Raw genomic sequence first — 333642 nt, forward strand, 5'->3', positions numbered from 1 at the left:
GAAATCGGTAGACACAAGGGATTTAAAATCCCTCGGCTGTAAGGCTGTGCGGGTTCAAGTCCCGCCCTGGGCACCATCTCTTTTAGATTAAGAGTTTGGTGCAAAAAAAGTCCATTGTGAATGGCATTGGGAAGTAAGTAATAAGTCGTCCATACCAGTATTTTTCTTAGTAGTAAGAATTTACGGACGCACCACAGAATTTAGCCCAGGTGGTGAAATCGGTAGACACAAGGGATTTAAAATCCCTCGGCTGTAAGGCTGTGCGGGTTCAAGTCCCGCCCTGGGCACCATATAAATACGGACCTTAACTTAGGTCCGTTTTTTCTTCCACTAGCAACCAAGTTGGTGAGAGAAGCGTAAAAAACTAAAGTTAGCTTAGAAGTAAATGCTTTAAATTTATTTGTTATCTATCTTGTTTGATAAACGGATGTTAAGCGTAACAAGTAAATACAATTTAGCCCAGGTGGTGAAATCGGTAGACACAAGGGATTTAAAATCCCTCGGCTGTAAGGCTGTGCGGGTTCAAGTCCCGCCCTGGGCACCATATAAAGAAGCGGACCTCATTGAGGTCCGTTTTTTTTATCTATTTAATACTAGAATGGTATTAAAAACATGCTTCCAAAATATCGAGCACATCTTTAGTTGTTAGCTTTTTATAGCCTCTACCAATAATTGTGGTTGATTGTGCAATCTCAGGAAGCATCTCTCTTGTTGCACCTAAGTCTTCTAATGAAGTCACAATACCGCATTCTTTTGTGAAATGTTCCAGTGCATCAATACCTTCAAGCGCAATTTGATCTTGTGTTTTACCTTCAGTAGAAATTCCCCATACTTGAGTGGCAAAGCGTACAAATTTCTCGATACCAAATTTATAGATAAAACGATAATAAGGTAGAGAAATTGCAGCAAGTCCCATTCCATGAGCACAGTCTGTATAGGCTCCTAATTGATGCTCAATCATGTGAACTTGCCAATCTTGCGTTTTTGATAATCCTGTGAGGGTATTTAATGCAAGTGTTGCATTCCACATAAGATTACTTCTTGCTTCGTAATCACTTGGATTTTTAAGTGCAACACGTAAATTATCAATCGAAGATTTTAATAAACTTTCAATTAAATAATCCGTTGTGTTTGCACCTTGATCAGAAAAGTATTGCTCCATCAAATGAGACATCGTGTCAAAAACACCACTCACCATCTGATATTGAGAAACTGTAAAGGTATATTCTGGATTTAAAATTGAAAATTTAGGGAATATATTGGCAGGAAAAACACGCCCAATTTTATATTTAGTCTCTTCATGGGTAATGACTGAGCCACCATTCATTTCAGAGCCTGTGCCTACCATGGTAAGAATTGATGCGACAGGAACAATTTTATTTGTCACATCTTGATATTCAACCCAGTATTTTTGAAAAGGATCTTCATTTTCACAATAAGCAGAAACAGAGATGCCTTTTGCACAATCAATAACAGAGCCACCACCGACCGCTAATATTAAGCTGACATTATGTTCACGTACTAATTGAGCACCTTCCATCATTTTCGCATAGGTTGGATTGGGCATAACGCCAGATAACTCAACTACCTTTTTTCCTGCATGTTTAAGTATTGCCATGACTTCGTCATAAAGGCCATTAGATTTGATAGCGTTACGGCCATACATCAGCATGATGGTTTCGCCATAATGTGATAATTCATCATTTAATTTAGCAAGAGAGTTCTTACCAAAATGAATGGTGGTTGGATTATAGTAAGAGAAATCGAGTTGCATTTTGAGATCCTATTGCCAGATTAAAGATTATCTAATTGAAGTCGATTGTATTTTTTAATTTCAAATAAGATAGGAATGGATTATTTGTTGAGGAGAATGCTATCGCTTTCCCATTTAGAAATGAATGTCTGATCTTCTTAGTCTCTTGCCTATTTTTCCAAAAAACTAAAATGATGATTGTGAATAATATAAGTTAGATAAGAGAGAGAATAAGAGAGTTTATAACGGTTAAATACGATCTGTTTCTTTAAGCATCTTAATATCGGTTGCTGGTGGAGCCCCGAATAATCGGCTATATTCACGACTAAATTGAGAAGGGCTTTCATAACCAACTCGGAAAGTGGTTGTCATTGCTCCTAAATTTTCAGTTAACATCAATCGACGGGCTTCACTGAGTCGTAATTTTTTTTGGAATTGAAGCGGAGTCATTGATGTCATCGTTTTAAAATGAGTATAAAAAGCAGATTTACTCATTCCTGAACATGAAGCCAATTCATTGATGTTTAATGGTTTTATATAATTACTTTTTAGCCAATCAATGGCTTTAGCTATTTGATGACTATGGCTACCCGCAGTAACGATTTGATTCAAACGTTCACCTTGTTCTGTAACCAGTAGACGATAGAAAATTTCACGTTTGATCCCTGGAGCAAGGATTTTAATGCTATCAGGTTCATCAAGAAGAGTGAGCAAGCGAATAAATGCATTGACTAAAGGCTCTGATAATTCACCGATTGCAATGCCTTTTTGGGCATTTGAATCTGGATTAAATGTTAATTCACTATCAACGATGAGTTGGGATATTTCTTGCAGATCTAACTCCATAACTAGCCCTAAAAACGGTTTCTCGTTGCTGGCTTTCATAATATTTGCCATAACAGGGAGTTCTATTGAAGAAATTAAAAAATGGTTGGCATCGTAAATAAAGCTCTCTTCTCCTAAGATCACTCTTTTTTCACCTTGGGCAATTAAACAGATCCCCGATTTGTGAGTATGGCTGGTAATTGGTGTAGGAGAAGTCCAGTGTGTTAGCGTTAATCCCGGAATTTGAGTTTCAAATTGATTAGTATCGTGAGTCCATTTTTCAATCTGCATGGCGAGTTTTTGAGTTAATAACGCCATGTTTTCTAATTTATTCATATGGACTCCATACGGGATAAAGTGATTAATGTTGTGGTAATTGCAAAATTATAATGTATGAGATGAAGATTAGAAAATTATTTGATTTATCTTTAATAGGAATTTGGAAGGGAAAAACAAAAAATGAGGTAGGCTGTGCTTAATAAATCACAGCCTTATAAATTTATTATTTATTGGTTCTGTTTTTTTCTAACCATTTTTGCATTTGTTCTATTTCAGGACCTTGCGCATCAATAATAGCTTGAGCTAGTTTACGCATTTCAGGATCAGTACCATATTTCAACTCAATTTTAGCCATATCAATAGCGCCTAAATGGTGGGCAATCATGCCATCAGCAAAAGCAACATCTGCATTATCAGTGTTCATTCCTTTTGCCATATCAACATGCATTTTATTCATAGATTCATTGAGCTCTTTTTGCATAGGAGAGCTATTGTGTGATGCATCCATATTCATATGTGTATTGTTTGCCATTGCACCAAAAGAGATTGCGCTCATTAAAATAACAGCAGCAGGTAAAATCTTTTTCATAACAGTTTCCTTGGATTTATCGTGAAATTGTTATCACTCTAAAGATTCCCCCTAGGGGAAGGTCAATGTTGTTATTCAAAGTTTAATGTTCTTTACCTTTAATGACGTAATTACAGAATGGCTTTTTAACCTATTTTGTTTCAATTGGTTATATACCAATATCTAATTTTATACCTCTTTGTATGCTCGGAATTTCTTTATAAAAAAAGAAAAGTAATGATAACTATTCCCATTAAATCTATTTTGCTATAAAGTTGTATTAACAATGCAACTTTAAGGTGACTATATGGATAATCAAACTACAACGCAATCTATGTCTCAAGGATCGTCAAAAGCAGGGCATACCTTCTTAGCGAGTTTAGGGAAAACACGTTTAAGACCGGGCGGCGTAGAGGCATCTGATTGGTTAATTAATAATGCACAGTTTACATCCTCAAGCCATGTTCTTGAGATTGCTTGCAATATGGCGACAACATCAATCGAGATTGCCAAGAAATACGGTTGTCATATTATTGCTATCGATATGGATGATAATGCTTTGTCTCATGCACAAAAAAATGTTGATAATGCGCAGTTATCACATTTGATCCAATTAACAAAAGCAAATGCATTATCTTTACCTTTTCCTGATAATACTTTTGATATTGTTATAAATGAAGCAATGTTGACAATGTATGCAGATAAAGCCAAAGCAAAGTTAGTAAAAGAGTATTACCGTGTTTTAAAACCCGGTGGTTTGTTATTAACTCACGATATTATGAAAAAAAATGATGATGTTAATAGAGATAAATTAATCGGTGTAGTGAAATCAAATGTAGCACCCATGTTTAAGCAAGAGTGGCATGACTTATTTATTAATATTGGTTTTTCAGAAGTAAAAATAAAATCGGGTAACATGAGTTTAATGTCACCTGTTGGTTTAATTCGTGATGAAGGCTTATTTGGAACCGCAAAGATAATTAAGAATGGATTGGTAAATAAGCAAAATAGACCACGATTCTTATCAATGTTCCGTTTTTTTAGAGAGAATCGACATGTGTTAAATTATATTGCATGTTGCTCTAAAAAATAATTTAATCAAGAAAAATTTATGTATTATTTAATGGCACCTAAGTAGAACTAGGTGCTTATTTTTTTATAAATAAGAATAAATAGAACTGTATACCACCGTAATAAAATGTAAAAAATAAAAAGAATCGTAATCCAGATTGAACCTGATTTATTTTAACTATATATATTAAAAAGAAATATTAAAACAGATGTGATTTATATGTGGGGTTTAATATGAAACAGATACTTATTATTGCAGGAGGGATATTATCGCTAACTATTATGCTGGCTATTCTTGCCGCTATTTTAATAGTGTCTGTCGTTAAAGATAATACTGCTGAGTTTTGGAATGAAAGTCGCGAAGTGATTGAAAGTTCGTCATCAACAGTACGTGAAACCCTTTCTAGCGTAGGAGCAAAACGCGATACGCTTATGGCTATTTATCAATCTAAAGATAACAATGGAAGTTGTCAGCAGTTAGCTGAAAAGCTAAATAATGTTGAAAAAGCACTTTCTAATGGAAATTTAATATTACCACGACCTGCAAAAGAACAAATTTCAACTATTAAAAATGCTTTTGATGGTTCAACATCACCCACGAAAAACATTGCTTGCGAGCAGGCACTTCAAGTTATTAATGACTTGAGTCAGTAATCTTAAGATTCTTTCTATTTTCATTTATCTTTTGTCCAACAGTAAGATTATTTCCAGCTATTAAATTAATATCTCTTAACTTAATTCAATGAATCTACAATATATTTCTCTTGAAAAGAGTATATTCTTATTCTTCAACATAAAGTAGTGATAGGTCATTTATATCTACAATCTCTCTATTGGAAGATTATGTTAACGTTAAAAAGAAGTTGCCAAGGGGATTTAAAATCGCGATATGAATATGCTAAAATTGATAGCTGATTCGCTTTAGCAATGAAGTTTAGTGATAATTTGGTTTATTTTTTGTTTCTAATGAAATGCATTTTTATCTTTATGCCATTTTTTACTTTCAATCTAATAAATCTATTTTTATCACAAGTGAGAAAAGCAAATCAGACAAAAGCTTCTATAAAAAAGCATGGCATATATATCAATATAATTTAAGAAAACATCAATTAATTATGAATATCGCAGCATCAAACGTAAATGAAGTTAGCCGTCAAACTGCATGGATCAGAGTAATAATATTATCATTCGCGGCTTTCGTTTTTAATACAACAGAATTTGTTCCTGTTGCACTGTTAAGTGATATTTCTGAAAGCTTCGGTATGATCCCTGCTCAAACAGGTTTAATGATCACAATATATGCTTGGGTTGTGGCTTTAATGTCTTTGCCTTTAATGATAATGACAAGCAAAGTTGAGCGACGTAAGTTACTTATTATTTTATTTATTATCTTTATTTTAAGTCATATTTTATCTGGCGTAGCATGGGATTTTAAATCACTGATAGCAGGTCGTATTGGCGTTGCTTTCTCTCATGCAGTGTTTTGGTCGATTACCGCATCACTGGCTATTAGAGTGGCACCTCCTGGTAAACGAGCTCAGGCATTAGGATTATTAGCAACAGGAACTGCATTAGCTACGGTTCTTGGCTTACCTATTGGGCGTGTCGTTGGACAATGGTTAGGATGGCGTGCAACCTTTATGGGAATTGGTGTTTTAGCTTTAATTACCATGTTTGCATTAATGCGTTATTTACCTTTATTACCGAGTGAGCATTCGGGATCATTAAAAAGTGTGCCTGTGTTATTAAAACGTGGCCCATTAATGGGGATTTTTCTGTTAACCGTCATCGCGGTTACTGCACATTTTACTGCTTATAGTTATATAGAGCCTTTTGTTATTGATATTGCAAAATTAGATCAAAACTTTGCTACGTTAGTTTTACTTATTTTTGGTGGTGCTGGCATTATTGGTAGTGTGTTATTTAGTCGTTACAGTGCCAAGATGCCAACATCATTTTTATTCTTTGCACTAATTTTACTTACTGCTTGCTTAAGTTTATTAATGATAAGTAGCCAAAATTTAACGACATTCATTGTGTTGATTATATTTTGGGGAATTGGCTTTATGTGTATCGGCCTTGGTATGCAAGTTAAAGTGATTGATTTAGCTCCCGATGCAACAGATATTGCGATGTCTATTTACTCCGGTATTTTTAATATCGGTATTGGCGCAGGAGCATTGATTGGTAATCAAGTTATCTTACATGCTGGCATGACAAACCTTGGCTATGCAGGAACAATATTAAGTGTTATCGCAGTTATTTGGTGTGGTTTTATCTTTAATCGCTATCGTGTTTCGATGGGTGGAGAGCCGCGTCAAAAGAATCAACTTCATCAACACTAAATAAGTATTTCCACGATATAAAGGCATCTATTCAATATGAAAGATGCCTTTTTTATTTGTTGTGGTGAATATCCTTAATCTCGCTTGTGATAGAATTCACAAAATTGACTTTGTATAGGATTAAGGCGAAAAAATGAATGGATTAACTTACCTAATGTTGGCAATTATATCTGAAGTGATTGCGACAACAATGCTAAAAGCTTCTGATGGTTTTAGCCGATTATATCCATCTATTGTGGTCGTCATTGGTTACTGTTTTTCTTTTTGGGCACTTTCTCAAGTGGTAAGAGTTATGCCATTAGGTATTGCTTATGCAATATGGAGTGGATTAGGGATAGTTTTAGTTTCTGTTGCGGCTGTATTTCTCTATCAACAAAAACTTGATTTACCTGCCATTATTGGTATGGCTTTAATTATTGCTGGTGTTTTAGTTATAAATCTACTTTCAAAAAGTGCTTCACACTAATAGGAATAACTGGAAGAAATTAGGGTGTCTTTGATGCAAAAGAAATTTAAAACAGCTTGTTATCTATTTATGTTAACTAGCTTTGCTTTTATTGCAGGATGCAGTAATTCAGCGCAGACACAATATTCATCTACACAAGTGGTTAGTAAAAGTCGAATAATACCGACAACCAGTCTTGATATTCCCTTAGATGAATCAGCCAAGGCAACCTGTGTCTTTTCAGGTGGTGTGCCTTCTTTAAACTATGAATTACATGGTGGTCAGACACCAGTGTGTCAATTTGCTAATGGCAAGCGTTGTAGTGAACAAGCTTTAATTGAAGGGGCTTGTATTCCAGGTTAAAGCTTATTGTTGGTTGAATATTTAATCACCAAATTTTTATTATAAAAATAGCCCTTAGTTTATCGCTAAGGGCTATTTTCTTTTTTATTCTTTTGTTTTAAAAGAACTTGTTATTTGGCTCATTAATACTAATAAACCTACAACAAAATAAGCAGAGAAAATAATAAGCATCCATTGTGGCATTTCTAAAGTTAAAAATTGCCATTGGCTGACAGAGCAATCACCAGTTGCTTGGAATACAGCAGGGAACCAATCTTGCAGAGCAAACCAAGAGGGTAAAGTGACAAAAAAGTCACAGGTTGCAAAAGGGGATGGATTCAGAATAAGTTGTGTATGTTCCCAAGAGAGTTCTATTCCTCGGTATGCGGAATAAATCCATAAGAAACCACCCGCCATACGCATAAGCGCCATTTTAGGTGCGGTAGCCCCAATCAATGCAGCAACTAATATACCCAATACTGCGATGCGTTGATAAACACACATTACACAAGGCATTAATTCCATTCCGTACTGAAAATACAATGCAGCACCTTCAAGACCTATTGCTGTTAATGCAAGCAATAGCCATGAAAAACGGCTTTGTGACCAGTGACGAAGAGAAGTCAGCATAATAATATCCATTTAAATATTAAATAAAATAAGTGTATATTCTGCCCAAAAATTAAGCTCAAAAAAAGTTAAAATCCGTTATTTCACAAATATTTACATTCAAGCTTCATTTGAAGAAGAAAATAGGACTTTTATCAAATAAAAGTCCTATTAATGTGGTGTAACTGTGGATCTATTGTTATGGAATAGCAACTAAACCAATTTCATAGAACCAATGTGTTGCAGGAACAAGCCAAAATTCAACAGCCACTAAACCAAGTAATGTCATTACAATCGTGTATGGCAGTGCCATTATCACCATTCGACCATATGATAAACGGATGAGTGGTGATAGTGCCGATGTTAATAAGAACAGGAATGCCGCTTGACCATTTGGAGTCGCAACAGAAGGTAAGTTTGTACCTGTATTAATAGCAACACCAATATGCTCATATTGTGATTGGCTAATTAATCCGTCTTGCAATGCGGTTAACGCTTCACTGATATAAACCGTACCCACAAACACATTATCTGAAATAGCAGATAGTAAACCATTAAAGAGATAAAAAAGAGACAGTTGTGAGGATTCTGAAGCTTGAAGAACAAACTGAATAATAGGGCCAAATAACTGTTGGTCAATAATAACGGCAACGATAGAAAAGAATACGGTCAATAACGCAGTGAAAGGTAAAGCTTCTTCAAATGCTTTACCAAGAGCATGTTCTTCTGTGATCCCACAAAATGCAGTGGCAAGAATAATAACAGATAACCCGATAATACCGACTTCTGCTAAATGGAGCGCTAAAGCAACAATCAACCAAATACCAATTAATGCTTGGATCATCAGTTGAGCTTTTTCTTGAGAAGTACGTTTTTCACTGTTTTTCTTGTCGTATTCAGTGAGAACTTTACGAACTAAATCAGGTAATTCGGCACCATAACCAAAGAGCTTAAAGCGTTCTACAAAGTAGCACACTGCAAGGCCCGCGAAGAAAACAGGAATAGTGACTGGTGACATTCTGATAAAAAAGGTCACAAAATCCCATTCTAAATGTTTTGCAATAATCAGGTTTTGTGGTTCACCCACCATGGTCATTACGCCACCTAACGCAGTACCGACACCAGCATGCATCATTAAGCTACGTAAAAAGGCACGGAATTGTTCTAAAGTTTGTTTTTTCTCTGCGGTATCAATAAATCCATCATTACTTAATTCTGCACCTGATTGATTAGAGGCAAAATTATGATAAATAGAGTAGAAACCGAGAGAGACACTGATTACAACTGCGATTACGGTTAAAGCATCTAAAAAGGCAGATAAAAATGCACTTGCGAAGCAAAAGGCAATAGATAACATTCGTTTAGAACGAATGGATAACAGCAGTTTAGTAAAAGCAAACAGTAATAATTGCTTCATAAAATAGATACCTGCAACCATAAAGACAAGAAGTAAAATCACTTCAAGGTTGTTGGCAATTTCATGACCAATCTGTTTTGGGCTAGTCATACCAATGATGACGGCCTCAATAGCAAGTAATCCTCCGGGTTGTAACGGGTAACACTTTAGCGCCATAGCCAGCGTAAAAATAAATTCTACAACTAATAGCCAGCCGGCGACAAAAGGGTCAACAAAGAAAAAAATCAGTGGGTTGATAATTAAAAAAGTAAGAATAGCAAGCTTATACCAATCTGGGGAATTCCCCATAAAGTTCTTTAGTAGTGCTTGTCTTATACTCATATCCATTAGGTTTCTCATCCTCCAAATAGAGATTTTAAGCGCAATGATGCGCAATTTAACCATAGTACGCGCTAATCGCTGTGAAATTAAGCGCCTTAGTAATAATAAATTGATAAAACTACATCAAGTTTTATGATGCCATTCACTATTTAATGATGGTTGAGCTATATCAAAATTATGCATTCTGATATTATCTTTTCCATTATTAGCAGAAAAATCGCTTCGGAAGAAATAAAAATATGGTTATTAAGGCTCAAAGCCCCGCAGGTTTTGCGGAAGAGTATATTGTTGAAAGCATCTGGAATAATCGTTTTCCTCCTGGATCTATTCTTCCAGCGGAACGTGAGCTCTCTGAATTAATCGGTGTCACAAGAACCACATTAAGAGAAGTGTTACAACGTCTAGCTCGTGATGGTTGGCTGACTATTCAACACGGAAAGCCAACGAAGGTAAACAATTTCTGGGAAACATCGGGCCTTAATATCCTTGAAACAGTTGCTCGTCTTGATCATGATCGAGTACCACAGTTAATAGATAATTTATTGGCGGTTAGAACCAATATCTCAGCTATTTTTATACGTACAGCATTTAGAAATAGTCCTGAAAAATGTATTGAAGTTTTAAACCATGAGCTTACTACTGAAAATAGTGCTGATGAGTTTAGTGAACTGGACTACAATATTTTCCGTGGATTGGCGTTTGCGTCAGGTAATCCAATTTATGGTCTTATCTTAAATGGCTTAAAAGGGCTTTATACGCGCGTAGGCCGTTATTATTTCTCAAATATTCAAGCCAAAGAACTCGCGTTAGCATTCTATAAAAAACTGGCTGCATTATGTGAGCAAAAAGATGTCGAGCATGTCATGGACTGCGTCCGTCAATATGGTAAAGACAGTGGTATTATCTGGCAAAGTTTACAGTCACCACTACCTAGTGATCTAGAAGAAGTAAAACGCTAATTACGTTTACTGCTTTATCACAATAGAAAAAAACCAGTATTCATATAATTTGTGATACTGGTTTTTTTATACTTTTAAAAAGCTAAAAAGTGTCATTTTTTAGGCAATGCTTTAAATTGGTTATTTTTAGTAAAAAGAGCAACCAAAGTGAGTTAATTAAAGAATTATCATCTTAATTGGTGTGTATTTTTGGATTTTAATAAAGCCTCAATTTCCTTTTCTTACGCCTTAAACTCTCTTCAATTTTAAATAATTTACTAATCAATATTATTATAATTTATGGTTAAAATTATATCTCGTTGATTTTATGCGTTAATTTAATAATTATTTTTGAAAATCACTTGTTGAATAGCAATCAAATGTGACTCAACTCTAAAATTTGCTTTTTTATTAGTCTAGATGATTATTCTATATTGGCTTTTTGTGTATGGAATATTATTCTTATGTTATATCAATGTAAATTATTGGAGTCTTGCCATGAAAGTGATCATCTTAGGTGGCGGCGTTATTGGTGTAACAAGTGCGTGGTATCTTGTACAACAAGGCCATGAAGTCATTGTTGTTGATAGACAAAGCAGTGCAGCAGAAGAGACTAGCGCTGGTAATGCAGGTCAAATATCTCCGGGATATGCAACGCCTTGGGGAGCGCCGGGTATTCCATTAAAAGCCGTTAAATGGATGTTCCAAAAGCATGCACCCTTAGCGATTAAACCTGATGGCTCACTTTTCCAGTTACGTTGGATGTGGCAAATGTTACGTAATTGTGATGCTTCACATTACACCATGAATAAAAGCCGTATGGTGCGTATTGCTGAATATAGCCGTGATTGCATTCGTCAGTTGCGCCAAGATACCGGTATTGAATATGAAGGGCGTCAAGGTGGAACTCTGCAACTTTTTCGCGATCAAAAGCAATTTGATAATGCAGCCAATGATATTGCTGTCTTAAAGCAAGAGGGCGTTGCTTATGAATTGTTAACTGCGGAACAATTAAAATTAGCAGAGCCAGCGCTTGAGCATGTTAGCCACAAATTAACGGGTGGCTTACGTTTACCGAATGATGAAACGGGCGATTGCCAAACTTTTACGAAAAAACTCGCTAAAATGGCTGAAGATGCGGGTGTTACGTTCCTATTTAACAAAGAAATCAAACATTTATTATTTGATGGTGATAAAGTAGCGGGCGTTCAATGCCATGATGGATTATTAACAGCCGATCACTATGTTGTTGCCATGGGCTCTTACTCAACAGAGTTTTTGAAAAACAAAGTCGCTATTCCGGTTTATCCTCTTAAAGGTTATTCACTTACGATGCCGATTATTGATGCTTCAAGAGCACCAATGTCCACGATTTTAGATGAAACTTATAAAATTGCGGTAACGCGTTTTGATGAGCGAATTCGTGTCGGCGGAATGGCAGAAGTTGTTGGTTTTAATCTGGATATTTTAAAATCGCGCTGTGAAACATTAAAAATGGTTGTACAAGATCTCTATCAAGGTGGTGGTGATATTGAGAAAGCCACATTTTGGACGGGTTTAAGACCTATGACACCTGATGGTACACCTATTGTAGGGCCTACGGCTTATCGCAATTTATCATTAAATACAGGGCATGGCACATTAGGTTGGACAATGGCTTGTGGCTCTGGGCAACTATTAGCTGATTTAATTTCAGGAAATAAACCTGCTATTGCTGCCGATGATTTATCTGTGTTTCGCTATATCGATGGCTTTAATACTAAATTGCTCTTACCGGGGCAGAAACTTGATGCAGCTTATTAATTGAGGAAGATCCATGTCCAGACCCACAAAAGTAACCATTAACCTCGATGCATTAAGCCATAATCTGTCTGTTATTAAAGAGAGAGTCAAAGGCAGTAAAGTGTGGTCTGTTGTGAAAGCAGATGCTTATGGACATGGATTATCCTGTGTTTGGCCAGCATTGAGTCATACTGATGGCTTTGCATTAATTGAGTTAGACAAAGCTGTTATGTTAAGAGAGCAGGGATGGGTAGGGCCTATCCTTTTGCTGGAAGGTTTTTTTAAGCCAGATGATGTTTATTTATTAGAACGTTATTCCCTAACGACAGCGATTCATTCTGATTGGCAATTTGACGCTATAGAAAATGCAAAACTAGAAAGGCCCATTAATATCTATCTTAAGCTTAATAGTGGAATGAATCGTCTGGGCTACCGACCAGACGCTTATAAGCAAGCAATTGCTCGTGCAAAAAGTATCAAAAATATTGGTTCTATTATTCAAATGTCGCATTTTGCTAATGCAGATACGGGATTGAATATGGATGCACAAAAAAATGTTATTAATCAAGCTATGGTAAACGAATTACCTCGATGTTTGGCAAATTCAGCCGCAACACTGTTTGAGCCTGAAACTTATCAAGATTGGGTGCGTCCGGGTATTATTTTATATGGTGTTTCGCCTTCAGGTGTTTGGCAAGATATTGCCGATTTCGATTTACAACCCGTAATGACATTTAATAGTGAGATATTAGCTATTCAACAAGTCAAGAAAGGCGAGCAAATAGGCTATGGTAGCCGATATACTGCTGAGCGTGATATGCAGATCGGTGTTGTTGCTTGTGGTTATGCTGATGGCTATCCAAGACATGCGCCAGACGGTACGCCAGTGATTGTTAATGGACATAAAACACAGTTGGTCGGGCGTATTTCTATGGATATGCTAACCGTTGATGTCACGGATTTTCCCGATGTAAGTTACGGTAGTCCGGTTGAATTATGGGGAGAGCAACTCCCTGTTGATGATGTAGCAACAGCATGTGGCACTATTGGTTATGAATTACTGTGTGCAATTGCACCAAGAGTGACTGTTGAAGTAATGATAAATCTACCTAATTCCACTTTTTCTGATCTAAATGAAAGTTGTTGATAATCACTAAACTAGAATAAGCTTAAATTTATTTTGATTTGGTGATCCTATGAGTAACGGCATTGCATTGCGTGTGAAAGGAAAGGTTCAAGGCGTTGGGTTTCGCCCATTTGTTTGGCAACTAGCTCATCGTTTTGGTTTATTAGGGCAAGTAAGCAATGATAGTTTAGGTGTATTGGTGCATTTAACCCCTTCACCTAAAAATGCGCTCTTGATCGAAGCATTAAAAGCAGAATGTCCACCACTAGCACGCATTGAACGAATAGAAGAATCACCCTATCAATGGGAACAGCTACCCACAGACTTTATTATTGTAAAAAGTGGTGGTGGCGAAATGGATACACAAGTTGTCCCTGATGCAACAACTTGCCAAGCTTGTGTTAATGAATTATTTGATCCTCAAAATCGTCGTTATCATTATCCTTTTATCAACTGCACACATTGCGGTCCTCGTTTTACTATCATAAAAAAAATGCCTTATGATAGGCCTTTTACTTCAATGTCTGAGTTTCCATTCTGCCCTGAATGTAAACATGAATATGAAGATCCCGCAGATAGACGGTTTCATGCTCAGCCTAATGCATGTCCTGTCTGTGGGCCTCATATCTGGCTTGCAGATAATCAGGGTAAAGAGTTAGCAATAAAAGAGCTTGCATTAACTCAAGCTTGTGATGCGTTACTTGCTGGAAAGATTGTTGCAGTTAAAGGTATTGGTGGTTTTCATTTAGTATGTGATGCACGCAATAATGAGAGTGTTGCATTATTACGAGAACGAAAATACCGACCTGCGAAGCCACTCGCAGTGATGATCACAGGAATTGATCAAATTAAAGTAGATAAGCAAGATCCTGATTTTCTTCCAACCGCTATCCAAACGTTGCAGAGTACTGCCGCTCCAATTGTATTAGTCTCCAAAACAGTTGCACCTAAACTTGCGGAGCTTATTGCACCAGGATTAACTGAAATTGGTGTTATGTTGCCAGCCAATCCATTGCAACATCTATTAGCGCGTGGCACAAATATTCCACTTGTTATGACATCAGGTAATGCATCAGGTCATACGCCGGCATTAAGTAACGAAGATGCCTTCATACAACTGAAAGATATTGCAGATTTATTCTTAATGCACAATAGAGAGATCATACAAAGAGCTGATGACTCACTTGTTCGCATTGAAGGTAAACAGAGTGTGATGATCAGACGCTCTCGTGGTTATGTCCCAGATGCAATTTCATTACCTGAAGATTTTGGAGCACAACCCTCAGTACTCGCGATGGGAGGCGATCTCAAAAATGTATTTTGCCTATTACGCCAACATCAAGCCATTATGGGGCCTCATTTAGGGGATCTTGATGATTTAAGTGTGCGACAGCAGTTGGTAAAATCGTTGGCTCTCTTTCAGCAAATTTATCGTTTTACACCTAAAGCGATTGCGATAGATGCACATCCTAACTACATTAGCCATCAATTGGGTAAGCAGTTTGCTCAAGAGCAAAATATTCCTGTTATTGAAGTCTCTCATCACCATGCACATATTGTTTCCTGCCTTGCTGAACATGGTCATACACACCAACAAGGTGCTGTCATTGGTATTGCGCTTGATGGATTGGGTTTTGGGCAAGATGGCACGCTATGGGGAGGGGAGTGTCTGCTGGTGGACTATCAAAAATCAGAGCGGATTGGTGGGCTTCCGGCTGTTGCGATGCCCGGAGGTAATCTTGCCTCGATTCAACCTTGGCGAAACTGGTTCGCACATTTAGCTACTTTTTCTAAAGATTGGCAAGGTAGTGTTATCGCCCAAATGGTGCCTAGCAATGATTTGCAGATATTAAGTAAGGCGGTAGAGCGTGGTTTAAATTCACCTAAAGCCTCTTCTTGTGGACGTTTTTTTGATGCGGTTTCAGCATCATTAGGATTAGCCCCTAAAGAGATAAGTTGGGAAGGTGAAGCGGCTTGTTATCTACAAACAGCAGCATTAGCGTGCCATCAAGAAAAACAGGCAGAAATCATTAAGCAATATGGGCATTTAATGCCGGTAAAAAACAGTGTGCTTGATTTGTCGGTTTTTTGGTCGCAGTGGGAAAGTGTAGCGCTGAATGTCAGTGAAAAAGCATGGTTATTTCATTATCTATTAGCTGAAGGTTTAGGCGATATTGCATTGCAATATGCAGATAAATATCAGATTGACACCATTGTACTTACGGGGGGTGTATTAAATAATACATTACTCAAACATATGTTTAAGAAAAAATTAAACAATAAAAAAGTACTCGCCCCTATGATGTTACCAGCCGGAGACGGTGGTATTGCATTAGGGCAAGCACTGATTGCTACACATTTAATGCAAAACTAAAATGATTATAGGTAAAATAATACCAGTTTTAGTTATTTGTGACTGAAATAGGTTTTTGGTTGCTACTTTATTAATGACAATATGGAAAATCATCGTGAGTAATAAGAAGATTATCATTTCTTTAGCCGTTATCGCAGGGCTTAGCACACCAGCAGCATTTGCTGGCGAATGGTCAATAGGTGGTTCAGTTTTAGCGCAAGTTACTCCTTATAAAGGGGCTAAATCAAAAGATTATTTATTACCAGTACCACAAGTTAACTACCAGTCAGAAAACTTCTATTTCGCAACGTTAGCTGCGGGATATTACCTGTGGAATACACCTAAAGATCAACTTTCTGTCGATTTGCACTATTATCCTCAGGCTTATAAACCAAGTGATAGTGACGATGAGCAAATGAAGAAACTGAATCGTCGTCGTGACACCATGATGGGTGGCTTTACTTATAAACACCACGAATCATGGGGTAGTTTAAGAGCAATCGTATCGGGTGATCTGCTAGGCAAAAGTAACGGTATTATCGCTGACGCGGCTTATTTATATCCTTTCGAATTCGGTAACTGGTCTTTACAGCCGGGTGCAGGTGTTGTTTGGGAAAACAAAAAGCAAAACCGTTATGCTTATGGAATTACTCATGCAGAATCACAACGCAGTGGTTTAGCAGAATATACGCCAAATGATAGCTGGAGACCTTATGTTGAACTCTCTGCTAACTATAAATTTGCCGAAAAATGGAATTTCTTTGCAATGGGACGTGTTGACCATTTACCAAGTGAAGTGAAAGACAGCCCAATGGTGAATAAATCTGTTACTGCGATTGTGTGGACAGGTGTGACTTACACATTCTAATTAGCAAAAATCTGACTAAAATTTAGTGAGAACAGTGGTGATAAAAAAAGCTTCGATTCAAATTCGAAGCTTTTTTATTGTGTAAGATGCGAGTAAGGCTTTATTTTTCAGCAATATTCTTACGAACGCGGACTACCAAAGATAAACGGCCGGGATGAACGTTATCTGGTTTTAATGGCTGGTGGATACGAGCAGTTTCTACACAAGCCATCTTACGATAGCCACCTGCACTCATATCTTTCATTGAGCTTGCAAGCTCTGCACCCGGATTCCAACACACGACATCACTATGATGGTAATGGTGAACTTCAATTGTTCGATCCCAACCATCATCATGAATAAGATTAAAATCGTCAGGCTCTGTATAAAGCCTGTCAGTGCGCCCATCAAAGCGTAATGAGGTTTCATCAGTGTAAACCTCTTTATCTGCCACGGTGTCAATGTAGTGGCCTCCTAGGCCGGTTACAGAGACATTATCGATATCACTCACATTAAAATAAGAGTGAAGGGCAGCTGTTGCTTCATAATCACCGTAAGATTCTAATTCAACCTCACAGGTTGCTCCTAATTTAAAACGAGCAATAACAGTAAAGGGATGAGGCCAATATTTTTGCGTTTGTTGACTCTCTTTTAATGTCATGGTGATGAGAACACCGTCATCTTGTTCTGTATGGGCACTAAATTCCCAAGGAAGAATACGTGCAAATCCATGACTTGGTGTACCAGCTGAAGCAAACCAAGGCCAGCAAATAGGAATACCGCCACGAATGGCAACACCCGGCGTGAAAAGAGAGGCTTCGCTTACCCAAAATACAGGATGCTCTTGTGCGGGCTGCCAAGCGATTAAATGTGCGCCTTGAAGGCTGATAGCTGCGCGTACTTTAGGATGTGAAATAACAAGGATAGGGAGTTCGCCTAATTGCCGACGACTTAAGTAAGGTGATATTTGTTCAATAATCGGCAAAGAAAAAATTTTCTCATTCATTATCTTATGACCTTATGTCACTGACTATTTCAATACAATAAACTGACTGGCTAGAAAATAAAAGAGCCACCGAAAAGGTGGCTCTAAAAGAAATCGTGACTTTCTAAACTCTAATTATTTAGAGATATGAGAAATCAGATCCAGAACTTTGTTTGAATAACCAACTTCGTTATCGTACCAAGCAACTAATTTAACAAAGTTGTCGTTCAGAGCGATACCTGCTTTAGCATCAAATACTGAAGTCAGAACTTCACCGTTGAAGTCAGTTGAAACAACTGCATCTTCAGTGTAACCCAGAACGCCTTTCAGTTCGCCTTCAGCTGCTGCTTTGATAGCGTCACAGATTTGAGCGTAAGTTGCTGGTTTTTCCAGACGTGCAGTCAGGTCAACAACAGAAACGTTAGGAGTAGGAACACGGAAAGACATACCAGTCAGTTTGCCGTTCAGTTCAGGGATAACTTTACCTACAGCTTTAGCAGCACCAGTTGATGATGGGATGATGTTTTGAGAAGCACCACGACCACCACGCCAGTCTTTTGCAGATGGACCATCAACAGTACGTTGAGTTGCAGTTGTTGCGTGAACAGTAGTCATCAGACCTTCAACGATACCGAAGTTGTCGTTGATAACTTTAGCTAAAGGCGCTAAGCAGTTAGTAGTACAAGATGCGTTAGAAACGATATCTTGGCCTGCGTATGATTTATGGTTTACGCCCATTACGAACATTGGAGTGCTGTCTTTTGAAGGACCAGTCAGAACAACTTTTTTCGCGCCAGCTTGGATGTGTTTACGAGCAGTTTCGTCAGTTAAGAACAGACCAGTTGCTTCTGCAACAACGTCAGCACCGACTTCGTTCCATTTCAGATTTGCTGGATCTCTTTCTGAAGTTACGCGGATGGTTTTACCATTAACAACGAGGTGGCCATCTTTTACTTCAACAGTACCGTTGAAACGGCCATGAGTTGAATCGTATTTCAGCATGTATGCCATGTAGTCTGCGTCTAACAGATCGTTAATACCTACGATTTCGATATCTGAACGTTCTTGAGCAGCACGGAAAACGATGCGGCCGATACGACCAAAACCATTAATACCTACTTTGATAGTCATATGTATTCCACCAGCTTTAATTTAGTGAATTAAAAAGTTGCTTCTAAAGTTACCAAAACCGCGCCAATCGTCAAGCGGAATCGTGTCAATAATTGCAAAAAATCAATTAAAAAAACACTTTTCGCTTAAGGATTGGTCGTTTTAGCCAAATGTTACGCTGTGTATTATCGGGATCAACGCCGATAAATGAAGTTACCTTTGCTCCGTTATGTGAAATTCATCACATTTCAAAAACTAAAGATTACTCTTGATGATTTTAGACTATATTTTTCAGATTTGTTGTTAAATCTTTGTTATTATTCACTGTTGTTTTAAAAAGCATTTTTCTGGGCAAGAGGTCGATATGGCAGATAATGAAAAGAAAGTGAATATTTCAAGTAATAACAATCACCTTGATTTATCAACACTCAACGAAATGCAACGTTATGTGACGCAACAGCAAGGTACAGAACCTCCGTTTAGTGGTAAATTATTACACAATCGTCAAACAGGGATTTATCACTGTTTATGTTGTTCTGCTCCTTTGTTTTATTCAGAGACAAAATTTGATGCAGGATGTGGTTGGCCTAGCTTTTATCAACCCGTTAGTGATAATGCAATTCGCTATATTGATGATTTTTCTCACAATATGAAAAGAACTGAAATACGTTGCCAGCAATGTGATGCACATTTAGGTCATGTTTTTAATGATGGTCCTGCCCCAACAGGGGAGCGTTATTGTGTTAATTCAGCATCTCTTTCGTTTACGAATAGTGAAACAGGCGAAAAACAAGTCGGTTAATCCAGTTAAATTAACAAAATAATAACAATGGAAAAAACGATTCAGCCATTTCAAATGATTATTTAGCTTATGGAGCAATCAATGGAAGTTAATGAACTTATTTCTATGGTAACCCCTGAAATTTATCAACGTATTTCAACCGCAGTTGAACTAGGTAAATGGCCTGATGGCGTTGCATTGACCGATGAGCAAAAAGAACATTGCATGCAGATTGTTTTATTATGGCAGGCGAAAAATAACCATACACCTGAGCATATGACAGTGGGAACTAATGGGCAAATTACCATGAAGAGCAAACAAGAATTAAAAGCTCAGTTTCAATCTGAACGTTTAGCAACACTAACACCAATGGATGATGACTAAAACGTATGTTGAATGGATAGAATAGAAATAAAAAAGGGGCATTTATTAACCGAACTGGTTAAATATAGCCCCTTTTTTATTTTATGAAGATGAAGAAAATAACGAACCTATTGATTGTTACGATTAAGCCAATGTGCTGAATCAATTAATACCGCACCTTTTGCCTGCATCTCTTCTAGTGCTTTTTCGCTATCATCATCTTGAATATTTACACCACGACAACCGTCTGTAATGACAGTCACTTGATAACCTAACTGTAAAGCATCCAGTACCGTATATTTAACGCAGTAATCCGTAGCAATTCCTAAAATATAAAGATGTTTTATATTCAGTGTCTGCAAAAGAGTGTGCAAGCCCGTCTGATATTCATGGTCGTTATCAAAAAAAGCACTATAACTATCAATAAGACGATTTTGCCCTTTGTAAATAATATGATTAATCAGAGCTTGGTTTAATTCAGGGTGAAATGCAGCACCATAAGAATTTTGTACACAATGCACAGGCCACCAAACTTGTGGTAATCCATTAAGCGTTCCAATTTCCCCTACAACCGTGCCTGAATTTTCAGCAAAGCTAAGATGATCGGCAGGGTGCCAATCTAAACTAGCAATAATGGGATTTTTAGATTGCTTAAAATCAGAAATAAGTTGGTTGGCTGTTTGTATCACTATATCGCTTTCATTAACAGCTAATGCACCACCAGTACAAAAATCGTTTTGTATATCAACCAATAACAGTGCGGAATTTTTCACCAAATTTACCTTTAGATTAAACTTAGTCGTTATCGTCTAATGTCATTTCACCACGAAGGTTTTGTTGCATTAGTCGGCAGATCTCAGTGTAATTATATTGTTGGCTAAGGAGATAATGCAGTTTAGTTAATGTTGCTTCAAATGTCATATCAAAGCCACTGATCACACCCACTTCCGCTAGTGCTTGACCTGTTGCATAACCTTCCATATTCACTCGACCAGAAATACATTGTGTAAGGTTGATAACAACAATACCGCGTTCTGTTGCTTCACGCAGGGTTGAAAGTAGAGCAGGATGCGAGGGCGCATTACCAACACCATAAGAGCGTAATATTAAGGCTTTTACAGGTTGCATCAGGATATTTTTAACAACTTCATCTGAAAGACCCGGGTAAATGGTGACAACACCAATCGGCTGAGGCGTAATATTATGCGCAGTAAATTCCCCATTTCCTTTTGGAAATGAATTAATTTTAAATTGTTTAATATTAATACCTGCTTCTAACAGTGGGGCGCTATTTGGTGATGCAAAGGCATTAAAACCATCAGCATGCGCTTTTACTGTGCGGTTTCCACGATATAGCGTGTTATTAAAAAATAGTGCCACTTCATTAATTGGATGATGTGCGGCGAGGTAAAGCGCATTTAATAGGTTTGTTTGCCCGTCAGAACGTAAGGCTTCTAAAGGAATTTGAGAGCCAGTAACGATAATCGGTTTGCTAAGATTCTCAAACATAAAAGAGAGTGCTGATGCGGTAAATGCCATGGTATCTGTACCATGAAGAATAACGAACCCATCATAATTGTGATAATTTTCATTAATATCATCAGCTATAGATTGCCAATCTTCTGGTGTGATATTTGAAGAATCAATTAAAGGAAGGTGCTCTTTGATTGTGAAATCGGGCATCTCCTCACGGTGGAATTCTGGCATTTTAGCTAATTGGCGTTGTAAATGTCCTGATACAGGAATATAGCCATGTTCAGAATGTTGCATACCAATAGTACCGCCAGTATAAACAACGTAGATTGATTTCTTTTGCATCAGACAAAGCACTCTTATTAAGCTGTGAGAAATACCTGATTATAGGGAGTTTGCAGAATAAAAAAAGGAAAGGATGCTAAAAAAAAGAAAATAGAGAGTGACTAATATCTGCTTTAAATCATTGTGTTAAAAATAGCGTTAATATAAACGAACAAAAAATATTCATCAGAATATCATTCTATCAAAAGTCAGAAAAAAGAGAGAAATACACCTGCTCAGTGTGAACAGGTGTATCGGTGAAGAGACTATCGAATATCACCACAAGATAAACAATACGCATAGCGATTTAGCGGATCGTTCATATTGCGATAAAACTCTGTCTGTGTTTTAACTTCTTTTAAAACAGGCGCAGGAATATAAGCTTGTAACGGATCAGGAAGAAGTGCTTTTGCGTTAGACGACAAGCTCATTATGATCTGCTCTGACAGGCTTAGCTCTGGTTTCATCCAATCAATAACAGGTTGGTCAATTTTTGCCATTTTAGCAACGGCATCAATAGCATCATCAAAATCACCAAACTCATCGACTAAACCCACATTCTTTGCATCTATTCCTACCCACACTCGACCTTGAGCAATACGATCAATTTGAGCAGGTGTTTTTTTACGAGATTCTGCCACTAAATTAAGAAACGTTTTATAACCACTTTCGATATTGAGCTGTAAAAGCTCTGCAAATTCTTCAGGTAGTTTATTTGTGACAGATAATCCGGCTAATGGCGAAGTTGTGACGCCATCAGTATAAACACCAATAGACTCTAAGCTGTTTTCGAAAGTATTAATAACGCCAAAAATACCAATCGAGCCTGTTAATGTTGATGGACTAGCAATAATCTTACTTGCAGGAGTTGAGATCCAATATCCACCTGATGCAGCTAAACCCCCCATTGAAACAACCACATATTTTTTCTGTTGCTTAAAGGCGGCAATTTCACTTCGTATTTGTTCTGACGCAGAAACACTACCACCAGGACTATTTACACGTAATACAAGTGCCTTAATATTTGGATCTAAACGTGCCTGACGAATTTGATTTGCAATAGTTGAACCACCCGCAGAGCCTGGGATACTTTCACCATCAATAATCGCTCCTTGAACAACGACTACGGCAATATTACCTTCATCACTGGCAGGTAAAGATGAGGTCAGCGTATCGGCATAATCATAAATGCTGATATTGTTAAATTGCTTGTTCTCTTTGTCCCATTGGAAGGTTTCTGTCATATCAGCTTCAAATTGAGCGTATGAGCTTACAGAATCCACTAATTTACGATTTAGCGCATACGTTGCGTTATCCCCATCTGAGTTGCGTAGTTGCGCAATCATCTCTTTTGCACCCGGGAAAACATCTTCAGTGGTAATGCTACGGTTTTCTGCAACTTGGGTTAAATATGTAGACCATAGTGCATTAACTAAACGTAATGAAGCTTCTCGAGATTCCGCAGACATGTCATTACGCATTAATGGCTCAACCGCAGATTTATACGTTCCGACGCGGAAAATATGAGTGCTGACTTTTAAGTTTTCTAACAGTGTTTTGTAATAGAGATTTTGAAAGCCATAACCATAAACACCCACAGCACCTTGAGGTGTGAGATAAATTTTATCTGCATAAGAGGCGAGGTAATATTGTGGCTGGCTGTAATAGCCACTCACTGCAAAAATAGGTTTACCTGTCTTTTTAAACTCATTAAGTGCTTTACCAATATAATTTAACGAAGGCTGATCTGCGCCTGCAAATTCATCAAGTTTGAGCACCATACCTTTAATTTTCGGATCTTGAGAGGCTAGGCGTAGCGTATCGACAACTTCAAATAATGAATTTTCTTGAAGCTGGCTACTTGAAACACCTAAAAGCTCACGTCCAACTTCGCCTAAAGGATTTTGTGTAGCAGTTTGGTCAACAATCACACCTTTAAGATCAACAAGAAGGGCACCTTCATAATCCACTGGTTTTTGTGCTTCTTTGCTAATTAAGAAAATACCAATGACCATAAAGAGAAGGAAAAAGAAAATAACGTTTAAGATTAATTTCCTGATAAAGTTAATGGCTTGCCAACTAAATTTTAATATTGCGCCGATTAACTCCATAATTTTATTCATATTATCTCCACATCATGTAAAGCTAAATTTTAATCCTAAACAGTCATGCTAGAATTATTGGTAAGCAGGCTACATCCACATAATCTCATACTATTAAAACAAAAAATGTTGTTAGCAATAGAGAGAATAGCAATAACAATGAAGGAATATTCTAATATAGCTCTTATTGAATGTCTGTTATTGATTTTTAGGAAGCCACTAATGATAACTTTTGCTTAAGGTGTTATTAAGTAAACATTTATCTTACGTGAAAATAGCTAAATAATTTCACACAAAAAGGCATAAAAGTAATATAGGAATTCGTCGAATTAAAAAGAAAAGTAAGATCAAAATAAGCTTAAATTAACTTAGTAAGCTAAGATTAATCATTTTGTGAACAATAAATTACGATTAAATAACCACACAGCTGATTTTTAGAAAAATTCCCGCCTAAATCTGTGGATGGTGGTAATATAACAGTTTGTTATACTGCGAATTGATAAGAACTGTCCATCCCCATAAGAATGGGATCTTGCTAAAATAAAATGCTGACAGGAGAATAAAAATGGATGCATTAACACTGCTTTTGAACCGCCGTTCAGCTTCCCGACTGACTACTCCAGCCCCTGATAGTGAAGCCCTCAATACTATTTTACAAGCCGGCATGCGCGCGCCTGATCATGGTGCACTTAAGCCTTGGCACTTTGTTGTGATGCAAAATGAAGGTATTGAGCGTTTTAGCCAATTACTGCATAAAGCCGCAGTGGTGGGTAATTTAGGGCCAGAAGTTGAAGAAAAAGCAAAAAATGCACCTTTTCGTGCCCCATTGATCATCACTGTTATTGCGAAAGTGAAAGATCATCCAAAGGTTCCTGAATGGGAGCAAGTTGTCGCTGCTGGTTGTAGTGTTCAAGCAATGCAAATGGCGGCTGTTGCTCAAGGATTTGGGGGGATTTGGCGTTCAGGCTCTTGGACTCACGATGCAGTGGTAAGAGAAGGACTTGGCTGTGGTGAACATGACCAGATTATTGGTTTTCTTTATTTAGGCACGCCAGCCCTGAAAGCGCCAATGACGGTTTCTCCTGCTGACTTAACTGATTTTGTGACTTATTTTTAAAAAGGATGGCATGTTATGTCTGAAGCAATTCGTTTAACACAATACAGTCATGGTGCAGGTTGTGGTTGTAAAATCTCACCAAAAGTTTTAGAAACTATTTTACATAGTGAACAAGCTAAATTTCATGATCCTCATTTACTCGTCGGTAATGAAACCAAAGATGATGCCGCTGTTTATGATTTAGGAAATGGTACAGGTATTATCAGCACTACTGATTTCTTTATGCCAATTGTTGATAACCCTTATGATTTTGGGCGTATCGCTGCAACAAATGCAATCAGTGATATCTTTGCAATGGGTGGAAAACCTATTATGGCGATTGCTATTTTAGGCTGGCCTATTAATAAATTAGCACCTGAAATCGCGCGTGAAGTGATTGAAGGTGGTCGAGCCGCTTGCCAAGAAGCAGGAATTTCGCTGGCTGGTGGTCACTCAATCGATGCGCCAGAGCCTATTTTTGGTCTTGCTGTTACAGGTGTCGTACCTGTGAGCAAAGTGAAGAAAAACAGTGAAGCTAAAGCAGGGTGCCAGCTCTTTTTAACGAAGCCTTTGGGGATCGGTGTATTAACAACAGCTGAGAAGAAAGGTCTGTTAAAACCAGAGCACCAAGGTTTAGCGACAGAAATTATGTGTCGTATGAATAAAGCGGGTTCTGATTTTTCTGATATCGAAGGCGTCACTGCAATGACTGACGTTACAGGATTCGGTTTATTAGGGCATTTAAGCGAGATCTGTGACGGCTCTGGTGTACAAGCTACGATTCATTTCTCACAAGTACCAAGATTACCAGAAGTAGAGTCTTATATTGAACAAGGCTGTGTTCCGGGTGGTACAGGTCGTAACTTTGAAAGTTATGGTCATTTAATTGGTGAGATCACTGAAATGCAACGTAAATTACTTTGTGATCCGCAAACATCAGGTGGCTTATTATTAGCAGTATTGCCTGAAGCCGTTGAACAAGTGAAAGAAGTTGCTTCACGTTTTGATATCGAATTAACTTCTATTGGCGAGCTAACTGCACCAGTAGCTGGAAAAGCGTTGATTGAAGTGACTAACTAACGTAATGAGATTATTTATTGCAGAAAAACCCAGCCTTGCTCGCGCTATTGCTGATGTATTGCCAAAGCCTCATAAAAGGGGCGATGGCTTTATTCTTTGTGGTGATAACCAGTATGTGACGTGGTGTGTTGGTCACTTACTTGAACAAGCTGAGCCGGATGCATACGACCCGCGGTACGCCCGCTGGTCGTTAGATGATTTGCCTATTATTCCTGAAAAATGGCAACTCAAGCCCCGAGCTGATGTTAAAAAACAGCTAGAAACCATCAAAACACTACTTAAGCAAGCAAAAGAAGTGATCCACGCAGGAGACCCCGATCGTGAAGGTCAGCTTTTAGTTGATGAAGTGCTTAACTATTTAAATATCAGCGAAGATCAAAGGAAACAGGCGCGTCGTTGCTTAATTAATGACTTAAACCCAGCGGCAGTGACGCGTGCTATTGATAAACTACGTTATAACCATGAGTTTGTACCATTGTGTGTATCTGCTTTGGCACGAGCAAGAGCAGACTGGCTTTATGGTATTAATATGACTCGAGCCTATACGCTTTTAGGTCAACGCAATGGTTATCAAGGTGTATTGTCCGTGGGGCGAGTACAAACACCCGTATTAGGCTTAGTGGTTCGTCGTGATGAAGAAATTGAAAATTTTGTGCCTAAAGATTTCTTTGAAGTTAAAGCTCATGTTGTAACACCTGCCGATGAACGCTTTACTGCGATTTGGCAGCCAAGCGAGCACTGTGAACCTTGGCAAGATGAAGAAGGGCGATTATTAAATCGTAAGCTTGCAGAGCATGTTGTTGAGCGAATTAAAGACAAACCTGCCAATGTAACGGATTATCAAGATAAGCAAGAATCTGAAATAGCACCGCTTCCTTTTTCGCTTTCCGCGTTACAAATTGAAGCGGCAAAACGCTTTGGTTTAAGCGCACAGCAAGTCTTAGATACATGCCAACGACTCTATGAAACGCATAAACTAATCACTTATCCACGTTCTGACAGTCGTTATTTACCTGATGAACATTTTGCGGGTCGTCATGCTGTTATTAATGCGATTAGCACACATGATGCAAGCCTATTACCGCAAGATACCTTAGATATTGATAAAAAGAATCGTTGCTGGGATGACAAAAAAGTTGATGCTCACCATGCGATTATTCCAACGGCAAAAACGGGTAATATCTCATTAAGTGAAAATGAGAAGAATATTTATTATCTTGTGGCTCGCCAATATCTAATGCAATTTATGCCTGATGCTGTTTATCGTAAATGCGTTATTGAACTTGATATTGAGAATGGCAAGTTTATCGCTAAAGCACGTTTTTTGGCGCAAGCAGGATGGCGAGTATTATTAGGTGCGAAAGAGCAGGATGCTGAAAATGATGGTTCTGCATTGCCAGTAGTGGCTAAAGGTGATGAGTTGCTGTGTGAAAAAGGGGAGATTGTTGAAAAACAAACGCAGCCTCCAAGACCTTTTACTGATGCGACATTGCTTTCTGCTATGACAGGAATTGCACGCTTTGTCCAAGATAAAGAACTTAAAAAAATCCTAAGAGCGACGGATGGATTAGGTACTGAAGCGACAAGAGCGGGAATTATTGAGCTGTTATTTAAGCGTGGCTTTTTGCAAAAGAAAGGGCGAGCCATTAACTCAACCCCAGCAGGTAGAGCATTAATTCATGTATTGCCAGATATGGCAACTTTACCGGACATGACTGCACATTGGGAATCGATACTGACGCAAATTAGTGAGAAGCAATTTAAATATCAAGATTTTATGATGCCATTAAATAACACCTTGATGGAGTTGATTACTCAAGCGAAACGTCGTCCGAACATTCAAGCTTTCAGAAATCTTCCCGCACCTGCGCATAATAAAAAGCGTAAGGCCGCAACGAAAGGAAGTAGCAAAGCCGGCGTGACAAAAAATAAAGCGCAGAGTAAAGAAGCAACAACGGATAAGTAAGCACAAATAAAAAGCACTTCCTTTGTTATCTCGGGGAAGTGCTTTTATTGAATTAAGGTTTAATTAGATTTTAAATTCAGCCCAAACGGGTGCGTGATCAGAGGGCTTTTCCATTCCTCGGATCTCGTAATCAATTCCTGTTGAAATACAATTATCCGCTAAGCAGCGACTTGCTAGAAGTAAGTCAATACGTAAGCCTCGGTTATCATCGAATCCTTTAGAACGATAATCAAACCACGAGAATTTATCATCAGCTTCAGGATGTTGCTGGCGGAATGTATCTGTTAATCCCCAACCCATTAATGTTGCCAGCCATTCACGCTCTTCTGGTAAGAAAGAACATTTGCCTGTTTTTAACCAGCGTTTCATATTATTTTCGCCAATACCGATATCTTTATCTGTTGGGCTAATATTTAAATCACCCATAATAAGTACTGGAGAGGTCGGTTTTAAGCTGGTGGTTAGGTAATTTTGCAGATCAGCATAGAACTTTTCTTTTGCTGGGAATTTAGTCTCATGATCACGGCTTTCACCTTGAGGAAAATAACCGTTCATGACTGTTAATAAACCCGCTGGTGTTTCGATATCAGCCATGATCATTCGGCGCTGAGCATCGTCATCATCACCCGGAAAGCCTTTACGCACTGCAACTGGCTTTTCTTTTGTGAGTAAAGCAACGCCATAATGCCCTTTTTGACCATGATAGAAAACGTGATAACCCAAAGCACCCACCGTATCTAATGGAAACATATCATCATGAACTTTCGTTTCTTGAAGTCCAATAACATCCGGCTGATGTTTTTCTATGATAGCTTCAAGCTGGTGAGGACGAGCGCGTAAACCATTAATATTGAAAGAGACAAATTTCATGTGACTGTAACCATTTATATATTGAATAATAGGATGTCTTATACTAGCAGGATCATAAAATGAATGTAAGCCAATCACTGAAATGATGGCACGGCTTATCAAGAGAAAGATAAAATTAGATAAAAATAAAAGTCATTAAATAGAGTGTGCTAATTTAATAAAAATAATTAATTGCATAACAAAAAATATTAATTAAACAAACTAGAAACATAAACTAATCTTTGATAGAAGAATATAAGTATTATTATTCTTTATATGTGAGGAATGATGACATAATAAAAATAATATTGTAGTTATAAATTGTATTCATTAAAAGGAGGTAAACGAATATTTATATAAAACTGCTTTTATATAAAATTAAATTTTAAATTAATTAATCACTATTTTATTTACATTAAATGAATTGATGAAATTATTTTATTCTACACAGCAAAGGAATGGTGAATTATGTTTTTTTCTCGTAAGTTAGAAGCCTTTATGGCTGTAGTCGAAAATGGCTCGTTAAGTAAAGCCGCGCGTGTGATGAATCGCACGACACCTCCTATCGCTAAATCTATCAAAGACTTTGAAGCCGTGTTAGGAAAGCGTTTATTTAAGCGAGAAAAGTTTGGTATGAGTTTAACCCAAGAAGGACTTGAGCTTTATAATGATTTGAAATCGCTTTATCTTCAGGAAAAAGAGATAACTAAAAAACATATCTCGGGGATCATAAACAATAGCATTCATGTTTATTATGATTGGGGAAAAAGCCAGTATTTAACTCAGTTTTATCAAGCGGCAAATAAAAATTATTCCCATATAAATATCATGCGATTTTCAAAAGAAAATTTTGAAGAAATACCCGACTATGATGGTAATACATTAATATTAAGCTCTGATAAAATTATTAGTGAAAAATTTAGCCTTCTTCATAAAATAGAAAATAAATACTTAGGTATTTGTTGTCAAAAAATACTCGCGAATAGTATGAATAATAATATTGATAGGCTTTTAAGTGAAAATATATGGTTATGTGATCCCGCATTATACAAGACAGCTAAGATAAAAAAATTAGAGAGTGAAATCGGGAATAGAGGAAAAACCGTGTGTGTCAGAATAATGGATGATCTTAATTGCTGTTTACGTTTTATTCAAACGCATCATTCTCTTTTATTAACTGACGAAAACCCATTGAAAAATGAGTTTGAGGCAGACTTATGCTTTATACCATTAACTCAACCTGAAATACGGTATAGCTGTTATATCTATAAATCTAAGTATCACTCAAGTGTATTGAATCGATTTTTGGATTTAATTGATAAAATGGAATAAAAAGAATTTTTAGAGAGTAAAGCTAAGAGGAGATGGTGGTGGGAGAAGGATTCGAACCTTCGAAGTCTGTGACGGCAGATTTACAGTCTGCTCCCTTTGGCCGCTTGGGTATCCCACCAACATTAAATTGTTTTGCTGTCCGTGACAGCGGGCGCAATAATACCAAATACCTGAGATCTGTAAAGCGCTATTTTGCTAAAAATCGACTGACTGCTGTAAAAATGTGCGCATTGTTCAAGCTTTATGCGCTATCGTATTGATTTTAAGCAATATGATCCATATTAATAAGGGATAAAAAATAAACCGCGATATGCTTTATATCGCGGTTTACATTTAGATAGCTGTACTGTGTGCGTTATTAGTGACAGAAAACTTATAAAATGATGGTTCTGTTACCGTAAACGAAAACGCGTTGTGAAAGTACCCAATATAAAGCATGGCTAAGAACATTCTTTTCAACATCTCGACCCGCTCTCATCATATCTTCAGCAGAAAACGTATGGTCAACATTAATCACGTTTTGAGTGATGATTGGGCCTTCATCTAAATTATCATTTACGTAGTGTGCTGTTGCACCAATGATTTTAACACCGCGCTCATAAGCCTGATGGTAAGGACGTGCACCAATAAAGGCAGGTAAGAAGGAGTGGTGAATATTAATAATTTGATTTGGGAAGTTTTGTACAAATGCCGGTGTTAATACACGCATATATTTTGCGAGCACAACATAATCAGGTTTGTATTGATTAATTTGTGCAATTAACTTCTCATCATGTTGATCACGAGTTAAGCCTTCATGGCTAACAAGATGGAAAGGAATACCAAATTGTTCTACTAAATGTTTTAACGTGTCGTGGTTACCAATGACAGCGGCAATTTCAACATCCAAATCACCAAATGCACTTTTCATTAATAAGTCACCCAAGCAGTGTGCTTCTTTTGTCACCATAATGACAATGCGACGACGGCCTGCGGTATTTAATTCGCGTTTTGAACCTTGTGGTAAAGCATCATCTAAATCCGCAAGAAAGGTTTCATCATTAAAGATACCTTCCAGCTCGGTGCGCATAAAAAAGCGACCTGTACGATGATCAACAAATTCACTATTTTGAACAATATTTAATTGATGTTTGTAGCAAATATTCGTGATTTTAGCGATAAGTCCTTTTGCATCAGGGCAAATAGTACGCAGTATTTTTTTTTGAGTATTTTGGTGTTGCATGTATGGATAAATCCTTTCTTTTACTTCTGTGTTTGCAGTTATTTGATGTTATTTTCACAACATTTTTTGTATTTACGTCCTGAGCCACAAGGGCAGGGATCGTTTCGTCCCACTTTCGGTTTCACACCGTCAATATAAAACCAACAGTCATCTATTTTTAGAAAACGAGAGCGTTCATGTAAGTACTGTTTATCATCGGCATTTCTTTCAATAAAGCAAGCCGAGAATTCAACATATGCCTCATTTTTATTTGTGCTCGCTTGTGATGAGATAATATTAAGTCCAAGCCATTGTGTATTTGGAAAACCTGAAACTAATTCATCATGCAAGGATGCAACACGGCAAGAAGGATGCCACGACTTTATTAAGTAATCAGCATCATGTTTAACAAACGCGCTATAACGCGAACGCATCAATGCTTCTGCTGTTGGGGCGTTTTTTTGACCTAAATGGTAAGGCTCACAACAATCAGAATAGAATAATTGGCTATTACAGGGGCATAAACTCGACAAAATAATGTCCTAACTCACGTTATCAGTATGACGATTTCCCATAGATTGAAAAAAGTAACGATTGGGAATAATTAACGTCAATGTTGAACTAAACTAATAATGTAGCGCTAATTAATCAGCATGTGAAACGATAGTTACCGGAGTCACCAATGAACAAAGCCTTAGTGGGTAAAAAAATCTTAATAATTGATGATGAGGTCGTTTTTCGTACCATGTTGACGGAATACTTCTCATATGAGAAGGCTTGTGTCTATACAACTGATAATGGCAGCCAAGCATTATCTTTATTAGAGGGAGGATTGCTCCCTGATCTTATTTTATGTGATATCCGTATGCCAGTAATGAATGGACCCACTTTTTTGTGTCATCTTGAACAACGAAAATTGGCTATTCCTGTTATTGCTATTTCATGTACAGATAATATGGCTGAGATAGATGATATGTTGCGTTTAGGGGCACAAGAGATTTTCCTTAAGCCAATAACACATCTTGATAAATTAAAACAAAAAGTCATTGAAGTATTATGCCCTGGATTTTTTGAATCAGTATTAATAGAAGGTATACATTTAGAACCACTTTGGAATAGCTTACGAAAAGATACCCATTATATTCAGTCGTTCATAAAACAGATGCAACCTCAGGTTAAGCAAGTTGTTGCGGGATATTGTGTTAATTATCGTCAATTAAATGATATCGCTAAAATGGGTCTGTTATTTGATATTGCGGCTTTATCAGAAGATCAAATTATTTTCTATTGTGTCGATATATCAAGAGATGATGAAAATGGGCTTTTGGTTGCTTTACTCTTACGGGTTGTTTTTAATGATGTATTAAAATCATCAGAAAAAGTGCGATCTTTACCAAGTATGTATAATATGTTGAATAAACTAAATAAAATGCTTAATGAGATTGGGGTGAAAGGACAATTTCCTATTACACTCGGTTATTATCATACTCAGAAAAAAAATATACTATTAGCATCAGCAGGATTAAAAGCTGAAATAAAAACAGAAAGTAAAAAATTCGAATTAAATAGTGGTGTCCCTTTAGGTACGTTGCAACTTTTATATATTAATCAAGTAAAATGCGAGGGAACAAATTGGCAATGTAAAATTTGGGATAACACAAATCAGATTAAATTAATGTTTTCCCCTATCTATAAAAGTTAAATTTAGATTAAATAAAAACAGAATATCGTGCATATATTAAACATAAATGAAGAACTATCTCAATTAACGGGTAGGGCTCTGTTTATCCTTAGATATTAGCTGGTATACTCTGGCGATTATTTTTAATTGTACCCCTTCACATTTGAAAGTAGAACGGTACGAATTGCAGGAGAAGTATAATGTCATCAGCAGTGCGTAAAGTTAGAAAAGCGGTGATCCCTGTTGCTGGATTAGGCACAAGAATGCTACCTGCAACCAAGGCAATCCCAAAAGAGATGTTGCCTGTGGTTGATAAGCCTCTTATTCAATATGTAGTGAATGAATGTATTGCAGCAGGTATTAATGAAATTGTGCTTGTTACACATTCATCTAAAAATTCAATTGAAAACCATTTTGATACGAGTTTTGAATTAGAAGCGATTTTAGAAAAACGAGTAAAACGTCAGTTATTAGAAGAAGTACAAGGCATTTGTCCAAGCCATGTCACTATTATGCAAACTCGTCAGGGAATAGCAAAAGGATTAGGTCATGCCATTTTATGTGCTAAGCCACTAATTGGTGATGAACCTTTCGCTGTTATCCTGCCTGATGTTATTTTAGATAGATACAGTGCGGATTTAACAAAAGTTAACTTAAGAGAGATGCTTTCTCATTTTGAACGTTCAGGCGCAAGTCAAATCCTTGTTGAACCTGTTCCTGAAGATGAAGTCTCTAATTATGGTATTGTTGATTGCATGGGCGAAAATTTATGTCCAGGTGATAGTAAACCAATTACTCGTGTTGTTGAAAAGCCTAAGAAAGAAGAAGCTCCTTCGAATTTATCTATCGTAGGGCGTTATGTATTATCTGAAAGTATTTGGCCACTATTAGCGAAAACCGCACCGGGTGCCGGAGATGAAATTCAGTTAACTGATGCAATCGCAATGCTGATTGAAAAAGAACCTGTTGAAGCTTATCACCTACAAGGGAAAAGCCACGATTGTGGTAATAAACTAGGATATATGAAAGCCTTCGTAGAGTACGGAATACAGCACGAAGAGTTTGGCGAAGATTTTGCACAATGGCTAAAATCATTAAAGATACAGTGATATAAAGTTTATTAATAATCATTTATATGGTTAATCTCATTGTATAATTCCTATAAGTGCATGCTGCGTAATAAGCTGGTTATTTTATGGGAAAAGCTAGATAAAGCGATTGTAAGAGATTAAGGTATGGCTCAATGCATTTAGTATTGGGCCATGTTGATTTCTGTAATGTATGACGATGTTAAGCGTTATGATGTTTAATCAAGGTGATATTAAGCATGATAGCGTTGACATAAAAATAAATTATTGGGTTATTTGAGTGATAATATGAAAATATTGGTAACAGGTGCTGCGGGTTTTATTGGCTATCATATGAGTCAGCGTTTAATCGAAATGGGTTATCATGTTGTTGGAATAGATAACTTAAATGATTATTATGATGTGCGCTTAAAAGAAGCTCGATTAGCTAAATTACAACAGCTAGAAAATTTCCATTTTGAGAAACTTGATATTGTTGACTCAGCAAAAGTGGCTCAATTATTTGCATCACACCAATTTGACCGAGTTATTCATTTAGCGGCTCAACCGGGTGTTCGCTACTCGATTGAAAATCCAATGGCATATATTGATGCGAATATCGTTGGTCATATTAATATATTAGAAGGATGTCGCCATAATAAAGTTGGACATCTTATCTACTCATCTTCAAGCTCTGTTTATGGTTTAAATCAGAAACAGCCTTTCTCAACAGAAGATAGTGTTGATCATCCAGTTTCATTATATGCAGCAACAAAGAAAGCTAATGAGTTAATGTCTCATAGTTATTCACATCTATATCAATTACCGACAACTGGATTACGTTTCTTCACGGTATATGGCCCTTGGGGTCGCCCTGACATGGCATTATTTAAGTTCACTAAAGCAATGTTAGCCGGTGAACCTATTGATGTTTATAACGGTGGCAATATGACACGTGATTTCACTTATGTTGATGATATTGTGGGATCAGTAGTTCGATTAGTTAATGTTATACCTGAAGCAGATGAAAACTGGACAGTAGAAAAAGGTGAAACATCGTCAAGTTCTGCACCTTATAAAATCTATAATGTGGGTAATGGGCAACCGACTAAATTGATGGCATTTATTGAAGCGATAGAAAAATCACTCAATATTAAAGCTAAATTGAATTTAATGCCGATGCAAGACGGTGATGTTCTTTCTACTTGTGCTGATTGCCAAGATTTGTCTGAGACAATCGGTTTTTCGCCGAATACAGAAGTAGAATATGGCGTAAAACAGTTTGTTGATTGGTATTTAAGTTATTATAAAAATTAATAATATTAGTTTAATTAAATCAAAGAAAAAAGGAGCTATAAAAGCTCCTTTTTCATTATAAATAAAAATAAATAACGTAGTTATTACATTTTTTATTTTTGCTTACCTACATCTAATACAAACAACATCAGCACTATTAAAATTAAACGCTTGTTTAAATTAAATGAGGTAAACAAGAAAATACCCTTTTAAATAATTAAAAGGGTATTTCAAATAGAGTATTGACTTAAATTACAGCAGGAAATCGTCTAATGATTTGCCTTCTTCATCAATAGCACGTTTGATTACAGCTGGTGTGCGACCTTGGCCTGTCCAAGTTTTAGTTTCACCATTTTCATCAACGTAAGAGTATTTAGCTGGGCGAGCTGCACGTTTAGCACGGCCAGTTTTATTAACAGCACTTGCTTCAAGTAAGTCTGTTGGATCAATACCGGCTTCTTCTAACATTTCACGGTATTTTTGTAATTTCTGAACACGTTCTTCTTCAGCTGCTTTTTCTAATGAGAATTCTTCACGACGCTCATTAACGACAACTTCGAGTTTCTCCAGCATTTCTTCTAAAGTTTCTAAAGAAGTTTCTCTTGCTTGTGCGCGGAGAGTACGGATGTTATTTAATATTTTTAAAGATTCGCTCATTTTCCTGGTCTCAAATAAATGTTGTTGGCTGATGTAATACTAATAATAGATTGCTATTTAAATTTCTGCAATACCTAAATACAAACCTTACGTAAAATTTCTTTTTTTTAAACTAATATCTCAACGAAAAAAATAATAAAAGTTGAGGCATCTTTAGTCAATAAAGGAAATATTAGTAAGGAAATGCATCTTTTAACTGATGATAGCGCTAATGCTAAAGAATAGAAAGCTTTGTTCATTTTTTTATAATAACGGACTTTTTTCTAAAAATGGAATCGGACTAACTTTCATACTTTAATAAAGGTATATCAAGGTGTGTTTTAATATGTTAAGTACTTATTAAAGCTATTTATTTTTTAAGCAAAAATTAGCATTAACAACGAACTTCATCTTTCGGCGGTATATCTAGAATAGAAATAAAGGTAATAAATATTTGTTATGGATAACTTGTAGATTGTTTATGTTAGACTGTCGCTCGTGAAAATAAACGCTATTTAAGGAGAGAGCTGATGGCTCAGCTTTACTTTTATTATTCAGCCATGAATGCTGGAAAATCAACATCTTTATTGCAATCCTCTTATAACTATAATGAACGAGGAATGCGCACATTGATTTTCACTGCGGCTATTGATACACGCTTTGCAAAGGGAAAGATTAGCTCAAGAATAGGATTAAGTGCGGATGCATTACTCTTTAGTGATGATATGAATATTCGTGACGTTATTGTTGCTGAGCATAACAAACAGCCTATTCACTGTGTATTGATTGATGAGTGCCAATTTTTAAGTAAGGCACATGTTGAACAACTTTGCGAAATAACGGATACCTATGATATTCCCGTTCTCACATATGGGCTAAGAACGGATTTTAGAGGTGAGTTATTTACAGGTAGTGCTTATTTATTAGCATGGGCTGATAAGCTCGTAGAACTTAAAACAGTATGTTACTGCGGTAGAAAGGCGAATAAAGTATTACGCTTAGATGATAAAGGAAATGTACTGAGTGATGGTGCTCAAGTTGAAATTGGTGGAAATGAAAAATATGTTTCAGTCTGCCGTAAGCATTATACACAGGCAACACTAAAAGGGTGTATTGAACAAGAGTAACCTTTTCATTTTCCCTCTTTTACTAATTTGTCAGAGTGAAAGAGGGGGATGAAATAAGAATTCAAATAAAATGTTATATTACGTAATACTAAAAAATGTTTATATATTTTTAAATTTTAGCCAATTTATTGGCTTTTTTTATATCAAATTGCAGTGCGGTTGATTTTCTTCTGTGAAGATATGTTATTTTTTTATGGGAAAATTTATTTATTTCATCGATTTCATTATCATTAATCAAAAAAGACATAATCAAATATACGTAAGGTGTTTGTTTTGTGATGTCGATATTGTTTTTTACAAATGATAAGAGAAAGAGACATTTGATGCATTTATATTATTCATAGTTTAATAAAATTGAATAAAGATAGTCATAAAATACTAAGAAATATTTCTTTTATCTATGGTTGGTATAATGAAACATTTATATCGGGTTTTATAGATGCTGATTATGGGATGCTTAAGTTGTTATTGAATAAATAAAACACTTCGCTGTATGCCAGTTAATACGGATAAACAGGCTCCTTTCATACTCCTAAAGGAGTAATTTCTAAGTGGAATGCACAAATAGCGACCTTTATTACGCTATTACTTTAGCAGATTCAAGATAACAAACCTCATTTTGATAATATTTTATTGAAACTATGTTTCTTATAAATCCAAGATAACTAGAGATATAAAATATTTAGATTTCTATATTTTGATCACTAATTAATAATCAATGTGATTAAGTCTATTTATTTTTTATCAGATAAGAATAAAAGTACGATTGCAAATCGTAACGCAAACACAATGGTTTCAAATAACATCTCGTTATAGTCATTTTATGAAGGGAATAAGGTAAGAGTGAAATAATTATACCAACTAATGAAAGAGGAGAGGAGTTTGACAAGCCCTGTAATCGCTCACAAGACACTTTTTATAATGTGGTAATGCAATGATGTAACTTAAGAGATAAGTAGCTCAGTGCTTTTTTTAGAGCCAATTATAAACATATAAAGGAATGCACTATTTTTATAGTAAAAATTGAACCCATCAACTAAGTGTAAATACTTATTGTTTGTGACTAAATAGTGACTTACCTCGCCATATTCCTCAATCTTAAAAATCAGTAGCGAAATGTATATAGATAAATAATAAGCCATAAGAAAACCCAGCCATAGGACTGGGTTTTTATTTAAGAACAAATAATCGAAATATTGAGGATCACACTAACACAGCGTGTTTCGATTATTTTTTACTGCTTTTTTTAGCAGGTTTTGTCTCTTCTTTCACTTCAACAACGGGATGTTCATTAAATTCACGACCGTAGTAAGAATCTAATAACAGTTGTTTTAGTTCAGAGATCAGTGGGTAACGTGGGTTAGCACCAGTACACTGATCGTCAAACGCATCTTCAGATAATTTATCAACTCTTGCTAAGAAATCACTTTCTTGAACACCCGCTTCACGAATAGAAGATGGAATTCCTAATGAAGATTTCATTTCTTCTAACCAAGCTAATAATTTCTCAATTTTAGCAGCAGTACGGTCACCCGGTGCTGAAAGTTCTAAGTGGTCAGCAATTTCTGCATAACGACGACGCGCTTGAGGACGGTCGTATTGGCTAAATGCAGTTTGTTTTGTTGGGTTGTCATTAGCGTTGTAACGAATAACGTTTGAAATTAATAACGCATTAGCTAAACCGTGAGGAATATGGAACTCAGAGCCTAATTTATGCGCCATTGAGTGACAAACACCCAAGAATGCGTTAGCAAAAGCGATACCTGCAATAGTTGCAGCATTATGAACACGCTCACGAGCAACAGGGTTTTTAGCACCTTCATGATAACTTGCAGGCAGATATTCTTTCAGTAATTTTAATGCTTGCAGTGCTTGTCCATCAGAATATTCGTTCGCTAATACAGAAACGTAAGCTTCTAATGCGTGAGTTACAGCATCTAAACCACCAAATGCACACAGAGATTTAGGCATATTCATAACAAGGTTTGCATCAACGATAGCCATATCTGGTGTTAATGCATAGTCTGCTAATGGATATTTCTGACCTGTTTCATCATCAGTTACTACTGCAAATGGTGTTACTTCAGAGCCTGTACCTGATGTTGTTGTGATAGCAACCATTTGTGCTTTCACACCCATTTTCGGGAATTTGTAAATACGTTTACGGATATCCATAAAGCGTAATGCTAATTCTTCGAAATGAGTTTCTGGGTGCTCATACATAACCCACATGATTTTTGCAGCATCCATTGGTGAACCACCACCTAATGCGATGATCACGTCAGGTTTAAAGCTGTTCATCTGTTCTGCGCCTTTACGCACAACGCTTAATGTTGGATCTGCTTCAACTTCAAAGAAGACTTCTGTTTCAACACCGAATTTTTTCAGTACACGAGTGACTTCATCAACATAACCATTGTTGAATAAGAAACCATCGGTCACGATAAAGGCACGTTTTTTACCATCAGTCGCAATCTCTTCCAGTGCGATAGGTAAACAACCACGGCGGAAGTAAATAGATTTAGGAAGTTTATGCCACAACATATTCTCTGCTCTTTTCGCCACGGTTTTAGTGTTGATAAGGTGTTTTGGCCCTACGTTTTCAGATATGGAGTTACCACCCCATGAACCACAACCTAATGTTAGAGAAGGAGCAAGTTTAAAGTTGTATAAGTCACCAATACCACCTTGAGATGCTGGAGTATTGATTAAAATACGAGATGTTTTCATCTTGTCGCCGAAGTAGGCAACATGTTCAGGGCAGTTATCTTGGTCTGTATATAAGCAAGAAGTATGACCGATACCACCCATCTCAACTAATTTTTCAGCTTTTAGCACGGCATCTTCAAATGATTGAGCATGATACATTGCTAATAGTGGAGATAGTTTTTCGTGAGCAAACGGCTCAGCTTCTGTTGTTTCTTTTACTTCACCAATTAAAATTTTGGTATTTACTGGTACTTCAATGCCAGCCATTTCAGCAATTTTTGTTGCAGGTTGACCCACAATGGCTGCGTTTAAGTTACCGTCTTTTAAAATGATATCTTGAACAGCTTTTAATTCTTTACCTGTCAGCATGTAACCGCCGTGAGTAGAGAAACGCTCACGAACTTGTTTATAAATGCTGTCAACAACGATAACAGATTGCTCTGACGCACAAATTACGCCGTTATCGAAAGTTTTAGACATTAAGATTGAAGCTACTGCACGTTTGATATCAGCAGAGTCATCAATAACAACTGGCGTATTACCTGCACCAACACCGATAGCTGGTTTACCTGAACTATACGCTGCTTTAACCATGCCTGGACCACCTGTCGCCAAGATCAGGTTAATATCATCATGGTGCATTAATGCGTTAGATAGAGCGACTGAAGGCTCATCAATCCAACCGATAATATCTTTTGGTGCGCCTGCTGCGATAGCTGCATTTAAGACGATTTCAGCAGCACGGTTTGTTGCTTCTTTTGCACGAGGGTGTGGAGAGAAGATAATACCATTACGTGTTTTTAAGCTAATTAATGCTTTAAAAATCGCAGTAGAAGTTGGGTTAGTTGTTGGTACGATACCACAGATGATCCCAATAGGTTCAGCGATGGTCATTGTGCCATAAGTCAGATCTTCAGATAAGATCCCGCAGGTTTTTTCGTCTTTATACGCATTGTAGATATACTCAGAAGCAAAGTGGTTTTTAATCACTTTATCTTCAACGATACCCATACCAGACTCTTTAACAGCCAATTTTGCAAGAGGAATACGAGCATCAGCGGCAGCTAATGCAGCAGCACGGAAAATGGCATCAACTTGTTCTTGAGAGAAGTTAGCAAATTCACGTTGAGCTTTTTTTACACGAGCAACCAAATCATTGAGTTCAGTAACGTTAGTTACAGACATAAAGAGACTCCTGATAAAATGTTAAATTTTTTAAGCAAATTAGCCGTTTTCATCATAACTAATAAGAATAGCCTAGATAGATGATAGTGTGCTTATTTCAGTAATAATTATTAGAGGGCATAATTTGCTTAAAAAACTTAAAAAAAACAATAATAAAGACAAATATATTTTCGAAGTAACCCTCTTTCTTCGAATGATAACAGCTTACCATCTTTCTAATTAATTAACGTGATGTATATCACAAAATTGGCAAGCTGACACCTTTCAGCAAGGCTATTTATGAGAATGATTCTTATATGTAATAAATGTTCAACGATTTTTTTGTCGTATAGTTTATTTCGATATAAAATTAAACCACTAGGTTTTGATCGGTTTACAAGAGAATATTTTAGGTAAAAACTTGTTAACTAATAGAATTAACTGGTTTATTGATTTAAAGTAACGCGCATTTTTTGGAGTTACTCTATCTTTTATAGAATAATTCGCATGTTTATTAGCCAAGAAGGGGCTTTTCATGGGGTCACTGCTGGATTTATCCGGTTATATTAAATTTTTTGTCGGTCTTTTTGCGATTGTAAACCCAATTGGTATTTTGCCTGTTTTTATCAGTATGACGAGTTATCAAACTGATGCAGGGCGTAACAAAACAAACTTAATTGCGAATGGCTCCGTTGCAATTATTTTAGTTTCTTCTCTGTTAATCGGTGATTCTATACTGAGTATTTTCGGTATTTCTATCGACTCGTTTCGTATAGCAGGGGGAATGCTGATTGTTACTATTGCAATGACCATGATAAATGGGCGTTTAGGAGAAGATAAACAAAACAATCAAGAACGAAACGAATCCGCAGTACGTAATAGTGTTGCTGTTGTGCCTTTAGCATTACCATTAATGGCAGGACCCGGAGCAATCAGTTCTTGTATTGTGTGGAGTTCTCGTTGGGAAGGTTTTACTAACTTCTTAGGATTAGCTGCAACCAGTATCTTTTTTGCATTTTGTTGTTGGTTGCTGTTTCGCAGCGCAACACTATTAGTGAAATATTTAGGGCAAACCGGCATTAACGTGGTTACGCGTATAATGGGCTTATTATTAATGTCGTTAGGTATTGAATTTATTGTGACCGGATTACGTTCTATTTTCCCGGGCTTATTAGTTTAAACACAGCGCAGAACACTTAAAAAACGGTACGACTAAATAGTACTATTAAAAAGAGCAGTATTAATAACGTAATACTGCTCGGTTCCTTTCTTTTATTTATTCTCTTTTATCTCAATCGAGACGATGTATTCCTTTTGATAACGCATCTCGATCATAATGTTGTGTCAATTCACCATTTTCCATTAATGCCGCTCTATCCGACATATGTGCGATAACATCAGCATCATGGCTGACAAGTAAATAAGTCATATTATGTTGTTTTTTCAGCGTGTTAAGCAGGTTTAAGATCTCGGCTTGCACCGACATATCTAGCGCTGAAGTTGGTTCATCTAACAGTAATAGTTGAGGTTGCAATAAAAGGGCTCTTGCAATGGCGACGCGTTGACGTTGTCCACCCGAAAGTTGATGAGGATAACGACTCGTCACATCGGCAGGCAAACCAACTTGGGCTAATGCTTGCTCAATTGTCTCTTTATCAAAAGGAATTTGGTGAATTTTTAAAGGTTCAGAAAACGCACGTTCAATACGGTGTTGAGGGTGTAAAGAGGCGTAGGGATCTTGAAATACCATTTGTATATTACGGCGTAATGTTCCTTGAAAACGTTGTTGAGGTTTAATTGTTTGCCCTAGAAGCGATATATCACCTTGCCAATTTGGCAATAATCCTGCTATCACGCGCAAAACAGTCGATTTTCCACAACCAGAACGACCAATTAAGCTAAAGGTTTCGCCTTGTTGAACATGTAGATTGATCCCTTTTACAACGTGCTTTGCTTGTTTACCTTGTTCGAATTGAACATGTAAATCATGAATATCAATTAGCATGATGTAGCCCCTTAAAATTAAGCGTTCTATCTAATACGGGCAATTGAGTGCCATAAGTGCTTGCATTAGGTCTACATGTCCAAAGGGTACGAGTATAAGGATGTGTGGCAGTCGGTAACGCTTTAGCATCGAGTTCATCAACTTGCTCGCCTTGATACATCACCATTACGCGCTCGCAATACTCAGCAACAAGGGGTAAGTCATGGCTAATCAGTAATAAGCCCATGTTACGTTGTTCACACTGAGTGGTGATCAGTTCAAGAATTTGATGGCGAAGCTGAGCATCAAGTGCAGATGTCGGTTCATCAGCAATTAAAATAGTAGGGTTATTAATTAGCGCAATAGCTATCATCGCTCGTTGCCCCATACCACCTGATAATTCACCGGGATAACGATAAATATTTTGTTCAGGTAATCCGACAGACAGCAGAGTATCGATGATAAGTTGACGCCTGTCTTGGCGTGAAAGCTTTTGATGTTGTTTTACGATCTCTTCTACTTGCTGATAAATAGTTTTTACAGGATTTAATGCATAGCGAGGATCTTGTAATACCATTGAAATCGTATTACCACGAATGTTATTCCATTGGCGAGACGAAAAATCTAATAGATTATTTCCCTGTAAATTGAGTATCTCTGCACTGACTTTTCCCGGTTGACGAACAAGCCCCATTAATGCACGAGCGGTCATTGATTTGCCAGAGCCAGATTCACCAACAACCGCCAAACGTTCTTGCCTCAAAGTAAAAGAGACATTATTGACAACTCTCGCCTTTGGAAAGTCGATACAGAGGTTGTTTACCTCAATTAATGGTGTTTTATTCATGGGTATCTCCCAATACATCACGTAATCCATCACCCAATAAATTAAATGCCAGACTGCTGATTAAAATTGCCGTACCCGGAATAGCCGCAACCCACCATTGATCAAAAATAACGGGCATACCTTCTGCGATCATCGCTCCCCATTCCGCCATCGGTGGGCGAGCACCTAATCCAAGGAAGCCTAATCCAGCTGCAGCGAGAATAATCACGGCTAAGTTCAGCGCTAAACGTACAATGGCTGACGGTAAACATAGTGGTAAGATATGTCCCCATAACAGTCGAATACCTTTAATTCCCATCATTTCGGCAGCAGCAAGATAATCACTATTGCGTAAATGCTGAATTTCACTACGAGATTGTCGTGCATAAGCCGGCCATGCCGTTAAAGCCAGTGCTAATGCACCATTTAGCAGACCAGGCCCCAACATTGCGACAAAGGCGAAGGCGAGAATAAGAGAAGGCATCGACATCACAATATCAGTGAATCGCATTAAAATACGTTCAGTCCAACCACCGTAATACCCAGATAAAATCCCAATTAATAATCCTAAAGGTAGCGTAATAAGCGCCACCAGCCCCACTAAACCCAGCATTGGGCGAGTACCATAAATAAGACGAGAAAGAATATCGCGTCCGTAATTATCTGTGCCTAACCAATGTTCAGCATTGGGTGCTAATAAACGTTGGGCAGCATGTTGCCAATTCGGATCGTAAGGAGCTAACCAAGGTGCAAAAATAGCAATAATTAACAGGACAATAAGCAACGATAAACCGATAAATGCGGAAGGCGAACGCGCTATTTTTCTTAAAAATGGAAATGACATTAGCGGAGCCTCGGATCAGTCAAACGAATAACAATATCGGTCATATTATTAATAAAGACAAAGCATAAACCGATAATTAAAGTACCGCCCATAATGGCTGTGGTATCACCCGCAAAAAGCGCGGTTGTGAGATATCGACCAATTCCCGGCCAAGAAAAGACCGTTTCTGTTAATACGGCACCTTCTAACATGCCAGTGTAAGACAAGGCGATAATGGTCATTAAGACACCACGAATATTAGGCAGTACGTGATAAAAAAGAATACGCAACTCACCAATACCTTTTGCTCTTGCTAACGTGACATACTCTTTATTCATTTCGTTTAAACAGGCTGAACGAGTTAAGCGAGTAATAGAAGCAAGGGCAAAATATGCTAATAAAGAAACGGGTAAAATAAGGTGTGATAACGCATTAAAAAAAGCATCTTTATCGCCAGCTAATAATGTATCAATGAGTGCAAAACCCGTTACGGGTTCAATAGTGAATTGATAGATATCGTCTAATCGCCCAGGACCTGCTGTCCATTGTAATGTGGCATAGAAGATCAATAGCAAAATCAAACCTAGCCAGAAAATAGGGACTGAGCTACCTAATAACGTCAGAATTCGCAAAATAAAATCGAGCGGTGTTCCCACAAAACGCGCACACAAAACGCCGAATAAAATACCCAGACTGGCACCAATCAATAATGCAACAGTTGCTAATTCTAATGTGGCGGGAAAAGTCGCTAACAAATCATCAAGAACGGGTTGACCTGTAGATGTTGCTGTACCTAAATGCCCTTGCAACAGCGCTTCTACATAATGAAAAAACTGCATGTAGATAGGTAAATCCAGCCCTAACTCATGTTTTACTTGGTTATAGGTTTCGAGGCTTGCGTGATCACCAACAATTTGTAAGACAGGATCGACCGGTGAAAGAGCAGAAAGCGTAAAAGTGATGACAAGAAGCCCTAAAAGAGTCAGCACCAGAGTCAATATTCCTTGAGCAAAGGTAATTAACTGACCTTTTAGACGAATAGGTAACGTCATAGCAGTATTCATACAGCAATAGCCTAGTGAAATGACAAAAAATAGACCATCCACAGTAACATGACTGTGGATGGTTTCAGGAAAAAATATTACTTAGTTACTTAGTTACTTAGTTACTTAGTTACTTAGTTACTTAGTTACTTTGTCATAATAGACCATATCTGCATTTAGACCTTGCGCATAACCGTTGACGTTATCGCGCATGACTATCTGATTTTTACCTTGGTCAATAAACACATAAGGTGAACTACGTTGTAACTCTTTTTGCATTTCAGTATAGAGCGATTGACGTTTTGTTTTGTCCGCTTCATTAAGTGCAGACAATGTTTGCTGGCTTAATTCCGGAATTTTCCAGCCATTTAACCAAGCCACAGTATTGGATTGCCCATCGTTATAAGCAAAGGCACTGGCATTTGAGTGCGCATCAAAATAATCAGGGATCCAAAAACGAATGGCTGCTTGATGTTGTTTAGCGCGTACACGGCTATACACTTGGCTACCTGCTGCGGGTAATAAATCGACCTGTACACCTGCTTGAGCAAAGCTTGCTTGAATAGATTGCGCCACAGTGATGTAAGGAACTTTATTCTCAACATCTAACGTAAAGCGTGCATTGGTAATACCCGCTTTAGCTAAAATTGCTTTGGCTTTTTCGGGATCAAAAGTGAATGGGTTATCTTTTAGTGCACCCGGCAAACCCACAGGTAAAAAGCTTTGGTGAATAAAATACTGACCACGCATTAAATCTTCAGTAATGCCTTTGTAGTCAATTAAATAACGAGAGGCTTCCCAAAATGCGGGGTTACTCAGCGCAGGGTTTCCGCTGGCGGTATTAAAAGCCATATAAACTTGTTCAGCAGAAGGAATATCTAAAATTTTGATACCCGCTTTACCCGCTAGAGCCGCCGTTTGGTCTGTACCTAAGTCACGTGCAATATCCGCATCACCTTTTTCAATTAATAAACGTCGTGATGCCGGATCAGGCACGTTTTTAATAATAATATTTGCGATTTTAGGTGCGCCAGTTGGCGAAAGTGGATTAGCTTCTAACACAATAGCTTGACGTGGTTGATAAGCACGCATTTTATATGCGCCACTTCCTGCTGAATTCATCTTCAGCCAGCTATTCCCAAAGTCATTATTTTTAATATGAGCGGAAACCAGTTTTTCATCAACAATAGAAGCAATTGGCGTTGAAAGGATATTTAGCACAACATCAGGGCTGACATCAGCAGTCCAACGTACTTCTAATTCATTATCACTGACTTTTTTCAGCAGTGAATGAATGTTATCAGTTTTCCAACCCAACACATTTAGAATAAAAGCAGGTGATTTGTTCATGGTGATCGCACGCTGATAAGAGAAGATAATATCTTCAGGACGTACAGCGTTACCTGATGCAAATTTTGCATCTGGCTTAATTTTAAATACGATTGTTTTTTGTTCAGGGTTCGCTTGCCAGCTTTCAACTAAAATCGGTTCATTAATTTCTGGATTATCACGATTAGGTTGAACAATGCGTTGATATAAACTAGGTACAGTTTGAATACTGGATAGTTCATTACTTTCAGCAGGATCAAGGCTGACAATATCATCAAGCCCTTGTACCACAATTAATGTATTAGCAGGTGTTGCTGCAAATGCCGGTACGGAAAGGGCACCCACAACGAATAATGATAATAATTTTGCTTTCATGAGACGCTCCCTGAAACGGTGTAGCTAAAATCGTTATGTCAATAACTTATTAGAGCGTGTTAGCCTTTTATGGTCAATTTTTATTCGAATTAAAAGCATTTTAGGCAAGGCGATAAACACTAGTCTAGTGAACTAAGCTAGTGTTTATCAACGCAGAATAAAATGAGTAAAACGTCTTTTAATCGAACCTGTAAGGCAGCTTTCAACCAACACTTGTTTTTATCTTAAGTGGACATTGTTAATGGCAATCAATGTCCATACTCGTTGAGTCGTTTGCTTTACACGGTTTTCTTGCTGTAAAAATAAGCAAAAAAGGTTAACACGCTCTAATTATTATTACTTTGTGAAATTAACTTAGGCAAAACGTGACCAATGCGCAAAGTTTTAATTACGCTTACATATAACTCTTCGTTATAAGTAGCTAAAATTAATTATGGTAGAAGAATAATTAACCGCAAGAATATGATGATGAAATACTCCTTTAGTAGTAACTCATTGACTATTAAGTTGTAGTAGCTGAATTGATTAAGCTGTATTTGATATCCATCAATATCTCTTATGAGTAGTTTCGTATTTTAGCCTTAGAAATCTTTAAATCTGAGGCAAAAATGAGCAAGAAAACACTCGCAATCATCGGTAACGGTATGGTGGGACACCGTTATATCGAAGAGTTGATTGATAAAGGTGGCAATGAAGAATTTAATATTGTCGTCTTTTGTGAAGAACCTCGCGTTGCATATGATAGAGTCCATCTCTCTTCTTATTTCTCACATCACACCGCAGAAGAACTCTCCTTAGTTAAACAAGGTTATTACGAAAAACACCAAATAGACGTATTAATTGGTGAGCGCGTGATAACCATTAATCGTGACGAAAAAGTGGTACACACTAATACAGGGCGTTGTGTCAGTTACGATAAATTAGTGATGGCAACAGGCTCTTATCCGTGGGTTCCTCCAATTAAGGGAAATAACTCACCGGATTGTTTTGTCTATCGGACCATTGAAGATTTAAACGCTATCGAATCCTGCGCACGTATTAGTCGTAAAGGGGCAGTGATTGGTGGTGGATTGTTAGGTTTAGAAGCCGCCGGTGCGCTAAAAAGCTTAGGTATTGAAACTCACGTTATCGAGTTTGCGCCAACCTTAATGGCAGAGCAGTTGGATACATTAGGTGGTGAGCAACTTAAGCGAAAAATAGAGCGTATGGGTGTAAAAGTGCATACCTCCAAAAATACCCAAGAAATATTATCAACTGGAGAAAATGCACGTAAAACACTGCAATTTGCAGATGGTACATCTCTAGAAGTTGATTTTATTGTGTTTTCCACAGGTATTCGCCCGAAAGATAAGTTAGCTCGTCAATGTGATTTAGATATTGCCCCACGAGGCGGTATTGTTATTAATGATTATTGCCAAACAACAGATCCTGATATTTATGCCATTGGTGAATGTGCATCTTGGCAAAATAAAACCTTCGGTTTAGTAGCGCCTGGCTACAAAATGGCACAAGTTGCCGTTGATAATTTATTAGGACATCACTCTGTCTTTCAGGGTGCCGATTTAAGTGCAAAATTAAAACTTCTTGGTGTCGATGTGGGCGGTATCGGTGATGCTCATGGAAATCAAGCAGGATGTCGTAGCTATATCTATCTGGATGAAGGCAAAGAAATTTATAAACGCCTGATCGTTAGCGAAGATAATAAATACCTATTAGGTGTTGTCTTAGTGGGTGATACCGAAGATTACGGCAATCTCTTACAACTATCACTTAATACCATTGAGTTACCAGAGCACCCAGACTCTTTGATTTTACCGGCACATGCTGGAAGTAAGCCGGCAATCGGTGTTGATTCACTACCTGAAACGGCACAAATCTGCTCATGTTTTGATGTTACAAAAGGCGACATTATTCAAGCAATTGAACGAGGGTGTCATACAGTTGCTGCCATTAAAGCGGAAACTAAAGCAGGTACAGGCTGTGGTGGTTGTATTCCTCTGGTGACTCAAGTCTTAAATGCAGAATTAGCCAAACAAGGTATTGAAGTTAATCACCATCTTTGTGAGCATTTCCACTATTCTCGCCAAGAGCTTTATCATCTTATTCGTGTAGAAGGACTGAAAAGCTTTGATGAGCTGCTGAAAAAACACGGTCAAGGCTATGGTTGTGAAGTGTGTAAACCAACAGTCGGCTCATTGCTTGCCTCATGTTGGAATGAGTATATCTTGCGTGATGATTTAGTTTCTTTGCAAGATACTAACGATAACTTTCTCGCGAATATGCAAAAAGATGGGACTTATTCCATTATTCCTCGCTCTCCTGGTGGTGAAATTACCCCAGCAGGTATTATCGCTATTGGGCAAATCGCTCAAGAATACAATTTGTATACCAAAATTACGGGTTCGCAAAGAATGGCGATGTTCGGTGCGCACAAACAGGATTTGCCCGCTATTTGGGAAAAACTGATTGCCGCAGGTTTTGAAACAGGTCATGCCTATGCGAAAGCACTGCGTATGGTAAAAACATGTGTAGGCAGCAGTTGGTGCCGTTTCGGTGTTGGTGACAGTGTAGGTTTGGGCGTTGCATTAGAACATCGCTATAAAGGTATTAGAACACCTCATAAGATGAAATTTGGCGTATCAGGCTGTACTCGTGAATGTTCTGAAGCACAAGGCAAAGATGTTGGTATTATCGCCACAGATAAAGGCTGGAACCTCTATTTCGGTGGAAATGGTGGTATGAAACCACGCCACGGAGATCTCTTTGCTTCTGATCTCGATGAGGAAACGTTAGTGCATTATATCGACCGCTTTATGATGTTTTATATTCGCACCGCCGATAAACTGCAACGCACTTCAGTGTGGTTAGATAATTTAGAAGGTGGCATTGAATATTTACGTGATGTCATTATTAACGACAAATTAGGCTTAAATGCACAACTGGAAAAAGAACTTAAAACTTTACAAGAACGCGTTGCTTGTGAATGGAAAGAAACAGTTGATTCTCCAAAAGCATTAAAACGTTTTGCCCACTTTATTAATAATCCAATGCCTGATCCGACAGTGCAAACGGTAAAAGAACGATTTCAACATCGTCCCGCACGTTTACATGAACGTATTGATATCAAATTGGTCACTGAGGAGGCGCAATCATGAGTCAATGGATAGCGGTTTGCCAACTAGATGATATTACTCCGGGAACAGGTGTTTGTGCGCTGGTGGAACAAGATCACGTTGCCATATTTCGCCCTTATTCTGATGCGCGTTTATATGCGTTAAGCAATATCGATCCCTTTGCACATTCTAGTGTTTTATCACGAGGATTAATTGCTGAACATGAAAATGAGCTGTATATCGTCAGTCCGCTAAAAAAACAGCATTTTCGTTTAACGGATGGTTTCTGCCTTGAAGATGAGAATTTCTCGATCATGCATTTTGATGTCAAGGTTGAAGGTAACACGGTTAGCGTGCGTAGCCGTAATGCGTCATCACAATAAATAGGGGAACGAATATGGATTACTTTCCAATATTCTGTCAGCTTAAAGATAAACCTTGTTTATTAGTGGGAGGCGGTGAGATTGCTGAACGTAAAGCGAGATTGCTTATGGAAGCGGGAGCTATTATTTCTGTTATCGCGCCTTCGTTTACAGGGCAGTTTATGCAATGGCACACTGAGCAAAAATTAAACTGTATCACAGGAATATTTAATGAGGTTCATTTATCTGGGAAATGGCTTGTTATTGCTGCAACAGATAGCGAACAAGTGAATCAACAGGTTTTTCAATCGGCAACAGAGAAACAGATATTTTGTAATGTGGTGGATTCACCAGAGCAAGCCAGTTTTATTATGCCTTCTGTTATCGATCGCTCTCCTATTGTGGTGGCGATTTCATCGGGCGGAAAAGCACCTGTACTCGCTCGTATTTTGCGAGAAAAAATTGAGCAGTTACTCCCTAATTATCTAGGTGCGTTAGCACAACTTGCTGGAAAGTTACGTGAGCAAATAAAACAACGTTTTTCATCGATGAGTGCCAGACGTTATTTTTGGGAGCAATTTTTTGCAGATAAAACATTACAAGCCGAAATAGAAGCGCAAAGAGACGACGGTATTGAGCGACGTATTAGCGCACTGTTATCTGAAAATCAGCAACCTCAAGGCAGTGTTGTTTTAGTTGGCGCAGGGCCGGGTGATGCAGGGTTAATGACCATTAAAGGTTTACAGCAGTGCCAGCAAGCTGATGTAGTGGTTTACGATAGATTAGTGTCCGATGATGTTATGGCATTAGTTCGTAGAGATGCACAACGTATTTATGTTGGTAAGCAAGCTGGTTTTCACTGTGTTCCTCAAGATGAGATTAACCAAATTTTAATCAAAGAAGCTACCGCAGGAAAACGAGTAGTGAGATTAAAAGGGGGCGATCCCTTTATTTTTGGTCGAGGTAGTGAAGAGCTAGAAGCCTTGATTGAACATCATATTCCATTTTCTGTGATCCCCGGTATTACGGCGGCATCAGGTTGTACGACTTATGCGGGTATTCCTTTAACACATCGAGATTATGCGCAAAGTGTTCGCTTTATTACGGGGCATGGCAAAGGGTTAAATGAAGCGCAGTGGCAATGTATTGCACAAAAAAATCAAACTTTGGTGTTTTATATGGGATTAAGCAAAGCCCTTTATATTCAGCAAATGCTCCTTAGCCAAAACATGTGTGCGACGATGCCTGTCGCTATTATCGAAAAAGGGACGTTAACAACACAAAAAGTGATTGTTGGCCAATTGCGTCAATTGGCAGAGATGGCAGAAACAATGGAAAGCCCTGCACTGATTATAGTGGGAGAGGTCGTCTCATTGAATGAGAAGCTACAATGGTTTCAATCAAAATCGGCTCAATAGCTGAAAAAAATTGAAGTTATTATTTAAAAATTAAAAACCTCTTTAATATTCGAGATGTATATTAAAGAGGTTTTTTATCTAACTCATAGAAATATAAATGAAAAATTTTTTATTTTTATTTCAATTAAACATCTAGATTAAATTTTAAAAATAAACAATAAAAGTGAATATTTAATAATCTATAAATATTTTTAAATTGGAATTATTATTCAGTCTAAAGATGAATTTATTGTTATTTATAATTAATTTCAAAGAGAAACTCTTTACAAACGAAGCATCATAAAGTTCTGCAAGTCGGTTAAAACCCATCCTAATTATATTAATTTTGTGAGCTAAGTAGGTTTTCTATCTATAAAACTTGCATGATGTTAATTTAATGTTTATTTGTTGTTTTGCCTTTCTCGATATGTATTTTTTATTTTCTCAAGATAGAACGCTAGAGGGCTCAATAAAGTTAAGTGATAAGAATACCGCATTAATTGACAAAATTTACGATAAGTGTAAAAAAGAAAGGTGTTGTTATCATTTTTTATCTCGTTAATATCAGCAAATATCTAAGAGCCACAAATATTACAATCAAAATTTAACAACGATACCTAACGTTAATTGAGCGACCCCGCTATAAATTATTGTTTATTAGGAGAGGTACCCATGAAAAATAAAGTTACGTTAAAAACAGTGTTTCCACTCAGTATTATGTCACTTGTCTTAACCTCCTTTTTTTCTCATGCCGTCACTCTTCCTGAAGGTACTATTCTGGCAAAACAACAGAATATTGTAATTAATAACGGAACTGAGGTTTCATCTCTTGATCCGCATAAAGTAGAAGGCGCACCAGAAACTAATATTATTTTAAATTTATTAGAAGGGCTGACTTATGTTGGGCCGAATGGTGAAAGTATGCCGGGCGTTGCACAACGCTGGGAAACAGATGATAACAAGGTGTGGACATTCTATTTGCGAGAAGATGCAAAATGGAGTGATGGCTCTCCAGTTACTGCTGAAGATTTTGTTTATAGCTGGCGTCGAGTAGTAGATCCTAAAACGGGTTCACCTTATGCCAGTTATCTCGAATATGCTTATGTTGAAAATATTGCAGATATTCTTAGTGGTAAAAAATCCCCTGAAACATTAGGTGTGAAAGCAATAGATCCTCACACTTTGCAAGTCAATTTAACCAAACCAATTCCTTATTTAATTGATATGGTCAGTCACACACCGTTGAAGCCCGTTAAAAAAGAGATTGTTGAAAAATATGGTGTGAATTGGACTCGTCCTGAAAACTTTGTTGGCAATGGGGCTTATGTTATTGAAAATTGGGTTGTGAATGAAAAAGTGACTTTAAAGCGTAATCCACTTTATTGGGATAATAAAAATACCATTATTGAACAAGCCATATTTTTACCAATAAGCTCTGAAACCAGTGATGTTAATCGCTATCGCAGTGGTGAAATCGATATCACTAATAGCGCAATTCCTTCTGCTCTTTATAAAAAAATGAAGCAGGAACAACCAAAGAATTTACATGTCACACCGTATTTATGTACTTTCTATTATGAATTAAATAATAAAAAAGCCCCTTTTGATGATCCACGAGTTCGAGAAGCAGTAAAACTGACTCTTGATAGAGAAGTCATTGCTGAAAAAATAATGGGGCAAGGGCAAATACCTGCTTATTCTTTTACACCTTCCTTTATTGGCAACGGTAATTTTAAAGCCCCTAAATGGGCTTATTGGACACAACAACAACGTAATGAAAGGGCGCGTGAATTATTAAAAGAAGCAGGATTTGATGGGCAAAATCCTCTGACTTTTACTTTGCTCTACAATACTTCAGAACAAAATAAACAGCAGGCAATTGCGGCAGCGTCAATGTGGAAAAAAAGTATTGGTGCAAATGTGACTTTGCAAAACCAAGAATGGAAAACTGCATTAGAAAATCGTAATCAAGGTAATTACCAAGTTGCAAGAGCAACGTGGTGCGCAGATTACAATGAACCTACCTCATTTTTAAATTCATTTCTTTCCACTAGCAGTCTAAATACCGTCTTTTATCAAAATAATGATTACGATGATGCATTAAATAATGCCTTAATCGCAGTAGATAAAGGGGCTCGTCATCAACTCTATCAACGCGCTGAAGCCTTGCTAGACAAGGACTCGGCGATAGTGCCTGTCTATTATCGTGTCAGTGTTAGATTAGTTAGTCCAAAAGTGGGCGGATTTACAGGTAAAGACCCCTTTGATTATACGGACTTAAAGCGCTATTTTATAAAGGCAGATAACTAAAACTGGTAAATTATCGAAATTCTATAGTTATGTGCGATTTGAACCATTAAAAGTAACTTAAAAAGTAGTAAAACAATAAAGAGCTACACAAAAAAGATAGCGGCATAAAAAATTATAATGCTATCAGGCAATTAAGCACTGATAGCAAATAAGCAAGATTGATTTATTTTTTGTAAAAACAATAAGTTGTGTAAACCGTTCTAAAACACAACTGAACATCACAGAATGGTTGTCTAACAACCAACTCACTAACTGGGAGTATTTTATAAGATGAGTAATTTAACTAAAAAGAGTGCGTTGGCGATTGCAATAAGCGCAATCTTTGGATTATCAGCATTAACGGCTAATGCTGCCGTTGTTCCAGACGGGGTGAAATTAGCTGAAAAACAAGTGCTTGTACGTAATAACGGCTCTGAGCCACAATCGCTTGATCCTCATAAAATCGAAGGTGTTCCTGAATCTGCATTGGCACGTGATCTTTTTGAAGGCGTGACTATTGTTGGTCCAGATGGTGAAATTTTACCGGGCTCTGCAACTAGTTGGGAAAATAAAGACTTCACCGTTTGGACATTTAAAATTCGTGAAGGCGCTAAATGGTCAAATGGTGAGCCTGTCACAGCACAAGATTTCGTTTATAGCTGGCAACGTTTAGCTGATCCTAATACTGCATCTCCTTATGAAAGCTATCTGCAATATGCGCATATCGTAAATATCGACGATATTATTGCGGGTAAGAAAAAAGCCACAGAATTAGGTGTTAAGGCATTAGATAACAACACATTAGAAATCACTTTATCTGAAGCAGTGCCTTATTTACCAAAATTATTAGCTCACTCCTCCATGTCGCCAGTTAACCAAAAAGTCATTGAAAAATTTGGCGAAAAATGGACACAACCAGCTAACTTCGTCGGCAACGGCGCTTATAATTTAAAAGACTGGACAGTCAACGAACGTATTGTTTTAGAGCGTAGCCCAACTTATTGGGATAACAAAAGTACCGTTATTGATAAAGTCACGTTCCTACCTATCTCATCAGAAGTTACCGACGTAAACCGCTATCGTGCGGGTGAAATCGACATGACATATAGCAATTTACCGATCGAACTTTTCCAAAAACTGAAAAAAGAGATCCCAGATGAATTGCGCATAAGCCCATATTTATGTACTTATTATTATGAAATTAATAATGAGAAAGCACCGTTTAATGATCCGCGTGTTCGTGAAGCACTTAAGCTGTCAATGGATAGAGATATCATCACTTATAAAGTGAAAAACCAAGGTGATATTCCGGCTTACGGCTTTACCCCTCCATTTACTGACGGCATTAAAGAGAGTAAACCAGAGTGGTTTGCGACTTGGACTCAAGAACAACGTAATGAAAAAGCACGCCAATTGTTAGAAGAGGCGGGCTATAACAAAGCCAACCCACTGAAATTTAAACTGCTGTACAACACTTCTGATCTTCACAAAAAAGTGGCAATTGCTGCCTCTTCAATTTGGAAGAAAAACTTAGGTGCAGATGTATCTCTTGAAAACCAAGAGTGGAAAACTTTCTTAGATACACGTCATCAAGGAACTTATGATGTTGCACGTGCGGGCTGGTGTGCAGATTATAACGAACCTTCTTCATTCCTAAACATGATGTTGTCTTACAGCAGTAACAACACCGTTCACTATAAAAACACAGAATTTGACGCATTGATCAAAGAGTCTTTACGTGTGAAATCTGATGACGAACGTGCCGCTATTTATCAAAAAGCTGAAGGCGTATTAGATAAAGATTCGGCAATAGTTCCACTTTACTACTATGTAAACACCCGTTTAGTTAAACCTTATGTGGGTGGTTATTCAGGTAAAGATCCATTAGATAATTTACATACTAAAGACTTGTACATTATTGCTAAGTAATCGGGCGAGACCTTGTCTTTTTTAAGGCAAGGTCTTTTTATCGTCACGCCTGAATAGGTTTGTGTTATAGGAACGGGCAATGCTCAAATTTATTTTTCGTCGCTTTTTAGAAGCGATACCGACTCTATTTATTCTAATAACGATTTCGTTTTTTATGATGCGCTTAGCACCCGGTAGCCCTTTTACAGGGGAAAGGAAACTTCCACCGGAGGTTATGGCAAATATTGAAGCGAAATATCACTTAAACGATCCCATTTATAAGCAATACTTCGATTATTTAATTCAATTGTCGAAAGGGGATTTAGGGCCTTCTTTTAAATATAAAGACTACAGTGTAAACACCTTAGTCGGTAAAGCATTCCCTGTTTCAGCTAAATTAGGGCTGTCGGCATTTATTTTTGCTGTCATTTTAGGTGTGGGGGCAGGCGTGATAGCCGCACTGAATCAAAACACCAAATGGGATTATACCGTCATGACTTTTGCCATGACGGGGGTTGTAATACCGAGTTTCGTTGTCGCACCACTGCTGGTTCTTATTTTCGCTATCTCGCTAAGGTGGCTACCGGCTGGTGGTTGGAACGGCGGTGCTGTGCAATATATGTTGCTACCTATGATTGCGCTGTCGCTTTCTTATATCGCCAGTATCTCGCGTATTACCCGTAGTTCAATGATTGAAGTTTTACACTCAAACTTTATTAGAACGGCAAAAGCGAAAGGCTTGCCGATGAAAAGAATTGTACTGCGTCATGCTTTAAAACCTGCGTTGCTACCTGTTATCTCTTATATGGGACCTGCATTCGTCGGTATTATTACGGGCTCAATGGTTATTGAAACCATCTTTGGATTGCCGGGTATCGGACAATTATTCGTTAATGGTGCTTTAAACCGTGATTACTCATTGGTATTAAGCTTAACCATTATCGTAGGTGCATTAACGATTTTCTTTAATGCGATTGTCGATATTTTATATGCTGTTATTGATCCGAAAATTCGTTATTAATAGACACTGGAGCGCGTTATGTTATCACTGAAGGAAAACAGCGAAGCTCTGGGGAATTTCTCGGAGCAGCTAGATATTGAAGGCCGTAGTTTATGGCAAGACGCTCGTCGTCGTTTTATGCACAATAAAGCGGCTATCACGAGCCTAGTATTACTTTTCTTTATTTTATTATTTGTTATTTTTGCCCCAATGTTATCGCCTTTTGTTTATGACGATACAGATTGGGAAATGATGTCAATGGCACCTGATTTTGCCTCTTCTCACTATTTTGGTACAGACTCATCTGGGCGCGATTTACTCGTCCGTGTTGCGATTGGTGGGCGTATTTCATTAATGGTCGGTATCGCTGCTGCCTTTGTTGCTGTTATTGTGGGTACGCTGTATGGCGCAATGGCAGGTTATATTGGTGGACGTGTTGACTCTGTGATGATGCGTTTGCTGGAAATCTTAAACTCATTCCCATTTATGTTCTTTGTTATCTTATTGGTGACATTTTTTGGTCAAAATATCTTACTGATTTTCGTTGCGATCGGAATGGTATCTTGGCTCGATATGGCGCGTATTGTAAGAGGACAAACCTTAAGTCTAAAACGTAAAGAGTTTATTGAAGCTGCATTAGTCTGTGGTGTGTCATCACGTAATATCGTACTAAGACATATCGTACCTAACGTATTAGGTGTGGTGGTGGTTTATGCCTCTTTACTAGTGCCTAGCATGATTTTATTTGAATCCTTCTTAAGCTTCTTAGGTTTAGGAACACAAGAGCCATTAAGTAGTTGGGGAGCACTATTAAGTGATGGTGCAAACTCAATGGAAGTTTCTCCTTGGTTATTACTTTTCCCGGCTTCGTTCTTAGTTGTCACACTGTTTTGCTTTAACTTTATCGGTGATGGCTTACGTGACGCATTAGACCCGAAAGATCGTTAAGGAGAACAAAATGACAAATTCAACAAGCAAGTCGTTATTAAGTGTTAAAGATCTCAGCGTGACTTTCGGTACCGCAGATGGTGATGTTACTGCCGTTAATAAACTCAACTTTGAATTATCAGCAGGTGAAACCTTAGGGATTGTTGGTGAATCGGGTTCAGGTAAATCACAAACCGCATTCGCGTTAATGGGATTATTGGCTAAAAATGGTCGTACAGCGGGTAGTGCCAATTTTAATGGTCGTGAGATCTTAAATCTTCGCCAAAGTGAATTTAATAAAATGCGCGCTGAAGAAATATCCATGATATTTCAAGATCCAATGACCTCATTAAACCCTTATATGAAAGTGGGTGCGCAGCTTATTGAAGTATTAATGCTTCATAAAGGCATGAGCAAAAATGATGCTTATGCGGAATCAGTGCGTATGTTAGATGCCGTAAAAATGCCTGAAGCCCATAAACGTATGAGCATGTATCCTCATGAGTTTTCAGGTGGTATGCGCCAACGTGTTATGATTGCTATGGCATTGCTTTGTAAACCAAAACTTTTAATTGCAGATGAACCAACAACAGCACTTGATGTGACGGTTCAAGCACAAATCATGACCTTACTCAATGAGCTTAAGAATGATTTAAATACCGCGATTATTATGATCACCCATGACTTGGGGGTGGTTGCGGGTATTTGCGATAAAGTATTGGTAATGTATGCAGGGCGTACTATGGAGTACGGTAAAGCGCGTGATATCTTCTATCAACCCTCACATCCATACTCTATCGGCTTGTTACAAGCTGTTCCGCGTTTAGACGGCGAAGATGAGCGGCTCGCTACCATTCCGGGTAACCCGCCTAATTTATTACGTTTGCCAAAAGGCTGCCCATTCCAACCTCGTTGCCAATATGCAACAGAGCAATGCTTAACGAGTGAACCTCAATTAGAGCAATTTGCACAAGGGCGATTACGTGCCTGTTTTAAAGCGGTGGAGGAATTGGTATGACGCAAGCCACATTACAAGATAGAAAAGTTATTCTTGAAGTGAATGACTTAAAGGTTTATTTCGATGTTCAAGATAATAAACAGTGGTTTTGGAAAGCGAAAAAAAGCCTAAAAGCTGTCGATGGTGTCACTCTGCGCCTATATGAAGGTGAAACACTCGGTGTTGTTGGTGAATCTGGTTGTGGTAAATCAACGTTTGCGCGTGCCATTATTGGTTTAGTCAAAGCCTCTGGTGGAACTGTCTCATGGTTAGGTAATGATTTACTGGGAATGGGGAATAAGCAATGGCGAGATATTCGCCAAGATATCCAGATGATATTCCAAGATCCGCTGGCTTCCTTAAACCCAAGAATGACGATTGGCGATATTATTGCCGAACCGCTTAAAACTTATCATCCTAAAATGAAACAGGCGCAAGTGGTTGAAAAAGTCAAAGCAATGATGATGCGAGTCGGATTATTGCCAAACTTAATCAACCGCTACCCACACGAATTCTCTGGTGGACAATGCCAACGTATCGGTATTGCTCGCGCGTTAATTCTAGAGCCTAAATTAGTGATTTGTGATGAACCCGTTTCAGCATTAGACGTATCAATTCAGGCTCAAGTGGTGAACTTGCTGAAAGATATTCAAAAAGAGATGGGATTATCTTTGATCTTTATTGCGCATGATCTGGCAGTGGTAAAACATATTTCAGATCGTGTATTGGTGATGTATTTAGGACACGCGGTGGAATTAGGGACTTATGATGAAGTTTATCATCATCCATTACACCCTTATACCAAAGCGCTAATGTCAGCAGTGCCTATTCCTGATCCCGATAAAGAGCGTAACAAGCATATTGATTTATTAGAGGGAGAATTACCTTCTCCGATTAATCCACCATCAGGCTGTATATTCCGTACACGTTGTCCGATGGCTGATGAAGAATGTGCGAAAACACGTCCTTTATTAGAAGGAAGCTTCCGCCACGCAGTCTCTTGCTTAAAAGTAGATCCGCTTTAATGTAATCAATAAGTATTGATAAGAGAAGAAGTCCGTTTGAATAAATTCACGCGGGCTTCTTATTTTTAAGATTTATAATGTTGGGCATTTATTGTTATTTTTTCTTTAATGGCTTTTCGATGATATCTGGAATTTTTGGTAAATCTAATTCACCTTTTTCCATATAGATATCTAAGCCACTTAGCCAATCCGCATATTTCCTTAACTCATCCATTTTTTCTGGGCTTCTGCCTATTTCACAATAACCAATAGGTAAGTCATAAGTGACTACGCGACGAAGAAACAGTGAATTTCTTGGTAATGTACCATGGTCTGTTGGGCGTTGGTTATATTCACGAATACGTTTCCTCATCTCTTCTACGGTTTCATACTTTGTGGTTGCATTTTGATCTTGAGGATCTAATAGTCGATTATTCTTGAGTACTTTTTTCTCTTCTGGAGTGAGTTCTACCCAAATACGATGTTGATAAGAATAGAGATCTTTATAGAAGTAATATTCGGCATCTTTTGGAGTGTAGATGCCTAATTCATCATCATAAAGAATTTGTCCATAACCTTGACCTAAAGGTATCTCTTTTTTCTGGTTATCAGCATCTATATTAATTTCAGGGGCTGGTTCTTCCTCTTTTTTTTCTATTACGGCAAAATCTTCATCAAAGGTTGTCAATTCTGCTGCTGTAATAGGATGAGGTACTTCTGGAGCATTAATATTTAGTGAAATATTAGCTGAAGGCTCAGGCCATGCGAAGCCTTCTAATGTTTTGGTATTGCTGTCCCAAAAAATATTACCATCACTGAATCGTCTATTTGCATCAGTAAATATAGTTTTTGGATTAGGTTTTCCACCACAAGGCGTATTACGTGCTAACATTCTGATATAGGGCGGATGCTCAAGGGCAAATAATGGATGATGCTGTATTTGTCCTCTTTCTTCAGTATTAGGAAGTGGGCACCAACCAATACTTTCTAACGGTGATGATCCCATTACACGATCGTGCGGATTACAATAAATATAGAACCGTCCGTGATTATCTCTTTCTTTAATAAACTCACCTTTAGTGAATTTTTCTTTATTTATTTCGATATTTTTTTTATTTTCTTTATTCTCGTTATCTCTAATATCAAGCTTATTTCCTTTATATATTATTACATCAGGAGTCCAACTTTTTTTATCTTCACTTTCCCCAACAACTAGACTTGAATATCCACAAGGCGATCCCTTTAATCGATTTTTATTCTTTGCGATTTTATCAATAATTTCTTTTAGGGTTGCTTCTCGATGTGCTTCATTAATGTTTTCATTGTAAACATAAGAGTAACTATTTAAGAAATTATCTTTTGTGGCATAAGGAGAGTTTAAAACAAAGAGGCTATCAGGGGCTTCAATCGCTGCGGCGGCTAACGCTATCATCGTGCCTTGGCTGTGTGAAATAACAGTAACAGTATCATAGGGGTTGTTTTCACGTATTTTCTTGACTAAATTGGCTAGCCGTTTTACAGCATGAGCATAATAGTGACGAGGAGGAGACTTTGTTAATAACCGATCTGATTCGGGGTTAAAGGCTTGTACATTAAAAGGGATAGGGGTAGGGATCACTGTCCATAACATGGCGAGATTACTAAAACCGTGTTCGCTCCATAAACTGACTAAATTATTACATCCATTTTGAAATGGTCCTCCACCCCAGAAAAAAGGGCCTTTATGTTTAATTTTTTCATTAATAAAGAGACGTTTTTTACGATAAGGCAGATAATGGTATTCTTGTACAATATTGTATTTTTTTATATCTTCGGGTGTCCAATATTTTTCATCTTTATGACTGTATTCAGGATTAAGTATTTCATTAACTAAGCGATGATAGCTTTCTCCTTCTTTATTTTTTAGTGGAATACAGTATTGCCCTAAATCATCATCGGTTGCACGATATCCCCAATAAAAACGTATCACAGGGGAATTACCCAACTCGGTTAATGTTCGAATAGGCTCTTCATAAATATAATGGCTATTATCATAATTTTTCTTATCTAAGATAAATTTAGGTTGGTAATATTTATTTTCTTTTAATCTATAAGGTGTATGAGTTAAATTTAAGCGTTCATTAAGACCTGCACAAAGTTGAATTTCTGCATCTTCATACCATTCCCCTTCTGAATTAACGCCATGAACAAAAATAATAATTCCAGGTAAGTGGGGTTTAACATGGATTTCTCCACCAATATTGGCAGCATGAGTGATAGAACGCCATTCTTGACTGCCATCAAGGCACTCTTTAGGTTTTAGCCAACGAGTTGGATTATTGTTGCTCATCATTTTTCTGCCTGTGAAATAGGGTAAATAGAAGGGGCACTGCAATCAAAACGGGTTTGTCCTGAGGGAGTTTTTAGTGTTGGAGAGGGAGATTCTTTATCCCCCACACTACTATGAACATAATTAGAATCGGTAGGATCAAAATAAAATTTTCGCCACCAAGGATCATCAAGTCCGTCATTTTTTAAACGAGAAAATGGAGATTCTCCTAAATAGAAGCTTTTATCAGTCACGATAATATCGAATTTAGCAGATCTAGGCCCGGGATAATCAGTATTGCCACCAAACCCGCCATTTGTGGGCATAAAGGTTTTTCCACCATCAAGAGTAACAAGAATAACGTTAACGCAACCTGTTTTTGTTCCTGCGCAACGACTGGTCACACGACTCAATACCCCCGGAAAAGCAAAAGCATCGTCGCGTTCGGTTGCCCAAATTAAGCGACCTTGGTAACGGCAAGCCGAGGAGCGAATAATTTCTTGGTGTATTCCTTTTTGAGTATTGTTGTAATAAGTTGAACCACTGCGCCTTTCATTATATTTCTCCAAGGTAAAAAAGCGGTGGTCATCAATACGATAAATCACGGCGGGTGGGCCATAACTTTTAATTTCTTCGTCGATTAAACGTTGTTGCTCAGCTCTATCCTGTTCCGCTTTAATCGCGGCTTTTTCTTTTAAGGACAAACAGCCGGTTAATAGGGTGGAACTCAAAATAAACAGTAAGGGAAATTTCAGTTGATGTAATAACATTGGGTTATCCTTTTCGTGATACCGTTTTATTGAAAACAACAAAGTGAATAATTAAATAAAGCGATTGACGTTAGCTGTTATCGTGAATGGCTTTATTGACTTTTTGCCTTCTTCTTTCTTAGAAAGTTTGGTGGTGCTAATTAACGGGGCTGGTCTCGATTGCTCATCATTTTTCCGCCTGTGAAATAGGGTAAATAGAAGGGGCACTGCAATCAAAACGGGTTTGCCCTGAGGGGGTTTTTAAGTCTTCAGGTGGGCTTTTTTCTTCCCCCCAACTACTATGGACATAATTAGAATCAGTAGGATCAAAATAAATGATACGCCACCAAGGGTTGGCTAATTCATCGTTAGTTTTCCGCCGACTGACCGTTGTTTTTCCTAAATAAAATCCCTCATCTGTGACAATGATGTCGAAAAAAGAAGAGTAGTAACCGGGGTGATCAGTATGAATACCAAAACCTGCATTTGTGGGTCTAAAGTTTTTTCCACCATCAAGGGTAACAAGGATCGCGTTAACACAACCCCATTTAGTGCCTGCGCATTGATCTGTTCTTCGACTCAGTACCGCAGGGAAAACTAAAGCATCATCGCGTTCGGTTGCCCAAATTAGGCGTCCTTGGTATAAACAAGCTGATCCGTATAATATTTCTTGATGGATATTGTTCTTTGTATTGTTGTAATAGGTGATCCCTTCTCGCCTTTCATTATATTTCTCCAAGGTAAAAAAGCGGTGGTCATCAATACGATAAATCACGGCGGGTGGGTCATAACTTTTAATTTCTTCGTCGATTAAACGTTGTTGCTCAGCTCTATCCTGTTCCGCTTTAATCGCGGCTTTTTCTTTTAAGGACAAACAGCCGGTTAATAGGGTGGAACTCAAAATAAACAGTAAGGGAAATTTCAGTTGATGTAATAACATGGGTTATCCTTTTCGTGATACTAATTTTATAATATTGCTGTCCTTGTCTGTTATAACCCTGCTTCAGAAGATGATAAAAAAGATCTTACTTATTCATTTTAAAGATAATAAAATTTATTTATTGTCTTTATAACTAGAAGTTATATTTTTATTTGATAATTTTAGTTATAGCAAGCAAGATGCTAATTATCAATGTGTTGATTTTATTCTTAAGGTGAAATTCACAAAAAATAAATTTTTATTCCAGTAATAATACGTAACCCAATTTAATATTATTAGTCTTTAATATATTAAATTTAAATGCTAGAGATAGTAAATGTCATTGTTTTTATTTTAAATTAAAAATAATATTAAGTATTTATAACGTAATGGAATGTTATTTGAAAATTAAAAGTAAATAAAATCGGTACTATTTTATAGTGATATTATTACTAGGCTAAATCTACCCCTTAGCTCTAAGGGCTTTTAATGCCACGATATCAGGTTGATTTTTTGCATCTCGAAATAACTTTGTGGATTGTATCACTGCGTCATATTTTCAGTGTGATAGTTTATTGTTGATCATCCATTAGCATTCTGTTTATTTTTCGGGGAAATTATGAAAAAAAGTGCAATATCTATCCTAGTCAGCACTGGCGTATTACTGTCATCAATGGCAGTAGCAAATACCACAGGCTCAGAAATCCTTGCTGTACAATCAGGCGGTACACCCAATAAGGTGTATCAAAATAATAAACCGACACTGAAAGTAGCTACCTATAACATTGGTAAAAATGAAGTTTCAGCGGATGTCACCAATTTTGACAAGCTTAACCAAGCAATCAAAAATATCGATGCTGATGTTATTGTTGTCACTGAAGTTGATAATAAAACAGCACGCAGTAAAAATATTAACCAGCTTGAAGAATTAGCAAAAGCCAATAATATGCAGTTTGCTTTTGGTAAAGCGCTCGATTTTGATGGTGGGCAATATGGTGTTGGTATTTTATCAAAATACAAAATTGATAAATCACAGGTGGTTAATCTGCCTTCTGGTAATGCAGAACAACGTATTGTTTTATTATCACAGATTACTAAACCAGGGTTTGATTCACCGATTATTATTATGGGAACACACCTTGATTGGCAAAAAGATCCCACTATTCGTATCGGTCAAGTAAGACATATATTAGATGCTGCAATTGGCGATACAGAGACAGGCTTTGATAATATTTCAACATCAATAAAAATATTGGCGGGTGATTTTAACTCTACTGCCAATGAACAACCAATCCAAGAAATTAACTATTTTTGGAACCCTGTTGAAAAACCAAATAGTGATAAACGTACATGGCCAGCAATTAATCCAGCCATCGATATCGACCATATCTTTACGTTTAAAGGACAAGTTTGGGATATCAAAAATATGACAATCCCACAAGATTCAGCAATATTTAAATGGTCGGATGCAAGTGATCATCTTCCTGTTATTGCTGAGTTAGAATTACAAGAACAGTAATAAACAACGATAAATAAAAACGCCCTCGATATTATTTTCAAAGGCGTTTTTCGTCAACCAATAAAATAAGCAACCAATAAAATAAGCATTAAATCAGATTAAATCCAACCTTTAGCTCTAAAGGCTTTTAATGTAATGACGAAATAGCTCATCTCTTCTGGTGTGCCTAAAGTTAAACGACTCCAACCAAAAGCAGGCGGAAATTCACGACCAACCATAATATTCGCCTCTTTCATTCTATTTTGATAGGTTTTTACATCACCTTTAACTTTATGAAAAATAAAGTTTGCATGAGATGGTGCATATTCAATATTGAGCTCTTTTAATACATCCACCACTATCTGGCGTGAAACATCAATCGACTTACGGCTATATTCCACATAAGGCGCATCTTTTAGCGAAGCAAGTGCGGCAACAGCACCAGCAGTATTGGTGTTATCAATAGAAACAAAAGCATCAATTTGTGCAATCACTTCGGGTACGGCAACGCCATAACCTACACGCAGTCCTGCTAAAGCATAAATTTTAGAGAAAGTACGAGTAACAATCAGGTTTTTATAACCCTCTGCCACTAACGTAATAGCACTGGCGAATGTAGGGGGAGAAACAAATTCGGCATAAGCTTCATCAATAATAAAAAAGACATTCTCTTTTGCTGACTTCACCCAACTCGATAAATCGGCACTAGGAGTTAACATTGCTGTTGGGTTATTTGGATTACACAAATACACCATGCTAATACCATCAAACTCTTGCGCTTTTTTCTGCATAGTTGCTAAATCGAAAGCTAGAGTATTATCAACAGGCACTTTAACGATTTTTACACCTAAAGGTTCTGCATAAAGTTCTGCATAGTTAAATGTCGGATCAGGAACAATAAGTTGAACTGCTTTACCTTCTTTTTGTGCTTTATTTGCCACAAATTGCACGGCTGCTTGAATTGTTTCAGATGAGCCGTTTCCCAAGGTGATGTGTTTATCTGAAAGTTTAAATTCTTTCCCTAATTCGCTAATTAATTCGCTACGCGCATCATCTGGATATCTAAATGCATTGGGTAAGGCATCGATAATTGCTTTTTGAGCGTTAGGCGACATGCCTAATGAATTTTCATTGAAATTAAGCAGTAACGGATTTTCTGCATTAAATACCAATTTATTTTTCAGTACTTCATTGGCATAAGCAGAACTTACAAAAGAACTTAATGATAATCCGCCAATAACAAGGCTTGATGATGTTAAAAATGACCGACGATTCATGTTACGTTTCCCAAGTAAATTATTCTATGTTTTATTAGTTCTCATAGATTACTAAAAAAAAGATAGAAGTAAATAAATATGATAAAAAAATAATTATTTATTCACTCTGTTCTTATGGGAGCAAACAGATAGTCGAGTATTTTTAAGATAAAAATAGGATTATCCCCGTGATCTTTCAGTCTCTATTGCACATTTTTCCGCTTCAGCAATGATCCAGTTTTTAAACTTATCCTGCTTTGAGTCGGGCATGATTTCGCTTGGAGAGAGCAAGTAGTAGCTTGAGTTATCTTTAACAAAGCCATGTGTGGCGATAAGTTGTTGATCTTTTAATTCATCTTGTACCATAAGAAAAGAGGCAATGGTCGTACCTAACCCAGCAAGAGTAGCCTGAATAGCAAGATAAAAATGCTCATACTGACTGGTATGGGTATAAGTCGATTGTATACCTGAATATTGATACCAATCTTGCCAAACTTGGGGGCGAGAGAGCGTTGTTAATTGCTTATTTGAATGATGGATATTATTAGGCTTTACAACAGCACCAATTAGCTCATCACATATTTTTGTTGCATAAATATTCTTATGCCATAAAAAATCATCTCGTCGAAATGCTAAATCGACACCTTCTTTATTGAAATCAATAGCGCCACCAGCGGCAACTAAATGCAACGTTATTTCAGGATATAAAGTATAAAAATGAGATAAACGAGGAATAAGCCATTTCATCGCAATAGTGGGTTCACAAGAAACCACTAACACCGGATTATTTAAAGGGGAACGCAGATGCGAGATGGTTTCTTCTAGCTGTTCGAAAATTGAAGAAGTTGTTTTATATAAATATCGACCCGCTTCATTTAAATAAACCGCGCGATTACGCCGCTCAAATAAAGGAATACTTAATTCATCTTCTAATAATCGTATTTGTCGACTTACTGCACTGTGGGTGACATGAAGTTGTTCTGCTGCACTCACAAAACTACCTGTTTGAGCAGCACTATTAAAAAAGCGCAATGACGTTAAAGAGGGTGTTTTCATAAAGATAAGTGATAAAGTTGAGTTGTAAAAATAGATGATGAAAAGTCACAGATATACTGCAAGATAAATCGCTTTTTATTTTTAGTCAAGACAGCAAAATAGGGTGATTGGTGGTGAGCTAAATAGGTTTTTATTAAAAGAAGAACATATTTTATGTCACTTTTTATTACTTATTATTGATTCAAAAGTGAGAGTGAGAAGAACAATGAGTGAACTAATTGCTGTGGCGATGATTACAATATTGGCGGTTATTAGCCCGGGTCCAGATTTTGCTATGGTAACAAAAAATAGTTATTCCTATGGTGTAAAAGTAGGGTTAATGACAGCAATTGGTATTGCGGTTGGAGTACAAGTACATGTTTTTTACACTGTATTTGGTATCTCTTTTATTATTATGGGATCACCAACGCTCTTTTTTATTATGAAATTACTAGGTGTTGGATATTTAATTTATCTTGGGGTTAAATCGTTAACGAATAAAACACAACTGACCATTGAGAATGCAGTCAATTCAGCACCTAATATGTTCCAAGCATTAAGGGTTGGTTTTTTTACTAATGCTTTAAATCCTAAAACGATGTTGTTTGTTATTGCACTTTATACGCAAGTTGCCAACTTAAGTAACCCACTTTGGATAAACCTTTCTTATGGAATGTTTATCTCAATCGCCCATTGGGTATGGTTTAGTTGTGTTGCACTTTTTTTCTCCACTCCGCTTTTACGAGCTAAAATACTTTCTCATCAGCAAGTCGCCGATAAGATTATTGGGGTGTTATTAATTCTTTTAGGTGTGGGATTGCTGTTTATTTCAGTAAAATAGAAAATTAATCGCATAAAAAAGGAGATCAAATAATGATCTCCTTTTTTTATTTTAAGTGAGAATTTAATTTGATTCAGGGAACGTTAAGGTTGCCCCCGGTGCTTCACGACTAAGATGAATAAAATTTAGATGCTTTTCATATTGATCTAAAATATCTGTAATTACTTGCTCTTTGGTGTAATCCATTAAGTCATTTCCTTGGGAGCCTTCCCATAAATAAGTCTCTAAACGGTAATAATCTGATTTACCTCGACGAGCACGATAGGTAAATGCAGGCACTGAATATTTCTGTGGCCAAATTTGATAAACAAAGTTCTGCTCTTGGTCAAGATCGACCACAAGCTCTAAATGATGTAAGCGTTCATTATCTTCAATTGGGTAATAATTAAATTCGACTTTAGCTCCACGCAGTAAAAGCTCTTTAGCAACATCTTGCATTGCTGGCATACAGGTTAAATCTAACATACGTTGTGTATAGGTCGTTCCCGGGAAATTCATAACCCGCCCTAAACGCTGTTTCCAATTCATCGTAGTATTACCATAAAGTGGTGCTGGCGCATTGGTATTTAGCGAACTAACACGTCTAAAATCTTCGACTTTTAATGATTTATAAAGCCCTGCCATAATAAAGAAAATAACAAAGCTAAAGGGTAATCCCATTATTATAGTTGTGTTTTGTAAGGCAGAAATACCATCCGCCATTAACATACCTAACGTTAATAAACCAATAGCAATAGACCAGAAAATGCGAAGCCAATTGGGTGCGTCGTTATTAACATGGCTTAATTGAGAGGTGAAATTGCCTAATACTAATGAGCCAGAGTCGGCAGAAGTAACATAAAATAGTAATCCCGTAATTGTGGCGACAGAAGCCGTTAAACCAAAACCTGGATAGAGTTCTAATAATGAATAAAATCCTTTTTCGGGCGCTTCCAATACTGTTTGTGCGAGTTCTTTATTGCCATGGATCACTTCATATAAAGCACTATTACCAAAAATAGATAACCATAGCAGCGTAAAAACAAAAGGAATAATTAAGGTGCCTATGACAAATTGTCGGATTGTTCGTCCTCTTGAAATACGTGCTAAAAAGAGTCCAACAAAAGGCGACCATGCAACCCACCAAGCCCAGAAAAAGAGCGTCCAGCTATTCATCCAATCTGTTGGTTTATCAAATGCAAAACTATTTAAAGTCATGCCTAAAAAGCGATTAGTATAATCACCGACATTTAATACCAGTGCATTTAATAAAAACTCAGTATCACCTGCAAATAAGATAAATAAAATAAGCCCCAATGCGAGAAGTACGTTGAGTTCAGATAAGATCCTGATCCCTTTATTAACACCTGATGTTGCCGAAATAACAGCCATAATTACAGATAATAGAATTAACCCACCTTGAACACCCAATCCTTGGGGCAAATCAAAAAGAACTTTTAAACCATAATTAAGTTGCACAACACCAATACCTAATGTTGTTGCAATACCAAAAATAGTTCCCAATACGGCAGCAATATCAACCGTATGACCTATTGGACCATAAATACGATTTCCAAAGATGGGATAAAGTGCAGAGCGTATGGTTAAGGGTAAATTATAACGATAGCTAAAATAGCCCAGAGCAATACCAATAAGTGCATACATAGACCAGCCCGTCAGGCCATAGTGGAATAAAGTCCACACCATCGACTGACGGGCTGCTTCTATTGTTTCACCTTCACCTGTTGGCGGTAACATATATTGAGTAATGGGCTCCGCCACGGAGAAAAACATCAAATCAATACCAATACCGGCTGCAAATAACATTGCAGACCAGCTTAAAACACTAAATTCGGGTTTCGATTGCTCAGGTCCTAATTTGATATTTCCAAAACGAGATGTAGCAACAAAAATAACAAAAACAATGTATAACGTTGCCGCTAATAGATAGTACCAACCAAAGGTTTTTGATACCCATCCCAGTGTTGCCACAATCCATTTATTTGCTGTTTCTGTCATCAAAATAGTGAAAAAAGAGAACGCCAAAATTAGCGTCGCTGAAGCGAAAAAAACAACAGAGTTTAGCTTGTCTTTCTGCGGTTTTTTTGTGCTGTTAAGAGTTGTCATCAGAAATTCCAAAAATTTATTTATCTAAAAGTTAAAAGTTGCATTCTTTGTTAACTAATTGAATTAGTTGCAAAGATTCAAATTTTCACAATGTCCTCCCATATCGATATGTAAATTAATTGTGATAAACAATAGTTAATATTGATTGAATGTTCAATTAAAAAAACGTTTAATAAAAGCGTCCAATGTATTTTTTAGGTCTTTAAATCATGCCGAAGATAGGAATGCAGTCGATACGTAAACAGCAATTAATCCAAGCGACATTAGCAGTTATTAATGAGGTTGGAATGCAAGAGGCGAGCATCGCATTGATAGCTCGAAAAGCGGGTGTATCTAACGGCATTATTAGTCACTACTTTCGTGATAAAAATGGATTATTGGAAGCCGCTATGCGTCATATCCAGTATCAATTGGGTTTTGCGGTGGCGATACGGCTAAGAATGTTAAGTGATGCAACACCTAAACAACGCATCCAAGCCATTGTTGAAGGTAACTTTGATACCTCTCAAACAAGTGAAGCGGCAATGAAAACATGGCTAGCTTTTTGGGCAAGTAGTATGCATCAGCCTAATTTAAATCGTTTACAAAAGGTTAATGATAGAAGGCTTTATTCCAATTTAAGTTACGAGTTTGGGCGCGTTCTTACTAAAGATCAAGCACGTATGGCAGCAAAAGGTTTAGCCGCATTAATTGATGGTTTATGGCTACGAAGTGCATTAAGTAATGCTCCATTTTCTCTTGAAGATGCCAAAATCATTACTAATGAATATATCGATATGCAACTGACAAATCGGAGTCAAATAAAGACTTAATAAACTAATAATAAAGGAGAAACTATGCCAAACCCACCGTTACATAAACTCTATATTCATGGTGGATATGTTGATTGCGCACAGCCTGAGTGTGAACAATTTGAAGCGATTAATCCGGCTAATGGTGAAGTGATCGCACATTTACAGTCTGCAAGTGAAGAAGATATCAATTGGGCTGTAGAGAGCGCAAAACAAGGGCAAAAAATTTGGCGTGCGATGACGGCGATGGAACGCTCTCGAATTTTGCGACGTGCTGTTGATATTTTGCGTGAACGCAATGATGAATTGGCTCATTTAGAAACCTTAGATACAGGCAAACCGCTATCTGAAACACGTTATGTCGATATTGTAACGGGTGCTGATGTTTTAGAGTATTACGCTGGCCTTATTCCAGCACTTGAAGGAGAGCAAATTCCGCTTAGAGAAACCGCTTTTGCTTACACTCGCCGTGAGCCATTGGGAGTTGTTGCTGGTATCGGCGCTTGGAATTACCCCATTCAAATAGCGTTGTGGAAATCTGCACCTGCACTTGCTGCAGGTAATGCCATGATCTTTAAACCAAGTGAGATGACTTCATTAACAGCATTAAAACTTGCTGAAATATACACAGAGGCAGGATTGCCAAAGGGTGTTTTTAACGTTGTTACAGGAAAAGCGAATGTGGGGCAATGGTTAACACAGCATCCTGATATTGCGAAGGTTTCTTTTACTGGTGGAATTGAAACGGGTAAAAAGGTGATGGCAAATGCTTCTGCTTCAAGTTTAAAAGAAGTAACCATGGAGCTTGGTGGAAAATCACCTTTAATTATTTTTGATGATGCAGATTTAGATACTGCTGCTGATATTGCGATGATGGCAAATTTTTATAGTTCAGGGCAGGTGTGTACCAATGGTACTCGTGTCTTTATTCCTGAAAGATTAAAACCTGCATTTGAAGCAAAAATTACAGAGCGCGTATCACGCATTAGGATCGGTTCTCCTCTTGAAATGGACACCAATTTTGGCCCACTGGTCAGTTTTCCCCATCTTGAAAAAGTCTTGAATTATATTGAGTTGGGCAAAGCACAAGGGGCAAAATTACTTTGTGGTGGCTATCGCTTAGACGACGATAATTTTGCTCAAGGCGCTTATGTTGCACCTACCGTTTTCACTGATTGCACCGATGATATGAATATCACACAAGATGAAATATTTGGCCCTGTGATGAGTATTCTTAGTTATCAAACTGAAGATGAAGTGATTTTACGCGCAAATAATAGCGTTTATGGTTTGGCCGCAGGTCTTGTCACCAAAGATCTCACAACAGCTCACCGTGTAATTCACCAATTAGAAGCAGGAATTTGTTGGATTAATACATGGGGTGAATCTCCAGCAGAAATGCCAGTTGGCGGCTATAAACATTCTGGTGTAGGGCGTGAAAATGGGCTTGTGACATTACAAAATTACACTCAAATAAAATCCATTCAAATTGAACTTGGGGAGTTTTCATCCGTTTTTTAATCCATTCTTTTTTTGATGACTGAAACAGAGGAGATAACAATGGTCTATGACTACATTATTATCGGTGCTGGTTCAGCCGGTAACGTTCTTGCTACCCGCTTGACAGAAGATCCTGAAGTTACTGTGCTGCTCCTTGAAGCTGGAGGTCCGGACTACAGGTTCGATTTTCGAACACAAATGCCAGCGGCATTAGCTTATCCGTTACAAGGTAGGCGATATAATTGGGCTTATGAAACAGAGCCTGAACCCTATATGAATAACCGACGCATGGAATGTGGTCGAGGAAAAGGACTTGGTGGTTCATCGCTAATTAATGGTATGTGTTATATCCGTGGTAATGCGATGGACTTTGATGGCTGGGCTAAATTGCCGGGGCTTGAAGAGTGGGATTATTTAAGCTGCCTACCCTATTTTCGTAAAGCAGAAACGCGCGATATTGGTGCTGATGATTATCATGGTGATAAAGGTCCCGTGAGTGTGACAACACCGAAAAAAGGCAACAATATTTTATTTCAAGCAATGATTGAGGCAGGTGTTCAAGCAGGATACCCAAGAACGATTGATCTTAACGGCTATCAACAAGAAGGCTTTGGCCCAATGGATAGAACTGTGACACCCAAAGGCCGCCGTGCAAGTACAGCAAGAGGCTATCTTGATCAAGCTAAAGCGCGAAAAAACTTAACGATTGAGACACATGCAACGACGGATATCATTGAGTTTGATGGTAAAAAAGCAATTGGTGTTCGCTATTTTTCAGGGGAAAACACCACGCCTCATCATGCCAAAGTCAATCGAGAAGTGTTGTTGTGTGCTGGTGCAATTGCTTCACCTCAAATTTTACAACGTTCTGGTATTGGTCCTGAAAAGGTATTAGACGAATTTAATATTCAGCCAGTACATGTATTACCCGGAGTTGGGGAAAACCTGCAAGATCATTTAGAAATGTATTTACAGTATGAATGTAAAAAGCCAGTTTCACTCTATCCTGCTTTAAAGTGGTATAACCAACCTAAGATTGGTGCGCAATGGCTATTCCAAGGAACAGGAATAGGTGCAAGTAATCAATTTGAAGCTGGTGGATTTATTCGTTCAAGCGAAAAATATGCGTGGCCAAACATTCAATTCCACTTTTTGCCAGTCGCTATTAACTATAACGGAAGCAATGCCGTAGAAATTCATGGCTTTCAAGCACACGTAGGCTCTATGCGTTCTCCGAGCCGAGGACGTGTAAAACTAACATCTACAGATCCTCATCAACATCCAAGTATCTTGTTTAATTACATGTCCACAGAGCAAGATTGGGAAGAGTTTCGCTCAGCTATCCGTATTACACGAGAAATAATGGCACAACCAGCATTAGATGATTATCGTGGTGAAGAAATTAGTCCAGGTAAACATATTCAAAGTGATGAAGAGCTTGATGCTTTTGTTAGAGAACGTGCTGAAACAGCATTTCATCCTTGTGGCACGTGTAAAATGGGAACGGATGAAATGGCAGTTGTCGATGGAGAAGGTCGAGTACACGGCATAGAAAACTTAAGAGTTATTGATGCATCTATCATGCCGCTAATAATCACTGGGAATTTGAATGCGACTACAATTATGATTGCAGAAAAATTAGCTGATAAGGTGAGAGGAATTAAATCTTTACCTAAAAGTCAGGCTAAATATTATGTTGCAGGTGATCGGCCTGTAAGAAAAACGAATTTAAGCATATAAATTATGATAGACAAAAGAGGAGTGTAAATTCCTTTTTTGTCTTTTTATCATTATTTCCTCTTCGTTGATATTAAAATTATATAAAATAATTTAATAATTTCTTGTGTAAAATAAGTAAAAATACGGATATTTAATTTTTCATAAATATTTCTAAATGAAATGTCTTTATAAAACTCACGCAAAAGAATCAGCTAAATTCAAGTAATACAACGATTTCTCTCCTATTTATGTGATGAATATCAATTCTTAAAAAATGAAGCGTTCCATTAATTATCGTAAACAGACAACGAAAACGTTTGCATAATATTTTTATGTAGATAGAATTCGTCAGATTTTTTTGGCCTGGTGAAATTAATAGGGGGTTAAAGTGTCTCAGGACAACAATTATAGTCAGGGCCCAGTGCCCATATCCGCAAGAAAGGGTGGATTGGCGTTAACCTTTGTGATGTTGGGATTAACGTTTTTTTCAGCCAGTATGTGGACTGGCGGCGCTCTTGGTACTGGTCTTTCCTTTAATGATTTCTTCCTCGCAGTTCTAATTGGTAATCTTCTTCTTGGTATCTACACCGCATTTCTTGGTTTTATTGGTTCAAAAACAGGTCTTACTACTCATCTCCTCGCGCGTTACTCTTTCGGTATTAAAGGTTCTTGGCTTCCCTCATTTTTACTCGGTGGTACTCAGGTTGGTTGGTTTGGTGTGGGTGTGGCAATGTTTGCCATCCCGGTAGGAAAAGCCACTGGTATTGATATTAATCTCCTCATCGCCGTTTCCGGCATTTTAATGACCATCACTGTATTCTTCGGCATTTCCGCTCTCACTGTTCTCTCTATCATTGCTGTTCCTGCTATCGCAATCCTTGGAAGTTACTCTGTTTATCTTGCTATACATGATATGGGCGGACTTTCAACGCTAATGGCCGTTAAACCTACTCAGCCATTAGATTTTAATTTAGCGCTGGCGATGGTTGTCGGATCGTTTATTAGTGCAGGAACACTTACGGCTGATTTTGTCCGTTTCGGACGAAACCCTAAAGTAGCGGTGGTGGTTGCCATTATTGCCTTCTTCTTAGGCAATACATTGATGTTTGTCTTTGGTGCAGCAGGTGCCGCTTCACTAGGAATGGCAGATATTTCTGATGTGATGATTGCGCAAGGATTATTACTTCCAGCAATTGTCGTATTAGGCTTAAATATTTGGACAACCAATGATAATGCGTTATATGCCTCTGGATTAGGTTTTGCCAATATTACGGGTTTATCAAGTAAAAAGCTTTCAGTGATAAATGGTATTGTCGGTACACTGTGTGCATTATGGCTCTATAATAACTTTGTAGGCTGGTTAACCTTTTTATCTGCTGCCATTCCACCTATTGGTGGCGTTATTATTGCAGATTATCTGATGAATAAAGCGCGTTATAACACTTTCAATGTTGAAAAAATGCAATCAGTTAATTGGGTTGCGTTATTGGCAGTTGCAATTGGTATTATGGCAGGGCACTGGTTACCGGGTATCGTACCTGTCAATGCAGTATTAGGTGGTGCAATTAGCTACGCCGTGTTAAATCCAATATTAAATCGTCGTACAGCTCGACAAGCGGAGATAAGTCATGCTGGGTAAGAATATCGAACAAATTAATCATGCTCGTCTAGTTGGAAAAGATGGTTTGTGGCGCATTACGCTTAAAAACAACAAAATTGAAGCGATAGAGCCACAACCTGAAAATAATTTTCATCCTGAAGCATTAGATGCGCAAGGTGGTTTAGTTCACGCTCCTTTTGTTGAACCTCATATTCATTTAGATACAACACAAACAGCAGGGCAACCGAATTGGAATCAATCGGGAACATTATTTGAAGGTATTGAGCGTTGGGCTGAAAGAAAAGCACTGTTAACTCATGATGATGTTAAACAACGCGCATGGCAAACGCTTCAATGGCAAATTGCTAATGGTATTCAACATGTTAGAACCCATGTGGATGTTTCAGATGCTTCGCTAACAGCATTAAAAGCAATGCTGGAAGTAAAAGAAGAAATTAAACCTTGGGTTGATTTACAAATTGTTGCTTTTCCACAAGAAGGTATTTTGTCTTACCCTAATGGTGAAGCATTATTAGAAGAAGCATTAAAATTAGGTGCTGATGTTGTAGGTGCTATTCCACACTTTGAATTTACGCGTGAATATGGTGTTGAATCACTGCATAAAACCTTTGCATTAGCACAAAAATACGATCGTTTAATTGATGTTCATTGTGATGAAATCGATGATGAACAATCTCGTTTTGTTGAAACAGTTGCCGCTTTAGCACATAAAGAAAATATGGGCTCACGAGTGACAGCTAGTCATACAACCGCAATGCATTCTTATAATGGTGCTTATACTTCACGTTTATTCCGACTATTAAGAATGTCTGGCATTAACTTTGTGGCGAATCCTTTAGTTAATATTCACTTGCAAGGTCGTTTTGATACCTATCCAAAACGTCGTGGTATTACTCGCGTCAAAGAGATGTTAGAAAGTAATATTAATGTCTGTTTTGGTCATGATGATGTCTTTGATCCTTGGTATCCATTAGGCACAGCAAATATGCTTCAAGTTTTACATATGGGATTGCATGTTTGCCAATTAATGGGCTATGGTCAAATAGATAACGGATTACAGTTAATTAGCCACAACAGTGCAAAAACACTCGCTTTAACGGATTATGGTGTTGAAGTAGGAAACAGTGCAAACTTTATTATTCTGCCAGCAGATAACGGATTTGATGCTTTACGTCGCCAAGTACCTGTGCGTTATTCTATCCGCCAAGGTAACGTTATTGCACAAACAGAGCCTGCAAAAACAGAAATTATGTTAGATAAGCCAACGCGAATTACTTACAAGTAATTTTTAATTTATCTTAATAATGGATCAGTAAATAATAACTGATCCATTATCACCAAATTTTTTATCGCCAAATATAATCCGAAAAGGCCAACATAATCACAGGGGTAGCGATCACATCTGCCACAAGCGTGAGTGGGGTAATGATAATATTACTAGCTAAATTACCTGGTTTAAATGAGTTGCTCTTTTCATAAGTATACAGTTCGACTTTATAATTTTCGTTTAATTTGTCTTTCAATGTCGCAGGTATTTCCATAACGTCTTTCTGGAATACATATCCTTTGATAGGTATTGTTTTCACCCATGAACTGTCATCAGAATTACGTGTTTCTTTAAATCCTAAATTTTTTAATACTTCTGTTTGTTTGTCAGTTAATGTGAATTTTTTACTGATATAAATATGGTAATCTTCTTTAAATTCAATGACATTATCATTTTTTTTGGTAAGTTTTAGTCTAATGATACCTTCAGAATTATCAAATGCTTTCAATGGGATTGTTTTAATGATTTCATTTAATTGCATTAGTTCATCAGCACCTTGAGTTAGTATATAAATATAATTTTCACCTAAGAACCCATACCCAGATCCGGGTAATTGAATGGGCGCTAGATTTTCATTATTTTGATTATATTTAACTCTGAGATTTTTATATTCAAAAGCACCTACTATATTATCATTTACACTGGCCTGTTTTTTGTATTCTGAATCTACGACAGGATTACTATACCAAATAGCACCTGTTACACATCCAGTGGTACTTAAAATTAATAAGCTTAAAAAGAAGAATGCTATTTTTTTCATTTTTTATTCTCGAGTTAAATTTATTCAATGATAATAGATTAAACTAGTTAGTTATTTAACACCATGGTTACTGTGTTCATTATTCTCTTTTTATATTAAATGTTCAGTATAATATTTTGTTTTTCTATTTTTAAATAATATAATTTAATTATTAAGGATAATTGCGTATAGAGACAAAAGATATCTTTTATTATTAAGTTTAGAATTTTATTTTTATCATGTATTATACACATTGTTAGACCCTCTCCGTATTACTGCGGCTGCTATCCCTTTAATCTGAGAGGTTGTTATGTCTACACAAAGAGATCGTGGTTGGCGTCAATGTGTTAACCGCAAAAATAAACATCAAGAAATGGGTTGTTCACGAGTGATGTTTAAACCAGAAAAAAAATGGTCTAATTTATATACTCGATCACTTAAAATGACCAGAGCTGCGCAACTAGGAATTGAATACCCAAGAATTTCTCGTAGTCAGCGTCGATTAAATGCGTTATCTGATAGTGAGTAATGATGAATATCTTATTTATTTGCAGTAAAAATCAATGGCGAAGCCCAACCGCAGAACTGTTGTTTGCAGATAGAGAAGGCATTAATACACTTTCGGCGGGTACGCGCAAAGATGCGCAATGTGTGGTTGATAACGAATTACTTAAATGGGCTGATTTAGTGCTTGTCATGGAATCTAAACATTTAAACCGATTATCTGCACATTTTCCTGCAACCATGCGCTATAAAAAAGTGCATGTATTGGGAATACCTGATAATTATCGCTTTAACGATCCGGCATTAATTGAACTCCTTAAACAGAAAGTTCAGCCTTATTTACCAATGGAAGCGAAGCTTTCAGCTAAATAATGCTTTTAATCTTGATAAAAAAACGCTCAGCTTAAAAAATAAGACTGGGCGTTTTTTATATCTGAAAATTTTATCTTTTTATAAAAAGAGCAGGTTAGGTTTTTGCTATTGGTTATTTTTTCTGATCAGTGCCGCGAGTTGTGCAAGCTCTTCATCACTTGCTCGTTCAAAATCGTGAGATGAAAGATAACCCGGATATTTATCAAAGAAAATCTTCTGCTTATTTTCAATAGGTGCCCATTTTGTCATATCACCAGTGCCATGCATCGGGCTAAGTTTACTATGAACATGATCAACCCCAAATCCTTCAAAAAACATTCCTGAACGCGAAACATCAGGGAATGTTTTATCTAAGATTTTTGCCACTTTTTTCGTCGCAATAACTAACAATGCTAAGGCTTCATCACTGAGATCAAAGGCATAACTTGGATAGTGTTTTTTAGGAATAACAACCGTAAAGCCTTTGGTATTCGGAAATATAGAAAGAAAAGCAAGGTGGTGCTCGTCTTCCCAAATTTTATGGCAAGGGGCTTTTCCAGCAACAATTTGACAGAAAATACAGTTATCCATCTTAACCTCCAAAGGGGGGGCCTCCTCCTGAGTTGCGAAGAGCGAAGGTGGAGGAGGATGTCAAAGTACTCATTATACTTCAAGTTGCAGCGTTCAATAGCCGTTGCCACTTAGCTGCATCTTGAATTATTTAGAGTATAAGGTGGTTAAAGTAGGTTTCTTTCAGCTAAATCAAGCGCAAAGTAAGATAGGATTAAATCCGCACCAGCACGTTTAATTGAACCTAAAGTTTCCATTACTACACGATCTTCATCGATTGCACCGGCTAATGCTGCAAATTTAATTTGAGCATATTCACCACTGATTTGATAAGCCGCTAAAGGTAATAAAGTACGTTCACGCACATCGCGAATAATATCTAAATAAGCACCTGCCGGTTTAACCATCAGCATATCAGCACCTTCTTGCTCATCAATTAATGATTCGCGGATCGCTTCACGGCGGTTCATTGGATTCATTTGATAAGTTTTACGATCACCAATTAAGCGAGAGCCTGCTGCATCACGGAAAGGACCATATAAGGCAGAAGCAAATTTAGTCGAATAGGAAACAATACCTGTATCGCTAAATCCTGCTTTATCAAGTGCAGCACGAATAGCGGCGACTTGACCGTCCATTGCCGCAGATGGTGCGATAAAATCCGCGCCAGCTTGTGCCGCAGCAACAGCTTGAAGACCTAAATTATAGATAGTTTCATCATTATCAACATGTTCGCCATGTAAAACACCACAGTGACCATGTGATGTGTATTCACAAAAACAGGTATCAGACATGACAATCATTTCTGGTACTGCATCTTTACAAATACGAGACATGCGAGAAACTAAGCCATCACTTTTCCAAGCATCACTCCCTGTTTCATCAAGGTGATGCGATACCCCAAAAGTCATGACAGTTTTAATGCCTGCTTTTGCAATACGTTCAATTTCATAAGCAAGACGTTTTTCAGGAATGCGAACGACACCCGGCATACTTTTAATAGGTTGGTAATCATCAAGCCCTTCTTCTACAAATATAGGTAGAGCGAGATCATTTTTAGTTAACGTTGTTTCTTGAAAGAGCGCGCGCAGGTTTTCGGACTGGCGTAGTCTTCTTAAACGCTGGATGGATTGTTCGTTGCTCACAATATCTCCTTTTTATGGCCAGTACTAACAAGTATTTACCGAGGTATTATAAACCTTAATATCAATAGATAGATACTCTATAATTGATACTCGTCATACTTCAAGTTGTAGCATTGTTGACCACACCTTGAATTATTTAGAGTATAGAGAGTTAGTTATAGAGAAAAAAGCGAAAGGAAAAGCGAAAGGGAAGAAGAACAAATGATGAAGAGGGGAAATAAAAAAGAGCAGGATAATTTCTACTCTTTAAATTGATTGTTACTCATTTTTTAATGAGAAGATTATTTTTTTTGCTCTTCTAATGCAGCAACCATTTGAATTTTGCAAGCTGCAACAATTTGAGTTAAACCGTCTTGGAATTCTGCGCGTGAGCCAATTTCAGATTTAGCTTCACGTAAAGAATTAACAACTTCAATAGCGCCTTCTTGGAATTGTGCTTCAGTTGCTTCTAATTTTGCAAAATCAAATTTCTTTGCATTTAGAGAGGCCATTGCATCTTTAGCAATTTTCTCTGCTGGCTCTTTTGTGTCATAAGCTTTAATTGAGATATCTTTAAAAGTATCGCAGTAATCATCAGCCATTTTTGTTGGGTTAGCAAAAGCAACAGCAGGTAATAATAGCAGAGATAAGAGAAGTGGTTTCATTTTAGCCTCATGTTTATTTTTTAGTACGTACTTATTGAGTGTAACATATAAACAGGAGTGACGATAAATCAGAATAAGTGTAAAAATATAAATAGTTAATATTTTTAATTCAATGGGTTTTAACCAGTATTGTTATAATTTTGTTTAGGGACAATAAGCTAGCATTTTTTGACTGAATAAAAGTTCACAAATTACAACAACTGAAACAACTCAAAATATAATAATATTAGGATTTATCTTTATTTACATTCCATAAGATAGTTTTTTATTTGTGTTAAAAATAACAAAAAATGCGTTTTAAATATAAAAGTGAGAATAAAAAAGAGTCAAATAACTATCTGTTAACATTAAGATAATTTGAACACACTGTGCTTAATAGATCGATTTCTAATCGTGTTAGTTATGACAAGAAGACTTTTAATACTGCTATTTAATTCAAATAACATTAAAAATATTAAACAAAAAGAAGTTTTGATAGCAATCCTTAGATGAAATTATCGAAAAGAAAGTAAACTCATTATCATTTAGGTGATATGAAAATAACTTAAATAGGAAAATCAAAGATGGGTAAAAGAGAAAAAAATCCCCTCTATAAGGATAGAGGGGTAGCTAAATGAATAAAGAATGGTTTATTTCGAGATTGAGTATATAGGAAGTTTGAAACTAAATTTTGTTTATTTGTGCAGCACAAAAAGTTTAGAAAATAAAATAAAAATATGTGCAAGTACTTAACTCGAAAATAAACATATTATTGGCGATAGGCTGTCTTAATTTGGCTAATTGTATTACGGAATGTCTCTGCTTGTTTTTCGTCATCAACTTCTGCAATTGCACGTTCAATATTTAAAATAACACGCCCAGCATCTGCTTGACCTAATGCTTTTAACATATAGGTGACTAGTGTTTTTAAACAAGCCACTTCTTCTGCTAATGTTTCTACATCTGCTTGTGTTTTAAACTTCTCGTTCATTATCTACGTTCCTTTGTCTTTAATTTATAAATCATATCAAGCTAGGCTATTAGAATAGCAAAGTCTCAGCAAGGTATGAATAGTGATAATGAAAGCATTTTATCATATTGAAATTGTTAGCATGATAAAGAGACAAAATAGCCAGTGATCCCATTTATTTGTTGAAATCACGCTATACTTTGAACGTCATGTTTTGAACGTTAATACAATAGAATGTGGTACGACAATCATTGCGAGCAATAAGAAAAAATGCAGAAAAAGGAGGGAAGGAAAATAATATGAATGAAGAACAACTATTACAGGCGATCACTCATTATCCCGCACTTTATCAGCGTAAATCAGGAAATACACATAAAGGAACATTTGGCACATTAGGCATTGTAGGTAGCGCAGAAGGAATGAGCGGCGCGATTGTATTAGCCGGTAAAAGTGCATTGAAAGCAGGATGTGGAAAGGTATTTCTTGGTTTTGCTCAGCCACAACTTCCCATTCCTTTTATTGATAGTGCGCCAGAGCTTATGCTCAAAACAGCACTGACATTGATAAATCAGCAAGATATTTCTGCTTGGGCGATTGGATGTGGATTGGGATTATCTGCAAATTCTGAAGAAGTCTTATCAATAGCTTTAGCGCAACGTAATGAAAATATATCCTATGTTTTTGATGCAGATGCATTAGTGTTAATGGCTAAATTAAAATCAGAACTCTCGCTTAATCAGCATTGTGTATTAACACCACACCCTAAAGAAGCGTCTATTTTGCTTAATTGCACGTTAAATGATATTCAAAATAATAGAGAAGAAGCGGCGAAAGAAATTGCGAAGCTTTATCATTGTTGGGCAATAATCAAAGGCCAAAATACTGTAGTGACATCTCCGAAAGGGGAATTAACGATTAATACAACGGGTAATAGTGGATTATCAACCGCAGGGAGTGGTGATGTACTAACAGGTGTTATGGGCAGTTTTTTAGCGCAAGGAATGGCAATGTCTGATGCGGTGAAAAGTGCGGTTTGGATACATGGAATGGCGGCGGATATCTTAGTCGAAAAAGGTATTGGGCCAATAGGATTAACTGCATCAGAATTGATTGATACTATCCGAAATATTCGCAATCAAATATGGGCATTGACACAGCAACATAATGCAAACTATTTTGAATGATCACTTTTATTTTTTGGCTTAACGTATTAATAATTAAAGTAGGTTTATATTAAGATTAGGTTGTTTTTAGTTAATTCACTCACAGTAATCTTTGGGTTATTGCGATAGGATTAAGGCAAATGGAGAGTTGAGAGGAGTTATTATGTATAAAACGATTTTAGTGCCTATTGATATTGTAGAAGAAGAGTTAACCAGTAAAGCGGTACGACATGCGGTATATTTAGCAAAAGAAACGGGAGCTAATTTACATTTAATTCATGTTCTTCCTATCTCTTCAGCAATCATTAATGCATATTCATTGGGTTATCCAGAAATTAAAGATAAAGCGACAGTGAAAGCAGAGAATGATATGCAAATGTTGGTAGATTCGGTGGATTTACCTGCTGAAAAGGTCGCTTATACGGTCACTTTTGGCTCACCTCGTGATGAAATTTTAGTCACAGCAAAAGATATTCATGCAGACTTAATTGTAATTGGTTCACGTAGACCTAATATCAGCACTCATTTATTAGGTTCAACGGCTGCGGGTGTTGTTCGCTATGCTGAAATTTCAGTGTTAGTTGTTCGTTAATATATTACTAATATGCTATGAGCATCCCTCATAGCATATTTTTTAGTTTTTTTGCGTAGCTTATCTTATTTATTCAATAAGTCATTTATCGAATAAACAGTCTGGAAAGTGGATAAGAATGGAAAAATTTACCAAAGAACTTTTAAGGCTCGATCATTTTATTCTACGCATCTTACGCTATTATGTAATAGGCTCTATTTTCTTTTTCTTAGGATTATTACCCGGCGTATTAGGTTTTTATTTAATTGAAGGGCATAGCTTTATGGAATCTTCATTAAATGCAATCTCTATGTTAAGTGGTCAACCGGTAGAGCCAGCACCTGCAACCCCAACAGGGCGCTTTTTTATTGCAATTTATGGTTTGTTTCTTCAGTGTGTTTTTATTTTATCAATTGGGCTTGTAGTGACACCTTTTATTCATCGACAATTGCATAAATGGCATCTTGAGGAAGATTAAATAAGCAAGCTGTGGGATTAACGCTACAATAATAAACAGACAATAATCTGATAATGAGGAGTTGCTATGTACAAGACAATTCTAGTACCTGTTGATATTTCAGAAGATGAGTTAACAACTAAAGCCTTACAACACGCTGTTTATATTGCTAAATTAGAGGGTGCAAAACTGCATCTTTTCCATGCCATTCCTGATATTTCACGTTTCTCTATTAGTTATAGCTATCATTATGACATGCTCAGCTCTTTTGCAAATAAAGCACTTGAGCGTGTACAAGAACAACTGCAAGAATTAGCTAATGGCATTGATTTGCCAAATGAACAAGTTGAATTTTCAGCCGTATTTGGTTCTGCAAGAGATAAAGTTTTAGAACTCGCTGAAAAAATTAATGCAGATTTAATTGTAATAGGTTCTCGTCGTCCTAGTATTTCAACACACCTATTGGGTTCAAATGCATCAGGTATTGTCGCTTATGCTAAGCAATCTGTTTTAGTTGTTCGCTAAAATTTTTATAAAAGTTAGAAAATAGTATGCAACCCCTAGATCTCGATTTAGGGGTTTTTTATTTTTAAATTTAAGCATTGTCATTTTAAATTGATATGTGAGTGCGATTGCTTATTAATGCGGTTTTATTTTAAATACTCGGATCTTCATTGATTGAGAATGATAGTCATTCTAAAGTGTAGCGATTGTTATTAATTAGAGATGAGTATTATGTTGAATAATAAAACTTTTACCGTTATGGGTGTTGAGCAATTTCCTGTTATTACGATGAAAATATTTCCAGAAACACTGGAAGATGCCAATAACTGGACTGCTGAAATGGATATAGTGCTAAACGAAAAAAGAAAATTTGTTCTGGTTTACCCTTCCTTCAATAAAAAGGACAAAGAGCATAAAAAAGAAGATATGGAGGGGATGAAAGCGGTTAGACGCTGGCTTAAAGAGGGAAAAGCGCTTCTTAGTGAATATTGTGCTGGTATGATAATGACAGCCGATCCACAAAAAAATGATAAAGAGCAACTGGTACAGCTCTCTTCTGTTATTTCTGCGGTTTATGGTGTTCCGGTATTTGTTGCAGAAACTCTGGGTGAGTCGTATATCCAAGCTAATGAATTGGTGAAGTAATTAAATCTTTTTAATTTCTTTAATTAAGAAGATTTATAAAGCACTTGTATGAGTGCTTTTTTATTAAAACAGTGATAGCTATTTGATGATGAGAGTTAAAAATAAGAATGGGTATTTTATCATTGTGCAATATTTTTCTATGACAATATTTATGACCATCCCTCTATAACATTGATCTACCTACAGCCTTAAATATTTTATTTGTTCATAATAGTATTGAAAGATAATAGAGCGAGAAACGAGCTATGCTGATAAACTTTATATTAGCAATGGCTCGTTTTTGATTAAAACTAAGGCATAGTATGGATAATGAGATAATGGCGGATTGCACTGCCATTTCACAAGATAAACAGCGTGAAATTACCAAGTTATGTATTCAAACTGCGTTGTTGCTATTGCAACATGGCGCAGAAAGTATGCTGGTTGAGCAGCTTTCAACCCGTCTAGGTTTAGCTTTAGGTGTACATCAAGTCGAAAGTGCAATTTCTGCTAATGCAGTGGTATTAACCACGATTGTTAACGGGCATTGCCAAACATCAACACGTAAGATTGTCGATCGCGGTATTAATATGCATGTTGTCACTGAAGTGCAGCATATTGTTATTTTGGTCGAACATCACCTTGCAGATATTCATGAAGCAAGAAAACGCTTTGAGCATATAAAGCCGTTACGTTATCCACGTTGGGCGATTATTTTTATGGTTGCCTTATCTTGTGGTTGTTTCTCTAAATTAAATGGCGGTAATTGGGATGGCTTTTTAGTTTCAGCCATTGGTGGTGGTCTTGGTATGTTTGTTCGCCAAGCATTAACACATCGCCAAATGAATCCATTAATTAATTTCTGTATTACAGCATTTGTGGCGACTTCAGTCTCAGGTCTATTATTAAAGCTCTCTTATTTTCAAACTACGGCGACTATTTCAATGGCTGCCAGCGTTTTATTACTTGTTCCCGGATTTCCTTTAATTAATGCTGTTGCTGATATGTTTAAAGGGCACGTTAATACAGGCTTAGCGCGTTGGGCAATGGCAACAATGCTAACATTGGCAACCTGTTTAGGGGTTATTTTAGCCATGGCAGTATGGGGGTTAAGAGATTGGGCATAATAACGATACTTCTCACCCTAATTGAAGATATGATCTTAGCTGCTATTCCCGCAGTGGGTTTTGCGATGGTATTTAATGTGCCTTCAAGGGCATTAAAATATTGCGCACTATTAGGAGCAATAGGGCACGGCTCTCGTACTGTTTTAGTGATGAGCGGGATGAACATTGAATGGGCAAGTTTTTGTGCCGCCATTTTAGTGGGTTGCATTGGTATTCAATGGTCACGCTGGTGGCTTGCACACCCTAAAGTCTTTACTGTTGCCGCGGTTATTCCGATGTTCCCCGGAATAAATGCATATATAGCGATGATCTCTGTAGTGAAGTTAACGCAAATTGGTTATAGCGCGGAAATTTTTGAAGCTTTAGTTACTAATTTCCTTAAAGCTTCATTTATTGTCGGTGCGCTCTCTATCGGGCTATCCTTGCCGGGATTATGGTTATATCGCAAGCGTCCGAGTGTATAATGACTTACATCGCGTGTTGTAATGAGTTTAATGTAATATCCAGTTCATTTTTGTCAGAAATAATAATTTGAATTCGTAATTTATTCTCAGATTCTAAGCTAGCATGCGCTTTAACATCTTCGTTATTCGCATGCTTTTTTGTTATCTCGACTAATTCGTCCATCAAATTCAGCATATTCTCATTCATTTTTAAATTTCTCCAAATCATTGATGGACTAAACCATAGCAAATCCCTTTTGTGTTAATGTCGAGAATAACGGCTTTTTCTATCACCATTCACGCTTATTGTTTTATTTTTTATACAAAAAATAGCAAGAAAGATTGTCCAAAATAAACAAAAAAAAGGTAAGATTAGGCTAAATAAAAATAAGATTATCAGTTGGTTATTAAAGATAATTCTTATTGGGTTTAATAAAATAAAGAGTAAGGCAGATACCACTTTGAGAAAAATATTACACTATACCGCGGTTGTGTTGGGTTTGTTTTTTATTACGCTAAATGTTCAAGCGCAGGCCCCTGAGAATTTTACAAAAGCGAAAGAGATAGCAAAAGAACGTATTTATTATGATCAAAATCAAAAGTCACAAGGCACTATTTATTGTGGTTGTGATTGGGAATGGGTAGGTAAATCTGGTGGGCGTGTTAATTTAGCCAGTTGTGGTTATAAAGTTAGAACCCAACAAACAAGAGCAGAACGTATTGAGTGGGAGCATATTGTTCCTGCATGGGTCTTTGGTCATCAACGCCAATGTTGGCAAAATGGAGGCAGAACGAATTGTGTGAAAAACGATCCTGTATTTGGCAAAATTGAAGCCGATCTACACAATTTAGCGCCATCTATTGGTGAAGTTAACGGGGATCGCAGTAATTTTAGTTTTGGGCAATTACCAGCACAAGCACCTTATCAATATGGTCAATGCCGTAGCCGTGTTGACTTCGCGTCACGTACTTTTGAACCTCGTAATGAAGTTAAGGGACAAGTAGCAAGGGTTTATTTCTATTTACATGATCGCTATAACCTCGCTATGTCACGTCAACAACAACAGTTATTAATGGCTTGGGATAATGCTTATCCACCAACAGCGTGGGAAAAAGAGCGTGATAACCGTATTGCTCGCATTGTTGGATATCATAATCCGTTTGTGACGGGTGAGGTGAAGTGGCAATTAGGACATAAAAATAGTGGTGCCGGATTATCTGTAACAAATAATGCGCCAGTCACTAAAGCTAAAACTGAAACGTCTAAACAAGTAAATACATCACAATCTGAAGAGATTAAAGGTAATGTTAATAGCAAGATCTACCATTTTGCACATTGTTCTGGTTATAAAACAATGTCAGATAAAAATGCGGTTTTGTTTAAAACAGAGAGTGAGGCAATTAAGGCAGGTTACCGTCTAGCTAATAACTGTAAACAGCCTTAATCGTAATTATTTAGGTCACATCCAGCGACGAACGTGGCGACAATATTGTTGCCACGCTTGCGGAAATAATTCACTTAAGATTTTCTCTTCACGTACTATCGTATAGCGATCAGTAATAAAGTAAAACGCGATTGCTGCCCCTAAAAATCCCCAATTACCAAAAATAAAAAATAACCCGATACTGATATCTAAAAAACCAAGATACATAGGATTACGGCTTATTTTATAAGGACCACTGGTCACTAATTGTCGAGGTGTGTGATTAGGATTAGGAGACGTTTTTTGTTTAATAAAAAAGGAGAGGCAATAAAAAAGCCAGATCCCAGAAGTCGTAATAGTGAGTAAACCGAGATAAAAAAAGAATCCCATTTTGAGAGAGCCAGAATGAAGTTCAAAACCAATAAATGGAATGAGGTTAAGTAGTAACCAATAAATAAAAGGTAATCGTAAAAAATTCATTTACTCCCCCTGAAATAACATTTATTGTTATTTTTATGTTAAGTCCATCTCGTTATAAATCATCTTAGTATTGAAAATATTTTTATTTTGTCATTATACTGTCATAAAGCTTCGCTAATTTTCACTCTAACTCCATGATGGGGAATATGAATGATAGAAGCAATGGAAATATCTCGTTACTCACAGAAAACCGGCAACAACCGTTCATTGATGTTTAATGTTCAGGATTGTGACCGGTTTTTTTGTTTTCTGCGACTAAATAGAGTCTGAAGGGGACTCACCGGTAAGTGAATGGAATAAAAACAGAGATGTCGATGACTTTTTGAAGACTAACAAGGGTAAATACCACTATGAGTAGACAAAAAGCAGCAACACGTTTACGCCGAGAAAATAAACGCACCTCACGCAAAGAACAACGCAATGGGGCACATCGAGATAATGTTATGGTTTTACCGGGATTTGGGGATATTGATACCATTGGTATGGCGAGAGAAAAGCGTGATGAACGAGTGTTATCTCCTCGCAAAGAAGCGCAGCGCCAGTATATGAATGCAATTAAGCATCAGAATCTTATTTTTGCCACAGGAGAAGCTGGCTGTGGTAAAACCTTTCTTAGTGCCGCAATGGCTGCAGATGCTTTAATTAATAAAGAAATAGAACGTATTATTGTTACTCGACCAGTGTTGCAGGCAGATGAAGATCTCGGTTTCTTACCCGGCGATATTGCTGAAAAATTCGCACCGTATTTTCGCCCTGTCTATGACGTATTAGTGAAACGCTTAGGTGCTTCATTTTTACAATATTGTTTACGACCTGAAATTGGTAAAGTTGAAATTGCACCTTTTGCTTATATGCGAGGGCGTACTTTTGAAAATGCATTTGTTATTTTAGATGAAGCGCAAAATGTTACGGTAAATCAAATGAAATTATTTTTAACCAGAATGGGCGAAAATGTCACCGTTGTGGTTAATGGCGATATTACCCAGTGTGATTTACCTGCTAGTGTACCGTCTGGATTAGCTGATGCACTGATTCGATTTGAAGCTAATAATCGAGTGGGTGTGATTAAATTTATGCAGGAAGATTGTGTGCGCTCTACATTATGTCAGCATGTATTAGCTGCTTATAATGATTAAATAGAGCATGGGAGTTTTTGTATGAAATTAAAAAGGTCACATATTAATGTGGCCTTTTTCTTTATTTGTTTTTTATTTTTATAATTAAGCTGTTTTTTTAATTTTGTTTTATATTAATTATCTTTTTTATTAATTATGGAATGCTTAAATTGAATGAAAAATTTCAAAATAAAATAATTTATTTGTAAGTATTCTTTTTTTGATTGGTTATTAATAAATTAATTGTTATTGTTCTTTTGTTTACAATGTTTCTATTAAATAGTGATGTTCAAATATAAATACATTTATATATTAACTAATAGCTTAATTAAATTTGACTTAAATCACGTATTTTAAAAAATAGATAAATTTGTTTGTTGGTTTTTTAAATTATTACTAATATCAAATTGACTAGGGTCTTTTGTTACCTCTAGTTAATGATGGCAATAATAGAATCTTATTTTTGCTAATTAAATATTTATCTATTCTGGAGTTATATATGTTTAAAAATAAACTCCCACTGTCATTATTATCAGTGGCTATATTGTCGTCGTCGGCATTTGCCGCAACCAACAGCGCAGGGGGGATCATTTCTTTCTCTGGTGCTATTAGTGATACCACTTGTACAATTAATGGGGGAAATAGTGCGGACTTTTCTATTCTATTAGATCCTATTACCGTAACGGATGCTGGAACAACGGCAAATACTGTTATTGCCAAAAATCAAAAAGAGTTTGCTTTGACATTCTCTGATTGTGCTCCTGCATCTACTCCAAGTGGAAGTAATTTAAAGATACATTTCTCATCTGCAAATACTATTTCAACAAGTGGATTATATTTAGTTAATGATACTTCGAATGAAAATGATCCATTAGTTGCAAAAAACGTGGGCTTTAGTTTATCAACACCAGCAGCACCAACAGTTGCTATACCACTAAATGCCACCTTTGATACAGGTATTAAAGGCGATAAAACAGCGCCAGATTCAGATACTCTACGCTTAATTGCCAGTTACTATAAAACAAATGCGACAGCGGCCAAAACAGGGCCAGTACACTCTAACGTTATTTATACAGTATCTTATTTATAATATAAAAAGCCAGACTCAATGGGTCTGGCTTTTTTGGGGTGGTTATAATGAAAAAATTAATATTCCTTTTAATTATCTTGATATTACCCTCAACTGTATTAGCCAATATCATTATCAATGGTACTCGCGTTATTTATTATGAAGGTGTTGATAGTGTTAATATCCAATTGACGAATAATGGTGATTTAGCTTCTTTGGTACAAAGTTGGATAGATGATGGAGATGTAGACTCAACACCAGAAAATGCAAATTCGCCTTTTTATTTATATCCACCAATTGTCAAAATAGCAGGAAGACAAGGACAAACTCTAAGAATAAAAAATTCCAATGAACAACAGATAAGTAATGTTGAAAAAGCCTATTATTTAAATGTATTAGATATTCCTGAAAATGCACAAGCACTAAAAGGAAAAAGCTATTTGCAATTGGCGATGAAAACAAGAATTAAAGTTTTCTATCGTCCTACCGCATTAACAGATGATCCTGAATTAGTGAATGAAAAAATAACTTATCAATTAAATGGTAATAAGGTTTTAGTTAAAAACAACTCACAATATCATTTCACTATAGCTTCTATTTCTACTGAAGAAACGCCACGTATTACTCTCGCTGATTCTGAAATGATCCCACCGTTATCTTCTCGTGAGTTACCATTAATTAATAAATTAAAAAGTAATTCCGTTGTTGTTATTTATGTTGATGATTTTGGTGTTTATAAATCACAGAATATTAAACTCTAGTCGAGATAACATCGTGAATAATCCAAGGTATCTCTCAATCCTTATTTTTTTAGGAATACAATATTATACTCAAAATCTGTATGCAGAGGGATTTGATACATCTTTACTTGTTGGAAATTCAAAGAATGGAGATATTTCACGATTTTATATTGACGACAAAATTCCTGAAGGAAAACAACTTGTCGATGTTTATGTCAATCAAGTATGGAAAGGACAATTTGAAATAAATGTAATAGGTGAACACGCAGAGATTGCTTTTGAAACCATGGATGTAAATAAACTTGGCTTAAATTTATCGCTATCTGCGAAACAAAAAATTGCACAGCAAAAAACCATACTATCAAATGAATTGGCAAAAGGCGTGACGTCGGTATTAGATATTAATAAATTAAGGCTTGATATTAATGCTCCTCAGATTTCCGTGAAACAATCAGAAGTAGGGTATATTGATCCAAGTTATTGGCAACACGGCATTTCTGCTCTGATTTTATCTTATAATTTAAACTACTATAACTATAAAGAAAAAAAAGGAAGTAAAAGCAATAACGAGAGTTTTTTTGCCAATATTAATTCAGGTGTGAATTTAGGTGCATGGCAGTTTAGAGATGAATCTAACTATTCTTATTATTCTCATGGCAAAAGCCAATGGAAAAACAATACGCGTTATGTTTATAAGGCATTTAGTCAAATAACTTCAGGATTAACAATTGGTGATTTTTATACACCAGTGGCACTTTTTACCAGTATTCCCTTTAGAGGGGCATCACTGGCAACAGAAATGGGTATGCTCCCTAATTCGAGTCAAGGATTTGCACCCATTATTCGTGGTGTTGCACAGACGAACGCACTAGTCAGTGTTTATCAAAATGAAAATCTAGTTTTTCAAGAAAATGTGCCTCCGGGTGAATTTTCCTTTCGAGATATTCAACCCACTGCGGGAGGAGGTGATCTCTTAGTGGTTATTCAAGAAGCGGATGGGAGGAAGGTCTCTTTCACTGTGCCGTTTTCAGCCGTTCCTGATATGTTAAAAGAAGATGTTTATCGTTATAACGTAACGCTAGGTGAATCACGAATTAGTAATACAAATTATCGACCTAAATTTGCACAAGGTGAGTTTCATTATGGTCTTAATAATTTAGTTACTGTTTATGCAGGCGGTATTGTTAGTGAAGATTATTACTCCGCATTGATAGGCAGTGGTTGGAATTTTAAATTTGGGGCAATTTCAGCAGATATAACACATGCAACTGCAGATTTACAGACAGGTAAAAAAACAGGGCAAAGTTTTCGTCTTGCTTATAGTAAATATATGGATGCGACATTAACCAATTTAACATTGGCTGCTTATCGTTATTCTACTCGCGATTATTATAGTTTTGTAGATTCAATTTATGCTCATGACAACTATAAAGCTTGGAAAGATTATCAAAATGAGATTGCTCAACAACAAAATAATAATGCAGTATCCGATCTTGATTTATCTACATTTGATGCATTAAGAGGCTCTAGAGCAAAAAATACGTTTACAATAAATTTAAATCAATACTTAGGTGGTCAGCGAGGTGTTATTTTTTTATCAGGTACTCATCGAAATTATTGGAATACAAATGAAAGTAATCGAGAATATCAATTTGGATATTCTAATAACTATAAAGATATTGCTTACAATCTTTCCATCTCAAAGTTAAGAAATTACGATAATAAAGATGAAACTCGTTATTATTTGAATATTAGTGTGCCAATTTCATTTTTTGATAAAAGAGCCAATATTAACACTTCAATTTATGCTGCTGATTCACGTTATCAACAATCTACACTTAGTATGAGTGGAACGGCGGGTCAAGATGATTTAATAAATTATACAGTAACAGGTTCAAATCAAACGGGTGGTAATAATTTAGTTGGTACTAATGTGAGTTATCGTCATCCTTATAGCACATTATCGGCTTCTTATACGGAAGCAAATAATTATCGTCAAGGTGGATTGGGCACCCGAGGGACGGTTGTTGCTGTACCTAGTCATATTGTTTTTTCAGGTAGTACGGGGAATACCTATACTCTTATCGAAGCCCCTATGGCCAATAATATGATGGTTAATGGAAATAAAGCCACTTTGACCAATCATCAAGGGATAGTATTAGTGACTAACACTATTCCTTATCGTACAAATAATTATACTTTAACAAATACAGAAGTACCTTCAAATGCCGAGATTGTAGGAAATACAACTCAGGTAGCTCCATATCTAGGTGCAGTTAATTACCTCACATTAACGACGGATAAACGTAAAACATTCATTATTAAAGCATCTTTAGAGAATAATGAGAGTCTGCCTTTCGGTACGGAAGTTTTAAATAATAAAAAAGAGAGCATTGGTTATGTGGGACAATCAAGCGTGCTTTATTTAAAAAGTGATGAGCTACCTTCTTCACTTTTTATCAAATTAAATAAAGCCGAAAAAACGGAATGTATTGTGGATCATTTAATAAATACGATGGATAAAAATCGTAATATCTGCAAATAAAGGAAATTAATATGAAAACATCGGTCTTTATATTTTTATTATTAATCGGAGCGATAAGCCAACAGGCTATTGCTAATTGTAAGCCTGATAATACGATTACTGCACCAAATGTTAATTTTGATTTATCTACTGATTTAAATGCGACTTCAACGACAGTAACAAAAATGAATAGAACAACATTTCCTGGTACTTTTAAATGTACAACTAGAGGACTTTTATTTCCTAATACAGTAGGGCTTGCTTCTCCTTTTGCTGATAATCGAGTAGGAACAATAGGATTTAATGGAGGAAAACAATTTGTCTCTATTACATTAACGGCATTAGAAAAAGATAACGTGACGAATATAGATGCAGGAACACATCCAGCATCTCTTTTGGATACAAATTTTACCTTGAAATTTACATTACTGACGTCTAAACCATCGAGTAATTATACGGAGGTCAGTGGAAGTACTGCAATTGTTAATCCTGTTATTTTAGCATCGGATGCATCAAGTGTTGGGCTAATTCAGTGGTTACTTAATATTGCTATTAAACTTGTTCAATTCTTATTAACGTGGCAATGGCCTGTCGATCAAAATGATATTTTTTTACAGCCAATGCAAATTACTTATAATCCTGTAATGACAACGTGTAATTTCTCTAATGCAGGGCTGATTGTTTCACTTCCTTTAATTAGCGTAAAAGATGCTAAAACGGTAGATAAAGCGGGATATACTCCTTTTACATTAAACTTTACTTGTCAAGATTTCTTGAGTGGCTCAAAAACTTCTCGAAATATTAAGATGTTTTTATCAAGTCAAAATTTATTGTCTACAGATAAAACCGTGTTAACTAATACGACAACGCAAGGGGTTAGTGGTGTCGGATTTCGTTTAGTAAAAAGTGATAATATTACAAGTCCGATAACCTTTTCTGACAATATTACAACGCAAGGTAGTGCGACTAGTATTTTCAGTGTTAACCAAGGTAACACCTTATCTTCTGCCTTTTCGATTAATATGGGAGCTTATTACTATCCTTATAATGCTAACTCAGTTACTCAAGGGAAAATAACAAGCACAGCAACATTAGTAATGTCTTATGACTAAAGAGCGTACCTAATGAAAAAAATAATGAATGTTACTTTTATTTTATTATTTATTCTTATAACGCCGACAACAAATGCGAGTGTAGTACTTGAACGTACACGTCTAATTTTTCCTATGGACAAATTAACACTGTCATTGCAAATTTTTAATCACAGTGAACAACCAACATTAGTTCAATCTTGGATAGATGATGGTGATATTGCATCAACCCCTGAGACAACAACGGCTCCTTTTATTGTTATCCCTCCTATAATGAAAGTTTCCGCTAATGGAGGAGCGCAATTAAAAATACAACAATTAGACAATAAGTTGCCTCAAGATAGAGAGTCTATTTTTTATCTTAATGTGCTTGATATTCCACCTAAACCGAATAGTGGTGAAAACACGAACACGTTGCAATTAGCATTACAAACTCGCATTAAGCTTTTTTACCGCCCTAAACAACTTGAGTTAACGAGTAGCGCTATTTTTAAACAGATTGAGATTATAAAGGAACAGCAGAATTTAGAGATTAGTAATCCTTCAGCTTATTTTTTTACGATTTCAAAAATATATACAGAAGAGAATAAAGAGCAATCTTTAATTCAGACCACAATGATAGCGCCGTTTTCAAAACAGAAAATCGAATATAAAGGGCGAATTGATAACAACCAAGTTATTACAGTCATCTATATAGATGATGATGGAAATTATCAGCAAGATAAAAAGGATATACATTGATTACATTTTTATAATAAAAAAGGCTGCATATTATTGAGGGAGCTAATATGCAGCCTGCACAGCCAACGCTTGATCTTTAATTTATTACTCAGCTTACGTCTTCGTTATCCATAACATGGTGACGTTCAGCGTGATAGCCTTCTTCGTCATAACCAAAACGCCAATAAGGAATGGCATAAATCAGACTACGATCGTAACCGTTATCACGGCGAATATGGCGTCTTAATGCACGAATAATTTTGTCTTCACCCGCAATCCAAAATGCCACATCTTCAGCAGGTAATTCCCATGACATAAATTCATTAATTAAGTTTTGAGTTTGTTCTTCAACTGAGCCAATCAACCAGATTATCTCTAAGCCGCTAGGATGTTTAATTTCTTGGCGATGCGTTTCGTCTTCTACTCGTATAACAACTTTTCCTTGAACATTAGGCTGCATGGTTTCAATTAAAGCCACTAAAGCAGGTAATGAACTTGGGTCCGCTGCCATATAGTAATGTGACGCAGGTGCTAATAAAGGATCAGGGCCACCCGGATTAGTGATCCCAATATAGTCGCCTTGCTTAGCATTTAGCGCGAAATGAATAGCAGGGCCTGCATCGTCATGTACGGCAAATTCAATATCTAACTCTTTTTGCTCAGGACGAATAGCACGAACACTATAAGTACGTACAATCGATCTTGGTTCACCTTCAGGCCATTTAGGGCCTTTTTCAGAAAAGCCCGGCACGGTTGGTTTAACTTGGCCTTCTAAAGGTAAGAATATTTTTAAATGTGCACCCGCAGTATCTGCTGGGTAAGTATCTAAATCATCACTCGTAAAGGTGATACAGCGCATTCCCGGTGTAACATCAGTAATACGTTTTACTTGAACTAGGCGAGGAGGAGCTGGTTTATAAATATTTTTTTCTTGAGGTGTTTTTTGGTTACTCACGTTTTTTTACCTGACTCATTTAATTGTTTTATCGACGTAGATATTATCATTTTCAATTAATAATGATAGTCATTATCAACATTAACATTGATTTAGTAAAGGAATGCGTATTTTTTACTTATAGAGTGTGATTAAGTTCAAATTAGCAATAAGGAAAAAGCTTAAAGATCAACGCAATAAACATGGTGTAATAACTTGATGGTATTAATTAGAAAAGCTAGAGGTAAATAAAAACACTAAAGTACAATGCAGTAGGGTGATGTATTAGTATTCTTTTATTTTTAGAGAGGAACGATTTTTGATGGTTAAAACAAAGGTAGGAAAATCAATTAATACAGTGAGTAAACTAAATAGTTATACACTCACTGTATTATTATATTAATTCAGCAGTAGATTAAGCTTTAGGATCTGGGCCGAATCTGTTGTCACCTTTAGTACCTTCAAGGCACATAAAGACAAAAACAATTAATCCACCAACAGCAGGAATAAATGCAAGTAAGAACATCCAACCTGATTTATCTTGGTCGTGGAAACGACGAATAGTTACAGCAAGGCTAGGTACGATAATAGCTAAAGAATAAATACCGATAATAATACCTGCAATTGAACCTAGTGAACTGACTTCACCTGTATACATATCTATTGATGACATTAAAATAGCATATAGAACAGTAATAATAATGGTATTTACCAGAGTAAACATCCAATATTCTTTTCTGCGAGCACGGCCTGAAAAGTTAGCGTAATTATTTTTAATGACTTCCAAATACCAATTCATGACTTCATCCTTAATTTAGTAGCAACAATACGTAAGCCTAGTGTAAGTGATCTTTCTTAGCAATTAAGATAATTCTAAATTATCAAAATATGTATTTTGAACAGACATTGTCCATTACCCACACGTTTAATAGGGGGTGGATTTAATTTTTGAATTAATCATATGGGTATATCTAAATGACTCATTTAGCGTGTCTTTATAGAATAATACAGATATGAATCCTCTAGGCGGCGATATCATAATTACTTTGGAAGCCTAATTCAACATTCATTCTATCTTATTTATAGAGAAGATGGCTTTTTATAGGATTGTTTATATCTTTATTTATCGTAATAAATGCATAAAAAAGATTTTATCTCTTACCATTAATCAAAAATGATGTATTTGTAGTTATTTTAGCAAAGAGTTTGATTTAAATTTAGTTAATCATAGAAAAATGAAAATATTTACTTTTTTGCTTCCTTTTCCATTTTCTTTTATCGCAAAATAATTTATATAAATTAGCCATTAAAAGAGCATCTGATAACAATAGGCTAAGGTGTAATAATACTAAACAATAACCCATTATTTTAAATAAAGATAAAAGGGCTGAAGATAACTTCAGCCCTTTCTTTACTTTTTATTTTATAGCTTACCGTATTAGGTGCTAGTTAATTATATTGCTGTATGTACTTCGCCTTTACTTGACTTTCATTCCGGCTAACGTCATTAAAAAACGAAAGAGAGAAGAAACTGCGAATAAGGCTAAAACACTACAAAACCAAATAGTAATCAACCATCCCCATCTTTTTAATAACGAGGGTTTGCTTTGTATTTGTGGATCAGTGATAACCTTCTTCATAATTTGTTTTTCCTCTGAAAACGTAATAACTCCAGAATGTGTACACAAGAATAATTGGAATAATAAATAGTGCGCCAACTAGCATAAACCCTTGGCTTTCTGGCGGTGCGGATGCCTCTACAAAACTAATTGCAGGTGGAATAATGTTAGGCCAAATACTGATCCCTAATCCTGCAAAACCTAAGAAAATTAAAGCTAGTGCGCCAAAGAAAGGCAGGTAATGCCCCTGTTTTTTCACTGAACGTAAAATTAACCAAACGCTATACAACACTAAAAGAGGAACAGGTAAAAAGAAGAACAGGTTTGGTAATGTGAACCAACGTTCAGCAATTGTAGGTTGTGCTAATGGTGTCCATGCACTAACTGCTACAATGACTGCAAGCATAACAAGTGTAAGAGGTTTTGCGACCTTATATAGACTCTGCTGTAAATGACCTTCGGTTTTCATAATTAGCCAGCCACATCCTAATAACGAATAGGCGATAACTAATCCAAATCCACAAAAGAGTGCAAAAGGGGATAACCAATCAAAATAGCTACCCGCAAAGGCGCGATTAACAACAGGCAAACCTTGAACAACGCTACCAACGACAACGCCTTGCATAAAGGTGGCTAAGATAGAGCCAAAGATAAATGATTTATCCCAAAAACCTTTATGGGTGTCATCGGCTTTAAAACGAAATTCAAACGCGACACCACGAAAAATTAAGGCGACAAGCATTAATGTTAGAGGCATTGCTAAAGCATCAAGAATAACCGCGTAAGCCAATGGGAAAGCCCCAAATAATGCAGCTCCTCCTAGGACTAACCATGTTTCGTTGCCGTCCCATACAGGAGCAACAGTATTCATCATTAAGTCACGATCCTGGTCACTTTTAATAAATGGATAAAGCATACCGATACCCAGATCGAAACCATCCATGACAATATACATTAACGTACTAAATACGATAATGACGAACCAAATAACTGGTAAATCAATTCCCATGATGAACCTCCGGTGTACCTTTACGGATCAGTTTTAACATATAGGCATATCCAACACCGAATACAGAGCTATAAACAACTAAGAAGATGAGCAAGCTTATACTCATATGCATTTCGCCGTGTGCAGATACGGCATCTCGAGTTCGTTGTATGCCATAAACAACCCAAGGTTGACGTCCTACTTCTGTTGTAAACCAACCAGCAAGAATAGCGATCAGTCCTGAAGGAGCCATCAAAAAAGTTAAGCATAAGAAAGCTTTAGATTCATAAAGTTTCTTTTTATATCGTAGCCATGTTCCCCAAACACCCACTAAAATCATTAACATGCCAAGGCCAACCATAATGCGGAAAGACCAGAAGACGATAAGTGAGTTAGGTCGGTCTTCTTTAGGAAACTCTTTTAATGCTGGAACTTGTTTTTCTAAGCTATGAGTTAAGATCATGCTGCCAAGATAAGGGATTTCTATCTTATATTTTGTTTCTTCAGCATCCATATCTGGCATACCAAAGAGAATTAACGGCGTTGCTTCTCCGGGTTCATTTTCCCAATGACCTTCGATCGCGGCGATTTTTGCGGGTTGATGTTTTAAGGTATTTAAACCATGGACATCACCAATGAGTGCTTGAATTGGTGCTAAAATTAAAATCATCCATAAAGACATTGAAAGCATCTTTTTCATCGCGGATGTTTTATTGCCTTTGAGCAGATGCCATGAGGCAGATGCGGCAATAAAGAAGGCAGATGCAAGGAAAGCGGCAACACCCATATGAGCAAGGCGATAAGGGAATGATGGATTGAAAATAACCGCAATCCAATCTACGGGAACGACTTGGTTATTTATAATTTCAAACCCTTGTGGTGTTTGCATCCAGCTATTTGAAGCCAAGATCCAAAATGTAGACATTAATGTACCTAATGCCACCATACAGGTTGCAAAAAAGTGGAGTTTTTCACCTACTTTATTCCAACCAAATAGCATTACACCTAAGAAACCGGCTTCTAAGAAGAAAGCAGTAAGAACTTCATAAGTGAGTAAAGGGCCTGTAATTGAGCCCGCAAAATCAGAGAAAAAGCTCCAGTTGGTTCCGAATTGGTAGGCCATGACCAAACCGGAGACAACGCCCATAGCAAAGTTAACAGCGAATATTTTTGACCAAAAATGGAATAGCGCTAAATAATCCTTATTGCGAGTTTTTAACCATAAACCTTCCAAGACGGCTAAAAAGCTAGCCAGTCCGATAGTAATTGCAGGGAAGATAATATGAAAAGAAACTGTGAACGCAAACTGGATACGCGCCAAATCAAAGGCACTTAACCCAAGCATAAAAACCTCGTTATATTGATATAAAAATGTAAATAGCAGGTAAATCGTGTGGATTAGTAGACCATATGACAGTAAGCTATAATAGTGACAATAAGTTTAAAAATGACTATAACAGTTTTGAGGTAAACAGTTTTATATGACTCGATATGAACAGCTTGCAGCGCAAATACGCCAACAAATTGAAGATAATATCTGGCAATCTGGCGACCGTTTACCTTCATTGCGGGATACGGTGAAACAATCAGGTTTAAGTTTAATGACTGTTTTACAATCGTATCAGTTATTAGAAAGCCAAGGATGGATAACTGCGCGACCACAATCAGGTTATTACGTTGCACATCGTAATACCCGTTTTGGTCAAGTAACAGCCAGCAAAGGGCTACACATGAGTGAGAATGTTGAAATAAGCACTTCTATTTTCAATGTCCTTCAAGCGTGTAAAGATCCTGAAATTATTCCTTTTGGTTCCGCTTTTCCCGATCCCAGTTTATTTATTCAGCCTAAATTAAGTAGTGCGTTGGCTTCTGCCGCAAGACATTTAGCGCCCCAAAGTTCGGTGATCAATTTACCTCCGGGAAATGAAAAGTTACGCCGTAACATTGCACAACGCTATGCATTACAAGGAATTCATGTCTCCCCAGATGAAATTGTGATTACTGCTGGTGCAATGGAATCATTAAGTTTTAGTTTGCAAGCAGTCACCGAACCGGGTGATTGGGTTGTGATTGAGTCACCTGCATTTTATGGCGCATTACAAGCTATTGAACGTTTGCGATTAAAAGCGATTGCCATTAGAACAGATCCTGTAACAGGAATTTGTTTAGATGAACTCGAAAGAGTGGTTGAGCAATACGATATTAAAGCCTGCTGGTTGATGAGCCATTGTCAAAACCCATTAGGTGGAACAATGCCCGATGAGAATAAAATAAGGCTGGTGGACATATTAGCGAAGAAACAGATAACGCTAATCGAAGACGATGTCTATGGCGAACTCTATAACAGCCAGAAAGCACCGATGCCAGTAAAAGGTTTTGATAAAACAAATAGCGTTTTACATTGTGCTTCTTTTTCCAAATGTCTTGCACCGGGATTTCGAGTGGGTTGGGTCGCAGCAGGAAAACATGCAACAAAAATACAGCAGTTGCAAATGATGAGTACAGTTTCTGCCAGTATGCCAACACAGCAAGCCATTGCCGATTATTTATCACAAGGTGGTTATGATACGCATCTTCGCCGATTAAGATTATTGTTAGAACAAAGGCGTTATCGGATGCTACAAGCGATACAAACGCATTTACCTGAAGATGTAAAAGTGAATATTCCATCAGGAGGATATTTTCTCTGGTTAGAGTTTGAATCAACATTTGATGCCAATAAACTCTATCACTTCGCATTAGAAAGAGGTGTCAGTATTGCACCGGGTTCAATGTTTTCCACCAGCTCTCAATTTAATCATGCATTTCGTTTAAACTCTTCTTTTCAATGGAATAGTCGTACTGAAAAAGGAATGGAAATTATTGGTGAGGGATGCAGAAAATTACGACGTAAATAGCTGACGTCAGCGCACATTTTTAAAAGTTAGCTATTGATTTATTGACGGTAATCTCCAATGATTAATCCTTAACCTCATTATCAGACTGATAGCCAGATATTGCAGGAGGATACAATGAAGCTACGTTGTTTTGATCAACAAGAGTTACCGTTTATATCGTGGAATAATCAAAAAGGTACAACGCAAGAAATTGTGTGTTGGCCGGTTAATAATGATTTTTCATGGCGAGCGTGTTTAACCTTCATCGAAGAGAATAGCTCATTAGGACAATTTCCTGACATTGATCGGCAAATGGTGCTATTAGAAGGTAATGGCATCAATTTAAATAGCCCCGGTTTTCTTAGTCATTCCGTTACAGACTCTTATCAGCCTTTTGATTTTTCAGGTGATATCCATGTTCAATCTGAACTTATTAAAGGCAGCGTAAAATGCTTAAATATTATGGTGCGTCGGACGTGCTGGAAAGCAGAAACGACCTTAGTAACACGGCCACTTATTTTGCCTAGTTCTCATGCAGGATTAATTTATGTCACTCAAGGTGAATGGACTTTAATGGGCGCAACTTGTCAGAGTTTATCAAAAGGACAGGGAGCGTGGTGGTTGCCTGATATTCGAGAAGGTGAAATAAGACCGTTAACCGCAAATTGCCAATTATTATGGGCAGATATTCGACCACTTAAATAGAGGCATTTTTGTGGTCAAATACTGACTAGAATAATAAATAGTGCTTAGGATTAAGGCTAATTTAAAGCCAAATTAATAGCCGCAAAAGTGAGTAATCCACCTGCAATGCCATCGTTATAGCGGCGACGTTTTTCACTTAAACCGCCTTTTAAGCCAATATAAGCAAAAAAGGTGCCTAGCAGACCATAAATAATTAAGCAAGTCGTGATAAATATCCCAGATAACAGCAATGATTGTGTTGCTACATCATTATGATTATCAATAAAGTTTGGTAAAATAGCGAGATAAACGAGTAGTCCTTTAGGATTAAGAAAACTGGTTAAAAAACCTTTACGAAATAGATGTGAGGTTTTTGAGGCATCTAGGGCTAATTGACCTTTTTTGCAGGCAGATATCAACATCTTGACTGCAAGATAACTGATATAGAACACACCAACCCATTTGAGTAAATGAAATAAAATGGGTGATGCTGATACTAAGGCGGCAAGCCCTAACGCACTCAGTAATGCATGGGTTAAATAGCCTGATATAACGCCAGTATTGGCAATCCATGCTGATTTCATACCGCCTGATAGTCCTTGGGATGAGATAAAAAGAATATCGGGCCCAGGTGTGCAGATAAGCGGTAAAACAGTCAGTGCGAATAATAATAAAGTGTTAAATTCCATCTTTTCACCTGATAGAGATAGTTTAAGAGAAATATCGTTTTTGCTGTGAAATTTAGCGGAAAGATTATATGATGTTTTCGAAAAAATCGGGTTGCTTTGTTGCTAACAAAAAGAATTAATTGGCAATAAAATTCCACAAATAGAATTAAGGTTAATCTTTGATGTCAATAAAATTAGATAAGATAGATAAACATATTTTGCAGGTGCTTCAGCGTGATGGCAAAATCCAGAACATTGAGCTGGCAAAAGAGGTTGGACTCTCACCTTCTCCTTGTCTTCGTCGTGTGCGTTTACTCGAAGAATCTGGTGTGATCACTCGTTATGTTGCTGTATTAGATGGTAGTAAGGTTGATGCAGGGTTATCTTTATTTGCAAGAATTTGGTTTAGAGCGCAAGATGCTGAAACTATTGAAGAATTTGTAAAAGCTATCAAGGTGTTACCTGAAGTGGTTGAATGTCATTTAATGGCTGGCGAATGTGATGCTCTTATTCGCATCGTTACTAAAGATTTAGCAACGTATCGTCGTTTTCATGCCGATTATTTAACACAAATTCCAAGCATCCAAAGTATAAAAACAGAAGTACCAATGGAAACGGTAAAAGTGAGTTTTGCTTTACCACTTTAATTTTCTAAACATTTAGGTTTGGTTAATTTTAAATCATCACACGATATTTTTAATAGAGAAAGCCTCTAGTTAATTTGAACTGTCCAATAAACTGGGGTCAGTTCAAATTTAACGGAGGCTTTTTTATTACACTCTAATTGTTTATCTGTATGTTATTTCACTGATATTATTTTGTGTATGGATGTAATAATAGAGCCAATTAATAGCTCTATTATTCTATTTAATTTTTTATCTAGATTATCAATAAAGAAATTTATTTTGTTTGAGGTGAATTAGATATCTCTTTTGTTACAATTTCAGCTGCTTTAGCAATAATATCTTTACGATATTTTGCATCTTGTTCTTGTTGTGTGAAATAAACGACTAAAATTAATGGCGCATGGTTTTCAGGCCAAATAACGGCAATATCGTTAGTTGTACCATAATCACCACTACCGGTTTTATCCCCAACAACCCAGTGTTTCGGTAAACCCGCTTTAATACTGTTATCACCCGTTGTATTACCTTTTAACCAAGTAACAAGTTGTTGACGCTGAGATTGACCTAGTGCATCGCCTAATGTCAGTGCTTGAAGACTTTTAGCCATCGCAATTGGAGAAGTAGTATCACGAGGATCACCATGAATTGCTGTATTTAATTCAGGCTCTTTACGATCAAGGCGATAAGTGACATCATTAATTGAACGTGCAAATTGAGTGACTTTGGCTGGGCCGCCTAAATAATCTAATATCTTATTCATTGCTGTATTATCGCTATATTGCAATGTAGCCGCACTTAATTCAGCCAGTGTCATTCCTGTTGTTAAATGTTTTTCTGTAATAGGGCTGTAAGCAACTAAGTCAGATTTTTTAATCGTAATATTCTTATCTAATAATCCGGCTTGTTTTTCACTCGCTTTTAAAACGGCTGCAACCGCCATAACCTTACTTGTACTTGCCATCGCAAAGCGTTCTTCACCACGGTATGTTATTTGTGAGTTATCTTCGGTGTTGATTAATGCCACGCCTAAACGACCTTGGCTATATTTTTCCAGCGTAATTAATTGCTCTTCAATTGTATTATTGTTGTCAGCCCATAGCATTGGAGATGCTAATAGAGATATTAATGAAACTGCGATCGCTGCTGTTTGGCGAAATGTTGTTTTAAACATGGTCATTGTTGCTCATATTAAGTTAATAAAGAAAATCTCAATATAAATAGACAGTTATTGGGTAGATATAGAGCCGTTTATTTATAAGGTGCAATATCCTATTTAATTGATTTATTGACAATCGATAATAAATCACCTTAGCTTATAGAAAATCTAATGGCTAAGAATATTATGCGAACACATCTCCCCCTAAATGCACTGCGTGCATTTGAAGCTTCAGCAAGACATCTTAATTTCACCAAAGCGGCATTAGAGCTGTATGTCACTCAAGGTGCTGTTAGCCAACAAGTGAGAATGTTAGAAGAGCGGCTTGGCGTTATTCTTTTTAAGCGCTTACCTCGAGGTTTAGAAATGACGGATGATGCTCAAATCTTATTTTCTGTATTAACAACGGCTTTTAGTGATATTGAGCGTGTATTTAAACAATTTGAACGCGGTGAATATCGCGATGTTGTTTCAATTGCAGCTGTCGGTACATTTGCGGTGGGGTGGTTATTACCTAGGTTGGCCGAATTTAGGCAGTTATATCCAAGAATAGAAGTGAATTTAAGAACAAATAATAATGTGGTCAATTTGGCTACTGAAGGATTAGATTTTGCTATTCGATTTGGTGAAGGTTTATGGCCATTAACTCATAACAAAGCATTATTTTCTGCACCATTAACGGTATTGTGTTCATCGGGTACGGCGAAACGTTTACAACATCCAACTGATCTAATAAATGAAAACTTGTATCGCTCTTATCGAGAAGATGAGTGGTTACAATGGTTTGAAAAAGCAAATATGTCGCCTATAAAAATAACGGGCTCTATTTTTGACTCTTCACGCTTAATGATTGAAAGCGCTATTTATGAAGGAGGAGTTGCATTAGCACCAGCAAAAATGTTTTCAAGAGAAATTGAAAATGGTCAGTTAGTGCAACCCTTTAAAATAGAAGTTGAAATGGGAAAATATTGGCTAACATATTTAAAGTCAAAGCCAATGACAGCATCAATGGAAATATTTCAGCAATGGTTAATGAGTGAAGCGCTAAAAGAATGCAGTGAGTGATATAAAAATAAATAGCACTGATTAATTTCAATGCTATTTGTTATTTTTACTCGAAGTATATTTTTTCAATTACAAAGAAAAATGCTCTTTTACTATTTCTCTGCCTATTTCAATAGACGCAGTTGCCGCAGGTGATGGGGCATTACAAACATGCAGTGAACGTTTACCTTTTACAAAATGGAAATCATCTACTAATTTCCCTTCACGAGTTAATGCTTGGGCTCGAACACCAGCAGGACCCGGATGAATATCTGCTTCACGTAAATCAGGAATGAGTTTTTGCGCATTCGCGGTAAATAATTTACGTGAATATGAGCGGCGAAGCTCTGCCATTCCTTCACCTAAATAATTTCCAGCAATTTTCCAAAATCCTTTATAAGTGAGAACTTCGGCGAGATCTTTTAAGTTAATGTCGCTTTTTTTATAACCTTCTCGCTTAAACGCTAATACCGCATTAGGTCCAACGTCACGATGCCCGTTATACATGCGTGTAAAGTGTACACCTAAGAAAGGAAAATCAGGATTAGGAACAGGGTAGATCAAATGATTTACTAAGTAGTTTTTATTAGCATTAAGCATAAAATATTCACCACGGAATGGGACTATTTTCATACCTGTATCATAACCTGCCATTTTAGCAATACGATCACTAAATAAACCGGCACAATTAATTAACCATTTGCCTGTAAATTGATTATTGGATGTTGTCACAGTGACAGTATCATCGGTTTCATTAATTGCTGTAACCGCTTGTCCAAATGCAAACTCACCGCCACGAGATTGAATAATTTCAACGTGTTTTGCTGCAATTTCAGGGTAATTCACAATACCTGCATCGGGAACTAACAAGGCAGCAATACCATTGACATAAGGCTCTCTGACTTTAAGCTCAGCTTCAGTCATTTTGATTACTTCAAGCCCGTTTTCAATGCCTCGTTGATAGATATTTTCTAATGCTTGTAACTCTTTTTCATTGGTAGCAACAATGACTTTACCACAACGATCATAATAGAGATTATGTTGTTGGCAAAACGCATACGTTGTGATGTTGCCTTGTTTTGCCAGCCTAGCTTTGAGGCTCCCTGGTGTGTAATAAATACCTGAATGAACAACATTACTGTTATGCCCACTTTGGTGAACAGCAGGGCCAGATTCTTTATCAATCACTAGTAATTTCAGCTCAGGTTGACTCTCTTGTAGTGCACTTGCAACCCCTAATCCGACTAATCCCGCACCAATAATAATCACGTCATAAGTCATAATATTATCCATTTTATAAATTTTAAATTAACAGGGTTCTTGTTGTAAGCGCTTTAATTTGCCACGCACATTGGTTAAATGAAGACGCATTCTATGGCTTGTCTCATCGTGATCTTGTTGACGTATTGACTCAAGAATTGCCTCATGTTCTGCAATTACTCGTTCAATTTCAGTATCTCGTCCTTTGTTTTTACTTAACGAATACATTAATACACCAAGGTAGAGTTCATGTAAGTTATCTAAGATCCGGACAAAAAAGGGATTATGTGAGGCAACCATAATCGAACGATGAAATTGATAATCTTCTTTATGACCAATGCTTTTGTTTTGCCTTGTTGCCAAAACAAAAGCGTCGTGGGCGTTTTCGATAGCGCGTAATTCTTCTGGTGTTCGACGTAAAGCGGCAATAGCTGCCGCTTCATGTTCAATGACCTCACGCATTTCAAGCAGCGAATCTATCTCTTCAGGGCAAGCAATTTCCATAACTAATGGCTCATATTTACTGAGTATAGAATGGTCAATGACACGGCGACCGCCCCCTTGGCGTGAAGTTACAATGCCACTGGCTTCTAAGACACCTAATGCTTCTCTGATGGGGACTCGACTGACGCCAAAGGCGTCAGCAAGTACATTTTCAGAGGGTAACTTTTCACCAATAGGGTAAGTCCCGTTACTAATATTTTGCTTTATCTGCTCAAGAATTTGATGCGACGCTTTTTGGCGTGAGATCTTTTGTATCATCTAGTTTTCTCCAGATGCATGCCCCATATTGGCTAATTGCTTTTTAGACCGTAATAAATGGAATGCACCGGTTAATAGGATCAAGGCGACACCTAAAAGGTCGGTATATAAGCCCGGTTTAATCATTAGAATTGCCGCTGCTGCAAATGCAATACGCTCAAACCACGTTGTTTTAATCATCCAGAAGTTTGCCGTTGCGATACTTAGTGCATAAATTCCGATTAATGCACTAATAATCATTAATCCAATAGAAAGTACACCTAAATTATCACCTTGCATCAATAAAGCAGGGTTATAAACTAAAATAAACGGAATGATAAACCCGGGAAGTGCTAAACGAACTGCATCCCATGATGTCTGCATTGGATCAGCTCTTGCAATACTCGCTGCGGTATAACTTGCTAATGCCACTGGTGGTGTAATATTGGATAAAGCACCAAACCAGAAAACAAAGAAGTGAGCAGCTAAAGGCATTACACCTGCTTTAATTAAGATAGGTGACACTGTAACGGCTACAACAATATATAATGCCGTTGAAGGTAAACCCATACTTAATACAATACACACCAGCATAACGACTAATAAGATCATCCATAATGTATTATCTGTCATTGAGACAATATTAAATGCTAATGTCGCACCAATACCTGTCATCGTAACAACACAGATAATGACGCCTATGGCAGCACAAGCGACAGTGACTTGAACAGATCCACGAGCAGCCTCAGCCAAGGCATCAGCCACTTTAGTTAATGTCATACGGACTGATTTATCAGGCGTGATCCAACTTGCAGCAATAATGGTTAAAATACCTAGGAAACCTGCATAAATAGGTGTTTTACCTACTAATAAGGTGCCAATAACAATAACTAAAGGCAGTAATAATAAACCACGCGCTTTTAATACCGCTTTAACTTGTGGGATATTCTCTTTACTTAAACCTTTTAATCCTTGTTTTTTAGCTTCGATATCAATCGCCATAATTAATGCTGCGTAATACAACAACGCTGGAATAATCGCGGCAATAACAATCGTGGTATAAGAAATGCCCAAAAAGCCCGCCATAATAAATGCAGCAGCACCCATAATAGGTGGCATTATCATACCGCCCGTTGATGCAGTTGCTTCTACGGCACCCGCAAAGCGAGGTGTTAATCCAATGCTTTTCATCAAAGGAATGGTAAAAGTACCGGTTGTTGCTACGTTGGCGACAGCACTTCCACTTAATGAACCCGTTAATGCAGATGAAATAACAGCAACTTGAGCAGGACCACCACGGCGACGACCCGCAAGAGCAAGTGCTAAGTCATTAAATAGCGCCGTTGCACCACTCACACTTAAGAACGAGCCAAAAAGAATAAAGACAACAATTGCTGTTGAGGCTGTTGAAAGAGTGATCCCAAAAATACCTTCACTGGTCATAAATAAACGGTATAACAATCTTTCTACAGAGAATCCTGCATGACCGAAAATACCCATAAAATACTGACCAAATAAAGCATAGATAATGGCAAAAGTGGCAAGTCCTGGAATAAAGTAGCCAGTGGTTCTTCTTGCTGCTTCAAACAGTACAATAATTCCTAATATGGCCATGACATAATCAGTCGTATTAGGAATACTTTTTCTCACAACATGAAGGTCAACATAATTAAAGAAAAAATAGCCATAACTGATTAATGTTAAAGCAATAAAAAGATAATCCCATCCATTAAATTTAGGCGTTGAAAAACGCTTAGAGAATGGAAACAAAATAAAACCTAAAATTAAAATACCGCTAAGAAAAATTGTATTACGATAAAACTCTTGAGTATTTGATAATGCGTTGGAATAAATAGCATAAAGCGAAATTAATATTGCAAGAGTCGTGGTAATTTTCAGGTAAATACCTGCAAGTTGGCGATTGCCGGAGCTTGCTTCTTTATCTAATGCAGGTGGCTCTACCGGAGTTAGGTGGTCATTGTTAGTCATAACTCACTCCTGTTATTTATTATTAGTCTGCGTTTGAGCTTCTGGTGGAATAAGATAATCAGGGATCTCTAGTCCGATTTCTTTGTAGTAGCGGTAAGCCCCTAAATGTAATGGTACAGAAACGCCTTTTAATGCATTTTCTGTGGTGATGTACTTGGCTGCACTATGAACTTGATGAACTTCAGGCAGGTTCTCAAACATAGTTTTTGTCAGCTCATAAACTAAATCATTATCAATGCTGGTTGTGGTCATTAAGATATTAGGTTGAGCAATAGTATTGACCATTTCAGTTTGACGAGGGTAGGTGTTGGCGGGTATTTCAAATCGAAACCATGAATTTGCCACATGATTGATATCATCAAGTTGCTTATCGGTGACTTCGAGTAATTTTGCACTGACACCACTTGCGTACATATCCGTTACCGCAGAAGCTGGGACGCCAGCAGGTAATGCGCCACCATCAAGGCGACCATCTCGCATAGCAGAAACCGTATCTCCATAGCCAAGGTATTCTGGAGTGATATCTTTCTTAGTTAAATTAACGCCTTTAAGAATAATAATTGTAGATTGTTCGGTACCGCTGGCTTGAGGGCCAACAGAAAAACTTGTTGCACGAATATCGTCTAATGTGCCTGTTTTCACTTTGTTATTCATCAATACAAAGTGTTCGACATTCGGCCATAACATAGAAATTGAGCGTAGATTTTTTTCTGGTTTACCTTCAAAGTTACGCACACCTTCGTAGGCTTCTACGGCTAAAAGGCTTTGTAATATTGAAAGTTGAGCTTCATTCTTCTGCATTAAATAGATATTTTCTATTGAGCCAGCAGAAGATTGTCCGGTTACTTGAACGCCTCTATCCTTAAGATGCGTACTCCATACGTTTGCTAAACCCACTCCCATCGGATAATACGTTCCTCCTGTTGAAGCGGTTGCTACAGAGAGAAATTGTTTATTCGCATTCTCTTTTTTGCCGATTACTGCTAATGAGACAACAGCAATAACAGCAACAATACCGATGGCAAGCTTTGTTTTTCTTATTCTCATGATGTTGTTCCTGTACATAAAAACGCAGGTGAATGTTTCACACCAACTTGTATACAACATGACAACTTTTATAGAAATAAGGAACGTTAAGAAATTGTGAAGTAGCGTAATGAAATTAAAACAAGAAAATAACAATTTGTGATCAACATAGTAATTATGCAATTTTTAATCATAATTATGGTGATAGTGATAAAAGGCAAAAGAAAATATCAATAACTTGTTAGAGAAACGATAAAACGAGCTAAAAAACAACCTATTTATCGATAATAAAAAATAAAATGAAAAAAACAGAGGGTCAGAAAATCGTTAAATAATTCGATGAAAAAGAGGGTAAATAGACCATTTTTAGTGTTAAGAGGATAAATAAAGGTTAGCAATAAAGTTTGGTAGTAAAGCTTAGTCGTAATTAAAACGCTTATAAGGCAATGGAAAGCACACCTGTTGCAATCAGTACAAACATAGCTGACCAAATTAATGCGGAAATAGCACTGGTAATATAAATGCCGTATGTGGGTAGTTTTAATAGACCGGCACTAAACGGTGTTAAATAACGAAATACAGCGAGGAATCGAGAGATAAATAAAATATAGTGAGTCTTATTTTTTAATAACTGCTGAACTCGATTAATTTTTGATTGATAACGCTTAACCCATGCTTTAAGTCGAGGAAATCGATAGATAGAGCGGCCTAATTCATAGCTAATAATCGAGCCTAATAGAGCGCCACAACTGGTTGCTAGCCAAAGAAAAATAGGAGAATAAAGAGGCAAACAGGCACCAAAAATAAAGATCAACATTAAAGATGCAGGAGGTAAGAATGAAGAAATACCAATAGTCGATTTTCCAGCTGTGATTAATGTAATGGAGAGAAAAAGCGTAATGGGAGATAAATGACTCAAAGAGTCTAATAGAGTGTGAATAATTTCCATTTTATTATCTCCAGCAACAAAATAAACAACAACAAACGCGAATAATAGAGAGATAAGCCTTAAGATTATTATGGGTTAATTTTATGATTTTTATTCATTTCAACTAACATTTTAGCCCATTCAATGGGGGAGTTTTTAGTTGGTAATTTTAGTTTTTGGCTTAATGAGTATAGCGTAGGTGCAGGTATATCTGAAAGGGATTGCAGTGTTGAGCTCATTAATACCTTTTCAGGTGCGCCATCAGCAATTAATTTACCTGAAGATAAATGGATAACTCGCTGAAAATGTCGTGCAGTGAAGTCCAGATCATGGCTAATAGCAAGAACAGATGTCCCTAATGTTTTTTGTACTTGAAGCCAATTCTCAAAACAAGCCAGCCAATGTGCATCAAAATCGCGAGTAGGTTCATCAAGCAGTAATATTTTAGGGGATAGAATACTTAAACTGGCGACGGCAACCATTCTGCGTTGACCTGCATGTAAATCTAAAGGATGAACATCAGCGACATCACTTAAACCACAAAGCATTAATGTTTCATCTAAACGTTTTTTAATCTCATCTTTAGAAAACTTGCGTTGTTTCAGACCAAAAGCGACCTCTTTTTCTACTGTATTATGAAATATTTGTCGTTCAGGCTCTTGAAATAATACACCAATATATTGGGCTCGTTGCTCAGCTTTCATTTGAGCTAATGATTGATTATTGAGTTTTACCTCACCTTCATTGGGTGTTAATAACCCCGCAATTAAACGTAATAAGGTTGATTTACCCGCGCCATTATCACCAACGAGCGTTATCCACTCACCTTGATTTAACGTTAAAGATAATTGAGAAATACAGGATGGAACATCTTCACTCCAACGATAAGACACTTTATCCAGCTGTAGCATAAAACTCCTTAAAAGCCTTAAGTAAAGCTTTATCGTTATTTACAATATTTGTGTTCCAATAATGGTTTTCAACTAACCAATTTAAAGCTTGCCATGAATCAGGGGCATTAATTGTTGAAAATAAGAAAGGAAATATATCTTCTAAGACGCCTGTTGCTTTTGTTTTTCCTGCTTCTAACAATAAAAATTGTTCACTAAGCGTTATTGCAGGTAATAAGCTACGTTCAAAAATAATCACACTACATTTATGTTCTTTTGAATATTGTTTTATACGCTGTTGTAATTGTTGTGTTGCATTAGGGGTTAAACGACTGAATGCTTCATCAAGTAATAATAATTTTGGGTGCATGGCAAGGGCACTTGCAATCACAACTCGCTGAGCTTCTCCACCTGAAAGTGTAGAAGGGTGACGAAAACGTAAACTGTCGCATTGTGTTAATCCCATTGCTTCTTTTACACGAAATCGCACTTCATTATCGCTTAACCCTAAATTTTCAGGACCAAAAGCAATCTCTTGTTCTACAGTAAAAGCACAGCCTGAGAGCTGTAGTTGGGGGGATTGTTGAACGAGTTGTCTTCCGGGGGCTAGCGACACTAATCGGCTTTTATCTAGAGCAATATTTTGTACAATTCCCAAGCCTTGTACTGAACCTGTTAATAAATCGGGATACCAACCTGCTAGTAATTGGGCAAGAAGACTTTTTCCACTGCCATTTCCTCCCAAAACAACAAGCCACTCTCCTTGTTTTAATTGCAAATCAATAGGGCCGATAATCGGTTGCTCATCGCCTTTAGGGGTAAAACTAAATTGCTGAAGACTTAGTACCATAGCCAAATAGCCCCTTCAACAAAGATAAGCAGTAAAATAAAATGGCGTAACATCTCTTGTAGTGGAGTATCGGCAGGAGGAGAAAGCGTAGTACGTTTTGCAATAATACGAAATCCTCGCATATCTAATGCGGCACTACGAATAGTTAAGTCACTTAATACATGGCTAATAAGTGGTAGGATAATGGCAGGTAATGTTATTAGACGTTGCCAAAATGAACCATCAAGAGGTACACCTCGCGCTAATTGTGCTTCTCTTATATTGTGTAATTGTTGGCGTAATTGTTCTACAAGTAACAAAGGTCCTGCTAATAAATAGGAAAGGCTCATAGGTAGACGGCTAGCAAATAAGGCTCTGATAAATTGTTCGGTTGAAGTGTACTGCAACCACAATTGAGCGCCGCTTATTATTGCTAATAATCTTAGCCATAGCGTTATTGCCATAGTTTGTTTACTGGTATCTAAAATGCCACCTGTTAACCAATACGCAAGCCAACCGCTATGAACTAACCATAAGCCTATTGCCATTGGGATCATCAACCATGCAATAAAGCGCCAACGCCAGCGAGAGTCTTTCCAAAGTAATAAGCTAATAAAAGTACCACTGCTGATAATCAGCAGTGGTAAGCTTAATGATAAAAAAAGCACACTAGCACTTAGCCAAAGCCATAATACCAGTGAGGTGAAGGGATGCATTATTAGCGAACCTTAGCCATTGCAGGGAAATTACGTTGTGTTCTTTGTGGTAATTGACGTACTAATAACCAAGCAATAATTGCTGATAATATTTTATCGGCGAGATTGGCACCTAATACAGTAATTGCAACAGATTCAATAAGCCCTTCACCAACAGCATGAAAATAAGCGACAAAGAAATCTGCGCCACTTCCAGTTGCACCACCAAATAAATAAGTACGAATTGGAACAGCGACAATCATCAACGCTAAAGTAATGACAACGCCTGAGCCAATAACGCGAATTAAAGAGCGAAAACCACCTGCACGCGCTAATAAACCTGCACTTAATCCTATCATCATGGCAACGGGTGCAAATGCGGCGGCCATTGGACCACTAATTAATCCCCATAATAGATTGGTTAATAATCCAGTAAATAATGCAACCCACGGACCACCTAATAATGCACAGATAAGTGTACCAATAGAGTCTAAAAAGATAGGAAGTTTGACCATTGAGGTGATTTGACCACCGATCATATTTATTGCAATAGAAACAACAATGAGCACAAGAGTACGGCTCGAAATTTGAGGAGTTGTAGACATAGTTTAAAAACCTTTACAAAGGATAGTTACTATTGGTTTTATTATTTTGCGTCAATAACGCTTTTGATAAAAAGGCTATTTACGCGGTGTGATGACCAACTCCTCATAACCAGAGTGCTCACAAGGCTGACGGCTAAAAGTCACTTGCTCTAACTCACCAATAACGAGCTCTAGCGTCGTGCGCACTGTACAGCCTGGCATCATATGTCCACCACACATTAATCCATTTTCATCTGAAACCGCTAAATGCAAATGTTCACCTTGGTCATCTAACGTTCCAATCAGTGAAACAATTTCAAATTTACCTGTAAGATAGCGATTTTCTTCGCGACCTGCAAAACGTAATACCACATCTGTTAAACTCCCCACACAACTTGCAATAAATGCCGATTTCAGATTTTGTTCTTTAATAATCTGCCGTAATGCCATAATCACATCCTCGTTAGGGAGAAGGCGAAGTGCAATAAATCGGGCATGAGAAGAAAGATGAGGTGATTGTAGCATGGGGTTATCCTAAAGATTAAATAAGGCAACGATTTGAATTTATTAGCCAATTAGATATTAATCGATATTCACTAAGTCTAGAATATCTCTTCTTCATTATTCACGGAATATGTTAAATAGGGAATAGACAGCCTACGCATTTTTAATGAAAAAGTGTTTGCTACATAAAGAATTGGTAAGTTATCGATTGACTGGTGTAAATAGAAAAATGACACTTAAGTTAAATAAATCAGAATCCATCATTATTGATCTATAGCGGTTGATTATTTAAAAGTAAATTATGTAACGTAAAAGGATAATTATGTCTCGTAAAATGAAAAATATACTTATACTTATTTCATTAATTGTTGTTGTTTTAGGTTTATATTTCAAAAAAGATAAAATTGAACCGGTGTCAGATGAAGCTAGCAGAAATGCAGAATATGCATTAATACCTATCGATGGCGATCACTCTTTAGCAGAAAAAAAGGCAACACTTGAAGAGTTAGAAAAACTAGCTAAGACAGGAAATAAAGAAGCTATATATCAATATTTAAATAATCCAGATTCCCCTAAGAGATCACTAAAAACAGAAGCTCTTATAAAGCCTTTTATTGAAAGCAAAGATCCTAAAATGATGTATTTAAAATATACATTAATAAGAGAAGATATTAATCTACTTCTTGATGCGGCAAATGCAAATTATCCGGATGCGGTATATCTTCTTTATCAAATTTATAATGGTGATAAAGAGGGCGATCTTCTCAGAAAAGATGCCTTATTAGCTAAAGTATATTTAACGTTATCGGCAGATTTGGATCATCATGATGGATTAATTAAAAAAATTGAGGATTTAACTCAAAATAATAGCAATAATTCACCATACTTTAGTGAAACACTTAAAAAATATATAGATAAGCTTTTAGAAAAATATCCTGATTCTTATCAAGCGATGCTAACCGTTGCTAATGTTTATTCAAATCCCAAAAGTAGCTTTTATGATCCTGATAAAGCCTTTGAGCTAGTAAGTTCAGCTTATAAAATACAACCGTCTCCAGAAAGTAAACTAAGCCTTGCGAAGCTATATGCTAATGGTGAGGGAACGGTACAAGATTTGAAAAAAGTGGTTAATTTATTACAAGAAAATATCAGAGATAATAAATTATTAGATGAGAGCCAACATCTATTAGTCAGGATCTATTTTGAGTTTGATGTTTCAGAATATATCGCAAAAGAGTACATCGTTGATATTTTAAAAGAGAGTGTGAATAAAAATAAAGCTAACACATTTAATCAAGATTATCGCCTCGCACACTATTTTGCCGATATACTTTTAGAACAAGATGCCATTAAAAATAAAGAATATGCTTTTTCATTGTATAAAAAAGCAAGTTATTACACTTATGCAGCTTATCTTCATCAAGCCATTGCAATTATGAAATATAAAAATAGGATAAATAATGATGTTTTTATTTATGTAATTAAAGCGCTGGATGATGATTTGGAAAGCGGGGTGCTTACTAAAAAAGAGCGAACAGAAGGTTATGATCTTCTTTTGAAATATGGAATGAATTCGCCAAGAGTAATTGATTTTATCGTTGAACGTTCTTTGTTTGACGAGGAAGTTAGAACGCAAGTTCAACCCTTATTAAATAAAAATATAAATCTAGCATTTAAATATACAATAAGAAATATTATTTATGAAAATTCTGCTAAAAATCTTAATGAAGAAAAATTAAGAAAATATTATAAAGATATTTTTAAATTGGCTGAATTAGGTTCTACTGAAGCAATGCAATTTATTGTCACAACAAGATATGTTGATGAAAATATGCCTGGAAGGCTTTATCATGATCATAACTTTGATAATTTAACCAATATTACCACTAAAGAACGTTTTGCTTGGCGTCATAAATGTGCAAATTTGGGGAATAATATTTGCTTAAAAGATTTATCCTTAATTTATCAAGAAGGTAAAGAAGGCATTCAAAAAGATGCAGTAAAAGCACAAGAATATGAAAAGCGTATTAGTATTGATTTATCTAGCCCTGAATTAGAATTGTATGAAATAGTGACAAGAACCCGAGAGGGAAGAGATAATGATCTTAATCGTTTAATGAAACAAGAAGAGAGCGATAAGAAACTACTTGAATTAGCAAGGTTTTACTCTTATGAAAATCGCCAAAAAAGTTTTACTTATGCTGAAAAAGCCTATGATTTAGGAAATAAAAAAGCGAGCAAATATCTTTATAATTACTATATGGAAAACATTTGCGAAGATAAAGATAATATCAATAAAGCGGCGAACTATTTTAAAGAATGGATAGAAACAGAAAAACCTCGTAGTAACGAATTTACCTATAATAGCACTAGAATAATTGCTGACTATTATTTAGAGGCACCTTGCTTAGTTGAGCAAAACTTAGATAAAGCCATTGAGTGGTATCAATTATCTTTAGATTACCCATTCGGTATAGATAATCGCATCTATACCGAATTAAATAAAATATACTCCAATGGGCTGGATAGTGTAAGTCAAGATCCTGCAGTAAATATATATGTTTCTACATTAAAAAATCATAATGACTATATTGTAGATATGAATGTTCGATTAGGAAAAATGAGCTTCGCGGAGCCTTCTTTCTCAAAACTCTATGAAGCATATCTGTTTAAAGGTGATGCTAAAGAAGCATACTATTATGGTTTATTAATGAATAGAGATGTGAGTAACGTCGCTATGTTCTATTCTTTATCAGAGAGTGAGCGCAAAAACATTGAAACTCGCGTCACTGAATATTTAAATCAAAATAAACAGTAGCGCTATATTAGAACGCCCTCAATAGTATTTAATATTATTGGGGGCTTTTATCTAATTAGTTTAGAACACACTAAATAATTAAATTATAATCAATATGTTTCATTAATTTAGCGTTATCTCGATAATCAACAGGAATAGCAAGAACGGCGGGGCCATCAACAGCCATTGCTTCATGTAAAACGGTACGTAATTGAGATGCACATTCAACCGAAAATCCTTTAGCGCCAAAAGATTCGGCATAACGTTTAAAATCAATGGCTCCAAATTTTACGCCAGAATAACGACCATATTTTTCTTGCTCTTGCATTTCGACCATATTATAAGCGTTGTCCACCCAGATAATATGCAAGATATTGGTATTTAAACGAACTGCGGTTTCTAGCTCCATAGACGATTGCATAAAGCCACCATCACCAGAAACAGAAATAATTTTATCGGATGGTCGAACAAAAGAAGCGCCAATTCCCCAAGGTAATGCAACGCCCATTGTTTGTTGTCCATTAGAAATCAGCATTTGTCTTGCTCTAAAACTATAAAGATAACGAGCGAGCCATATATGAAAACTTCCCATATCAATACAGAGTGTTACATCGTTATCAATAATATTTTGCATCTCATGGATAATGGTTAAAGGGTGAATAGGAGAACCATGTCGAAAATAACTATTTTGTTGCAGAATTTCTCTTTGGTGACGAATTTTCTCTAAAACCTGACGAGTATTATTTGAGAGTGTAATTTGAGATGCAGATTGTTTAGCAAAATAGTGAGTTAAATTATCAATTGTTAATTTAATATTGCCTGTTAATTCTAAATCAGGGCAGTAAGCTAAATCAATTTCAGCGGGGATCTCGTCTATATGAATAATATTGGCATTATTATGATTCCATAATGACGGCTCATATTCGATAGGGCTATAACCTAGAGTGATTACTAAATCAGCGTGAGATAATAACTCATCACCCGGTTGATTATTAAATAAACCAATACGACCTGCAAATAAAGGAAAATGGCGTTGAGCAATCGCACCTGCCGATTGATAAGTGCCTACAATCGGAAGAGGGCAAATATCAAGTAGCTTTTGTAATGCTAATGCATTTTCAGGGTAACTAGCTTGTAGTCCTAATAAAATAACGGGGCTTTTGGCATTCAGCAGTAATTTCACGGCTTCTTGGATGGCGTTATTATTTGCGCTACCAATATTGGATTTTGATTTAGGCACTAATATTGGGCTATTAACTTCATTATTTAAAATATCCATTGGAAAAGTTAAAAAAGCGGAGCCCGGTCTTCCTGATTCTGCATGGCGAAAGGCATTAGCCATAGTTTCGGAAATTGATTTTGAAGAATCAATTTCAGCACAAAATTTAGTAATAGGATTAAACATGGTCACGGTATCCATGCTTTGATGAACCAGTTTTAGTCTATCAGAGGATTTTACTGATCCTCCCAACGCAACTAATGGATCACCTTCAGATGTTGCTGTTGCAATGCCCGTTGCAAGATTAGAGCATCCTGGACCCGACGTTGCGATAGCCACTCCCGCTTTGCCCGTTAAACGACCAACTGCGGCAGCCATAAATGCGGCGTTAGCTTCATGACGAACAACCACTGTTTCAATGCTAGAATCAACAAGAGAATCAAATACACGATCAATTTTTGCACCCGGGATACCAAATACTTGTTTAATGCCATGTTGTTCTAATTGTTTGACAACTAAATCTGCACCACATTTCCAATGAGGAGTATTCATATAACCTTCTTTGATTTTGCAAGTGAATAAAAAATTGGATTGAGAATAAAATGACGTGATTTTTAAATTAATTTTCGGCTTGTTCTATTGCTTGATGGAGGTTGTCTGGCATTAAATTAGCTTGTAGAAAAGCTGACTGGCTGGGTAAATCAATAGTAAGGCGAGAAATGATCCCGATTTGTAATATGCCCTTTTTTAAGTAGTAATCAAGAACGTGCCCACCACCTTGGCGTTGTTGATTAATATAATGCTCATGAAATCCCGCAACATTTATGCCTTGAGTAAATTGTGGGGATCGAAAACCTGCAATAATTCCTGTTTCGTTGTGAAAGGTGAAAATAGGCTGATTTTCGATAGCTTCTAACATTGGGCGGTAGGGCGGCTCTTGACGAGGCACTGTGCGTGTTTTAACTAATTCAAATTCACCTTCAATTTTGATTGCACAAAACAAATTATCGGAAGAAACATACTGATTAATTACATTGTGTATTTCTTTTTGTGATGCACCATAAGAAAAGTGATGTTCAATATCACAATTGAAAAATGTCATTACAGCAAAAGGAGATTTTTGAGAGTTTAATGCCTTCCGCGCACTACCATCAGAGCGTAGCTGAAAAACATTACTGTCGAATGCAACTAATTCACCATCAAGTTGATTGAATGTTCCTAAACCAAAATCACCATGCTTTAATAAATCAGCAATAGTAACATCACTGTCATATACACCCGCAATTAAACTACTCATTAATGAATTTTGATAAATAGTACATTCGGGATGATTATTAATATAATTATTTAAGTTGTTTATTATTTCTTGCCCACATTGGCAACCACTCTCTTTATTCTGTTTAATATCGCTATTATCTCGCACGTTATATTTAAGACTACTATTCATAATAAAACCGATCCTTATTGAATAAAGATAGTCATTAGTTGACTATCAAATTTATTATCAATCCAATACATAAGATTTTCAAATGTTTTAATTGTTATTGAATAATGAGTGATAGTTGTGTATTTGAAAATTAAATATAGATTATTTTTCATTGTGATTTAATTAATAAGGTTTATTAATTAAAGGTGTTCTAACATTTAATGAGGTTATTGATGGGGTTTGTTAAACTCTTTTATATCAAAGTAAAGCTAAAAATAGTTGGTTGATGATTTTAAAATCGCATCATGTGTGTGGATAAGGAAATTTCTTATCATAATTTGTAAAACTTTTAGAAAAAAATTAGATTTTGGCTATTTTATTTTATAAAAATAATTATAACACTTCTATTTATTCATTTGGTTGCTTTTTTAAAGTATAAATAATTAGTAATAATATAGTGATTCAATGATTTTTAATTATATTTTTTATTTTACAGGGGGCTATTTGAATAACATATATTTATATCTCAACTCTCGTATCGCTAGAAATAGCGTATCAGCGGTTGACTTGGCAAAAAATAATCCAACAGAGAGTAATTTATCTTTTGCAGAGAAGTTATTAGCAGTAAAAATAGGAAGTACTGTAATAAAGTTAAAAAAAAATAATGGTGATTCTTTTTATGAGAATAGAAAAAGTAAATATGAAATGTTATTTTTAAGGTTGAGTTCAATTAAAAAAATTAATATAAATAAAAGAATGAATAAATATTTGGATAGTCCTGGTGCTAAGTTTAGAAGAGTATCAGACGAAATTTATTGCAGAATTAAAGATTCAGATGTTCTTTCAATTAAAAAAGAACTAATGGAATCAATAGAAAAAAATAAAAAAATTGAATGCTGTAATGATTATAGGAATAAAAATATTGATGTAAATAACTTAAGTAATGTTTATTTAAAAAATAGAGATTTAAGTAATACAAAATTTACTTCACCATCTAATGTTTTTGACATGAAAAATATAAATGTAAATATTGATTTTTCTAATTCATGCTTAATAAATGCGGACTTAAGTGGTGTAAATATAGATGGTGCTATATATAAAAATGCAGATTTAACTAATGCTAAAATTAATATTTGCATGGGTAAGTATTTAACTGATTTTTCAAAAGCAAAGCTTGATGGAGCAAAGATATATTTTTCTGACAGTGAGTTTTTTAATTCTCATTTAAATGAGAATCGCTATATAAATACACCATTTAAGATTATTGGAACTATAAGTGATAAATATAAAGAGATAAAAATATCTCTAATTAGAGATGTTATAAAAAAAATAAACACAGCTGAAATGACAAATGAAGTTCCTATAGACTCAATTATAAAAAATCTTCTGGAGATGAGTTTTTGCATGGAAAATAAAATCATTTCTGATTTTATTAAGCATTTGTTTGAAGTTAAATGTTCGAATAAGCAAGATAGAGATTTTGATTTTCGTATGGAAGATAAATATATAATAACTTATTTAAATCTTCTTTCTGATTTTTCTAATAATAAAGAATTAAAAGATTTTATGTTGAAGAGAAATGGTAATTTTATTAAATTAATGACATTATCTCTTTATCATAATGATGATGAAATTAAAGAGAAAGCTAGAATTTTATATAATAGATATCTTGAACTTGATGAAGTAAAATCTTTAGTAGGGAAGGTGAATTTTAGTAACGGCTATCACCGTATTAACTGGGAAAATGAAAAATATAATAATTATATTCTTATTAGTGGAAATAAGGCTATGATAGCTAACCATAAAAATATAACTAAAATGTTATTTAGTCATTGTATGGAGTGTGCTGCTAAATGGGATAATTTTTTTATTTATTTTAATGGTAAGTATCAAAATAAAAAAGATATTAATCATGATGTTTTATTTAATGAGGATTTTAAAGTTTTCAGAAATAACTATAATATATCTATTAATAAAATTAAAATTGATGAGCTATTATCATTGCTTAATCTTGGTTCATACCAACAAAATTTTCAGTCAAGGTGGGTGGGAAAGCCCACTGAAATTCAGAATGATTTGACTGATATAGAAAAATATAAAAATTTATCAACGATTTCTGAAAAATTATTAGTCATTTCTGATGATAAAAAAGAAAATATTTCACTCAAGGCAGAACATTATGAAGATATTTGTAGTGTTTTTGAATTATGGTTATTAGATAATAAAGAAAAATCTAAATATTTACTGACTTTAGCTATCTTATTTACTGATTATATGGATAACTTTACTTTAGGTTCATATAATGAAGAACGTTATCAAATTTTATTAAATTATATCTGTGGATTGATGAATAAAGCAAAGGAGTTAAACCCAGAATTAATGGGTGATAAATACACAACATGGATTGAGGCATTATCTAAATATGATATGAATAATTATTTTAAATTTAACCCCATTTTATTGAAAATGAGAAAATATGCAAATAAGCATTTTGAGCAGATCTATCGAAAAATAATACCTTTACATTGGCTGATGTAATAAAGGTAAATGTTTCTTTTAAGGAAAAAAGAGAATATATACTCTATTATTTATTAACTAATAGAAAACCACGTATTTGAATTTTACTCAAATTACGTGGTTTGTTATTATGTGAGAAATTTTAGACGTTAAATAAGAAGTTCATTACATCGCCATCTTGAACGATATACTCTTTACCTTCTGCACGCATTTTTCCTGCTTCTTTAGCGCCTTGTTCACCACCGTAAGTGATAAAATCGTTATAAGCGATAGTTTGAGCACGGATAAAGCCTTTCTCAAAGTCAGTGTGGATTTTACCTGCCGCTTGTGGCGCTGTTGCACCTACTGGGATTGTCCATGCACGTACTTCTTTAACGCCAGCAGTGAAGTAAGTTTGTAAGTTCAGTAGGGCATAACCAGCGCGAATCACACGGTTTAAGCCAGGCTCTTCAATACCTAAATCTTGCATAAACTCTTCACGCTCTGCATCTTCTAACTCGGCAATATCTGCTTCGATAGCGGCACAAACAGGAACAACTACAGAGCCTTCTGCTTCTGCAATTTTGCGAACAGTTTCAAGATATGGGTTATTTTCAAAACCATCTTCATTAACGTTTGCAATATACATTGTTGGTTTTAACGTTAAGAAGCTTAAATAACGAATAGTTGCTTTTTCTTCTTCAGTTAAATCTAAAGCGCGTAACATGCCTGCGTTTTCTAAATGCGGTAAGCATTTTTCTAACACTTCCATTTCTGCTTTAGCAATTTTATCGCCACCTTTTGCTTTCTTCTGATTACGGTGCATTGCTCGTTCACAGGTATCTAAGTCAGAAAGGGCTAATTCAGTATTGATGGTTTCGATATCTTCAGCAGGATCAACTTTACCTGCAACGTGAATGATATTGTCATTTTCAAAACAACGAACCACATGACCAATCGCTTCAGTTTCACGAATATTTGTTAGGAATTGGTTACCTAAACCTTCACCTTTAGATGCACCTTTTACTAAACCTGCGATATCAACAAATTCCATTGTTGTTGGTAAAATACGCTGTGGTTTAACAATTTCAGCTAGTTTATCTAAGCGAGGATCAGGCATTGGAACAACACCTGTGTTTGGCTCGATAGTACAGAATGGGAAGTTGGCTGCCTCAATACCTGCCTTAGTTAAGGCATTAAACAGTGTAGATTTCCCTACGTTAGGCAGACCGACGATACCACATTTAAATCCCATAAACGTTCACCTTGTCACATAAAAACAACAGGAGGGAGTATTCCTGTTGTGTGCTGTTAAAAAAATTTGGCGCTATTATAGAGCAAATCCCCGTTTGATTAAATCATCAGGGGTTAATCGCACAAAATAAGAGAGGGACTTTACCCTCTGAATATTAAAATTACTTAATTTATCAATATAATGATTATGCTTTAAAGCTATGTAAGCGGTTTATTGCTTTCTCATAACCATCACGCATTAAAATGTCTGTGCATGAAAGTGCTTCATCAATAGCGTCATCAATCAATTTTTGTTCACTCATTGGTGGTTTACCTAATACAAAACCAACAACTTTATTTTTATCACCAGGGTGACCAATACCAATGCGTAAACGATAGAAGTTCGGATTATTAGCAAACTTACTTTGAATATCTTTTAAACCGTTATGACCGCCATTGCCACCACCTAACTTCATTTTGACAACACCGGGCGGTAAATCGAGTTCATCATGTGCAACTAGAATTTCATTAAGCTCGATACGATAGAAATTCGCCATCGCCTGTACCGCTTTACCACTTAAGTTCATAAAAGTTGTCGGCACTAATAATCGAACATCATTCCCGTTCAAATTAATGCGAGCGGTATAACCAAAGAATTTACTCTCTTCTTTTAGAGATTGTTGATGACGTTGAGCCAATAAATCAACATACCAAGCACCCGCATTATGGCGAGTCTGGGCATAATCTGCACCGGGGTTTGCTAACCCGACGATAAGTTTAATTTTACTCACAATAGCCTTTCACTGTTATCGTCTTAAAAGAAAGGGCATAGTTTACCTGTCTAAGCTCAGAAGCACAAAATAGATTACATAGAATGTTTTTTGGGAATGATGTGTAGAGGAAATATCACCTTTTTGATTTAACAAAAAGAGCGAAAATGACAAAATCGGCGTTATTTTCTTCTTTTGAAAGACAAAAACACATTTTTTGTTAAGAATTGTCAATAAATTTCGGAGCGATGTGATCTCTTCGACAATAACTTCTTAGTATTTATGGCTATAATAACTGCAAAGAACAAAAGGTTATTCGATGTATTTTGTTGTTGAATCGTCTGACGACGCGCTTGGAGGTGCAACATGAAATATAAACATGCATTTGCAGTTGGTAATTTATGTATGGCTACGGGGATGATTGTTATGCTCGGTAGTCTTGGTTATACGCTTCTTACTCATATTTTTCCATTAGGACTTCCTGAGTTTTTATCAGATATCTCTTTAATGGGGATCTTTATTGGTGCTTTGGTGTGGTTAGCAGGCGCCCGCATTGGTGGTAGAGAAACAATCGCAGAAAGATATTGGTGGTTACGTAACCATGATGAGCGTTATCGTCGTCATGACAATCACCGTTATCCATAATGTTGTTATCACAAATAAATATCAGATTAGATAACAATAATAATGAAGTTAATAACTGATATTAAGTGAATAATAGTTGTCATTATGCGTTGTAATACACACCTATAGACCCGTTTAATAATAACGGGTTTTTTGTTGCCTAAAATTCTTACTCTAGAAAATAGCAACAAAAAACCCGCTATAACAAACGCTATAGCGGGTTTAGTTATCTCAAATTGCAATGAATGTTATAACAAATTAATGTTCAAACATCGCAGAGATTGACTCTTCATTGCTAATACGGCGAATTGCTTCAGCCAGCATGCCAGAAAGGGTCAATGAGCGGACTTTATTTAATGCTTTGATTTCTGCTGATAACGGAATTGTATCGCAGACAACCACTTCATCAATAACAGAGCTTTTGATGTTCTCAACAGCATTACCAGAGAAGATTGGGTGAGTCGCGTAAGCAAATACACGTTTAGCACCACGTTCTTTCAGCGCTTCAGCTGCTTTACACAATGTACCGCCTGTGTCGATCATATCGTCAACAAGGATACAGTCGCGGTTAGCAACATCACCAATAATATGCATAACTTGAGAAACGTTAGCACGAGGGCGACGTTTATCAATGATAGCCATATCAGTGTCATTCAGAAGCTTAGCAATAGCACGAGCGCGAACAACACCGCCAATATCTGGAGAAACAACAATAGGGTTGTCCAAATCTTTTTGAAGCATATCTTCTAAAAGGATTGGGCTGCCGAAGACATTGTCAACCGGTACATCAAAGAACCCTTGGATTTGTTCTGCGTGTAAGTCACAGGTTAAAACGCGGTCTACGCCTACACTAGATAAGAAATCCGCAACAACTTTTGCCGTAATAGGAACACGGGCTGAACGAACACGGCGATCCTGACGGGCATAACCGAAGTAAGGAATAACAGCAGTGATACGACCAGCGGAAGCTCGACGTAATGCGTCAACCATGACCACTAATTCCATTAAGTTATCATTAGTAGGTGCACAGGTTGATTGAATGATAAATACATCACCACCACGTACGTTTTCGTTGATTTGCACACTGACTTCACCGTCGCTAAAACGACCTACAGCCGCGTCTCCTAGGCTAGTGTAGAGTCGGTTGGCAACACGTTGAGCCAGTTCCGGGGTTGCGTTACCAGCAAAAAGCTTCATATCGGGCACGAGAAAAACCTCAGGCTTGCGTCCAGAGAGAGATATTGTTGACCAGTAAAGAACGTGTTTATGAACATAAGGTTTGTAAACATCATCCTACGGGTGCAATAACACAGGTATCCTTGAGCGGAATAAATGCAGAGGAGAAATGTTGACGCCTTGCGCTACAAATCCATGCACCCACTCAGGGGCGTTAACTAACACTTCACTAGCGGCAACTTGTGAGTCGAACTCGCCGAACACACAGGCACCTGTCCCAGTTAAGCGTGACGGTGCATATTCTAACAGCCACGAAAGCAGATATTCAACCTCACGAAAACGTTTTCTTGCGATCATTTCACAGTCATTCTCGAACGGAGCCTTTAATAATGCGCCAAGAGAGCGAATAGGAGAATTACGTTTTAATTCTGGATCTGTGAAGATTGTCGGTGTTGGAATGGAAATTCCGGGGTGTGCGACCAAATACCATTGCTCTTTTGGCTCTGCTGGGGTCAAAATTTCACCAACGCCTTCGGCGAACGCTGCATGACCTTTTACAAAAACAGGAACGTCTGCGCCTAAACTAACGCCTAATTCGGCTAAGGTTTCGTCACTTAATCCGGCTTGCCAATGATAATTAAGTGCAATTAATGTTGTTGCTGCGTTAGATGAACCTCCACCTAAGCCACCTCCCATAGGCAGTTTTTTATCAATACTGATATCTGCACCGTGATACTTCAAAGGAACATTATGTTGCTGGCAATAATCACGAAGTAATTTAGCGGCTTTAATAATTAAATTATCTTTATCTTCTACGCCATCAATTGGCGTTAAGATAGTTAACTGGGTATCATCACGAGGTGTAATGGTTAGTGTGTCACCATAATCTAAAAACTGAAATAACGTTTGTAAATTATGATAACCATCGGGGCGTTTTCCCGTGATGTAGAGAAAAAGATTTAGTTTGGCAGGAGAAGGCCAACTTAGTGTCATTGCTGTATATCCCAGTTATCCATTTTTAATTTGATAGTGCGTTCACCTTGTTTTAATTCAAGGCGTTGTGGCAGGTTGGGTGTGGTACTTGAATCATAAGCTTGGAAAGTCACAATCCAATCACCTTCAGGTGCAGGTAATGTGACAGATTTTAATAAGTGATTAGCATCTAATTCGAAATCAGTTGCGTCACCCGGTAAACCAACAAGCCAAGCACGCAGATTTTTGAGTGGAATAAGCATACCTGTGAGTTGGTAAATCATCTCAGCAGGATTATCGCTATAATATTTTTTACCATTATTATCGGTAACTTCAATCACACCAGGCATGACATTTAAATCGAGTTCTGTTGTGCCTAAAGGATTGGTAAGCAATAAGCGATAACGCTCATCAGCTCTGTCTTGCCAATAGAATCGGGCATAGGTTTTGTTTGTATCTTCGATATAAGCAAAAGCGCCTCGGGTTTCATATTGTGAAATTTTCTTTAATGCTTGTTGGCGAGCTTGCCATTGCACATCGTTATCAGATGCCGAGCCTTGAGTCTTTATCTGATTTAGATTACAGGCACTCAGCAACAACGCCGTTAGCGGGATAAGGCGCAGGAGTTGTTTGGTTGAAAAAAAGCGTGAACGCATAGCTGAGACATTCCTTTAATTCGTTATTAGTTGAAAAAAAGAGTATCATAAACCTTATGATATAACGATATTTCGTTAAATTGTGTATAGAAATCTCCTATCACTCAAGTAAGCTCTTTTATTGAATCTGTTCATCAAGTAGAATGGCGGAAATGAAGAGTCCATACTAAATGCGCTGTTTTAGGTTTACACTAAGTCAAGTCGCGAGGCGGTATTTATTCATAACTCGATATAGTTGATATGACGTTATTAGCATTAGGTATTAATCATAAAACAGCCCCCGTTGCTTTACGTGAGAAAGTCTCTTTTTCTCCCGATACCATGGGTGATGCCTTGAATAACCTCTTACAGCAACCCGCTGTCAGAGGCGGTGTCGTGCTGTCTACTTGTAACCGTACTGAGCTCTATCTTAGTATGGAAGACAAAGAAAATAGCCATGAACAGCTTATTCGCTGGTTATGTCAATATCACCAAATAGAGCCAAATGACCTGAAAAACAGTGTCTATTGGCATCAAGATAATCAAGCTGTCAGCCATTTAATGCGAGTGGCAAGTGGTTTAGATTCTCTCGTATTAGGTGAACCTCAAATTTTAGGGCAAGTTAAAAAAGCCTTTGCCGATTCTCAAAATTACCACTCGCTCTCTTCAGAGCTGGAACGCTTGTTTCAGAAATCTTTTTCAGTTGCGAAAAGAGTGAGAACAGAGACACAAATTGGTGCTAATGCGGTTTCTGTTGCTTTTGCGGCTTGTACATTAGCGCGTCAAATCTTTGAATCGTTATCTTCTTTGACTATTTTATTAGTGGGGGCAGGCGAGACAATAGAGTTAGTCGCTCGCCATCTTCGTGAACATCAAGTCAAAAAAATCATTATTGCTAATCGAACAAAAGAACGTGCTCAGCGTTTAGCAAATGAAGTTGATGCTGAAGTCATTACATTATCAGAGATTGATGAGTGTCTTGCACAGGCTGATATTGTCATTAGTTCTACGGCAAGCCCATTACCAATTATTGGTAAGGGAATGGTTGAAAGAGCGCTTAAAAAACGCCGAAATCAGCCAATGTTGCTGGTGGACATCGCAGTTCCTCGTGATATAGAACAAGATGTCGAAAAGCTTAATAACGTTTATCTTTATAGCGTTGATGATTTAGAAGCGATAATTCAACATAACCGTGAACAACGCCAAGCTGCTGCGGTTCAAGCAGAACATATTGTCCAGCAAGAAAGTGGGCAATTTATGGATTGGCTACGAGCACAAGGTGCTGTGGGTGCAATTCGAGAATATCGAGACAGTGCTGAAATGTTACGTGCAGAAATGACAGAAAAAGCCATCACATTGATACAAAACGGAGCGGATGCAGAAAAAGTCATCCAACAGCTCTCGCATCAATTGATGAATCGTCTTATTCACACACCAACAAAATCTCTTCAACAGGCCGCCAGTGATGGTGATATTGAACGCCTGAATCTATTACGTGAAAGTTTGGGTATTACCCATAATTAACTTTGTCTAACAGGATCTTAATCTACGAATGAAGCCTTCTATTGTCGCTAAGTTGGAAGCTCTACAAGAGCGTTATGAAGAAATTCAGGCACTTCTGTCAGAAGCCGATGTTATTGCCTCTCAGGAGCGTTTTCGTGCGCTTTCAAAAGAATACTCTCAATTAACTGACGTTACGGCTTGTTTTAGCCAATGGCGAAAAGTGCAAGACGACATCGAAGCAGCAGAAATGATGCTTGATGATCCTGAAATGAAAGAGATGGCACAAGAAGAGCTGAAAGAAGCACAAGCATTAAACGATGATTTAGAACAGCAGTTACAAGTGCTGTTACTGCCTAAAGATCCTGATGATGAATTTAACTGTTTCCTTGAAATTCGTGCGGGAACAGGGGGAGATGAAGCGGCATTATTCGCGGGTGATTTATTCCGTATGTATAGCCGTTATGCAGAATCACGTCGCTGGCGTATTGAAGTCATGAATGCTAACGAAGGTGAGCATGGTGGCTACAAAGAGGTTATCGCAAAAGTGGTTGGCGATGGCGCTTATGGTGTATTGAAATTCGAATCAGGCGGTCACCGTGTTCAACGCGTTCCTGAAACGGAATCTCAAGGTCGTATTCATACTTCTGCTTGTACGGTTGCCGTCTTAGCTGAAGTGCCAGAAGCTGAATTACCTGAAATCAGTCCAAGTGACTTACGTATTGATACATTCCGTTCTTCAGGGGCGGGTGGTCAGCACGTTAATACCACCGACTCTGCTATCCGTATTACACATATTCCAACAGGAATTGTGGTGGAATGTCAGGATGAGCGTTCACAGCACAAAAACAAAGCCAAAGCGATGTCTGTATTAGGCGCACGTATTCGAGCAGCTGAAATGCAAAAACGCCAAGAAGCAGAAGCTTCTGAACGTCGTAATTTATTGGGTTCTGGTGACCGTTCTGACCGAATTAGAACGTACAACTTCCCGCAAGGTCGTGTAACAGATCACCGTATCAACCTTACGTTTTATCGCTTAGATGAAGTCATGGAAGGAAAATTAGATCCATTAATTCAGCCTATCGTAACTGAATATCAAGCGGATCAGCTTTCTGCACTTTCTGAGTTGAATTAATGAATTATGAACAATGGCTGCGAGAAGCAGCCTTGCAATTAATTGAAAGTGACAGCCCTAAACGTGATGCTGAAATTCTACTTGGGTACGTGACACAACGTACTCGTACTTATTTAATTGCCTTTAATGAAACGGTACTTTCGTTAGATGAGTTAGAACAATTATCGCAATTGCTGACTCGACGTATTAAAGGTGAACCTATTGCTTATTTAGTCGGTGAAAGAGAGTTTTGGTCACTGCCTTTAAAAGTCTCACCTGCAACATTAATTCCTCGCCCAGATACAGAATGCCTTGTTGAAAAAGCCTTAGAAAAACTGCCATCAGAGCCGACTCGTATTCTTGATTTAGGAACGGGAACAGGGGCTATTGCGTTAGCAATGGCATCTGAACGCCCAGATTGCCATATTATTGGTGTGGATTTTCAAGCTGAAGCAGTGGTATTAGCGCAAGAGAATGCGACCAACTTAGCATTAAACAACACAGAATTTATGGAAAGTTGTTGGTTTAGTTCACTCTCAGGGCATCAATTTGGTATGATAATCAGTAATCCTCCTTACATTGATGAAAATGATGAGCATATTCATCAGGGGGATGTTCGTTTTGAACCTTTAACCGCATTAGTTGCTGGCAAAAATGGTTTTGCTGATATCGAGATTATCATTGAAACTGCTCGTCAATTTTTAACTGATAATGGCTGGGTATTACTGGAACACGGCTGGCAACAAGGTGAAGGGGTACGCAATATTTTTATTGATAAGGGTTACTGCTGTGTGGAAACTTTCCGTGATTATGGCGGTAATGAGCGTGTGACAGTAGGTCGTTGGAATTATGATAGAAACCATAGCTGATTACGAATTTAATAAAGCCCCTTTAGTTAAGGGCATGATCCTTATCTCTCAGGCTATTCGACCTGATTTTCCGACCACTTCTGTTGGTTATCAACTCGCGCAGTTAGTTGAACAGGCAGAAGCTGAAATTCCCCAACAAGGAAATACCAAAGAGCAGATAGAAGCACTGCTAAAACTGTTTTATAAGCAGTGGCACTTTAGTGGTGCAAGTGGCAAATATTGCCTTTCTGATACGTTATGGTTAGATAAAGTATTAGCGACACACGTCGGCTCTCCTGTTTCACTGGGTTCGATTCTTATTTATATCGCACAAGCGTTAAATTTACCGTTAGTCCCGGTTATCTTTCCTACACAACTGATCATCAGAATAGATATTCCTAATGAACAACCGCTATTTTTAAATCCAATAAATGGTGAATATCTATCGCAACATACCTTAGAAGTTTGGTTAAAAGGGAATGTAGGCGGTGCCTCTGTATTATTAGAGGCAGATTTAGAAGAATCAGAATACAGTTCTATTATTCGTAAGCTTTTGGATACATTGAAAGTTTCTTTAATGGAAGAAAAGAATATGGTGCAAGCATTAAAAGCCAGTGAAACGGTGTTAATGTTTGATCCTGAAGATCCCTACGAAATACGTGATCGTGGACTTATTTTTGCTCAGTTAGAGTGCAACCATGTGGCGATTTCTGACTTAAACTATTTTGTTGAGCAATGTCCTGAAGATCCTATTTCAGAGATGATCAAAATCCAAATTCATTCGATAGAACAAAATCCTATTGTTCTACATTAAAAATTTAAGAAACGTACTTAATTAACACAGTACATTACAAACAGTATAGGGATAAATATGCAACATAAAGTGGTGAATATTGGTGATATCAAGGTAGCAAACGACCTGCCATTTGTGCTTTTTGGTGGCATGAATGTATTAGAATCGCGCGATTTAGCCATGCGTATTTGTGAGCATTACGTCACTGTAACTCAGAAACTGAATATTCCTTATGTATTCAAAGCTTCTTTCGATAAAGCAAACCGTTCTTCAATCCACTCTTACCGTGGTCCGGGTTTAGAAGAAGGGATGAAAATTTTCCAAGAGTTAAAAGAAACTTTTGGCGTTAAAATTATCACTGACGTTCATGAAGCAGCACAGGCTCAACCTGTATCAGAAGTGGTTGATGTTATTCAATTACCTGCATTTTTAGCGCGTCAAACTGATCTTGTTGAAGCGATGGCTAAAACTGGCGCTGTGATCAACGTAAAAAAACCTCAGTTTGTAAGCCCAGGTCAAATGGGAAATATCGTCGATAAGTTTAAAGAAGGCGGTAACGATCAAGTTATTCTATGTGATCGTGGTAGTAACTTTGGTTACGATAACTTAGTTGTTGATATGTTAGGTTTCCATGTCATGATGCAGGCTTCTCAAGGCGCACCCGTTATTTTTGATGTCACCCACTCATTACAGTGTCGTGACCCATTTGGTGCAGCATCAGGCGGACGTCGCGCGCAAGTTGCTGAATTAGCTCGTGCAGGTATGGCTGTTGGCCTTGCTGGATTATTCCTTGAAGCTCACCCAGATCCAGATAATGCGCGTTGTGATGGCCCATCAGCGTTGCCACTGGCAAAATTAGAGCCTTTCTTAGCTCAAATTAAAGCGATTGATGAAGTGGTGAAAAATTTCCCAGAGTTAGATACCAGCAAATAAAATTGTTATGCAACTGCATACAGTAGTGAATATGTTCGGCGCTGATCTTCAGCGCCGTTATCACGAAAAAATTCATAAAATCACCCTCCATGGCGGTTTCAACTGTCCTAATCGAGATGGCACATTAGGGCGAGGTGGCTGTACTTTCTGTAATGTCTCTTCTTTTGCTGATGAACAAACGCAATATCATTCGATAGAAGAACAAATTGCATTACAAGCCAAAAATATTAACCGCGCACATCGTTATCTTGCCTATTTTCAAGCCTATACCAGTACTTATGCCGAAGTAGAATATTTGCGTACTTTATATGAAACCGCATTATTACAAGCTGACATGGTTGGATTATGTGTTGGAACTCGGCCAGATTGTGTCCCTGTCAGCGTTTTGGATTTATTGCAAGGTTATCGCGATAAAGGCTATGAAGTATGGTTAGAACTTGGTTTGCAAACGGCTCATGATAAAACATTGAAACACATTAATCGTGGGCATGATTTTCAATGTTACCAAGCGACCACTCGTGAAGCTCGTCGGCGTGGTTTAAAAGTGTGTACGCACCTTATTGTTGGACTGCCACGAGAAGATCACCGGCTTAATATGCAAACATTAGAGCGTGTGGTAGAGACAGGTACTGATGGGCTTAAATTACATCCATTGCATATTGTTGAAGGCAGTACAATAGCTAAAGCATGGAAAGCAGGGCGTATTAATGCATTGACGCAAGAACAATATGTTTATACCGCGGGTGAGATGATCCGCCATACTCCTCCTGAAATGATTTATCACCGTGTGTGTGCTAGCGCCAGAAAACCCACCTTATTAGCTCCTGAATGGTGTGAAAATCACTGGTTGGGAATGAATGCACTTTATCAAGATTTATTAAAAAAGGGTGTGCAAGGAAGCGGGATTGGTAATGCGTTTATTCCTAATTCTAAATAAGCCATATTAAGAAATTACCGCACTATATACATTTCAAATCTGAATGTTTTTTTAATTTATATTAAAAAATGCAATTCATTTTCTCTCAATATAAAATAAGTTGTAACTTTTTTAATCATATTGTACGCTTTCAATGTGTACATAGGAGGCAGTTATGGCTCAAACACTCGTAGAAAATAGTGAGAGAGTATCAATTCGTATTACTACAGAAGATAAATCACTGCTTATTCGTGCAGCTAGTTTAGAAAACACAAATCTAACGGAATTTGTGCTTCGCAATGTCGTACCAGTGGCTCGACAAGTTATTGAAAACAATGAACGTTTAAAGTTATCGGAAAAAGACACGTTACGTGTTATGGAACTTTTAGATAATCCGCCAAAGCCTAATGCTAAGTTACTGGCAGCGGCTTTTGCTCTACCGGACAAAGTATGACAATACCTAACTGGCATGAAGAAGCAATCAGTAAAAAGCATGATAGACATACCTTTAATTGTGGCGATACAGTACTTAATCAATTCTTGTATCGCCACGCAAGACAGAATCATGAAAATGGTAGTTCTAAAACTTATTTAGCCATCAATAGTAGTAATAATGCCATTATAGGTTATTACAGCTTGTGTCCTGCTTCTATCGAGTTTGAAAAAACACCTGAAATGATTAAACGTGGTTTAGCTCGCCATGATATTCCTGTTTTTAGACTTGCACGATTAGCGACTGATTTATCGGTTCAAGGAAAGGGGCTAGGAGGACAATTACTTCTTACAGCAGGAAAGCGTTGTCTTGCAGTGGCAAGTGAATTGGGAGGTGTAGCATTGCTTATAGATGCAAAAAATGAACGAGTAGCTAATTGGTATATTAGCTACGGTGCTGTGCCACTATTGGATTCGTCCCTATCTTTATTAATTTCTTTTAAAACAATTTATACTGCACTTACAATGGCAAACAAAATATAAATTATGAAATATTAAAATAGCCCTTAATTAAATAACTTAAATTAAGGGCTAAATAAATTTTATATTAATTGTAATAAATAACTACTGAATTAATTCCAAATCATCCAGTGCTTTTTGTAATGAAGGATAGAAATTAAGTTCTCCTTCAATAGGCGTGACTCTTGCTCTTGCCAGCGTTTTTAAAGGCTGGAAAGGAATATCACAAACAATCACATGGGTATCATGTTTAACATCAGTGACAAAATGCTGGAATGCATGTAATCCACCTGCATCTAATACAGGAACAGCATCCCATTGCATAATAACGGTTTTATAACCTTTACTACGTTCACGTAACTCATTAAAGATACGCTCTGCGGCAGCAAAGAATAATGGACCATTAACACGCACAACTAATAGTTGTTTATCATCATCAGTATAAGGGGATTCAGTTATTTTGGTCATATTGGCAATACGACGCATAAATAACAGTGAAGCCAACACAATACCGATAGTAATGGCAATAACCATATCAAAGAGGACGGTGAGCGATAAGCATAATACTAAGACAATAATATCGTCTTTAGGAGCGTGTCGAATAAGATCAATAACTTTACGCGCTTCACTCATATTCCATGCAACAATTAACAGCAGTGCGGACATTGCGGCTAAAGGTAAATAAGAAAGAAAAGGGGCTAATACAAGTAAAGTTAGCAACACCAATAACGAGTGAACAATAGCAGAAACAGGTGATGTTGCACCTGCACGCACGTTAGCAGCGGAACGTGCAATCGCTGCGGTCGCTGTAATACCACCAAAGAAAGGTGCGACAATATTACCAACACCTTGTCCGACTAACTCATCATTAGAGTGGTGTTTTTTGCCAGTCATACCATCAAGCACAACCGCACATAATAGTGATTCGATAGCACCTAGCATTGCCATTGAGAAAGCTGCGGGTAATAAAGCAGAAACAGTGCTCCAATTTAATTCAAGTGATGTACCTGAACTTGGTAAATTCCAAGGTAAAACAAACTGGGGCAAAATAGGTGGAATACCTTGCCCAGTTGTTCCGTTAGGAAGCATATAACTAAATTGCGAGCCAATTGTTGCAACGTCATGACCGAACATATTCACAATACCCATTACTGCTGTACCTGCGATTAAAGCGGGTAAGTGTCCGGGTAAACGTAAATTCAGCTTAGGCCAATAAATTAAAACAAACAGTGTTGTCAGACCGATAAGCGTATCACCAAGATGAATAGTCGGTAATGCAGAGCCTAGAGCAATCACTTTATCAATATAGGTTTCTGGCACATGCGCTAATTCAAGACCAAAAAAGTCTTTTACTTGCATGGTGGCGATAGTGATAGCAATCCCTGAAGTAAATCCAAGTGTTACAGAAACGGGAATATACTCAATAAGCTTGCCAAAGCGAGCTAATCCCATAACCACTAAGATAACGCCAGACATCAGCGTAGCAATCAATAAGCCACTCAAACCAAACTGTTGTGATACAGGGTAAAGGATCACAACAAAAGCGGCAGTAGGCCCTGACACGCTGTATCGCGAGCCACCAGAAACAGCAATGACTATACCGGCAATAGCTGCGGTATAAAGACCGTATTGCGGAGGAACACCGCTACCAATTGCCAAAGCCATGGCTAAAGGTATCGCGATAATTCCGACGGTGATCCCTGCAATAATATCTTTTAATAAACGCGCAAAAGAGTAAGGCTCTTTTACACATGCATCAATAAATGCACTAAAGGGGCGAACCCGGTTAACTTTATGAGTTTTCATTTAGGATTAAACCAAAATAAGAAGTCAGATGCCGAATAACGGCGATAAGGAAAAGAGAGGATATCGCTTTTATTCGCTGATAATAATGTGATACATCAAATTATTAATGTATATCTTAAAGCTTAGTAAAAATAAAATCAATTAAACTAATAAGTTAACCTAAATAGATAATGCAATGTATCTTATTGTATTTATTCTGTTGCTTGCTTGAAAATAAAGTTTAAATTTATTTTAAAATTATAAAAAGCGTTTTATTTTAGAATAAATGTCGTTTAGAGATAGGGTAATAAAAATCTTTTTACGTCATAAAAATCGGATAGACATAAATAACAACTACATAAGTTGTTTTGACTCATTAAAATTAATAATCTTTGATTATTAAGTGATGATAAATTATTAAATAAAACGATTAAGCAAAAAATAAAATAAAAAATGTGTTGTATACTAACAATAACATCATCAAAAAATGAAGGGTTACTGGATATAAACGAGTCGGTGAAGAGCAAACAAGACTAAGAGATTGGAAATTTCGGACAAAAAAATAGAGCCTAGTTAAAAAACTAAGCTCTATCTTAGAATATGGCGGTGAGAGAGGGATTCGAACCCTCGATACGTTGCCGTATACACACTTTCCAGGCGTGCTCCTTCAGCCTCTCGGACATCTCACCGTATTGTCGTTGGATATGCACTTAACATCTCTCAACGGGGCGCTACTATATGGAAAAGGATCATAGGCGTCAACAGCTAAATGCATTTTTCCCTTAACTTTTGTATCAAGCAGTCAAATAAAAAACAATATGCACAAATGCTAGGCAAATTATGCAGTAAAGCAATACCAATATGGATTGTTGCATTGAAAAGAGATTTAAGAATTTCGTTAACTGGTTAACATTCTCAACATTTTTATTAACAACTTATTCAAAGAGACTTGAAATCAGAACGTAACCCTCGCACCCTATGATAAAAATGCTGGAGGAAGGCAAAATGAATATTATTTATTATCATCCTTTTTTTGACGCAGATACATGGATCAATGGTATGAAGGCACGTTTGCCGAATGCCAATATACGCATTTGGGAACCTGGCGATAATCAACCTGCTGATTACGCTATGGTTTGGCTTCCTCCTTATGAAATGCTAGCCAGTCGCAATCACCTTAAAGGTATTTTTGCCTTAGGGGCGGGAGTCGATGCTATTTTAAAACAAGAACAACAAAAGCCGGGTACATTACCAACTGGCGTTCCTGTTATGCGTTTAGAAGACACCGGAATGGGGCTTCAAATGCAAGAATATGCGATTGCTAAAGTGATGTATTACTTTCGTCGAATGGATGATTATAAACGCCAACAATCACAACGCTTATGGAAACAACTTCCTGCGCATTCTTATGATGATTTTGTTATTGGTGTTTTAGGTGCTGGAGCTTTAGGTGGGAGTGTTGCGACTAAACTTGCTGAACTTGGTTTTAAAGTTCGTTGCTGGAGTCGCAGTGAAAAACAAATTAAAAATGTTGAAAGTTTTTATGGTAAAGAGCAATTCAATGATTTCCTTAAAGAGTGTAATTTACTAATTAACTTATTACCTTATACGCCAGAAACGCATGGTATTTTGAATTTTTCACTCTTTGAACAACTTAAACCTTCTTCTTATTTGATTAATTTGGCGCGGGGTGCGCATTTAGTTGATCAAGATTTATTAGAAGCGATAGATCAAGGGCATATTGCTGATGCGACTTTGGATGTTTTTGCTCAAGAGCCATTAGCAGGAATGCACCCATTTTGGACACATCCTCGCGTTTCTATTACGCCACATATTGCAGCCTTTACAATTCCTAATATCGCAATGGATACGATTGTTGAAAATATCCAACGAATTGAAAAGGGTGAAGCACCTTGTGGTGTGGTTGATATGAAAAGTGGATATTAAAACGATTTAATACCTTTTCTAATTTTATATAATAGGCAATAAATTTTAGTTTATTGCCTATTTTTTTGTCCTGACTTTCAAAAAACATCATTTTTTCTGTTATTTATATAATGTAATAAAAATCTGGTTGTAAATAGATATCTCTTACAGTTTATCTTATTGATTATTACCTCATTCTTTTTAAAAATGAGATATAAATAATGAGTGAAATAAAAATAATTAACAGTACGATTCATTCTACCGATACTTTTAGTAGCAAGAAAAAAAAGACCAATGTCGTTGGAATAAATAATAGTAATAATGAGTATAATAAAAAAAACGAAGTGAAAAAAAAAGAGAAAGAATTTAGTTTAAATAATGCAAATAATTATGTGTATTTAGGTTCAACTAATATGTCACTTCTTAACAATATGGGTGTCACACTGACAGATGAAGGCTCATTAATGTTAATTAAAGGGAAAACGTATGATCTATTTACTGGTTTGTATCAAAAGCATATAAAGAATGGATTTAAATATAGTGTATTTAATATTGAATCACAAGCTGACGAAAATATTAAATTTAAAGAACTTTATGTCGATTCTCAAGGTAATTTAATTGGGCGAAAAAGAGATGAAAATAAAAATAGTAATGAGTTTTATAAAATTAAATTTAGTAAAATAGAGAAGAGTTATGATTTAAAAGATAATTTATCAAATGAAGCTGATGGCGAAATTATTATAAAATATGAGAAGTATACGCCAGAGAATCGATTTCAGCATGATTTGTCAAGTATAAATAATATTGTTGAACAAAAAGAGAATAATGTTTTAAAGCTAAATAGAGAAGGATTAGATATAACAATAGAAGTTAAAGATAATCAACTTTTCACAACGGGATTACCCGCTACCCTAATTGCTAAAGGAGATGAGGTTGATGGCGACATTTTATTAAAAAAACATAAAATTAAACTACCATTAAAAGAAAAAGATAAAATATTAGCAATTAAGCCAATACTAAATCAGGTTCAACTTGTTGTTGATAAAGGTGATAAAATAAAAATATATTATCTTGATCCTCTAAATATTTTTGCTATTAAAGATTATCAATATGAAGTAACACGGTTAAAACAAGAGCCGCCTTTATCTTTTTATTCAATGGTAGGTGAAAACAATTACAATAATTACCATTCAGGGCAGCCATTTTCGACTCAAACAATAGGTAACTTTAGTAGTCGACATATTCCTTTTGTTTCATCATTTATTGATAATGCAAGAATTCATATTGATAAAGCTAAGCAGCAGTATGCATTAAAAAAATATGGTGCAATGATAAAAAATATAGCTAAAAGTATTGATCCTGGGTTCAGAGGACTAATCTCCAATATTAAAGGTTTAACAAATACATCTGTTTTACCCAGTAAAAACAAAAATATAGCTTTTTATGGGGCAAAAGAGAATATACATAAAAGTTATAATGTATTAAATAGAGTTATTAAAGGAATAAATAATGGTATAAAACAAGGTGAAATAATTTACACATTAGTTAAGGAATTAAAAAATAATGAAAGCATTACTATTAATCACGAAAATGATATTCGTGCATTTTTTGGTATTAATGTATTTAACTTACCCGCTAATGTGGGGGTAAATGCTTTTGTATTAGCTAATTATGCAAAGAATCACTCACTTACATTATCAAAAAATAAAAAAGATGAAGTCATGTTTTCATTTGTTAATAAATTGAATGCCAATATCTCTGGTGGTCTATCAGCAGGAGTAACAAGTTATAATAAGCAATGGAAGGAAGGTACTATTGATTATGGTCTTATTACTCCCGTCATGGCAAGTGTACTCCTTAATATAAATCAAGAGAAACAATCTAATTTTTCATTTTCAGTTGAATTGAAAAATGTAAGTGAGTTTATTAATAAAGGATTAGATCTCTCTGAAAACGAGCTTCAGTATAATTCAATGCTTGAAAAAAACAATAAAATAGAATTGTCATTAGGAGGCGAATTAAGAAGTGAGATAAGCTTCAATGTTGAAACTACGCTCAATAAAAATACAAGTGTTATTATACCAAGAAATGCTATTGGTGGTAATGTTGCATTAAACTTAATGAAATTAAATTTAAATGTAAATAAGCTTATTTCTCATGGACAGGTAGACAATGAAAATTCTGAAAGAAAAGTTGATTTTGATTTTTTTGAGCTTAATTTTGAATTTTATCGAGATCTAAAAATAACTCCATCAACAACAAGTTCTCAAAGTAATATTCAATGGTATCCTTTAGCTACCGTTAAAAACTTTGAAACGATGCTACAAAAAAAGATTAACTCTTTATTTAAAACACCTGTTTATGATAGTGAATTTTATAAAAACAAGAAAGAATTTGAAGAAAAAAGGAGGAATTTAAAAGGAATATATAAAAGGGTGCTTAAACTAAATAAGTTATTTGATATATACCCTAAAGAATATGATGTTGCCAGTGGTATTAATAAGCTAGATAATATTTATTTATCTTTATCTTCTAATAAAAAACAAAATGAAAAATTAAATAATTTATTAAAAGTTGAAAAGTCAAATTATAAAAGTGATTTAATAAATAAGCCAGTATATTTAGCTAATGAAAATGCTAATGTAAAACAATTTTTGTTAGATTTAAAAGAGAGAAAAGAAACACTCTCTTCACAAGAAAAAGATAATATGAATGAAAAATTCAAACCTTATTTTATTTCCAAGTATCAATTAGATGCGAAAAGTGAAAATATTTATACTGAGATTAAAGCAAGAGTTCAAACACTTTTAGATGAAGTGAAAACAAATAATAATCTTACATTAAATGAAATCAAGAGTAAGTTAGATAGCTTATATGATGCGTCTAAGAAAGAGTTAAATAAAATTAAGTATAATATTAATTCTATAGATGTTATGTCTGTGAGTGAGCTAGCTGATAAAGGGAAATCATTACCTCTTATATTTTTGCGGTTGGAAAGTAAAAAGTCGATTTCACACCATCAAGTAAAAGGTGAAATTAAATTTGATTACGAACAAAAAGAAAATGGTGATAGAACATTGAGTAAAATTAATACAAGCTACTATTTCTAAATAAATTATTTATTTTTCTTAACTATTCTGTAGTGTTATCAGTTATTTTTTCTATAAATAGCTACATTATCAGAATGTTATAAGGATTATCAGGAATAGTAAGTTTTGTTTTATATTGTGATTGTTTGCTATTTTAGGGTTTATCACTAATAAAATGAAGTTATCGAAAAGATAAGTTTATTAAATTGTAATTTCACTTAACTTGGTGATATAAAGTTATTTCCCATGTTAATAAGACAATATACTTAATGAATATAGCAGAACTTCTTGAGCAAATAGCAGAGAAAGGATGGTGTGTATGGGATGATTTCCTCACACCAGAGGCTGTTCAACAATTGCGCGCTTGTTTTGATGGTAATGCACAACAAGCGCGTATTGGTCGTCATGAGAATCGGCTTGCAGAAACAACAATTCGAAGTGATAAAATACGTTGGCTAGAACCTGAAATGGGAACACCCGTTCAGCATTATTTAATGCAAATGGAGTCTATTCAACGTGCGGTAAATCGTGAGTTTTTTCTTGGACTTTTTGAATATGAAGCGCATTTTGCTTGTTATGAAAAAGGTGCTTTTTATAAAAAACATCTGGATGCATTTAAAGAAAATGTGACGCGGCGATTAACAACAGTATTGTATCTTAATGAGGATTGGAAAAAAGAATACGGCGGCGAGTTAGTTATTTATGATTTGGAAGATAAAGAACTAGCAACAGTTGCTCCTAAAGGTGGACGTTTGGTTGTTTTTCTTTCAGAACAATTCCCTCATGAAGTACTTCCTACTTATAAAGAAAGAATAAGTATTGCAGGGTGGTTTCGTGTGAATGGTGTAAGAGATAATTTTCTTGATATAGCCAGTTAACAAATGCAATAAAATGCTGTTGTCATAAAGTCGTTTATTATAAAACTGCTTTAGAAGATAAGTAGCATGGGATTAGGCGCGTTTCTTATATTAAGTAAAAGACTTAATAATAAGAGCGCGCTTTTTCTGTTTCAAGCGATTAAAAATAGTAAGATTTATATTAACAATAAAAGAGAAATGACGAAAAAAGTTGATTTTCTTACCGTTAAACGCACAATAACGCGAAACTTTTTAGGATAAAAATACAATGAATGAATTTTCAATAGTTTGCCGGCTTTTAGGCACATTATTCCAACGTGATCCCAATGATCCTATTTTATCACCAATTATTAAAATGATTGGTGAAGGAAAACTTAGCCAGCTATGGCCATTAGAGCAAGATGAGTTATTTAACACCTTAAAAAATAGCGTCAAAGATTTAGCCAGTGTTGAAGCGGATTATCAGTCTCTTTTTGGTAGCGAAACTCCTGCTGTGTCTATTTATGCCCATGATTATGAAGAGATCAAAGAAGACGATATTCGTCAATTTTTGATCGCAAGGGGTATGCCAGTTACAGATAATGCAACAGACAGTTTTGGTGCTTTACTACTTGCTGCTTCATGGCTTGAAGATAACTCAGCAGAAGATGAAGTATTGGCACAAATACAATTATTTGATGAATATCTATTACCTTGGGCTGGCACATTTTTAGGTAAGGTTGAAGCTCATGCAACAACTGGCTTTTATCGCACACTAGCAGGTATTGCGCGTGGTGCATTATCAGCATTACGTGAAGAACTCTCTGATGATGAAGAAGAGAGTGACGATACTGAAGATACGCAAGCAGAGTAATATAACTATTTCTTTGCAAAAGTATTTTATTATTCATAAAAAAGGCAAACCATTAGGTTTGCCTTTCTCATTAATGACGATAAATATTTTTAATCAACTTGCGTAACTATTAGAGTTGGATCACGAATTTACCCGGTTTAACTTCAATTCCTTTAGCCAGTTTAAACGCGGCAGCTTCAGCACTGTTTTTTTCTGGATTAAGAACATAAACAGGGTGATTATCAAAGTAAGTCGTGATTGTTGTATCCAAATAAGGTTTTAGTGCCACAACCACAGCATCCATTTTTTCTGGAGAGACTTTGTAACTATCAATAGCCATTGATTTTATGTATATCGCCCCTTTATCAGCCTGATAAGAAGGTTGCCCTGATAACGTAAGCTCAACTTTAGCGCTAGTCTTACCAAAGAATGAATTAATTATCAGATCAGTTGTACCAGAAAGACTTATTTTACCCGGCTCAGTACGACCAATTTGAATAGAAAGATTGCTTAATTTAATATCAGCAGATACAACCTCATCTTCACCAATATGTTTCTGAAGATTTATTTTTTGACTGATATAGTCATTAATAAGGTTTTCACTCACATCAAATTGCTTGAGCTGATCACACCCTGTGATTAAGCTTGTTAATACTAATATACTGGTTAGAAAAATTGCTTTCATAAACACTCCTTGATCATTGATAACTAAGAGTTTACCTGATCTCTAGGGAGTAAGCATGGCTGTTTCTATTTTTTTACGATTAAATTGGCGATGTAACGCATAAAGTGTTATTAAACCTACAGTTCCTAGTAAGAACCAAGGTAATTCAGGCATGTCAAATTGATTACCTAAATCATACATCCATCCACCACCTGTATATCCAATAGCTCCACCAAATGCCAAGCCTAAGCGACTAAAACCCATATAACTACCACGAGCGCGAGGATCAGCAAGTGATGCACTTAAGGTTTCGCGTGCAGGCTCTGCTGTAATGGTACCAAGATAAAATAGACCAATAATCAAGAAGATACTTTGTAATGAATGGATCATGCCAACAGGGAACATGCTGATGCTCATTAAAAATAAGCCAGCCATTAAACGCTGTTCTAATTTGAAACGTTTTTCACTCCAGCGAGCAATAGGATAAAGCAACGTTAAAGAAAGTAGAGCTTCAATGGCATACATCCATTTTACAGCAGTTGGTGTACCCGCAATATCATTGACGATAATAGGAAACATCAACATAACTTGAACAGATAATACAAAATAACCTGTCAGGGTTAAGACATAACTGACAAAGCGCTTATCAAGGCATACTCGCTTTAACCCTTCTTTAATTGGTGTTCGGGTTGTGGAGATACGATAAGCAGGTAATAACCAAGCATTAAATAAGGCTGCGATAACAAAAACACCAGCACCGACCCAGCATACCAAATGAAAATCATACTGTAATAACCAGCTACCAATGAGTGCGCCAATAACGGCACCAGCGCTATCTTGCATTAACAATAAAGAGTAAAAACGACCGCGTTCATAAGGACGGGTTAATTTTATAACTAGCGCTGTGCGAGGTGGATCAAATAAAGTTCCACCTAATGCAGATAAAATGCAAGATAACCAAAGTATCCAAGGTTGATCAGCCATTGCCATTAAAGCAAAACCTAAAGCTCGTAATAACATGCCTGTTATTATCATTGGTTTTGCACCAAAACGGTCTGCAATAGCGCCGCCAAAAATGCCAAGACCTTGTTGTACGAGTTGTCTAAGCCCTAAAGCAAAACCGACAATAACACCAGCCCAACCTAATTGTTCGACGAAACGAATAGAAATAAGCGGAAAAACGACGAAAAAACCTAAGACAACTAACATATTGTCAATTAGGAGGAAGTATTTACCCAAAGTACGGGCTTGTGTTACCAGCGCCATTACTCACCATCAATAAGCAAATAATTTAAATAAAATAAGGGGGGAATGAAATAATTTATTTCTTCGACTATTCTGTCTCTAAATGTGCATAATTCCTAGTAAATTAAAGATGATATTTTTTTATTAAGGTTAGTGGCAGAATAAGAAGAGTTGCTTCAGAATTAGACTTATTTATATCAAAGGATAATGAGATCGTAATGTTTGGTTATCGTGGCGGAATTCCTAAAATTCGTTTTGAAACACAAAGAATGGTAATTCGTTTAGCATACGAACGAGATGCTGAAAGATTGGCTGATTATTATACATTAAATCGTCGTTTTTTAATTCCGTGGGAACCCGTAAGAGATAAAACACATTATATACCCTCTGGTTGGGAACACCGTTTACAATATATGAACGAGCTGCACCGACAAGAAAGTGCTTTTCATTTTCTACTATTAACACAAAAGGAAGATGAAATTATTGGTGTCGCTAATTACAGCAATGTTATGCGAGGCGCTTTTAATGCCTGTTTCTTGGGGTATTCAGTCGGTGAAAAATGGCAAGGTCAAGGCTATATGTCTGAAGCTTTAACTGAAACACTTCGTTATATGCAGCGACAGCAGGGGATGCATCGTATTATGGCGAATTATATGCCTCATAATTTACGTAGTGGAAACTTATTAGCTAAACATGGTTTTGAACGTGAAGGGTATGCCAAAAACTATCTACAAATTAATCAAGAGTGGCGAGATCACGTACTGACTGCATTAACAACGCGAACCTATTTTAAACGTTAATATTGGTCATTATGGAAGAAAAGCACTGTTTATAATCATATTAGAAACGTCTTTATGTCAGTGCTTTTAGCCTCTTTTTGATGATAATCGTGATATTTAATAAGCCATTTGATCCGTTTTTTTCAACATATAGTACCAATGTTGAATATGGAAAATAGACTGTGTTAAGCGTGATGACTCTTTTTTTTCAATATAAAATCCATTCTTTTGATACAAATAAAGCGCACCTTCATGATGAATATCGACATAAAGTGATAAATACGCTTTTTTCAGAACATCTTTACTATATTGGGTTATCCACTCAAGTATAGCGTAGGCAATACCGTGTCCTTGATATGATGATAAAACGGCAATATGTGCCAAGTAAGCTTCATTTTCATTTGGCGTATAATCAAATAAAGAAAAGAAAATCTTTTGCTTAATATAATGAATAATACCAAAGCGCCAATAATTTAAGGATGATGTTTTAATAAAGGAATTTGCAATAAAGTCGTTTTCTTTTATTACTAAACAAAATGTTGCGATAATTTTTCCATTATCAGTGACAACAAATTGTTGGCTGTTTTTTTTACATGCTAATGAATTCCAAATAGCTTCTAATTGCTGACGTTGATTAGGATTAGTGCTATCAATATTAAAAGCATTTAATTTAAAACGAAATGCTTGTGCAAATAATTGAATAATTTCAGGAATATCTGAAGGTTCTGCAACACGAAGCTGATAGTGTTCATTAAGTAATTGCATGATATCGTTACTCTGCAATAATAGGGTTAACTTTTTAGACTGCTTGGTCTAGTTGTTTATAGACTAATCAGTCTAATTTATTTTGTCCAGAGATTTTTAATGTTATGAACAAGACTGTTACTGAAAAACAAAAAGCGAAAATGAAGCATATTATTGATGCTGCAATACGTTGCTTTGCTGTAAAAGGTTTTCACTCCACATCAACAGCAGAAATCTGTCATGAAGCAGGTATGAGTCCAGGAAATGTATTTCATTATTTTCCAAATAAAAATTCGATTATTGAAGCGATAGCATTAGAAGATGCACAACTATTTGACGATATTTTTTGTCGTTATGAAACTGAAGAAGAGTGCATTCAGGCAATTATCGATTTAATGAAGGAAATTATAGAGCTCTATAATCACCCAGAATATGCACGTATTAGCATTGAAATTTTTGCTGAAGCCTCACGTAATGCGAGCATTCACGAGATTTTTATTGAAAATGAGAGAAACAATAAACAACGTTTGATTGCGATGCTGAAAAACGGTATTAAAAAAGGGCAGATAGACTCAACACTTGAGCCTGAGAAAATTGCAACATGGCTGTTAGTTATCGCAGATGGTTCAATGGGAAGAAATGTTATTGATCCTGAATTTAATGAAAAAGAGAACCAAATTATGCTGGAAGTGATGTTGAAAAAAATGCTCACGAAGCCATAAGTTGCTATTTTTTAATCGCTTTGGTTAGTCGAAGATAAGTAGAGTCAGCGTATTCTTAGCTAATTGAAGATTGATTTTTCGATGTTAGAGACGGAGTATAGTCCCTTTCTTTTTATTCCATTCAACAAAAATTAGAATGACTTTATGAATTTACTTAAATCACTCGCTGCCGTGAGTTCAATGACCTTATTTTCACGGGTACTTGGATTTATTCGTGATGCAATTATTGCGCGTATTTTTGGCGCAGGTATGGCAACAGATGCTTTTTTTGTTGCTTTTAAATTGCCAAACTTATTACGTCGTATTTTTGCAGAAGGGGCATTTTCTCAAGCATTTGTTCCCATCTTGGCAGAATATAAAAATCAGCAAGGTGAGGAGGCAACGCGTACCTTTATTGCTTATGTTTCGGGTATGCTGACGCTTATTTTAGCCGTGGTCACCGTGATTGGTATTATTGCTGCACCTTGGGTGATTTATGTTACAGCACCGGGTTTTAGTAGTTCACCTGACAAATTTCAATTAACGACTGATCTATTACGGATCACCTTTCCTTATATTTTTCTTATTTCATTAGCTTCATTGACAGGCTCTATTTTAAATACTTGGAATCGGTTTTCAGTACCCGCTTTTGCACCGACGCTCCTCAATGTCAGCATGATCTTTTTTGCTTTAGTCGTCGCCCCTTATTGTAATCCTCCTATTATGGCTTTGGCGTGGGCGGTTGTTGCGGGAGGAATATTACAACTTGGGTATCAATTACCACATTTGAAAAAAATCGGTATGCTTGTTTTACCGCGTATCTCATTTAGAAATAGCGGTGTTTGGCGTGTGATGAAATTGATGGGACCTGCTATTTTAGGCGTTTCAGTTAGCCAAATATCATTGATTATCAATACTATTTTTGCTTCCTTTTTAGTTTCTGGTTCTGTTTCTTGGATGTATTACGCAGACCGCTTGATGGAGTTACCGACAGGGGTATTAGGGGTTGCATTAGGTACAATCTTACTTCCTTCATTATCTAAGAGCTTCGCCAGTGGCAACACTGAAGAATATAGAAAACTGATGGATTGGGGGTTAAGACTGTGCTTTTTATTAGCACTGCCTTGTACTATTGGTTTAGCGGTACTATCAGGGCCTTTAACAGCATCTTTATTCCAGTATGGTAATTTTAATGCTCATGATGCATTGATGACACAACAAGCGCTAATCGCTTACTGTGTTGGGCTAATGGGGTTGATTATCATAAAAATCTTAGCACCAGGTTTTTATTCTCGTCAGGATATTAAAACACCCGTAAAAATTGCAATTGCCACATTGATCCTCACACAATTAATGAACCTTGCATTCATTGGTAGCTTAAAACATGTGGGCCTTGCGCTCTCAATCGGTATTGCGGCTTGTTTCAATGCTTCTATGTTGTTTTGGCAAATCCGTAAGAAAGATATCTATCAACCTTTAGCTGGCTGGCCTGTGTTCTTATTGAAACTTATTATTGCGCTTGCCGTAATGGGCGCTGTATTAGCTGGAATGTTGTGGATCATGCCAAGTTGGGATATTGGTAGTATGCCAATGCGTATATTGCGCTTGTTGTTGGTTGTAGTTGCCGGAGCAGGGAGTTATTTTGTTGCGCTGTATGCATTAGGGTTTAGACCTCGTCATTTCTCACTACGTGCGTTATAACTGAAACAGTGACTCCTCGCTTTTGTATAAAAGCGAGGAGTTGCAAAATTAACAATGTTTTTATCAACACAACTTTCCTCGTTTAGAACCTTTCTCTATTTTTAGACTATTTATAATGCGTCATAGATCACACTTCTAGCATTTAGTCACATGATTCTGACTACTCTTAGAAAGAGAAAAAAGAGCAAGAAAAAACAAAAAACATTTTTCTTGCTCTTTTTTTTATTAAATTTTTTTTCCAATTTCTAAATGGTTTATACAGATTTTAGGCATTGGAACACATTTTTTGATGGTTATTAATAAGTTTATCTAATCATTAATCATATCGAATATCTTTAGACAATTTGTTTACTAATGGTGGGATTCTACATAAAGTAAAAAAATAGACACTATATTCTAAGCACTTACGGTTTGACGAATTATCTTTTTTTAGATAAACTCTCTTGTGTTGTATAGGTTTAAAAATTGACACATCTGTTAAATATTTCTTACTTAATGATGAGATATTGCAAATATTTCAAAATATTGCAGTATATTTTAAAACATTTAATTTTTTTGATTTAAGACATATTATTATTTCTTTATTCAGGTAGATTAACCGTGACTGTAAAGTTATTTGCTTGTTATCGTTCAGTACTACTGAAAGTGATCATATCTATTTTGTCTGCGCTTCAAATAGGTAACACGATTGCTGGGGATAAGCAGTAAACAATAAGTCGTGTGAATAATGAAATTAATGCTAAATCTATTTTTAATAGATAATTAGATTACTGAGAATTCAGTATGGTACACTAATTATTGCTTTCATTTGTCCGCCGTTGTTTTCTGTTTTTCCCTCTCTTTTCTATTCCTTCTCAATATTTCTTATTTTTTTATTAATAGCTCAATAACTCAAATATTTCTCCATTTATTCGTTATACTCAAAGCAGTTATAAATCATTAAATATTTCTAGTTTAAAGACTACTAAATAACCACTTTGTGGTTTTTGGTAAAAATAAAAATAAAAGCGTCAAGGAGCTACTATGAAAAAAGCAATTATCATTTCTGTATCATTAGCTACATTATTTCTTGCAGGTTGTACTGCTGACGGAAAAATTAAAACCTCAAGACTCACTCCAGTTAACTGTGTGGGCGTATTTGACAAAACTAATGAGAAGCTTGCTTTCACCGCTAAAGATGTCAATGACCGCTTATACAGCCCTAGCAAGCCAATAGATAGTGTTGATGGGTGGATTGATGCAAAAGATATTAGAGGGCTACTGTGTCAGGATGTTATAACTGCTAATGAAGACTAATGATTAAGTAGCATTTGGAAGTTTGATTACACAATTGCTTGAAGTGTTATTTTAGCTATATTGAATTAAGACTTAATGCATAATAAAAAACCGATGGTTAATGCCATCGGTTTTTTTATCACTGCTATTTGAAAATAGAGATGAATTACATTCTATCTACGGTTTCAATGCCTAAAGTATCTAAACCTTGTTTTAAGGTTCTCGCGGTTAAACGAGCCAGTTTTAGACGGCTTTGGCGAGTGTTTTCATCTTCAGCAGATAAGATAGGGCAGTTTTCATAAAAGCCAGAGAAGGCTTGTGCCAGATCATAAAGATAAGCACACATAACGTGAGGCGTTCCTTCACGGGAAACTTGCATAATGGTTTCATCAAATTGGACTAAACGTAATGCAAGTTGTTTCTCATGAGATTGTGTTAGTGCGATAGGTTGTGTTAACGCATTTTCATCAATTTCTGCACGTTTGAAGATTGAAGCAACACGAGTATATGCATATTGCATATAAGGTGCTGTGTTACCTTCAAAACTTAACATCAGATCCCAATCAAAGATGTAATCTGTTGTACGGTTTTTTGACAAGTCAGCGTATTTAACAGCACCAATACCCACAACGCGAGCAACGTTATTTAATTCGTCTTTATCCATATCTGGATTTTTTTCAGCGATTAATGTACGTGCTCTTTCTTGGGCTTCATCAAGTAAATCGGTTAAACGAATAGTGCCACCAGAACGAGTTTTAAATGGACGACCATCTTTACCTAACATCATACCGAACATATGGTGTTCGAGTGACATTGAATCAGGGATGTAGCCTGCTTTACGAACAATCGTCCAAGCTTGCATTAAATGCTGGTGCTGACGAGAGTCAATATAATAGAGTACGCGATCAGCGTGTAATGTTTCGTGACGGTATTTTGCACAAGCAATATCGGTTGTTGTATATAGGTAGCCACCGTCTTTTTTCTGAACGATAACACCCATAGGTTCACCTTCCTTGTTTTTATACTCATCAAGGAAAACAACCGTTGCACCTTCACTTTCTACTGCAAGACCTTTTGCTTTTAAATCAGCAACAATACCCGCTAACATTGGGTTATAAAGACTTTCACCCATAATGTCATCTTCGGTTAATGTGACGTTAAGGCGTTGATAAGTCACTTGGTTTTGTTGCATGGTGATATCAACTAATTTGCGCCACATTGTACGGCAGTATTCATCACCACTTTGTAATTTCACAACATAATTACGGGCACGCTCTGCGAATACTTCATCTTCATCATAATGTTTTTTCGCTTCGCGATAGAATTCTTCGAGATCAGACAACGCCATATCAGCGGCATTTTCATTCTGTTTTTTCTCTAAATACGCAATTAACATACCAAATTGCGTACCCCAATCACCAAGGTGATTAGCACGAACAACATTATGACCTAAGAAAGACAAAGTACGCGCACTTGCATCACCAATAATGGTCGAGCGTAAGTGACCAACGTGCATCTGTTTCGCAACGTTCGGAGATGAGTAGTCGATAACAATAGTTTGAGGTTCAACGGGTGTTACGTTTAGATGTTCATCTGCTAATGCGGCTTCAGCTTGCTTGGCAACCCATTGTGAAGATAAAAAGATATTGATAAAACCCGGGCCTGCGATTTCAACTTTATCTGCAACATCCGTAATATCGAGCTTTTCTAAGATCTTTTCTGCGAGTTGTCGGGGTGGGATCCCCATTTTTTTTGCAGCTCCCATGACACCATTTGCCTGATAGTCACCAAATTGTACTTTGGCTGACTGACGGACAAGAGGTTCGCTATCAGCGGGTGCGCCAGCAGCACACATTGCCACACTGATTTTTTCTGAAAGAAAAGCCTGAATATTCACCGGGTTACCTTAAATTATTGAGAAAATAAAACCTGACGACAAAAGCCTGACAGGTTTTTTATAAAGAATTGGGATTAACCTTGAATTTATAACATATTCCGGCTAGAACATGCTACCATCTCGGCCTTATCTTTAAGGTTTTTTCTCTGTTTTTTCATTAAGGTTATTCAAAATGGTGTTATTTTCTTCAATTCCTCAATTAAATGATTTAACTCACGAGCTTTCTTTGTTTGAAGAAAATATGACGCTATTTGCCAATAGTTTGAGTATAGATTTATCCGCCCATCTCACGGATCACGTATCGTTACGTTGTCACGATTTAGCGTTAGCGGAGCAGTGGAGAGTAGGATTAAGCCAGTGTGGAAAGTGTATTTCTGATAATGTAATTAATGGACGGCCAATATATCTATTTCAATTAGAAACGCCATTAACTATTTTAAATCAATCTGTTTCCATCGTTGAGTTACCTTTTCCCACAAATAAAAAATATGAGTATCAAGGTTGGGAGCATATTGAGCAAGTGATCCCCGTTGAGCCAACTGATTTAGTGACTAAAGTTATGTCATTTTTACCTGAAATGTTACCTGAGAGTGTTAGCTTAAAAATCAGTGAACCTAAAGGTGAGAAAGAACGTTTACCTAATCCAACAGTGGCTATTTCTAATGGAAAAGTCACAGTGAAGTATCATCCTTATTCGTTACTTGAAATCGTAGAAAGTGAGTGTTGAGCGACACTTTCAGAAAATAGTTTGCTTGTGTCAGCACAAAATTCTGATAGCAGAATTGAATGAATAACGAGATTCGACAACTATTGTTAGAAATCGCTAAGAAATGATGTTTATTTTCTGATTACTTTCTTTATTAAGGATGGAGAGGGATGATATGGCTACGTTGGAGATTTGTTGTTTTGGCGCTGAATGTGCGTTGGTAGCAGAACGAGCGGGTGCAGACAGAATAGAGCTGTGCACGAGTCCAGCAGAAGGTGGCATTACGCCAAGCTTTGGAATGCTAAGACAAGTCAGAGATTTGGTTCGTATTCCCGTTCATCCCATTGTTCGCCCTCGTGGTGGTGATTTTTGTTATACACAAGCTGATTTTTCAGCAATGAAAAATGATATTAGTTTGATCCGTGATATGGGATTTTCAGGAGCAGTTGTTGGTCTTTTAAATGAAGAAGGGCATATAGATTTGCCTAAAATGGAAATTTTAATGGAGCTTGCAGGGCCATTAGCCATTACTTTTCATCGCGCTTTTGATATGTGTATTAATCCATTGTTAGCGCTAGAACAACTGACTCAGCTAGGTGTTTCTCGTATTCTAACGTCAGGACAGCAGGCAAACGCGGAACTAGGTTTGCCATTATTACGAACGTTAAATGAGAAAACACAGGGCCCTATCATTATGGCGGGGGCTGGTGTAAGGCTCAGTAATATCCAAAAATTCCTAGATGTAGGATTAAAAGAAATACACAGTTCAGCAGGAAAAGTAGCACCTTCAACTATGATTTATCGTAAAGCGGGTGTAACAATGAGCTCTGATAGTGAAGTAGATGAATTTACGCATTACTGTGTGGATGAAGATACGGTTGAAGCAATGAAAGATATTATGAGTATTCATGCACCATTAGCATCTTGATTAGCATAAATTAACGATTTTAGAACTGCGCCTTTATGGCGCAGTTTTTTATATAATCTCGCCTAATAATAACGTATGTGTAATACCACAGCGTTCCACAAAAGCTTCATCATGCGAAACTAGTAATAATGTCCCCTGATATTCAACGAGTAAATTTTCCAATAGTTGTTTGGACTCGATATCAAGGTGATTATCTGGCTCATCGAGTAATAATACCGCAGGTGGTTTTGGGCTATGAGTTAAGGCCAATAACGTTGCTTTTAATTGCTCGCCACCACTTAGTTTTTCAAGCGGTAGTAAAGATTTATCACCTCTAATTCTCAACATCCCAAGGCGTGTTCGCCATTGCTCAATAGAAATAGCAGGCTGATATTGGTGTAGTGCTTGTGCAACAGGTAATGTTTTATCAAGTAAAGCAAGGTGTTGATCGAGATAGCAATAGTCTTTGTTTAGACGAAATTCACCAGAAAGAGGTGCAATTTGTTCGATCAAACATTTTAATAATGTTGATTTCCCACATCCGTTTTTACCTTTAATATGCCAATGTTCATTACCGTAAGCTGAAAATGAAATCGGGCGCTGATAACCATATGGAAGTTGAAGATTATCAACAAATACATTTAAACGGTGACCATCACTTTGATAATTCAACACCATTTTTTGTTGATGAACATGTGATTTTTCCTCATCGACACCTTGTTTTTGAGATTGCATATCATCGATTACGCGCTGATGACGCTTTGCAACTGCAGATTGTCTTTGTTCAGCCCGATTTGTCTGCATATCCAATAAAAGTAAGCATTGAGAGCCACTTTTCCTAATTGATTCGCCTTGTCGTTTTCGTTGTGCTGCTTTTTGTAATGTCGCTTGTTGCTGGCGTTTCTCATTTTTAATTTGGCTGTTTAGTCGATCACTTGCGGCTTCCAACGAGGCTATTTCTGCACTTTTTTGTGTCTCATATAAAGTATAATTTCCTCCATATTCAGATAAACCTTTCTCGCTTAATTCAAGAATCGTATCCGCATATGAGAGCAAGTTTCGATTATGACTAACAATAAGAGATCCTGCTTTGTGCTGAGCTAACTGTTTTATTAACCATTGTTGTCCTTGATAATCAAGATGGTTATCTGGCTCATCTAAGAGCAGAAAACTCTGCTCGCATAAAAAAGCGCGGCAAAGTGCTAAACGTGTCTGTTCTCCACCACTTAGATGTGCGATAGGGGTATCTAATGCGACAGGGAGTTGTGCTGAATCTAATAAATTCTGCCACGTAACTGGAAGTTGCCATTTGCCATCGAGTAACTCAATATCTTCTAATGTAGCAATACCTGCATCAACGCGTTGAAATGCCTGATAAATTTCTTGAATATCTAACGCTTGAGCAAGTGTATCGCCTTGTAATCGGGTTAATTGATCAACGTGAACAAAAGGCATATTCCAATTAACTTTGCCTGATGTCGGTAATATTTTTTGTGCTAATAATCTTAATAGTACAGATTTTCCTTTACCATTATGACCGATTAATGCATTTTGCTGACAAGCCAATGAGCGAGTTAATGGTGGAAAAAGAACTTGCTGATTAAATTCGATAGTAAGTTGTGAGAAGTGACAGGCTATTGTCATAGTAATACCTCCTAAACGAAATAGGTGGCAGACAGCCGTGATCTATTTTAGATGCGACGAAATAAATTATTGTCTGCCAGTAACAGAAAATAAATACCCAAAAGGTATTTGAAAAAATTTTCTGGCAGAATTTAATTCATCGTAGGGAAGTGCCTCTTAAAAAATAAAATAGGATAGGGAATGTAACGCGCTCATTATAGCGATAAACATGCCCAGATCAATAGGAGATTAACGTCGTGATCCGCGAGTTGCTTTTTCTCTGTTATAACTATATTTAAATTTAATTTTTCTATAAAGAGGTGAAAACATTGTCATTGTCAAAAAAATAAAAGGAATGGTATATAAAAGTGTTCCTAACGCCATGCCAACATGAGGTGCATTAAAATATTCACTATGAGAGGTGATTAAATTTAAATAATTTACTTTGTCTAAATATTCAGGTGTTAATCCACCATAAGGAACAATAAAGCGAATTATTGCAATTAAGAATATGCAAAATAGAAAATTGAGCGTCATATATGCGGAATTAAGAATGTTTTTATTCCAAGCTTCTCTACTCTTTGCTTGATAGCTACCAATAAGGCGATTAGCGATGATAACCGCGTAGAGCCAAAGTACAATGTTTTCATCGCCCATAACAAAACTATTAATCATAAAGGCGAATGCGCTATAAGCAGGGATAAGAACAAAAATAAGTTTAGTTCGTGCTAGCACAGCCATAAATAGGCCTGAATGAACAAGAACAAACTCAAAGATAAAAATAACGGTTAAATTATAAATGGTTTGAACGCTAAACAACGCGGGATAACACCATGCGGTAATAATAAAAGCGATATAAAAGAATTGAGTAAAATAATCAAACCAAGAGAATAACGCACTGATTTTACGCTGCAATGGCGTAAGTACAATAGATGACTCACTTTCTAAAAAATTTTGATTAGAAAAAAAGAGTTCTCGTTTTTCATTCTCTTTTCGGCGCTCGTTAAGAACCAGAGATTGCTGTTTTTGTTGTGCGATCCTTTTTTGTTTAGCTTGTTTATTTTCTTTATATTTCGCCATGATGAACTTTTATAGAGTCAATTTTATCGATGTAAATATGGTTTAAGTTAGAATAAGTGATTTTAAATATTTAGATTGATATGGAAAAAAGGATATCTTGATAAGATACCCTTTTTGTAATGATTATCTGTAACACACTTAAAATAAATAAAACTTAAGGCTTAGTTGCAATTAATATCGCACGTTTAGGTGCCGGATAACCTTCAACTGTTTTTGTTTTATCATCAGCATCTAAGAATGCCTCTAATGAATCCGTTACCATCCAATCCGTTTTACGTTGTTCATCAAGAGAGGTTGTGTTTTCATCGACAATGCGCACATCTTTAAAGCCACATTTCTCTAGCCAAACTTTCAGCATTTTTGCAGATGGAATAAAGTACACATTACGCATTTGCGCATAACGTTCACCCGGGATCAGACATTGGAATTCATCACCATCAACAACGAGGCTTTCTAATACTAATTCGCCACCAGACACTAATTGGTTCTTTAATTGCCATAAATGATCAAGAGGTGAGCGGCGATGATAAAGTACACCCATAGAAAATACGGTATCGAAGGCATTTAATTCTGGCATTTGCTCAATACCAACAGGAATTAAATGTGCGCGTTGGTCATTACCTAATAATTTTCTGACTGCTTCAAATTGACATAAGAAAAGTTGAGTAGGGTCGATCCCGACAACAAATTCTGCGCCTTCACCTAACATTCGCCACATGTGATAACCACTGCCACAACCAACATCTAATACTAAACGGCCTTCAAGTGGTGAAAGATGCGGTAAAACACGATCCCACTTCCAATCAGAGCGCCATTCTGTGTCGATATCGACGCCATAAAGTGAAAATGGACCTTTACGCCACGGCATTAAATTTTTTAAAACGTTGCTTAATCCCAGTTGCTCGCCTGCACTTAATGCTGGAGTATGCTGAGCAATCACACCATTTTTTAAGTCAATCTCAGTAGGGGCAATCTCTGGCAAGCCATCAAGCATTCTTTCCCATGAGGAAAAGTGACCGTGTAACGCATTTGAGCGCCATTCTGATAATTGAGCAGGTAATGTATCTAACCAATGAAATAAGCGCTCATCTTGCGCAATAAGTTGATAAAACGAGCCAAAATTAATCATTAATTATTGCCTTTAATCGCTAAAAGAGAGCCGAAATTAAAACATTGGAACCAAACTTCCGCATGTGGGAAACCTGCATTATGTAAGCGAGTTTTATGCGTTTCAACAGAATCGGTCAGCATAACATTTTCTAACATGCTACGTTTTTGGCTAATTTCTAATTCACTGTAACCATTAGCGCGTTTGAAATCATGGTGCATATTAAACAGTAACTCATCAATTTCTTTATCTTCAAAACTGAATTTTTCAGAAAGTACTAACACACCGCCGGGATTAAGACCTTGGTAAATTCGGTTTAATAATATTTGGCGATCGTTTGGTGCTAAGAATTGCAAGGTGAAGTTAAGTACGACCATTGAGGCGTTGTTGATCTCGATATCAAGAATATCACCTTCAATAATATCAACGGGTGTATCTGCTTTATAGGCATCAATATGACGCTGACAGCGTTCTACCATTGCCGGTGAATTATCAACACCAATAATTTTGCAACCAGTGGCATCAATATTACGACGCATGGAAAGGGTTGCTGCACCTAAAGAACAGCCTAAATCGTAGACTTGGCTATTGGGTGTAACAAAGCGACCTGCAAGCATACCAATCATGGAGATGATATTAGAGTAACCCGGTACTGAGCGTTTTATCATATCAGGAAACACTTCAGCGACTTTTTCATCAAAGCGCCAGTCACCAAGGTTAGCGATAGGTGTCGCAAATAAGCTGTCTTGTTGTGATGATTTTGAATTCGACATAACTAAAATAGGTTTAAGGAATAAAAGAAGCCAGCATTCTACCAGAAGCGACGGTGCTCACAAAGTTGCATTATTTAGAAAGAAATTGGAAAAAATAAATAAACCTTTTTGATACCTTGCCGTTATTAGACACAACAGCAAGGATGTCGGTTTTGATCATGGATGATCATGTTATTCCCGCGAGGACTTAGTAATAAAAGGAAAAGATTTGTATCCAAGGAAGGAAATAAATATTAGCAATGATCATCAATACCATTGATAAGTAAGTGGCTGCCATGCCTGAACGACGCCAGCGAAGTTCACGGTGTTTTAATCCATAAGAGTGTAAAAAACGACCTGCGATTAAAATTGAGCCACAGATGTGTACCATCCAAACAAAAGCACCATTCATTTCCATGACCAGCAATAAGATCATGGAAATTGGAATATATTCTACCGCATTGCCGTGAACACGGATGGCTGTTTGTAATTCATAAAAGCCACCATCACCATAAGCAACCCGATATTGTGTCCTGAGTTTTACGACATTGAGGGACAATTTAATCAATAATAGTGCGCCCAGTACGATATAAAGCGAGCTAACCATCTTTTCTCCATTGCCAAAGCCAAAAAACGGCGAATTTAATGATAAACCTCAAAGCGACTTCTGTCGCTATAAATAATTATTATTAATTAATTGTTTGGGGATTAGCAAATCCTTGAAAAGATGTATCATATAAACTAGGTCTATACTCTTATCTCCGGGAAGAATTTTCGTTATAATGTCTGCCTTTTTTTTGACACTACTCGAAAAAGACTATTGCCAAAATTTCCGCAGCAGAAAGCACAACAAGCTGAGTAAAAGGATATTGTATGCGTACTAATTATTGTGGGCAGTTGAATAGCGCCCATGTGGGCCAAAAAGTGACTCTTTGTGGTTGGGTTAACCGTCGCCGTGACTTAGGTGGACTTATCTTTATTGATATGCGAGATCGCGAAGGTATTGTTCAAGTCTTCTTTGACCCAGAGCAGAAAGAGGCATTTTCTCAGGCTTCAGAACTGCGTAATGAATTTTGTATTCAAGTCACAGGAACAGTACGCGCTCGTCCTGATAGCCAAGTTAATAAAAATATGGCAACAGGTGAAATTGAGTTAGCGGCAGAATCTCTGTCTATTTTTAACCGTTCAGAGCCATTACCGTTAGATAGCAATCAAACAAATACTGAAGAGCGTCGTTTAACTTATCGTTATTTAGACCTACGTCGCCCTGAAATGTCAGATCGCTTAAAAACCCGTGCTAAAATCACAAGCTTTGTTCGCCGTTTTATGGATGGTGAAGGTTTCCTTGATGTTGAAACCCCAATGCTGACAAAAGCGACACCAGAAGGCGCGCGTGACTATTTAGTTCCAAGCCGTGTACATAAAGGTAAATTCTACGCATTACCACAATCACCACAGCTTTTTAAACAGCTACTGATGATGTCTGGCTTTGATCGTTACTATCAAATCGTAAAATGCTTCCGTGATGAAGACTTACGTGCTGACCGTCAGCCTGAATTTACACAAATCGATGTTGAAACCTCTTTCATGAGTGCAGACCAAGTGCGCGAAGTGATGGAGCGTATGATCCATGCATTATGGTTAGATGTTCTGAGTGTCGATTTAGGTGCGTTCCCAGTAATGACTTTTGCTGAAGCAATGCGTCGTTATGGTTCAGACAAACCAGATTTACGTAACCCAATGGAACTTAAAGACATCGCTGATTTAGTCAAAGATGTTGAGTTCAGTGTATTTGCACAAGCGGCAAATGATGAAAGATGCCGTGTTATCGCATTGTGTGTACCGGGTGGTGCATCATTAACCCGTAAAAATATCGACGAATATACACAATTTGTTGGTATTTACGGTGCTAAAGGTCTTGCGTGGATGAAAGTCAACGAAAGCGCGAAAGGTATTGAAGGTGTACAAAGCCCAATCGCTAAATTCCTGACTAACGATGTTGTTAACTCAATTTTAGAAACAACAGGCGCAACAGACGGCGATTTGATTTTCTTTGGTGCAGGTCGTAAAGGCACAATGAGTGATGCGATGGGCGCTCTGCGTCTGAAAGTGGGTCGTGATCTTGAACTGACCGATTTAAATGCATGGAAACCATTGTGGGTTATCGATTTCCCAATGTTTGAAGAAGATGAAGAAACCGGTAGCTTAAGTGCGATGCACCATCCATTTACTTCTCCAAAAGACTTATCACCAGCTGAACTGACTGCACACCCAGTAGGTGCTGTGGCAAATGCGTATGATATGGTTATCAATGGTTATGAAGTGGGTGGCGGTTCAGTGCGTATTCACCGTAATGAAATGCAACAAGCGGTATTTAGCATTTTAGGTATTGCACCGAATGAGCAACAAGAGAAATTTGGTTTCTTATTAGATGCGCTCAAATTTGGTACTCCACCACATGCAGGTTTAGCATTTGGTTTAGACCGTTTAGTCATGCTGTTAACGGGGACTGATAACATTCGTGATGTTATTGCTTTCCCTAAAACAACAGCCGCTGCGTGTTTAATGACTAATGCACCAAGCTTTGCTAATGAAGATTCTTTAAAAGAGTTAGCGATTGCAGTGACTCAAAAAGAAGTTAGCGAAGATAAAGAGTAAATGATGAAATATAAGCGCCCGATATCCGTTTTAGTTGTTATTTATGCAAAAGAGACCAAACGGGTGCTTATGCTAAAGCGTCGAGATGATCCTGATTTCTGGCAATCTGTGACAGGGAGCTTAGAAGAGGAAGAAACGCCTTTTCAAACGGCATTACGCGAAGTGCAAGAAGAAGTTGGAATTGATATCATAAAAGAAAATCTTGAGCTGGTGGATTGCCAACGCTCAATTATTTTTGAGATTTTTGCACATTTTCGGCATCGTTATGCACCAGATGTTACACATTGTCAGGAACATTGGTTTACATTAGCACTGCCCGCAGAGCGGGATATTGTGCTAACTGAGCATTCACAATACCAATGGCTAGACGCGCCACTGGCGGCAAAATTAACAAAATCCGCCAGTAATCAGCAAGCGATTGAAGAATTTGTTATTTAATGATTAGACCACGTTTGGAGATATTTCATGGCAGGTCATAGTAAATGGGCCAATACAAAACACCGTAAAGCAGCGCAAGATGCGAAACGCGGTAAAATTTTCACTAAAATCATCCGTGAATTAGTTACAGCAGCACGTTTAGGTGGTGGTGATCCTGCAACTAACCCGCGTTTACGTGCGGCAGTTGATAAAGCATTATCGAACAACATGACTCGTGATACCTTGAACCGTGCAATTGCACGCGGTGTGGGTAATGATGAAAACGATAATATGGAAACCATCATTTATGAAGGCTATGGCCCAGCAGGTACTGCTGTGATGGTTGAATGCTTAAGTGATAATCGTAACCGTACTGTTTCCGATGTTCGCCATGCATTTACCAAAACAGGTGGTAACTTAGGAACTGATGGTTCTGTATCTTACCTGTTTACCAAAAAAGGTGTCATTTCATACGCACCGGGTGTTGATGAAGATGCTGTTATGGAAGCTGCGTTAGAAGCGGGTGCGGATGACGTTGAAACTTTTGATGATGGCGCTATTGATGTTTACACCACACCAGAATCTTTTGGTGAAGTAAAAGATGCGATGGATGCAGCAGGTTTTGTGGCTGAATCAGCAGAAGTTTCGATGATCCCATCGACTAAAGCAGAATTAGATATTGAAACTGCACCAAAATTAATGCGTCTTATCGATATGCTAGAAGACAGTGATGACGTGCAAGAAGTGTATCACAACGGTGATATCTCAGATGAAGTTGCAAAACAACTGGAAGATATCCTGTAATCGTTCTAGCGATTATCGAAAATAACGGTGTTTAACGCTGTTATTAAAAGTGCGAAGAGAAGAGCAGAGCAGATTTTTTTGCTCTTTTCTCTCGCCATCGACCATATCGGCAACAGGAATTGATATGGCTATTATTCTAGGTATAGACCCCGGTTCGCGTGTTACAGGCTACGGTGTAATTCGACAGCAAGGGCGACAACTCATCTATTTGGGAAGCGGTTGTATTCGCACACAAGTTCCCGACCTTCCTAATCGACTTAAACGTATTTATGCTGGTGTTAGCGAAATTATTACTCAATTTTCGCCAGATGTGTTTGCCGTTGAACAAGTGTTTATGGCAAAAAATGCTGACTCGGCACTCAAACTTGGGCAAGCGCGTGGTGTAGCAATACTTGCGGCAGTTAATAACGATTTACCTGTTTTTGAATATGCAGCTCGCCAAGTTAAACAGACCGTTGTGGGTACAGGTGCGGCTGAAAAAAGCCAAGTGCAACATATGGTGCGTTCAATATTAAAATTATCCGCGGCACCACAATCGGATGCAGCCGATGCATTAGCAATTGCGATTACACATTGTCACTTTAACCAAAATTTATTACGTGTAGGTGATCCGCGTCTGGTTTTAACGCGAGGTCGGTTAAGATAAGTTATTATCTTGGCAAATGTCTTTGGTTTTTCACAAGCTGGATATACGTCCAGCTTTTTTTATGTTATAAACTTGACGTAATTATTTTTGCGGAGGCGTTAGGGTGATAGGTCGTATCAGAGGAATTATTCTTGAAAAACAGCCACCAGTGGTGCTGATCGAGGCAGGTAATGGTGTAGGTTATGAAATCAATATGCCAATGACCTGTTTTTATGAATTGCCTGATATTGGTCAAGAAGCCATTATCTACACGCAATTTATCGTGCGCGAAGATGCACAATTACTTTATGGTTTTAACCAAAAACAAGAGCGCGCACTCTTTCGTGAATTAATTAAAGTCAATGGTGTGGGGCCTAAACTTGCTTTAGCCATTTTATCTGGCATGTCTGCTCGCCAATTCGTGACTGCTATTGAAAATGAATCTATCACTTCATTAGTGAAATTACCGGGCGTAGGTAAGAAAACCGCTGAGCGTTTAGTGGTTGAAATGAAAGATCGCTTTAAAGGTCTTAATGGTGATTTATTCGAAAATAGTGATATCGAGTTACCAGAAAGCACTTCACCTAAAGCGCCAAAAGCGGCTGATATTGAAGCTGAAGCCTCTGCTGCATTAATCGCATTAGGCTATAAACCACAAGAAGCTGCAAAAATGATCAGCAAAGTGGCAAAACTGGGTACAGATAGCGAAACGCTTATTAAAGAAGCGTTGCGCGCGGCTATTTAGGAGTAACACATTGTGATTGAAGCAGATCGCCTGATTTCAGCAGAAATTCAACAACCTGAAGAAGAAATTATTGATAGGGCTATTCGCCCTAAATCTCTCGCCGAATATGTTGGGCAACCGCAAGTTCGAGAACAAATGGAGATTTTTATTCAGGCGGCTAAATTGCGTCATGATGCGCTCGATCATTTGCTTATTTTTGGACCTCCCGGATTAGGTAAAACCACCTTAGCAAATATTATTGCTAATGAAATGGGTGTTAATTTACGCACGACATCAGGTCCTGTGCTTGAAAAAGCCGGTGATTTAGCGGCTATGCTAACTAACCTTGAACCTCATGACGTGCTGTTTATTGATGAAATCCATCGTCTTTCACCGGTTGTTGAAGAAATTCTTTACCCTGCAATGGAAGATTATCAACTCGATATCATGATTGGTGAAGGACCGGCGGCTCGCTCAATTAAAATTGATTTACCTCCATTTACCTTAGTGGGTGCAACCACACGAGCAGGCTCTTTAACGTCTCCATTGCGTGACCGTTTTGGTATTGTTCAACGTCTTGAGTTTTATAATGTTGACGATCTTCAGCACATTGTCTCTCGCAGTGCTAGTTTTATGGGATTAGAGATGACAGACGAAGGTGCTCGCCAAATTGCTATGCGTTCACGAGGTACTCCACGTATTACTAATCGACTATTGCGCCGTGTGAGAGACTTTGCCCAAGTAAAAGGCAATGGTGCTATTGATGAAGAAATTGCGTCTAAAGCGCTTGATATGTTGAATGTGGATGCGGCAGGTTTTGACTATTTAGATCGTAAACTTCTTTTTGCCATCATTGATAAATTTATGGGTGGCCCAGTAGGATTAGATAACCTTGCAGCAGCTATTGGTGAAGAGCGTGAAACTATAGAAGATGTATTAGAACCTTATTTAATTCAGCAAGGTTTTATTCAACGCACACCAAGAGGTCGAGTTGCCACTAATCACGCCTATCGCCATTTTAATCGTATTGTAGAAGACTAAATTTACGTTCTGTCATTTATCATAAATAAAAAATAACCCTTGATGGAGTCATTTCATCAAGGGTTATTTTTGTATTAAATTTGGATTATTTGATTACTGTTTAGTAGGTGCAAATAAACTCAAGATAAATAGACAACTCGCGGCTAAAACAACAGAAGGGCCCGCAGGTGTGTCATAGAAAGCAGAGAAGGTTAAACCACCTGTAATTGCCAACATGCCAACAGCGATTGCAATCAGAGCCATTTGTTCTGGAGAACGAGCGAAACGACGAGCGGTTGCTGCGGGAATGATCAGTAAAGAGGTAATGATCAGTGCACCTACAAATTTCATGGCTAAACCAATGGTTAGCGCGGTGATCATCATTAACTTTAAGCGTTCTCGTTGAATATTCACTCCATCAACAAACGCCATATCTTGATTGATTGTCATGGAAAGCAGAGGACGCCATGAGCGAATAATGACAAATAAAACAATCACAACACCAACAAAGATACTGATAACGTCTTGATAGTTTACAGACAGCAAATCACCGAACAGATAAGCCATTAAATCAACACGCACATTCGACATTAAACTGACGACCACAAGCCCTAAAGAAAGTGCACTGTGTGCCATGATCCCTAAAAGCGTATCGACAGAAAGTTGGGGTTTTAATTCTAACCAAACCAATAGAATAGCGAGAAGAAGGGTGACCGCAATAACAGCGTAAAAAGGTTCGATATTAAACAACAAACCAAACGCAACACCAAGTAGTGAAGCGTGCGCCAAGGTATCACCGAAATAAGACATACGACGCCAAACGACAAAAGAGCCCAAAGGGCCCGCCGCCATGGCTAAGAGCATACCGGCAATCCAACCCGGTAACAGCAACTCAATCATGACGACACTCCTTACTATGCTGGTGATGATGACGATAAATACCAAGTTGCTCAGCACCACGACTTCCAAACATGGCAATAAATTCGGGATGAGAAGAAACCACGTCTGGTGTGCCTGAACAGCAAATATGACCATTTAAGCAGAGGACTTCGTCCGTTTTTGCCATCACAAGATGAAGATCATGAGAAACCATTAAGATGGCACAACCTAATTCGTGACGAAGCTGATTAATCAAATCATAAAGTGCTAATTGACCATTAACATCAACACCTTGAGTGGGTTCGTCTAAAACTAAAAGTTGGGGCTGATTAAGCAACGCTCTTGCTAACAAGACACGTTGAGACTCACCACCAGAAAGTTTCTGCATAGGCTGATCGATTAATTTCGCCGCATTAACTCGTTCTAAAGCTGGGAGAATATCTTTATCATGAACACCTGGTTTTAGTGTCATAAACCGTTTAACGGTGAGTGGCATTGTGGGATCGAGATAAAGTTTTTGTGGCACATAGCCCACGCGTAGTGCATTTTGACGCTCAACTTTTCCTGAGGTTGGATTTAATAAACCAAGAACTAAACGGATAACCGTAGATTTACCCGCACCATTAGGGCCAAGTAAAGTAAGAATACGGCCTGCTTTTAGATCAAAAGAGATATCTTTTAAAATTTCTCTTTCACCAAAAGAAACACAAACCGATTTTAAACAAATCAAGTCAGACATAAAATTAGCACTTGCAGAATCATTGAAACGTTATAATATAACATTTCCAATGATGATTCACGAGAATTCTTCCTATGTTACATAAAAACAACAAATTTGCGCACCGTTTTTTATTGAAATCGTTTTTAGCTACAGCGATGATAAGCTCATTCAGTGCTTCAGTGCAGGCTGATGTCGTCGTTTCCATTAGACCACTAGGATTTATTGCTGCTGCTATCGCTGATGGAGTAACACCAACAGAAGTTTTATTACCAGATGGGGCATCTCCACACGATTATGCGTTAAAACCCTCTGATTTGAAAAAAATCACTTCAGCAGACCTGATGGTATGGGTGGGGCCTGATATGGAAGTGTTTTTAGATAAGCCATTAAACAGACTTACTGACAATCATAAGTTGGCTTTAGCGGAAACTGACGAAATAAAGTCACTTTTATTGAAAGATGATGATGACAATGTGCATAAACATGAGGAAAATCACGAACATCATTCTCACGGTGATTATAATATGCACATCTGGTTATCACCAGAGATTGCGTTGTCGTCTGCAAAACAGATCCACGAAAGGTTAATTACACTCTATCCAGATAAAAAAGAACTTCTGGACGTAAACCTAGGTAAATTCAGCGAACAACTCAAGCAAACTGATAAGAATCTTGTTAATATTCTGTCGCCTGTGAGAAATAAGGGTTATTTTGTCTTTCATGATGCTTATGGCTACTTCGAAAAACATTATAATTTAAAGCCGTTAGGTCATTTTACGATCAACCCTGAAATACAGCCGGGTGCGCAGAAATTACATCAAATACGAACACAGTTGGTTGAGCAAAAAGCAACTTGCATTTTTGCTGAGCCACAATTTAGGCCGACAGTAATAGAAACAGTGGCGAAAGGCACTGGGGTTAAAATGGGTGTATTAGACCCCCTAGGAAGTGGGATTGCTCTGACTCAAGAGAGCTATATAAAATTCCTTACCCAACTAGCTAACCAATATGCGAGCTGCCTGAATGAAACACAATAAGGAATTAAGAACGTGCAGCAGAAGAAATCCATTGCACAGGTATATTTAAGTTTACCACTCCCACATAAGATCATGCTTGGTTCGTTAACTGCAGCAACACTGGCCGTCGCAATTTGGCGACCAGTGGTTCTTCAAAATGAGCAAAGCCGAGACGTTCCTGTCAGCATCCAAATGCCTCTTGTCAATCAAGATGAAAATACAGATGACATTATCACTGACAGTAGTGATCAACTTACTGACGAAGGCTTAGTTGATGCTGATGATGGCTCTGATACAAGCACCGCAGTTGCACAAGTCCCTCATACTTATATTGTCTCTAGTGGTGATTCATTAAGTTCAATATTGACTCAGTTTGGTATTGATTCTGCTGATATCGCGACTATCTCTAATCAAAATAAAGATCTTAGAAACCTTAAAATCGGGCAACCAATTAGTTGGGAACTTGATGATAATGGGTTACTAAAAGAGTTAAGTTGGGGTGTTTCTCGCCGTGAAACTCGTGTTTATACCCGTACAGAAACGGGCTTTAAAGAGACAAAAGAGTTTCAAAAAGGTGAGTGGAAAAACAGTGTTACCACCGGTGTTATTCGTGGAAGTTTCTCTGTTAGTGCAACGAATGCAGGTTTAACTAATTCAGAAGCCCGTGCGGTGACTAAAGCATTGCAATGGCAAGTAGACTTTAAAAAACTACAAAGTGGCGATCAATTTGCAGCACTCTTTTCTCGCGAAGTGCTCGATGGCCGTACAGAACAAAGTGAACTTATTGGTGTGCGTTTACGCAGCGCAGGTAAAGACTACTATGCTTTCCTTGCTGAAGATGGTCGTTTTTATGATAGCCAAGCTGGTGGATTAGAACGTGGATTTATGCGATTCCCAACAGTGAAGCAGTTTAGAGTTTCCTCTCAATTTAACCCTCGTCGTATTAACCCTGTGACAGGTCGTTTAGCTGCTCATAAAGGTGTCGATTTTGCAATGCCAGTGGGTACACCTGTATTAGCAACAGGGGATGGCGAAGTTATTGTGGCGAAATACAGTGGTGCAGCAGGTAACTTTATCGCTATTCGTCATGGTAGCCAATACACAACACGTTATATGCACTTACGCCAGCTACTTGTAAAACCGGGGCAACGTGTTAAGCGTGGAGATAGAATTGCGTTATCAGGCAATACAGGGCGTTCTACGGGGCCTCATTTGCACTATGAGCTGTGGATCAACCAACAAGCAGTCAATCCACTAACAGCAACATTACCTCGTGCTGATGGTTTAACTGGTAAAGATAAACAAGAATATCTTGCTAAAGTAAAAGAGATTAAGCCGCAATTAGTGCTAGCCGATTGACAATAAACACGATTTTAAAGACATAAAAGCGGATGATTGATATCATCCGCTTTTGTTTTAATGTTTTTTACGCCTTATTGGGGTATCAGTTCAGAGAGTTATCTGATGAATAAAGAAAAAGATACAGATAGCAAAGCGGGTTATGTACCCACTTTTCACCGTGCATATTTGCATCCTCGTCATTGGGGAACATGGTTAGGTGCAGGTGTATTAAGTGCATTGGCTTATATGCCAGTAAAATGGCGTGATCCATTTCTTGCTTCTATTGGTCGTTTTGTTGGACGTAAAGCGAAAAGCGCAAGACGTCGTGCAGATATCAACTTGAGATACTGTTTTCCAACATGGAATAAAACGCAACGTGAAAATGTACTCGACAGTATGTTTGAAACTGCGCCTCAATCCTTTGTGATGTTAGCAGAGCTTTGCTTAAGAGGCCCTGAGCGTATATTAAAGCGCACATCTTGGCAGGGACTAGAAATCATTGAGCGTTTTAAAGAGCAAGGCCGTAATGTTATTTTTATGGTGCCTCATGGATGGGCAGTTGATATCCCTGCAATGCTGTTAGCATCAACAGGTCAGAAAATGGCTGCGATGTTCCATCATCAAAAAGATCCCGTTGCTGATTATTTATGGAATAAAGCACGTCATCATTTTGATGGTCGATTACATTCACGCGAAGCAGGTATTAAGCCATTTATTTCTTCTGTACGACAAGGTTACTGGGGCTATTATCTGCCAGATCAAGATCATGGTGCAGAGCATAGCCAATTTGTAGATTTTTTCGGGACTTATAAAGCGACATTACCCGCGATTGGGCGATTAATGAAAGTGTGCCGAGCGGCTATTGTGCCTCTGTTTCCAGTGTATTGTCATAAAACGCATCAACTTCGTATTATTGTGCGTGAACCAATGGATGATATTGAAGATAAAGATGATGAGTATATTGCACGTAGAATGAATGAAGAGTTAGAAGCTCTAGTGACACCAACGCCAGAACAATATACGTGGATCTTAAAATTACTGAAAACACGTAAAGAGGGCGAAATAGAGCCTTACGCTCGTGAGAATATTCTGGACTAGTTCTTGTCCGAAAAATAAGTAAATAAAAAACGGGCACTTAATAAAGTGCCCGTTTTGCTATTAAGATTTTGGACTCTGTGTTATTCAACCGTCAGAATACGGCATGTATTGGTGCTACCCACAGTGCCCATTTGGTCACCTTGAGTGACTAACACTAAATCACCAGAAACTAAGAAACCTTTATCACGTAAACGGCCGATTGCTTCATTAGCAGCGGCAATACCATCAGTGTGAGTACTGCAATAAACAGGTGTTACACCACGATAAAGTGCGGTCTGATTTAATGTTTTCTCATGACGAGACATTGAGAAAATCGGTAAACCTGTACTGATGCGAGACATCATGCGTGCAGTACGACCTGATTCAGTCATCGCAATAATCGCATTAACGCCTTTCATATGGTTGGCTGCATACATTGTAGACATCGCAATGGCTTCTTCTACTGTATCAAACACCATATCTAAACGGTGCTTAGAAACATTGGCAGCTGGCATTTTTTCAGCGCCTAAGCAAACTTGTGCCATTGAAGCGACCGTTTCTGCTGGATATTGTCCTGCTGCGGTTTCTGCTGAAAGCATAACAGCATCAGTACCATCTAATACGGCGTTAGCAACGTCCATAACTTCAGCACGAGTTGGCATTGGATTTGTTATCATTGATTCCATCATTTGAGTAGCAGTGATAACGACACGATTAAGCTGACGAGCACGACGAATTAATTTTTTCTGTACACCCACCAGCTCAGGATCACCAATTTCAACACCTAAATCGCCACGAGCAACCATCACCACATCAGAAGCAAGAATGATTTCATCAATGATTTCATCATTAGCAACCGCTTCAGCACGTTCTACTTTAGAAACGATTTGGCATTCACAGCCTGCATCACGGGCTAAACGGCGAGCAAGGTTAAGATCTTCACCTGTTCTTGGGAATGAAACGGCAAGGTAATCAACACCGATTTTTGCAGCAGTGATAATGTCTTGCTTATCTTTTTCTGTTAATGCATCGGCAGAGAGGCCTCCACCGAGCTTATTAATGCCTTTATTGTTAGATAAAGGACCACCGACAGTCACTTCAGTAAAGACTTTTAAACCATCAACTTTGAGGACTTTTAACTGAACTCGACCATCATCAAGAAGTAAAATATCGCCTGGAACCACGTCAGCAGGTAAGCCCTTATAATCGATACCCACTTGATTTTGGTTGCCTTCGCCTTTTTCAAGCGCTGCATCAAGTAAGAATTTATCACCGACATTCAGGAAAACTTTTCCGTCTTTAAAGGTAGATACACGGATTTTAGGACCTTGTAAATCCCCGAGGATAGCAACATGGCGACCTAATCTTGCAGCAATTTCACGCGTACGATTAGCGCGAGCAAGATGGTCTTCCGCAGAACCATGAGAGAAATTTAATCGAACAACATTTGCGCCAGCAATAATAATTTTTTCTAAGTTATTATCACGATCTGTTGCTGGGCCTAAGGTGGTAACAATTTTTGTTCTTCTGAGCCGTCTGGACATGTATTACTCCGTTGACCTTGAACGAAAGGTGTTGGCAATTGGATAAAACAGAAATCAGATTGTGCTTTACCCAATATGTTAAGTGAAACGCTTCAAGCTAATTGCAACATACACTACTGTTTTCATTATATGCGAGAGTTAGCTCGCAGATATGCTACCATTTTTCAAAAACTTATCTAGTCAGGGGCACAAATTGAAGTGTGACAATACTGACAGAATAATTAAAAACGGTTACTTATCAAACCGTGAATCACGTAAAGCTTCTTTGACGCGCTTCAAGTTATCTCTGAATTTTGGTCCTCGGCGTAAAATAAATCCTGTTGCGAGAACATCAATAATAGTGAGTTGAGCAAGGCGGGAGATCATCGGCATGTAGATATCAGTATCTTCAGGCACATCAAGCAATATAGGAAGGGTAGCTTCAGAGGCTAAAAGAGAGCCCGGAGTGGTAATGGCAATGACGGATGCATCGTTTTCACGCGCGATTTTTGCGATTTCAACTAAATTCTTAGTACGTCCTGTATGTGAAATAATAACCACCACATCACCATCAGTACTATTTATGCAACTCATACGTTGCATAACAACATCATCAAAATAAGTGACAGGAATATTAAAACGAGAAAACTTATTCATGGCATCGTGAGCAACGGCTGCTGATGCACCTAAACCAAAAAAAGAGATTTTTTTAGCTTGCGTCAAAATATCAACTGCACGATTGATAGCTGCGATATCAATATTATTTTTAACATTTTCAAGTCCCGCCATTGCGGATTCAAAAATTTTATTGGTATAAGAAGAGACGGTATCGGAATCATCAATATTACGATTTACATAAGGCGTACCGTTGGCAATGCTTTGTGCTAATTGTAATTTGAAATCAGGAAATCCTTTTGTTGCCATACGTCGGCAAAATCGATTAACAGTGGGTTCACTGACATCAGCCGTTTTAGCCATTAAGGCAATACTTGAATGGATAACGGTTTGTGGCGCAGTTAAAACAGCCTCTGCGACTTTTTTTTCTGATTTACTCAAGATGTCCAGATTAGACTGAACCCTTTCCAATATATTCATTAAATATACAGATCCTTGGCTTTGCCAATTTCAATAAAAGGAGAAATCTATAACGGTTTTATGAAAATATACTACGCAAAGAACAAGGCTTGCAGTGTAAACCATCGGTAAACAGGGCTTTTTTCGTTAAAGTATGACGTGTGTCTAACTTTCAAAGCTGAAAGCAAGATACAAAACTGTTGTAAAGTTACAAGAAAGGATAAAACACTAGGCATAAAATGAAGCATTACAATATGTGTGGTAAGTTAGGGACTAAAATGTGCAAGTGTATTTACTGAATACATCCAAAAGAGTACATTAATACAAAATTCTGTAACAAAATTACAAAATCTCATCATGAGGAGACGTTCTATGGCAGCGATATCGACTGCTCAGGCCTGTGATCTGGTTATCTTCGGTACGAAAGGGGATCTAGCACGCCGTAAGCTCATTCCATCATTATATCAATTGGAAAAAGCAGGATATATTCACCCTGACTCTCGCATTATTGGTGTCGGTCGTGCTGATTGGGATGTTGAGGCATATAAAAATGTCGCTCATGAAGCGTTAAAAACCTTTTTAAAAGAAGAAATTAACCCTGAAATTTGGCAACGTTTAAGTGATCGCTTAGATTTTTGTAATCTTGATGTTAATGAAACCGACCATTTCATTGAGTTATCAAAGCATCTAAAACAAGATAAATTACCGGCTATCTATTACTTTGCTATGCCTCCAAGCACCTTTAGTGCGATGTGTCAGGGATTAGGTCATGCAAAATTAAACAAAGAGCCTAATCGTGTCGTAATGGAAAAACCATTAGGGACTGATTTAGCGTCTTCGGTTTCTATTAACGATAGTGTGGCGAAATACTTTAAAGAGACACAAATTTATCGTATTGACCACTATTTAGGTAAAGAAACCGTTTTAAACTTATTAGCACTGCGCTTTGCAAACTCACTATTTGTCAACAACTGGGACAATAAAACGATTGACCATGTCCAAATTACGGTTGCAGAAGAAGTGGGTATTGAAGGGCGTTGGGGATACTTTGATCAAGCCGGTCAAATGCGTGATATGGTGCAAAACCACCTATTACAAATCCTGACTATGATAGCGATGTCACCACCTGCTGATTTAACGGCTGACAGTATTCGCCAAGAAAAAGTGAAAGTCTTACGTTCATTACGCCGTATTGATAACACCAATATTCGCGAAAAAACGGTTCGTGGACAATATACTGGTGGTTTTGTACAAGGTAAAAAAGTACCTGGTTATCTTGATGAAGAAGGTGCCAATAAAACCAGTAATACAGAAACATTTGTGGCAATCCGCGCTGATATTGATAACTGGCGTTGGGCAGGTGTTCCGTTCTATCTAAGAACAGGTAAACGTCTACCAAGCAAATGTTCAGAAGTTGTGGTTTATTTTAAAAAGCCTGCGCTGAATATTTTCAGTGAGACTTATCAAGAGTTACCACAAAATAAGCTGACTATTCGTTTACAGCCAGATGAAGGCATCGATATCGAAGTGCTAAATAAAGCACCGGGACTCGATCATAAACATCGTTTACAAACAACCAAGCTGGACTTGAGTTTCTCTGAAACATTCAATCAAACGCATTTAGCGGATGCTTACGAACGCTTATTGTTAGAAGCCATGCGCGGGATACAAGCGCTATTCGTGCGTCGTGACGAAGTAGAAGAAGCATGGAAATGGGTGGATTCAATCATTAACGCATGGGAATGCGATAATGAGTTACCTAAGCCATATCAAGCAGGCACTTGGGGACCTGTGGCATCTGTTGCCATGATCACCCGCGATGGTCGTTCTTGGAATGAAATTGAATAACTGATTTTGATTATCCATTCTAAAAAGAAAACACCCAGCTATGCTGGGTGTTTTTGTATCGAATAAATATCTTTAAGCATAATTACAGCAATTTAGATGAATAAAACTGCTGAAGGATCGTAAAACTACTGATTAACTATGCAATCTGATTTTAGCTAGAAACTAAAACTTAAATAAAACCAATCAATTAACAAAAAAATTTTGCTGAAAGACGTTGCTTTAAATAATTTGGCATGATAGAAATATCATGTAACATTTAACCATCTTATATGAGGGTTCGGAGTATATCGTGCGGATGGTCTGTGCGATGAAAGAATAAATAATCATGACTAGCGCCAAAAGCGTCAAAGTTAAACGTTCTACCTATAAGTTATTCCTTTCTGCTATTTTATCCAGCGAACACTACTGGTGTGGCGCATTATAGAAAACTCTCATCTTAATTCCTGAGTTATCAGGAAACGACGTTGCCTTAACGTTCGGCTACTATTGCCGCCAGAAAGACTATCTACATATTCTCTATCTTCTGCGCAAGAAACGTTTTGGCGTATTTCGAGTGTGTATGAGAGATGAAAAAATGATTTATTGGATATTTTTAGCATTAGCTATTGTTTGTGAAGTTATCGGTACTTTATCTATGAAGTACGCCAGTGTGAGCGGTGGTTACACCGGTATGATTGTGATGTGGTTAATGATTGCCACTTCCTATATCTTTTTAGCCATAGCCGTTAAAAAAGTGGCATTAGGTGTAGCATATGCACTGTGGGAAGGTATTGGAATTGTCATTATTACAACATTCAGCGTTCTGTGGTTTGGAGAATCACTCTCACCATTAAAATTAGGCGGTCTAGCAATGTTAATTGCAGGGATCACGCTTATCAAATCAGGTACTAAAAAATCGGCTGTTGCTAAGAAAACAACAGAATCGGTAAAAAGTATTGCTGGTAAAGCCAAGCACGTTGCCAGTGCTGTAAAAGGAGCGAATAAGTCAATTCCTGCCAATATCAAGGAGGCTTAATTATGTTAGCTCAATTTGAATGGTGGCACGGTGCGTTTTTAATACTTGCCGTAGTGCTTGAGATTGTCGCGAATATATTCTTAAAAATGTCTAACGGTTTTAGCCGAATGGGATTAGGAATATTATCACTGTTTTGTGTGTTAGGTGCTTTTAGTGCACTAGCAATGGCAGTCAAAGGAATAGAGCTTTCGGTAGCTTATGCACTTTGGGGAGCATTCGGAATTATTGCAACTATCGCTGCCGGTTGGATTTTATTTAATCAAAGACTCAATTATAAAGGATGGGGTGGAATTATATTATTACTAGTAGGTATGGTAATGATTAAGTTTGCCTAAATCTAATTAACTTAATGAATGAGATATTGATAAAAAAGAATCTAATTATCACAGCAAAATAAGTGACATTAAAAAAGCTGAGTTCTTATGAATTCAGCTTTTTTGTTTTTATGCTATTCTTTTTATTGTTTAAACAAGGAGAATATATGAAACGGATATTAGTCGCTGGGGCAACAGGTTATTTAGGACGATTTCTTGTACAAGAACTAAAAACACAAGGTTATTGGGTACGTATTTTAGTTAGAAATCGCCAGCAAGCGACACAGTTTACGAATATTGATGATGTTTTTATTGGTGCAATAACAAATCCTGACCAAATAAAAGATCTTACTAAAGATATTGATTGTGTTATTTCTACAGTAGGGATCACTCGGCAAAAAGAGGGATTAACCTATCTGGATGTTGACTATCAAGCGAATGTAAACCTTCTTGAAGAAACTGTTAAATCACAAGTTAAACAGTTTATTTATATCTCCGCCATAGATGGAGATAAATACCGCCAATTAAAAATCTTTGAAGCTAAAGAGCGTTTTGTCGATAAATTAAAACAATCTAATTTATCGTATTGCGTTATTCGACCTAATGGCTACTTCAGCGATATGGGAGATTTTTTGCAAATGGCTTCGGCGGGAAAAGTCTATTTATTTGGTTCGGGTGAACAAAAAATTAATCCTATCTCAGGTAAAGATCTAGCCCAGTTTGTAATTAAAATGATAGGGCGTAATACGAAAGAAATTTCTGTGGGTGGACCTGATATTCTGTCATTAAATCAAATTGCTGCACTTGCAGGCGTTGCATTAAATAAAAAAGTAAAAATTATTCATCTACCTGACTTCTTAAGAAAAATGACTATTTTTATATTGCGCCATTTTACTTCTCAAAAATTTTATGGGCCTTTTGAGTTTTTCTTAACATTCATGGGAAATAGCCATATTGGTGAGAGCTATGGCGATGAGCATTTGTCAGATTACTATCTTGATTTAGCTAATAAATTCAAAAAATAAGCACCTATAGAAAGTAGGTGCTTATTAAATATTTTTACATTGCCGCAATAATTTTGATTTCGACTTTATATTCAGGGTGCATTAATTGTGCTTGTACAGTACAACGTACAGGTGCGCTACCTTTGGCAACCCATGCATCCCATGCTTTATTCATACCTTCAAAATCGGCTTTATCAGCTAAAAAGATTGTTACATCAAGAATTTTAGTTTTATCAGAACCTACACGTTGTAACAAAACATCAATTGCCGCTAATGTATCTGCTGTTTGTTCAATAATATCGCCTGATAAATTCTCTGGCACCGCAGTGTAATAAATAGTGTCGTTATGAATAACGGCTTCAGACCAGCGATCTTCAGGGTCGATACGTTTAATTGTCATTATGAATTCTCCTTTGTATTAACGGCATAGGTGGTACTTTTGGTTATCCACTGGCATAATTTACGTCTTATTTTATAAAAAGAGTATGCCTGTGTCAGACGATTTTGCAGAAAACGGGATTTTAACCCGAACTATTACAGGATTTCATCCCCGTGAAGCTCAACGACAAATGGCGAAATCAATAACGGAAACTATTGATAAGCAAGGTGTACTTATCGCAGAAGCGGGTACGGGTACCGGAAAAACGTATGCCTATCTTGTACCGGCTTTGCGTTCGGGTAAAAAAACTATTATCTCAACAGGCTCTAAAGCCTTGCAAGATCAATTATATAGTCGAGATTTACCTACAATCATTGAAGCGATTAATTATGATGGTAATACAGCATTATTAAAAGGGCGCTCTAACTATCTTTGTTTAGAACGACTTGATCAGCAAATGCTCAGTGGTGGTGATCTGGAAGCTGAAGTTTTGTCTGATGTCATGTATGTACGCCAATGGTCAACACAAACAGAAGATGGTGATGTTAGCCGTTGTCATAGTGTTGCTGAAGATAGCCGAGTTTGGCCTTTAGTCACCAGCACTAACGATAACTGCTTGGGAAGTGATTGCCCTCGTTATAAAGAGTGCTATGTTCTAAGCGCACGTAAAAAAGCAATGGATGCAGATGTCGTGGTGGTTAATCACCATTTATTTATGGCGGATACTGTTGTTAAAGATACTGGTTTTGGTGAGCTAATTCCGGAAGCTGAAATTATGATCTTTGATGAAGCCCATCAAATTCCAGATATTGCTAGCCACTACTTTGGACAACAACTTACCAGTAGACAGCTATTTGATCTCGCCAGAGATATGACGGTTGCTTATCGCACAGAAGTAAGAGACCAAGTTCAGTTACAAAAAAGTGCTGATAGATTAACACAAATGGTGATGGATTTTCGCCTAGTGTTAGGTGAAACAGGCTATCGAGGAAACTTACGTGAGCTATTGCAAGGTGGCGAAACAAAACGTTTTCTTACGTTACTGGATGATGCCTTAGAATTGAGTTATGACGTAATGAAACTCTCGTTAGGGCGAAGCCAATTACTTGATAGTGCTTTTGAACGTGCCACTGTTTACCGCAATCGCTTAAAACGCCTGATTGACACCACAATTCCGGGTTATAGTTACTGGTTTGAAAGTTATGGTCGCCATTTCTTATTAGCTATCACACCATTGTCTGTTGCAGATAAATTTCGCGAATTAATCAAATCGCATAAAAGCAGTTGGGTATTTACCTCAGCAACACTTTCTGTAAATGAGCAGATGTCTTATTACACAGATAGATTAGGCTTAGAAAATGCGACAACACTGATTTTAAACAGCCCATTTGATTATCAACATCAAACATTACTCTGTGTACCGCGTTATTTACCACCATTAAATCAGCCTTATACAGCGAAACGTTTAGCCGCTATGCTAACGCCCGTTATTTTAAAGAACCAAGGCCGCTGTTTTTTCCTCTGTACCTCACATGCCATGATGCGTGGACTTGCTGAAGAGTTTAAAGCCAGTTTGCCATTACCTGTATTGATGCAAGGAGAAATGAGCAAGACGCAATTACTGCAAAAGTTTGTTTCATCAGGAAATGCGCTTTTAGTTGCGACCCAAAGTTTTTGGGAAGGCGTTGACGTGCGTGGCGATACGTTGTCTTGCGTGATTATTGATAAATTACCCTTTACAGCACCTGATGATCCTTTATTAAGAGCACGTATTGAAGATTGTGAATTGCGAGGCGGAGATGCTTTTAGAGACGTCCAAATTCCTGATGCTGTTATTAGTTTAAAGCAAGGTGTTGGGCGATTAATTCGTGATGTACACGATTATGGTGCAATTATAGTTTGTGATGATAGGTTAGTTTCTCGTGCTTATGGCGAAGTTTTTTTAAGCAGTTTGCCTCCGTCACCTCGCACGCGTTCACTCGAAAAAACAATGAATTTTTTGAGCCAACGCGCACAGCAGAATGTAATACAAGAAATATCGGATTCATAATAGCGATCGCACAGAATGTGTGTTTATTCTGTTGAACACTATTATGATATTATTCTTCCTCTTTTAATTATCGAATTTGCCGGAGTTATGGCGTGTCACTGCGAATTTTAGCAATTGATACTGCAACAGAATCTTGTTCAGTTGCAGTTTGGAATGAAGGCGTTGTTGCTTCACGTTTTGAAATCTCACCTCGTGAACATACACAAAAGATTTTACCTATGGTGAAAAGCGCCTTAGAAGAAGCAAACATCACATTGCAATCATTGGATGTTCTTGCTTTTGGGCGAGGTCCCGGAAGTTTTACAGGTGTTCGCATCGGTGTAGGTGTTGCACAAGGTATCGCGTTAGGTGCAGAGTTGCCAATGATTGGTATTTCATCACTTGCCACAATGGCTGAAGGTGTCTTTAGAACAACGGGTATTAAACAAGTTCTTGTAGCAATAGATGCGCGTATGGGTGAAATTTATTGCGCTCAATATCAGCGTAATGATGCAGGTGTTTGGATGGGCGAAGACACTGAAGCGGTGATGAAACCTGAGCAATTTATTGAAGCATTACAGTCAACAACAGGAACATGGGCAATTGCAGGTACAGGCTGGCAAGCATATCCTGATTTAAAAGAGGCACTGCCTTTCACTGTTGTTGAAACTGAGATCACGCTTCCCGCTGCACAAGATATGTTACCTCTTGCTGTAACTGCTTGGCATGAAGGTAAAGCCACGAAAGTTGAAGATGCTGAGCCAGTTTATTTACGTAATGAAGTGACGTGGAAAAAATTGCCTGGTCGTGAATAGATTTAGAAGTATCTATTAGAAGCCGAAGAGTGAAGCTAGGCTATAATATTATTATAGAGTAACGTTAATATTGACTTGCAATGAGGTGGTTTATGAACAGACAATTAAACTACCGTTTGGTAAGCAAAGCGCTATTTCTATCTAGTGCTTTGTTTCTAGCGGGATGCGTCTCTATACCTGAATCAATAAAAGGTACATCAGCTACGCCAGTGACTAATTTAAATGGCGTTTTTGCTGCACCTGAACTTTATATTGGTCAAGAAGGGCGTTTTGGTGGACGTGTGATTGATGTTAAAAATCTTCAATCATCAACGCAGCTAGAAATTGCCGTTATGCCTCTTTCTCAATACGATGCTGCACCAGAATTGAAACAGCCTTCTGTTGGGCGTCTCTATGCTAATGTTATGCATTTCTTAGATCCCACTGATTATAAAAATCAATATGTAACTGTTGTTGGTACTATCAAAGGTGTTGAAACTGGCAAAGTTGGTGAGGCGAGTTATCCATTTTTACGTATTGATGTAACAGGTATAAAACGTTGGACACTGACACAGCAAGTCATTATGCCCGCACCTGTTATGACATGGGGATATTATGGCGATGGTCCATATTGGGGCTATCACCATGGATATGGCGGTTACGGTGGATATCCATATGGAACTGGTCAGGTCGTGCCCGTTTTAGAATAAAAAGTGGGTATTAGATCGCATGACGATATAATATTTTATCTCCATTTGTATGAAACGGTGTATAATCAATATCTATAATATATTAGGTAACTATCTAATAGAGTTATTAAAGTTGAATAAAAATAAAAGAGAGGGCGGTTTTGACCGCCTTCTTTTTTGTTAATCTAAAAATAAAATATTTAGTGACACACTTCGCATCTTCACAACAGAAAATTGTTTGTGCTGGTAGGATGAGTTAATACTTTGTTAAAAATGAAACACAATATTAACCCAAGAAGTGCGATTAATCAGGAGTACTACTTTGGAAAAAGTCTGGCTTAAACGTTATCCGGCAGATGTTCCGGCTGAAATTGACCCGGACCGTTTCGCATCCCTTGCTGAGATGCTTGAAAACGCTGTCGCAAATTACGCAGATCAACCCGCCTTTATCAATATGGGCGAGGTCATGACTTATCGCAAACTTGAAGAGCGTAGCCGTGCTTTTGCAGCATATCTGCAAAATGGCTTAGGACTGAAGAAAGGTGATCGTGTTGCCTTAATGATGCCTAATTTACTGCAATATCCTATCGCGCTTTTCGGTATTCTTCGTGCAGGCATGGTTGTCGTAAACGTAAACCCACTTTACACACCAAGAGAACTTGAACATCAGTTAAATGACAGTGGTGCAAGTGCCATTGTAATAGTCTCCAACTTTGCGCATACACTCGAAAAAATCGTGTTTAATACCAATATTAAACACGTTATTTTGACCCGAATGGGTGATCAACTCTCTCGTCCTAAAGCAACATTAGTCGACTTTGTTGTTAAATATATCAAACGATTAGTACCTAAATATAACTTGCCTGATGCAATTTCATTTCGTCGAGCAATGCATTTTGGCTATCGTATGCAATATATTAAACCTGAAATTACAGGTAAAGATTTAGCCTTTTTGCAATACACAGGTGGCACAACAGGAATTGCTAAAGGCGCAATGTTAACGCATCGCAATATGTTGGCAAACCTTGAGCAAGCGAAAGCGGCTTATGTACCTGCACTAAATGTAGGTAAAGAGCTGGTGGTCACTGCATTACCGCTGTATCACGTTTTTGCTTTAACCGTTAACTGTCTACTCTTTATTGAAATTGGTGGTAAAAACTTACTTATCACTAACCCTCGCGATGTGAAAGGAACAATTAAAGAGTTAGGACGTTACCCTGTCACGGCAATCACAGGTGTAAATACTTTATTTAATGCTTGGTTGCAAAATCCAGAATTTCGTCAGCTCGACTTCTCGAAACTGAATCTCTCTGTTGGCGGCGGTATGCCTGTTCAAAGTAGTGTTGCTAAAGAGTGGGAAGAGTTAACTGGTAAACATCTGTTAGAAGGTTATGGTTTGACGGAATGTTCTCCTTTAGTCACCGGTAACCCTTATAATCTGAAAAAATACAGTGGCAGTATTGGATTGCCTGTACCTTCAACGGACGTTAAGTTTATTGATGATGAAGGTAACGAAGTTGACCGCACGGTAGGCGGTGAAATGTGGGTTCGTGGCCCTCAGGTCATGAAGGGCTATTGGAATCGCCCTGATGCAACTGATGAAGTCCTACACGATGGTTGGGTTGCAACAGGTGATATTGCCACAATGGATGACGAAGGCTTTATTCGTATCATTGACCGTAAAAAAGATATGATCTTAGTTTCTGGTTTTAATGTATACCCTAATGAAGTTGAAGAAGTCGTTACGGCACATCCTAAGGTTTTGGAGTCGGCTGCAATTGGCGTACCCAGCAAAAACTCTGGTGAAACCGTTAAAGTTTTCATTGTGAAAAAAGATCCATCATTAACGGAAGATGAGATAAAAACACACTGTCGTCGTTACCTAACAGGCTATAAAGTACCTAAAATTATTGAGTTTCGTGATGAATTACCAAAATCAAATGTTGGTAAAATTTTACGCAGAGAGTTAAGAAATGAAGAAAAAGAGTTGAAAACCTCAACTGAATCTTGATACAACACTCAATAACCTTTTTCAATTTCGCCGGTTTATACCGGCGTTTTTGTGATTACATAAAAAAGTCATTAGACATAAAAACAAGAGAAACCTGTTTTGAATTATCAATTGATTACGACAGACACTGCACTGGATACCGCCTGTAAAGCCGCTTCAGAGGCTTCACAAATTGCTTTAGATACAGAGTTTGTCCGCATACGTACCTATTACCCTCATCTTGGTTTGATCCAGATGTATGACGGTAAACAGATCTCTCTTATTGATCCGTTAGCAATTAAGGATTGGGCTCCTTTCGTTGAGCTATTAATAAACCCGGGCATTATGAAGTTTCTCCATGCTGGAAGTGAAGATCTCGAGGTTTTCTCTCACCAGTTTGGTTGTGTTCCAACACCAATGATTGACACTCAGGTGGTGGCTGCATTTTTAGGGCATCCTATCTCTTGTGGTTTTGCGACATTAGTTGAGAAATATGAAAATGTTGCACTAGATAAAAGTGAATCCCGAACAGATTGGTTAGCGCGTCCTTTAACTGAAAAACAGTGCCAATATGCCAGTGGTGATGTTTTCTATTTGCTACCTTTAGCTAAAAAATTAATTAAAGAAGCAGAAGAAGCCGGCTATATGGATGCGATCGCAGATGAATGCAAAATGATTGCAGAACGTCGACAAGAAACGGTTGTACCAGAGCTCGCCTATCGTGATATTAGCAATGCATGGCAATTAAAAGACCAACAGTTAGCATGCTTACAAATGCTTGCTCAGTGGCGTTTAAATCAAGCCAAAGCTCGAGATATGGCATTAAACTTCGTTGTAAGAGAAGAACACCTATGGTCTGTTGCTCGTTATCTTCCATCGTCATTAGCAGAACTCGATGCATTGTCGCTTTCAGGTCAAGAAATTCGTTGTCATGGCCGTCGATTATTAGATTTTGTTGTTAAAGCTAAAGAAGTTAAAGATGAAGATTGCCCAGAGCCTATTGGTAATTTAATTGAACAACCAAACTACAAAAAAGCATTTAAAGCGATTAAAGCGATTATTCAAGAAATTAGTGAAGATAAGCGCTACAACCCTGAATTATTAGCTTCAAGAAGACAGATTAATCAGTTATTAAGTATTCACTGGAAAATAAAAGAAGGGCAACCTGAATTAATTTCGCGCTGGCGTAAAGCATTATTAGAAGAGAAAGTGACAGAAATTCTGGCGCAATATCCATAGTCTTGTTAATTGTCTATTTTCCAACCTCTAATATCCAAAATAAAATGGGAACGTTAGTTTAATAAATAGACAAACTAAAGAATAACAAATAGGAGTCTCTTTTGAGGCTCTTATTTTTTGCACACAAAAAACACCTAAAGAAGGTGAAGGCAGAAATAGACTAAATAGATTATTGGTAAATATAAATGTTATGACGAAATAACGGGTCTCCTGTGACTTATCACCAATGATTAAAATAGCAACGAGATATAGCGCTATTTGCGCATTCAGGTGTATTCAATATGTATATAATTAAACACAGAGCCAATCAAATTAATTATAGTTCATGGCTGGCTCTGTGAATAATGACTTAGATAAAGCGTAAAATATGATTTACTTTGTGGGCTCTTCACTCTCAGGTAAAGTCACATTTAGCTCTAAAACAGAGATATCATCGCCTTTTTGTTCAAATTGAACAGAAAGCATCTCTGGATCAATCTGTACATATTTACAGATGACACCTAATAAATCTCTTTTCATATCAGGTAAATAAGCTGGCTCGCTATCACCACGGCGACGTTCTGCTACGATAATTTGCAGACGCTCCTTGGCAATATTAGCTGTCGACTTTTTACGCGACAGGAAAAAATCTAGTAAAGCCATCTTTTACCCCCCAAAAAGGCGTTTCAGAAAGCCTTTTTTCTCTTCTTCAATAAAACGGAATGGATGTTCTTCACCTAACAAACGATTTACTGTATCTGAATAGGCTTTACCTGCATCAGATTCGCCATCTAAAATAACAGGTTCACCTTGGTTAGATGAACGTAAAACAGATTGATCTTCTGGAATAACACCCAATAGTGGAATGCATAGAATTTCAAGAACATCTTCCATACTTAACATGTCACCACGGTTAACGCGGCCCGGATTATAACGAGTTAATAGCAGATGTTCTTTAATTGGATCTTCACCACGTTCAGCACGACGTGATTTAGAGGCAAGAATGCCTAAAATACGGTCGGAGTCACGTACAGATGATACTTCAGGGTTTGTTGTGATAATAGCTTCATCTGCGAAATAAAGGGCCATTAATGCACCACTTTCAATACCCGCAGGAGAGTCACAAATAATAAAGTCAAAACCCATTTCATCGAGTTCATCTAATACTTGTTCTACACCATCACGGGTGAGAGCGTCTTTATCTCTTGTTTGTGATGCAGGGAGAATAAACAAATTTTCTGTACGCTTATCTTTAATCAATGCTTGATTTAAAGATGCATCGCCCTGAATAACATTAACAAAATCATAAACAACCCTACGTTCACAACCCATGATAAGGTCTAAATTACGTAACCCAATATCAAAGTCGATAACAACCGTCTTATGACCTTTTTGAGCGAGGCCGGTAGAAATGGCCGCGCTGGAAGTTGTTTTACCAACCCCACCTTTACCTGACGTAACAACAATAATGCGTGCCATGGAGTGATTCCTTGTCGATGCTCTAAATTAAGTTCTCGATTGTTAATTCATTCTCTTGCAGACTCAGTTGTACTGACTTACCAACAAAGTCCGTAGGAATTTGGTCGCTTAGCCAATATTGACCAGCAATAGAAACAAGTTCAGCAGACAGATGTGTACAAAAAATATGGCTCTCTTTATCACCCGATGCGCCTGCAAGTACGCGTCCACGCAATACACCGTAGACATGAACATTGCCATCAGCAATTAATTCAGCACCTGCACTTACATTACTAATAACAACTAAATCGCTATTTTGTGCATAAATTCGCTGACCTGAACGAACAGGAGCATGGATGATTTTTGTTTTTTGACGAACAACTGCCGGAGCTTCATTCGTTTTATCGTTATTTGCCTGAGTGCTTGGCTTAACTATTTTACCTTCATTTAAGATAGGTAACTGTGCGGCAATTATCGCTTCTTTCTGTTGAGCGTCTGAACTACCACTAATTCCCACGACTCGTAAGCCAGCATCTTCTACAATTCGCCTCAGTTTTTTAAAATCAATATTCTCATCTGCTAAAGCAGAGACATTGATAACCACAGGTGCGTTTTTCAGAAATTGAGGCGCTTGTGCAATTTTTTCTGAAATAGCCTGACGAATAACTTTCGGTGTTCCATCGTTTAAATGGAGTACTGAAAGGGTAAAATTACTGCCTTTTAACTCAATGGGCGTGTTTGACATCTATCTGACTCAGTAAATTTTTTATAATCTGGCACAAAAAACCAGAGACGATATTACGAAAGTATATAAGCATGTTATATTTACTAAAATATTCAGGCAAGTCGCTTATTTTAATAATTAGAGTTTAATGAAAATGATTTGTGCAATTTACCGTAGTACCAAACGTGATCAAACTTATTTATACATCGAAAAAAAGGATGATTTCTCTCGAATTCCGGACGAATTATTACAAAGTTTTGGCGAACCACAATTTTCAATGTTGCTTAATCTCGCGGATAGACAGCGTTTAGCGCATGCTGACATTGAAAAAGTCAAAAAAGCATTAGTTGAGCAGGGTTTTTACTTACAAGTTCCACCACCTGTCGAAAGTATGTTAAATGCTTATTTAGATGAATTAAAAAAATCAGAAAAAACTGAATAAATCATCGAGATAAAAGGAGCATAAATGTTCAAATATTCATTCATCGCTGTGATTGTTTCCGGTTTAATGTTATCTGCGTGTACTAATAGCCAACAAAAGTTGGCTGAAAGACAAATTACCGCACCAGAGGCAACGGCAGTTGAAACACAAAAAATGCCTCGATGGAAACAAGTGGATGTTGCATCGTTAGAACAAGCGTTTCCTAAAGAAACTCGTACTTCTGCACAATTTCCTGCTTATGTTGAAGCATTGAAATTGAAAGCCGCTCAATTGGGATATAAACAAGAAACAATAGATTTTGCTTTTTCAGAAGCACATTTTATTGAACGAGTGATTAAATCAGACCGTAATCAGCCGGAAAAGAAAATCACACTCGATGTTTATTTACCACGCATTGTCACCAACGGCCGTTTAAACCAAGGGGCTAAACTCTATCAAGAGAATCAAGATACTCTAGAACAAATCAGCAAAAAATATGGTGTACCTGCAAACTATATTGTTGCGTTATGGGGACTTGAGAGTGGCTTTGGTAAGGTGCAAGGCAAAGAAGATGTTGTCTCTGCACTTGCAACGCTCGCATTTGAAGGCCGTCGTGAAGAACTTTTTACCCGTCAATTAATGGCAGCATTAGAGATTATTGAGGAAGGACATATCCCTCAGGGACAGCGACTTAAAGGCTCCTGGGCAGGAGCGATGGGACAAACTCAGTTTATGCCATCTTCTTTCCTAACTTATGCCGCAGATGGCAATGGTGATGGAAAAATCGATATTTGGAACACTCAAGAAGACGCATTTGCTTCGGCTGCTAACTATTTGGCGACGGAAGGCTGGAAAAGTGGACTTCCTTGGGGAGAACAGGTTACTTTATCGGTAGATTTTAACCAACAGCTTGAAGGTATTAAGACCGAACAGAAAAAAACGGTCGCTCAATGGAAAGCATTGGGTGTTCAATTACCAGCAAATAGTCAATTGAACGATACTATGCCTGTATGGTTAATTATTCCTGATGATGATTTGCACAGAAGCTATTTAGTGACACAGAACTTCCGTACGATTATGCATTGGAACAGCTCTTACTTTTTTGCCCTTAGCATTGTCACAATGGCTGATGGCGTTGCTAATAAAATAAATTCACTGCCTAACGCGAGCTAATCGCGTTTTTACAGTGAAATAAAACACAGCAATTTACCTAAAAGGAACACATTATGTATCAACATCGTGATTGGGAAGGTGCGTTACTTGATTTTCCTGTCAATAAAGTGATTTGCGTTGGTAGTAACTATGCAAATCACATTAAAGAGATGGGATCCGTTCGCTCAGAAGAGCCTGTGATTTTTATCAAACCAGAAACAGCTATGTGTGATATTCGCCAACCTATTGCTATCCCAAAAGATATGGGTGCGGTTCACCACGAAATTGAATTAGCAGTACTTATTGGTCAGCCACTTAAACAAGCTAATGAAGATAGAGTTGATCGTGCAATTGCGGGTTTCGGTATTGGTCTTGATCTCACATTGCGTGATTTACAAGGTAAATTGAAAAAAGCAGGGCAGCCGTGGGAAAAAAGTAAAGCGTTTGATGGCTCTGCACCATTGTCTGGCTTTATCCCTGTCAATTCATTTGGCGACCCGCAAAACGCAGATTTAATGTTACGTGTTAATGACGAGATTCGTCAGCAGGGTAACAGTCGTGATATGCTAACCCCTGTTTTACCCCTTATCAGCTATATGTCTCGCTTTTTTACCCTACGTCCTGGTGATGTGATTTTAACGGGAACACCTGAAGGTGTTGGCCCTCTAGAATCAGGCGATATGTTGGTATTAAGTGTTAATGAACATCAGCTGACAACGCGGGTTATTTAATTCGTATTAGATGAGCAATAAGGTAATAACGTAGAGATGACACAGGCTTTTTGGCAGACTAAAACATTGGATGAAATGAGTGATGATGAGTGGGAATCGCTCTGTGACGGGTGTGGGCAGTGTTGTTTACACAAGTTAATGGATGATGATACTGACGAGATATATTTTACCAATGTCGCTTGTAATCAGCTAAATATTAAAACCTGCCAATGCAGTAATTACGAAGATCGTTTCCGTTATGAGCCAGATTGTATCAAGCTTACACGGTATAATTTACCGACTTTTGAGTGGTTACCAATGACATGTGCGTATCGTCTGTTAGCAGAAGGCAAAACGTTACAAAGCTGGCATCCGCTTATTGCAGGTAATAAAGCAAAAATGCACCAAGGTAATATTTCTGTAAGATATATTGCAGTGCCAGAAACTGAAGTTGAAGATTGGGAAGATCATATTCTTAATCGTCCGAAAGGACGTGGTTAATTTCTTATTTTCATTAAAAAGCTCCTTTATAGGGGCTTTTTGTTAAGGAATGTAAGTAATGACAATAGATATTGCTGGGCTAATTGCTCAATTAGGGAAAAAATATCAAGATGTTTACGATCAAAATTTAATTCCTTATAAGTCCAAACCTAAAAGTGGCAGTTTAGCGATGAGAAAAGAATCTCTTCACTTATATTTTGAGCCGTATGGTGTCGGTTTAAGTGAAATCACGCTGACGCTATTTGATGAAAAAACAAAGCAATTTCATTTCCCTCATGCACTTCCTTTCGGGTTACAGCCATTAATGACACAAGAGTGGTTACATGCTCATTATGGAAAACCGATCCGTTTTTCTAAAAAGAAAATTGTGATGTCACTTCATTTAGGTGAAGCAGAAGTCTTTGAATTACCCAATAATAATCAGGTTATTTTTATCGCCAGATACCCTTACGTTGGTGAGAATGTGGTGATTTCGCTTACCTTTGAATTACGCGAAAGCTTAGAAAAACGATGGGATGTTAACTATACAGCTTGATATTACATTAAAGATAAAAAATTCCCCTTTTGATGTTAATAAGAGAATAAATCATTCACCAAATATTTTTTTTAAGAAAATCTATTGACGAAATGGGAAATATAGTTCACTATTATTCTCATGGTGGGAAATTTGAATTTCACCAACCAAATGAATAAATGCCTCGCTTATGCGGGGCTTTTTGCATTCTAGGGTTGTGAAAACCTCCATCATATTTCGTAGCAAAATTCTGAGTCATATTCAGTGATTGAAACGTACATCATTATTAAAATGATGCGTTTTTCTTCGCCGTTTATTACCTGAATTTACTGAAAGAGAAGATTGGATTTTCTCTTATTTGAACAAAAAAACTCGCTTCGGCGAGTTTTTTTGTTTCTTCATTTTATAAAAAGGAATTTTATATGAAACGTATTACCCCAATTGTTTTATCACTGCTTATGGTTTCAACTAGTTATGCCAATTCAGAGATGACAGTAGTACCTGAACTTGAAACTCAATCATCTGCTGTTGTGCGTGATACTTCAATGCGTGCAATGAATGATGAAAACTGTGGTATTGGTTGTCCATTAGGTGGCAGTGAAACCACTATTCAACGCGATGTTTATACATTAAATAATAATAGCGAAACCAAGTTTGCAGATTGGGTTGCTTATTTAGTGACGAAAGACAGTATTGGTAGTGGTAAAGCACGTAACTGGAAAAAAGATCCGGCTTTAGGTAATGATGAAACCTTATCGCCAACGGATTACAAAAATGCCAATGCCACATTAAAAGTTGACCGTGGTCATCAGGCTCCTCTCGCTTCATTAGCTGCGTTACCAGGTTGGAATGCGCTTAACTATCTTTCTAATATTACACCGCAAAAAGCAGACTTAAACCAAGGTGCTTGGGTGCGATTAGAAGATCAAGAGCGTAATTTGGCAAAAGAAGGTCACAAAGTCTTTACAGTTACAGGACCTATTTACGAAAGAGATATGGGTAAATTGCCAAGTACAGATAAAGATCACACAATTCCAAGTGCATATTTCAAAGTGGTTTTTCTAAATGATTCACCAGAAAGCTCCTCTTATGCAGCATTTATTATGGATCAACAAACACCGAAAAAAGCAAATTTCTGTGAATTCCAAGTAACGGCAGCAGAAGTGGAAGCTCGTACTGGTTTAACACTTTGGAGTCAGTTACCTGAAAGTGCTCAAGGTGTGAAATCTCAAGCCGGTGAGTTAGTCAAAAAAATGGGATGTACGGTATTAAAATAAGCTTTTAAACCGACCTCTCAGTAAGTAATAAAAAAGGTCACTTTATTAAGTGACCTTTTTAAATATTGCTAAATAGATATATTTAGCGGCTTTCAAAATTAATAAGCTGGTGGCGTTGATTAAAAAACTTCTTATAGGTTAAATAGCAAGCAATAATGGTTGAAATACTGGCTGTTGCCATCAACATAAAAGTCACCATAATTTGATATTTAACGGCTTGTAATGGATCAACACCAGCAAATATAAGCCCTGACATCATACCCGGTAAACTCACAATACCGACAGTCTTTGCTGCATCAACCGTTGGGATTAATGAAGATTTAATGCTATCTCGAATAATACTCATTGAGGCTAACTTAGGTGTTGCACCAAGGCTTAACATTTCTTGCAATTGCTGTTGTTGATTTTGAAAACGTTGACCTAAATTATTATAACAAAGCCCCGTTGCTATCATTGCATTACCTGCAATCATCCCCGTAATTGGAATAATTTGAATGGGTGTAAAAGCAATGGAACTAGTGAGCAATAAAATAGTTAAAGTTAATAATGCCCCAGTCGTAATAGCGGTAAAAGAGATCAGAAAGATATCTTTAACATATTTACTCCGCTTTTTAGCATTATGGGCGGCGTTATAGCAGATAAATAACACCATTAAGAAAGTAAGAATAAAATGGTCAACATGGAAAATATAGGTCAAGACATAGCCAACAATTAATAGTTGAACAATGGCTCTTGCTGTACTCCAAATAATATCTTTTTCTAAAGCTAGTTTTTCTTTACGGCTAATAAAAATAGCCACGAGAACTAATAAAAGCGAGAAAATCAGAGATTCATTGCTTATCGTATGTTCGTTCATAATATTATGTTCGCTCATAACAAAAGGGTGACTGATAAAAAAATAAAAAATCAGGCATCATTGTGAGAAGGTAATAAGATCACATCATCAGCATGTTTTATTTCATTTTGATCGTGAGTGACCCATAACACAGCGAGATTTTGATCTTTAACGTAGTGGTGAATAACATCATTCACTTTTGTTTTATTATCTTCATCTAATGCGCTTGTTATCTCATCAAGTAATAAGATTTTTGGCATAAATTGTAGATTTCTTATCAGTGAAATACGTTGTTTTTCGCCTCCCGAAAGTTCATTAATTCCCTTTTTCATAATGGATGTAGGCAAACAAAAATAATCCAAATCATGGGCTATTTTCTTATCATCCACAGAGCGTTTTCGTAAGAAATAAGGAAATTTAAGGTTATCGTAAACAGTCTCACCAAATAACATCGGTGTTTGAGTACAATAAGAAACTTGCTGGCGATATTCTTCAGGTGAAAACGTTAGATAGTCTTTATTTTCAAAGAAAATTGAACCGCTGGTAGGTGATAGTAGTGAAGCGACAATCTTGAGCAAGGTGCTTTTACCACAACCTGAAGGGCCTGTGATAAGTTTAAATTCAGAAGGTTGAAGTTCAAAATTGATATTATCAAGGATAGTTTTGTTATCGACTCGGTAACCTATTTTATCAAGACGTAAAAGTGCAGTCGTGCTTTCCATTCTTATCCCAAACTTAAAAGAGAGAATAATTATCATTATACAGAGTTAACGATATAAAGATCCTGCTTTAAATCAGTTAGTAAGCAATTTTGTTACTATTTAAGTATAGGATAATAAGAATATGAGCCAATAAAAAAGATAAATTTATTTTTCTCGATTGACTAAAAAATGCCAAGTAAAATTAATAAACCTGAAATTAAAGTAATACTTGATAGCGCTTCATTTAGTCAAAAATAACCTGAGATCCCCCGCTTTTGGATTGTTTTTCATATTGAGAGTACCAATGCTTTATATCATTGATTATTTCATTCGTTAAACGCTCGCCTTGTTCATTATAAAACCCATGATCTAACTTATCGTATTTAATAAACTTCACATTAGGTTGGTTGATATCTTGGCTTAATTGATTAAATGCATCGACATTTACATTCGCGTCATTAAGTGTCTGAATAATTAAGATAGGGGTATGCTGATTACTTTTTATAACGTTAAGTAAATCAATAGCAAAATATTGTTGCCACCATAATTTACTGTGCTCACTGACAAATTGCTCATCATCGATTTGATTATTTTTGATGGCATTAGCAAATTGCTGAAAGCCATCTAGAGCATCTTTAATGTGCTCTTTAGGTGTGGTAAGACGAATATTATAAAGAACATCATCAAGAAAAAAGCGACCCCCACCATTTAGCGCAATAGCTGCTTTAATGTCATTGCGTTTAGCTACCACTAAATGCACCATCGTGGCACCTTCACTTCCACCAATTAAAATAATATTTGGGTACTGTGAAGATAATTTATCTAACACTGCCTCATAATCTTCAGTTCGTTGTTTAGGATTATCATGAAGCATATAGTTTTTAGGGCAATCAACACGTTCACCATCATATTGCGAATAAGGTAATTGAGCAGTAATTCCGTATTTCTCTACCATTAAAACATCACTGTTGGGTAACCATTGACCAAAGGTTTCTTGAATAAAGGTATTATTTTTAATGCTATTACAATCAGAGCCTTGCATTAACACCAATAGAGTCTGATTTTTTTCAGCTCGCTTATCCAAGTAATAACTAATTTCACTACCATCTTTACGTGAAAGTAAATGTGTCGATATTTCTGCATAACTTGCAAAAGAAGGAAGCAAAAAAGTAGAGAGTAAAAATAGAAGTGAAGTGCGCATGGTCACCTTGTTTGTTTTTGTAGGGATGTAATAGAAATTTTATTTTAATAATAAGTAAACAGCTAATTTAGTGAATTATTGTACAGAAACAAGTGATGAAGAATTTATCGCACAGATAGTCGTTATAAAATTAATTTATTCTTAATAAAATAGCCTGAAAATTCAGGCCATTTTGGGATCATTAATGAATGGGAACGAAATAATCTATCTCTAAGGTTCTTGGTAATTCCATCAAATCAACATCAGTTTCTATACTGACATATTTTTCAATATCAGCACCTAAGCGACGACATAAACCTAATGCGGGAAGGGTATAAAAATAAATTTTCATCGCAAATTGTTTATATTCTTCTAGCGTTCCCTTAAATTGGAATCTGACATAGCGTCCTGCCTCAATCACTCTTTTTCTAAAACCACTGGTTTTTGTGAAATGATCTAAGCTATTTAACCCAATTTCATAATCAATCTGGATTTTATTTTTACGTAATGTGTTCGGTTGGTATGAGATAAGTACAGTACTTTCTGTAAAGTTTTTATCCGTATACAGTAAAAAGTCATTCCAAAATTGGTGACGAATATCTTCGTGCAATTTACCTATATCTTCGATAGAGCAAAAATACTGATATTGCATCCCATAAACGTAACTTTCAGGCAACTCCATAATTTTAGGAATAGGTAAATCAACAACATCAAAATTGATTGGTGGCTGAAAGTTATCACCACAAAGATTATCTAGTTTACGATATTCTGTGGGTGTTACACCAAAGGTTGCTTTAAAACGACGCGTAAATGATTGCTGGGAATCAAACTGATAACGCAATGCCACAGTCAGAATAGGCAATTTAGTTAATCGTAATTCGGTTGCCGCTTTTGTTAAACGCCTTCCTCGAATATACGAAGCAAGTGTTAATCCCGTCGCTTGTTTAAACACGCGTTGTAAATGCCATTTGGTATAACCAGAACGGATCGCAACGTCATCAAGTAGCAACGGTTTTTCCAGATTCACCTCAATCCAGAGAAGAAGTTCTTTGATAATTTCTATATTAAAAGTGGATAAGGTATTTGAGGGGGTAAGCCCATTGTACTGAGATGACATGATAATTTCCTGAAAATATTTTGTTCAGTTTACACGAAACTGATACCCATATATTATTACATACTTATGGTATGTTTTAAGGGTTTTATCATGAAAATAAAATCACGGCAACAAGAGAATTCAGAGCAAACACGCACTGCATTACGTGAAGCTGCACAAGAACTATTTATAAATCAGAGCTATTGTGATGTTTCCGTTGATGAAATATCACGTCACGCAAGAGTAACGAAAGGGGCTTTTTATCACCACTTTAGTAATAAGAAAGCACTATTAAAAGAATGCTACCTTTTTCAGGTTGATAAGGTCGTCGAAAAACTGGTTCAAATTCCTACCTATGATGATCAGTGGCAAGAGTTAGAGGCTATTTTTAGTTTCTGTGTAGATCATATTTATCAACATAAAAATAAGCTTATTCCCTTACAAGAAATAATTTCCGTTCTAGGTTGGAAAGAATGGGATGAAATTGATTCACAAATTCTTATTCCTCGAATTAAAAAGTGTGTAGATACCCTCTATAACAAACAAGAAATTTGTACCTATTCTCCTGATATTGTCGTGAATTTAATTTATGGATTTGTCACGCATATCGCGATTAATTTAAAGAATGAAGCGACATTACCTGAAAATGCCTGTAAGGACTTTAAAACGATATTTTCTGATTTTTTAATGGGTGTAAAACAATCTTCAATAAATGCGAAAGACCATAAATAGCACAAAAATAGAGATAGATTGATGTACATTGGATCAAAATACACAAAATAAGGGTTCAGAATATTATGACAATAGAAGTGCCTAAGAGTCATTTCACCGCAACGGGCATTGTATTCAATGAGCAGGGCAAATTCCTTCTCCATTTACATTCTAAAATAGGCTGTTGGTTACCACCAGGTGGTCATATAGAAGAGAATGAAGAGCCACAAGATGCAGTATTAAGAGAAATAGAAGAAGAAACAGGTTTACTGTGTGAGTGTCTTTGTTATCAACCTGAATTTAGCCTTAACCTAAATAACAATGATGTTATTGAACTTGTAAAACCTCTCGCCATCTTAAAAGAACCCATCCAGGATAAAAAACAAGGATTTCATTATCACATCGATATGATTTACCTTTGTAAGCCGTTAAAAAATAGCCAATTAACAAATAAATCTTTCCAATGGCTCTCTTTGGATGAAGTTAAAAAATTAGAAACGCCATTGAATGTGATAAGACTTATTGAACTAACTGAAAAACTATTAATAAAGAAAATTATTTAAATTTCTTAATAAAGCTAAATTACTCATAATAAATAAACAATAAAAGCAGTTTTTAGAAACTGCTTTATTTTTATTGGAAATAAATCACTTTTAAAACTCACTATAATTTAACTTTGAAGTTAAATAAATTAATGTTAATAGGTAAATACACCTATTAAATATTAATGTGAAAATACACAAATAAAATTACAAAAACTAAAAAATTATTAATAAATTATCTTTTTCTGAGTAAAATCACCTTCATTGCGGGATATTGTATAGTTAATTTGTATCTGGATGGATAAAACAATCGTTTATTTCATAAATGAAAAATGGTTTTCACTGCACTCTAAAGTTTTTCCTCATTATTACCGACATTATAAACAAAGGCAGATCCTACGTGCCTTTATATTCTAATGAATAAATTTTAGCCTTATTTTATTTACACCAGGGAATATGCTCTTTGTCAGAGAAAGAGTGCATTCTGATATCTTACAAATGTACAGATAAAAAATTCTGTATATTTTGATGGAATATGACCATGTTTAAAAATATCAGTATAGAAAAGACCGTTAAGGTCATGCTGGCCATTTTATTTGCGTTGATTATGAGCATTATTTATTTTAGTTATGATGCTTCCACTCGATCCTATAATAATTTCGTTTCATCAAATAGCCTAAGTCAGCAAATGTTACTTATGGGCAAAGCGCGATATCAAATGGCCGTGATCAGGGCAAATATTAATGGATTAGATGGGCAATTACGCGTTAATGAAAAACCCTCAGCAAAATACTTTCACCAAACTGCAGAATATATTGAAATAACGCGTGAAGAGATCCACCGTTGGTCAGACACGGAAAAACTCACTTTAGAAGGGCGAGAACTAGCCGATGATATGACAAAACGTTTTGATGAATTGCTCGATATCTTTACTGGCGCACTAGAGAGATTGCGTAGAGGTGAGCTAACAACACACTCAGCCAGTGTTAAAATGGATGAGCTTAATGATATCACGATGCAATATTACGCTGTGGCTAATGGTATCGAGAATAGCTATATCGATATTGCAAAAACATCTCAAGAACGTTTAATGCTGGTGTCAATTACGACAGGTATTATTGTTATTCTTTTATTTTTCATTATATTACGTTGGTTCTCCCATACCTTTATTGGCAATATCAAAATATTAATCAATATCTTTAGTAAGATGAGTCAAGGCGATTTAAGTATGCGTGTAGATAATCACGGTACTAATGAATTTGGTCAGCTATTCAATGAAATGAATAAGATGAAAAATTCATTAAGCCATATGATTTCTTCCGTGAAAAATGCCGTTAATACTATTAGTGTTAGTGCGAGTGAAATCGCAACAGGAAATACAGATTTATCATCTCGAACTGAAGAGCAGGCTAGCGCATTACAAGAAACTGTTGCGAGTATGGAGCAAATTAAAACAACAGTTGAGAAAAATGCGGATAACTCACGTGAAGCTAGCAAATTAGCACTAACAGCAACCGCATCTGCTCAAAACGGCGAAAATGTGATGGATAGCGTGGTAGAAACCATGTCTTCAATCTCTGAGAGCGCGAAGAAAATTGCAGACATCAATGACATTATTAACAGCATTGCTAATCAAACGAATATTTTGTCATTAAATGCGGCAGTTGAAGCGGCAAGAGCGGGTGAACAAGGTAGAGGATTTACCGTTGTAGCGTCTGAAGTGCGTAGTTTGGCTAGTCGCAGTGCGGAAGCTGCGAAAGAGATCAATGATTTGATAACACACTCTGTAAATAAAGTGCATGTTGGCTCTCAGCAAGTTGCTCAAGCTGGACGCTCAATGTCAGAGATCGTCACAACCATTAATCAGGTGAATGACTTTATGCAACAGATAGCCCTTGCTTCTAATGAACAAAGCATGGGGATTAACCAAATCGCATTGGCTGTTAGTGAAATGGACACCGTTACTCAGCAAAATGCGGCATTGGTTGAAGAATCAGCGGCTATCACAGCGAATATGGATGATGAAGCTCATCAATTAGCTAAATTAGTTTCACAATTTAAAGTAGATGAAGAGAAAGAAACGCTTTCACGCTTTGATCCCACACAATCAGCGGAAGCTATCGATACTCAACAAAAATAAGTGTCATATCGCTAATCAATAAAATAGGCCCCCTTTGCTAATTTATGGCGAAGGGGGCTTTTTGTTACATATCTTCTTAATGCTTAAAATTAAGCTTTGATCTGATTAACGCATTCATTACCTGAAGCAACGTCTTTAATATTGTGCAGTGTTGTTTCACTAATACTAATCAATGCTTCTTCTGTTAAGAAAGCTTGGTGTCCTGTAAATAACACGTTATGACAAGAAGAAAGACGACGGAAAATATCATCTTGAATAACGTCATTTGATTTATCTTCAAAGAAAAGGTCACGCTCATTTTCATAAACGTCCATTCCCAATGCACCAATTTTACCTTGTTTTAATGCATTAATAGCAGCAGCAGAATCCACTAAAGCACCACGACTGGTGTTAATAATCATCACACCATCTTTCATTTGTGCAAAAGCAGTTTCATTTAATAGATGGTGATTATCTGCGGTTAATGGGCAATGCAGCGAAATAACATTAGAATTCGCATAGAGTGTTGCCAAATCGACATATTCTGCACCTAAATCAAGTACTGCTTGATTTGGGTAAGGATCATAAGCAAGTAGCTTCATGCCAAAGCCTTTTAATATGCGCAATGTTGCTAATCCTATTTTACCTGTGCCAATAATACCGGCAGTACGATTATGCATATTAAAGCCAGTTAAGCCTTCTAATGAGAAGTTTGCATCACGAGTACGTTGATAAGCTCTGTGTATACGACGATTAAGTGATAGCATCATACCAACAGCATGTTCTGCAATAGCCTCTGGTGAATAAGCCGGCACACGGACAACCGTTATGCCTAATTCAGCCGCAGCGTCTAAATCGACGTTATTGAATCCTGCGCAGCGTAATGCGAGGATACGTATATTAAGGCTAGCAAGCTCTTGTAAAACCGCACGATTTGCATCGTCATTGACGAAAATACAAACAGCATCAGCGCCAACGGCATTTTTTGCGGTTTGTTCTGTCAAATTAAAATCGAAATATTCAATATCATAATGGTATCCATTATGTTGATTGACCCATTCCATGTGTTTACGATCATAATGTTTAGTACTATAGGAAACGATTTTCATCCAGTCTTCTCTATTCTCGATTAAATTTTTATTCAGAGGCTGGAAAAACAAGAATTATCCAGCCCCAATATGAAAGAAATTAATACTATCATTATAAACAATTTAGAGAGGTAAGTGGATGATTCAGGTTTGTTTAAAAGGAATATGATGTGTTGTTAAGAAAAACAATCAAATGGACAGGGACGATACTACTAGGCACAGGTCTAATTGGCACTGCTTTATGGGTGTCTATTCCTCGTTGGTTGCCCGTGGTTGCTCACTATTACTTGCCTGAAGGTGTAACACTTTCTTTATCGCAGCCCAAGTTACAGCGCTTAGGTGTTTCAGTTGAAAATATCGCATTAAAGGCAGAGAGTTGTACTTTAGCTAATCTTGATAACTTTGTTTTTACTTATCAAAAAGAGCAGATTGATAAACTTCAATTTGATAGCCAGCAACTCGTCATTGATGAACAATGTTTTTCAATGATGCCAGCAAGTAAACAAGAAGAAACTGCAACTGTTCCTCTTGAGATAAATTCACTATTAACTTCAATACCTTATTTATCCGTTAATATCGATAATGTGCTCTTAAAAGAAAATGCTCGTTATCAAGGTGCATTACAACTAAAAACACAAAACAATGGGCGACTAATTACTTACCAAGGAGAAAATGCTCAACTTGGTATTTTCATTAGAGACAACCAATGGCTTGATATTAAAAAGCTTAAAGTGAATTTACCTGATGATAACAATATTGAACTGGCTGCTGAAATAGCGCTTCCTCTAGATATCGCGTCATTACCTGAAAAAGGCACCATCGATGCAACGTTATTAACTTCTCACTATGAACATCCGTTAGTTTTTATTCTTGAATGGGTTGGACAATCCGGCACTATTTCAATTGCCGAACAAGGTGGAGGTCACGCATTGGCTTTATTGCCTTGGACAGCCTCACCTGAAAATATCGTTATTGAGCAAGGTCGTTGGGAATGGTTTGGATTAGACCAACCGTTACGAGGTGGTGTAAATATTAATATCGCCCAATGGCAAAAAGGATTAACGGATTTAAGATTAGCTGCACGATTAAATGTGATGACAGAAGGTAAAGCAGGGAAAGGAAATTTGGTGATATCGATCCCTGAAACGGCAGTAAATTGGCTAGATGCACAAATTCCTATTCAAATTACCGGTGTTGTTAATAAAGAATTAATGCAAGCTAGTGCGCAATTACCCGTTAAAGTCACTGGTATGTTGACAGATCCTACTATCGAATTTCAATCCGGATCTTTATTTCGTTTCAAAGGACCCGTTACTGAGACACTTACTGTAACAGATGCTCGCTTACCTTTAGCTGGAACCACCTTTTCATCAAAAGGTTTTAATGGGCGTTTAAATGCGATAGTCGTTGCTCAAGACAGTATTTGGGGAGATTACCGCATTCATTTTCAAGGTAAAGCGATTGATTTCTTGCCTGATAATGGAACTTGGCAATGGCGTTATTGGGGAGATGGAAATTTACTACCGTTAAAAGCGCATTGGGATATTGCAGGAACAGGTTATTGGACTGATAAATTAGTGAGTTTTGAGAAACTCAATACAGGTTTTGATGTTTTAAAATATCAACATACTGCAATGACAGCGCCACGATTATCTTTATTAAGTCCATTTCGTTGGTTCAGAGATGATAAAAAGCCGACATTTAATGGAAAGCTAAAATTAACGAGTCAGCGTATTGATTTCCCTGCGGGTGGTTTTTTAGATAAGACAGATTTTATTGCCACGGTAAGTGGTGAATCACCTTTTAATTTTAACGTAAAAGGTGAGTTAAGCGCTAAACCCAATATAGGACCAATTGCAATTAATACACGTTGGGATGGTGCGAGACTAAGAGGGCAAATGCGTTGGCCTTCACAACCAATTAATGTTTTTCAATCACTAATATCTGCAGATTTAGGCATTACCCTTGATAAAGGTGAATTGTATACGCAAGCTGATTTTTCTATTGCACCTGAACAAGGATTAATTGCTGGTGGGCATCTTGTTGTTAGACAAGGCGGAATGTGGCTTAAAGATGGTGTTTTAGAAGGTTTAGATTTTATCTTACCTTGGCGTTTGAATGGAGATGAATGGCAATTAGGAGTTAAACAACCCGTTCAGTTACGAATAAAACGAGTTAATAACCTTTTTGAAATGACCGATATTACGGCAGATCTTCAAGGTTTTTACCCCGCAACTGAAAGTAAACCATTAGTCTTATCTAACGTTAATGTTGCAATGTTGGATGGAACAATATCTTTAGCAAAATTAGCGATACCACAACATGACGCAGCGATTATTTCTATTGATAATATTCAATTAAGTCATCTGTTTACTCTATTAAAAGTGACTCAATTTGCAGCATCAGGTAAAGTGAGTGGCGAATTTCCATTTTTTATTAATAATAATCAATGGATTATTAAAGATGGTTGGCTAGCTAATTCATCTTATTTAACGTTAAGACTTGATAAAGATTTCGTTGATTCAATTGATGATAACAATATGTCAGCGGGTGTTGCTATGGCATGGTTGCGTTATCTAGAGATCAGTCGTTCTTGGACTCGTGTTAATTTAAGCAATTTGGGTGAGTTAGTGCTAGAGGCTGAAATTCATGGAACGAATCCTTTAGAGGATAAACGCCGTCAGGTTAATCTAAATTATCGACATGAAGAAAATGTCTTCCAATTATGGCGAAGTTTACGATTTGGTTCACAATTGGAAGAGTGGTTAGAAAAAAGCTTATCAGATTTAGGGAGTGAGTCAGAGTGAAACCATTATTCTTAAAAAAATTATTTTTATTAACGGCGATAGTAATGGGAATATCAACGTTAACAGGATGTATTCGATTAGAAGTCGCGACACCAGATAAACCTATAAATATTAATATGAACGTAAAAATCGAACATGAGATTAATGTAAAAATAGACAGACAAGTTGAAGATCTCTTAAAAAATAACAGCGCCATTTTTTAAAGGGTAAATGATGAATTATAAAAAATATCTCTTAAGTTTTGGGCTAATAATGGCTTTAACCAGTACAAATGCTATAGCATTAACACTTGATGAAGCGAGATCACAAGGGTTAGTAGGGGAAACCTTCAGCGGTTATATTGAACTTGTGCAGACAAATAACAAACAAGCTCAACAACTTGTTGATGAAATCAATCAAGCCAGAAAAGCAAAATATACTGAAGTTGCTAAAACTAACCAAGTAACACCAGAATCAGTAGCTCGACTTGCGGGTGAAAAGTTAGTCGCAAGAGCTAATGAAGGTGAATTTGTTAAAGGTATTAATGGTAAATGGGTGAAAAAATAGTAACGCCTTAAATAAGCATTTAATTTCGTTAAAAGCACGATCTATTATAAATAGCTATCGTGCTTTTCCATAATTGCAATCACTAGCTATCGCTAAACATAACAACATCATCATTTATTTTTATAGTGAACTGAATATTGGATTGTATATAACCGGGTTTTGGAGGTATATCATCTTTTTTTACATAATTAGCAAAAAAATAAAACTCAACTTTGCCATCAATGAGATTTTCAACAAACTCATTCTCTTTATTAAGATCTAGTGGTCTTTGTTCTTCATTGTATAATAATTGAAATGTAATATTAGCACTTGCACTATCGTCAGTGATCTGATTTTTTAAATAACCGGTATTATTATCAATACTTGAATTTTCAATTTTCAAACGCACTTCGCCATCGCTTTTAGAGCAGTCATTTATAGTAACAATAATAATGTGACTGTCAGTATCAGCTAATGTTCCCGCTTCATGTGATGAGAAATCATTTTCATTAATAGAAATCTTATCGCTGATATTTTCATAAATATAATCAATATCACAACTTAAAGGAATTTCATGATCACCGCGCCTAGGTGCTGATGATAATGAAAAAGAGATAAGTAGTAATGTAATCATTAAATAGATGTTTTTCTTCATAATTTTCTTAATAGAGATAAATTGGTTTAAATACAATTGATTTCTTTTTTTATTAGTGTGGTATTCTTTTCATTATCATCAATTTCATAGTTAAATTGACACTGCTTATCTTCTCCCCATTTTACTTTTACTAGTCCGCTCTCTGTAATACCAGAAAGAAAAATAATATTATTTTCCGATACTAATCCGTGAGAAATAATATTGCTGTTTTTATCGAACGCGATGACTGTCGATGCAAAGGGAAGTGGAGTTGTTGATTTAAAAATAACACGATAACCCATTTTTATTGGGAAAATTATTTTAGACACTGAGCCTAATGTAGGAATAACATTTTTACTATAAACTTCGGTTTCTGCTTGTTGGGGTAATGTCGTTGCATTTAATTTAATGTTGTTTATTCGATAAGGTGTTATGTTATTTAAAATTAGATTTCCAAAAATATCTGTTTTCGCTTTTGTTGAAAATGATGTTTTAATTCCAGATATTCCTTGAGTATTAATCAGTGCAAATGTTCTGCCTAAACGAGGAGCAAGGGTAATACCATTAGAGTGAAGAACAATTCCTCCATTGATAGAAACATTGTAATTATAACTATCTTCCATTTTGTTTATATTAAATGTGTAAAATTGATAGTTGTTTTGATAACGGGCATTGGTGGAAAAACGGTTGGACTTTCTTTTCTCATCATAAGTGTGTTGATAATTTACTGAATATCCTAAATTGTAATTAAGTAGGGCGCCTCCAATGTTGGTCGTGTTGATATAGTGTTTCTTCTTATTTTGATAGTTTGTTTGATTATTAAACCAATGATAGTGTTCATTACTATTACCTAATGGTATATGGAGATTAAGCGAGAATAAATGATCAAAAATAGAGTTGTCTTTTTTAAAGTTATATTTAAGATTATAGTTTATTTTATTTATTGAAGATGAAAAAGATGTGCCTAACTCAAAGCTTTTAGATATATCTTTATATATTTTTTCGTGATATTGAAAAGAAAGATAACCTAAATTATCAATGTTTTGTGATAAAGAAACGGAATAGTTTATTTTTACGCTATCTTTTTTTTGGAAATTATCTAAATAATGATAAAACGATATTCCAGAAGTAAAGTAGGTTTGTTTTTTTGATAGATTTTTTTGATAACGAAATTGATATTTAAAGTTATTTTTATTATTTTCATAACTTAAGTCTGTTGCTAAACCACCCAACATACCTAAATCAAGAGATAGTCCAGATAAATAATTCATATAGTTATCTCGTTTTTTTATCGCGCTATATGAGGTAATTCTTTGACTAAGACCATATGACAATTCACTTAAAAGGAAAATTGAATTTTCTTTATCGCTATTCTTTGGTAACGTACCGGAAATAAAATTATATTGATAACTACCTTTATTTAGTTGATTAGGCAATGATGTGAAATAATGTGTTGAGGTTTTTATTCTTCCATCGGCTTCTTTAACTTCTAAACTGAGTTTTTCACTCCCTAAAACAGGTAATGAATTTATAATAAAAGGACCAGGGGGAACGGTGCTTTCATAAATAACTTTATCACCTTGTTTAATCACCACTTGAGCTTCAGTATCAGCAATTCCTTCAATAATAGGTTTGTTAGCATAAAGAGTGTTACTTGAAATTAAATTATTGGATATTAATTGAAAGCCAATTATTTTATCAGTTGGTAATATTCGTGTTGTAGGTGAGAACTTGCCTCCATAAAAAAGAGCAGAAAAAGAATTAATTTGGCGATAGGTATATAGTGATGAAAGCTTCGATTGGTAACGATTTTTATTCCAATAAAAGCTATTTTGACTGCGTATGCGCCAAGCACCTAAATTAAGACCTGTTTGTAAATTGAGTTTTTGTTCTAGGTCTTTTTTTTGATGATGCCTAATTGAATAGGAATATTGACTAAATAATGCAGTGATCCCATTATCCCAATCTTTTTCATCGATGATTTTATTTTCTCTTTTTATCAATGCTTTTTGTGGAATAATTAAATTTAGTTTCTGATTTGAAAAAGAGTATTTAAAATCAATTGAGTATTCAATTAAAGGGATTATATCTTGATGTTCTTTTTTTATTGAATAGAAATCAGCATCAATACCAAGAGTGATAAAATCATTAACAGAGAGGCAAGGGATCAACTTGTTGTCTATATTTTTAAAATAAAGAAGTTTTGCCATTTTTTTTCTATTGTTGATATGAATAATAGAATAATAAAACCCTTCAGGTTTTTTGTTTTCAAGTAGTTGTTTAATAGTTTCTTTATCAATATTGGAAAATGAATGAGTATAAATTGAGAGTGAACTATCCTGAGCTATAGTATGTTGATTATAAATAGATATTAAAATCAAAAATGTTAATTTTGTTTTTATATGATTAATAATCATTAATAACTTCCTTATCCGCCACCTCTATAGCTACACCATGTTGATTAAATATTTTCCATTTAACGTTTCCACTTTCTGAAATTATTTTTTTTGTGTTATATTTTTTAAATGGTGGGATTGTTTTACTTTCATTAACTATTAACATCCTATTGAAATATACTGAAGATAGAGCAATGAAATAAGGTGTAGGGTTGTTTATAATAAACTCATTATTTTTATTTTTTAAAAACTCAATCTTTTTATAAGCATCTTTTGCATCTTTTTCTATTGATATAGGTCTATATATTAAATTATATACAGAGTTTATAGAGACATGTAACATATTTTTATTGTTGTCAGAGTTTAATAGGATAGGTATTCTTTTAATGTTTATTCTATATAATGTTTCTCTATCTCTTTCTTTTATTTCATCTTTTTTAAATATTTTCAAAGAAAAGGTTTCATCTTTTTCTATCTTGAAAAGAGGTGGGGTTACCATAAAAGGAATTTCATTACTATTTTCTTTATCATAATGTGTAACCCAACTTTGTATAAAGTAATCATTATTTTCTTTGTTGTTTATTTCAATTATTTCTTGATTGACACTTTCAATGAAAATAAATTTATCTTTATTTATTTCTATTGATGATTGACTATATGATGTAGGAAAGATGAAAAATAATGCGAAAAATTTAAATTTTTTAAACATATTCTTTGGCTAGCTAGAGTAGAAAGTATAAATATTAAAACAAAGCTGGTATTCCAGCTTTGTTGGTTTATGGCGTTTTAATCCACAGCAATATCACTATATATAACATCAAAAGTTAAAGTGGATGATACTAAACCTGGTGTCGCATTTAGGCCATTAGGTTTCATATAGTTAACATCAAATAAAAATTGTGCACTGTTATTTTCTTTATCTATTTTTGATTTAAATGCATTAGGTTTTTCATTATTTAATTCAATAATATTTTTATCAGTATCAAAAATAGCAATATCAACATTACTACCGTTATCGGCTAAATTTTTTAAAAGTCGTTTAGTTTGTTTTGGTATTTGTAATTGTACGCTATTAATGTTTTCGCCACAGTTAGTAAATTGAATCTCAAGGGATTGAGCTGGAGTTTTAGCAATATGATCATCACCAAAATTATTCGCTTGAACTGGTGGTAACTCAATAGGTTGTATTTCATCTAGTTGACATCTTGGATTTGGTATAACAGAACCATTAATTGTAATTGTTCCTACATTTTTTTCTGTATATTCAACAGCATTTGATTGAGTTGAAAAAAGAGTTGTAGATAGAATAAATATTGAAAGTAGACTTTTTTTCATTGTAAATTCCATTTATTGAATTAATAAAATTATTTAATTACTGCTATATTACTTAAAGCGATTAAATCTTATTGATTTATTTTTTATAAATCAAATCGGTTTTTTATGTAAATATTTATTTATAATATGAATAAAAGAATAAACAATGAAATATGGTTATTAAAATAACCGGTATTTTATTAATGCTTTGAGAATTTGATTAAAATTAGTTTTTTTTACCATTAAGGTTTTTAAATTATAAATTTAAAATGATTTTTTTATAAAAGAAAAATTAGCATCCCTTTATATTTGATGAAGCATAAAATTTAGATATAAAAAAAGCACCTAAAGTAGGTGCTTTAAGAAAAATATAAATTATTATTTTACTGTAATGCTTCTTGAGTTAACAACAGCATCAATTTCTTTTTGTGCTTGTAGGTGAGATTGCTGTGCGTATTCTTCACCATATGCAGTACCTTCAGCCATAATAAACTGTACGTCATTGATACCGATAAAAGCTAAAAATTGTTTTAGGAATGGAACAATAAGATCAGAAGGTTGATCTTTATGAACACCACCACGACTAGTTAATACAACCGCTTGTTTATTTTCAAGTAAACCAACAGAGCCGGCTTCGGTGTATTTAAATGTTTCACCAGCACGAGCGATATAATCAATGTAATGCTTTAATTGAGCCGAAATTGAAAAGTTATACATTGGTGCAGTAATTACTATCACATCGTGAGCTTTTAATTCACTAATCAACTCATCTGATAATGCTCTGGCTGTTTTTTGCTCATCCGAAAGCATCGCTGTCTCTTTGCCAAAAGCAAATAGCGTAGCTTGATCTAAAGTAGGCACAGGATTTTTAGCGAGGTCACGTACTGTAATCAAGTCATCTTTATGATTATTTTGCCAATTTTCAATTAAGTAATCGGCCATTTTATTACTGTGTGAATAGCTATCTAAAATGCTGGATTTCAGTACAAGGATCTTTTTCATTCTTTTCTCGTGGTCTATAAAATGTTCTATTTATTAGTGAGTAGTAGTTTACCCGATCTTTAAAATATCACATCACAATCCTTTGAATATGCTATTCAAAATTATTGATTATATAAAATCATATACTAATAAATTTAATCAAGCCTTTATGTGCCAATAGTCTGTTGTGATATCATACGGGCATTAGTTTTGATTAGAATAACCTCAAAAAGGATAATAAAAGGTGACATTATCATCTGCCACGCTCTATCAAGAAATAGAGCAATTATCGTTGCGGGAGCAGCAACGATTAAGAAAACGTCTACGTGGCGTCGCTAAAATTAATAATGAAGAGTCTAAACAAGCGGTATTAAGTACAATTAAAGACGATATTACAACAGCACAACAGATGATAATTCGCCGTCGTGCCAATTGTCCTGAAATTACTTACCCAGAAAACCTTCCTGTTAGCCAAAAGAAAGATGCCATTTATAATGCAATAAGAGATAACCAAGTTGTTATTATTGCAGGGGAAACTGGTTCAGGTAAAACAACACAGATCCCTAAAATTTGTCTTGAATTAGGGCGAGGGATCAAGGGTTTTATTGGCCATACTCAGCCTCGTCGTTTAGCTGCTCGTTCAGTGGCTGAACGTATCGCTCATGAGTTAAAAAGTACGTTAGGAGGATCTGTAGGCTATAAGGTTCGTTTTAGCGACCATGTTGGCGATAATACTCTCGTTAAGTTAATGACAGATGGTATTTTATTGGCAGAATTACAGCAAGATAAGCTGTTACTTCAATATGATACTATCATTATTGATGAAGCCCATGAACGTAGTTTAAATATCGACTTTATTCTTGGCTATTTAAAACAGCTATTACCTAAGCGCCCTGACTTAAAAGTTATTATTACTTCTGCAACTATCGATCCTGAACGTTTTTCTAAACATTTTAGCCAAGCACCTATTATTGAGGTGTCAGGTCGAACTTATCCTGTTGAAGTGAGATATCGTCCTATTGGTGGCGATGAACTTGATAGCGATAAGGATATGACCGATGGCATTGTTGATGCTATTGATGAATTAAGCAGAGAAAGTGCAGGTGATATTCTTATTTTTATGAGTGGTGAGCGCGAAATTCGGGACACTGCTGATGCGCTGAATAAATTACAACTTCGCCATACGGAAGTATTACCTTTATTTGCCCGTTTATCTAACAGTGAACAAAATCGAATATTTCATCCTCATAACGGCAGACGTATTATTTTGGCGACTAACGTCGCCGAAACATCATTAACTGTACCCGGTATTAAGTACGTTATTGATACCGGCTTTGCGCGTGTCAGTCGTTATAGTTATCGAACAAAAGTACAACGACTTCCAATTGAGCCTATTTCTCAAGCTTCAGCAAACCAAAGAAAAGGGCGTTGTGGTCGAGTTTCTGATGGTATTTGTATTCGCCTTTATTCAGAAGATGATTTTATTTCTCGTTCTGAGTTTACTGATCCCGAAATATTAAGAACTAACCTTGCATCTGTTATTTTACAAATGACGTCGATAGGGTTAGGGGATATTAGTGCTTTCCCATTTGTGCAACCACCGGATAAACGCAATATTCAAGATGGCGTTCGTTTATTAGAAGAACTAGGTGCGTTACAAAATGAAACTGACCACAATGGTGCTTATCGTTTAACCCCAATGGGGAAACAACTTGCACAACTTCCTATCGATCCTCGTTTAGCAAGAATGGTACTTGAAGCGCGTAAATATGGTGCAGTGAAAGAATTGATGGTTATTACATCCGCACTTTCAATTCAAGATCCACGCGAAAGACCGATGGATAAACAGCAAGCCTCTGATGAAAAGCATCGGCGCTTCCAAGATAAAGACTCTGACTTTTTATCTTTTTTAAATATGTGGGATTATTTAAAAACCCAGCAAAAAGAGTTGAGTCAATCTCAATTTAGAAAATTGTGTCGCCAAGAATTCTTAAACTTTATGCGAGTAAGGGAATGGCAAGATGTTTATACACAATTGCGACAAGTTGTTAAAGAGTTAGGTTTCCCTGTTAATAGTGAGCCTGCTGATTTTAGAAGTGTTCACGTTGCGTTGTTAAGTGGATTGTTGTCACATATTGGGCAAAAAGATGCAGATAAACAAGAATTCACTGGCGCAAGAAATGCCCGTTTTTCTATTTATCCTGGCTCTGGCTTGTTCAAAAAACCACCAAAATGGACAATGGTAGCAGAGCTAGTCGAGACATCTCGTTTATGGGGAAGAATTGCGGCACGTGTTGAACCCGAATGGATAGAACCTATCGCTGAACATTTGGTGAAACATCAATATAGCGAACCTCATTGGTCAAAAGCGCAAGGCGCTGTAATGGCTAATGAAAAAGTCACCCTGTATGGTTTACCAATAGTTGCTTCTCGACCTATTAATTACAGTCAAATTGATCCACTTTTATGTCGTGAGCTTTTTATCCGCCATGCGTTAGTGGAAGGAGATTGGCAAACTCGCCATGCATTTTTCCGTGACAATTTAAAATTACGCACAGAAGTTGAAGAGTTAGAGCATAAATCTCGTCGTCGAGATATTCTTGTTGACGATGAAACAATGTTTACGTTCTACGATCAACGAATACCTTTGGATGTTGTTTCGTCTCGCCATTTTGATAAATGGTGGAAAGAGGCACAAAAGGCATCACCTGATCTGCTTAACTTTGAAAAAAGTATGCTTATCAAAGATGATGCTAAACGTGTTAGCGCGCTAGATTATCCAAATTACTGGCATCAAGATAATCTGAAACTACGCTTAACCTATCAATTTGAACCGGGGACTGCGGCTGATGGCGTCACTGTTCATATTCCATTACCTATTTTAAATCAGGTAAAAGACGAAGGTTTTGATTGGCAAATTCCGGGTATTCGCCATGAATTGATTGTGGCTTTAATTAAATCACTTCCAAAACCTGTCCGTCGTAATTTTGTACCAGCACCTAATTATGCTTCTGCTTTTTTAGAGCGTGTACCTCAAGTTGAAGGCGATTTACTCGATAGGCTTGAAAAAGAGTTGCGCCGTATGACAGGAGTGACTGTCGATAGAGAGAGTTGGCAGCTTGACCAAGTTGCTGATCACTTAAAAATGACATTCCGTGTTGTTGGCGATAAAAATAAAACGCTGGCAGAAAGTAAAGATCTCAATAAATTAAAAGAGAACTTAAAGGAAAAAGTGCAAGAAACATTATCAGCAGTAGCAGATGATGGTATTGAACAACAAGATTTACATATTTGGAGTTTTGGTGATTTACCTCAGCGTTATGAGCAAAAACGGGGTGGCTATTCAGTGAAAGCTTATCCTGCACTCGTGGATGAAAAAAATAGTGTGGGTATCAAGCTTTTTGAAACAGAATCGGAGCAGCAAGCTTCAATGTGGGAAGGGGTAAGACGATTATTATTATTAAATATTCCGTCACCGATAAAATACCTACATGAGAAATTACCTAATAAAGCAAAACTCGGCCTTTACTTTAACCCTTATGGCAAAGTGTTAGAGTTGATTGATGATTGTATTGCTTGTGGTGTCGATAAACTGATGGCGTCTTATGGTGGTTTAATTTGGCAAGAAGATGAATATCAAAAACTGCAAGAATATGTCAGAGCTGAACTAAACGATGCTGTGGTCGAAATAGCTAAACAAGTTGAGGCAATTTTAACTCAAGTATTTGCTATCAATAAGCGTTTAAAAGGGCGGGTGGATATTAGTGTTGCTTTTGCATTATCTGATATTAAAGCTCAGCTTGGTCAGTTAGTTTTTCCTGGTTTTGTTACCTCTCATGGATGGAAACGTCTTGCTGATATTCCTCGTTATTTGAGTGCAATTGAGAAACGAATGGAAAAATTAGCTATTGACCCTAATCGCGATCGCGCTCAAATGAGTCGAGTTGAAAATGTTATTCAACAGTGGCAACAGTGGTTAGGAAAACTAACCGAGAAACAAAAACAGCAAGAAGAAGTGCAAAATATTCGCTGGATGATAGAGGAGCTTAGAGTCAGCCTGTTTGCTCAACAGATAGGAACTCCATATCCAATATCAGATAAACGCATATTGCAGGCGATGGAACAAATTAGTTTTAATTAATCAAACTATTACATATGCAGACCCACGGGAGTTTATGCTTCTTGTGGGTTTTTTATTACCTTGCTAATTAATAGTTACCTACATATTAGTTACAACATACTATATATTTCTTGATTTATAGACACCTAACCATCAGTGTAGAAAATAATAGCTTAGCAGGGAAATTTTTTGACTTAAGTGAAATTGTTTTTGAAGGGATGAGAGGTACTTTTTTTCAGTACCTCTCAGATTGTCTTTAGTAAATAGTTAAGTAACCCAATGCTGGAATAGCACCAAATAAAACAAGAGCTAACAGAATTTTTTCACTTAATAGTAGAGATTTTTTGTCTTTATACTGTTTGCGTGTATATAAAAACATCAGAATACCAGGTGCATATAGAACGACAGAGAGTAATAAATTAATAACGCCTGATGCATAAAGTAACCATAAACCATATAAACTTGCAGGTATCGCAATTAATAATAAAGCACGACTACTGCGAGCAATTGCCACTTTAAATAAAAATGCACCTACGAGGAAGTAAGGAACAAGGATCATTTCTGATGCAATAGTCAGTAATGTATTGTAGTTACTTCCCGTCAGCCAAATTAAAACTAAAGAGAATTGAACGGCAAAATTGGTAAACCATAACGAAGATGAAGGAGCATCATTTTTATTCTGTTTCCCTAATTGTTTTGGGAAAGAGTGATGTAGTGCAGCAATATACGGAACCTCTGCTGCCATAATTGTCCAGCTTAAATAAGCACCACATACAGAGAGAATAAGACCTGCTGCAATAATTATCTCGCCAATGCTACCAATAAGTTGAACAAGTAGCGGTGCCATTGATGGATTTTTCATCGCTGCTAATTCTGCTTGGCTAACTAAACCTTGTGATAACAAAGTCACAAGAATATAGATAATCAATGCGATGACAACAGCAAGCACGGTTGCTAAACCAACATCACGACGATTTTTCGCTCTAGCAGAAACAACGACGGCGCCTTCAATACCAATAAATACCCACAGCGTGATCAGCATGGTATTTTTGACTTGATCCCAAACTGGGACGCCTAAATTTACACCTTTAAAATCAAGGGTAAATATATCCATATTGAAAGCTAATAGGGCGACAATAACAAATAATCCTAAAGGGAGTAGCTTTGCCATTGTTGCCATTAAATTAATACTGGCGGCAGTTTGAACACCACGCAAAACAAGAAAATGGACAACCCAAAGTAAGATTGACTCTCCAATTAATGCTTGCCATGTATTTCCATCGCCAAAAATAATGTTTTCTGGTGTGTCTGTAAAAAAACTAAAGGCAGCAAAGACAATAACAAGATAAGAAACGTTAGCAACGACAGCGCAAACCCAATAGCCCCACGCTGAACAAAAACCAATGAACTCACCAAATCCTTCTTTCGCATAGGTAAAAATACCACCATCAAGATCAGGTCGAAGGCGAGAGAGAAGTAATAAAGATGTAGCAAGAAAGAGGATACCAATGCCTGTTATCACCCACCCAATAATCAATGCGGCAGGGCTGGCAACTTCAGCCATATTTTGAGGCAAACTGAATACACCTGCACCAACCATTGAGCTTAATACTAATGCGGTGAGTGATATTAAGCCAAGTTTCTTATTCAAGGATAATTACCTACATGATTAAAATTGTAAATAAATAGCGTATTTTCTTGTTTTTTGGTCAGTAAATAGAATAAATATGAATATCTCAAATTTAAATAAAGATAAAAACACTAAAAAACAGCGAGATTTTACGGAGAGTTGACTTGGTTGTCTATGCATTAAATCATAAAAATTATTCACTTTTACAAAATAATGTCTAATTGATTAAATTTTGAATAAAAAAAAACCTTGCAGATGCAAGGTTTTTATCAATAGGAAATTTTTTATTACTTGAACAGATCAGCAGTAATAGTGACTGTACCGCCATCACTTTGCCATTCATTTGTAATATGGTAGAACTTAGCGCCTTTTGCTGCTGCACGCTTAGCAACCTGATACGAGATTTCTGGTGAGTTTACAAAGTATCCACTAAAAGTAATGGTATCGAAAGGGTCCATTAGTGCAGCAGCTGCTTTGTTAACTTCTTGAATTTCAGTGCCATTTGGTAAAGTTACAGTGTAACGACCACTTGCACCCGAAGTTTGTGTATCAGCAAATGCACCTACGCTTCTATCAAAATCAGTGTTTGATGCAAGACCAGGTTTTTCAACTTTATTGGCAGCGGCTCCGCCTTCTGCAATAAGTGCACGACCAGCATCTGAGTCATAAGGAACAACTGCCTCTGGTGCTTGAATTGCACGTTTAGGCGCATCTTTTTTGTAGATATAAGCTGTTACTTCTTGGTTACCACCATCATTCGTTGATACGTTACGAACAATAAAGAATGATGCTGCACCTTTTTTGGCCGCTGCTTTTGCAATTGCGTCGTTAATATCAGGGGTTGTAGGGAAATAACCGCGGATAGAAACCGTATCAAATGGTTGTAGCAGAATTGCTTCAGGTTTTGGTAGCTCTTTCACGCCATGAAAAACGCGATAGCTTTCTTGATCTGCTTTTGGTGCATCTTTATGGTATAGATCCGCAGTAACACTCATGTTGCCGCTATCACTAATATCATCTAGACCTTGAATATAGAAACTATCAGCACCGACTTTATCCGCACGACGAGACACCGCATCAGCGGCTTCATAAATAGCGTTAAAACGACCGATAACTGTAATTCTTTCAAATGGTTTTAGTTCTGCAGCTTGTTCGGGTGTTAATTCCTGAGCAGCCTGCGCAACAGTGACATTAGTTAAAGACAACATCGCTGCTGCGATGACTGAGGTTTTCAGCTTCATACAAAATCCTTCCGCCTTGCGCAATTAATATTGGTCATGTGCTGAACGTCGTGGTTTATCACATAGGGATTAATTATTACATGTAATAATAGCATTTGTCGCATTATTTTATTTAGCGAATCACCACAGAGTCAAATGACCAGTATATGTTACCAGATATTTACCTGAATATAGTGAATAATTCATAAATATGCCTTTTCGACTAAAATGATCCAATTAAGTTCAATTTTAGCTTTACACAGATATAGATTATTGGTTTTATTTTCAGTAGGTTATTAGAGCTCCGATTAATGGCATGCATATTATTATTTTTAACATTTTTTTTGCATGAATGTGAAGTTAACGGAGAAGTTTTAACAGATCTCTATGGATAAGAAGGGAAAATTATGCGAATTGGTATACCCAAAGAGCGACTTTCTAATGAAACAAGGGTTGCAGCTACACCAGCTACAGTGACTCAACTCATAAAATTAGGATTTACAGTCGCAGTTGAAAATGGTGCAGGCATTGCCTCTAGTTTTGAAGATAAAGCTTATCAGGAAGCTGGTGCTGAGATCCTCGCTCTTCAAAATGTTTGGGAATCAGACATTATTTTGAAGGTAAATGCACCACTGGATAATGAAATAGCGTTGCTACAAGATGGCGCAACACTGGTGAGTTTTATTTGGCCAGCTCAAAATGCGGCATTGCTCGAAAAGTTAGCTGAAAAGAATATTAACGTTATGGCAATGGATAGTGTGCCGCGTATTTCTCGTGCACAATCCCTTGATGCGTTAAGTTCAATGGCAAACATCGCAGGTTATCGTGCCGTTGTAGAAGCAGCCCATGAATTCGGAAGATTCTTTACGGGTCAAATTACTGCGGCAGGTAAAGTACCACCAGCTAAAGTAATGGTTATTGGTGCGGGTGTTGCTGGTCTTGCTGCAATTGGTGCGGCAGGAAGCCTCGGTGCAATTGTTCGTGCATTTGATACTCGTCCTGAAGTGAAAGAACAAGTTCAAAGCATGGGTGCTGAATTTCTTGAACTTGATTTTAAAGAAGAAGCAGGCAGTGGTGATGGCTACGCTAAGGTGATGTCAAAAGCATTTATTGATGCAGAAATGGCATTATTTGCAGAACAGGCAAAAGATGTTGATATCATCATTACAACGGCATTAATTCCGGGAAAACCCGCTCCTCGTTTAATTACGAAAGAGATGGTCGATTCGATGAAACCGGGAAGCGTTGTAGTTGATCTTGCAGCTCAAAATGGTGGTAACTGCGAATATACCGTGCCTAATGAAGTTTTTACGACAGAACATGGCGTAAAAATCATTGGTTATACTGATTTAGCTGCTCGTTTACCGGCACAGTCATCTCAGCTTTATGGTACTAACTTAGTTAACCTGCTGAAATTATTGTGTAAAGAGAAAGACGGTAATATCAATATTGATTTTGATGATGTTGTTATTCGTGGTGTGACTGTTATCCGTGCTGGTGAAGTAACATGGCCTGCACCACCAATTCAAGTATCAGCACAACCTAAAGCAGCTCCTGCTGCAAAACCACAAGAAAAGCCCGTTGCTAAACCAGTTTCACCTTGGAAGAAATACAGTCTATTAGCGATAGCTTTCTTATTGTTTGCATGGCTTGCAAATGTTGCACCGAAAGAGTTTTTATCTCACTTTACGGTATTCGCACTTTCTTGTGTTGTAGGTTATTACGTTGTTTGGAATGTAAGTCATTCATTGCATACACCATTAATGTCAGTGACAAACGCAATTTCAGGCATTATCGTCGTCGGTGCTTTACTCCAAATTGGTAGTGGTGGCTGGGTTAGCCTATTTTCGTTTATCGCAATATTGATTGCGAGTATTAACATTTTTGGTGGGTTTACTGTTACTCAACGTATGTTGAAAATGTTCCGTAAAGGATAAGGGAGACAATTATGTCCAGCGGAGTTGTTACAGCGGCATATATTGTCGCCGCGATATTATTTATTTTCAGCCTTGCCGGCTTATCAAAGCATGAAACCTCTAAACAAGGTAACTACTTTGGTATTGCAGGGATGGCAATTGCACTGTTCGCAACCATTTTCGGGCCTTATGCTGGTAATGTGGGTTGGATCATTATTGCAATGGTAATCGGTGCCGTTATTGGTATTCGTTTAGCTAAAAAAGTCGAAATGACTCAGATGCCAGAATTGGTCGCAATCTTACACAGTTTTGTAGGTTTAGCGGCGGTTTTAGTAGGTTTTAACAGTTATCTTGACCACAATACAGCAATGGAACCTGTAATGGTGAATATTCACCTAACAGAAGTCTTTTTAGGGATCTTCATTGGTGCTGTTACATTTACGGGTTCAATTGTCGCTTATGGTAAATTAAGTGGAAAAATGTCATCTAAACCGATGATGTTACCTAATCGCCATAAATTAAATCTTGCAGCTTTAGTTGTTTCTTTCTTATTGATGGTTTGGTTTGTTAAAACTGACAGTGTCGGTTTACAAGTTTTCTTAATCATCGTAATGACTGTGATTGCCTTAGCATTTGGTTGGCATTTAGTTGCATCAATTGGTGGTGCGGATATGCCAGTTGTTGTTTCGATGCTGAACTCTTACTCAGGATGGGCGGCTGCGGCTGCGGGCTTTATGCTAAGTAATGACCTGTTGATTGTAACGGGTGCATTAGTAGGTTCTTCAGGTGCAATCCTTTCTTATATTATGTGTAAGGCGATGAATCGCTCTTTTATTAGCGTAATAGCTGGCGGATTTGGTACTGATGGCTCAGCTTCAACAGAAGAAGGTGAAATGGGTGAGTATCGCGAAACAACCGCTGAAGAAGTGGCTGATATGCTGAAAAACTCAACGTCAGTTATTATCACTCCAGGTTATGGATTGGCGGTTGCTCAAGCACAATATCCTGTACATGATATTACTGAAAAATTACGCCAACGCGGTGTGAAAGTGCGTTTTGGTATTCACCCAGTAGCTGGACGTTTACCGGGCCATATGAATGTGTTGTTAGCAGAAGCTAAAGTACCTTATGACGTTGTATTAGAAATGGATGAGATTAATGATGATTTCTCTGACACTGATACCGTTTTAGTTATTGGCGCTAACGATACAGTAAACCCAGCGGCACAAGATGATCCAAATAGCCCAATTGCAGGTATGCCAGTATTAGAAGTGTGGAAAGCGCAGAATGTTATTGTGTTTAAACGCTCAATGAATACAGGTTATGCAGGGGTTCAAAATCCACTGTTCTTTAAAGAGAATACACAAATGTTGTTTGGTGATGCTAAAGCCAGTGTGGATGCAATTTTAAAAGCGCTGTAATAGATACAGATGGCGAATAGTAAAAAGCCAGTCGAATTTTTTTGACTGGCTTTTTTAATGGCAACAGAGCAATAAGTTTAGTCGTGATCACTATCAACAGTAATGGGGCAGGTAAAACCATCCGGTTTAATTGCTAATAAATCACACTTAATATGGTCAATAAGTTGTTCTGCTGTATTTCCTAAGAATGCGGCAGATAGGCCGGTTCTTCCTAAAATACCTAAAACAACAATCCCAGCATTTAACTCTTCACAAACTTGAGGGATCACTTGCTCTGGCAATCCTTCTTTAACATGTGTTTTCTCTTCTGGGATACAGAATTTCTGGCGCAGCTCTTTCATTGCAATAAGATGCTGACCTCGTAATGCATTGTTATAAAGATTTGGATCAAAATCAGGTAACTCAATCGCAATATTAATAGGCGCAACAGGGTAGGCGCTAAGTAAATGGACATCGGGATCTTTTTGTATGCGATGAGATAAGTCGGTTGTTAGCTCAATCAGTTTTAGATTAAGCGCGTCATGATAAGATTCTTCATTTGATAAATTTGCGGCGACAACAATAGTACCGTATTCAGGCCACTCTTTATCTTTGACCATCCAAACAGGGCAAGGGCATTTTCTAAGCAGTTGCCAATCAAGCGGGGTAAAAATAAGCGAACCTAATTTATCATGTTGGTGAGCCATTTTAATCAGTAAGTCATGTTGATGTGCAACGACTTCTTCAATAATTGCTTCATAAGGGCGATTATGCCAAATGACTTTGATATCAATCTCTATACCAGCTTCAAGGTAATAGCGTGCTTGTTGTTTGATCCAAGCCGCCTTTTGGCTGATAACACCTTTACGCATAGCATTGCGTTCATCGGGAGATAAAAGGGTTGTCATGTCATAAGAGAGATCATAAACAGGTAGAAAAGCTTTTATCCGCCCACCATTACGCTGAACGATATAGACAGCACGACGAAGTGCCGGTTGGTCATCTTGGTTAGGATCAATGACAACGAGAAGGTTTTGATATTTTTCCATTGTAATATCCTCTTTAGGGCTGGATTTATCCATCTACAATTTAAAGATAACCCAAGAAGATAAAATGCAATAGCATAAAATAGAAAACGGGGCACAAATTTGTGTGCCCCGTTATAAAATTAGCATGTGAAATGTAACAGATTAAACTTCAACTGATGAAGGAAGCTTGCCTGCAAGTTCACTTAACAGTGTACTATCTTCGATAGTAATGTATTTGCCTTTAACGCTTAACATGCCACTTTTCTGGAAGCGACCAAGTAAGCGGCTAATCGTTTCAACGGTTAAACCTAAGTAATTACCGATATCACCACGAGTCATGGTTAAACGGAATTCACGAGGAGAAAAACCACGCTGAGCGAAACGACGAGAGAGATTATAAATAAAAGCAGCCAGACGTTCTTCTGCATTCTTTTTCGAGAGCAGTAAGATCATCTCTTGGTCACCTTTGATTTCACCACTCATTAGGCGCATCATTTGTTGACGTAAGTTAGGCATTTTGCCTGACAGGTCATCCAAAGTTTCGAATGGAATTTCACAAACCATAGATGTTTCTAAAGCTTGTGCGAAACTTGGGTGTTCAGTATTAATAATGGCGTCAAAGCCAACCAAATCACCAGCAAGATGAAATCCTGTTATTTGCTCGTCGCCTTCTTCCGTAATGGTATAACTTTTAATTGTACCGGAACGTATGGCATAAAGTGATTTCAGCTCATCACCTGCTTTAAACAAGGTTTGACCTTTTTGGATGGGCTTTTTACGCTCGATAATATTATCGAGTTGATCAAGCTCATGCTCGTTTAAAGTAAACGGGATGCAGAGCTGGCTAATACTGCAATCCTGACAATGGATTGCACAACCGCCAGATTGGATTCGGCGAACGACGCGTTTTTCTGGGATCATAAGCTTGCTCATTACAAATAAAAATATTGATATGCGTCAATTTTAACACATATTGCAGTAATTAGTAAGGGGAATAACGATACGTGTGGAAATAATTCTGAATGTAACAAAACGTGTATCTTGATAAAAACAATGTTTTGCTTAAAGGTCTATTTAGAACAATTTGCGCTAACCCTATACTCAATTGGTATATTATTCGATTTTCCAACGAAGTTATAGTGCTATTACTAAATTATCCTTGTCAAAAGCCAAAAATGAAGAGGCGCTTCAATATTTTCTATCTTTATATTGACATTTTATTTACGGCTTTACCTTAAATTCGTGTTTTTTTTGCATAACTCTTTATTTTCATAACAAAAAATTAGGTAAAGTTAACTAGATGTATTTTTGATACAACTTAATGCTACCTTGAATTAGCTTTTCCTTATAAAAAGTGGGGGATCTGCAAAGAAGTATGGAATATTGAAACATTCTATTACCTCTTTAGTGGTATTGATGTACATCAATGAGGGTTTACCACTATATCCTATCATTTTTACTGATGAGAGTTGTTATGTGAGAATGATAAACTAATGAAAAAAATAGAAAAAAGTGAGAAAAACAAAGGGATGATGTCGCTAAGTCGTCGCCACTTTGTTCAAACGAGTGCTGCATTAGTTACGGTGCCATTTTTCGCACGAAATGCACAAGCTAATGTAGATGAAAGTTTGCCTATTGCAAAAGTAGACGGAAACCCAGCTACCGTTGTAGCAACATGTAGTACTTTTGACTGTGGTGGTAAGTGCGATATTCGTGCCCATATAAAAGAAGGGATTGTCACTCGGATCACAACAAGACCTGATAATGAACTAGATGAATCAATGCCTATTATGAGAGCGTGCGTGCGCGGCAGAGGTTATCGTAAATTTTCTTATCATGCAGACAGACTAAAATACCCAATGAAACGTGTGGGTAAACGTGGTGAAGGTAAATTTGAACGTATTTCATGGGATGAAGCTACAACGCTTATTGCAGAAAATATTACGCGTTTAACTGAAAAACATGGTGCAGCCAGCCGTTTCTTAACCGTCAATACCGCTGTAACAGGGGGGATCTTCTCTGGTGATACCATGATGAAGAAACTTTTCAATTTAACAGGTGGATACTTACCTTATTATCACTCAGTTAGTTTAGGGAATACGGTTAAAGTAACCCCTTATACTTACGGAATATCCAAAACAGGCAGTTCACTCGATACACTTGAAGATACACCACTAGTGATTTTATGGGGTCATAACCCTAATGAAACCATTTTTGGTCATACAAACCATTATTTTCAAAAAATGAAAAATAAGGGTACTAAGTTTATTGTGGTCGATCCTCGTTATTCAGATACGGCACAATCTCTTGCTGACCAATGGATACCTCTTTTACCAACAACCGACAATGCCTTAATGGATGCAATGATGTATGTCATTGTTACCGAAAACCTTCATGACAAACCTTTTATTGATAAATATGTCGTTGGTTTTGATGAAGCGCATATGCCAGAAGGTGTTCCTGCTAATGAGTCCTTGGTGGCTTATTTAACAGGTCAAAAAGATGGAATAGAAAAAACACCTGAATGGGCAGAGAAAATCACTCGAGTACCTGCAAATACCATTCGTCAACTCGCACGTGAATATGCCATGACAAAACCAGCAGCCTTAATTCAAGGTTGGGGACCTCAACGTCATATTTGTGGTGAGCGGAGTGCGCGTGGTTCAACATTACTCGCTGCAATTACTGGAAATGTGGGTAAAAAAGGGGCTTGGGCGGCAGGTTACGGCGGTATTGGTAATCGTCAATCTATGCGTGGCCCGAATGTTGGGAAGAACCCAATTAAAGCGCAAATTTCTATCATGAATTGGATGCAAGCGGTTGATGATGCAAGCCAAGTACGTGTTGAAGATGGTCTTTTAGGTGTTGATAAACTCGATACCAACATCAAAATGATATTTTCTTTAGCAGGTAACTATTTAGTTAATCAAAATCCAGATGTAAATGCGGCAGCTAAATTATTAGCTGATGATTCAAAAGTTGAATTTATTGTTGCTAGTGATTTATATCTCTCTCCATCTGCAAAATATGCCGATCTTGTTTTACCTGAAACCAGTTTTCTAGAGCGTTGGAACATTGGTAATACATGGGGAACGGGTAACTATTTTCTTTTGTCTGAAAAAGTGGTTGAGCCTGCTTTTGAGCGCCGTTCTGATTATGAGTGGATAACAGATGTAGCAGAAAAAATGGGAGTAAAAGAGGCGTTTACCGAAGGTCGAAGTGAAAAAGAGTGGATAGCTCATCTTGTTGATACCAATAAAGAGCGTTTCCAAGATAGACCTGACTTCCCTAATTTTGAAGAGCTAGTAAAAACACGTCGTTATCTTTTCAAAGATGAACCTTTTGTTGCCTTTGAAGAAAATATCAATGACTTTGCGAATAATCCATTCCCAACGCCATCAGGAAAAATTGAGATTTTTTCTAAGCGTCTTTATGACATGAATAATCCGGATATTCCGGCTTTATCTCATTATGTACCTGCTATTGAAGGACCTGAAGATAAGTTAACAGCAAAATATCCATTGCAAATGCTAACTTGGAAAGGGAAAAACCGTGCAAACTCAACACAATATGCCAATCCTTGGTTACAAGAAGCACAACGCCAAGAGGCATGGATAAATCCAATTGATGCTGAAAATAGAGGTATTAAAAATGGCGATATGGTGCGTGTCTATAACGACAGAGGAATAACTCAAATCCCAGCATTGGTTACACAACGCATTATTCCTGGTGTGGTTGGGCTGCAAGCTGGTGCATGGTGGACACCTGATGAAAATGGTGTTGATCATGGTGGATGTCCTAATGTTTTAACATCAACACGAATGACACCACTAGCCCATGGTAACTCGCATTTAACCGTTTTAGTTGAGGTAGCCAAAGCATGAGTGACTTTAAAGAATATGCACCAGTGAGTGATGAACAGCTCGGTTTCTTTATTGATTCCTCTCGTTGCTCTGGTTGCAAAGCTTGCCAAGTGGCATGCAAAGACAAAAATAACTTGGAAGTAGGACGCCGTTTTCGCCGTATTTATGAAGTAAAAGGCGGTGGTTTTGCTCCAACAGGACAAGGCGGTCTGGTTAATAATGTTTTTGCTTATACATTAACCATATCTTGTAACCACTGTGATTCACCTGTCTGTGTGAAAAACTGCCCAACTACCGCAATGCATAAGCGTGAAGGTGACGGTATTGTTCGTGTGGATACCTCTAAATGTGTCGGTTGTGGATATTGTGCTTGGTCATGTCCTTACGGCGCACCACAAATGAATGAAGAATCCGGACAAATGTCAAAATGCGATTTTTGTATCGATTTATTAGCCGAAGGCAAAAATCCAATTTGTGTTGATACCTGTCCGCTAAATGCGATTAAATTTGGCAAAATTAAAGATCTAAGAGCGAAGTATGGGCATTTAAGCCAAGTTCAAGGGTTACCCGATTTTACGATGACCAATCCGAACTTAGTTATCAAACCTCATACTGGTGCGACGAAAAAGGGAGGAGTTAAAGCATGAGTGAATGGCCATTAGTTACCTTTACTTTGTTCGTCCAAAGTTCTGTGGGTGTGACTATTTTCACCGCACTTTATTTTTGCTGGCTAGAAAAAGAAATTGGTAATCAAAGAGCAACCGTTGCTATGCGTCCTGTGTTATTAACAGCAGCCATTTTAGGTTGCTTAGGATTATTAGCTTCAACGTTACACATGGGATATCCATGGAATGCTTTTCATGCATTACGCCATATCTCTTCATCATGGTTAAGTCGTGAAATCATATTTGCTGCAGTTTATCTTGGCGCATTATGCCTTTATACCTTAGTTATTTTGATAAAAGGGCATATGAATAAAACCATACTGGCAATTATTGGTTTACTTGGCATTATCGATATATTCTGCATGGCGTCTCTGTATTACAACACCTCAATGCTGACATGGATGCATGCAAATACCTATTTTATGTTTATAGGGGCATTATTTGCAGCAGGTGCGGTCATTGCATTATCAATAACTGCGTTTCGTATTAAAGCATTTGTGAATGATGAATTAGCAAACAAGGTTGTAATAAGTGCATTAGTGGTTGTTTTTCTTGCGGTAACAATACGTATGGCTGTACAGCCGTTCTATTTGGAATGGATGTCAGCAGTCATTTCAACAAATGATGCAATAACGTTCCCTCATACGCCTATCATTGCGTATAATGAAACATTCGGATTAAGAATATCTGCATGGCTTATGTCAGTTCTTGGTATTTTAATGATGGGATACAGCGTATGGAAATATCGCAATGCTGTATTTACTTCAGGATTGCGTATGGTGTTAGCGAGTAGCGCAATAGTACTGATTGCAGAAGTTCTTAATCGTTTTGCATTCTTTATTGTTAAGTAGTGGAGTAGTGATGTATGAGGCGTTTTATTAAGGTGGATCTTCCTCCTGAACCAATTATTAATGATAAATGTGTTAGAAAACGCCTCAAACAAAGCCTATGTGATAGTTGCTCCAAAGTTTGCCCTGTGGGCGCTATCACTTTTGCACACTTAGATGTAAAAATAGACAATGAGCTCTGTTTTCAATGTGGTAATTGCCTATTCACTTGTCCTGTCGATGCGATAGAAAATATCGCACCCCATGAAAGAACACATCAAGATAATTACCTTGTTGTTAATCATGATGAGCCGTTAGCAAGTACAGAAGAATTATTAGTGTGGCATCGTCAATATCAAATTAGAGGCATGAAGATAGCACAGCCTTTAGTGGATAAATGGCTTCCTGTTTTAGCAAACTTAAATCTTCAATTAAAAACGTTACAAGAGCCTATTTGGCAATTGATTATCACAGAGCCTACTGATATTGATAGTGGGCGTCGCTTTATGCTTTTTCGTCAAAAACTGGATGAGAAACCACTTAATAAAAATCAAGTAAGAACAGGATTAAATGCAAGAAAACAACTTTATCCTGAAGACAGTTGGTTCCAAATTCAGTTAGATAAAGACAGTTGTATTCTTTGTTCTGCCTGCGCCAAAGTGTGTGATGAAGGTGCGATTGAACTTGAAAATAATATATTCACACTTGATGAAAAGCGCTGTACGGGTTGTATGAGTTGTGAAGTGGTTTGTTTTCCTAAATCTATTCATGTTAATGAACAAGTTGCTAAAAATAACGAACCCACACACTATCATTATTATGATGCTCATTGTGAAAAATGTCGTTTAGCTTTTTTATCATGGACTCCAGAAGCAAAATTGTGCCCGATTTGCATACAACATCAGAAGCAAGGTTGGTTATAATCTCTCTCCAATGCACTTCAGTTATTTATTGCTTCATAAGCTAACACCCTGATTAAAATCAGAAACAGGGTGTTGATTTTGCTTATTTATCATTAAATTCCGATTGTGACTAAATAAAATGGGAGCAAATGATGAAAACAACTGTTTTACCTGCGGATATGCTAGAAATTGCCATCACAGAGCCGGGCGGTATAGATAAATTACAATCTCAGCTATCACCGATACCTTCAGTTCCCCCACATTATCTTTTGATCAAAGTTGCCGCTTCTGGTGTTAATCGCCCTGATATTTTTCAACGCCAAGGTAGTTATCCGCCACCAGCCGATGCTTCACCTATTCCGGGTCTTGAGGTTGCTGGAGAGGTTGTTGCATTAGGTGAGAACTGCACTAAATGGCAACTGGGAGATAGAGTTTGTGCTTTAGTTGCTGGTGGAGGTTACGCTCAATACTGTATTGCACATGAAGACATCGCATTACCATCAATGAATTTAACAGATATTGAAGCAGTTGCATTGCCTGAGAATTTTTTTACCGTCTGGGCTAATTTATTTCAGTTAGGAAAACTAAAACAAGGTGAATCTGTTCTTATTCATGGAGGAACCTCGGGGATCGGTTCAACTGCGATAATGCTTGCTCATACAATTGGTGCAACAGTTTATACAACGGTTGGCTCTGAAGAAAAAGCGACCGTAGCTCGTGATCTCGGCGCTGATTATGTCATCAACTACAAACAAGCCGATTTTGCTAAAGAAATTCCTATTTTAACGGAAGGGAAAGGCGTTGATGTTATTCTTGATATTATTGGTGGGGATTACGTAGAAAAGAATTATCAAGTTGCCGGCAAATTTGGGCGCGTTATACAAGTGGGCATGATGAAAGGAATGCCCAAAAATTTAAATATGATGCCAATGATGATTAAGCGTTTAATTCATACTGGTTCAACGATGCGATCTCGCTCAATAGAAGAGAAGGCACAAATAGCGCAAGAGCTGAAACAACAAGTGTGGCCGCTTATTGCTGAAGGGAAAATTAAGCCAATCATTAATGCGATTTTCCCATTAAAAGAAGTGGGAAAAGCACATCAATTAATGGAGTCTGGTGATTTAATTGGTAAAGTGATGCTTGAAATCTTACCTTATAACAAAAAAGAGTAAAAATAAGAGCGCTTAAAACTTATTTGATATAAGCGTGAGAAATCATTTTCCTTTCTAAAAAGCGAATATTCCGAAAAACACATGTTCAATATTTCATGTGTTTTTTTATATATTGAAGAAAAAATGAATTACATTTTAATAAATAAATTCCTATTTTAGATAAGTAATTTGATATCTATTCTTAATAATAGATATTAAGCGATAGAATTATTCATTGATTCTAATTAGGATAGGTTTAAGTATTGACCTTAGTAAAAATAATATCATATCTACAGAAATATAACTTAAATCAAAATTGATAATAAGTTAAAGAAACTAACAAATAAAGCTAAATCATTTATCCTCAAAGTGTCAGTTACTTAAATTAAATTGGAAAAATATTAACTAATATCAATAAAATAAAGAAGATTCTTACTCATCATGTAGTATATCATTTGAATAAAGGTTAATTATTAACGATCAATAAACATAATTCTCATTAAAACAGATAATAAAAATTTATATATAGGTGCGATGATGGCAAATTACAAACAAACCTGTCTGAGTGCTACAGAGCGTGTATACCATACCCGAACCGTTGATACCCTTACATGTTATCATCGAGAGATGGCAAAAATACTAATGAATAGTGAGTATTCTTTTCCTAAAGAAAATAAAGTGAAAAGAAATAATAGCGAGAGTTTAGACGCTAAAATAAAAAGTAATACTATTGAAAAAAAAGCAGTAGATAATGCTTATGAAAGTATTTTAGAGACTTTAAAACAGCAAAATATTTATAATCAATCTGATATTGAACCTTATTTTTCTCATCATCATTCACAAGTGATGCAATTGGCGAAATTCGGTTATCTTTCTGCATTAGTATACAATTCAGATAATGTTTTTAATAACCATTCCCCCTTACTAAAAGAGCAAGAAAGGAAAATTACAGATGATCTCTGTAAGTTAATTGGTTTTTCATCCGAAAATGCATTTGGTCATATCACAACAAGCCATACTCTTGCTTGCTATGAAATATTATGGGCGCTCAGAAATTTAAAAACATTACCAATGGCAATTGCTCGTCATCCAAAATCACGAGATTTGGTTGCAGATAAAAAAGCATTTGAGTTATTCAATATGTCTGTCACGGATATTTTAGCAATAAGCGAACAACTCAATGAGCGCGGAATTTTTGATGATGTTAGTCATCTAACATGCCGAGGAACGGGCATGACAAAAACAATGCATTTAGGAAAACTACTGGTTCCTGTTTCCCGTTTTGAATTTTGGAAAAAAGCAATGGATATACTTGGGTTAGGGTATGACAACCTTATTGCATTGCCTATTGATGAAACATTTAAAACTGATATTGAAAAAACACGCAGTATTGTTTTTCGTCTGATTGAACAAGGTGAGCCAATTCTTGGCGTCATAGGAATATTAGGCGCACCGTCTTATGGTTGTGTTGATAAGTTAAAGCCACTTTTTGAACTAAGAAAAGAGTGCGAGGAAAAATTCAGCAATTCATTTTATATCCATATTGATGCATCTCAATTTGGTTATATGAAAAGCTTATTTCTTGATGATAATTACGATCTTATCCCTTATCAGATTTTGTGTAAGAAATTAAAAAAAGAAGCCCCATTACTTGAATTGACACCCGAAATATATGAAAGTATCACACAACTTTCTCTCGCTGATTCAGTCTCTTTCGAACCGTTTCAAGCTGGATTTTCACCATATCCTACGGGTGTTGTATGTATTAAAGATGCGCGTATTAGTCGTTTTTTAACAAATCCTCCTAGATTATGCCCAGAGCAAGCGGATGATGTTCCTAAAATTGATGGTATTCAATCTGCACCCGCAGTAGCGTCGATGTGGAGTGTGCATCAACTCTATCCTTTTACTTCATCTGGATATGGAAAATATGCACAAATTCAATGGGAAACGCGCGTCAAACTTGAGCAATTTTTTAATCAAGCAACGGCTTTCGAAAAAGAAGGTAAGCACTATTACATTCGTGTTTTATCTGCATCTGACTTTAATAAACTAAATTTTGCGATTGTAAGAAAAGGAAATAAGAGCCTAGAAACGCAAAATGACCTTAATAAAACAATCCATGAAAACTTGGTTGTAAAAAGTCATCATAAACAAGATTTAAGTCTGTTAACGCTTTGTGCTCGTAATAGCGATGATGCACCAGCACAGTTTTGTTCTGAGTGCGATTTTGATAACAATGAGTGGGAAACTATCAAACACTTAAATTTGTTGCAGTTGACTATAAAAAGTACTGAAACCTGTGACGAACAACAGATTGAAGCTGGATATCAATATATTAAGGAAGTGGTTTTATCAGCATTAGATAATAAGTAGTGATATCTCGTTTTTGTTATATTTCCTACAATTAAAATAAATTTTGTTAAAAAGCGAAGTAGTGGGTTATTACTCATTATCTTCGCTTTTTTTTTAATAGCATTAGGTGACGGTGTCACTTAACTTGTTTTAAAGATACTTTGTTTTTTCTTCTTCGCGACTACTTTTCTTCTTTTATTTTCATTGATAGCACATAAAAGCAAGCTAGAGAATGAGAATCATTCATAATTAAGCCTATGTTTTAAAAAATTAATCATAGATAAATCATATTGTTAATAAGAAAATCAATTTAGATGTGCATTTAGATATATCTAAAGCTTGATCGTTTAGATATATCGGATTATTATGCATGACATAAATTCGATATATCTAAAACAATGAGGGAATATTTATGATGATTCGAGCATTAAACTCACTTTATCAACAGCGTGCTGAAAATGGCGAACATGGTAGTCATGGACATGGTCACGGAAAAGGGCGTTGTGGCGGTAAAGGTAAACATAGCCAACACCAAGAACATCATGGTGAGCATTGTTGTCACGGTGAACATGGTCATGGACACGAAGGACACGGTGAATGCTGTCACGGTGAACACGGTCATGGACACGAAGGACGTGGCGAATGTCGTCACGGTGAACACGGTCATGGACACGAAAGACGTGGCGAATGTCGTCACGGTGAACACGGTCATGGACATAAAGGGCGTGGTGAGTGTTGTCATGGTGAGCATGGTTCTGAAGGTCAAGGTAAACAACGTGGTCGTGGATGTGGTGGCAGAGGAAAAGGCCAAGGCCGCCAATTAAAACGTATGTTTGATCATGGTGATTTACGAGTTCTGTTACTTAGCATGATCTCGAAAAAACCAAGTCATGGTTATGAAATTATTAAAGAAATAGATGAGGCTTCTTCAGGACTGTATGTACCTAGCCCTGGTGTTATTTATCCAACGCTAACACTACTTGAAGAGCAAGATTTATTAGTTGCTACGATTGCTGAAAAAGGCCGTAAAAACTACAGCATTACACCTGAAGGTACTGCATTTTTAGCAGAACATCAGGAAATAGATGCCAATATTCAAAGAAAACTGGCTTATGCGAGAGATTTATCTCAAAACGCAGGTGGTGTTTCTGAGGAAATTGAATCTGCTGTTGGGAAATTAAAAGCCGTTTTACGCCATAAATTAGTGTTAAAAGAGCTCTCTGTGGAAAGAGCAGGACGTATTGCTTCTATTCTTAATGAAGCAGTTGAGAAAATTGAAGCTATTAATGAGGCATTGATCTCAGAGGAAAGGGAAGATGAATAAAACAGATACTCAGCTACAAAATTCAAGAAGAAATAATGAAATAGACAAAGATGATTTAGAAAATAATCCAGCAGTAAAAGAACAAATTTGCCCTAAAATGCCAGTTTCTTACTTTCGTAGAGCGTTACGTAAACCCGGCAGAATATGATAATGATGGACGGAGGTTATAATGACATGACCTCTGTCAGTTCTTCACCTTTCTCATTTTGTTTATCCTCTCTTCACCGTATTAGCTTATTCTTATAGCAAGGTTGCTAAATAATAGAAGCTAACAATACCGTTATAAAATTAGTCTCTTCAGATCTTAACTATCCTTTGCTTGGTTTAAACCTTACTTAATAAATCACTTTATTTTCTTTCTATGCCCTCATTTTTGATGGTCATTTATGTCTTTTTTCTTAGGTTATTGTACCAACCTCAAAAAAATCACAAATGATTGTGGAAATGTTCCATATTAACGATTATTTTATTTAGGTTAGTGAACCCATTAAACAATTTGAAAACTTAAACCAGAGATATGCTGAAATAACAATAAATTAAATACCAAATCAAAATAATAAGTGTTTGTAAGTACTTAAACGAGAATAAGTACCTCAGTTCAAACATAGTCTTGCTTATGATACTGGAAGTTAATCGGTAAAGATAATGGCAAGGTAATGAAGATATGGGTTTATTTATTGTTAAGAATAGAAATAACGATGCGAATAACCGATTGATATTTAAATAATATTATCGAATAAAAATAACAATACGCTCATTAGATAGAACTATAGATTAACAAAATCGATAGTTTTGTATTTGCCGTACCTGTTAAACCAACATTTGCTAACTTAGGAATATTCGAATGAAAGTAAAAGCATTATCTGTTGTGATAAGTTTAATACTCGCTACACCATTATGTGCAAACGCACAAACCGATATAAGTGCAATTGAAGCAAGGTTAAATGCCCTTGAACAACGTGCAACCGCCGCTGAAGCTAGAGCTGCCGCTGCAGAACAAAAAGCGGCTCGCCTTGAACAATTAATTAATTCCAACAGTTTATCCCAAGAAAAGAAAGCAATGAATCATGTTACAACCGTCAACATGGAGCAACGCATTGCTATATTAGAAAAGCAATCTGATGAGGCTCAAGCAAAAGTAAACATTGCACAAACTCAACTTAATGAAATCCAACAAAAACAATCTGCTCAGCTTGCTAGTACGAAAAATAATGAAAGTACAGGCTTTTTCTCTACCAATACAAATTGGGGTGATCTCAAATTGTATGGTGATGTTGAATATAATATCGATGCTGCTAGTAAGAAAGGGCAACTAACATCGATGAGAATGATGCCCGGTAATCAAAAAGATTTTGATGATAATGAAAAATGGTCACTTAACGGGCGTATTTTAATTGGTGTGGATGGTGAGCGAGAATTAAAAAACGGTAATTATGCTGGTTTTCGTGCTCAGCCAATGGCTGACATGACGGGTAAAATGAATTTAGATGATGCTGTTTTCTACTTTGGTCAACGTGATAAATGGCAATATAAAATTGGTCGTTATGAAGCTTACGATATGTTTCCTCTAAACCAAGATACATTTGTCGAGTATTCAGGTAATACAGCAAACGATTTATATGGTGATGGTTTTGGCTATATCTATATGATGAAAGAAGGGCGAGGTCGTAGTAGTGATGGTGGTAGCATGATGGTTAACACACACTATAACGACTGGTATTTTGAGCTAAATGCTTTAGTTGAAGATGGGACTTCTGTTTTTAAAGACAATGAATATCATGGGCGTAAACTTGATAACCGCAAGAATGTTATTTATATGCGTCCTGTTGTTGCATGGCAGAAAGACAATTTAACTATTGCAGGAGCAATAGATGCGAACGTGATAAGTAAAGCCTATGGCTATGATGATGAAAATGGAAAATTTCAAGATCAATCACGACGTACAGGTTATGGCTTAACTGTAAAATGGGACACTTTAGCTGATGATCCAATTAACGGCATTGTTGCAAATTTAAGTGCTGCTTATCTCGACGCTAAAGATGAAAATGATTTTTCTGTTGGTAGTAATGTTTTATGGCGTAAATTTCAACTTGGTTATATTTATGCTCATAATGATATTAAAGCTTACTATCAAAAAAGCGGAAACAATAGTGGTCAAAATGATACCTATCTGACGCTCAATCCTGGTAAGTATAATATCAACACTGTATTTGCTTCTTATGAACTACCTAATATTTTAGATATGGATAACTTTAAAACCTATTTAGGTGCTTATTATTCACGTATAGATGGTAAAGACGATATTAATGTACATAACAGTGATAAAGATCGTTACGGTGCCCGTATCCGCTTTAAATATCTATTTTAACCTTATTTTTGGTACTTATTGTTAGATATTGAGTTTATATATAAAGACTTCAAGATACCGAGTATTGTTGGTTAATTGAGGTCTTTATATTTTTATATTATTTGCATAGTTGTTGGAACATAAAACATTAGATACCAGATAAAAGAAAAGCCTTAGTTAATTTTTCAGCTGACCACTCTTTAATATCCGATACTTGCCCATCACCAATTTCAACTAAACGTAATTCTCCCTCTGTATTTTTGACTACATCAATGGAATAAAACGGTGTGTTTAGCTGTTGCGCTACTTTCTTCACAAACTCAGGAATATCATCATCCGCAGAGAATATTTTCTTATTTAAAACAAAATATCTACGCTCACTATCATTAAGAAATTTCTCAACATAGCGAAGGCTCACACCACCTTCAATATCACCTCTAAACTGTGCAATAAGTTTTAGGATTTCTTTAATTTCATCAGCATTTTGAGCAATAGAACCTCTCGTAGTTGTTAAAGATTTTACATAGTCTTTCACAAAGTAGGCTGGCCATTGAAGTTGGCTGGTTAAGCTTTCAAAGTCAGTATTCACAGTGGTGAACACTGTTTTTGGTGTGAACTCTTTACACGCTTCATACCAACCTGTTATGTGGTGGTTCTGAATATAATCTTCAGGGGTTTCAAGCATCTGCCCACCATGAGTATTAACAGCATGGTATAGCTGTTGATATTCGTCTTTATTTAGCATCCATCCACGCCAAATAACGGGAGAATCTGATTTAAAAGGATGTGAAAATTTATATTTACCCAATGCCATATCTTCTGACGAGAGTAACAAACAATGAATATTTAGCGCTTGAGCGCAAAGATATTCCTGTTCAAATGCTTCATCAGGTTTGCCTGTTTTTGAATAATCATCAGGGTAAATTATTTGCATAAGTAATTTCTTTTAATTAAATAGATCTAATGAGAGACATCCTAACGCTTTATTTAACAACTTGAACCTTTTTTCTCTTAATTACATGTTCTCTTTTATAAGTTGTGAGATCTCTCGATTTTTTGATCTTTTCTCGATTAGGTAACTGATTTTACTCGTGCCATTGTTTTATTTCCTGCCATAATCGGTCTAACGTTTACAGACCTTAAATAGCGTATTAAGTACGGATGATAGTTATCAGGAAATAATTCAATGTCTTTCTATATACAAAACAGTAGTTCAAATAACGATAAAACCGACAAGAAAAATAGAACAAAAATACTATTAATAGGCTTAGCCTTAATTCCTACATTTGTATTTGCTAATGATCTTTCTCAATTGCCACAAAAAGAGCGCGTAGCTTACTTCACTCAGGCTCAGCAAGCAGGGATCACAGGTATTGCAATTAAAACCAAGCCAGTTCTAGCAAGACCAGCTAAAGAAGGTGAGATCATCACAACTATAATTAAAGGTGAAGGAGTTGAAACAGTTTCAGAACCAGCAAAAAAAGGTGATTGGGTAGTACAAAATATTTGCCCAGAAACAGGTAATGAGGAGATCTTGGTAAGAAAAGCCAAATTTGCCCAGCGTTACAATACCGCAGAAAAAAGTGAAATTAATTTAGCGTCTTATCCTAGTGATTATCAGCCTTTTACCCCCAAAGGCGTTGAGATGAATTACTTTATCGTACCTGACTCTACACCTCCATTTGCAATGAAGGCACCATGGGGAGAATTGCAACGTTTTCAGTCGGGCGATGCGGTTGTGCAATCCACAACGGACAACCAAGATGTTTATCGTATTCAAAAGGCAGCATTTGAGTGTACTTACACTATTCTAAAGCCTGCAAAATTAGCACAGTAATATTGAGTTTATCTATAATGGTTGGATATTAATTTTATAATTCATTAGGTTATAATTTTTACGTTACTGAGGCTAAAGCCATTAAACAGAGAGTAGGTTAATAGAATGTAGGTACAATTTACTTGTTGTGCATTTGCTTTAATAGCTACATTTCGTTAACCTATCTCTATCAATTTCTTCAACTCATTAGGTAAAACCTATTGAACTGATAGCAGGAATGTATTAGCTATTCTCAAGTGGAATAGGTACATTAGACCCATACCAAACAGGAGGAAATACAATGTCTTTAATTAATACCCCAATCAAACCATTCAAAAACATGGCATTTAAAGACGGTCAATTCGTAGAAGTGACTGAAAAGGACGTCGAAGGCAAATGGAGCGTTTTCTTCTTTTACCCTGCAGACTTCACTTTCGTGTGCCCAACTGAATTAGGTGACTTAGCTGATCATTATGCTGAGTTCCAAAAAATGGGCGTAGAAATTTACTCAGTTTCTACTGACACGCATTTTACCCATAAAGCATGGCACAGCAGCTCAGAAACTATCGGTAAAATTAAATATGGCATGATTGGCGACCCAACTGGCGCATTAACTCGTAATTTCGAAAATATGCGTGAGAACGAAGGTCTTGCTGACCGTGGTACTTTCGTTGTTGACCCACAAGGTATCATTCAAGCAATTGAAATCACAGCTGAAGGCATTGGCCGTGATGCATCAGACCTGCTGCGTAAAGTTAAAGCGGCTCAGTATGTAGCTAGCCACCCAGGCGAAGTTTGCCCAGCAAAATGGAAAGAAGGTGATGCAACTTTAGCTCCATCACTGGATTTAGTTGGCAAAATCTAAATAAGAATTAAGCCACTAAAAAGTTATTTATCGGGTGTTTCGGCACCCGATTTTATTGAGGGTGCAAAAATGTTAGATAATAATTTAAAAGCTCAATTGAAAGCTTATTTAGAACGATTAACCCAGCCAGTTGAGTTAGTAGCAACATTAGACGACAGCAAACATTCTGCTGATATCCAAGCGCTATTAAAAGAAATCGAACCATTATCCGATAAAGTTACTTATCGTGAAGATAATAACGCTAATGTACGTAAACCATCTTTTCTTATTACCAACCCAGGGAAAGAAACAGGTGTTCGCTTTGCGGGCTCACCATTAGGTCATGAGTTTACTTCTTTGGTTTTAGCATTACTGCAAACTGGTGGTCATCCATCAAAAGAAGCACAAGAATTACTTGAACAAATTCGTCAGTTAGACGGTGAGTTTCATTTCGAAACCTATTATTCGCTCTCTTGTCATAACTGCCCTGATGTTGTTCAGGCATTAAACTTAATGGCGATTTTAAATCCGAAGATCACACATACTGCGATTGACGGAGGCATGTTCCAAAATGAAATTCAGGAACGTAATATCATGGGCGTTCCTGCTGTATTCTTAAATGGTAACGAGTTTGGTCAAGGTCGAATGACCTTAGCTGAAATCGTTAACAAAGTAGACAGCAATGCAGAAAAACGTACTGCAGAATTGTTAAACCAAAAAGATGCGTTTGATGTATTAATTGTGGGTAGTGGTCCTGCGGGTGCATCAGCCGCTGTTTATTCAGCTCGTAAAGGTTTAAATACAGGTCTTATTGGTGAACGTTTTGGTGGCCAAGTTCTGGATACTGTTGATATTGAAAACTACATCTCAGTACCGAAAACCGAAGGTGCAAAACTTGCTGGTGCATTAAAAGCCCATGTTGATGATTACCAAGTGGATGTGATTGATAGCCAAACTGTTAGTCGTTTAATTCCTGGGGCATCAGAAGGGGAATTACACCAAATTGAAACAGCATCAGGCGCAATTTTAAAAACCCGCAGCTTAATTATTGCAACAGGTGCTCGCTGGAGAAATATGAATGTTCCCGGTGAAAATGAATATCGTACTCGTGGTGTAACTTATTGCCCACACTGTGACGGCCCTCTGTTTAAAGGCAAAAGAGTTGCTGTTATTGGTGGTGGTAACTCAGGTGTTGAAGCTGCGATTGACTTAGCTGGCTTAGTTGAACACGTAACAGTATTAGAATTTGCTCCAGAAATGAGAGCGGATGCGGTATTACAGAAAAAATTACGTAGCCTAGGTAATGTAGAAGTTATCTTAAATGCACAAACCACAGAAGTGTATGGTGATGGCACTAAGTTAACTGGTCTAAAATATAAAGATCGTACTAATGATTCTATGCACGATATTACATTAGCAGGTATTTTCGTTCAAATCGGTTTATTACCAAATACACAGTGGCTGGAAGGTACTGTTGAGCGTAATAAGATGGGCGAAATTGTTGTTGATGCTCGTGGCGAAACCAATATCAAAGGTGTATTTGCAGCCGGTGACTGTACAACAGTTCCTTATAAGCAAATTATTATCGCCGCCGGTGAAGGTGCAAAAGCCTCATTAAGCGCATTTGATTACTTAATTCGCACAACTGCAAAATAAGTAAATCAAAGATAATCAATAAGTTATAGAGAAAGGCATCTTTTTAAAGATGCCTTTTTTTGTACATAAATTATTAGCTAATATTAAATTTATATTTATTTTAGAATTAATAATATAAATATTTTTATACTAATCTTTTATTTAATTTAAATTATCTTAATTTAAGTGGTGGTAGATATATTATTTTCTTTTTGCATATGGTAAGTTTTTTTGAAATACATTGTGAGAAAATATTAAATGAGTGATAAGTTATCTATTGCTTGGTGGAATACTAGTATATCTCCATCCTCATGTTTAAATAGGATGGATAATAAACAATATAATTTTGCATTAAGTATAATTGGTAAAACAATATATGATTATAATATAGACATATTCTGTTTAGGTGAAGTTTCGGGAAAAAATATTTTAGACTTATCTGAAATGTTAAAGAATGATTTATATGAAATATATGATGGGTGTTTCAAAAGTGATAAATGTAAAATAAAACATGATATGTGTATTATTTATAATAGTGAAAAATTAATGTTGTTAACATCAACTGATATTGCAAGGCAAACACATCTTGGTGCAATAAGAGCTGGTATAGAATTAAAGTTTTATCATTTAAAAACGGAACAAATGTTTATTATTTATGCTTTACATTGGCCAAGCCGTTTAGGAAATGGTTTTCAAGAAGGCTCATCAAAAAGATATGAATTAGGTTCTACAGTAAGACAAGCAATAAATAATTGTAACTTATCTAATGATGAATCATATCATATTGTTATTGGTGATTTTAATGATGAACCATTTGATCTCTCTCTGGTTGAAGGACTTGGTTCAACTAGAGATAGGTCATTAGTCACAAGGAAAGGTGAATTATTATACAATCCATTTTGGCGACATATAGGGCATGCAACACCACTCGTGGATAATGATGATACAGGAACATGGGGGACATGTTATTATCATTCAGATCCCATAACTAAATGGAAAACCTTTGACCAAATTCTTTTTTCTTCTTCTTTTCTTAAAAAAAATAAATGGAGTCTTAAAGAAGAATCAGTCAAAATTATCCATGATTATGAGTTGGAAGAACATATTTATGATAGAAATTATTATTTTGATCATTTGCCTGTAATGGCTTCAATGGAGTACAGTTTATGAAATTTGTAAAAATATTAGAAGAATCTGTTTCTGCCGCCAAAAAAGCGAATGATCATAAGTCAGAGATAAGCCAAGTTATTATTGAGCTAACTAATTCAATAGAAGAATTTACTAATAAGAAAGTAACATTAATAATTGATGAGTTGATTAAAAGCGGTTTACAAAAAACAATCTTCTTTCTTTCCGACATAAAGCCGGATAAAGAAATGGCTTTGGTATTAATGGAATTAGACAATAGTGACAATAAAATAGTTATTTCTAAATGGAAAGAGAGCGATGAAGGTTATCCAGTTATAATTTCTTATGATAATAAAGATATTTATTGTATGAATAAGGAAGAGTTGGAACAGGCATTATCAGATCTCATTGGTAGCATCAAAGTAGGGACTATACTATTTAATAGTATTAACAAATAATTTTATTAAAACACTACGAATTGTAGTGTTTTAGCACTCCCACAAAAATTACATTTCAGTAAAATCTCCACTCATAAACCCCAAACAACCTATGCTATTATCACGCCAAATTAATAATCTATAGGGAAGTTGATATGAATATAAATAAAGAGTGCCTTAGACAAGTAGTTCCTGCGCTACTTCTCTCCTTGTTATGCGCTAGCTCATTTTCTGCTCATGCAGATATTGAAGTTCGTGATGAAACTTTATATGAAGCGCATCAACGTTTTAAAACCGAAATTATAATCGATAGTTTTGATAATATTGACCCGCCTTGGGAAGCGCCACCAGAAATATTCAATGTGATTAAATATCCGGCAAAGCCGGGAGATATGTATGCCTATTTAACTCCGCCTCCAGCAAATAAAAAAGCTAAGTTACCTGCTGTGATCTGGTTAAATGGAGGCTACGGCGGAATTGGTGGCGATGATTATTTTTGGCAAAAGAAACCGATTGATAATGACCAAACAGGGGCAACTTTCCGTGACCCTAATATGGTACTGATGATCCCATCTTTTCGTGGTGAAAATACTAATCCAGGTCGCTATGAAATGTTTTATGGTGAATTAGAAGACTTAGAATCAGCGAGAGAATATTTAGCATCATTGCCTTATATTGACTCTAAACGTATCTATGTCGTCGGGCATAGTACGGGGGGAACTCGAGCATTATTAGCAAGTGAATATAGTGATAAATTTAGAGCTGTTTTCTCCTTGGGTGGAATACCTGATCTTAAATTAAGAGCTGAAGGAGATATGATAGTTGAATTGCCTTTTGATAGAAATAAAGAAGAAGAATTCAACGTTCGCTCTGTATATCGTTACATTAAATCGATAAAAACACCGACTTTTTATTTTGAGGGACGTGGTTATTTTTGGGACGAATTTAATGAATTGCGTGGTGTTGCAATGGTGCATGATATCCCATTAAAAATATACAACATCAAAAATGGCGATCATTTCAATATCATTGTACCTGTCAGTAAATTAATAAAAGATAAAATCTTGTTAGACACTGATACAACTAAAGAAAGTAATATTAGATTCACTAATGAAGAAATAAAATGGATCAATAAACAAGTTAGATGATTATTGGTTTTCAAGTGAGTTGCTTTAATAATAATCCGCTCTTTTATTAATAGATAAAAGAGCGGTGTTTTTTTATTTAAAAATCAATATAGTTAGCCCGAAAATCCATCACATAACTCTTGAAGTTTATTGATCATTCTAGCCATATGAAAACCATCACATGTAGCATGATGCACTTGAATGGATATCGGTAATAAAAATTTGTCACTTTGTTGAGTATATTTTCCCATAGTAAAAATAGGAGGAAAATAATCTTTTACATTAGCTACATTTAAATTAAATCCGTCAAAACTTATCCATGGGAGCATCGAAATACAAAAATGATTTTCGGGAAAATTACTTTTTGCGGATAGACTTAGATTATCTTTATATTTTTGATAATCTTGATTATATCCTTCTAGAAAAGAACGCCAATCATCAACGTACTCGCTCCATAACTCTGAAAAAGTCTCAGTCTCTGGATGAAAAATCGTGTATGCAGGGTTGATATAATCCCAAATAACTAATTCATCATCTTTGATTGCCATTCTAGACTCAGAGTAGCTATTAACTGTTTTCGCAATTAAATAGATCATCGCAGGATAAAGCTTAAGATTATTTTTAGCTAATACTGTCTTCAAGACAGTAATATCTATTTTAGTTGTTAAGCTAAAACCACACTGTAGGTTATGTCGATAATGTAAGAAATGTTCTTTTCTATTCCATTGTTCTAAGTTGATTTTTTCATAATTCATTTTTAAAGCCCTTCTTGTTAAGTAATAAAATTGTTTTTAACGAAGAAGGGCAAAACGGGTTGTCTGAATAGGTAGCATAGTAGCTCCTTATATATTTAATATTTTAGTTAGATCAAAAAACACAAAATAATAAGAGAAAATTGTTACACTAAATATCAAAATTTGAAGGTATTTTCGTGCTTTTATCAGATTATCACATCATTATTTTGGAGATAAATATTAAGTGTATTATGATAAAAAAGATAGAGATATATTTTAAAAATGAAGGGATTTATTATGCAAGCTAAACTTGCTTATCAATGGAAACAACAAAGACGTGGAAGACTCTCTTTTTTAGGTCTAGAAATTGCTTGGACAATTTTCTTTTCTATTGCAGAGAACTTAGCAGATCGATGGTTTATATCACTTTATCCCGAAAAAATAGAGTTGGTTACTGAAAATTACTTTTACTACCAATTCTCTTTTACATCATATGGTCTAATAGAATTAGCATTTTTAATAGTACAAGTTTACATATTTACACTTATATTATCTCAACGAATAAGAGATATAGGTATAGGTTATCCTGTTGTTATTTCAGTTATTTTAACAGTTAGCCCTATCTTATTAACACCATATTTACTATTTAATGCACCATCTATGTTAGCAGTATTATATACTATTTTATTAATAACTGGGCTTGTCGCTTTACTTGCACCACCTGCTCGTAAAATTGATATTAACAAAACCTCAAAAGAGAAAGAAAACAACAGTAAAATGGATAGTTAAAGAATCATTAAAATAAAAAAGAAAAGCATCGTTTAGATGCTTTTCTTATCTAGGTGTAATACTTTTCAAGTCATTAGGACAAAATCTCAATTATGCCTTTTTGTCCGTCAACTTTTACTTTTTGCCCATTTTTTAAAATATTTAAGATATTGCGAACTCCCATTACTGCAGGTAGTCCCAATTCTCTAGCAGTAACCGCACCATGAGATAATGGCCCACCACTTTCTGTAATAATACCGGATGCGCGATAAAAGAGAGCGGTCCATGCAGGATTAGTTGTTCTTGCAACTAAAATGGCATTTTGTGGAAATTCGGCAAAATTCTCTGGGCCATAAACAAGATAAACTTCGCCTTCAATAATACCTGCGCTACCCGCTAGTCCCTTTAATTGATGCTCATTTGTATTTAATTCATTACAACTATCTTCACCATAGATCCATTGTGGTGTGACTGATTTTGCTTTTAGATATCCTGCTTTATTTTGGTATATATGATGACGTAACTGATTCCACTCAGTAGGATTATCTGCAAGAATTGCATCAGCTAAAGGTTGTTCATTGGCAAAATAAATGTCCATTGGGCAATCTAAAACACTACGAATAACCAATCGCTCTCCTAGTGCTTTTAATCCGCGACGCATAGGTAAGGCTAAACGAGTTGTTTGATAATGCTCTAAGTCATCAAGTGCAGTATAAACACGAGCTAATCGAATAATTTCTTGTAAGAAAAAGCGTAACTCTTCAGGGGCATCAGAGATAATTGAAAATTCTGTTTCTGACTGCAGGATCTTTTTGCCTAATGGATCATCTGTTTGTTTATCATCTGTTAAATCTGCCATTGCTTTAATTTGAGTTAATACAATATGAGGAGCATCTAACCAAGTAGGATGATATGCATCAAAATCTAGTTCTCTATGACCATGGTTAGCTAAGAATAAGGTAAATTGCTGGTGGAAATGAGGATCACATTCCTCAATTTCTCGCATAATACTTTCAGGAACAATGGATGTTATAAGTTTGAGAAGTTGAGGGCGCTGGCGAACATAACGAGAAAGCGCCCAAAGTTCTGCATTCACTTGCCCTGTTTTAGTTTCAGACATCGCAATTAAATTATCGAATGCGGTATGTGCATATTTTTCTTCTTTAAAGAAGAGTTTTAGCAATGCCATTAATGCAGAATAGAGGGAGCGCTGAGTTAAGGATATGGCAATGTTAGGCAAAAAGTAATCAGCACCTAACTTATTAATTCTTTGCACATAATCCCATAATTGAGGCAAACTTTTATCCTGCAATGGTTCATTCATCAATGCACCAATAGAGATTAAATATTTATCTAAATCACGCATCCAAGTAATAGGTAATTCCTGTACCCAACTGAATTTTTGTGCAATTTCAGGCAAAGATTTTAATAGGGTAGGCAAATCATTCATCATCGATGTAGGGAGACGATTACTATATAAGGAAACCGCATTTTGGTTGCCGTAAATATAATAATCCTGCATCCCGAACCATTTACCATTAAATGAAGGAAGCCCCATAAGATTAAGGCTAAAGTTTAATGATGAGTGAAAACCTGCTTCGCACATATCCCATGTTAATGGCGTGATAGGATTAGGGAATCTTTCTGCTGATTCTTCTCTTGTCCAAATTGGGGCAATTTGTGTCACATTACGTGATTGCAAAAGCCATAATTTTTCATCATGAAATGCCCACTCTATATCTTGTGGGAAATCAAAATATTTTTCTGCTGAGATAGCAAGTTCAGCTACTTGTTTACACTGCTCTGCTGTCAGCGAGGACATGGATTGTTGAGCAGATTTAAGAGGTAAGATTTTAGTACCATTATCAACCATAACAATGGCATTTATTTTTTGAGCAATCGTTTCTTGTTTTAATGTGAAACTCTCTCTATCAATAAGAAATTCATCGACAGGATCTTCACCAGCAACAACAGTTTCACCTAATCCAAATGCGGCATTAATTAATACAGTAGAAAGAGAGCCTTGAACTGGATCAACAGAAAAAGCCACACCCGCAGCTTCATTCTCTTGGACGTTAATCATTCTTTGTAGCACAACCGCCATTGATGCTTGAGTATGGGGTAAATTTAAATGTTGGCGATAGAGCATAACGTGCGTGTGCCATAAAGATGCATAACATTGACGAATTGCGTCTAGTAAATTAGGCAAAGTTTTAACACCTAATACCGTATCGTGTTGTCCTGCAAAGGCGGCTCCAGGCATATCTTCCAATGTACCGGAAGATCTTACGGCTAAAGCGGTATTATTTAATTGGAGTTCATTTAATCTTGAACGTAAAGAATGAATTAAATTCTCTGGCATGGAGGCTTGTAAAATTAAATGGCGAATGTTTTTACTAACGACTTCAATTTCTTGCTTTTTTTCTGATAATAATCGATTAATTTCAGGTAGCAAGGGCGTGATAAATAACTGATAAGCTTGACAAGAGAGGATCAAACCATCAGGAACAGGCAGTGACTGAATTGTTTTTGCTAAACTCGCACCTTTACCCCCACTAATAGATACTTCAGAAGCAATAGGCTCGTTAATTTTATAGATGAGTTCCATATTCGACCTTATTATTTTTACAAGTGATGTAAAGCACCAATGATGCAAGCAAAGCACCGACAATGACATCAACGCCGTAGTGATAATGTAAATAGACAGTTGCTAAAACAAGTCCTATTAAGATAGGGGTTAAGCAATACGCTGTTTTTCGATAACCTGAAAAATAGAAAAAGCCAACAATATAAAGAGTGATCCCTGTATGTAATGAAGGAAAAACATCCATGCCGGTAATTCCTTTATCAACAAGATCAGTCAGAAATAATGTCATGGCACCAGAGTAAACTGGATAGTTAAAATCAGAAGGAAAAGCAGAATAAGGGCCGGCTGCGGGGATAGAGAAGTAACCAATAAAGCCGAAAAAATACATTAGCATTAAGCCGAAAAAATAGTTTTTGGCCAGTGTTTTATTTCGGCTAAAGAAGAAGAAAAGGGCACTGCCAATAATCAAGAAGTAGAAGCTAAAATAGCAAAAAGAAAGAAATTCACTTAGCCAACCAGACTGTAATGAGATAGTCCATTCTGGCAAACTTTTTCCAAACCATAGGAGTTTATCTAATTTATATAAAATGTCATCAAAACTCCATTGGTATAAACCATAGCGAATTGATTTAAACAGAGGAAAAATAGTCCAACAAGCAATCAGTTGTAATAAACCAAACCAATAGAATCGAGAGTAAGAGGTTGCTTGTTGTGTTTTGTATCCAACAAAAACGAGTAATACCCATGAAAAGAAGCCTAAAAATATGGGGAACAACATTTCTGTCGCATTCGTTAACCAACTTCCATAAGTTCCTAATGCCCAAATAATAAACAATTGTAGAGAAAATAAATGGTTAAAAAGCATCCTGGCTTTCATGGTTAACATATTTGAGCGCCTTTCTTCCTTATTAAGATAAAACCGAATAGTGCACTGGCTAAACTTATACCAATAAATACAGGGAAAAAGAATAGGAGCATGACTAAGATGGGGAGCCAAATTGCAGTCGCTATTGCACCTCCTAATATTTTAAAAAAGCTAATGGTATTACGGGCGTCAGCAAAATGAGACGCAATAAATGACGATAAAAATATTGGAAATAAGATATACATAAATAAAAATGAAATATAACGCCAGATTAATATAGAAGATTGAGATTTTTTTTCTATATTTTGATTATCATTATTTGATTTATATAGATTGTTTTGATAGTCAATAAAGGATTCAGCATAAGAATCACCGTCCTTATTTTTATTAAAAGCATAGGCTGATGCTTTCTCAAAAATATCAATATTTGGACAATTAACGGAGATTTTATTTAGTGATGCAGAAACTTCCGTATGAATATTTTGTTCCCATTCTCTAATTGATAAATTATCTTTTTGTGAATTTATAAGAATATTTTCACCAATATAAACTTCAACTTTTGAACTGAATTTATCAGGGGCTATATAAAACAAGCCCATAGGAATAATATCAAAAACTACTCCCTCACTGATCAATGTTCTAATGATTCTTGCCGCCCCTCGTTGATAAGGCAATGGCTGGAAACCCCACTCGCTACTGCCTTCCGGGAATAAGAGTAAATTACCGCCTGCTTTTATATGTGCAATTGCAGCATCTGAAGGACTTGAAAATAGATTTGCATTTACACCCAAACGTTGTCTATCCTTTTTCCTAACTACGGGAATACCCGTAAAAAAAGCTCTCATTAAAGGACTGTTTAATAATTGAATTGAAGCTAAAGCTTGAGTGTTAGAAAATGCTTTTAATGCAATGTAACCATCAAAAGCACTGTTCCGATGACTACATAGAATTAACTTTGGATGTGTATTTTCAGTTTGATATCTATTATGGTAAATAAGTGAAATTTTGGAAAAGTAGATTTCTCTAATTGCACTTGAGATGCATTGATAATAAAAGGGTAGCGGAGAACCCGCAACAAAAGAGGAGGTTTTTTTTATTGGCGAAGGCAATATTGGATTAGGCATAAGATTTCCTTACATTATTCCTTCTGCAAAAACATACCACGCTCTTAAAAAAAGTAACACTAAAAAATTAAAATTTAAAAGGCAATATTAGAATAAATTATTTCACTGATTTGAGGCTCTTAATTCTAATGAATAAGATGGAAATGAGTATGATTCAACTTAGACTCGCTGAACCACAGGAAGCAAAAAGGCTGTGGTATTTACGAAATCAAGCATTGCGATTTGGTTGTGAAAATGTTTATCCATCAGAGATTTTAGCCGCTTGGACTCCTGATGAGATGCCTGAAGGATATCGGCAGGCTATTATTGATAATCCATTTTATGTGATTGATTATCAAGAATACAATATTCCTGTTGCTTCAGGCTTTTTAGATGTTAAAACCGGTTTTGCTGAAGCCATTTTTACATTGCCTGAATACATGGGAAAAGGATTTGCAGGACTCATTTTAAAGCAACTGAAACATGAAGCAATTAAGAGAGAGCAATCCAAGTTGTTTTTAGATGCAACGCCTAATGCAGTATTATTTTATTTAAAACAGGGTTTTAGAGCATTAGAAGAGCGTGATTATTATTCTGATTTAGCGAAAGCAAATTTACATTGTTACCGCATGTACATTGATTTAGATTAGTTGATTGTATTTTAATCATCTTTAAAAGATGGTTTTTATAATGGGCTAATAATAAAAAAAGCTATTCTTAAAATGCGGTGTAAATTTATTTTCATCATTTTTTGAATTAGCTTTTATATTAATAACATAAAATAGCAATCCTCATGATGTTGCGATATTGTAAAGTATCACAATATATCTAGGATAAATATTATGCAAAATGTGTTATTAACGTTATGGCCGTTATTTGCGTTAATTGCGCTAGGTGCAGTTTTAAGAAGAAATAAAACGTTTGAACCAGCTTTTTGGGTGGGGGCTGAAAAACTTAACTATTTTTTACTTTTTCCTGCCTTATTGATAAATAGCTTGGCAAATGCACCTTTATCTGATCCTCAATTACCCCACCTTGCTGGGGCTATTTTTTCTGTTGTCATAATTGTCACTATGTTGTGCGTTATTTTGAAAAAAATAACAGGATGGTCTGCTGGTCGCTTTGGTGCGATTGTTCAAGGCAATATTCGATTTAACACTTATTTAGGCTTAGCGATTGTTGCTGATTTATTTGGAGTTGAAGGCTTGGGAATAGCCGCCTTGATATTAGCAACATTGGTTCCTCTATCAAATGTAACTTCTGTACTTTGTTTAACAGCAGGGCAAAATGTGACTTTTCGTCAACTAATATTACCTATCATAAAAAACCCTTTAATTATCTCTTGTGTTATTGGCATCATTATAAATCTGTCAGGGATTGGGCTTCCTTTCGGTAGCGATCAACTCCTGAAGCTGTTAGCAGCAACGAGTTTACCTTTGGGACTTATTTGTATTGGTGCCGCATTGCATCTATCAACTCTAAAAGCAGAAAGCAAAATGATTGGTATTAACACAGTTACTCGTTTGCTTATTGTGCCGATAATCGCATATAGCGTTGCTTATTTTCTAGGTCTATCTTCATTAGTTATGATGCTTTTAGTTATTTTCTTTTCTATTCCAACAGCGCCAACTTCTTATATTTTAACTCGTCAATTAGGCGGTGACTCTGAACTTATGGCAGGAATTATTACTTCTCAGACAATGTTTGCTGCAATTACACTTCCGATTATTTTAAGCCTATTAGCAATTTAAAAGCATCTGGTTAAAAACGTCATAACTATTGAAAGTTAATGGCGTTTTTTTATATAAATATTATCCTTTATATTTTATCTTTATTTATCATTTATTATATTTAGAGTGCAAATTATGGATTCAATTAAATTCTTAAATACAAATATCGATCGAGAAAAGATAGAAAAACTAGGTGATACTCAAAAACCTTTCAGTGTAATAAGCCTTTGGGAGAGACTAAAAAGCTTCTTTGGTTTAAGTAATGAAGCAAAGGTGCTTCCTTTAATTAATACTATCTATTTTGATCAAAATGCATCAGTTTTAGAAAAAAACAGTGCTTTTTTTAAGTTAAAAAAGATTGCCGGTGCGGAATATAAAAATAATTTAGATTACGTTTTAATAAATGATAAAATCAGCTATACTATTAGATTTAATGAAATTCGCTTTGTATCTGTAAATGATATAAATCCATTCTTTGAAACTATAAGGAATGAATTATCTATTGATTTTAGTCAATTATCTTCAAGTGATATAAAAGCATTTATTAATAATTACTCTAAACTATCTGCAATAGAAGATAATCAAAATTATGAAGAAAAAATTATTGCTTTTAGAGCAGTATTAAAGGAATCGCTAGATAACAGAAATCTTAATGGTCAATATGAACCATTTGAAATAAGTGATTTTGATAAAATTGAATCTTTCAAGGATAAAAAGAAATATATTGAAAATCATACTCATAACTATACTTTTTCTGTATCACCGGATAAATTAATAGATGAAATATATCAAGGTATGAAGAATGATAGTTATGAAGCATTAAGAGAACAGGTAGAAAAAGATATACCAAGATATAGCTTGAAATTTAATAATAAAGATATATCTAACATTTCTTCTCTAGATGAGAAATTAAAAAATTTAAATAAAAAAGATACCATGGTTTTTCTTGAGATGCTTAGCCAAGGCATTTTCCCATTAATAAAAAATTCTTTTGAAAAACAAAATGCTATTACATCCTATTATTCACCTTTTACAGGAAAAACTACCGTTAATATAGAAGGAAATGAAGGTAACTACTCGATAAGTATTAATAATAAAAAAGAGGTTGTTGAATCAGATGTTTATAAAGTAAGTAAATTATCTAATAATATTCTAACAAATTTTGATCATGACTCAATGAATCTCTATGCTAAATATTTTCTAGATAATAATATATCAATTGATAAATTACCTAATAAATTAGCTCAATACCAGCATTATGTAGAGAAAAGAAAAATCGATTCTATTGGTGATAAATTTAACTATAAACAAGATAGATTTCTCTTATTAGAAGAAAATATAAATGTCAAACTTGAATTTAACTCTCACTCATTAAAAAAATTAACAATTGTTCCAGAAGAAAGCAAAATAGAGTGTCGTTTATTTAATTCTTGATCTTGGGCTAGTCAGAGCTTCTTGCTATTATGGTTATAAATCAATGATAAGTAAGAGGCTCTTTTTATGTCACAACCTCATAATCTAGAAATTCAAAGAGTTATTAATGAGTTAAAACAACAATATCAAAATGCCGTTGATGCGTTACGTAATGCAATTATTGATTACGCACAAGATGGAAAATTACCTGATGTAAAACAAAGAGCTGAAGGGTTATTTGCTTATCCTCAATTAACAGTATATTGGTCTGGTGAAACAAAAACAGAAGATAAAACGAGAGCTTACGGGCGTTTATCTCGCTCAGGAACGTATTCTACCACTATCACTAATCCCGCTTTATTTGAAAACTATTTATCAGAACAATTGCAACTTATTGCGGATGCCTACTATACAACTTTTGAAGTCAGCGCCTCAAAGCAAGAAATTCCTTATCCTTTTGTCATTGATGGAACAGGCGTTGGTTTTGATAGAAAAATGAGTGCTTCTTTAGCTAAATATTTTCCGACAACTGATTTATCGAAAATTGGTGACGAAATTACCGATGGGCTAATTTGCGATAGGGATGTTTTACCACTTTCTCATTTTGATGCCTTACGTACAGATTTTTCGTTGGCACGTTTAAAACATTACACAGGTACATTGCCTGAAGATGTTCAACCTTATATTTTATTCACTAACTATAATCGCTATGTTGATGAATTTGTCCGTTGGGCTTGTGAGCAAGTAGCAGATAAAAATAGTCCATATTGCGCACTTTCTTGTGCTGGCTTTCAACAAATTACGGCTGAAACTGTTGATCCTGAAAAGTTAATATCCGATTTAACTTGGAAAAAATATCAAATGCCAGCCTATCATTTAATTGCAAAAGAAGGCCCCGGAATAACATTAGTTAATATTGGTGTAGGGCCTTCAAATGCGAAAACAATTTGCGATCATTTAGCGGTTTTACGTCCTCATGTTTGGTTAATGATTGGTCATTGTGGTGGTTTACGTGAAAGCCAACAACTTGGTGATTATGTATTAGCGCATGCATATTTACGAGATGATCATATTTTAGATGATGTATTACCACCTGATATTCCAATTCCTAATATTGCAGAAGTACAGCGTGCGCTTTATGACGCAACAAAAATAATCAGTGGCAAACCGGGTCATGAAATAAAACAAAGATTAAGAACAGGAACTGTTGTGACCACAGACGATCGTAACTGGGAATTACGTTTTTCTGTTTCAGCTAGACGATTTAACTTAAGTCGCGCTGTTGCTGTTGATATGGAAAGTGCAACAATTGCAGCGCAAGGTTATCGTTTTCGAGTTCCTTACGGCACATTATTATGTGTATCTGATAAACCGTTGCATGGCGAAATTAAATTACCCGGTCAGGCTAACCATTTTTATGAAGGTGCAGTATCAGAGCATTTACAGATTGGTATTGAATCTATTGAGTTGCTTAAACAAGCAGAGAGCAGCTTACATTCTCGTAAATTGAGAACTTTTAATGAACCACCGTTCAGATAAACTTTAATAATAAACCCCCAACTTTAAACAACTCATAATTTGAAGTTAGTTTATAGTTGGGGGTTCTATTGGATGTTAAGAAAAAATAGAGAATTATTGTATCCAGAACGGATCGTTATTTTTATCTTGATGCCACTGATATTCAATTTGCCATGCTAGTTTTTTAGCAACTTCATGACTATATCTATCGGCAATAAATCCTAAAGCCATATCTGTGCCAGCAGAAACGCCCGATGAAGTGTAATATTTACCATCGATGCACCAACGAGCTTCTTTTTTCCATAATACTTTGTCAGATTGAGAAATAACCCAATCCCATGCTCTTTTATTAGATGTTGCTATTTTATTATCTAATAATCTTGTTTTAGCTAAGAGGGCAGATCCAGTACATACTGTTAAACACCATTGTGAATTTTCAGCTAATGATTTTATTGTGTTTATCATAAGATCATTATTAACTAGGTTGCGAGTTCCCTGACCACCCGGAATAAGAATAACATCAGAATATGCGATAGGTTGAGTTGAAATTTCAATACCTTGACTACTTTTAACTAAACCACCGTTTAATGAAATACATTGCATTTCAATATCATCGATACGCCCAAATATTTCGATAGGACCAAAAGCATCTAACGTTTCAAAATTATCAAAAAGTAAGATATTTATTTTCATTATTTTTCCTTGTTGTGTTTGTAAGATACTAATCTTAACAAGTTATTTGAAAACAAAACTTAAAAACGTAAATGTCTAGCTGCTTTTCTTAAACGATCATCTCCACGTCTATCATAACGTTGAGTCGTCATAATACTGGCATGTCCCATTGCATCTTTTACAGTGACAATATCTTCACCGTTATCAAGCATTGCAGAGGCAAATGTTCTTCGTAGATCATGAGGAGCAAACTTATCAATACCACTTTCTTGTTGTCGAGTTTCTAAAATATAGTAAATGGCTTGATCGGTGATCCGCTCATCGGTGACATCATCAAATCGGCGAATACGAGTGAAAAGAGGGCCATCTCGTGTGCCTCTTATTTCATCAATCCATAATTGAACGCGATCCCAAGTATCATCAGGCATATAAGACATGCGTTCTTTATTACCTTTACCTCTAACAAGAAAAGCTTGATCACGAAATTGAATGTGCTCGTAATTAATAGAGACGATTTCTGAGCGACGTAATCCGCAACCTAATAACACACTTAATATTGCGGCATCTCTTAAACCTTTCGATGAATTGTCTTTTTCACAACTTCTAAATAACGCACGAATTTCACTGCTAGTTAGAGCTCTGCCTTTGGGTAATCGACTTCCTCTTACCGATTTAACTTGGCGGATATGCTGATAACTTTCAGTATCCATTTGTTTCATTGCCCAAGCTTCTAAAGCGACACCTTTTAATGCAGCAAGATAAGTATTGATAGTGGCGGGGGCTTTATTGGCATCAGATAACATATCAATAATAGCTTGAATATGATGTCGACGAAGTGCTCCCCATTGACAATTTTTAAGAGAAGAAAAACCAATCATCTTAGCAACAATAGTTAAAAACGATCCCATTGTTTGACGACTACGTTTTGATCCTAAACTCATTAAATATGCCATTGCAGGATTGGTATGAGCGGGTGAGGTGAATGTTGCATTCAGATCCAATAATGCTTGTTTTTCAGACAAGACTAGCGATGTTTCAGGTGTTAACTCCTGATCGTCGTGGTGAAATTCCACTGTGATTTCCTTATTAAATCAACATAACCATGATGAATATTCTAACAGATCCAAAAAAGAAAAAAGCTACTTTTTCAAAGGATCATTTTAATAAGTAGAAACGATCTTGTTTGTTTTGCCACCAATTTGATTGTTTGATGAGCTTTTTTAGAGCGAATAGCCTTCAAGTTGAGTTAAGGGAAAAAACGGTAATAAATGACGTTAGGAAAAAGAGTAGAGAATAATAAGAGGAAAAGGGTGATTACGCTGTTTTCGCACCCAAAACTTTCACTTTTTATCGACGTGAAAATAATGAAGATTGCAGTAAAAATTGGGTGCGAAAGAATCAATGGCTATTTAAATTACTCTTTGTAAATGGCGACAACGGGTTTTCCATCATTACCAATTGTGCCACGATACATACCTTCAGAGTTAAAACTCATTGTGTAGTTACCTGTTTTATCTAATACGATAACACCACCACTACCATTAATAGCTTTAACTTCATCAAGTGCATTTTGAGCAGCTTCTTCTAAAGGTAAATTTTTATATTTAACTTGAGCTGCGATATTGAAGGCAGTTAATGTTCTGATAAACATTTCACCAGATCCTGTTGCGGATACAGCAACGGTTTCATTATCAGCATAGTTTCCTGCACCAATAATTGGGGAATCACCCACTCGACCATAACGCTTGTTTGTCATTCCTCCCGTAGAAGTTCCCGCCGCTAAGTTGCCATGTTGATCAAGCGCGACTGCACCTACGGTGCCATATTTATAATCGTACATCATAGGATCAACAAAAAGGGCGGCTGTTTTACCATCATGGTCTAAAACAACTTGTTCTTTTTCTATCGCTTTTTGAAGTTGTTGCCAGCGATGTTCAGTTCTAAAATAGGAAGGATCTACAATAGTAAGTCCTTGTTCTTTAGCAAAAAGATCAGCACCATTTGACACCATCATAACGTGCGGACTTTTTTCCATCACAGCAATAGCAGCGTTGATTGGATTTTTAACTGTAGTAACACCAGCAACAGCGCCAGCTTTACGGGTTTTACCATCCATAATAGAGGCATCAAGTTCATTACGACCATCGTGGGTAAAAACGGCACCTTTTCCGGCATTAAATAATGGTGAATCTTCCATAACATTAATGGATTTTTGAACGGCTTCTATACTAGTGCCTCCACTATTTAAAACAGCATATCCAGCATTTAATGCTTCGGTTAGTTTTTCTTTGTACTCTTTTTCTTGTTCTGGCGTGATGGTGTCTTTAGTGATTGTTCCTGCACCACCATGAATAACAAGACGGATCGGCGTATCGGTATTTGCAAAAACAGAGGTAGCAAACAGAGTGCAAAGTGTCATTGTGGCGAGTTTATACTTAATATTATTCATATAACCCTTCTTTTTTTTAATTAAAATTGATTTGATATCATCATATGGATTTTACGATCTTGATCTTAAATTCTAATTAATTGCATCAACGTACTTTGATAACTAACTGCAATAATCACTATATAAAAAGTTTAAGACATAAGTGGTCTGAGCACCCAACTTTCTTTTTAATTTATCGATCTTCATCATGTAATAGTTTGTTTTTATTGTTTTATTATTTTCAAATAAAAAAATCAATATGTTGTGTGTTTTTAATATTTTTTGCTTAATGAAGGAAATAAATATAAATCGTAGCTAATAATGTTTTTTTAAAAACAAAAATAATAATGTTATTTTTACTTTTTGTTTTTATTTTATATGATGAAATTTAAAATATAAAATTTACTAAATTATATAATAAATACAGTTTTTGATGGTTTTAAATTAGAGAGCAACTCAATTTAAAATTGAATTTTTATGAAAAAATTAAGCGACATTTTAATATTAATGAGTACTTGATAACGTTTTGTTACTATTTCATTTGTATTTGAATGTAACGAAAATGGATTTTCTATATACAATTTGTGTGTTTCCTCGAATAATCAAAAATAGATGGTGGATTATGTGATAAAAGTACTACATTAATTTGAGTTAAGGCTCTATTATAATGACATAACATTTATAATTCATAAGGTTAGCATTTAAAATTTTATTTTTTTATAGTGAGTGCGTTCGCTTTATCAATACAAATGAACTATTTTTAAATAGATATAAAATAAAAAATTTAATACGTCTCATTATTTAACTATTTTCTTACATACAGCAGATAAACATATTTTTGGTATTCTTTTATGGCTAAAGGAAGGTTAAATAATTTATATGAAAAATCAAAAAAAGAGTCGTTTTTTTGTTTATAGCATCATTCTCGTCGCAGTTGTTGCTGCGGGAGTTTTTGGGTGGAAATCTCAAGCACCAACACTTCCTTCAGGATTTGCTCAAAGTAATGGGAGAATAGAAGCAACAGAAATTGATATTTCAACGAAAAGTCCGGGAAGAATAGACTCTATTTTAGTTCAAGAAGGTGATTTTGTTAAAGCGGGTGAAGTGTTAGCAAACATGGATACTCGAACACTTAAAGAACAACTTCATGAAGTTCAGGCTCAATTAAACCAAGCAAAAAGCAGTGTTGTTACTGCGCAATCTGCATTATCACAACGTAAAAGTGAACAACTTGCAGCCCAAGCTGTCGTTCGTCAACGTATTGCGGAGCTTGATGCCGCACAAAAAAGACTTAACCGCTCTCGTGCATTAGTAAAAACGAATGCCATTTCTATTCAACAATTGGATGATGATATTGCAAGAACAGAAGGTGCAAGAGCGGCGGTTGAAGCCGCTAAAGCTCAAGAAACCGCAACTATTGCTGCAATAGAATCGGCTAAAGCGGGGATCATTCAAGCCAATACAAAAGTGGATGCAGCTACGGCAACCGAAAGACGTATTTTGGCGGAATTGGATGACAGCATTTTAAAAGCACCGCGTAATGGTCGTGTTCAGTATCGTGTCGCAGAGCCTGGTGAAGTTTTAGGTGCTGGCGGTCGTGTATTAAATATGGTCGATCTAAGTGATGTTTATATGACTTTCTTTTTACCAACAGAAGCCGCGGGTAAAGCTGCATTAGGAAGTGAAGTTCACATTATTTTAGATGCCGCACCACATATCGTTATTCCTGCTAAAACAACCTATGTTGCTAGTGTCGCTCAATTTACACCCAAAACCGTTGAAACGGATAATGAGCGATTAAAATTAATGTTCCGTGTAAGAGCTCGCATTGCACCTGAATTACTTGAAAAACATCTTGAATATGTGAAAACAGGTTTACCGGGTCGTGCTTATATTCGCTTAGATAACAACCAATCTTGGCCAACTGATTTAGAGGTGAAATTACCACAATGAGTCAAACAATGAGAACGCAAAGTCATTCTCATATCATTGAATTGACTCATGTATCCCAACATTATGGCGATACCAAAGCGCTTGATGATGTGACATTGGCTATTCCTGCTGGAAAAATGGTCGGATTAATTGGCCCTGATGGTGTAGGGAAATCGAGTTTGATCTCTCTTATTTCTGGTGCGAGAGAAATTCAAACAGGACAAGTCATTGTTTTAAACGGTGATATGAATGATGTTGAACACCGAAGAGCCGTTTGTCCTCGCATTGCTTATATGCCTCAAGGATTAGGTAAAAACCTTTATCACACACTTTCTGTTTTTGAAAACGTTGATTTCTTTGGCCGTTTATTTGGTCAATCAAAACAAGAGCGGGCTGAACGTATCAATGACTTACTTGAAAGTACCGGTTTAGCGCCGTTCCGCGATAGACCTGCGGGTAAACTTTCTGGGGGAATGAAACAAAAACTAGGTTTATGTTGTGCGCTTATTCATGATCCAGAATTACTGATCCTTGATGAACCTACTACTGGGGTTGACCCTTTATCACGAGCACAATTTTGGGAATTAATTAATCGTATACGTAAGCGTCAAAAAAATATGAGTGTATTAGTTGCGACCGCTTATATGGAAGAAGCTGAACGTTTTGATTGGCTGGTTGCTATGGATGCAGGAAAAATATTAGCAACAGGTCACGCTGATGAATTAAAAGCCCAAACTCATACTGATGAACTAGAAGCTGCTTTTATCGAATTACTACCAGAAGAGAAAAAGAAAGATCACCAAAAAGTTATTATCCCGCCAAGAGATAAAAGTGACGATGATACTATCGCCATTGAAGCACAAGATTTAACCATGCGTTTTGGTCAATTTGTTGCCGTAGACCATGTCAGCTTTCGTATTCCTAAAGGAGAAATTTTTGGTTTCTTAGGATCGAATGGTTGTGGTAAATCAACCACCATGAAAATGCTAACTGGTTTACTTGAAGCAAGTGAAGGGCGAGCATGGTTATTTGGTCAAGAAGTTGATCCTAAAGATATCGAAACTCGCCGTCGTGTTGGTTATATGTCACAAGCATTTTCACTTTATAGTGAATTAACTGTACGCCAAAACCTTGAGTTACATGCCAAGCTTTTTCATATTCCAGAAGAGGAAATACCTCAGCGTGTTAAGGAAATGAGTGAGCGTTTTAATTTAACTGACGTCGAAGAAATAATGCCCGATGGTTTGCCATTAGGTATTCGTCAGCGTTTGTCGCTTGCCGTCGCTGTTATCCATAAACCTGAAATGTTGATCCTTGATGAACCCACTTCAGGGGTTGACCCCATTGCGCGAGATATGTTTTGGAACTTGATGGTTGATTTATCTAGACGTGACGGTGTCACTATTTTTATCTCAACTCACTTTATGAATGAAGCGGCGCGTTGTGACCGAATGTCATTGATGCATGCAGGTAAAGTATTAGTGACAGATACACCTGCGAATTTAGTTAAAAATAGCCAATTTGATACCCTTGAGGAAGTCTTTATTGATTACCTTAAAAAAGCATCAGGTGAGCAAGAAGCACCTGAACTTGATGAAAAAAGCCTACAACTTCCTGCATCTAGTCATGAAAGTGCTGAAAAAGCATTAAAACAGCGATTTAGTTTACGACGTCTATTTAGTTACAGTATTCGTGAAGGTATGGAGTTACGCCGAGATCCGGTGCGTCTTACTTTAGCGTTATTAGGTACGGTGATCCTAATGTTTATTATGGGTTACGGTATTAGTTTGGACGTTGAAAACTTGCGCTTTGGTATTATGGATAGAGATAAAACAGGGCTAAGTCAGGCATATAGCCAAAATCTTTCAGGCTCTCGTTATTTTATTGAAAAAGCACCAATCACAGACTATGACCAACTGGAAAAGCGATTGCGTAGTGGTGATATTACTGTTGCGATTGAAATTCCACCTAACTTTGCACGCGATGTTGCTAAAGGTCATACAGTAAAAATAGGTGTTTGGATTGATGGTGCAATGCCTAATCGGGCTGAAACTGTTCGTGGTTATATTCAGGCAATGCATTCAACATGGATGCTTGATATGGCTATGCGTCAACCCACTAATGTAGTTGATAAGTTGGCACCTATTAATATAGAAACTCGCTATCGCTATAATCCTGATGTAAAAAGTTTACCCGCAATTGTACCCGCAGTTATCCCACTTTTATTAATGATGATCCCTGCAATGTTAAGTGCGTTAAGCGTCGTTCGTGAAAAAGAGCTTGGTTCTATTATTAATCTTTATGTTACCCCTATTACCAAAGCAGAGTTTTTATTAGGTAAACAATTTCCTTATATCTTATTGGGTATGTTTAACTTTTTTATGCTCTGTGCGCTTTCGGTCTTTGTATTTGGGGTGAGTTTTAAAGGGAGTATGTTAACGCTTTCTTTAGGGGCATTACTCTATATCACTATTGCCACAGGAATGGGATTACTTATTTCCTGTTTTATGAAAAGCCAGATTGCTGCTATTTTTGGTACTTCAATTATTACATTAATTCCAGCAACGCAATTTTCAGGAATGATTGATCCTGTTTCGTCACTGGAAGGTATCGGCAAATGGATAGGGCATATTTATCCTACATCTCACTTTTTAACTATCTCAAGAGGGACATTCTCTAAAGGATTAAACCTTTTTGATTTACCTTGGTCTTTTATTCCTTTGCTTATCACTATCCCAATTGTTATTGGGTTGAGTGTCTTTTTCTTGAAAAAGCAGGAGGCTTAAATGTGGCGCACAATCCAAAATGTGTTTAATTTAGGCGTAAAAGAGCTACGCAGTCTCTCTCGTGATAAAGCGATGCTGGCATTAATTGTGTTTGCTTTCACTGTATCAATTTATTCATCAGCGACTGTTACTCCCGGCTCATTACATCACGCTCCAATTGCCGTTGCTGATCAAGATAAATCACAGTTATCTGCACGTATTGTAAATAGCTTTTATATGCCTTATTTCTTACCTCCAGCTGATATTACTCCTGAGCAAATTGATGGTTTGTTAGATAGAGGGGCTTATACCTTTGCGCTCGATATTCCGCCTAATTTTCAGCGTGATCTTTTAGCCGGTCGTAAACCTGAAATACAAGTTAATATTGATGCAACGAGAATGAGCCAAGCTTTCTTAGGTAATAGCTATATTCAAAACATTGTCATGGGTGAAGCAAAAACCTTTTTAGCGAAAAATAGAACCAACGATCCACTACCTGTTGATTTGGAAGTTAGAATGAGTTTTAACCCAAATCTAACACAATCTTGGTTTGGCTCTGTTATGGCAATTATCAATAATATCACGATGTTATCGATAGTATTAACGGGGGCTGCATTAATAAGAGAGCGAGAACACGGTACCATTGAGCACTTACTGGTTATGCCAGTAACGCCTTTTGAAATTATGCTTTCTAAGATATGGTCAATGGGATTGGTTGTATTATTGGCATCTGCGATGTCACTGGTATTAGTCGTAAAATCGCTACTTCATGTTCCTATTGAAGGCTCTGTTTTATTGTTTATGTGTGGTGTTGCTTTAAGTTTATTTGCGACAACCTCAATAGGCATTTTTTTAGGAACAATGGCACGTTCAATGCCTCAATTTGGTTTATTAATGATTATGGTATTGTTGCCATTAAACATGTTATCAGGAGGGATGACATCACGAGAAAGTATGCCTCAGTTTGTACAGGATGTAATGCAAACAATGCCAACCACACACTTTGTTAGCTTAGCTCAGGCTATTTTATATCGTGGTGCTGACTTCTCTATTGTGTGGCCACAATTTATTATCTTAATTGTTATTGGTTCAGTATTTTTCTCATTAGCATTATTACGTTTTAGAAAAACCATTTCGGCGATGGCCTAATAAATTTAAATATTAATCGATAAATTAACCTATTTTCTTCTATTATTAAATATAGAAGGAAATGGGTTTTTTATTAATCTAATTATTTCAATTTGGTGTTTTTACTTAATAATGAACTTTCAATAAATAACATTCACTAAGGTAAATAATACATTTAAGATAAGATATTAAGTAAAATCCATTAATAAACAACCTTATCCATCATTAGAGTAATGAGATTAATATATTTTTATTGATTACTTTAAATGTATTTTAAATAAGGCTAATTTTATGAAAATAATAAGAATATTAAAAACGGTAATAAGAGAAAGAAAAGTTAATAAAGAAGAACAAATTGGTATAGATATAATGGATATTAAACCAATTAGAGATAAATTATATTTACCTTATTCTATAAATGCTTGGTATACCACAACGCTTAATGAACCGATAACGTTTATTCAACTTCCTACTGCTATATCTGGCTCTCAGATTTTACTTCATATGACGCAAGGTTCAGGTGCAAATCAAGTCGTTTTTATTGATGAAGTATTATGGCCTTTAGGTCGTAAACCTCTCTTATCATGGAATAAAGATGCTATTGATATGATTCAATTTATTGCCCTCAACGGAACGTGGTTAGGGCGATTTATTGGTGGAGGTATGCATGTATCAGAATGACAATTTAATGTCTGTCTATAATTTGTTATTTGGGCATCAACGTTTTCTAGATAATAATACCGGTTTAACAATAGATAGAAGTAAACAGCATTTTGTTTTTAATCCTGATGGTGTTTTATCAAATAATAGACATACAATCGGATATACACGTTTAGAGTCACAACCTAATGGAGATGCAACAACTGAAGGTCAATCTTTACAAATATTGGGTTATCTCTATGTATATAAAGCAACAAAAGATAAGTATTGGCTAGATAGGGCAATCTGGTGTTTTGATGCCTATATAAAATATTTCTATCAAGAGCAAGAAATACCCGATCCACCCCATGATAGATGGTTAAGCCAATGGATTATTAATGGCAAAGAGCCTACTTTATCTAATTGGCCAATTAACTTTGATGAACCCACTAATTCAGGATTTATTGATACTGAAATCATGTTTGTTAATGGAATATGTCAAATACCACACGGCGCTCCTTATTGGGGAGAATATCTTGATATCGTGACACAAGCTTATCGTGGCGTATTATCTTATCCCAATATAAATGCCCGAGTTGTCGAACTGAATAATGATGGAAGTATTAATTGGAGCCAAAAGGGTGAGTCTGTTGAATTAGCATGGTTGATTGATTTATATGGACGAAAAATTGATAACCAAGGTCATATTTTAGAAGAAAAAGCTATTGAACCTAAAGGCTATGTAAAAATGGCATCGCCAATTAATGGATTATGGAAATTGTGTCATGCCAATATTCAACCTGTTGAACAAGGCGGCTTTCTGATAACACGAAATATGGCATGGCATAATCGACCACTCAATATTCCTATTATCGATAAACGAAATTATGGTAATGCTGCTGATGCTGAAGAATGGTTTTTAGAGGCAAGTTATACATTATGGAAAATAACGAACGAACGCCGTTATTGGTTAGCTTGGCGAAACAGTGCATTAATGTGTATGCGATATGCGAATATTGATTCTAACGATAAGTTTTTCAGGCAATCGACCACTGAATTAAGTCCATTCACTGATGGGATTTCCTATGAGTATCACTACCCCAAGAGCCGTCATATCTCTCTTGATAGAAACAAACAAGGTTTTATTCGAATAGAGACAGATGGAAATGCAGTAGTGACTTTAGAACAACAAAGTATTTCAAAGAAAATTGATCAGAACTCTAAAATAACTATTAATGTAGGGGGAATCGATAAAAATAAAGTACCATTAAAAGTCAGAATTAATATGGATACTATTTCACAAAGAAATAGTAATGTTGTGAAAAATTGGTTTTTACACCTTCCTCATACCGCTATTAATAATGACGTTATAAAGTATGAATTCAATGTAAGTTCATTTATTCAAAAAAATGAAGATATTGAATATCTTACAGTTAATGATGTGGGATATATTAAACTCGATGAAGATATCAAAACTTCATTTGAGTTCGAAGATAATATTATTGATGGTCGTTCAGCCGTTGTACAACATGTGCGACTCAAAGAGAACAGTAAAATAATGGTGGGTTTCTGGTTAACAAATGAAGGAAAGGCGATACCAACATCATTTACGTATAAATTGGATAGAGATAAATGGAAAATCATTATTTACGATGCTGATTTCTGGCGTTGGTATTGGATATTACCGATGACAGAAGGCCAGTGGTCTACTCTTCAATTAACGCCTGAAGCACTTATATTAATGGATTATCAGCCTTATTATTCAGGCAATGAAATTAAACCCACACATCCGGATTTAGAAGCAGTCTCTAGTGTCACTCTTGCTATTTATGAACTTGAAGAAGACGATAGTTCAGAAATCACTTGGTATTGCTTTAACGATATACCAACTCATTTTAATGATCTTGATAGTTGGACACATAAGTTTTCAATCACTCTATCCGGTAATGATAGTTTTGAAGGGCTGATTGGTGATTGTGACATTAGCTATAATGACCTCAATAAGCTCGCATATACACCCGGCGTTATTCCTTTCTCCAATAATTCTACCAAAGATTCATCTCAATTTGATTCATGGCGTGGATTACCTTATCCCGGTTATCAACATCCATTTATTTATATTTATGAAGAAAATGCGCAGATACATTTAGAAAATATGTGTCAGTTTCTGTTTGATGCTCAGAAAGCTTATGAAGATAAATTTAAGATAAAAGGACCCGTCGCGATGGCATATGTGTGGAACCGATGGGATAACATTGAGTATGGTGAGGCAGATACTTTTATTTTTAATCATTGGGGTAGTGATGCATGGGCAGGCTATCAACCTCGTGCATTCGCTTCTGCTGCCAGAGCGTGGTATGAATTAGTTTTATGTCAGAAAAGCATTCCTGAAAATCTTATTCAATTTACAAATAATTGGGTTGATTATCTTATTCATTTCTTTGAAAAAGTCGGCGGGTTTCCTTGTGAATTTCCTGCTGATTCGCCACCGTCAGAAAATCGAAATTTTGTCGGTCATATGACAGGATTATGGCTGTGTGGCCTCTGTTTTGCTTCTTTGTCTGGATGCAAAAATAACAAACTAGATTGGATCATTGAAAAGTCTGTTACTGAACTTATTGAACACTATCACGTGGTGTCTCCGACAAGCCCAATGAATGGGAGTTGGTCTCCTGCGGTAAGAAAAGGAAGTGATAATGGGATGTTTTATGGTTTCTGGTCAGGTGAGATCTTACGGGGATTAGGTATGTATATATTGTATAAACAAGAAAGCTGATTAATGAATAAATTAACCTTGCTTATTTTCCTATTACCCTCAGTTACGGCATAAATCGATAGCCGATCCCTGTTTCTGTAATTAAATGCACAGGACATGCGGGATCGGTTTCTAGTTTTTGGCGTAAATGACCCATATAAATGCGCAAATAGTGGCTATGTTCAACGAAATTAGGACCCCAAACATGTTGCATTAAATGCCGTTGAGTAAGCACTTTTCCACTGTTATTAACCAATTCACTTAGTAAACGAAATTCAGTCGGCGTTAAATGAACGGGTTCACTTTGACGAGTGACAATACGATTAACCCAATCAATCGTAATATCACCAAAAGTAAATTGTGTATTCTCGCTTTCCTGTTTAACAAAACGGCGTAGTGACGCTCTGACTCTGGCTAATAACTCACTAATACCAAAGGGTTTAGTTAGATAGTCGTCCGCTCCTGCATCAAGCGCTTTTACTTTGTCTTGTTCCGAATCCCGAGCTGAAAGTACGATAACGGGGGTACTACTCCATTGGCGAAAGTCTTGAATAAAACAGAGCCCATCTTTATCAGGCAAGCCAAGATCAAGAATAACTAAATCAGGTTTTCTTGATGCGGCTTCAATTAATCCTCGTTGGCATTCACTGGCTTCATAAACACGAAATCCTTCGTTCTCTAAAGCAAGTCGAACAAAGCGTAAGATCTCTTTTTCATCTTCAATAATTAAAATGTTATATGGAGTCACTGTTTTATTTCAATCTCATCAATATCAGGGAGTGATTTTAAAGGTAAAACAAAGTGGAAACTTGCTCCAGCTTTTTTATGGTTTTCAGATAAATTATGGTTTTCGGCCCAGATTTCACCTTCATGTAAGCGAATAATCGCGCTACATATTGCTAAACCTAACCCAACACCAGGAATTGCGGATTCTTTTACTGCGCGTGAAAATTTATTAAAAATAAGTTGCAGTTGGTCAGTCGGAATGCCATTGCCTTCATCCCACACTTCAACATGAATTTTAGACGTTTCAATATAGGCTCTTACGCCTATTTTTGTGTTTGATGTCGTATATTTCACTGCGTTTTCAAGTAAGTTTGTGATAACTCGTTCAATTAAATTGCCATCACAATACAGCAATAAATCAGCAGGAATATCAATTTCTAATGGATGTTTATCAAGTAAATAAGAGAGAGAACGAATAGCGCTTCCTGTAATTTCTTGCAGTGAATTCCATTGTAAATTCACTTGAATGCCACCAGATTGAATACGTGCCATATCAAGTAAATTATTGACTAAACGCGAGGTTGTAAGGATTTGCTGTCGAATTTGATTAACTTGTTCTGTATGCGATGAACCTTCAGCACTTAAATCGAGAAGCAAAATCTCTGATTGCCCAAAAAGCACTGTAAGCGGTGTTTTTAAATCATGAGAAAGTGCCGCTAATAATGCATTTCTTAATTGTTCTCGTTCGATATTAATTCGAGATTGTTCTGCAATTTCAGCTTGTTGCAATCGTTCGAGTGCATTAGCAATTAAACCATTAAACGTTTGCAATAGCTGCTGTTGTTCCGGAATAAGCAATTGGCGAAGATTATTCGGCTCAATGGCTAAAATGGCTAAAACTTGTTGAGAAGCCGTGATCGGATGTAATTGGTAGGGAACACTGGGTAACGTATCTGTACCAGCACCTGCAATTTGGTCTTTATCACAACACCAGCGTGCAATGGCATTATCAATAGGTAAATTCCCCATACCTTCAGCATGAAAAGGCGTTAATTCACCTTGTTTGTTGGGGAGCAATAAGCAAACTTTGGCATCAAATGCACTAGATAAAAAATGGTAACTAGTACGAACAACGTCTTGTAACGTTACGGCTCGCCCCAGCTCTCTTGTCATTTCAAATAAATGACGAGTGCGTTGTTCTCTATAACGAGCAACACGTGTTTGATAACGCATACCCGCAGTTAAATTACCGACCACCAATCCTACAATAAGCATGACTGTAAAAGTGATCAAATATTGCATATCGAGTACAGCAAGCGAAAAGTGAGGCTGTACAAAGAATAAGTCAAAACTAATAACGTTGATTAATGCTGCAAAAATAGAAGGGCGACGGCCAAAAAAGAGTGCGATTAATACAACACCCAATAAATAGAGTGTCACTAAATTGGCTTTATCAAGTGCTAATAGAAATGTGCGAGAGAATAAGGTGATCGCTAAACATATTCCTATCGCTGTAAGATAACCTTTTATCTCTTGTCGCCATTTCTCATTTTGTAGTGGTGCTGTTTTGGTTTTATAACGGATCTCCTCGTCATTAAGAGCAACACTGATAACATGGAGGTCGGGTGCATAGCGTGCTAGTTTTTCTGCAAACCGCATCCGTATCCAGCGTTTTAACCATTGCCATTTTTGATAAGCACGTTGGCCAATAATTACTTTTCCAAGATTATGTTCTCTGGCGTAACGGATCACGGCTTTTTCAGCTTGGTTATCAGAAAGGATCGCGGTTCTTGCACCTAGATGTTGTGCCAGTTTTAAAGAGTGCAAAATTGCCCGGCGTTTATGCTCACCAATTTGATGAAGTTTAGGGGTTTCAACATAAATAGCATGCCATTGGCAACCAAAAGCGGCAGCATAACGGGCTGCCGTGCGAACTAATTTGTCGTTACCGCCATGAGCACCGAGACATACCATCAAACTATCTGTGGTGTGCCAAACAGGGGATGCTCCTTGGCTATCTCGAAACTCTTTAACTTGTGTATCAACTCTATCTGCCATACGACGTAAAGCTAATTCTCGTAGTGCGATTAAATTACCTTTACGGAAAAAATGTTCGATGGCACGTTCTGCTTGTCCGGCTAAATAGACTTTGCCTTCATGTAAACGTTGTTGCAGATCATCTGGCGGTAAATCCACCATAACAACTTCATCAGCACTATCAAAAATATAGTCAGGGATCGTCTCTTGAACACGAATTCCTGTAATGCTTCCCACAATATCATTAAGACTTTCAATGTGTTGTACGTTTATTGTGGCAAGTACATCAATACCCGCATCTAACAGTTCTTCCACATCTTGCCAGCGTTTAGGATGTCGGCATTTATGTGGATTACTAAATGCCAGTTCATCCATTAAAATCACCGCTGGATGTCTGGCTAATGCGGCATCTAAATCAAAGGCTACAAGCTTTCTACCATGATGATGAATACGTTGTGGTGGTAATAAAGGTAATCCATGAAGTAACGCAGCTGTTTCTTGTCGTTGATGAGTTTCAACAACACCAGCAAGCACATCAATACCTTGCTGGTGGAGGCGTTGGGCTTCTTGTAGCATGGCGTAAGTTTTTCCTACACCAGCACAAGCGCCAAAAAATATTTTTAGCCGCCCACGAGTTGTTGTTCGCGTTGAAGCGAGTAAATCATCGGGTGAGGGACGTTGCCACTGCTTTTCGAGTTCCATTTTATTGAGTACTCACTTTCTGCTGTTTTTCTGCACTTAATTTATCTAGTGACTGATTTAGCATAAACACATTCACAACGGGTTCACCCATAAACGACATTAGTGGTGATGTTGTATTGTCTTTTATTAATTGCTCAATTTCATTTTTAGTGAGTTGGCGAGAATATGCAATATTTTCAATTTGATAATAGGCTGCTTGTAATGAAATATGAGGATCAAGCCCACTTCCTGATGCTGTGACTAAATCAACAGGAACAGCATGTTGATTATGCGTTGTTTTTTTCCATGTTTGGATGCGTTTAGTTATCTCATTAAGAAGTAATGGATTTGATGTTGCTAGTTGGCTAGCACCTGATGCCATGCTGTTATAGGGCATTTCTGACGTCATTGATGGGCGACTTTTAAAATAATCATCCCGTGTAAATTGCTGCCCAATCAATTCAGAGCCAATAAGTTTATTATCTTGATAAACGAGTGAGCCGTTTGCTTGCCACGGAAAAATAAGGTTGGCTAATCCGGTAACAAGTAAAGGATAGGCTAACCCAGTTATTAGTGTGAGTAATAATAACATCACCAAAGATGAACGAAATAGATGCATATAGAACTCCTTAAAACCCAATAAACGCTAAGATCATATCGATGATTTTAATGCCAATAAAAGGGACTAATAACCCGCTGATCCCGTATAAAGAGAGGTTACGACGCAATAATGAGTGCGCAGAAACAGGGCGGTAATGAACACCTTTAAGGGCAAGAGGGATCAAAAAGACAATAATTAAGGCATTGAAAATAACGGCAGATAGCATTGCAGATGCGGGTGAATGTAAATTCATGACATTAAGCATATTGAGCTGAGGATAAGTGACTGCAAAAGCCGCAGGAATAATGGCAAAGTATTTGGCAATATCGTTAGAAATACTAAATGTGGTTAAGGCTCCTCGTGTCATTAGCATTTGTTTACCAATATGCACCACTTCGATTAATTTTGTTGGATTAGAATCTAAATCAACCATATTTCCTGCTTCTTTGGCGGCTTGAGTACCTGAGTTCATCGCAACAGCGACATCTGCTTGTGCCAATGCAGGAGCATCATTAGTGCCATCACCGGTCATTGCGACTAATCGACCTTCTGATTGATACTGACGAATTAATGCTAATTTTGCCTCAGGTGTTGCTTCAGCCAGAAAATCATCAACCCCTGATTCTGCTGCAATAGCCGCCGCCGTAAGATGATTATCGCCAGTGATCATGACCGTTTTTATACCCATTTGGCGAAGTTGAGCAAAACGCTCTTTAATTCCGCCTTTCACAATATCTTTAAGCTCAACAACACCTAAGATTTTCTGATTTTCAACCACCACCAGCGGTGTTCCACCGGTTCTTGCTACTTGCTCGACTATTGTGGTGACTTCATCAGGAAAATGACCGTGACTGACTTCAATATGGCGACGAATAGCATCAACAGAACCTTTGCGGATCAAGCGTTCACCTAAATTAACGCCACTCATTCTTGTCATTGCAGAGAAGGGAATAAAAGAAGCGCCAATTGACGCTAAATCGCGTTCGCGCAAATTAAAACGCTGTTTAGCGAGGATCACAATGCTTCTGCCTTCAGGCGTTTCATCTGCAAGCGAACTTAGCTGTGCTGCATCCGCAAGCTGTTTTTCGCTAATACCTGAAAGAGGAATAAAACGAGATGCTTGGCGATTACCCAGTGTAATGGTGCCTGTTTTATCAAGAAGTAAGACATCAACATCACCAGCGGCTTCCACAGCGCGCCCACTGGTTGCAATTACATTGGCATCAAGCATTCGGCTCATACCGGCCACACCAATTGATGAAAGTAAGCCACCGATCGTGGTAGGAATAAGACACACTAATAAAGCAATCAAGGTTACTACTGAAATAACAGCGCCATGCCCTTGAAATTCGACAGCAAAAACACTGAAAGGGTAAAGAGTGATACATGCCAATAAGAAAATCAGTGTGAGAGCGGTTAGCAAGATAGTTAAAGCCACCTCATTTGGCGTTTTTCTACGTTTAGCACCTTCTACCATTCCAATCATGCGATCGAGAAATGAATTTCCGGCTTCAGCAGTGCAACGAATGATCAGCCAATCTGACAATACTCGAGTTCCTCCGGTTACAGAAGAAAAGTCACCACCTGATTCACGGATCACTGGTGCTGATTCCCCTGTAATCGCGCTCTCATCAACAGAAGCGCCACCTTCAATCACTTCACCATCACAAGGAATAACTTCACCAGCATTGACTAAAACGATATCACCTTTATGCAGTGAGAAAGAGTCCACGGTTTCTTTCGAGGCATTAATATCTGCGTGATGCAAACGTATCGCTTTGGATTGTTGTTTTGCACCACGTAAGCTCGCTGCTTGCGCTTTGCTCCGACTTTCTGCTAATGATTCAGCGAAGTTGGCAAATAGCAATGTCACCCATAACCAAATCATCACTTGTGATGTAAAGTGATTATCATTAGGGAGATAACCTAACAGCGAAGCAATCCAAATTCCGGTAGTTAAAAGGGCTCCAACATAAACAATAAACATAACGGGGTTACGCCATTGTGCTTGAGGTGTGCATTTTTTTATTGCATCAAAGAAAGCCGACATCACGGTTTTTCTATCAAAAAGTTGCGTTGTTTTCATGATACGTTTCCTTATTTAGCCCAAAACAGCTGTAAGTGTTCTGCAATAGGGCCAAGTGCTAATGCCGGAACAAAGGTCAGAGCGCCGATCATTAATACAGTGAGGATCAATAACAAAATAAATAGCGGTGAAGTGGTAGAGAGTGTTGCTAAGCTTTCTGGCTGACGTTTTTTTACGGCTAAACTACCTGCGATAGCCAAAACAGGTAACATGACACCAAAGCGACCAATCAACATGGCAAGACCTAATAATAGGTTGTAAAAAGGTGAGCTGGCGTTAAGCCCAGCAAAGGCACTACCGTTATTATTCGCAGCAGAAGTAAAGGCATATAACACTTCACTAAAGCCATGAGGGCCTGGATTTAAAATGGCTTCGCGACCAACATCAGTAAATAAAGCGAGGGTTGTACCTAATAAAACAACAGCAGGAGAGATTAAAATAGCAACTGCCACCCATTTCATTTCAGCAACACCAATCTTTTTACCAAGGTATTCAGGTGCTCGTCCAACCATTAATCCAGCGATAAATACAGCTAATAATACATAGAGGATCATGCCATAAAATCCTGATCCCACACCGCCAAAGACCACTTCTCCGGTTTGCATTAACCACATTGGTACCATGCCACCTAAAGCCGTTAATGAATCATGCATGGCATTGACTGCACCACAAGATGCCGCTGTTGTGACAGCAACAAAAATCGCGCTACCAATTATGCCAAAGCGTGTTTCCTTGCCTTCCATATTCAGCGAGCTATCTGTACCCGCAAAGATAAACTCTGGATTTCCTTGCCATTCGGCCCAAGTGATCACAGCAACAGCAACAATAAAAATTAACGTCATAGCCCAAAGCAAGGTATAGCCTTGGCGTTGTATTCCACTTAAACGACCAAAAGCAAAACACAAGGCGGTAGGAATAAGAAATATGGCAAGTATCTGCAAGAAGTTACTTAATGACGTTGGGTTTTCGTAAGGATGGGCAGAGTTTGCCGCAAAATAGCCACCACCATTTGTACCCAATAGTTTAATTGCTTCTTGAGATGCGACTGGACCCATTGGTAACCATTGTTGGTGTCCATCAAGACCTTGGCTTAATACCGCAGGATGAAAGTTTTGTATAACGCCTTGGCTGACAAATAACAGCGACCAAATAACGGCTAAAGGCAATAAAACATATAACGTAATACGTCCAATATCGATCCAAGCATTCCCTAATGAAGTACAAGAAGATTGTGTTAATGCTCTAATTAAAACGAAAGCAACAGCAATACCGGTTGTTGCAGATAAAAAGTTTTGTACTGCAAGCCCCGTCATTTGGCTTAAATAACTGACAGCCGTTTCACCACTGTAAGCTTGCCAATTAGTATTTGTGATAAAGCTAATTGTGGTATTCAATGCTAAATCCCAATTCATATTAGGGGCAAATTGAGGATTTAAAGGTAAATAGCCTTGGTTAAGCAATATGACAAATAATAGAATTGCGCCCATTAAATTAAAAATAAGTAGGGCAAACATATAGTGATACCAGCTCATCGGCTGGATTGTTTTTCCTGCGGGTTTAAAACCACAACAACGCCAAATAACATGTTCGGTTTGAGTTACCCAATGAGGTAAGTCGCCTTCAATAAGGCGAGCTAAATAATGTCCAAGCATTTTCCCCATCACCAATAAAGTGATCAGAAAAACAGCAAGATATATCCACATCGTTGTTGCCATTTTTAAAATGCCTCTGCGTTAAATAACACATAGATAAGATAAGCAGTGAGCAAAACAACTAATGTCACAGCACCGAATATCAGCATCAGAACAATCCTTTTACTATTTAGATTGAGTGAGCGTACTTAATGGGCTGTAAAGATGTTGATAAAAGAGATAGGTGAAGTGTAAAAAAAGTATAAAAATGGCTGATAGGTGATCCATTGACTCCTTGATTGGTTGAAATAATGTCATGCCTTTGTTAGATCTAAGTTAGGTTCAAATAATATGCTAATTAAGTGAATAGAAATTAGCACTCTCTAGGGGATATTGAATGAATACTCTCTATCTAAAGGCCAAATGGTTTTTATACTTCTTAAGCTTATTAATAATTTCATCTATCTTCATAGTTAAAGCGATGGCAAATTCTGATAAAGCATACCTAGTTACACTGGCACAAGAGGGAAATTTACCTGAATTAAAACGTCAGATAGAACAAGGTGCAGATATTGAACAACGTGATCTAAAGTTACGCACACCGCTAATGGCGGCCACACATACCAACCAAATTGAGGTTGCAAAATATCTGATTGAGCATGGCGCAGATGTTAATGCTCGTGATGCTATTCATGATTCACCATATCTTTATTCAGGCGCTAGAGGTTTACAGGAGATCTTAGAATTAACGTTATCGCACGGTGCCTCGCTTAAAAGTGTTAATCGTTATGGTGGAACAGCATTAATTCCTGCTTCAGAGCGAGGTCATGTAAAAACAGTAAAAACATTGATTGATGCTGGTGTGGATGTTGATCATATTAACCGTTTAGGTTGGACGGCTTTAATCGAAGCTATTATTTTAGGTGATGGTAGCCAAAAATATGAAGAGATTGTGACTTTACTTATTGAAGGCGGAGCTAACGTTAACCTCGCTGATGGCTCTGGCCACACACCATTAACCTTAGCTAAAGATAAAGGCTATACAAACATCGTTAATATACTTGAAAAAGCGGGGGCAAAATAATGTCAGATAATCAATTTATACAACAAGCTATATCGCTTGCAATGGATAATGTGAAAGTGGGGGGAAGGCCATTTGGTGCGGTCATTGTGAATAATGATCAAGTGATTGCAAGTGCTGTTAATCAAATAGTAACGACAAATGATCCCACTGCCCATGCAGAATTATTAGCATTACGAGAAGCAGGTAAAGTATTAGGGCGAACAAAACTAGATGACTGTATTGTTTATGCCAGTGGGCAACCTTGCCCAATGTGTCTTGCCGCAATGCGTATGGCGGGGATCTCTAAAATTTTTTATGCTTATTCTAATGAGGATGCAGAGCCTTACGGACTATCGACAGCCCGTATTGCTAAAGCATTAAGAAAGGTACCAGAGCAACAAGAAGGCCTTCAATTTGTACAGATAAAAGCTGAGAATGAAATGCAACCTGAGCTTTATCAGTATTGGTCACAGCAATCTTAAAGATGCTAATTTTTCTATAAATAAAAGCCCTAAAAGCGAGAATTGAAGTAACAGCATAAGATCAGATACTTTTAGGACTTTTTATTTTTACTATTGATGACTAATCAACAAAATAATTGTTTTTCAGCAGAGGTGACATTTAACTGCGATTGCCAACTTTTGAGCGTTAATGTTGCCAACATGGCTAAACCTTCGTAATAAGGGAATGCGCCTTGCAGAGATAATTTCTCTAAATAACGATAAGCCCACGGCAGAAGATGTTCAGCTAATAGCTCATTTAATTTTTCAGGGCGAGTTTCTGCAATCCATGCCACCATCATCACCATTAAACCAAAGTGATCTTCTGGCTCATTTTGAGTTAACGCAATATCAATGCCGTTTTCTAACATCCATTCGCGCAAATCTAATGTTGAGTTACCGAATAATACATTTTCATGATCAAGGTAAACAGAGCCCCAAGGTGGCGCAGGTAGTGCGTAAGGGCCGACAAATAAACGTTGATACGCCTGCGCTAAAGTTTCTTCCGCTAATGTGGTTTGTGAAAGAAGGTTAGCAATGCGTTGCTTTTCTTCATCACTGCCATAAGGCCATTCTTCAACCCACTTTTGACTAGACAGCAGCTCGACAATGTCACTTTTCTCTGTAGGTGCGTAATAAAACGCAGCGCCTAAAATACGGGCAGTGAGAGAAATATCAGTAATAAGTTGTTGTTCCATAATATTTTTATAATCCGCTTAGATTTATTGTCTTTACTATATGCGATTTTCTATCTAAACATAATGACGAAGATTAAAAAAGAGCGATACCGTAATATAAAATGAAAACCGCCATAACAGATAAAAAGAGTGTGCTTTTTAACTATTACAGCGGTTTAAAGGAGGGAGGAATTAATTAACCAACCACCGCCATACCGACAGTCATATGTAAACCATAGAACACACCGCGTCCTATAAACTCACCGGCAAACACTAAAATAAAGCCCAATGCTAACAAAGCAACAGATGGGTTATTTTTACGTAACAGTGGTGCAATCCAGCAACTTAAGCCTAAGACTAAAGCCACTAATTTAATTCCCATTAAAGCACCATAGTTAGGGACTAAATCTACCGCTTTTTGTACAGAGGTTTGAATAGAACCTAATTCAAAACCTTGTGATGTTGCCACAATGGCACTCACAACAATTGCGATAACACTTAATAATGGCAATGCACTGACGCAGTTTAGATTAAAGCCTGCAATCCGCATTAAAAGTGCCGCTAAAATAGGGCCACCGATAAAGGCTGTCAGCACAAAATTAAATGTAGTGTAGCTGTTATACCACGTTGGAACGGTATCAATTTGGTATACACGAGAGATAGCCGTAATAAATAATGCGGCTAATACCATAACCAGCGCGATCCATAATTTACCTAATGCAGCCGGCATTTTATTAAGTACAGCCAGTAACCAGTAAATACCACCCAGTGCAAAGAAAATTGAACCGCTAGCAATTTCATTACTTAATGATGAGTGACCAAAACGAAGCAATGAGTTAAATGCACGTAATGGAGTTCCCATATGCATCATGGAGAGCAAGAAACCAATACCCATTAATGCCCAAAGACCAAACATGCTGTAATGCACTTTTCGGTTCATTTCTGCTGAAAGCTTACCCGAAAGAATAGCGCATCCCATAATAATAAAAGCGCCAGCAACACTTTGACCGATAACGGTAAAAAACATTAGTGGCCATTCATGCAATCCCACCATCTTACACCTCCTCTGGGTTTGCCAGATGACCAGTGGTATCACCCACAGGACGGCTATTGGCATTTAATTTAAGGACAATATTTGGCTTGGTGTATTTTGCTGAAGGAAGCGGGGCGATTTCAGCTAAATCACCATATTTAGCGCGTAACTCTTCAATCGGTGCCATATCTAATGCACGTAGTGGGCAAGATTCGACACAAATTGGTTTTTTGCCTTCCGCCACTCGTTCATAGCAACCATCACATTTGGTCATATGACCTTTGACTTCATCAAATTGTGGTGCGCCGTAAGGGCAAGCCATATGACAATAGCGACAACCGATACAAATATCTTCATTAACGACAACAAAGCCATCTTCACGTTTATGCATCGCACCACTTGGGCAAACTTTGGCACAAGCGGGATCGTCACAGTGATTACACGAAATAGATAAGTAATAAGCAAAAACGTTTTGTGTATAAACACCATCTTGCTCTGTCCAATCACCACCTGCATATTCATAGATACGGCGGAAATTAACTTCTGGAGATAAATTTTTAAAATCCTTGCACGCCAGTTCACAGGTTTTGCAGCCAGTGCAACGACTTGAATCAATATAAAAACCATATTGCGTTGACATAACCAGACTCCTTACGCCTTGACGACTTCAACAAGATTACTGTGAGAAGGATTACCCTTAGCGAGAGGTGAAGGGCGTTGTGTCGTTAACACGTTAATGCTACCTGCATGGTCGATACGGTTACTATCTGGGTTATACCAAGCCCCCTCACTTAAACCGACAACGCCCGGTAAAATACGAGGTGTGACTTTTGCATTGATTCGAACTTCACCACGATCGTTATAAATACGCACTAAATCACCGTGTTTGATACCGCGTTTAGAGGCATCAACAGGGTTGATCCACATTTCTTGAGGGCAAGCTGCTTTTAAGACATCAACGTTGCCATAAGTTGAGTGAGTGCGTGATTTATAGTGGAATCCTGTCATTTGTAATGGATATTTTTCCATTGCCGGATCGCCATAACTTTCAAAGCCAGCGGAATAGACCGGCAGTGGATCAATCACATCGTCAGATGCCAGTTCCCATGTCGCTTTAATGTTGGCAAGTTGAGAAGAATAAATCTCAATTTTGCCTGATGGTGTGGTTAATGGGTTATTTTCAGGATCTTCACGGAATTTGCGATAGGCAACGTGATGACCTTCAGGATCGCGTTTTTTGAAGATACCTTGAGCACGGAATTCTTCAAAAGTCGGCAGTTCAGGTAAGTTTTGACGAGATTGCTCGTAAAGATGACGTAACCACTCTTCTTGAGTACGGTTTTCAGTGAATTTTTCACCCACACCCATACGTTTTGCAATTTCGCTTGTCATTTCATAGATATTACGACTTTCAAAGCGAGGTTTGATTGCCTGATCAGCGAAAATAACATAAGCCATATTACCCGCTGAAGCATCCATACAGAAATCCATCTGTTCTGATGCGGTGCAATCAGGAAGTAGAATGTCGGCATATTTAGCAGATGCTGTCATGTGGTTATCGATCACCACAATCATTTCGCATTTTTTATCGTCTTGCAAAATATCATGAGTACGATTGATTTCAGAATGCTGGTTAACTAAGCAGTTACCCGCGTAGTTCCATACCATTTTGATAGGTACATCAAGTTTATCTTTACCACGAACACCATCACGGGTCGCGGTCATTTCAGGACCACGTAAAATAGCATCCGTCCACATAAACATGGAAATGCTGGTGGTGACAGGGTTAGTTAAAGTCGGCATACGAACAAAAGGAATACTGTAAGAGCCTTCACGAGCACCAGTATTACCGCCGTTAATTCCCACATTACCCGTTAAAATAGAGAGCATCGCAATAGCGCGAGAAGCAAGCTCACCGTTAGAACGGCGTTGAGGCCCCCAGCCTTGTGTAATATAAGCTGGTTTCGCTGTTGCGATTTCACGTGCTAATTTAACAATACGTGAAGCAGGAATACCGGTGATCTGCGCTGCCCATTCTGGGGTTTTGGGCTGACCATCTGCGCCATCACCTAAAATATAGGCCTTATAGTGACCATTTTTTGGCGCACCTTCTGGCATAGTGGTTTCATCGTAACCAACACAATATTTATCTAAGAAAGGCTTATCAACTAAGTCTTCTTTGATCATGACATAAGCTAGAGCATTGACTAATGCAGCATCTGTTCCCGGACGAATAGGTATCCATTCATCTTCACGGCCTGCACCTGTATCGGTATAGCGTGGATCGATGATAATCATTCGAGCATCAGATTTTTCACGCGCTTGCTCAACGTAATAGGTAACACCGCCACCACTCATACGTGTTTCGCCCGGATTATTACCGAACATCACGACGAGTTTGGTGTTTTCAATATCTGAAGGGCTATTACCATCTGCCCAACCACCATAGGTATAGTTTAAGCCAGCCGCGATTTGCGCCGTACTATAGTCACCATAGTGATTAAGATAACCACCACAACAGTTCATTAAACGTGCAATTAATGTTGCACCTGGTGGCCAAGACTTCGTCATGGTGCCACCTAAAGTACCAGTGCCGTAGTTTAGATAAATAGATTCATTACCATAATCTTTAATTAAACGTTTCATGGTATTTGAAATAGTATCAAATGCTTCATCCCATGAAATACGTTCAAACTTACCTTCACCGCGTTTACCTACACGTTTCATCGGGTAACGTAAACGGTCTGGATTATAAACGCGACGACGCATAGAACGGCCACGTAAACAGGCACGAACTTGGTGTAATTCTTCGTAGACATCATTGCCAGTGTTGTCAGTTTCGACATACTTAATTTCACCATCAACCACATGCATACGTAATGGACAACGGCTACCGCAGTTTACAGTACAGGCACTCCACACGACTTTTTCGCTGTTGGTTGCTGGTTTTGTTTCTGAGGCAACGGCTTGATTAAAGGGGAGTGATAATCCACCTGCGGTTATTGCTAAACCACCCGCTGCACCCGTTTTGACAAAACGACGGCGAGATAAAGGAGTGGAAAGTAACGCCATCTCTTTGATGTTTTTCATACATTACTCACTTGATTATTTACATTTTAAGAAAAAATAGAAGCTAACAAGCTTATAAAGAAATAATTATTGTTATTGTTGTTAAGAAATAAGCACTTTAACGTAGGCAATAAAACCCAACTGTTAATGTGGATACTACGTATTTTCTAAAAGTTGTAGTTGCTTTACATCAAAGAAAAGTGATTTATTACAAGTGTTACCAGTTTTTAAGGTCATCTTAAGCTTTTGTATTAGTTATATTTAATCATTTGATTAATAGCTTTATATAAATAAATATATAACGATTAATTAAGTGTTTTGATGTTATCAGTAACATTTGTTGAACGTATTTTCTTGTTTCTATCTATATGATTTTCTTAGTCCAATAGTTATTTTTATTAATCCTTAGCTATCATTTTTAGAAGCTATAATTATCTAACAACCAATTAACCTATTTAGCTAAACAAAAATTAAAATTTGTTTAGCTTTTCGATATTGTTAATTACTTTTAGAAGTCTTAATTTGATTAATAAACACGCTTTTTTGTAGTTTAGATCACAATTAAATACCCTTTATCTGAGTTTTTATTGCTATCTTGAATTGATTTTCATTTAATCTAATTGTTAGCTAAACCGGTTTAGTTTTTATAATTAAACTAATACTCGCTACATAAATAAAAAAGAATGACAGAGGCTATGATGAATATTGAAAAAGTTGCTCACCAGCTTGTGCCTTTATTAGGTGGTGCTGAAAATATCGCAAGTGCAGCACATTGCGCTACGCGCTTAAGGCTTGTTCTTGTTGATGACTCAAAAGCAGATAAAGAAGCAATAAATAAATTAGAGGGTGTGAAAGGGTGTTTTAGTAATGCAGGACAAATTCAGGTTATCTTTGGCACAGGTCTCGTTAATAAAGTACATGCTGCATTTATTGCGGCAGCGGGTATTGGTGAATCAAGTAAATCCGAAGCTGCCAATATTGCGGCTAAAAAGCTCAATCCATTTCAACGAATAGCAAGACTGCTTTCTAATATATTTGTACCCATTATTCCCGCCATTGTAGCGTCAGGTTTATTAATGGGATTATTGGGATTAATGAAAACTAACCAATGGGTAAGTCCTGATAATGCACTCTATATCATGCTTGATATGTGTAGCTCTGCGGCATTTATTATTTTACCTATTTTAATTGGTTTCACAGCCGCAAAAGAGTTTGGCGGAAACCCTTATCTTGGTGCGACACTCGGCGGAATTTTAACGCATCCCGCATTAACTAATGCGTGGGGTGTTGCTGCGGGTTTTAACACCATGAATTTCTTTGGATTAGAAGTCGCCATGATTGGTTATCAAGGCACTGTTTTCCCAGTATTACTTGCCGTTTGGTTTATGAGTGTATTGGAAAAACAATTACGTAAAGTTGTTCCTAACGCCCTAGACTTAATTATCACTCCATTTTTAACCGTTATTATTTCGGGGTTTGTCGCGTTATTAGTCATTGGCCCAGTTGGTCGTCTTTTAGGCGATGGTATTTCATTAATCTTAAGTACCTTGATTACACAAGCCGGTTGGATTGCGGGGCTGATTTTTGGTGGACTCTACTCTGTGATTGTTATTACAGGTATCCATCATAGTTTTCATGCGGTTGAAGCCGGTTTACTAGGCAATCCTAATATTGGGGTTAATTTCTTATTACCTATTTGGGCAATGGCGAATATTGCTCAAGGTGGTGCTTGTATTGCCGTTTGGTTTAAAACCAATGATGCAAAAATTAAAGCTATCACAATCCCATCAGGTTTTTCCGCTATGTTAGGTATCACTGAAGCGGCAATTTTCGGGATTAATTTACGTTATGGAAAACCGTTTATTGCTGCGTTAATTGGCGGTGCTGCTGGAGGTGCTTGGGTTGTCGGTTCTCATGTTTATATGACCGCGGTTGGTCTTACTGCTATTCCGGGTATCGCGATTGTACAAGCAGGTTCAATTATGAATTATGTTATTGGTTTAGTGATTGCATTCTTAACAGCCTTTGTTCTTTCTCTTTTACTGAAATATAAAGTGGAGTCTGCATAAATGATAAAAAGCGAAGGGTTATCTGCAATTTTACAAGCGGTTATGCGTAATAGTACTAAAGCTGTAAAAGATAAATACTATCCTCATTGGCATTTAGCACCAGTAACGGGATTATTAAATGATCCCAATGGATTTTGCTTTGATGGTGAATACTATCATCTGTTTTATCAGTGGAACCCTTTGTCTTGTGAGCATAAAAATAAATGTTGGGGGCACTGGTGTTCAAAGGATCTTATTACTTGGCAACATCAACCCATTGCGTTATTGCCTGATGAATTTTATGACAAAGATGGCTGTTATTCTGGTAGTGCGGTGATCCATCAAGGGCAATTAACTCTTTGTTATACCGGTAATGTAAAATTTGAAGATGGCTCACGCACAGCTTGGCAATGTTTAGCCGTAGAAAATAAACAAGGAGGTTTTGATAAGTTAGGGCCAGTCTTAGGGCTACCAGAAGGTTATAGTGGTCATGTTCGTGATCCTAAAATTTGGCAATATAACAATGTATGGTACATGGTATTAGGCGCACAAACGTTAGATAAACAGGGTAAAGTTTTACTTTATCGTGCATCTCACTTATATCGATGGCAATTAGTCGGCGAGTTAGCCGGAAGTCATTTAGGTGGTTTAAATGACGTGGGTTATATGTGGGAATGCCCAGATCTCTTTGAGCTTGATGGACACTTTATTTTATTAGCTTGTCCTCAGGGAATAAAAAAAGAGCAACATCGATTTTTAAATTCTCACCCTAGCGCCTATTTAATAGGAGATTTTGATTATTCAACCCTGCAATTCCAATATGGTGATTTAATTGAGCTAGATGCTGGTTTTGAATTTTATGCACCTCAAACAACACTAGCTAATGGTAGACGTCTATTATTTGGTTGGATGGGGGTTCCTGATGGAGAAGAAATGTATCAACCGACTATTGCTAATGGTTGGATACATCAAATGACATGCCCTCGTGAATTATATATAAAAGAAAATAAGCTTTATCAACAACCCGTAAAAGAGTTACAGCAACTCAGACAAAAGCCAGCATATTGGCAAGGTTTGGCTGATGATGCGCCAGACATTAATGGATTTTCGTTTGAACTTGAAGTAGAACTATTCGGCTCTCTCGCTATTCACTTTTCTGATACTCTTGTTTTAACTATTAAAAATAACCAAGCCGTGTTAAAACGCCGTAGTGTCAAAAACGGAGAGTGGCAATCACGTTTCTGGTCTGGTGATATAAAACATCTTCAAATATTATGTGATAATTCTAGTGTGGAAATTTTCTTTAATGGTGGAGCTGGCGTGATGAGTAGCCGTTTTTTTCCTTCAGAAAAACAGACTATCTGTTTCTTGGGGAAAGACACAATAAACCTCACAACTTGGCAACTAAAGAATGCATTACTTAGTTAAATACGACTATATAAACGATAAAACAGTTTAAGTTCAGCGAACGTGACATTAAGTAGAATAACAGTGAAAAAACAAAAACGTATCACGATCACCGATATTGCAAAATTAGCGGGTGTTTCAAAAACAACGGCAAGTTTAGTGTTAAATGGCCGAGGTAAAGAGATGCGTGTTTCTGATGATACCATTGCGCGTATTACGACCATTGCGGAACAATATCAGTATCAACCTAATATTCACGCTCGCTCTTTACGTGATAATCGTAGTTATGCGTTGGGATTAGTTATTCCTGATATTACTAACTATGGTTTTGCTTCCGTGGCTTATGAGCTAGAAATATTATGTAGAGAAGCGGGTATTCAATTACTTATTTCTTGTACTGATGAAAATGCGGCTCAAGAAACGCTGGCAATAGAACATCTATTATCACGACAAATCGACGGTTTGATTGTGGCTTCTTGTTTACAAAGTGATGTTGAATATCAACGTTTAAGTAAACAAATACCTGTTGTGTTATTTGACCGTTATTTTGAAGGAACAACACTGCCTTTTGTTGTCACCGATTCAATTACGGCAACACAACAACTTATTGCAGAAATTGCTTCGACAAAAGGCATTGATGAGTTTTACTTTTTAGGTGGACAATCAACGCTTTCACCGACTAAAGATCGTCTTTTAGGTTTTACGCAAGGGCTTTCACAAGCAAATATTAATCTGAAATCAGAGTGGATCATTCATGGGCATTATCACCCAAGTTCAGGTTATGAAATGTTTGGCTCGTTGTGTGCATCGCTAGGGCGATCGCCTAAGTTTGTTTTTACTTCTGCTTGTGGCTTATTAGATGGTGTGTTGCGCTATCTAAGTCAAAATAAAATGATGCAAAATGAAGTCTATTTAGCAGGTTTTGATGATCACTATTTGTATGATTCATTATCAATACCAATAGATACTGTTGCACAAAATAATCCTGAATTAGCGTCACACTGTTTCCGACTGGTTATGGGATTAATTAACCAGACAAATTTAGAAGTTCATCAAATTTTTGTTCCAGCAAAAATTCATCAACGGCATGAGTAAGATTGAGCAATTTTATGCAATCATCAGTATAGTGTTTATGATACAAGCTGATGATTTTTACTGTTGATGGAGTCAATATTCAATGCGACAAGAGCAGGCTAAACTTATTCACCTTCCTGAGCTTAATAGCCTTGCTTATTTGCAAGCTGAATATCTACATCAAACTTTCTCGCGCCATACTCATGAAGGCTTTTGTATCGGAGTTATTGACGATGGCGCACAACAGTTTTATCGAACAGGAAGCGAACATATCGCACCTAAAGGCGATATCATTATTGTCAATGCAGATGAAATACACACAGGATCATCAGCGGTTGAATCTGGCTGGGCGTATCAAGCTATTTATCCCACACCAGAATATCTGCAAACATTAACGCGTGATTTGCAACAAGAACGTGGTTCAACACCGTGGTTTCCAGATGCCGTTATTCACGATCCGGGTTTAAGCCAGCAGCTTTTATTGCTCTTTTCATTATTAGAACAACCTAATAATTTTCTACTTAAAGAGTCACTGTTACTTTCAACAATGGCAATGTTGATATTGCGTTATAGCAAAACACGAATTCAAGAAAAGCCGTTGAGTGCAATAGGGCAACGGCTGCAATGGGTAAGTGAATTAATGAATGACGCACCCGAAAATGAATTTTCACTTAATACCTTAGCGGAGATGGTAAATTTAAGCCCTTGGCATTTTCTACGTCAATTTAAAAAAGAGATTGGTATGACGCCTCACGCTTGGCTTATTCAAGCGCGAATTCGCAAAGCAAGACAGTTACTTTCTTTAGGTCATACGCTTTCTGATGTCACACAACTTTGTGGCTTTTCGGATCAAAGCCATTTCCATCGCCATTTTAAAAATGCCATTGGTGTCACGCCGGGTAATTATTTAAAAGGGCTTCGATTGTCATCCTCTTTAAAATCCCCTTTATTGTCGTAAAAATAAATGGCAGTAAAAATACAGCGTAATAAAAAAACAAAATAGCAATTTTATACAATCCCATTTATCTTTACTGACTGATAATCATTCTCCATAGAATTAATGTATTAGAAGTGAAGACAGGTAAATGGAAAAAATCAAAAATAATAATGAAGATGGGCAAGTAATGCGTGCTTTCGGCCTTGGTGCTTTGCATGTTTTGCCTTTATGCCTTGCAGTTATTCCTTGGGGAATATTAGCGGGATCAATGGCGGTTGATGCAGGGTTAACCTTTGCACAAAGTGTCGGAATGTCTGCAATTATATTTGCAGGAGCAGCACAACTAGTCACACTAGGATTAGTGGTTTCTGGTGCAGGAATGCTGACTATTATTGTTTCTGTTTTTTTTATTACAGCACAACATCTTTTATACGGGTTGACCTTACGTCCACATGTTGCCCATTTAAAATGGTACCAACGTATTACGATAGGTTTTTTATTAACGGATGAGCTTTTTGCTGTTTCAGCACAACCTAAAGTAAAACTCACACCTGCTTATATGATAGGTGCGGGATTATGTTTTTATTTAGCGTGGGTAGCTGTCAGTATTGTCGGCATTATTATGGCAAGCCAAGTTTCTTACTTATCTCGTTATCATCTTGATTTTTCTATTGTTGCTACTTTATTGGCGATTGTTATTCCGTTAATAAAAACATTTAGTACATTAGTTGGCGTTATTGTCTCTTTTTGTCTCTCGATTATTTTCAGTTGGTTGAATATAGAAGGTGGCGTAGTTATTGGTGGATTAACAGGCATGTTTATTGCTGTTTGTGTAGCTAGAGCAAGAGGAGAACAAAAATGACATGGTCGTTATTATTAATTTTGGCACTGGTCATTTTCATGTTGCGTTATTTCTTTCTTGAACCGGCGATCCCCGTCAAATTACCGTCAGTGATCAGACAAGCATTAGGATATTCTGCGCCTTGTTTATTAACAGCAATTTGTGCGCCAATCGTACTGTTAGAGAAGGGCGAATTTAAAGGTATCTTAGATAATCCTTATCTTTGGGGAACCTTATTATGTGTAGGATTAGCACTTAAAATACGTAATACCTTAGTGGTGGTGTTACTCACATTAGTGGGTTTTTATCTGCTCAATGCCTTGTTAAACTAAATATCAAGGTGATTTTATTTAACATGACATTTACATTTTAAAATTATCATTTCTGTAATAATATAAGTCGTTATTTTTCAGCCGTCTTTGAACGGCTGATTCTACCTCTCTTTTCTTAATCACCATTCTTTATTCGACTCGTTTCACCTCTCACTTTTAACGTATACCAATTGATGTTGTGTTAAAGAAATGTGATCTAAATTGCTTCGATTTGGTTTTGCTTTTGCTTTTGGTTTTTTGTTTTGAATACCATCGCAGAATCACTGACCTGATCTCCTTATTCTCGTTATCAATGATACGGAGGCACTTTATATGTTTTCAGAAGAACGGCGACAGGAAATTTACACCATCATCAGGGAACAAAAGAAAGTTAAAGTGGCTCAGCTTGCGGAGAAATTCAGTGTCACATTGGAAACTATCCGCAGTGATTTGAAATACCTTGAAGGAGAAGGGTTGATCAAACGTTGTCATGGTGGCGCCATACTAGGGAAACAAGAAATTAAAAAAATAAGTAAATTTAGTGATAGTTTTGATATTTCATGTTTATTGCACGATTTATTAATCGTGAGAGAACGTAAAGATAGAAAGCCTGAAGGCAAAGTCTGTGTACTGGGATCGTTTGTGGTCGATATTATTGCCAATGTCGATTCTTTTCCAAAAGTTGGTGAGTTAATTAACTCTAAAAGTAACTCGATAGGTCCCGGAGGCAAAGGAACAAATCAGGCAATGGCTGCCAGTTTTTCTGATGCGAAAGTACACTTAATAACGAAAGTGGGTGAAGATCATTTTAGTAAATACGCTTATAAATATTTACAAGAAAGCGGAATTGATTCTTTTACTATTTTTCAAACAGAAATAGAACCAACGGGTAGTTCAATTAGTTATTTGGCAGATAAAACACAAAACAATATTACAGCAACTTATTTAGGGGCGAACAATACATTCTCAGATCAAGAGATTGATATTTCTTTACCTTATGTAAGTGAAGCGGATGTGTTATTGCTCCAAGGTGAAATTAATATAGAAGCCAATATTAAAGCCGCACTGTTTGCAAAATCCGTTAATAAAACAGTCGTACTTAATGTTGCGCCTTATAACGATAATCTAAAGCAACTTTATTCAAATCTTGATTTTATTACCTTAAATGCAAACCAAGCATCACATTGGGCTGACATTGAAATAAACGACATTAATGATGCTAAACAGGGTATTGGCGTTATCTCAGGTGATGAAAACAAGAAAGTCATTATCTATATGGATGAGCTTGGCGTGGTCTATTTTGATGGACGATCCACATTTCATATACCCCCTATGCCATCGTTGCGAGTGGATACGATGGCAGCCACGGATGCTTTTAACGGCGCATTTGCTTCAAAAATAGCGGCAGGAGGCACAATGCATGAGAGTGTATTATTTGCCAGTGCTTTCCTCTCTGCATTTATAGAACAAAAAGGCGTAACAGCAATGCCTGTGCTTTCTCAAGTTCAGGCTCGCCTTAAATCAAGGCTCGAAGATATTCGACCACAAATAATCTGCAATGAGAAAAGGTGCATATAATGAAAAAAACACTTCTGGCATTTACCCTATGCAGTTCCATTTTTACACTTCCGGCTTTTGCTCAATACCCTGAAAAGCCGATTACTATTGTTGTTCCTTGGGCTGCTGGAGGCAATACTGATACCGTTGCACGCTTAGCAGCTAAAGGGCTACAAGAAGAATTGGGTGTGACCGTTAACGTGGTAAATAAAACCGGCGGTAGTGGTGTTGTAGGTCACGATGCGATTAAAAATGCAAAACCTGATGGCTACACGCTGGGGATTGCAACGGTTGAAATTACCATGATGCATCATCAGGGAATGACGAAATTAACTTATCAAGATTACACACCGATCACACGTCTTGCTGTTATTTATGGTGGATTACAAGTTGGAAAATCTTCGCCATTTAAAAATGCACAGGAAATTATTGATTATGCGAAAGCAAACCCAGGCAAATTAAAAGCATCGGGTAGTGGCTTAAATTCAATCTGGCATCTCAATACGATTGGTATGTTACGTGCCGCAGGATTGCCTGATAACGCCATTCGCTTTATTCCATCTCAAGGTGCAAGTGCTGCATTACAAGAGCTTGCTTCTGGTGGTGTTGATATTGTGACGTCTTCATTAGGCGAAGCGGACAGTATGGTAAAAGCTGGATTAGTGAAACATATGGCAATTATGTCAAATGAGAAGTCTGCTTTTTATCCTGATGTACCGTTATTCAAAGAAGCCACTCCTTATAACTGGGATCTGCAAGCGTGGAATATGCTAGTTGCACCAAAAGGGCTAGATAAAGAAGTACAAGATAAACTCACTGCAGCAATGAAAAAAGTGTATGCCTCTGGTGAACTAGCCGAGTTTGCAAATAAACAAGGTTTTGAAGTTATTGAATTATATGGCGATGATGCCACTCAATTTATGGCCAATGAAGATAAAAAGTTTGGCGAAATTATAAAGAAATAACTGAGGAAACGGCTGAATAACAGCCGTTTTTATGCCTATGCTAAATCGTCATATTCTATCGCTAATATTCTGTTGCTTTGGTTTATTTCTTATTGTTTATAGTGCGTATTCATTAGGTGATTTTAGTGAATATGGTGCCGCATTTATGCCTTCTATTATTGGCGGTGGCATGATTATATTTTCATTAATAGATATATTTTCACGTGATCAAGAAAGTGATATTCCATTAGTTTCATGGCATGAAATAAAATTTGTCTTATTAATTATTGGCATTATTCTTTTTTATGTTTTGGCATCAGATTATCTAGGTTTTATTTTAACGGGTCTAATTATTACAGCACCGTTAATGATGAAATATGCAACAACAAAACCTATATATAGTTTTATTATTTCAGCCAGTGTGGTGTTAGGTGTGTATTACTTATTTACCGCTGTACTGTTAGTACCGCTACCTCAGCTATTTTCATAAATAGAGAACAACAGTATGGATATATTAATTAGCGCACTTGCTTATATTGATTACACAACAATACTTGTCGTTATTGGTGCTTGTTTATTTGGCTTATTTGTTGGTGCAATTCCCGGATTGACATCAACAATGGCAATCGCATTAATGGTACCATTTACTTTTTTTCTTGATCCCATTCCTGCATTAGCCTTAATGATTTCTGTCGGAGCCTCTTCTATATTTGCGGGTGATATTCCTGGTGCCTTATTAAATATTCCGGGTACACCTGCATCGGCGGCTTATACCAATGATGCACACTCCTTAGTTAAAGAAGGTAAAACAAACCGTGTATTAGGTATGTCGTTAACAAGTTCTGTCATTGGTGGCGTTATCGGTACGATTATATTAGCGTCCACAGCCCCAATTTTAGCTGAGTTTGCTTTAAAATTTAGCTCTTATGAATATATGTGGCTCTCTTTAATTGGACTTAGCTGTGCAACCATTGTTTCAGGCTCACATATTCGAAAAAGCTTATTAGCACTGTTTTTTGGTATTGCATTAGCGACTATTGGTTACGATGAATTTACCGGACAAGCACGCTTTACTTTTGGTGAAGTCTCTTTAATGCAAGGAGTAAGCTTTATTCCAGCAATGATAGGATTATTTGCCATTTCAGGTGCAATTAAATATTACGTTGAACGTTGGAAAGAAAAGCAAATCACGCTAAGTGAAGTAAATGCCGAAAATAACTCTTACAATATTTTTAAAGGGATTGGTGGCGTTGTTCGCCAGCGTAAGGGCGGTATTTTCCGTAGCGGAATAATAGGAACATTAATTGGTGCTTTACCCGGTGCTGGTGCCGATATTGCAGCATGGATCTCTTATGCGGTTTCAAAAAAGCTTTCCAAAAAACCAGAGAAATATGGCCATGGCTCTGAGGAAGGTATTGTTGATGCTTCTGCGAGTAATAACGCAAGCTTAGCAGGGAGTTGGATCCCATCTTTAGTTTTTGGTATTCCGGGCGATTCTGCGGCTGCAATTATTATCGGTGTATTGTATATGAAAGATATGCAACCGGGGCCAACACTGTTTTTATTCAACCCTGATAAGTTGTATGCCGTTTTTATTATCTTCTTTATCGCTAACCTTATTTTATTACCGATTGCTTTTATTGTTGTCAACTTATTGAAAAAGATAGTTGCTATTGATAATGCGATTATTTATCCAGCAATTATCTTATTTAGTCTTGTCGGCTCTTACGCAATCACAAATACAATGTCTTCTATTGTTGTTATGTTGGTAATGGGTGTTATCGGTTATTTTCTTCAAGAACGAAAATTTCCAATATCACCAATTATTTTGGGCATGATCTTAGGGCCAATGTTAGAAAAAAATTTACTCTCATCGTTAATGAAATCTGATGGTGACTTAATTAATTTCGTTAACAGACCTATTTCGATGGTATTAGCAAGTGTATTTCTACTCATTGTCGTGATGCAAATTAGAGGTGCATTTAAAGCCAAATAAATAACCTATTTAATACTCAATATTTATTACTAAACGTTTAATTATAGAGAGATACTTTTTTAAGTATCAGGGAAAACTCATCTTAAATAAAGCCAGTTTATTTAAGATGTCAGAAATCAGCAGATAAATAAAAATATCGGGTGATCACATGAAAAAAATATTAAATAAGCCAGAAAATTATGTCGATGAAACATTAGCGGGTTTATGCCTAGCTCATAGTGATATTTATTACCAACCACAGCCAAGATTGATTACTCGTTCTAAAAAAACAGATAAGCCCAAAGTGGGTATTGTAACTGGTGGAGGTTCAGGCCACTTACCTGTATTTACAGGATATGTCGGTGATGGCTTATTAGATGCCGCCGCCGTAGGTGATGTTTTTGCTTCGCCTTCTGCCGATTTAATGGCAGATGCTATTCGTGAGGCGAACAACGGATTAGGCGTATTGCTACTTTATGGTAATTACGGTGGCGATATCATGAATTTTGATATGGCGACTGAAACGGTTGATTTTGAAGATGATATTCGTTGTACAACCGTTTTAGCCGCTGACGATGTAGCTTCAGCAAAACCAGAAGAGGCGCACAAACGCCGTGGTGTTGCTGGGATGATCTATGGTTTTAAAATGGCAGGTGCCAAAGCAGAAGAAGGTGCAACGCTTGATGAAGTCACGCGTATTGCTCAAAAAACCATGGAAAATACCCGAACTATTGGCTGTGCGTTGACATCTTGCACCTTACCCGCAGTAGGACATCCTACTTTTGAAATTGGTGAAGATGAGATGGAAATGGGGATGGGCATTCACGGAGAGCCGGGAATTTGGCGTGATAAATTACGCAGTGCGGATGATATTGCACAAGAAATGTTTGAGCGTCTACAAGCAGAATTATCATTAAAAACAGGGGATAAAGTCTCTGTATTAGTGAACTCTTTAGGCGCAACGCCATTAGAAGAACTTTATATTCTGTACAACAAAATTGCACAACTGATTAATAAAACAGGTGCGACTATTGTGCATCCATTGGTCGGTCGTTATGCCACATCTATGGAAATGACAGGGGCAAGCTTAACATTGTGTAAGTTAGATGATGAGCTAGAAGCCTTAATGAGTGCGCCGGCTCATTGTGCATTCTGGAGAGTATAACGATGAATATTACACTTGAAATGCTCAAACAAGCGGTTTTGCGTATCGCTATCGCCTGTGAGCAATCTCAACCAATGCTGTGTGAAGCAGATAGCCGCCTAGGTGATGGGGATCTAGGGATCACCATGCAAAAAGGCTGGCGACAAATTGCCGATGATTCACAAGATTGGCCAGATGATCTCAGCAAAGCACTTTTTCAATGCAGTAAATCATTACAAAAAGCCTGTGCTTCTTCTTTTGGTACATTGCAAGCAACGGCTTTTATGGCAATGGCAAAATATTGCAAGGAAAACCAGCTTCACGAAATATCATCTTCCGACATTTCGCCATTATTAACGGTCGCATATCAAAGCATGATGGCGAGAGGAAAAGGGGAATTAGGGCAAAAATCTGTACTCGATATTCTTTACCATTTATCTGAAGCGCTAAACCCCATTTTAGCTATCGATAATCTAAAAGCAGCGGCATTACAAAGTGTTGAGAGTACGCTTAATGAATTTCGCCAAAAACCTAATTTATTAGGTCGAGCTCGTATGTTCCCAGAAAAATCGATTGGTTTAGATGATCCGGGCATGTTGGCAATTAAAGTTATTGTTGAAGCAATCTGATTTAATAAAGGTCTTTATATGAAAAAATTATTTGGCGTTACAGTGGCAATGGTTACTCCGTTTGATTTGAACGATCAAGTGGATATTAAAGCGTTATCTGCATTGACTGAAATGTTAGTAACCAAGGGTGTCGATTGTCTTTATCCTTGTGGTACAACGGGCGAGATGTTGCGTTTATCCGCATTAGAACGTAAAAATGTTGCAAAAACCGTTGTCGAAACAGCGAATAAACGTTTACCTGTTTTTATTCATGTTGGTGCAATGACATTAAATGAAACCATTGAGTTAGCCAAACACGCAGTTGAAATTGGTGCTGATGGTATTGGTGTGGTAACGCCACAATTTTTTGGTGCGACAGACAGAGAATTAGAAAACTATTTTGTGACAGTGGCAAACAGCGTACCGGATAATTTCCCTGTTTACCTGTATAACATTCCACAATGTGCCGCAAATAATATAAAGCCTGAATTAGCGGCAAGAGTACAACAACAGTGTAAAAATGTAATTGGTATTAAATACAGTTTTGCTGATAACAATACAACATTAAGTTACCTTGCTGTTGCAGAGGGTTTTTCAGTTCTTCACGGTTACGACAAATTATTCTTAGGATTATTAGATGCAGGTTGTGATGGTACAGTTTCAGGTTGTGCTTGCGTATTCCCTGAGCCATTTGTGAATATGTATAAAGCCTATATCGCAGGTCATTATCAAGAAGCGAAACACTGGCAACAATTTTGTGTGAAATTTAGTGATGCACTTAAGTCTGGTGCGAATATGGCAATATTTAAATCAGCATTAACTATGCGTGGTTTAGATGGTGGTCATATGCGTTTGCCACAACTTGATTTATTGTCTGAAGAAAATCAACAATTAAAAGAAAATCTAACCCAATTATGTAAACAAGCAGGTATCACTTTTTCACTTAATTAAAATAGTGGTCAAATAAACGTCCCCGTTATTTTAGCTAATTGGTTGTATGTTGATCCTTTTAAGCAGTATAGGCTTTTCTATACTGCTTTTTTAATATCAAAATATACATAAGGTGCAATGGTTTATTGTGCTAAAAAGTGGCCATATTGCGCGATATCGACATTACCGCCGCTGATAATAATACCAATTTTCTTACCTTTTAATTTATCACCGAATTGACGAGCTGCCGCTAAACTTAAACAACCCGTTGGCTCTACAATCATTTTCATTCGCTGAGCGTAAAACTGCATAGCCGAAATTAACTCTTCATCTGTTGCAGTTAAAATATCATCCACATTGTTACGAATGATCTCAAAAGTATAATTGCCTAGATGCTGAGTTTGTGCGCCGTCTGCAATTGTTTTCGGAGTATCAATATGAATGATTTCGCCTTTGCGTAATGATTGTTGTCCGTCATTTCCGGCTAAAGGTTCAACGCCAAATATTTTACAATCTGGTGAGAGGGCTTTGGTTGATAATAAAGAGCCAGAAAGTAATCCACCACCACCTAATGGAACAAATAGCATATCTAATTCACCAATTTCATCAAACAGCTCTTTGGCAGCAGTACCTTGTCCCGCAATAATATGAGGGTGATCGTAAGGTGGAATTAATGTTAGACCTTCTTTTTGTGCTAATTGTTGCCCAATTTTTTCACGATCTTCAGTATAACGATTATAAGTGATCACACGACCACCATAGCCTTTTGTTGCGTCCATTTTTGCCTTTGGTGCATCTTCAGGCATGATAATTGTTGCAGGAATACCTAATAACTTCGCCGATAAGGCAATTGCCTGAGCATGATTACCTGATGAGAAAGTCACAACACCATTTTTACGTTGTTGATCATTAAATTGAGATAATGCATTCATCGCACCACGAAATTTAAATGCACCCATTCGTTGAAAGTTTTCACATTTAAAATAAAATTGCGCCCCTGTTAGCTCATTTATCGTACGAGAGGTTAAAACAGGTGTTTTATTAAGATAAGGCAGAATACGTTGATGAGCTTGTGCAACATCTTTATAGGTAGGAGTAGGCAACTTATTCATGAGATTGCTCCTTGATCACCACGGCTTCAATTTCAATTTTGCTTCCAAAGTGCAGTTCTTTTACACCTGCGACTAATCTTGCTGGTCTGTGTTCACCAATCCATTTTGCATATAGCTCATTAACAATAGGCCACTCGTTAATATCTGTCACATAGACTTTAATTTGAGCAACATCGGTTTTCTTTGCATTAATTCCGAGAAGACAAGCATTTAAGTTTTCAAGCACTTGTGTGATTTGGACTTCAACGGGTTTGTCTGCCAATGGATTACCTTGTTTATCTAAGGGCAATAACCCAGAAACAAACGACATATTATTTGCAGTAACAACATGAGAGTAATGCCCACCAGGAGATGAGAGAGCATCAATATTTTGTAGTGTAAGATGTGAGGTCATTGTGGTTTCCTATTTCACTTAAGTTAGATAAAATGTATACTTATTTATACACAATGTCTAACTTTAGATCAATAGTTTACTTTTCACAAAATGCCAGAGTATATCCCGAATAAAACGGAGGATGAGTTAATTCATTTTTGGAAGTAGCAAATTTTCTTTGTGCTATTTCTTTAATCGCTTCTTTTATTTTAGAAAAATCAACTTTATTTTCATTACCGGATAAAAAATTGTAGATATTTCCAGCCAATAAACAATAAATCTCGTATTTTAAATATGAATTATCAGAAATTCCCAAATCATCTATTGCTTTTACGACTTCAGGGATATTTTGTAAATGCTGGATCATTGTACTTTGAGCTGCATTTTTATCTAAATCCAACTTAAATTGGTTAGAGATTAAAAAAAATAAAATTTGTTTCGCCTCCTTATTCACAATAATTTTGTTATCGTGGTATAAATTATCAATTGCCCGATGAATTATTGAAGAAGGGAGAATTTTCTTTTCATTTCTCCACCAACCTAAAATATCGCTATCTACCTTCTTATAAGCTTTATTTAGTAATTCCATTGATTTTACTTGATTTTTTATATCAACCCTATAAGAAGATATTTCTTCTGGTGTATAAAAATCTCGTATTTTTGATATTAACTCTTTACTGATTTTTGCAATATCGACGGTAATCTCTTTCTTTTTATCACAATTAGCTATGGAGATGTCTAAATAGGTATTTTTAATATTTTTGATATTATTTAAAAAATTCCCATAAGTATTTAATGGTTCTTTATCATTAACTTTATTCTGTTTGTTATTTACAATTACAAATTTTGCTAAAATATTTTTCATAAAAATTCCTTTTGTCATTAAAAGGAATTTTGACAGAATAAAAAATAAGTTCTTTCATAAATAAAACCGATGGATTTAATAAAAAAGAGATGAAAATATATCACCTCTTTTGTTTCTTATATGACATTAAAAATAAGGTTTAATAAGAGCAACGCGTTATTTTCCAGGCTGTATAAATGGCTATTAAGGGCGCTAATGCTAAAAATAAGAATAGAGCAGATGCAGAAGAAGAGAGTCCTTCAGGAGTACCACTATTAAAGCCATTTAAATTGACTATCATACCTGCAAATGCAGAGCCTAGAGCGGTTGCAAACAGTTGTACGGTTGTAATAGAGGCACCAGCAATATCTTTATCTTGTGTGGAAGCTGCTTGTAATATACGTGTTAATAGGTGAGGCCAACCAAAACCAATGCCATAGCCCACTAAGAACAAGGCAAATAAAATAATAAAAAGACTAACCGCGTTTTCTGATCCCAGTAGTGGGTTTGGAATAACAAAAGCCAACACAAGTAAACCGATAAAAACAATAATAGGGCCGCTCAAAATACTAAAACGCATTTTAGCGCCTTGCCAACTTGCGCTAATTACTTCAGCAACTGTCCAGCCTAATGCCATTAATGCACTCATATAACCTGAAGCTAAAGGCGTTTGCATATGTAAGCTTTGTAGATAATAAGGGACAAAGATCTCACAAGTCATGCCAATCGCTAATAACGAAATAGTTAAATACAAAAGTGCATGTAAAGAGAGACCTTTAAACGTATTAGTGGGTAGCAACCGAACGCTAAGGCGTTTCTCACAAAAAATAAGCACACCAATTAAACCAAACACCACTACGATACTCAGCAAATTAATGGTAAGTGAGGAAGAAAGGCTACCAGATGAAATAAGCAGAACTGCGGCTGTTAAAATGATTAACTGAAGATAAGGCAAGCTTTGTGATGTTGATTTTGGAGCGTCACTGTCATTCTTTGGTAAGATAAACCACAGATAAATACCATAAAAAAACATGATAGGTAACATAATACCAAAGGCATAACGCCAAGCATCTAATTGAGCAAAAATACCACCAATAGCAGGACCAATTAGTGTAGCAACACCCCACATACCTGAAATTAATGCCATTGCTCTTGGCCATAATGCTTGATCGTAAACGATATTCACCATGGCGTAAGAAAGGGCAAATAAAAGCCCACCGCCAAGGCCTTGAACAAATCGACCAATAAGCATGACTTCCATTTTAGGTGCTATTGCACATAACAAACTGCCAATAAAAAATAATACCGTACCGGCTAAATATGCGCCTTTAGCACCTAATAAATTAAGTAAGCGAGCAGACAATACTGAGCCAATAATTGAAGCAGCTACAAATAGCGTAGTATTCCATGCATATAATCCCATTCCACCAATATCTGTTACAACAGAAGGCAAAATAGTGGTTGCCATTAAAATATTAATCGCGTGGATCACGACACCAAAAGAGAGGGCAAAGGAGATTGCACCATTCCGCCCTGAAAAGAGATCACGCCATTGGCTATTATTATTTGGGTGCATTAGAAAAAATATCCTTCTTTTATTGCTATTACGACATAGCTTCGTTAAATTACCAAGATAAAACTTGGATAAATAAATACTGAGACGCTTAATATGTCAAGAAAAAACTTGGAATATAATTATCCTGCGCAACGTACTGTTGGCGATAAAATTCTATTTTTAATTAAAAAACATGGACCTATGCAAGCAAATGAAATTGGGCAACGTCTTGGTACAAGTAGTGAAGCAGCAAGACAACAATTTGTAAAACTTGCTAATGCAGGATTTGTTGAAGCGATTACCGAGCCAAAAGGTGTTGGAAGACCTATTCAATATTGGCATTTAACCGAATTAGGGCAGAAACAATTTCCTGATACCCATGCTGAATTAACCGCTCAGATTTTACTAACTATTCGTGAAGAATTGGGTGAAAGTGCTATCGAAAAAATTATTTTAGCACGAAAGAAACAGAGTTATCAGCGCTACACACAAGCAATAAAAGATGCGGATGAACTCACAGAACGTTTAGATATTTTAGCCACACTGCGTAGCCAAGAGGGTTATATGGCACATTGGGAGCAAGTAAAAGATAACGAATATCTTTTTATTGAAGATCATTGCCCAATTTGTGCAGCAGCTAAAGTATGCCAAGGTTTTTGTAATACGGAAAAAGAGCTATTTTCTGAAACACTAGGGGTAGAACTACAACGTGTTGAATATATTTTAGAAGGCGCAAGACGTTGTGCCTACCGTATTAAAATCTAATTTTATTAAGACTTAAACAATAAAAGCAAAAACCGCGCAATAAAGCGCGGTTACTGTTCTGTCCTTAGAAATTTAGCTTAGTTTTTACAATGTAATCGCAGAAGCTTTCCAAATTCTTTGCATATATTCTGTTACTGCACGATCCGCAGAGAAATAGCCCATTTGGCAAATATTTAACGCAGATTTTTTCAACCAAGCCTCTTCATCTTGATAAAGCACATCAACACTATCTTGCGTATCAACATAGCTACGATAATCGGCTAATACCTGATAATGATCGCCAAACTCAATTAAGCTATCGAAAATTGATTTGTATTTATCAGGGCAAGTTGGATTAAAGAAGCCATTAGCGATTTGGTTAAGCGCAGTGTGTAATTCGATATCTTCATCATAATAACGACGAGGGGAATAACGCTGTCTTAACTCTGCCACTTCTTGCGCATTGTGACCAAAGATAAACATATTATCAAAACCAACATGCTCACCAATTTCAATATTAGCACCGTCAAGTGTACCGATAGTTAATGCGCCATTTAGGGCAAATTTCATATTCCCTGTACCAGAAGCTTCTGTTCCTGCTAATGATATTTGCTCAGATAAATCTGCTGCGGGGATAATGTGTTGCGCTAAACTTACGCCGTAGTTAGGAATAAAGATCACTTTTAGTTTATCTTTAATACGCTCGTCATTATTAATCTTACAGGCAATATCGTTGATAAGATTGATAATTTTTTTCGCATTATAATAAGCTGATGCAGCTTTACCTCCAAAAATAAATACGCGAGGCACCCAGTTTTTCTCTGGATTTTCTAAAATGCGATTATAACGAGTGATAATGCCTAACACATTGAGAAGTTGGCGTTTATATTCATGAATACGCTTGATTTGTACATCAAACAGCGCATCAGGATTAATATCAATATTTAAATCTTCCTTAATGATCTGCGCAAGATTTTGTTTATTGATACGTTTTGAATCTTTTAATTGGTGCAAGAAATTTTTATCTTTCACCAATGGCATTAATTCACCTAATTGCTCTAAATTGGTTCGCCAATTTGTACCAATATGGCTATCAATTGCATTAGAGAGAGAAGGGTTTGCTAATGCCAACCAACGGCGTGGTGTGATCCCATTGGTGATATTGCAGAATTTCTTAGGATAGATCATCGCAAAATCAGCAAATAAAGATTGCACCATTAATTGGCTATGAAGTTCAGAAACACCATTAACTTGATGACTAATAATAACCGCTAACCATGCCATACGAACATTACGGCCATTCTCTTCATCAATAATAGAAACACGACGTAATAAGTCGTTATCGTTAGGGAACTGGGCTCTAACTTGTTTCAAGAATTTATCATTGATTTGGAAGATGATTTGTAAATGGCGAGGAAGTGAACGACCAAGCATATCAACAGGCCAAGTCTCTAATGCTTCACCCATTAATGTATGGTTGGTGTATGAGAATATATGAATGGTTTGTTCCCATGCTTCATCCCAGCTAAATCCATGATTATCAATTAGCTGACGCATTAACTCAGGAATGGCAAGAACAGGGTGAGTATCATTAAGATGAATTGCAATAAAATCTTTTAGATTATCAAAGCGTTGATGCAGATGATAATGGCGTTGCAAAATATCTTGAACAGAAGCACTTACTAAGAAATATTCTTGTTGTAAACGCAACATTTTACCTGATGTTGTTGAATCATCAGGGTAGAGAATACGAGAGATATTTTCAGAGCGATCTTTTGCTTCTGTTGCCTCTAGGTATTCACCTTTATTAAATTTACCTAAGTTAAACGCCACATTTGATTTAGCTGACCATAAACGAATGGTATCTGTCGCTTGTGTGTTATAACCCGGAACAATAGAATCATAAGGTTGTGCCATCACATTGAAGGTATCAACCCAATAATTTTTCTCGCCTTCTTGCTGTAAACGCCCGCCAAAATCTACTTCAAATTGCAAATCATGACGAGGAAATTCCCAAGGATTACCTTTTTCAAGCCAGTTATCCGCAACTTCATGTTGTTCGCCATTTTGAATTTGCTGGCGGAACATTCCGTATTCATAACGGATACCATAACCTGTAACGGGATAACCTAATGTGGCACAAGAATCAAGGAAGCAAGCAGCCAAACGGCCTAAACCACCATTACCTAAACCAGGATCGGGCTCAAGTTCGATTTGTTTTTCAAGATCAAGACCTAACTCTTTTAATGCCTCTTTAACTTCGTGATAAACACCTAAAGAGAGCATGGCATTGGTTAAAAAACGCCCCATAAGAAATTCCATCGAAATGTAATAAACCTGTTTTACTTTCGGTGAAAGCTCCGCTTTGGTTGATTTTAACCAGCGTTCAACTAAACGGTCTCTAATGGCGTAAGAGGTTGCATTTAACCAATCTGTTGGTGTTGCATATTTTGGCGACGTACCAACGATAAACATTAGTTTATAAACAATAGAACGCTTTAATGATTCAATATCCTTATCAGGTGATAAATAATCAAATTCACATAAATTTTTCATTATAAATCTCTTTTTGTTATTCACTGGCTCAAATAGACCTCATGTCTATAAATGTTGATACAGTGTCGCATACGTTTTTGCAGCGGTTTCCCAACTAAAAATAGTTTGATTCATGCCATCAGTTTGAGCTTGTTGCCACTGTTTAGGCATACTCCATAAGGTAAAGGCACGATTAATAGCCTGACGCAAAGAGTCTGGTGTCGCTTCATAGAAAACAAAACCCGTAGCTTGGTGATGTGCTAAATTTTCTAATGAACAATCATTAACCGTATCGGCTAATCCGCCTGTGTGTCTCACTAAAGGTAGAGCGCCATATTTCAAGCCATATAACTGAGTTAATCCACAAGGTTCAAAACGACTAGGCACCATAATCACATCAGCACCTGCGACAACTTGGTGTGAAAAACTTTCGTCATAACCAATATGAACTGCTACATTTTGCGGATATTGTTGTTGTGCGTGTAAAAATGCCGCTTCAAGGTGACTATCGCCAGTACCTAATAAAACAAACTGGCCACCTTGTTCAACGATATCAGGAAGCGTTTCAATGACTAAATCGAGCCCTTTTTGCGAAGTTAAACGACTGACAGCTGCAAAAAGAGAAGCAGTATTGTTGACAGGTAAACCACATTTTTTCTGTAATGCGGTTTTATTTTCTAAACGTTTATTCAGGTTTTTAACATCATAACGACGTGTAATTAAGCTATCTGTTGCAGGGTCCCAAACTGCCTCATCAACGCCATTTAAAATGCCACTTAATCGCTGTTCATAAGCACGTTGACGTAATAATCCCTCTAAACCGTAACCAAACTCTTGAGTGGTTATCTCTTTGGCATAAGTTGGGCTGACTGTCGTAATGTGGTTAGCATAAAAAAGACCTGCTTTTAGGAATGAAATTTGTCCGTAATATTCCAGTCCATTAATTGAAAAACTGTAATCAGGTAATTCAAGTTGATGCAGATGATAAGGTGAGAACTCACCTTTATAAGCCAGATTATGAACAGTAAAAACAGATTTTGCTGAATAATGTTTAACTGCTAAATAAGCACAAGCAAGCCCTGCGTGCCAATCATGGGAGTGAACAACATCAGCTCGCCATAAAGGATCTAACCCTGCTGATAATTCGCTTGCTACCCAACCTAATAAGGCAAAACGAAAAACATTATCACCATAAGGATGCTGATGTTGATCGTGATAAGGGCTACCAGTACGTTGATAAAGATGAGGTGCATCAATAAGATAAATATCAACACCTTGGTATTGTCCATAAAGCAGAGAAACATTACCGGCAAAGGTATCGATATTAGTCACTAATTTGAGATCAGGAATATTATCTTTGATAGCAGGAAACGCGGGTATAACAACCCGCGCATCTAAACCTATCTTTTTCTGAGCTAAAGGCAAAGAGCCCATAACATCAGCTAATCCCCCTGTTTTTAGCAGAGGGAATAATTCAGAACAACAGTGAAGGACATTCACGAAAAAGCCTCCTCATTTTGAGGTTTTTGTTCTGCATTTGTTTTAGTCGGATTTTCTTTTTCATTACGTGCGAGTTGCTCAAGCATTTCTCTTGTTACCAGCACGATACCTTCTTCAGTACGGTGGAAACGTGCAGCATCTTCTTCTGCATTCATCCCAATAACAGTACCTTCTGGAATAGTACAACTACGCTCAATAATGCAGCGTTTTAAGTAGCAGTGATGGCTCACTGTCACATCAGGTAAAATCACGGAATCTTCGATATGACAGAAAGATTCAACGCGAACTAATGGGAATAAGATAGATGAATAGAGCGTTGAGCCATTGATAATACAACCGTCAGCAATTAACGAGTTCATCATCTGCCCATGTTCACCATGATTATCTTGGACAAATTTAGCTGGCGGTAACGGTGTCATAAAGGTGCGTATTGGCCAGTCTTTTGCATACATATCAAGCTCTGGTGTTACAGAGGCTAAGTCGAGGTTAGCAGACCAATATGCTTCAATGGTTCCTACATCACGCCAGTATGGTGGTACTGAAGGATCTGAACTGACACAAGAGAGTTCAAATGGGTGAGCAAGAACATCACCACGTTCAGTGATTTTAGGAATGATATCTTGACCAAAGTCATGGTGTGAGTTTGGATCACGGCTATCTTCTTCTAATAAATCAAAGAGATAATCTCTATCAACCACATAAATACCCATACTTGCTAATGAATGATCAGGATCATCAGGAATACAAGGTGGGTTTGATGGTTTTTCTAAGAAATTGAGCACTCGACGATTTTCATCGATATCCATAATACCGAATTGGAATGCATCTTCTTTAGGAACACGAATACAAGCTACGGTGAATTTTGATTTGTTTTCAACGTGATCAAGTAATAAACGGGCATAGTTCATTTTATAAATATGGTCGCCAGCTAAAATAACGACATATTTTGCTTTGTAGCTACGAAGAATATCGAGGTTTTGATAGATAGCGTCAGCTGTACCCATATACCAATGTTCGGTATTACGACGTTGCTGAGCAGGTAATAAATCAACAAACTCATTCATATCTTCGTTGAAGAATGACCAACCACGCTGAATATGTTGAACTAAAGAGTGCGATTGATATTGGGTAATTACACCAATACGACGTATCCCTGAGTTAAGACAGTTTGATAGCGTAAAGTCGATAATTCGAAATTTCCCACCAAAGAAAACCGCCGGTTTTGCACGTTTTGAAGTCAATGCTTTTAAGCGTGTACCACGACCTCCCGCTAAAACGAGTGCAATTGCCTCTTTAGGAAGTTGTTGTGCCAACATTAATTTTTGGCCTTGTTCTGTTGTCATCATAGTTATAGCACTCCAATCAAATTACTTAACTTGGGAGGAAATAATGGGTAATTTTTCAGTAGAAGACTGAGTATAAAAAACGCTATTTCGCCAAAGGGTGATACTGTTAGGTTGTATTTCACAATGCTCAGATTGTGTTGGGTGACAATCAGGCCAGCTAGCCGTATCAAGCAAGCAAGACCAAGACCCTTCAGGTAAAGAAAAAACAGCGCTGTTTCTTAATGGGTTAAACATTAAGATCCATTGTTGCGCTAAAAGAAGTTGTAATGGTGAAGGTGGAAGTTGTTGCCAATCTTCATGACTCATAGGTTGAGCATTCTGATTTAACCAAATGACATTTTGGCTATCTTCTTCCCACCATTTAAGCGAACTTAAAGGTGTAATTTGGTGACGTAATTCAATAAGGTGGCGAATGTAATCAGTTAAGTTGTAAGGCTGTTGAAACCATTTGATCCAACTGACTTTATTATCCTGACAATAAGCGTTGTTATTACCATATTGCGTATTACCCACTTCATCACCGGCGAGTAAATGAGGTGTTCCTCTAGAAAGCAGTAGCGTTGCTAGCATGTTCCTTGTTGCAAGCAATCTGTATTGACTTATTTTTTCGTTAACTATCAAACCTTCTTCACCAAAATTCACACTGTAATTGGTGTTATGTCCATCTAGGTTTGATTCTCCATTCTCCTCGTTATGTTTATTCTGATAACTCACTAAATCCCGTAGTGTAAAGCCGTCGTGGCTAGTTATCATATTGACGCTAGAATAGGGAGGTCTGCCATTTTTGTGGTATAGCTTTGCAGAGCCTGTAATATTGTCTGCAAATGTCGCGATTGAGACATCTCGCCATAACCAAAAACGACGAATAACATCGCGATAACCATCATTCCACTCTGTAAATGGAACAGGAAAATTACCGACTTGATAACCATCAGAGCCTAAGTCCCAAGGCTCTGCGATAAGTTTAATACGTGACAATAGCGGATCTTGTCGAATAGCCGTCAATAGTGGCGATTGCGTATCAAAATAAGGAACTCGACCAAGGCTTGTCGCCAAATCAAAACGAAAACCATCAATATGAAATTCTGTCACCCAATAACGCAGGCAATCCATAACCCACTGCACCGTTTCAGGGCGACTTAAATTGAGTGTATTACCACAACCCGTCCAATTTTGAGCTTTATTTTCGTCGTTTAGCCAATAATAGCTTTGGTTATCAATACCACGTTGCGAAACAATATAACCTTCGAATTGATCACTTAGTTCCGCAGTATGGTTAAACACCACATCTAAAATCACTTCAATATTGGCTTTATGTAGGCTTCTTACAGCTTCTCGAAATTCATCAATAATATTGCGACCTGAATTAGAATAATATTGAGTCGATAAAGCGAAAGGCGCTAATACGTTATAACCCCAATAGTTTTTTAAACCGATTTTATGAAGATGTGGCTCTGTTAAATGATATTGAACAGGCAATAACTCTAATGCCGTAATGCCTAGTTTTTTTAGATGTGAAATAAAAGCAGGGTGCCCTAATGCTGCATAAGTGCCCCGCAATTTTTCGGGTATTTCAAGATGCAGCTTTGTCAGTCCTTTTACATGTCCTTCGTAAATAATGGTTTCTGACCACGGTGTATTTAAACGCTGATAAGTGCCTTTTTCTTTATAAGAATGGCAAAAACAGCCGCTATCATCGGTGATAACTGCTTTAGGTGTAATCGCACTATCATCATGCTCTAATGCATTAAAAACAGGGGAGGTGTAAGGTAATGTATTATCAACAATACCCGTCACCTGTTTTGCATAAGGATCTAATAATAGTTGCTGAGGTTGATAGAACAATCCTTGTTCTGGGATCCATTCACCTTCTACACGATAACCATAATGTAAACCGGGCCCTGCACCAGGCAAATACCCATGCCAAATTGAGCCAGTTTTACCCGGTAATGGGTAGCGAATCTCTTTGCCTGCTTTATCAAACAGGCAAAGAATGACTTTAGTGGCATTTTCACTAAAGAGTGTAAAATTTACTCCATAGCCATCATAATGACTGCCCATAGGAAAAGGGCGACCATAGTCTAAAGACATATTAATCCTTCAATCTTAAATACAGCGTTGCAAGTGGGGGTAATGACAATGACAAGGAATGAGGCTTGCCATTAAATGCACTTGCGGTCGTCTCTATTTCACCTAAATTTCCTACATTACTGCCGTTATAAAATTCAGAATCACTGTTGAGAATTTCTTGATAAGCACCAGCTTTATTTACACCGACAACGTAATTGTGATGAACAACAGGCGTGAAATTACTGATAACAATAATTTCATTGCCTTGTGCATCTTTACGGCAAAAAGCAAAGACGGAGTTATCGTGATCATCAACGGTAAGCCACTCAAAGCCTTCGCGTTCAAAATCACATTCATAAAGCGGAGCATTAGCTCGATAGGAAAGATTCAAATCTCGTACAAAGTGTTGAACACCTAGGTGTGGACTATTAGGCTCTTCAAGAAGGTGCCAATCTAAGCTACTGTCATGGTTCCATTCACGCCACTGTGCAAATTCACATCCCATAAATAGCAGTTTTTTGCCGGGATAAGCCCACATAAAGCCAAGATATGCACGTAAATTGGCAAATTTTTGCCAATCATCACCTACCATGCGACCGATCAACGAACCTTTACCATGCACAAATTCATCATGAGAAAGAGGCAAAACAAAGTTTTCGTTATAGGCATAGAGCATGCCAAAGGTCATTTGATTATGATGATATTTACGATAGATAGGATCACGTTGCATATAAGCTAACGTGTCATGCATCCAACCCATATTCCATTTGTAATTAAAACCTAAACCACCATCATCAGGCGGTAAGGTAACACCCGGAAAATCGGTAGATTCTTCTGCAATTGTGATTGTACCGGGACAAGTTGTACCCAATAATTTGTTGGTGTGACGAATAAAATCAATGGCTTCTAGATTTTCACGTCCACCATGTTTATTTGGGATCCATTCGCCTTCTTTTCGGCTGTAATCACGATAAAGCATTGAGGCAACAGCATCGAAACGGAAACCATCAAGCGCAAAATGTTCATGCCAATACAATAAATTACCGGAAAGGTAATTCAGTACTTCATTACGCCCATAGTTATAAATCAAGGTATTCCAATCAGGATGAAAGCCTTCACGTCTATCTGCATATTCATAGAGTGATGTGCCATCAAAATTACGTAAACCGTAATCATCTTCAGGGAAATGACCGGGAACCCAATCTAAAATGACTTTAATTTCAGCTTGATGTGCCGCTTCAATAAAGTCACGGAAGTCCATAGGAGAGCCAAAGCGACGAGTTGGTGAATATAACCCTAACGGTTGATATCCCCATGAACCATCAAAAGGATGTTCATTAATAGGGAGCAACTCAATATGAGTAAAACCCATCTCTTTAACGTATGGAATTAACTGTTTAGCTAATTCGCGATAACTTAACCAGCTTTGATCATCAGTATGTCTACGCCATGAACCTAGATGAACTTCATAAATAGACATAGGAGCATTGCGTTGATTCGCTTGCTGACGCGATAGTGGCATCGGTTTGATTGGTGGTAATGTATTGATAATTGATGCAGTTTCAGGGCGTATCTGTGTTTCAAAAGCATAAGGATCAGCTTTTAATCGACGTTCACCATTCGCATCAAGAATAGAATATTTATAGCAATCACCAAGATGAGCCTGTGGAAGGAAAAGCTCCCATATTCCACTTTCACGACGTAATCGCATTGGAAAACGTCTTTCATCCCAGAATGAGAAATCGCCTACAACACTTACACTTTTTGCGTTAGGTGCCCATACAGCAAAAGTAATACCATCAATATCACCCAGTTTTGCAGGGTGCGCGCCTAAACATTGGTAAGGGCGGGAGTGATGGCCTTGAGCTAAAAACCAAATATCCATTTCTTGCAATAAAATGCCAAATTGATAGGGATCATCAACGACACCTTGTGCATTTTCCCACGTTACATCTAAACAGTAACTAAAACGACGTTTACGTCGAGGGATAGCGCCACAGAAAAAACCACTAGGATGCTTACGCTCTAGTGTTGCTACATTTCGACCGTTTTTTCTATCGATGACACTGACTGCAACTGCATCTGGTAAAAAAGCACGAACCTCTAAACCTGCCGATGTTTCATGCATACCAAGAAGTGCAAAAGGATCAGACTCATACCCATTAATTAGTTTTTCTATTGCTTTTTTTGTCACAGCTACAGACATCTTATCGTCCTTCGTTGCCAGCAAATAAATTAATAAATTTTATATATAAATATCAGCATAGAACGTTAATTTAAGTTAAACAATAAGTGTTTATAACAGATTATTTAAAATCAAAATAATTTATATAGGTTAATGTACTTATTTATTAATTTTAATGGATTGAATTTAAATGAATTAAATAGATTGAGTAGAGGAAGATCGCGAATTATAAAAACAGCACGATTAGCGTTTTTACCTATTCATAAAAAGAAGATTATCATTAGATATTTTTAATTAAACAGCTAGCAATTAGTTTTAAAAAGTGTAATTAATAAGATTGGAATCGCTATTTTTATGAAAAATAATCGCTTATTTCATTAGTAAAATTAACTTTTTTTCTGGGTAAGCCATTGTTCAAAATCAAGATGTGTTTTGGTTTTTTGTACACCTAATGGCGTTAAAGCGTAATAACTTATCGGTGCAATTTGGATATTTGGAAATAACACTTTTAAAGCACCGTTATTTATTTCATTCGATAAAATCGAAACAGGACCAATGCCAAGACCTAACCCTTCAATAATAGCTTGCAGCGAAATATGAAAATGATCAAAGCGATAGTGACGCGAGAATGACAACTGCGTATTGAGATGAGTCGCGTTTAACCATTGTTGCCAATGCCCGGGACGAGTAAGCGTATCGATAACAGGGCAGTCAAAAACATCTTCAAATTTAGTGACGCTGTAACGTTTTAAGAATTTTTCAGAAGCAATCAAACAATGTTTATCCTCTAAAAAAACAACAGATGAATACTCTTGTTGCTGAGGTTGAGGGCGAATAATCAGATCATCATGACTAATCAAATGAAATCGCTCGCTATTTGCAGACGCAATTTGGATATTTGCATTAGGATATTGAAGATAAAAATCCTCCATTCGAGGAATAAGCCATTTTAAACAAAGTGTTGTAGGAACACTGATGTTTAAAATATCGTTTTTTCCGCCATTACCATACCGAAAACCAATATCATTTAATTTATCAAAAACTTCACTTAATTCTTGCGCCAGCGTCAATGCGTAGGGGGTGGGAACTCGACGTAAACCTTGTTTATTAAATAAAGTGACGCCAAACCATTTTTCTATAACTTGGATATGACGACTAATCGCACCATGAGTGACACATAATGTTTGTGCGGCTTCAGTGTAACTTTGGCTATGACAAGCGACTAAGAAAGCACGTAATGAAGGCAATGGAGGAAGATTTCTCATCATAATTTTCTCGCTATAGTTTACGCATCATAAATAAAACGGGCTTTCTGATTAAAACTCACAATACCGTGACATTTTATCACAGGTAAAAATAAAGAAGGCAGGTATGATACAGCGTCTTTAACTTATTGAACTTAAAGGATGATAATGAGTTTTATCGCGGTTATTTTATTGGCAGTATTTTCTGGCGTGATCAGTGGCGTTGTAGGAACGGGCTCTTCTATTTTATTAATCCCAGCGCTGACCTATGTTTTTGGCGCAAAGGAAGCTGTACCTATTATGGCGTTAGCTTCAGTGATGGGAAATTTATCGCGTATTTATTTATGGCGTCACAGTATTCGCTTTAAACCACTATTTTATTATCTGTTACCCGGTATTCCTGCCGTTGTTCTTGGCGCTAATACATTATGGATAATGCCAGAGAAATGGCTAAATATTGGTATGGGAATGTTTTTTATATTGATGATCCCCGTGATCCACTTATTACGTAAACATCAAATCAAAATGAAAACTTACCAAGTTATTATTGCTGGCGCGGTTATCGGCTATTTAACGGGTGTTGTATTTTCCACAGGGCCATTAACTATTCCTATATTTTCTGCATATGGTCTGACATTAGGCCCATTACTTGCAACGGAAGCTGCCGCTTCATTTGTTATTTATCTCACTAAAGCCTTAACTTTTAGCCAACTAGGTGCGGTTAATAGCTTTATCTTAATTAGCGGGGCATTAGTGGGTTGTGGTTTAACAGCAGGAAATTATCTTGGTAAAAAACTGGTATTAAAACTGACACCAAAACTTTTTCAATGGTTGTTAGATGCTATGCTGATTTTTGCTGGTGGCTCACTGCTTTTTAATGGCATTTATTCTTAATGAAAATGGCTGTATTAACAGCCTTTACTCTAATTATTATCTGATAAATAAGGTATTAATAAAGTTTGTGAAATATCAGCAAATGGCAGTAACTCATTAACGGAAGCTCCCGCTCTTGCTCTCAAAGAAATTGAATGTAAAAGAGCAACTACACCCAATGCAATGGTGTGTACATCTGTTCCTTTTTTTAATTCACCTGTCTCTAATGCTGCTTGTAAGGCATCTTCAACTTGCTGAGTTTGTGCGTTAATGACTAGATTTAACATCCTTTTTATCGCTGGATCTTCAACTTCAGTCACCGCCGTTGAAAGCACCATACAGCCGGTTAATCCTTCGCTATCAGTATAAAAATGGATAGCTGAAATCAGATAACGCTTTACTCTTTCGGTCACTTTATCTTGAGTGGATTGTTTCTCAAGTTCATGACGATAACGCGTGGAAGCAATATGATTAAAGCGTTCAATCGCTTTTTCATACAATGCCGCTTTGTTACCAAATGCAGCATACAGGCTAGGCTTATTCATTTGCGTTTCAATGACTAAGTCATCCATAGATGTTGCTGTAAATCCTTTACGCCAAAATAATGCCATTATTTTTTCAAGTGCAGCATCACTATCATAGCGGCGAGGACGACCTTTCTTTTGCATTTTGTACCATTTAGTAAGAAATGTATTTACTCAGTATAAAACAAATGTCATTATTTTACTAACCAGTACAAAATAGGAAAATAAAATGAATCATAATGAAATGCTGTATGGAAAGAATATGCCTTCAATCATTAAGCTTGTTGAAGAAGGGCGTAAGCAACAAGCCAAACCTCTCAAAGTCGGTATCTTTGTTTGCCCCGGTTTTATGCCTATGGATATTAATGGTGCTCAATCGGTATTTACTATTGCAAGCGCAGAAATCTATTTTATTTGGAAAAAGAAAGAGTTAGTCGAAGGCTATATAGGCTGGGCAACAATGCCAACTATGACTTTTGATGAGTGTCCGAATGATCTTGATGTATTAGTGGTTGGAATGGTGCCACCAGAGATTGTCGAGGATGAAGAGACATTGGCATTCTTCACCAAAATGGGGAATAAAGCCCGTTATGTTATTGGTACATGTTATGGCTCTTTAGTTTTGGGTGCGGCTGGATTATTAAAAGGTAAAAGAGCAACCAGTAATTCCAATGTCGTTCCGATGTTACCTGATATGGGTGCCATAGCAGTAGAAGGAAGTGATGTTGTTATTGATGGCAATATTTATACCTCAGGGCCAGCAACTGGCTCATTCGATGCTTCATTATTAGTATTAGAACAATTGTTAGGCACACCTTTTGCTCAATTAGTTGAATTAGCAATTGAGTATGATCCTCGTCCTCCTTTCGGTACAGGTTCACCTGCTTTAGCAGGACCTGAAATGACCGCTATTTCACAAAGCTTAACCGCTAATTTAAATGCTCAATTTCATCAAGCCGCACTTAATGGACTTAAAAAACACCGCTAATTTAAGTTAATTAACGTTAGAATAAGGAAATAAATATTGATATTTACCTAAACTGTTTTATTTCAATTTCGGAGTATTACAATGACAGAATACGAAAAAATGGTATCAGGCAATCTTTATCATGCAAGTAAAGATGATAGTTTAGAACCACTTAGAGTAAAAGCGCGTGAAATTATTTATGATTTTAATATGACGCGTCCTTCTGACGTTGAAAAGAGAAAGGTATATTTAAAACAGCTTTTAGGAAAAACAGGCAATAATTTCACTATTGAGCCACCATTTCATTGTGACTATGGCCAGTTAATTGAAATTGGCGAAGCGTTTTACGCTAATTTTAATTTAACGATATTAGATTGTGCATCTGTAAAAATTGGACACAATGTGATGTGTGCGCCTAATGTCAGCATTTTAACTGCAACTCATCCGATTGATCCTGAAATACGCAACAGTGAACTTGAATATGCATTACCTATTACTATCGGCAATTCGGTATGGTTAGGTGCCGGATGTATTATTTTACCCGGTGTAACTATTGGTGATAATTGCGTTATCGGTGCGGGAAGTGTAGTAACAAAATCTATTCCGGCTAATTGCGTTGCTGTTGGCAATCCTTGTCGTGTGTTAAGACAAATTAGCGATAAAGATAAACAAGATGCTGAGAAAAGGCTTAGCCTTTATTAATATAAAAAAATAGGCTCAACAAACATGATTGAGCCTATTCATATAGCTGCTTTTATTCTTTAATAAAGCTGAGATAGTTAAAGAGCGATTTAAAACCAAATTTACGGTATAGCGCTAAACCATCAGCTGATGCATCTAAGAAGCAACGTTCAACGCCTTGTTCACGGCAAAACTCCAAAACATGCTTAATTAAATGTGTCGCATAACCATTACCTTGATAGGCAATATCTGTCCCAATATCATCAAAACGCGCTAATTTATCGTGTAGTGTTAACGTTAATGAAGAAACCGGCTGACCATCAACTAATAACGCGTAATGGAAGATAGCAGCGCCATTATCTAACGCTTTCTGGTGATAACGAATATACTCATTAACAATCGTATCATCACTATCATCTCCCACTGGGAATGCCGTTTTTAATGGATGAGCCCACTGTTCAAGGTTGTGATTGGTTAAAATAATATCGCAAGGATTATTTTTATAAGAAGGGAATACCGCTTCTGATAATGTTAAATACATTGCGGTTGTCATACCATCACCAGTATAACCTGCATTTTTTATTATCACTTCAAATTCAGGTAGTAATGATTCTGGTAATACCAAAATATGATCTTTTTTCTGCGATGTAAAAAGGGTACTGGCTTGCTGGAATGAGCTTTCTGTTGCGCCTTGGCGTAAATAAATAAAGTTAAAAATGGCAGCATCCATTGGTGTCATAAAGCAGTGAGTATGATCACCAATACGAATATTATTTTCACAAATTTCTGACCAAAAGGCTTTTTCTACTATTTTAAATTCTTTATACAGTTGTGCATCCATAATGGTTCTCTAGCTGAATCGTGATACGCGGTAAGGCGTTAATAGAGGTTCCGCTTTTTTGTAAATAAGTTCTTGTGCAACTAATTCACATAATAAAGGTGACAACGTCACGGCAGCGTGCATAGTAACAAGATATAATCCCTGATAAGGAGATATTTCTCCAATAATTGGCATTTCATCTTTAGGCATAGGTCTTTCACCAACAGCGACCTGTTTTATTGTTAGTTTACCTGTTTGTGTAAAATTATCATAAAAAGTCGCTTGTGCATGGCATGCAATACGCTCAGGGTGATGTTCATCACTATTATCAATGTAATCTTCAGCTGCAATAATCTCATTTTGAGCAAAGTGGCGTAACTCCATCTCTGGTGTGGAGATAATGCAAGGTAAAAAAGGGCGTTCTGCATCCGTCATTAATTTGAGTAAAATACTTGGCGATGAATATAACGGTAAATCAATACCTTTTTCAGATAACAACGCTAAAGCACCAACACCCGCTGTTAAAATAACATGGTCAGCATGCATTTTAGCTTTCGTTGTTTCTACGCCGATAATGCGATCTCCATCTTCTAATAAGTGAATAACTTCGGTATTAGCGTAGTATTTCACACCCATCTCTTGAGCTTGTTGTAATAACACTTTAATGACGAGAAGAGGATCGACAGCACCTTCATCACTCGCAAATGCAGCTAATTCAGGTGCTTGAGATAATTGAGGTACTTTATGAAGTAATTGTTCTTTATTTAATGCTTGAACATTAAAACCCGCTTGATGATGTGATTGAATAAATTGAGCAGTTTCTTTATCAGATGACATCCAACTTATAGCACCAGACCAATCAATATTCAGTTGTCCTTGTGTCTTTTTATCCAACTCTCGCCAACAATGAATAGCCTTAGCCCGTAATTGCTGATAAGCATCAGGACGACCGTAAGAGACATTTAGCCAAGCAAACGAGGCACTTGTTGCTCCGAGCCCAGCATTCGCTTTATCTAATAAGATAATCTGCATGTTACTCATTTTCGCAAGATACCAAGCTTGCATGACACCAACAATACCAGCACCAACAATAATAATTTTCTGTTGCGATTTTTGAGGTAACGATGAGGTATTTAAATCCATTTTATTCTCTTAAACTGTAATCAGGAGTAAGGGTGCTTCTTATGCTAAAAATAAAAAGCAATATAGAATAATGGTTTTAGTAAATATAATCTTTTTTATTCTCTCGCTTTTCGTGCTCATTAACTTACTAAATATGAATAAAAAGACTTATTTTTCATGAAATTAATAAATGAGACTGTTTTAATTTTAAAAGTAACATATCGCTCAAGATCACAAAAAGAATAATGAACTATAACACAAAACAAACAATAGGCTATTGCATCTAAATTTAAACCATAATGTAGTTTATAATTCTGTAAAAAATGATTTTTAGTAGATGTTAAATCTGTATAATTTTTAATTTCAGCATCATACTATAACGCACATTCAAACTGGTTTTTTAATCTAAAATTAAACATAATAAAAGACTTACAAGCTGCTTTTGTTACCAAAAGGCAGAGTAATTAACTTATCTTTATTAAGTATAAAGATTATTGTTTTACAAAAAAATTATTGTGGATATGATAGCTCACATATTCAGCATGTTATTTTTTTAAAAAAGGCGTCGTATGTTAGAAAGTATCGGTATTTCAAATATTTGGACATACCTTTTAGGCGTTATTTTTATTACTTTAGTACCAGGTCCAAACTCGATTTTCGTCCTTACTTCCAGTGCGAAGCATGGCGTAAAAGGGGGGTATAAAGCCGCTCTTGGTGTTTTTACGGGTGATGCATTATTAATCTTTTTGGCATTTTTGGGGGTTGCTTCATTAGTCAAGACTTCACCCGTCTTCTTTATTGTCATTAAATATGCCGGTGCTCTTTACTTAACCTATTTAGGGCTGAAAACGTTATATACAACGTTCCAAAAGAAAAAAGAGACTCCAGAGCAAGTATCTGAAGTAACAATAAAAGCAAAAGATGGTCTTTATGTTAAGGCGTTATTTTTGAGTATGCTTAACCCAAAAATGATCATTTTTTATGTTTCTTTTTTCATTCAGTTTATCGATCCTAAATATGAAAATGCAGGTGTTCCATTCTTTGTATTAGGTGCGATTTTAGAAACATGCAGTATGCTTTATTTATCAGTTCTTATTTTTGGCGGTGTTGCTATTACCAATAAAGTAAAACATAACAAACGATTAGCTTCATTATCAAATAGTTGTATTGGTGCAGTGTTCTTACTTTTTGGTGCTAAACTGGCATTAACTGCATAATTTTTATCTAAACTAAAAAGCCACTTTTGTGAACTGGGTGCAGTTCATTGAAAGTGGCTTTTTTTTGCGACAAATAAATGGCTATCTCTATCCCAATAGATTATTTAATAACAATTTCTAATATTGAGTTGTAGGTTTCTGTTTTAATCACTTTATTAATTTTTAAATCCGCTTGATCTAATAATTTAATAAACTCTTCTTCAGTACGCTCCCCTGATTCAGGGAATGCACACATACAGAGGAGATCCATATATTTAGCCATATCAGGTACATTCTTTTTAAAAATAACCGGCTCAATAACAAGTATTTTTGAATTAGGTTTCATTGCGTTGCGGAAGTTTTTAAAAATTTTAATAACACTTTCATCATCCCAATCATGGATAATATATTTAATCAAATAAATATCAGATTCGGGATACTCTCCAAATAAATCTCCTGATACTAAATTCCAGCGACTGTCATCATTTAATTCAGTCAACAACGTTCTTTCCAACACATGAGGCCTATCGAATAATTGTCCCTTTAAAGTCGGATTTTCTTTTAATACATTTAATAATAATCCACCTAATCCACCGGCAATATCTGTAATAGTTACATTTTCAGGGAATTCATAATGTTTAATAATAAAATAATTTTCTATCTTTGAAAGTGAGCTCATACCTGATTGAAAATCATGATCTTTTCTTACATTATCTTGCCAGTATTGATAAAAACTTATGCCATAAAGATTTTCAAAGGCAGGATTTCCTCGCACAGACTCAGTGATATCACCGACAGGTCCCCACAGTGTCTCATTTGTCAGCATTAAAATAGCATCACGTAAGCTATATTTATGATCACTTAATAAAAAATCGCCCATAGGAGTTAGTGAATAACTTTGATTTTCTAATTCATAAAATATTTTCTCAGAGGCTAGCATTCTTAATATTCTATTTAATGCAGATGGTGACGAATTTGTTTTTTCTGCTAATTCATCAATATTTTTAGAGCCATTTTTTAATAAATCCGCGATATTTAATTTGACTGCAACTCTTAATGCAGCAGGAATAGTAAAGCTCATTGCTTTCTTCATTACTGCCAGCGCGTCAGCTTTGTTTTGTAAATTAAGTGTATAATTTTTCATATTAAATCCTGTAATTACAGAATAACTAAGAATTGACCTAAGTAAAAAATCAAGTAAAGTATAGGTGGTAATTTCAATTTAGTATTTTTATATTTCGATAACATTTATTATTAAATATAAAATTATAATTTTTAAATGTGATGATGTTTTTAATTGACTAATTTTTGCTAAAAAAATTAATTAATCTTTTTTGCTAAATATTACCTATGATAAAAAATAGAAAGTTCAGAAAAAAGCAAGAAATGGAGTGCGTAGTACGCTTATTTTCACGTTATACTGACATAAATATTCTATTTAAATTAAGTTAACTTATGCACTTTCAGTATGGCGAAACAGAGATAAACACATTAAAGAAACGCGATAAGCGCTTAGCTGAACTTATTGAAAGAATGGGAGAAATCAAACGCCCATTAACACCCGATCTATTTACAGCATTAGTTAAAAACATTATTGAACAACAAATTTCGGTTTCTGCTGCCATAACCGTTAATCAACGGTTGCTCAAATTATGTGAAGGTATTTACACACCAGAACGCATTGCAAAACTATCAGAGCAAGAGATACAGCAGTGTGGTATGACAATGCGTAAAGCCGGTTATATTATCGGTATTGCTGAAGCCGTCATTTCAGGAAAATTAAATTTAAATAAAATCCCTGATATGACAGATAAAGAGGTTATTGATACTTTAATTCAATTAAAAGGTATTGGGGTTTGGACTGCCGAAATGTTATTAATTTCTTCGCTTAATCGCCCAGATATTTTAAGTTGGGGAGATTTGGCTATTCAACGCGGGATTATGCGTCTTTATCGTCATAAAACATTAGATAAAGCACGCTTTGATCGTTACCGCAAACGCTATTCACCCTATGGTTCTACGGCATCGCTTTATTTATGGGCATTATCTAAAGAGCCAGAATAATTGAGCAATAAACGGAGTTCTTTGTTCATTATGTCTGCCGATAATAGCCATAATCCCGCATTTAAAGGACTACCATAATGGAAAATAAACATAATCAACTTATTGAGCAAGCCTGCCGTTTTATTGAAAAAAATAACGGTGACGTGTCGCTTACCTGTATTGCAGAGCATGTTATGGCAAGCCCGTATCATTTTCATCGCTTATTTAAATCAACGATGGGGATCACGCCAAAAGATTATGCTAATGCTTATCGTCAAAAATTAATAAAAAAAGCGTTAGTTCAAGATGGCAGTATTACAGATGCGATTTATCAATCAGGCTTCAATGCTAATAGCCGTTTCTATGAGAATGCAACAGCAATATTAGGAATGACACCAACAAATTGGCGTACAGGTGGTAAGAATATTGCTATCTTTTTTGCTATTGCTCAGTGCTCCTTGGGAAGTATTCTTGTGGCGCAAAGTGAAAAGGGGATTTGCGCCATTATGTTAGGGGATGATGCCGAGCTATTATTAGAAGATTTGCAAAAACAATTTCCTCTGGCTGAATTAATTGGCGCAAATGAGGAATTTGAGCAAGTCATAGCACAAGTCATCGGCTTTATTGAATTACCCAAACAACCCTTATCTTTACCTCTTGATATCCAAGGTACCGTATTTCAACAAAAAGTTTGGCAGGCATTATTAGATATTCCTTTTGGAAGTACAATGACTTACCAAGAGATTGCCGATAAAATTGGAGCACCCAAGGCATATCGCGCAGTCGCTAATGCCTGTGCAGCTAATAAGCTTGCAGTTGCTATTCCATGCCATCGTGTTATTAGACAAAATGGTGAATTATCAGGTTATCGTTGGGGGATTGAACGTAAGGCTAGGTTGCTTCAGACAGAGGCATTAAATAACTCACCAACGGACAAAAAAGAATAAAATATAGTTATTGCATGATAAGATAATCAGCAAGTTATCAATAAATTTATGAGTCAATATTATGTCAGCAATACCAACAGAAATTACTTTTTTTGAACGTTTAATTCCTTCTATTCTTGAAGAAAAAAAAGTGATTACTATCCGTGATGAAAGTGAAAGTGATTACAAACCGGGAAGCATTGTTGAATTATTTGCTAATGAACATCGTACTCATTATGGAAAATTGAAAATTATAGCGGTATCGCCTTTACGTTATGACGATATCAATGAGTATCATGCACAGCAAGAAGGTATGACACTTCCCGTTCTGAAAGCACTGATCAGAGAGATTTACCCGACAACGCAATCTTTATATCTGATTGAATATCAGTTGGTAAAATAAGAACAAATAAAAAAGGATCACATTGTGATCCTTTTACTTAAACAAAATCTTATCTATCTTAAATTAACTTAAGTGATTGCTTTAGCTGGTTAATCTCTAATTTCCATTGAGCCTGTAAAGCAGGTTTTTGATGATGAGTTTTACGCGCCAAATCAGCTTCTAATTTCTCTTCTAGTTCAATTAGCTTAAAGAGTTTTGCATCATCATCATGATGTGAAATCAATGGAGCTGATGGGATATCCTGCAACTGATTAAGTTTATCCATTAGCAAAGCTTCTGACATTTCTTCTTCTGAAATAAGCTGGTAAATGGCTTCAATATCATGATGTTCTGTTAAAACACCGTTATGAATATACCAAAAACGATTACAGCTATTTTCAATCAACTCCCTATCATGGCTAACTAATAAAACACCACCAGGAAATTGGCTAATCTGCTCAGCTAATGCCTTTTTACCTTCCATATCAATATGGTTTGTAGGTTCATCCAACATTAATAAAGAATAGTTTGCTAAACTCAAACCAACGAATAATAAACGCGCTCGTTCACCACCGCTTAAAGTACTCACTTTCTGTCCATGACGCGTATAAATAAAGCCAGCACTAATAAGTGCCATTTTTCTCTGTTCATCCGTTAATGGTGCAAACGGTTTTAATGCATCAGAAAGGGTATCATTATCAATTAATTGTGCAATTTTTTGATCGTAATAACCCAATTCAACTCGAGGGTGTAGCTTTATTGCATTTTGTTCACTTATTTCAGCTAAACTTAGTGACCAAATCATTTTTAATAATGATGATTTGCCTGTTCCATTAGCACCAATTATTGCTACTCGATCACCACTTTTTATACGCTGATTTTCAACGGTGTATAAAACAGGTTCATTTTCAGCAGGAATAACAGCGAGTTGATTTAATTCGCAGAGTCTATCAGCTCGTAATGTTGTGCCAGAAAACTGCAATACCCATTGATTTCCAGCCGTCACTTCAGTTTGTTCATCTTTTAAACGAACAATATGTTTTTCCATTTGTTTGGCTTTACGAGATAAATTCTCGTTATCATAAACATGCCCCCATATTGCGAGTTGTTTCGCACTTTGGGCTATTCTATCTATCTCTTTTTGTTGCGCATCATGACGATGTTGTGCACTGATATCTTGCTCTTCTTGTGCGACTCGAGCTTGAGAGCAGGGTAACCGAAAGATAGATAGCGATTTATCACGAATGATCCATGTACAATTCGTCACGTTGTCTAATAATGTATTATCATGTGAAACCAGAATGAAGCTACCTCGCCACTGTTTTAAAAATGTTTCCAACCATAAAATAGTAGGCAAATCGAGGTGATTACTTGGTTCATCAAGTAATAATAAATCAGGTTCAATAATTAACGCTCTCGCTAATAATAAACGAGTGTGTTGACCACCACTTAATTGCGAAACAAGTAGATCTTTTTCGTGAAGTTTAAATCCCATTTCACTTAGCAATAACTCGGCTCGCCAACCTTCAGATAATCTGTATTCTTCAGGTAATTTATGAAGTACAGCATCCATTAAAGTCATTGACTGTAATTCAGTAGGTAAGTGCTGTTCTATATATGCCATAACCGTTTGATTAGCGACAGAAATAGCACCTGAACTTGGTGATAATTGATGTGACAGTAATTTTAATAATGTACTTTTTCCACAACCGTTATAACCAATTAAACCAATCTTCTCACCTTTAATCAGTGCTAAAGAAATATCGTTTAATAATAAACCGTGATTATTATGGAAAGACAGATTTTGTGTAGATAATAATGTGCTCATAGCTTACTCATTTTTAGGCATAACAATGCCTTGGGTAATATCAAGCGATAACCCTGTAAGCTGAGGAGAGGTAATAGTTAACGTCGCTCAGGCAGGTTAACGCAGTAAAATACTGTGAGAGCCTGAGCTGTGGCGATTACCAAAGAAGTGTGAGTATTCAATAAGATCACACAAAAACATAATTAGCCTCCTTCATCTAAGTTTAAAAGTTAATCGGTAATGTAATTCTATCAAGATAGATTTCCGATATGCAATCCTGTAAGAAAAACAAAAGGTGTCATTTTGTGTGAAAGCCCGCTATTTAAGCGGGCTTAAGATAATTATGACCAAATAAAGAACAAATTTCATTTGTCATCAATCTATAAGATTGCTCTATTGTGCCGAAACAGGTAAATGCTTCCGGAGTTTAATTGCTGTCAACAAAACCCCCGTTGCAACAGCAATACCAATAATATTAGTGCTTTGCCAACCGATTAAATAGAAAGCAATACCACCCGTAATACTTCCTAATGCCCCCAAGAAGAAAATCAAAAAGTCATTTGTACCTTGTACTTTTGCTCGCTCGTGAGATAGATATGTTTTAGATAGCAAATGCGTAGAGCTAATTAAATTCAAATTCCATGAAATACCAATTAAAACAAAGCTAATAAGATAATGATAAAAGCTGTCACCTTGTAAATTAATACTTAATGCAATGATTAATAAGAGTATTGCTGTGAAAAAGAAGATTTTAATTCCAAAACGATGAATAAGTTGCCCAGTAATAAATGAGGGTGCGAACATACCCAAAATATGACATTGGAATACAAAAGCAATTGTGGCAAATTCAAAACCATTTTGCTTCATAGAAAGTGGAATGGCACCAACCATATACACAACAACTCCATAGCCTAACGCGCTAACAATAGTCACTAAAAACAATAATGGTTGGCTATATAATTGATGATAACTTCTTGGTTTTTCATCAAGTTCAGTTTTTGCTTTTACACTCTTTTTCAGTGGGATTTTTAACAGTAATCCAAACGCTAAAATATAAATGACACTTAGTGCTGTAAATGGCCCAATAAACGGATAATCTGTAAAAAATTGGCGTGTTGCAACGGCTAGAGTTGGTCCGATAATAGCCGCAACGATACCACCACTCATAACTAAGCCAATAGCTTTTGCATGCATATTAATAGGGGTTTCTTCAAGCGCAGCAAAACGATATTGTTGTGCTGTACCAATGGCAATACCCGTAAAATAAGTACCAAAAGAAAACAGCACTAAATTATGATAATAGATGCCTGCAATAGATAATAATGCTCCGATTAGTCCACCGATATTACCAATAATAAAACCGGCTTTACGTGAGTATTTCATCATAAAGTGAGCCATTGGAATGGTTGCTGAAATTATTCCAATATATTGGCTTAATAAGGGAACTGTTGAATAAATAGGATCTTTGGCTAATTGTTCACCGACAAGAACAGCAACAGAAAGCACTAATGCATTTCCTGTTGTGAAAAGAGCCAAAGAAAATGCCAGCCACCATACTGATTTAGGCATAGAGATCTCCACTGATGCGATAACTAGATTAAAGAGATACGCATCTTACAACTTGAAGTTAACTTCAAGTCAATAGGGAAATAAAGGTAATGCAACTGATTAATATTTAATAAGTTATTACATAAGAGGAATGATTGTTATTTTTTATTTGTTCTTTTTTTCAAGCTTAAGGCTAAGATCTTTTGGAAGCGACTGCATTGAAAGTGATTCTCTTCGGGGCATACTTGAATATGTTCTAACCCCTTTTTAAGACGTTTAAGTTCATTGATTTTATTATCAATTTCTTCAATTTTCAGATGAACAATATTTCTATCTATTGTCGGTATCCTTTGGTTGGCGCTAAGTTGGGCTATTTCATCTAAAGAAAAGTGGGCTTGTTGTGCTAAAGAAATTAATGCCAAACGACTCAGAACATCGCGATGATATACACGCTTAATTCCTTTACGTCCTATCGAATTAATAAGTCCTTTTTTCTCATAATAACGGATTGCAGAAGAGGCAATACCTGTTGCTTTTACGACCTCAGTAATATCCATTTCAATCGGTTGTTTTACATCAGTCATGGTGTCTACCTTATACCAATAGAATTGTTGTCGTAATTGAGTCGTTATATCTTGAAATAGTGACGTTTTAACACTCTAAATCATAGAATTTCATCATTTTATCGTAATTTTTCGCAGATAAGAACTATCTACCTACATTGGGGGTTTTTATCATGATATATTGCTACCTATTCGCTATAGCTGTCCTATAAAAGGTTAGAAAATGAGTAAATTAAGAGTCGCTATTATTTTTGGTGGTAAATCCACAGAACATCAAGTTTCATTACAGTCAGCAAAAAACATTATTAATGAATTAGATCGAACGAAATTCGACCTTTGCTTAATCGGTATTAATGAACAAGGTCAGTGGCATGAATATTCAGAAACTGACTATTTACTAAATAGCGATAATCCTAAAACCATTTCATTAAGCAAACCTTTAAGAGCGGTTGCTATTATTCCTGGTAGTGTAAAAGGCCAATTTATTTCACTTGAAGATGGCCAAGCATTACCTCAAATCGATGTTGTATTCCCAATTGTTCATGGTGCGTACGGTGAAGATGGTACACTCCAAGGCTTATTACACATGATTGATATGCCTTATGTAGGGCCAAATATCATGAGTTCAGCAGCTTGTATGGACAAAGATATTACTAAACGCCTACTTGATGGTGCAGGGTTAGCTATTGCGCCATTTATTACTATTATGGCGCACCAAATTAACGACATTCCTTATAACGAAATGGTTCGTCAATTAGGACTTCCTTTATTTATTAAGCCAGCAAACTTAGGTTCTTCTGTAGGAATTAGCAAAGTTAATAATGAAGAAGAATTTAACGCGGCATTAGAAATGGCATTTGAATACGATCTTAAAGTGATTGTTGAAAGTGCGATTGTAGGTCGTGAAATAGAGTGCGCTGTTTTAGGTAATGAGGCTCCAGAAGTTAGCCCTTGTGGTGAAATCGTATTAAACGATGCTTTCTATGCCTATAACACAAAATATATTGATGAAGATGGTGCCAAAGTTATTGTTCCAGCAGTAATGGATGAAAACACGAGTCTACATATTCGCCAAGTTGCTTTAAAAGCATACCGTGTTCTTAATTGCTTAGGTATGGCTCGCGTAGATGTGTTCTTAACACAAGACAATCGTGTTGTGATTAATGAAATAAACACACTACCTGGTTTTACCAATATCAGTATGTATCCAAAATTATGGCAAAGTGCAGGTTTAGGCTATCAATCATTAATTACTAAATTAATTGAGTTAGCGCTAGATCACCATAGAAAAACAGCAGTTTTAAAAACGAAGTGTGAGCTTTAATTAAAATAAAAACACGCTAAATATGGTTATTTAGCGTGTTTTTTAGTTTTAACTGTTTGATTTTAATTAGGCATATTTTCGTGAACCAGCAACACAAAAAATAACGCCAATGGTCACTAACAACATCAATAAATTGACTGATTCATGAAGTAATACAGCAGCTAAACCTAATCCAAAGAAGGGTTGTAATAATTGGAGTTGTCCCACTGCTGCGATCCCACCTTGTGATAATCCTTTGTACCAAAATATAAAGCCAATCAACATACTAAAAATCGAAACATAACCTAGGCCCACCCATGCTGATACACTAATTACAGAGAGTTGTTCAGGCATAAGAATAAAGCTAAGAATAAGCATTGGAGGTAAAGATACAATTAATGCCCAACATATAACCTGCCAACCACCCAATGCTTTTGTTAATGTCGCACCTTCGGCATAACCTAAACCACAAACAATCACTGACGCTATCATTAATAAATCTGCGCTGATTGATGATGCTCCACCTTGAGAAATGGCATAACCCATCACCAATAAACTACCAATAATAGAAAAAAGCCAGAAAATAGGGCGAGGCTTTTCACCACCACGTATTACTGCAAAAATTGCCGTAGATAACGGTAATAAAGCTAAAAAAACAAGGGAGTGTGCTGAAGTTATTTCTTGTAGTGCAATAGCTGTTAATAATGGAAAGCCAACGACAACACCTAATGAGACAACGGTTAATGAAACCCACTGTCTAAATGTAGGTAATTTTTCTTTATATAGCAGTAACATTGCTAAAGATAATAATCCTGCAATCGTTGCTCTCGCCGCAGTTAAAAATAAGGGATCAAAACCTAATACAGCCGCTTTTGTTGCGGGTAAAGATCCACTAAAAATCAACATACCTATAAATCCATTTACCCAGCCATTTGTTCGCTCTTTTTGATTAATTTGCTGCATACGATTTTCCATTTTTATTATGATTAAATTTTAATAAAAAACAATTAATTACAGTTTTCGCAATAGCAACAGATATATAAAAACCTATTTATATAAAACTTGTATCTACGATGTAACTTGCCGAGCTCCATCTTATGGAACACAATTATGACAATCAAATAATTGTCATGGATACAATCTCAATGGTTCAACCCCGTTATAAATCTTTAGTTGATAAATTGGCGAACGAGATCCGTATAGGAAAATTACTACCGGGTACACGTTTACCAACACATCGACATTTAGCCACAGAGCATAAAATGTCTCTCGCAACGGCAAGTCGTGTATACGCTGAGTTAGAAAGTATGGGGTTGATCATTGGTGAAACGGGAAGAGGGACTTTTGTTCGTGAGTTGTCGCTTCCGATAAATCATGGAATAGAAAATCCTACGGCAGCAGATATGTTGGATCTTAATTTCAATTATCCCTCATTGCCTATTCAAGCTGAATTATTGCGTACCGAGCTAAAAAGATTAGCGACATCAGGTGAAATCGAATCATTACTTCGCTATCAGCCACACAGTGGCAAATTACACGATAAAATAGTAATTTCTCAATATCTTAAAAATAAAGAAATCACGGTTGAACCTGAAAATATTATTATTACTAACGGCGCACAACAGGGTATTGCGATTACATTATTAAGTACTTTTAAACCGGGGGATGTTGTTGCAGTAGATGCATTAAGTTATCCCGGATTTAAATTAGCAGCACTCGCTCATCATTTGGAAATATTACCTATTCCCATAACACCGTCGGGAACAGATTTAGATAAACTGGAAGATCTATGTAAAAAAAGGGCAATACGCGCACTTTATTGCATTCCTACACTTCATAATCCAATGGGATGGGTATTAACACTGAAACAGCGACAACAATTAATTGCTTTGGCGAGAAAATACCATTTTATGATAATTGAAGACGCGACCTATGCTTTTTTAGTTAAAAAAGCACCACCTGCAATTGTTGCCTTAGCACCAGATATTACATTTTACATTTCAGGATTTTCTAAAAATATAGCATCCGGGTTAAGAGTCGGCTTTATTGTTGCTCCCAAAAACACTATTTCATCGTTAGAACGAGCAATGAGAGTAACGACATGGAATACACCTGCATTAATGACTTCAATTGTCTGCCAATGGGTGAAAGAGGGAGTTGTTGATAAGCTAGAACGTTTATTACGTAAAGATGCACAGCAACGACAAAAAATAGTGAGTGAAATATTTGAAGGTCTTTCTTATATTCATCATCCAACTTCCTATTTTTTATGGATCCCTTTACCTGAAGATGTTAGGGCGGATAAAATCGTCGCTTCATTACATCAATTACAAATATCTGTTGCAACCGCTGAGCCTTATGCCACAACAACCAATATTCCTCATGCAATTCGTATTGCATTGGCTTCAATTGATATTAACTTATTGCGTGACGCATTAAGGAAAATTAGAGGGGTTATTGAATATCAAATTGATTTATAATGTAATTTTTGAGTTTCTCACACTTTAACGCCTAAAGAGTTGTTCTCATTTAGGCGTTATCTACATTTTATTTTAAATTTGTATCGCTACTTTCACATTTAAAATCAACATAATGAGAAGATATTATCTCATCTTCAGTGATCCACGATGTTAAGTAATTTAAAGCATCTGAGGAATAGCTATCTCGCCCTTGATAAATAAAAAGCATCTGTTTCCACCAAGGCCATTGATTCTCTAATTGATAGTTAAAAAAAGGTGCTTTTAATAAGCCATGAGAGGCATTAGGGAATAGGGTGACTGTTTTATCTACATGATTTCCTAATAAGGTTTTATATAAACATGCATTTTTTGGTGCATCTACATTAAGATCTAACTCACCAAACATAGCCAGTACTCGTCCATTCATATCAGGTAAATCTTTAGATGAATCACTTAAATAGTTTTGAATAACAAAATAGAAGCGATCATCAGACATATCTTCCTGCGCTGAAATATCATGACTACCATTAACACCAAATACACGATCATCTTGTTGCAGTTGCTCTGAGACTCTTCGAGTAATTTCCTTATCACCAATATTGTCGGCTTTTAAACGTACTTGGTGATAATAAGCACCTTGAGCTCGCCAATTTACAGCGCCACCGATAATAATGGAAAAATCAGGTTTAGAATGCGTGGCTGCAATAGGGATAACCCATCCAGCCTGTGAAAATCCTAAATAACCAATTTTAATATCTGTATTTATAAATTTGTCTTGAATAACCTGTAAGGCTATTTGTGCTTCATCTGCTCTATCTTGCATAGATTGAAGCAACCAATTTCCTTGGCTTTCGCCCACACCAGCTTTATCCCATGTATACACACCAATACCAGCATCCAACAAGCTATTAATTAATGGCAAATATCCACTGTTAGAAAAGCGATCTTGAGCGCCATCGCCATGAACAAAAATAGCGACAGCTTTTATGTTGTTCTGATCCGGTAAAATTAAGGTTCCAGATAAAGTATCTGTTTTAGAAACAAAATTAATCGGTGTTATCACTGATGCATGATCATCCAATTCAAAATCAGAATACTGACCACAACTAATGATAATCACAAAAATAAGTGTAATAAGCCCTGAATAAAACCAAATTGATTTGAAACATTTTTTCATAGCTTGAAAAATCCACGATGGGTACAGACCCGTGAGTATTATAAATAAACCATTTATGACCACATTTATATAATATGTACTAATTAGACTGTCTAGTCTAATTAATTGAAGTGATTTTATTAAAATTTGCTTAAATAGAAACTGGTAAGATGAGTTGCTTATTAAAGTAAAATTGATTAGATATTTTTAATAAAAATATCTCAGTACGAAAAAAATAAACAAGAGAATTTGATTACTATTTTGCTTAGTTTTTTTGTAAATGGCATTTATTGTTAAAGAAAAAAGATATTGAGTTATCATTTTTTTAAATTTGTATTAAATAAATATTTTCTTTAAATGAAATATCAGTACAATTACTCAAGGTTAAATATTGCCATCTAAATTAGATTATCTAAAATAGAACGCTTTTGTGTTGTTTTCACGTAATTGTCATATAAGAAATATTGCTAAACTGATAAAGAAATTACTTTTTTTTATCTTTTAAATTAAGTGGTAAAGGAATGAAGTAAATATCTTTAGCGATATTTTTAATCAAAAATGGACGGTGTGATGAAAAAACTTATCCTATTCGGTGCGATATCTGGCGGTATACTATTTTGGTCTATACATTTACAAGCAGATAATTTTGATTGTCGAAATGCGGCGACTCAAACTGAAATTAATCAATGCGTGTATCAGGATTTTCAGCAAAAAGATGAAGAACTTAACCGTATTTATCAGCAATATTATGCCAAATTAGATGGTGGTCGAAAAGATCAACTTAAGCAAGCACAGTTGGTTTGGATTAATTTTAGAGATCTCTCTTGCCAATATGAAGCAGACTATTATCAAGGTGGTAGTTTGGCACCAATGGTATATAGCAGTTGCTTAAAAGATAAAACAAAAGAAAGAATTAGCGATCTTAAAAATTATATTGCTCTATATTAAAGCTAAACATTAAATCTAAAAAATATAAATATTAAAAATATATTCTTTTTATAATAGTCAAATAAGTATAGTGATTAGCATGAAAATAATTTATAGATGATACAATTGTAAATTTTGTATTATTTTGAAACATAAAATGCCTTGACTAATCAATGCTACAAAGTAGTCTGATGCACAAGTAATAAGCAAAAAAAGAAGTGAATACAATGAATAAGATATTAAAAATTGGGCTAGGATTACTTTTTTTATCGCTACCATTTGCTTCTGCATCAGCAGATATTAAACTCGAATATGGAGTAAATCTTATCGATTTTAATGGTGATGGTGTTCTTGATGTCGTTGTTAAGTCTATACGACCATTAAATGATTCAACATCTGTTGATATGGTAACTGTTTATATCAAAGGAAGTGATCAAAAGGTTTATATTGTTCCGTCCATATATGCTAACGCTTTGAGTCTTTATAACAATAAGATTAAAGGTACAGATATCACCATCTCTGATTTCAAATTCATTGAGAGAAAAGACCACGTTGTTTTGTTAAGTGCGGAAAAAGTAGGAAACAACTTACAAAAACCCACACCAATTCGTTTCTCTAGTTATTCTATTTTAGAAAATAAGAGAGGTGATGAAATTCAGTTTAAATGGCAATTTAATAACTATTGTGTCACTGAGTCATCCTATCTTAGCGTTGAAGATGCGTATTCTGATAATTGCATAAACACAATTGTTAATGAATAAATCTACAATTAAATAACAAACACATCATAATATGATGTGTTATTTTTTTGTTTTATAAAACAATGCATTGTAAAAATATAAATAATATTCCTTTCTTTATATGCACTGGGTACTTGTATCATTTCTTGTTCCTTGTTATTAATCTACTGTTAGGATATTTCTTAATCAAAATGATTTTTATGGCGCTGTTTTATCGAAGTCTGTTTAAGAGGGAGATATGAAGGAAATTATTACAGGTTTACTTCTAGCCTCAATATCACTATTTACTGTATCTTGCTCACAAGAAGATACACATAGAGTAAAAGTGGCAATTAATACAGGGCCTGATCAAGTGATTTGGGATGAAGTTATTCGTTTAGCGAAATTAACTGAAGGGTTAGATGTTGAGATTGTTGCTTTCAATGATTATGTTCAGCCTAATAAGGCATTGAACGATAAAGAAGTTGATGCAAATGCGTTTCAATCCATTCCTTATCTTCAATCTCAAATGAAAGAGCATGGCTACCAATTTCATATTGCCAGTAAAACGTATATCTTTCCTTTAGCCGCATACTCTAAAAAAATTAGCGATATAAATGAATTAAAACCTGGTGATGTCGTTGCAATTTCAAATGAAGTTAGTATGAAAGGGCGTGCACTTTTATTACTAGCAGAAAATCATCTTATTACTCTTAGCGATAATGTTGGTTTCACACCAACAGTAGATGATATTATCTATAATCCAAAAGAAATCACTTTTGTTGAAGTCGATACACCTAAGCTCACTGAAGCATTAAATGATCCAAGTGTCACAATGGCTATAATCAACAATAATTTTTCATCCCAAGTGGGACTAATTGCGACTCGTGACGGGTTGATCTTAGAAAATAAAAACTCACCTTATGCTAATGTTATCGTTACGCGTGAAGATAACAAAAATGATGAAAATATAAAAAAGCTGATTTCAGTTCTGCATTCAAGACAAATAGAGTTAAAATTCAAAGAAATGTATAAAGGTGATGCGGTCAGAGCTTGGTAATATTCCTTAACTTAAAGGTAAAAAGAGACATTTATTCTTTTTATCTTTAAGTTCATCCGGTTTTTTCCTTTTTTAACTAGAATAATCAACTTTTATTTAGTCAAATTACCTTGATTAAATACTGCTCAATTAATAGAACTTTTTATTTAAAGTTATTTTTATACTTGAATTCATTATGTTTATATAACTACTGGTTTTTATTCTATATAAAACATTCTAACAACATGAATTTTTTTCAGTATGATAAAGATCCTTCATTAAACATAAGAAATAAAAAAATGACTGACTCTCAACTGAAAAAACAATATATCGGCGAGCATAAACTATCCCCAGAAACACTAATGATGAGTTATGGCTATGATCCATTACTCTCTGAAGGTTCAGTTAAACCACCTGTATTTTTAACATCTACCTTTATTTTTAAAAGTGCTGAAGAGGGCAAAGCTTTTTTTGATACCGTAAGTGGTAGAAAACCTTTGCCTGAAGGCGAAAAAGCAGGTTTGGTTTATTCTCGCTTTAATCAGCCTAATAGTGAAATTGTTGAAGACAGACTAGCTGTTTATGAAAATACACAATCTTGCGTATTATTTTCATCAGGAATGTCTGCAATCACCACAACATTAATGGCATTAACACAGCCTGGTGATGTTATTTTGCACTCACAGCCACTTTATGGTGGAACCGAGACTTTAATAGCCAAAACACTGGCTAAATTTGGTATTCAAGCAACACCATTTACTGATGGACTTAACCTTTCACTTATTCAAGAACAAGCAAATAAAGCCCGTCAAAAAGGGCGTGTATCCGTTATTTTTGCAGAAACTCCTGCAAACCCAACTAATTCCTTAGTAGATATCGAAGCATTAAAAAACGTTGCTGACCAATTAGAAAAAACACAAGGCTATCGTCCTATTATCGTTTGTGATAACACATTGCTTGGTCCTGTATATCAGCATCCAATAGAACAAGGTGCTGATATTTCAGTTTACTCTTTGACTAAATATGTGGGTGGACATTCAGATTTAGTTGCAGGTGCTGCAATGGGCTCTCGTGAACTTATTAATCAAATCAGATTATTAAGAGGAGCAATAGGGACACAACTTGATCCACATTCTTGCTGGATGCTAGGCCGCTCTTTAGAAACGTTACAAATTAGAATGGAAAAAGCCAATCAGAATGCGTTATTAGTTGCAGAATTTCTGCGTGATCATGAAAAAGTAAAAGCAATCCACTATTTACCTTTTGCGGATAAAAATTCTATTGAAGCTCAGGTTTTTGCCAAACAATGCACAGGTGCAGGCTCCACTTTTTCTTTTGATATTGTGGGCGGAGAAAGTGAAGCTTTCCGTTTTCTTAATGCAATGAAAATTTTTAAACTTGCAGTAAGTCTGGGGGGAACAGAATCTCTAGCTTGCCATCCGGGTTCAACAACGCATTCAGGTGTACCAATGACATTACGACATAGCATTGGTATTCAAGACACGACAATTCGTTTATCGATTGGTATCGAAAATCCACAAGATTTAATTGCTGATTTATCCCAAGCATTAGCAAGTGCTTAATTAAATAGTCGTATTAATATTAAAAAACACCAGATAATGTGAATTTCACAGTCTGGTGTTTTTGTTTTAATAGGTCTGTTTTTGGATCTCAACCCATTCATCTTTAGTTAAGCGGCAAATATTTTCAACTTTCACTTCATCTAAAAATTCTGCATATTGCTCTTCAATAACGTGATGAAATTTAAATCCACATTTTTCTTGTGCTTTTTGAGATTTCTCATTATCAGCGAAGTAACCACACCATAAATTATCTAATTCCAGTGTTTCAAAACTATGCCGACTAATTTCTTTTACAGCTTCAGGTATTAAACCTTTACCCCAAAATGGAACACCAATCCAATAAGAGACTTCAGCATCATTATCTCCAATTGGGAAATTACTCTCATTTGCGAAAGATAATCCAACCAAACCAATAGCTTGATCATCATTAATTAGCGTAACGGCGTAAACTTCGTCGCGCATAAATATAGTACGAATAATTTCGGCACTTTCTCCAACACTTTTATGTACAGGCCAACCTGCAATTGGACCAACACGTTCATCTTTTGCATATTGATACAAACTTGACGCATCAGAAAGTTTCCAAGGGCGCAATACAAGTCTTTCTGTTTTTAATGTTTTCATTTCAATAACTTCTCTTAATTTTTTAATATTCTGCAATTTATCTTACGTCTTTAAGATGTGTGTATTCTAAAGAAAAGAGATAAAGAACCGAATGTCATAAAAGAGGTAAAATCGGTACTTTTGACAACTAAATAAAAGGAAATAGTTGTTATTAAGTTCAATATCGTCAAATATAAAAACAGAAAAGTACTAGAGAAAAATTAAAAGGGGTTATTTGATTATGTTGAGTCAAGTGTTGTCACAACTTAATGCGTCATTACAACATGCCATGATTGGTGAAAGTAATATGACGAATGAAACCGGTTACCCTTTACCACTCTCCTATATTGTGGTTATGATTTGTTTAGAAGGTAGAGCAATAATTAATATAGGTTTTCAAAAACAAGCGATAAAAGCGAATGATATTCTTATATTAGGCGATGATATGATGACAGTTTTGAGTCAGAAGTCAGCAAACTTTCGCTTATTTTATTGTTTTCTCGATAAATCTTTTGCCTCAGAAATTGCTTATTCTCTTTCTAATACTTTATTTGCTTTTCTCCATGAAAATCCTGTTTGCCACCCACAAAAAGAGCAATATGAAGCCTTAAACCGATGGACTCAACAACTAAAATATATAGATAACAGTTATTCTGAACACAGAAAATTGATGTTAAAAAATCACTTACAAAATCTCTTTTTTGCTATTACTGAATCAATACCCGCACATTTTTCTATCGCCAAAAAAGAATTCAGCCGTAAAGAAAAGCTTTGTTGGCAATTTTGGGAATTGATTGGAAAACATTGTTTAGAGCATAGAGAGGTGGCTTTTTATGCAAATAAGCTTAATATTACACCGTTTTATTTATCACAAATAACAAAGCAATTTTTTAATGATGCACCTAAGACCTTGATTAACCGTCAAGTTACCCTTGAAATAAAAGCATTATTAATGCACACTTCGCTTTCGGTAAATGAGTTATCAATAAAACTTCATTTTGATGATCCCTCTTATTTATGCCGATACTTTAAAAGAGAAACAGGTAATTCTTTATCTGGTTACCGCAAACAACATCAACGACAATAAAACAGATGATATTGTGCTTATTGTTTAATATTTAACTAAAGGAGGAAATTATTTTGAAAAAATATCACTATACAGACCGAGGGAAAATATTTTCTTAAGGTTAAGGTTTTTATTACTTATTAAGAATTTACTATGATTTATTTTACTTCTGATACACATTTTTGCCATTCAAATATCCTCAATCTTTGTGATCGTCCATTCAATAGTGTTAGCCATATGAATGACACTTTAATTCATAATTGGAATGCTTACGTCTCTGATAATGACGAAATCTACATTTTAGGTGATTTTCTTTATCGAGGAACAGGGCGAGATGCTAATCAAATCTTGCGCCGATTAAGGGGTAAAAAGTACCTTATCCGCGGAAATCACGACAAATTTCTAGACGATCCTGAATTTGATGCATCTGTTTTTGAATGGGTAAAAGATTATTTTGAGTTGGATTATAAAAAAAGAAAAATTGTGATGTTTCATTACCCTATATTGGAATGGGCAGGTTTTTTCCGTGATTCTATTCATTTATATGGCCATGTTCATAATTCACAAAAAGATCCCTCTCAACGTAAACGTTTAGATGTTTTAGGAAAGAACGCAATTAATGTCGGTGTCGATGTGAATGACTTTTTCCCCATTAGCATTGAAACCATACTAAAAAGAACATCTAAATAACCTTATTAATTAGCTGTAGCGAGCTACTCGCAAAAGAATTTCATATAAAAAGACATCCATTGGATGTCTTTTTTGTTTATGTTGACCCGTCCTGAATAAGGTTGACACTTTTCCAATCTGAAATTGGAGAGTGTAATGAAACCAATCACTAAACGAAC

General features: G+C 36.6%; 293 protein-coding genes, 4 tRNA genes and 1 pseudogene. 169 read left to right on the plus strand and 129 right to left on the minus strand.

Going from position 1 to position 333642, the window contains the following annotated elements; genetic code table 11:
• Window positions 1-203: 203 nt before the first annotated feature.
• Both ABN236_RS12245 and ABN236_RS12250 read left to right on the plus strand, forming a co-directional pair.
• Window positions 204-290 (plus strand) — tRNA-Leu (locus ABN236_RS12245).
• 167 nt (window positions 291-457) lie between these two features.
• Window positions 458-544, plus strand: a tRNA-Leu gene (locus ABN236_RS12250).
• A gap of 60 nt (window positions 545-604) precedes the next feature.
• On the opposite strand, the gene ABN236_RS12255 is transcribed toward ABN236_RS12250, so the two are convergent.
• From ABN236_RS12255 to copM, 3 genes are all read right to left on the minus strand, one after another.
• A complete protein-coding gene (locus ABN236_RS12255) occupies window positions 605-1774 on the minus strand; it encodes an iron-containing alcohol dehydrogenase (RefSeq protein ID WP_088495341.1) in 1170 nt (389 codons plus the stop codon).
• 228 nt (window positions 1775-2002) lie between these two features.
• The gene (locus tag ABN236_RS12260; RefSeq protein ID WP_088495342.1) at window positions 2003-2914 is read right to left on the minus strand and encodes an AraC family transcriptional regulator; all 912 of its coding nucleotides are present in this window, start codon (window positions 2912-2914) and stop codon (window positions 2003-2005) included.
• A 166-nt stretch (window positions 2915-3080) separates the two neighbouring features.
• Window positions 3081-3446 carry a CopM family metallochaperone gene (gene copM, locus ABN236_RS12265; protein WP_349474102.1) on the minus strand — a complete coding sequence of 122 codons (366 nt, stop codon included), beginning with the start codon at window positions 3444-3446 and terminating at the stop codon, window positions 3081-3083.
• 286 nt (window positions 3447-3732) lie between these two features.
• Between copM and ABN236_RS12270 the strand changes: the two genes are divergently transcribed.
• The 5 genes from ABN236_RS12270 (at window position 3733) to ABN236_RS12290 (ending at window position 7649) form a co-directional block, all read left to right on the plus strand.
• Entirely contained in the window at window positions 3733-4518 is a 786-nt protein-coding gene (locus tag ABN236_RS12270) for a class I SAM-dependent methyltransferase (protein WP_349474103.1), read from the plus strand.
• A gap of 212 nt (window positions 4519-4730) precedes the next feature.
• Window positions 4731-5150, plus strand: a complete 420-nt coding sequence (locus ABN236_RS12275; RefSeq protein ID WP_349474104.1) for a hypothetical protein — start codon at window positions 4731-4733, stop codon at window positions 5148-5150.
• Between the two features lie 461 nt (window positions 5151-5611).
• Window positions 5612-6841: a sugar transporter gene (locus ABN236_RS12280; RefSeq protein WP_088496021.1), complete on the plus strand. Its 1230-nt coding sequence runs from the start codon at window positions 5612-5614 to the stop codon at window positions 6839-6841.
• A 133-nt stretch (window positions 6842-6974) separates the two neighbouring features.
• Window positions 6975-7307 (plus strand): SMR family transporter, encoded by a 333-nt coding sequence (locus ABN236_RS12285; protein ID WP_194950653.1) that lies wholly within the window; start codon window positions 6975-6977, stop codon window positions 7305-7307.
• A gap of 33 nt (window positions 7308-7340) precedes the next feature.
• Window positions 7341-7649 (plus strand): putative hemolysin, encoded by a 309-nt coding sequence (locus ABN236_RS12290; RefSeq protein ID WP_349474105.1) that lies wholly within the window; start codon window positions 7341-7343, stop codon window positions 7647-7649.
• A gap of 84 nt (window positions 7650-7733) precedes the next feature.
• Here ABN236_RS12290 and dsbB read toward each other — a convergent pair whose 3' ends face one another.
• Both dsbB and nhaB read right to left on the minus strand, forming a co-directional pair.
• A complete protein-coding gene (gene dsbB, locus ABN236_RS12295; RefSeq protein WP_088495347.1) occupies window positions 7734-8258 on the minus strand; it encodes a disulfide bond formation protein DsbB in 525 nt (174 codons plus the stop codon).
• 178 nt (window positions 8259-8436) lie between these two features.
• Window positions 8437-9981, minus strand: a complete 1545-nt coding sequence (nhaB, locus tag ABN236_RS12300; RefSeq protein WP_088495348.1) for a sodium/proton antiporter NhaB — start codon at window positions 9979-9981, stop codon at window positions 8437-8439.
• A gap of 233 nt (window positions 9982-10214) precedes the next feature.
• On the opposite strand from nhaB, the gene fadR reads away from it, so the two are divergent.
• From fadR to ABN236_RS12325, 5 genes are all read left to right on the plus strand, one after another.
• Window positions 10215-10934, plus strand: coding sequence for a fatty acid metabolism transcriptional regulator FadR (gene fadR / locus ABN236_RS12305; RefSeq protein WP_088495349.1), 720 nt, complete (start codon window positions 10215-10217; stop codon window positions 10932-10934).
• 477 nt (window positions 10935-11411) lie between these two features.
• Window positions 11412-12716 (plus strand): D-amino acid dehydrogenase, encoded by a 1305-nt coding sequence (locus ABN236_RS12310; protein ID WP_349474106.1) that lies wholly within the window; start codon window positions 11412-11414, stop codon window positions 12714-12716.
• Window positions 12717-12729: 13 nt separating this feature from the next.
• Entirely contained in the window at window positions 12730-13842 is a 1113-nt protein-coding gene (gene alr / locus ABN236_RS12315) for an alanine racemase (protein WP_349474107.1), read from the plus strand.
• Between the two features lie 49 nt (window positions 13843-13891).
• Window positions 13892-16195, plus strand: a complete 2304-nt coding sequence (gene hypF, locus ABN236_RS12320) for a carbamoyltransferase HypF (RefSeq protein WP_349474108.1) — start codon at window positions 13892-13894, stop codon at window positions 16193-16195.
• Between the two features lie 94 nt (window positions 16196-16289).
• Window positions 16290-17042 (plus strand): MipA/OmpV family protein, encoded by a 753-nt coding sequence (locus tag ABN236_RS12325; protein ID WP_194950648.1) that lies wholly within the window; start codon window positions 16290-16292, stop codon window positions 17040-17042.
• A gap of 100 nt (window positions 17043-17142) precedes the next feature.
• On the opposite strand, the gene ABN236_RS12330 is transcribed toward ABN236_RS12325, so the two are convergent.
• The gene (locus tag ABN236_RS12330; protein ID WP_088495354.1) at window positions 17143-18027 is read right to left on the minus strand and encodes a D-hexose-6-phosphate mutarotase; all 885 of its coding nucleotides are present in this window, start codon (window positions 18025-18027) and stop codon (window positions 17143-17145) included.
• A 114-nt stretch (window positions 18028-18141) separates the two neighbouring features.
• Window positions 18142-19137, minus strand: coding sequence for a glyceraldehyde-3-phosphate dehydrogenase (gene gapA, locus ABN236_RS12335; RefSeq protein ID WP_023581959.1), 996 nt, complete (start codon window positions 19135-19137; stop codon window positions 18142-18144).
• Between the two features lie 343 nt (window positions 19138-19480).
• On the opposite strand from gapA, the gene msrB reads away from it, so the two are divergent.
• Window positions 19481-19918: a peptide-methionine (R)-S-oxide reductase MsrB gene (gene msrB / locus ABN236_RS12340; protein ID WP_109393925.1), complete on the plus strand. Its 438-nt coding sequence runs from the start codon at window positions 19481-19483 to the stop codon at window positions 19916-19918.
• 81 nt (window positions 19919-19999) lie between these two features.
• Window positions 20000-20281 (plus strand): YeaC family protein, encoded by a 282-nt coding sequence (locus tag ABN236_RS12345; RefSeq protein ID WP_036912841.1) that lies wholly within the window; start codon window positions 20000-20002, stop codon window positions 20279-20281.
• A 107-nt stretch (window positions 20282-20388) separates the two neighbouring features.
• Here the strand turns inward: ABN236_RS12345 and pncA are convergent, their stop codons facing one another.
• The 3 genes from pncA to sppA all read right to left on the minus strand — a co-directional run bounded on the left by pncA (window position 20389) and on the right by sppA (window position 24180).
• Window positions 20389-21033 (minus strand): bifunctional nicotinamidase/pyrazinamidase, encoded by a 645-nt coding sequence (pncA, locus tag ABN236_RS12350; protein WP_270753475.1) that lies wholly within the window; start codon window positions 21031-21033, stop codon window positions 20389-20391.
• Between the two features lie 22 nt (window positions 21034-21055).
• Complete coding sequence (gene ansA, locus ABN236_RS12355) at window positions 21056-22078, minus strand: asparaginase (RefSeq protein ID WP_088495357.1); 1023 nt, start codon at window positions 22076-22078, stop codon at window positions 21056-21058.
• 245 nt (window positions 22079-22323) lie between these two features.
• Window positions 22324-24180 carry a signal peptide peptidase SppA gene (gene sppA, locus ABN236_RS12360; protein ID WP_349474109.1) on the minus strand — a complete coding sequence of 619 codons (1857 nt, stop codon included), beginning with the start codon at window positions 24178-24180 and terminating at the stop codon, window positions 22324-22326.
• A 544-nt stretch (window positions 24181-24724) separates the two neighbouring features.
• Between sppA and ABN236_RS12365 the strand changes: the two genes are divergently transcribed.
• Genes ABN236_RS12365 through ABN236_RS12375 form a run of 3 tightly spaced genes read left to right on the plus strand, consistent with a single transcriptional unit; the run spans window position 24725 to window position 28301 of the window.
• A complete protein-coding gene (locus ABN236_RS12365; RefSeq protein WP_023581966.1) occupies window positions 24725-25276 on the plus strand; it encodes an NAD(P)H nitroreductase in 552 nt (183 codons plus the stop codon).
• A gap of 15 nt (window positions 25277-25291) precedes the next feature.
• A complete protein-coding gene (selD, locus tag ABN236_RS12370; protein ID WP_088495360.1) occupies window positions 25292-26335 on the plus strand; it encodes a selenide, water dikinase SelD in 1044 nt (347 codons plus the stop codon).
• Between the two features lie 4 nt (window positions 26336-26339).
• Window positions 26340-28301 carry a DNA topoisomerase III gene (locus ABN236_RS12375; RefSeq protein WP_349474110.1) on the plus strand — a complete coding sequence of 654 codons (1962 nt, stop codon included), beginning with the start codon at window positions 26340-26342 and terminating at the stop codon, window positions 28299-28301.
• A gap of 63 nt (window positions 28302-28364) precedes the next feature.
• Here ABN236_RS12375 and xthA read toward each other — a convergent pair whose 3' ends face one another.
• Window positions 28365-29171 (minus strand): exodeoxyribonuclease III, encoded by an 807-nt coding sequence (gene xthA / locus ABN236_RS12380; protein WP_088495362.1) that lies wholly within the window; start codon window positions 29169-29171, stop codon window positions 28365-28367.
• 447 nt (window positions 29172-29618) lie between these two features.
• On the opposite strand from xthA, the gene ABN236_RS12385 reads away from it, so the two are divergent.
• Window positions 29619-30482, plus strand: coding sequence for a LysR family transcriptional regulator (locus ABN236_RS12385; RefSeq protein ID WP_349474111.1), 864 nt, complete (start codon window positions 29619-29621; stop codon window positions 30480-30482).
• 33 nt (window positions 30483-30515) lie between these two features.
• Here the strand turns inward: ABN236_RS12385 and ABN236_RS12390 are convergent.
• The 3 genes from ABN236_RS12390 to ABN236_RS12400 all read right to left on the minus strand — a co-directional run bounded on the left by ABN236_RS12390 (window position 30516) and on the right by ABN236_RS12400 (window position 32216).
• Window positions 30516-30600: transfer RNA gene (locus ABN236_RS12390), tRNA-Tyr, on the minus strand.
• Window positions 30601-30855: 255 nt separating this feature from the next.
• Entirely contained in the window at window positions 30856-31704 is an 849-nt protein-coding gene (purU, locus tag ABN236_RS12395) for a formyltetrahydrofolate deformylase (RefSeq protein WP_069368973.1), read from the minus strand.
• Window positions 31705-31742: 38 nt separating this feature from the next.
• Window positions 31743-32216 carry a YchJ family protein gene (locus tag ABN236_RS12400; protein ID WP_194950643.1) on the minus strand — a complete coding sequence of 158 codons (474 nt, stop codon included), beginning with the start codon at window positions 32214-32216 and terminating at the stop codon, window positions 31743-31745.
• A 149-nt stretch (window positions 32217-32365) separates the two neighbouring features.
• Between ABN236_RS12400 and rssB the strand changes: the two genes are divergently transcribed.
• From rssB to ABN236_RS12415, 3 genes are all read left to right on the plus strand, one after another.
• Window positions 32366-33385: a two-component system response regulator RssB gene (gene rssB, locus ABN236_RS12405; RefSeq protein WP_349474112.1), complete on the plus strand. Its 1020-nt coding sequence runs from the start codon at window positions 32366-32368 to the stop codon at window positions 33383-33385.
• A gap of 179 nt (window positions 33386-33564) precedes the next feature.
• On the plus strand, window positions 33565-34473 hold the full coding sequence (gene galU, locus ABN236_RS12410) for a UTP--glucose-1-phosphate uridylyltransferase GalU (RefSeq protein WP_194950641.1): 909 nt from the start codon (window positions 33565-33567) through the stop codon (window positions 34471-34473).
• A gap of 267 nt (window positions 34474-34740) precedes the next feature.
• Complete coding sequence (locus tag ABN236_RS12415; protein WP_318618872.1) at window positions 34741-35748, plus strand: NAD-dependent epimerase; 1008 nt, start codon at window positions 34741-34743, stop codon at window positions 35746-35748.
• 231 nt (window positions 35749-35979) lie between these two features.
• On the opposite strand, the gene hns is transcribed toward ABN236_RS12415, so the two are convergent.
• Entirely contained in the window at window positions 35980-36384 is a 405-nt protein-coding gene (gene hns, locus ABN236_RS12420) for a histone-like nucleoid-structuring protein H-NS (RefSeq protein WP_088495367.1), read from the minus strand.
• A gap of 509 nt (window positions 36385-36893) precedes the next feature.
• Here hns and ABN236_RS12425 point away from each other — a divergent pair.
• On the plus strand, window positions 36894-37490 hold the full coding sequence (locus ABN236_RS12425; protein WP_023581977.1) for a thymidine kinase: 597 nt from the start codon (window positions 36894-36896) through the stop codon (window positions 37488-37490).
• 1227 nt (window positions 37491-38717) lie between these two features.
• Here the strand turns inward: ABN236_RS12425 and adhE are convergent.
• Entirely contained in the window at window positions 38718-41384 is a 2667-nt protein-coding gene (gene adhE / locus ABN236_RS12430; RefSeq protein WP_088495369.1) for a bifunctional acetaldehyde-CoA/alcohol dehydrogenase, read from the minus strand.
• A gap of 514 nt (window positions 41385-41898) precedes the next feature.
• Here adhE and ABN236_RS12435 point away from each other — a divergent pair.
• On the plus strand, window positions 41899-42543 hold the full coding sequence (locus ABN236_RS12435) for a YchE family NAAT transporter (protein WP_088495370.1): 645 nt from the start codon (window positions 41899-41901) through the stop codon (window positions 42541-42543).
• Between the two features lie 111 nt (window positions 42544-42654).
• Here ABN236_RS12435 and ABN236_RS12440 read toward each other — a convergent pair whose 3' ends face one another.
• The 5 genes from ABN236_RS12440 to ABN236_RS12460 form a co-directional block, all read right to left on the minus strand.
• The gene (locus ABN236_RS12440; protein WP_349474238.1) at window positions 42655-43371 is read right to left on the minus strand and encodes an ABC transporter ATP-binding protein; all 717 of its coding nucleotides are present in this window, start codon (window positions 43369-43371) and stop codon (window positions 42655-42657) included.
• On the minus strand, window positions 43358-44194 hold the full coding sequence (locus tag ABN236_RS12445; protein WP_349474113.1) for an ABC transporter ATP-binding protein: 837 nt from the start codon (window positions 44192-44194) through the stop codon (window positions 43358-43360). The genes ABN236_RS12440 and ABN236_RS12445 overlap by 14 nt, the downstream gene beginning before the upstream one ends.
• Window positions 44187-45017, minus strand: a complete 831-nt coding sequence (locus ABN236_RS12450; RefSeq protein ID WP_349474114.1) for an ABC transporter permease — start codon at window positions 45015-45017, stop codon at window positions 44187-44189. The genes ABN236_RS12445 and ABN236_RS12450 overlap by 8 nt, the downstream gene beginning before the upstream one ends.
• Window positions 45017-46060 (minus strand): ABC transporter permease, encoded by a 1044-nt coding sequence (locus tag ABN236_RS12455; protein ID WP_088495374.1) that lies wholly within the window; start codon window positions 46058-46060, stop codon window positions 45017-45019. The genes ABN236_RS12450 and ABN236_RS12455 overlap by 1 nt, the downstream gene beginning before the upstream one ends.
• 117 nt (window positions 46061-46177) lie before the next feature.
• The gene (locus tag ABN236_RS12460; protein ID WP_088495375.1) at window positions 46178-47743 is read right to left on the minus strand and encodes an ABC transporter substrate-binding protein; all 1566 of its coding nucleotides are present in this window, start codon (window positions 47741-47743) and stop codon (window positions 46178-46180) included.
• Window positions 47744-48351: 608 nt separating this feature from the next.
• Between ABN236_RS12460 and nirB the strand changes: the two genes are divergently transcribed.
• The 9 genes from nirB to oppF all read left to right on the plus strand — a co-directional run bounded on the left by nirB (window position 48352) and on the right by oppF (window position 60761).
• Window positions 48352-50898 (plus strand): nitrite reductase large subunit NirB, encoded by a 2547-nt coding sequence (gene nirB / locus ABN236_RS12465; protein WP_349474115.1) that lies wholly within the window; start codon window positions 48352-48354, stop codon window positions 50896-50898.
• Complete coding sequence (nirD, locus tag ABN236_RS12470) at window positions 50895-51239, plus strand: nitrite reductase small subunit NirD (protein ID WP_088495377.1); 345 nt, start codon at window positions 50895-50897, stop codon at window positions 51237-51239. Before nirB ends, nirD begins: the two co-directional genes overlap by 4 nt.
• Window positions 51240-51253: 14 nt before the next feature.
• Window positions 51254-52636, plus strand: a complete 1383-nt coding sequence (gene cysG / locus ABN236_RS12475; protein WP_349474116.1) for a siroheme synthase CysG — start codon at window positions 51254-51256, stop codon at window positions 52634-52636.
• A 651-nt stretch (window positions 52637-53287) separates the two neighbouring features.
• Window positions 53288-54925, plus strand: a complete 1638-nt coding sequence (locus ABN236_RS12480; protein ID WP_349474117.1) for an ABC transporter substrate-binding protein — start codon at window positions 53288-53290, stop codon at window positions 54923-54925.
• Between the two features lie 270 nt (window positions 54926-55195).
• Window positions 55196-56833: an oligopeptide ABC transporter substrate-binding protein OppA gene (oppA, locus tag ABN236_RS12485; protein WP_099075552.1), complete on the plus strand. Its 1638-nt coding sequence runs from the start codon at window positions 55196-55198 to the stop codon at window positions 56831-56833.
• A 79-nt stretch (window positions 56834-56912) separates the two neighbouring features.
• Window positions 56913-57833 (plus strand): oligopeptide ABC transporter permease OppB, encoded by a 921-nt coding sequence (gene oppB, locus ABN236_RS12490; RefSeq protein WP_069368989.1) that lies wholly within the window; start codon window positions 56913-56915, stop codon window positions 57831-57833.
• A gap of 18 nt (window positions 57834-57851) precedes the next feature.
• Window positions 57852-58760, plus strand: coding sequence for an oligopeptide ABC transporter permease OppC (gene oppC, locus ABN236_RS12495; RefSeq protein WP_023581989.1), 909 nt, complete (start codon window positions 57852-57854; stop codon window positions 58758-58760).
• A 10-nt stretch (window positions 58761-58770) separates the two neighbouring features.
• Window positions 58771-59757 carry an ABC transporter ATP-binding protein gene (locus tag ABN236_RS12500; protein WP_088495381.1) on the plus strand — a complete coding sequence of 329 codons (987 nt, stop codon included), beginning with the start codon at window positions 58771-58773 and terminating at the stop codon, window positions 59755-59757.
• Entirely contained in the window at window positions 59754-60761 is a 1008-nt protein-coding gene (gene oppF / locus ABN236_RS12505) for a murein tripeptide/oligopeptide ABC transporter ATP binding protein OppF (RefSeq protein WP_036936438.1), read from the plus strand. The genes ABN236_RS12500 and oppF overlap by 4 nt, the downstream gene beginning before the upstream one ends.
• Window positions 60762-60855: 94 nt before the next feature.
• Here the strand turns inward: oppF and ABN236_RS12510 are convergent, their stop codons facing one another.
• The 3 genes from ABN236_RS12510 to ABN236_RS12520 all read right to left on the minus strand — a co-directional run bounded on the left by ABN236_RS12510 (window position 60856) and on the right by ABN236_RS12520 (window position 64737).
• Window positions 60856-63072 carry a T6SS effector phospholipase Tle3 domain-containing protein gene (locus tag ABN236_RS12510; protein WP_349474118.1) on the minus strand — a complete coding sequence of 739 codons (2217 nt, stop codon included), beginning with the start codon at window positions 63070-63072 and terminating at the stop codon, window positions 60856-60858.
• A complete protein-coding gene (locus ABN236_RS12515) occupies window positions 63069-63818 on the minus strand; it encodes a T6SS immunity protein Tli3 family protein (RefSeq protein WP_349474119.1) in 750 nt (249 codons plus the stop codon). Before ABN236_RS12515 ends, ABN236_RS12510 begins: the two co-directional genes overlap by 4 nt.
• A 166-nt stretch (window positions 63819-63984) precedes the next feature.
• Window positions 63985-64737, minus strand: coding sequence for a T6SS immunity protein Tli3 family protein (locus tag ABN236_RS12520; protein ID WP_349474120.1), 753 nt, complete (start codon window positions 64735-64737; stop codon window positions 63985-63987).
• 598 nt (window positions 64738-65335) lie between these two features.
• On the opposite strand from ABN236_RS12520, the gene ABN236_RS12525 reads away from it, so the two are divergent.
• Window positions 65336-66235, plus strand: a complete 900-nt coding sequence (locus ABN236_RS12525; protein ID WP_349474121.1) for an endonuclease/exonuclease/phosphatase family protein — start codon at window positions 65336-65338, stop codon at window positions 66233-66235.
• Window positions 66236-66333: 98 nt separating this feature from the next.
• Here ABN236_RS12525 and ABN236_RS12530 read toward each other — a convergent pair whose 3' ends face one another.
• Window positions 66334-67491 (minus strand): pyridoxal phosphate-dependent aminotransferase, encoded by a 1158-nt coding sequence (locus tag ABN236_RS12530; protein WP_349474122.1) that lies wholly within the window; start codon window positions 67489-67491, stop codon window positions 66334-66336.
• A gap of 159 nt (window positions 67492-67650) precedes the next feature.
• Window positions 67651-68526 carry a LysR family transcriptional regulator gene (locus ABN236_RS12535; RefSeq protein WP_349474123.1) on the minus strand — a complete coding sequence of 292 codons (876 nt, stop codon included), beginning with the start codon at window positions 68524-68526 and terminating at the stop codon, window positions 67651-67653.
• A 205-nt stretch (window positions 68527-68731) separates the two neighbouring features.
• Here ABN236_RS12535 and ABN236_RS12540 point away from each other — a divergent pair, with 205 nt between their 5' ends.
• Complete coding sequence (locus ABN236_RS12540; RefSeq protein ID WP_088496022.1) at window positions 68732-69346, plus strand: LysE family translocator; 615 nt, start codon at window positions 68732-68734, stop codon at window positions 69344-69346.
• 63 nt (window positions 69347-69409) lie between these two features.
• On the opposite strand, the gene ABN236_RS12545 is transcribed toward ABN236_RS12540, so the two are convergent.
• Entirely contained in the window at window positions 69410-71452 is a 2043-nt protein-coding gene (locus tag ABN236_RS12545; RefSeq protein ID WP_088495385.1) for a choline transporter, read from the minus strand.
• Window positions 71453-71661: 209 nt separating this feature from the next.
• On the opposite strand from ABN236_RS12545, the gene betI reads away from it, so the two are divergent.
• The 5 genes from betI to ABN236_RS12570 all read left to right on the plus strand — a co-directional run bounded on the left by betI (window position 71662) and on the right by ABN236_RS12570 (window position 78368).
• Window positions 71662-72264: a transcriptional regulator BetI gene (gene betI / locus ABN236_RS12550; RefSeq protein WP_349474124.1), complete on the plus strand. Its 603-nt coding sequence runs from the start codon at window positions 71662-71664 to the stop codon at window positions 72262-72264.
• Window positions 72265-72288: 24 nt separating this feature from the next.
• Entirely contained in the window at window positions 72289-73764 is a 1476-nt protein-coding gene (gene betB, locus ABN236_RS12555; protein ID WP_088495387.1) for a betaine-aldehyde dehydrogenase, read from the plus strand.
• A 39-nt stretch (window positions 73765-73803) separates the two neighbouring features.
• On the plus strand, window positions 73804-75483 hold the full coding sequence (gene betA, locus ABN236_RS12560) for a choline dehydrogenase (protein WP_349474125.1): 1680 nt from the start codon (window positions 73804-73806) through the stop codon (window positions 75481-75483).
• A gap of 367 nt (window positions 75484-75850) precedes the next feature.
• Window positions 75851-77101, plus strand: coding sequence for a cytosine permease (gene codB, locus ABN236_RS12565; protein WP_270753445.1), 1251 nt, complete (start codon window positions 75851-75853; stop codon window positions 77099-77101).
• Entirely contained in the window at window positions 77091-78368 is a 1278-nt protein-coding gene (locus ABN236_RS12570; protein WP_088495390.1) for a cytosine deaminase, read from the plus strand. Before codB ends, ABN236_RS12570 begins: the two co-directional genes overlap by 11 nt.
• A gap of 61 nt (window positions 78369-78429) precedes the next feature.
• On the opposite strand, the gene ABN236_RS12575 is transcribed toward ABN236_RS12570, so the two are convergent.
• Window positions 78430-79170 carry a YidX family protein gene (locus tag ABN236_RS12575; protein ID WP_349474126.1) on the minus strand — a complete coding sequence of 247 codons (741 nt, stop codon included), beginning with the start codon at window positions 79168-79170 and terminating at the stop codon, window positions 78430-78432.
• A gap of 289 nt (window positions 79171-79459) precedes the next feature.
• Between ABN236_RS12575 and ABN236_RS12580 the strand changes: the two genes are divergently transcribed.
• Window positions 79460-79678 carry a hypothetical protein gene (locus ABN236_RS12580; RefSeq protein WP_036912865.1) on the plus strand — a complete coding sequence of 73 codons (219 nt, stop codon included), beginning with the start codon at window positions 79460-79462 and terminating at the stop codon, window positions 79676-79678.
• Window positions 79679-79680: 2 nt separating this feature from the next.
• On the plus strand, window positions 79681-80025 hold the full coding sequence (locus tag ABN236_RS12585; RefSeq protein ID WP_088495392.1) for a low molecular weight protein tyrosine phosphatase family protein: 345 nt from the start codon (window positions 79681-79683) through the stop codon (window positions 80023-80025).
• Between the two features lie 105 nt (window positions 80026-80130).
• On the opposite strand, the gene ABN236_RS12590 is transcribed toward ABN236_RS12585, so the two are convergent.
• From ABN236_RS12590 to ABN236_RS12605, 4 genes are all read right to left on the minus strand, one after another.
• A complete protein-coding gene (locus ABN236_RS12590; protein WP_109393889.1) occupies window positions 80131-80595 on the minus strand; it encodes an HIT family protein in 465 nt (154 codons plus the stop codon).
• A 146-nt stretch (window positions 80596-80741) separates the two neighbouring features.
• A complete protein-coding gene (gene hemB / locus ABN236_RS12595; protein WP_072064069.1) occupies window positions 80742-81719 on the minus strand; it encodes a porphobilinogen synthase in 978 nt (325 codons plus the stop codon).
• 281 nt (window positions 81720-82000) lie between these two features.
• The gene (locus ABN236_RS12600) at window positions 82001-82363 is read right to left on the minus strand and encodes a hypothetical protein (RefSeq protein WP_088495394.1); all 363 of its coding nucleotides are present in this window, start codon (window positions 82361-82363) and stop codon (window positions 82001-82003) included.
• A 748-nt stretch (window positions 82364-83111) separates the two neighbouring features.
• Entirely contained in the window at window positions 83112-83333 is a 222-nt protein-coding gene (locus tag ABN236_RS12605) for a DUF2594 family protein (RefSeq protein WP_006536484.1), read from the minus strand.
• A 278-nt stretch (window positions 83334-83611) separates the two neighbouring features.
• Between ABN236_RS12605 and ABN236_RS12610 the strand changes: the two genes are divergently transcribed.
• The 7 genes from ABN236_RS12610 (at window position 83612) to ABN236_RS12640 (ending at window position 88222) form a co-directional block, all read left to right on the plus strand.
• Complete coding sequence (locus ABN236_RS12610) at window positions 83612-84496, plus strand: NAD(P)H-hydrate dehydratase (RefSeq protein WP_349474127.1); 885 nt, start codon at window positions 83612-83614, stop codon at window positions 84494-84496.
• A 142-nt stretch (window positions 84497-84638) separates the two neighbouring features.
• The gene (locus ABN236_RS12615) at window positions 84639-85067 is read left to right on the plus strand and encodes a universal stress protein (RefSeq protein ID WP_075674297.1); all 429 of its coding nucleotides are present in this window, start codon (window positions 84639-84641) and stop codon (window positions 85065-85067) included.
• A gap of 118 nt (window positions 85068-85185) precedes the next feature.
• Window positions 85186-85524: a hypothetical protein gene (locus tag ABN236_RS12620; RefSeq protein WP_088495396.1), complete on the plus strand. Its 339-nt coding sequence runs from the start codon at window positions 85186-85188 to the stop codon at window positions 85522-85524.
• A 66-nt stretch (window positions 85525-85590) separates the two neighbouring features.
• Window positions 85591-86028 (plus strand): universal stress protein, encoded by a 438-nt coding sequence (locus tag ABN236_RS12625; protein WP_088495397.1) that lies wholly within the window; start codon window positions 85591-85593, stop codon window positions 86026-86028.
• Window positions 86029-86238: 210 nt separating this feature from the next.
• Window positions 86239-86652, plus strand: a complete 414-nt coding sequence (locus ABN236_RS12630; protein WP_349474128.1) for a hypothetical protein — start codon at window positions 86239-86241, stop codon at window positions 86650-86652.
• Between the two features lie 302 nt (window positions 86653-86954).
• Complete coding sequence (locus ABN236_RS12635; protein WP_088495399.1) at window positions 86955-87758, plus strand: threonine/serine exporter family protein; 804 nt, start codon at window positions 86955-86957, stop codon at window positions 87756-87758.
• Complete coding sequence (locus tag ABN236_RS12640) at window positions 87749-88222, plus strand: threonine/serine exporter (RefSeq protein ID WP_088495400.1); 474 nt, start codon at window positions 87749-87751, stop codon at window positions 88220-88222. Before ABN236_RS12635 ends, ABN236_RS12640 begins: the two co-directional genes overlap by 10 nt.
• 4 nt (window positions 88223-88226) lie before the next feature.
• On the opposite strand, the gene ABN236_RS12645 is transcribed toward ABN236_RS12640, so the two are convergent.
• Window positions 88227-88409 (minus strand): hypothetical protein, encoded by a 183-nt coding sequence (locus tag ABN236_RS12645; RefSeq protein WP_036912881.1) that lies wholly within the window; start codon window positions 88407-88409, stop codon window positions 88227-88229.
• A 253-nt stretch (window positions 88410-88662) separates the two neighbouring features.
• Between ABN236_RS12645 and ABN236_RS12650 the strand changes: the two genes are divergently transcribed.
• On the plus strand, window positions 88663-89646 hold the full coding sequence (locus ABN236_RS12650) for an endonuclease (RefSeq protein WP_349474129.1): 984 nt from the start codon (window positions 88663-88665) through the stop codon (window positions 89644-89646).
• Window positions 89647-89661: 15 nt separating this feature from the next.
• Here ABN236_RS12650 and ABN236_RS12655 read toward each other — a convergent pair whose 3' ends face one another.
• Window positions 89662-90105 (minus strand): methyltransferase family protein, encoded by a 444-nt coding sequence (locus tag ABN236_RS12655; RefSeq protein ID WP_088495402.1) that lies wholly within the window; start codon window positions 90103-90105, stop codon window positions 89662-89664.
• Window positions 90106-90455: 350 nt separating this feature from the next.
• On the opposite strand from ABN236_RS12655, the gene phoH reads away from it, so the two are divergent.
• The 6 genes from phoH to ABN236_RS12685 all read left to right on the plus strand — a co-directional run bounded on the left by phoH (window position 90456) and on the right by ABN236_RS12685 (window position 97385).
• Window positions 90456-91241, plus strand: a complete 786-nt coding sequence (phoH, locus tag ABN236_RS12660; protein ID WP_349474130.1) for a phosphate starvation-inducible protein PhoH — start codon at window positions 90456-90458, stop codon at window positions 91239-91241.
• 478 nt (window positions 91242-91719) lie between these two features.
• Window positions 91720-92310, plus strand: a complete 591-nt coding sequence (locus ABN236_RS12665) for a fimbrial protein (protein ID WP_075670953.1) — start codon at window positions 91720-91722, stop codon at window positions 92308-92310.
• A 47-nt stretch (window positions 92311-92357) separates the two neighbouring features.
• Window positions 92358-93050, plus strand: coding sequence for a fimbrial biogenesis chaperone (locus tag ABN236_RS12670; protein ID WP_349474131.1), 693 nt, complete (start codon window positions 92358-92360; stop codon window positions 93048-93050).
• Window positions 93051-93063: 13 nt separating this feature from the next.
• Window positions 93064-95574, plus strand: a complete 2511-nt coding sequence (locus ABN236_RS12675) for a fimbria/pilus outer membrane usher protein (RefSeq protein ID WP_349474132.1) — start codon at window positions 93064-93066, stop codon at window positions 95572-95574.
• Window positions 95575-95585: 11 nt separating this feature from the next.
• Window positions 95586-96665: a fimbrial protein gene (locus tag ABN236_RS12680; protein WP_349474133.1), complete on the plus strand. Its 1080-nt coding sequence runs from the start codon at window positions 95586-95588 to the stop codon at window positions 96663-96665.
• A gap of 12 nt (window positions 96666-96677) precedes the next feature.
• A complete protein-coding gene (locus ABN236_RS12685) occupies window positions 96678-97385 on the plus strand; it encodes a fimbrial biogenesis chaperone (protein WP_349474134.1) in 708 nt (235 codons plus the stop codon).
• A gap of 88 nt (window positions 97386-97473) precedes the next feature.
• Here ABN236_RS12685 and ABN236_RS12690 read toward each other — a convergent pair whose 3' ends face one another.
• The 5 genes from ABN236_RS12690 to ABN236_RS12710 form a co-directional block, all read right to left on the minus strand.
• Window positions 97474-98319: a siderophore-interacting protein gene (locus ABN236_RS12690; RefSeq protein ID WP_088495406.1), complete on the minus strand. Its 846-nt coding sequence runs from the start codon at window positions 98317-98319 to the stop codon at window positions 97474-97476.
• 394 nt (window positions 98320-98713) lie between these two features.
• Complete coding sequence (locus ABN236_RS12695) at window positions 98714-99097, minus strand: DUF805 domain-containing protein (protein ID WP_349474135.1); 384 nt, start codon at window positions 99095-99097, stop codon at window positions 98714-98716.
• A 679-nt stretch (window positions 99098-99776) separates the two neighbouring features.
• The gene (locus tag ABN236_RS12700; RefSeq protein ID WP_088495408.1) at window positions 99777-99938 is read right to left on the minus strand and encodes a DUF2474 domain-containing protein; all 162 of its coding nucleotides are present in this window, start codon (window positions 99936-99938) and stop codon (window positions 99777-99779) included.
• Window positions 99919-100926, minus strand: coding sequence for a cytochrome d ubiquinol oxidase subunit II (gene cydB, locus ABN236_RS12705; RefSeq protein WP_349474136.1), 1008 nt, complete (start codon window positions 100924-100926; stop codon window positions 99919-99921). Before cydB ends, ABN236_RS12700 begins: the two co-directional genes overlap by 20 nt.
• On the minus strand, window positions 100916-102250 hold the full coding sequence (locus ABN236_RS12710; RefSeq protein WP_349474137.1) for a cytochrome ubiquinol oxidase subunit I: 1335 nt from the start codon (window positions 102248-102250) through the stop codon (window positions 100916-100918). The genes cydB and ABN236_RS12710 overlap by 11 nt, the downstream gene beginning before the upstream one ends.
• A gap of 136 nt (window positions 102251-102386) precedes the next feature.
• Between ABN236_RS12710 and ABN236_RS12715 the strand changes: the two genes are divergently transcribed.
• Window positions 102387-103802, plus strand: coding sequence for an aminotransferase-like domain-containing protein (locus tag ABN236_RS12715; RefSeq protein ID WP_349474138.1), 1416 nt, complete (start codon window positions 102387-102389; stop codon window positions 103800-103802).
• A gap of 114 nt (window positions 103803-103916) precedes the next feature.
• Entirely contained in the window at window positions 103917-104486 is a 570-nt protein-coding gene (locus ABN236_RS12720; RefSeq protein WP_349474139.1) for a HutD/Ves family protein, read from the plus strand.
• A gap of 56 nt (window positions 104487-104542) precedes the next feature.
• Here ABN236_RS12720 and ABN236_RS12725 read toward each other — a convergent pair whose 3' ends face one another.
• A complete protein-coding gene (locus ABN236_RS12725; RefSeq protein WP_165123369.1) occupies window positions 104543-105154 on the minus strand; it encodes a LysE family translocator in 612 nt (203 codons plus the stop codon).
• 161 nt (window positions 105155-105315) lie between these two features.
• Between ABN236_RS12725 and ABN236_RS12730 the strand changes: the two genes are divergently transcribed.
• Window positions 105316-105780: an Lrp/AsnC family transcriptional regulator gene (locus tag ABN236_RS12730; protein ID WP_023582027.1), complete on the plus strand. Its 465-nt coding sequence runs from the start codon at window positions 105316-105318 to the stop codon at window positions 105778-105780.
• A 253-nt stretch (window positions 105781-106033) separates the two neighbouring features.
• On the opposite strand, the gene bla is transcribed toward ABN236_RS12730, so the two are convergent.
• Entirely contained in the window at window positions 106034-106930 is an 897-nt protein-coding gene (gene bla, locus ABN236_RS12735; protein WP_349474239.1) for a class A beta-lactamase, read from the minus strand.
• Window positions 106931-107101: 171 nt separating this feature from the next.
• Between bla and ABN236_RS12740 the strand changes: the two genes are divergently transcribed.
• A complete protein-coding gene (locus tag ABN236_RS12740) occupies window positions 107102-107980 on the plus strand; it encodes a LysR substrate-binding domain-containing protein (protein WP_088496026.1) in 879 nt (292 codons plus the stop codon).
• Window positions 107981-108049: 69 nt separating this feature from the next.
• Here ABN236_RS12740 and lhgD read toward each other — a convergent pair whose 3' ends face one another.
• The 10 genes and pseudogenes from lhgD to ABN236_RS12790 all read right to left on the minus strand — a co-directional run bounded on the left by lhgD (window position 108050) and on the right by ABN236_RS12790 (window position 117426).
• Window positions 108050-109252 carry an L-2-hydroxyglutarate dehydrogenase gene (gene lhgD, locus ABN236_RS12745; protein WP_349474140.1) on the minus strand — a complete coding sequence of 401 codons (1203 nt, stop codon included), beginning with the start codon at window positions 109250-109252 and terminating at the stop codon, window positions 108050-108052.
• A gap of 15 nt (window positions 109253-109267) precedes the next feature.
• On the minus strand, window positions 109268-109981 hold the full coding sequence (locus ABN236_RS12750; protein ID WP_088495416.1) for a FadR/GntR family transcriptional regulator: 714 nt from the start codon (window positions 109979-109981) through the stop codon (window positions 109268-109270).
• Window positions 109982-111949, minus strand: coding sequence for a TRAP transporter permease (locus ABN236_RS12755; RefSeq protein ID WP_349474141.1), 1968 nt, complete (start codon window positions 111947-111949; stop codon window positions 109982-109984).
• Between the two features lie 12 nt (window positions 111950-111961).
• On the minus strand, window positions 111962-112996 hold the full coding sequence (locus ABN236_RS12760) for a TAXI family TRAP transporter solute-binding subunit (protein WP_088495417.1): 1035 nt from the start codon (window positions 112994-112996) through the stop codon (window positions 111962-111964).
• Window positions 112997-113411: 415 nt separating this feature from the next.
• Entirely contained in the window at window positions 113412-113924 is a 513-nt protein-coding gene (locus tag ABN236_RS12765) for a DedA family protein (protein ID WP_194950603.1), read from the minus strand.
• Window positions 113925-114172: 248 nt separating this feature from the next.
• Window positions 114173-114814: pseudogene (locus tag ABN236_RS12770) on the minus strand (energy-coupling factor ABC transporter ATP-binding protein); the annotation flags it as partial.
• Window positions 114798-115643, minus strand: coding sequence for an energy-coupling factor ABC transporter ATP-binding protein (locus ABN236_RS12775; protein ID WP_349474142.1), 846 nt, complete (start codon window positions 115641-115643; stop codon window positions 114798-114800). The gene ABN236_RS12775 and the pseudogene ABN236_RS12770, both read right to left, overlap by 17 nt.
• Window positions 115634-116338: an energy-coupling factor transporter transmembrane component T gene (locus tag ABN236_RS12780; protein ID WP_349474143.1), complete on the minus strand. Its 705-nt coding sequence runs from the start codon at window positions 116336-116338 to the stop codon at window positions 115634-115636. Before ABN236_RS12780 ends, ABN236_RS12775 begins: the two co-directional genes overlap by 10 nt.
• A 2-nt stretch (window positions 116339-116340) precedes the next feature.
• Window positions 116341-116922, minus strand: coding sequence for an ECF transporter S component (locus tag ABN236_RS12785; RefSeq protein WP_098942621.1), 582 nt, complete (start codon window positions 116920-116922; stop codon window positions 116341-116343).
• A 75-nt stretch (window positions 116923-116997) separates the two neighbouring features.
• Window positions 116998-117426, minus strand: a complete 429-nt coding sequence (locus ABN236_RS12790; RefSeq protein ID WP_349474144.1) for a PPC domain-containing DNA-binding protein — start codon at window positions 117424-117426, stop codon at window positions 116998-117000.
• Between the two features lie 301 nt (window positions 117427-117727).
• Between ABN236_RS12790 and ABN236_RS12795 the strand changes: the two genes are divergently transcribed.
• Window positions 117728-120223 carry a sel1 repeat family protein gene (locus ABN236_RS12795; protein WP_349474145.1) on the plus strand — a complete coding sequence of 832 codons (2496 nt, stop codon included), beginning with the start codon at window positions 117728-117730 and terminating at the stop codon, window positions 120221-120223.
• Window positions 120224-120293: 70 nt separating this feature from the next.
• On the opposite strand, the gene alsS is transcribed toward ABN236_RS12795, so the two are convergent.
• Together alsS and budA are read right to left on the minus strand one after the other, a co-directional pair.
• Window positions 120294-121973, minus strand: coding sequence for an acetolactate synthase AlsS (gene alsS, locus ABN236_RS12800; protein WP_349474146.1), 1680 nt, complete (start codon window positions 121971-121973; stop codon window positions 120294-120296).
• A gap of 67 nt (window positions 121974-122040) precedes the next feature.
• Window positions 122041-122868 (minus strand): acetolactate decarboxylase, encoded by an 828-nt coding sequence (gene budA / locus ABN236_RS12805; protein ID WP_349474147.1) that lies wholly within the window; start codon window positions 122866-122868, stop codon window positions 122041-122043.
• A gap of 483 nt (window positions 122869-123351) precedes the next feature.
• Here budA and ABN236_RS12810 point away from each other — a divergent pair, with 483 nt between their 5' ends.
• Complete coding sequence (locus ABN236_RS12810) at window positions 123352-125385, plus strand: pentapeptide repeat-containing protein (protein WP_349474148.1); 2034 nt, start codon at window positions 123352-123354, stop codon at window positions 125383-125385.
• Between the two features lie 121 nt (window positions 125386-125506).
• Here the strand turns inward: ABN236_RS12810 and ychF are convergent, their stop codons facing one another.
• Window positions 125507-126598 (minus strand): redox-regulated ATPase YchF, encoded by a 1092-nt coding sequence (gene ychF, locus ABN236_RS12815; RefSeq protein ID WP_023582042.1) that lies wholly within the window; start codon window positions 126596-126598, stop codon window positions 125507-125509.
• A 184-nt stretch (window positions 126599-126782) separates the two neighbouring features.
• Window positions 126783-127367 carry an aminoacyl-tRNA hydrolase gene (pth, locus tag ABN236_RS12820; protein ID WP_194950595.1) on the minus strand — a complete coding sequence of 195 codons (585 nt, stop codon included), beginning with the start codon at window positions 127365-127367 and terminating at the stop codon, window positions 126783-126785.
• Between the two features lie 345 nt (window positions 127368-127712).
• Here pth and ychH point away from each other — a divergent pair, with 345 nt between their 5' ends.
• A complete protein-coding gene (gene ychH / locus ABN236_RS12825; protein ID WP_088495425.1) occupies window positions 127713-127991 on the plus strand; it encodes a stress-induced protein YchH in 279 nt (92 codons plus the stop codon).
• A gap of 237 nt (window positions 127992-128228) precedes the next feature.
• Here ychH and prs read toward each other — a convergent pair whose 3' ends face one another.
• The 3 genes from prs to lolB form a co-directional block, all read right to left on the minus strand.
• Window positions 128229-129176 (minus strand): ribose-phosphate diphosphokinase, encoded by a 948-nt coding sequence (prs, locus tag ABN236_RS12830; protein ID WP_036912921.1) that lies wholly within the window; start codon window positions 129174-129176, stop codon window positions 128229-128231.
• Between the two features lie 87 nt (window positions 129177-129263).
• Window positions 129264-130139, minus strand: a complete 876-nt coding sequence (gene ispE, locus ABN236_RS12835; RefSeq protein ID WP_088495426.1) for a 4-(cytidine 5'-diphospho)-2-C-methyl-D-erythritol kinase — start codon at window positions 130137-130139, stop codon at window positions 129264-129266.
• Window positions 130136-130774, minus strand: a complete 639-nt coding sequence (gene lolB / locus ABN236_RS12840; protein ID WP_349474149.1) for a lipoprotein insertase outer membrane protein LolB — start codon at window positions 130772-130774, stop codon at window positions 130136-130138. The genes ispE and lolB overlap by 4 nt, the downstream gene beginning before the upstream one ends.
• A gap of 240 nt (window positions 130775-131014) precedes the next feature.
• On the opposite strand from lolB, the gene hemA reads away from it, so the two are divergent.
• The 8 genes from hemA to ABN236_RS12880 all read left to right on the plus strand — a co-directional run bounded on the left by hemA (window position 131015) and on the right by ABN236_RS12880 (window position 137832).
• Window positions 131015-132277 (plus strand): glutamyl-tRNA reductase, encoded by a 1263-nt coding sequence (hemA, locus tag ABN236_RS12845; protein ID WP_349474150.1) that lies wholly within the window; start codon window positions 131015-131017, stop codon window positions 132275-132277.
• A gap of 28 nt (window positions 132278-132305) precedes the next feature.
• Window positions 132306-133388 carry a peptide chain release factor 1 gene (gene prfA / locus ABN236_RS12850; RefSeq protein WP_088495429.1) on the plus strand — a complete coding sequence of 361 codons (1083 nt, stop codon included), beginning with the start codon at window positions 132306-132308 and terminating at the stop codon, window positions 133386-133388.
• Window positions 133388-134236 carry a peptide chain release factor N(5)-glutamine methyltransferase gene (gene prmC / locus ABN236_RS12855; RefSeq protein ID WP_349474151.1) on the plus strand — a complete coding sequence of 283 codons (849 nt, stop codon included), beginning with the start codon at window positions 133388-133390 and terminating at the stop codon, window positions 134234-134236. Before prfA ends, prmC begins: the two co-directional genes overlap by 1 nt.
• Window positions 134220-135029, plus strand: coding sequence for an invasion regulator SirB1 (gene sirB1 / locus ABN236_RS12860; protein ID WP_194952619.1), 810 nt, complete (start codon window positions 134220-134222; stop codon window positions 135027-135029). Before prmC ends, sirB1 begins: the two co-directional genes overlap by 17 nt.
• A 57-nt stretch (window positions 135030-135086) precedes the next feature.
• Complete coding sequence (gene kdsA / locus ABN236_RS12865) at window positions 135087-135941, plus strand: 3-deoxy-8-phosphooctulonate synthase (protein ID WP_088495432.1); 855 nt, start codon at window positions 135087-135089, stop codon at window positions 135939-135941.
• 7 nt (window positions 135942-135948) lie between these two features.
• Window positions 135949-136878: a tRNA modification radical SAM protein MnmL/YtqA gene (gene mnmL / locus ABN236_RS12870; RefSeq protein WP_349474152.1), complete on the plus strand. Its 930-nt coding sequence runs from the start codon at window positions 135949-135951 to the stop codon at window positions 136876-136878.
• A 154-nt stretch (window positions 136879-137032) separates the two neighbouring features.
• Window positions 137033-137311 (plus strand): type II toxin-antitoxin system TacA family antitoxin, encoded by a 279-nt coding sequence (locus ABN236_RS12875; RefSeq protein WP_088495434.1) that lies wholly within the window; start codon window positions 137033-137035, stop codon window positions 137309-137311.
• Window positions 137308-137832 carry a GNAT family N-acetyltransferase gene (locus ABN236_RS12880; RefSeq protein WP_349474153.1) on the plus strand — a complete coding sequence of 175 codons (525 nt, stop codon included), beginning with the start codon at window positions 137308-137310 and terminating at the stop codon, window positions 137830-137832. The genes ABN236_RS12875 and ABN236_RS12880 overlap by 4 nt, the downstream gene beginning before the upstream one ends.
• A gap of 81 nt (window positions 137833-137913) precedes the next feature.
• Here ABN236_RS12880 and dauA read toward each other — a convergent pair whose 3' ends face one another.
• Together dauA and ABN236_RS12890 are read right to left on the minus strand one after the other, a co-directional pair.
• Entirely contained in the window at window positions 137914-139614 is a 1701-nt protein-coding gene (gene dauA / locus ABN236_RS12885; RefSeq protein WP_088495436.1) for a C4-dicarboxylic acid transporter DauA, read from the minus strand.
• A 580-nt stretch (window positions 139615-140194) separates the two neighbouring features.
• Window positions 140195-140282, minus strand: a tRNA-Ser gene (locus ABN236_RS12890).
• A gap of 316 nt (window positions 140283-140598) precedes the next feature.
• On the opposite strand from ABN236_RS12890, the gene ghrA reads away from it, so the two are divergent.
• The 4 genes from ghrA (at window position 140599) to ABN236_RS12910 (ending at window position 146318) form a co-directional block, all read left to right on the plus strand.
• Window positions 140599-141540: a glyoxylate/hydroxypyruvate reductase GhrA gene (gene ghrA, locus ABN236_RS12895; RefSeq protein ID WP_349474154.1), complete on the plus strand. Its 942-nt coding sequence runs from the start codon at window positions 140599-140601 to the stop codon at window positions 141538-141540.
• A 200-nt stretch (window positions 141541-141740) separates the two neighbouring features.
• Window positions 141741-144629: a hypothetical protein gene (locus ABN236_RS12900; RefSeq protein WP_349474155.1), complete on the plus strand. Its 2889-nt coding sequence runs from the start codon at window positions 141741-141743 to the stop codon at window positions 144627-144629.
• Between the two features lie 248 nt (window positions 144630-144877).
• Window positions 144878-145486 carry a 2OG-Fe(II) oxygenase gene (locus ABN236_RS12905; protein ID WP_349474156.1) on the plus strand — a complete coding sequence of 203 codons (609 nt, stop codon included), beginning with the start codon at window positions 144878-144880 and terminating at the stop codon, window positions 145484-145486.
• A 247-nt stretch (window positions 145487-145733) separates the two neighbouring features.
• Window positions 145734-146318 (plus strand): TorD/DmsD family molecular chaperone, encoded by a 585-nt coding sequence (locus ABN236_RS12910; RefSeq protein WP_098942641.1) that lies wholly within the window; start codon window positions 145734-145736, stop codon window positions 146316-146318.
• A gap of 109 nt (window positions 146319-146427) precedes the next feature.
• On the opposite strand, the gene ABN236_RS12915 is transcribed toward ABN236_RS12910, so the two are convergent.
• On the minus strand, window positions 146428-146982 hold the full coding sequence (locus tag ABN236_RS12915) for a lipoprotein (RefSeq protein ID WP_311754893.1): 555 nt from the start codon (window positions 146980-146982) through the stop codon (window positions 146428-146430).
• Between the two features lie 42 nt (window positions 146983-147024).
• The gene (gene mdtH / locus ABN236_RS12920) at window positions 147025-148227 is read right to left on the minus strand and encodes a multidrug efflux MFS transporter MdtH (RefSeq protein WP_088495441.1); all 1203 of its coding nucleotides are present in this window, start codon (window positions 148225-148227) and stop codon (window positions 147025-147027) included.
• Between the two features lie 197 nt (window positions 148228-148424).
• Between mdtH and rimJ the strand changes: the two genes are divergently transcribed.
• Window positions 148425-149006 carry a ribosomal protein S5-alanine N-acetyltransferase gene (gene rimJ / locus ABN236_RS12925; RefSeq protein WP_075671035.1) on the plus strand — a complete coding sequence of 194 codons (582 nt, stop codon included), beginning with the start codon at window positions 148425-148427 and terminating at the stop codon, window positions 149004-149006.
• 96 nt (window positions 149007-149102) lie between these two features.
• Here the strand turns inward: rimJ and ABN236_RS12930 are convergent, their stop codons facing one another.
• Complete coding sequence (locus ABN236_RS12930) at window positions 149103-149750, minus strand: GNAT family N-acetyltransferase (protein WP_349474157.1); 648 nt, start codon at window positions 149748-149750, stop codon at window positions 149103-149105.
• Window positions 149751-149854: 104 nt separating this feature from the next.
• Between ABN236_RS12930 and ABN236_RS12935 the strand changes: the two genes are divergently transcribed.
• From ABN236_RS12935 to ABN236_RS12945, 3 genes are all read left to right on the plus strand, one after another.
• Window positions 149855-150451, plus strand: coding sequence for a TetR/AcrR family transcriptional regulator (locus ABN236_RS12935; RefSeq protein ID WP_349474158.1), 597 nt, complete (start codon window positions 149855-149857; stop codon window positions 150449-150451).
• A 144-nt stretch (window positions 150452-150595) separates the two neighbouring features.
• Window positions 150596-152131, plus strand: coding sequence for a murein biosynthesis integral membrane protein MurJ (gene murJ / locus ABN236_RS12940; RefSeq protein ID WP_088495445.1), 1536 nt, complete (start codon window positions 150596-150598; stop codon window positions 152129-152131).
• Between the two features lie 1023 nt (window positions 152132-153154).
• Entirely contained in the window at window positions 153155-153427 is a 273-nt protein-coding gene (locus ABN236_RS12945) for a hypothetical protein (RefSeq protein ID WP_349474159.1), read from the plus strand.
• 145 nt (window positions 153428-153572) lie between these two features.
• Here ABN236_RS12945 and argS read toward each other — a convergent pair whose 3' ends face one another.
• Window positions 153573-155303, minus strand: a complete 1731-nt coding sequence (gene argS, locus ABN236_RS12950) for an arginine--tRNA ligase (protein WP_194950584.1) — start codon at window positions 155301-155303, stop codon at window positions 153573-153575.
• A 172-nt stretch (window positions 155304-155475) separates the two neighbouring features.
• Between argS and ABN236_RS12955 the strand changes: the two genes are divergently transcribed.
• Both ABN236_RS12955 and cutC read left to right on the plus strand, forming a co-directional pair.
• Entirely contained in the window at window positions 155476-156030 is a 555-nt protein-coding gene (locus ABN236_RS12955) for a VOC family protein (RefSeq protein WP_349474160.1), read from the plus strand.
• 154 nt (window positions 156031-156184) lie between these two features.
• Window positions 156185-156937, plus strand: coding sequence for a copper homeostasis protein CutC (cutC, locus tag ABN236_RS12960; protein ID WP_099660349.1), 753 nt, complete (start codon window positions 156185-156187; stop codon window positions 156935-156937).
• 48 nt (window positions 156938-156985) lie between these two features.
• Here the strand turns inward: cutC and ABN236_RS12965 are convergent, their stop codons facing one another.
• From ABN236_RS12965 to ABN236_RS12985, 5 genes are all read right to left on the minus strand, one after another.
• Window positions 156986-158560: an ATP-binding cassette domain-containing protein gene (locus ABN236_RS12965; protein WP_349474161.1), complete on the minus strand. Its 1575-nt coding sequence runs from the start codon at window positions 158558-158560 to the stop codon at window positions 156986-156988.
• Window positions 158561-158788: 228 nt separating this feature from the next.
• Window positions 158789-159619, minus strand: coding sequence for a hypothetical protein (locus ABN236_RS12970; protein WP_349474162.1), 831 nt, complete (start codon window positions 159617-159619; stop codon window positions 158789-158791).
• A gap of 154 nt (window positions 159620-159773) precedes the next feature.
• A complete protein-coding gene (cmoB, locus tag ABN236_RS12975; protein WP_194950580.1) occupies window positions 159774-160748 on the minus strand; it encodes a tRNA 5-methoxyuridine(34)/uridine 5-oxyacetic acid(34) synthase CmoB in 975 nt (324 codons plus the stop codon).
• On the minus strand, window positions 160748-161500 hold the full coding sequence (gene cmoA, locus ABN236_RS12980) for a carboxy-S-adenosyl-L-methionine synthase CmoA (RefSeq protein WP_349474163.1): 753 nt from the start codon (window positions 161498-161500) through the stop codon (window positions 160748-160750). The genes cmoB and cmoA overlap by 1 nt, the downstream gene beginning before the upstream one ends.
• A 187-nt stretch (window positions 161501-161687) precedes the next feature.
• Complete coding sequence (locus ABN236_RS12985) at window positions 161688-162086, minus strand: MAPEG family protein (RefSeq protein ID WP_023582071.1); 399 nt, start codon at window positions 162084-162086, stop codon at window positions 161688-161690.
• Between the two features lie 266 nt (window positions 162087-162352).
• Here ABN236_RS12985 and aspS point away from each other — a divergent pair, with 266 nt between their 5' ends.
• From aspS to ruvB, 6 genes are all read left to right on the plus strand, one after another.
• Window positions 162353-164137: an aspartate--tRNA ligase gene (gene aspS / locus ABN236_RS12990; protein ID WP_349474164.1), complete on the plus strand. Its 1785-nt coding sequence runs from the start codon at window positions 162353-162355 to the stop codon at window positions 164135-164137.
• Between the two features lie 3 nt (window positions 164138-164140).
• The gene (gene nudB / locus ABN236_RS12995) at window positions 164141-164575 is read left to right on the plus strand and encodes a dihydroneopterin triphosphate diphosphatase (RefSeq protein WP_349474165.1); all 435 of its coding nucleotides are present in this window, start codon (window positions 164141-164143) and stop codon (window positions 164573-164575) included.
• A gap of 27 nt (window positions 164576-164602) precedes the next feature.
• Window positions 164603-165358 carry a YebC/PmpR family DNA-binding transcriptional regulator gene (locus ABN236_RS13000; RefSeq protein ID WP_023582074.1) on the plus strand — a complete coding sequence of 252 codons (756 nt, stop codon included), beginning with the start codon at window positions 164603-164605 and terminating at the stop codon, window positions 165356-165358.
• A 124-nt stretch (window positions 165359-165482) separates the two neighbouring features.
• The gene (gene ruvC, locus ABN236_RS13005) at window positions 165483-166004 is read left to right on the plus strand and encodes a crossover junction endodeoxyribonuclease RuvC (RefSeq protein ID WP_006536599.1); all 522 of its coding nucleotides are present in this window, start codon (window positions 165483-165485) and stop codon (window positions 166002-166004) included.
• A gap of 103 nt (window positions 166005-166107) precedes the next feature.
• Complete coding sequence (gene ruvA / locus ABN236_RS13010; RefSeq protein WP_075671063.1) at window positions 166108-166728, plus strand: Holliday junction branch migration protein RuvA; 621 nt, start codon at window positions 166108-166110, stop codon at window positions 166726-166728.
• Between the two features lie 12 nt (window positions 166729-166740).
• Window positions 166741-167748 carry a Holliday junction branch migration DNA helicase RuvB gene (gene ruvB / locus ABN236_RS13015; protein WP_102949499.1) on the plus strand — a complete coding sequence of 336 codons (1008 nt, stop codon included), beginning with the start codon at window positions 166741-166743 and terminating at the stop codon, window positions 167746-167748.
• A 93-nt stretch (window positions 167749-167841) separates the two neighbouring features.
• On the opposite strand, the gene znuB is transcribed toward ruvB, so the two are convergent.
• Window positions 167842-168627 (minus strand): zinc ABC transporter permease subunit ZnuB, encoded by a 786-nt coding sequence (gene znuB, locus ABN236_RS13020; protein WP_088495456.1) that lies wholly within the window; start codon window positions 168625-168627, stop codon window positions 167842-167844.
• Window positions 168620-169345, minus strand: a complete 726-nt coding sequence (gene znuC, locus ABN236_RS13025) for a zinc ABC transporter ATP-binding protein ZnuC (protein ID WP_088495457.1) — start codon at window positions 169343-169345, stop codon at window positions 168620-168622. The genes znuB and znuC overlap by 8 nt, the downstream gene beginning before the upstream one ends.
• 74 nt (window positions 169346-169419) lie before the next feature.
• Here znuC and znuA point away from each other — a divergent pair, with 74 nt between their 5' ends.
• The 3 genes from znuA (at window position 169420) to lpxM (ending at window position 172782) form a co-directional block, all read left to right on the plus strand.
• A complete protein-coding gene (gene znuA / locus ABN236_RS13030) occupies window positions 169420-170364 on the plus strand; it encodes a zinc ABC transporter substrate-binding protein ZnuA (RefSeq protein WP_088495458.1) in 945 nt (314 codons plus the stop codon).
• A gap of 12 nt (window positions 170365-170376) precedes the next feature.
• The gene (gene mepM, locus ABN236_RS13035; protein WP_088495459.1) at window positions 170377-171702 is read left to right on the plus strand and encodes a murein DD-endopeptidase MepM; all 1326 of its coding nucleotides are present in this window, start codon (window positions 170377-170379) and stop codon (window positions 171700-171702) included.
• Window positions 171703-171807: 105 nt separating this feature from the next.
• Complete coding sequence (lpxM, locus tag ABN236_RS13040) at window positions 171808-172782, plus strand: lauroyl-Kdo(2)-lipid IV(A) myristoyltransferase (protein ID WP_349474166.1); 975 nt, start codon at window positions 171808-171810, stop codon at window positions 172780-172782.
• Between the two features lie 80 nt (window positions 172783-172862).
• Here lpxM and pyk read toward each other — a convergent pair whose 3' ends face one another.
• Both pyk and ABN236_RS13050 read right to left on the minus strand, forming a co-directional pair.
• A complete protein-coding gene (gene pyk, locus ABN236_RS13045; RefSeq protein ID WP_088495460.1) occupies window positions 172863-174305 on the minus strand; it encodes a pyruvate kinase in 1443 nt (480 codons plus the stop codon).
• Between the two features lie 231 nt (window positions 174306-174536).
• Entirely contained in the window at window positions 174537-175379 is an 843-nt protein-coding gene (locus tag ABN236_RS13050) for a MurR/RpiR family transcriptional regulator (protein ID WP_088495461.1), read from the minus strand.
• A 351-nt stretch (window positions 175380-175730) separates the two neighbouring features.
• On the opposite strand from ABN236_RS13050, the gene zwf reads away from it, so the two are divergent.
• From zwf to ABN236_RS13070, 4 genes are all read left to right on the plus strand, one after another.
• On the plus strand, window positions 175731-177206 hold the full coding sequence (gene zwf / locus ABN236_RS13055; RefSeq protein ID WP_088495462.1) for a glucose-6-phosphate dehydrogenase: 1476 nt from the start codon (window positions 175731-175733) through the stop codon (window positions 177204-177206).
• Window positions 177207-177780: 574 nt separating this feature from the next.
• Window positions 177781-178221 (plus strand): multidrug/spermidine efflux SMR transporter subunit MdtJ, encoded by a 441-nt coding sequence (mdtJ, locus tag ABN236_RS13060; protein ID WP_349474240.1) that lies wholly within the window; start codon window positions 177781-177783, stop codon window positions 178219-178221.
• A gap of 2 nt (window positions 178222-178223) precedes the next feature.
• On the plus strand, window positions 178224-178556 hold the full coding sequence (mdtI, locus tag ABN236_RS13065; protein ID WP_023582084.1) for a multidrug/spermidine efflux SMR transporter subunit MdtI: 333 nt from the start codon (window positions 178224-178226) through the stop codon (window positions 178554-178556).
• 146 nt (window positions 178557-178702) lie between these two features.
• The gene (locus tag ABN236_RS13070) at window positions 178703-179560 is read left to right on the plus strand and encodes an SDR family oxidoreductase (RefSeq protein ID WP_349474167.1); all 858 of its coding nucleotides are present in this window, start codon (window positions 178703-178705) and stop codon (window positions 179558-179560) included.
• Between the two features lie 34 nt (window positions 179561-179594).
• Here ABN236_RS13070 and ABN236_RS13075 read toward each other — a convergent pair whose 3' ends face one another.
• On the minus strand, window positions 179595-179939 hold the full coding sequence (locus ABN236_RS13075) for a RidA family protein (RefSeq protein WP_088495465.1): 345 nt from the start codon (window positions 179937-179939) through the stop codon (window positions 179595-179597).
• Between the two features lie 85 nt (window positions 179940-180024).
• Here ABN236_RS13075 and yoaA point away from each other — a divergent pair, with 85 nt between their 5' ends.
• The 5 genes from yoaA to rnd all read left to right on the plus strand — a co-directional run bounded on the left by yoaA (window position 180025) and on the right by rnd (window position 186659).
• Window positions 180025-181968 (plus strand): DNA repair helicase YoaA, encoded by a 1944-nt coding sequence (yoaA, locus tag ABN236_RS13080; protein WP_349474168.1) that lies wholly within the window; start codon window positions 180025-180027, stop codon window positions 181966-181968.
• Window positions 181969-182060: 92 nt separating this feature from the next.
• On the plus strand, window positions 182061-182762 hold the full coding sequence (gene tsaB, locus ABN236_RS13085) for a tRNA (adenosine(37)-N6)-threonylcarbamoyltransferase complex dimerization subunit type 1 TsaB (protein ID WP_194950572.1): 702 nt from the start codon (window positions 182061-182063) through the stop codon (window positions 182760-182762).
• 92 nt (window positions 182763-182854) lie between these two features.
• Window positions 182855-183451, plus strand: a complete 597-nt coding sequence (locus ABN236_RS13090) for a Slp family lipoprotein (protein WP_349474169.1) — start codon at window positions 182855-182857, stop codon at window positions 183449-183451.
• Between the two features lie 301 nt (window positions 183452-183752).
• Window positions 183753-185441: a long-chain-fatty-acid--CoA ligase FadD gene (gene fadD / locus ABN236_RS13095; RefSeq protein ID WP_088495469.1), complete on the plus strand. Its 1689-nt coding sequence runs from the start codon at window positions 183753-183755 to the stop codon at window positions 185439-185441.
• A 99-nt stretch (window positions 185442-185540) separates the two neighbouring features.
• On the plus strand, window positions 185541-186659 hold the full coding sequence (rnd, locus tag ABN236_RS13100; RefSeq protein WP_349474170.1) for a ribonuclease D: 1119 nt from the start codon (window positions 185541-185543) through the stop codon (window positions 186657-186659).
• Between the two features lie 372 nt (window positions 186660-187031).
• Here the strand turns inward: rnd and minE are convergent, their stop codons facing one another.
• From minE to minC, 3 genes are read right to left on the minus strand one after another with little or no spacing between them, the layout of a single operon-like run.
• A complete protein-coding gene (minE, locus tag ABN236_RS13105; protein WP_023582089.1) occupies window positions 187032-187301 on the minus strand; it encodes a cell division topological specificity factor MinE in 270 nt (89 codons plus the stop codon).
• Between the two features lie 3 nt (window positions 187302-187304).
• A complete protein-coding gene (gene minD / locus ABN236_RS13110; RefSeq protein ID WP_023582090.1) occupies window positions 187305-188117 on the minus strand; it encodes a septum site-determining protein MinD in 813 nt (270 codons plus the stop codon).
• A gap of 22 nt (window positions 188118-188139) precedes the next feature.
• Window positions 188140-188841 (minus strand): septum site-determining protein MinC, encoded by a 702-nt coding sequence (minC, locus tag ABN236_RS13115; RefSeq protein ID WP_311754883.1) that lies wholly within the window; start codon window positions 188839-188841, stop codon window positions 188140-188142.
• A 133-nt stretch (window positions 188842-188974) separates the two neighbouring features.
• Here minC and ABN236_RS13120 point away from each other — a divergent pair, with 133 nt between their 5' ends.
• The 6 genes from ABN236_RS13120 to ABN236_RS13145 all read left to right on the plus strand — a co-directional run bounded on the left by ABN236_RS13120 (window position 188975) and on the right by ABN236_RS13145 (window position 193395).
• Window positions 188975-189262, plus strand: coding sequence for a YcgL domain-containing protein (locus tag ABN236_RS13120; RefSeq protein WP_069369136.1), 288 nt, complete (start codon window positions 188975-188977; stop codon window positions 189260-189262).
• A gap of 24 nt (window positions 189263-189286) precedes the next feature.
• Window positions 189287-190414: a lytic murein transglycosylase gene (locus tag ABN236_RS13125; RefSeq protein WP_270753359.1), complete on the plus strand. Its 1128-nt coding sequence runs from the start codon at window positions 189287-189289 to the stop codon at window positions 190412-190414.
• A gap of 53 nt (window positions 190415-190467) precedes the next feature.
• On the plus strand, window positions 190468-191124 hold the full coding sequence (locus ABN236_RS13130) for a fumarylacetoacetate hydrolase family protein (protein ID WP_075671101.1): 657 nt from the start codon (window positions 190468-190470) through the stop codon (window positions 191122-191124).
• 36 nt (window positions 191125-191160) lie between these two features.
• Window positions 191161-191604 carry a cysteine cluster protein YcgN gene (gene ycgN, locus ABN236_RS13135; RefSeq protein ID WP_088495473.1) on the plus strand — a complete coding sequence of 148 codons (444 nt, stop codon included), beginning with the start codon at window positions 191161-191163 and terminating at the stop codon, window positions 191602-191604.
• A 58-nt stretch (window positions 191605-191662) separates the two neighbouring features.
• Window positions 191663-192139 (plus strand): DUF6392 family protein, encoded by a 477-nt coding sequence (locus ABN236_RS13140; protein WP_318618783.1) that lies wholly within the window; start codon window positions 191663-191665, stop codon window positions 192137-192139.
• Window positions 192140-192663: 524 nt separating this feature from the next.
• Complete coding sequence (locus tag ABN236_RS13145; RefSeq protein WP_227719050.1) at window positions 192664-193395, plus strand: DNA/RNA non-specific endonuclease; 732 nt, start codon at window positions 192664-192666, stop codon at window positions 193393-193395.
• Window positions 193396-193477: 82 nt separating this feature from the next.
• Here the strand turns inward: ABN236_RS13145 and fetB are convergent, their stop codons facing one another.
• The 4 genes from fetB to ABN236_RS13165 form a co-directional block, all read right to left on the minus strand.
• Window positions 193478-194251, minus strand: coding sequence for an iron efflux ABC transporter permease subunit FetB (gene fetB / locus ABN236_RS13150; RefSeq protein ID WP_349474171.1), 774 nt, complete (start codon window positions 194249-194251; stop codon window positions 193478-193480).
• Window positions 194252-194301: 50 nt separating this feature from the next.
• The gene (gene fetA, locus ABN236_RS13155; protein ID WP_088495476.1) at window positions 194302-194952 is read right to left on the minus strand and encodes an iron efflux ABC transporter ATP-binding subunit FetA; all 651 of its coding nucleotides are present in this window, start codon (window positions 194950-194952) and stop codon (window positions 194302-194304) included.
• 223 nt (window positions 194953-195175) lie between these two features.
• Window positions 195176-196132: an acyl-CoA thioester hydrolase/BAAT C-terminal domain-containing protein gene (locus tag ABN236_RS13160; RefSeq protein WP_349474172.1), complete on the minus strand. Its 957-nt coding sequence runs from the start codon at window positions 196130-196132 to the stop codon at window positions 195176-195178.
• A gap of 181 nt (window positions 196133-196313) precedes the next feature.
• Window positions 196314-197228, minus strand: a complete 915-nt coding sequence (locus tag ABN236_RS13165; protein WP_194950562.1) for a helix-turn-helix domain-containing protein — start codon at window positions 197226-197228, stop codon at window positions 196314-196316.
• Window positions 197229-197318: 90 nt separating this feature from the next.
• Here ABN236_RS13165 and ABN236_RS13170 point away from each other — a divergent pair, with 90 nt between their 5' ends.
• The 3 genes from ABN236_RS13170 (at window position 197319) to ABN236_RS13180 (ending at window position 200600) form a co-directional block, all read left to right on the plus strand.
• Window positions 197319-197939: a TetR family transcriptional regulator gene (locus ABN236_RS13170; RefSeq protein WP_270753351.1), complete on the plus strand. Its 621-nt coding sequence runs from the start codon at window positions 197319-197321 to the stop codon at window positions 197937-197939.
• Window positions 197940-198004: 65 nt separating this feature from the next.
• Window positions 198005-198481, plus strand: coding sequence for an NUDIX hydrolase (locus ABN236_RS13175; RefSeq protein ID WP_088495480.1), 477 nt, complete (start codon window positions 198005-198007; stop codon window positions 198479-198481).
• 520 nt (window positions 198482-199001) lie between these two features.
• Entirely contained in the window at window positions 199002-200600 is a 1599-nt protein-coding gene (locus ABN236_RS13180) for a methyl-accepting chemotaxis protein (protein WP_194950559.1), read from the plus strand.
• An 89-nt stretch (window positions 200601-200689) separates the two neighbouring features.
• Here the strand turns inward: ABN236_RS13180 and ABN236_RS13185 are convergent, their stop codons facing one another.
• Window positions 200690-201688: a 2-hydroxyacid dehydrogenase gene (locus tag ABN236_RS13185; RefSeq protein ID WP_311754880.1), complete on the minus strand. Its 999-nt coding sequence runs from the start codon at window positions 201686-201688 to the stop codon at window positions 200690-200692.
• 149 nt (window positions 201689-201837) lie between these two features.
• Between ABN236_RS13185 and ABN236_RS13190 the strand changes: the two genes are divergently transcribed.
• Genes ABN236_RS13190 through ABN236_RS13200 form a run of 3 tightly spaced genes read left to right on the plus strand, consistent with a single transcriptional unit; the run spans window position 201838 to window position 205020 of the window.
• Window positions 201838-204474 (plus strand): YdbH family protein, encoded by a 2637-nt coding sequence (locus ABN236_RS13190; protein ID WP_349474173.1) that lies wholly within the window; start codon window positions 201838-201840, stop codon window positions 204472-204474.
• On the plus strand, window positions 204471-204677 hold the full coding sequence (locus tag ABN236_RS13195; protein WP_196714597.1) for a YnbE family lipoprotein: 207 nt from the start codon (window positions 204471-204473) through the stop codon (window positions 204675-204677). The genes ABN236_RS13190 and ABN236_RS13195 overlap by 4 nt, the downstream gene beginning before the upstream one ends.
• 10 nt (window positions 204678-204687) lie before the next feature.
• A complete protein-coding gene (locus tag ABN236_RS13200; protein ID WP_196714595.1) occupies window positions 204688-205020 on the plus strand; it encodes a YdbL family probable chaperone protein in 333 nt (110 codons plus the stop codon).
• Between the two features lie 82 nt (window positions 205021-205102).
• On the opposite strand, the gene ABN236_RS13205 is transcribed toward ABN236_RS13200, so the two are convergent.
• The 5 genes from ABN236_RS13205 to ABN236_RS13225 all read right to left on the minus strand — a co-directional run bounded on the left by ABN236_RS13205 (window position 205103) and on the right by ABN236_RS13225 (window position 210345).
• Window positions 205103-205654: a fimbrial protein gene (locus ABN236_RS13205; RefSeq protein ID WP_349474174.1), complete on the minus strand. Its 552-nt coding sequence runs from the start codon at window positions 205652-205654 to the stop codon at window positions 205103-205105.
• A 26-nt stretch (window positions 205655-205680) separates the two neighbouring features.
• Entirely contained in the window at window positions 205681-208050 is a 2370-nt protein-coding gene (locus tag ABN236_RS13210; protein ID WP_349474175.1) for a fimbria/pilus outer membrane usher protein, read from the minus strand.
• Window positions 208040-208738, minus strand: a complete 699-nt coding sequence (locus tag ABN236_RS13215) for a fimbrial biogenesis chaperone (protein WP_349474176.1) — start codon at window positions 208736-208738, stop codon at window positions 208040-208042. The genes ABN236_RS13210 and ABN236_RS13215 overlap by 11 nt, the downstream gene beginning before the upstream one ends.
• Before the next feature lie 77 nt (window positions 208739-208815).
• On the minus strand, window positions 208816-209364 hold the full coding sequence (locus ABN236_RS13220; protein WP_349474177.1) for a fimbrial protein: 549 nt from the start codon (window positions 209362-209364) through the stop codon (window positions 208816-208818).
• A 357-nt stretch (window positions 209365-209721) separates the two neighbouring features.
• Window positions 209722-210345, minus strand: coding sequence for an FMN-dependent NADH-azoreductase (locus ABN236_RS13225; protein WP_194950552.1), 624 nt, complete (start codon window positions 210343-210345; stop codon window positions 209722-209724).
• Between the two features lie 223 nt (window positions 210346-210568).
• On the opposite strand from ABN236_RS13225, the gene hrpA reads away from it, so the two are divergent.
• Window positions 210569-214465: an ATP-dependent RNA helicase HrpA gene (hrpA, locus tag ABN236_RS13230; protein ID WP_088495493.1), complete on the plus strand. Its 3897-nt coding sequence runs from the start codon at window positions 210569-210571 to the stop codon at window positions 214463-214465.
• A gap of 235 nt (window positions 214466-214700) precedes the next feature.
• Here the strand turns inward: hrpA and ABN236_RS13235 are convergent, their stop codons facing one another.
• On the minus strand, window positions 214701-216095 hold the full coding sequence (locus ABN236_RS13235) for a basic amino acid/polyamine antiporter (RefSeq protein WP_349474178.1): 1395 nt from the start codon (window positions 216093-216095) through the stop codon (window positions 214701-214703).
• 266 nt (window positions 216096-216361) lie between these two features.
• Window positions 216362-217315 carry a DUF1471 family protein YdgH gene (gene ydgH, locus ABN236_RS13240; protein ID WP_270753339.1) on the minus strand — a complete coding sequence of 318 codons (954 nt, stop codon included), beginning with the start codon at window positions 217313-217315 and terminating at the stop codon, window positions 216362-216364.
• Window positions 217316-217701: 386 nt separating this feature from the next.
• Here ydgH and pntA point away from each other — a divergent pair, with 386 nt between their 5' ends.
• Together pntA and pntB are read left to right on the plus strand one after the other, a co-directional pair.
• Window positions 217702-219231 (plus strand): Re/Si-specific NAD(P)(+) transhydrogenase subunit alpha, encoded by a 1530-nt coding sequence (gene pntA, locus ABN236_RS13245; RefSeq protein WP_088495496.1) that lies wholly within the window; start codon window positions 217702-217704, stop codon window positions 219229-219231.
• A gap of 11 nt (window positions 219232-219242) precedes the next feature.
• Complete coding sequence (gene pntB, locus ABN236_RS13250; RefSeq protein WP_088495497.1) at window positions 219243-220631, plus strand: Re/Si-specific NAD(P)(+) transhydrogenase subunit beta; 1389 nt, start codon at window positions 219243-219245, stop codon at window positions 220629-220631.
• Window positions 220632-220708: 77 nt separating this feature from the next.
• On the opposite strand, the gene uspE is transcribed toward pntB, so the two are convergent.
• The gene (gene uspE, locus ABN236_RS13255) at window positions 220709-221659 is read right to left on the minus strand and encodes a universal stress protein UspE (protein ID WP_036912992.1); all 951 of its coding nucleotides are present in this window, start codon (window positions 221657-221659) and stop codon (window positions 220709-220711) included.
• Window positions 221660-221800: 141 nt separating this feature from the next.
• Entirely contained in the window at window positions 221801-222559 is a 759-nt protein-coding gene (fnr, locus tag ABN236_RS13260) for a fumarate/nitrate reduction transcriptional regulator Fnr (RefSeq protein WP_036912995.1), read from the minus strand.
• A 572-nt stretch (window positions 222560-223131) separates the two neighbouring features.
• Between fnr and ABN236_RS13265 the strand changes: the two genes are divergently transcribed.
• The 9 genes from ABN236_RS13265 to ABN236_RS13305 all read left to right on the plus strand — a co-directional run bounded on the left by ABN236_RS13265 (window position 223132) and on the right by ABN236_RS13305 (window position 235096).
• Complete coding sequence (locus tag ABN236_RS13265) at window positions 223132-225522, plus strand: DMSO/selenate family reductase complex A subunit (RefSeq protein ID WP_349474179.1); 2391 nt, start codon at window positions 223132-223134, stop codon at window positions 225520-225522.
• Window positions 225519-226148 carry a DMSO/selenate family reductase complex B subunit gene (locus ABN236_RS13270; protein ID WP_349474180.1) on the plus strand — a complete coding sequence of 210 codons (630 nt, stop codon included), beginning with the start codon at window positions 225519-225521 and terminating at the stop codon, window positions 226146-226148. The genes ABN236_RS13265 and ABN236_RS13270 overlap by 4 nt, the downstream gene beginning before the upstream one ends.
• Window positions 226145-227017 carry a dimethyl sulfoxide reductase anchor subunit family protein gene (locus ABN236_RS13275; RefSeq protein WP_349474181.1) on the plus strand — a complete coding sequence of 291 codons (873 nt, stop codon included), beginning with the start codon at window positions 226145-226147 and terminating at the stop codon, window positions 227015-227017. Before ABN236_RS13270 ends, ABN236_RS13275 begins: the two co-directional genes overlap by 4 nt.
• Before the next feature lie 14 nt (window positions 227018-227031).
• Window positions 227032-227916, plus strand: coding sequence for a 4Fe-4S binding protein (locus ABN236_RS13280; protein ID WP_088495501.1), 885 nt, complete (start codon window positions 227032-227034; stop codon window positions 227914-227916).
• A gap of 128 nt (window positions 227917-228044) precedes the next feature.
• Window positions 228045-229070: an NAD(P)H-quinone oxidoreductase gene (locus tag ABN236_RS13285; RefSeq protein WP_349474182.1), complete on the plus strand. Its 1026-nt coding sequence runs from the start codon at window positions 228045-228047 to the stop codon at window positions 229068-229070.
• A gap of 516 nt (window positions 229071-229586) precedes the next feature.
• Window positions 229587-231425 carry a tyrosine decarboxylase gene (locus ABN236_RS13290; protein WP_349474183.1) on the plus strand — a complete coding sequence of 613 codons (1839 nt, stop codon included), beginning with the start codon at window positions 229587-229589 and terminating at the stop codon, window positions 231423-231425.
• A 391-nt stretch (window positions 231426-231816) separates the two neighbouring features.
• Entirely contained in the window at window positions 231817-232728 is a 912-nt protein-coding gene (locus ABN236_RS13295) for a PadR family transcriptional regulator (protein WP_349474184.1), read from the plus strand.
• The gene (locus ABN236_RS13300) at window positions 232721-232876 is read left to right on the plus strand and encodes a hypothetical protein (protein ID WP_164996164.1); all 156 of its coding nucleotides are present in this window, start codon (window positions 232721-232723) and stop codon (window positions 232874-232876) included. The genes ABN236_RS13295 and ABN236_RS13300 overlap by 8 nt, the downstream gene beginning before the upstream one ends.
• A 696-nt stretch (window positions 232877-233572) precedes the next feature.
• A complete protein-coding gene (locus ABN236_RS13305) occupies window positions 233573-235096 on the plus strand; it encodes a carbohydrate porin (protein WP_349474185.1) in 1524 nt (507 codons plus the stop codon).
• 127 nt (window positions 235097-235223) lie between these two features.
• On the opposite strand, the gene ABN236_RS13310 is transcribed toward ABN236_RS13305, so the two are convergent.
• Complete coding sequence (locus ABN236_RS13310) at window positions 235224-236009, minus strand: ATP-grasp domain-containing protein (RefSeq protein WP_349474186.1); 786 nt, start codon at window positions 236007-236009, stop codon at window positions 235224-235226.
• A 252-nt stretch (window positions 236010-236261) separates the two neighbouring features.
• On the opposite strand from ABN236_RS13310, the gene ABN236_RS13315 reads away from it, so the two are divergent.
• The 6 genes from ABN236_RS13315 to ABN236_RS13340 all read left to right on the plus strand — a co-directional run bounded on the left by ABN236_RS13315 (window position 236262) and on the right by ABN236_RS13340 (window position 242083).
• Window positions 236262-236912 carry a hypothetical protein gene (locus ABN236_RS13315; protein WP_349474187.1) on the plus strand — a complete coding sequence of 217 codons (651 nt, stop codon included), beginning with the start codon at window positions 236262-236264 and terminating at the stop codon, window positions 236910-236912.
• A 280-nt stretch (window positions 236913-237192) separates the two neighbouring features.
• Entirely contained in the window at window positions 237193-237756 is a 564-nt protein-coding gene (gene ahpC, locus ABN236_RS13320; protein WP_006536680.1) for an alkyl hydroperoxide reductase subunit C, read from the plus strand.
• 69 nt (window positions 237757-237825) lie between these two features.
• On the plus strand, window positions 237826-239391 hold the full coding sequence (ahpF, locus tag ABN236_RS13325; protein WP_349474188.1) for an alkyl hydroperoxide reductase subunit F: 1566 nt from the start codon (window positions 237826-237828) through the stop codon (window positions 239389-239391).
• A 237-nt stretch (window positions 239392-239628) separates the two neighbouring features.
• Window positions 239629-240540: an endonuclease/exonuclease/phosphatase family protein gene (locus ABN236_RS13330; RefSeq protein WP_349474189.1), complete on the plus strand. Its 912-nt coding sequence runs from the start codon at window positions 239629-239631 to the stop codon at window positions 240538-240540.
• The gene (locus tag ABN236_RS13335; protein ID WP_349474190.1) at window positions 240537-240956 is read left to right on the plus strand and encodes a hypothetical protein; all 420 of its coding nucleotides are present in this window, start codon (window positions 240537-240539) and stop codon (window positions 240954-240956) included. The genes ABN236_RS13330 and ABN236_RS13335 overlap by 4 nt, the downstream gene beginning before the upstream one ends.
• A gap of 134 nt (window positions 240957-241090) precedes the next feature.
• Complete coding sequence (locus ABN236_RS13340; RefSeq protein ID WP_349474191.1) at window positions 241091-242083, plus strand: alpha/beta hydrolase family protein; 993 nt, start codon at window positions 241091-241093, stop codon at window positions 242081-242083.
• Window positions 242084-242175: 92 nt separating this feature from the next.
• Here the strand turns inward: ABN236_RS13340 and catA are convergent, their stop codons facing one another.
• Window positions 242176-242817, minus strand: coding sequence for a type A chloramphenicol O-acetyltransferase (catA, locus tag ABN236_RS13345; RefSeq protein ID WP_349474192.1), 642 nt, complete (start codon window positions 242815-242817; stop codon window positions 242176-242178).
• A 276-nt stretch (window positions 242818-243093) separates the two neighbouring features.
• Between catA and ABN236_RS13350 the strand changes: the two genes are divergently transcribed.
• Window positions 243094-243585 carry a hypothetical protein gene (locus tag ABN236_RS13350; RefSeq protein ID WP_349474193.1) on the plus strand — a complete coding sequence of 164 codons (492 nt, stop codon included), beginning with the start codon at window positions 243094-243096 and terminating at the stop codon, window positions 243583-243585.
• A gap of 73 nt (window positions 243586-243658) precedes the next feature.
• Here ABN236_RS13350 and ABN236_RS13355 read toward each other — a convergent pair whose 3' ends face one another.
• From ABN236_RS13355 to ABN236_RS13365, 3 genes are read right to left on the minus strand one after another with little or no spacing between them, the layout of a single operon-like run.
• Window positions 243659-246172: a PEP/pyruvate-binding domain-containing protein gene (locus ABN236_RS13355; protein ID WP_349474194.1), complete on the minus strand. Its 2514-nt coding sequence runs from the start codon at window positions 246170-246172 to the stop codon at window positions 243659-243661.
• Window positions 246156-247037 (minus strand): phosphatase PAP2 family protein, encoded by an 882-nt coding sequence (locus tag ABN236_RS13360; protein WP_349474195.1) that lies wholly within the window; start codon window positions 247035-247037, stop codon window positions 246156-246158. Before ABN236_RS13360 ends, ABN236_RS13355 begins: the two co-directional genes overlap by 17 nt.
• A complete protein-coding gene (locus ABN236_RS13365) occupies window positions 247031-248140 on the minus strand; it encodes a 1-acyl-sn-glycerol-3-phosphate acyltransferase (protein ID WP_349474196.1) in 1110 nt (369 codons plus the stop codon). The genes ABN236_RS13360 and ABN236_RS13365 overlap by 7 nt, the downstream gene beginning before the upstream one ends.
• A 143-nt stretch (window positions 248141-248283) precedes the next feature.
• On the opposite strand from ABN236_RS13365, the gene ABN236_RS13370 reads away from it, so the two are divergent.
• From ABN236_RS13370 to ABN236_RS13385, 4 genes are all read left to right on the plus strand, one after another.
• Window positions 248284-248769 carry a GNAT family N-acetyltransferase gene (locus ABN236_RS13370; RefSeq protein ID WP_349474241.1) on the plus strand — a complete coding sequence of 162 codons (486 nt, stop codon included), beginning with the start codon at window positions 248284-248286 and terminating at the stop codon, window positions 248767-248769.
• 192 nt (window positions 248770-248961) lie between these two features.
• Window positions 248962-249870: an AEC family transporter gene (locus ABN236_RS13375; RefSeq protein ID WP_349474197.1), complete on the plus strand. Its 909-nt coding sequence runs from the start codon at window positions 248962-248964 to the stop codon at window positions 249868-249870.
• A gap of 114 nt (window positions 249871-249984) precedes the next feature.
• Entirely contained in the window at window positions 249985-251283 is a 1299-nt protein-coding gene (locus tag ABN236_RS13380) for a hypothetical protein (protein WP_349474198.1), read from the plus strand.
• 66 nt (window positions 251284-251349) lie between these two features.
• On the plus strand, window positions 251350-252801 hold the full coding sequence (locus ABN236_RS13385) for an AMP nucleosidase (protein ID WP_349474199.1): 1452 nt from the start codon (window positions 251350-251352) through the stop codon (window positions 252799-252801).
• 93 nt (window positions 252802-252894) lie between these two features.
• On the opposite strand, the gene ABN236_RS13390 is transcribed toward ABN236_RS13385, so the two are convergent.
• The 3 genes from ABN236_RS13390 to ABN236_RS13400 form a co-directional block, all read right to left on the minus strand.
• Entirely contained in the window at window positions 252895-253473 is a 579-nt protein-coding gene (locus tag ABN236_RS13390; protein WP_349474200.1) for a DJ-1/PfpI family protein, read from the minus strand.
• Window positions 253474-253532: 59 nt separating this feature from the next.
• A complete protein-coding gene (locus ABN236_RS13395) occupies window positions 253533-254525 on the minus strand; it encodes a tyrosine-type recombinase/integrase (RefSeq protein WP_349474201.1) in 993 nt (330 codons plus the stop codon).
• 341 nt (window positions 254526-254866) lie between these two features.
• Complete coding sequence (locus tag ABN236_RS13400) at window positions 254867-255901, minus strand: isoaspartyl peptidase/L-asparaginase family protein (protein ID WP_311754851.1); 1035 nt, start codon at window positions 255899-255901, stop codon at window positions 254867-254869.
• Window positions 255902-256759: 858 nt separating this feature from the next.
• Here ABN236_RS13400 and ABN236_RS13405 point away from each other — a divergent pair.
• The 5 genes from ABN236_RS13405 (at window position 256760) to ABN236_RS13425 (ending at window position 265120) form a co-directional block, all read left to right on the plus strand.
• The gene (locus ABN236_RS13405; RefSeq protein ID WP_349474202.1) at window positions 256760-257833 is read left to right on the plus strand and encodes an HlyD family secretion protein; all 1074 of its coding nucleotides are present in this window, start codon (window positions 256760-256762) and stop codon (window positions 257831-257833) included.
• 8 nt (window positions 257834-257841) lie between these two features.
• The gene (gene rbbA, locus ABN236_RS13410) at window positions 257842-260598 is read left to right on the plus strand and encodes a ribosome-associated ATPase/putative transporter RbbA (RefSeq protein WP_349474242.1); all 2757 of its coding nucleotides are present in this window, start codon (window positions 257842-257844) and stop codon (window positions 260596-260598) included.
• Window positions 260599-261726, plus strand: a complete 1128-nt coding sequence (locus ABN236_RS13415) for an ABC transporter permease (RefSeq protein ID WP_109402322.1) — start codon at window positions 260599-260601, stop codon at window positions 261724-261726. It abuts the gene before it with no gap.
• A gap of 270 nt (window positions 261727-261996) precedes the next feature.
• Window positions 261997-262386 (plus strand): hypothetical protein, encoded by a 390-nt coding sequence (locus ABN236_RS13420; RefSeq protein ID WP_088495526.1) that lies wholly within the window; start codon window positions 261997-261999, stop codon window positions 262384-262386.
• On the plus strand, window positions 262373-265120 hold the full coding sequence (locus tag ABN236_RS13425) for a phage tail protein (RefSeq protein WP_349474203.1): 2748 nt from the start codon (window positions 262373-262375) through the stop codon (window positions 265118-265120). Before ABN236_RS13420 ends, ABN236_RS13425 begins: the two co-directional genes overlap by 14 nt.
• Before the next feature lie 43 nt (window positions 265121-265163).
• Here the strand turns inward: ABN236_RS13425 and kdpE are convergent, their stop codons facing one another.
• Genes kdpE through ABN236_RS19355 form a run of 6 tightly spaced genes read right to left on the minus strand, consistent with a single transcriptional unit; the run spans window position 265164 to window position 273031 of the window.
• Window positions 265164-265847, minus strand: a complete 684-nt coding sequence (kdpE, locus tag ABN236_RS13430) for a two-component system response regulator KdpE (RefSeq protein WP_088495528.1) — start codon at window positions 265845-265847, stop codon at window positions 265164-265166.
• Entirely contained in the window at window positions 265844-268564 is a 2721-nt protein-coding gene (kdpD, locus tag ABN236_RS13435) for a two-component system sensor histidine kinase KdpD (protein WP_349474204.1), read from the minus strand. The genes kdpE and kdpD overlap by 4 nt, the downstream gene beginning before the upstream one ends.
• A 1-nt stretch (window position 268565) precedes the next feature.
• Window positions 268566-269162, minus strand: a complete 597-nt coding sequence (gene kdpC, locus ABN236_RS13440) for a potassium-transporting ATPase subunit KdpC (RefSeq protein WP_349474205.1) — start codon at window positions 269160-269162, stop codon at window positions 268566-268568.
• A gap of 10 nt (window positions 269163-269172) precedes the next feature.
• Window positions 269173-271230 (minus strand): potassium-transporting ATPase subunit KdpB, encoded by a 2058-nt coding sequence (gene kdpB / locus ABN236_RS13445; RefSeq protein ID WP_088495531.1) that lies wholly within the window; start codon window positions 271228-271230, stop codon window positions 269173-269175.
• 11 nt (window positions 271231-271241) lie between these two features.
• On the minus strand, window positions 271242-272945 hold the full coding sequence (gene kdpA, locus ABN236_RS13450; protein WP_088495532.1) for a potassium-transporting ATPase subunit KdpA: 1704 nt from the start codon (window positions 272943-272945) through the stop codon (window positions 271242-271244).
• Between the two features lie 2 nt (window positions 272946-272947).
• A complete protein-coding gene (locus ABN236_RS19355; protein WP_100158289.1) occupies window positions 272948-273031 on the minus strand; it encodes a potassium-transporting ATPase subunit F in 84 nt (27 codons plus the stop codon).
• Between the two features lie 227 nt (window positions 273032-273258).
• Between ABN236_RS19355 and ABN236_RS13455 the strand changes: the two genes are divergently transcribed.
• A complete protein-coding gene (locus tag ABN236_RS13455) occupies window positions 273259-273945 on the plus strand; it encodes an ankyrin repeat domain-containing protein (RefSeq protein WP_349474206.1) in 687 nt (228 codons plus the stop codon).
• Entirely contained in the window at window positions 273945-274406 is a 462-nt protein-coding gene (locus ABN236_RS13460) for a nucleoside deaminase (protein ID WP_088495534.1), read from the plus strand. Before ABN236_RS13455 ends, ABN236_RS13460 begins: the two co-directional genes overlap by 1 nt.
• Window positions 274407-274510: 104 nt before the next feature.
• Here ABN236_RS13460 and dmsD read toward each other — a convergent pair whose 3' ends face one another.
• The 4 genes from dmsD to dmsA all read right to left on the minus strand — a co-directional run bounded on the left by dmsD (window position 274511) and on the right by dmsA (window position 279224).
• A complete protein-coding gene (dmsD, locus tag ABN236_RS13465; RefSeq protein WP_349474207.1) occupies window positions 274511-275122 on the minus strand; it encodes a Tat proofreading chaperone DmsD in 612 nt (203 codons plus the stop codon).
• A 175-nt stretch (window positions 275123-275297) separates the two neighbouring features.
• A complete protein-coding gene (locus tag ABN236_RS13470; RefSeq protein WP_349474208.1) occupies window positions 275298-276155 on the minus strand; it encodes a DmsC/YnfH family molybdoenzyme membrane anchor subunit in 858 nt (285 codons plus the stop codon).
• Between the two features lies 1 nt (window position 276156).
• A complete protein-coding gene (locus tag ABN236_RS13475) occupies window positions 276157-276774 on the minus strand; it encodes a DMSO/selenate family reductase complex B subunit (RefSeq protein WP_023582154.1) in 618 nt (205 codons plus the stop codon).
• 11 nt (window positions 276775-276785) lie between these two features.
• Window positions 276786-279224 carry a dimethylsulfoxide reductase subunit A gene (dmsA, locus tag ABN236_RS13480; RefSeq protein WP_270753242.1) on the minus strand — a complete coding sequence of 813 codons (2439 nt, stop codon included), beginning with the start codon at window positions 279222-279224 and terminating at the stop codon, window positions 276786-276788.
• Between the two features lie 677 nt (window positions 279225-279901).
• Between dmsA and ABN236_RS13485 the strand changes: the two genes are divergently transcribed.
• The 13 genes from ABN236_RS13485 to ABN236_RS13545 all read left to right on the plus strand — a co-directional run bounded on the left by ABN236_RS13485 (window position 279902) and on the right by ABN236_RS13545 (window position 293000).
• A complete protein-coding gene (locus ABN236_RS13485; RefSeq protein ID WP_088495538.1) occupies window positions 279902-281272 on the plus strand; it encodes a sucrose-specific PTS transporter subunit IIBC in 1371 nt (456 codons plus the stop codon).
• Window positions 281273-282679: a sucrose-6-phosphate hydrolase gene (locus ABN236_RS13490; protein WP_349474209.1), complete on the plus strand. Its 1407-nt coding sequence runs from the start codon at window positions 281273-281275 to the stop codon at window positions 282677-282679. It abuts the gene before it with no gap.
• 63 nt (window positions 282680-282742) lie between these two features.
• Window positions 282743-283753, plus strand: coding sequence for a LacI family DNA-binding transcriptional regulator (locus ABN236_RS13495; RefSeq protein WP_318618715.1), 1011 nt, complete (start codon window positions 282743-282745; stop codon window positions 283751-283753).
• An 82-nt stretch (window positions 283754-283835) separates the two neighbouring features.
• Window positions 283836-284690, plus strand: a complete 855-nt coding sequence (locus ABN236_RS13500) for an AraC family transcriptional regulator (RefSeq protein WP_349474210.1) — start codon at window positions 283836-283838, stop codon at window positions 284688-284690.
• Window positions 284691-284817: 127 nt separating this feature from the next.
• Window positions 284818-285531: an AzlC family ABC transporter permease gene (locus ABN236_RS13505; protein ID WP_349474211.1), complete on the plus strand. Its 714-nt coding sequence runs from the start codon at window positions 284818-284820 to the stop codon at window positions 285529-285531.
• Window positions 285528-285842 carry an AzlD domain-containing protein gene (locus tag ABN236_RS13510; RefSeq protein ID WP_075673103.1) on the plus strand — a complete coding sequence of 105 codons (315 nt, stop codon included), beginning with the start codon at window positions 285528-285530 and terminating at the stop codon, window positions 285840-285842. The genes ABN236_RS13505 and ABN236_RS13510 overlap by 4 nt, the downstream gene beginning before the upstream one ends.
• A gap of 312 nt (window positions 285843-286154) precedes the next feature.
• A complete protein-coding gene (locus ABN236_RS13515) occupies window positions 286155-287399 on the plus strand; it encodes a PfkB family carbohydrate kinase (RefSeq protein ID WP_349474212.1) in 1245 nt (414 codons plus the stop codon).
• On the plus strand, window positions 287399-288343 hold the full coding sequence (locus ABN236_RS13520; protein WP_349474213.1) for a tripartite tricarboxylate transporter substrate binding protein: 945 nt from the start codon (window positions 287399-287401) through the stop codon (window positions 288341-288343). The genes ABN236_RS13515 and ABN236_RS13520 overlap by 1 nt, the downstream gene beginning before the upstream one ends.
• 31 nt (window positions 288344-288374) lie before the next feature.
• Entirely contained in the window at window positions 288375-288812 is a 438-nt protein-coding gene (locus tag ABN236_RS13525) for a tripartite tricarboxylate transporter TctB family protein (RefSeq protein ID WP_194952540.1), read from the plus strand.
• A gap of 15 nt (window positions 288813-288827) precedes the next feature.
• Window positions 288828-290318 (plus strand): tripartite tricarboxylate transporter permease, encoded by a 1491-nt coding sequence (locus tag ABN236_RS13530; RefSeq protein WP_088495545.1) that lies wholly within the window; start codon window positions 288828-288830, stop codon window positions 290316-290318.
• Window positions 290319-290466: 148 nt separating this feature from the next.
• Window positions 290467-291462 (plus strand): dihydroxyacetone kinase subunit DhaK, encoded by a 996-nt coding sequence (locus tag ABN236_RS13535; protein ID WP_349474214.1) that lies wholly within the window; start codon window positions 290467-290469, stop codon window positions 291460-291462.
• A gap of 2 nt (window positions 291463-291464) precedes the next feature.
• Window positions 291465-292070 carry a dihydroxyacetone kinase subunit L gene (locus ABN236_RS13540; RefSeq protein WP_349474215.1) on the plus strand — a complete coding sequence of 202 codons (606 nt, stop codon included), beginning with the start codon at window positions 291465-291467 and terminating at the stop codon, window positions 292068-292070.
• 18 nt (window positions 292071-292088) lie between these two features.
• Window positions 292089-293000 carry a dihydrodipicolinate synthase family protein gene (locus tag ABN236_RS13545; RefSeq protein ID WP_349474216.1) on the plus strand — a complete coding sequence of 304 codons (912 nt, stop codon included), beginning with the start codon at window positions 292089-292091 and terminating at the stop codon, window positions 292998-293000.
• A gap of 122 nt (window positions 293001-293122) precedes the next feature.
• On the opposite strand, the gene ABN236_RS13550 is transcribed toward ABN236_RS13545, so the two are convergent.
• The 4 genes from ABN236_RS13550 to ABN236_RS13565 form a co-directional block, all read right to left on the minus strand.
• Window positions 293123-294091 (minus strand): threo-3-hydroxy-L-aspartate ammonia-lyase, encoded by a 969-nt coding sequence (locus ABN236_RS13550; protein WP_349474217.1) that lies wholly within the window; start codon window positions 294089-294091, stop codon window positions 293123-293125.
• On the minus strand, window positions 294084-294485 hold the full coding sequence (locus ABN236_RS13555) for a RidA family protein (protein ID WP_349474218.1): 402 nt from the start codon (window positions 294483-294485) through the stop codon (window positions 294084-294086). Before ABN236_RS13555 ends, ABN236_RS13550 begins: the two co-directional genes overlap by 8 nt.
• 76 nt (window positions 294486-294561) lie before the next feature.
• Entirely contained in the window at window positions 294562-295329 is a 768-nt protein-coding gene (locus ABN236_RS13560; protein ID WP_349474219.1) for a type III secrection system effector, WxxxE family, read from the minus strand.
• A gap of 139 nt (window positions 295330-295468) precedes the next feature.
• Complete coding sequence (locus tag ABN236_RS13565; RefSeq protein WP_349474220.1) at window positions 295469-296884, minus strand: MFS transporter; 1416 nt, start codon at window positions 296882-296884, stop codon at window positions 295469-295471.
• A gap of 93 nt (window positions 296885-296977) precedes the next feature.
• Here ABN236_RS13565 and ABN236_RS13570 point away from each other — a divergent pair, with 93 nt between their 5' ends.
• Window positions 296978-297628, plus strand: a complete 651-nt coding sequence (locus ABN236_RS13570; RefSeq protein WP_088495552.1) for a helix-turn-helix transcriptional regulator — start codon at window positions 296978-296980, stop codon at window positions 297626-297628.
• An 84-nt stretch (window positions 297629-297712) separates the two neighbouring features.
• On the opposite strand, the gene glgP is transcribed toward ABN236_RS13570, so the two are convergent.
• From glgP to ABN236_RS13600, 6 genes are all read right to left on the minus strand, one after another.
• Window positions 297713-300163: a glycogen/starch/alpha-glucan family phosphorylase gene (gene glgP, locus ABN236_RS13575; protein WP_194952531.1), complete on the minus strand. Its 2451-nt coding sequence runs from the start codon at window positions 300161-300163 to the stop codon at window positions 297713-297715.
• Window positions 300164-300208: 45 nt separating this feature from the next.
• The gene (gene glgA / locus ABN236_RS13580) at window positions 300209-301642 is read right to left on the minus strand and encodes a glycogen synthase GlgA (RefSeq protein ID WP_349474221.1); all 1434 of its coding nucleotides are present in this window, start codon (window positions 301640-301642) and stop codon (window positions 300209-300211) included.
• Window positions 301639-302988, minus strand: a complete 1350-nt coding sequence (glgC, locus tag ABN236_RS13585; protein ID WP_194952530.1) for a glucose-1-phosphate adenylyltransferase — start codon at window positions 302986-302988, stop codon at window positions 301639-301641. Before glgC ends, glgA begins: the two co-directional genes overlap by 4 nt.
• A gap of 21 nt (window positions 302989-303009) precedes the next feature.
• Window positions 303010-305079, minus strand: a complete 2070-nt coding sequence (gene glgX, locus ABN236_RS13590; protein WP_349474222.1) for a glycogen debranching protein GlgX — start codon at window positions 305077-305079, stop codon at window positions 303010-303012.
• A 1-nt stretch (window position 305080) separates the two neighbouring features.
• Window positions 305081-307264, minus strand: coding sequence for a 1,4-alpha-glucan branching protein GlgB (gene glgB, locus ABN236_RS13595; RefSeq protein WP_349474223.1), 2184 nt, complete (start codon window positions 307262-307264; stop codon window positions 305081-305083).
• Window positions 307265-307629: 365 nt separating this feature from the next.
• Window positions 307630-308511 carry a LysR substrate-binding domain-containing protein gene (locus ABN236_RS13600; protein WP_349474224.1) on the minus strand — a complete coding sequence of 294 codons (882 nt, stop codon included), beginning with the start codon at window positions 308509-308511 and terminating at the stop codon, window positions 307630-307632.
• A 144-nt stretch (window positions 308512-308655) separates the two neighbouring features.
• Here ABN236_RS13600 and ABN236_RS13605 point away from each other — a divergent pair, with 144 nt between their 5' ends.
• Window positions 308656-309381 (plus strand): sulfite exporter TauE/SafE family protein, encoded by a 726-nt coding sequence (locus ABN236_RS13605; RefSeq protein ID WP_349474225.1) that lies wholly within the window; start codon window positions 308656-308658, stop codon window positions 309379-309381.
• A gap of 29 nt (window positions 309382-309410) precedes the next feature.
• Here ABN236_RS13605 and ABN236_RS13610 read toward each other — a convergent pair whose 3' ends face one another.
• The gene (locus tag ABN236_RS13610) at window positions 309411-310028 is read right to left on the minus strand and encodes a TetR/AcrR family transcriptional regulator (RefSeq protein ID WP_349474226.1); all 618 of its coding nucleotides are present in this window, start codon (window positions 310026-310028) and stop codon (window positions 309411-309413) included.
• An 85-nt stretch (window positions 310029-310113) separates the two neighbouring features.
• On the opposite strand from ABN236_RS13610, the gene ABN236_RS13615 reads away from it, so the two are divergent.
• Both ABN236_RS13615 and ABN236_RS13620 read left to right on the plus strand, forming a co-directional pair.
• Window positions 310114-310872: a DJ-1/PfpI family protein gene (locus ABN236_RS13615; protein ID WP_270753211.1), complete on the plus strand. Its 759-nt coding sequence runs from the start codon at window positions 310114-310116 to the stop codon at window positions 310870-310872.
• A gap of 81 nt (window positions 310873-310953) precedes the next feature.
• Entirely contained in the window at window positions 310954-311553 is a 600-nt protein-coding gene (locus tag ABN236_RS13620; protein ID WP_349474227.1) for a sugar O-acetyltransferase, read from the plus strand.
• Window positions 311554-311605: 52 nt separating this feature from the next.
• Here ABN236_RS13620 and ABN236_RS13625 read toward each other — a convergent pair whose 3' ends face one another.
• Entirely contained in the window at window positions 311606-312373 is a 768-nt protein-coding gene (locus tag ABN236_RS13625) for a GNAT family N-acetyltransferase (protein ID WP_311754832.1), read from the minus strand.
• Window positions 312374-312382: 9 nt separating this feature from the next.
• On the minus strand, window positions 312383-313495 hold the full coding sequence (locus ABN236_RS13630; protein WP_349474228.1) for an NAD(P)/FAD-dependent oxidoreductase: 1113 nt from the start codon (window positions 313493-313495) through the stop codon (window positions 312383-312385).
• Between the two features lie 548 nt (window positions 313496-314043).
• Between ABN236_RS13630 and leuE the strand changes: the two genes are divergently transcribed.
• Window positions 314044-314691: a leucine efflux protein LeuE gene (gene leuE, locus ABN236_RS13635; RefSeq protein ID WP_088495565.1), complete on the plus strand. Its 648-nt coding sequence runs from the start codon at window positions 314044-314046 to the stop codon at window positions 314689-314691.
• Between the two features lie 100 nt (window positions 314692-314791).
• On the opposite strand, the gene ABN236_RS13640 is transcribed toward leuE, so the two are convergent.
• Entirely contained in the window at window positions 314792-315814 is a 1023-nt protein-coding gene (locus ABN236_RS13640; protein ID WP_349474229.1) for a methyltransferase, read from the minus strand.
• Window positions 315815-316125: 311 nt separating this feature from the next.
• Between ABN236_RS13640 and ABN236_RS13645 the strand changes: the two genes are divergently transcribed.
• The 3 genes from ABN236_RS13645 to yqfB all read left to right on the plus strand — a co-directional run bounded on the left by ABN236_RS13645 (window position 316126) and on the right by yqfB (window position 318042).
• On the plus strand, window positions 316126-316734 hold the full coding sequence (locus ABN236_RS13645; RefSeq protein WP_088495566.1) for a DNA-3-methyladenine glycosylase family protein: 609 nt from the start codon (window positions 316126-316128) through the stop codon (window positions 316732-316734).
• 77 nt (window positions 316735-316811) lie between these two features.
• Window positions 316812-317660, plus strand: a complete 849-nt coding sequence (gene ada, locus ABN236_RS13650; protein ID WP_088495567.1) for a bifunctional DNA-binding transcriptional regulator/O6-methylguanine-DNA methyltransferase Ada — start codon at window positions 316812-316814, stop codon at window positions 317658-317660.
• 61 nt (window positions 317661-317721) lie between these two features.
• Complete coding sequence (gene yqfB, locus ABN236_RS13655) at window positions 317722-318042, plus strand: N(4)-acetylcytidine aminohydrolase (RefSeq protein ID WP_088495568.1); 321 nt, start codon at window positions 317722-317724, stop codon at window positions 318040-318042.
• Window positions 318043-318100: 58 nt separating this feature from the next.
• On the opposite strand, the gene ABN236_RS13660 is transcribed toward yqfB, so the two are convergent.
• The 3 genes from ABN236_RS13660 to ABN236_RS13670 form a co-directional block, all read right to left on the minus strand.
• Window positions 318101-319849 carry an ABC-F family ATP-binding cassette domain-containing protein gene (locus tag ABN236_RS13660; protein WP_349474230.1) on the minus strand — a complete coding sequence of 583 codons (1749 nt, stop codon included), beginning with the start codon at window positions 319847-319849 and terminating at the stop codon, window positions 318101-318103.
• A gap of 372 nt (window positions 319850-320221) precedes the next feature.
• Complete coding sequence (locus tag ABN236_RS13665; RefSeq protein ID WP_349474231.1) at window positions 320222-321397, minus strand: MFS transporter; 1176 nt, start codon at window positions 321395-321397, stop codon at window positions 320222-320224.
• A 137-nt stretch (window positions 321398-321534) separates the two neighbouring features.
• Window positions 321535-321960: a helix-turn-helix domain-containing protein gene (locus ABN236_RS13670; RefSeq protein WP_088495571.1), complete on the minus strand. Its 426-nt coding sequence runs from the start codon at window positions 321958-321960 to the stop codon at window positions 321535-321537.
• Between the two features lie 202 nt (window positions 321961-322162).
• On the opposite strand from ABN236_RS13670, the gene ddlA reads away from it, so the two are divergent.
• Complete coding sequence (gene ddlA / locus ABN236_RS13675; protein ID WP_088495572.1) at window positions 322163-323263, plus strand: D-alanine--D-alanine ligase; 1101 nt, start codon at window positions 322163-322165, stop codon at window positions 323261-323263.
• Window positions 323264-323329: 66 nt separating this feature from the next.
• Here the strand turns inward: ddlA and ABN236_RS13680 are convergent, their stop codons facing one another.
• Complete coding sequence (locus ABN236_RS13680; protein WP_349474232.1) at window positions 323330-324205, minus strand: DMT family transporter; 876 nt, start codon at window positions 324203-324205, stop codon at window positions 323330-323332.
• Window positions 324206-324387: 182 nt separating this feature from the next.
• Here ABN236_RS13680 and ABN236_RS13685 point away from each other — a divergent pair, with 182 nt between their 5' ends.
• The gene (locus ABN236_RS13685) at window positions 324388-325722 is read left to right on the plus strand and encodes an aminotransferase-like domain-containing protein (RefSeq protein WP_349474233.1); all 1335 of its coding nucleotides are present in this window, start codon (window positions 324388-324390) and stop codon (window positions 325720-325722) included.
• A 67-nt stretch (window positions 325723-325789) separates the two neighbouring features.
• Here the strand turns inward: ABN236_RS13685 and ABN236_RS13690 are convergent, their stop codons facing one another.
• Window positions 325790-326878 (minus strand): alpha/beta hydrolase family protein, encoded by a 1089-nt coding sequence (locus tag ABN236_RS13690; RefSeq protein WP_349474234.1) that lies wholly within the window; start codon window positions 326876-326878, stop codon window positions 325790-325792.
• Between the two features lie 549 nt (window positions 326879-327427).
• Here ABN236_RS13690 and ABN236_RS13695 point away from each other — a divergent pair.
• The 4 genes from ABN236_RS13695 (at window position 327428) to ABN236_RS13710 (ending at window position 331125) form a co-directional block, all read left to right on the plus strand.
• Window positions 327428-327805, plus strand: a complete 378-nt coding sequence (locus ABN236_RS13695; protein ID WP_227719009.1) for a lysozyme inhibitor LprI family protein — start codon at window positions 327428-327430, stop codon at window positions 327803-327805.
• Window positions 327806-328011: 206 nt separating this feature from the next.
• Window positions 328012-328545, plus strand: coding sequence for a carbapenem self-resistance protein CarG family protein (locus ABN236_RS13700; protein WP_349474235.1), 534 nt, complete (start codon window positions 328012-328014; stop codon window positions 328543-328545).
• 217 nt (window positions 328546-328762) lie between these two features.
• The gene (locus tag ABN236_RS13705; protein ID WP_088495578.1) at window positions 328763-329563 is read left to right on the plus strand and encodes a MetQ/NlpA family lipoprotein; all 801 of its coding nucleotides are present in this window, start codon (window positions 328763-328765) and stop codon (window positions 329561-329563) included.
• Window positions 329564-329841: 278 nt separating this feature from the next.
• On the plus strand, window positions 329842-331125 hold the full coding sequence (locus ABN236_RS13710; RefSeq protein ID WP_349474236.1) for a cystathionine gamma-synthase family protein: 1284 nt from the start codon (window positions 329842-329844) through the stop codon (window positions 331123-331125).
• Between the two features lie 66 nt (window positions 331126-331191).
• Here ABN236_RS13710 and ABN236_RS13715 read toward each other — a convergent pair whose 3' ends face one another.
• A complete protein-coding gene (locus ABN236_RS13715) occupies window positions 331192-331749 on the minus strand; it encodes a GNAT family N-acetyltransferase (protein WP_349474237.1) in 558 nt (185 codons plus the stop codon).
• A 286-nt stretch (window positions 331750-332035) separates the two neighbouring features.
• Here ABN236_RS13715 and ABN236_RS13720 point away from each other — a divergent pair, with 286 nt between their 5' ends.
• Together ABN236_RS13720 and ABN236_RS13725 are read left to right on the plus strand one after the other, a co-directional pair.
• The gene (locus ABN236_RS13720) at window positions 332036-332815 is read left to right on the plus strand and encodes a helix-turn-helix domain-containing protein (RefSeq protein ID WP_227719010.1); all 780 of its coding nucleotides are present in this window, start codon (window positions 332036-332038) and stop codon (window positions 332813-332815) included.
• A 132-nt stretch (window positions 332816-332947) separates the two neighbouring features.
• Complete coding sequence (locus ABN236_RS13725) at window positions 332948-333484, plus strand: metallophosphoesterase (protein WP_088495582.1); 537 nt, start codon at window positions 332948-332950, stop codon at window positions 333482-333484.
• The last annotated feature ends 158 nt before the right edge of the window (window positions 333485-333642 follow it).

Source organism: Proteus sp. fly-1013 (genome assembly GCF_040140245.1).
GTDB lineage: Bacteria > Pseudomonadota > Gammaproteobacteria > Enterobacterales > Enterobacteriaceae > Proteus > Proteus mirabilis_B.

Excerpts from the sequence above, each read along its gene's own strand:
- ABN236_RS12255 (WP_088495341.1), bottom strand. The coding sequence starts at position 1,774 with ATGCAACTCGATTTCTCTTACTATAATCCAACCACCATTCATTTTGGT.
- ABN236_RS12260 (WP_088495342.1), bottom strand. The coding sequence starts at position 2,914 with ATGAATAAATTAGAAAACATGGCGTTATTAACTCAAAAACTCGCCATG.
- copM (WP_349474102.1), bottom strand. The coding sequence starts at position 3,446 with ATGAAAAAGATTTTACCTGCTGCTGTTATTTTAATGAGCGCAATCTCT.
- ABN236_RS12270 (WP_349474103.1), top strand. The coding sequence starts at position 3,733 with ATGGATAATCAAACTACAACGCAATCTATGTCTCAAGGATCGTCAAAA.
- ABN236_RS12275 (WP_349474104.1), top strand. The coding sequence starts at position 4,731 with ATGAAACAGATACTTATTATTGCAGGAGGGATATTATCGCTAACTATT.
- ABN236_RS12280 (WP_088496021.1), top strand. The coding sequence starts at position 5,612 with ATGAATATCGCAGCATCAAACGTAAATGAAGTTAGCCGTCAAACTGCA.
- ABN236_RS12285 (WP_194950653.1), top strand. The coding sequence starts at position 6,975 with ATGAATGGATTAACTTACCTAATGTTGGCAATTATATCTGAAGTGATT.
- ABN236_RS12290 (WP_349474105.1), top strand. The coding sequence starts at position 7,341 with ATGCAAAAGAAATTTAAAACAGCTTGTTATCTATTTATGTTAACTAGC.
- dsbB (WP_088495347.1), bottom strand. The coding sequence starts at position 8,258 with ATGCTGACTTCTCTTCGTCACTGGTCACAAAGCCGTTTTTCATGGCTA.
- nhaB (WP_088495348.1), bottom strand. The coding sequence starts at position 9,981 with ATGGATATGAGTATAAGACAAGCACTACTAAAGAACTTTATGGGGAAT.
- fadR (WP_088495349.1), top strand. The coding sequence starts at position 10,215 with ATGGTTATTAAGGCTCAAAGCCCCGCAGGTTTTGCGGAAGAGTATATT.
- ABN236_RS12310 (WP_349474106.1), top strand. The coding sequence starts at position 11,412 with ATGAAAGTGATCATCTTAGGTGGCGGCGTTATTGGTGTAACAAGTGCG.
- alr (WP_349474107.1), top strand. The coding sequence starts at position 12,730 with ATGTCCAGACCCACAAAAGTAACCATTAACCTCGATGCATTAAGCCAT.
- hypF (WP_349474108.1), top strand. The coding sequence starts at position 13,892 with ATGAGTAACGGCATTGCATTGCGTGTGAAAGGAAAGGTTCAAGGCGTT.
- ABN236_RS12330 (WP_088495354.1), bottom strand. The coding sequence starts at position 18,027 with ATGAATGAGAAAATTTTTTCTTTGCCGATTATTGAACAAATATCACCT.
- gapA (WP_023581959.1), bottom strand. The coding sequence starts at position 19,137 with ATGACTATCAAAGTAGGTATTAATGGTTTTGGTCGTATCGGCCGCATC.
- msrB (WP_109393925.1), top strand. The coding sequence starts at position 19,481 with ATGGCAGATAATGAAAAGAAAGTGAATATTTCAAGTAATAACAATCAC.
- ABN236_RS12345 (WP_036912841.1), top strand. The coding sequence starts at position 20,000 with ATGGAAGTTAATGAACTTATTTCTATGGTAACCCCTGAAATTTATCAA.
- ansA (WP_088495357.1), bottom strand. The coding sequence starts at position 22,078 with ATGCAAAAGAAATCAATCTACGTTGTTTATACTGGCGGTACTATTGGT.
- sppA (WP_349474109.1), bottom strand. The coding sequence starts at position 24,180 with ATGAATAAAATTATGGAGTTAATCGGCGCAATATTAAAATTTAGTTGG.
- ABN236_RS12365 (WP_023581966.1), top strand. The coding sequence starts at position 24,725 with ATGGATGCATTAACACTGCTTTTGAACCGCCGTTCAGCTTCCCGACTG.
- selD (WP_088495360.1), top strand. The coding sequence starts at position 25,292 with ATGTCTGAAGCAATTCGTTTAACACAATACAGTCATGGTGCAGGTTGT.
- ABN236_RS12375 (WP_349474110.1), top strand. The coding sequence starts at position 26,340 with ATGAGATTATTTATTGCAGAAAAACCCAGCCTTGCTCGCGCTATTGCT.
- xthA (WP_088495362.1), bottom strand. The coding sequence starts at position 29,171 with ATGAAATTTGTCTCTTTCAATATTAATGGTTTACGCGCTCGTCCTCAC.
- ABN236_RS12385 (WP_349474111.1), top strand. The coding sequence starts at position 29,619 with ATGTTTTTTTCTCGTAAGTTAGAAGCCTTTATGGCTGTAGTCGAAAAT.
- purU (WP_069368973.1), bottom strand. The coding sequence starts at position 31,704 with ATGCAACACCAAAATACTCAAAAAAAAATACTGCGTACTATTTGCCCT.
- rssB (WP_349474112.1), top strand. The coding sequence starts at position 32,366 with ATGAACAAAGCCTTAGTGGGTAAAAAAATCTTAATAATTGATGATGAG.
- galU (WP_194950641.1), top strand. The coding sequence starts at position 33,565 with ATGTCATCAGCAGTGCGTAAAGTTAGAAAAGCGGTGATCCCTGTTGCT.
- ABN236_RS12415 (WP_318618872.1), top strand. The coding sequence starts at position 34,741 with ATGAAAATATTGGTAACAGGTGCTGCGGGTTTTATTGGCTATCATATG.
- hns (WP_088495367.1), bottom strand. The coding sequence starts at position 36,384 with ATGAGCGAATCTTTAAAAATATTAAATAACATCCGTACTCTCCGCGCA.
- ABN236_RS12425 (WP_023581977.1), top strand. The coding sequence starts at position 36,894 with ATGGCTCAGCTTTACTTTTATTATTCAGCCATGAATGCTGGAAAATCA.
- adhE (WP_088495369.1), bottom strand. The coding sequence starts at position 41,384 with ATGTCTGTAACTAACGTTACTGAACTCAATGATTTGGTTGCTCGTGTA.
- ABN236_RS12435 (WP_088495370.1), top strand. The coding sequence starts at position 41,899 with ATGGGGTCACTGCTGGATTTATCCGGTTATATTAAATTTTTTGTCGGT.
- ABN236_RS12445 (WP_349474113.1), bottom strand. The coding sequence starts at position 44,194 with ATGAATAAAACACCATTAATTGAGGTAAACAACCTCTGTATCGACTTT.
- ABN236_RS12450 (WP_349474114.1), bottom strand. The coding sequence starts at position 45,017 with ATGTCATTTCCATTTTTAAGAAAAATAGCGCGTTCGCCTTCCGCATTT.
- ABN236_RS12455 (WP_088495374.1), bottom strand. The coding sequence starts at position 46,060 with ATGAATACTGCTATGACGTTACCTATTCGTCTAAAAGGTCAGTTAATT.
- ABN236_RS12460 (WP_088495375.1), bottom strand. The coding sequence starts at position 47,743 with ATGAAAGCAAAATTATTATCATTATTCGTTGTGGGTGCCCTTTCCGTA.
- nirB (WP_349474115.1), top strand. The coding sequence starts at position 48,352 with ATGAGCAAGAAAACACTCGCAATCATCGGTAACGGTATGGTGGGACAC.
- nirD (WP_088495377.1), top strand. The coding sequence starts at position 50,895 with ATGAGTCAATGGATAGCGGTTTGCCAACTAGATGATATTACTCCGGGA.
- cysG (WP_349474116.1), top strand. The coding sequence starts at position 51,254 with ATGGATTACTTTCCAATATTCTGTCAGCTTAAAGATAAACCTTGTTTA.
- ABN236_RS12480 (WP_349474117.1), top strand. The coding sequence starts at position 53,288 with ATGAAAAATAAAGTTACGTTAAAAACAGTGTTTCCACTCAGTATTATG.
- oppA (WP_099075552.1), top strand. The coding sequence starts at position 55,196 with ATGAGTAATTTAACTAAAAAGAGTGCGTTGGCGATTGCAATAAGCGCA.
- oppB (WP_069368989.1), top strand. The coding sequence starts at position 56,913 with ATGCTCAAATTTATTTTTCGTCGCTTTTTAGAAGCGATACCGACTCTA.
- oppC (WP_023581989.1), top strand. The coding sequence starts at position 57,852 with ATGTTATCACTGAAGGAAAACAGCGAAGCTCTGGGGAATTTCTCGGAG.
- ABN236_RS12500 (WP_088495381.1), top strand. The coding sequence starts at position 58,771 with ATGACAAATTCAACAAGCAAGTCGTTATTAAGTGTTAAAGATCTCAGC.
- oppF (WP_036936438.1), top strand. The coding sequence starts at position 59,754 with ATGACGCAAGCCACATTACAAGATAGAAAAGTTATTCTTGAAGTGAAT.
- ABN236_RS12510 (WP_349474118.1), bottom strand. The coding sequence starts at position 63,072 with ATGATGAGCAACAATAATCCAACTCGTTGGCTAAAACCTAAAGAGTGC.
- ABN236_RS12515 (WP_349474119.1), bottom strand. The coding sequence starts at position 63,818 with ATGTTATTACATCAACTGAAATTTCCCTTACTGTTTATTTTGAGTTCC.
- ABN236_RS12520 (WP_349474120.1), bottom strand. The coding sequence starts at position 64,737 with ATGTTATTACATCAACTGAAATTTCCCTTACTGTTTATTTTGAGTTCC.
- ABN236_RS12525 (WP_349474121.1), top strand. The coding sequence starts at position 65,336 with ATGAAAAAAAGTGCAATATCTATCCTAGTCAGCACTGGCGTATTACTG.
- ABN236_RS12530 (WP_349474122.1), bottom strand. The coding sequence starts at position 67,491 with ATGAATCGTCGGTCATTTTTAACATCATCAAGCCTTGTTATTGGCGGA.
- ABN236_RS12535 (WP_349474123.1), bottom strand. The coding sequence starts at position 68,526 with ATGAAAACACCCTCTTTAACGTCATTGCGCTTTTTTAATAGTGCTGCT.
- ABN236_RS12540 (WP_088496022.1), top strand. The coding sequence starts at position 68,732 with ATGAGTGAACTAATTGCTGTGGCGATGATTACAATATTGGCGGTTATT.
- ABN236_RS12545 (WP_088495385.1), bottom strand. The coding sequence starts at position 71,452 with ATGACAACTCTTAACAGCACAAAAAAACCGCAGAAAGACAAGCTAAAC.
- betI (WP_349474124.1), top strand. The coding sequence starts at position 71,662 with ATGCCGAAGATAGGAATGCAGTCGATACGTAAACAGCAATTAATCCAA.
- betB (WP_088495387.1), top strand. The coding sequence starts at position 72,289 with ATGCCAAACCCACCGTTACATAAACTCTATATTCATGGTGGATATGTT.
- betA (WP_349474125.1), top strand. The coding sequence starts at position 73,804 with ATGGTCTATGACTACATTATTATCGGTGCTGGTTCAGCCGGTAACGTT.
- ABN236_RS12570 (WP_088495390.1), top strand. The coding sequence starts at position 77,091 with ATGCTGGGTAAGAATATCGAACAAATTAATCATGCTCGTCTAGTTGGA.
- ABN236_RS12575 (WP_349474126.1), bottom strand. The coding sequence starts at position 79,170 with ATGAAAAAAATAGCATTCTTCTTTTTAAGCTTATTAATTTTAAGTACC.
- ABN236_RS12580 (WP_036912865.1), top strand. The coding sequence starts at position 79,460 with ATGTCTACACAAAGAGATCGTGGTTGGCGTCAATGTGTTAACCGCAAA.
- ABN236_RS12585 (WP_088495392.1), top strand. The coding sequence starts at position 79,681 with ATGAATATCTTATTTATTTGCAGTAAAAATCAATGGCGAAGCCCAACC.
- ABN236_RS12590 (WP_109393889.1), bottom strand. The coding sequence starts at position 80,595 with ATGGATAACTGTATTTTCTGTCAAATTGTTGCTGGAAAAGCCCCTTGC.
- ABN236_RS12600 (WP_088495394.1), bottom strand. The coding sequence starts at position 82,363 with ATGAAACCACTTCTCTTATCTCTGCTATTATTACCTGCTGTTGCTTTT.
- ABN236_RS12605 (WP_006536484.1), bottom strand. The coding sequence starts at position 83,333 with ATGAACGAGAAGTTTAAAACACAAGCAGATGTAGAAACATTAGCAGAA.
- ABN236_RS12610 (WP_349474127.1), top strand. The coding sequence starts at position 83,612 with ATGAATGAAGAACAACTATTACAGGCGATCACTCATTATCCCGCACTT.
- ABN236_RS12615 (WP_075674297.1), top strand. The coding sequence starts at position 84,639 with ATGTATAAAACGATTTTAGTGCCTATTGATATTGTAGAAGAAGAGTTA.
- ABN236_RS12620 (WP_088495396.1), top strand. The coding sequence starts at position 85,186 with ATGGAAAAATTTACCAAAGAACTTTTAAGGCTCGATCATTTTATTCTA.
- ABN236_RS12625 (WP_088495397.1), top strand. The coding sequence starts at position 85,591 with ATGTACAAGACAATTCTAGTACCTGTTGATATTTCAGAAGATGAGTTA.
- ABN236_RS12630 (WP_349474128.1), top strand. The coding sequence starts at position 86,239 with ATGTTGAATAATAAAACTTTTACCGTTATGGGTGTTGAGCAATTTCCT.
- ABN236_RS12635 (WP_088495399.1), top strand. The coding sequence starts at position 86,955 with ATGGATAATGAGATAATGGCGGATTGCACTGCCATTTCACAAGATAAA.
- ABN236_RS12645 (WP_036912881.1), bottom strand. The coding sequence starts at position 88,409 with ATGAATGAGAATATGCTGAATTTGATGGACGAATTAGTCGAGATAACA.
- ABN236_RS12655 (WP_088495402.1), bottom strand. The coding sequence starts at position 90,105 with ATGAATTTTTTACGATTACCTTTTATTTATTGGTTACTACTTAACCTC.
- phoH (WP_349474130.1), top strand. The coding sequence starts at position 90,456 with ATGAGTAGACAAAAAGCAGCAACACGTTTACGCCGAGAAAATAAACGC.
- ABN236_RS12665 (WP_075670953.1), top strand. The coding sequence starts at position 91,720 with ATGTTTAAAAATAAACTCCCACTGTCATTATTATCAGTGGCTATATTG.
- ABN236_RS12670 (WP_349474131.1), top strand. The coding sequence starts at position 92,358 with ATGAAAAAATTAATATTCCTTTTAATTATCTTGATATTACCCTCAACT.
- ABN236_RS12680 (WP_349474133.1), top strand. The coding sequence starts at position 95,586 with ATGAAAACATCGGTCTTTATATTTTTATTATTAATCGGAGCGATAAGC.
- ABN236_RS12685 (WP_349474134.1), top strand. The coding sequence starts at position 96,678 with ATGAAAAAAATAATGAATGTTACTTTTATTTTATTATTTATTCTTATA.
- ABN236_RS12695 (WP_349474135.1), bottom strand. The coding sequence starts at position 99,097 with ATGAATTGGTATTTGGAAGTCATTAAAAATAATTACGCTAACTTTTCA.
- ABN236_RS12700 (WP_088495408.1), bottom strand. The coding sequence starts at position 99,938 with ATGAAGAAGGTTATCACTGATCCACAAATACAAAGCAAACCCTCGTTA.
- cydB (WP_349474136.1), bottom strand. The coding sequence starts at position 100,926 with ATGGGAATTGATTTACCAGTTATTTGGTTCGTCATTATCGTATTTAGT.
- ABN236_RS12710 (WP_349474137.1), bottom strand. The coding sequence starts at position 102,250 with ATGCTTGGGTTAAGTGCCTTTGATTTGGCGCGTATCCAGTTTGCGTTC.
- ABN236_RS12715 (WP_349474138.1), top strand. The coding sequence starts at position 102,387 with ATGACTCGATATGAACAGCTTGCAGCGCAAATACGCCAACAAATTGAA.
- ABN236_RS12720 (WP_349474139.1), top strand. The coding sequence starts at position 103,917 with ATGAAGCTACGTTGTTTTGATCAACAAGAGTTACCGTTTATATCGTGG.
- ABN236_RS12725 (WP_165123369.1), bottom strand. The coding sequence starts at position 105,154 with ATGGAATTTAACACTTTATTATTATTCGCACTGACTGTTTTACCGCTT.
- ABN236_RS12730 (WP_023582027.1), top strand. The coding sequence starts at position 105,316 with ATGTCAATAAAATTAGATAAGATAGATAAACATATTTTGCAGGTGCTT.
- bla (WP_349474239.1), bottom strand. The coding sequence starts at position 106,930 with ATGTTTAAAACAACATTTCGCCAAACAGCAGCGATCGCAGTTTCATTA.
- ABN236_RS12740 (WP_088496026.1), top strand. The coding sequence starts at position 107,102 with ATGCGAACACATCTCCCCCTAAATGCACTGCGTGCATTTGAAGCTTCA.
- lhgD (WP_349474140.1), bottom strand. The coding sequence starts at position 109,252 with ATGGATAATATTATGACTTATGACGTGATTATTATTGGTGCGGGATTA.
- ABN236_RS12750 (WP_088495416.1), bottom strand. The coding sequence starts at position 109,981 with ATGATACAAAAGATCTCACGCCAAAAAGCGTCGCATCAAATTCTTGAG.
- ABN236_RS12755 (WP_349474141.1), bottom strand. The coding sequence starts at position 111,949 with ATGACTAACAATGACCACCTAACTCCGGTAGAGCCACCTGCATTAGAT.
- ABN236_RS12760 (WP_088495417.1), bottom strand. The coding sequence starts at position 112,996 with ATGAGAATAAGAAAAACAAAGCTTGCCATCGGTATTGTTGCTGTTATT.
- ABN236_RS12765 (WP_194950603.1), bottom strand. The coding sequence starts at position 113,924 with ATGGAAATTATTCACACTCTATTAGACTCTTTGAGTCATTTATCTCCC.
- ABN236_RS12775 (WP_349474142.1), bottom strand. The coding sequence starts at position 115,643 with ATGGTACTAAGTCTTCAGCAATTTAGTTTTACCCCTAAAGGCGATGAG.
- ABN236_RS12780 (WP_349474143.1), bottom strand. The coding sequence starts at position 116,338 with ATGCATCCCTTCACCTCACTGGTATTATGGCTTTGGCTAAGTGCTAGT.
- ABN236_RS12785 (WP_098942621.1), bottom strand. The coding sequence starts at position 116,922 with ATGTCTACAACTCCTCAAATTTCGAGCCGTACTCTTGTGCTCATTGTT.
- ABN236_RS12790 (WP_349474144.1), bottom strand. The coding sequence starts at position 117,426 with ATGCTACAATCACCTCATCTTTCTTCTCATGCCCGATTTATTGCACTT.
- ABN236_RS12795 (WP_349474145.1), top strand. The coding sequence starts at position 117,728 with ATGTCTCGTAAAATGAAAAATATACTTATACTTATTTCATTAATTGTT.
- alsS (WP_349474146.1), bottom strand. The coding sequence starts at position 121,973 with ATGAATACTCCTCATTGGAAATGTGGTGCAGATTTAGTTGTCAAACAA.
- budA (WP_349474147.1), bottom strand. The coding sequence starts at position 122,868 with ATGAATAGTAGTCTTAAATATAACGTGCGAGATAATAGCGATATTAAA.
- ychF (WP_023582042.1), bottom strand. The coding sequence starts at position 126,598 with ATGGGATTTAAATGTGGTATCGTCGGTCTGCCTAACGTAGGGAAATCT.
- ychH (WP_088495425.1), top strand. The coding sequence starts at position 127,713 with ATGAAATATAAACATGCATTTGCAGTTGGTAATTTATGTATGGCTACG.
- ispE (WP_088495426.1), bottom strand. The coding sequence starts at position 130,139 with ATGACACTAAGTTGGCCTTCTCCTGCCAAACTAAATCTTTTTCTCTAC.
- lolB (WP_349474149.1), bottom strand. The coding sequence starts at position 130,774 with ATGCGTTCACGCTTTTTTTCAACCAAACAACTCCTGCGCCTTATCCCG.
- hemA (WP_349474150.1), top strand. The coding sequence starts at position 131,015 with ATGACGTTATTAGCATTAGGTATTAATCATAAAACAGCCCCCGTTGCT.
- prfA (WP_088495429.1), top strand. The coding sequence starts at position 132,306 with ATGAAGCCTTCTATTGTCGCTAAGTTGGAAGCTCTACAAGAGCGTTAT.
- prmC (WP_349474151.1), top strand. The coding sequence starts at position 133,388 with ATGAATTATGAACAATGGCTGCGAGAAGCAGCCTTGCAATTAATTGAA.
- kdsA (WP_088495432.1), top strand. The coding sequence starts at position 135,087 with ATGCAACATAAAGTGGTGAATATTGGTGATATCAAGGTAGCAAACGAC.
- mnmL (WP_349474152.1), top strand. The coding sequence starts at position 135,949 with ATGCAACTGCATACAGTAGTGAATATGTTCGGCGCTGATCTTCAGCGC.
- ABN236_RS12875 (WP_088495434.1), top strand. The coding sequence starts at position 137,033 with ATGGCTCAAACACTCGTAGAAAATAGTGAGAGAGTATCAATTCGTATT.
- ABN236_RS12880 (WP_349474153.1), top strand. The coding sequence starts at position 137,308 with ATGACAATACCTAACTGGCATGAAGAAGCAATCAGTAAAAAGCATGAT.
- dauA (WP_088495436.1), bottom strand. The coding sequence starts at position 139,614 with ATGAAAACTCATAAAGTTAACCGGGTTCGCCCCTTTAGTGCATTTATT.
- ghrA (WP_349474154.1), top strand. The coding sequence starts at position 140,599 with ATGAATATTATTTATTATCATCCTTTTTTTGACGCAGATACATGGATC.
- ABN236_RS12900 (WP_349474155.1), top strand. The coding sequence starts at position 141,741 with ATGAGTGAAATAAAAATAATTAACAGTACGATTCATTCTACCGATACT.
- ABN236_RS12905 (WP_349474156.1), top strand. The coding sequence starts at position 144,878 with ATGAATATAGCAGAACTTCTTGAGCAAATAGCAGAGAAAGGATGGTGT.
- ABN236_RS12910 (WP_098942641.1), top strand. The coding sequence starts at position 145,734 with ATGAATGAATTTTCAATAGTTTGCCGGCTTTTAGGCACATTATTCCAA.
- ABN236_RS12915 (WP_311754893.1), bottom strand. The coding sequence starts at position 146,982 with ATGAAAGCAATTTTTCTAACCAGTATATTAGTATTAACAAGCTTAATC.
- mdtH (WP_088495441.1), bottom strand. The coding sequence starts at position 148,227 with ATGGCGCTGGTAACACAAGCCCGTACTTTGGGTAAATACTTCCTCCTA.
- rimJ (WP_075671035.1), top strand. The coding sequence starts at position 148,425 with ATGTTTGGTTATCGTGGCGGAATTCCTAAAATTCGTTTTGAAACACAA.
- ABN236_RS12930 (WP_349474157.1), bottom strand. The coding sequence starts at position 149,750 with ATGCAATTACTTAATGAACACTATCAGCTTCGTGTTGCAGAACCTTCA.
- ABN236_RS12935 (WP_349474158.1), top strand. The coding sequence starts at position 149,855 with ATGAACAAGACTGTTACTGAAAAACAAAAAGCGAAAATGAAGCATATT.
- murJ (WP_088495445.1), top strand. The coding sequence starts at position 150,596 with ATGAATTTACTTAAATCACTCGCTGCCGTGAGTTCAATGACCTTATTT.
- ABN236_RS12945 (WP_349474159.1), top strand. The coding sequence starts at position 153,155 with ATGAAAAAAGCAATTATCATTTCTGTATCATTAGCTACATTATTTCTT.
- ABN236_RS12955 (WP_349474160.1), top strand. The coding sequence starts at position 155,476 with ATGGTGTTATTTTCTTCAATTCCTCAATTAAATGATTTAACTCACGAG.
- cutC (WP_099660349.1), top strand. The coding sequence starts at position 156,185 with ATGGCTACGTTGGAGATTTGTTGTTTTGGCGCTGAATGTGCGTTGGTA.
- ABN236_RS12965 (WP_349474161.1), bottom strand. The coding sequence starts at position 158,560 with ATGACAATAGCCTGTCACTTCTCACAACTTACTATCGAATTTAATCAG.
- ABN236_RS12970 (WP_349474162.1), bottom strand. The coding sequence starts at position 159,619 with ATGGCGAAATATAAAGAAAATAAACAAGCTAAACAAAAAAGGATCGCA.
- cmoB (WP_194950580.1), bottom strand. The coding sequence starts at position 160,748 with ATGATTAATTTTGGCTCGTTTTATCAACTTATTGCGCAAGATGAGCGC.
- cmoA (WP_349474163.1), bottom strand. The coding sequence starts at position 161,500 with ATGTCGAATTCAAAATCATCACAACAAGACAGCTTATTTGCGACACCT.
- ABN236_RS12985 (WP_023582071.1), bottom strand. The coding sequence starts at position 162,086 with ATGGTTAGCTCGCTTTATATCGTACTGGGCGCACTATTATTGATTAAA.
- aspS (WP_349474164.1), top strand. The coding sequence starts at position 162,353 with ATGCGTACTAATTATTGTGGGCAGTTGAATAGCGCCCATGTGGGCCAA.
- nudB (WP_349474165.1), top strand. The coding sequence starts at position 164,141 with ATGAAATATAAGCGCCCGATATCCGTTTTAGTTGTTATTTATGCAAAA.
- ABN236_RS13000 (WP_023582074.1), top strand. The coding sequence starts at position 164,603 with ATGGCAGGTCATAGTAAATGGGCCAATACAAAACACCGTAAAGCAGCG.
- ruvC (WP_006536599.1), top strand. The coding sequence starts at position 165,483 with ATGGCTATTATTCTAGGTATAGACCCCGGTTCGCGTGTTACAGGCTAC.
- znuB (WP_088495456.1), bottom strand. The coding sequence starts at position 168,627 with ATGATTGAGTTGCTGTTACCGGGTTGGATTGCCGGTATGCTCTTAGCC.
- znuC (WP_088495457.1), bottom strand. The coding sequence starts at position 169,345 with ATGTCTGACTTGATTTGTTTAAAATCGGTTTGTGTTTCTTTTGGTGAA.
- znuA (WP_088495458.1), top strand. The coding sequence starts at position 169,420 with ATGTTACATAAAAACAACAAATTTGCGCACCGTTTTTTATTGAAATCG.
- lpxM (WP_349474166.1), top strand. The coding sequence starts at position 171,808 with ATGAATAAAGAAAAAGATACAGATAGCAAAGCGGGTTATGTACCCACT.
- pyk (WP_088495460.1), bottom strand. The coding sequence starts at position 174,305 with ATGTCCAGACGGCTCAGAAGAACAAAAATTGTTACCACCTTAGGCCCA.
- ABN236_RS13050 (WP_088495461.1), bottom strand. The coding sequence starts at position 175,379 with ATGAATATATTGGAAAGGGTTCAGTCTAATCTGGACATCTTGAGTAAA.
- zwf (WP_088495462.1), top strand. The coding sequence starts at position 175,731 with ATGGCAGCGATATCGACTGCTCAGGCCTGTGATCTGGTTATCTTCGGT.
- mdtJ (WP_349474240.1), top strand. The coding sequence starts at position 177,781 with ATGATTTATTGGATATTTTTAGCATTAGCTATTGTTTGTGAAGTTATC.
- mdtI (WP_023582084.1), top strand. The coding sequence starts at position 178,224 with ATGTTAGCTCAATTTGAATGGTGGCACGGTGCGTTTTTAATACTTGCC.
- ABN236_RS13070 (WP_349474167.1), top strand. The coding sequence starts at position 178,703 with ATGAAACGGATATTAGTCGCTGGGGCAACAGGTTATTTAGGACGATTT.
- ABN236_RS13075 (WP_088495465.1), bottom strand. The coding sequence starts at position 179,939 with ATGACAATTAAACGTATCGACCCTGAAGATCGCTGGTCTGAAGCCGTT.
- yoaA (WP_349474168.1), top strand. The coding sequence starts at position 180,025 with ATGCCTGTGTCAGACGATTTTGCAGAAAACGGGATTTTAACCCGAACT.
- ABN236_RS13090 (WP_349474169.1), top strand. The coding sequence starts at position 182,855 with ATGAACAGACAATTAAACTACCGTTTGGTAAGCAAAGCGCTATTTCTA.
- minE (WP_023582089.1), bottom strand. The coding sequence starts at position 187,301 with ATGGCTTTACTAGATTTTTTCCTGTCGCGTAAAAAGTCGACAGCTAAT.
- minD (WP_023582090.1), bottom strand. The coding sequence starts at position 188,117 with ATGGCACGCATTATTGTTGTTACGTCAGGTAAAGGTGGGGTTGGTAAA.
- minC (WP_311754883.1), bottom strand. The coding sequence starts at position 188,841 with ATGTCAAACACGCCCATTGAGTTAAAAGGCAGTAATTTTACCCTTTCA.
- ABN236_RS13120 (WP_069369136.1), top strand. The coding sequence starts at position 188,975 with ATGATTTGTGCAATTTACCGTAGTACCAAACGTGATCAAACTTATTTA.
- ABN236_RS13125 (WP_270753359.1), top strand. The coding sequence starts at position 189,287 with ATGTTCAAATATTCATTCATCGCTGTGATTGTTTCCGGTTTAATGTTA.
- ABN236_RS13130 (WP_075671101.1), top strand. The coding sequence starts at position 190,468 with ATGTATCAACATCGTGATTGGGAAGGTGCGTTACTTGATTTTCCTGTC.
- ycgN (WP_088495473.1), top strand. The coding sequence starts at position 191,161 with ATGACACAGGCTTTTTGGCAGACTAAAACATTGGATGAAATGAGTGAT.
- ABN236_RS13140 (WP_318618783.1), top strand. The coding sequence starts at position 191,663 with ATGACAATAGATATTGCTGGGCTAATTGCTCAATTAGGGAAAAAATAT.
- ABN236_RS13145 (WP_227719050.1), top strand. The coding sequence starts at position 192,664 with ATGCGTGCAATGAATGATGAAAACTGTGGTATTGGTTGTCCATTAGGT.
- fetB (WP_349474171.1), bottom strand. The coding sequence starts at position 194,251 with ATGAACGAACATACGATAAGCAATGAATCTCTGATTTTCTCGCTTTTA.
- fetA (WP_088495476.1), bottom strand. The coding sequence starts at position 194,952 with ATGGAAAGCACGACTGCACTTTTACGTCTTGATAAAATAGGTTACCGA.
- ABN236_RS13160 (WP_349474172.1), bottom strand. The coding sequence starts at position 196,132 with ATGCGCACTTCACTTCTATTTTTACTCTCTACTTTTTTGCTTCCTTCT.
- ABN236_RS13165 (WP_194950562.1), bottom strand. The coding sequence starts at position 197,228 with ATGTCATCTCAGTACAATGGGCTTACCCCCTCAAATACCTTATCCACT.
- ABN236_RS13170 (WP_270753351.1), top strand. The coding sequence starts at position 197,319 with ATGAAAATAAAATCACGGCAACAAGAGAATTCAGAGCAAACACGCACT.
- ABN236_RS13175 (WP_088495480.1), top strand. The coding sequence starts at position 198,005 with ATGACAATAGAAGTGCCTAAGAGTCATTTCACCGCAACGGGCATTGTA.
- ABN236_RS13180 (WP_194950559.1), top strand. The coding sequence starts at position 199,002 with ATGTTTAAAAATATCAGTATAGAAAAGACCGTTAAGGTCATGCTGGCC.
- ABN236_RS13185 (WP_311754880.1), bottom strand. The coding sequence starts at position 201,688 with ATGAAAATCGTTTCCTATAGTACTAAACATTATGATCGTAAACACATG.
- ABN236_RS13200 (WP_196714595.1), top strand. The coding sequence starts at position 204,688 with ATGAATTATAAAAAATATCTCTTAAGTTTTGGGCTAATAATGGCTTTA.
- ABN236_RS13205 (WP_349474174.1), bottom strand. The coding sequence starts at position 205,654 with ATGAAGAAAAACATCTATTTAATGATTACATTACTACTTATCTCTTTT.
- ABN236_RS13210 (WP_349474175.1), bottom strand. The coding sequence starts at position 208,050 with ATGATTATTAATCATATAAAAACAAAATTAACATTTTTGATTTTAATA.
- ABN236_RS13215 (WP_349474176.1), bottom strand. The coding sequence starts at position 208,738 with ATGTTTAAAAAATTTAAATTTTTCGCATTATTTTTCATCTTTCCTACA.
- ABN236_RS13220 (WP_349474177.1), bottom strand. The coding sequence starts at position 209,364 with ATGAAAAAAAGTCTACTTTCAATATTTATTCTATCTACAACTCTTTTT.
- ABN236_RS13225 (WP_194950552.1), bottom strand. The coding sequence starts at position 210,345 with ATGAAAAAGATCCTTGTACTGAAATCCAGCATTTTAGATAGCTATTCA.
- ydgH (WP_270753339.1), bottom strand. The coding sequence starts at position 217,315 with ATGAAGCTGAAAACCTCAGTCATCGCAGCAGCGATGTTGTCTTTAACT.
- pntA (WP_088495496.1), top strand. The coding sequence starts at position 217,702 with ATGCGAATTGGTATACCCAAAGAGCGACTTTCTAATGAAACAAGGGTT.
- pntB (WP_088495497.1), top strand. The coding sequence starts at position 219,243 with ATGTCCAGCGGAGTTGTTACAGCGGCATATATTGTCGCCGCGATATTA.
- uspE (WP_036912992.1), bottom strand. The coding sequence starts at position 221,659 with ATGGAAAAATATCAAAACCTTCTCGTTGTCATTGATCCTAACCAAGAT.
- fnr (WP_036912995.1), bottom strand. The coding sequence starts at position 222,559 with ATGATCCCAGAAAAACGCGTCGTTCGCCGAATCCAATCTGGCGGTTGT.
- ABN236_RS13265 (WP_349474179.1), top strand. The coding sequence starts at position 223,132 with ATGAAAAAAATAGAAAAAAGTGAGAAAAACAAAGGGATGATGTCGCTA.
- ABN236_RS13270 (WP_349474180.1), top strand. The coding sequence starts at position 225,519 with ATGAGTGACTTTAAAGAATATGCACCAGTGAGTGATGAACAGCTCGGT.
- ABN236_RS13275 (WP_349474181.1), top strand. The coding sequence starts at position 226,145 with ATGAGTGAATGGCCATTAGTTACCTTTACTTTGTTCGTCCAAAGTTCT.
- ABN236_RS13280 (WP_088495501.1), top strand. The coding sequence starts at position 227,032 with ATGAGGCGTTTTATTAAGGTGGATCTTCCTCCTGAACCAATTATTAAT.
- ABN236_RS13285 (WP_349474182.1), top strand. The coding sequence starts at position 228,045 with ATGATGAAAACAACTGTTTTACCTGCGGATATGCTAGAAATTGCCATC.
- ABN236_RS13290 (WP_349474183.1), top strand. The coding sequence starts at position 229,587 with ATGGCAAATTACAAACAAACCTGTCTGAGTGCTACAGAGCGTGTATAC.
- ABN236_RS13295 (WP_349474184.1), top strand. The coding sequence starts at position 231,817 with ATGATGATTCGAGCATTAAACTCACTTTATCAACAGCGTGCTGAAAAT.
- ABN236_RS13300 (WP_164996164.1), top strand. The coding sequence starts at position 232,721 with ATGAATAAAACAGATACTCAGCTACAAAATTCAAGAAGAAATAATGAA.
- ABN236_RS13305 (WP_349474185.1), top strand. The coding sequence starts at position 233,573 with ATGAAAGTAAAAGCATTATCTGTTGTGATAAGTTTAATACTCGCTACA.
- ABN236_RS13310 (WP_349474186.1), bottom strand. The coding sequence starts at position 236,009 with ATGCAAATAATTTACCCTGATGATTATTCAAAAACAGGCAAACCTGAT.
- ABN236_RS13315 (WP_349474187.1), top strand. The coding sequence starts at position 236,262 with ATGTCTTTCTATATACAAAACAGTAGTTCAAATAACGATAAAACCGAC.
- ahpC (WP_006536680.1), top strand. The coding sequence starts at position 237,193 with ATGTCTTTAATTAATACCCCAATCAAACCATTCAAAAACATGGCATTT.
- ahpF (WP_349474188.1), top strand. The coding sequence starts at position 237,826 with ATGTTAGATAATAATTTAAAAGCTCAATTGAAAGCTTATTTAGAACGA.
- ABN236_RS13330 (WP_349474189.1), top strand. The coding sequence starts at position 239,629 with ATGAGTGATAAGTTATCTATTGCTTGGTGGAATACTAGTATATCTCCA.
- ABN236_RS13335 (WP_349474190.1), top strand. The coding sequence starts at position 240,537 with ATGAAATTTGTAAAAATATTAGAAGAATCTGTTTCTGCCGCCAAAAAA.
- ABN236_RS13340 (WP_349474191.1), top strand. The coding sequence starts at position 241,091 with ATGAATATAAATAAAGAGTGCCTTAGACAAGTAGTTCCTGCGCTACTT.
- catA (WP_349474192.1), bottom strand. The coding sequence starts at position 242,817 with ATGAATTATGAAAAAATCAACTTAGAACAATGGAATAGAAAAGAACAT.
- ABN236_RS13350 (WP_349474193.1), top strand. The coding sequence starts at position 243,094 with ATGCAAGCTAAACTTGCTTATCAATGGAAACAACAAAGACGTGGAAGA.
- ABN236_RS13355 (WP_349474194.1), bottom strand. The coding sequence starts at position 246,172 with ATGGAACTCATCTATAAAATTAACGAGCCTATTGCTTCTGAAGTATCT.
- ABN236_RS13360 (WP_349474195.1), bottom strand. The coding sequence starts at position 247,037 with ATGTTAACCATGAAAGCCAGGATGCTTTTTAACCATTTATTTTCTCTA.
- ABN236_RS13365 (WP_349474196.1), bottom strand. The coding sequence starts at position 248,140 with ATGCCTAATCCAATATTGCCTTCGCCAATAAAAAAAACCTCCTCTTTT.
- ABN236_RS13370 (WP_349474241.1), top strand. The coding sequence starts at position 248,284 with ATGAGTATGATTCAACTTAGACTCGCTGAACCACAGGAAGCAAAAAGG.
- ABN236_RS13375 (WP_349474197.1), top strand. The coding sequence starts at position 248,962 with ATGCAAAATGTGTTATTAACGTTATGGCCGTTATTTGCGTTAATTGCG.
- ABN236_RS13380 (WP_349474198.1), top strand. The coding sequence starts at position 249,985 with ATGGATTCAATTAAATTCTTAAATACAAATATCGATCGAGAAAAGATA.
- ABN236_RS13385 (WP_349474199.1), top strand. The coding sequence starts at position 251,350 with ATGTCACAACCTCATAATCTAGAAATTCAAAGAGTTATTAATGAGTTA.
- ABN236_RS13390 (WP_349474200.1), bottom strand. The coding sequence starts at position 253,473 with ATGAAAATAAATATCTTACTTTTTGATAATTTTGAAACGTTAGATGCT.
- ABN236_RS13400 (WP_311754851.1), bottom strand. The coding sequence starts at position 255,901 with ATGAATAATATTAAGTATAAACTCGCCACAATGACACTTTGCACTCTG.
- ABN236_RS13405 (WP_349474202.1), top strand. The coding sequence starts at position 256,760 with ATGAAAAATCAAAAAAAGAGTCGTTTTTTTGTTTATAGCATCATTCTC.
- rbbA (WP_349474242.1), top strand. The coding sequence starts at position 257,842 with ATGAGAACGCAAAGTCATTCTCATATCATTGAATTGACTCATGTATCC.
- ABN236_RS13415 (WP_109402322.1), top strand. The coding sequence starts at position 260,599 with ATGTGGCGCACAATCCAAAATGTGTTTAATTTAGGCGTAAAAGAGCTA.
- ABN236_RS13420 (WP_088495526.1), top strand. The coding sequence starts at position 261,997 with ATGAAAATAATAAGAATATTAAAAACGGTAATAAGAGAAAGAAAAGTT.
- ABN236_RS13425 (WP_349474203.1), top strand. The coding sequence starts at position 262,373 with ATGTATCAGAATGACAATTTAATGTCTGTCTATAATTTGTTATTTGGG.
- kdpD (WP_349474204.1), bottom strand. The coding sequence starts at position 268,564 with ATGGAACTCGAAAAGCAGTGGCAACGTCCCTCACCCGATGATTTACTC.
- kdpC (WP_349474205.1), bottom strand. The coding sequence starts at position 269,162 with ATGCATCTATTTCGTTCATCTTTGGTGATGTTATTATTACTCACACTA.
- kdpB (WP_088495531.1), bottom strand. The coding sequence starts at position 271,230 with ATGAAAACAACGCAACTTTTTGATAGAAAAACCGTGATGTCGGCTTTC.
- kdpA (WP_088495532.1), bottom strand. The coding sequence starts at position 272,945 with ATGGCAACAACGATGTGGATATATCTTGCTGTTTTTCTGATCACTTTA.
- ABN236_RS19355 (WP_100158289.1), bottom strand. The coding sequence starts at position 273,031 with ATGCTGATATTCGGTGCTGTGACATTAGTTGTTTTGCTCACTGCTTAT.
- ABN236_RS13455 (WP_349474206.1), top strand. The coding sequence starts at position 273,259 with ATGAATACTCTCTATCTAAAGGCCAAATGGTTTTTATACTTCTTAAGC.
- ABN236_RS13460 (WP_088495534.1), top strand. The coding sequence starts at position 273,945 with ATGTCAGATAATCAATTTATACAACAAGCTATATCGCTTGCAATGGAT.
- dmsD (WP_349474207.1), bottom strand. The coding sequence starts at position 275,122 with ATGGAACAACAACTTATTACTGATATTTCTCTCACTGCCCGTATTTTA.
- ABN236_RS13470 (WP_349474208.1), bottom strand. The coding sequence starts at position 276,155 with ATGGTGGGATTGCATGAATGGCCACTAATGTTTTTTACCGTTATCGGT.
- ABN236_RS13475 (WP_023582154.1), bottom strand. The coding sequence starts at position 276,774 with ATGTCAACGCAATATGGTTTTTATATTGATTCAAGTCGTTGCACTGGC.
- dmsA (WP_270753242.1), bottom strand. The coding sequence starts at position 279,224 with ATGAAAAACATCAAAGAGATGGCGTTACTTTCCACTCCTTTATCTCGC.
- ABN236_RS13485 (WP_088495538.1), top strand. The coding sequence starts at position 279,902 with ATGAATATTGAAAAAGTTGCTCACCAGCTTGTGCCTTTATTAGGTGGT.
- ABN236_RS13490 (WP_349474209.1), top strand. The coding sequence starts at position 281,273 with ATGATAAAAAGCGAAGGGTTATCTGCAATTTTACAAGCGGTTATGCGT.
- ABN236_RS13500 (WP_349474210.1), top strand. The coding sequence starts at position 283,836 with ATGCGACAAGAGCAGGCTAAACTTATTCACCTTCCTGAGCTTAATAGC.
- ABN236_RS13505 (WP_349474211.1), top strand. The coding sequence starts at position 284,818 with ATGGAAAAAATCAAAAATAATAATGAAGATGGGCAAGTAATGCGTGCT.
- ABN236_RS13510 (WP_075673103.1), top strand. The coding sequence starts at position 285,528 with ATGACATGGTCGTTATTATTAATTTTGGCACTGGTCATTTTCATGTTG.
- ABN236_RS13515 (WP_349474212.1), top strand. The coding sequence starts at position 286,155 with ATGTTTTCAGAAGAACGGCGACAGGAAATTTACACCATCATCAGGGAA.
- ABN236_RS13520 (WP_349474213.1), top strand. The coding sequence starts at position 287,399 with ATGAAAAAAACACTTCTGGCATTTACCCTATGCAGTTCCATTTTTACA.
- ABN236_RS13525 (WP_194952540.1), top strand. The coding sequence starts at position 288,375 with ATGCCTATGCTAAATCGTCATATTCTATCGCTAATATTCTGTTGCTTT.
- ABN236_RS13530 (WP_088495545.1), top strand. The coding sequence starts at position 288,828 with ATGGATATATTAATTAGCGCACTTGCTTATATTGATTACACAACAATA.
- ABN236_RS13535 (WP_349474214.1), top strand. The coding sequence starts at position 290,467 with ATGAAAAAAATATTAAATAAGCCAGAAAATTATGTCGATGAAACATTA.
- ABN236_RS13540 (WP_349474215.1), top strand. The coding sequence starts at position 291,465 with ATGAATATTACACTTGAAATGCTCAAACAAGCGGTTTTGCGTATCGCT.
- ABN236_RS13545 (WP_349474216.1), top strand. The coding sequence starts at position 292,089 with ATGAAAAAATTATTTGGCGTTACAGTGGCAATGGTTACTCCGTTTGAT.
- ABN236_RS13550 (WP_349474217.1), bottom strand. The coding sequence starts at position 294,091 with ATGAATAAGTTGCCTACTCCTACCTATAAAGATGTTGCACAAGCTCAT.
- ABN236_RS13555 (WP_349474218.1), bottom strand. The coding sequence starts at position 294,485 with ATGACCTCACATCTTACACTACAAAATATTGATGCTCTCTCATCTCCT.
- ABN236_RS13560 (WP_349474219.1), bottom strand. The coding sequence starts at position 295,329 with ATGAAAAATATTTTAGCAAAATTTGTAATTGTAAATAACAAACAGAAT.
- ABN236_RS13565 (WP_349474220.1), bottom strand. The coding sequence starts at position 296,884 with ATGCACCCAAATAATAATAGCCAATGGCGTGATCTCTTTTCAGGGCGG.
- ABN236_RS13570 (WP_088495552.1), top strand. The coding sequence starts at position 296,978 with ATGTCAAGAAAAAACTTGGAATATAATTATCCTGCGCAACGTACTGTT.
- glgP (WP_194952531.1), bottom strand. The coding sequence starts at position 300,163 with ATGAAAAATTTATGTGAATTTGATTATTTATCACCTGATAAGGATATT.
- glgC (WP_194952530.1), bottom strand. The coding sequence starts at position 302,988 with ATGATGACAACAGAACAAGGCCAAAAATTAATGTTGGCACAACAACTT.
- glgX (WP_349474222.1), bottom strand. The coding sequence starts at position 305,079 with ATGTCTTTAGACTATGGTCGCCCTTTTCCTATGGGCAGTCATTATGAT.
- glgB (WP_349474223.1), bottom strand. The coding sequence starts at position 307,264 with ATGTCTGTAGCTGTGACAAAAAAAGCAATAGAAAAACTAATTAATGGG.
- ABN236_RS13600 (WP_349474224.1), bottom strand. The coding sequence starts at position 308,511 with ATGATGAGAAATCTTCCTCCATTGCCTTCATTACGTGCTTTCTTAGTC.
- ABN236_RS13605 (WP_349474225.1), top strand. The coding sequence starts at position 308,656 with ATGAGTTTTATCGCGGTTATTTTATTGGCAGTATTTTCTGGCGTGATC.
- ABN236_RS13610 (WP_349474226.1), bottom strand. The coding sequence starts at position 310,028 with ATGCAAAAGAAAGGTCGTCCTCGCCGCTATGATAGTGATGCTGCACTT.
- ABN236_RS13615 (WP_270753211.1), top strand. The coding sequence starts at position 310,114 with ATGAATCATAATGAAATGCTGTATGGAAAGAATATGCCTTCAATCATT.
- ABN236_RS13620 (WP_349474227.1), top strand. The coding sequence starts at position 310,954 with ATGACAGAATACGAAAAAATGGTATCAGGCAATCTTTATCATGCAAGT.
- ABN236_RS13625 (WP_311754832.1), bottom strand. The coding sequence starts at position 312,373 with ATGGATGCACAACTGTATAAAGAATTTAAAATAGTAGAAAAAGCCTTT.
- ABN236_RS13630 (WP_349474228.1), bottom strand. The coding sequence starts at position 313,495 with ATGGATTTAAATACCTCATCGTTACCTCAAAAATCGCAACAGAAAATT.
- leuE (WP_088495565.1), top strand. The coding sequence starts at position 314,044 with ATGTTAGAAAGTATCGGTATTTCAAATATTTGGACATACCTTTTAGGC.
- ABN236_RS13640 (WP_349474229.1), bottom strand. The coding sequence starts at position 315,814 with ATGAAAAATTATACACTTAATTTACAAAACAAAGCTGACGCGCTGGCA.
- ABN236_RS13645 (WP_088495566.1), top strand. The coding sequence starts at position 316,126 with ATGCACTTTCAGTATGGCGAAACAGAGATAAACACATTAAAGAAACGC.
- ada (WP_088495567.1), top strand. The coding sequence starts at position 316,812 with ATGGAAAATAAACATAATCAACTTATTGAGCAAGCCTGCCGTTTTATT.
- yqfB (WP_088495568.1), top strand. The coding sequence starts at position 317,722 with ATGTCAGCAATACCAACAGAAATTACTTTTTTTGAACGTTTAATTCCT.
- ABN236_RS13660 (WP_349474230.1), bottom strand. The coding sequence starts at position 319,849 with ATGAGCACATTATTATCTACACAAAATCTGTCTTTCCATAATAATCAC.
- ABN236_RS13665 (WP_349474231.1), bottom strand. The coding sequence starts at position 321,397 with ATGCCTAAATCAGTATGGTGGCTGGCATTTTCTTTGGCTCTTTTCACA.
- ABN236_RS13670 (WP_088495571.1), bottom strand. The coding sequence starts at position 321,960 with ATGACTGATGTAAAACAACCGATTGAAATGGATATTACTGAGGTCGTA.
- ddlA (WP_088495572.1), top strand. The coding sequence starts at position 322,163 with ATGAGTAAATTAAGAGTCGCTATTATTTTTGGTGGTAAATCCACAGAA.
- ABN236_RS13680 (WP_349474232.1), bottom strand. The coding sequence starts at position 324,205 with ATGCAGCAAATTAATCAAAAAGAGCGAACAAATGGCTGGGTAAATGGA.
- ABN236_RS13685 (WP_349474233.1), top strand. The coding sequence starts at position 324,388 with ATGGTTCAACCCCGTTATAAATCTTTAGTTGATAAATTGGCGAACGAG.
- ABN236_RS13690 (WP_349474234.1), bottom strand. The coding sequence starts at position 326,878 with ATGAAAAAATGTTTCAAATCAATTTGGTTTTATTCAGGGCTTATTACA.
- ABN236_RS13695 (WP_227719009.1), top strand. The coding sequence starts at position 327,428 with ATGAAAAAACTTATCCTATTCGGTGCGATATCTGGCGGTATACTATTT.
- ABN236_RS13700 (WP_349474235.1), top strand. The coding sequence starts at position 328,012 with ATGAATAAGATATTAAAAATTGGGCTAGGATTACTTTTTTTATCGCTA.
- ABN236_RS13705 (WP_088495578.1), top strand. The coding sequence starts at position 328,763 with ATGAAGGAAATTATTACAGGTTTACTTCTAGCCTCAATATCACTATTT.
- ABN236_RS13710 (WP_349474236.1), top strand. The coding sequence starts at position 329,842 with ATGACTGACTCTCAACTGAAAAAACAATATATCGGCGAGCATAAACTA.
- ABN236_RS13715 (WP_349474237.1), bottom strand. The coding sequence starts at position 331,749 with ATGAAAACATTAAAAACAGAAAGACTTGTATTGCGCCCTTGGAAACTT.
- ABN236_RS13720 (WP_227719010.1), top strand. The coding sequence starts at position 332,036 with ATGACGAATGAAACCGGTTACCCTTTACCACTCTCCTATATTGTGGTT.
- ABN236_RS13725 (WP_088495582.1), top strand. The coding sequence starts at position 332,948 with ATGATTTATTTTACTTCTGATACACATTTTTGCCATTCAAATATCCTC.